General features: G+C 32.2%; 412 protein-coding genes, 3 tRNA genes and 2 pseudogenes (2 of these 417 running past the window's edge). 219 read left to right on the forward strand and 198 right to left on the reverse strand.

All coding sequences use genetic code 11. The annotated features are described in order from the left end of the window. On the forward strand, positions 1 to 1,378 hold the 3' portion of the coding sequence (locus tag DFQ10_RS00485; protein ID WP_115815471.1) for a S8 family peptidase. It extends 224 nt beyond the left edge of the window; the window shows 1,378 of its 1,602 coding nt (coding positions 225-1,602); its start codon lies beyond the left edge, outside the window; its stop codon occupies positions 1,376 to 1,378. Positions 1,379 to 1,565: 187 nt separating this feature from the next. After that, the gene (locus DFQ10_RS00490) at positions 1,566 to 3,368 is read left to right on the forward strand and encodes a M1 family metallopeptidase (RefSeq protein WP_115815472.1); all 1,803 of its coding nucleotides are present in this window, start codon (positions 1,566 to 1,568) and stop codon (positions 3,366 to 3,368) included. A 136-nt stretch (positions 3,369 to 3,504) separates the two neighbouring features. Here DFQ10_RS00490 and DFQ10_RS00495 read toward each other — a convergent pair whose 3' ends face one another. Continuing rightward, on the reverse strand, positions 3,505 to 3,996 hold the full coding sequence (locus tag DFQ10_RS00495) for a threonine/serine exporter family protein (protein ID WP_115815473.1): 492 nt from the start codon (positions 3,994 to 3,996) through the stop codon (positions 3,505 to 3,507). Further along, on the reverse strand, positions 3,993 to 4,760 hold the full coding sequence (locus DFQ10_RS00500) for a threonine/serine exporter family protein (protein WP_115815474.1): 768 nt from the start codon (positions 4,758 to 4,760) through the stop codon (positions 3,993 to 3,995). The genes DFQ10_RS00495 and DFQ10_RS00500 overlap by 4 nt, the downstream gene beginning before the upstream one ends. A gap of 237 nt (positions 4,761 to 4,997) precedes the next feature. Between DFQ10_RS00500 and rnpA the strand changes: the two genes are divergently transcribed. The 3 genes from rnpA (at position 4,998) to DFQ10_RS00515 (ending at position 7,944) form a co-directional block, all read left to right on the forward strand. Beyond that, positions 4,998 to 5,408 carry a ribonuclease P protein component gene (gene rnpA, locus DFQ10_RS00505; RefSeq protein WP_115815475.1) on the forward strand — a complete coding sequence of 137 codons (411 nt, stop codon included), beginning with the start codon at positions 4,998 to 5,000 and terminating at the stop codon, positions 5,406 to 5,408. Further along, positions 5,405 to 7,039, forward strand: a complete 1,635-nt coding sequence (locus tag DFQ10_RS00510; RefSeq protein ID WP_115815476.1) for a S41 family peptidase — start codon at positions 5,405 to 5,407, stop codon at positions 7,037 to 7,039. Before rnpA ends, DFQ10_RS00510 begins: the two co-directional genes overlap by 4 nt. 65 nt (positions 7,040 to 7,104) lie before the next feature. Then, positions 7,105 to 7,944: an OmpA family protein gene (locus DFQ10_RS00515; RefSeq protein ID WP_115815477.1), complete on the forward strand. Its 840-nt coding sequence runs from the start codon at positions 7,105 to 7,107 to the stop codon at positions 7,942 to 7,944. A gap of 1 nt (position 7,945) precedes the next feature. On the opposite strand, the gene DFQ10_RS00520 is transcribed toward DFQ10_RS00515, so the two are convergent. From DFQ10_RS00520 to DFQ10_RS00540, 5 genes are all read right to left on the reverse strand, one after another. Beyond that, a complete protein-coding gene (locus DFQ10_RS00520) occupies positions 7,946 to 8,389 on the reverse strand; it encodes a GNAT family N-acetyltransferase (protein ID WP_115815478.1) in 444 nt (147 codons plus the stop codon). A 2-nt stretch (positions 8,390 to 8,391) separates the two neighbouring features. Further along, the gene (locus DFQ10_RS00525) at positions 8,392 to 9,303 is read right to left on the reverse strand and encodes a cation diffusion facilitator family transporter (RefSeq protein ID WP_115815479.1); all 912 of its coding nucleotides are present in this window, start codon (positions 9,301 to 9,303) and stop codon (positions 8,392 to 8,394) included. Further along, complete coding sequence (rpiB, locus tag DFQ10_RS00530; RefSeq protein WP_115815480.1) at positions 9,304 to 9,738, reverse strand: ribose 5-phosphate isomerase B; 435 nt, start codon at positions 9,736 to 9,738, stop codon at positions 9,304 to 9,306. A gap of 297 nt (positions 9,739 to 10,035) precedes the next feature. Next, positions 10,036 to 11,466 carry a T9SS type A sorting domain-containing protein gene (locus DFQ10_RS00535; RefSeq protein WP_115815481.1) on the reverse strand — a complete coding sequence of 477 codons (1,431 nt, stop codon included), beginning with the start codon at positions 11,464 to 11,466 and terminating at the stop codon, positions 10,036 to 10,038. Between the two features lie 194 nt (positions 11,467 to 11,660). Continuing rightward, positions 11,661 to 12,596, reverse strand: coding sequence for a T9SS type A sorting domain-containing protein (locus DFQ10_RS00540; protein ID WP_115815482.1), 936 nt, complete (start codon positions 12,594 to 12,596; stop codon positions 11,661 to 11,663). A 916-nt stretch (positions 12,597 to 13,512) separates the two neighbouring features. Here DFQ10_RS00540 and DFQ10_RS00545 point away from each other — a divergent pair. The 6 genes from DFQ10_RS00545 to DFQ10_RS00570 all read left to right on the forward strand — a co-directional run bounded on the left by DFQ10_RS00545 (position 13,513) and on the right by DFQ10_RS00570 (position 18,362). Next, positions 13,513 to 15,759 carry a ribonuclease R family protein gene (locus tag DFQ10_RS00545; protein ID WP_115815483.1) on the forward strand — a complete coding sequence of 749 codons (2,247 nt, stop codon included), beginning with the start codon at positions 13,513 to 13,515 and terminating at the stop codon, positions 15,757 to 15,759. A 103-nt stretch (positions 15,760 to 15,862) separates the two neighbouring features. Beyond that, positions 15,863 to 16,162 (forward strand): heavy metal-binding domain-containing protein, encoded by a 300-nt coding sequence (locus DFQ10_RS00550; RefSeq protein WP_115815484.1) that lies wholly within the window; start codon positions 15,863 to 15,865, stop codon positions 16,160 to 16,162. Positions 16,163 to 16,164: 2 nt separating this feature from the next. Further along, positions 16,165 to 16,401, forward strand: a complete 237-nt coding sequence (locus DFQ10_RS00555) for a hypothetical protein (protein WP_115815485.1) — start codon at positions 16,165 to 16,167, stop codon at positions 16,399 to 16,401. Between the two features lie 8 nt (positions 16,402 to 16,409). After that, entirely contained in the window at positions 16,410 to 17,081 is a 672-nt protein-coding gene (locus DFQ10_RS00560; RefSeq protein WP_115815486.1) for a head GIN domain-containing protein, read from the forward strand. A gap of 44 nt (positions 17,082 to 17,125) precedes the next feature. Next, positions 17,126 to 17,806 carry a LysE family translocator gene (locus DFQ10_RS00565; RefSeq protein WP_115815487.1) on the forward strand — a complete coding sequence of 227 codons (681 nt, stop codon included), beginning with the start codon at positions 17,126 to 17,128 and terminating at the stop codon, positions 17,804 to 17,806. Positions 17,807 to 17,819: 13 nt separating this feature from the next. After that, the gene (locus tag DFQ10_RS00570) at positions 17,820 to 18,362 is read left to right on the forward strand and encodes a GldL-related protein (protein ID WP_115815488.1); all 543 of its coding nucleotides are present in this window, start codon (positions 17,820 to 17,822) and stop codon (positions 18,360 to 18,362) included. 169 nt (positions 18,363 to 18,531) lie between these two features. On the opposite strand, the gene DFQ10_RS00575 is transcribed toward DFQ10_RS00570, so the two are convergent. From DFQ10_RS00575 to DFQ10_RS00585, 3 genes are all read right to left on the reverse strand, one after another. Then, positions 18,532 to 18,602, reverse strand: a tRNA-Cys gene (locus tag DFQ10_RS00575). A gap of 50 nt (positions 18,603 to 18,652) precedes the next feature. Then, entirely contained in the window at positions 18,653 to 19,015 is a 363-nt protein-coding gene (folB, locus tag DFQ10_RS00580; protein WP_115815489.1) for a dihydroneopterin aldolase, read from the reverse strand. Between the two features lie 71 nt (positions 19,016 to 19,086). Continuing rightward, positions 19,087 to 19,287, reverse strand: coding sequence for a zinc ribbon domain-containing protein (locus DFQ10_RS00585; RefSeq protein ID WP_115815490.1), 201 nt, complete (start codon positions 19,285 to 19,287; stop codon positions 19,087 to 19,089). Between the two features lie 154 nt (positions 19,288 to 19,441). Between DFQ10_RS00585 and DFQ10_RS00590 the strand changes: the two genes are divergently transcribed. The 4 genes from DFQ10_RS00590 (at position 19,442) to DFQ10_RS00605 (ending at position 23,865) form a co-directional block, all read left to right on the forward strand. After that, the gene (locus DFQ10_RS00590; RefSeq protein ID WP_115815491.1) at positions 19,442 to 21,451 is read left to right on the forward strand and encodes a glutamine--tRNA ligase/YqeY domain fusion protein; all 2,010 of its coding nucleotides are present in this window, start codon (positions 19,442 to 19,444) and stop codon (positions 21,449 to 21,451) included. Between the two features lie 78 nt (positions 21,452 to 21,529). Beyond that, positions 21,530 to 22,996 carry a carboxypeptidase-like regulatory domain-containing protein gene (locus DFQ10_RS00595; RefSeq protein ID WP_115815492.1) on the forward strand — a complete coding sequence of 489 codons (1,467 nt, stop codon included), beginning with the start codon at positions 21,530 to 21,532 and terminating at the stop codon, positions 22,994 to 22,996. A gap of 78 nt (positions 22,997 to 23,074) precedes the next feature. After that, on the forward strand, positions 23,075 to 23,284 hold the full coding sequence (locus tag DFQ10_RS00600) for a hypothetical protein (protein ID WP_115815493.1): 210 nt from the start codon (positions 23,075 to 23,077) through the stop codon (positions 23,282 to 23,284). Between the two features lie 92 nt (positions 23,285 to 23,376). Next, positions 23,377 to 23,865, forward strand: coding sequence for a DUF1761 domain-containing protein (locus tag DFQ10_RS00605; protein WP_115815494.1), 489 nt, complete (start codon positions 23,377 to 23,379; stop codon positions 23,863 to 23,865). Positions 23,866 to 23,925: 60 nt separating this feature from the next. On the opposite strand, the gene DFQ10_RS00610 is transcribed toward DFQ10_RS00605, so the two are convergent. Further along, positions 23,926 to 24,441, reverse strand: a complete 516-nt coding sequence (locus DFQ10_RS00610) for a hypothetical protein (RefSeq protein WP_147299154.1) — start codon at positions 24,439 to 24,441, stop codon at positions 23,926 to 23,928. Then, positions 24,434 to 25,369 (reverse strand): SPFH domain-containing protein, encoded by a 936-nt coding sequence (locus DFQ10_RS00615; RefSeq protein WP_115815496.1) that lies wholly within the window; start codon positions 25,367 to 25,369, stop codon positions 24,434 to 24,436. Before DFQ10_RS00615 ends, DFQ10_RS00610 begins: the two co-directional genes overlap by 8 nt. A gap of 96 nt (positions 25,370 to 25,465) precedes the next feature. Between DFQ10_RS00615 and DFQ10_RS00620 the strand changes: the two genes are divergently transcribed. Next, positions 25,466 to 26,143: a hypothetical protein gene (locus DFQ10_RS00620; RefSeq protein ID WP_115815497.1), complete on the forward strand. Its 678-nt coding sequence runs from the start codon at positions 25,466 to 25,468 to the stop codon at positions 26,141 to 26,143. A 10-nt stretch (positions 26,144 to 26,153) separates the two neighbouring features. Here the strand turns inward: DFQ10_RS00620 and DFQ10_RS00625 are convergent, their stop codons facing one another. Both DFQ10_RS00625 and gltX read right to left on the reverse strand, forming a co-directional pair. Beyond that, on the reverse strand, positions 26,154 to 27,137 hold the full coding sequence (locus DFQ10_RS00625) for an SGNH/GDSL hydrolase family protein (RefSeq protein ID WP_115815498.1): 984 nt from the start codon (positions 27,135 to 27,137) through the stop codon (positions 26,154 to 26,156). Positions 27,138 to 27,194: 57 nt separating this feature from the next. Further along, the gene (gene gltX, locus DFQ10_RS00630) at positions 27,195 to 28,709 is read right to left on the reverse strand and encodes a glutamate--tRNA ligase (RefSeq protein WP_115815499.1); all 1,515 of its coding nucleotides are present in this window, start codon (positions 28,707 to 28,709) and stop codon (positions 27,195 to 27,197) included. 224 nt (positions 28,710 to 28,933) lie between these two features. On the opposite strand from gltX, the gene DFQ10_RS00635 reads away from it, so the two are divergent. The 7 genes from DFQ10_RS00635 to DFQ10_RS00665 all read left to right on the forward strand — a co-directional run bounded on the left by DFQ10_RS00635 (position 28,934) and on the right by DFQ10_RS00665 (position 40,278). Continuing rightward, positions 28,934 to 32,581, forward strand: coding sequence for a DUF4175 family protein (locus DFQ10_RS00635; RefSeq protein ID WP_115815500.1), 3,648 nt, complete (start codon positions 28,934 to 28,936; stop codon positions 32,579 to 32,581). Further along, the gene (ybeY, locus tag DFQ10_RS00640; protein WP_115815501.1) at positions 32,574 to 32,987 is read left to right on the forward strand and encodes an rRNA maturation RNase YbeY; all 414 of its coding nucleotides are present in this window, start codon (positions 32,574 to 32,576) and stop codon (positions 32,985 to 32,987) included. The genes DFQ10_RS00635 and ybeY overlap by 8 nt, the downstream gene beginning before the upstream one ends. A gap of 78 nt (positions 32,988 to 33,065) precedes the next feature. Beyond that, positions 33,066 to 34,937, forward strand: coding sequence for a tRNA uridine-5-carboxymethylaminomethyl(34) synthesis enzyme MnmG (mnmG, locus tag DFQ10_RS00645; protein ID WP_115815502.1), 1,872 nt, complete (start codon positions 33,066 to 33,068; stop codon positions 34,935 to 34,937). Between the two features lie 274 nt (positions 34,938 to 35,211). Next, a complete protein-coding gene (locus DFQ10_RS00650) occupies positions 35,212 to 36,072 on the forward strand; it encodes a class I SAM-dependent methyltransferase (protein ID WP_245940568.1) in 861 nt (286 codons plus the stop codon). A gap of 211 nt (positions 36,073 to 36,283) precedes the next feature. Then, positions 36,284 to 36,847, forward strand: coding sequence for an OmpH family outer membrane protein (locus DFQ10_RS00655; protein WP_115815503.1), 564 nt, complete (start codon positions 36,284 to 36,286; stop codon positions 36,845 to 36,847). A 202-nt stretch (positions 36,848 to 37,049) separates the two neighbouring features. After that, complete coding sequence (locus DFQ10_RS00660) at positions 37,050 to 39,425, forward strand: TonB-dependent receptor (protein ID WP_115815504.1); 2,376 nt, start codon at positions 37,050 to 37,052, stop codon at positions 39,423 to 39,425. Between the two features lie 4 nt (positions 39,426 to 39,429). After that, on the forward strand, positions 39,430 to 40,278 hold the full coding sequence (locus DFQ10_RS00665) for a DUF4249 domain-containing protein (RefSeq protein ID WP_115815505.1): 849 nt from the start codon (positions 39,430 to 39,432) through the stop codon (positions 40,276 to 40,278). 36 nt (positions 40,279 to 40,314) lie between these two features. Here the strand turns inward: DFQ10_RS00665 and DFQ10_RS00670 are convergent, their stop codons facing one another. Continuing rightward, positions 40,315 to 41,469: a DNA polymerase III subunit gene (locus tag DFQ10_RS00670; protein ID WP_115815506.1), complete on the reverse strand. Its 1,155-nt coding sequence runs from the start codon at positions 41,467 to 41,469 to the stop codon at positions 40,315 to 40,317. 87 nt (positions 41,470 to 41,556) lie between these two features. Between DFQ10_RS00670 and DFQ10_RS00675 the strand changes: the two genes are divergently transcribed. From DFQ10_RS00675 to DFQ10_RS00685, 3 genes are all read left to right on the forward strand, one after another. Then, on the forward strand, positions 41,557 to 42,744 hold the full coding sequence (locus tag DFQ10_RS00675; RefSeq protein WP_115815507.1) for a phosphoglycerate kinase: 1,188 nt from the start codon (positions 41,557 to 41,559) through the stop codon (positions 42,742 to 42,744). 79 nt (positions 42,745 to 42,823) lie between these two features. Beyond that, positions 42,824 to 44,383 (forward strand): LysM peptidoglycan-binding domain-containing protein, encoded by a 1,560-nt coding sequence (locus DFQ10_RS00680; RefSeq protein WP_115815508.1) that lies wholly within the window; start codon positions 42,824 to 42,826, stop codon positions 44,381 to 44,383. 25 nt (positions 44,384 to 44,408) lie between these two features. Beyond that, complete coding sequence (locus tag DFQ10_RS00685) at positions 44,409 to 45,389, forward strand: DUF4837 family protein (RefSeq protein WP_115816402.1); 981 nt, start codon at positions 44,409 to 44,411, stop codon at positions 45,387 to 45,389. 58 nt (positions 45,390 to 45,447) lie between these two features. On the opposite strand, the gene DFQ10_RS00690 is transcribed toward DFQ10_RS00685, so the two are convergent. Then, positions 45,448 to 45,627 carry a twin-arginine translocase TatA/TatE family subunit gene (locus tag DFQ10_RS00690; RefSeq protein WP_115815509.1) on the reverse strand — a complete coding sequence of 60 codons (180 nt, stop codon included), beginning with the start codon at positions 45,625 to 45,627 and terminating at the stop codon, positions 45,448 to 45,450. 113 nt (positions 45,628 to 45,740) lie between these two features. Here DFQ10_RS00690 and DFQ10_RS00695 point away from each other — a divergent pair, with 113 nt between their 5' ends. From DFQ10_RS00695 to DFQ10_RS00795, 21 genes are all read left to right on the forward strand, one after another. Continuing rightward, positions 45,741 to 46,610: a M23 family metallopeptidase gene (locus tag DFQ10_RS00695; RefSeq protein WP_115815510.1), complete on the forward strand. Its 870-nt coding sequence runs from the start codon at positions 45,741 to 45,743 to the stop codon at positions 46,608 to 46,610. Continuing rightward, positions 46,610 to 48,112, forward strand: coding sequence for a GH3 auxin-responsive promoter family protein (locus tag DFQ10_RS00700; RefSeq protein ID WP_115815511.1), 1,503 nt, complete (start codon positions 46,610 to 46,612; stop codon positions 48,110 to 48,112). Before DFQ10_RS00695 ends, DFQ10_RS00700 begins: the two co-directional genes overlap by 1 nt. Before the next feature lie 25 nt (positions 48,113 to 48,137). Then, positions 48,138 to 49,829: a DUF6909 family protein gene (locus tag DFQ10_RS00705; RefSeq protein WP_115815512.1), complete on the forward strand. Its 1,692-nt coding sequence runs from the start codon at positions 48,138 to 48,140 to the stop codon at positions 49,827 to 49,829. 3 nt (positions 49,830 to 49,832) lie between these two features. Next, the gene (locus DFQ10_RS00710) at positions 49,833 to 50,885 is read left to right on the forward strand and encodes a hypothetical protein (RefSeq protein WP_115815513.1); all 1,053 of its coding nucleotides are present in this window, start codon (positions 49,833 to 49,835) and stop codon (positions 50,883 to 50,885) included. After that, positions 50,878 to 51,891, forward strand: coding sequence for a dTDP-glucose 4,6-dehydratase (rfbB, locus tag DFQ10_RS00715; RefSeq protein ID WP_115815514.1), 1,014 nt, complete (start codon positions 50,878 to 50,880; stop codon positions 51,889 to 51,891). Before DFQ10_RS00710 ends, rfbB begins: the two co-directional genes overlap by 8 nt. Positions 51,892 to 51,946: 55 nt before the next feature. Next, the gene (gene rfbA, locus DFQ10_RS00720) at positions 51,947 to 52,810 is read left to right on the forward strand and encodes a glucose-1-phosphate thymidylyltransferase RfbA (RefSeq protein ID WP_115815515.1); all 864 of its coding nucleotides are present in this window, start codon (positions 51,947 to 51,949) and stop codon (positions 52,808 to 52,810) included. A 1-nt stretch (position 52,811) separates the two neighbouring features. Beyond that, positions 52,812 to 53,357 (forward strand): dTDP-4-dehydrorhamnose 3,5-epimerase, encoded by a 546-nt coding sequence (gene rfbC / locus DFQ10_RS00725; protein ID WP_115815516.1) that lies wholly within the window; start codon positions 52,812 to 52,814, stop codon positions 53,355 to 53,357. Further along, a complete protein-coding gene (gene rfbD, locus DFQ10_RS00730) occupies positions 53,354 to 54,214 on the forward strand; it encodes a dTDP-4-dehydrorhamnose reductase (protein ID WP_115815517.1) in 861 nt (286 codons plus the stop codon). The genes rfbC and rfbD overlap by 4 nt, the downstream gene beginning before the upstream one ends. A 77-nt stretch (positions 54,215 to 54,291) precedes the next feature. Beyond that, positions 54,292 to 55,407, forward strand: coding sequence for a GDP-mannose 4,6-dehydratase (gene gmd, locus DFQ10_RS00735; protein WP_115815518.1), 1,116 nt, complete (start codon positions 54,292 to 54,294; stop codon positions 55,405 to 55,407). Beyond that, complete coding sequence (locus DFQ10_RS00740) at positions 55,407 to 56,765, forward strand: SGNH/GDSL hydrolase family protein (RefSeq protein WP_115815519.1); 1,359 nt, start codon at positions 55,407 to 55,409, stop codon at positions 56,763 to 56,765. Before gmd ends, DFQ10_RS00740 begins: the two co-directional genes overlap by 1 nt. Continuing rightward, a complete protein-coding gene (locus DFQ10_RS00745) occupies positions 56,758 to 57,807 on the forward strand; it encodes a GDP-L-fucose synthase family protein (protein ID WP_115815520.1) in 1,050 nt (349 codons plus the stop codon). Before DFQ10_RS00740 ends, DFQ10_RS00745 begins: the two co-directional genes overlap by 8 nt. Before the next feature lie 221 nt (positions 57,808 to 58,028). After that, positions 58,029 to 59,498 (forward strand): MBOAT family O-acyltransferase, encoded by a 1,470-nt coding sequence (locus DFQ10_RS00750; RefSeq protein ID WP_115815521.1) that lies wholly within the window; start codon positions 58,029 to 58,031, stop codon positions 59,496 to 59,498. 32 nt (positions 59,499 to 59,530) lie between these two features. Further along, the gene (locus DFQ10_RS00755) at positions 59,531 to 61,072 is read left to right on the forward strand and encodes an SGNH/GDSL hydrolase family protein (protein ID WP_147299155.1); all 1,542 of its coding nucleotides are present in this window, start codon (positions 59,531 to 59,533) and stop codon (positions 61,070 to 61,072) included. 5 nt (positions 61,073 to 61,077) lie between these two features. Next, positions 61,078 to 62,325: a flippase gene (locus DFQ10_RS00760; RefSeq protein ID WP_115815523.1), complete on the forward strand. Its 1,248-nt coding sequence runs from the start codon at positions 61,078 to 61,080 to the stop codon at positions 62,323 to 62,325. After that, on the forward strand, positions 62,322 to 63,389 hold the full coding sequence (locus tag DFQ10_RS00765; protein ID WP_115815524.1) for a glycosyltransferase: 1,068 nt from the start codon (positions 62,322 to 62,324) through the stop codon (positions 63,387 to 63,389). Before DFQ10_RS00760 ends, DFQ10_RS00765 begins: the two co-directional genes overlap by 4 nt. Then, on the forward strand, positions 63,390 to 64,805 hold the full coding sequence (locus tag DFQ10_RS00770) for an O-antigen polymerase (RefSeq protein ID WP_115815525.1): 1,416 nt from the start codon (positions 63,390 to 63,392) through the stop codon (positions 64,803 to 64,805). Further along, positions 64,802 to 66,046: an O-antigen ligase family protein gene (locus DFQ10_RS00775; RefSeq protein ID WP_115815526.1), complete on the forward strand. Its 1,245-nt coding sequence runs from the start codon at positions 64,802 to 64,804 to the stop codon at positions 66,044 to 66,046. Before DFQ10_RS00770 ends, DFQ10_RS00775 begins: the two co-directional genes overlap by 4 nt. Before the next feature lie 2 nt (positions 66,047 to 66,048). Then, positions 66,049 to 67,149 carry a glycosyltransferase gene (locus DFQ10_RS00780; protein WP_115815527.1) on the forward strand — a complete coding sequence of 367 codons (1,101 nt, stop codon included), beginning with the start codon at positions 66,049 to 66,051 and terminating at the stop codon, positions 67,147 to 67,149. After that, a complete protein-coding gene (locus DFQ10_RS00785) occupies positions 67,142 to 67,690 on the forward strand; it encodes a putative colanic acid biosynthesis acetyltransferase (protein ID WP_115815528.1) in 549 nt (182 codons plus the stop codon). The genes DFQ10_RS00780 and DFQ10_RS00785 overlap by 8 nt, the downstream gene beginning before the upstream one ends. A 2-nt stretch (positions 67,691 to 67,692) precedes the next feature. Further along, complete coding sequence (locus DFQ10_RS00790) at positions 67,693 to 68,898, forward strand: WcaI family glycosyltransferase (RefSeq protein WP_220352387.1); 1,206 nt, start codon at positions 67,693 to 67,695, stop codon at positions 68,896 to 68,898. Between the two features lie 192 nt (positions 68,899 to 69,090). After that, positions 69,091 to 70,446 carry an exopolysaccharide biosynthesis polyprenyl glycosylphosphotransferase gene (locus DFQ10_RS00795; RefSeq protein WP_115815529.1) on the forward strand — a complete coding sequence of 452 codons (1,356 nt, stop codon included), beginning with the start codon at positions 69,091 to 69,093 and terminating at the stop codon, positions 70,444 to 70,446. An 8-nt stretch (positions 70,447 to 70,454) separates the two neighbouring features. Here the strand turns inward: DFQ10_RS00795 and DFQ10_RS00800 are convergent, their stop codons facing one another. Both DFQ10_RS00800 and DFQ10_RS00805 read right to left on the reverse strand, forming a co-directional pair. Further along, the gene (locus DFQ10_RS00800) at positions 70,455 to 71,615 is read right to left on the reverse strand and encodes a glycosyltransferase family 4 protein (protein WP_245940570.1); all 1,161 of its coding nucleotides are present in this window, start codon (positions 71,613 to 71,615) and stop codon (positions 70,455 to 70,457) included. A gap of 7 nt (positions 71,616 to 71,622) precedes the next feature. After that, a complete protein-coding gene (locus DFQ10_RS00805) occupies positions 71,623 to 72,933 on the reverse strand; it encodes a phenylacetate--CoA ligase family protein (protein WP_115815530.1) in 1,311 nt (436 codons plus the stop codon). A 110-nt stretch (positions 72,934 to 73,043) separates the two neighbouring features. Here DFQ10_RS00805 and purD point away from each other — a divergent pair, with 110 nt between their 5' ends. Continuing rightward, complete coding sequence (gene purD / locus DFQ10_RS00810) at positions 73,044 to 74,315, forward strand: phosphoribosylamine--glycine ligase (RefSeq protein ID WP_115815531.1); 1,272 nt, start codon at positions 73,044 to 73,046, stop codon at positions 74,313 to 74,315. Here purD and DFQ10_RS00815 read toward each other — a convergent pair. After that, a complete protein-coding gene (locus tag DFQ10_RS00815) occupies positions 74,310 to 74,537 on the reverse strand; it encodes a DUF6341 family protein (protein ID WP_115815532.1) in 228 nt (75 codons plus the stop codon). The genes purD and DFQ10_RS00815 overlap by 6 nt on opposite strands. Before the next feature lie 68 nt (positions 74,538 to 74,605). Here DFQ10_RS00815 and DFQ10_RS00820 point away from each other — a divergent pair, with 68 nt between their 5' ends. Beyond that, positions 74,606 to 75,523 carry a DUF6427 family protein gene (locus DFQ10_RS00820; protein WP_115815533.1) on the forward strand — a complete coding sequence of 306 codons (918 nt, stop codon included), beginning with the start codon at positions 74,606 to 74,608 and terminating at the stop codon, positions 75,521 to 75,523. On the opposite strand, the gene upp is transcribed toward DFQ10_RS00820, so the two are convergent. Continuing rightward, positions 75,512 to 76,171 carry a uracil phosphoribosyltransferase gene (gene upp / locus DFQ10_RS00825; RefSeq protein WP_115815534.1) on the reverse strand — a complete coding sequence of 220 codons (660 nt, stop codon included), beginning with the start codon at positions 76,169 to 76,171 and terminating at the stop codon, positions 75,512 to 75,514. The two genes, DFQ10_RS00820 and upp, sit on opposite strands and share 12 nt — an antisense overlap. Before the next feature lie 198 nt (positions 76,172 to 76,369). Here upp and DFQ10_RS00830 point away from each other — a divergent pair, with 198 nt between their 5' ends. Further along, positions 76,370 to 76,978 carry a DUF4254 domain-containing protein gene (locus tag DFQ10_RS00830; RefSeq protein WP_115815535.1) on the forward strand — a complete coding sequence of 203 codons (609 nt, stop codon included), beginning with the start codon at positions 76,370 to 76,372 and terminating at the stop codon, positions 76,976 to 76,978. A 78-nt stretch (positions 76,979 to 77,056) separates the two neighbouring features. Beyond that, entirely contained in the window at positions 77,057 to 78,076 is a 1,020-nt protein-coding gene (locus tag DFQ10_RS00835; protein ID WP_245940572.1) for a glycosyltransferase family 9 protein, read from the forward strand. A 58-nt stretch (positions 78,077 to 78,134) separates the two neighbouring features. On the opposite strand, the gene DFQ10_RS00840 is transcribed toward DFQ10_RS00835, so the two are convergent. The 3 genes from DFQ10_RS00840 to dprA all read right to left on the reverse strand — a co-directional run bounded on the left by DFQ10_RS00840 (position 78,135) and on the right by dprA (position 87,815). Next, positions 78,135 to 81,419: a T9SS type A sorting domain-containing protein gene (locus DFQ10_RS00840; protein WP_115815536.1), complete on the reverse strand. Its 3,285-nt coding sequence runs from the start codon at positions 81,417 to 81,419 to the stop codon at positions 78,135 to 78,137. 539 nt (positions 81,420 to 81,958) lie between these two features. Then, positions 81,959 to 86,725: a T9SS type A sorting domain-containing protein gene (locus DFQ10_RS00845; RefSeq protein WP_115815537.1), complete on the reverse strand. Its 4,767-nt coding sequence runs from the start codon at positions 86,723 to 86,725 to the stop codon at positions 81,959 to 81,961. Further along, positions 86,712 to 87,815 carry a DNA-processing protein DprA gene (gene dprA / locus DFQ10_RS00850; RefSeq protein WP_115815538.1) on the reverse strand — a complete coding sequence of 368 codons (1,104 nt, stop codon included), beginning with the start codon at positions 87,813 to 87,815 and terminating at the stop codon, positions 86,712 to 86,714. Before dprA ends, DFQ10_RS00845 begins: the two co-directional genes overlap by 14 nt. Positions 87,816 to 88,080: 265 nt before the next feature. On the opposite strand from dprA, the gene DFQ10_RS00855 reads away from it, so the two are divergent. Both DFQ10_RS00855 and DFQ10_RS00860 read left to right on the forward strand, forming a co-directional pair. Beyond that, on the forward strand, positions 88,081 to 89,022 hold the full coding sequence (locus DFQ10_RS00855; RefSeq protein ID WP_115815539.1) for an HU domain-containing protein: 942 nt from the start codon (positions 88,081 to 88,083) through the stop codon (positions 89,020 to 89,022). Positions 89,023 to 89,233: 211 nt separating this feature from the next. Next, a complete protein-coding gene (locus tag DFQ10_RS00860) occupies positions 89,234 to 89,743 on the forward strand; it encodes an acyl-CoA thioesterase (RefSeq protein ID WP_115815540.1) in 510 nt (169 codons plus the stop codon). Between the two features lie 4 nt (positions 89,744 to 89,747). Here the strand turns inward: DFQ10_RS00860 and DFQ10_RS00865 are convergent, their stop codons facing one another. The 25 genes from DFQ10_RS00865 to DFQ10_RS00985 form a co-directional block, all read right to left on the reverse strand. Further along, positions 89,748 to 90,971: a murein hydrolase activator EnvC family protein gene (locus DFQ10_RS00865; RefSeq protein WP_115815541.1), complete on the reverse strand. Its 1,224-nt coding sequence runs from the start codon at positions 90,969 to 90,971 to the stop codon at positions 89,748 to 89,750. Beyond that, positions 90,971 to 91,762, reverse strand: a complete 792-nt coding sequence (locus DFQ10_RS00870; RefSeq protein ID WP_115815542.1) for a DUF4292 domain-containing protein — start codon at positions 91,760 to 91,762, stop codon at positions 90,971 to 90,973. Before DFQ10_RS00870 ends, DFQ10_RS00865 begins: the two co-directional genes overlap by 1 nt. Before the next feature lie 3 nt (positions 91,763 to 91,765). Beyond that, positions 91,766 to 93,127, reverse strand: coding sequence for a tetratricopeptide repeat protein (locus DFQ10_RS00875; RefSeq protein WP_245940573.1), 1,362 nt, complete (start codon positions 93,125 to 93,127; stop codon positions 91,766 to 91,768). After that, a complete protein-coding gene (locus DFQ10_RS00880) occupies positions 93,120 to 93,434 on the reverse strand; it encodes an antibiotic biosynthesis monooxygenase family protein (protein ID WP_115815544.1) in 315 nt (104 codons plus the stop codon). The genes DFQ10_RS00875 and DFQ10_RS00880 overlap by 8 nt, the downstream gene beginning before the upstream one ends. A 41-nt stretch (positions 93,435 to 93,475) precedes the next feature. Then, positions 93,476 to 94,495 carry a sugar phosphate nucleotidyltransferase gene (locus tag DFQ10_RS00885; RefSeq protein ID WP_115815545.1) on the reverse strand — a complete coding sequence of 340 codons (1,020 nt, stop codon included), beginning with the start codon at positions 94,493 to 94,495 and terminating at the stop codon, positions 93,476 to 93,478. An 86-nt stretch (positions 94,496 to 94,581) separates the two neighbouring features. Next, the gene (dut, locus tag DFQ10_RS00890; protein WP_115815546.1) at positions 94,582 to 95,016 is read right to left on the reverse strand and encodes a dUTP diphosphatase; all 435 of its coding nucleotides are present in this window, start codon (positions 95,014 to 95,016) and stop codon (positions 94,582 to 94,584) included. A gap of 35 nt (positions 95,017 to 95,051) precedes the next feature. Then, entirely contained in the window at positions 95,052 to 96,512 is a 1,461-nt protein-coding gene (locus DFQ10_RS00895; protein WP_115815547.1) for an oligosaccharide flippase family protein, read from the reverse strand. Between the two features lie 157 nt (positions 96,513 to 96,669). Further along, the gene (locus DFQ10_RS00900; RefSeq protein ID WP_115815548.1) at positions 96,670 to 97,698 is read right to left on the reverse strand and encodes a hypothetical protein; all 1,029 of its coding nucleotides are present in this window, start codon (positions 97,696 to 97,698) and stop codon (positions 96,670 to 96,672) included. A 106-nt stretch (positions 97,699 to 97,804) separates the two neighbouring features. Continuing rightward, a complete protein-coding gene (locus DFQ10_RS00905; RefSeq protein WP_147299156.1) occupies positions 97,805 to 98,197 on the reverse strand; it encodes a hypothetical protein in 393 nt (130 codons plus the stop codon). A 174-nt stretch (positions 98,198 to 98,371) separates the two neighbouring features. Further along, on the reverse strand, positions 98,372 to 99,232 hold the full coding sequence (gene atpG / locus DFQ10_RS00910) for an ATP synthase F1 subunit gamma (protein ID WP_115815550.1): 861 nt from the start codon (positions 99,230 to 99,232) through the stop codon (positions 98,372 to 98,374). 54 nt (positions 99,233 to 99,286) lie between these two features. Beyond that, positions 99,287 to 100,867, reverse strand: a complete 1,581-nt coding sequence (gene atpA, locus DFQ10_RS00915; RefSeq protein WP_115815551.1) for a F0F1 ATP synthase subunit alpha — start codon at positions 100,865 to 100,867, stop codon at positions 99,287 to 99,289. A gap of 56 nt (positions 100,868 to 100,923) precedes the next feature. Then, the gene (gene atpH / locus DFQ10_RS00920; RefSeq protein WP_115815552.1) at positions 100,924 to 101,460 is read right to left on the reverse strand and encodes an ATP synthase F1 subunit delta; all 537 of its coding nucleotides are present in this window, start codon (positions 101,458 to 101,460) and stop codon (positions 100,924 to 100,926) included. Positions 101,461 to 101,466: 6 nt separating this feature from the next. After that, complete coding sequence (locus DFQ10_RS00925; RefSeq protein WP_115815553.1) at positions 101,467 to 101,967, reverse strand: F0F1 ATP synthase subunit B; 501 nt, start codon at positions 101,965 to 101,967, stop codon at positions 101,467 to 101,469. Between the two features lie 99 nt (positions 101,968 to 102,066). Then, positions 102,067 to 102,255 (reverse strand): ATP synthase F0 subunit C, encoded by a 189-nt coding sequence (atpE, locus tag DFQ10_RS00930; protein ID WP_115815554.1) that lies wholly within the window; start codon positions 102,253 to 102,255, stop codon positions 102,067 to 102,069. A 38-nt stretch (positions 102,256 to 102,293) separates the two neighbouring features. Further along, positions 102,294 to 103,472, reverse strand: a complete 1,179-nt coding sequence (atpB, locus tag DFQ10_RS00935; protein ID WP_115816406.1) for a F0F1 ATP synthase subunit A — start codon at positions 103,470 to 103,472, stop codon at positions 102,294 to 102,296. Positions 103,473 to 103,559: 87 nt separating this feature from the next. Further along, positions 103,560 to 103,952, reverse strand: coding sequence for a DUF6168 family protein (locus DFQ10_RS00940; RefSeq protein ID WP_115815555.1), 393 nt, complete (start codon positions 103,950 to 103,952; stop codon positions 103,560 to 103,562). Next, the gene (locus tag DFQ10_RS00945) at positions 103,945 to 104,163 is read right to left on the reverse strand and encodes an AtpZ/AtpI family protein (protein WP_245940575.1); all 219 of its coding nucleotides are present in this window, start codon (positions 104,161 to 104,163) and stop codon (positions 103,945 to 103,947) included. The genes DFQ10_RS00940 and DFQ10_RS00945 overlap by 8 nt, the downstream gene beginning before the upstream one ends. Further along, positions 104,147 to 104,578 (reverse strand): bactofilin family protein, encoded by a 432-nt coding sequence (locus tag DFQ10_RS00950; protein ID WP_115815557.1) that lies wholly within the window; start codon positions 104,576 to 104,578, stop codon positions 104,147 to 104,149. Before DFQ10_RS00950 ends, DFQ10_RS00945 begins: the two co-directional genes overlap by 17 nt. Positions 104,579 to 104,595: 17 nt before the next feature. After that, the gene (porW, locus tag DFQ10_RS00955; protein ID WP_245940577.1) at positions 104,596 to 107,220 is read right to left on the reverse strand and encodes a type IX secretion system periplasmic lipoprotein PorW/SprE; all 2,625 of its coding nucleotides are present in this window, start codon (positions 107,218 to 107,220) and stop codon (positions 104,596 to 104,598) included. Between the two features lie 188 nt (positions 107,221 to 107,408). Next, a complete protein-coding gene (locus DFQ10_RS00960; protein ID WP_115815559.1) occupies positions 107,409 to 108,137 on the reverse strand; it encodes an ABC transporter ATP-binding protein in 729 nt (242 codons plus the stop codon). Between the two features lie 14 nt (positions 108,138 to 108,151). Beyond that, positions 108,152 to 109,630 carry a DUF5687 family protein gene (locus DFQ10_RS00965; protein ID WP_115815560.1) on the reverse strand — a complete coding sequence of 493 codons (1,479 nt, stop codon included), beginning with the start codon at positions 109,628 to 109,630 and terminating at the stop codon, positions 108,152 to 108,154. A 51-nt stretch (positions 109,631 to 109,681) separates the two neighbouring features. Further along, on the reverse strand, positions 109,682 to 110,371 hold the full coding sequence (locus tag DFQ10_RS00970; RefSeq protein WP_115815561.1) for a hypothetical protein: 690 nt from the start codon (positions 110,369 to 110,371) through the stop codon (positions 109,682 to 109,684). Then, positions 110,368 to 111,096 (reverse strand): hypothetical protein, encoded by a 729-nt coding sequence (locus tag DFQ10_RS00975; protein WP_115815562.1) that lies wholly within the window; start codon positions 111,094 to 111,096, stop codon positions 110,368 to 110,370. The genes DFQ10_RS00970 and DFQ10_RS00975 overlap by 4 nt, the downstream gene beginning before the upstream one ends. Then, complete coding sequence (locus tag DFQ10_RS00980) at positions 111,096 to 111,749, reverse strand: hypothetical protein (protein WP_115815563.1); 654 nt, start codon at positions 111,747 to 111,749, stop codon at positions 111,096 to 111,098. The genes DFQ10_RS00975 and DFQ10_RS00980 overlap by 1 nt, the downstream gene beginning before the upstream one ends. Beyond that, the gene (locus DFQ10_RS00985) at positions 111,749 to 112,081 is read right to left on the reverse strand and encodes a PadR family transcriptional regulator (RefSeq protein WP_115815564.1); all 333 of its coding nucleotides are present in this window, start codon (positions 112,079 to 112,081) and stop codon (positions 111,749 to 111,751) included. The genes DFQ10_RS00980 and DFQ10_RS00985 overlap by 1 nt, the downstream gene beginning before the upstream one ends. A gap of 136 nt (positions 112,082 to 112,217) precedes the next feature. On the opposite strand from DFQ10_RS00985, the gene DFQ10_RS00990 reads away from it, so the two are divergent. After that, positions 112,218 to 113,276, forward strand: coding sequence for a ferredoxin--NADP reductase (locus tag DFQ10_RS00990; RefSeq protein ID WP_115815565.1), 1,059 nt, complete (start codon positions 112,218 to 112,220; stop codon positions 113,274 to 113,276). 343 nt (positions 113,277 to 113,619) lie between these two features. On the opposite strand, the gene trpS is transcribed toward DFQ10_RS00990, so the two are convergent. Continuing rightward, entirely contained in the window at positions 113,620 to 114,588 is a 969-nt protein-coding gene (gene trpS / locus DFQ10_RS01000; RefSeq protein ID WP_115815567.1) for a tryptophan--tRNA ligase, read from the reverse strand. Between the two features lie 113 nt (positions 114,589 to 114,701). On the opposite strand from trpS, the gene DFQ10_RS01005 reads away from it, so the two are divergent. Further along, positions 114,702 to 115,436: a lysophospholipid acyltransferase family protein gene (locus DFQ10_RS01005; protein ID WP_115815568.1), complete on the forward strand. Its 735-nt coding sequence runs from the start codon at positions 114,702 to 114,704 to the stop codon at positions 115,434 to 115,436. 112 nt (positions 115,437 to 115,548) lie between these two features. On the opposite strand, the gene DFQ10_RS01010 is transcribed toward DFQ10_RS01005, so the two are convergent. The 6 genes from DFQ10_RS01010 to DFQ10_RS01035 all read right to left on the reverse strand — a co-directional run bounded on the left by DFQ10_RS01010 (position 115,549) and on the right by DFQ10_RS01035 (position 123,235). After that, on the reverse strand, positions 115,549 to 117,126 hold the full coding sequence (locus tag DFQ10_RS01010) for a hypothetical protein (protein WP_115815569.1): 1,578 nt from the start codon (positions 117,124 to 117,126) through the stop codon (positions 115,549 to 115,551). Positions 117,127 to 117,129: 3 nt separating this feature from the next. Then, positions 117,130 to 117,675 carry an RNA polymerase sigma factor gene (locus DFQ10_RS01015; RefSeq protein ID WP_115815570.1) on the reverse strand — a complete coding sequence of 182 codons (546 nt, stop codon included), beginning with the start codon at positions 117,673 to 117,675 and terminating at the stop codon, positions 117,130 to 117,132. Positions 117,676 to 117,699: 24 nt separating this feature from the next. Further along, entirely contained in the window at positions 117,700 to 118,152 is a 453-nt protein-coding gene (locus tag DFQ10_RS01020) for a hypothetical protein (protein WP_115815571.1), read from the reverse strand. A gap of 100 nt (positions 118,153 to 118,252) precedes the next feature. Then, positions 118,253 to 119,257, reverse strand: a complete 1,005-nt coding sequence (recA, locus tag DFQ10_RS01025) for a recombinase RecA (RefSeq protein WP_115815572.1) — start codon at positions 119,255 to 119,257, stop codon at positions 118,253 to 118,255. A gap of 242 nt (positions 119,258 to 119,499) precedes the next feature. After that, on the reverse strand, positions 119,500 to 120,804 hold the full coding sequence (locus DFQ10_RS01030) for a hypothetical protein (protein WP_147299157.1): 1,305 nt from the start codon (positions 120,802 to 120,804) through the stop codon (positions 119,500 to 119,502). A 22-nt stretch (positions 120,805 to 120,826) separates the two neighbouring features. Next, the gene (locus DFQ10_RS01035) at positions 120,827 to 123,235 is read right to left on the reverse strand and encodes a TonB-dependent receptor (protein ID WP_115815574.1); all 2,409 of its coding nucleotides are present in this window, start codon (positions 123,233 to 123,235) and stop codon (positions 120,827 to 120,829) included. 604 nt (positions 123,236 to 123,839) lie between these two features. Here DFQ10_RS01035 and trhO point away from each other — a divergent pair. The 10 genes from trhO (at position 123,840) to DFQ10_RS18745 (ending at position 133,545) form a co-directional block, all read left to right on the forward strand. Then, complete coding sequence (gene trhO, locus DFQ10_RS01040; RefSeq protein WP_115815575.1) at positions 123,840 to 124,913, forward strand: oxygen-dependent tRNA uridine(34) hydroxylase TrhO; 1,074 nt, start codon at positions 123,840 to 123,842, stop codon at positions 124,911 to 124,913. A gap of 6 nt (positions 124,914 to 124,919) precedes the next feature. Next, positions 124,920 to 126,164 carry a peptidase U32 family protein gene (locus DFQ10_RS01045; RefSeq protein WP_115815576.1) on the forward strand — a complete coding sequence of 415 codons (1,245 nt, stop codon included), beginning with the start codon at positions 124,920 to 124,922 and terminating at the stop codon, positions 126,162 to 126,164. After that, positions 126,164 to 126,394: a ferredoxin gene (locus DFQ10_RS01050; protein WP_115815577.1), complete on the forward strand. Its 231-nt coding sequence runs from the start codon at positions 126,164 to 126,166 to the stop codon at positions 126,392 to 126,394. Before DFQ10_RS01045 ends, DFQ10_RS01050 begins: the two co-directional genes overlap by 1 nt. Before the next feature lie 16 nt (positions 126,395 to 126,410). Continuing rightward, positions 126,411 to 127,415, forward strand: coding sequence for a radical SAM protein (locus tag DFQ10_RS01055; RefSeq protein ID WP_115815578.1), 1,005 nt, complete (start codon positions 126,411 to 126,413; stop codon positions 127,413 to 127,415). Between the two features lie 220 nt (positions 127,416 to 127,635). After that, the gene (locus tag DFQ10_RS01060) at positions 127,636 to 128,871 is read left to right on the forward strand and encodes a PSP1 domain-containing protein (RefSeq protein WP_115815579.1); all 1,236 of its coding nucleotides are present in this window, start codon (positions 127,636 to 127,638) and stop codon (positions 128,869 to 128,871) included. After that, a complete protein-coding gene (locus DFQ10_RS01065) occupies positions 128,855 to 129,358 on the forward strand; it encodes a gliding motility lipoprotein GldH (protein ID WP_115816407.1) in 504 nt (167 codons plus the stop codon). The genes DFQ10_RS01060 and DFQ10_RS01065 overlap by 17 nt, the downstream gene beginning before the upstream one ends. 5 nt (positions 129,359 to 129,363) lie before the next feature. Next, on the forward strand, positions 129,364 to 131,721 hold the full coding sequence (locus DFQ10_RS01070; RefSeq protein ID WP_115815580.1) for a penicillin-binding protein 1A: 2,358 nt from the start codon (positions 129,364 to 129,366) through the stop codon (positions 131,719 to 131,721). Between the two features lie 92 nt (positions 131,722 to 131,813). Then, the gene (locus DFQ10_RS01075; protein ID WP_115815581.1) at positions 131,814 to 132,515 is read left to right on the forward strand and encodes a CoA transferase subunit A; all 702 of its coding nucleotides are present in this window, start codon (positions 131,814 to 131,816) and stop codon (positions 132,513 to 132,515) included. 2 nt (positions 132,516 to 132,517) lie between these two features. Then, positions 132,518 to 133,171 carry a 3-oxoacid CoA-transferase subunit B gene (locus tag DFQ10_RS01080; RefSeq protein ID WP_115815582.1) on the forward strand — a complete coding sequence of 218 codons (654 nt, stop codon included), beginning with the start codon at positions 132,518 to 132,520 and terminating at the stop codon, positions 133,169 to 133,171. Positions 133,172 to 133,419: 248 nt separating this feature from the next. Next, on the forward strand, positions 133,420 to 133,545 hold the full coding sequence (locus tag DFQ10_RS18745; protein ID WP_262510793.1) for a hypothetical protein: 126 nt from the start codon (positions 133,420 to 133,422) through the stop codon (positions 133,543 to 133,545). Here DFQ10_RS18745 and DFQ10_RS01085 read toward each other — a convergent pair. After that, the gene (locus DFQ10_RS01085) at positions 133,540 to 135,231 is read right to left on the reverse strand and encodes an ABC transporter ATP-binding protein (RefSeq protein WP_115815583.1); all 1,692 of its coding nucleotides are present in this window, start codon (positions 135,229 to 135,231) and stop codon (positions 133,540 to 133,542) included. The genes DFQ10_RS18745 and DFQ10_RS01085 overlap by 6 nt on opposite strands. Positions 135,232 to 135,479: 248 nt before the next feature. On the opposite strand from DFQ10_RS01085, the gene DFQ10_RS01090 reads away from it, so the two are divergent. Both DFQ10_RS01090 and DFQ10_RS01095 read left to right on the forward strand, forming a co-directional pair. Continuing rightward, a complete protein-coding gene (locus DFQ10_RS01090; RefSeq protein ID WP_115815584.1) occupies positions 135,480 to 140,588 on the forward strand; it encodes a reprolysin-like metallopeptidase in 5,109 nt (1,702 codons plus the stop codon). A 533-nt stretch (positions 140,589 to 141,121) separates the two neighbouring features. Next, complete coding sequence (locus DFQ10_RS01095) at positions 141,122 to 143,461, forward strand: GEVED domain-containing protein (RefSeq protein ID WP_115815585.1); 2,340 nt, start codon at positions 141,122 to 141,124, stop codon at positions 143,459 to 143,461. Here DFQ10_RS01095 and DFQ10_RS18695 read toward each other — a convergent pair. After that, positions 143,462 to 143,673, reverse strand: a pseudogene (locus DFQ10_RS18695) (3'-5' exonuclease); the annotation flags it as partial. A 224-nt stretch (positions 143,674 to 143,897) separates the two neighbouring features. On the opposite strand from DFQ10_RS18695, the gene DFQ10_RS01105 reads away from it, so the two are divergent. After that, on the forward strand, positions 143,898 to 147,896 hold the full coding sequence (locus DFQ10_RS01105; RefSeq protein ID WP_115815586.1) for an immunoglobulin-like domain-containing protein: 3,999 nt from the start codon (positions 143,898 to 143,900) through the stop codon (positions 147,894 to 147,896). A 55-nt stretch (positions 147,897 to 147,951) separates the two neighbouring features. On the opposite strand, the gene DFQ10_RS01110 is transcribed toward DFQ10_RS01105, so the two are convergent. The 8 genes from DFQ10_RS01110 to hemB form a co-directional block, all read right to left on the reverse strand. Continuing rightward, complete coding sequence (locus tag DFQ10_RS01110) at positions 147,952 to 148,665, reverse strand: 3'-5' exonuclease (protein WP_115815587.1); 714 nt, start codon at positions 148,663 to 148,665, stop codon at positions 147,952 to 147,954. A gap of 55 nt (positions 148,666 to 148,720) precedes the next feature. After that, positions 148,721 to 149,860 carry a serine hydrolase domain-containing protein gene (locus tag DFQ10_RS01115; RefSeq protein WP_115815588.1) on the reverse strand — a complete coding sequence of 380 codons (1,140 nt, stop codon included), beginning with the start codon at positions 149,858 to 149,860 and terminating at the stop codon, positions 148,721 to 148,723. A gap of 114 nt (positions 149,861 to 149,974) precedes the next feature. After that, the gene (locus DFQ10_RS01120) at positions 149,975 to 150,448 is read right to left on the reverse strand and encodes a methylated-DNA--[protein]-cysteine S-methyltransferase (protein WP_115815589.1); all 474 of its coding nucleotides are present in this window, start codon (positions 150,446 to 150,448) and stop codon (positions 149,975 to 149,977) included. Beyond that, positions 150,448 to 151,566 (reverse strand): CNNM domain-containing protein, encoded by a 1,119-nt coding sequence (locus tag DFQ10_RS01125; protein ID WP_115815590.1) that lies wholly within the window; start codon positions 151,564 to 151,566, stop codon positions 150,448 to 150,450. Before DFQ10_RS01125 ends, DFQ10_RS01120 begins: the two co-directional genes overlap by 1 nt. A gap of 140 nt (positions 151,567 to 151,706) precedes the next feature. After that, a complete protein-coding gene (locus tag DFQ10_RS01130; RefSeq protein WP_147299158.1) occupies positions 151,707 to 152,132 on the reverse strand; it encodes an Lrp/AsnC family transcriptional regulator in 426 nt (141 codons plus the stop codon). Between the two features lie 211 nt (positions 152,133 to 152,343). Next, positions 152,344 to 153,210: a hypothetical protein gene (locus tag DFQ10_RS01135; protein WP_115815592.1), complete on the reverse strand. Its 867-nt coding sequence runs from the start codon at positions 153,208 to 153,210 to the stop codon at positions 152,344 to 152,346. A 23-nt stretch (positions 153,211 to 153,233) separates the two neighbouring features. Next, complete coding sequence (locus tag DFQ10_RS01140; RefSeq protein ID WP_115815593.1) at positions 153,234 to 153,929, reverse strand: Ig-like domain-containing protein; 696 nt, start codon at positions 153,927 to 153,929, stop codon at positions 153,234 to 153,236. A 158-nt stretch (positions 153,930 to 154,087) separates the two neighbouring features. Continuing rightward, complete coding sequence (gene hemB, locus DFQ10_RS01145; RefSeq protein ID WP_115815594.1) at positions 154,088 to 155,080, reverse strand: porphobilinogen synthase; 993 nt, start codon at positions 155,078 to 155,080, stop codon at positions 154,088 to 154,090. A gap of 112 nt (positions 155,081 to 155,192) precedes the next feature. On the opposite strand from hemB, the gene DFQ10_RS01150 reads away from it, so the two are divergent. After that, positions 155,193 to 157,829 (forward strand): DEAD/DEAH box helicase family protein, encoded by a 2,637-nt coding sequence (locus tag DFQ10_RS01150; RefSeq protein ID WP_115815595.1) that lies wholly within the window; start codon positions 155,193 to 155,195, stop codon positions 157,827 to 157,829. A 48-nt stretch (positions 157,830 to 157,877) separates the two neighbouring features. Here DFQ10_RS01150 and DFQ10_RS01155 read toward each other — a convergent pair whose 3' ends face one another. The 10 genes and pseudogenes from DFQ10_RS01155 to hemA all read right to left on the reverse strand — a co-directional run bounded on the left by DFQ10_RS01155 (position 157,878) and on the right by hemA (position 166,448). Further along, entirely contained in the window at positions 157,878 to 158,651 is a 774-nt protein-coding gene (locus DFQ10_RS01155; RefSeq protein WP_115815596.1) for a hypothetical protein, read from the reverse strand. 11 nt (positions 158,652 to 158,662) lie between these two features. Next, a complete protein-coding gene (locus DFQ10_RS01160; protein ID WP_115815597.1) occupies positions 158,663 to 159,049 on the reverse strand; it encodes a YchJ family protein in 387 nt (128 codons plus the stop codon). Positions 159,050 to 159,142: 93 nt separating this feature from the next. Continuing rightward, on the reverse strand, positions 159,143 to 160,045 hold the full coding sequence (gene hemF / locus DFQ10_RS18700) for an oxygen-dependent coproporphyrinogen oxidase (protein WP_245940620.1): 903 nt from the start codon (positions 160,043 to 160,045) through the stop codon (positions 159,143 to 159,145). A gap of 273 nt (positions 160,046 to 160,318) precedes the next feature. Beyond that, a pseudogene (locus tag DFQ10_RS18705) lies at positions 160,319 to 160,672 on the reverse strand (transposase); the annotation flags it as partial. Between the two features lie 69 nt (positions 160,673 to 160,741). Further along, entirely contained in the window at positions 160,742 to 161,290 is a 549-nt protein-coding gene (locus DFQ10_RS01170; protein ID WP_245940579.1) for a GNAT family N-acetyltransferase, read from the reverse strand. After that, complete coding sequence (locus tag DFQ10_RS01175) at positions 161,287 to 162,054, reverse strand: EI24 domain-containing protein (RefSeq protein WP_115815599.1); 768 nt, start codon at positions 162,052 to 162,054, stop codon at positions 161,287 to 161,289. Before DFQ10_RS01175 ends, DFQ10_RS01170 begins: the two co-directional genes overlap by 4 nt. 73 nt (positions 162,055 to 162,127) lie before the next feature. Beyond that, positions 162,128 to 163,156 (reverse strand): uroporphyrinogen decarboxylase, encoded by a 1,029-nt coding sequence (hemE, locus tag DFQ10_RS01180; RefSeq protein WP_115815600.1) that lies wholly within the window; start codon positions 163,154 to 163,156, stop codon positions 162,128 to 162,130. A 50-nt stretch (positions 163,157 to 163,206) separates the two neighbouring features. Next, on the reverse strand, positions 163,207 to 163,563 hold the full coding sequence (locus DFQ10_RS01185; RefSeq protein ID WP_115815601.1) for a four helix bundle protein: 357 nt from the start codon (positions 163,561 to 163,563) through the stop codon (positions 163,207 to 163,209). A gap of 64 nt (positions 163,564 to 163,627) precedes the next feature. Further along, the gene (hemC, locus tag DFQ10_RS01190; protein WP_115815602.1) at positions 163,628 to 165,208 is read right to left on the reverse strand and encodes a hydroxymethylbilane synthase; all 1,581 of its coding nucleotides are present in this window, start codon (positions 165,206 to 165,208) and stop codon (positions 163,628 to 163,630) included. Then, positions 165,201 to 166,448 (reverse strand): glutamyl-tRNA reductase, encoded by a 1,248-nt coding sequence (gene hemA / locus DFQ10_RS01195; protein WP_115815603.1) that lies wholly within the window; start codon positions 166,446 to 166,448, stop codon positions 165,201 to 165,203. The genes hemC and hemA overlap by 8 nt, the downstream gene beginning before the upstream one ends. A gap of 209 nt (positions 166,449 to 166,657) precedes the next feature. Between hemA and DFQ10_RS01200 the strand changes: the two genes are divergently transcribed. From DFQ10_RS01200 to DFQ10_RS01225, 5 genes are all read left to right on the forward strand, one after another. Continuing rightward, on the forward strand, positions 166,658 to 167,557 hold the full coding sequence (locus DFQ10_RS01200; RefSeq protein ID WP_115815604.1) for a helix-turn-helix transcriptional regulator: 900 nt from the start codon (positions 166,658 to 166,660) through the stop codon (positions 167,555 to 167,557). A gap of 35 nt (positions 167,558 to 167,592) precedes the next feature. Continuing rightward, positions 167,593 to 168,726, forward strand: a complete 1,134-nt coding sequence (locus DFQ10_RS01205) for a helix-turn-helix domain-containing protein (RefSeq protein WP_115815605.1) — start codon at positions 167,593 to 167,595, stop codon at positions 168,724 to 168,726. A gap of 74 nt (positions 168,727 to 168,800) precedes the next feature. After that, on the forward strand, positions 168,801 to 169,355 hold the full coding sequence (locus tag DFQ10_RS01210) for a hypothetical protein (RefSeq protein ID WP_115815606.1): 555 nt from the start codon (positions 168,801 to 168,803) through the stop codon (positions 169,353 to 169,355). A 276-nt stretch (positions 169,356 to 169,631) separates the two neighbouring features. Further along, on the forward strand, positions 169,632 to 170,663 hold the full coding sequence (locus DFQ10_RS01215; RefSeq protein ID WP_115815607.1) for a hypothetical protein: 1,032 nt from the start codon (positions 169,632 to 169,634) through the stop codon (positions 170,661 to 170,663). Positions 170,664 to 171,182: 519 nt separating this feature from the next. Beyond that, positions 171,183 to 171,713 (forward strand): hypothetical protein, encoded by a 531-nt coding sequence (locus DFQ10_RS01225; protein WP_115815609.1) that lies wholly within the window; start codon positions 171,183 to 171,185, stop codon positions 171,711 to 171,713. Positions 171,714 to 171,798: 85 nt separating this feature from the next. Here the strand turns inward: DFQ10_RS01225 and DFQ10_RS01230 are convergent, their stop codons facing one another. Continuing rightward, positions 171,799 to 175,311: a TraB/GumN family protein gene (locus DFQ10_RS01230; RefSeq protein WP_115815610.1), complete on the reverse strand. Its 3,513-nt coding sequence runs from the start codon at positions 175,309 to 175,311 to the stop codon at positions 171,799 to 171,801. A 304-nt stretch (positions 175,312 to 175,615) separates the two neighbouring features. Between DFQ10_RS01230 and hemH the strand changes: the two genes are divergently transcribed. The 5 genes from hemH (at position 175,616) to DFQ10_RS01255 (ending at position 181,137) form a co-directional block, all read left to right on the forward strand. Continuing rightward, complete coding sequence (gene hemH / locus DFQ10_RS01235) at positions 175,616 to 176,653, forward strand: ferrochelatase (protein ID WP_115815611.1); 1,038 nt, start codon at positions 175,616 to 175,618, stop codon at positions 176,651 to 176,653. Next, positions 176,653 to 178,008, forward strand: coding sequence for an MATE family efflux transporter (locus DFQ10_RS01240; RefSeq protein WP_115815612.1), 1,356 nt, complete (start codon positions 176,653 to 176,655; stop codon positions 178,006 to 178,008). The genes hemH and DFQ10_RS01240 overlap by 1 nt, the downstream gene beginning before the upstream one ends. A gap of 65 nt (positions 178,009 to 178,073) precedes the next feature. Beyond that, positions 178,074 to 178,622, forward strand: a complete 549-nt coding sequence (locus tag DFQ10_RS01245) for a CopD family protein (protein WP_115815613.1) — start codon at positions 178,074 to 178,076, stop codon at positions 178,620 to 178,622. A gap of 146 nt (positions 178,623 to 178,768) precedes the next feature. Beyond that, a complete protein-coding gene (locus tag DFQ10_RS01250; protein ID WP_181897549.1) occupies positions 178,769 to 180,241 on the forward strand; it encodes a sensor histidine kinase in 1,473 nt (490 codons plus the stop codon). Positions 180,242 to 180,354: 113 nt separating this feature from the next. Then, complete coding sequence (locus DFQ10_RS01255) at positions 180,355 to 181,137, forward strand: enoyl-CoA hydratase/isomerase family protein (protein WP_115815615.1); 783 nt, start codon at positions 180,355 to 180,357, stop codon at positions 181,135 to 181,137. Positions 181,138 to 181,510: 373 nt separating this feature from the next. Here DFQ10_RS01255 and DFQ10_RS01260 read toward each other — a convergent pair. From DFQ10_RS01260 to DFQ10_RS01270, 3 genes are all read right to left on the reverse strand, one after another. Then, positions 181,511 to 181,584 (reverse strand) — tRNA-Asn (locus DFQ10_RS01260). 92 nt (positions 181,585 to 181,676) lie between these two features. After that, positions 181,677 to 183,020 (reverse strand): RIP metalloprotease RseP, encoded by a 1,344-nt coding sequence (gene rseP / locus DFQ10_RS01265; protein WP_115815616.1) that lies wholly within the window; start codon positions 183,018 to 183,020, stop codon positions 181,677 to 181,679. A gap of 90 nt (positions 183,021 to 183,110) precedes the next feature. Then, a complete protein-coding gene (locus DFQ10_RS01270; RefSeq protein ID WP_115815617.1) occupies positions 183,111 to 185,045 on the reverse strand; it encodes a M1 family aminopeptidase in 1,935 nt (644 codons plus the stop codon). 86 nt (positions 185,046 to 185,131) lie between these two features. On the opposite strand from DFQ10_RS01270, the gene DFQ10_RS01275 reads away from it, so the two are divergent. The 4 genes from DFQ10_RS01275 (at position 185,132) to DFQ10_RS18645 (ending at position 188,372) form a co-directional block, all read left to right on the forward strand. Then, positions 185,132 to 185,812, forward strand: coding sequence for an SCO family protein (locus DFQ10_RS01275; protein WP_115815618.1), 681 nt, complete (start codon positions 185,132 to 185,134; stop codon positions 185,810 to 185,812). Between the two features lie 92 nt (positions 185,813 to 185,904). Then, positions 185,905 to 186,138: a FeoA family protein gene (locus DFQ10_RS01280; RefSeq protein ID WP_115815619.1), complete on the forward strand. Its 234-nt coding sequence runs from the start codon at positions 185,905 to 185,907 to the stop codon at positions 186,136 to 186,138. After that, positions 186,131 to 188,230, forward strand: coding sequence for a ferrous iron transport protein B (gene feoB / locus DFQ10_RS01285; protein WP_115815620.1), 2,100 nt, complete (start codon positions 186,131 to 186,133; stop codon positions 188,228 to 188,230). Before DFQ10_RS01280 ends, feoB begins: the two co-directional genes overlap by 8 nt. A gap of 1 nt (position 188,231) precedes the next feature. Continuing rightward, the gene (locus tag DFQ10_RS18645; RefSeq protein WP_115815621.1) at positions 188,232 to 188,372 is read left to right on the forward strand and encodes a FeoB-associated Cys-rich membrane protein; all 141 of its coding nucleotides are present in this window, start codon (positions 188,232 to 188,234) and stop codon (positions 188,370 to 188,372) included. A gap of 238 nt (positions 188,373 to 188,610) precedes the next feature. Here the strand turns inward: DFQ10_RS18645 and DFQ10_RS01300 are convergent, their stop codons facing one another. Together DFQ10_RS01300 and DFQ10_RS01305 are read right to left on the reverse strand one after the other, a co-directional pair. Continuing rightward, positions 188,611 to 189,420 carry a DUF6503 family protein gene (locus DFQ10_RS01300; RefSeq protein ID WP_115815623.1) on the reverse strand — a complete coding sequence of 270 codons (810 nt, stop codon included), beginning with the start codon at positions 189,418 to 189,420 and terminating at the stop codon, positions 188,611 to 188,613. A gap of 120 nt (positions 189,421 to 189,540) precedes the next feature. Then, positions 189,541 to 190,197 (reverse strand): metal-dependent transcriptional regulator, encoded by a 657-nt coding sequence (locus tag DFQ10_RS01305; RefSeq protein ID WP_115815624.1) that lies wholly within the window; start codon positions 190,195 to 190,197, stop codon positions 189,541 to 189,543. Between the two features lie 99 nt (positions 190,198 to 190,296). Between DFQ10_RS01305 and DFQ10_RS01310 the strand changes: the two genes are divergently transcribed. From DFQ10_RS01310 to DFQ10_RS01330, 5 genes are all read left to right on the forward strand, one after another. After that, positions 190,297 to 192,549 (forward strand): TonB-dependent receptor, encoded by a 2,253-nt coding sequence (locus DFQ10_RS01310; protein ID WP_115815625.1) that lies wholly within the window; start codon positions 190,297 to 190,299, stop codon positions 192,547 to 192,549. A gap of 40 nt (positions 192,550 to 192,589) precedes the next feature. After that, positions 192,590 to 193,501 carry a metal ABC transporter solute-binding protein, Zn/Mn family gene (locus tag DFQ10_RS01315; protein ID WP_115815626.1) on the forward strand — a complete coding sequence of 304 codons (912 nt, stop codon included), beginning with the start codon at positions 192,590 to 192,592 and terminating at the stop codon, positions 193,499 to 193,501. Between the two features lie 46 nt (positions 193,502 to 193,547). Next, positions 193,548 to 194,345 (forward strand): metal ABC transporter ATP-binding protein, encoded by a 798-nt coding sequence (locus DFQ10_RS01320; protein ID WP_245940581.1) that lies wholly within the window; start codon positions 193,548 to 193,550, stop codon positions 194,343 to 194,345. An 86-nt stretch (positions 194,346 to 194,431) separates the two neighbouring features. Next, entirely contained in the window at positions 194,432 to 195,559 is a 1,128-nt protein-coding gene (locus DFQ10_RS01325) for a metal ABC transporter permease (RefSeq protein WP_115815627.1), read from the forward strand. Beyond that, complete coding sequence (locus tag DFQ10_RS01330; protein ID WP_115815628.1) at positions 195,552 to 196,712, forward strand: metal ABC transporter permease; 1,161 nt, start codon at positions 195,552 to 195,554, stop codon at positions 196,710 to 196,712. The genes DFQ10_RS01325 and DFQ10_RS01330 overlap by 8 nt, the downstream gene beginning before the upstream one ends. Positions 196,713 to 196,997: 285 nt before the next feature. On the opposite strand, the gene DFQ10_RS01335 is transcribed toward DFQ10_RS01330, so the two are convergent. Next, a complete protein-coding gene (locus tag DFQ10_RS01335) occupies positions 196,998 to 197,786 on the reverse strand; it encodes a TerB family tellurite resistance protein (RefSeq protein WP_115815629.1) in 789 nt (262 codons plus the stop codon). 124 nt (positions 197,787 to 197,910) lie between these two features. Between DFQ10_RS01335 and DFQ10_RS01340 the strand changes: the two genes are divergently transcribed. The 6 genes from DFQ10_RS01340 to DFQ10_RS01365 all read left to right on the forward strand — a co-directional run bounded on the left by DFQ10_RS01340 (position 197,911) and on the right by DFQ10_RS01365 (position 201,832). Continuing rightward, positions 197,911 to 198,330, forward strand: coding sequence for a hypothetical protein (locus DFQ10_RS01340; protein ID WP_147299159.1), 420 nt, complete (start codon positions 197,911 to 197,913; stop codon positions 198,328 to 198,330). 3 nt (positions 198,331 to 198,333) lie between these two features. Then, on the forward strand, positions 198,334 to 198,741 hold the full coding sequence (locus DFQ10_RS01345; RefSeq protein ID WP_115815631.1) for a hypothetical protein: 408 nt from the start codon (positions 198,334 to 198,336) through the stop codon (positions 198,739 to 198,741). A gap of 132 nt (positions 198,742 to 198,873) precedes the next feature. After that, on the forward strand, positions 198,874 to 199,284 hold the full coding sequence (locus tag DFQ10_RS01350) for a BrxA/BrxB family bacilliredoxin (RefSeq protein WP_115815632.1): 411 nt from the start codon (positions 198,874 to 198,876) through the stop codon (positions 199,282 to 199,284). A gap of 135 nt (positions 199,285 to 199,419) precedes the next feature. Beyond that, positions 199,420 to 200,157, forward strand: a complete 738-nt coding sequence (locus tag DFQ10_RS01355) for a lysophospholipid acyltransferase family protein (RefSeq protein WP_115815633.1) — start codon at positions 199,420 to 199,422, stop codon at positions 200,155 to 200,157. Between the two features lie 22 nt (positions 200,158 to 200,179). Beyond that, a complete protein-coding gene (locus DFQ10_RS01360) occupies positions 200,180 to 201,160 on the forward strand; it encodes an acyl-ACP desaturase (protein WP_115815634.1) in 981 nt (326 codons plus the stop codon). A gap of 9 nt (positions 201,161 to 201,169) precedes the next feature. Further along, positions 201,170 to 201,832, forward strand: a complete 663-nt coding sequence (locus DFQ10_RS01365; RefSeq protein WP_115815635.1) for an HD domain-containing protein — start codon at positions 201,170 to 201,172, stop codon at positions 201,830 to 201,832. Here DFQ10_RS01365 and DFQ10_RS01370 read toward each other — a convergent pair whose 3' ends face one another. The 3 genes from DFQ10_RS01370 to DFQ10_RS01375 all read right to left on the reverse strand — a co-directional run bounded on the left by DFQ10_RS01370 (position 201,833) and on the right by DFQ10_RS01375 (position 203,495). After that, positions 201,833 to 202,258 (reverse strand): hypothetical protein, encoded by a 426-nt coding sequence (locus DFQ10_RS01370; protein ID WP_115815636.1) that lies wholly within the window; start codon positions 202,256 to 202,258, stop codon positions 201,833 to 201,835. It abuts the gene before it with no gap. A gap of 170 nt (positions 202,259 to 202,428) precedes the next feature. Next, positions 202,429 to 202,602: a hypothetical protein gene (locus tag DFQ10_RS18475; RefSeq protein ID WP_181897551.1), complete on the reverse strand. Its 174-nt coding sequence runs from the start codon at positions 202,600 to 202,602 to the stop codon at positions 202,429 to 202,431. A 14-nt stretch (positions 202,603 to 202,616) separates the two neighbouring features. Next, positions 202,617 to 203,495, reverse strand: a complete 879-nt coding sequence (locus DFQ10_RS01375; protein ID WP_115815637.1) for an AraC family transcriptional regulator — start codon at positions 203,493 to 203,495, stop codon at positions 202,617 to 202,619. A 270-nt stretch (positions 203,496 to 203,765) separates the two neighbouring features. On the opposite strand from DFQ10_RS01375, the gene DFQ10_RS01380 reads away from it, so the two are divergent. Beyond that, entirely contained in the window at positions 203,766 to 204,323 is a 558-nt protein-coding gene (locus DFQ10_RS01380; protein WP_115815638.1) for a hypothetical protein, read from the forward strand. A gap of 472 nt (positions 204,324 to 204,795) precedes the next feature. After that, positions 204,796 to 205,353, forward strand: coding sequence for a hypothetical protein (locus tag DFQ10_RS01385; protein WP_115815639.1), 558 nt, complete (start codon positions 204,796 to 204,798; stop codon positions 205,351 to 205,353). A 73-nt stretch (positions 205,354 to 205,426) separates the two neighbouring features. On the opposite strand, the gene DFQ10_RS01390 is transcribed toward DFQ10_RS01385, so the two are convergent. Beyond that, on the reverse strand, positions 205,427 to 206,500 hold the full coding sequence (locus tag DFQ10_RS01390; protein WP_115815640.1) for a PA0069 family radical SAM protein: 1,074 nt from the start codon (positions 206,498 to 206,500) through the stop codon (positions 205,427 to 205,429). 96 nt (positions 206,501 to 206,596) lie between these two features. Then, a complete protein-coding gene (locus DFQ10_RS01395; RefSeq protein WP_115815641.1) occupies positions 206,597 to 207,550 on the reverse strand; it encodes an NAD-dependent epimerase/dehydratase family protein in 954 nt (317 codons plus the stop codon). Positions 207,551 to 207,723: 173 nt separating this feature from the next. Between DFQ10_RS01395 and DFQ10_RS01400 the strand changes: the two genes are divergently transcribed. Beyond that, entirely contained in the window at positions 207,724 to 208,251 is a 528-nt protein-coding gene (locus tag DFQ10_RS01400; RefSeq protein WP_147299160.1) for a hypothetical protein, read from the forward strand. Between the two features lie 58 nt (positions 208,252 to 208,309). On the opposite strand, the gene DFQ10_RS01405 is transcribed toward DFQ10_RS01400, so the two are convergent. Together DFQ10_RS01405 and DFQ10_RS01410 are read right to left on the reverse strand one after the other, a co-directional pair. Further along, positions 208,310 to 209,026 carry a hypothetical protein gene (locus tag DFQ10_RS01405; RefSeq protein WP_115815643.1) on the reverse strand — a complete coding sequence of 239 codons (717 nt, stop codon included), beginning with the start codon at positions 209,024 to 209,026 and terminating at the stop codon, positions 208,310 to 208,312. A 71-nt stretch (positions 209,027 to 209,097) separates the two neighbouring features. Beyond that, complete coding sequence (locus tag DFQ10_RS01410; protein ID WP_245940584.1) at positions 209,098 to 209,907, reverse strand: NAD(P)H-binding protein; 810 nt, start codon at positions 209,905 to 209,907, stop codon at positions 209,098 to 209,100. 112 nt (positions 209,908 to 210,019) lie between these two features. On the opposite strand from DFQ10_RS01410, the gene DFQ10_RS01415 reads away from it, so the two are divergent. Further along, the gene (locus DFQ10_RS01415) at positions 210,020 to 210,499 is read left to right on the forward strand and encodes a CBS domain-containing protein (RefSeq protein WP_115815645.1); all 480 of its coding nucleotides are present in this window, start codon (positions 210,020 to 210,022) and stop codon (positions 210,497 to 210,499) included. Here the strand turns inward: DFQ10_RS01415 and DFQ10_RS01420 are convergent. The 4 genes from DFQ10_RS01420 to DFQ10_RS01435 form a co-directional block, all read right to left on the reverse strand. Then, positions 210,496 to 211,200 (reverse strand): hypothetical protein, encoded by a 705-nt coding sequence (locus DFQ10_RS01420; protein WP_115815646.1) that lies wholly within the window; start codon positions 211,198 to 211,200, stop codon positions 210,496 to 210,498. The two genes, DFQ10_RS01415 and DFQ10_RS01420, sit on opposite strands and share 4 nt — an antisense overlap. Beyond that, complete coding sequence (locus DFQ10_RS01425) at positions 211,200 to 211,550, reverse strand: hypothetical protein (protein WP_115815647.1); 351 nt, start codon at positions 211,548 to 211,550, stop codon at positions 211,200 to 211,202. The genes DFQ10_RS01420 and DFQ10_RS01425 overlap by 1 nt, the downstream gene beginning before the upstream one ends. Positions 211,551 to 211,586: 36 nt before the next feature. Next, a complete protein-coding gene (locus tag DFQ10_RS01430; RefSeq protein WP_115815648.1) occupies positions 211,587 to 212,231 on the reverse strand; it encodes a spermidine synthase in 645 nt (214 codons plus the stop codon). 67 nt (positions 212,232 to 212,298) lie between these two features. Further along, positions 212,299 to 213,126, reverse strand: a complete 828-nt coding sequence (locus DFQ10_RS01435; RefSeq protein WP_115815649.1) for a hypothetical protein — start codon at positions 213,124 to 213,126, stop codon at positions 212,299 to 212,301. Positions 213,127 to 213,587: 461 nt separating this feature from the next. Here DFQ10_RS01435 and DFQ10_RS01440 point away from each other — a divergent pair, with 461 nt between their 5' ends. Beyond that, on the forward strand, positions 213,588 to 213,920 hold the full coding sequence (locus tag DFQ10_RS01440; protein WP_115815650.1) for a single-stranded DNA-binding protein: 333 nt from the start codon (positions 213,588 to 213,590) through the stop codon (positions 213,918 to 213,920). 85 nt (positions 213,921 to 214,005) lie between these two features. Here DFQ10_RS01440 and DFQ10_RS01445 read toward each other — a convergent pair whose 3' ends face one another. The 16 genes from DFQ10_RS01445 to metG all read right to left on the reverse strand — a co-directional run bounded on the left by DFQ10_RS01445 (position 214,006) and on the right by metG (position 234,382). After that, positions 214,006 to 214,389 carry a cupredoxin domain-containing protein gene (locus DFQ10_RS01445; RefSeq protein WP_115815651.1) on the reverse strand — a complete coding sequence of 128 codons (384 nt, stop codon included), beginning with the start codon at positions 214,387 to 214,389 and terminating at the stop codon, positions 214,006 to 214,008. Between the two features lie 32 nt (positions 214,390 to 214,421). Further along, positions 214,422 to 214,970 (reverse strand): carboxymuconolactone decarboxylase family protein, encoded by a 549-nt coding sequence (locus tag DFQ10_RS01450; RefSeq protein ID WP_115815652.1) that lies wholly within the window; start codon positions 214,968 to 214,970, stop codon positions 214,422 to 214,424. 144 nt (positions 214,971 to 215,114) lie between these two features. Next, complete coding sequence (locus DFQ10_RS18480; RefSeq protein WP_181897552.1) at positions 215,115 to 215,267, reverse strand: hypothetical protein; 153 nt, start codon at positions 215,265 to 215,267, stop codon at positions 215,115 to 215,117. 90 nt (positions 215,268 to 215,357) lie between these two features. Then, complete coding sequence (locus DFQ10_RS01455) at positions 215,358 to 216,200, reverse strand: AraC family transcriptional regulator (protein ID WP_115815653.1); 843 nt, start codon at positions 216,198 to 216,200, stop codon at positions 215,358 to 215,360. Positions 216,201 to 216,383: 183 nt separating this feature from the next. Continuing rightward, the gene (locus DFQ10_RS01460; RefSeq protein ID WP_115815654.1) at positions 216,384 to 217,154 is read right to left on the reverse strand and encodes a 3-hydroxybutyrate dehydrogenase; all 771 of its coding nucleotides are present in this window, start codon (positions 217,152 to 217,154) and stop codon (positions 216,384 to 216,386) included. Between the two features lie 85 nt (positions 217,155 to 217,239). Further along, positions 217,240 to 218,019 carry an alpha/beta fold hydrolase gene (locus tag DFQ10_RS01465; protein WP_115815655.1) on the reverse strand — a complete coding sequence of 260 codons (780 nt, stop codon included), beginning with the start codon at positions 218,017 to 218,019 and terminating at the stop codon, positions 217,240 to 217,242. Between the two features lie 11 nt (positions 218,020 to 218,030). After that, positions 218,031 to 220,526 carry a TonB-dependent receptor gene (locus DFQ10_RS01470; RefSeq protein ID WP_115815656.1) on the reverse strand — a complete coding sequence of 832 codons (2,496 nt, stop codon included), beginning with the start codon at positions 220,524 to 220,526 and terminating at the stop codon, positions 218,031 to 218,033. Positions 220,527 to 220,691: 165 nt separating this feature from the next. Next, the gene (locus tag DFQ10_RS01475; RefSeq protein WP_115815657.1) at positions 220,692 to 222,107 is read right to left on the reverse strand and encodes a hypothetical protein; all 1,416 of its coding nucleotides are present in this window, start codon (positions 222,105 to 222,107) and stop codon (positions 220,692 to 220,694) included. Beyond that, positions 222,104 to 223,048: an alpha/beta fold hydrolase gene (locus tag DFQ10_RS01480; RefSeq protein ID WP_115815658.1), complete on the reverse strand. Its 945-nt coding sequence runs from the start codon at positions 223,046 to 223,048 to the stop codon at positions 222,104 to 222,106. The genes DFQ10_RS01475 and DFQ10_RS01480 overlap by 4 nt, the downstream gene beginning before the upstream one ends. Then, positions 223,045 to 224,550, reverse strand: coding sequence for a class I adenylate-forming enzyme family protein (locus tag DFQ10_RS01485; RefSeq protein ID WP_115815659.1), 1,506 nt, complete (start codon positions 224,548 to 224,550; stop codon positions 223,045 to 223,047). The genes DFQ10_RS01480 and DFQ10_RS01485 overlap by 4 nt, the downstream gene beginning before the upstream one ends. Beyond that, positions 224,525 to 226,036 (reverse strand): sodium/pantothenate symporter, encoded by a 1,512-nt coding sequence (locus DFQ10_RS01490; RefSeq protein ID WP_115815660.1) that lies wholly within the window; start codon positions 226,034 to 226,036, stop codon positions 224,525 to 224,527. The genes DFQ10_RS01485 and DFQ10_RS01490 overlap by 26 nt, the downstream gene beginning before the upstream one ends. 247 nt (positions 226,037 to 226,283) lie before the next feature. Further along, a complete protein-coding gene (locus DFQ10_RS01495) occupies positions 226,284 to 228,653 on the reverse strand; it encodes a hypothetical protein (protein ID WP_115815661.1) in 2,370 nt (789 codons plus the stop codon). Positions 228,654 to 228,725: 72 nt separating this feature from the next. Next, on the reverse strand, positions 228,726 to 230,843 hold the full coding sequence (locus DFQ10_RS01500; RefSeq protein WP_115815662.1) for a Tex family protein: 2,118 nt from the start codon (positions 230,841 to 230,843) through the stop codon (positions 228,726 to 228,728). An 86-nt stretch (positions 230,844 to 230,929) separates the two neighbouring features. Further along, the gene (locus tag DFQ10_RS01505; protein ID WP_115815663.1) at positions 230,930 to 231,640 is read right to left on the reverse strand and encodes an OmpA family protein; all 711 of its coding nucleotides are present in this window, start codon (positions 231,638 to 231,640) and stop codon (positions 230,930 to 230,932) included. Positions 231,641 to 231,645: 5 nt separating this feature from the next. After that, positions 231,646 to 232,116 carry a lipocalin family protein gene (locus DFQ10_RS01510; RefSeq protein ID WP_115815664.1) on the reverse strand — a complete coding sequence of 157 codons (471 nt, stop codon included), beginning with the start codon at positions 232,114 to 232,116 and terminating at the stop codon, positions 231,646 to 231,648. A gap of 148 nt (positions 232,117 to 232,264) precedes the next feature. Beyond that, positions 232,265 to 234,382: a methionine--tRNA ligase gene (gene metG / locus DFQ10_RS01515; protein ID WP_394347239.1), complete on the reverse strand. Its 2,118-nt coding sequence runs from the start codon at positions 234,380 to 234,382 to the stop codon at positions 232,265 to 232,267. A 153-nt stretch (positions 234,383 to 234,535) separates the two neighbouring features. On the opposite strand from metG, the gene DFQ10_RS01520 reads away from it, so the two are divergent. Together DFQ10_RS01520 and DFQ10_RS01525 are read left to right on the forward strand one after the other, a co-directional pair. Next, the gene (locus DFQ10_RS01520) at positions 234,536 to 235,558 is read left to right on the forward strand and encodes a S66 peptidase family protein (RefSeq protein WP_115816410.1); all 1,023 of its coding nucleotides are present in this window, start codon (positions 234,536 to 234,538) and stop codon (positions 235,556 to 235,558) included. A 56-nt stretch (positions 235,559 to 235,614) separates the two neighbouring features. Further along, positions 235,615 to 235,974 (forward strand): YraN family protein, encoded by a 360-nt coding sequence (locus DFQ10_RS01525; RefSeq protein WP_115815666.1) that lies wholly within the window; start codon positions 235,615 to 235,617, stop codon positions 235,972 to 235,974. Positions 235,975 to 235,976: 2 nt separating this feature from the next. On the opposite strand, the gene nadD is transcribed toward DFQ10_RS01525, so the two are convergent. Genes nadD through DFQ10_RS01540 form a run of 3 tightly spaced genes read right to left on the reverse strand, consistent with a single transcriptional unit; the run spans position 235,977 to position 238,030 of the window. Then, positions 235,977 to 236,555 (reverse strand): nicotinate (nicotinamide) nucleotide adenylyltransferase, encoded by a 579-nt coding sequence (gene nadD / locus DFQ10_RS01530; protein WP_115815667.1) that lies wholly within the window; start codon positions 236,553 to 236,555, stop codon positions 235,977 to 235,979. A 1-nt stretch (position 236,556) separates the two neighbouring features. Next, positions 236,557 to 237,147 carry a guanylate kinase gene (gmk, locus tag DFQ10_RS01535; RefSeq protein WP_115815668.1) on the reverse strand — a complete coding sequence of 197 codons (591 nt, stop codon included), beginning with the start codon at positions 237,145 to 237,147 and terminating at the stop codon, positions 236,557 to 236,559. 25 nt (positions 237,148 to 237,172) lie between these two features. After that, positions 237,173 to 238,030: a YicC/YloC family endoribonuclease gene (locus DFQ10_RS01540; protein ID WP_181897553.1), complete on the reverse strand. Its 858-nt coding sequence runs from the start codon at positions 238,028 to 238,030 to the stop codon at positions 237,173 to 237,175. 134 nt (positions 238,031 to 238,164) lie between these two features. Here DFQ10_RS01540 and DFQ10_RS01545 point away from each other — a divergent pair, with 134 nt between their 5' ends. Further along, a complete protein-coding gene (locus DFQ10_RS01545; RefSeq protein ID WP_115815669.1) occupies positions 238,165 to 238,644 on the forward strand; it encodes an acyl-CoA thioesterase in 480 nt (159 codons plus the stop codon). Between the two features lie 4 nt (positions 238,645 to 238,648). Here the strand turns inward: DFQ10_RS01545 and DFQ10_RS01550 are convergent, their stop codons facing one another. From DFQ10_RS01550 to DFQ10_RS01560, 3 genes are read right to left on the reverse strand one after another with little or no spacing between them, the layout of a single operon-like run. Next, on the reverse strand, positions 238,649 to 239,782 hold the full coding sequence (locus DFQ10_RS01550) for a peptidogalycan biosysnthesis protein (protein WP_115815670.1): 1,134 nt from the start codon (positions 239,780 to 239,782) through the stop codon (positions 238,649 to 238,651). 1 nt (position 239,783) lies between these two features. After that, positions 239,784 to 240,677 (reverse strand): DMT family transporter, encoded by an 894-nt coding sequence (locus tag DFQ10_RS01555; RefSeq protein ID WP_115815671.1) that lies wholly within the window; start codon positions 240,675 to 240,677, stop codon positions 239,784 to 239,786. After that, positions 240,670 to 241,023 (reverse strand): arsenate reductase family protein, encoded by a 354-nt coding sequence (locus tag DFQ10_RS01560; RefSeq protein ID WP_115815672.1) that lies wholly within the window; start codon positions 241,021 to 241,023, stop codon positions 240,670 to 240,672. Before DFQ10_RS01560 ends, DFQ10_RS01555 begins: the two co-directional genes overlap by 8 nt. A gap of 140 nt (positions 241,024 to 241,163) precedes the next feature. On the opposite strand from DFQ10_RS01560, the gene DFQ10_RS01565 reads away from it, so the two are divergent. Further along, positions 241,164 to 242,414 (forward strand): cation:proton antiporter, encoded by a 1,251-nt coding sequence (locus tag DFQ10_RS01565; protein ID WP_115815673.1) that lies wholly within the window; start codon positions 241,164 to 241,166, stop codon positions 242,412 to 242,414. Here the strand turns inward: DFQ10_RS01565 and DFQ10_RS01570 are convergent. Then, positions 242,411 to 243,130: a DUF3298 and DUF4163 domain-containing protein gene (locus tag DFQ10_RS01570; protein WP_147299161.1), complete on the reverse strand. Its 720-nt coding sequence runs from the start codon at positions 243,128 to 243,130 to the stop codon at positions 242,411 to 242,413. The genes DFQ10_RS01565 and DFQ10_RS01570 overlap by 4 nt on opposite strands. Before the next feature lie 113 nt (positions 243,131 to 243,243). On the opposite strand from DFQ10_RS01570, the gene DFQ10_RS01575 reads away from it, so the two are divergent. Next, positions 243,244 to 244,383: a cystathionine gamma-synthase gene (locus DFQ10_RS01575; protein WP_115815675.1), complete on the forward strand. Its 1,140-nt coding sequence runs from the start codon at positions 243,244 to 243,246 to the stop codon at positions 244,381 to 244,383. A 78-nt stretch (positions 244,384 to 244,461) separates the two neighbouring features. Here DFQ10_RS01575 and DFQ10_RS01580 read toward each other — a convergent pair whose 3' ends face one another. Continuing rightward, positions 244,462 to 245,277, reverse strand: a complete 816-nt coding sequence (locus DFQ10_RS01580; RefSeq protein ID WP_115815676.1) for a THC0290_0291 family protein — start codon at positions 245,275 to 245,277, stop codon at positions 244,462 to 244,464. A 280-nt stretch (positions 245,278 to 245,557) separates the two neighbouring features. On the opposite strand from DFQ10_RS01580, the gene gdhA reads away from it, so the two are divergent. The 4 genes from gdhA (at position 245,558) to DFQ10_RS01600 (ending at position 252,577) form a co-directional block, all read left to right on the forward strand. Continuing rightward, entirely contained in the window at positions 245,558 to 246,901 is a 1,344-nt protein-coding gene (gene gdhA, locus DFQ10_RS01585; protein ID WP_115815677.1) for an NADP-specific glutamate dehydrogenase, read from the forward strand. A gap of 125 nt (positions 246,902 to 247,026) precedes the next feature. Further along, positions 247,027 to 249,396 carry a type IX secretion system anionic LPS delivery protein PorZ gene (gene porZ / locus DFQ10_RS01590; protein WP_115815678.1) on the forward strand — a complete coding sequence of 790 codons (2,370 nt, stop codon included), beginning with the start codon at positions 247,027 to 247,029 and terminating at the stop codon, positions 249,394 to 249,396. Between the two features lie 2 nt (positions 249,397 to 249,398). Further along, positions 249,399 to 250,118 (forward strand): DNA repair protein RecO, encoded by a 720-nt coding sequence (gene recO / locus DFQ10_RS01595; protein WP_115815679.1) that lies wholly within the window; start codon positions 249,399 to 249,401, stop codon positions 250,116 to 250,118. Between the two features lie 29 nt (positions 250,119 to 250,147). Next, complete coding sequence (locus tag DFQ10_RS01600; protein WP_181897554.1) at positions 250,148 to 252,577, forward strand: TonB-dependent receptor plug domain-containing protein; 2,430 nt, start codon at positions 250,148 to 250,150, stop codon at positions 252,575 to 252,577. A 296-nt stretch (positions 252,578 to 252,873) separates the two neighbouring features. Here the strand turns inward: DFQ10_RS01600 and DFQ10_RS01605 are convergent, their stop codons facing one another. After that, positions 252,874 to 258,408: a choice-of-anchor D domain-containing protein gene (locus DFQ10_RS01605; RefSeq protein ID WP_115815681.1), complete on the reverse strand. Its 5,535-nt coding sequence runs from the start codon at positions 258,406 to 258,408 to the stop codon at positions 252,874 to 252,876. Positions 258,409 to 258,639: 231 nt separating this feature from the next. On the opposite strand from DFQ10_RS01605, the gene DFQ10_RS01610 reads away from it, so the two are divergent. Beyond that, entirely contained in the window at positions 258,640 to 259,113 is a 474-nt protein-coding gene (locus tag DFQ10_RS01610; RefSeq protein WP_115815682.1) for a regulatory protein RecX, read from the forward strand. A gap of 66 nt (positions 259,114 to 259,179) precedes the next feature. Here the strand turns inward: DFQ10_RS01610 and DFQ10_RS01615 are convergent, their stop codons facing one another. The 5 genes from DFQ10_RS01615 to DFQ10_RS01635 form a co-directional block, all read right to left on the reverse strand. Next, positions 259,180 to 259,665, reverse strand: coding sequence for a DUF6646 family protein (locus DFQ10_RS01615; RefSeq protein ID WP_115815683.1), 486 nt, complete (start codon positions 259,663 to 259,665; stop codon positions 259,180 to 259,182). A 113-nt stretch (positions 259,666 to 259,778) separates the two neighbouring features. After that, positions 259,779 to 260,252: a hypothetical protein gene (locus tag DFQ10_RS01620; RefSeq protein WP_115815684.1), complete on the reverse strand. Its 474-nt coding sequence runs from the start codon at positions 260,250 to 260,252 to the stop codon at positions 259,779 to 259,781. A 58-nt stretch (positions 260,253 to 260,310) separates the two neighbouring features. Continuing rightward, on the reverse strand, positions 260,311 to 261,741 hold the full coding sequence (locus tag DFQ10_RS01625; RefSeq protein WP_115815685.1) for a flotillin family protein: 1,431 nt from the start codon (positions 261,739 to 261,741) through the stop codon (positions 260,311 to 260,313). A gap of 30 nt (positions 261,742 to 261,771) precedes the next feature. Next, on the reverse strand, positions 261,772 to 262,392 hold the full coding sequence (locus DFQ10_RS01630; RefSeq protein WP_115815686.1) for a hypothetical protein: 621 nt from the start codon (positions 262,390 to 262,392) through the stop codon (positions 261,772 to 261,774). A gap of 432 nt (positions 262,393 to 262,824) precedes the next feature. Continuing rightward, positions 262,825 to 264,657 (reverse strand): TonB-dependent receptor plug domain-containing protein, encoded by a 1,833-nt coding sequence (locus DFQ10_RS01635; RefSeq protein WP_115815687.1) that lies wholly within the window; start codon positions 264,655 to 264,657, stop codon positions 262,825 to 262,827. A gap of 99 nt (positions 264,658 to 264,756) precedes the next feature. Here DFQ10_RS01635 and DFQ10_RS01640 point away from each other — a divergent pair, with 99 nt between their 5' ends. Then, positions 264,757 to 266,253: an aminotransferase-like domain-containing protein gene (locus DFQ10_RS01640; RefSeq protein WP_115815688.1), complete on the forward strand. Its 1,497-nt coding sequence runs from the start codon at positions 264,757 to 264,759 to the stop codon at positions 266,251 to 266,253. On the opposite strand, the gene DFQ10_RS01645 is transcribed toward DFQ10_RS01640, so the two are convergent. Then, positions 266,243 to 266,659, reverse strand: coding sequence for a putative signal transducing protein (locus DFQ10_RS01645; protein ID WP_115815689.1), 417 nt, complete (start codon positions 266,657 to 266,659; stop codon positions 266,243 to 266,245). The genes DFQ10_RS01640 and DFQ10_RS01645 overlap by 11 nt on opposite strands. A gap of 67 nt (positions 266,660 to 266,726) precedes the next feature. Beyond that, complete coding sequence (locus DFQ10_RS01650) at positions 266,727 to 267,275, reverse strand: hypothetical protein (protein ID WP_115815690.1); 549 nt, start codon at positions 267,273 to 267,275, stop codon at positions 266,727 to 266,729. Positions 267,276 to 267,499: 224 nt separating this feature from the next. Here DFQ10_RS01650 and DFQ10_RS01655 point away from each other — a divergent pair, with 224 nt between their 5' ends. The 6 genes from DFQ10_RS01655 (at position 267,500) to DFQ10_RS01680 (ending at position 272,785) form a co-directional block, all read left to right on the forward strand. Continuing rightward, on the forward strand, positions 267,500 to 268,009 hold the full coding sequence (locus DFQ10_RS01655; protein WP_115815691.1) for a DUF2975 domain-containing protein: 510 nt from the start codon (positions 267,500 to 267,502) through the stop codon (positions 268,007 to 268,009). A 2-nt stretch (positions 268,010 to 268,011) separates the two neighbouring features. Continuing rightward, on the forward strand, positions 268,012 to 268,599 hold the full coding sequence (locus tag DFQ10_RS01660) for a DUF2975 domain-containing protein (protein WP_115815692.1): 588 nt from the start codon (positions 268,012 to 268,014) through the stop codon (positions 268,597 to 268,599). 2 nt (positions 268,600 to 268,601) lie between these two features. Then, the gene (locus DFQ10_RS01665; RefSeq protein WP_115815693.1) at positions 268,602 to 268,808 is read left to right on the forward strand and encodes a helix-turn-helix domain-containing protein; all 207 of its coding nucleotides are present in this window, start codon (positions 268,602 to 268,604) and stop codon (positions 268,806 to 268,808) included. Between the two features lie 45 nt (positions 268,809 to 268,853). Beyond that, positions 268,854 to 270,650, forward strand: a complete 1,797-nt coding sequence (locus DFQ10_RS01670) for a M61 family metallopeptidase (RefSeq protein WP_115815694.1) — start codon at positions 268,854 to 268,856, stop codon at positions 270,648 to 270,650. Between the two features lie 152 nt (positions 270,651 to 270,802). Next, positions 270,803 to 272,059 (forward strand): Y-family DNA polymerase, encoded by a 1,257-nt coding sequence (locus tag DFQ10_RS01675; RefSeq protein WP_115815695.1) that lies wholly within the window; start codon positions 270,803 to 270,805, stop codon positions 272,057 to 272,059. Positions 272,060 to 272,341: 282 nt separating this feature from the next. After that, the gene (locus DFQ10_RS01680; protein WP_115815696.1) at positions 272,342 to 272,785 is read left to right on the forward strand and encodes a LexA family protein; all 444 of its coding nucleotides are present in this window, start codon (positions 272,342 to 272,344) and stop codon (positions 272,783 to 272,785) included. A gap of 30 nt (positions 272,786 to 272,815) precedes the next feature. Here the strand turns inward: DFQ10_RS01680 and DFQ10_RS01685 are convergent, their stop codons facing one another. Both DFQ10_RS01685 and DFQ10_RS01690 read right to left on the reverse strand, forming a co-directional pair. After that, a complete protein-coding gene (locus DFQ10_RS01685) occupies positions 272,816 to 273,418 on the reverse strand; it encodes a mobile mystery protein B (RefSeq protein WP_115815697.1) in 603 nt (200 codons plus the stop codon). Continuing rightward, positions 273,409 to 273,873: a mobile mystery protein A gene (locus DFQ10_RS01690; RefSeq protein ID WP_115815698.1), complete on the reverse strand. Its 465-nt coding sequence runs from the start codon at positions 273,871 to 273,873 to the stop codon at positions 273,409 to 273,411. The genes DFQ10_RS01685 and DFQ10_RS01690 overlap by 10 nt, the downstream gene beginning before the upstream one ends. Positions 273,874 to 274,079: 206 nt before the next feature. On the opposite strand from DFQ10_RS01690, the gene DFQ10_RS01695 reads away from it, so the two are divergent. Next, positions 274,080 to 274,847 (forward strand): XRE family transcriptional regulator, encoded by a 768-nt coding sequence (locus DFQ10_RS01695; protein ID WP_115815699.1) that lies wholly within the window; start codon positions 274,080 to 274,082, stop codon positions 274,845 to 274,847. A gap of 75 nt (positions 274,848 to 274,922) precedes the next feature. On the opposite strand, the gene DFQ10_RS01700 is transcribed toward DFQ10_RS01695, so the two are convergent. The 7 genes from DFQ10_RS01700 to DFQ10_RS01730 form a co-directional block, all read right to left on the reverse strand. Then, complete coding sequence (locus tag DFQ10_RS01700; protein WP_115815700.1) at positions 274,923 to 275,198, reverse strand: F0F1 ATP synthase subunit epsilon; 276 nt, start codon at positions 275,196 to 275,198, stop codon at positions 274,923 to 274,925. A gap of 23 nt (positions 275,199 to 275,221) precedes the next feature. Then, complete coding sequence (atpD, locus tag DFQ10_RS01705) at positions 275,222 to 276,730, reverse strand: F0F1 ATP synthase subunit beta (protein WP_115815701.1); 1,509 nt, start codon at positions 276,728 to 276,730, stop codon at positions 275,222 to 275,224. Positions 276,731 to 276,889: 159 nt separating this feature from the next. Further along, positions 276,890 to 278,413, reverse strand: coding sequence for an SGNH/GDSL hydrolase family protein (locus DFQ10_RS01710; protein WP_115816412.1), 1,524 nt, complete (start codon positions 278,411 to 278,413; stop codon positions 276,890 to 276,892). 10 nt (positions 278,414 to 278,423) lie between these two features. Next, positions 278,424 to 281,189: a TonB-dependent receptor gene (locus tag DFQ10_RS01715; protein ID WP_115815702.1), complete on the reverse strand. Its 2,766-nt coding sequence runs from the start codon at positions 281,187 to 281,189 to the stop codon at positions 278,424 to 278,426. A 170-nt stretch (positions 281,190 to 281,359) separates the two neighbouring features. Further along, the gene (gene glmS / locus DFQ10_RS01720; protein ID WP_115815703.1) at positions 281,360 to 283,207 is read right to left on the reverse strand and encodes a glutamine--fructose-6-phosphate transaminase (isomerizing); all 1,848 of its coding nucleotides are present in this window, start codon (positions 283,205 to 283,207) and stop codon (positions 281,360 to 281,362) included. Positions 283,208 to 283,222: 15 nt separating this feature from the next. After that, positions 283,223 to 284,950, reverse strand: coding sequence for a DUF4270 domain-containing protein (locus DFQ10_RS01725; RefSeq protein WP_115815704.1), 1,728 nt, complete (start codon positions 284,948 to 284,950; stop codon positions 283,223 to 283,225). Between the two features lie 8 nt (positions 284,951 to 284,958). Beyond that, entirely contained in the window at positions 284,959 to 285,771 is an 813-nt protein-coding gene (locus tag DFQ10_RS01730) for a glycogen/starch synthase (protein ID WP_115815705.1), read from the reverse strand. A 109-nt stretch (positions 285,772 to 285,880) separates the two neighbouring features. On the opposite strand from DFQ10_RS01730, the gene panC reads away from it, so the two are divergent. The 12 genes from panC (at position 285,881) to DFQ10_RS01785 (ending at position 298,057) form a co-directional block, all read left to right on the forward strand. Then, the gene (gene panC, locus DFQ10_RS01735) at positions 285,881 to 286,732 is read left to right on the forward strand and encodes a pantoate--beta-alanine ligase (RefSeq protein WP_115815706.1); all 852 of its coding nucleotides are present in this window, start codon (positions 285,881 to 285,883) and stop codon (positions 286,730 to 286,732) included. 13 nt (positions 286,733 to 286,745) lie between these two features. Continuing rightward, complete coding sequence (gene panD / locus DFQ10_RS01740) at positions 286,746 to 287,096, forward strand: aspartate 1-decarboxylase (RefSeq protein ID WP_115815707.1); 351 nt, start codon at positions 286,746 to 286,748, stop codon at positions 287,094 to 287,096. A gap of 4 nt (positions 287,097 to 287,100) precedes the next feature. Further along, positions 287,101 to 288,060 (forward strand): lysylphosphatidylglycerol synthase transmembrane domain-containing protein, encoded by a 960-nt coding sequence (locus DFQ10_RS01745; protein WP_115815708.1) that lies wholly within the window; start codon positions 287,101 to 287,103, stop codon positions 288,058 to 288,060. A gap of 41 nt (positions 288,061 to 288,101) precedes the next feature. After that, complete coding sequence (locus tag DFQ10_RS01750) at positions 288,102 to 289,250, forward strand: alpha/beta hydrolase (RefSeq protein ID WP_115815709.1); 1,149 nt, start codon at positions 288,102 to 288,104, stop codon at positions 289,248 to 289,250. Positions 289,251 to 289,328: 78 nt separating this feature from the next. Next, positions 289,329 to 290,528, forward strand: a complete 1,200-nt coding sequence (locus tag DFQ10_RS01755) for an alpha/beta hydrolase (protein WP_115815710.1) — start codon at positions 289,329 to 289,331, stop codon at positions 290,526 to 290,528. Then, the gene (locus tag DFQ10_RS18485) at positions 290,515 to 290,667 is read left to right on the forward strand and encodes a hypothetical protein (RefSeq protein WP_181897555.1); all 153 of its coding nucleotides are present in this window, start codon (positions 290,515 to 290,517) and stop codon (positions 290,665 to 290,667) included. Before DFQ10_RS01755 ends, DFQ10_RS18485 begins: the two co-directional genes overlap by 14 nt. A 62-nt stretch (positions 290,668 to 290,729) precedes the next feature. After that, positions 290,730 to 292,088 (forward strand): DNA repair protein RadA, encoded by a 1,359-nt coding sequence (gene radA, locus DFQ10_RS01760; RefSeq protein WP_115815711.1) that lies wholly within the window; start codon positions 290,730 to 290,732, stop codon positions 292,086 to 292,088. A 9-nt stretch (positions 292,089 to 292,097) separates the two neighbouring features. Then, entirely contained in the window at positions 292,098 to 292,724 is a 627-nt protein-coding gene (locus DFQ10_RS01765) for a hypothetical protein (RefSeq protein ID WP_115815712.1), read from the forward strand. 138 nt (positions 292,725 to 292,862) lie between these two features. Beyond that, positions 292,863 to 296,267 carry an isoleucine--tRNA ligase gene (ileS, locus tag DFQ10_RS01770; protein WP_115815713.1) on the forward strand — a complete coding sequence of 1,135 codons (3,405 nt, stop codon included), beginning with the start codon at positions 292,863 to 292,865 and terminating at the stop codon, positions 296,265 to 296,267. Positions 296,268 to 296,272: 5 nt separating this feature from the next. Next, a complete protein-coding gene (locus tag DFQ10_RS01775; RefSeq protein ID WP_115815714.1) occupies positions 296,273 to 296,656 on the forward strand; it encodes a TraR/DksA family transcriptional regulator in 384 nt (127 codons plus the stop codon). Positions 296,657 to 296,701: 45 nt separating this feature from the next. Then, positions 296,702 to 297,412, forward strand: coding sequence for a DUF4097 family beta strand repeat-containing protein (locus DFQ10_RS01780; RefSeq protein WP_115815715.1), 711 nt, complete (start codon positions 296,702 to 296,704; stop codon positions 297,410 to 297,412). Between the two features lie 27 nt (positions 297,413 to 297,439). Beyond that, positions 297,440 to 298,057 carry a lipoprotein signal peptidase gene (locus DFQ10_RS01785; protein ID WP_115815716.1) on the forward strand — a complete coding sequence of 206 codons (618 nt, stop codon included), beginning with the start codon at positions 297,440 to 297,442 and terminating at the stop codon, positions 298,055 to 298,057. On the opposite strand, the gene DFQ10_RS01790 is transcribed toward DFQ10_RS01785, so the two are convergent. From DFQ10_RS01790 to DFQ10_RS01815, 6 genes are all read right to left on the reverse strand, one after another. Further along, positions 298,054 to 298,464, reverse strand: coding sequence for a response regulator (locus DFQ10_RS01790; RefSeq protein ID WP_115815717.1), 411 nt, complete (start codon positions 298,462 to 298,464; stop codon positions 298,054 to 298,056). The two genes, DFQ10_RS01785 and DFQ10_RS01790, sit on opposite strands and share 4 nt — an antisense overlap. A 5-nt stretch (positions 298,465 to 298,469) precedes the next feature. Continuing rightward, the gene (locus tag DFQ10_RS01795; RefSeq protein ID WP_115815718.1) at positions 298,470 to 299,597 is read right to left on the reverse strand and encodes a sensor histidine kinase; all 1,128 of its coding nucleotides are present in this window, start codon (positions 299,595 to 299,597) and stop codon (positions 298,470 to 298,472) included. Positions 299,598 to 299,713: 116 nt separating this feature from the next. Beyond that, positions 299,714 to 300,277: a 5-formyltetrahydrofolate cyclo-ligase gene (locus DFQ10_RS01800; protein ID WP_115815719.1), complete on the reverse strand. Its 564-nt coding sequence runs from the start codon at positions 300,275 to 300,277 to the stop codon at positions 299,714 to 299,716. Continuing rightward, positions 300,274 to 301,242 (reverse strand): succinylglutamate desuccinylase/aspartoacylase family protein, encoded by a 969-nt coding sequence (locus DFQ10_RS01805; protein WP_115815720.1) that lies wholly within the window; start codon positions 301,240 to 301,242, stop codon positions 300,274 to 300,276. The genes DFQ10_RS01800 and DFQ10_RS01805 overlap by 4 nt, the downstream gene beginning before the upstream one ends. A gap of 28 nt (positions 301,243 to 301,270) precedes the next feature. Next, the gene (rimK, locus tag DFQ10_RS01810) at positions 301,271 to 302,146 is read right to left on the reverse strand and encodes a 30S ribosomal protein S6--L-glutamate ligase (RefSeq protein ID WP_115815721.1); all 876 of its coding nucleotides are present in this window, start codon (positions 302,144 to 302,146) and stop codon (positions 301,271 to 301,273) included. Beyond that, positions 302,143 to 302,571, reverse strand: a complete 429-nt coding sequence (locus DFQ10_RS01815) for an ATP-dependent zinc protease family protein (protein ID WP_115815722.1) — start codon at positions 302,569 to 302,571, stop codon at positions 302,143 to 302,145. The genes rimK and DFQ10_RS01815 overlap by 4 nt, the downstream gene beginning before the upstream one ends. Positions 302,572 to 302,659: 88 nt before the next feature. On the opposite strand from DFQ10_RS01815, the gene uvrC reads away from it, so the two are divergent. From uvrC to DFQ10_RS01870, 11 genes are all read left to right on the forward strand, one after another. Beyond that, on the forward strand, positions 302,660 to 304,453 hold the full coding sequence (uvrC, locus tag DFQ10_RS01820) for an excinuclease ABC subunit UvrC (RefSeq protein WP_115815723.1): 1,794 nt from the start codon (positions 302,660 to 302,662) through the stop codon (positions 304,451 to 304,453). A gap of 79 nt (positions 304,454 to 304,532) precedes the next feature. Further along, positions 304,533 to 306,770 carry a patatin-like phospholipase family protein gene (locus DFQ10_RS01825; protein ID WP_115815724.1) on the forward strand — a complete coding sequence of 746 codons (2,238 nt, stop codon included), beginning with the start codon at positions 304,533 to 304,535 and terminating at the stop codon, positions 306,768 to 306,770. A 307-nt stretch (positions 306,771 to 307,077) separates the two neighbouring features. Next, complete coding sequence (locus DFQ10_RS01830) at positions 307,078 to 308,241, forward strand: homogentisate 1,2-dioxygenase (RefSeq protein WP_115815725.1); 1,164 nt, start codon at positions 307,078 to 307,080, stop codon at positions 308,239 to 308,241. An 18-nt stretch (positions 308,242 to 308,259) separates the two neighbouring features. Beyond that, positions 308,260 to 308,745, forward strand: coding sequence for a CCC motif membrane protein (locus tag DFQ10_RS01835; RefSeq protein WP_115815726.1), 486 nt, complete (start codon positions 308,260 to 308,262; stop codon positions 308,743 to 308,745). A gap of 101 nt (positions 308,746 to 308,846) precedes the next feature. After that, the gene (gene hppD / locus DFQ10_RS01840; protein ID WP_115815727.1) at positions 308,847 to 310,007 is read left to right on the forward strand and encodes a 4-hydroxyphenylpyruvate dioxygenase; all 1,161 of its coding nucleotides are present in this window, start codon (positions 308,847 to 308,849) and stop codon (positions 310,005 to 310,007) included. Between the two features lie 328 nt (positions 310,008 to 310,335). Beyond that, positions 310,336 to 311,118 carry a DUF3108 domain-containing protein gene (locus DFQ10_RS01845; RefSeq protein ID WP_115816413.1) on the forward strand — a complete coding sequence of 261 codons (783 nt, stop codon included), beginning with the start codon at positions 310,336 to 310,338 and terminating at the stop codon, positions 311,116 to 311,118. Between the two features lie 8 nt (positions 311,119 to 311,126). Further along, a complete protein-coding gene (locus DFQ10_RS01850; RefSeq protein ID WP_115815728.1) occupies positions 311,127 to 312,059 on the forward strand; it encodes a tryptophan 2,3-dioxygenase family protein in 933 nt (310 codons plus the stop codon). Positions 312,060 to 312,071: 12 nt separating this feature from the next. Then, positions 312,072 to 313,385, forward strand: a complete 1,314-nt coding sequence (locus DFQ10_RS01855) for a M23 family metallopeptidase (RefSeq protein WP_115815729.1) — start codon at positions 312,072 to 312,074, stop codon at positions 313,383 to 313,385. Between the two features lie 2 nt (positions 313,386 to 313,387). Further along, positions 313,388 to 315,034, forward strand: coding sequence for a glucose-6-phosphate isomerase (gene pgi, locus DFQ10_RS01860; protein WP_115815730.1), 1,647 nt, complete (start codon positions 313,388 to 313,390; stop codon positions 315,032 to 315,034). Between the two features lie 163 nt (positions 315,035 to 315,197). Next, the gene (locus DFQ10_RS01865) at positions 315,198 to 317,801 is read left to right on the forward strand and encodes a TonB-dependent receptor (RefSeq protein ID WP_115815731.1); all 2,604 of its coding nucleotides are present in this window, start codon (positions 315,198 to 315,200) and stop codon (positions 317,799 to 317,801) included. A 12-nt stretch (positions 317,802 to 317,813) separates the two neighbouring features. Then, entirely contained in the window at positions 317,814 to 319,472 is a 1,659-nt protein-coding gene (locus tag DFQ10_RS01870; RefSeq protein WP_115815732.1) for a choice-of-anchor J domain-containing protein, read from the forward strand. 81 nt (positions 319,473 to 319,553) lie between these two features. Here the strand turns inward: DFQ10_RS01870 and gldD are convergent, their stop codons facing one another. The 4 genes from gldD to mutY all read right to left on the reverse strand — a co-directional run bounded on the left by gldD (position 319,554) and on the right by mutY (position 323,039). After that, complete coding sequence (gldD, locus tag DFQ10_RS01875; protein ID WP_115815733.1) at positions 319,554 to 320,123, reverse strand: gliding motility lipoprotein GldD; 570 nt, start codon at positions 320,121 to 320,123, stop codon at positions 319,554 to 319,556. Further along, a complete protein-coding gene (locus DFQ10_RS01880; RefSeq protein ID WP_115815734.1) occupies positions 320,120 to 321,439 on the reverse strand; it encodes a gliding motility-associated protein GldE in 1,320 nt (439 codons plus the stop codon). The genes gldD and DFQ10_RS01880 overlap by 4 nt, the downstream gene beginning before the upstream one ends. Before the next feature lie 20 nt (positions 321,440 to 321,459). Then, positions 321,460 to 321,897 carry a single-stranded DNA-binding protein gene (locus DFQ10_RS01885; protein ID WP_115815735.1) on the reverse strand — a complete coding sequence of 146 codons (438 nt, stop codon included), beginning with the start codon at positions 321,895 to 321,897 and terminating at the stop codon, positions 321,460 to 321,462. A 101-nt stretch (positions 321,898 to 321,998) separates the two neighbouring features. Beyond that, positions 321,999 to 323,039, reverse strand: a complete 1,041-nt coding sequence (gene mutY / locus DFQ10_RS01890; protein ID WP_115815736.1) for an A/G-specific adenine glycosylase — start codon at positions 323,037 to 323,039, stop codon at positions 321,999 to 322,001. Positions 323,040 to 323,173: 134 nt separating this feature from the next. Between mutY and DFQ10_RS01895 the strand changes: the two genes are divergently transcribed. Together DFQ10_RS01895 and DFQ10_RS01900 are read left to right on the forward strand one after the other, a co-directional pair. After that, positions 323,174 to 323,464, forward strand: a complete 291-nt coding sequence (locus DFQ10_RS01895; protein ID WP_008270198.1) for an HU family DNA-binding protein — start codon at positions 323,174 to 323,176, stop codon at positions 323,462 to 323,464. 307 nt (positions 323,465 to 323,771) lie between these two features. After that, positions 323,772 to 325,316, forward strand: coding sequence for an Rne/Rng family ribonuclease (locus tag DFQ10_RS01900; RefSeq protein ID WP_115815737.1), 1,545 nt, complete (start codon positions 323,772 to 323,774; stop codon positions 325,314 to 325,316). A gap of 371 nt (positions 325,317 to 325,687) precedes the next feature. Here DFQ10_RS01900 and DFQ10_RS01905 read toward each other — a convergent pair whose 3' ends face one another. The 6 genes from DFQ10_RS01905 to leuS form a co-directional block, all read right to left on the reverse strand. Beyond that, positions 325,688 to 326,395 carry a Bax inhibitor-1/YccA family protein gene (locus tag DFQ10_RS01905; protein WP_115815738.1) on the reverse strand — a complete coding sequence of 236 codons (708 nt, stop codon included), beginning with the start codon at positions 326,393 to 326,395 and terminating at the stop codon, positions 325,688 to 325,690. A gap of 109 nt (positions 326,396 to 326,504) precedes the next feature. Beyond that, entirely contained in the window at positions 326,505 to 327,200 is a 696-nt protein-coding gene (locus DFQ10_RS01910; protein WP_115816414.1) for a zinc metallopeptidase, read from the reverse strand. Between the two features lie 118 nt (positions 327,201 to 327,318). After that, positions 327,319 to 328,419, reverse strand: a complete 1,101-nt coding sequence (gene ald, locus DFQ10_RS01915) for an alanine dehydrogenase (protein WP_115815739.1) — start codon at positions 328,417 to 328,419, stop codon at positions 327,319 to 327,321. Between the two features lie 248 nt (positions 328,420 to 328,667). After that, positions 328,668 to 329,096: a hypothetical protein gene (locus tag DFQ10_RS01920; protein ID WP_115815740.1), complete on the reverse strand. Its 429-nt coding sequence runs from the start codon at positions 329,094 to 329,096 to the stop codon at positions 328,668 to 328,670. A gap of 4 nt (positions 329,097 to 329,100) precedes the next feature. Continuing rightward, the gene (locus tag DFQ10_RS01925; protein WP_181897556.1) at positions 329,101 to 330,072 is read right to left on the reverse strand and encodes a polysaccharide deacetylase family protein; all 972 of its coding nucleotides are present in this window, start codon (positions 330,070 to 330,072) and stop codon (positions 329,101 to 329,103) included. After that, positions 330,065 to 332,947, reverse strand: coding sequence for a leucine--tRNA ligase (gene leuS / locus DFQ10_RS01930; protein ID WP_115815742.1), 2,883 nt, complete (start codon positions 332,945 to 332,947; stop codon positions 330,065 to 330,067). Before leuS ends, DFQ10_RS01925 begins: the two co-directional genes overlap by 8 nt. A gap of 126 nt (positions 332,948 to 333,073) precedes the next feature. On the opposite strand from leuS, the gene DFQ10_RS01935 reads away from it, so the two are divergent. The 6 genes from DFQ10_RS01935 (at position 333,074) to DFQ10_RS01960 (ending at position 337,740) form a co-directional block, all read left to right on the forward strand. Beyond that, positions 333,074 to 333,952 carry a cell division protein FtsX gene (locus DFQ10_RS01935; protein WP_115815743.1) on the forward strand — a complete coding sequence of 293 codons (879 nt, stop codon included), beginning with the start codon at positions 333,074 to 333,076 and terminating at the stop codon, positions 333,950 to 333,952. 18 nt (positions 333,953 to 333,970) lie between these two features. Further along, on the forward strand, positions 333,971 to 334,996 hold the full coding sequence (locus DFQ10_RS01940; RefSeq protein ID WP_115815744.1) for a peroxiredoxin family protein: 1,026 nt from the start codon (positions 333,971 to 333,973) through the stop codon (positions 334,994 to 334,996). 104 nt (positions 334,997 to 335,100) lie between these two features. Continuing rightward, on the forward strand, positions 335,101 to 335,364 hold the full coding sequence (locus DFQ10_RS01945) for a DUF3098 domain-containing protein (protein WP_115815745.1): 264 nt from the start codon (positions 335,101 to 335,103) through the stop codon (positions 335,362 to 335,364). Between the two features lie 57 nt (positions 335,365 to 335,421). Then, complete coding sequence (locus DFQ10_RS01950; protein ID WP_115815746.1) at positions 335,422 to 336,225, forward strand: undecaprenyl-diphosphate phosphatase; 804 nt, start codon at positions 335,422 to 335,424, stop codon at positions 336,223 to 336,225. After that, a complete protein-coding gene (gene truB / locus DFQ10_RS01955) occupies positions 336,225 to 336,923 on the forward strand; it encodes a tRNA pseudouridine(55) synthase TruB (protein WP_115815747.1) in 699 nt (232 codons plus the stop codon). The genes DFQ10_RS01950 and truB overlap by 1 nt, the downstream gene beginning before the upstream one ends. A gap of 148 nt (positions 336,924 to 337,071) precedes the next feature. After that, positions 337,072 to 337,740: a hypothetical protein gene (locus DFQ10_RS01960; RefSeq protein ID WP_115815748.1), complete on the forward strand. Its 669-nt coding sequence runs from the start codon at positions 337,072 to 337,074 to the stop codon at positions 337,738 to 337,740. A gap of 29 nt (positions 337,741 to 337,769) precedes the next feature. On the opposite strand, the gene DFQ10_RS01965 is transcribed toward DFQ10_RS01960, so the two are convergent. Next, complete coding sequence (locus DFQ10_RS01965) at positions 337,770 to 338,384, reverse strand: thioredoxin family protein (protein WP_115815749.1); 615 nt, start codon at positions 338,382 to 338,384, stop codon at positions 337,770 to 337,772. Positions 338,385 to 338,463: 79 nt separating this feature from the next. Between DFQ10_RS01965 and DFQ10_RS01970 the strand changes: the two genes are divergently transcribed. Further along, entirely contained in the window at positions 338,464 to 339,027 is a 564-nt protein-coding gene (locus tag DFQ10_RS01970) for a DNA-3-methyladenine glycosylase I (RefSeq protein WP_115815750.1), read from the forward strand. Here DFQ10_RS01970 and aat read toward each other — a convergent pair. From aat to DFQ10_RS01985, 3 genes are all read right to left on the reverse strand, one after another. Further along, complete coding sequence (gene aat, locus DFQ10_RS01975; RefSeq protein WP_115815751.1) at positions 339,008 to 339,646, reverse strand: leucyl/phenylalanyl-tRNA--protein transferase; 639 nt, start codon at positions 339,644 to 339,646, stop codon at positions 339,008 to 339,010. The two genes, DFQ10_RS01970 and aat, sit on opposite strands and share 20 nt — an antisense overlap. 276 nt (positions 339,647 to 339,922) lie before the next feature. Next, positions 339,923 to 340,300 carry a DUF3127 domain-containing protein gene (locus DFQ10_RS01980; RefSeq protein WP_115815752.1) on the reverse strand — a complete coding sequence of 126 codons (378 nt, stop codon included), beginning with the start codon at positions 340,298 to 340,300 and terminating at the stop codon, positions 339,923 to 339,925. 46 nt (positions 340,301 to 340,346) lie between these two features. Beyond that, positions 340,347 to 341,216, reverse strand: a complete 870-nt coding sequence (locus DFQ10_RS01985) for a flavin reductase family protein (protein ID WP_115815753.1) — start codon at positions 341,214 to 341,216, stop codon at positions 340,347 to 340,349. Positions 341,217 to 341,427: 211 nt separating this feature from the next. On the opposite strand from DFQ10_RS01985, the gene DFQ10_RS01990 reads away from it, so the two are divergent. Both DFQ10_RS01990 and DFQ10_RS01995 read left to right on the forward strand, forming a co-directional pair. After that, on the forward strand, positions 341,428 to 342,588 hold the full coding sequence (locus DFQ10_RS01990; protein ID WP_115815754.1) for a sensor histidine kinase: 1,161 nt from the start codon (positions 341,428 to 341,430) through the stop codon (positions 342,586 to 342,588). A gap of 102 nt (positions 342,589 to 342,690) precedes the next feature. Then, positions 342,691 to 343,047 carry a hypothetical protein gene (locus tag DFQ10_RS01995; protein ID WP_115815755.1) on the forward strand — a complete coding sequence of 119 codons (357 nt, stop codon included), beginning with the start codon at positions 342,691 to 342,693 and terminating at the stop codon, positions 343,045 to 343,047. Here the strand turns inward: DFQ10_RS01995 and DFQ10_RS02000 are convergent, their stop codons facing one another. Together DFQ10_RS02000 and greA are read right to left on the reverse strand one after the other, a co-directional pair. Continuing rightward, complete coding sequence (locus DFQ10_RS02000; protein ID WP_115815756.1) at positions 343,048 to 343,437, reverse strand: HIT family protein; 390 nt, start codon at positions 343,435 to 343,437, stop codon at positions 343,048 to 343,050. A gap of 195 nt (positions 343,438 to 343,632) precedes the next feature. Beyond that, on the reverse strand, positions 343,633 to 344,106 hold the full coding sequence (gene greA, locus DFQ10_RS02005; RefSeq protein WP_115815757.1) for a transcription elongation factor GreA: 474 nt from the start codon (positions 344,104 to 344,106) through the stop codon (positions 343,633 to 343,635). A 139-nt stretch (positions 344,107 to 344,245) separates the two neighbouring features. On the opposite strand from greA, the gene DFQ10_RS02010 reads away from it, so the two are divergent. After that, positions 344,246 to 344,683 carry a hypothetical protein gene (locus DFQ10_RS02010; protein WP_115815758.1) on the forward strand — a complete coding sequence of 146 codons (438 nt, stop codon included), beginning with the start codon at positions 344,246 to 344,248 and terminating at the stop codon, positions 344,681 to 344,683. Here the strand turns inward: DFQ10_RS02010 and DFQ10_RS02015 are convergent. The 8 genes from DFQ10_RS02015 to DFQ10_RS02050 all read right to left on the reverse strand — a co-directional run bounded on the left by DFQ10_RS02015 (position 344,680) and on the right by DFQ10_RS02050 (position 352,242). Then, complete coding sequence (locus tag DFQ10_RS02015) at positions 344,680 to 346,935, reverse strand: TonB-dependent receptor (RefSeq protein ID WP_115815759.1); 2,256 nt, start codon at positions 346,933 to 346,935, stop codon at positions 344,680 to 344,682. The two genes, DFQ10_RS02010 and DFQ10_RS02015, sit on opposite strands and share 4 nt — an antisense overlap. A 487-nt stretch (positions 346,936 to 347,422) precedes the next feature. Next, a complete protein-coding gene (arfB, locus tag DFQ10_RS02020) occupies positions 347,423 to 347,827 on the reverse strand; it encodes an alternative ribosome rescue aminoacyl-tRNA hydrolase ArfB (RefSeq protein ID WP_115815760.1) in 405 nt (134 codons plus the stop codon). Beyond that, positions 347,827 to 349,386 (reverse strand): DUF4301 family protein, encoded by a 1,560-nt coding sequence (locus tag DFQ10_RS02025; protein WP_115815761.1) that lies wholly within the window; start codon positions 349,384 to 349,386, stop codon positions 347,827 to 347,829. Before DFQ10_RS02025 ends, arfB begins: the two co-directional genes overlap by 1 nt. Before the next feature lie 89 nt (positions 349,387 to 349,475). Continuing rightward, positions 349,476 to 350,045 (reverse strand): AAA family ATPase, encoded by a 570-nt coding sequence (locus tag DFQ10_RS02030; RefSeq protein WP_115815762.1) that lies wholly within the window; start codon positions 350,043 to 350,045, stop codon positions 349,476 to 349,478. Continuing rightward, a complete protein-coding gene (gene pnuC, locus DFQ10_RS02035; RefSeq protein ID WP_115815763.1) occupies positions 350,006 to 350,638 on the reverse strand; it encodes a nicotinamide riboside transporter PnuC in 633 nt (210 codons plus the stop codon). Before pnuC ends, DFQ10_RS02030 begins: the two co-directional genes overlap by 40 nt. After that, positions 350,622 to 350,882 (reverse strand): hypothetical protein, encoded by a 261-nt coding sequence (locus DFQ10_RS02040; protein ID WP_115815764.1) that lies wholly within the window; start codon positions 350,880 to 350,882, stop codon positions 350,622 to 350,624. The genes pnuC and DFQ10_RS02040 overlap by 17 nt, the downstream gene beginning before the upstream one ends. A gap of 8 nt (positions 350,883 to 350,890) precedes the next feature. Next, positions 350,891 to 351,616: a geranylgeranylglyceryl/heptaprenylglyceryl phosphate synthase gene (locus DFQ10_RS02045; protein ID WP_115815765.1), complete on the reverse strand. Its 726-nt coding sequence runs from the start codon at positions 351,614 to 351,616 to the stop codon at positions 350,891 to 350,893. After that, positions 351,616 to 352,242 (reverse strand): 4'-phosphopantetheinyl transferase family protein, encoded by a 627-nt coding sequence (locus DFQ10_RS02050; RefSeq protein WP_115815766.1) that lies wholly within the window; start codon positions 352,240 to 352,242, stop codon positions 351,616 to 351,618. Before DFQ10_RS02050 ends, DFQ10_RS02045 begins: the two co-directional genes overlap by 1 nt. Positions 352,243 to 352,372: 130 nt before the next feature. Here DFQ10_RS02050 and ahcY point away from each other — a divergent pair, with 130 nt between their 5' ends. Next, the gene (gene ahcY / locus DFQ10_RS02055) at positions 352,373 to 353,689 is read left to right on the forward strand and encodes an adenosylhomocysteinase (protein ID WP_115815767.1); all 1,317 of its coding nucleotides are present in this window, start codon (positions 352,373 to 352,375) and stop codon (positions 353,687 to 353,689) included. A gap of 98 nt (positions 353,690 to 353,787) precedes the next feature. Beyond that, positions 353,788 to 354,258: a DUF1569 domain-containing protein gene (locus tag DFQ10_RS02060; RefSeq protein WP_115815768.1), complete on the forward strand. Its 471-nt coding sequence runs from the start codon at positions 353,788 to 353,790 to the stop codon at positions 354,256 to 354,258. 84 nt (positions 354,259 to 354,342) lie between these two features. Here DFQ10_RS02060 and DFQ10_RS02065 read toward each other — a convergent pair whose 3' ends face one another. Next, a complete protein-coding gene (locus DFQ10_RS02065; protein WP_115815769.1) occupies positions 354,343 to 356,475 on the reverse strand; it encodes a S46 family peptidase in 2,133 nt (710 codons plus the stop codon). An 83-nt stretch (positions 356,476 to 356,558) separates the two neighbouring features. Between DFQ10_RS02065 and DFQ10_RS02070 the strand changes: the two genes are divergently transcribed. The 4 genes from DFQ10_RS02070 (at position 356,559) to DFQ10_RS02085 (ending at position 359,897) form a co-directional block, all read left to right on the forward strand. Beyond that, the gene (locus tag DFQ10_RS02070; RefSeq protein ID WP_115815770.1) at positions 356,559 to 357,701 is read left to right on the forward strand and encodes a methionine aminotransferase; all 1,143 of its coding nucleotides are present in this window, start codon (positions 356,559 to 356,561) and stop codon (positions 357,699 to 357,701) included. Positions 357,702 to 357,769: 68 nt separating this feature from the next. Then, positions 357,770 to 358,285: a hypothetical protein gene (locus DFQ10_RS02075; RefSeq protein WP_115815771.1), complete on the forward strand. Its 516-nt coding sequence runs from the start codon at positions 357,770 to 357,772 to the stop codon at positions 358,283 to 358,285. A 68-nt stretch (positions 358,286 to 358,353) separates the two neighbouring features. Next, entirely contained in the window at positions 358,354 to 359,001 is a 648-nt protein-coding gene (locus DFQ10_RS02080; protein ID WP_147299162.1) for a hypothetical protein, read from the forward strand. Positions 359,002 to 359,117: 116 nt separating this feature from the next. Then, entirely contained in the window at positions 359,118 to 359,897 is a 780-nt protein-coding gene (locus DFQ10_RS02085; protein WP_115815773.1) for an amidohydrolase, read from the forward strand. On the opposite strand, the gene DFQ10_RS02090 is transcribed toward DFQ10_RS02085, so the two are convergent. Both DFQ10_RS02090 and DFQ10_RS02095 read right to left on the reverse strand, forming a co-directional pair. Beyond that, positions 359,889 to 361,502 (reverse strand): Ig-like domain-containing protein, encoded by a 1,614-nt coding sequence (locus DFQ10_RS02090; RefSeq protein WP_115815774.1) that lies wholly within the window; start codon positions 361,500 to 361,502, stop codon positions 359,889 to 359,891. The genes DFQ10_RS02085 and DFQ10_RS02090 overlap by 9 nt on opposite strands. Positions 361,503 to 361,585: 83 nt before the next feature. Continuing rightward, the gene (locus tag DFQ10_RS02095) at positions 361,586 to 362,263 is read right to left on the reverse strand and encodes a ComF family protein (RefSeq protein WP_181897557.1); all 678 of its coding nucleotides are present in this window, start codon (positions 362,261 to 362,263) and stop codon (positions 361,586 to 361,588) included. A 70-nt stretch (positions 362,264 to 362,333) separates the two neighbouring features. On the opposite strand from DFQ10_RS02095, the gene DFQ10_RS02100 reads away from it, so the two are divergent. Together DFQ10_RS02100 and DFQ10_RS02105 are read left to right on the forward strand one after the other, a co-directional pair. After that, entirely contained in the window at positions 362,334 to 363,218 is an 885-nt protein-coding gene (locus tag DFQ10_RS02100) for a hypothetical protein (protein ID WP_115815775.1), read from the forward strand. Between the two features lie 77 nt (positions 363,219 to 363,295). Further along, complete coding sequence (locus tag DFQ10_RS02105; protein WP_115815776.1) at positions 363,296 to 364,834, forward strand: glycine--tRNA ligase; 1,539 nt, start codon at positions 363,296 to 363,298, stop codon at positions 364,832 to 364,834. Between the two features lie 91 nt (positions 364,835 to 364,925). Here DFQ10_RS02105 and DFQ10_RS02110 read toward each other — a convergent pair whose 3' ends face one another. The 5 genes from DFQ10_RS02110 to DFQ10_RS02130 form a co-directional block, all read right to left on the reverse strand. Further along, entirely contained in the window at positions 364,926 to 365,501 is a 576-nt protein-coding gene (locus DFQ10_RS02110; RefSeq protein ID WP_115815777.1) for a DUF3575 domain-containing protein, read from the reverse strand. Positions 365,502 to 365,647: 146 nt separating this feature from the next. Further along, entirely contained in the window at positions 365,648 to 366,778 is a 1,131-nt protein-coding gene (locus tag DFQ10_RS02115; RefSeq protein ID WP_115815778.1) for an efflux RND transporter periplasmic adaptor subunit, read from the reverse strand. Positions 366,779 to 366,780: 2 nt separating this feature from the next. Further along, a complete protein-coding gene (locus DFQ10_RS02120; protein WP_115815779.1) occupies positions 366,781 to 371,100 on the reverse strand; it encodes a CusA/CzcA family heavy metal efflux RND transporter in 4,320 nt (1,439 codons plus the stop codon). Positions 371,101 to 371,166: 66 nt separating this feature from the next. Further along, on the reverse strand, positions 371,167 to 371,556 hold the full coding sequence (locus DFQ10_RS02125; RefSeq protein WP_115815780.1) for a hypothetical protein: 390 nt from the start codon (positions 371,554 to 371,556) through the stop codon (positions 371,167 to 371,169). A gap of 58 nt (positions 371,557 to 371,614) precedes the next feature. Beyond that, positions 371,615 to 375,055, reverse strand: coding sequence for a hypothetical protein (locus DFQ10_RS02130; protein WP_115815781.1), 3,441 nt, complete (start codon positions 375,053 to 375,055; stop codon positions 371,615 to 371,617). A gap of 112 nt (positions 375,056 to 375,167) precedes the next feature. Between DFQ10_RS02130 and DFQ10_RS02135 the strand changes: the two genes are divergently transcribed. The 3 genes from DFQ10_RS02135 to DFQ10_RS02145 all read left to right on the forward strand — a co-directional run bounded on the left by DFQ10_RS02135 (position 375,168) and on the right by DFQ10_RS02145 (position 378,188). After that, positions 375,168 to 375,929, forward strand: coding sequence for an exodeoxyribonuclease III (locus DFQ10_RS02135; RefSeq protein WP_115815782.1), 762 nt, complete (start codon positions 375,168 to 375,170; stop codon positions 375,927 to 375,929). A gap of 51 nt (positions 375,930 to 375,980) precedes the next feature. After that, positions 375,981 to 376,940 (forward strand): OmpA/MotB family protein, encoded by a 960-nt coding sequence (locus DFQ10_RS02140; RefSeq protein ID WP_115815783.1) that lies wholly within the window; start codon positions 375,981 to 375,983, stop codon positions 376,938 to 376,940. Between the two features lie 210 nt (positions 376,941 to 377,150). After that, positions 377,151 to 378,188 (forward strand): aldo/keto reductase, encoded by a 1,038-nt coding sequence (locus tag DFQ10_RS02145; RefSeq protein ID WP_115815784.1) that lies wholly within the window; start codon positions 377,151 to 377,153, stop codon positions 378,186 to 378,188. A gap of 61 nt (positions 378,189 to 378,249) precedes the next feature. Here the strand turns inward: DFQ10_RS02145 and DFQ10_RS02150 are convergent, their stop codons facing one another. Beyond that, positions 378,250 to 378,720: an Lrp/AsnC ligand binding domain-containing protein gene (locus DFQ10_RS02150; protein WP_115815785.1), complete on the reverse strand. Its 471-nt coding sequence runs from the start codon at positions 378,718 to 378,720 to the stop codon at positions 378,250 to 378,252. A gap of 90 nt (positions 378,721 to 378,810) precedes the next feature. Further along, positions 378,811 to 380,175, reverse strand: a complete 1,365-nt coding sequence (locus tag DFQ10_RS02155) for a saccharopine dehydrogenase family protein (protein ID WP_115815786.1) — start codon at positions 380,173 to 380,175, stop codon at positions 378,811 to 378,813. 82 nt (positions 380,176 to 380,257) lie between these two features. Between DFQ10_RS02155 and DFQ10_RS02160 the strand changes: the two genes are divergently transcribed. Together DFQ10_RS02160 and pckA are read left to right on the forward strand one after the other, a co-directional pair. Next, a complete protein-coding gene (locus DFQ10_RS02160; protein ID WP_115815787.1) occupies positions 380,258 to 380,647 on the forward strand; it encodes a DUF423 domain-containing protein in 390 nt (129 codons plus the stop codon). A gap of 65 nt (positions 380,648 to 380,712) precedes the next feature. Next, the gene (gene pckA / locus DFQ10_RS02165) at positions 380,713 to 382,329 is read left to right on the forward strand and encodes a phosphoenolpyruvate carboxykinase (ATP) (RefSeq protein WP_115815788.1); all 1,617 of its coding nucleotides are present in this window, start codon (positions 380,713 to 380,715) and stop codon (positions 382,327 to 382,329) included. 203 nt (positions 382,330 to 382,532) lie between these two features. On the opposite strand, the gene DFQ10_RS02170 is transcribed toward pckA, so the two are convergent. Together DFQ10_RS02170 and DFQ10_RS02175 are read right to left on the reverse strand one after the other, a co-directional pair. Continuing rightward, entirely contained in the window at positions 382,533 to 383,282 is a 750-nt protein-coding gene (locus tag DFQ10_RS02170; protein ID WP_115816416.1) for a uroporphyrinogen-III synthase, read from the reverse strand. Between the two features lie 16 nt (positions 383,283 to 383,298). After that, on the reverse strand, positions 383,299 to 383,949 hold the full coding sequence (locus DFQ10_RS02175) for a DUF4271 domain-containing protein (protein WP_115815789.1): 651 nt from the start codon (positions 383,947 to 383,949) through the stop codon (positions 383,299 to 383,301). A gap of 147 nt (positions 383,950 to 384,096) precedes the next feature. On the opposite strand from DFQ10_RS02175, the gene DFQ10_RS02180 reads away from it, so the two are divergent. The 3 genes from DFQ10_RS02180 to DFQ10_RS02190 are packed head-to-tail and all read left to right on the forward strand — an operon-like array spanning position 384,097 to position 386,671. Further along, positions 384,097 to 384,819, forward strand: coding sequence for a polyprenol monophosphomannose synthase (locus tag DFQ10_RS02180; protein ID WP_115815790.1), 723 nt, complete (start codon positions 384,097 to 384,099; stop codon positions 384,817 to 384,819). Between the two features lie 6 nt (positions 384,820 to 384,825). Continuing rightward, positions 384,826 to 386,169, forward strand: coding sequence for a dihydroorotase (locus tag DFQ10_RS02185; protein WP_115815791.1), 1,344 nt, complete (start codon positions 384,826 to 384,828; stop codon positions 386,167 to 386,169). 1 nt (position 386,170) lies between these two features. Further along, positions 386,171 to 386,671: a DUF4296 domain-containing protein gene (locus DFQ10_RS02190; RefSeq protein ID WP_115815792.1), complete on the forward strand. Its 501-nt coding sequence runs from the start codon at positions 386,171 to 386,173 to the stop codon at positions 386,669 to 386,671. Here the strand turns inward: DFQ10_RS02190 and DFQ10_RS02195 are convergent. Continuing rightward, complete coding sequence (locus DFQ10_RS02195) at positions 386,631 to 387,644, reverse strand: NAD-dependent epimerase/dehydratase family protein (RefSeq protein ID WP_115815793.1); 1,014 nt, start codon at positions 387,642 to 387,644, stop codon at positions 386,631 to 386,633. The genes DFQ10_RS02190 and DFQ10_RS02195 overlap by 41 nt on opposite strands. 165 nt (positions 387,645 to 387,809) lie before the next feature. On the opposite strand from DFQ10_RS02195, the gene tyrS reads away from it, so the two are divergent. After that, positions 387,810 to 389,120 (forward strand): tyrosine--tRNA ligase, encoded by a 1,311-nt coding sequence (gene tyrS, locus DFQ10_RS02200; RefSeq protein ID WP_115815794.1) that lies wholly within the window; start codon positions 387,810 to 387,812, stop codon positions 389,118 to 389,120. Positions 389,121 to 389,256: 136 nt separating this feature from the next. Beyond that, entirely contained in the window at positions 389,257 to 389,721 is a 465-nt protein-coding gene (locus tag DFQ10_RS02205) for a DUF1572 family protein (protein WP_115815795.1), read from the forward strand. Between the two features lie 128 nt (positions 389,722 to 389,849). Here DFQ10_RS02205 and DFQ10_RS02210 read toward each other — a convergent pair whose 3' ends face one another. Then, a complete protein-coding gene (locus DFQ10_RS02210; RefSeq protein ID WP_115815796.1) occupies positions 389,850 to 390,830 on the reverse strand; it encodes a LuxE/PaaK family acyltransferase in 981 nt (326 codons plus the stop codon). A 77-nt stretch (positions 390,831 to 390,907) separates the two neighbouring features. Beyond that, positions 390,908 to 392,581, reverse strand: coding sequence for a T9SS type A sorting domain-containing protein (locus tag DFQ10_RS02215; RefSeq protein WP_115815797.1), 1,674 nt, complete (start codon positions 392,579 to 392,581; stop codon positions 390,908 to 390,910). A 233-nt stretch (positions 392,582 to 392,814) separates the two neighbouring features. Here DFQ10_RS02215 and DFQ10_RS02220 point away from each other — a divergent pair, with 233 nt between their 5' ends. Beyond that, positions 392,815 to 393,501 (forward strand): response regulator transcription factor, encoded by a 687-nt coding sequence (locus DFQ10_RS02220; protein ID WP_115815798.1) that lies wholly within the window; start codon positions 392,815 to 392,817, stop codon positions 393,499 to 393,501. Beyond that, positions 393,501 to 394,544: a sensor histidine kinase gene (locus tag DFQ10_RS02225; protein ID WP_115815799.1), complete on the forward strand. Its 1,044-nt coding sequence runs from the start codon at positions 393,501 to 393,503 to the stop codon at positions 394,542 to 394,544. Before DFQ10_RS02220 ends, DFQ10_RS02225 begins: the two co-directional genes overlap by 1 nt. Here the strand turns inward: DFQ10_RS02225 and DFQ10_RS02230 are convergent. After that, positions 394,527 to 395,438 carry a glycosyltransferase gene (locus tag DFQ10_RS02230; protein WP_317124887.1) on the reverse strand — a complete coding sequence of 304 codons (912 nt, stop codon included), beginning with the start codon at positions 395,436 to 395,438 and terminating at the stop codon, positions 394,527 to 394,529. The genes DFQ10_RS02225 and DFQ10_RS02230 overlap by 18 nt on opposite strands. Before the next feature lie 257 nt (positions 395,439 to 395,695). On the opposite strand from DFQ10_RS02230, the gene trmB reads away from it, so the two are divergent. From trmB to DFQ10_RS02245, 3 genes are all read left to right on the forward strand, one after another. Then, positions 395,696 to 396,370: a tRNA (guanosine(46)-N7)-methyltransferase TrmB gene (gene trmB / locus DFQ10_RS02235; RefSeq protein WP_115815801.1), complete on the forward strand. Its 675-nt coding sequence runs from the start codon at positions 395,696 to 395,698 to the stop codon at positions 396,368 to 396,370. A gap of 3 nt (positions 396,371 to 396,373) precedes the next feature. After that, on the forward strand, positions 396,374 to 397,003 hold the full coding sequence (locus tag DFQ10_RS02240; protein ID WP_115815802.1) for a LysE family transporter: 630 nt from the start codon (positions 396,374 to 396,376) through the stop codon (positions 397,001 to 397,003). An 88-nt stretch (positions 397,004 to 397,091) separates the two neighbouring features. Then, the gene (locus tag DFQ10_RS02245) at positions 397,092 to 397,424 is read left to right on the forward strand and encodes an MGMT family protein (protein ID WP_115815803.1); all 333 of its coding nucleotides are present in this window, start codon (positions 397,092 to 397,094) and stop codon (positions 397,422 to 397,424) included. Between the two features lies 1 nt (position 397,425). Here DFQ10_RS02245 and DFQ10_RS02250 read toward each other — a convergent pair whose 3' ends face one another. After that, the gene (locus DFQ10_RS02250; RefSeq protein WP_115815804.1) at positions 397,426 to 399,675 is read right to left on the reverse strand and encodes a T9SS type A sorting domain-containing protein; all 2,250 of its coding nucleotides are present in this window, start codon (positions 399,673 to 399,675) and stop codon (positions 397,426 to 397,428) included. A 200-nt stretch (positions 399,676 to 399,875) separates the two neighbouring features. Here DFQ10_RS02250 and DFQ10_RS02255 point away from each other — a divergent pair, with 200 nt between their 5' ends. From DFQ10_RS02255 to DFQ10_RS02270, 4 genes are all read left to right on the forward strand, one after another. Further along, the gene (locus DFQ10_RS02255) at positions 399,876 to 401,015 is read left to right on the forward strand and encodes an Mrp/NBP35 family ATP-binding protein (protein ID WP_115815805.1); all 1,140 of its coding nucleotides are present in this window, start codon (positions 399,876 to 399,878) and stop codon (positions 401,013 to 401,015) included. Next, positions 401,016 to 401,258, forward strand: a complete 243-nt coding sequence (locus DFQ10_RS02260) for a NifU family protein (protein ID WP_115815806.1) — start codon at positions 401,016 to 401,018, stop codon at positions 401,256 to 401,258. 62 nt (positions 401,259 to 401,320) lie between these two features. Beyond that, positions 401,321 to 402,376 carry an NAD(P)/FAD-dependent oxidoreductase gene (locus DFQ10_RS02265; RefSeq protein WP_115815807.1) on the forward strand — a complete coding sequence of 352 codons (1,056 nt, stop codon included), beginning with the start codon at positions 401,321 to 401,323 and terminating at the stop codon, positions 402,374 to 402,376. Positions 402,377 to 402,415: 39 nt separating this feature from the next. Further along, entirely contained in the window at positions 402,416 to 402,748 is a 333-nt protein-coding gene (locus tag DFQ10_RS02270) for a 2Fe-2S iron-sulfur cluster-binding family protein (protein WP_115815808.1), read from the forward strand. A gap of 1 nt (position 402,749) precedes the next feature. Here the strand turns inward: DFQ10_RS02270 and DFQ10_RS02275 are convergent, their stop codons facing one another. From DFQ10_RS02275 to DFQ10_RS02300, 6 genes are all read right to left on the reverse strand, one after another. Next, positions 402,750 to 403,646: a metallophosphoesterase family protein gene (locus tag DFQ10_RS02275; protein WP_115815809.1), complete on the reverse strand. Its 897-nt coding sequence runs from the start codon at positions 403,644 to 403,646 to the stop codon at positions 402,750 to 402,752. A gap of 115 nt (positions 403,647 to 403,761) precedes the next feature. Continuing rightward, positions 403,762 to 407,211, reverse strand: a complete 3,450-nt coding sequence (locus tag DFQ10_RS02280; protein ID WP_115815810.1) for a hypothetical protein — start codon at positions 407,209 to 407,211, stop codon at positions 403,762 to 403,764. Between the two features lie 148 nt (positions 407,212 to 407,359). Beyond that, positions 407,360 to 408,538: an acyl-CoA dehydrogenase family protein gene (locus tag DFQ10_RS02285; protein ID WP_115815811.1), complete on the reverse strand. Its 1,179-nt coding sequence runs from the start codon at positions 408,536 to 408,538 to the stop codon at positions 407,360 to 407,362. Positions 408,539 to 408,649: 111 nt separating this feature from the next. Then, the gene (locus tag DFQ10_RS02290; RefSeq protein ID WP_115815812.1) at positions 408,650 to 409,366 is read right to left on the reverse strand and encodes a tRNA1(Val) (adenine(37)-N6)-methyltransferase; all 717 of its coding nucleotides are present in this window, start codon (positions 409,364 to 409,366) and stop codon (positions 408,650 to 408,652) included. Continuing rightward, entirely contained in the window at positions 409,366 to 409,896 is a 531-nt protein-coding gene (gene rimM / locus DFQ10_RS02295) for a ribosome maturation factor RimM (protein WP_115815813.1), read from the reverse strand. Before rimM ends, DFQ10_RS02290 begins: the two co-directional genes overlap by 1 nt. Positions 409,897 to 410,044: 148 nt before the next feature. Next, positions 410,045 to 410,545 carry a 30S ribosomal protein S16 gene (locus DFQ10_RS02300; RefSeq protein ID WP_115815814.1) on the reverse strand — a complete coding sequence of 167 codons (501 nt, stop codon included), beginning with the start codon at positions 410,543 to 410,545 and terminating at the stop codon, positions 410,045 to 410,047. A 249-nt stretch (positions 410,546 to 410,794) separates the two neighbouring features. Here DFQ10_RS02300 and DFQ10_RS02305 point away from each other — a divergent pair, with 249 nt between their 5' ends. The 7 genes from DFQ10_RS02305 (at position 410,795) to DFQ10_RS02330 (ending at position 419,416) form a co-directional block, all read left to right on the forward strand. Further along, positions 410,795 to 412,048: a DUF6252 family protein gene (locus DFQ10_RS02305; protein WP_115815815.1), complete on the forward strand. Its 1,254-nt coding sequence runs from the start codon at positions 410,795 to 410,797 to the stop codon at positions 412,046 to 412,048. 227 nt (positions 412,049 to 412,275) lie between these two features. Next, positions 412,276 to 416,655 (forward strand): DNA polymerase III subunit alpha, encoded by a 4,380-nt coding sequence (dnaE, locus tag DFQ10_RS02310; protein WP_115815816.1) that lies wholly within the window; start codon positions 412,276 to 412,278, stop codon positions 416,653 to 416,655. 51 nt (positions 416,656 to 416,706) lie between these two features. Next, entirely contained in the window at positions 416,707 to 417,264 is a 558-nt protein-coding gene (locus tag DFQ10_RS02315) for a hypothetical protein (protein ID WP_115815817.1), read from the forward strand. A 155-nt stretch (positions 417,265 to 417,419) separates the two neighbouring features. Continuing rightward, positions 417,420 to 417,701: a hypothetical protein gene (locus DFQ10_RS02320; protein WP_147299163.1), complete on the forward strand. Its 282-nt coding sequence runs from the start codon at positions 417,420 to 417,422 to the stop codon at positions 417,699 to 417,701. Positions 417,702 to 417,728: 27 nt separating this feature from the next. Then, the gene (locus DFQ10_RS18490; protein WP_181897558.1) at positions 417,729 to 417,902 is read left to right on the forward strand and encodes a hypothetical protein; all 174 of its coding nucleotides are present in this window, start codon (positions 417,729 to 417,731) and stop codon (positions 417,900 to 417,902) included. A gap of 275 nt (positions 417,903 to 418,177) precedes the next feature. After that, positions 418,178 to 418,840 carry a 3,4-dihydroxy-2-butanone-4-phosphate synthase gene (gene ribB / locus DFQ10_RS02325; RefSeq protein WP_115815819.1) on the forward strand — a complete coding sequence of 221 codons (663 nt, stop codon included), beginning with the start codon at positions 418,178 to 418,180 and terminating at the stop codon, positions 418,838 to 418,840. Next, the gene (locus tag DFQ10_RS02330) at positions 418,841 to 419,416 is read left to right on the forward strand and encodes a Crp/Fnr family transcriptional regulator (protein WP_115815820.1); all 576 of its coding nucleotides are present in this window, start codon (positions 418,841 to 418,843) and stop codon (positions 419,414 to 419,416) included. A 118-nt stretch (positions 419,417 to 419,534) separates the two neighbouring features. Here DFQ10_RS02330 and DFQ10_RS02335 read toward each other — a convergent pair whose 3' ends face one another. Together DFQ10_RS02335 and DFQ10_RS02340 are read right to left on the reverse strand one after the other, a co-directional pair. Further along, entirely contained in the window at positions 419,535 to 419,861 is a 327-nt protein-coding gene (locus tag DFQ10_RS02335; RefSeq protein ID WP_115815821.1) for an ArsR/SmtB family transcription factor, read from the reverse strand. A gap of 7 nt (positions 419,862 to 419,868) precedes the next feature. Then, positions 419,869 to 420,282: an SRPBCC family protein gene (locus DFQ10_RS02340; protein WP_115815822.1), complete on the reverse strand. Its 414-nt coding sequence runs from the start codon at positions 420,280 to 420,282 to the stop codon at positions 419,869 to 419,871. Between the two features lie 335 nt (positions 420,283 to 420,617). On the opposite strand from DFQ10_RS02340, the gene trxA reads away from it, so the two are divergent. From trxA to DFQ10_RS02370, 7 genes are all read left to right on the forward strand, one after another. Next, entirely contained in the window at positions 420,618 to 420,935 is a 318-nt protein-coding gene (gene trxA, locus DFQ10_RS02345) for a thioredoxin (RefSeq protein ID WP_115815823.1), read from the forward strand. A gap of 137 nt (positions 420,936 to 421,072) precedes the next feature. Then, the gene (locus DFQ10_RS02350) at positions 421,073 to 422,002 is read left to right on the forward strand and encodes a DUF58 domain-containing protein (RefSeq protein ID WP_115815824.1); all 930 of its coding nucleotides are present in this window, start codon (positions 421,073 to 421,075) and stop codon (positions 422,000 to 422,002) included. A gap of 76 nt (positions 422,003 to 422,078) precedes the next feature. Then, positions 422,079 to 422,152, forward strand: a tRNA-Asp gene (locus DFQ10_RS02355). Positions 422,153 to 422,451: 299 nt separating this feature from the next. After that, positions 422,452 to 422,769 carry a hypothetical protein gene (locus DFQ10_RS02360; protein ID WP_115815825.1) on the forward strand — a complete coding sequence of 106 codons (318 nt, stop codon included), beginning with the start codon at positions 422,452 to 422,454 and terminating at the stop codon, positions 422,767 to 422,769. A 687-nt stretch (positions 422,770 to 423,456) separates the two neighbouring features. Continuing rightward, the gene (locus tag DFQ10_RS18495) at positions 423,457 to 423,627 is read left to right on the forward strand and encodes a hypothetical protein (protein ID WP_181897559.1); all 171 of its coding nucleotides are present in this window, start codon (positions 423,457 to 423,459) and stop codon (positions 423,625 to 423,627) included. A gap of 122 nt (positions 423,628 to 423,749) precedes the next feature. Continuing rightward, positions 423,750 to 425,783 (forward strand): tetratricopeptide repeat-containing sensor histidine kinase, encoded by a 2,034-nt coding sequence (locus tag DFQ10_RS02365; RefSeq protein WP_147299164.1) that lies wholly within the window; start codon positions 423,750 to 423,752, stop codon positions 425,781 to 425,783. Next, positions 425,780 to 426,448, forward strand: a complete 669-nt coding sequence (locus tag DFQ10_RS02370; RefSeq protein WP_115815827.1) for a response regulator — start codon at positions 425,780 to 425,782, stop codon at positions 426,446 to 426,448. Before DFQ10_RS02365 ends, DFQ10_RS02370 begins: the two co-directional genes overlap by 4 nt. 257 nt (positions 426,449 to 426,705) lie before the next feature. Here the strand turns inward: DFQ10_RS02370 and DFQ10_RS02375 are convergent, their stop codons facing one another. After that, positions 426,706 to 427,203, reverse strand: a complete 498-nt coding sequence (locus DFQ10_RS02375; RefSeq protein ID WP_115815828.1) for a DUF456 domain-containing protein — start codon at positions 427,201 to 427,203, stop codon at positions 426,706 to 426,708. Positions 427,204 to 427,329: 126 nt separating this feature from the next. On the opposite strand from DFQ10_RS02375, the gene DFQ10_RS02380 reads away from it, so the two are divergent. From DFQ10_RS02380 to DFQ10_RS02395, 4 genes are all read left to right on the forward strand, one after another. After that, positions 427,330 to 427,689: a BlaI/MecI/CopY family transcriptional regulator gene (locus tag DFQ10_RS02380; protein ID WP_115815829.1), complete on the forward strand. Its 360-nt coding sequence runs from the start codon at positions 427,330 to 427,332 to the stop codon at positions 427,687 to 427,689. A 2-nt stretch (positions 427,690 to 427,691) separates the two neighbouring features. After that, complete coding sequence (locus DFQ10_RS02385; RefSeq protein ID WP_115815830.1) at positions 427,692 to 430,031, forward strand: M56 family metallopeptidase; 2,340 nt, start codon at positions 427,692 to 427,694, stop codon at positions 430,029 to 430,031. A 9-nt stretch (positions 430,032 to 430,040) separates the two neighbouring features. Further along, the gene (locus DFQ10_RS02390; protein ID WP_115815831.1) at positions 430,041 to 431,171 is read left to right on the forward strand and encodes a tetratricopeptide repeat protein; all 1,131 of its coding nucleotides are present in this window, start codon (positions 430,041 to 430,043) and stop codon (positions 431,169 to 431,171) included. Between the two features lie 116 nt (positions 431,172 to 431,287). Continuing rightward, positions 431,288 to 431,764, forward strand: a complete 477-nt coding sequence (locus DFQ10_RS02395; protein WP_115815832.1) for an energy transducer TonB — start codon at positions 431,288 to 431,290, stop codon at positions 431,762 to 431,764. A 54-nt stretch (positions 431,765 to 431,818) separates the two neighbouring features. Here DFQ10_RS02395 and DFQ10_RS02400 read toward each other — a convergent pair whose 3' ends face one another. The 4 genes from DFQ10_RS02400 to DFQ10_RS02415 are packed head-to-tail and all read right to left on the reverse strand — an operon-like array spanning position 431,819 to position 435,585. Beyond that, positions 431,819 to 432,556, reverse strand: coding sequence for a Bax inhibitor-1/YccA family protein (locus DFQ10_RS02400; RefSeq protein WP_115815833.1), 738 nt, complete (start codon positions 432,554 to 432,556; stop codon positions 431,819 to 431,821). Then, entirely contained in the window at positions 432,556 to 433,416 is an 861-nt protein-coding gene (locus DFQ10_RS02405) for a hypothetical protein (protein ID WP_115815834.1), read from the reverse strand. Before DFQ10_RS02405 ends, DFQ10_RS02400 begins: the two co-directional genes overlap by 1 nt. Positions 433,417 to 433,468: 52 nt before the next feature. After that, on the reverse strand, positions 433,469 to 434,617 hold the full coding sequence (locus tag DFQ10_RS02410; protein ID WP_115815835.1) for a glycosyltransferase family 2 protein: 1,149 nt from the start codon (positions 434,615 to 434,617) through the stop codon (positions 433,469 to 433,471). Then, positions 434,617 to 435,585: a lysylphosphatidylglycerol synthase domain-containing protein gene (locus tag DFQ10_RS02415; RefSeq protein ID WP_115815836.1), complete on the reverse strand. Its 969-nt coding sequence runs from the start codon at positions 435,583 to 435,585 to the stop codon at positions 434,617 to 434,619. The genes DFQ10_RS02410 and DFQ10_RS02415 overlap by 1 nt, the downstream gene beginning before the upstream one ends. Positions 435,586 to 435,612: 27 nt before the next feature. Between DFQ10_RS02415 and DFQ10_RS02420 the strand changes: the two genes are divergently transcribed. From DFQ10_RS02420 to DFQ10_RS02510, 19 genes are all read left to right on the forward strand, one after another. Next, positions 435,613 to 436,251, forward strand: a complete 639-nt coding sequence (locus tag DFQ10_RS02420; RefSeq protein ID WP_115816417.1) for a cell envelope biogenesis protein OmpA — start codon at positions 435,613 to 435,615, stop codon at positions 436,249 to 436,251. 4 nt (positions 436,252 to 436,255) lie between these two features. Further along, entirely contained in the window at positions 436,256 to 436,810 is a 555-nt protein-coding gene (gene ruvC / locus DFQ10_RS02425; protein WP_115815837.1) for a crossover junction endodeoxyribonuclease RuvC, read from the forward strand. Positions 436,811 to 436,844: 34 nt separating this feature from the next. Then, positions 436,845 to 437,210 (forward strand): hypothetical protein, encoded by a 366-nt coding sequence (locus DFQ10_RS02430; protein ID WP_115815838.1) that lies wholly within the window; start codon positions 436,845 to 436,847, stop codon positions 437,208 to 437,210. A 29-nt stretch (positions 437,211 to 437,239) separates the two neighbouring features. Next, positions 437,240 to 438,367, forward strand: coding sequence for a radical SAM family heme chaperone HemW (hemW, locus tag DFQ10_RS02435; RefSeq protein ID WP_115815839.1), 1,128 nt, complete (start codon positions 437,240 to 437,242; stop codon positions 438,365 to 438,367). Positions 438,368 to 438,369: 2 nt separating this feature from the next. After that, positions 438,370 to 439,119, forward strand: a complete 750-nt coding sequence (locus DFQ10_RS02440; RefSeq protein ID WP_115815840.1) for a cyclase family protein — start codon at positions 438,370 to 438,372, stop codon at positions 439,117 to 439,119. Between the two features lie 108 nt (positions 439,120 to 439,227). After that, positions 439,228 to 439,839, forward strand: coding sequence for a DUF4230 domain-containing protein (locus DFQ10_RS02445; RefSeq protein ID WP_115815841.1), 612 nt, complete (start codon positions 439,228 to 439,230; stop codon positions 439,837 to 439,839). 80 nt (positions 439,840 to 439,919) lie between these two features. Further along, positions 439,920 to 440,279: an MmcQ/YjbR family DNA-binding protein gene (locus DFQ10_RS02450; RefSeq protein WP_115815842.1), complete on the forward strand. Its 360-nt coding sequence runs from the start codon at positions 439,920 to 439,922 to the stop codon at positions 440,277 to 440,279. Positions 440,280 to 440,414: 135 nt separating this feature from the next. Then, positions 440,415 to 440,789 (forward strand): hypothetical protein, encoded by a 375-nt coding sequence (locus DFQ10_RS02455; protein ID WP_115815843.1) that lies wholly within the window; start codon positions 440,415 to 440,417, stop codon positions 440,787 to 440,789. Between the two features lie 133 nt (positions 440,790 to 440,922). Next, on the forward strand, positions 440,923 to 441,333 hold the full coding sequence (locus DFQ10_RS02460) for a response regulator (protein ID WP_115815844.1): 411 nt from the start codon (positions 440,923 to 440,925) through the stop codon (positions 441,331 to 441,333). Continuing rightward, positions 441,333 to 441,872: a heme NO-binding domain-containing protein gene (locus tag DFQ10_RS02465; protein ID WP_115815845.1), complete on the forward strand. Its 540-nt coding sequence runs from the start codon at positions 441,333 to 441,335 to the stop codon at positions 441,870 to 441,872. Before DFQ10_RS02460 ends, DFQ10_RS02465 begins: the two co-directional genes overlap by 1 nt. Further along, positions 441,872 to 443,830: a PAS domain-containing sensor histidine kinase gene (locus DFQ10_RS02470; protein ID WP_115815846.1), complete on the forward strand. Its 1,959-nt coding sequence runs from the start codon at positions 441,872 to 441,874 to the stop codon at positions 443,828 to 443,830. Before DFQ10_RS02465 ends, DFQ10_RS02470 begins: the two co-directional genes overlap by 1 nt. Positions 443,831 to 443,832: 2 nt before the next feature. Next, complete coding sequence (locus DFQ10_RS02475) at positions 443,833 to 444,966, forward strand: FIST signal transduction protein (RefSeq protein ID WP_115815847.1); 1,134 nt, start codon at positions 443,833 to 443,835, stop codon at positions 444,964 to 444,966. Beyond that, complete coding sequence (locus DFQ10_RS02480; RefSeq protein WP_115815848.1) at positions 444,966 to 446,030, forward strand: sensor histidine kinase; 1,065 nt, start codon at positions 444,966 to 444,968, stop codon at positions 446,028 to 446,030. Before DFQ10_RS02475 ends, DFQ10_RS02480 begins: the two co-directional genes overlap by 1 nt. Then, complete coding sequence (locus DFQ10_RS02485; RefSeq protein ID WP_115815849.1) at positions 446,017 to 446,334, forward strand: Hpt domain-containing protein; 318 nt, start codon at positions 446,017 to 446,019, stop codon at positions 446,332 to 446,334. Before DFQ10_RS02480 ends, DFQ10_RS02485 begins: the two co-directional genes overlap by 14 nt. A 10-nt stretch (positions 446,335 to 446,344) precedes the next feature. Then, positions 446,345 to 447,055, forward strand: coding sequence for a LytR/AlgR family response regulator transcription factor (locus DFQ10_RS02490; RefSeq protein ID WP_115815850.1), 711 nt, complete (start codon positions 446,345 to 446,347; stop codon positions 447,053 to 447,055). A gap of 423 nt (positions 447,056 to 447,478) precedes the next feature. Continuing rightward, positions 447,479 to 447,976, forward strand: coding sequence for a CAP domain-containing protein (locus DFQ10_RS02495; protein ID WP_115815851.1), 498 nt, complete (start codon positions 447,479 to 447,481; stop codon positions 447,974 to 447,976). Positions 447,977 to 448,242: 266 nt separating this feature from the next. Further along, entirely contained in the window at positions 448,243 to 450,843 is a 2,601-nt protein-coding gene (locus DFQ10_RS02500) for a T9SS type A sorting domain-containing protein (RefSeq protein ID WP_115815852.1), read from the forward strand. 180 nt (positions 450,844 to 451,023) lie between these two features. Continuing rightward, positions 451,024 to 451,566: a TlpA disulfide reductase family protein gene (locus DFQ10_RS02505; protein ID WP_245940588.1), complete on the forward strand. Its 543-nt coding sequence runs from the start codon at positions 451,024 to 451,026 to the stop codon at positions 451,564 to 451,566. A gap of 6 nt (positions 451,567 to 451,572) precedes the next feature. Beyond that, positions 451,573 to 452,337, forward strand: a complete 765-nt coding sequence (locus tag DFQ10_RS02510; protein WP_245940591.1) for a thioredoxin family protein — start codon at positions 451,573 to 451,575, stop codon at positions 452,335 to 452,337. A gap of 78 nt (positions 452,338 to 452,415) precedes the next feature. On the opposite strand, the gene DFQ10_RS02515 is transcribed toward DFQ10_RS02510, so the two are convergent. Beyond that, positions 452,416 to 454,479: a tetratricopeptide repeat protein gene (locus DFQ10_RS02515; RefSeq protein ID WP_115815853.1), complete on the reverse strand. Its 2,064-nt coding sequence runs from the start codon at positions 454,477 to 454,479 to the stop codon at positions 452,416 to 452,418. A 155-nt stretch (positions 454,480 to 454,634) separates the two neighbouring features. Here DFQ10_RS02515 and DFQ10_RS02520 point away from each other — a divergent pair, with 155 nt between their 5' ends. The 3 genes from DFQ10_RS02520 to DFQ10_RS02530 all read left to right on the forward strand — a co-directional run bounded on the left by DFQ10_RS02520 (position 454,635) and on the right by DFQ10_RS02530 (position 457,872). Next, positions 454,635 to 454,916 carry an STAS domain-containing protein gene (locus DFQ10_RS02520; RefSeq protein WP_115815854.1) on the forward strand — a complete coding sequence of 94 codons (282 nt, stop codon included), beginning with the start codon at positions 454,635 to 454,637 and terminating at the stop codon, positions 454,914 to 454,916. Between the two features lie 31 nt (positions 454,917 to 454,947). Beyond that, on the forward strand, positions 454,948 to 456,189 hold the full coding sequence (locus tag DFQ10_RS02525) for an oligosaccharide flippase family protein (RefSeq protein ID WP_115815855.1): 1,242 nt from the start codon (positions 454,948 to 454,950) through the stop codon (positions 456,187 to 456,189). Between the two features lie 477 nt (positions 456,190 to 456,666). Beyond that, entirely contained in the window at positions 456,667 to 457,872 is a 1,206-nt protein-coding gene (locus DFQ10_RS02530; protein ID WP_115815856.1) for a glycosyltransferase, read from the forward strand. Positions 457,873 to 458,113: 241 nt separating this feature from the next. On the opposite strand, the gene DFQ10_RS02535 is transcribed toward DFQ10_RS02530, so the two are convergent. The 3 genes in view from DFQ10_RS02535 to DFQ10_RS02545 are tightly spaced (each overlapping or abutting the next) and all read right to left on the reverse strand, a layout consistent with a single transcriptional unit that may run on beyond the window. Next, positions 458,114 to 459,628: a glycoside hydrolase family 2 TIM barrel-domain containing protein gene (locus DFQ10_RS02535; protein WP_115815857.1), complete on the reverse strand. Its 1,515-nt coding sequence runs from the start codon at positions 459,626 to 459,628 to the stop codon at positions 458,114 to 458,116. Further along, complete coding sequence (locus tag DFQ10_RS02540) at positions 459,622 to 460,839, reverse strand: hypothetical protein (RefSeq protein ID WP_115815858.1); 1,218 nt, start codon at positions 460,837 to 460,839, stop codon at positions 459,622 to 459,624. Before DFQ10_RS02540 ends, DFQ10_RS02535 begins: the two co-directional genes overlap by 7 nt. Next, positions 460,839 to 461,373 carry the 3' portion of a hypothetical protein gene (locus DFQ10_RS02545; protein ID WP_115815859.1) on the reverse strand. The gene runs 2,555 nt beyond the window's last position, so the window shows 535 of its 3,090 coding nt (coding positions 2,556-3,090); its start codon lies off the right edge, out of view; it ends in the stop codon at positions 460,839 to 460,841. Before DFQ10_RS02545 ends, DFQ10_RS02540 begins: the two co-directional genes overlap by 1 nt.

The raw sequence follows: 461,373 nt of genomic DNA on the forward strand, positions 1-461,373 counted from the left end.
CATTAAAAATAAAAAAGGAAAAAAAGTCATTGTAGCAGTTATCGATTCTGGTATTGACATTGATCACGAAGATTTAGACGGAGTAATTTGGACCAATAAAGGAGAAATACCTAATAATGGAAAAGACGATGATAACAATGGTTATGTTGATGATATACATGGTTGGAATTTCTTAGGTGACGCTTACGATGAGCAATTAGAATACGTACGTATTTTAGCCTCTGGAGATACTTCTAATCCAGATTTCTCAACTGCAAAAACACAATATGACACTGATTACCAATTATGGATGGGTCGTAAAACACAGTATGACCAAATTGCACAAGCTGTAAATGGAGCACATGAAACTTTAACCAAACATTTTGGAAAAAGTGACTATACTATTAAAGAAGTAAATGCTATAAAAACTGAAGACGAAGCCCTTTTACAAGCTATTCAAATAGCCAATGGAATGAATGGTAATGGATTGTCTTTAGCTGAAGCAAAAGAAGAAATTAATAACGCTTTAGAAAGTATTAACGAGCGTTTAAACTTCAACTTAAACAAAAACTTTTCTGGTCGTAAAACTGGAGATAATATTAATGATTTATCAGATAAAGGTTATGGCAATGGAAACGTAAAACCTGTTAAAAAATCTGAATCTCATGGTACTCACGTTGCAGGTATTATTGCTGCAGAACGTAATAACGGAAAAGGGGCAAATGGTGTTGCTAATAACGTAGAGATTATGTCTATTAGAGCAGTACCAAATGGAGATGAATATGATAAAGATGTTGCATTAGCAATTCGTTACGCTGTAGATAATGGAGCAAAAGTAATTAATGGAAGTTTTGGAAAGTCATTTTCTCCACATGCAGAATGGGTAAGAGATGCTATAAAATATGCTTCTGATAATGATGTTGTTTTTGTACATGCTGCTGGTAACGATAGTAAAAATGTAGATGTAGAGCGTAATTTCCCAGATGATAATGTTGATTTTGTAGAGGTTTCTAACACCTACATTAGAGTTGGTTCTTTAACCAACAAGTATGGTTCTAAAATGGTTTCTGGTTTTTCTAATTACGGAAAAAAGAATGTTGATATTTTTGCTCCAGGATCTGCTATCTATTCTACTTTCCCAGAAAATGATTATGAAAGTATTGGTGGTACATCAATGGCATCACCAGCTGTTGCAGGTGTAGTAGCTTTAGTACGTTCTTACTACCCTAAATTAACTGCTGCACAGGTAAAACAAGTTGTTTTAGAATCTGGTTTACCTTTAACAACTAAAGTTGTTGTTGGTGGAGATGCATCTAACGTTAAATCGTTTTCAGACTTATCTACATCTGGTAGAATTGCCAATGCTTACAATGCTTTAATTATGGCTTCTAAATTATAATTTGGAATCATTTTTAAATTGAAAATGTATTGAGTAATTAGGTTATTGAGTTATTTGGACATTCCTACTAAAATAACTCAATAACCTATTTTTATTTTTGACGTATAAATAACTTCTTCAAATAAAAGATATTTTTTACCATTCAAAAAGATTAGAAACTAACTACTAAAACAATAAACACATACACATGAAACAATTCATTATTAGCCTTTTTTCAGTTTTAATTCTTGTCTCTTGTAGTACTGCAAAACAGACAACAAAAGGAACTAACAAGCAAAATAGTATTGCGAATGGTTATTGGCAACAACATGTAGATTATGCTATGGAAATTGATATGGATGTCAATAACTATCAGTATAAGGGTAAACAAAAGTTGGTTTATACCAATAACTCTCCAGATGTAATAAATAATGTGTATTACCATTTATTTTTTAATGCATTTCAGCCTGGTAGTGAAATGGATGTGCGTTCTCGTACCATACAAGATCCAGATCCTAGAGTTGGTGATCGTATAAGTCTTCTTCAACCTAATGAGATTGGTTATATTAAAGTTAATGCTTTAACACAAAATGGTACCTCTGTTTCTCATAAAACAGTTGGAACCGTTTTAGAAGTGCAACTAAATAAGCCTATTCAACCAGGAGAAAAAGTAACTTTTAATATGGATTTTGATGCACAAGTACCTGTTCAAATTCGTCGTACTGGAAGAAATAATAAAGAAGGTGTTGCTTTATCTATGGCTCAATGGTACCCTAAATTAGCAGAATACGATGATGAAGGCTGGCATGCAGACCCTTATTTAGGCAGAGAGTTTCATGGTGTTTGGGGAGATTTTGATGTAAAATTAACCATAGATAAAGATTACGTTGTTGGTGGTACAGGATATCTTCAAGGTGAACCAACAGAAATATCTGGAAAGAAGACCCATTATTTTAAAGCACCTAAAGTGCATGATTTTACTTGGGCAGCAGATCCAGATTTCATTCACGATACATTTCAAATGCCTAATGGTCCAACACTTCACTTTTATTATAAGAGCGATTTAGAGCAAGAATATTTAGATAATTGGAAAAAGTTACCATCTGAAACTGCCTTGTTAATGGATTTTTTCAATGAAAATATAGGAGAATATCCTTATGAACAATATTCTGTAATCCAAGGTGGAGATGGAGGAATGGAATATGCTATGTGCACATTAATTACAGGAAAACGTAAATACGGAAGTTTATTAGGCGTTACTGCACACGAATTGGCACATACATGGTTTCAATTTTTGTTAGCGAGTAATGAATCTAAACATGAATGGATGGATGAAGGTTTTACAAGTTATATTTCTACATTAGCGATGAATGCGCTTCGTGAGGATAAAAAACCAAATCCACTTGCCGGTTCTTATAGAGGGTATTTAGGATTAGCAAACTCTGGTGTTGAACAACCTTTAACAACACATTCGGATAGATATAAATACAACCAAGTTTATAGTGCAGCTGCTTACAGTAAGGGAGCTGTATTTTTAGCTCAATTAGGTTATGTAATTGGCGAAGAAAATTTAGCTAAAACCATTAAGAAATATTTTAATGATTTTTCTTTTAAACATCCAAAGCCATTCGATATTATTAGAACAGCAGAACGCATCACAGATTTTGAACTCGATTGGTATTTTATTGATTTTGCACAAACCACAAATACTATTGACTATGGTATAAAAACGGTTGATGGTAATTCTATTACTTTAGAACGTATTGGATTAATGCCAATGCCTATAGATCTTACAGTAACTTATACTGATGGATCTAAAGAAGATTTTTATATTCCGTTACAAATGATGCGTGGTGAAAAACCAACCTCAGCAACTGTTATTAATGATTGGGCTTGGGCAATGCCTACTTATTCATTTGACGCTAAAAAAGAAGTGAAATCAGTTGAAATTGATTCATCTCAAATGATGGCAGATGTAAATCGAGAAAATAATGTGTTTAGTTTAAACTAAACTATAGTAATAACGCAACAATATAAAACTATTAAAGGTTACAGATTTCTTATATCTGTAACCTTTTTTTTAAGGTAAAATTTAATTATTCTTTTTATGAGCTATAACTAATAATAAGAAATAATTTAAAAAATTATTATCTTAAATCTACTCTTTTAGCAGTATGTTTCCGTAAAAGTAAAAGCGGTAAAGACACACCAATAGTTAAAGAAATTAGTATAAATAACATAGTAAAACCATTAGAAAATATAGCTTCCATAAACACCAATCTTTTAGAATCATCTTTTTCTAAAAATGTAAAAGACATAATGGATAATACCATTTCGTACGCATAATAACCTGGGATCATTGGTATTACTGCAGGTATAGAAAATACAACAGGAGGTTGATGAATACCATGCGCTAATGGTAAGCTTAAGATACCTACAAAAGATGCTGCTATTAAGCTTGCTAATACAATATTGATGTTATAATGCAATAAAACGAACTTTATAAAACCAGCCCCAAATCCAAGTAGAAAAACAGTAAGAATGGCTTTCCGAGGTATATTAAATAATATCCCAAAACCTACAGCCGCAATACCTGCCCAAGCAGAAACTTCAAATAACTCTAATATTGTTGTTGTCATTTTAATTGAAATATTAACATGGCTACAAAAAGACCAAGTGCTATTGCTAAAACTGTCATTATACCATTGGTAAATCGTACCACACCATTTAAAACATTTTTATCTATAAGATCGGTAAAAGAATTAATGAGCGCCACGCCAGGAACTAAAAATAAAATAGAAGTTGCTAATGTGGCTTCTGGTTGTGCTCCAAAATTAAAATAAACACCTAATGAAGCTAAAAGAGAAGCTGTTAATGATGCTAAAAATACACTTACATATGTATTAAACTTCCTTTTATGAGCTGCTTGAAGTATAAATAAGCCAAAAAATGTGCTAATAAATGCTAAAGCTAAATTAAGATAATCACCTCCAAATATTTTACAAAAACCAGCTCCTGCAAAACTTACTGCTAATAAAACAACTAGTCTCGGATACCTTTTTTGCTTTTTAATGGTTTCTATTTCTTGTGAAATTCGAGAAAGCGACCAATCTTCGTCAAGGGCATTCCAACTTACTTTGCTTATTGCCGAAATAATAGTAAAATCTATTTTGTGAGCAGGTAAGTTTTTTACCTTGGTATAGTTTTCATTGGTTTCATTATCTATAACTGTGAGTATCATTGTTTTTTGACTTATTAAACTATAAGATTCACAATTTAACACCGAAGCAAAACGATCTATATTTACATCTACCCTATTAGTATTTGCACCAGAAACCATTAATATTGATGCTATTTCTAATAATAAATCGGCTATGCTTTCTAACCTATTTTCAGTCTTCATTTATAAATAATCTATTCAAATTTAAGATTTTTATGAAGTAAAATTGTGTGGTATTGATTAAATATTTTCCGTTTTATCATTATTCAGTTACTAAATATGATTTGTAGAAAAAAGAATACGCTTTAATGGAAAAAAAAATAATAAGTTACAAAAGAACAGCTGTGTTATAATATAGAACCCATAAAACCGTATCAAATCAATACAGTTTTCTATTTTTGCTAAATCCAAAGTATACTAATGACCTTCACATATTCTAGAAAAGATAAACTAAAAAGCAAAAAGCTTATTGAACAGCTTTTCACTGAAGGAAAAGCTGTTACAGCTTATCCGCTAAGATTAGTGTACCTAAAAACTGATTTTGAAGATGGCTCTCAACTAAAAACAAGCGTTTCTGTGAGTAAGCGTTTGCACAAAACCGCTGTAGCCAGAAATAGAATAAAACGTTTGCTTCGCGAAGCCTATAGACTTAATAAACCGTTGTATTTTAACAATAGTTGTGGTTCTTATGCGTTTATGATTTTGTACCTTAGTAAAGATGGAACAACTTTTGATAAATTAAATACAAATACAAAATTGTTGTTTAAAAAATTCTTAGCTCAAAATGAGACTTTGATAAAAAATTCAGATTCTAATAATTCTGACAAATGAAAAAACTTCTACGTAATAAAATAGTATTGCCAGTTTTAGCTGTGCTTATCTTTTTTGGCACTACCGCTTTTAAAAACGACTTTTTTGAAATCGCTAAACAAATAGAGATATTTACCACGCTTTTTAAGGAAATTAACATGAACTATGTTGATGATACCAATCCTGGAGACTTAATGGATACAGCAATTAAAAGCATGTTAAGTGATTTAGATCCTTACACACAATTTTATAACGAACAAGACGTAGAAGCCTCTAGAATTAACAATGCAGGCGATTATACAGGTATTGGAGCTAAAGTTTTAACGCTAAAGGATAAATTGGTTATAGTTGAACCGTATCAAAATTATGCGGCTGATAAAGCAGGCCTTAAAGCTGGTGACGAAATTATAAAAGTAGATAAAGTTGTTGTTGCAGATTTTAAAGATGATGCAGCCAACTTACTACAAGGAGCCGCTGGGACTGAAGTATCTGTGACCTACAAAAGACAAGGAAAAACTAATACCGTAAAAATTATTAGAGAATCTTTAGAAATTAAAGCCGTTCCGCACTACGCTATGGTAGATGAAAAAACAGGTTATGTCGTTCTAAGAAAATTCAATGATAAAGCATCTTCTGAGACTATTAGAGCGATTAAAGCATTAAAAAATCAAGGAGCAACTCAATTAATATTAGATTTAAGAGGAAATCCAGGAGGATTGCTTAATGAAGCTGTAAATGTAACTAACATCTTTGTACCAAAAGATCAATTAGTAGTTACTACAAAATCGAAAGTAAAAAAGTACAACAAAACATATTACACGCAACGCGAACCTATAGATACTGAAATTCCATTAGTAGTTTTAATTGATGGTAGTAGCGCATCAGCAAGTGAAATTGTTTCTGGTGCTTTACAAGATATGGATCGTGCAGTTGTGGTTGGTACAAGAAGCTTTGGAAAAGGATTAGTACAGCGACCTAAACCTTTAACTTATGGCACACAAATGAAGATTACCATTTCTAGATACTACACACCATCTGGTCGTTGTATTCAGGCCTTAGATTATTGGAATCGTGATGAAAACGGAAAAGCCACAAGAACAAAGCAAGAAAATTACAATGCTTTTAAAACCAAAAACGGACGTGAAGTATTTGATGGAGGAGGCGTACAACCAGATATTGAAGTTGAATTTGCTAAACAAACACCTATTACAAAAGCAATATCTAACGAAAACTTAGTCTTCAACTTTGCAACAAATTATTATTACAGTCATAAAGTAGAGGATTTAAAGACTTTTGAATTTTCAGATTCAGACTTTAAAAAATTCAAAAACTATATAAAAGTAAGCGGTTTTAATTTTGAAACAAAAACCGAAAAAGCCTTAACAGATGCTATTAATGTTGCAAAAGAAGAAGAATTAGATGCTGTAATTTCATCTGAGTATAACGATCTAACTGAAGCATTACAATCTTATAAATCTAATGCCATTGATGGTAATAAAACACAATTAAAAACATTACTTACAGACGAAATTATTAAACGCTATTTCTACAGTGAAGGTTTATATACCTATTACACTGCTAATAATACTGAAATTAAAAAAGCCTTAGATATTCTTAATAATCCGTCGCAATACGCAAGTATTTTGAGATAGAAAATATATTTTTTTTATATTTAACATCATGAACATTTTCTGTAAGTAAGAAAATTATTATAAAAATGAAGTCCCTAGTTATCTTTTTATGCCTATGTTTTCAATTCTCTTTTTCGCAAAAAGAATTGAAACACGAAGTTTATTTTGAAACCGATCAACACGATATTCCTCAAACAGAACACAGTCGATTACTACTTTTTTTATCTAAAATTGAAGATATTGACATAGAAAAAATTTCTATTTATGGATTTACAGATGATAGAGGTAGTGATAATTATAACTTAGTATTATCTCAAAATCGTGCAGAAGCTATAAAAGAAGTTTTTTCTAACAATGAATTTGACGAATCTGTAATCACTAATGTTGATGGTAAAGGTGAAATTTTAGTAAACATAATTCACGAAGAAAACCTCAATAAAATACGCGGTTTAAATCGTAAAGTAGAGATTATTGTAACACCTGTTTTTCCTCCAAAACCTAAAGAAGATACTACAATTACCAAAAAAGTAAATACAGAAGATATTTTAAAAGGAGACTTAAAAGAAGGAGATAAAATTTTACTTGAAAATTTACTATTTAGAACAGGTTATAGTTACTTAACAAAAGATTCTAAAGTAGTTCTCGATAAAATCGCAGAAATCTTAGCAGAACGTACTAATATTTATTTTACTATAGAAGGTCATGTTTGTTGTACACAAGGCAATAGAGATGCCGTAGATAGAAAAACAAAAAAAAGAAATCTATCTGTTGCAAGAGCTAAATACATATACGATTATTTAGCTGAAAAAGGAGTAAAACATTACCGAATGAAATATGTTGGTATGCGTAGAAAAATGCCTCTTGGTGGTGAACCAGAATTAGATAGACGTGTAGAAATTTTGGTTACTAGAATTTACGAAAAGTAATCTAAGAATACAGCATCGCTATATGTGGAATACCATCTTCTAAGTACTCCTCACCTATTTCCATAAATTTTAAATTATTGTAAAAACGTTTTAAATACGTTTGTGCAGAAATTTTAATTATGGTTTCATTATAATGCATTTTAATTGCATTTATTGACGCGTTCATAATAACATTACCATAATTGTGCGCTCTTTCACCTTTCATTACTACGACTCTACCAATACTAGCTTCTTTAAAATAATCTCCAGGTTTAAAAATTCTTGTATAAGCAACTAATTTTTCATTTTTATAACCTAAAACATGAAGTGCCTTTTGATCTTTACCATCAATGTCTTGATATACACAATCTTGTTCTACTACAAAGACTTCACTTCTTAATTGAAGTAAATCATATAACTCTACTATAGAAAGTTCGTTAAAAGCGCTTATTTTAGTTGTTATCATAGTTAATCTTGTACAATGACCTCTTTAGGATCTTCCTTATTAAACTCAGGTTGAATGGTAACATGATTAATATTAAATTCATCATGTAGGACAGTTTCAATATCTAGAAGCAAATCATTAAACTCTGTAGTAGAAATGTCTTCTTTTAAGTCTAAATGGGCTTCTAAGTGCAACTCATCGTCACTCAAATTCCAAATATGTACATGATGTAATTTGCTAACTTTTGGTAGTTTATTAACTGTTCTTACAACCGCTTTAATATTAATATCATCTGGCGTAAACAGCATTAGCATTTTAGTAGATGTCTTTAACAAATCGTAACCTACCCAAATTAAATACAATGCAATTAATAAGGTTAGTAAACTATCTACCCAAAACAGTTGATAATATTTCATTAATAAGCCACCAATGAGTACAGCTACACTCGCCAACATATCTGTAAGTAAATGCAGATAAGCAGAACGCATATTAATGTTATTTTTAGCATCTTTTCTTAATAATAAAACGCTAAGACCATTACCTATAATGGCGACAATAGCTAACCAAATAACTAAACCAGATTCAATTTCTTGTGGATTTTTAAAACGTTTTACAGCTTCAAAAATTAAGATTATTGCTACAATAATTAACGTACTAGCATTAATAAAGGCTGCTAAAATTTCGGCACGTTTATAACCAAAAGTTCTATCAATAGATGCTTTTTGCTTCGATAATTTAGCAGCTACATAACTAACTATTAAAGAAATAACATCGCTAAAATTATGTAAAGCATCACTGAGTAATGAAAGACTACCAGAAACAAAACCACCAATAACTTGAGCTACTGTAATAACAATATTTAGTAGTATTGATATTAAAAGCTTTTGACCCTTTAAGTCTTTAGAATTATGCGAATGGTTATGTGAATGACTCATTTAACATGATAATGGAATCTTATCTACACGGTTTTGATGACGACCACCTTCAAATTTAGTTTCTAAAAATGTATCCACCATTTTAATGGCTTGAGGAATTGATGTAAAACGTGCAGGAATACATATAATATTAGCATTATTATGCAAACGTGTTAATTCTGTAATTTCATTTGTCCAACACACTCCTGCTCTTACGTGCTGATATTTATTGGCTGTCATGGCAACACCGTTTGCACTACCACAAATTAAAATACCAAAATCTACCTTTTTAGCTTCTACATCTTTAGCAACAGGATGTACAAAGTCTGGATAATCTACACTGTCTAATGTATCTGTTCCATAATTATTAATTGTATAACCTTTAGCTTCTAAATGTTTTACAATGGCAAATTTATAATCTGGTCCTGCGTGATCGTTTCCTATTGAAATTGTCATGTTGTGATGAATTAATTTTACTCTACAAAGTTACAAATAAAAAAGCCTTAGTAACTGTACTATTTTAAATTGAAATCTATCTTAATACAAGTAAAATGAAAAATTCATTTAATTAATAAATCTATTTAGATATTAGTTAAATTACTATCAAAATCTTATAATTTTTGGCTGAATTTAATAATGCTGAGCAGTTGTAATAACACAACGTATTACAAATTAATAGCGCCTATAAAATGAAAAAAACCTCAAGAAAAATCTCAAGGTTTTTAAACTATATTTTAATAAATAATGTACTTTTTATTTCACTAATTTTCTTGTAAAACTACCTTTTTCAGTGGTAATTTGTACTAAGTACATTCCTGTTTCTAAATGACTTGTATTAATAGTAGTAGCATTAGATCTTAAGACAAGTTTACCTGAAATATCAAATAAGTTTACTTCTCTTAATGTATCACTATTATTTAATTTTATTAATAATTCATCCTTAATTGGGTTTGGACCAACATAAACTTCAGATGCATTAAATTCTGTATCGCTTAATGGAGCACTACAGTTTGCACTATAAGAACAATTAGCATCTTTTTCCCAATCAACATAGATACCTGTACCAGCATTTGCAGCTGCTCCATCTAATACTGTAATACAAGTTAAATCAGTTGTATTTACAGAAGTTAAATGAGTTAAATTGATATTAAAACTAACATCTAAACTACTAATTAAGGTACCATTGATATTTAATAATGACAACGATATATTATTACTAACATTTAAAGCTGTGACATTGCTATTAGAGATATCTAAAGTTGTTAATGAATCAAAATCTTCAATACCAGTTAAGTCAGCAACACTTGTATTGCTTAAATCTACTAACTCTACATTTTTAATATTAGCTGTAGGTACAAAATTATCTAATGCTCCAGAATCATAACCTTCATCAATTAAGTATTGCTCAAAAACATCATCTGGTACAAAAGTTTCTTCACATGATTCGCTATAACTACAATCAGCATCTTTTTGCCATTGAGAATAATTACCTGTTCCTGACGTTGCAGCTAATTCATCAGCTACGGTAACACAATATAAATTTTGAGTACTTGAAGATTTAAAAGTAGTTAATGCTGTATTTGTACTTAAATCTAAACTACTTATTGGAGTGCTAACAACAGATAAAAAAGTTAAAGCTGTGTTTGTACTTACATCTAATAAGACAATTGATGTTTCAGAAATACTTAAAGATGTTAAAGCTGTATTTGCACTTACATCTATACTATTGATATTTGTATTAGAAATATACAAATCAGTTAAAGCTAAATTATTGCTTACATCTAATCTATTTAATAACGTATTATCAACATATAAATTAGTTAAAGCACTGTTAGCACTTAAATCTAAACTGCTTATTGCAGTATCATAAGCATTTAAATTTGTTAATTCTGTGTTTGCACTTACATCTAAATTAAGTATTAACGTACCAGAAACATTCAAAATATTTAATGCTTCAAAATCTGCTATACCAGTTAAATCAGTAACATTTTTACCATTTAAATTTACAGTGGTTACATTAGCAATATTAGCTGTTGATACATAATTATCTAAAACCGTGTCATAACCTTGGTTTATTAAATACTCTTCAAATACATCATCTGGAACATAAGTTTGTTGAGCATAAGAACTGTTTAAAAATAATACACTAAATAAAAGTGACGAATAAAGTAATTTTAGTTTCATAATTGTAGATTTTTATAAATTAATAGATTTGGAATCTGATACAATGTTATATCAAGTTTTTTGAATAACAATACAGTGAGTTTTTCATCGATTTTTATAACAAAAAAAAACTGTAAATCGGTTTTTTAAGTATTTTATAGTCATAACTAATTAGCTAATAGACTATTAAAAACTAATAATTAATAGCAGTGCTATTATGCTTTTACAAGTTTTAAATTAAATTCACCTCGATTTGTTGTTATTTTTACCAAGTAGATACCAGATGCTAAATGGTTAGTAAAAACTGTTGTATTTGTAGATTTTATAATTTGTTTTCCAGAAATATCAAATAAGCGTACTTCTTTTAAAACATCATTATTATTTAATACAATATGTAATTCATCTTTAATTGGATTTGGACCAACATAGATCTCTGTGGTCTTAAAATCTGAATTACTTAAATTACAGCTTTCACTATAATAAGTAGTTTCATCTTTTTCCCAATCTTCATATATACCAGTTCCTGCTGTTGCAGCTATTTCATCTAACACTGTAATACAGCCTAAATTTGGTGTATTATTAGCTAATAAGAAATCTAAAGACGCACTATTTGTTACATCTAAATTAGTAAGATTGGTATTAGAAACATTTAAATAATGTAATAAGGTATTATTAGTAATATTTAATTGATTTATAGATGTACTAGCTATACTTATATAATCTAATGAAGTATTATTACTAACATCTAAATCAGTTATTAATGTATTATATATGTTTAGATACTCTAATGCTGTGTTATTATTTAGATTTATATTACTAATAGAAGTATTCCAGGCATTCAAATTAATTAGAGCTGTGTTTGAATTAATATTTAAACTATTTAGTAAAGTATTTTCTGAAATATCTAAAGTAAGTAAAGCTGTAAAATCTTCTATTCCGGTTAAGTCACTAACACCTTTAGCTCCAAGATCTATTTCGGTGATATTAATAATATTATTTGTTAACACATAATCATCTAAAACTGTATCGTAACCTTGGTCTATTAGATACTGTTCTAAAACATCATCTGGTACAAAGGTTTGTTGAGCATTAGAATAATTTAAAAATAATACACTAATCACAAATGATAAATAAAGTAATTTTGTTTTCATAATTGTAGGTTTTATTAAATAATAAATTTGGAATTCTATACAATTATATATCAAGAGTTTTGATTAACAATCAATTACGTTTTTCATCGATTTTTAAAGCAAAAAAAAACTACATATCGTTTTTTTTTGTACTTAATAGTTCTATCCAGTTATTAGGATAACTATGATAACATAACTCATAACTTGTTAATAAGTGTTAACAAGTCTTTAAAACTAAAATTAGGTTTATTCATTTATTTTTTCAAACAAAAATTGACATGGAATAACCTAATTAGTTAACTGTTTTTTTCGATTAAGTTATTAAACATCATTTGTTGTGAAATGAACATAAATTTTAGAAAAACATATGAGTGAATTCTATTAACATTGGTTATTAACAACTGTTAATAGCTTTTAAAATTAACCTTACAATGAAGTAGTTATATGTAAATTCAATGTTAACTAAAATGTTGTAAAATGTAAACTACGATTAATCAAAATAAAACTTCAAAAAGTTATAGCCACTATTAACACACTATAATAACCACTATTTTATTTTTTAAATTTTAAAAGAAAAATGATTATATGTATATATATGTTGATAACTGTAAATTTTAGTGAATGATAGGTAAATTATAAATTCTCTATTTAATGAGTGAATAACTCAAATTAATACTATGGTTTATAATTAGTAGAAATAGAAACTAATAAATGAAAAGGGTCTAAAAAGTTAATAATAGACTAGTTTTAATACTATACTTTTCACCTAAAGCACTTTAAATTTTACAGTGCTTTTTCATTAATTTAACGTTCTATAAACACCATTAAAAAATTAAAACGTAACTTTGTATTAAACTTAATAACCTCTCTTCGCCTTAATTAAGTTTTAAATTAGAATTCCTATCACTTATAGGAAATGAATATGATTACAAATTAAATGACAAAAAAGAAACACAGGAAACCTTCACATAACAAGATTTCCAACCTTACAAATACAATTCTTAGTATTTTAAAAAAAGAAAGAAACTCAACTTTTAACTATAAACAAATTGCAGCTAAACTAGGCGTTAATGATGCTAGTAGTCGCAATCAAATTATAAAGAAACTTCAACAACTTAAAGCAAAACAAGAGATTGAAGAAGTGGATCGTGGTAAATTTAAAGCTATAGTAAATACAGAATATCATACAGGTATTTTAGATTTAGCAGCTAAAGGAAACGGTTATATTATTTCAGATGATTTTGAAGAAGATATCTTCATCGCTTCAAACAATATTAATAAAGCTTTAAATGGTGACGAAGTAGAGTTCTATGCTTATAAAAGAAAACATAGAGGCAAACAAGAAGGCGAAATTACCAATATTATTAAACGTGCAAAAACGGAATATGTTGGTACCATTCAAATTCATGAGAAAAAGAATTTTGCCTTTGTTGTAGCAGATAGCAATAAAATGTACACCGATATTTTTGTACCTATCAATAAAATTAATAAAGCCGAAGATGGTGATAAAGTATTGGTTTCTTTAGAAGATTGGCCAGAAAAATCAGATTCACCAAACGGTAAAGTTATTGAAGTACTTGGTAAACCAGGTGAACATGGTACTGAGATTAACTCTATTATGGCAGAATACGGCTTACCAATGGAGTTTCCGCACGAAGTTGAAGCATATGCTAACAATATTGATTTAGAAATTAAACCTGAAGAAATCGCTAAGCGTAGAGATATGCGTAAAGATTTAACCTTTACCATAGATCCAAAAGATGCTAAAGATTTTGATGATGCTTTATCTTTTAAAGTATTAGATAATGGCTTATATGAAATAGGAATACATATTGCAGACGTATCGCATTATTTACAACCAGGAACGGTTTTAGATGATGAAGCTTACGAGCGTGCAACCTCTATTTATTTAGTAGATAGAGTAGTACCAATGTTACCAGAAGTTTTATCTAATGGAGCATGTTCATTACGTCCACACGAAGAAAAGTATACGTTTTCTGCAGTGTTTCAAATGAATGAAAAATGCGAAATTAAAAACGAATGGTTTGGTAGAACAGTAACCTATTCTGATGCACGTTTTGCATATGAAGAAGCGCAAGCTATCATTGAAAACAATGCAACAATTAATGAAGTTGATGTTTTAAAGCATAAGGAAAAGATTGATACTACAATTCCTGCAGAGGTCTCATTAACTGGAGAAGAATATCAAACTGATGTAGATATTGCACAAGCAACTATAAAAATGAATCAATTGGCTCGTAAAATGCGAAATGCACGTATGCGAGATGGAGCTATTTCTTTTGATAAAGTTGAAGTAAAATTCGATTTAGATGAAGAAGCAAATCCAGTAGGCGTATTCTTTAAAACAAGTAAAGATGCGAATAAAATGATTGAAGAATTTATGCTATTAGCTAACAGAAAGGTGTCAGAATTTGTTGGAAAACAAAAGAAAACCTTTGTGTATCGTGTGCATGATGAACCTAATGATGAAAAACTAGCACAACTTCAAACGGTTGTCGCACGTTTTGGACATAAATTAAACTTTAAAGACAAAAATAATATTGCTTCTTCATTAAATAATTTATTAAAAGATGTTGTTGGTAAAAAAGAACAAAACTTAGTAGATACATTAACGATTAGAACCATGTCTAAAGCCGAGTATACCACACACAATATTGGTCATTACGGTTTAGCTTTTGAGTATTACAGTCACTTTACATCGCCTATTCGTCGTTATCCAGATGTAATGGCGCATCGCTTATTACAATTGTATTTAGATGGTGGAAAATCAGCTAACGAAGAAGTATATGAAGAACGTTGTAAACATTCTAGTAACATGGAATATTTAGCAACTAAAGCAGAACGCGATTCTATTAAATACATGCAAATTCGTTTTATGCAAGATCATCAAGACGAAGAATTTTTGGGTGTTATTTCTGGTGTAACAGATTGGGGAATTTATATAGAAATTATTTCTAATAAATGTGAAGGCATGGTAAGTGTTAGAGATATGAAAGATGATCACTATCAGTTTGACCAGGATCAATATGCAATGGTTGGTAATAAATCAAAAACCATGTATCAACTTGGAGATGAAGTTATTGTAAAGGTTAAAAATGCAGATTTAACCAAAAAACACCTCGATTTTTATATGGTTGGGAAACCAGAAGTTGATAGTGAATAATATCAGTTCTCGTTTTTTATGAAGGCATATTAAAATTCATTGAAAGCGAATAGAATTGTAACTTTACGGTATATAAAATTACTAATAAGAAAATATTCAAATTATGATACTTACAACAACCAACTCTATAGAAGACCATAAAATAATAGATTATTTAGGTATAGTAACAGGTGTTGCTATAAATAAAGAAGCTGTTTCTATGGGTTTCAGTGCTTCAAAATATTATACAAAATTACAGAATAATATAGAAGCTGTAAAGGAAGAAGCTTTTCAAACATTGCAAAATAATGCTGCAAAATTAAATGCAAATGCTGTTGTTGGTATTAAAATTGAAATAGAGTTAACAACATCTAATTATGCTATGGTTTCAGTAACAGGAACAGCAGTAAAAGTTGCCGTTTAATTATGAAGACATCTACAAAAGCAAACATCTACGTTTTTTTTATATTTTTTGTGACTTATCTGGTAATAAGATTCGGAATTCAATTGGTTTACAGTGATATTAACAGGTATTTACTAACAGCCATTTCTGCTGTAATTACGGTGTTATTATCACCACAAAGACGTATAGTTAAAAAGAAATCGGGAGACGAAATTCAACTCAAATGGTTGTTTAGTAATAAAGTAATTACCTTAAAATAAATTTTAAAATGAAAAATAGCTTTTTATTAATCCTATTTACTTTAGGTCTTGTGGTAAATGCTCAAGAGTCTATTGATAAAACAATTGGTGAATTTTCTACTGTAAAAGTATATGATTTAATCCATGTTAAAATGATTGAATCTGATGAAAATAAAGTTGTTATAACTGGAAAAAACAGAAAAAATGTTGAAGTCGTAAATAAGAATGGAAAACTTAAAATACGAATGAATCTAAAGGAAAGTTACGATGGTAATGATACCGTTGTAATGCTGTACTATACTAAAGTAGATAAGATTGATACAAATGAAGGTGCAAAAGTGACTGTAAATCAATCTATAAAACAATATGAAATAGACCTTAGTGCACAAGAAGGATCAGAGATTAATGCAATCTTAAATACTACTTATGCCAATTTTAAAGCAGTTACTGGTGGTGTTATTAATGTCTCTGGAAATTCAAAAAATCAAGATATTTCAATTTTTACAGGTGGAAGCTTTAATGGTAAAGATTTTATTACTGAAAATACGGATGTAAAAATTAATGCAGCTGGTGAAGCTTATATACACGCTACAGCATCTGCAAATATTAAAATTAAAGCAGGTGGAAATGTTTTTGTTTACGGTAAACCTGAACAACTTGATGAAAGTACTGTTTTAGGTGGTCGAATAAAACATATGTAAATTGAGCTGAGTTTCTTACATTTGTGTAAACTGCAAGATTTTACATGTTAGACGATATCTTAACAGCCATTCCGTTCGGAATTATTTTAGCCTTCACCATTGGTCCTGTCTTTTTTGTATTACTAGAAACTAGTGTAACCAAAGGTATTACTAGTGCTATTATATTCGATCTAGGCGTTATTTTTGCAGATGTCGTATTTATTTTAGTCATTTTTAAAAGCACAGATTCACTATTAGATAAAATAAAGGACGATCCAAAACTTTTGGTTTTTGGTGGTGTTTTATTAGTTATCTATGGTCTTATAAGCTTTATAAAAACCTCAAAATCTTTCCGGTCTATAGTAAGAGAACATCATAGAATTGTACTTCCTAAAAAAGATTACGGAAAGCTTTTTATTAAAGGATTCTTACTCAATTTTATCAATATTGGTGTGTTGTTGGGTTGGCTAGGTTTTATAGTTATTGGGACTTCAATTACAACATCAGATAATGGAGTAACAATTTTTATTACAACGATGTTGATTGCTTATTTCTTAACCGATTTAGTAAAAATTGTAGCAGCAAAACGATTAAGGAGTAAACTTACACCAAGACGAATTTTTAAGACTAAGAAAATAGTGTCTCTAGTAATTTTAGTCTTTGGTATTATTCTCTTAAGCCAAGGTTTGTTCCCAGAACTTTATGAAAAAAGTATTGAACAGATAGAGAAGGTTAATCCAATTTAATATCTCTGTTTTTATGCCAGCTAAAGCCTTAACGTTTCCTTTACGCCTTTCATTAATTGTTTTAATTTTTGGTGTTCTATTTAAAATTATGCATTGGCCTTATGCTAATATTTTAATGTTTATAGGCAGTGTTCTTATCGGCTTATTTTATACCATCCGTTTTATTAAAAAGAAGAGTAAAGAAAGTTTAGATTATGTAAAATATGTAATGGTTTTATTATGGATTATTAATTATCTTAATAGTGCTTTTGATGTTTTTAATATGCCATATATACTTGAAATTTTACTTCTTATGCTCTTTATTTACTGGTTTATAGTTGAAGGTATCTATTATTTTAAAAATAGGAAATACAAGAAAAATGTATTCCTAAAAGCCTTCTATTTTCTTTTAATATCAATGACCATTTTTGCTTTGTTTTTCGGAATAATTTTTAAAATTCAACATTGGCCTTATGGTGCATTATTGTTTACAATCGGAATATTACTAACAAGTATTCTATTGATTTTTGATTACTTTTTAATTGATAGAAATGGTAAACAGTTAAATGAAAACTAAATATTCTCAACTAGATTTTGTATAAATTAAAATGTGTCTCTAAGTTTTCTTAGAAACTTTTTGAAGTTACTAAAGAAAGCTATAGGATTCGAACCGCGTAACTATTAATCTAAATTTTCTTAAAATTTTAAAAATAAAAAAGCCTCTAAGAAAACTTAGAAGCTTTTTGAGGTGTCGAGCGGATTCGAACCGCTGTAGATGGTGTTGCAGACCACTGCCTAGCCACTCGGCCACGACACCTTATTGAGAGCGCAAATATAAAAATTATATGCGTTATACCCTAAATAGCATCACTTTTTTCGCTTTTCGCTCATTTTTATTGTAACCATCTCAACGTCACCACCAATTGGAGGGTTTATTTTACTTACTGCTACGGTGGCTTTAGTAATTATTGAGGCTTCTTTAAAAACACGGTCTAAAATACGCTGAGCAACTGTTTCTAAAAGCTTAGAAGGGATTGCCATTTCTTCTCTAACCACTTTGTTTAAAAATACATAATCTACAGTGTCGCTTAATTCATCAGATTTTGAAGATTTCTTTAAATTCGCCTTAACCTGTAAATCAACTCTATAATCGCTGCCAATTGCTGTTTCTTCTTTTAAACAACCATGATTGGCAAATACTCTTATATTTTCAACTTTTATTATTCCCATAATTCAAAAGTAATATTTCTTATTGAATTTTAATCAGGTTAATATGTTTGCTGAATTTAGTTGAAGACATATCAATTAGTAAACAAATCAAAAATATTACTCAATGCACCAGTTTTAGCTTTATAGAACTCAGTATAACTACATTTTTTGCACGTCACTGAACTAAATTTCTTGTTCTGAATGTCAAATATTTTAGACCATCTACCACCTGTAGCTCTCATTTCGCCAACTTCATAAGTAGTATTATCACATTTTGGACATATATAATTCATAATAGTGTAGATTTTTGATTTATACTATCAGTCTAAAAAGATAAATAAATGTTACAATTTGTTTAATTTTACCAACTGGAATAATGACGTTGAGATTTATTGTTGTGTATAGATTTTACCCAAGAACTAATTGTCAACAGCTAATACCTAGAACATGTCAGAAGAAACAAAAGCACTCAATTTTATTGAGCATATTATAGAAGAAGATTTAGCGAACGGTTTATCAAAAGATAAGCTTCGTTTTCGTTTTCCACCAGAACCAAATGGTTATTTACATATTGGTCACACCAAAGCCATTGGTATTAGTTTTGGGTTAGGGGAGAAGTACAATGCACCTGTAAATTTAAGGTTTGATGATACCAATCCTGCTAAAGAAGAGCAAGAGTATGTGGATGCTATTAAAAAGGATATCGCTTGGTTAGGCTATAAATGGGAAAACGAATTGTACTCTTCAGATTATTTTCAGAAGCTATACGATTGGGCAGTTTTAATGATTAAAGACGGTAAAGCTTATGTAGATTCTCAATCTTCAGAAGTGATGGCGCAACAAAAAGGAACGCCAACACAAGTAGGTACAAATAGTCCGTATAGAGATCGTAGCGTTGAAGAGAATTTGGAATTATTTGAAGGTATGAAAGCCGGAAAATTTCCAGCAGGTACACATTTATTGCGTGCTAAAATTGACATGGAAGATCCAAATATGTTAATGAGAGATCCAATTATGTATCGTATTATGTATGCACATCATCACAGAACTGGAGACGATTGGTGCATTTACCCAATGTACGATTGGACGCATGGAGAAAGTGATTACTTAGAACAAATTTCGCATTCGCTATGTTCGTTAGAATTTAAACCTCACAGAAAGCTTTACGATTGGTTTAGAGACAATGTTTATGAATACAGTAAGGATAATTATCCTTTACCACCTAAACAACGCGAATTCGCACGTTTAAATTTGAGTTACACCATTATGAGTAAGCGTAAGTTATTACGTTTGGTAGAAGAAGGTGTAGTTTCTGGTTGGGACGATCCACGTATGCCAACTATTTCTGGCTTACGTCGTCGTGGTTATACACCAAATTCTATTCGTAAATTCATTGAAAAAGTAGGTGTTGCAAAACGTGAAAACGTTATTGATGTGTCGCTTTTAGAATTCTGTATTAGAGAAGATTTAAATAAAACAGCTAATAGAGTAATGGCTGTCTTAGACCCAATAAAAGTGGTTATAACTAATTATCCTGTAGACAAAGAGGAATGGTTAGAAGCAGAAAATAACCAAGAGGATGAGTCTGCTGGATTTAGAAAAGTGCCTTTCTCTAGAGAGATTTATATTGAGAGAGACGATTTTAAAGTAGAAGCCGGAAACAAATATTTTAGATTGAAACTTGGAGGTGAAGTTCGTTTAAAAAATGCGTACATCATTAAAGCAAATGAGGTTGTAAAAGATCAGAATGGAGATATTCTAGAAGTGCAATGTACGTATGATGAAGATACGTCTAAAAAAGTAAAAGGAACATTACATTGGGTATCTATAAAACATGCTATTACAGCAGAAATTAGAGAATACGATCGTTTGTTTATGCACGAATCACCAGATAGCGATAAGGACAAAGATTTTATGGAATTTCTAAACCCAAACTCATTAACTATAAAAACAGGGTATTTAGAACCAAGTTTAGCAGATGTAAAAGTAGGAGAGCAGTTTCAGTTTCAACGTTTAGGCTATTTTAATGTTGATGATGATTCTACTGCTGATAAATTAGTATTTAACAAAACAGTTGGATTAAGAGATAGTTGGGAAAAGCAAAAGCCGAAACCACAAAATAATCAAAACGAGAATAAACCAAAACCACAGCAACAAAAACGTACAGCAATAAGCGTTATTCAACAATTTGGTAAAAAATACACCAATTTACCAGAAGAAAAACAGCTTAAAGCTAAAGCTGAGATACAAGAGTTAGCTAAAGATGTTGCTTACGATGAATTAGAGCCGTTATTTGGCACTGCTGTTAAAAAAGCAGGTACACGTGTCGCAACTTTAATTGCGTTAAAAGTATTGCTTAAAAATGGCTTAGAAAGAAACGAGGCTATTGATGAGTTTATCAATAAGGCAAAAGAAGATAAAAATGCCATTTTAGTTGCTGAAGCAATGGATCTTTAATTTTAATAAGAATATTCTGAATCTAAAGTTGATTTTTTTAATGTAGATTAGTACATATTAACTTTAGATTCAGAATTAATGAGACAACTTACCTTAATTTTCGTTTTATTTTTCATTGGTAATACTGTTTTTAGTCAGACTATTACTGGCAAAATAGTAGATACCAGTGATAATCCAATTCCTTATGTTACGCTGCAGATTGGTCCAAATTATGGCGTTATAACTAATGAAGAAGGAGTTTTTACATTAGAAACTGATAATTTTTCAGATTCAGATACCGTGTCAATTTCATGTTTAGGGTATAAATCATTAGATTTTCAACTTTCAAATTTCACAAAACTAACTTATGTTTTAGAAGACTCCATTAGCGAGCTTTCTGAAGTTTTCATTACTAATAAACTGCTTTCAATCGAAGAAATTTTGGAGAATGTGAGAGCCAATGTTTCAAAAAACTATGCTACAGCCGGAAAGCAAACGGTTTTCATGAGACAGAGTAGTAATTTTAAACTCAAAGATTTTGGCTTTGATGTCGCAAAATCTTCCAATTTTAATAAATCAACAATTAAAGAGATTAATAAAAATTTTGAAGAGATGAGCAAAGGTATCGTCAATAGCAGTTCTAATCAATTTGAAGATACATTGTTAGATCTTTTACATACTGCAGACAGCACACAATCTCATATTATTAAAGCTACTAAATTAGTTAACATAGATAAAGATTTATCTACTGGAGCTGTAAATGGTAAGATGATTAAAAGTGTGTTGAATGTTTTAGATTCTTCGGCAACTTACAAGTTAAAAACAGGTTTATTTACAATAGAAGATTCACTTAAAGTTGGTAAAGTTTTTAAGGATGAAACCAATTCTAAAACCGGAAAAACCAGTACTATTAACAATACAGTAGCAAATATTATAAAGAATAATTCATTAAGTGAAAACTCAAAACTAGAATTTATTTTTGGAGATAAAGGTTATGACTATTCAATAGATGGTATAAGTTATATAAATGAGGATGCTACATACAATATAAGTTTTAAACCTAATAAACGTTCTGCTAAATATGAAGGCAAAATGTATGTTAATACTTCAGATTTTGCCGTAGTTAAATTAGAGTATCAATTTGCAGAAGATAGAAGTGGCCAAAAAGTGAATATGAAATTTTTGTTAGGTATTAAATTTGAAGAAAATGCTTATCGCTCTACTGTGATTTTTAAAAAGAATGAAAATAACATTTACGACTTATATTTTATTAGTCAAGAAAATGGAAACTACGTATATCTTAATAGATCTCTTAAATTTATTCGAAATAATACAGCAGCACAAAAAGATAAGCAGTATTTAAAGTTAGATATTATGATAGAGCAAGATTTTAAAGCAAAAAGTGAATTGTTTTTTATCGATCATAATCCTTTAGCTAATGTTTCAGATTTTGAAGTTACTGAGGAATATCCTATAACCTTTTTGTCAAAGTACGACGCTTCAATCTGGAAGAATTATAGTGTTCTAAGTCCTGTTCAAGATATTATAAATTATAAAACGGATTAATGTCGTTTTAGGTTTTAACAATGCTTTGAGATAATTTGAGCTTAAAAATGCTTATGTTTAGGTAAACACTTAAAAATTATGAATTTACCTCAGAAAATACTTGCAGAAATCTCAGTTGTAACTAGAGATATAGAAGAAAATTATCCAGAACTTCAACAACATTTAGATGAAACATGGAGTACATTACCTCATGGATCTAATGATAGTAATAGTTTAAATGAAAAGGATTTAAAAAATTATTTAAATGAATTAAAGGCAATAAGAGATAAATATAAGGAAGAGCACTAGGCTACATTAATATTCATAAAAACCTCATAATTAATAGTTATGAGGTTTTTTTGTACTTTTAATTCTAACTAACTAATAAACTATAAAATAATATGGAATTACCTATTAACCCTATTGCCATTCCTATTGCAGCTGTAGCAGCTTTATTTATTGGAGCGCTGTGGTATAATCCTAAATTCGGATTTGGAAATGCTTGGATGCAAGAATCTGGAATGACAGAAGAACGTATGAAAAGCGGAAATATCGCCATTATTTTTGGACTTGCTTTATTATTTGCAGCTATGCTAAGTTTCTTGTTAATGCAATTTACAAACCATCAATGGGGAGCTTTCGGCATGGTAGGAGGAGACCCTACAGGAGCAGAACCATCTTTTGAAGCCTTTATGGCAGATTACGGAAACAAATTCAGAACATTTAAACACGGAGCATTACACGGAACTATTTTTGGTGTACTTGGTGCATTACCAATTATTGGTACCATTGCTTTATTTGAGCGTAAAAGTGCAAAGTATATTTTTATAAATGCTGGTTACTGGATTGTAACCTTAGCGGTTATGGGAAGTATTCTTTGTGGCTTATAAAAAATAGAAAACCCTTGAAAGTATAATTTTTCAAGGGTTTTTTTAGAGTTTAAAATGTAATTACAATTTTTCTACTTTCATATCGTCTTCAGGTATTTCAAGACTAGTTTCAAAATTTGGAAGTATTTTATCAACTAATGCTTCATTTTTTAGTTGTTTTGCTTCTACAAACCACCAATGTTTATCAGTTTCATTGTAAATACCTAAAAGATAACTTTTAGAAGATATACGTTGTCCTGACATTTGCATCTGATTGTAACCTTCAATTACACAACGTGATTGACCTTGTTCTTGTACAATATCAGAAACACCAATAATATCCGCTTTTTCAAATACAAAACCTTGTGATTTCATACCTTCAAAAGTTGATTTAATAACTTGTAACGCAGCATCTTTTCCACCCATCATATCTAATACAGAAGGAAGTGTATGCTTAAGCACTGTTTCAAAATCCATTTCTAATGTGGCTTTTGAAGTTGTTTTGGCATCCTTTAATGCATCTGTTTTAGTCTGAGAAAAGGCATTGGCACTGATAGCTATTATAATAAATAGCGCTAATTTTTTTAATTTATTCATTATCATTCTTTTTTTTGTTTTTAGAGGCTTTCATAGCTTCACCAATTTGATTACTTGCTGTAAAACTTGCTACCATGTCGTTTAACATTTGGCTTCCTGCTTGTGGTGAATTTGGTAATAAAATTAAGTTACTATTAGTTTCTTGTCCAATAGCTTGTAATGTATCGTAATGTTGCGTCACTACAATAAGTGCAGAGGCTTCTTGAGAGTTAATACCAACTCTATTTAAAACGTCTACAGATTCTTCTAATCCACGTGCAATCTCACGTCTTTGGTCTGCAATACCTTGTCCTTGTAAACGCTTGCTTTCTGCTTCTGCTTTGGCTTTTTCTACAATTAATATTCTTGCAGCATCACCTTCAAATTGAGCAGCTGTTTTCTCTCTGTCAGCAGCATTAATTCTGTTCATTGCAGCTTTTACTTGTGCATCCGGATCAATATCAGTTACTAATGTTTTAATAATGTCAAAACCATAATCAGACATTGCATCATTTAATTCTGCTTTTACGGCTAATGCAATATCATCTTTTTTAACAAAAACGTCATCTAATTTCATTTTAGGAACTTCAGCACGTACCACATCAAAAACATAAGATGTAATTTGTTCATGCGGATAATCGAGCTTATAGAAGGCGTCATACACCTTGTCTTTAATAACTTTATATTGTACAGAAACCTTAAGACGAACAAATACATCATCTAAAGTTTTGGTTTCAATAATTACATCTAATTGTTGAATTTTTAAGCTCATTTTTCCAGAAATTTTGTCTATCAACGGAATTTTGAACTGTAATCCAGATTGTCTAATACTTTGAAATTTACCAAAGCGTTCAATGATTGCAGCGGTTTGTTGTTTCACTACAAAGAAGGCTGAAATAACAACAACAACTATAAAAAATATAATGGGAACTAGAATAATTTTATCCATATCAGGTTTGTTTAAGGTTAAATAATACGAGACTCTAAAAGTAAGTTATTTTAAATTATTTTACTTAGGTTTGTGTATATCAGCTCACATAATTGAATGAAAAACACAAAATCTTATCTATTAGTCGCTATTTGTATCGCATTTGTTACAATCAGTTACGGACAACGTAAAAGTTATAAAATCAAAAATGGTATTGGTCTTCAAGGCGGAATTACACAATTTGATATTCTTACAGATAACTTTAAAACTAAAGCTAGTACAGGATTTATTGGTGGAATGTCTGCTTCTGTAGATCTTCCTCATAAATGGTATAACGTGAGTTATAATATTCAATTATCTGAAAGTAAAGTAGATATTGATGCTTTTCAATTAGGAAGCTTATCTAATGAGTTTGTTGAATATAAGGTGTTTGCTGCTGACATTTCTTTTTTACTTCATGTTAAATTAATCAGTAATAATTTAACCTTAGATGTGGGTCCAATGCTACAATATAATAGTGAGTTAGAACTTAGCGATGATGATAAAGAAGGATATATTGTAAGTGGCTATGATACCTTATTTACTGAAGATATTAGAGATATTACAAACTTTAATGTTAATGGTGCAGTTGGATTAACTTTAGGTGTAAGACGTTTGTTTATTAGAGCGCAATATATTTATGGCTTTACTAATATGCTAGGTAATCTTAATAAGCAAGACCTTAATATTGGTAATAGTGATAAGTTTAAAGGGAATCAATCTTTAATGGCTTTAACTTTAAATATTACATTGTAGTAATAAATTCCTATTTACTCAATAAGTTTTCAATGGCTTTATCTAATTTTTCTACTTCCGTTTTGGTAGCAGAAATAGAATCCCATTTTATAATCTCACCATTTTTAGTATAACCAACGTAATTGCGCCAACCTTCAGAGCGTAGTTCGCGTCTTTTGCTAACTAAACTATAAAGCGAATCTGTTTTTAAAAACTCTATTTCAGCAATAGGATGCTCTATAGAAATTTCAGGATATAAATCTTTTAAAATTTTTTGAGCCATATATAAATGCCCAATTTTATTAGGATGTACACCATCTGGAACAAACGTAGAATCCGCTGTTATACGTTTCATATTCGCTAAAATAGGATTAAGGTGATGGTGTAAATCTATAACTTGAAGTTCTTCTGTTTCGAGACTTAATAACCAATCAGAATAGGCCGTTAAGACGTCATTGTATTTATAATAAGGGTGCCAATATGCATGAGGTTCTCCTTCTTTTGAAACGCGATTTGCAATCGGATTAGGATCAAAAAGGGTAGGAGTCATTAAGATTAATTGAGCTCCAATACCTTCAACCTTAGTTTTTAATTCTGAAATGCCAGTTTTATATTCTTGAAATCTAAGGCTGTCTAGTGGATGATAATTTCCATCATTCATCCCATAACACGCAATAACTAAATCTGGTTTAATTTCAGTTAGAGCCTTATCTAATCGTGTTCTAACATTTGGTCTAGGATACTCACGTTGGTCTTCTGAGGTCCCAGAAATAGTTTCACTAGATAAACCTATACTGATAATATCTAATTGATTATCAGTATATTGCTTACGTAGATAATATTCTATAAAGTCTACATAATGACCATGTTGCGTAATGCTATTACCTAAAATTAATACACGTTTATTGTGTAAAGGCAATTCTTTAGTCACTAAATCTATTTCTGATTTTTTTTCACTTTTACATGAAGTAACTAGCGTTAAAACAAAGATTAAAATGAAAAAATTGGACTTCATATATATAATTTTCAGACCTGTCAGGTTTTTAAAACCTGACAGGTCTTAGTTGGTAAACTAAACTTGCTTGATTAAAGCTTCAATTCGACTAACCGTTTCTGTTTTACCAATCATATACATAATATCAAAAACATCTGGTCCTTGCAGAGCACCAACTAAAGCGAGTCTTAAAGGCATCATTACTTTACCAAAACCAATTTCGTTATCAGTAATCCAACCTTTAATGTTGGTTTGAAGATTTTCAACCGTAAAGTCATCAGTAGTATTAACAAGTTCAATAACCTTTGTCATTACATCAGCTGTTCCTTCTTTTAAAGCCTTTTTAGAGGCTTTTTCATCATAAGCAGTTGGCGCTGTAAAAAAGAAATGACTCAAATCCCAAAAATCATTAACAAACGTTGCACGTTCTTTAATTAACCCAACAACTAAAGCGATGTAATTAACATCAATGTTTGATAATTCTGGTCTTATAGCTTTAAACTGCTCAGCTAAATCTAAATCTAATTGCTGTTGCATGTAATGATGATTAAACCATTTGGTTTTATCTGGGTCAAAACGTGCGCCAGCTTTATTTACTCTTGCTAAATCAAAATCAGCAACTAATTGCTCTAAACTGAAAATCTCTTGTTCCGTTCCAGGATTCCATCCTAAAAAGGCTAAAAAATTTACAACCGCTTCTGGGAAATAGCCATCTTCTTTATAACCTCTAGAAACCGTTCCGTCTGGTGCTGTATATTCTAATGGAAATACAGGAAAGCCCATTTTATCGCCATCACGCTTGCTTAGTTTTCCTTTTCCTGTTGGTTTTAAAATTAATGGTAAATGTGCAAATTCTGGTGCTTCCCAACCAAAGGCATTATATAATAATTGATGTAATGCTAAAGATGGTAACCATTCTTCACCACGGATAACATGTGTAATTTCCATTAAATGGTCATCGACAATATTTGCTAGGTGATAGGTTGGCATGCCATCACTTTTAAATAACACTTTATCATCTAAAACGTTGGTGTCAATTTTCATGTTACCACGAATAATATCTGTAAGATGTAACGTTTCATCTTGAGGTGATTTAAAACGAATCACAAAATCCTCACCAGCTTCAATTTTAGCTTTCGTTTCTGCTTCAGTTAAAACTAAAGAGTTAACTAAACGTCCTCTTTCACGGTTATGCCAGTTGTAGATAAAAGTTTTACCTTTTTCTTCATGTCCTTTACGCTCAGCATCTAATTGTTCTGCAGTATCAAAAGCATAATAAGCATTTCCGCTTGCTATTAATTCATCTGCATATTGTTTATACAAATCCTTACGCTCACTTTGTCTGTAAGGACCGAATTTTTCGTTTTTATTTGGGCCTTCATCAAAAGAAATGCCACACCAATTTAATGATTCAACGATGTAATCTTCAGCACCTTCAACATAACGATTTTGGTCTGTATCCTCAATTCTGAGGACAAAATCACCACCATGTTTTTTGGCAAATAAATAGTTGAATAAAGCGGTTCTTACACCACCAATATGTAATGGTCCTGTTGGACTTGGTGCAAAACGCACACGTACTTTTTTAGACATAATTGTATATTAAAGCGCAAAGATAGTTTGATAGAATTTTAGAACAAAGAAAATAAGCACTTGTTAAGTTTTACCGTATTTAACAGTAAATTCTTCTATATTAACAGAATCTTATTAATTTTCAACTATTTTCGATTAAAATAAATTTGTAGTTTAGTCAGTTGTTAATAATGTTGAATAATTAGCCAAGGGCTAATAGCTAATGCCTAATAGCTAAATATAGAATGACCAATTTCGAAACCATAAAACAAAAGCTAGAGCAATTCATTAAAAGGTATTATACTAATGAATTATTAAAAGGTGCTATCTTATTTTTCGCCATTGGTTTACTATATCTTATAATTACATTATTCGTAGAATATGTGTTATGGCTTAATCCAACAGCTAGAACGATATTATTTTGGATGTTTATCGCAGTAGAATTAGCACTCTTCGTAAAGTTTATAGCCATTCCGTTGTCACATTTATTCAAATTAAAACAAGGCATAAATTTTGAAACGGCTTCAAAACTTATAGGAAATCATTTCCCAGAAGTGAACGATAAATTATTAAACGTACTTCAACTTAATCAAAGCCCTCAACAATCCGATTTATTATTAGCAAGTATAGAGCAGAAGTCGCAAGAGTTACAACCCATTCCTTTTAAATCAGCCGTTAACTTTAAATCCAATACCAAATATTTAAAATATGCGGCTATTCCTATTGCTATTTTATTGTTGTCGTTTGTTACCGGAAAAATAAATTGGTTTAGTGATAGTTACGAACGTGTTGTTAATTACAAAACGGCATACGAACCACCAGCACCTTTTCAGTTTTTTGTATTGAATGAATCGCTTCAAGCTATAGAAAATAAAGATTTTAAGTTACAAGTTTCAACTGCAGGAAATGTGATTCCTGAGAACGCACAAATTAAATTTAACGGTCAATCGTACTTTTTGCAACAAATTGCAGCTGGCGAATTTCAGTACACATTCAATCTTCCAAAAGAAGCTGTTGAGTTTACCTTATCAGCAAATGATGTCACATCAAAACCGTATAAATTAACTGTAGTGAACACACCAAATTTGGTGAATTTTGAAATGGTGTTAGATTACCCTTCGCACACCAAAAAGCAAGATGAAGTTTTAAAAAGTACGGGTTCTGCTGTAATTCCTGAAGGGACTATAATCACCTGGAAAGCAAAGACAAAATCGACGACAGGTGTTCATATTTATGCTGAAGATACCTTAAGTTTTAAGTCTAAAGACAACGTTAATTTTGAAGCATCAAAGCAACTTTATAAAAATTACAATTACAGTATTACAACAAGTAATGGTGATTTAAAAGATTACGAGAATTTGGCGTACAATATTAATGTAGTAAAGGATATTTATCCAGAGTTGAATATCAAGGTTCAAAAAGATTCAATAGACCAACAAAGTTTGTATTTCTATGGTCAAGCAAGTGATGATTATGGTTTAACCAAATTACAATTGGTGTATTATCCTAGTGAAGATGAATCAAAAAAAGTAGTAGAGCCTATTAATATTTCAAAGTCTAATTTTAGTGAGTTTGTTAGCGCGTTTCCAAATCAATTCAATCTAGAAGATGGTGTAAGCTACCAATTGTATTTTGAAGTTTTTGATAACGATGCACTACATAATTATAAGCGTACAAAAAGTTCAACATTTAGTTACCGAAAATTGACTAAAGACGAAGAAGAGCAAAAACAGCTTAATGAACAGAACGAAACGATAAAGGATATCAGTAAAACGTTCGATAAACTTCAAGAACAAGATAAAAAGCTTGAAGAATTATCTAAAACCCAAAAGGAAAAAGAAAGTCTAAATTTTAATGACAAGAAGAAATTTGAAGAGTTCTTAAAACGTCAGAAAAATCAGGAACAGTTGATGAAAAATTTCAACAAAAAACTGCAAGATAATTTAGAAGAATTTCAAAAGGACGAAAATAAAGACGACCAATTTAAAGAAGATTTAAAGGAACGTTTAAAAGAGAATGAAGAACAATTAAAGAAAGACGAAGAATTACTCAAAGAGCTTGAAGAATTAAAGGATAAAATTAACAAGGAAGAGTTCACACAAAAACTCGAAGAATTAGCCAAACAAAACAAGAATAAGAAACGTAGCATGAAGCAACTTTTAGAGTTGACCAAGCGTTTCTATGTGATGAAAAAAGCTGAGAAAGTTTCAAGTGAATTAGAAAAACTAGCAGAAGAACAAGAAGAATTATCCAAAAAGGAAAAAGAAAACACCAAAGAAGCTCAAGAAAAATTGAACGAGGAGTTTGATAAACTTCAAAAAGATTTAGAAGATTTAAAACGCGAAGACAGGCAACTTCAAAAACCTATGAAGATTGCGAGAGATGAATTTTTAGAAGATGAGATAAAATTCGACCAAAAGGAAGCCAAAGAAGCCTTAGAACAGAAAGAAGATAGTGAATCTAAAGAAGATGCTGAAAAGGCTAAAGAACAGCAAGAAAAAGCTAAAAAGAAGCAAAAGCAAGCTGCTCAGAAAATGAAGGAAATCAGTGATATGCTAAAGAAAGCTGCAGCTGGTGGAGGAGGTGGTGGAGACCAAGCGGCAGAAGATATTGATGCTTTACGTCAAATATTAGAAAATTTGTTACTGTATTCCTTCGACCAAGAGGCTCTTATGGAAACTTTTGAAAGTATAGGAATCAATAATAATAACTACGGAAAGTACATTATTCAACAAAGTAATTTAAGAGAACATTTTGAACATATAGATGATAGTTTGTTTGCCTTATCCTTGAGACAACCTAAGATTTCTGAAAAAGTGAATTCGCAAATTACAGAGGTTTATTTTAACATTGATAAAGCGTTAGAGCAGCTCTCAGAAAATCGATTGTACCAAGGCGTTGGTGCACAACAATACGCGGTAACTTCTACTAATGAATTAGCGAGTTTTTTAAGTGATGTTTTAGATAATATGGAAATGGATATGAATCCGTCTCAAGGGGAAGGCGAAGGAGAATCTCAATTGGAAGATATTATTATGAGTCAAGAAGAACTCAATAAAAAGATGGAAGAAGGCGTAAAGAAAGGTGAAGAGGGTAAAGAAGGAGAAAAGGGTGAAGAAGGCGATAAGGGTAAGGAAGGAGATGGACAGAAGCCTGGTAAAGATGGCAAGGATGGAAAAGAAGGTGAAGGTGAAAAACCAGGTGATAAGGGTAAAGCTGGAAAAGAAGGAAAGGACGGTAAAAGCGGTGATAACGGTAAGAGTGGAGAAGGACAAGGAAAAGGTGGAAAAGGAGGAAAGTCTGGTAAGAATGGTGAACAGAAAGGTGAGGGCAATGAAGGTGGACAGAAAGAAGGTGATGGTCAAGGTAAAAATGGAGAAGGTAAGGGCAAGAATGGAAAAGATGGTAAAAATGGTGGTGATGGAAATGGCGAAGGTGAAGGCGAAAAAAATGACGGTTATGGCGAAGGTGGAAGTGAGGAGCAAAATGGAGAATTATTTAAAATTTATCAGAAACAACAATTATTGCGTCAAGCACTAGAAGACAGACTTGGTAAGGAAGGAAAAATTGAATCTGCCGGACAATTAATAAAGCAAATGGAAGAGATTGAACTCGATTTGTTGAATACAGGATTTACAAACCAAACGCTTCAAAAAATGATGGATGTACAGCATAAATTATTAAAGATGGAGAACGCGACTTTTATGCAAGGTCAAGATACCAAGCGTAAATCTGAAACTAATAAAGAAGAATTTAATCAAAATAATCCAAGTCAGATTCCTACGGCAAAACAATATTTTAATACAACTGAAATTTTAAATCGTCAAGCATTACCTTTGCAAAATCATTTAAAGAAAAAAATTCAAGAGTATTTTAAGAAAACCAATGATTAGTTTTAACTACGAAACCGATTTTAATTTAGACGAAGAACAAGGTTTTTCAGACTGGATTAGCAATACCATTTTAGAAGAACATTGTAAAGAAGGAGAGATAAATTACATTTTTTGTTCAGACGATTATTTACACAAATTGAATGTTGATTTCTTAAATCACGATACACTAACGGACATTATTAGCTTCGATTATTCAGTAGGAAAAGAACTACATGGTGATATTTATATTTCAGTGGATAGAGTGAAGGAAAATGCTTCAGATTTTAAAGTATCTTTTGATGATGAAATGGCGCGAGTAATCATTCATGGAGTGCTGCATTATTGTGGTTACAAAGATAAATCGGAAGACGATGAAAAGATGATGAGGTCTAAAGAGGATTACTACTTAGCAAAGCGAAATCTATAGTCACGATTTCAGCGTATATTTGCAAATCCAAAATTTTAATAATTTAATTGTTCCACGTGGAACAAAATAAAGTTCAATATGTTTAACGAAGAATATGATGTTATAGTTGTTGGTGCAGGTCACGCAGGAAGTGAAGCTGCTGCGGCTGCTGCAAATATGGGAAGCAAAACATTATTGATTACCATGAATCTTCAAAACATCGCTCAGATGTCTTGTAATCCTGCAATGGGAGGAATAGCAAAAGGACAAATTGTAAGAGAGATTGATGCGCTTGGAGGTTATAGCGGAATCGTTTCAGACACATCTGCTATACAATTTAAGATGCTTAATAAATCTAAAGGACCTGCAATGTGGAGTCCTAGAGTGCAATCTGATAGAATGCGTTTTGCGGAAGATTGGAGAATGCTTTTAGAAGGAACCGAAAATCTTGATTTCTATCAAGAGATGGTATCTGGTCTTATTGTTGAAAATCACAAAGTGGTTGGTGTAAAAACATCTCTTGGAGTTGAGGTAAGAGCAAAGTCGGTTGTGCTTACTAATGGAACTTTTTTAAATGGATTAATTCATATTGGTGATAAGAATTTTGGAGGAGGAAGAGCAGGTGAAAGAGCGGCAACCGGAATTACAGAACAACTTGTAAATTTAGGTTTCGAATCTGGAAGAATGAAAACAGGAACACCACCAAGAGTTGATGGTCGTTCTTTAGATTTTTCAAAAATGGTTGAACAACCTGGTGATGAGAATCCTGAAAAATTTTCATATTTGGATATTACAAAACCACTAACACATCAGCGTTCTTGTCATTTGACTTATACGAGTGAAGCGGTCCATGATTTATTGCGTGAAGGTTTTGACCGTTCACCAATGTTTAACGGTCGAATTAAAAGTGTTGGTCCAAGATATTGTCCTTCTATTGAAGATAAAATTAATCGATTTGCTGATAAGGATAGACATCAATTATTTGTAGAACCAGAAGGGTGGAATACATGCGAATATTATATAAATGGGTTCTCTACGTCGTTACCAGAAGATGTTCAGTTTAAAGCATTGCGTTCTGTGGTTGGTTTTGAAAACGTAAAATTCTTTAGACCAGGTTATGCAATTGAATACGATTATTTTCCACCAACCCAATTAAAGCACACATTAGAAACTAAGTTAGTTGAGGGCTTATATTTCGCTGGTCAGATAAATGGAACTACGGGTTACGAAGAAGCAGCTTCTCAAGGTTTGATGGCTGGTATTAATGCGTGTTTAAAAGTGCAAGAAAAGGAAGCGTTTACATTACAGCGTGATGAAGCTTATATTGGCGTTTTGATAGATGACTTAATTACAAAAGGTACTGAAGAGCCTTATAGAATGTTTACATCTCGTGCAGAATATAGAACGCTTTTAAGGCAAGATAATGCAGACTTTAGGTTAACACCAAAAGGTTATGGTTTAGGTTTAGCATCGGAAAAACGATTAAAGCGTATGGAAGAAAAGCAATCTAAATCTGAAGCTTTTGTGCAGTTTTTTAAAGATACAAGTATAACACCAGATGAAGCTAATCCTGTTTTAGAATCTAAGAATTCTGCAACCGTTAAGCAGCAAGATAAAATGTTTAAGTTATATGCTCGACCAAATATTACAATAGATGATGTACGTAAATTTGAAGCTGTAGAGAATTATATTCAGGCTAATGATTTAGATAATGAAGTGATAGAGCAAACCGAAATTCAAGTGAAATATGCTGGGTATATTGAGAAGGAAAAGAACAATGCTGATAAATTAAATCGATTGGAAAATTTAAAGATTCCTGCTGATTTTGATTATTCAAAATTGAAATCCATGAGTATAGAGGCTAGGCAAAAATTAGATAAAATTAAACCAGTAACCATTTCTCAAGCATCTCGAATTAGTGGAGTTTCACCTAATGATATTTCTGTTTTACTTGTTTATTTAGGAAGATAAAATAATGTTCCACGTGAAACAATTGTTTATTTAGTATAAAAATACACCCCTAGAATCCCCTCAAGGGGAGAATAGTTCTAACAATGTTTTAGTAATTCTGATTGTAAATATTTGTTTAAAAAACACCTTTTATTATCAGCTAGTAAAATTTTTAATTTATAAATTATCCCCTTAAGGAGAATCTAGGGATGTTAGAAAACTGATTAATATTAGAAGAATATTTTTTTTTTAACGCAAAATTGATATTTGATAAACAATAATTACCATCGAATTAGTGCCAAACAATAAACAAACATACCTAACCCTAAAAGATCATTCGGTTTCTCGCGACCAGTTCCAATTATTATATAATAAGGAACTTGATATGTTAGAAACTTTTCCTCAACCAAAGGGAGAAAAGTTGTCTGAATATTATAAAAGTGAAGACTATATTTCGCACACAGATACGAAGCGAAATCTATTAGAATTTGCATACCACAAAGTGAGGGAAATTTCTCTAAAGCGAAAATTGAAATTGATTAATTCTTTTAAGTCAGATACTAAATCATTATTGGATATTGGATGCGGAACAGGTGATTTTTTACAAACGGCTTTAAATGATAATTGGAAGGTTACAGGAATTGAACCAAACGAAAGCGCGCGTAAAATAGCAAATTCAAAAACTAATAATTCTGTTTTTGAAACTAAGGAATTAGTAAAACTAAAACCTAATAGTTTTGACGTTATTACACTTTGGCATGTCTTAGAACATTTACCAGATTTAGAAATGCATACTACATTATTTAAATCACTTTTAAAAACAAATGGCACTTTGGTAATTGCTGTTCCTAATTATAAAAGTTACGATGCAGAATATTATAAAAACTTTTGGGCAGCTTTTGATGTGCCAAGACATCTTTGGCATTTTTCTAAAATTTCAATTTCAGAATTATTTACAACTAAGAATATGACATTGGTAAAAACCTTACCAATGAAATTTGATGCATATTATGTCTGTTTACTTTCCGAAAAATATAAATCAGGATTTATGAATCCCATCAAAGCATTTTGGATAGGATGGCAATCAAATCGTAAGGCAAAACACTCTAAGGAGTATTCTTCGCATATTTATGTCTTACAGAATGCTAAATCTTAATATAAGCAACGCTCTTTTTATATCTTGTACATAAACTTGGAATAACGTCGCTCAATCTTAAAGTGTGCTTAGAAGCCTTTATACGGCGTCATTTTTAATTGATTTTAATAATTACAAGTAAAAATAATCATAGAAAACATCAATAGTTAAAAAATTAGTGTAATCACAAAGTAACTTTTATACATTTGCAAAAATTAAATCGAAAATAAAAATGAAAAAAATAATTTTAAGTTTAACAGTATTAGTTGCATTAGCATCTTGTCAAGAACAACAGAAAATTGCTTTCGTTGATAATGGAAAAGTTATTAATGACTATCAAATGAAAATTGATATCGAAGATAAGTTTAAGCAAAAGGATGAAGTGTTTAAATTAAGAATGGATAGTATTGGTAAAGCTTTTCAAGCAGAAGCACAAGCGTTTCAAGCTAAAGAACAATCGTTATCTGCTAAAGCACGTCAAGAAATGTATCAAAGTTTAACTCAAAAACAGCAAGGGTTACAACAACAGTTTCAATATGAGCAACAACAAATGCAACAATTATTTAGTGTAGAAATGGATTCTGTAATTTCTAAGGTGAATACATTTGTTAATGATTACGGTAAAAAGAATGGTTACACTTATATTTTGGGAAAAAATGAAGCTGGTAGTGTAATGTTCGGAAAAGAAGAGAATGATATTTCTGAAGCAGTTACAAAAGCTATTAACGCTGCTTATGGAGAAAAAGAGACTAAAACAGAAGATAAATCTGAAGTTGAAGCTACTACTGAGAAGTAATTATTTGTTTATAATACATATTAAAAGCCAAGCTAATTCAGCTTGGCTTTTTTGGTTCTGTAGATAAGCCATTTGTTTTAAATTCTGTTAATTTTTCTATTAGTGTTAATAATTATAAATAATTTACGTTTTAATCTTTATGTCTGTAACGAATAGGTATTTGTATCGTCTATAGAATAAATCAACCAATCAAAAAACATCAATGAAACACTTTTTTTTAGGAATTTTTCTAATATTTAGTGGTGTTATTCTTGCTCAAGAAAGCCACACAATTAGAGGAACAGTAAAGGATTTTAACAATGGGGAAACTGTATTTGGCGCCTCTGTTTTTCTTAAAGGAACTACTATTGGAGCAACAACTAATGAGTATGGATTTTACTCCATAACTGCACCAAAAGGAAACTATACGTTAATAGTTTCTTATGTAGGTTTTGAAGACATTTCTCAAGAAATTAGCTTGGATATAGATGAAACTCTCAATTTTGAGATTAAGGAATCTTTGACACAGCTAGATGAAGTTCTTATTACTTCAGATGAGCCAGAGCGTGTAAATATTAAGAAACCTCAAATGAGTGTTTCTAAGCTTAACGCTTCTACTATAAAGCAAATGCCTGCCGTTTTAGGTGAGATAGATGTAATTAAATCTATTCAAATGCTCCCAGGAGTTACTAATGGTGGTGAAGGATCAGCAGGATTTAATGTTAGAGGCGGAGCTGCAGATCAAAACTTAGTGTTATTAGATGAGGCTATAATTTATAATACTTCTCATTTTTTCGGCTTCTTTTCGGTATTTAATACAGATGCTATTAAGGATATTAAGCTTTATAAAGGTGATATTCCAGCTAAATTTGGCGGTCGCGTATCGTCGGTTTTAGATATTAGACAAAAAGATGGAAACAGTAAAAAACTCACTTTAAATGGTGGTATCGGTTTAATATCGAGTCGGTTAGCCGTTGAGGCGCCTTTGTTTAATAAGAAAGGTTCTTTTATTGTTGCTGGTAGAACGTCTTATGCACATTTATTTATGCCTTTAATTGAAGATATAGAAGATAGTAAGCTCTCTTTTTACGATATTAATTTAAAGACCAATTATGAAATAAATAAAAATAACCGTGTCTATTTATCGGGTTATTTTGGAAGAGATGTCTTTGATATCGCAAACATAATTGAAAATCAATATGGAAATACTACTGGGAACTTGCGATGGAATCATGTTTATAATGATAAATTATTTTCTAACTTATCCTTAATTTATAGTAAGTATGATTATCAAATAATTTTAGATTTTATAGAATTAGATTGGATAGCGGATATTAAAAATTATAATTTGAAGTATGATTTTGGCTATTATCTCAATGAAAATATAAAATTAGATTTTGGTGCTAGTGGCATTTTGTACAATTTAAATCCAGGAATAGTTAAGCCAACCTCAGAAAATTCACCAATAAACTATTTAAAATTAGAACAAAAAAGGGCTTTTGAAAGTGGCTTATATGTAAGCGCTGAGCATAAAGTAACAGATAAATTAACAGCACAATATGGATTACGATTTAGCAGATTTTCTAGGCTAGGTGGTCAAAACATGACGACCTATTTAAATGATCAACCTGTAGTCTATAATAACGAAATAGGAATCTACGAAGAAGGTGAGGAGATAGGTGAAACTTTTTATAAGAAAAGTGAGTCTATAGAGACCTTTAATAATTTCGAACCTAGATTTGGGCTTTCTTATCAACTAAACGAATCTTCTTCGTTAAAAGCAAGCTATACTAGAACCGCACAGTATTTGCATTTATTGTCTAACACGGCTTCTGTTACACCTTTAGATGTTTGGACACCAAGTGGTAAATATATTAAGCCACAAAAATCAAATCAATATGCTTTAGGCTACTATAAAAATATTAATGACAGTAAGTATTCATTAGAGGTAGAAACCTATTATAAAACCACAAAAAATAGAATAGATTATGTTGATGGTTCAAATTTAATAGGAACAAACACCATAGAAACCGAAATATTAAATGGTGAGGCAAGAGCGTATGGGCTAGAAGTATTATTACGAAAAAATGAAGGGAAGTTTACCGGATGGCTAGCTTATACATTATCTAAATCAGAACAAAGAACACTTGGAGGAAAAGCTGGTGGTCCAGGAATTAACTACGGAAATTGGTATAATACTGCATACGATAGAACACACGATATTTCACTTACAGGAATCTACGAATTCAATGATAAATGGAGCTTTAGTGGTAATTTGGTATACCAAACAGGTAGACCGGTAACATATCCTAACAGTCAATATACTTATGAAGACTTATCAATTGCGAGTTATAAAGGAAGAAACGAAAGTCGCTTGCCAGCATATCATCGTTTAGATGTATCTGCGACCTACTCACCGAGTAGTAGCTCAACTAGACGTTGGAAAGGAGAATGGGTTTTTGGAATATATAATATTTATAATCGAAAAAATGCCGCTTCTATTTCATTTAATCAAAATGAAGATACCGGAGAAAATGAAGCAACCAGAACAGCTATTTTTGGGATAATACCTTCAGTTACTTATAATTTTAAATTTTAATATCATGAAAAAGTTTATAAAATCATTATTAATTTTAATGTCAATAGGTCTTATATCTTGTAGCGATGTTATAGATGTAGAAGTGCCAACTGCAACAGAACGATTGGTTATTGAAGCCTCGTTAGATTGGCAAAAAGGAACAACAGGTAATAACCAAACAATAAAATTAAGTACATCCACTCCTTATTTTGACACCACAATTAATAATATCGTTGTTGGTGCTTCTGTTAAGGTGACAAATGTAGATTCTAACGTAGAATACATATTTACAGATCAAAATGATGGCACATATACCATTTCTAACTTTGTTCCTGTAGTTAATAATACCTATACTTTAGAAGTCTTATACAATGATGAAATTTATAAAGCAACTGAGACTTTAGTTGCAGTTCCGGCAATAAATGGAGCTGATCAATCCCTTGAAGGAGGATTTGATGATGAAGTTTTAGATGTTTCAATTTATTGGAATGACCCAATAGACGAAGAGAACTTCTATTTCATTAGGTTTTCTGAAGAACAAGAGAATTTTCCAGATTTATCAAGCATATCAGATGAGTTTTCAAATGGTAATGAAATGGATTATTTTTTTGAAAATGACAAAGAAGATGATGATGGTAACCCAACTGAATTTTTAGCCGGAGATGTAGTAGATATAGAATTGTATGGAGTTTCTGAAGGATATTACAATTACATCAGTTTATTAATAGACCAGTACTATGCAGGAGGTGATCCTTTTAGTTCAGTGCCAGCAGAATTAAGAGGGAATTGTATAAACCTAACCAATGAAAGCAATTATGCTTTTGGATTCTTTAGATTATCGGAATATGATACTTTAACTTATACATTTGAGTAATTATTTAAGTTAAGCTTTTAATCTATTACAGGATTTTTAACCCGATTTCTTATGTAGTAATCGGGTCAATTTAATTGATAAATCGGTGAGCACAATCTTAGAATTTCCATTACGCTCTATATGGTAAATAGCATCCTGTAGTTCATCTGATATTTCTAGAATATTAGAGTCGTGAACAAAAGGCGCAAATTTTGAAAGTTTAAAATCTTCGGATTTTGGCTCCAAATACACCAACTCTTCTGCTTTATAATTAAGTAGTAATGCTTGTCTAAAATAGTTTAAACAAAAATTGAGGAATTTTTTTTGTGTTTCACGCCCTGTTTTAGCAATTTCTTCAGACCAAGAAATTAAATCGTGAATGGCAGCTTTATTTCCTCTAGCTTTAAATGCTGCACGAATCCAAAAAACAAACCATTTTTCAAACTGAATATCTTCACTATCGTGATAAATTAAATCGCAAGCTTTGTTATAATTGCCGTTAGATTGATGCGCAATTTTTATCGCCTCAGATTGCTCAATTTGATAGTTCTTAACTAATGCTTCACAAATGGCCTCTTCCGCTAATGGAGGAAAATGTAAAATTTGGCAACGCGATTTTATGGTGTTAATTATTTGCTCTTCATCTTCGGCAATAAGAATAAATATGGTTTTTTCTGGGGGCTCTTCAATTAATTTCAACAATTTGTTGGCACTGGCAGTGTTCATTTTTTCAGCCATCCAAATAATCATCACTTTGTAGCCACCTTCATAAGATTTTAAAGCAAGAGACTTAACAATCTGTAAGGCCTCTTCCACACCAATTTGTCCTTGTTTATTATCTACACCAAGTAGTTTATACCAATCAAATAAGTTGCCGTAAGGTTGCTGGTCTAGGAGTTGTCTCCATTCTTCGAGATAGAAACTTGAAACTGGCTTACTTTTTACTTTATCGCTAGTTGTAACAGGAAAAGCAAAATGTAAATCTGGATGCGAAAAATTTTTAAATTTTATATTACAAGAATCATTTCCGCCTGTGTTTTCTCCATTAGAGTTATTACACAAAATATATTGTGCATATGCCAAAGCCATTGGCAGTGTTCCGGATCCCTCTGGACCAACAAATAATTGTGCATGGGCAATTCTCCCTGCATCTACACTTGTGGTGAGGTGATTTTTTATGTGTTTTTGACCTAATACTTCAGAAAATAACATAAAGCAAAACTATATAAAATATTTCTGTTTCTATTCTTTATATTTGTTCTTCAAAATAATTTTTTTTTCACATCTTATTATACGCTCATGAAGACATTAAACGATTTCAATTTTAAAGATAAAAAAGCATTAATCCGCGTAGATTTTAATGTACCATTAAATGATAAATTTGAGGTAACAGACGCAACGAGAATTGTATCTGCAAAACCAACAATTATTAAAATTTTAGAAGATGGTGGTAGCTGTGTTTTAATGTCGCATTTAGGGAGGCCAAAAGGTGTGCAAGAAGAATTTTCGTTAAAACATATTGTAAATAAGATTGAAGACATATTGGGTGTAGAAGTGAAATTTTCACCAAACTGTGTTGGTCCAGAAGCTGAAAAAATGGCTAATGCTTTACAACCAGGAGAAATTTTATTACTTGAAAATTTACGTTTTCACGAAGAAGAAACAAAAGGAGATAGAGATTTTGCAAAGCAATTGTCTAAACTAGGAGATATCTATGTAAACGATGCTTTTGGTACTGCGCATAGAGCACATGCTTCTACAACTATTGTGGCAGAATTTTTCCCAGAAAACAAATGTTTCGGAAGCCTTTTAGCACAGGAAATTGAGAGTATTAAAAAGGTGATGGAAGATGGAGAAAAACCTGTTTTAGCCGTTCTTGGTGGTGCAAAAGTATCTTCAAAAATTACAATAATTGAAAACATATTAGATAAAGTTAATCACTTAATTATTGGAGGTGGTATGACGTTTACGTTTATTAAAGCTCAAGGCGGAAGCATTGGAGATTCTATTTGCGAAGACGATAAAATGGAATTGGCTTTAGATATTTTAAAACAAGCCGAAGCAAAAGGGGTAAAAATTCATTTACCAGTAGATGTAATTGCAGCTGATGCTTTTAGTAATGACGCTAATACTCAAGTGGTAGATGTTAAGCATATTCCAGATGGTTGGCAAGGTTTGGATGCTGGTCCTAAATCTATTGAAAATTTCGATGCTGTTGTTAACGAATGTAAAACGATACTTTGGAATGGTCCATTAGGTGTGTTTGAAATGGAAAATTTCTCTAAAGGCACTATTGAACTTGGAAACTCTATAGCAAACGCCACTAAAAATGGAGCATTTTCTTTAGTTGGAGGTGGAGACTCCGTTGCAGCTGTAAAACAATTTGGTTTTGAAAACAAAGTAAGTTACGTTAGTACAGGTGGAGGAGCTATGCTCGAAAGCTTAGAGGGTAAAACCTTACCAGGAATAGCCGCTATATTAGATTAGTAGTAAAAAAATACTATTTTTAGCACTTTCAGCGTTTAGAATACGTTGCACACATATTACGAATCAATTTTTGTAAACCATGAAATTAAGAACTTTTTTATTGGCTTTTTTTTGCTGTACGCTATATAGTGGATTTTCCCAAGTTAAGACGGATAGCATTACAAAAAAGCCATCCGAAGTAATTTCAAACAAAAATTCTGTAATTGATGGCAAGCTCTTTGCAACAGAAAAAAAGATTCATGCAGAGGTAGACACATCAGGTGTAAAAAGTCTTAAAGATTTACCTGAAGCCGCTGAATTAGATAAAAAGTGGCTAGAAGAGCTGTATAGCAATTCGCTTTTCGATACAATTTATAAATCGGTTACGGAGTTAAAATATGAGCCAGTTGATTACCCAGAGCTTTCAACAGATACCTTAAAAGCAAGATTAGCACGTCTTAATGCTAGAACACCTTTTAATGTTGAGTATAATGAGTCTTTAGAAAGTGTAATAAAAGGTTATTTAAAACACAGAAGAGGATCTTTAGAGCGCTTAATGGGATTAAGCCATTTTTATTTTCCAATGTTTGAGCAAGCATTTGACAATCATGACATTCCTTTAGAAATGAAGTATTTGGCGATTGTAGAATCTGCTTTAAAACCAAGAGCACGTTCTCGTGTTGGTGCCACAGGCATATGGCAATTTATGTATGGCACAGGAAAAGAACACGATTTAGATGTGAGTAGTTATGTTGATGATCGTAGCGATCCTATAAAATCAACTACAGCTGCTGCGGAATATCTAGGAAGAATGTATCGTATTTTTAACGATTGGGATTTAGCATTAGCAGCTTATAATTCTGGTCCAGGAAATGTAAACAAAGCGATTAGACGTTCTGGAGGTTCTAAAAACTATTGGAATATTCGTACTAATTTACCGCGAGAAACCGCAGGTTATGTTCCGGCATTTTTAGCGACGATGTATATTTTTGAGTATGCAGAAGAACACGGTTTTAGGCCAGAGCGTCCCGAGTTTCAATTGATTCAAACGGATACGGTTCACGTAAAACAAATGATTTCTTTAGATCATGTATCTGAGGCCACAGGAATTAAGATTGAAGAATTACAGTTTTTGAATCCTGCATATAAATTAGATATTATACCTAAGGTTGCGGGTAAAACATACGCATTAAGATTACCTAGAGAAGCGGTAGGAACGTTTGTAACTAACGAAGATAGAATTTATGCATTCGCTAATGCAGAGTTTAATCAACGCGAAAAACCATTACCTAAAGCCATAAATTCTGATACCAAAACTACATATCGTGTACAAAATGGCGATTATCTTGGTAAAATTGCGAGAAAGTATGGTGTTCGTGTGAGTCAATTAAAACAATGGAACGGCTTGAGGGGAAATGACCTTAAAATTGGACAAAGATTAACAATCTATCCTAGAATTCATGGTGCTTCAAATACTTCAAAACCAGAAAAAAGAGTTGTTAATACAGCAGGAAAGCAAACCTACAAAGTAAAGTCTGGTGATTCGCTTTGGACCATTGCTCAAAAATTTTCTGGAGTTTCTGTTCAAAATATTAAAGATTGGAATGATATTAGCAGTAATAAACTTAAAATAGGAATGACATTAATTGTTTCTAAATAGTTTAACCAACAAAAAAAATAATCTTATGAGAACGTTTTATACCCTTTTGTTTTGTACGTTGTTATTAGCCTGTGGAGATAAAAAGAAAGAGGATAATACAGTGTATTTACCTGCATCTAACGGAAATTTGAATTCTATTTCTATTGTTGCTGATAATATTTTATGGGAAGGAAATGTAGGAGAAAATATTCGAAACATTTTTGCAGCTCCTTTAAATGGTTTACCAACTGATGAGCCAATGTTTAGTATGAAACAGATTCCACCTCAGGTTTTTGATGGTTTTGCTGCGCGAAGTAGAATAGTGCTTAAAATTGAAAAATCAAATGTTGAAGCGACCACTAAAATAGTAAACAATCCGTTTGCTAAACCTCAAACCGTTGCTGTAGTTGCTGGTAAAACAGATAAAGATATCATTGCGCAGTTAGAAGAAAACCGTGATAAAATAATTGATGCTTTTAATAAAGAAGAAGTCAAAGAGAAATTGAGACGAATTAATCTATCGTTATTAGCAGACCAAGCCGTAGAAGAAAAGCTAGGCATAGCAATAGATATTCCTTCAGCATACAGAATTAGTAAGTCAGATGACGATTTTTTCTGGTTACGTAAAAACCTTAGTAATTCTAAAACTATAGAATTAATGCTCTATGAAGTACCATTAGAAACCATTTCTAATGGTGATAGTACTATTGTAGATATTGTAAAAATGCGAAATGCTGTTACTAAAACTAAAATTCCAGGTGAAGACGGTATTTACATGGTTGTAGAAGATAAGTATGCACCTTCAATGTTTTCTACAATTATAGATAATAAGCCTGCTTACGAGGTAAGAGGTATGTGGGAAATGAATGGTTTTACAATGGCAGGTCCATTTATAACCTATGCTATTGAAGATAAAATTAACAATCGTTATTTAGTTGCAGATGGTTACGTATATGCACCATCTCTAGAGAAACGAGATTACATCTTTGAACTTGAAGCAATGATCAAATCCATTACAATTAAGTAATAAAAAAAGCCAACTAAATAATAGTTGGCTTTTTTTATTCTATCTAATAAGTGTTTATTTATTCTTTATTTTCCGGAGAATCTTTTTCCTTACTAGCATCTTTAAATTCCTTAATTCCACTTCCTAATCCTTTCATTAGTTCAGGGATTTTTTTACCTCCAAATAACAAAAGTATTGCTAAACCAATAATGACATATTGCCATGGTCCAATGAATAAAATTATATTATTAAAAATCATAACTTTTAATTTAGACTGCAAAGTTAGTAATTATAGTTTAATAATAGTGATATTTAGTCAACTTTAAGAGTTTATCGTGGTACTATTTCAGTATTTTAACTAATTTTGTTTTGATGGCAAAAAAGAAAAAAAAAGAAAAAAAATTCACTAAGAAATTGCTTCATAAGTATCGTTTAGTCATACTAAATGAGGATACTTTTGAAGAACGTTTTGCTATTAAACTAACGCGTCTAAACGTTTTTATTCTTACGTCTCTTTCTGCGATATCACTCGTTTTCTTTACCGTTTTATTGATTGCTTTTACTCCATTAAGAGAATACATTCCAGGTTATTCTTCTTCTAAATTAAAAAAGAAAGCGACCATATTAAATTACAAGACGGATTCTCTTGTACAAGAATTAGAATTGAATAAACGATACTACGCTTCAATACGAAAAGTGTTAACAGGAGATGTGGCTACTTTAGAATTTAATAGAGATTCTTTAATAAATGCAGCTAAAAATGATCTCGACATTTTGCAAGTACCAACTAACCGAGAAGATTCTTTATTAAGAGAAAAAATTGATAAAGAAGACAAATACAATTTATTTGAGGTGTCTGGAGACCAATCTAATTACGTATTATTTTCACCTGTAAATGGTACAATTTCTGAAGGCTATAACCTAGAAGAAAAACATTATGCTGTAGATATTGTTGTACCTGTTAATACTCCTGTAAAGGCAACTACTGATGGTACGGTTATTTTTGCTGAATGGACTGTAGAAACGGGTTATGTGGTGATAATAGAGCACAATAGAGAGTTAATCTCGGTTTATAAACATAATTCTGCCATTACAAAAACACAAGGCGATTTGGTAAAAGCAGGAGAAGTTATAGCCATGTCTGGTAATGCCGGAGAATTAACTACAGGACCACATCTTCATTTTGAATTATGGAGCAAAGGATATTCTGTAAATCCAACTAATTTTATCAATTTTGAATAATGGCATCACTTAAAGCCGCACTTTCTAAACCATTTGCAAAATTCGTTGCAAAGCGTATTCAGAAATGGTCATCTAAACCTATAGAAACACAACAAAAAGTTTTTAAGAATTTAATTTCAGAAGCAAAACACACTGCATTTGGAAAAGATCATAAGTTTAGTTCAATAACATCTTATAAAGAATTTCAAGCTAATGTTCCTGTAAGGGATTACGAAGAGTTAAAACCGTATGTAGAACGTGTTGTTGCAGGTGAGGAAGATGTACTCTGGAAAGGTAAACCTCTTTATTTTGCTAAAACTTCGGGCACAACTTCTGGAGCAAAATACATTCCTATTACAAAGGAAAGCATGCCAACACATGTAGAAGCGGCTAGAAATTCAATTTTAATGTATATCCACGAAACAGGAAATGCAAAGTTTGTTGATGGTAAAATGATTTTTCTTCAAGGAAGCCCAATTTTAGAGGAAAAGAACGGCATTAAACTTGGTAGATTATCAGGAATTGTAGCACATTATGTGCCTAAATATCTTCAAAAAAATAGAATGCCCAGTTTAGAAACTAATTGTATTGATGATTGGGAAACTAAGGTTGAAGCTGTAGTTGATGAAACTATAAATGAGGATATGAGTATCATTTCTGGGATTCCGTCTTGGGTGCAAATGTATTTTGAAAAGTTAATTGAAAAATCAGGAAAGAACGTAGGTGACCTTTTTAAAAATTTCAACCTTTTTATTTTTGGAGGTGTAAATTACGAACCTTACAGAGCTAAATTCGAGAATTTAATAGGGAGAAAAGTAGATAGTATAGAACTATATCCTGCAAGTGAAGGCTTTTTTGCATTTCAAGATAAGCAGAATGAAAGAGGCATGTTACTTCAGTTAAATTCAGGCATTTTTTACGAGTTTGTAGAAGCAGAACATTTTTTTGAAGAGCACCCAAAGCGCATCACTATTGCAGATGTAAAGTTAAGCGTAAATTATGTAATGATTATTTCTACTACTGCCGGACTTTGGGCATACAATATTGGAGACACTATTCAGTTTACATCACTAAAACCTTATAGAGTGATTGTAAGCGGTAGAATAAAGCATTTTATTTCAGCCTTTGGTGAGCATGTTATTGGTAAAGAAGTTGAGCAAGCGCTAAAAGACGCTACAGAAAACACTTCAATTTCTGTTAATGAATTTACGGTTGCACCTCAAATAAACCCTGTAGAAGGTTTACCTTACCACGAATGGTTAATAGAGTTTGAAAACGAACCAGAAAATGAAGCTGTTTTAATTGAGGCATTAGAGCAATCTTTAAAGAAACAAAATAGTTATTATTTAGATTTAATTGAAGGTAAGGTTTTAAGGCCTTTAAAGCTTACAAAAATTAAAAAAGACGGATTTCAAACTTATATGAAATCAATCGGAAAATTAGGAGGACAAAATAAAATACCAAGATTATCTAACGACCGAAATATTGCAGACCGTATGCATCAGCTTAATTTAACTAAATAAAGCTATATTTGTTGGTCAAAATAGCATGAGTACAATGAAGAAAAAACAAGGAAGAACAAGAGCACAAGAGAGTTCTAGTGCTATAGAGCGCATGTATATTACTATGCGTCATCTTTTTAATCGTGGATTTTATAAACCAATGGGAGTTTCTGGTGAAACTTTGCGAGAAGCCCTATTGCTTTTAAGACCAGAAATCTATGGTTCAATAGGAGAAGAGAAAGCAGAGTTAGAAGGTTTATTATATGTCGTAGACCGTTTACCACAAGGTATTGAGGAATGTACTTTTATTAATCTTACCAGTGATGAAGGTTATGCTAATTCTCATTTTAAAGCGATTATTCCGCCAAAAAGAAGGCGTAATTGTTACAGAATAGATGATGAGCAAATGAATATTGAAATTACAAGAGGTCGCTCTGAAATTTACGATATTTTAACGCATCTTACCTTTTTGTTTGTTGAGTCTCATAAAATTAGCAAACGTGTTATTATTGATGAAGAAGGTACAACGGTTAGAGATTGGCAGAAATTAGAAAATGCGGTTAATTCTACAAGTAAACTTACACAGAAAGAACGCGAAATTGCCATTACACATACGGCAAATATTTTAGGAAGAACGTTTAACGAACTAACTGAGGCTTATCCAAAATTTGCGACAGAGAGTCAACCTGAACGCTTATTACATATTGTGTATTGGTTAGGTAAATTGGCTATTGAAGAAACAATTAATAATAACAAACGTACCATAACATTTAGTCCTGTTTTAAGAGAGCGTTTGGGGCATCATATTCATGGAGAAATATGGGCAGATACTATTAAATCTGCTTTACATAAAAATGATTTATTAGAGCGACCTATCCATATTATTAGTGCCAATATGCATAGTGTTATGAATACCTTGTTTGCTAAAGGAACCCTTAAAGGAGCTGATGCAAAAAAAGATATTTTTCAAACGTATGAGGCTTTAAGTGATTCCAAGAATTCTAGTTTACGCAATAAAGTAGAGAAATCTGCGTTGCAAAATGGAATGATTCAAATAAATGATACCTCTGGAACTAACATAGATATTCAAATTTTTGATACTGACAAGATTGATTTTTCTAAAACTGAATTTAAGTATCTAGAAGAAGCTAAAGAAAACAAAGCGGTTATTTTTGTAATGGATTATGCTTTTGGAGAACAAGCCTATGAAACTTTAGACGAACTTTTAAAACCAATAAATGTTGGTGATAAACACGTTCATTTAGATGTAAAGTCTATTTCAATAATGGGTAAAGCCGGAATTTTAGAAGGAGGAAAAGGAGATGTAATGATTCCTACAGCTCATATTTTTGAAGGCACAGCAGACAATTACCCTTTTAAAAATGAGTTAAGCCAAAAGGATTTATTAGACTGTGGAGTCTCTGTTTATGAAGGTACTATGGTAACAGTATTAGGAACATCTCTTCAAAATAAAGAGATATTAAAGTTCTTTAAAAACTCAACATGGAATGTTATTGGTTTAGAAATGGAAGGAGCACATTACCAAAAAGCCATACAAGCAGCATCTAGAGTAAGAGGCAGTATTAATGAAGATGTTAAAGTAAGATATGCGTATTATGCCAGTGATAATCCTTTAGAAACAGGTAGTACATTAGCTTCTGGTGGATTAGGAACCTCAGGTGTAAAGCCAACATACGTTATTACTAAAAAGATTTTAGAACAGATATTTAATTCATAACAAATGAGTGAAAAATTACCGCAACAACCAAACAACGAAGAGGTTGATTTAGGACAATTATTTAATGCCATTGGAAATTTATTTCAAAGATTATTCAATTTTATAGGTAGTATTTTTAAGGGCATTTTTTCTGCTATTATTTATACTATAAAACCACTTGTAGAGAATTTTAAATTGGTTGTAGTCGCAATAATATTGACAGGAGTATTAGGTTATATTTTAGAAAAGATTAAAGAGCCTATTTATTATTCAGAGATGGTGGTTAAACCATATTTTGATTCTAAATACCAACTCTCTAATAATATCAATTATTATAATGCCTTGATAGGTTCTGGAAACGTAAAGGAATTGTCTTCTATTTTTGAAATAGATACTTTAAACGCTAAAGAACTAAAAGGTTTTACTTTAGAACCAGGTCCTGAAACTCAAAATGATTTATTTGTTGAATATGATGAGTATGTTAAGTCAATTGACACATCTTTAGTAGATGAACTTAATTATAAGGATTATTTAGATAAAAGGGAATTAATGTCTAGCAGAGTGTTTGCTATAAAAGCAAAATCATCTAAAATTGATATTTTCACAAAGTTACAAAATGGGTTTATAAAGACTTTTGAGAATGACTTTTCAATACATCAAAAACGTGTAAGAGATACAATGGCTTACATACAACGCTCAACGTTAACTACGGAATTATCGCGTTTAGATACTATTCAAAAAACATATTTAGAGGCTATAAAAAACGAATCTCAAAATCAAAATCTAGCTCTTGGTACTGGTAGTATGTTTCCGCTTCTAGAAGAAAAAACAGTAACCAAAGAGTATGAATTGTTTATAAAAGAACAAGGTATAAGGAGAGAGCTAAATGAATTAAATAGAACGATTGCAGAAGAAAATACATTTTTCGATATCTTAGCTCCTTTTGATAAGTTAGGTATAAAAGATACTAGTTTCTCACATCGTTATTCTCTTTTATTTCCAGCCTTAGCCTTAGTTGTTTTTCTCTTAGTATTTTTAGTTTTAAAAGTATTTAATTTCATTAAAGACTATGAATAAAAATGTTTTAATAACAGGTGGAGCAGGTTTTATCGGGTCTAATTTTATTTTCTATTTTTTAGAAAAGTATAAAAACATTAAAATTGTTAATTTAGACAAGCTCACTTATGCAGGTGAGCTTTCTAATTTAAAAACACTTGAAACCAATAATAATTATACGTTTATTAAAGGTGATATTTGCGATACTGAACTTGTAAACGAACTTTTTACCAGTCACCAGTTTACCGATGTTATTCATTTTGCGGCAGAATCTCACGTAGATAATTCTATAAAACATCCGGATGCATTTATTAACACTAATGTTTATGGCACTTTTAATTTACTGAATGTAGCTAAAACCCATTGGATGGATGCTCCATTTTCATTTAAAGAGGGTTGTAAAGCAAATAGATTTCATCATATTTCTACGGATGAGGTATATGGTACTTTAGGCCAAAAAGGTTTATTTACAGAAGAAACTCCTTATGCACCAAATAGTCCATATAGTGCATCCAAAGCATCGTCGGATTTTATTGTAAGAAGCTATTTTCATACTTACGGAATGAATGTGGTAACTACAAACTGCAGTAATAATTATGGACCAAAGCAGCACGATGAAAAATTAATTCCTACCATAATTAGAAAAGCACTTAATAATGAATCAATTCCGATTTATGGAGATGGCAAGAACATTAGGGATTGGTTGTATGTAGAAGATCACTGTAAGGGAATTGATTTAGCATTTCAAAAAGGGAAAGTAGGTGAGACTTATAATATTGGTGGCAAAAATGAGCGCGATAACTTATATATAGCGCATAAAATTTGTGATATTTTAGATGAGTTAAAACCCAAAGACAAGCCTTATTCCAAATTAATCACTTTTGTTAAAGATAGACCTGGACATGATTTTAGATATGCTATCGATGCGTCTAAAATTGAAACAGAACTAAAGTGGAGCGCTGATGAAAACTTTGAAACAGGAATCGTTAAGACCATTGAGTGGTATTTAAAAAAATATAAAAAATAATAGTATTATTAGTTGGTTTTTAAAGGCTTAATAGTACTATAAAATACTTTTTAAGATGAAAGGAATAGTTTTAGCAGGAGGATCAGGTACACGGTTACATCCGTTAACATTAGCAGTAAGTAAACAACTAATGCCTATTTATGATAAACCTATGATTTACTATCCTATATCAACTTTGATGTGGTCTGGTATTAAGGATATACTTATCATTTCTACACCTCAAGATTTACCATTATTTAAAAAGCTTTTAGGAAATGGAAAAGCTTATGGCTGTGATTTTCAATACGCCGTACAGGAATCACCAAATGGATTGGCGGAAGCTTTTATTATTGGAGAGGATTTTATTGGAGATGACAAGGTTGCATTGATACTTGGTGATAATATTTTCTATGGTACAGGATTAGCAGATTTGCTTCAACAAAATAATGATCCAGACGGAGGTATAATATATGCATATCATGTTCATGATCCGGAACGTTATGGAGTTGTAGAGTTCGATGAAAACGATGTTGCAGTATCTATTGAAGAAAAACCTAAAAAACCAAAATCTAATTATGCCGTTCCTGGTATTTATTTTTACGATAATTCAGTAGTTCAAATTGCAAAAAATATTAAACCTAGTCAAAGAGGTGAGTTAGAAATTACAGACGTTAATAAAACCTTTCTAAGTCAAGGTAAATTAAAAGTTAGCGTATTAGACAAAGGCACGGCTTGGTTAGATACAGGCACCTTTAAATCGTTGATGCAAGCCTCTCAATTTGTTCAAGTAATTGAAGAGAGACAAGGCTTAAAAATAGGAGCGATAGAAGAAGCGGCTTATAGAATGGGGTATATTGACAAAAAACAATTTAAAAAGGTGGTTAAGCCATTAACTAAAAGTGGCTACGGAGAGCATTTATTAAGTTTATTATCAGAATAATATGATTATAAAGGAAACAAAAATAGAAGGGTGCTTTATTATAGAACCTCAGGTTTTTGAAGATAAACGCGGATATTTTCTAGAAAGTTATAATCAAGCCGCTTTTAATAGGGCGCTAGAGTTAGATATTAAATTTGTTCAAGATAACGAATCACAATCCTCAAAAGGGGTCCTAAGAGGATTACATTATCAACTTGGTAAATATGCACAAGCAAAGCTCGTAAGAGTTATAAAAGGGAGAGTTTTAGATGTAGTTGTAGATTTAAGACCAAATTCTTCAACTTTTGGTGAACATATTTCAGTAGAGCTTAGTGAAGAAAATAAAACACAATTTTTTGTACCAAGAGGTTTTGCTCATGGCTTTTTAGTTTTAGAAGATGACACCATTTTTAGTTATAAATGTGATAATTTTTACAATAAAGCATCAGAGGTAGGTATAATATATAATGATGAGGATTTAGCTATTGATTGGAAATATTCTAAACAAGAATTGACTATTTCGGAGAAAGATTTAATATTACCAAACTTTAAGAATGCTCAGTTATGAAGAGGGTCATTGTACTCGGTGCAAATGGGCAGTTGGGGAAAACAATTAAAGATTTTGAAAAATTTGAAGCTATTAAATTCTCTTTTTTTTCTCGAAATGAGATAGATATTACTGATATCAATAGCTTAACAAAAAATTTTAAGGATGCAGATTTTGATTTATGCATTAACTGCGCAGCATATACAAATGTAGAAGCAGCTGAAAGAAATGTTGCAGAAGCTTTTTTAATTAATGCAGAAGGTGTAAAAAACATAGCTGAAGTATGTAATTCTTATAAAGTGAAATTAATCCATATTTCGACGGATTATGTGTTTGATGGCAAAAAAGGAAAACCATACACTACTACCGACCATACAAACCCGATTAATCAATACGGAAAATCTAAATTACAAGGAGAGTTATATATACAAGAGAAGCTAAAGGAGCACTATATTATTAGAGCTTCTTGGTTGTATTCATTACATGGCAAAAATTTTTTAAAAACAATTATTAGCAAAATTGAAAGTGAAGCTACTTTAAACATTACCACAGAAGAAGAAGGTACTCCTACAAGTTGTATAGATTTGGTTACATTTATTTTGTACATTATTAAAGTTGATAATTTACCCTATGGAATCTATAATTTTTCTGCTAAGGGTAGTACTACATGGTATGGGTTTGCTAAAGAAATTGCTAAAAATTATAAATTAGGAAATAGTGACAAAATTCTGCCAACTGATAAATATAAGACACAAGCTAAGCGACCAAAATTTAGTGTATTAAATCTTAATAAAACCGAAGAATTTTACAAAGAGCTTAGAACTTGGGAAGAAAGTGTTGGAGTTGTGGTTAAAGGTTATAAAATCAGTCGAAGTTAAAACTCCAATATTAGAAAAAGGTTTATTAAATAATTACCTTTGTTAACTAGCAAAAATTCAAAACAATTATTCATATAATGAAAAAAATAGCTTTAATAACAGGAGTTACAGGACAAGACGGAGCATATTTAAGTGAGTTTCTTCTTAAAAAAGGCTATATCGTACATGGACTTAAGCGTAGGTCTTCTTTATTTAATACGGATAGGATAGATCACCTATACCAAGATCCACACGAAGAGAATGTTAACTTTATTCTACACTATTGTGATTTAACGGATAGCACTAATCTTATTAGGATAATTCAAGAAGTTCAACCAGATGAAATCTATAATCTTGCCGCAATGAGCCATGTTCACGTTTCTTTTGAAATACCAGAATATACAGCAAATGCAGATGGAATAGGAACATTACGAATATTAGAAGCGGTTAGAATTTTAGGTCTTGAGAAAAAAACAAGAATTTATCAAGCCTCAACGTCAGAGCTGTACGGAAAAGTACAAGAAGTGCCACAAACCGAAAAAACACCATTTTATCCAAGAAGCCCTTATGCAGTAGCTAAAATGTATGCTTATTGGATTACGGTAAATTATAGAGAGGCATATGGAATATATGCATGTAATGGTATTTTATTTAATCATGAGTCTCCAATAAGAGGTGAAACTTTTGTAACTAGAAAAATAACAAGAGCAACATCTAAAATAGCATTAGGACTGCAAGATAAAGTATACTTAGGCAATTTAGATGCTCAACGAGATTGGGGACACGCCAAGGATTATATAAGAATGATGTGGATGATTCTTCAGGCAGATGAACCAGAAGATTGGGTCATTGCAACTGGAAAAACCACAACCGTAAGAGATTTTGTGAAAATGTCGTTTGGTCATGTTGGAATAGATTTAGAATTTAAAGGAGAAGATTCTAACGAAAAAGGCTATGTAAAAGCATGTAATAATCCTGATTTTCAAATTGAAATAGGAAAAGAAGTTGTTGCTGTAGATGAAAAATATTTTAGACCAACAGAGGTTGAGCTTTTAATTGGTGATGCTACAAAAGCTAGAGAGAAATTAGGATGGATTCCAGAATACGATTTACCTGCTTTAGTTGAAGATATGATGTCTAGCGATATTAAGCTGATGCAAAAACAACAATATCTTAAGGATGGTGGTTATAGAATAAAAAATTATTTTGAATAATGAAGAAGAGCTACTTTTTTTTAGTATTTAACTTACTTTTTTTAAGTGTTTCTAGCCAAACTTCAATTGAAAAAATTAAATTTAAAGGGATTGATAGAACTCTTTGTCTATTACAGCAAAGTACTAAAGACCATCCCAATAATGTAGAAATACTATTTTATGGGCAATCTATTATTGGAGGTATGAAAACCAATATTTTAATAGACTCTCTAAAAGCGCATTATCCTTATGCAAATATTACATTTAAGCATAAACCTATTGGAGGTTTTACCATTCCAAAATTAATTAAAACGGCTGAGCATGATCTGTATCAAGAAAACCCAGATTTAATTATATTCCATGCTTATGGTGGTATAAAAGAAGGCTTGTATGATGAATTAATAAAAAACATAAGACGTCATATGGCTTCAGATGTTTTACTATTAGATCATCACTATGTTTGGAATAAGCCAAATACCACGCTTCAATCTATAAATGAGGCTCATGATAGAGACTCAAAAGCAATACAAGAAATTGCTAAAAAATATAATTGTGGGATTGTTAAAGTAAGAGAACAATGGAAGCGCTATTTATTAGAAAATAATATTGAAGCGAATGAATTAATGGGAAATACAATTGATCCAAACGTACATCCTAATGATAAAGGTAATGAACTGCTGAGATCATTGGTTCTTTCTAAATTAGTTGAAGAGCCTAAAGATAATTATGATATACAATTGGATAGTATTAGAGTTTTACACGAGTTTAAAGATCAAAGTAATTTAAGTGCAAGCTATAGCGGAAATTGGTTTCAGCTAACGACAAATCAGTTAACCAACAAAGACGCAAAATTAAAAGTTCTAGTAGACGGAAAAAGTCCGTTAGCGCATAGAAGTAATTATTATATCTCAAGACCTTCTAACGGCTTTAAAAGTTGGATGCCTTCTATTTTAAAAGTTTGTTTAGGAGAAACAATACCACAAGAAGAAAAATGGACACTTGAAGTTTATAATATAGATAGAGCAACAAAAACGTTTAGCTTTAAATTAAATGGAGATATTACTGGTGCAGATGGTCAAGGAAATTCAGCCCATAATTTTATTTCAGAATCTAAAAGAATTCAAATTAAAAAAGAAGATTTTTATGTTTTTGAGAACGAGAGGATATTTAAAAATGAAACTCCAGAAAATTTTAAAATTCATTTTTCTGTAAAACCAATTGTTAAGGATACTATTGTTTTAAACGAAAAAACCATTAAGTATAACGTTTTTAGAGGTTTTGATTCTAAAAATCATAAGATTGACATTGAAATTATTTCAGGTAATCCAACTATTAAAACCTTATTAATTAACCAATCATTTATTAATAGTAATGACTAAAAATGCTAAGATATATGTTGCTGGACATAGAGGTTTGGTAGGAAGTGCAATAATAGAAAACCTTGAAGTCAAAGGATATTCTAATATCATTACAAGAACCCATAAACAACTCGATTTAACTAATCAGGTTGAGGTGCAAAATTTTTTTAATGTTGAAAAACCAGAATATGTCATTTTAGCGGCTGCAAAAGTTGGTGGTATTGTTGCAAATAATGTGTATAGAGCAGACTTTATCTATGAAAATTTAATGATTCAAAATAACGTAATTCATCAAAGTTATGTTAATGGAGTTAAGAAATTATTGTTTTTAGGGAGCACATGTATTTATCCTAAAACTTGTCCTCAGCCTATGAAAGAGGATTACTTGCTAACGGATACTTTAGAATATACCAATGAGCCCTATGCCATCGCAAAGATAGCTGGTATAAAAATGTGCGAGAGCTATAATTTGCAATATGGCACCAACTTTATTTCTGTGATGCCAACCAATTTATATGGTCCAAACGATAATTTCGATTTAGAGAAATCACATGTTTTACCAGCTCTAATTAGAAAAATATATTTAGCAAAACTTCTTAATGAAGAAAACCTTAAAGCTGTTTTAGAAGACACAGGGTTTAAAACTATTGAAGAAGCTAAAGAGTATTTAGCTTCATTTGGTGTTTCAAAAAATAGTGTAGAAATTTGGGGAACAGGAAAGCCAAGACGTGAATTTTTATGGTCTAAAGATATGGCAGATGCCTGTGTTTTTTTAATGGAAAATAGAGATTTTAAAGACACACATGTATTAAACCAAAAGGAAGTAAGAAACACACATATTAATATTGGTACAGGTAAGGATATCTCAATAGTTGAACTTGCTGAAACTATAAAAGAAATTATTGGATTTAAAGGAGACTTAGAGTTTAACGCTGACAAACCTGACGGAACAATGAAAAAGTTAACAGATGTTTCTAAATTGAATGATTTGGGCTGGAAGTATAATACATCTTTAGAGGATGGTATTAAAAAACTATTTAAATGGTACATAGCCAATAAATAGACAATTATAGAAGTTACCAAAGTTCTTCATAATAATTAAATCCTTAGTAATTAAAAATCTGATTAAGAAGTAAGAATTTTAGATTATTTGCTTCGTAATATAAAAAGATTGATAGAATGAAATTAGAATTTATGGTAATATCGGGAAACCCAAAATTTAAAATAGCAATAAGGATATCTTCATATACAAATTAATCAATTTTAAGAAATTAGTACTTAAATATGCTTTTTAACTCTGTCGATTTTGCGATTTTCTTTCCGATAGTATTTGTCTTGTATTGGCTATTATCGCGAAATCTTACATCCAGAAATATATTAATTTTAGTTGCCAGTTATCTTTTTTATGGTTGGTGGGATTATAGGTTTCTTTCATTAATTATTATAAGTTCTCTCGTAGATTTTGTTGTTGGTAAAATGATTTATAAAGCGGAGAGTAAGAAAAATAAGAAATTACTTTTGTGTATAAGTCTTATCATTAATCTTGGCTTTTTATTCTACTTTAAATACACAAATTTTTTTATTGATAGTTTTATTAATGCGTTTGCATTATTTGGTAAAGAATTAAATATTACGGCCTTAAATATCATTTTACCTGTTGGTATTAGTTTTTATACATTCCAGACGCTAAGTTATACGATAGATATATATAGAAACCAACTAAAACCAACAAATGATGCGTTGTCATTCTTTTCATTTGTCGCATTCTTTCCACAGCTAGTGGCTGGCCCAATTGAAAGAGCATCTCATTTATTACCACAGTTTTATGTAAAACATAAGTTTAATTACAATAATGTAAAAACAGGTTTTTTATTAATTGGTTTTGGGCTGTTTAAAAAAATGGTTATTGCAGATAGAGCGGCAATTGTAGTTAATCAGGTTTTTAATAATCCAGAATTATATTCGGGTGTAGAAGTAGTTTTGGCGACGATACTGTTTGCTTTTCAAATTTATTGTGATTTTTCGGCATATTCAGATATTGCTATTGGAGCTGCTAGGACGATGGGCTTTGATTTAATGAAAAATTTTGATAGTCCATATTTTTCAAAATCAATTACCGAGTTTTGGAGAAGGTGGCATATATCACTATCAACATGGTTTAGGGATTATGTATATATACCTCTTGGTGGTAGTAAAAAAGGGAAATATAAAACATACGCAAATCTATTTATAGTGTTTGTTGTTAGCGGATTGTGGCATGGAGCAGCTGCTACATTTTTAATTTGGGGAGCAATTCATGGATTTATTATTGTTTTAGAAAAAGCAACTAATAAAGAAAGAAAGAAGATATATAATAAGATTGGTTTACTTAGCAATAAATTTTCTGGAAAATTGTTTTTTTCTATGATAACATTTAGCATCGTTTGCTTTGCTTGGATCTTTTTTAGGGCACCAAGTTTTGATACAGCCATGACCTTAATAAAGTCCATACCTACAAATAATTTTATTATATTTTTTACTGATGACCTATATAAATTAGGCTTGGATCGTTATCAGTTAGTTATTTTAACTTTAGCGATAATTACACTTTTAATGCTTGAGATTATAAATAGACGAAAAAACCTCGTTGTATTTTTAAAAAATCAATTATTTGTATTTAGATGGATGGTCTATTTGAGTATTATATTTATAATAATCGTCTTTGGCGTTTACGGAGATAATGACACATCACAATTTATATATTTTCAATTTTAATCAGAATGCTTAAATTTTATATAAAATCTTTATTGTTAATTATTATTACTGTTGTAATATTAAAGGTAAGTGATAGCTTTATTATACATGACGAATTATTACACTATAATATTGAAAAACTTTACAAAGAAAAAGATTCGTGTGATTTTGTTTATTTGGGAAACTCACTTACTAGAAGATCATATAACGCACCTTATATTGATAGCACACTAAATACTAAAAGTATTTGTTTAGCAAGCGAGGCACAACATTTTTATTTAACAAATTCAATATTTGAAGATTTTATAGAGAATAAAAATTTATACCCAAATAAGGCTTTAATAATTACACTTTCACCTTGGCAATTTAAAGTTTTGAATGAGCAAAAATGGTGGCATTTTCTGCAGATGTCAGCACTAGATGAGTTAAGTATATCTAAAAATTATTTTAGTAATATTAAGGAATTCTATAGTTATAAGGATCTCCCTAAAATTTTTAGCACTACAATTAGATTTCATAGTGAAATTCCTAGCCAAATAGTGCAAACATCAAATAAAATGAAAGTTTTTAATAACATAGACCCTAATGGATTTGTTTTAGGAATTAACTCAAAACTTAATAAGTCACAAAGGGAGGAAAAGAAAGGCATTTCAAGTTATATTGATAGCTATACTAAAAGTATAGCAGAAACTGAACAAAAAGAGCTTAGTGACAAATCGGTCGAAGTACTTTTAAATGTTATAGAAAAATGTAAATCAAAAGGGATTAAGCTTATATTTATTACACCACCATCAATAGACGCCTTATATTATAGTGGTGAATTTGGACAGAGAAAGTTTATAAAAGAGTTGCTTAAATCAAATAGCGTAAGCTATATTGATTTTAACGAAAAATTTAAAGAAATAGGTTTAACCTTTGATGATTTTAATGATTTTGCTCATCTAAACAAAGAAGGAAATAGAAAATTAGCTCCGTTTATGGTCGATTTTTTAGCTGAAACTTTAGATATTGAAATTAAGAAAAATATAGAACCTAAAAGTGAAGTTATTGATGAAGGGGTTTTAGATACAACTATTATTAACACTAATAATCTAGCGAAACATGTTTTAGAATTTAATAAGTGGGGAAAAGTTGGAATTGTTTCTAAATGGCTAAATAATCAAGAGGTACAAATTAAAAGGGATGCTAAGGTTAAGTCTTCTTTTGTGCACACAGGAGACATTTTAGTTGAAGAAGGAGAAATATATGAGGCAAGTATAAAGGCTAAACTAAGTAGTAAAGATGCATACATTGGGCTGAGAATTTTAGGAAAATATCCAGATAGAGTAGATGCCGTTTTTGACATCAAAAATCAAAAAGTTCTAGGTGTTAATACCTATGGAAATTTCACATCAGGTGAGGCTAATATAGAATTGTCAAAAAAGAACATTATAGTTTGTAAGGTTAAGTCTAGGGTAAAAGGAGAAAAGTTAAAAGTTTTATTAGGACCGACATCAATATTAAACAAATTACCAAGTTGGGAGGCTCAAACAGATATTAAAAATGCTGTTACGATTCTACCTTTAAGCTTAGTATTTAAAAAAGTTAATGACTAGTTTAAATGATAAAAAAATTCTTACAAGATAAAGAGAAAAAGGTCTTAGCGAATAATTACTTATCACTTTTAGTATTGCAAGCAGCAAACTATTTGTTACCATTATTAATCTTACCTTTTTTGGTAAGGGTATTGGGAACTGATAAATTTGGGTTAGTAATGTTTGCTCAATCCTTGGCCGTTTTCTTAACGGTGTTTGTAGATTTTGGCTTCAATTTAAGTGGTACTAGAGAAATCTCTTTGGCTCGAGACGATAAGAATAAATTATCAGAAATTTTTAATGCCATAATGATTGTAAAGCTGCTATTGATAGTTGTAGCTTTTGGTATTCTATGCATTATAGTAAATGTGTTTACCAGATTTAGTATAGATAAAAATGTGTATTTGCTTAGTTTTGGGATAGTAATTGGGCAAGCGCTTTTTCCAGTTTGGTTTTTTCAGGGTATAGAAAAAATGAAATTTGTGACTATTGTAAATATTTCTGCAAAGCTCATATTTACACTTCTTGTTTTTATCCTAATACGAAGCGAATCAGATTATATTTATGTTCCTGTCTATAACTCTTTAGGTTTCATTATTGCAGGTCTTTTAGGGTTTATTCTGTGTTTTAAGTATGTTAATTTAACGCTACCTAGATATAGCCTAGTAAAGCGATTGGTTTACGAAAGCTCTAGTCTGTTTGTTTCTAATTTTGCCACTACATTATATACATCTAGTAATGTCTTTATTTTAGGGCTTTTTACAGGCAATACAATTGTCGGAGTATATTCTAGTATGGAAAAACTAATATTAGCAGTAAAAAATGTTTACGCACCACTTTATCAAGCAATGTATCCTTGGTTATCTAAACAAACAGACCAAATCAAGGTAATGAATATTAAGAAAATGGCACCTTTTGTTTTGGCTTCAGGTATTTTAATAACGGCTATAATTTTAATATTTGGAAAATTCATTCTTAATATTATTTACGATGATAAATTGATTAATAGCTATATAGCCATATTTAACATCTTGAGTTTTATTGCTATATTTTCAGGGCTAAACATGCTATATAACGCCTTATACCTGCCGGCTATAAAAAAATACAAGCTAAGAATGAATATTATGATTGTTGGAGGTGTTGTTAACCTGTTAGTTAGTTTATATTTGGTTAAATTATATGGTATTTACGGAACTGCAATTTCTGTAACTTTTACAGAATTCCTTCTTCTACTTTTAGGATACCAATATTTTAAAAAAAATTCTAAATTTTGAAGAAACTAGTAATCGTACAAACCGTAGTACCAGACTACAGAAAAGATATATTTTCTTATCTTAAAGAAGAACTGGGCGACCGTTTTAAGCTTTATAGTGGCAGTGCTTATTTTGAAAAATCAATAACTACAGACAAAAGCATAGCGTTTATAAAACCAATTAGCAACTATTTTTTTTTTAACAGAAAATTCTTATTCCAGTTTGGAATGTGGAACGAGGTTTTTAAAAATAACGTTATGGTATTAGAGATGAATCCTAGAATTCTGTCTAACTGGTTAATACTTATCATACGAAAATTGGTATTAAAAAAAACAGTTGTTTGGGGACACGCTTGGCCTAGAGGAGGATCGAAAAGTAAAAGTGATGTTGTAAGGCAATTAATGCGAAAATTAGGTGATGAAATTATTGTTTACACCAAGACACAAGCTAAAGAACTTGGGTTAAAAATGCCAAACAAAATAATAAATGCCGCACCCAATGCTTTGTATTTCAAAAAAGATATGGCTACATCATTTAATAGTGAAAAAATAAATCATATTATTTATGTTGGTCGTTTATCTAAACCGAAAAAAGCATTCTTTTTAGTAAAGGCATTTCATAAGATATTAGATAATATTCCGAGTAATACTAATTTAATTATTGTTGGTGAAGGAGAGGAGAAGTCTTTGATTGAAAATTATGTTAATGAGTATAAAATTAATGATCGCGTATTAATTAAAGGCCATGTTTCAAACATTGAAACATTAAAACAATTTTATTCAGAATCTTTATTTAGTGTTTCGCCTGGTTATGTTGGTTTATCAATTACACAAAGTTTTAGTTTTGGAGTACCAATGATTATTTCTAAAAATGAAAATCATTCACCCGAAATAGAAGCCTCACAGGATGGAATTAATAGTTTGTTTTTTGACACTGATAATGAATCTTCATTAAGTGAAACTATCGTTGAGGTTTATAATCATAAATCAAAATGGATTGCAAAGAGAGAAGAAATATGTTTATTTTGCAAAAATACATACTCTACAGAGGCAATGGGACAAACATTTTTAAACATTTTGAAGTAAATGAGTTTAAGAAATATATTCATAGTCGTTTATTTATTGCTTAGCTCTATTCTTTTTGCATCATTTACCTGCGATGTTTATGTGTGGTTGTCGTTCTTTATCAGTTTTATTATAATTACACTTATTACGTATTATAATATATTTATTGAAGCAGAATATTCCCCATTTATTGCGGCTTATGTAGTTTTTAATTATTTATTTTTTTTGTTAGCGCCCATTATTCAAATAGGAAGTTTTACAGAAACTAATAATAGGTTTGCAACAAGAATGATTTATGATATAGGCTTAACGCTTCAGACCAATGGACTTATCATTTTATTTAATCTTATATTTTTTTCTTCGTATCTTTTTTTTAAGAAAAAATATAGAAACAAAATAACTAAAATTGTTGCACCAAAAAACGAAAAAAATCTACCATTAACCATCCTCATACTTTTTGTAATTAGCGTTGCTGTTTTATATTTCAGTATGGATTTTATGATGGATGAATTTTCTAGACCAAATTGGTTAAAATCTACCTATTCTGTATTTGAGCTTTTGGTTCAGAAAAAGGTGTTGTTTATGATTCCTTTAGCAATTATTGTTTTATGCTACCAATTCTATAAAAACCAAAGTAAAATAACGAACAATACTCTAATTCTCTTCTTTATTTTATTAGGCTCTTTTCTTTTATTATTGTGGTTTAAGAATCCGCTTACAGAAAAAAGAAATGCTTTAGGACCAATTTATATTGCATTAATTTTTCTTTTTTACCCTAAACTATTAAATACTAATGTTAAGATTATGTCATTTCTCTTCTTTGCGATGATATTACTATTTCCATTATTTCAAATTTTCACGCATATCGACTATTCTTTTGAAGCTATAATTAATAAGCCTAGCCTATTATCCAAAGAATTTACTGACGCAAAGTTTGCGACGACCTTTAACACTCTAAATTACGATGCCTTTTCTAATATATCCGCCACCATTGAATATGTTTCTAAAAATGGATTTGCGTATGGGTATCAACTTTTAAGTGGTTTATTATTTTTTGTTCCTAGAGCAATATGGTCTTCAAAACCAATATCTACCGGTGAACTTGTAGGTGACTTCATTATTGAACAATATGATTTTAATTTTAAAAACTTATCTAATCCACTTGTTTCGGAAGGATATATTAACTTTGGAATATTTGGAGTTATTCTATTATCGCTTATACTTGCATTTTTCATGGTTAGGTTATTAATTTGGCTTAACAGACCAGATCAACTTAAAAGGATTATTGCATTTTATTTTGCAATTCATCTATTGTTTTTACTAAGAGGAGATTTTACAAATGGATACGCTTATTTTATCGGAACTTTAATTGGAGTTTTAATCATACCAAAAATCATTCACAAAATAATTAATTTTGCACTAAAAAAAGAACAATGATTAAGGCCTCTGAAGATTTAAAATTCAAATTAATAAACCTAGGTTTAATTTTAATGTTTGCTTTGCCTTTGTTTCCTACAAACGTTAAGCCTTATATAATTGTCTTTGTTGGTGTTTCTGTATTAATAGGAAATATTGGTACGTCTTTTTATTTTGATATAAAGAAGTTTTTAATTAATAGCTCTATTTATCTTTTAATGGTATTGAGTTTAGTGTATTCCCAAAACATGGAGTACGGATTAGGTAAGTTAGAAACAATGGCCTCTCTTGTTATATTTCCTTTAATATTTGCATTATTTCCTAGGCGATATTTAGAAGATGTTTCTAAAAATTTTTATAAATATATTACGGTCTATTTTTTTGCTGTAGTGTTATTTAATTTAGTGTCATTTTTCTATCATAGCCTACATTATGGAAAAACCATTTTTATACATTATCCTACGGTAAATAGAATTGCACAAGGCCCTTATAATATTCATCCCATCTATTTGTCAATACATATTTGTGTTGCCCTACTGTTTTCATTTTTTATTTTAAGAAGATTAAAATCTAACTATAAAAGAGCAGCAATTATAGTCTTAGACATTTTATTAATAATTTTCTTATTCATTTTATTAAAAAAGGGACCGGTTATTGTTTTGGCATTTGTTTCTCTAATATTTGCACTTTTTCAAAGAAACAAAAAGGTATTATACCTTGCTTTATTGGTCATAATTTTAAATGTAGTTGCGATATTGAGTATTCCTGAGTATAGATCTAAATTTGCAGAACTTATAAAGATTGAACATGTAGATTCAGGAGGAACAACTTCAAGTAATATTCGGTATACCATTTACAGTATTGCTATAAAAAAAATGATTGAATCACCGATAATCGGATACGGAATAGGAGACAACAAAGATGTTCTTTTAGAAGAGTATAAAAAGGAATCTCAAATACTTTTTAATGAAAAATATAATTCCCACAATCAATACATAAGTTTTATGCTAGCGACTGGTATTGTAGGTTTATTGGCGTTTTTATTTTTTATTTCATACAATCTAGTTTATGCAATTAGATATAACAATCAGATATTAATTCTATTAATATTATTGTATGGATTAATGATGTCTTTTGAGAACATTTTAGAAAGAGAGGATGGTGTAATTTATTTCGGTTTCTTTATAGGATTTTTTGCATTATTATCTTATAATGAACAATTGAATAAAGACATTCCAAAGAGCAAAAATTTAGAGAATTAAACATGACGATAATTCATATTTTAGAGGATTATTCTATATTGAGTGGAGGCATAAGAACGGTTGTAAGAAATTTGCACCTAAAATTATTATCTCAAAATCATAATTCAATAATAGTAACACCGTATTTTGAAGATGGTGATGAGTCGTTAATAAAAATTCCTATAAGAAATAAACAACCTTGGGTTTACTCGAAGCATTTACAAACTATTTTGACTGAATTAAATTTAGAATCAAAAATTGACGTTATTCATATCCATGGAGTATGGATGTTTCCTCAATATTATGGATGTAAATTTGCAATAAAAAATAAGATTCCTTTTGTGATTTCTTTTCATGGTATGTTTGAACCGTGGTTATGGAAATCAGGATTTTTTAAGAAAAAGATATACACTAAATTTTTAACACAGCGCATCTTTAATCAAGCGACAGCAATTCATTCTATCACAAGTTCCGAAACAAATGATTTAAAAGCGCGATTTAAAAATGTTAGGGTAGTGGAGATTCCTAATTTAATAAGTTTACCAAAATTAGAAAAGCAAAGTGCAAGTAAACACAACCCAGATTACATTCTCTTTTTAGGTAGATTAGATCCAATTAAAGGTATTAACTTATTAATTGAAGCGTTTGCAGCGTTAGAAGATAGTAGCATAAAATTAAAAATAGCAGGTCCGGTTAATGAGTATCAAGACGAATTAAAAGTTCAAGTTGAAGATCTTTCGTTAGGAAATCGCGTAGAATTTTTGGGACTTGTTAATGGTTTAGAAAAACAAAGCTTGTATGAAAATGCATTGGTTTTTGTGTCACCATCTTTTTCTGAAGTAATAGGAATGGTGAATTTAGAAGCTGCAATTTATAAAACAGTTGTAATAACCACACATCAAACGGGTTTAGATAAAGAATGGTCTAATAACGGAGGGTTTCTAATAAACCCTAAAGTTAAAGAAATAAAAGGAGCTATTGAAACAGTTTTGAGTTGGGATGATTATACAAGGGAATTAAAAGAAAACCAATTACAAGAATTTGTATCAAAAAATTATTCATGGGAAAACAGATATCAAGATTGGGAAAACCTATACAAGTCTATTCGTAAAAATAATGAATAACACACAACATTTAAATAAGTTTAAATTGCCTGTTAATTTTAGAGGTAAATCTAAAGTAACCGTTCAAATTTGGTGGATTGTTCAGAGCATATTCTTTAGAATGTCTCCTCAGGTTATGTATGGTTGGAGGCGATTTCTACTAAGGGCTTTTGGTGCAAAAATTGGCAAAGGTGTTATTATAAGACCATCTACTCAAATCACTTATCCATGGAAAATTTCAATAGGCGATTATAGCTGGATAGGTGATGAGGTTGTTCTTTATTCATTGGGTGATATAGAAATAGGTTCAAATACTGTAATTTCACAAAGAAGTTATATTTGTACAGGTTCTCATTACTATGACTCTGAGAATTTTGATATTTATTCCCAGAAAATAACTATTGGTGATAAATGCTGGTTAGCTACAGACGTATATGTTGCACCAGGTATAACTATTGGGAACTTTACGGTCGTTGGTGCACGAAGTAGTGTTTTTAAGGACCTACCTTCTAACAAAGTTTGTATAGGTAATCCAGCAAAACCGTTTAAAGATAGAAGTTAACTGTGAAAATAAAATACATCACCTTTATTAGTCTTAACTATGCTCCAGAAGACTCAGCAATAGGATTATATTCTACACAATGGGTAGATTTTTTAAGAGAGTCTGGTTATGAGGTTACAGTAGTTACGGCTTTTCCATACTATCCTAAATGGGAAATATCTAAAGAATATAAACAAAAAAAGACTTTTTTAAAGGAAGACCTAAACGGAACTACCGTTTTAAGGTATAAACAATATGTACCTAAAAATCCTTCGTTTTTAAAACGTATTATTCATCTTTCAGATTTTACATTCGGGTCGTTTTTTAATCTATTTAAAATTAAGGAATGTGATTTGGTAATTTCTATAGTTCCATTTACAACCTCTGTTTTTTTAGGATACATTCAAAAAAAACGGTTTAAAGTGAAATTATGGACACACATTCAGGATTTTGAATTCGATGCAGCTCTACAAACAGGAGTTGGTAATAATAAAAACTTTATATTTTCTCTACTTTTTAAATTAGAAAAGTGGTTGTTTTCCAAGTCAGATGTTGCAAGTACTATAAGCTATAGTATGTTAAATAGACTCTCTGAAAAAACAAATGCGGAACAATTTTTTTTGCCAAACTGGATTGATAACGAGAAAATTAACCCAGAAAATTCTAAAAAACACCGCTATCTTGATTCTGAAAAAATTAAAATTTTATACTCGGGTAATATAGGTGATAAGCAAGATTGGGATGTCTTTATTCAGTTTTGTAAAGACATTGATAAAAAAAAATATGAAATAGTAGTTGTAGGTGATGGTTCTAAAAAAGAATGGGTCTGCAATGAAATCTTGCCTTTTGAGAATGTAAACTATTATCCACCAGTACCGTTTAAAGAATTATCAGATTTATTATGTAGTGCCGATGTACATATATTGTTTCAAAAACCAGATGTTATTGATACAGTAATGCCATCTAAGGTTTTAGGAATGATGGCAAGCACAAAACCATCTTTAATTATAGGTAATGATAAATCTGAAGTTAAATCTATTTTTGATGCATCTAAAGCTGGCTTATATTATTCAGAATATACTTCTGACGTTGTGAATGGCTTAAAACTTATAACAAGCGATATAGAAAAAGCACAAAAAGATGGAAAAGAAGCTCGAAACTATGTAATAGAAAATTTTTCAAAAGAAAAGATACTATCAAACATGTTAAAAAAGTTGAAATCTTTGTAAAATGTCTTGAAATCAACTACTAATATTGCTTTTTATTAATATTAGACCGAGTAATTAGTTATTATTTATCATTGTCATTGCCATATTTTTGTTTTAACTTTCAAAGTTAAAATGGTAATATTAGAGTTAATTACATCAATAGTTTAAGTTTGCAACTTATAAAACGCCCTAACCTAGACATAACTAAGAGCATTGAGTTTATTTAAGCACGGTAGATATTCAGGATATTTAAGACCTATTTCTTACATTATTGATTTAACAATCATCAATGGGGTTTCCGTATTTTATTTGCTTAATGGAAAAGATCCTATTATTTTTTTAACGATAATCTCAATAAGTTGGGTTTTATTGTCCGTATATTCTCGATTTTATGAGGTCTATAGATATACAAGACCAATTAATATTTTATCCCTTATAGTAAAACAATTCATTTTATTTTTACTCCTAGTTTTCGCCTTTTCGGGTTTGTATCACGAGTTAAATATATACCCAAGACCTATAGTAAAATATGCCTTATTATGTTTTTTACTAATTACAATTTTTAAGTTTACCATTTACTATTTGTTGCAGAAGTATAGAACATCCTTTGGAGGTAATTTTAGGACAACTGTTATATTAGGTTTAAATAAAAAAACGATAGCTTTAGATAACTTTTTTAATAAAAACCCCGAATACGGTTATTCACACCAAAGGACCTTTAATTTTAAGAACAAAGAACATTCTCTAGAGGAGTGTTTTAAATATATACTTGAAGAAAGTATAGATGAAATTTATTGTTCAATTTCAGAGCTTAGTAATTCTCAAATTGCCGACATTGTGGATTTCGCTGATAATAATCTTAAAATATTAAAATTTATTCCAGACAGTAAAGAGATATACTCTAAAAAATTGCGTTATGAGTATTACGATTATATTCCAGTACTCACGTTAAGAAATATTCCATTAGAAGATAATGTAAACACCTTTATAAAACGTGGTTTTGATATTATGTTTTCTAGCATAGTAATTATCTTTATTTTATCTTGGTTAACCCCAATTATTGCTTTTCTGATAAAATTAGAATCCAAAGGCACAGTGTTTTTTAAACAATCTAGAAATGGTTTTAACTATAAAGAGTTTGATTGTTATAAGTTCAGATCCATGATGCCAAATAAGGATGCTCATTTATACCAAGCTACTAGAGGTGATCAACGTGTAACTAGAGTAGGGAAGTTTATTAGAAAAACAAGTATTGACGAATTGCCGCAATTCTTTAATGTACTTTTTGGTGATATGTCTGTAGTTGGACCCAGACCGCATATGGTAAGCCATACCAATATGTATGCTAAAAAGATTGACAAATTTATGGTAAGACATTTTGTTAAACCTGGTATTACCGGTTTAGCGCAAACAAGTGGTTTTAGAGGAGAAGTTGAAACAGATAAGGATATTATTGGTAGAGTGAAATTAGATATTTTTTATATCGAAAACTGGTCCTTACTTCTAGATATTAAAATTATAATTCAAACCTTTATTAATGCTGTTAAAGGTGATGATAAAGCCTACTAGCCATCTTTTTAAATAACGGCTTTAAGTGCTGTGAGTTGTTTTTTGAAATCAAACTGAATGCTAGCTGTATCTTGAATAGCTGTTTTTAACTCTAAATTTAAATGCTGAGCAGATATAGACTTTAAAACAGTATTCAAATCATCGTAATTACCTTCATTTGCAACCCATCCTAAGCTGTTTTTCTTAATTAGGCCTTCACCTTCACCTCCTCCAAAATAAAGCATTGGGAGGCCTAATTTTGCATACTCAAATATTTTAGATGGTACAGAGCCATAAATTCTATTTAACAATGGTATAATGGTAAGGTCGTAGGTTAATAATACTTTGTGTAACTCATCTCTATTTACTCTACCATGGAAATAAAGAGGTAAATCTTTTTTAGAAGCTATTAAGTTTTTTATGGCTTCTTCTTCTGCGCCAGAACCATAAATATGAAATTCAATAGTTTCATAATCAATTTCGTTACAAAGTTTATGAATTCCTTGTGCTACACCTAATAAACCTGCATACACCATTTTTATCTTGCCGTTAGATGCTGATTTTTCCATTAATTTAGGCAGCTCAATTTCAGGGAAATTTCTATAAAGAAACAGTTGAGGTTTTGTGGTAATGGTTTTTACATGCGTAAGAATCTCATTACTTTGCCCCAAAATAAGATCTGCTTTTTTATAGTTGAAAGCTTCAAGTTTTTTTAGCATATTATAAGCAAAGCCTTCTTTTAAAGCACCTAATTCTAATCCTGCACTTGGCCATAAATCACTCACATTTAAGATTAATTTTCGTTTTTTAGACCTTAAAAAGAACATACACGTAAAGGATACTAAAAGTGGTGGAGATTGTACAATAACTTTATCCGGAATCTTATGCCACATAAAAAACCAAATCAAACTAAAGCTATAAGAAAGCATGGCAATTAAGCGAAGAAACTTATTTTTAGAAACAGAAGCATAAATCCATAATCGGTTTATTTTAATGCCATTTTCTATAGTTGTTGCGCTAAATTTTCCTTGATAAACTTTAAAAATTTTACCAGTTGGGTAATTAGGAAGCGGAGTTACAACACTAACGTCATAGTCGTTTTTTAAGCCCTCTGCCAAATGGTAAATACGATTTGAAGCTGCTCCAATTTCTGGTGGAAAATAGCTTGTTATAATCATTAATTGCTTCACTAATACTTTATTTTAAATGTGATGTGAATTGTTTTAATTTTCCCGATTTAGAACGTTTAAGTTCATTGACGCGCTTAAAGTTAATTGTAATATTAGGTTCGAGATAACGAATTACTTCTTTCTTAATACTTGTTTTTTCGGCTTCAGAGAGCTCAATTTTACTAACATAACTAATTTTAAAAGTATCCAATAAAGATTGTTCTACAATAAACTCTGAAACATTACCATCGTTTTCAATAACACTTTTGGTAATGTAATAAAATGTAAGTCCGGCTGCCTTTTTTCCACTTGGTAAAACCACAATATCATTGGTTCTCCCTATCAGTTTTTTAAGAATAGGATTCTTAATCGTACTGTTTTTAGATAAAATACCAATATCTCCAATGTCATATCTTATAAAAGGATGTGCTTTGTTATATAAAGATGTAATAACGATTCTGCCTTCTTCACCATATGGTAAAATGGTATTATTTTCATCTAAAATTTCAATGTAAAGTGTTTCACTATTAAGTTGCCATTCATCTTTTATATTCTGAAATGCAATAAGATCTAGTTCTGAAGCTCCATATTCGTTAATAACAGGCAATCCAAATTGTGTTTCGAGCAATAATTTATCATCATCAAATAACATCTCTGAAGTAACAACACAAGCTTTTAAACTAGGACAAGCTGATTTTAAAATGATGTTTTTACGCTTTAAATATTTGGCAAATTGCACAATTGAGCTCGTATAACCATTAATGTAGTCAAAATTTGTAGTTTTAAATTTCGCTAATGTGTTTTCAAATGCATCATCACTCAAATCAAATACCGAAAAACGAAATCTGTTACTAAAATAGTCCTTTATACGTTCTTTGTAATACCCTTTTTTATCTAATGGAATTCCATAAAAACGAGCTTGTTTAGAACTATTAAAATCAATTCCGTACCAACCAAACCTATTCATAATTTCTGCCCAAGTTAATGCATGGCACCATTTGTCTTTTGCAAAAATAAAAGGATCGCCAGAGCTACCAGATGTTTTATTTACATAGACATTTTTAGTGTTAAACCCATCGCTTAACCGTTGCTCTAAAGGTTGTTGTAAATGAGACTTGGTCATTATTGGCACAGAATTCCAATCGTTAATATCAATGGATGTACCTAAAGATTTGTAAAATGAATTATGTTCTAAATGATGAGAAATTATAGCTTTTCTCTGATTTTGTAGATATGCTTCAAATTCGATATCATTTTTACTTTGAATTTCAGCCAAAGCAGCCTTAGCCTTGTTAATGTCAAAGCCATTTACTTTTAAAGAAAAATCGAATAATTGCAAGGTGTATTTTGCCTTTAGGGTTATGAATTTATGATCTAGATAAGTTCTTTGGTAAAATAATTGTTTTTTAAGCTTAAAACCAATTATTTTTGCTCAAACAATTTTATAACATGAATATTTTAATACTTGGCTCTGGCGGAAGAGAGCACACATTTGCGTGGAAATTAGCACAAAGTAACCGTTGCAATGCACTATTTGTGGCTCCAGGAAACTCAGGAACTGAAGCTATTGCTACAAACTTAAATATTGGTGTTACTGATTTTAATGCTATTAAAACGGCAGTTTTAGAACACAAAATTGATTTAGTTGTTGTTGGACCAGAAGATCCTTTAGTGCAAGGCATTCATGATTTCTTTTTACAAGACGAAGCTATAAAACATGTTGCGGTTATTGGACCTCAAAAAGCAGCTGCAGAATTAGAAGGCAGCAAGGAATTTGCTAAAGAATTTATGATGCGTCATAACATTCCAACAGCAGCTTATGAAAGTTTTACAAAAGCGACAGTAGAAGCTGGATACAAGTTTTTAGAAACGTTAAACGCTCCTTATGTTTTAAAAGCTGATGGTTTGGCTGCTGGTAAAGGAGTTTTAATTCTTAATGACTTACAAGAGGCTAAAGACGAACTAAAAAGTATGCTTGTTGATTCTAAATTTGGTGAGGCAAGTACCAAAGTAGTTATTGAGGAGTTTTTAGATGGTATTGAATTAAGCTGTTTTGTTTTAACGGACGGAAAAGATTATAAAATTCTGCCAACTGCTAAGGATTATAAACGAATAGGTGAAGGAGATACAGGATTAAATACAGGAGGTATGGGAGCGGTTTCTCCTGTACCATTTGCAACAAAAGAATTTTTAGATAAAATAGAAAATCAAGTTGTAAAACCTACTGTTGAAGGTTTAAAGAAAGATAATATACCTTATGTTGGTTTCATTTTTATTGGTTTAATAAAGGTTGGAGACGATCCTAAAGTGATCGAATACAATGTAAGAATGGGAGATCCTGAAACAGAAGTGGTGTTACCAAGATTAAAAACGGATTTAGTTACCGTTTTTGAAGCCATGGCCAACCAAACTTTATCACAAGTTGATATTGATATAGATGAACGCGCGGCAACAACAGTAATGTTAGTGTCTGGTGGTTATCCTGAAGCTTATGAGAAAGGTAAAGAAATTACAGGTATAGAAAGCATTACCGATTCTTTAGTATTTCATGCCGGAGCGATTAAAAAAGAAGGTAAAGTTGTAACTTCCGGTGGACGAGTAATGGCAATTACATCTTACGGAGATACTTACCAAGAAGCCATAAAAAAATCTTATCAAAGTATAGATAAACTACATTTTGATAAGATATATTACCGTAAGGATATTGGTTTTGACCTATAAGAAAGAGTGAGAAGAAATACTTTTATCTTCTTCTCCATTAGCATCATATTTTTTAAGCTCTAGCATCCAATAAACCATTGCAACGAAGCCAATAGCCATAAAAATCCATGAGAAAATATTAGCAGAAAACCAGTTTTCTAACTCTAATGCTCTAAGTGCATCAAAAGGTGCAAATAATACATTTACAAATAAATCAGCTATTCCATTAAAGAAATCTTTCATAACTTTATAAATTTACACCAATTCTAATGTCGAATTGGGATTGAAAAGCAAAAATACAAAAACTGTTAATGATTACAAGCATTTTTAGTAAATCTAAGCCTATAAACTTCATAATTGTTGCTGTTTATGTCGCTTTACTTTTTGTATTTACTAATTACACTTTGCTGTTTTCAACTTTAAATACCAGCCTTTCTACACTGTTAAATGGTGTAATTACTTTGTTTTTAATCTTTTTGCTAGATTTTATAGTTTCAAAAAATAATTTAACCCAAAGAAACAGTTATGCTATAATGACCTTTGGTTTGCTTTTTGGCATGTTTCCGGAGGCAATGACGCATTTCGATTTATTACTATCAACACTATTTATACTTTTTGCGTTAAGGAGATTAATTAGTCTGCATTCTAAGTTAAATATTAAAAAAAAATTGTTTGATGCGGCTTTTTGGATTGCAATAGCATCGTTATTCTTCTTTTGGTCAATATTGTTTTTTGCCTTAGTTATTGTAGCGTTAATTTACTATTCACAAAATGATTTTAAAAACATAATCGTTCCGTTTACCGGTATTGCTACAGCATTAATTTTGCTCTTAATGTATAATATTGTAGTGTATGATGTCTATTTTAGACCTTCAGATTTTGAACGTTATGCCAGTTTAGATTTTACAGCTTATAATAGTAAAGAGAGTATTCTTAAATTCACTGTTCTGTTTAGTTCATTTGTTTGGACATTTATCTATTATTTTAGAATAATACCAGATAAGAATAAAAAATTAAAACCCTCATATTTTATTATAGCTTGGGCTTCAATTATTGCGATTTTAGTTGCAATTATATCTCCTGTGAAAAATGGAAGTGAATATTTGTTTTTATTTGCACCGTTTTCAATAATTATGGCCAACTATATCGAAGTCATTTCAGAACGTCGATTTAAAGAAGTATTTGTAGCGCTATTGGTATTAACACCAATTATTAGTTTATTGCTGTAATTTATTACCAAAAGCTAAATCACCAGCATCACCTAAACCAGGAATAATATAGCCCTTATCATTAAGTTTCTCATCTATGGTGGCTATCCATAGCTTTGTATCTGCTCTAAAAGCTTTAGAGACATAATCAACACCTTGTTGTGCTCCAATAACACTTACTAAATGAATTTCTTTAGGTGTTCCAAAGGGTTTTAAAGCTTCAAAAGTAGCAACCATTGATTGCCCTGTGGCTAACATTGGATCTGCTAAAATTAAGATTTTGCCATCCAAGTTAGGGCAGGCTAAATATTCTACAATAATCTCAAAGCTTTCAGGATTGTTTTTATGTTGTCTGTATGCTGAAATGAAAGCGTTTTCTGCTGCATCAAAATAATTTAATAAACCATTATGTAGTGGAACTCCAGCTCTTAAAATTGAGCACAACACAATATCACTTTGGTGTAAAACCGTTTCTGAATTACCTAAAGGGGTTTCAATGGTATGCGTTTCAAACTGAAGTGATTTACTTAATTCGTAACCAATGATTTCGCCTATACGTTCAATATTCCTGCGAAAACGCATGCTATCTTTTTGAACGGTTTTATCTCGCAATTCAGACATAAAAGTATTAAGAATTGATGGTGTCTCAGAAAGGTTATTAATTTGCATATATTGGAAATTTGTTCAGTTGTTAAAGTTAATAATTCCTGCTCTATTTCTATTTAATATTTGTTTTTAAAAATTTAGATGTAAAAATAAATTTCGCAAAAAGAACCACAACCTTAGTCTGTAAAGTTATTATGTTGCTGAAAGAATTTACAACTTAATAAATTCATGTATTTTTGTAAATAATAAAACGATTTCATTATGTTTTCACAAAAAGCAAACGCAATTTTTCAGGACGTTATTAAAACCTATAAAGTTTTAAATACAGTTGATCAACCTTTTACAAACAAGTATGATAAAAACGACGATCTTATCGCACATTTATTATATAGAAAATCTTGGATTGATACTGTGCAATGGGCTTACGAAGATATTATTAGAGACCCAAACATTGATCCTGTTGCGGCTTTAAAGTTAAAACGTATGATTGATGCGTCTAATCAAGATAGAACAGATACTGTTGAATATATTGACAGCTATTTTCTTGATAAATATAAAGATGTATCTGTAAAACCAGACGCAAAGATTAATTCTGAAAGTCCTGCATGGGCAATAGATCGTTTATCAATTTTGGCCTTAAAAATTTATCATATGCATCTTGAAACCGTAAGGGAAAATGCTAGTGATGCACATAAAGCTGCTTGTCAAACAAAATTAAACGTGTTGCTAGAGCAACGCGTAGATTTAAGTACAGCCATTGATGATATGCTTAACGATATCTCAAATGGTGATAAGTACATGAAAGTTTATAAGCAAATGAAAATGTATAATGACGATGAACTTAATCCTGTTTTAAGAGGACAGAAATAATCTTTTGTCATTATAAAACGAATTGAATAATCTCCGTTTGAGATGTCTCAATTTTGCTACATATGACAGTTCTAAAATATGTCTAATAAACCAAAACATATACTGGTTCTTAGGTTTTCTGCTATGGGAGACGTTGCGATGACAGTGCCCGTTTTGCGAGCGCTCATTACACAATATCCAGAGTTGAAAATCACAGTGGTTACAAGGGGTTTTTTTAAACCATTTTTTCAAGATTTAGAAAATGTAACTGTTTATAAAGCTGATTTTAAGGGAGAACATAAGGGAGTTTTAGGACTCTATAAACTCTCTAAAGAATTAAAAAAGCTTCAGTTTGATGCGGTTGCAGACTTACACAATGTATTACGTAGTAAAATCTTGAAATTATTTTTCTTCGGAAAAAAAGTAGTGCAATTAGATAAGGGTAGAGCTGAAAAAAAAGCATTAACATCCGGACAATCTTTTCAGCAATTAAAAACGACACACCAACGCTATGCTGAGGTGTTTGAAGCATTAGGTTATTATGTAGATTTATCGCAACCTACATTTTCAAAATTAAAACCTTTATCAGAGAATTTAAACGCTTTTATTTCAAATAAAGACTATAAAACTATAGGTATTGCGCCTTTTGCAGCGCATCAAAGTAAGATGTATCCTATAGCACAGATGAAAGCTGTAATTTCTGAGCTTTCAACAAGTTATAACGTTATTTTATTTGGTGGAGGTGCAAGAGAAATTGAGGTGTTAAATCAGCTTGAAACCGAATATAGCAATGTGAAATCCGTAGCAGGAAAACTAAATTTAGAAGATGAATTAAGACTCATTTCAAATTTAGATCTCATGTTATCTATGGATTCTGGTAATGCACACATTGCAGCCATGTTAGGCAAAAAAGTGATTACTATTTGGGGAGTAACGCACCCTTTTGCTGGTTTTGCTCCTTTCAATCAACCAAAAGATTTTGCTTTGACAGCAAATAGAGAACAGTACCCATTAATTCCTACCTCGATTTATGGGAATAAATTTCCTGAAGGTTATGAGAACGCAGCTGGTAGTATTTCTGTTGAGGACATAGTTGCTAAAATTAGAGCGACTATTTAGGTCTAACTATAAAGATATAACCATAACAGTAAACTAAGATTGAAATCATTATAAACAGTTAATTTATAATCTTCTTTGTTACAAGAATATTACCTTCTAAAGTTATAGAAATAAGATATAGTCCCTTAGAGAATTGAAAGCTTTCGTTGATATTACGAATTTGTCCTTTAGATTTATAAAAGACAATCTCTTTTCCATTTAAATCATAAACTGTAATGGCCTTTATATCAGATTCAGATGTCACATTTAACATACCATCTTTTACATAAGCAAAAGTGTTAGAATTATTAATGTCACTAGTAGAAAGAGATGAGGATGTATACCTAAGAAGAAATCGGTCATTTGAGACTCCAACTTCCCCTAAAAATGTATACGGTGATGCTCTTAAGTTATGGATCACTCCAGTGTTGGTGTCTTCTATATAAATACTTTGGCCTTCATCTACAAACAGGCTTCCTTTTACATTACCAATTGCAATTTTATAAATTCCATTTTCGGTTAAATTATAACCTAATGGTACTGTATTTGTTTCTATAAATGGTAAAGGGAGTCCTTGTATCGCTAATTTTTCATTTTGAGAGGTTAAAGAATATAAATTGAGACCTGTATTGTTAGTATAAGCATCAAAAAGCCTATCTTTTCCTTCAGTCGCTCCATCTGCATAGCCTATTAAAGTACTTGAAGCTGTATTGTTTTCATTGGCTAAGCTTAACCATATTAGTTGTTTTTCTGTTTCTAATTGTTCTTCTTGATTTGAACTTCTATAAAATTGAGAATTATCAAAACTGTTTTCGTTAATATCATAGCGCATATTATTGGTAAAATTAATGGTCGATGATGTACCTGCAGATCCTTCTAAAACTTGCACAAAGAAAGCTTGTCCAGATGCAATATTCCCATCAAAATCATCTGATGGATCTGAACCTCCAAGATGGTTCCAGGTTACATATTGGTTTCCATAATTCACAGCGAAATTTTCGTAATATGGTTGGTTTTCAATAACTGATGCTTCTTGAGTATGCGTCCACACATATACACTACCTTCAATTGTAGTATTATCTGCTAAAAATTTATTAGTATTTAAAGCTGAAGGATATGGGTTTCCGATTAAATTCCAATGTTTATCATTAACATCTTGAGTTCCACTATTTGTTTTATACACAGTCCATGGAATATTTCCATTGTTGGGTAAGCCAGAAAATGTTGTTGTAAAAGAGGTTGTAGAAGGTGCTCTTGCAATGAAACCTTTACCTACTGGCATTGTACCACTTGCTGTTACCCAATTTCCAAGGGTTCCATTTGCATTGGTATCGTTTGTGTGCCATTCATATTTTAAGTCACCAGGTATATTAGATATATTAAAATTTAGTACTGGTGATGACCAATACACATAATCATATGCATGTAAATTATTAACCGTTCGTTCTACCTTAATTTCACCACTATTTATGACATCATTAATCTGAACTAAACTAGCATTATTTTCTAAAATAAAGGAACCTGAAGGTAAAGCATTTGTAGCGTTTCCATCTCCGTCAAATCCTGCTGGTATGGCAGATTCAACCATGATTTCATTATAAAGTGTTATTGTTGATCCGGAAGGAATAATAACACTTTTACCTGCTGGGACTGCACAATCACAGCCTACCAAATCTACAGTTTCGTTATAATCATCTGAAAAAATTAAATGTCGATCCTCATCGTTGATTGTTATGTCATTATATATAGTTGGTAATACCCAATTTGAACCATCCCAATAACTCGGTGTACCGCCTTTATTAATTGTAAAAGGTATATCTACAGCTCCATAGCCATTTTCAACTCTTACTCTGTAGTTTACATCTACTAAATCAGCGTCAGTTAAGCCAGCTTCTATGGTAAGGGTATTAGAGTCATCATTTAGTAAATCTATATTATTTTTAAACCATCTATAATGAATGGTTTCTTTTGTGTCACTAGTAGGAGCTTCTACATTTCCATCAACATTAAAAACGAGATCCGAAATTGTTGGTAATCTACAAACAAACCTAGAAATTGGAGCCTCATTAATAATTGGTGATTTAATGTCGAAGGCAGCCTTGTTATAAGCCATAAAAGCCATGTCAGATGATCCACCAGCTCCCATATTAATATTGTCAATGTCTGTAATATCTCCATTGCTAGATCCATCAATGCCAAAATCCTCTAGGCTAAAAGCAGCCATTCTAAAACCTCTGTTTTGTCCATTCCCAAAAGATGCGGTGGTTGGTATAGCGGTTTCGAATGTTGAACCAGAAGAATAATCTAATCTATAAAAATCTACTTTCCATTGATATAATCTATTATTGTTATTATTAATAAAAGCTAATTTAACAGGTCTTCCAACCACATTACCATCAACGTCTGCATAATAATACACATCACTACCTCCAGGTTGTGCTATTTGTGTGATTAACAGGTCTGGAACACCATCATTAACAGCACCAATATCTCCGTTGCCACTATAAAATCTTATATCAGCTTGGTTGTTAAAGTTAGCGATACCTGTACCCATATCTAGACCTTTTATACCATCAATAATAACATCATATACGGTTTTTCTCACGGTATTGTTTAATACTATAGTACCAGTACTACCATCAATTTTATCTGCAAAACCTATATAGTTGTTTGAGTTAGGTTTTCCGCTAACACCATTGGTAGAATAGGCTTTAAAATCTTGACTAACATACTCAGTACTAGTGGCAGATACATCTACTCCTAAACTTGCTAATTCTGTTTCTAATAGGTTGTCGTTTACTCCCGTAGAAAATATTATGTCATTACCGCCATAATTCATCTTAAAGCCTAATAGTTCATGGCTATCATTTGGCCAAGTAGAAGTGTCGCCAGAAACAAAATCAGAAGATTCCCAGAAACCAGTACCATTATTATTTTGGTCCCAAGTGGTGTAAACTTCTCTAACTCTATATGTACTGCTGTCTGTAACGGACTTACTTGATGGTCCAACATAATTAAAACTTCTATTAACGCCCGAATCAAATGTTGCTGAGCCAATAGAGAGTGTACTTGTAGTGTCACCTGAAGCTTCAGTATTACTTCTTGTTATTACAAAAGTCATTTCTGTACTACTTACAAAGGTTTTGCTTCCTATGCTAATATTAGGCAAACTAATACTAGACGCAAGACCAGAAGTAAATCCTGTGCCAATAATAGTAACTTCACTACTAGTTGTAACTCGTGTAGGAAACACGTTGGTTACAGTTTGACTTGTTGCAGTATTTGCATTAAAACATAAAATAGTTAAAACGAAGAACTGTACTAAACTAAGACACTTTAATGTGCGAGTAGTTTTAAATTTCATAAGTAGGGTAGTTATATTTTATATTCAGCTTTATCAAGAAACGCTAATTTGGTATAATGATCTTGATTTAGGTTGTTGAGGGGTGACAAATATGCGAAAAAAAATCCGATGAAAAAACAAATAATCAGTTAAAACGTATAAATAATCAGTTAAAAAGCTTTTTTGTGACAGATTTTAAAACATTTTTTCGTGGTTTTTGCACAAATAATAATTAAATAATAGGTATTAATATTGTTAAATTTTATTTCTAGTTGTGATTTTAGTAGAGAACACTAGAGTTATATATTGTTAAAAATGAGCTCTTTATTTTAAGTTTCTACGTCTGTTATTGTTTAATCGGAGAATAGTATTTACACTATAAAACTCGAACCTATAGATACTATTTAATAAAAAAGATTGGTTTTATAATATGAGACAGATGGTGTTTATCTAAAACAAACTAGATGTCGGGCAGGAAAGTCCTAAAAGCTTATATAATTCATGTAAGCTTCAGGGAAATATATTATCTAAGGTGTAATCTATTTTAAACGATTAGGTGTCTATTTCTTTATAACAGGAACACTTTTAGTATTTCCATATAAGCCTATGACTTTTAAAAAGTAAATACCTTCACTAATCCTAGAAAGATCTAAATAGTTGACCTCAGGTTTAGATAAAATTAACTGCCCTAAATTATTAAACAACTGTAATGATTTTATGGTTGTTTCAGACTTTACATGAATAACACTTGTTGTTGGATTTGGATACACTTCTATAGCTGCAATTTCCTTATCTTTAATCGATAAATTCTCTGAATTGAAAACTATTTCAAACCTATCTTTAAATTCTCCCATTTCTGAATAAAAACTGTAGTGTTCAGCATTTAAGTTATGGACTACATTTAATAATTTATCACGTAGATAAATGGTATTATTTGTTAAGAAACCTCCTTCTAATTGTGGAATAGAAATAGTGTAAACGGTAGTATCATCTACTCCCGAATAATATGCAAACGGTATAACTTCATTGAGATTTAAATCACTTGGATTTTTCCCTTGAATCGCAAATCTTCTGGTATCATTTTCAATTTCTGTAAATAAAATTGAGGTGTTCCCACCATACAGACTTCGAGTGGCATCAAAAGAAAAACCATCAAAACCGCTAGTAGCACCATCAACATAAGCGATAAGTATTTGGTTGAAAATACCGCTTTCAGTAGTAAGGTTTAACCACAATCTATTAGTATTTGTTGTATTAGAATTTCTGAAAAACTGATTATTACTTATTAAATCCGCTTTACGCATACTATTATTAAACGTTAATGTTCCGTTAGATAAGCCTTTTACAAAAAACCCTTGACCAGAAGGAATTGTGTTATCACTGTTAGGAATATTATTGTCTGTTAAAGTACCACTACCAGCAATATTACCACTGCCAACAGTAATAATGGCATAATCGTTTGCATTAAAGTTTAAACCTTGATTACCATCGTTGTTGTTATCTGGAGGACTAGCATGAGACCATAAATACGCAGACCCACCAATAAGACCAGAGTTTAATGCATATAGATTATCAAAATCTATAGCACTAGGATAAGGATTCCCTATGAAGTTCCAATCGTTATCAGTAGCCAAACCATTAACATAAATAGGTGTTTCTATAATAGCATTATTAAATGCACCTTCAAAAGTGGCTAGATAAGCACCTGGGAAAACACCAATAGGAGAAACAGTTGCCGCATAACCTACACCTGGAGTCATAATCGATCCTGCTGTTGCTATTTGCCAGTCATTACCATCATCATCAATATCATCGCTACCAAGAATTGTGTTATTAGAACTATCTAAATATTGATCTAAATAGTTTTGTGCATTGTACCAAAAACGTCTATTTGCTGGAGCAATATCTAAAGCATCACCAATAGTTTCATCCACAATTGGAGAACTCCAATAGGTATAATCATACCAATTATTAACAACAGTGGTCTGTTTATTTACAAGCGCATTACCTCCAGGATTAAGAATAAATGCATTTTCTAAATCTAAATTCTGAACAAATGCTCCATGAGTTTCTACCCAAAGATTTCCACTGATAGAGGCTATGCTTTGTACTTCTACATAGGTTGCATTTTGTATAAAAAGTGTCGCACCTGCATTTACAACTAATTCACAGGCACTAAAACTTCCGTTAAGTAGAGTATCATAATTGCCATTAATTATGGCTTCTGTATTAATATCTGGATTACCATTGCTCCATGTTGTGCCGTTCCAAGTGGTACTACTAGAACAACCACAAGCAAGCACAATACTTTCTTGATAAGATAAACTACCACACTCATTAGATACCATATGTGTTACGACATAAGTGCCTGATCCAGGAAAGGTATAGCTTGGGTTGGTGTTTGCTAAATCAGTACCAGAACCTGAAACATCTACTACACCATCATTGTCAAAATCCCATTCATGAGTTTCGTAAGTTTCAGTAGCTTGAAAAGTATATTCTAAACAGTCTGATAAAGAAGTCGTCGTAAATGTTGCATCTGTTGGTGCTTCATTTAAAACTGTAATATTGACTGTAACCGTATTATCAGGGTCATTTATATTATTTAAGGCTGTAGACGCAGGTGTTGTGGTAGTATTTACATACGTCACCGGAAACGTTCTGCGCAACTCTAATTCTATTGAGTTTTCAAGGTTACTTAGTGTTATTATAGAACCATTGCTATTTATAGCATTTATGGTATAATTTACAGATGCTAGTAGTGTATTTAATATGCCGTCTGTATAAATACTTGTAGTATCATCTAAATCTGTTAATTGAATTCCGTTGGTAATATCCCACCATTCGTATTGCATATTAGAGACTGAGCATAAATCTATACCAATGCTTTGGGTGGCACCACAATCTACAATGTAATTATTTGGTGTATCTTGTAAATGGTCTTCTATTAATTCTACTCTGTCTAATGCCAAGAAATAATATTCTCGAGCGGTCGCATAAGGTCTACCAGAATTAATATAACTATTCCCTATGGCGTGGCTAAAAACTAAAAACGAATTAGAATTATCTATGGTTGAAGGTGAATTAAATGTAGTCACGGTTTGAGACCAATTAAAATCTATCGCATCATCATTAATAAGTAAGGTACTATTATTGAAGAAATTATTGTTTACAGTATTACTCACGGTAATTAACTGTGTGTCTCTATCATGTACATATGAAAGATTGTAATAATTTGTAGCATTGTCACTTAAACTAACATCCAAACCAATATTGGGTTGCGTATTATTAGATGGTGTGTTTGTGCCAACATAGGCTGGATCTATACCATCACTTTTATGATATGACAGAAGGTATTTTACATTGGGTTGTAATGTAACAGCTGTCATAGTACTTTCGGATTCAAATGCTGAGTTAGGACCAGAATTATAAGGAAACTGATTTCCATAAAAATTAAGTCTTCCACTAGATGGATCTGTATTTGGTAAAGACGTAGTATTTCTACCTATACTGAAACCTAAACCAGAAGAGTCACATGTGCTATTGTCGTCTAACATCCACTCCGTTGTTCCAAACTTAAATCGCCATCCTGGTATGGTATTAACATTGTTACCACTAGAATGTCCATATAAAATACAAAAACGAGAAGGGTTATCTAAAAAATCAATTTCTGGGTTACAAATTAAATTACAATCACTTGTATTTATACATCCAAAATTTGGACACATTATCACTTTAATGTTTACAAAAGTGTTATTTCCTAAATTGCCATTAGTATCTTTTGGTAGGTAAATTAACTGGAGATCTCCTACAAAATTAGGTGTAATTATAAAAGTTCTATTTGGTGCAACACCTGTAAAAGTTGTAATTAAACTACCATTTAAACTTAAGTTAGAAACTTCTAAAGCTAAACCAAGACTAGATATATCATTACTTAATAAATCTTGTTCAAGGATATTTAATGTATTTCCCTGGCAATTTTCAACTGTTGGTTGTGTAATTGGGTTTTCAAAATCATTGATTCCAAAAACTTGAGCCTCACAACCTGAATAAGCGATAACATTACTAGTGTTATTGGTTATAGCAGTAATAATAGCAGGATTTCCAAACTCAATGATGTTATTATTTCCAAATTGAGTTGATAGATTATAATTTAAACTACAAAGAATATCAAACTCTTGAGAGAGCGGTCTTCTTGAAGTTTCAGCAGCAATGGCATATGCCATTATAAAATCGTTAAGTGGATAGTTACAGTCATTATTTAAATCTACATGACTTAAACTTGATCCATTAGAAAAAACCTGTGGTGAATGAACAGGTAAATTATTATCTCCTAATCTTATTTCGGAGGTACTTGGACAGCCATTTGTTATGGTGTTAATAGAGACCGCACTATTAAAACTCCAGTCTAATCCTGTAGATACAATCAAATCATCATTTGTATCTGTATGCAGTAAATTATCATATTTTAAAAAAGCCCTTCCATTTTTTGGGTTTCCTAATTCGTCTATACCTGAAGCAAAACCTAAAGCATGCATTATCTCGTGCAATAACACAGCATACATATCAAATGTATTTGTTCCAGTAATTCCAGAAGGGTTATTAAAGTCGCTGTACCAAGAATGAAAAAAGTTAACTCGTATTAAACCATCCCAGTTATCAGGATCATTAAATCCCGAATTAATAGCTTTCCATACTTCACCTTCTACAATGGTACCTGCTGCAGCACCTAAGTAATCATAATATGAAGATGCTGATGCCAATACACCACTGTTAACAGACATGGATTGCAACTCTATCTTTACAGGCTCTGTAACACCTGTTGATGGATTTTCTATAATTATCTGCTCTAAATCTGCAAAAATCTGTGCAATGACATTTCTATAACCGGAATTACTATTAAAATCTTGGATGCTATTGTCGGTAATAAGGTCTGTTAAATAAATTGCAAACAAACCTTCTGGGCTAATATAATCTGGAGCTAAGGGTAATGCCCTTTGTTGACCAGCAATATTAGGGTTTATATTTTTTTGTTTTTCATTACCAAAACGATCTACAAAAATATTATCTGGATTATCCGTTGTATGAAAAGAGCTTCTTGATTGAGCCGTCTGACTAGTATCCTCTAACTCACCACAAGTAAAAACTGATAATTCTTGATTTTGTGCAACTAAATTAAACTGAAATAAGAAAAAACAGATAACATAAAAATACTTCATAAACCCAAACACTACTATAAGCTCACAAAAGTATAAAAACGACATTCGCTTGTAAGCTTTTTCTGTATCAAAAGTGGTTTTTATCGTTGTATTGTTAAATAACCTCAAACAGTTTTCCTGGTAAAGGTCTTACAACACCTTTCAATTCCATGTTCAATAAAATACCTGCTATTTTATACGTTGGCATTTCACATTTAATGGCAATGACATCCAACAACTCTTTGTTATTTTCTTTTAGAAAGTTATAAATAATTTTTTCATCGGGTTCTAGTTCTACAAATAATTGTTGTTGAACTACTGTTTTTTTGTCAGATTCTAATTCCCAATTTAACATATAAGGCACATCTAACGGATTGGATAGTAAATGGGCTTTCTGAAATTTTATTAAATTATTACAACCCACACTTTGGCTATCAGTAGTTCTTCCTGGAACAGCAAAGACTTCTCTATTGTAAGAATTAGCAATATCAGCTGTGACTAAACTGCCTCCTTTTTCGGCAGATTCTATAACTATTGTAGCTTCACTAAGTCCTGCGATAATTCGGTTTCGTTTTAAAAAGTTATTTCTATCAAAGGTATCTGTACTCCAAAAATCAGTATAAAACCCTCCATGGTTTTCAATATCTGCCATGTATTTTTTGTGCACTTTAGGATAAATCTGATTGAGGCCATGTGCCAAACAGCCAATAGTTTGTAAATTCTGTTTTACAGCTGCCTTATGAGCTGTAATGTCTGTGCCATAGGCAAAGCCCGAGACAATTATGGGGTTAAATGGCGATAAAGCTTCTACTAATTTTTCACAAAACGCAATGCCACTTGTGGTGATTTTTCGAGCACCAACAATACTAATGATACGTTGTTGTTTTATATTAATATTACCAGATTGAAATAATACAATCGGACCGTCAATACAGTGTTTTAAACGTTCAGGATAAGTGTCTTCAGTAAAATAATGCGCAATAATGTTGTTATCTTTTATAAATTTCAATTCGCGTTCAGCTTCTTCGAGATGGTTTTTATCAAAAAGACCTTGTATTGTGATGGTTCCAATCCCATCAATTTTTAAAAGCTTCACTTTTTTTTCGTTTAAAACCGCTTCTGCAGATCCACAATGATTAATTAGTTTTTTGGCTGTTGTTGCACCAATTTTGGGCACATGCTGTAAGGCTAATGCATAAATAAGTTGTTGGTCTGTCATTGAAAATTAAGTACTTGAAGATATTAATCATCTATTTACGAATATAATTATTTAATTTTTAATGTGGATAATCTCAATGGTTAGAGAATTGTGCATAAGCATCTACAATTTTTGGTGCGTATCCTCTTAAAAAAATAATATTCAATATTTTTTTACTTGAAATTCTAAGAAAATCAATCACATAGAGGACTATTTTTTTTTGATGTTAATAACTAAGTCAGACTTAATTTTGTTCAGAAACAAAAATTTCTAACTTTGCGTCTATATGCAGTTAGAGACTTACATTAGCGACCTTTTATACCGTTACGATTGTGTTACTGTTCCTGAATTTGGAGCCTTTTTAACACAACGCACATCGGCAAAAATACACGAATCTACAGATACGTTTTATCCACCAAAAAAAGCATTGTCTTTTAATGAACAGTTGCAGCAAAATGATGGCTTGTTAGCTAATTATATTGCTGAGGTTGAAAAAATACCTTACACAACTGCTATAAATAAAATATCAAAGCATATAAAATCAATTAAGTCGTATTTGGTTGAAGGGGAAACTATTCAATTTAAAAATATTGGCGAGTTGGTGTTAAATGCAGATGGGAAAATTCAATTTAATCCATCTAATCAAATAAACTACTTAACAGACGCTTTTGGTTTATCACACTTTAAATCTGTTGATGTTAATAGAGAAATCTATTTAGAGAATGTTGAGTCTATTGAAGTAAACTCACCTATTATACTAACTCCAGAAAAACGTGCTAATCGTAATTGGATGAAATACGCTGCTGCAGCTGTGTTTTTACTAGGTTTTGGTGGTTTTGGTGCTGTGACTTATTACAACAACAATTCTATTGAAAATCACAACCAATTAGCACAAGAGCAAGCTAACGAGCAACTCGATGCTAAGGTGCAAGAAGCTACTTTTGTTATTAGTAATCCATTACCTGCTGCGACCTTATCTTTAGAAAAGCAGAGTGGTAATTACCATATTGTTGCTGGTGCTTTTAGAGTGGAGGCTAATTCTGATAAAAAGGTAAGTCAACTTAGAAGTAAAGGCTATAAAGCACGTAAAATTGGTGCTAATCGTTATGGGTTGCACGAGGTAGTATATGGAAGTTACGCAACAAGAGCGGAGGCACAGGACGAGCTTTATAAAATTCGTCGTGAGCACAACCGTGATGCTTGGTTGTTAATTAAGGCGCTTAAGTAATTTTCTTACAATATTTGTTTTTCTACTTTATTTAAGAATTAGGATTATTTTTTCGATTCAAATGTCTTCAATTTATATTTAATTGTACGGATGGCCTTGTTTTCATTTTAAAGGTGCTATTTCATTGTTTTGTACTTGAATTTTTTTAACTAATAATGTTGCGCATTCATTCTAAAAATGGCTCTATCTTTGCACAAATTTTATAATCCTTATGCCATCAAGAACCGCATTTCAGTCTAAAACTATAGTTACCGATTTAGTGTTACCAAGTGAAACCAATCCTATCAATAATTTATTTGGTGGTGAGTTGTTGGCTCGTATGGATAGAGCAGCTAGTATTTCTGCGAGAAGGCATTCTAGACGTATTGTAGTGACCGCTTCTGTAAATCATGTTGCTTTTAATAGAGCTATACCTTTAGGTAGTGTGGTAATGATTGAAGCTAAAGTGTCTAGAGCATTTAATTCTTCTATGGAAGTATATATGGATGTTTGGATTGAAGATAGAGAGTCTGGCGAACGCGTTAAGGCTAATGAAGCTATTTATACCTTTGTTGCTGTAAATGAAACAGGGCATCCTGTAAAAGTGCCTGAGCTTGTCCCTGAAACTGAACTAGAAATAGAACGTTTTGATGCTGCATTAAGGCGTAAGCAATTGAGTTTACTTTTAGCTGGAAAAATGAAACCTGCTGATGCTACTGAACTTAAAGCACTTTTTGAGTAGTAACTTAAAACTTAGCTAACCAAGGTTCTGGATCTAATACTTGATCATTTTTATAGATTCTGAACCCTAATAGTGTTTCTCCTGTTGCTTTATTAGAAAACACTTTTCCTATGACTTGGCCTGTTGTTATTTTATCCCCTTTTTTAACATGCACCTCAGAAAGATTAATGTACACACTAAAGTAACTTCCGTGACTTATTAAAATGGTTGGGTTTCCTCTCTTCATAACATGAATTGCAGTAACTACACCATTAAAAACAGACTTAACATCAGAGTTGGTGTCGGTTGCAATATAAATACTTTTGTAGTTTTGTGTAATTGCATTGTCTGTTAAAGAACGACGCTTACCAAATTTTCCTTTAATAACACCTCTAGATACTGGCCAGCCTAATTTACCTCTGTTAGATTCAAAATTAGATGATAATTTTTTTGCTTCTGGTGTTTCTACATATTTCCCTTTAGACGATGTTGTTCCCGACTTTTTATTCGCGGCTGCAATAGTCTCTCTAATCAAGCGATTAATTTCTTTATCTAATTGATCAGCTTCTTGCTTCTTCTTCTTAATCTGAGAGGCAAATTTGCCCATATCTGTCTTAATGGAAGCCATTAAAACTTCACGCTGTTTTAATTCTCCTTCTAACTCACGTTTAGCAACTCGGTTTTCTTCAATGAGTTTTTGTTTATCTTCTTTTTGCTTAGATAATTGAATGTTTAATACCTGCAATTCGTTGGTTTTAGTCTTTATGGCTTCACCTTGTTCTTTTTGGTATTCTCGGTATTGCCTTATGTATTGCAGGCGTTTATAAGCTTGCTGAAAATTATCTGAAGACAATAAAAACATCACTTTACTTTGTTCAGACTTACTTTTATAAGATTTTACAACCATGGCTGCATAATCGTCCTTTAGCTCTTGTAGTTGCGTTCTAAGACTTGTAATTTCTTTTTGGTTGGTGTTAATTTCTCTTGTTAAAAGATTGGCTTGTTCGTTAGTAATTCTAATCAGGTTTTTTCTAACATTTACTTTAGCATTGATATCCTCAATAAGTGTAATAACCGATTTTTCTTCTTTCTTTTTAGTAAACAACAACGCATTAATTTGCTTCATTTCTTTCAAAACCTGCTGACGTTGAAGCTCTAATTTTTTTTGCTTATCGCTTTGAGCAAATAAGGTAGAAGTGGACAACAAAAGTCCAATTACTAAAATAGTATAGAAACGAGTTTTAGTCATTATTTAATTACAATTTCTTTATAACCTGAAGGAATATTAAACGGAAAACGAACTTCATTGTTCAAAGATACAGATTTGAATTCCATTGTTATGGCAAGTTCGTCTGTATCTTCTACAGCAATTATTTTTATATTTTGAGGCAGTATTTGCTTATCAACCTTTTGATACGTTGAATAATCTACTTGAAGCATTCTTTTTTTTAATTGCTGATATAATTGTAAGCTATCCATCTTAAAATGTGATGGATTAATTAAATAAAACAATTCTATAAGTGCATTTTGATCTTTTGGCTGAAGTGCATAAGAATTATTGTTAACCGAAACGCCATGTGCTTCATCTTTAAGATTATAAATTGATTGACCTAATAGGATATTTTGAACTTTCTTAAAATCGAGATCTATACCAACTACATCGCTTAATAATTTGTAGTCACCATCAAAATATTCATTATCTAATTTGTTATAAAATCTAACTTTATCTGGTGTAATCATCATGCGAGCCATTCCTATTGGTGCGCTTAACCAAATCACTTTATCCTTTTCCATCCTAAGACTAAAGGTGTGTGCTTGTTCTTGATCACCCTGAATCAATTCAATCTTAACTTTAGCTTGCATGGTTTTAAAATCAGCATCACTTTTTTGATGTTGCTTTATCACTTGTTTTGCAGAAAGCTTATCACTAGCTACACCAGAAGCTATAACACTTTTGTTAGAACCACAACTAAACGCAAATAATATGAGAATTGCACTAATTGTAATTTTTGAATTTTTATATAATTGAAGTAATGTCATAAATTATTGTGCTTTTAAAGCTTTTGCCTTTTTAGCAAACGTTTCAGATTTACTTATATTATTTATGGCCTTGTAGGCTAAACTTAATTGAGAATAGAAATCGGCTTCCATACTAGGATTGTCGATTAAGAAATCTAAACCCATTTCAAGATTATCAATAGCTTTTTTTGGTGCACCTAAATAATTATTGGCTACGGCATTTACCAAATATAGAATAGGTTGTGCAGGATATAATTCTAAAGCACGCTCACTATCTGTTATAACCGCATTGTAGTCCTTAATATCTAATTCTAGTAGTAATACGTCTTTTATTAACTTAAAGTCGTTAGGGCTCTGTTTTAGGGCTTCTTTAAAATTTGTAAGCGCCTTTACTTTGTCTCCTGCTTTTAGGTAATACTGCCCTAAATCGCTATGCGTTTGTGCATCTTTATTATCGTCAATTAATGATGTGATATCAATTAAATCAGATTCATATTCAGGGTTTTTGGCAACAAAAGCGACAAAATCTTTAAGCACTTTAGTTTTTGCATCTGCATTAATCTCGGGGCTTGTTAAAACTTTTTTCACAGAGCTGATAGCCTCTTCTACTTTTTCATCTTGAAGGTAAAACTTATATAAGGCCAAATGCACAAATTTAGAATCTGGCTTTACTTTTAGTAAGTTTTTTGCGGCTTTATAAGCATTTTTATGGTCTCCGGTTTGACTATAGCGATATATTAATTTTAAGTGATTGTCCTCATTATTAGGATTGTTTGCAATACGTTGTTCTAGGTTTTCAATTCTGTCATCTGCATTACCAGTAATACTATAAATATCATTTCGCATAGCATCTCTAGATTCACTCAATCCAAATTCGGCATCTAACTCATCTAGTATATCTAACGCCTGCTTATACTTTTCTTCTCTAACGTAAAGCGCAGCCAAATCCTCTTTATAATCTGGGTGATATTTCACTAGTTGCTTTATTGTTTTTAAAGCATTTTTAATATCATCTTGCTGAAAATACACATCGTAAAGTTCATCTAAAAACCAAACATTGTCTGGTTGCATTTCAATTGCTTTTTTAAGATTTTCTTCTGCTGCACCAAAGTTTTTAAGCTTGTTATAGTTTTTTCCAAGTTCAAAATAAATAACAGGAAGCTTACTATTAAGGTTTAGACATTTATGAAGCGCATCTACAGCACGATCATAATTTTCAATGCCTTTTTGTTTTAAAGCTTCAAAGAAGTATTCTTGAAATTCATCTTCAACATTACCTAAATCATCATCTGGTCTTTTATTGAAATCAACTTGAGCATAGGTATGCTGTGGAACCAATATCATTCCCACGAGAAAAACTAATATTAAGATAAATGTCTTATTCACTTTGTTGTGCTTTAAGCAAGTCTTTAACCACTTCTAACTTTTCTAATACTTCAAATTTTTCGCAAGTTGCTTTCATTGTATTTCTATAATGATTTGCTTCTTCTGGTAAATTTCCACCAGCATTATCAAACGTATTTTTATCAGGCCATTGGGCATAAGCTAAGAAGTTTAGGGTATCTTTTTTATGTAATCGAGACCCTAAACTTCCTTCGTATTTGTAAATCAACTTTGTTAATCCTTTCCAAGCGTTTATAAATTGGTCTTCTTGGTTAGGTTTTATTACAATTGAGTACAATACAACGTACATAATTAATAAATTTAAAGACTGAGATTAGTCTATTTCAATAACTATTCCATTATTGTATAATCACCAATACTAATCTTAGTAAACTCGCCATTGTACTTTACGTGATTACCAATCATTGCCTCATCTAACTTGGCATTTTTAATAGTGCTTTGGTTTTGAATTAAGCTATTTTTTATAGTTGAATTCTCAATAACACAATCTTTACCAATTGAAACATACGGTCCAACTGTAGTGTTTCTCAATACAGTGCCTTTACCAATATAACAAGGCTCAATAACTTTTGAGTTCTCTAAAACGACAGAATCGTCAATTAATTGCTCTTCGTTATCGGCTGTTAAGAAACCTAACATTTTGGCATTAGTTTCTAAAGTAACGGCTTTGTTTCCACAATCCATCCACTCATCAACAGTTCCGGTTTTAAAGACTCTTCCGTCAGCCATCATGCGTTTAATACCATCATTAATTTGGTATTCGCCTCCATTCATGATGTTTTCATCTAAGATTTCCTGTAATTTTTCTTTTAAAACAGCAACATCTTTAAAGTAATAGATACCAATAACAGCTTGATCGCTCACAAAAGTTTCTGGCTTTTCAACTAACTCAACAATATTTTTATCGTCGTTTAATTTTACAACACCATATGCTTCAGGATTCGCTACACATTTTGTCCAAATAACACTATCTGCAGTTGGGTCTAAATCAAACTCCGCTCTAATTAAAGTATCTGCATAAGCAATTACTGCTGGTCCAGAAAGTGATGGCTTAGCACTCATAATAGCATGACCAGTTCCTAACGGTTTATCTTGTCTGTAAATAGATGCTTTTGCTCCTAAACCTTCAGCAAGTTCAGTTAAACTTTCTACAACTTCATCACCAAAAAACGCTGGATCACCTAAAACAAAGGCTATTTCTTCGATTGGTTGTTTTAAAACTTTTGCAATATCCTTTACCAAACGATGCACTATAGGTTGACCTGCAACTGGAATTAAAGGTTTTGGTACTGTTAAACTATGTGGTCTAAGGCGAGATCCTCTGCCTGCCATTGGTACAATTATTTTCATGTTTTATGCCTGCGAAAACAGGTATTTTTTAATGTTAAACTTTATTTATTTTATTTTGAGACTCTTTATTTTATTAAGACTCATTTTTATTTTATGCCTGTACTTCCAAACCCACCTTCGCCACGATCAGTATCAGATAACACTTCAACTTGTTCCCAATCAGCACGTTCGTGTTTTGCGATAACTAGTTGTGCAATACGTTCGCCATTATTTATAGTAAAATCTTCATTAGAAATATTTACCAATATCACTCCTATCTCGCCTCTGTAATCTGCATCTACAGTTCCAGGTGCGTTGAGTACTGTGATTCCTTTTTTGGCAGCCAAACCGCTTCTTGGTCTTACTTGTGCTTCTATACCAATAGGTAATTCTATAAATAATCCTGTACCCACAATAGTTCGTTCTAATGGTTTTAAAATCCTAGATTCCGATAGGTTAGCACGCAAATCCATACCAGCTGAAGCAATGGTTTCGTAATGTGGTAAAGCGTGACTCGATTTATTTATTATCTTAATTTTCATGATTAAAGATTATTCGCTATCGTCTGAATGAGAGTTTAGTTTCGTTTTAAGATTTGTTTTAGTTGGTTCTTTTCCAATAGAATGACTAATCCCAAAAATACAATTAACATTGCAATTCCGATAATATAATTCTCTCGATAGTTATAGAAAAATACAAATGAAAATAGAATAGATACCAAAAGGTATAAACTTATTTTCTTTAAATTGTAGGGGACAGGGTAGTATTTTCTTCCGAAATAGAATGATAAAAGCATCATTATGGCATAAGCAGAAAGGGTTGCTATAGCTGAACCTTTAAAACCTATAATAGGAATTAAGACATAATTTAAAACTAAGGTTACAATCGCTCCAAATATTGAAATATAAGCCCCAAACTTGGTGCGATCTGTAATTTTATACCAAACCGAAAGGTTATGATAGATCCCTAAACAGAAGTTAGCTAATAGAATAAAAGGGACAATCCACATGGCCTCATAATAAGCTTCACTTAAAATAATATAAGGTTTTAAGAGATCTGCAAAAACAACGACAAACAAAAGAATAATAGAACCAAGGGCAACAAAGTATTCTAAAATTTTAGCGTAATTTTTTTGAGGATTTTCGGTTTTAGAATGACTGAAAAAGTATGGTTCTATACCTAAACGGAATGCTGTTGCAAATAAGGTCATGAATAACGCTAGTTTGTAACAAGCGGAATACATTCCAATTTGTTGGTCTGCAACATCATCTGGTAATAAATATTCTAATAAAATACGATCAAAAGTTTCATTTACAGAATAAGCAATGCCTGCAATAAGAACTGGTAAGGCATAACGTATCATTTTTTTCCATAAAACACCATCGAAGGTGAGCTTGAGTTTTGCGTAAAATGGAAGTAACACAAGTAACGTTAAGCCACTTGCAATAACGTTAGAGATGAAAATATAGCTAATCTGATAGTCTTCAATATATAAACTATTAAAAAACGAATTCCCTTTCGCTAAATCTTTTAAATACAAGAGCAAGAAAATATTTAACCCTAAATTTACGGCAACATTAAATATTTTAATGACTGCATAACGCATGGGTTGTGCTGTTGCACGTAACCAAGCAAATGGAATAATTACTAAAGCATCTAGCAATAAAATGATAAAGACTAAATTGAGATATTTAAGGTCTATGTTTATGAGTGTTGAAATCTGATTTCTAAACAGAAAAGCAATTCCCATTAAAGCGAAAGAACTTATAACTAAAGATATTGCAGATGTACTCGTTACTTTTTCTTGGCTTTCGTCTTTATTAAAAAACCTAAAAAATGCAGTTTCCATTCCGTAAGCCAATACCACATTGAAAAGAACAAAATAGGCGAATATAAAGGATACACGACCATACTCTTCTACAGATAAAACTTCTGGGTTTGTGTAAAGAGGCACTAAAATAAAACCTAACATTCTAGGTAATACAGTGGCTAGACCATATATGAATGTTTGTTTAAAAAGTGATTTGAATCCGCTCAAGAGTGTTGTTAACAGTAAAATTCAAAAGTATTAAATTAATACGTGCTATACTCAACTAGCGAAAGAATAAATGATAAACACTGTAAAATTATCGTTTATTACCTCTTATCTAATAATACCCAATGAAGCGTTCTATGGTATTGTTGTTTTTAGAGGTTTAAACTCTTAAATGCGCTATTACGGTACGTTTATCTTTCAAATGATTTAAAAATTCTTGAATAACTGCTTTTCCATTTGATGCAATCATATTGTTTTTACGTTTTCTCTCATAAATTTGAGGTGGACCGTCTTCATAGTAAACGCCTTGTTTTTCATTGATATCAGACACCTTTATGTATTTAGTTACTCCATTCTCAACAAAACTAATAGCACATTCATTGTCTTTTAAAGTAAACGGAAAATCTGGATCTTTTTCTGCTTTTTTAAAGGTGTAATACGGTGATTTGTTTTTTAGGACAGCTGTATATCTACCAGAATCTTCTACTAACTTGGCTTTAAGATTTCTGAAGTATACACTATCTATTTTAATATTTTCTTCTTTATTAACTATGGGTACAAAAACATTCATACCTGTTCCACCGACTTTTATGCCAGCATACCATTCTTGAAAAGATATAGTTTTTACTTTAAATGTTGTTGTAGGTTGAAATGTGGGTATTGCGGTTAAACCTGAATCCTCTGATATTATCATTGCTTCACGTCTTCTTTGATAAGATAAAGGTGGACCATCTTTATAATGAATGGGTTCTTTTTCTATAACATCATTTACTTTTAGATATTTACTTTTACCTTTTTCTATATACTTAATTACACATTCATTATTATTTGAAGTAAAAGGATAGTCATACTCTTTCTCTGATTGATTGAAGACGTATTCAGGCATGTTATTTTTTAAGACTGCTGTGTATCTGCTATAATTTCGTACGAGTTGTCCTTTAAAATTTCTAAAATAGACACTGTCAATTAAGACATCATCCTTTTTATCTACTATTGGTACAAAAACGTTCATACCAGTGCTTTCTTCATTCTCTCCAGCATGCCATTTTTGGAAAGAAACAGTTTTAACTTTAAAAGCAGTTTGTTTTTCTTGCGATGCAATAACAGATTTAGAACTGGAACATTGCATGGTTAAAGATAAAAGTATAGATACAACTATGGCACGTAATGCCTTTCTAAGATGTTTCATATTTTAATAGGTTAAAGATTTGGATGTGCAATATATGAATAAATCCATAAAGAGCAATATAAATCCGACAAACTACATTAAAATGTAAGAAACACGGTAAAATATGTTAAATTTTACGAGGTGAACTAGGATAATTTATGGGTTGGCGCATTATAATGTTAGAAATTTTATAATACTGAAGAGACATATTAGCTTCTTTCTTGTAACTAATAATGCATTCACGGTCATTAATTTGAAATGTTGAAAACGAAGTTTGTTTTAAATTGCTGGTAATCTTTGTGTTAATCTTTAATCGGCCTACAAATAATAAACTATCGGTAGAAACCCTTTTAAGTTTTACTACGTGTTCTTTAAAGTATACACTGTCTAATATTATCGATTTATCGTGCAATCGTATATATAAATCCGTTCCACTAACACCATCTTTATAGCCTGCATTCCATTTTTGAGAATACGCTTCTTTTAAACTCGTTGGCGCTTCTTTTTGAAGTTTGGGCACTGATTTACATTTAATTAAAGTTAACGCAATTACGAACAGTAAAAAGGTATTTTTAAGTACTTTCATCATTTAAATATAAGACTAAGAAAATTAATGACATAAAAAAAACCTAACTCGTTAAAGTTAGGTTTTATGTTATTTTGAAATATTGAGTTAATACTCAGTATTAGAAATTTAATTATTTAAAGCTTCTGCACCACCAACAATCTCTAAGATTTCGTTAGTAATAGCAGCTTGACGTGCTTTGTTATAAGTTAATTTCAACTGATCTCTTAATTCTGTTGCATTATCTGTTGCTTTATGCATTGCTGTCATACGTGCACCATGCTCAGAAGCAAAAGAATCTCTAATCCCTTTGTATAATTGAGTCTTTAATGACTTAGGAATTAATTCTTCTACAATTTCTAATTTAGAAGGTTCAAAAACGTAATCTAAATTAACATTTGTATCATTTTCTACAGGAACAATTGGTAAAAATTGCTCTGTCATAATGATTTGAGTTGCTGCGTTTCTAAAGTGATTATAAACAATCTCTATTTTATCAAACTCACCAGAAACAAACTTTTCCATTAGCATTTCTGCTATTTCAGATACATTGTCAAACGTTAAATCATCGTACAAATCACTTTTGTTTGCAATAACTTTATTCGTTTTATTGAATGCGTCATTCGCTTTCTTACCAATAGCTAAATATGATACATCTTTAGTAGCATAAGTTTCATTAGTAAGTTTAGTAACTTGTTTAATGATATTAGAATTAAATGCTCCAGCTAAACCTCTGTTAGAAGTTACGGCAACGATAAGTACGTTTTTTACTTCACGTTGTGCAGAATACTTACTTCCAGAATCAGCATCTAAAGTTGCACTTAAACTCTGAAGTAATTCTGTTAACTTGTTAGAGTAAGGACGCATTGCTGTAATAGCATCTTGTGCCTTCTTTAACTTAGCAGCAGATACCATTTTCATGGCACTGGTAATCTGCATCGTTGAAGATACCGAAGATATTCTGTTTCTAATTTCCTTTAAATTCGCCATTCTTTATATGATAAAGACTCTTTGCTAGTGCTTAGAGTGACATTAATTAAATTTTTAAGCTCTATACTTTCCTGAAAGATCTTTTGCTACACTCGTTAATGTATCAATAACCTCATCAGTTAATTTACCAGCTTTAAGTAAATCTAAAGTACCTCTATGCTTTGCATTTAAGAACTCAATGTAATCTCTTTCAAATTCTTTAACCTTCTCTACAGGAACATCTTTTAATAAGTTCTTTGAACCAGCATAAATGATTGCTACCTGATCTTCTACTTTAAAAGGATCATTTTGAGCTTGCTTTAAGATTTCAACGTTACGTTTACCTTTGTTAATTACATTTAAAGTAACGGCATCTAAATCTGAACCAAACTTAGCAAACGCTTCTAATTCACGGTACTGAGCTTGATCTAATTTTAATGTACCAGATACTTTTTTCATTGATTTAATCTGAGCGTTACCACCAACACGAGATACAGAAATACCTACGTTAATCGCTGGACGAACACCAGAGTTAAATAAATCACCATCTAAGAAAATCTGACCATCTGTAATAGAGATCACGTTAGTTGGGATATATGCTGATACGTCACCTGCTTGAGTTTCAATAATTGGTAAAGCTGTTAATGAACCACCACCTTTAACCATTGGTTTTAAAACGTCTGGAAGATCGTTCATTTCTTGAGCAATAGCATCATTATTAATGATTTTTGCAGAACGCTCTAATAATCTTGAGTGTAAATAAAATACATCACCAGGATATGCCTCACGTCCTGGTGGACGTCTTAATAATAAAGATACCTCACGGTATGCAACGGCTTGTTTTGATAAATCATCAAATACAATTAATGCTGGTCTACCAGTATCTCTAAAATACTCACCAATAGAAGCTCCTGTAAAAGGTGCATAAACTTGCATTGCAGCAGGATCTGATGCATTCGCAGCGACTATAGTAGTATAAGCTAAAGCTCCTTTTTCTTCTAAAGTTTTAGCAATTAATGCCACTGTAGAAGCTTTTTGACCAATAGCAACATATATACAATATACAGGTTCACCTGCATCGTAAAATTCTTTTTGATTTAAGATAGCATCAATACAAACGGCAGTTTTACCAGTTTGACGGTCACCAATTACCAACTCACGTTGTCCTCTACCAACTGGGATCATAGCATCAATAGCTTTAATACCTGTTTGTAATGGTTCAGTTACTGGTTCTCTATAGATAACACCTGGTGCTTTACGCTCTAATGGCATCTCATAAGTTTCACCTGTGATTGGTCCTTTACCATCAATTGGATTACCTAAAGTATCTACAACACGACCAACAATACCTTCACCTACTTTTACAGATGCGATACGGTTAGTACGTTTTACTGTAGAACCTTCTTTAATACCTACTGAAGTACCTAAAAGTACAATACCTACGTTATCTTCTTCAAGGTTTAGTACAATTCCTTCTGCACCACCATCAAATTCAACTAATTCGCCATATTGCGTATTAGCTAATCCGTAAGCACGTACAATACCATCACCTACAGTTAATACTGTTCCTACTTCGTCTAATGAAGCACCTGCTTCAAAACCTGAAAGTTGTTGTTTTAAGATTGCTGATATTTCAGCTGGTTTTACTTCTGCCATCTTATTTTAGATATTAGATTTATATTCACTTCAATAGTTCGGTGAACAAAATCAATTTAGTTTAATGTAAATTCTCTTTTTAATTTATCGAGTTTATTTGCGATACTAGCATTATACTGAATATCTCCAACTCGTAATATGAAACCACCTAAGATGCTTTCGTCTATAATATTTTCTACCTCTGCGTCTTTCCCTGTAAGTTCTTTAACCTTTGCTAGTACTTTAGTTTTTAGGTCTTCAGTTAATGGTATTGCCGTAGTAACTGAAGCGACTTGGCTACCTCTTAACTCATCATATAAATGAATATAACTTAAAGCCACTTCATTTAATAACGGTACCCTTTTATTAGCGATTAAAGTATCTAATAAGTTATTAGTAGTAATATTAGAGTTCTTAAATATAGCTAATAAAACTGCTTTTTTATCAGAAGATCTTACCACAGGACTTTGAAGCATCTGATTTAAATCTTCACTTTCAGCGATAGCATTAGCGATTGATTTCATATCACTATTTACCGCCTCAGCAGATTTTTGATCTGTTGCTAAGCTTAAAACCGCTTTAGCATATCGTATTGCCGCTCTTGATCCTGACATCTCTTACTAGTTTAAAGTTGCTTCACCTAACATCTCTTCAACCAATTTCAATTGCTTGTTTTTGTCAGATAATTCATTACGCACTACTTTTTCTGCTATCTCTAAAGATAAGCCAGCTACATTACTTTTTAATTCTGCCATAGCTGCTTTCTTTTCGCTAGTAATAGCTTCTTGTGCTTGTGCAATCATTTTATTGGCTTGCGTTTTCGCTTCAGCTTCAGCATCAGCAATCATTTTGCTTTTAAGCTCACGAGCTTCTTTAAGCATTGTTTCTCTTTCTAAACGCGCTTCTTGTAATAACTTTTGGTTATCTGCTTGAAGATTTGCCATTTCACGCTTCGCTTTTTCAGCAGCATCTAAAGCACCTTGAATACCTTCTTCTCTTTCATTTAAAGAATTTAATATTGGTTTCCAAGCAAATTTTACCATTAATAAAATTAATAGTAAAAGCAATATTGTTTGAACCACAAAAAGTCCTGGTGAAAAATCGTTTATTAACTTATCCATTTTAATAAATAATTAAATATTTTGTCTTTATTTTCAATTTAAAAACACGTCCTGTAACCAACCGTTACAGGATAGTGTTTTGTAAGTTTGATTTGATTCTTATTTCGCTAAGAATAAAGCACCAAATGCTAAACCTTCTAATAGTGCTGCAATAATAATCATCGCTGTTTGGATTTTTCCTGTTGCTTCTGGCTGACGAGCAATACCTTCCATTGCTTTTCCACCAATTTGACCAAGTCCAATACCTGCTCCGATTACGATTAAACCACCTCCAATTAAATTGTACATAGTAAATAAATTATATAGTTAAATTAAAAAAACTCTTATTAAATGAAATCTCCTCTTACGTCTTGCGCATCAGGAACTTCGTGACCATGATCATCATGCTCGTGTTCGTGATCATGTTCTGCTACAGCCATACCAATAAATAAAGCTGAAAGCATTGTAAATATATACGCTTGTAAAAACGCTACTAAAACTTCTATTAATGTTATAAAAAATGACAATACTAAAGCTAGTGATGTAGAACCTACAATTCCAAATGACTCTCTTAGATTGTACATAATCGCAATTAAACTCATTACAACAATGTGTCCAGCTGATATGTTAGCAAACAAACGAACTAGTAGTGAAAATGGTTTAATTATTAAGGCACCAGCTAATTCAATAATAGCTAATACAGGACGAATTAAAACTGGTACTCCTGGCATCCACAAAATGTGCATCCAATAATCTTTGTTTCCACTTACAGTATATATTATTAAAGTAAAAATTGCTAAACACGCAGTTACTGCTAACTGACCAGTAACATTAAAACCAAATGGAGTAAGACCTAATAAATTCAAAAACCAGATAAAGAAAAATACTGTTAATAAATAACCCGTAAACCTTCTGTAGTGTTTTTCACCAACATTTGGCCTCGCGATTTCATCTCTAACGTAAAGCACTAATGGCTCTAAAACACGTCCAAATCCTGTTGGTATTTTCTTAGTTTTATATTGTTTTGCTAATTTAGAAAACGAAAATAACATTAATAAGCCTATAAATAAAACACCAATTACACTTTTTGTAATTGATAAATCTAAAACTTTATGACCGTTTGTAGCATGATGATCCGCATCAAAACTTACAGCAGATGCATTTGCATCTAATTCGTATATTTTAGAATGAATCTTTGCAAATTTCACTCCGTCTTTTTCAACAATAACATGTCCATCATCATTATGATGAAACTCAGAAGACATAAAAGTTCTTAGCCCTTCAGAAGACCAAACAATAACTGGTAATGGAAATCCAAAATGCTTTCGCTCTCCTTCATCGTTTGTGTAAGAAAACAATGAGAAATCGTGAGAATCTTGAATGTGGTGTTGAATGTAGGCATCAACCTCATTTTTCGTATCTACTTGACCACCATCCCCTCCTTCGTTAAGAGCAAAAATAGAAGTAGGAAGAAACACCAATAATACTAGTGCTAAACTTTTAAAACTTTGTTGAAATATCTTCATCATTATAAAATCAAAAAAAAATCGTCTCAAATTCCGTGCAAAAGTACGTAATTTATTAAAATAACAATACCTTTTTATATTTAAAATTCAGACCTCGTTTTTCGTAATGATTTTAACGATAAAAAATACCTCTAGTCCTAAGAATAAGATTAATGGAGTTAAAAGGTTTAATCGCTCAGCTGTTGTTAAAACATCTAAATTAAATACAGAAGATTGAAACATTATAAAAAATAAGATGCCTTTAATAAAAAGGGTGGGTAAATAAATAAAACCTAATTGTGGTTGAAGGCTTTTTATAAATGAAAAGAATTTAAAATGAATACAAATCACCAAGGATGAAATTGCAAAAAACAGGTTGGTATCCCAAAGACTATACCTAACAGAAATATTAAAATGATTGAGAATAGAATCTTGAGAAAGATGAATAACTAAAAATAATACTATAAAAGATATGATATATAATAGGAGTGTTTTAATCATCTTCTTTAGACACTTTTATAACTTGAGAAATCACTAGATACATAGATGCAAAAACAGAAAGAAGTGTAATTGTAGTTTCCCAAAACTCTTTATCATATTTTAGGTCTAACCATTTTCCTAAGTAATTACCAAGAAAAATAGTGCCTCCCATTTGAAAAGCAACTGATGTAAACCTTATAAATTTACTTGGACCTTTATTTGGCTTGGGCACTTTGCGCTTGTTGTGGTCTGCTTGGCTCATTAGATAATGATTTAACTGTACCTTTCATACTACAAGTAGCATTAAATGTTGCTCCTGGTTCTACAGCTAGTTTGGTAATATGTACTTCACCTTCAATATGTGCTGTAGATTTTAGGGACAATGTGCCAGATAAAATAAGTTTACCCGAAAATTTACCTTCAAAATCGGCATTTTCTCCTTGTAAAGTTCCTTTTATGTACCCTGATTTACCAACCACTACTTTACCAGAAGTTTTTACATTACCTTCTACGGTTCCATCAATTCTAAATGGCCCTTGGCTTGCAATATCTCCTACAATTTTAGTGCCTTGTGCGATTATATTTTGCTGTGAACTTGTTTCCATGGTGCCTTGTTGTTTTGGTTTTTTTCTGTCTGAAGAAAACATGTTGATTTGGTTTTAAATTACTGTAATTCTAAATACGCATTTAAATTTTTATGTCGTTGAATTATCGCATAGTTTGGTGATGAAATAGCAAAAAATGGTCGTGTAATTTTAGGTTTTACCACACGTCCCTTTTTGTCTTTTTCTTCTGTTTTAAGCAATTCGGCAAATCCTTTTGCTCCACCTATACTTTTTAATCCATGAACTACTACAAATGTAGTGTTTTCGTCGTAAACATCTTTTGATGTACTAAGGTCAAAGTATTCTATTTTTGCAACTTCTTCATCTAACGTCTTTATAAAAGCTTCAATATCTTCTCCTGAATTATTTTCGAATTGAAAAATGACATTAAACTGCTTTGCATCATCATCTGCAATAAATTTCTTTTTTTCTAAAATCGGAAACGCATTGGTAATAATTTCTTGTGCTTTTTTTCCTTCTTCAGTATTAGCATAAGTTAAAGCAATATAGTTAATACCTTCTTTATAGGCTTCAAAACCGAAAAGTCTTCCTCTTGCTGATGCTTTTAAAATTTCGAATTTAGGAACAAAAGCATCTCCTTCTAATCGCTTAATTTGTGCTTCTGCTTCTGTGATTACAGATGCATATTCTTCGTCTGTAAATTGTTTATAGAGTTTGGTGTAAATTGCTTCTGGACTATTTTCATCCTTAGATAATTCAGATTGAGGATTTAATAGAATTTCTGCATAACGCGACTCAGGATAATCATTAATTATTGCCATTTTCATGGCTTCTGCTTTTTGGTTAAGTCCTAACTCGATATAAACACGGTATAAATTATACTTTGATGGTAAAACTAAACGATCTTCTGGTTTGTTGTCTAACAGGTTTTCAAACCTTGTTTTAGATAATTCAAACTCTTTAAATTTTTCCTTATAAATAATTCCGAGTTGATAATAAGCAAAGTTGCGTTCTTTTGCTATACTATCTAAATCAGTTTGTTCTGTTGGTAATGATGCTAAATAAGTTTCAGGATTAAATCTGGTATCTGCAACAGCAGTATCTGTAATACTATCGTTTGTCTTAGTGTTGGTATTATTAGCACGATCGCTTAGATGTCTCCAATTGTCTTGTAGTTTACGATCTCCCCAAATTTTTAAGAACTCACTTTTACCGTATGCTACAGTAGTTGAATTATAAAAATAGAAGCTACTATTGCTTTTACTACTAGTGTTGGTTTGAAAATCTCTAGACATACCTGGTGGATTTCCCTGGTTTTTTTGACTAAATTGTGGATTTCTTTTATCTAAATTATTGGATAAAGCAGGTTGGCTTTTCTGTTGTTTTAAAGCTTTTTCTTGCTGTTCTTTTTCTTCTAACGCTTTTTGGCGCTGGTCTTCTGCAAATTTTGTGTAAATAGCCAATTGCTCAGCTTTTGGAAGGCTTACCATTTTTAGAATGCTATCGTTGGTTTGCGCAATACCTTCGTAATAGATAACATCGTCGAGATTTTCGCGCTTCTTTTTTATGATTCGGTATGGTTTAGTATTAATAACCATTGCAGTTAGGGTAGAATCATAATAAGCTCCGGCTGTTTTATATACATTTTTATCAAAATACATATTCCCTAGCGTTTCATAGTTAAGGGATCTTAAGTATTTGTCGGAAGTTGTTTTTCTTAGAGATTTGTTATAATAAACTTCTGCTATACTATCTGATATCTTGTTGCGGTGATATTCTGCAATGCGGTAATAGATTTTATCTAAAAATGGTCTATTTTCTCTATTCTCTTCTAGCTCTGTGAGATATTCTTGAAACTCAATATCGTCTTCACCTGAAAGGTTGGTATTATATGATTTTTCAAGATGAGCATTAATGTAAAAAGATCTAGGTACTTGGCGATGCATTTCTATAATAGCATCAAACTCTATGTTAGCGCTATCTTTTTTTCCAAATTCATTATACAATTGCCCTTTAATAAAATGATAACGTGCTTTTTCTCGTTTAACTTTTGTGTTTTCTGCAGCAATGGCTAATTGTGCAATGGCGCTATCTTTAGATTTTGTATTAATATAGGCTTGTGCTAATGCCGCAGAGGCATCTGCTAAATCTTGGCCTTCAATGTTTTCTTCTTTAAGTAATCGCTTTAATTTCTCAATGGCACCAGCATCATTATCTAAACGCATGCTTGTTTTTTCGCGCCAGATTTTCACTTGGTTAATTTTATCGCTTGTTGGATACTTGTTTAAAATATTGTTGAAAGCTGCCATTGCTGGTACAAACCGCTGATCGAAGTAACGTGCTTGGCCTAATAGTAAATAGGCTTCGTCTATTTGAGGGTTTTTTTCCTTACCTCCAAAATTCATTCCGTGTACCTGTATCGCTTTAATGGCTTTCTCTTCTGCACGTTCAAAATCTGCATTTTTGGTTTGTCCTGGCATAAAAATATCCTCGGACACATTCATGCGTTCTACAGGTAAAAGTTCCCAGAAATTTTCGGTGAACTCATTATTTACACCATCAATTCCGCGTTCTAAGGCAATATTTCCGTTATAAAGCACATTGTATTTAGTGCCTAAAGCATGAAATTTTCGGTTAATTAATTTATCTTTTTTAGTCGAACAGCTTTGAGTAAGCAATGCCACACAAAAAAGCAATAGTATAATGTTGTAATAGGTTTTCAAACGTTGGTTCTATTTGGTTAATAGATAACTGAAAAACACCCTGTTTAGTGTGTTAGGACGTAAAAATAAGCATCTTTTTGAATTTTCGATCTTATTTCAGGGTTTTTCGAGGTAATACTATATGTTGAAGCATAAAAAAAAGCGCGTAACAAATGTGTTACGCGCTTTTAAGTTTTAGTGAATCATTGTTATTCTTCTTCTTCTTCTTGAGAAGCAATTGCACTACTTCCAAAATGTGCTTCAAGTTCCTTTAAAGTTGTAGGATTGGTTTCTAAATCCTTAATTACATTTCCTTTTTCTAAAACAACAATACGCTCGCAAACGTCGGTAACATGCATTAAATCGTGACTAGAGACTAAAACAGTAACTCCTTGTTTTTCGGCTAAATCTTTTATAATTTGTTTAAGTCTTATCTGAGTTGTAGGGTCTAAATTAGCGAAAGGCTCATCTAAAATAATCACTTCCGGATTACCAATTAAGGCTGCCACAATTCCGGCTTTTTTTTGGTTTCCCTTGCTTAAATCTCTAAGGTATTTTTTCTTTCCTATAATTTCTCCATTAAAGAAATCTTCAAATTTAGATGTTAAACTATCTACATCAGCTTTGTTTTGGCCACGTAGTTCTCCAATGAAATAAAAATATTCTTCTGGTGTTAAGTAGCCAATTAAGAAGCTTTCGTCAATAAAAGAAGAGGTGAAAGGTTTCCAATCTTCACTTTCATTTACAACCACACCATTGCTTGTTATGTTACCTGTTGTTGGTTGAATTAAATCGAGTAATAAACTAAAATAAGTTGTTTTACCAGCTCCATTATTTCCTACCAAACCAAAACTTTGGCCTTTAGGAATGGTTAATTCTTCAATATTAAGAACTGTAGTTCCGTTATATGTTTTTGAAAGGTTTTTTGTATATATCATAATGCGATGTATTATTAGTTGTCTTGACTAAAGGCGTTAATCATTTTGTATTTTGAATCGAGATATTTTTTAGTAATGCCTTTCATTAATTTTTTATGAAAAACTATTCCTGTTATTCCAAGAACGATTAATAAGGCGACTGCAGCTGTAAATCCAGCAAGCCAGTTAACCAATCCAAATAATCCCATTGGCACCAACATTAATGGAATACCAATTAGCCATTGTACAGCTCCTGTACCTTGATAATTAAAGGCTGCTTTTTTATCTAATTCTATTTTTTTACGATTGAAGGATCCTCCCCAAAGTATCACGTGTGTGTTTACTCCAATATTATAAATGGCTGCAGCAAAATGTGCGATTAAGATTTTATATCCGAAATACACGTAAGGAATTCCCAATACAAACAAAAGCACAACACTTATAACCATAAGGATAAATTTTGAACGTAAGTATTGTTCGTATTTAATGTTTTGACTCATTAATAGTTTGTAGTAACCACTATCCCAAGCCGGAATGAATTGCCCGAAGTTGATTAAGAAAAATCCAGTTGAAAATATCCCAATAAAGGCAGACATAAAAGTCATTTCTCTATACATAGGCTGTGGATAAAAGAACAAACCATAAAGTACACCAATCAATAATAGAAATGCCATAGATTTGGTACGTTTGTTTCTCCAAATCAGTTTTAAATCTAATTGCATAAATGGTGCAACATCTCCAAAACGCTTAGTCCAAGATAAATCTGCAGCATTAACTTCAGTTACTTTAGATTTTAAAGAACTATCTAAAAATAATTTACTTCTTAAAATTTTAAAGTTGAAGGCGTAGCATAATGCTAAAATTGCTAAAGGAATTAATACTAGAATAGGATTATTAGCAATTACCATAAGTGCATCACCAATTAATGTGGTCATTGGAAGTACACCAAAATAATTTAAGCCAAATAAAACACCAACAACTGAAATAATAGGTAAAACCGATAATTCTTTCTCAGCAGAAAAGGCTTCAATTATAAAGTTTAAGAAATTTGTAATGAGCACCAAAATGATCATGGTAAACATCCATGTTAAAACCATTGATGTTGAAAAACCATCTCTTATTAGCATAATGCTAAAAGGAATGATAGCAAATAGAGGTAAAACATTGAAAAAGGATACTACTGATTTTCCTAAGACATAATTTACAACTGTTGAGCGTTTAATAGGTAGTGTTAATAATGGTTTAACACTCATAACAGGTAGTTTCTGTAAAAAGAAACGCATCATTAAGTCTCCAATAATCCAGTAAAATATAAATCCGTTCACCATTACAAATGGATCTTGGTCTGGAAATGTTTCTTTAATAATAAAAAGTAATCCAAAGCCTAAGGCTAGAAACATGGCAATAAAATAAAGCGCAAAAAACACCATTAAGATATTGATTGCCATATTTTTCTGCCAATACGACGAACGAAAATATTGTTTCCATTCGAGATTGAGAAAGTGTTTTATCATAGTGTAATGATGGGTTGGTTTATGTAGTAAGTATTAAAAAACAGAAATTTGTTACAAACTAAATTCTGGGTAGGTTTCGTTTAGTAGTTTTTCGGCTTTACTTGGAATCACTTCTAAGCTGATATAATTTACTAAAGCGATAATTGTAAACGCTAGAGAAAAGAGTACTAAAAAGTAGGTGTTATCTCCATAATTATCTGGAATTTTATACACATTAAATAATTGAGACATAAATACGAACATTGTACTACCGGCTTGTTTAAAAATCAGTTCTTCTAACATCCATTTTTTATTAGAAACTTCTTTTCGACGCCTAAACTGCTTATTGAGTTGAATGCCTTTGTAAGTGCACCAAACTGTTATAATACCAAAAAAAAACAAAGCTAAAGGAGCTATATATACTGTTGAAAAAGCAATGTAAAACAGTAAAAATAAGGCAATAGTTGTTATAATTTGTGGTAACTCAAACCATTTCTTAAGTTCAGTCCACATGTAGCGCATATAGCGTTTGTTCATCGCTTTTCCTTTCTGTTCAATAGCATCCATAAAACCAAAAATCCCGAATTTTTTGAAGGCTTTGTTTTTAGCATCTTCAAAAGTGAGCTTGGGCTGAACTTGCCATTGTTTTTCAATATCATTGGCTAAGTGATCTACGAGTTCGGTTTGTAAATCGTAGTGTTCTACAAAATGTTGTCTTGTAAAAGCGTAGAGGTCTTGTATTTGAGATTCGGTTAGTTTCATGAAAGATTTAAGTTTCTATAATTTAGTAAAACCTTAGAATATACATTTTGAAATAATTTTGCAGCAACCCGAATTGGAATATACATTATTGCGAAAAAAAACAATAAATATTCGTAATTAGTTTCTTGATTTACGTCTTTGCTTAAATTTAAAATGTTCAATACATTAGTTGGTATTAATATCCATAGTGACATAAAATTGATAGACATGTTTAAACTCAAAGATTTTAGGCTAAAGCTATTTTTAATTCCTAATAAACTTACATAAATAAAAGGAATGCACATAATTCCTAAACTTGTAAAAGCAGCATATTTTGGTGAAAAACTGTACACCATAAAAACAACAACAGATAAAGTAATCAGCTCTAAATAAAACTTAATATCTAAAAACGACTGTTTTATCAATTTCAAAAACATTCTATTATAGCCCTTGCCTAATTCACGTTGTTTTTTTCTCGTAAATTTCTTAAATCCAATATTACTTTGATATAGCCCTTTTTCAAAAATCTTGTCCTTAGGAACTCCAAATTCTATAAACTGGTTTCCAAAACCTCTATGAACTTCAAGTAAAGCCTCATTAAAAGAAATACCATCGTTAGTCATTTTGTCTTCAACAGCAGAAACAATATGGTCTAACAATTCTAAGCGCACATCCCAAAACTTCACCTCGTTTTTTATGAGGTAGTTGTCTATGAATTGTATTTCTTCTTTGGTTAGTTTCATCATTAACACAAATTATTATAACGATACTTATAATCTTTAAAAGTTAAAACACTTAGTCTTATAAACACTAAAATAAATGTAAACACTAAAGCCATTACTATGCTTGTTATTAAAAGGTGATTTTGGTTTTTTATAAAGTTTGCACCTGTAATATTTACAATGTTTATAAATTGAAGTAAAAAAGAAAAAAAGAATCCTAACCTTTCTATTCCTGAAAAACGGTTATAATTAAATTTTTTCAAAGCGAAAAAGTAACAGATAGCAGGCGCAATAATTAAAAATATCATGCTAATTAATAACACGTTTTTCATCAGTTCAGAATCATAATTATTGAAACCAAAATAGATGATAGCCGTAAACACAGCCAATAACGTAATAGACTTAATTGAGAAAAAGGATTTTAATAATTGGTTAGATAATTTCTTAGTTGTTTGCCTTAAGAATCGGTTATTATTTTCTAATAAAAAACTCTTATGCTCTAACATATAATCTTTAAATACATAGTAGAAATCTCTTGTGTCGCCAGCGTCAATCCTGTTTTCTATTTCAGAAGCTACATGATCGACCATTTCCATTCTAATGTCTATATGTTTCACATCAGATTGCTCTAAGTAAGTATCTATAAATTGTATGTTTTCTTTGGTTAGATTCATCATTAAACTAATTTAGGATTCACTAAAGCTTGCATCGTTTTAATATACTCTGCTAATTCTTCAAGCTTATTAACGGTTTCTTTGGTTCCGGTTTCAGTGAGTTTATAATATTTACGCAGTCGGTTGTCTACTTTTGCAACCTCAACATCTAACAAACCTTCGGCTTCTAGTTTATGCAACGCAGGATATAATGCGCCTTCTGTAATTTTAAGTTCACCTTTAGTTAATGCCTTTACCTTTTGGGTAATTTCGTAACCATACATTTTATCGTGCTCATTTAATAGCTTTAAAATAATGGTGTTTAGACTTCCTTTATATAATTTTGAATTGCTCATCGTATTACAAATATATACATAATTTTCTTATGTATAAGAAACTTATGTATTATAAGCATAAAAAAAACACCTGACAGGTTTCAAAAATCTGTTAGGTCTGTAAGAGATTGTTTATCTTTGCAAAAAATTATTTATAATGTCGCATTTTCATTCACTCACTATAAAATCAATTGATAAAGTAACTGATAGTTCAGTTGCCATAACCTTTGATATTCCTGAAAATCTTAAAGAAAAATTTAGCTTTAAAGCCGGACAATACATCACCTTAAAAACCACCATTAATGGTGAAGACATCCGTAGAGATTATTCTATTTGTGCTTCTCAAAATAGTGGAAACGTTACTGTAGCTGTAAAAGCAGTTGAAAACGGAACATTTTCTGTTTATGCTAACAATACCTTAAAAGCAGGTGATACATTAGAGGTTGCAGAACCAAATGGTCGTTTTATTTTTGAAGCTAATGCTGCCAAAACAAGAACTATTGCTGCCTTTGCTGCAGGAAGTGGCATCACTCCAGTGCTTAGTATTGCTAAAACACTTTTAGAAGAAGAACCGTTTAGTAATTTTATCTTAGTTTACGGTAATAAAACACTAGCAGATGCCATGTTTGTAGATGAATTACTTCAACTAAAAAAACAATACGATAATCGTTTTCATGCCCATTTTATTTACAGTCAGTCTCAAGAAACTGATGCCTTATTTGGACGTATTGAAAAAAGCACGGTAAACCTAATCGTAAAGAATAAGTACAAAGGTGTTACCATAGAAAATTTCTATCTCTGTGGACCAGAACAAATGATACATACCGTAAAAGATATATTAATTGAAAATGGTGTAAAAGAAAAAGCCATTAAGTTTGAATTATTTACAGCTCCTGTTGAAGCAGGTTCTGATGCTGCTACCGATTTACCTTCTGGTGAAACCAAAATCAAAGTTGTAGTGGATGAAGAAGAGTTTGAATTTAATATGTCTCAGAAACAAACCATTCTTGATGCGGCTTTAAAACACGATATCGATGCACCATATTCTTGCCAAGGTGGAATTTGTAGTAGTTGTATAGCGAAGCTTACAGAGGGTACTGCAGAAATGCGTCAGAACAATATTTTAACAGATAGCGAAGTTGCAGAAGGGTTGATATTAACTTGTCAAGCACATCCTACTTCAGCGACCGTTGCTGTAGATTATGATGATGTTTAAAAAGATCTAAAATGTTTCTTTATAGAAGAAAGATGAAAAGACCATTGATGTTGTAAAACATCAATGGTCTTTTTACTTTTATAATGGTCCGGATATTGATTTTTTTTTAAACTAGCATAGACTTACTGGTAGTAAAAATGAAGGTTATGCTACTTTGATGCTGATTGTCTATACATCATAATAATGCTAATAATACTAGTAACAAGCACTGCAATTGCTAAGTAACCTAGCCAATCCATGGATCTTTCACTAATTAATCTTGAAATTAATAACATTATCATTGCAATACTAGTTAGGATTGGGCTGAGATATTGTTTTTTATAATTCATATTAAAAAATATAGTTAATATCCAACTTTTACTCTAACACGCTTTAAAACCGCGTCGGCTACAAGCTTAGCTTTTGAAGCACCTTTAGCTAAAGCAGCATCGATTTCATCAAGATTACTCATATAATAATGGTAGCGTTCTCTTTGCTCATCAAAACGTTCTACTACCAATTCATATAAAGCTTGTTTGGCGTGACCGTAACCGTAATTTCCACCTTCGTAATTAGCTTTCATATCTGCAATTTGAGCTTCAGATGCTAATAAACTATAGATAGCAAAACAATTACACGTAGACCAATCTTTAGGTTCTTCAAGTGGTGTGCTATCGGTTTCAATAGACATTATTTTTTTGCGTAGTTGTTTGTCTGGCAAAAATATATTAATGAAGTTACCTCTACTTTTACTCATTTTTTCACCATCAGTTCCTGGTATGAGCATCCCATTTTCTTGAATTTTTCCTTCAGGTAAAACAAAAGTCTCTCCCATTTTTGCATGAAAACGAGAGGCTACATCACGTGTCATTTCAATATGTTGTAATTGATCTTTACCAACCGGAATAATTTCTGCATCATATAACAAGATGTCTGCAGCCATTAACATTGGGTATGTAAACAAGCCAGCGTTTACGTCTTCTAAACGATCTGCCTTATCCTTAAAGCCGTGAGCTAATGTTAAACGTTGGTAAGGAAAGAAACAGCTTAAATACCATGAGAGTTCAGTAACTTGTGGAATATCACTTTGTCTGTAAAACACTGTTTTTTCAATATCTAGTCCGCACGCCAACCAAGTAGCTGCTACGGAGTAGGTGTGATTTCTCAATGCTTCTGCATCTTTAATTTGAGTTAGCGTATGTAGATTAGCAATAAATAGAAACGAATCATTTTTAGCATCGTTTGCCATTTCTATTGCTGGTAAGATAGCTCCTAAAATATTTCCTAAATGTGGTGTGCCAGTACTTTGTACTCCTGTTAAGATTCTTGCCATATTTATTTCCCACCAAAATGGGAATCTCTTTAATTGTTAAACGAAAAAACAAAGGTAAATTTTTTAGTACAACTATTAGAAGTCATTTAATTTAATTAACTAGTTTTGGTGTTATGGCATTTTTTAAATATCCATTTTGGCTTTTATATCGTATTTGGTTTTACATTTTAGTCGCAATTCCGATTATTATAATGTTCCCTTTGCTGATTATTTCCATCTCTAGAGAGCAATGGTATCCTTATTTCTTTAAGCTTGCACGTATATGGTCAAAGTTTATCTTAATAGGCATGGGGTTTGCATATAAAATAACTAGCGAAGAAAAATTAGATGCTAATAAAAGTTACATGTTTGTAGCCAACCATACCTCAATGGCAGATATAATGCTGATGTTAGTGGCTGTAAAAAATCCTTTTGTGTTTGTTGGTAAACAAGAATTAACAAAAATCCCGCTTTTTGGATTCTTTTATAAACGCACATGTATCCTTGTGGATAGAAGTAGTGCAAAAAGTAGACAGGCCGTATTTTTAAGAGCACAAAAACGCATTAAACAAGGATCTAGTATTTGTATTTTTCCAGAAGGAGGTGTGCCAGAAGAACACATTGTATTAGATTCATTTAAAGATGGTGCTTTTCGCTTAGCTATAAATCATCATATTCCGGTAGTGCCTATCACATTTTACGATAATAAAAAACGATTTTCTTATACTTTTTTTAGTGGTAGTCCTGGTAGAATGCGTGCTAAGATTCATAAATTTTTACCTACAGAAGGGTTGACTATTGAAGATACAAAGTCTCTTAATGAAAAAGCAAGGTCTATAATTTTAAAAGACTTAACAGATACAAAATAGATTTCATAATTGTTTAGGTCTATTTAACGCACAAAAAAAAAAGCCACTCCAACCAAGAGTGGCTTTTATCATCATTGCGTTCATCATAGCTTTTTTGATGCAATAACCTAACCTAAAATTTATAACTTAATCCTGTGTAGACACCAATGAAGAAAGGTCTAAAATCTCCCGATGTGTCATTAAATGTGTTTATTTGATACTTAAATGTTGGTTCAAGATTTACATTCCATTTTTTTGAAAGATTGTAATCCATTCCTAAGCCAAAATTGGCACTAAAACTTGTGTTTTTTATATTATTTGCTTCTCCGATTAATGTTGTTGTACCATCAACGTCTGCATAAATTTCATTTTCATTTAAAATAAAAGTGCTAAAACCACCAATAATATTAATTCCAAATTTTTTGTCTAATACGCTATACTCCAATTCTAAAGGCACTTCAATGAAACCAAATTTTTGGTCAATATTACCAGCAAATTTTGTGTTAAATAATTCTGGAGTAGACGCTCTATTCATCATATTAGAACTCATAAGTGAAATGTGTTGTTCCCCTCCTTTAAATGAAATGTTTTTAAATTCTGCATCAATACCTCTAGCTGCAGTTTCTGCACCAGTGAAAGCATAAACGTCTGATGTAGTTTGACTAAGATTTACACGGTTAACACCAACTCTAACTTTTAATTTTTTAGATACAGCATAACTACCTATAACACCATAACTCATGTTAATATCACTACTTTTGGAGTTTTCATTAAATTGTTTATCTAAAGCAGACCCTTTACCTAAAGAGCTAAAATAAACAGGCGCAACATTTGGTGCAACGCTCCACCTGTTTTGTTTATTTTCTTTCTCTTCTTCAATAATGTCTTTATTCTCTGCAATAGCATCGTTAATAGATTCTTTTTTTGAATCTTCAATTAAAAGGTTTTCAGATTTTTGTTTATCCGTTTCACTTGAATCTGTTTTAGCTATTTCAGATGTTGTTTTTTCTGTTGAGATATTTTCAGCAATAGCAGTTTTATTCTCTTTGATGGTCTTTTTAATCGTAGACTTTCTTTCTGCTTCAGATTTAAGAGGTATTTTATTCTCTATTTTTAAAGTTGAATTAGAAGCCTTTTGATTTGCGACTTTAGTACTATTCTTGTCACCCTTTACAGGTGAAGTAGTCAGAAATTTTTGAGATGCTTTAGTTTTATCTTCTGCATTAGAATCATTAGTAACAACATTATTACTTTGATTAGAATTATTTGGTGTTGTTAATTGATTTGAAGGATTTAATTTTTCAAGATTATTATCCGATTCTTTTGAATTGGATTTTTCTTCATTCTCTAAATTTGAGTCTACAATTTTTGAATTATTGTCCTTAGCAATATTTAGCTCAATGTCTTTCTTTTTCGTTGAGGTATTATCTTTGTTTTTTTCTAATGTATTGTCTTTTCCGTCTGTGTTTACCACAGGGAATTCTTGAGTGTTATTTTCATCAGTGTCAAACACTGAAATGCCAACGGTTAACATTAATAGAGTCACAGCTGCAACTCCGCCAATCTGCCACCAAAGTGCAATAACTCTTCGTTTTTTCTTTTTCTTAGGAAGACTTTCGTTTATACGATCCCAAACCGCATCGTTAGGTGCAACTTCAAAATCTTTGAACTTTTCTTGAAAAAGACGATCTATGTTTTTATTATCATTCATTATTTATAAACTCTGCGAATTTGGGGTCGCGTTGTAAACTTCTATTTTTTCTTTTAAAATCATCCTTGCTCGCGCTAAGTTAGATTTTGATGTTCCTGTAGAAATATTTATTAACTCACTAATTTCAACATGCGAATAACCATCTAAAACATACAAATTAAATACCAATCTGTATCGGTCTGGCAATTCTTGAATGATTTTTAATAAAAAATCAATGCTCACATTGTCGTCATTAATGTCTACAGAAACGTCTTCTATATTTCCTTCATTTACAATATCGTAAACTCCTACATCTTCTCTGTAGCGTTGCAATGCAGTGTTAATGGCAATGCGTTTTAGCCAACCTTCAAAAGACCCTTTATTATTATACTGATCTATTTTATTGTATATAGTTATAAATGCATCATGCAGATTATCCTCTGCCTCTGCATAGTTTTTTGAATACTTAAGACAAAGTGAAAATAATTTACTTGCGAATTGCTTGTATAATTGACTTTGAGCTTGAGCATTTTTGTTAATACAATTTTTTATGAGTTGGTCTAAACTCACATTAATCTCAGAGTTAGTTAATAATTAATTTTTAATAGAGTCGATAGAAATAGCTCTTTCATCCATTACAGGTACTTCAACTATGTAATATTGATCTGTACCTTGCTCATCCTCTCCTTGATAAAATTTAAAGATGTAAGTTTCGTTACTTGTAACATGAAAATCAAAATGAACAGTTACTTCTTCTGGGTCTTCTGCACAGGTTAAACTATCTATTGTATATACCGTATTTACAACTGCAACTGTTCTTTGTTGTCCGTCTATTTCATAAATAAAATCATTGAAAGTGAAACATTGATTTGGCTGAGTATAAGTGATATCTATTTGATAGATTTCTCCTTGTACAAAGTATTCTGGCATCTCTACGCTATTTATTGGTACAACCTCTAAATAGAAATTATAGTTGGTATCATCTTCAATACTACACGAGGTAAATAATGAGATAAATAAAAAGGCGAATAGGACAAATTTATTCATAATTAAAAATCAATTTCAACCTATAGATGTAAAAAACCTAAAAGGGTTGCGTCTAAAACTAAAAAAATCCTGAATTTTATCAGGATTTTTTTAGATTCTATTATTTAGACTCTTTTATTAAAGTTTTAACTTTCTCTTCTAATTCATCCATTAAATCTGGATTGTCTTTAATAAGCATTTTTACGGCATCACGACCTTGACCAAGTTTAGTGTCTCCGTAGCTAAACCAAGAACCGCTCTTTTTAATAATATCGTGTTCAACAGCTATATCCAAAACCTCACCGACTTTAGAGATACCTTCTCCATACATAATATCAAATTCTGCTAATCTAAAAGGTGGTGCAACTTTGTTTTTAACCACTTTAACTCTGGTTTTATTACCCATTACATTACTATCGCTATCTTTAATTTGTGTAGAACGTCTAATATCTAAACGTACAGAAGCGTAAAATTTTAAGGCATTACCACCTGTTGTGGTTTCAGGGTTACCAAACATTACACCAATTTTCTCACGTAATTGGTTAATAAAGATAACAGTACAATTCGTTTTGCTAATAGAGGCTGTTAATTTTCTAAGTGCTTGAGACATTAAACGTGCGTGTAAGCCCATTTTAGAATCTCCCATTTCACCTTCAATTTCACTCTTTGGTGTTAAGGCAGCAACAGAATCGACAACAACAATATCAATAGCTCCAGATCTAATTAGATTATCCGCAATCTCTAAAGCTTGTTCACCATTATCTGGTTGAGAAATTATTAAATTATCAATATCTACACCTAGTTTTTCAGCGTAAAAACGGTCAAAAGCATGCTCTGCATCAATAAATGCTGCTATTCCACCAGCTTTTTGAGCTTCAGCAATAGCATGAAGCGTTAATGTTGTTTTACCAGAAGATTCTGGTCCATATATTTCAATAACACGTCCTCTTGGATAACCACCTACGCCTAAAGCAATATCTAAACCTAATGAACCTGAAGAGATAGCTTCTACATCTACTACAGCTTGATCGCTCATTTTCATTACTGTTCCCTTTCCATAAGCCTTATCTAACTTGTCTAAAGTTAATTTTAAAGCTTTTAATTTTGCATCTTTTTCGCTACTCATTTGTTCTTTTTTTCTGAATTAATCTGTTTCCAAAAATACCACTTATTTTATTTATTTCATTTCTCGTTTTAAAATAACTACAAATGAAAGTGATGATTTTTCTCTTTTTAATAATTTAGGAGAAGGAATAGTATCAATGAATGTTATATGCATAAAAAAACCAGAGCAAATACATACCCTGGTTTTTTTATTGAAATAGTCAACCTAGTCATAGGTTGGTATATTCATTGTGTTTTTAAATTTTAGAATAACCCAATGTATGACGCATCAGTTGTTCCTGTTTGTAAGGTAGCACCTGTTGTGAAACCATCTGCACTTGTAGAACTAGGATCAAAAATATAAACATTACCTACACCTCCTAAAGAGGCTAAAGCCATATATAATTTGCCATCAATGACACTTGCCCATTGGTATTGACGCAACCATAAGTCTAATGGAATATTCATTTTAATTGCTGTTCTATTATACACATCAACACGTACAATATCCCAATTAGAACTCGCGCTATCTCCTAAATCTGTATTTAAAACAGGAACATAACCGATACCATTACCTACATAAAACCAACCTGTATTTGCTTCTGCATTATGACCTAAAAGCGATTTAATATCAAATTTTCCATAAGCGGTATCATAAGCACCGTTGCTAATTTTCATAATTGAAGCATCTCCAGAGGTTATTAGTTGGTAGGTATCTCCATTTTCATCTTTATGAGCAACAGGTGTTCTGTAGCCGTTGGTAGAGCCTTGTGCTAAAGTTGAGGTTATTGTAGTTTCGTTTTCTAAAGAAGGATAATCTACTACTAAAGTTTCAACGTTATCATAAACCATAGTACCATTTTCACCAGTTAAAGCGTCGTAAAAACGTTTCGCAACTCCGTAATATAGTTTGCCATTTGTGATAACAGGAGCATCAATACGAAAGGTATGAATACCTTCTGTAGATTCATCTTCATTATAAGGAAAAGCAAATGAGGCATTCTCTAAAACCGTCATCGTATTTAAATCTACACGTGCTAAAGTCACTGTAGCATTCGTTTTTACATATGGAGACGATTCATCATTTGGATCTTCATAGATGTTTTCTGTAGTAACGTTGTGTAACATCGCATAGTTGTCATTAATTTTTGTCCAACGTGGATATGCTGTTCCCATTACGGCTTGAATATCCGTTGTTAAAAGTAAATTATAGTTTTGTCCACTGATATAATCATATTTAGCAATATCACCACCTCCATAATTTAAGTTATAGACTGTTTCACCATCATTAGATGTATATAATCTTGCCGTACGTGTTGATGGAATTTCTTGGCCGTAACCATTAAAGGTAAACGATTTATCTGGGTCATTAAGTTCTTCTACAGTTACACCTTGCGTATAAGTTTCTGATTCTCCTGTTGGACTAGAACCTATGACTAAATGGTATGGTCTATAAGCCGATTCTGTAGGAGTTGAGGACGGAATGTCATCTTCACTACATGAAAAAGAGGTGAAGGTTAATGCCGATACACAAGCGATACTTAAAAGTGATTTAATATTGAAATTCATAATTTTTAAATTAAAATTGTTTTTATAAAATTGTAAATGAAAGTTTGCCATAAAACCCTCTTCCAGGTTTTTGAAGCGCGTAATTGTCAAATAATTGATTGTTTAATATGTTTTTTACATCAAAGCTTAGTGAAACTTTATTTTTTGGAAATGTGTAAGCAAAGCCAGCATCAAATGAAACTTGAGAAGGAATCACTGTTTTTCCAGAACCACCAAGTACACTGCTGCCTCTAAAAAAATCATGTACATATAGTAAATTAGAATATGTAGATAGCCTAGATCCTTTTTGAATAAAATTCTGTGTATTGAATTTTAAGTTATAGTTCATTGTAAAATAGGGTGTATTGGCAAGTCTTTCGTAGCTTGGCGTAATTGGGTTACCATTCACATCATAGGTTACATTATAATCTCTAGCATTAAAAAATGAAGAGTTGGCACTAAAAAAAAACCTTTCCTTAAAATTATAGTCTATTGTGAAATCGACACCTTCTGTATAAATTTTTCCAATGTTAGAGTTTTCAAAAAATTCTTCATTACTACCTGTTGGAAACTGCATAATTAAATCTTCTGTGTCTCTAATAAATACATTAGCTGTAACTCCAAACGTATGTGCTTTTAACTTTAAATTGTCATAGGTAAATCCTAGATTATAGTTGTTGCTATGCTCTGGTTTTAAATTCACTGAAGCATTTAAATTAGAAGCAACATTACCAAATACCTCATTGGCTTCTGGTAAACGAAGGGCTTTCTCTGCAGATCCAAATACGGTTAATTTAGGAGAAATGGAATATGAAATAGAGCCACCAAAACCAAAATCATTAGAAGTAATATTATTTTCTTCAATAATAATGGTCGAATTTGAAGTGTTAGATGATCGCGTTCGTAATTTAGATGTTCTATCCATATAGTACGATTTTCCAAAAACTGAAGTTCTTAGCTTTTCATCAAAGGCACTATTTTCAAATGAAAGTGTTAATATAGATTTCAAATATTTGCGTTCTTCTTTTAATGCATTTTCTGCAGCAGGAAGCATTGGGTCATCAGAATCTCGTGTAAATGTGTTTAGCAAATGATTTAACTGAATGGTGTTATTGTCATTAATGTGGTAAGCTACATTGGTACGTGCATTAATAGTTTCATCAATATCTTTCTGTAGTGTAGGGTCGCCTGCTTCTGCGCCTGTGGCCCAAACATCAGGATCATTATAATAACTCGTAGGATAACCTAACCAGCTGTACTGTGTTGCAATAGTATCTATGGTTTTTCGATTAAGACGTGAATAGGATGCAAATGCACTAACATCTAAGTTTTTAAGAACTTCTTTTTTTGCATAATCTAGACTATACATCTTGGTGTTCTGCTCTGTAAATCGGTTACCGTATACAATTTCCATGGTGGCACCAGTTTGAATTTGTTGATCCATATTAGAAAGCAAAACACCAGCCAAAAACTTATCTGCCCAAGAAACATTTGTATATCCAAATTCAGCTTTACCACCTTGAGATCTGTAGCGATCATGAAAACGTTTCGCTCTAATATAAACATCAGGTGTGCCTGCAGAAAGTGCTACGGCAACTTGGTCACCCCAAACTTCGTAATCGTTATCGGCATAGTTAATAAAGGCAGAGCCTCTAGCAGTGAAACCATTTTTGTTATTTCTATATCCACCATTAATATCTGTACGGTAGGTTCCGAATGATCCTGCCGAAACAGACGCTTTTAATTCATTTTTGGTAATATCATTTAGCACAATATTTATAGCTCCACCCATGGCATCATCAGATAAATGTGGAGGTACAACACCTTTATAAACTTCAATACGTTTTATTAAAGACGGAGGAATGCTGTTGAGTGAAAATGAAGGTCCAAAATTCCGAATAGGCACTCCATCAATAAAAATTTTAACGGAATTTCCAGTCATTCCGTTTAAGTTATAATGTGCATGAGAGCCTAAACCACCAGACTGACGCACTCTAACACCAGCAGATTGGTCTAATAACTCGTTAACTTGAATAGATTGAATTGCTGCTTCTTTGGTTTCTATAACATTAACTGCAAATCCTTTTTCTTCAATTTTTTGTTGAACGGTTTTAGATCTTACAAAAACTTCGTCTAATGCTGAAACTTCTAAAGTAACGTTAACCTCCTGATTTTTTGATGCTAAATCTACCGTTACGGTTTTTGGTATGTCTTTTAGTGAATAAAATGCTATAGTGTATGTTCCGTAAGGAATATCTTTAAATGTAAAACTACCGTTTATATTAGTGTTTGTTTCTTTAGTTAAATTATTTCCCTTCAGTACAATATAGGTAGAAACGGCAGGCTCATTAGAATTGTATTTTACCTTCCCATAGAAACTTCCATCTTGACTAAAGCCAATGATGCTATAGGATAAGAATAAAAAAACAAAAAATATTTTGAATTGGTACACGTCTAAATTTTTGACAAAAGTATCCTTATTTATATTTATTCCAAATAAAAATAAGAATTAATTTCATTTATTTTTAGAATCTGATGTGAGCACATTAAATCAGAAAATAAAGATCATTTCTTACAGATGTATAGGGTAATTAATTTGTGAATTAAATAGAGGTAAATACTAGAAAAACATGTTTTGGTTATATGTATTTAAAATGAAGGCATGTTTTTTTTGTTTTTTAGACGCAACCATTTTGCATTTTTTGCATCTACTATATGAAAAAGGAAATAATTGCTATGAAATGCGCTACAAACAACTCTGAAGTAACCTTTAGGGTTGAGTAGCGAATTTTATCTAGTTATTTTAGATGAAATTAAATTTGTTCTGTTTTTAAAAAGTTAGTAAAATATTAGGTGTTTCAGTTGCCGTATGTTATCCCTCTGCAATTGTGAAGCCGATGAAGATTAACTTTTTAGTTTATGTTTTAAGTTAGTAAGTTAATCTAAAAGCACTTTGAAATATTTCAAGGTGCTTTTTTTACGCTTAGTTAGAGGCATTTCATTAAAAATAATACCTTTGCAATTCAAATATTCTTTAACCTTAAAATTAGTATAGCATGCAACTGTACAATAACTTAAGTGCTAAAGAAAGAGCAGAACTTATTGAACAAGCCGGAAAAGAACGCTTAACAATCTCTTTCTACAAGTACGCCAAAATTAATAATACCGAAATTTTTAGAAACCATCTGTTTTTAGCTTGGGACGAATTAGATGTCTTAGGAAGAATCTATGTGGCAAACGAAGGTATTAATGCTCAATTATCTGTACCTGCAGAAAACTTTGAACCTTTCAAAAATCATTTAGATACCATTTCATTTTTAGAAAATGTAAGATTAAACATTGCTATTGAGCACGATAATTTTGCTTTTTTAAAGTTGAAAGTGAAAGTGCGAAACAAAATAGTCGCAGACGGTTTAAACGATGCTTCTTTTGATGTTACAAACAAAGGAGTTCATGTTAATGCCGAAAAATTTAACGAGCTTATTGAAGATCCAAACACCGTTTTGGTAGATATGCGAAACCATTACGAAAGTGAAATTGGTCATTTTAAAAATGCCGTAACACCAGACGTAGATACGTTTAGAGAATCTTTAGATTTAATTGAAGAAGATTTAAGAGAACACAAGGAAGACAAGAAATTAGTCATGTATTGTACTGGTGGAATTCGTTGCGAAAAAGCAAGTGCCTATTACAAGCATAAAGGTTTTAAAAATGTATTTCAGCTTGAAGGTGGAATCATTAATTACGTAAGACAAATTGAAGCTGAAGGATTAGAAAATAAATTCTTGGGTAAAAATTTTGTGTTTGATGAAAGACGTTCCGAGCGAATTTCAGATGATGTCATTGCTAATTGTCACCAATGTGGCGAACCTGCAGATTTGCATACCAATTGTGCTAATGAAGCATGCCATTTATTGTTTATTCAATGTGATTCATGTAAAGAAAAGATGGAAAATTGCTGTTCTTCAACATGTATGGAAATAAACAGATTACCTTATGAGGAGCAAAAAGCTTTAAGAAAAGGACAAGGTAATAGTAATGATATTTTCAAAAAAGGACGCGCAGACCATTTGCCTTTTAAAAAGGACTTGCGTAATATTTTTGAAACCATGAAGTCTAACAATATCTAAGTAGTTATGCAAAAGATAGAGTTAATGGCACCTGCAGGAAATTTTGAATCCATGCAGGCTGCTCTAGATAATGGTGCAGATTCAATATATTTTGGTGTAGAGCAACTCAATATGAGGGCTAGAGCTACAGTTAATTTCACTTTAGAAGATTTACCCGAAATTGTAAAACGTTGCGAAGCAAAAAATGTAAGAACCTACCTAACATTAAATACTATAATTTACGATCATGATTTATCTATTGTAAAAACATTGATAAAACAAGCGAAACAAGTAAATATAACTGCGGTTATCGCTATGGATCAAGCTGTAATTGCAGTAGCAAGAGAGCACGGAATGGAAGTGCATATCTCTACACAAATTAATATTACCAATATTGAAACTGTAAAATTCTACGCACTGTTTGCAGATACCATGGTATTGAGCAGAGAGTTGAGTTTGCGTCAAGTAAAATACATTACAGATCAGATTGAAAAAGATCAAATAAAAGGGCCATCTGGAAGGTTAATTGAAATAGAAATTTTTGGTCATGGTGCACTTTGTATGGCTGTTTCTGGTAAGTGTTACATGAGTTTGCATTCGCACAATTCATCTGCAAATAGAGGTGCTTGTAAACAAAATTGCAGAAAAAAATATACTGTTATAGATCAGGAAACAGGTGTAGAAATGGAACTAGATAACGAATACATTATGTCGCCAAAAGATTTGTGTACTATAGATTTTCTAGACCAAGTTGCAGATGCTGGTATCAAAGTTTTAAAAATTGAAGGTCGTGGTAGAGCACCAGAATATGTCGCTAAAGTTATAAAATGTTATAGAGAAGCCATAGATAGTATTGCTAATGGTAATTATTCTAAAGAGCAGGTGATTACTTGGATGCAAGAGTTAGAAAAAGTTTATAATCGAGGTTTTTGGAGTGGATATTATTTAGGTCAGAAACTTGGAGAATGGAGTAAAGGATCGGGCAGCCATGCTACACAAAAGAAAGTTTATATAGGCAAAGGGGTTCATTTTTATCCTAAAGCCAAAGTTGGAGAATTTAAAATTGAAGCGTATGACCTTTCTATAGATGATACTATTTTAATTACTGGTACAACAACAGGAGCAAAAGAATTTCAATTAAAGCAAATGTTAGTTAATGATGAGCCGTTGTTAAAGGGAACTAAAGGTGATTCTATTACAATACCTTTAGATTTTAGAATTAGACCATCGGATAAACTATATAAAATTGTAGAAAATAAAGTTGAAGTATAATGGTTGTTATTACCTTACAACGCAATAAATGTATTGGCTGTAACTATTGTGTAGAATTAGCACCAAACCTATTTCAAATGTCAAAAAAAGATGGTAAATCTGTTTTGCTAAATACAAAAGAGAAGAAAGGATTTTATACTTTAAAATCAAATGATTTTAATATTTTAGAGGCTTCTGAAAATGCGTCAAAAGCCTGTCCGGTTAACATTATTAGCGTAAAAATTAATTAACAAATAAATCCTAAAAATGGATATTTACAAGCTTTTACAGCTTAATAGAAAAATTAAAAGTCATAGAATTAAATTCTTGGGGCTTTATCTATTGCATAAATTTAATAAACGGTATTTAGCCGTTAACTTAGATCCTGTAATGGCTTGTAATTTGCGTTGTAAAATGTGTTATTTTACGGATGAAGATTATGTAAAAACACTAAAAGGGCAATTTAATGATGAAGATTTAAACTTAGTTGCGAAAACTATTTTTAAACGTGCTTTAAAACTTCAAATAGGTTGTGGTACAGAACCAACCTTATATAAAAATCTTGTAAACGTAGTAGAGTTGGGGAAGAAGTATAATGTGCCTTATATTTCTATAACCACAAATGCGAATTTATTAACAGAAGAAAAAATTGAAGCCCTTTTAAAGGCAGGACTAAATGAGTTTACAATCTCACTACATGGAGTAACAAAAGAAAGTTATGAAGGTTTTATGAAAAAAGCCAGTTATGAAAAATTTCATAATGCATTCAATGCTTTTAAGAAACTTAAAGAGAATTATGATTTTAAGGTGAGAATTAACTACACTTTTAATAAAGATAATTTTTACGAATTAAGTGAGTTTTTTAATCATTTTGATGCCAAAAGTTTCGATATTTTGCAGATTCGTCCCATTCAGAAAATAGGAAACACAGAATACAATGATTTTGATATTTCATCATTAGTAGCTGATTATCCTAACCTTATTCAATCCATAAGGGAAACTTGCGTAAGTAATAATATAATACTTATGGCTCCAAATTCAATATCAACGTTGAATTCAGAAAATCAATCGAGTTTTATTTTTAATTATACATTTTGTTATATCTCACCAGGCAAATTTTGGAAAGAAGGCTTTAATTGGAGGGAAGAAAGTTTTAATCAATATTCTAAAAAAATTGGATGGAGTAAATCGCTCTTTTCAAATATTTTTAAATCTAAAACAGAATTAAATTCGTTATCTAATCGATTGAATTACGAAATAGAACTGAATTGAATTATTTGTTTTATTGATTTTAATCTTCATAAAAATTTAAAAAACGTTCAATTGTTTTGAATAATTTGGTTGCGTTCTTTTAATCACATACCTAATTTAGCAAGGCAATAACAAATCAGACTTTAGATAACTAAAGAAATAATCTTATCTTTACTCATTAATTATTTACGAATCCTATATCTAGATTTTTTAAATTCTAGATTTAATATATAAAATTTTTATGGCTTGTAACAGTTGCTCAACTGGTAAAGATGGCCAACCAAAAGGATGCAAAAACAACGGAACTTGTGGCACAGATAGTTGCAACAAACTTACGGTTTTTGATTGGTTAGCTAACATGTCGCTTCCAAACGGACAAGAACCATTTATTGGTGTCGAAGTGCGTTTTAAAAACGGCAGAAAAGAATATTACAGAAACACTGAAAATCTTACATTAAGTATTGGAGATATTGTGGCAACACAGGCTAAATCTGGTCACGATATTGGTATGGTTACTCTTACAGGAGAATTAGTAAGAGTGCAAATGAAGCGTAAGAAAGTAAGGCTTGATGATGCAGAAAATGTTCTAAAAATATATCGAAAAGCTTCTCAAAAAGATATTGACATTTGGTCTGAAGCCAGAGATAAGGAAGAACCAATGAAGGTTAAGGCACGTCAGTTTGCGATTGATCTTAATCTGAAAATGAAAATTTCCGATATTGAATTTCAAGGAGATGGTAGCAAAGCTACATTCTATTATACCGCAGAAGAACGTGTTGATTTTAGAGAGCTAATTAAAGTTTTCGCGCGTGAGTTTAGAACGCGTATAGAGATGAAGCAAGTTGGCTTTAGGCAAGAAGCAGCTAGACTTGGTGGTATTGGCTCTTGCGGAAGAGAATTGTGTTGTTCTACGTGGTTAACCGATTTCAGATCCGTAAGCACTTCTGCTGCACGTTATCAGCAATTATCTTTAAATCCATTAAAACTTGCGGGACAATGTGGAAAGCTAAAATGTTGTCTTAATTATGAGTTAGATGCTTATTTAGATGCATTGAAAGCTTTTCCAAAATCTGATATAAAATTATATACAGACAAAGGAAATGCAGTTTGCCAAAAGACGGATATTTTTAAAGGTTTAATGTGGTATGCTTATGAAGGTGAATGGATGAATTGGCATGTTATCACTACAGCTCAAGCCAATGAAATTATTGAAAAAAACAAGAAAAAAGAAAAAGTTGCAAACTTAGAGGAATATGCTGCTGAGCATATAGAAGATGCTAAAAATGAGTTTGAGAATGTTGTTGGTCAAGATAGTTTAACACGTTTTGATAGTCCAAAACCGAAAAACAAACGTAAAAACAATAAGAACAATAGAAATAACAAGAATCGAAACAACAAAAACAAGTCTCAAAATCGAAATAGCAATCAAAAGCCTAAACCTAAAGCAAAAACAAATGCAAATGTTAAGAAAGACTAAAGGGTTATTTCTTGTCGTAATCAGTTGTTTTTTAATTACAAGTTGCGATTCCGATGCTATCTTTGATCAGTACAAATCTGTACCTAATCAATGGCATAAAGATTCTATAGTTAGTTTTAATTTTAAAGCGCCAGACACTATACAGAATTATAATTTGTATGTAAATCTAAGAAATACAGATGCTTATAAGTTTAGTAATTTGTTTCTTATTGTAGAATTAAATTATCCAAACGGAAAGGCTGTAAAAGATACATTAGAATATAAAATGGCAGCCCCTAATGGTGAGCTTCTGGGAACAGGTTTTTCCGATTTAAAAGAGAATAAATTGTGGTTTAGAGGCTACAAGGAACCTTTTAAATTTAATGAAGAAGGCGATTACTCGGTAGCTATTCAACATGCAATGCGTAACAACGGAGATGTTGATGGTGTGGAAAATTTACAAGGAATAACAGATATTGGTTTTAGAGTAGAACAGGCTCAAAAGTAATAATTATGGCAAAAAAGAAAACAACTCAATCTAAAACAGAAACATTAGATTATTCAAAATACGTTCGTTGGTTTTGGATCCTTTTTTTAAGTGGTATCGCTGCAATTGTATTATTGTTTTTATTGGCTTCTTTGGGAGGTTTAGGTGAAATGCCTGATTACACTAGATTAGAAAATCCAGAAACAAATTTAGCTACGGAAATTATTTCTTCGGATGATAAAACTCTAGGGAAATTCTATTTCGATGATAATAGAACTCCTGTAGGTTATGATGATTTGCCTAAAAATTTAGTTGATGCACTAGTTGCAACAGAAGATGTGCGCTTTTATGAACACTCTGGTATAGATGCTAGAGGAACGTTGAGGGCAATATCTAGCTTAGGAAGTAGTGGTGGAGCGAGTACAATTTCTCAACAAGTTTCACGTCAATTATTTGTTGGTGTAGCATCCCCAAATACTTTAAGTAGATTAACTCAAAAAATCAAAGAATGGGTTATTGCTATTCGTTTAGAGCGTCAATACACAAAGGAAGAGATAATAGCAATGTATTTTAATATCTATGATTTTGGTAATAATGGTGATGGTATTAGATCTGCAGCTCGTATTTATTTTGGAAAAGAACCGAAAGACCTAGATTTAAAAGAATCAGCCATGTTGGTTGGGATGTTTAAGAATTCATCTTTATATAACCCTATTCCATCAAGAAATCCTGTAGGAGTAAAGAATAGAAGAAATGTGGTATTGGCTCAAATGGCTAAATACGATTACATCACGCAGGAGGTCAAAGATTCACTACAAAAAACTGAATTAGATTTAAACTTTACACCAGAAACCCATAGCCAAGGTATTGCTACTTATTTTAGAGAATACTTAAGAGGTTTTATGAAGGAATGGGCCAAGGATAAAAAGAACAGAAAACCAGACGGAAGCAAATACGATTTATATAGTGATGGACTAAAAATATTTACCACTATAGATTCGCGTATGCAAAAATATGCAGAAGATGCTGTAGCCCAACACATGCCAAGACTACAAGCAGAATTTGATAATCAGAATACTCCAGAGCGTAATAAAACAGCTCCGTTCTTAGAACTCAGTACATCTGAGATTAATAAATTACTGAACGATGGAATGAAGCGTGGTGAGCGTTGGAGAATTCTTAAGGAGCAAGGTAAATCAGAAAAAGAGATTAGAGCTTCGTTTCAAAAACCTACCGAAATGAGGGTTTTTAAATGGATAGATGGTAAAGCAAGTGAAGTCGATACGGTTATGAAACCTATAGATTCTATGCGTTATTACAAATCTTTTTTACGTCCAGGTATGATGTCTATGGATCCGCTTACAGGGCATGTAAAAGCTTGGGTTGGAGGTATGAATTATAAACATTTTCAATACGACATGGTGAAACAAGGAGCAAGACAAGTAGGCTCTACGTTTAAACCATTTGTATATGCCACAGCGATAGATCAGTTGCAATTTTCACCTTGCGATTCTTTTCCTAGAACCCAAATTACTATAGAGGCTAATAAGTATGGAAATCCTGAGCCTTGGACCACTAAAAACTCCGATGGTAAATATTCAGGTAAGCAAACATTAAAAGATGCCTTGGCTAGTTCTACAAATACAGTTACTGCGCGTTTAATGAATGAGATTGGACCACAACCTGTGGTAGAAATGGCGAAAAAATTAGGTATAACTTCAGATATTTTGCCTGTACCTGCAATTGCATTAGGTACTGCCGATATTTCTGTTTATGAGATGGTAGCTGCTTATTCTACATTTGCTAATAAAGGGGTTTATAATAAGCCAGTTATGGTTACTCGAATAGAGGATAAAAATGGTACCGTCCTTTATCAGTTTGCTCCAGAGAGTAAGGATGTATTAAGTGAAGAGGTTGCTTATGTTACAGTAAATCTTATGGAAGGTGTTACACAAGCTGGTTCTTCAGGAGGACGTTTAAGGTCTAAAGGCGTTGATAAGTACAATGTTATGTATAGAGAGGTAATGACAGGTTATCCATATGAATTAGATAATCCAATAGCCGGAAAAACGGGAACAACTCAAAACCAAAGTGACGGCTGGTTTATGGGTATAGTACCTAACTTGGTTACTGGTGTTTGGGTTGGTGCAGAAGATAGGGCAGCCCATTTTAAAAGTATTACTTATGGTCAAGGAGCCACTATGGCACTGCCAATTTGGGGATTATACATGAAGGCTTGTTATGCAGATAAAACTTTAAATGTTTCAAAAGCGAAGTTTGAGAAGCCTGCCAACTTAAAAATTAATGTTGATTGTAAGGTTAAAGGAGAAGGTGATCTTGGTAGCAATGAAGATCCTGAGGATACTATAGATTTTGATTTCTAAAAACAGACAATAGTCACACCCTTATTTTATGATTATTAATTATAAGTTTTGAACTTAGTTTTGTATTTTTCAGAAGCAAAATTTTTCAAAATATGATTAATAAAAAAGTAGCGAATATTACTGAAGCACTACTTGGTGTAGAAGATAATATGACCTTTATGTTTGGTGGTTTTGGCTTATCTGGCATTCCAGAAAATGCCATTGCAGAACTTGTAAAACGTAATATAAAAGGTTTAACATGTATTTCTAATAATGCAGGAGTTGACGATTTTGGTTTAGGTTTATTGTTGCATCAAAAGCAAATAAAAAAGATGGTCTCATCTTATGTTGGTGAAAACGATGAATTTGAACGTCAAATGCTTTCAGGAGAATTAGATGTAGAGTTAATTCCACAAGGTACATTAGCCGAAAGATGCAGAGCAGCACAAGCTGGTTTTCCTGCAATTTATACACCAGCTGGTTATGGAACAGAAGTAGCAGAAGGTAAAGAAACAAGAGAGTTTGACGGTAAGATGCATGTGTTAGAATATGCGTTTAAAGCTGATTTTGCCTTTATAAAAGCTTGGAAAGGTGATGCCGCAGGAAATCTCATTTTTAAAGGTACAGCAAGAAATTTTAATCCTAATATGTGTGGCGCAGCAAAAGTAACCGTTGTTGAGGTCGAAGAATTGGTACCTGTTGGTGAGTTAGATCCTAATCAAATTCATATTCCAGGTATTTTTGTACAGCGCATTTTTAAAGGTGAGACCTATGAGAAGAGAATTGAACAACTAACCGTTAGACAAAGAGTATAGTTATGTTAGATAAAAACGGAATAGCAAAACGTATTGCGAAAGAAGTAGAGGATGGATTTTATGTAAACCTAGGCATTGGTATACCAACCTTAGTTGCAAATTATGTAAGAGATGATATTGAAGTAGAGTTTCAAAGTGAGAACGGTGTTTTAGGCATGGGACCATTTCCTTTTGAAGGAGAAGAAGATGCAGATGTCATTAATGCAGGTAAACAAACAATAACAACACTACCTGGAGCAAGCTTCTTTGATTCTGCCATGAGTTTTGCTATGATTAGAGGGAAACATGTAGATTTAACAATACTTGGAGCCATGGAGGTGTCGGAAAATGGAGATATCGCAAACTGGAAGATTCCTGGTAAAATGGTGAAAGGTATGGGTGGAGCTATGGACTTGGTGGCAAGTGCTGAGAATATTATTGTGGCTATGATGCATACCAACAGAGCGGGTGAGTCTAAGTTATTGAAAAATTGCTCTTTACCATTAACTGGAGTCGGTTGTGTAAAGAAAATAGTAACCAACATGGCTGTTATTGAGGTAACCGCAAAAGGGTTTAAACTTTTAGAGCGTGCACCAGGAGTTTCAGTAGAGGCTATTAAAAATGCGACAGAAGGTGAATTAATAATTGAAGGTGATATTCCGGAAATGGAAATATAAATAATGTGATATAATTTAATTAAGCCGCTAATTTTAGCGGCTTTTTTTGTAAGAATAATCTTTGTTGTAGATTCTAAATGTTAAAATTAAATGTATTTCATCGATTTATAATGTATTTAGACTGATTAATTAGAAATATGTTTCATATTGCAGTCCCAAATAAAACGAATGAATTTAACATAAATTTTAATTTACCTTTTTGCCCCAAATAACCTTTTTTGCCCCAAACCTACTATAAATTATTAATTATGAAAATTAATTCAAATCTACCAGAACCTACTTTACATGAAAATGAAGAATTTTCAATTTTAGAAAACACTTTGGAGTTAGTCTCAAATGTTTTAAAATTAGCAAAAAAAGTGTTCATGCTATAAACCTTTTGGGATAGCATGAATTAACTTTTTTGTATAGCTTTTTTGTGGTGATGTATAAATAATATCCGCGTCTCCAATTTCTTCAATTTTACCCTTATTCATCACTAACAATTGGTCTGCCATATATTTTACAACGGCTAAATCGTGCGAAATAAATATATAGGTAAATCCAAATTGTGCCTTTAAATCATTTAATAAATTTAAAACTTGTGCTTGTACAGAAATATCTAGTGCAGAAACAGATTCATCACAAACAATAAGCTGAGGTTCTAAAGCAATTGTTCTCGCTATACCGACACGTTGACGTTGACCTCCCGAAAATTCATGAGGATACCGATCAAAAGCAGAGGCATCTAAACCTACTTTCTCTAAGATAGTTATTACCTTTTCTTTACGATCGTTATTTGTGTTTCCAATATTGTGAACCTTCATAGGTTCTAAAATAGCATTACCAACTGTTAAACGAGGGTTTAGTGAAGCAAAAGGATCTTGGAATATAATCTGAATATCCTTTCTTAAAGTTCGCATTTCTGACCGACTTAAATTAACGATATCTTGTCCTTTATATAAAATACGTCCAGAGGTCGCTTTATCTAATTGTAAAATAGCATTTCCTAAAGTCGATTTTCCACAACCAGATTCACCTACTAAACCTAAAGTTTCGCCAGGGAACACTTTAAAACTCACATCATCAACAGCATTAAAAGCTTGGTCTTTAGAAAACCACCCGGTTTTTGAAAAATATGTTTTTTCTACGTTTAAGATTTCTAATAATGGTTGTTGTGCATATAGTTTTTCATGATTTTTTATTCTCTCAGCTTTAGAGATAATGTCTTTGTTAACAGTGTCTGCCATAAAATCTGAAATAGTAGGTAACTGTTTCAAACGAAATTCGGTTGAAGGTCTTGCGGCAATTAATGCTTTTGTATAATTGTGCTTAGGTGCATTAAATATCTTATTAGTTGAGCCTTGTTCTACAATTTCACCCTGATACATCACTAAAACTCTGTCCGCCAATTCTGAAACCAATGACAAATCATGTGAAATGAATAACACGCTCATTTTTGTTTCTGTTTGAATGGTTTTTAATAGCTCTAAAATTTCTTTTTGAACAGTAACATCTAAAGCTGTTGTTGGCTCATCTGCAATTAATAATTTTGGTTTGCAGGCAATAGCCATAGCAATCATTACACGTTGTTTTTGTCCTCCTGAAATTTCATGAGGATAAGATTTACAAATACGTTCTGGGTGAGGTAGTTTTACTTTTTCAAAGAGACTTATTACCTCTAATTTTATTTCTGAAGAGGATAAATTAGTGTGTTGCTTTAAGATTTCTTCAACTTGTTTACCACATCGCATAGAGGGATTTAAAGAACTCATAGGTTCTTGAAAAATCATAGCAATTTCTTTACCTCTTATATCTTGAAATCGTTTTTCTGATATGCCTACCAAATTAGTACCTCCAAACGTAATTGCTCCAGATGTAATTTTAGAAATATGCTTTGGTAACAATCCCATTAAAGCTAAAGAAGAAATGGATTTTCCAGAACCAGATTCTCCAACTACAGCAACAATTTCGTTGGTTTCAATTTCAAACGAAATATGCTTTATGATTTGTTTTTCAACTTTATTCTTAAAGAATGAAATATTTAACCCTTCAACTTCTATTAACTTCTTATTTGGCATAGATAAATGTAGTTATTTTCTTCAATAGTACTGTGGTAAAATCGTAATCTAAGTTATTTAGGCAAAAACGTCATTGTAAAAGCTGTTTTTTGACAAAATTTTAATATTTTCCGATGATTTTTTTATTAAATATTAACCTCAATTTTATCAATTAGTATAAAAAAACCATTCCTAAGTGTGTTTAATGTGAGTTTTGAATAAAAACATTAGCATATTGTATTACTTGAAATTTGTATTAAACTGCAATTATGAATAAACAAATTACACTATTTTTAGTGCTAATACTTCTGTTTTTGAGCATGGATTTATTTGCTCAAAATAATTTTTGGACAAATTCTACAGCTTCCGATTTTAGAGCCACATTAAAGCAACGGGTTTCCATGCCTTCAAAACATAGAACTATTGCATTGAATACAGAATCGTTTTTAGATTTTGTTTCTCAGGCAAAAGGAAGGTTTAGTGATAGTGGAGCAAATTCTTTGGTTATAAGTTTGCCTATGCCAAATGGTGAAAATGAAACATTTACTTTGGAAGATTCTGAATTAATGCATCCAGAATTGGCAGCAAAGTTTCCAGAATTAAAAACATATTCAGGAAAAGGTATAACTGATAGAACGGCTTCTTTAAGGATAACATATTCTCCATATTTTGGATTTAATGGAATGATACTGTCTGGTGAACACAGTACAGTTTATATCGATCCTATTACTTCAGATAATCAACATTACATGTCGTATTTTAGAAATGATTTATCGCAATCGGCAATTGATTTTCAATGTACAACAGAGGAAGCTATTCTAGAAAATGTAGACTTAGATGGTTATAGTCAAAGAGCTCCTGCATTAGGTGATTGTAATTTAAGAAGATATAGATTAGCACAATCTTGTAATGGTGAATATGCACAATATCATATTGGCCAGGCTGGTGGCACAACAGGAACAACGGCAGGTGATAAAGCCATTGTACAAGCGGCTATGAATGTAACAATGAATCGTGTGAATGGTATTTACGAACGCGATTTAGGAATCACTTTACAAATAGTTGGTAATAATGATTTAATCATTTACTTGGATGCATCAACAGACCCTTGGACAAATGAATGGAATACTAAAACGGCAGAAACTATAGATGCGCAAATAGGAGTTTCAAATTATGATATTGGACATAACTTTAATACTACAGGAGGAGGAAATGCAGGATGTTTAGATTGCGTTTGCCTTTCAAATAGTCAAAACAATATTCACAAGGGTAGAGGTTATACAGGTCGTTCTGCACCTGTTGGAGATCCTTTTGATATCGATTATGTAGCGCATGAGATGGGTCATCAATTTGGAGGATACCATGTGCAGAGTAACAATAGCTGTCGTTCAGGTAGTGGTTCTACGGAAGTGGAAACAGGTAGTGGTAGTACCATTATGGGTTATGCAGGAATTTGTTCCGCTAACGTTCAAAATGCAAGTGATGATTATTTTGCTTATGTTAATATTAGAGATATTGTAGATTCTATAAATTATGGAAATGCAAGTGGTTGTGCAGAATTAATTGCTTCAGGAAATAGTGGGCCAGAAGCTGATGCAGGTTTAAATTATGCGATTCCAGCATCTACTCCATTTAAACTAGAAGGTATAGGAAGTGATCCAAACGATTCAGGACTGACTTATTGTTGGGAACAAAATGATCCGGAGAATCCGAGTTCTAATTCAGCTCCAGTGTCTACCAGAACTGTTGGGCCAATGTTTAGATCTATCGCGCCAGTTGCTGTTCCGTATCGTTATTTTCCTAATATTTCAGCAATAATTAATAATACAACTCCAACTTTTGAGGTATTACCATCCATATCTAGAAGTATGGACTTTTCATTTATAGTAAGAGATAATAATTCAGTTTCTGGCTGTACAGCAAGTGACTTAATGACGGTGACAACTGTTGCTTCTGCTGGTCCGTTTATTGTAACATCACCAAATACAAATGTGACATGGAATGCTGGTACGCTTCAAGATGTCACTTGGGATGTTGCAGGTACAACTGCTGCACCTATTAACTGTACTAATGTTGATATTTTCTTGTCAACAGATGGTGGTAATACTTATCCAATCACATTAGCAACAGGTGTAGCTAATAACGGTTCTTATTCAATTGTAGTACCAAACAATCAAGGTACTCAAAATAGAATAATGGTAAAGGCATCAAATAATATTTTCTTTGATATCTCTGATACTAATTTCACCATAGGAGTTCCTGTGGTTTGTAATGCAAATCTTCCGACTGGTTTATTAGCTTCGAATGTGGCATCAACGTCTGTAACATTAAGTTGGGATGAAGTATCTGGTGCAGCTTATGATTTAAGATATAGAGAAGTGGGCAGTTCAACTTGGACAACAATTTCAGTTGCAGCACTTTCATATAATTTAGCAGGACTAAATTCGGAAACAGATTATGAAGCACAAATACGAAGTAAATGTAATGATGGAGCTACTTCTGCGTATTCAAGTTCTGTACTTTTTACGACAACTGAAATTCCGCCATGTTCAGGAACACAAATTACAATCTTTCCTTATTTAGAAACATTTGATGCTGGAATAGGTGCATGGACTCAAGCTACTGGAGATGATGGTGATTGGACTTTGAATTCTGATGATACACCGAGTACAGGAACTGGACCATCTAACGATATTACCGGAGGAGGAAACTATTTCTACACTGAAGCTTCAACTGATGGATTAGATGCAAATGCTACGGTAATGTTAGTGAGCCCTTGCTTTGATTTAACATCTGTTACGTCAGGTGTTTTTTCTTTCTACTACCATATGCTTGGAGATAATATAGGGTCATTAGACTTAGAAGTTACAATTGATGATGGTGCTAACTGGATAAATGTATTTTCAGAATCTGGAAACATTGGAGATGTTTGGAATGCTCAAAATATAGATATAAGTAGTTATTTTGGTGAAATTGTAAAGTTTAGATTTATTGGGCTTACTGGTAATGATTTTAGTAGTGATATTGCTATTGACCATATTGGCATTGGAGATCCGATTACAGATAATATAGTACCAGTTATTACATTGAATGGCGATTCTATAATCAATTTAATTGTAGGTTCAACTTACACAGAATTAGGTGCAACTGCAACAGATAATTTTGATGGAGACATTACTTCAAGTATTGTAATTGGTGGTGATACTGTTGATTCAAATACGTTAGGCACTTATTTAGTTACCTTTAATGTGAGTGATACTGCTGGTAATGCTGCTGCTGAGGTTATAAGAACTGTAAATGTAGTTGAAGCAACCTACTGTGATTCTTCTGGGAATACATCCTATGAAACTGGTGTGACGCGAGTGATCTTTGGAACTATTGATAATGTAGATGGTTCTCCAAAAGATGTAGGTTATGAAGATTTTACAAATATTAGTACCGAAGTTTTACAAGGAACTAATGTGGATCTCACAGTTCATGTAGATACAGATGGAAACTATACGGTTCATACATTTGTTTGGATTGATTGGAATCATGATGCAGATTTTGATGATGTTGGTGAAGAATATGATTTGGGAGACATAGCAAATGTAGAAGATGGAGCTCTGCCTACTTTAGCTATTTCTATTCCCGAAAGTATGATTTTCGGTAATACAAGAATGAGAGTTTCTACTCAATATAATGCTAATCCAACAGCTTGTAATACAAATTTTGACGGAGAAGTAGAAGATTACACAGTTAATGTAAAATATGATGGATTATTGTTTTCCGAAGGTACTTGGGAACCAAATGCACCTTCAAATACAACTACAGCAGATAATGCACTTGTTTTAGATGGTACCTACACAGTAGGTTCTAATATTGCCTTAAATAATTTAACCGTTAATGATATAGCAACTATAGATATCTTGGAAGGGGAATCTATTGCATTAGCAGGAGACCTAGTAAACGATGGACATGTTATATTAAATTCAAGTTCAACAGAGTATTCTAGCTTAATTGTTAATGGTAATGTCACGGGAAATGTTGTTTATAAACGACATGTAAATGTCCATGCAAGTTCTGGTGAAAATGATTTGATTTCTGCGCCTGTAACAGGACAGACTTTTGGTGTTTTTGCTAATGCTAATGCAAATATTGTTTCAAATCCTAATACAGCTTCTGAAAAGCTTTTTGGGCCTTTTGATAAGGCAACAGAAACCTATTTAACTTATGATACAAATGTACCTTCTGAAGCCTCTACAATTCTCAATCCAGGGATTGGTTATAGATCAGCTTCTACAGATAATGGTACTTTTGAATTTAATGGCATTGTAAATACGGGAGTAATTACAATGACTATTTTAAACGCTGGAACTACTTATCCGGAATGGAACTTAATAGGAAATCCTTATCCTTCATATATAAAACTATCAGATTTTCTATCGACTAACATTAATGAGTTTTTATCTACAAGTGCTGCAATATATGGTTATGATGGAGATACATCAAACGGATGGAAAATTTGTAATTTGGCTTATGCAGCCATGAATCCGAACTCAATTATTACACCAGGACAAGGCTTTTTGGTATCTTCAAAAGCGGGAGGCGGAACTATGACTTTTGATCCAAGTTTTAGAGCAACGGCTTCTGGTGACCCACAACTTGATGATGATTTTATTGACGGCAGAGATAATGAAAGTAATGAAATCGCTTATTTAAAATTAGAAATGAATAGTAATTTGAATAGCTATAGTACAGATTTTTATTTCACGGATTTAGCTTCAAGTGGGTTAGACGTTGGTTATGATGCAAGTGCTTTTAATGGTGTAGCACCAGATTATGCTATTTATTCTCATTTAGTAGAAAATAGTACAGGTGTGGATATGTCTATTCAGTCTGTGAGTTTTAATGATGTAAACAATAGTCTTGTCATTCCGTTGGGTATAAATGCGGCACAGGGAGAACAAATCACAGTGAGTATGCCTAATAATACTTTATCAACTGATGTTGAGGTGTATTTGGAAGATAACCTTACAAATACGTTTACACTGCTTAACTCTAATGATTATAGTTTTACTACAGGCGATAATCTTTCAGGAATAGGCCGCTTTTATTTAAGATTTGAAGCTGAAGCTTTAGATATTATTGATAATGAGTTAAGCACATTACTTGTTTATACCTCAGATAGTCCAAAACAAATTTTTATAGAAGGATTATTAGAGAATACTACAAAAGCAATACTCTATGATGTACAAGGAAGAGAAGTGTTATCTCAATTGCTTGATGTAAATGAAAATTTACAATTAATAGATGTTAATGATTTAAGTTCTGGAGTCTATGTTATTCATCTGCAAAGCACAACAAGAAGTATAAGCAGGAAGATTATTATTAAATAATCATGATTAAATGAAATAAAAAAGTCCAAATATTATATTTGGACTTTTTTATTTATAGAAATTTCATTTTTGAATTAATATACCTACTGGGAATTATAAAAATGAGGTCTATAAAATAGTTCTATTTTGTAAAAGTGAATGATCCATAAAATACGTTACTCCATAAATAAAGGCTATAAACTTCGCTGCCTTTAAAATCTTCTTTTGTGATGTATCTCTATTTTTTATAAACAAAAAATAGAGTATACCATTTATGTTCTATAATGAGTCCCAATTTCTTATGCCCTATACTTTTAGTTACTTAATACTTACATTTCTTTTTGTGATATACACTAATGCGCAATCGTCATTAACATATATTTTACTAAAAAGTAATACTTAATAAACTTCTTATCAACTTATAGGTAGATAGTGATTCATTCATCTACAGCAAACTGCAATCCATCGAAATTCAAAGCAATAACATGGAAATACGCATGATCTTTGCTTCAGATTTTAACCTATAACCATTAAATATTTAACCCCAATTTATTATGTTTTACAATTACCGTTATTTAATATTTGCATTTCTTTTTGTGATTCAAATTAATGCACAAGCGCCATCAACACCTTTTAATTTATTATCAAGTCATACAACAGCAACGTCCGTAGATTTGTTATGGGATGCTACTACAGATCCTGTTAGTGCAATTACTTATAATGTTTATAAAGATGGCATTTTTCTCATAAACACGTCATCTACATCTTATCAAGCTGTAGGATTGTCGGCAGATACCATGTATGTATTTACAGTTAAAGCTGAAGATGCTTCTGGTAATGAATCTTTAGCAAGTAATGAAGTTGCTATTGTTACTTTAATAAGTTATTGTACTTCTAATAGTAATGTATTTAATGAAGAATGGATAGGAAATGTTCAATTAAATACAATAGATAATAATTCTGATAATCTAGCTTACTCAGATTTTACTTCAGTTTCTACGCTTCTAAGTAAGGGAACGCAGTATACTATTTCTATAACGCCAGTATGGCCAAGTACAGTTTGGAATGAAGGTTATTCAGTTTGGATAGACTATAATAAGGATGGAGATTTTGAAGACACAGACGAGCAAGTATGGACACAAGGAGCTACAAAAAACACTCCAGTAATGGGTTCGTTTACTATACCTGCGTCTTCTATTAGTGGAGAAACTAGGATGAGAGTTTCAATGAAATATAATGCTATTCCTGCCTCTTGTGAAAACTTTACTTATGGAGAAGTAGAAGATTATACGGTTAATCTTGTTGGCTCTAATGATTTAATTTATACCAATGGTACTTGGACTCCTAACGCTCCTTCTAGTTCAGCAAGTACTAACGATGTATTAATTTTAGATGGAAATTATGACATAGATTCAGATGTTGTAGTTAATAATATTGAAGTTTCTGAAAATGCAACAATCACTGTTCTAAAGAATGGTTCATTAACAGTAGACGGTAATTTAATTTCTAATGGAAATGTAACGTTAGAATCAGATTCTAATGAATATTCAAGTTTAATTGTAGAAGGCTATGTTGTTGGAGATGTAGTTTATAAGCGTCACGCCAATGCATCTAGTGGCGGAAAAGATTTAATTGCGGCTCCTGTTTTAGGACAGCAATTTAATGATTTTCAAACAGCAAACTCTAATATAGTGAGCAATGGTGATGGTACATTATACTTATTTGGACCTTTTGAAAAACCTACAAACGCTTATGTTACTTATGCAAACACTGAAACAGCAAAACTGACAGCTTCAAAAGGTTATCGTACAGCTTCTACGGATAATGATACTTTTACGTTTACAGGTTTAGTAACAACTAAAGATGTGTCTGCACCAGTATTTATCTCTGGCCCAACAACACCAGAATGGAATCTAATAGGTAATCCATACCCATCTTACATTAGTCTTAAGGAATTTTTAAGTTTAAATAATTCGAAATTTAATACTGAGCGTGCAGGTGTTTATGGATATGATGGAGATGCTTCTAATGGTTGGACAATTTGGAACCAAGCATACGTTGATGCAAATCCCGATGCTAAAATTGCACCAGGACAAGGGTTTTTAGTAGGTACAAATACAGATGGGATTAATTTTGAATTTACGCCTTCAATGCGTGTTCTTGGTAATACTGATGATTTCATTGCAGGTAGACAACTAGTTACAAGTATTTCACATTTACAAGTTATGCTTTCTAATACATCTAACTTTTATAAAACAGATTTCTATATTACTGATAATGCAACATTAGGTCAAGATCCTAATTACGATTCTGAAATATTTGGAACATCTCCATCATTTGCCTTATACTCACATTTAGTTGAAGATAATTCAGGTAAAGCAATTGGAGTACAATCTATAGGAAATACAAGATTATCTGATGTTGTAATTCCTTTAGGAGTAAATATTGAAAGCGGAGAACAAGTAACGTTTAGTATTTCTGAAACGACCCTTAGTGGAGATGTTAATGTTTATTTAGAAGATAGAATATCAAACACATTTACGGCATTAAATAATTTAGACTACACTTTTACCTCAGATGTTGAGTTAAATGGGACAGGACGTTTTTACCTTAGATTTGCTGAAGAAAGCACGCTAGATATTAACAATAATGAATTATCTAATATTAAAATCTACAATGCTAATGCATCAAAAACGATTGTTGTTAAAGGTGAATTGAGTACTAATTCTAGATTATCAATCTACGATGTACAAGGTCGATTGATAAAGGTAGAAATGTTGGAAACAAATCTTAGATCACAATCTATAAATGCGTCTTATTTAAGCACAGGTATTTATGTGGTGAAATTAAATAATGATTTGCAAGAGAAGGTTCAGAAAATAATAATAAAGTAATTAAATGTGCTTAATTTCATTATCATGCAGTAGTTCATCTCCTCTTAATCTTAAGAATATTTTAGCTACTGCAATGGTATCTTTTTCACAATACACAACAATTCTGTCAATCTCAATCTTTTTTCTTTATAAGACACACGGAAGACTTCACTGTCATCAATATCATCTTTTGGAGATGGAACAACTAATATGTTAGTTAATAATTTTAAATTTAGTCTTTAAAAAATTAAATATTTAATGATTCAATCGCAAGTAATTTTTCGTTTCCATAGGTAAATGTAGTTGTTTTCTTCAATGGTGCTGTGGTAAAACCGTAACCATAAAAAACATTGCTGTTTTTTATCAAAAACACTTTATTAAAATTTTTATATTAACAAAATTTTAATAATTTCATGCGTATTTTAAAAATAATTAACCCAAAATTTTATCAATTAGCATGAAAAAAAACTATTTTAATGGTTTTTGTGTAATTTTACTTATGTTGTCCGTTCTCACAACTTATGCACAAACAAATCTTCAGAAAGAACAAATTACAAGCAGGTATAATAAACAAGTTATTCAAGACTTGAGTAAAAATTTTAATGAACAAGCTAAAGTGGAGAAAGCTAATGCAACAAGACTAGCTTTGCTTAACGGATGGCCACTTATTATTAAAACTGAGGATTCTTATATGGAACTTCAAAAAATTTCTTCAGAAGGTAAACCAATTTATTACACAACTTTTAATGTAGCGGCTGCGAAATCTACAAGAGCAAATCATTTAAATTCTGGTGGCTCATTAGGATTAAGTTTAGATGGTCAAAATATGACTGCTCATGTTTGGGATGGTGGCTTAGCTCGAGCTTCGCATCAAGAGTATGATGGTGCTGGTGGTAACAATAGATTTTCTATTGGAGATGGCACAACAACACTAAATTATCATTCAGCACATGTTACAGGAACCATTATTGCATCTGGTGTGGTTGCTAATGCAAAAGGAATGGCTCCTCAAGCAAGCGCAGTCGGTTACGAATGGAATAATGATACTTCAGAGGCTACAACGGCTGCTGGAAATGGAATGTTAGTTTCAAATCATTCTTATGGCTATGCTACAAGAAATGCGCAAGGTCAGCCACAATTACCAGATTATTATTTTGGTGGTTATATTACCGATTCTAGAGATTGGGACAATATTATGTTTAATGCGCCTTACTATTTAATGGTTGTAGCTGCTGGAAATGATGGTTCTGATAATACGGCAAATGGAGCACCTTTAGACGGAAATTCTTCTTATGATAAGCTTTCGGGTCATGCAACTGCTAAAAATAATATGGTAGTAGCAAATGCAAATGATGCAAATGTTGATGCGAATGGAAACTTAGTTAGTGTTACTATTAATAGTAGTAGTAGTGAGGGCCCAACAGATGATTATAGAATTAAGCCAGACATTACAGGAAATGGAACTTCGGTTTATTCAACATATGAGTCTAGTGATACAGCATATAACAGTATCACAGGAACATCTATGGCATCACCAAATGTTGCTGGTTCTTTATTGTTATTGCAACAACATGCTAACAATGTAAATGGAAGCTATATGAGAGCTGCCACTTTAAAAGGATTAGCTCTTCATACAGCAGATGATGCAGGATCTAATGGTCCTGACGCTATATTTGGTTGGGGATTAATGAATAGTAAGAGTGCTGCAGAAGCTATTACAAATAATGGAAATGAATCTAAAATAGAAGAATTAACATTATCTAATGGACAGTCTTATCAAATTACAGTAGATTCTGATGGTGTAAATGATTTATATGCGTCAATTTCATGGACAGATAGAGCTGGAACTGCTACAACTACAGCTAATTCTAATTCAGCTGTTTTGGTTAACGATTTAGATATAAGAGTAACTAAAGGGGGTACAACACATACACCATGGAGATTAACAGGAGTTACTACTAATGGGCAAGGAGACAATTCAAAAGACCCTTATGAAAGAGTAGATATAGCCAATGCTTCAGGAACGTACACAATTACTGTTACGCATAAAGGTACATTAACAGGTGGAAGCCAAAACTATTCATTAATTGTTACTGGATTATCAGGAACACCAATAGTTTGTAGCGCAACTACCCCAACAGGATTATCTGTTGACGGTTTTGGATCATCAACAGCAACAGTATCTTGGGATGCTGTACCAGGAGCATCATATGATTTTAGATATCGTCAAGCAGGAACATCAATCTGGATAACATCTTCAGTTTCTGGAACATCAACGTCTTTATCAGGTTTAACTCCAGAAACATCATATGAAGTACAAGTAAGAAGTATGTGCGCTGATAATTCTACATCTTCATATTCGAGTTCTGCAAACTTTACAACTACCGAAGTGCAGCTCAATTATTGCGCATCTACAAGTAGTAATGTTAATGATGAATATATTAGCCGTGTTCAATTAGGAACCATTGATAATGCGTCTGGCGGGCAATTTTATTCAGATTTCACAAATATTTCAACTGTATTAAGGCAAGGTGATAGCTATACAATTACAGTGACTCCAACTTGGACAGGAACTGCATATGCAGAAGGTTATTCAGTTTGGATAGATTACAATCATGATGGTGATTTTATAGATTCTGGGGAACAAGTTTGGTCTCAGGCAGCAATTCAAACCTCACCAGTAAGTGGTAGTTTTACAATTCCATCAGGAACGTATTCTGGGAATACAAGAATGCGTGTTTCTATGAGTTATAATGCTATTCCTACGGAATGTCAAGCATTTACTTATGGTGAAGTTGAAGATTACACAGTAAACCTTACAGCAGGAACGCCAGATACTATAGCACCAGTTATTACGTTAAATGGCGCTTCAACAATTAACTTAGAAGTTGGTGATACTTACAGTGAGTTAGGTGCAACAGCAACAGATAATATTGATGGTAATTTAACATCGAGCATAGTAATTACAGGAACTGTTAATACAAATTCAGCTGGAACATACACTAAATATTATAATGTTAGTGATGCAGCAGGAAATGTAGCAACACAACGCACTAGAACTGTTGTTGTAACGCAACCAGCAGATACAACTGCACCAGTGATTACATTAAATGGAGCATCAACAATTAACTTAGAAGTTGGTGATAATTACAGTGAGTTAGGAGCAACAGCGACAGATAATGTTGATGGAAACTTAACATCGAGTATTGTAATTACAGGAACTGTTAATACAAATTCAGCAGGAACTTATACAAAATATTACAATGTGAGTGATGCCGCAGGAAATGCAGCAACGCAACGTACGAGATCAATTATTATAACACAACCTACTACAGGTAGTGGATGTACAGGAGGTATTACTACTTTTCCATATTCTGAAAGTTTTGAAAATACTTTAGGTGCTTGGTCTCAGGGTTCAGGGGATGATTTTAACTGGGCAACAAGAAGTGGAACTACACCATCAAGTAATACAGGCCCTTCTAGTGCTGATTCAGGTTCTTATTATATTTACATGGAGTCTTCTTCTCCTAACTATTCAACTAAAAGAGCAATTTTAAACTCACCTTGTTTTGATTTAAGTGCTGCATCTCAGGCAACCTTTGAATTTAAGTATCATATGTATGGGACTTCTGCAATGGGAAGTTTAGCTTTAGAATTAAGTGATAATAATGGAGCGTCATGGACAAGTATTTGGAGTGCGTCTGGCAATCAAGGAAACTCTTGGTTAACGGCTAGTGTAGATTTAGCTGCTTATGTTGGTGGTTCTATTCAATTACGTTTAAATGGTATCACAGGAACGACTTGGCAAGGAGATATGGCTGTAGATGCAATTAACTTATCTACAGGTGGTGGAACTGGTCCTACATGTTCTAACGTATCACTTTCACTTACTTTTGATAACTATCCAGAGGAAACGGCTTGGAGTGTTATAAATGCTTCTGGTAGTACAGTGGCTTCAGGTGGAACTTATGATTCTCAAGCAGATGGTTCTACTTTAAATATTAATGTAGGATGTTTAGATGATGGATGTTATGATTTTATTATTACTGATGTTTATGGTGATGGTATTTGCTGTTCTTATGGAAATGGGTCTTACACGTTAACAAATTCTGATACTGGCATTACATTGGTTTCAGGAGCACAGTTTACAAGTTCTGAAACTACTAATTTCTGTTTGGGTAATGCCTTCACAAATTTTGGACAAAACCCAGGAACGATTTCTGATAATCCAAACCAATTCTTTAAAGTATATCCAAATCCTGTTAAGCAAACGCTTAATATTAATTTAGCTGGTTTTGAAGTACAAACCTTTGAAATTAAAAACATGTTAGGACAAACCGTTTTAAAAGGTCGATACACATCTGCTATAGATGTATCTAAATTTGAAAGTGGTGTTTATATCTTACAATTAAATATTGGTGAAAAAACCAAAATAAAGAGATTTATTAAGGATTAATATCTTAATAAATTAGTTAAAAAGGAAAAGTCCAGATTTAAAATCTGGACTTTTTTTATATGTGTTTTATTTCATTGTCTTGAAGTAAATCGTCTCCTCGTAATCTTAAGAAAATTTGAGCCACAGCAATGGTATCTTTTTCACAATACACAATAATGCGATCGACTTCTTTCTCTTTATAATAAACACGATAAACTTCACTACCATCAATATCATCTTTTGGTGATGGAATGCCTAGAACGTTAGTTAATAGTTTTAAAGAGGTATATGTTTTATAGTCACCAAATTTCCAGAGTTCTAAAGTATCTAAGTGAGGTACTTCCCAAGGCTTTTTACCAAAGAGATTCAATTTGTATGGTAATTCGATGTTATGAATAATCATTCTCCTTGCGATGTACGGAAAATCGAATTCCTTGCCATTATGAGCACACAATAAATGCTTGTTTGAACTGAAATGTGAAATCAGAAGATTTTTAAAGTCTTTCAATAGTTTTACTTCTTCGCCATAGAAAGAAGTCACTCTAAAGTTTCTAGATTCACCTTCCATTTTAAAATAACCTACAGAAATACAAACAATTTTTCCGAACTCAGCCCAAATGCCTGCTCTGTCGTAAAACTCTTCTGCTGTAAATTCTTCCTTTCTTTGGTAACGCGATTTCGCATCCCAAAGGTCTTGTTTGGTTTTATCTAAATCAGAGAAGTTTTCTGTTTCCGGAACGGTTTCTATATCTAAGAATAGAATGTTTTCTAGGTTGAGTTTGCTAATCATGTCTTGTTAGTGTATTAGACCTGATGGGTTTCAAAAACATGTCAGGATTTATAAATTATTTCTTCATCATCGCATAAGCTTCATCAATATAAACATAAAAATCCGAAGGGAAAAAATTAACTTTTTCAGAACTTCTATGATGTCCTAGTCTGATAATGATTACGTTATCTTCAGGAATTGTAATTACATATTGTCCTAAAATACCAATCATGGCAAAAGTGTGCTTGTTATTATAATCACTAACCCAAAAGCCATAACCATAAGGTTGACCTTTAAATCTAGATTGCGTTGATGTGGCTACAAAAGTAGAATCTAGTAGTTGTTTACCATTCCATTTTCCATGGTCTTTATAAAGCTTTCCAAAACGACCAAAATCGCGAGCATTACTAGAAATACAACAAAAGGCTTTTGCTAGTTTATTTTCATCATCATCTAATTGCCACAACGCATCACTTTGAGCTCCTAATGGTTGCCAGAAACTCTCAGAAAGATAGTCTGCTAATTGTTTTCCGGTAGCCTTTTTAATAACCATACCAAGCAGTTGTGTGCTTCCACTTAAATATTCAAATTCTTTACCTGGCGTTTTTATGACTTTCTGATTTAAAATGGTTTCGGCTAAATCATCATCGTAATTTGCTCTTGCAGTAATCGAAAATGGACTTGTATAAGATTCTACCCAGTCTAAGCCAGAAGACATTGACGATAAATCGCCAACAGTAGTTTTTGAGTCTTTAAATTGTGGGTAAAAATCGCTAACTGGTTGGTCTAAGCTCTTAATATATCCATCCATTATAGCTTTGCCAAGTAATGCTGAGGTTATACTTTTAGCCATTGAAAATGAGTTGGTTTTAGAATCTTTACTGTAATCCTCGGCATAGTTTTCATAAAAAATACTATCATTTTTTATAATTAAATATGCAATTGTGCCATACGCATCATTTATTGCTTTTAATCCATCTGTGGCAGTTACAGCGTTGTAATTTTTGTGTAACGGCCAAGTATCTGTTTTTAATCCTTTTTTAATAGTGTCGTTTTCAAAATAAGGATAGTCATCAATAAAAGCTGTAGAATGACCTGTGAAATACACAACGCGTACACCTTTTAAAATGTAGTCGTAATCAAAAATATAAGAGGAGATAACGAGTATCGCAATTATTCCGATAAACCATTTTAATAATTTTTTGATGAATTTCATGCGTTTATTTTTATTGTTTTGCTATTCGCTATTTTAGGGCTTGATTATTTGATAGGTATGTAGGATACTCTTCTTGTAAGAACTATTTAAAAATTAAATATAGTAAAATTTTGACTAGAAAAGTGACTGTTGTTTGTACTCGCTTTCGTGATTTAGCAACCACTGTTTTCTGTGTAATCCACCAGCATAACCTGTAAGGCTCCCATCACTTCCGATGACTCTGTGGCATGGCACAATAATCCAAAGTGGATTTTTACCATTGGCACTTGCAGCAGCTCGTATAGCTTTTACATCACCTAATTGTTTGGATAATTGTAAATATGAAATGGTCTTACCAAAAGGAATGGTCTCTAGAGTTTTCCATACTTTTTTCTGAAACACAGTGCCTTCAACATTCAATTTTAAGTCGAAATTTTTTCGGGTTTCATTGAAGTATTCTTTAAGTTGAATAACGCAATCTAATAAGGATTCAGGGATGGTATCTGATAGTTCTTCTTTTGTGTCTAATATTGAAACTGAAGTAATACCATTGTCGTCTCCAACAATTTTGGCATGTCCAAGAGGTGTTTCAATATAGCATGTTTGCATTAATTTTCAGGCTTATCATTATCAATTATACCTAGACGTTTTGCTCTAGATTCCCAACTTTTTCGAGCTAGCAATTGTAAATCAGAAACATTATCACTTTCATCCATAATTTCTAGTCCAAGAAGTGTTTCTATAACATCTTCCATAGTTACTAAACCACTTACCGAGCCGTATTCATCTACCACTAAAGCTAAGTGGTTTCTACTTTCTACTAATTGCTCAAATAATGTTGGTATTGGTAAATCTCTATTTACAATTATGATACTTCTCTTAATTTCAGACAATAATTTAGAACCATTACCTAGTGCCATTTCTTTAAAAACTTCAGCCTTTAAAACTAAACCTGTAATATTGTCTGCATCATTTGTAAACACAGGGATTCTAGAAAATCGAACATTAGAATTGGCTTCGAAAAAAGCTTCAATCGTCATACTTTCGTCCTCAGTTTTCATTACTGTACGAGGTGTCATAACATCTTTGGCCTGTACTTCTTTAAAGTTAAGTAAGTTCTTAATGACTTTACTTTCGCTTTCTTCAAAAACACCTTCTTCGTGTGCAATATCTGCCATTGCCACAAAACTTTCTCTACTTAAAACACTACCGTGACCTTTACCACCAATTAGTTTAGTGGCTAGTTGAAGTATCCATAAAATACCAGTCCATTTTAATGGAAATATTAGAATGTTTAAGGCTTTTGCTGTAAAATTAGATAATTGTCTCCAATAGGTTGCTCCAATAGTTTTTGGAATAATTTCTGAAGCGACTAATATTAGGATTGTCATTACTGTAGAAACAACTGCAACCATAATGTCTTCTGTAAACTCAAAACCTAAAATAGAACGTTTTGTGCTACCGTAAAGCTCAGCATAAGCCACTTTAGCTTGTACACCAACTAATATAGCACCAACGGTATGCGCTATAGTGTTTAAGGTTAGAATAGCAATTAGTGGACGATCTACATCTTTTTTTAGTTCCTCTAATTCAAGAGCATAAGCTTTGCCTTCCTTCTTTTTAAGATTAAGAAAAGTAGGTGTAATACTTAAAAGCACAGCTTCTAAAATAGAACATAAGAATGAAAAAAAGATGGATATGACAGCGTAAAAAATGAGTAAGCCCATTAATGTTTTGAAGTTTAGTTAGTGCGAAGTTACGAAATCAATAGCTAAACATCATAAGCTATTTTGATGCATTATACTATTAGAGCGTTTAAAACTAGAAAATTAAAATAATTAAGTGAAATTTTTGACTAAATTTAAAATTAGCTTTCTAAAATAATATTAGTGTTTGGCACTCCATATTGCGAAATACGTTCTAATAAAGTCACTAAATCTTTGTTGCTTTTAAAATAGGCCAAAATACACAAACTATCTTCTCCTGTAATGCGATCACAACGCTGAACTTCTTCTATATTTTTAATTTGATTAGAGGCTGTTCTTAAAGTACTAGATTGATGGATTTTTAGATTGATATAAGCTTTAACATTAACTCCAAATTTTTCATGATTAAGATGAAGCGAATACCCTAAAATAAAACCTTTTTCTTCCAATTGTTTTACGCGTTTTCCAACAGCTGGAGCCGATAAATCTACAGATTTTCCGATGGTTGCAAATGACTCTCGTGCGTTTGCACTTAGCATTTTAATGATTTTCTCGTCAATAGTGTCCATTTGTATTTTCGGAATCAATTTATTGGTTATTCGATTGATTCGAAACTAAATATAGTAAATTTAATTGGATTATTAATCAAAAGTCAGTGATCGTTGAGTGATTTTACAGCATATTTTTAAAAATAACATGTAATAAGATGAACTATTACTTATTTTATTTATTCAAAATAAATAGGATACTTTGAATTCAATAAGAAGCAATAAATCAATTCGAGTTTTGGAATGTTTTCTACTTTATATCTAAAAATACTCCTGCACTAAATGATGGATTGGCTGCAATAATTTTTCCACTAAGAAGTGAGGTGTAATTTAATGATACTCCTAATTTTTTATTTATATAATAAGAAACTTCTGCGCCAAGATTTACATATTCTATATTATTAGCGAATATACTGCCTTGAGAATTTTGAGCATTTAAACTTCCATTGTGCAATGATTGAGAGGTCCCTAATCTACCAATTAACCAAAATTTGTTTTTTACTAATTGCGTGCCTATTTCTAATCCTGAGTTTATTTGGTCTGAGAAATCATTCGTTCTATTGTTAAAACCTAAATAGGCTTTACCATAAAACGACTGATTATAAATGTTGAATGATTTACCTAGATTAAGTTGTAATAATTGATTGAATTCACCATCACCTGTTTGAAAACTTCCGTCAGAACCACCTTCGCTTTTACCTGTTGGAAGTCCTAGTTTAAATGTAGCAGATAATGCCCAAGAATTCTTATTTAAGATACTGTAACTGACGCCTAAATCAATATCTCCAATAGAATTTACAGCTTCTCCTTTAGTTAAAACCTGACCTGTAGTTCCAGAAACAATATCATTTTGAGTTGTCCTTGAGAAAAAAGGAATGTATGCGATTAAATCCCATTTTTTAGTCAGTCCATATTGGCCATAAAAATTGAAATTAAAATTTGTTCTAGTAGCATTAGGATCTTTATCTCCTGTGTCTGTATAGTGTTCGTCTGATTCTAAATACCAAGCAGAGACTTTATAATAGCCTTTACCTTTATCTTTTGTCCATTGAGAAAAAGAAAGTTGAAAACTGAATAGAATGATTGCTAGTGTAGCGACTAATTTTTTAATTGTCATTGTAGTTATCTAAAGGTGATGAATTAATCTAATATTTCGCCAGTTCCTACTTTTACACCAAAAGGTTGGCACCAATAAAGTAAATAAGCATAATCGTTAATATTAGTTTCAGGAATAGTATAAGTATGTGCACCATTAAAGACACTTACAGGTCCAACGCTATAAGCTCCAGAAATTGAATTCGGATTGTTGGTTAAGTATAAATAAAGTCCAGGTAAACTTGTTGTTGCTTGGTAGTCGCTATTTACAGAGAGTAGTAAGTTTTCTGAATTTTCTTGTTCTTCAAGTGTGAATGTGCCTGTGAGCAAATAACTGCTAGTAGTAACAATAGTTCCCGATTTTACAATGGGTTCTTCTATTACAATGGTACCATCGCCTAGGATAGTTATAGAAAAACTATCTTCTAGTAAAAAAGTGTCGTTTTGAGTATTTGCTGTTATCGTTGAAACACCTTCAGATATTGCGATAAGTAATCCCGAAGAATCAATACTAGCTACATTTTCGTTAGAGCTACTCCAATTAATACCGACGACTTCTTCAATTCCAATTGTATTAAAATAAGCAGTGTTAAGTTGATGTGTTTCGGAAATTGGTAATGAGTCGATAGGATTAAGAATTCTCAGCTCAGGTTCTATAAAATCATCAATAACATCTTCTCCTATGCAACTCGTTTGTAAAATGAATATTGATACAAACCAAAACGCGTACTTTCTTATCATAAAAATAGTTTTATGAATAAGTTGTCTTGATTATATTAAAACCCTTACAAAAGAATGTAATAATCTTAAATATTCAACAAAATGGTTAATTGATTTTTACAGCAATTTATTTCTGTTTATTGGATAATAGAAAGCTCTAGTAATTTTAAAATATTGATTTATCCGTTTATCAATTTCACCACATCCTTAGCAAAATAACTAGCAATAATATCAGCACCAGCACGCTTAATGGCAGTCACTTGTTCCATCATCACTGCATCATGGTCTAACCACCCTTTTTCAGCCGCAGCTTTTAGCATAGCATATTCACCAGATACTTGATAAACAGCCAAAGGGACATTAAAATTGTTTTTAATATCACGTACAATATCCAAATAACAAAGACCTGGTTTTACCATTACAATATCAGCTCCTTCGTTAATATCCATTTCGGTTTCTTTAATAGCTTCGTCTCTATTAGCAAAATCCATTTGATAGGTTTTTTTGTCCTTAGGAACATCTATCAAATCCACAGGTGCAGAATCTAAAGCATCTCTAAAAGGGCCATAAAATGCAGAGGCATATTTAGCCGAGTAACTCATAATACCAACATCAATAAGGTTAGATTGGTCTAAAGCTTCTCTAATACCTATAATACGACCATCCATCATATCACTTGGCGCCACAAAATCAGCACCAGCTTCTGCGTGAGACAAACTCATTTCAGCTAAAGCTTCAACAGTTGCGTCGTTTATTATTTTTCCACCTTCAACAATACCATCGTGTCCGTAAGATGAGTATGGGTCTAAAGCCACATCTGTCATTACTAACATTTGTGGGCAAACCTCTTTTACGGTTTTAATCGCATGTTGCATTAAGCCATTCGGGTTCCAAGCTTCTGTCCCTTTATTGTCTTTTAAGCTATCATCAACTTTTACAAATAGTAAAACTGATTTTAAACCTAAACTCCATAATAATTTCACCTCTTCTTTTAATAAATCTAAACTGAAGCGATAGTAATTTGGCATCGATGCAATTTCTTCTTTTACACCTTTGCCTTCAACAACAAAAAGTGGTACTAAAAAGTCATTCGGTGTAATGTAAGTTTCTCTAACTAAACTTCTAATAGCATCGTTAGTTCTTAGTCTTCGATTTCTTCTAATTGGAAACATGATTTTATATTTTGTAGACCTGTTAAGTTTTAGAAACCTAACGGGTTTTAATGTATGAGGATTATGATTACTTTTATCAAATACAAAGTTAACGATTAAAACCTATTATTGAGTGCTCAAATCCTTAGATGATTTAGAATTTATTTTTCCATGGCGAAGCTATCAGGCAGAACTTTTAAAACACTTTAATGGTCATATTGCAGACAACCATTTTCATGTAATTGCGCCTCCAGGTTCTGGAAAAACGATCTTAGGATTAGAAATAGTTAGGAAATTAGGAAAGAAAACACTGGTTCTAGCGCCAACGTTGACCATAAGAAATCAGTGGGAAGACCGTTTACAATCTTTTTTTACTGAGAATTGTGATTTTAAAGCCTATTCATTCGATATTAAAAATCCAAGTGATGTTACGTTTTCTACCTATCAATCGCTTCATGCTTTTTATAAAACCTTTGAAGATAAAACCGATTATTATCAATTCTTTAAAAAACATAATATTGAAACTTTAGTTTTAGACGAAGCACATCATTTAAAAAATGCGTGGTGGAATTGCTTAATGGATTTAAAACGGAATTCTGAGTTTTACATCGTAGCATTAACTGCAACACCACCTTATGATAGCAGTAGAGCAGAGGTGTCTAAATATTTTACGCTTTGTGGCGAAGTAGATGATGAAATTGCAGTGCCAGATTTAGTGCGCGAAGGGGATTTAAGTCCACATCAAGATTTTGTTTATTTCTCAAAACCTGAAGATTTAGAGATAAATTTTATCGTTGATTACAGACGAAATATTTCAGATTTTAAAGATGAATTATTAAAGGATGAAACCTTTATCAAATTCTTAATTGAACATCGTTTTTATAAAAATCCAAATTGGCATTTGGATGAACTCTATTCTAATACCGAATATTTTTCTGTGATTCTCATCTTTTTGTATGCTTGTGGCTTTGAAATAGACCATCAAAAATTGGAAGTTCTTGGTTTTGATGAAAAGGAAATGATTCAGTTTCCTGAGCTCAATTTGCATTGGCTTGGTATTTTGTTTCAGAATATCTTAGTTTCAGATAGAGAACAATTAATAGAGCAAGAGAAGTATGTTTCAACTTTAGAAAAACGACTAAGACGACTTCATGTTTTTGAGCGAAATTCAGTCGATTTTATTGGGGAACAACTGCTTTATAAATCCTTGTCTAACAGTCCAAGCAAGTTGAAAAGCATCGTTAGTATTGTTAAAGCAGAACGCGAAAGCTTAAAACGCGATTTAAGATGTGTGATTCTAACGGATTATATCCGAAAGGAATTTTTAAATATTAAAACTGAACAAATAGAAGATATAGATAAAATTGGTGTGCTTCCTATTTTTCAATATATAAGACATTATTGCAATAAACCTGAAGAATTAGCTGTGCTTTCTGGAAGTATTGTAATTATTCATCAATCCATTTTAAATGCTTTTGAAGCGATTGAATCTTTAGATAATTTTTCGTTTTCACCATTGCAAATCGATGCGTCGTTTTTATTGGTTACAGCGAAAGGAAAACCGAAAAACTCAATAGTTAGCATTATTACACAACTTTTTGAAGCTGGAAATATTAGAGTTTTAGTCGGTACAAAATCCTTGTTAGGTGAAGGTTGGGATGCGCCATCTATAAACAGTTTAATTCTGGCTTCGTTTATTGGTTCGTTTGTATCGTCTAACCAAATGCGAGGTAGAGCGATTCGGAAAGATGCAGATTCGCCTAAAAAAACCGGAAACATTTGGCACTTAGCTTGTGTGGACCCAACCGATTTAGATGGCGGAAAAGAAGTAGATACTTTAAAACGACGATTTGAAGCTTTTGTAGGTGTTACAAACAGTACGATTCCGTTTATTTCTAATGGCTTTGAACGGTTGAATATTCCTGATGAGATTCCTGTAGAATCTATTGAAGCATTAAACGAATCGACATTAAATGTTGCAACAAAGCGGATTTTAATTACCGAAAAATGGAATAATGCTATAGGAAAAGGCACGAAGCTAACCAAAGAAGTAAAGATTTTACATCAAGGAAAGCGACCATTTAAAAGACAAAAACAAATCTATTATTTTGATGTGCTTCGGTTTTTTGTGGTGGAATTGTTAATTACCATAACACTTTTTTATGTAGAATTTATAGCTAATAGTTTCAATCTCATTTTACAAAGAGGTGTGCTTTATTTTGTTTATGCATTTGTTGCTGCCTTTGTGGCTATGTTTGGTTTTAAGCTTTGGAAAGCGTTAAAACTCTACATTAGACATGGCTATTTGTATAAGAAAATTAAAAAAATGGGATTAGCTATTCTTGATACTTTGGATGAGTTGGGTTATATCACATCAAACAGAAACGACATTACAGTCAATTCTTATTTATTAGGAAAAGGCGATGTGGTTTGTAATTTAGTTGGTGCCAATGCGCTAGAAAATTCATTATTCACCAAAGCCTTGAGCGAGCTTTTAGAACCCATTGAATCACCTAGATATTTAATAATAAAAACGAATCTTTTTAGAAAGCATTTAGATGTTGAAAATTTCTATCCTGTACCAGAATTATTTGGTGATAAAAAGGACAATGCATTAGTGTTTCAAAAACATTGGAAACAGTATTTAGGGAAAAACAAATTATTATTTACCCGAAGTGTTAAGGGTAGAAAACTTCTATTAAAAGCACGATTGTTTCATATTTACAATGCGTTTAAAGAAGTGACTAAAGAAGTTATGGTTTGGAAATAAATTTATATTCAGACCTGACAGGTTTTTGAAACCTGTCAGGTCTCTTTATTAATCTAAATTCCTGATAAATTTCTCATCATTGATGTAAACATCATCTTCGCCTTGTTGGTCAAAAGGATTTTCTAAATGCGATTGAATATTATCTAAAGCTACCAAAATAACGCTAAACATAATTGGAACTGCAAATTCTAATCCGTAGTTATAACTCGTGACGTTATGCGCAAAATGTGGACCGTAAATAACAGGTAAAACCACAATAAAAATATCACTATAGGTCCTTAAAGTTCTTGGTGTTCTGTATTGATAAATGTGTTTAACACGCTCAAAAGAAATCATCATTTTACTTAAAAACTGATTAGAACGCGAGGCTTCGCCAGATGGTAAGCCATAAGAGCGCATGCTTTTAATAAATTTTGATAAATCTTGAAAGCTTCTATATACTGCTTTTTCGTTTTCTTCTAAATCACTCACAGGATTTGAGAAGACATGTTTACATGAGCTTAATAGATTTCCAAGGTGGACTTTTAATTCGTCTTTAAGCTCTTGAGGTGGATTCTCTAACCAATCTGATACTGCAAAATACAACGCACGTCCATGGGCTTTAATTGAACCATATTTATCAAGTGCAACTTCTCTACGTTTATAAGCACCACCAATTGAAAACACAATAGGAAATACAATAGCTGTACCAATTAGCGTTAATGGGAAATCCGCTTTAATATGAAAATGTAAGCAAAAGGCCGTTGATGCAATGGCTAAACCTGTAATTACAAATGTTTTTATATTAATAATTAAAAAGACACGCTTAAATAATTTCCACATAATTTGATTTTTTATTTACTCAATCCTAAGTAAAACCATTGGTTATTTTCTTTTACAAAAGCAGACTTTTCGTTAATGACGTCTACTTTTCCATTTTCAAAGAAATAAGCGTTAAAGGTAACAATTCCTTCTACATCATTTATAGAGCCTTTTGAAGTTTCTAGGACTTCTAGTCGTATCCATTGTACGGATTTTGCCCATTTTACAATGGCTTTTTTCTCTTTTATTGGTCTTGTAGAACTGTGATGTGTTGCCATTAAATAATCGCCATCTGCTAAAACAAACGCACTATAACGAGAACGCATGAGTTGCTCAGCGGTTTCTGTTTTTCCTTTATTGAGATGAAATACTTTGCAACAGTCTTGGTAAGTTTTATTGGTTCCGCAATAGCAATTCATGGTTGAATTTATAATATTTCTCTGATTGACACCTACAAGGTTTTGGAAACCTTGCAGGTGTTTGTTGTTGTTAGACCTGCTAGGTATGTTAAATCATACCCAATCCACAGGATTTTGCAATACCTTAATTAGTTTTTCTTCCGCACTTCCGGCTTCTGGTTGGTGGTCGTATACCCATTGTACATGTGGTGGTAAACTCATTAGGATACTTTCTATGCGTCCATTAGTTTTCAACCCGAATAATGTGCCTTTATCATGCACTAAATTGAATTCCACATAACGTCCTCTTCTAATTTCTTGCCAGTCGCGTTGCGGTTTGGTGTATTCTAAATGCTTTCGTTTTTCAACAATTGGTATATAAGCTTCTAAGAAACTATCTCCAACTTCGGTTACAAAATCATACCAGTTTTGCATACTCATCTCGTCTGTGGCTTTGCAATAATCAAAGAATAAACCGCCTAAACCACGACCTTCATTTCGGTGTGCGTTGTAAAAATATTCATCGCATCGTGACTTGTATTTTGGATAAAATTCTGGATTATGCTTATTGCAAGCGGTTTTACAGGTTTGATGAAAGTGTTTTGCATCGTCTTCAAATAAGTAGTAAGGCGTTAAATCTTGTCCACCACCAAACCATTGGTCAACGATGTTACCTTCTTTATCATACATTTCAAAATAGCGCCAATTCGCGTGAACCGTTGGAACCATTGGATTTGTAGGATGCAAGACTAAACTTAAACCACAAGCAAAAAAATCAGCATCTTCTACACCAAAATATTTTTGCATGCTGTCTGGTAATTTACCATGAACACCAGATATGTTTACACCACCTTTTTCGAAAACTGCGCCATTTTCTATAACGCGTGTTCTTCCACCTCCTCCTTCTGGACGTTCCCAAACATCTTCTTGGAATTTTGCTTTGCCATCGACTTCTTCTAGTTTAGAAGTGATAGTGTCTTGTAATTGGTGTATGTATTTGAAGAATTTGTCTTTGATAATATTGTTGGGTTTAAAACTTACAAGGTCTTTGAGACCTTGTAGATTGTGAGATTTATGATTGTTGTTATTTTGACCTGCAAGGTTTTCAGAACCTTGTAGGTCTTCTATTTTATATTGGTTGTGGACATACTTTAGATTGTTTAAATTACTAAATAAATCCAAACTGTAATTTTTGTCTAAATTAAAGTATTTCGGTGTTTTTTCAAGATGATAAAAAGAATAAGAAGAGAATTTGTAATGTTGCCAATTATTTTTAGGATTACGATGAATGTAACAAAATACAGTTTTAAAATAAGCTTCTGAATCTATCTTTTTTCGCTTAAAATGTTTTTCGAAAAGACTTCCAGTTCTGTTGTTTTGCTTATTGAATGCTTTAGAGTAAGCATTGAAAAGATTAGAAAAAGCTTGAGTAGCTTCCTTTGTTTCAGCATTAATTTGAATTAGAAAATGAAAATGATTATCTAAAAGACAATAAGCCGAAATTTTTATTTTGTTGTCTAAATATTTTCCTGTTAACTCTAGAAAATAACGTTTGTTTTCATCGGAATTAAAGATATTACAGCCATCAATTCCACGATTATATATATGATAATAATGGTCTTTTTCTAAAGTTTCTAGTTTCATGGTGTTTTCTCTTAAATACCTACAAGGTTTTGGAAACCTTGTAGGATTGTGACATTTGCTATTAGATTTTTAAAACCTGCTAGGTCTGTATAATTCATATAACTCCATATCCAAAGGTGCTTCTCCATTTGGTGTAAACTCATTGACTAAAGTTTTAATCCATTTAAAATCATTGTTTAAACCCACTTTTACGCTTGATAAGTTGTCTTTGTGTGCAATAATTTGAAGCGTTTCTAGACCTAAATTAGTGAATGCATGTTGTGATAGTTTATCAATCGCCTTAGACATTAAGCCTTGCCCTTCAAAAGGATAACCAATGCAGTAGGCGAATTCTCCTTGATTTATGTTCCAATCGAGCTCCTTGATATAAATAAGTCCTGCGAGTTCTCTAGTTTCAGAATGTTTTAAAGTGAATAAAAACGTTTCTTTTTCTTCAAACTGTTTTACCATTTTTTCAACAAATAGTTGAGATAAGGTTGGGTTTAAATTCTGTTCTAAGGTTTTTGGAAAATAGCGTTTTAATCTATCTGCATTGGCCACACACAAATCACAAACCTTCCAAGCGTCGCCTTTATGTATTGGGTTTATTTCGAAATCATTAAATTTTGCAACCATCATACTGTGACGCTATTGTGGTTTAGAGAATTTTCTTGTTCTAATAGATTTACGGTATTTATTGAAGAAGCTGTTACACTCATTGGTAAAACCAAAATTACACCTACAACCGGAATTAATAAAAAGAGCATGAAAACAATACCATTACCAATTGCAATGCCTTTATGTCTTCCAACAAAATTGATGCTTTCTTTATATTTAAAATGTCGTTCTAAAGTGTAATCCATATTACCAAAACCTGCATAATAGGCTTGTAATAAAAACAATAATGCGGTTGAAAATATATTGACTATTGGAATAAATTTCAATAGTAATAGAGGTATTGTAAAGAGTAATTCTTTTCCTAAATTTCTAATATTTATTCTAATACCTCTCCATAATTGTTCTTGAAAAGACGTTTTTCTATGGTTGTGTCTTTCTACACCTGTTAAATGTGCTTCAATTTTTTCTGAAACCGGACTCATAAATGGCGCAGAAAAAGCCATGATGATGTGTTTGTATAGAATTAGGCCAGTGGCAATAACAACAATGCCACCAATAAAGGTAGAAATTGAGGTGAAGGTTTCACTTCCCCATTTCCATGGCCAAATGTTAGCAATAAAACGTCCAATGTTGTCAGATAATCCGTAAGCAGATAACCCAATCATTAAGGCTGTTACAACGCTAATAATAATAGGAATGGCGAAGTATTTCCAAAGTTTTAACTGAGAAATTAAAGCAAAAGTTCCGGTATAAGCTTTTATACCTTTTAATATGTTATTAATCATATTATTGTTTTTAATTGGCTATACTTAAAAGACGTTAAAAGGTGTTTTAAGTTACAATAATAGAGAATTAAACTTATTCTGCTTTATATTCTTTAACAGCATCAATGAATGCTTTGGCATTTTCTAAAGGTATGTTTGGTAAAATACCATGGCCTAAATTAACAATGTATTTATCTTTTCCAAAGTCGTTAATCATCTGAGTAACCATCTTCTTAATTTCTGCAGGTGGCGAAAATAATCGCGTTGGGTCAAAGTTACCTTGTAGCGTAATATTTCCTCCTGTTAGGTAACGTGCGTTACGTGCAGAACACGTCCAGTCTATACCTAAAGCAGACGCTCCAGATTTAGCCATAGTATCTAAAGCAAACCAACACCCTTTACCAAAAGCGATAACTGGTGCATCGTCTTTTAACGCATCAATGATTTGTTGAATATATTGCCAAGAAAATTCTTGATAATCTACAGGTGATAACATGCCTCCCCAAGAATCAAAAACTTGTACAGCATTACATCCAGCTTTTACTTTTTCCTTTAAATAAGCAATTGTAGTATCTGTAATTTTCTGTAATAATTGATGTGCAGCAATCGGATTTGTAAAACAAAATTCTTTGGCTTTATCAAAGTTTTTAGAACCTTGTCCTTGCACACAGTAACATAAAATTGTCCAAGGTGAACCAGCAAAACCAATTAACGGAATTTCGTCATTAAGTTTTTCTTTGGTTGCTTTTATAGCATCGTAAACATAGTTTAAAGCTTCTTTTACATCAGGAACGATTACATTATCCACATCTTTTTGAGAGCGGATAGGATTTGGTAAGTAAGGCCCAAAATTAGGCTTCATTTGTACTTCAATATTCATCGCTTGAGGAATCACTAAAATATCTGAAAACAGAATAGCAACATCCATACCATAACGACGAATCGGTTGTACTGTAATTTCACTTGCTAATTCTGGTGTTTGGCAGCGTGTAAAGAAATCATACTTTGCTTTGATTTCCATAAACTCTGGTAAGTATCTACCTGCTTGACGCATCATCCAAACTGGTGGACGTTCTACTATTTCACCTTTTAATGCTCTTAGGAATAAATCGTTTTTTATCATGTTAGCCTTTGGCTTTTGGCTATTAGCTTTTGGCTTTTGGCCACTTACTATTAGCTGTTTTTAATCTTGCTTATTAAACTATTTATCATTCTTGCCTCTTTATGGATAAGTTCAAAAATGACTTTTAAATTTTCTTCAGGAATAAATTCGAGTTCCTGAGAAATAATTAATTGTGTTTCAACTTCAAAAAGAGAACCCATTGCTATTTCAAGAAATCGTTTAAATTCTATATCACTATTTCTACTGCATCCTTCAGCAATATTCGATGGAATTGAAACGGCTGCTCTTGTAACTTGACTTCTTAAACCAAACTTTTCTTCTGATGGTAATTGCTGAGAAAGGACATAAACTTGTTTTACTAGTTCAATTCCATTTTTCCAAATTTCAAGAGTCCTAAAATTTCTCATATTTTCAGCTTTTGACTTTTCATAATAGTAATGCTAAAGGCCAACGGCTAAAAGCCAACTGCAATCACACGTAAAATTCATTTACTAATTCAACAACACTTTCTACCAATGGAACTTTCGCTACGCGAACTTCCTCAAAATACTTTCTTGCTTCTGTTGCTGTAGTTTCGCCAATACAAAATGCAATACCTTTTGCTTTATTCTGTTTTAAGAAACTTTGAACTGTAGATGGACTGTAAAACATTACACCATCTAAATCGCCTTCTACTTTTTCAGCATCAAACTTAGTTTCGTAAGCTTCAACTTCGTTGACTTTTATATTGTTTTCTTCTAAAATATCTGGAATGGTATCCAATCTTAAATTACTACAGAAAAATGTGGCTTCAGAACCATCCATAAATTCAACCATATGATTGGCTAAATCTTTAGCATACTGTTCGTAATGCTTAACTTTTCCTATTTTTTTCTCTACTAAACGCTTCGTTTTTCTACCGACGCAATAAATATTTTTGAATTGTAATTCTACAGCCGAAAAGTTAGTCAATAAGGCTTCAACAGCATTCTGACTTGTAATAATGACGTTTTCAATTTCGTTACGAACGATGCTTTTTGTTAATCGATTAGGATTAATTTTTACAGAATCGTTGCTTTGTGCAACAACATCGTCATGAAACTTAGCTGCCTGGTCGTTAGTTAATTTTTTAGTGGAATAGATGTTGGTTATTTTGTCGCCTTGTGTTAATTCGTCAATTAATATTTTACCACCTTTTCCTATAATATAATCAGCACAGAATTCTGCAATATTGTGATGGCTTCCTAAAGCAGCAACCTTAGTTACTTCAATCTTTTTGGTACCATCTTTACTTAAAAGAATTCCTTTAAAATTAACCTCTTCTTCTTTGTTTATATAACAAATAGCTCCAATTGGTGCTGTACAACCACCTTCTAAACGGTTTAAGAATTCGCGCTCAATAGAGGTACAGATTTGAGTAACTTCGTCATTGATTTCTGCAACAATTTCTCTTGTTTCTTCATCAGACTCTAAAGCTGTAATCATAATAGCACCTTGTGCTGGTGCAGGAATCATCCAACCTAAATTAATAGAATTTTCTGGTGTAATATTCAAGCGACCTAAACCTGCTCCTGCAAAAATAGCACCATCCCAATCTTCATTTTCTTCAAGTTTTTCTAATCTAGAATTCACGTTTCCTCGTAAACCAACAATTGTGTGTGTTGGATAACGGTTGAGCCATTGTGCACGTCGTCTTAAACTTCCTGTTGCGATAACGGCATCTCTAGCTGATAAAAACTCTTCGTTTGTTTTAAAAACTAAGGTGTCGTTAATATTTCCACGTTTTAAAACTGCGGCTTGAATAATACCTTTTGGTAAAACGGTTGGTACATCTTTAAGTGAATGAACCGCAATATCAATAATGCCTTTAAGCATTGCAATATCTAATGTTTTTGTAAAAATCCCTGTAATACCAAGTTCGTACAACGGTTTGTCGAGCACTAAGTCTCCTGTTGATTTTATTGGGACAAGGACAGTTTTATGACCTAAGTGTTCAAGTTGAGATTGAACAGTTTTTGCTTGCCACATAGCGAGCTGGCTATCGCGTGTGCCAATGCGAATTATTTTAGACATTATCGGTAGTTTCTAACTGGAATATTTTTTTGATAAGCTCAATGCTTTCATCTGAAGAATTACTGTCTTCTCTTAAGTGGTGTGCAAACTGATTAGTGATTTTCTGAATGAGATTATTAGTAATCAGTTCAGCATGGTCTTCATTAAAATCAGCTAATTTTTTGCGTTGTGTATTGAATTCAGAATTTTTAAAATCTGTCAATTTATGTTTTATAGCCTGTATGGTTGGTACAAATTTCAAGGTATTTAACCAAGCATTAAATTCGGCTGTAATTTCTAAGATAATCGCTTCAGCATCTGGAATAAATGCTTTGCGTTTTTCTAAAGTATCATCGGTAATTTTAGCTAAATCATCTAAATGTACTAACGTAATATTATCGTGTTCTGTAATATCTTCGTTTACATTTTTAGGGATAGATAAATCTAAAACTAATAATGGTTTTTTTGTAGAAATTAAAGATTTGTAAACTGTTGGGTTTTGCGCGCCAGTAGCAACAATGATAATGTCTGAAGCGTTAAGTTCTTCCGTTAAATTTTCGTAATCTTTTACAACGAGATTAAATTTACCAGCAACTTCTTCAGCTTTAGTTTTTGTTCTGTTTATTAAAGTTATGTGCGAATTCTTAGTGTGTTTTACTAAGTTTTCACAAGTATTTCTTCCAATTTTACCTGTTCCGAAGAGTAGAATATTCTTTTCAGAAATCGTTTCTACATTATTCATAATGTATTGAACAGAGGCGAAAGAAACCGATGTTGCACCAGAAGATAATTCCGTTTCGTTTTTAATGCGCTTACTCGCTTGAATTACAGAATTCACTAAACGCTCCGTAAATGAATTTAATAAGCCTGCTTTACGTGAGGCTTTTGCACCAAATTTAAGCTGACTGATAATTTCAAAATCACCTAAAATCTGACTATCTAAACCAGAACCAACACGAAACATGTGGTTAATGGCTTCTTTGTTTTTGTGAACGTATGCTACTTCTTGAAATTCTTCAACAGTGCCTTTTGTGTTTTCACATAACAATTGAATCAATTGAAAAGGATGTTCTGCAAAACCATAAAGTTCTGTTCTGTTACATGTAGATATCACCACAAGACTTTCTATACCATTTTGCTTGGCTTGAGACAAAACGTTTTGTTTTGCATCATCACTTAGACTAAAATGACCACGTACTTGCGCATCAGCTTTTTGATAGCTGAGCCCTATTGCGTAAAAATATTTGCTTCTATTTGGCATGTGTTGCTTTACTCGTTTACCTGACTATGGAAAGTAACAGCGCAAATGTAATTTTGATATTTATAAAAAAACAACGCTAGAAGAACTTAAAGTATCGATTGTGGTTTTTTAGGATGGTTTTTAACAAAAACATGATAAATATCATATTTTTGTAGTGAAACCAAGGGTTTTTACAGTCTTTGTTTAGAACGAGTCTAAATAACATTGAAATGAAATTAGAAAAATTACTTCCTAAAAGTAACGCTGAAGGTACTTTTGACGAAATTAGTATTGAAGACGGCTTTATTTTATTAACAAGTAAGAATGATGGTGATATTCCTAAAGTTGTTGAGCGTGAGATTGATAGCAGTTATATACAATTTCATTTTTGTATTAAGGGTTCAGCGGCTTTTATGTTTAATGAAGGCAATTATACGTTGAATATAGCAGAAGAGACATCATTGTTGCTTTATAATCCACAACGCGATTTACCCATTCATTTAGAATTAAAACCACATTCTTGGTTAGTTTCTTTGGTGATTTCTATTAAAAAATTCCATTCGTTATTTTCTGATGATGCTAATTATGTTACGTTTTTAACGGATGATAATAAGGATAAAAAATATTATAAAGATGGTAAAATTTCACCATCTATTGCTGTAGTTTTAAATCAGATGATTAGTTTTAACCTTAATAGTTCTATTAAATCTTTATACTTTAAGGGAAAAGCTTACGAATTGTTGAGTCTGTTTTTTAATAGAAGTGAAGATGCAGATATTGAGCAATGTCCTTTTTTAGTTGATGAGGTTAATGTGGCTAAACTTAAAAAAGCGAAAGACATCATTATAGCTAATATGGCTGAACCACCAACATTACAGGAACTTGCTGATGATATAGGTTTAAGTCTTAAAAAATTAAAAGAAGGGTTTAAACAGATTTATGGTGACTCTGTTTTTAGTTTTTTGTTTGATTATAAAATGGAAGTGGCTCGTAAGCTTTTAGAATCTGGCGATTATAATGTTAACGAAGTAGGTCTAAAGGTAGGTTACAGCACAGGAAGCCACTTTATTGCAGCTTTTAAAAAGAAATTTGGGACTACGCCTAAGAAGTATATTATGAGTGGAAATTAATTTAAAAATTATATCTTCCAACTCTAATTTTATTTATGTCTCAGCTTAATCTCAATGTCTTTAATATTATAATTATATCAGGCGTTATCCATGGTATTATTTTTAGTGTTTCTGTCGCAAGCCAGAAGAAACATATTACAAGCAACACATTATATTTGGCTTTAGTTGTTCTTTTTCTTTCTCTTAGTAATCTTCAATATTGGGTTTTAGATACTGGCTTGATTAATAAATATCCCATTATTGAATATGTTTACATACCATGGCATTGGTTAATTTTACCGATGTTTTATATGTATGTTAAACGCTATATTAGTATGTCAAAAATTGCAAATAAGGGAAAGGCAATACTAATTTCTCCATTTTTTATTGTATTGATAATTCATATTATCCAAGTTTTATATAAAGTGGTAATTAATAAGTCTTATGAAATACCATCCCACTTTGGTAGAGGTGTTTTTGTTTATATAGAGTTTTTTTCAGTTGCTTTCAATGTATTTCTAATTTACCTTTCATACAAAACTATTGTTACTTACGAAGCAGATGATAGTTTTGAGTTTGCCATTGTTAAGTCTGAAATTAAATGGTTAAAAGATTTAATTTACACTGGTTTATTAACTTGTTTCTTTTGGCTAGTTGCTATAATAATTGTTGTTGCATACGATTTAAATAAATCATATGTTTTCTATCCTTTATGGATTGGAACATCAATACTCGTCTATTGGTTAGGTTATGTAGGTTTGAATAATTCTAAACTTTTAAAAGAGCGTATTGGCATAAGAAAACGTAAGACAGTATCGGTTAATGAGATTCAATCAATTAAGAAAACCGATAAATTGTTTAGTAATTTAGAAGAATTAATAGTTAATGGTAACTTATATCTTAATCCAAATTTTAAATTAAAACATATTGCCTCTATTTTGAATCTCAGCGAAGGTTATGTCTCCCAATTAATTAATAAAAATTCAGACTTAAATTTTAATGATTTTGTAAATAAAATGAGAATTGAAGAATCAAAAAAGATGCTTAGTGATGATAACTATGGTAATTATACAATTACTGCTATCGGTTTAGAGTCTGGTTTTAATTCTAAAACAAGTTTTTACACAGCATTTAAGAAGTTTACAAATAAAACGCCTACAGAATATAGAAAAGCTGTCCGAAATCTTTAACTATCTTAATATACAGTACACTCAATTACAATACTGGTCATAATATTGCTTGAAACTAAAAATCAAAAATAATTATGAGGAACAAGCTTTCTAGTATTACAATATGTTTATTATTACTAGTAATAAATTACAGTTGCGAAAAAGAAGAACGCATAGAATTAGAAACTAACCAATCTAGAAGTATAATTCTAGAGGATATTTCTGTGGGAGATGTTAAACATCCATATAAGGTTTCTGGTCTTCTATCCAATTTTTCAACAACGATCAGTAATGGTTTACAAAGAAAATCATCTGAAGCAACTCAAGATGATTTTATAATAGACACCACTTCGGTTAAATACATTGAAGGACCAGTTAGCCATAGTTATACGTTTACAGTGAAAAGTACAGATATTAACCCTAATGTTGTGCAAAACCTTGTATTGGCTAAGCATAATGATATGGATAGTTACCTTTCATTAATATATACGTATAATTTAACGGATAGCGAATTATTATTAATAGAACAAGGAGAATATCCTATTGAATATGTAAATGAACCTATTGTAGAAAGTGTAGAAGGTTTTGCTGGGTTATTAGGAAGAGGACCTTGTGTTTTTTATGAAACAGTTGGTTTTCAGGTGCATTGATCTCATCCAGATCATCAAGCGGCTCATGCAGATGGTACTTGTTCACATCCAGAAACTACACATATTACAGTTACTGTACAGAAAGATTGTCCAGGTAGTCCTTCTAGTACAGATGATGATATAGATCATTCTGGTAGCACATCTGCAGGAGGTGGAGGAGGTGGAGGTACTAGTTGGGGAGGAAACCCAGATAATAATCTCTATGATCCAAATCATCCTGATTATGTAGAAGTAAGCCTATTAGAGCAAGGGGCACTTACACAAATAAGTCTTCCTATGAGAAGTAAATTACGAAATGAAATGGTATCTTTAATAGACTCGGAAGATTTAAGTTTTTTAAATAATTATTATCATTTAGAGCGCGCATTTAATATGTATTTATCTACTAACAATAATACTGAAGGCTATGCTTTTGTAGATTGGTCTATAGATTATTTACAGAGTTTATATCTTTCTGGCAATTCTCAAGCATCAGCTATTCCAGCTTCTGTACCTGAGAATGCGGATATTTTTGATGATATAGTGCATAATAATCTAAATGATGAAGGGATTATTGAGGATTTGTTTGAGGCTCACTATGATGAAAATCCAGATAAATTCATGGAAGATTTCGTCTATGATCAAAATAATCAGGATCCAGTTATTGAAGACATGGAAGACTATTTAGATTGTTTTAATGATGGTAAAATAGCAGATAATTATGAATTTATAATGTACGTTGATCAACCAGAAGCTGGCGAAAACACAGTTGTTAAGGTTGATATTAAATGGCCATTGTCAGAATCAACAGGCGATGTTGGACATACTTTTTTTTCAATTGTTAAGAATAATACAGATGGAACTAGTACAACAAAAACACTTGGTTTTTACCCTGCAGACAATACTTATTTAGATGATGCTACTGATCTTGAAGGAGCAGGTACATTTAAGGATAATGGAATAGAAGGGCAAGAGCATGAATATGATGTTAGTTTATCGTTTACAGGTGTTAATCAAGGACAGTTTGATGACATAAAAGAAGATTTAATAGCTTTAGAAGATGCTAATTATGATTTAAACGATGCCAATTGTACAACTATGGCACATGTAATAGCTGCTGAAAATCTAGGTCTAACTTTAACACCCAATCTTTCCGTATATAGGTGGTTTGTTGTAACAGGTGCAATACCTATAATTGGTTTGTCCCCAGGGCAATATGGAGTTGACTTGGTCGATGAAGAGTTTGAAGCTGATTCAAATATTCAATTAGAAGTATTAGAAAATGAATCCAATAATAGCCCAAGAACATCTACATCAAACTGTAATTAAAAATAAAATGAAAATTATATCTTTTAACAAATTGAAAACCACTAGGACATTAGTTGTAATACTTTTATTTCTTAGCTCATATGTAATATTAATTGATACAAATAGTGAGAAGTTTATTCCTCTACCTTATTTTTTGATAGAGTTCGGTGCTGTTTTTGAAATTTTTTCTAATGGATTCAACAAAGAAAATACTAAAGATTATTTAATATTTTTCGCTACGATTATAGCTCATGCTAATATTCTTTTTTTAATGATTGAAAGAACCTTTAAATGGCTAAGTATCTTATTGCCGTTAGTTTTTATTCTGTTATTGTTATCAAATAATCCAAATTCTTTAAGCAATTATAGTAATATAGCGATGATAAGCATCATTCCTTATTTTGTTTTTTGGTTATTATTAATAATGGTTTGTTTTAGAAACAATAAGGAATATTAATTTTCCTAATAGAATAACTAGGAATGAAGATGGTTGAATTTCTCCTGAAAATAATGGGGACTGTAACTAAATAATAATTAAATATGAATTTCAAGACTATTAAAAAAATATTATTTTTCTTCTGCTTTTGTATTGTATTAAGTTCGTGTAAAAAAAAGAATAAAACAGTTACCGCCAATTTATCATTTAGGTCTATATCTTTTACGAGTGCATATGGTGCAAAAGAGAATTTATATAGGGAGATTCTTAACGGAGCAGATAGTATTGTATCTAGTTTTAATAAAGAAGCAAAGAATAATGGTAGAACAAATACCGAAAATCAAAATTATTTACTAAGTAAACATGTTTTAAAACTTGATGAACTAGAAATGTTGAAACTACCACATATTTATTTACATTTTGGTGCTGACTCAATTATGGAAGTATATCTATCTGAAAATGAATATAAAAAAATTAAACATTTCAGACAAGTTGATTTATTCAAAGAAAAAAAGAAAGTAATCTTAGAATTAGATATTAAAGAAATAGATAGTGGAATTTATTATTCTGATAATATTCGAAGTGTAAAAAAAGCTGATGGTAAAAGTCGCTCAAATATTTTTAAACAGGAATAGTCTACATACTTTTAAAACTATTATAACCTCAAGCAATGATTTAGCTTGAGGTTAATTTATATTAATTATATACATAAAAAATTTACTAATAATCATAATACCCATCACGTTCACTTGGCGTTACACGTTGTCGGTCTTTGTAAATCGCTAAGTTGAGTATTTCAATGTATTGCTCTTCTAACTCCTTAGTTTTATCTACTATAGTACCATAACTTTCAGATTTAGAATAGTAGTTTACCACCAATTGTGTTGGGTCTTTTGGTTTAATAAATGAGATATAATGTAAGGCTTCAACCTTGCCAGCGTACTCATCGTCCTTATCAATCTTAAAAAAATACATTACTGCATTTTTGCCCTTATCGGTTACGAAATTGCGTTGAAAAAGAAACTGAATAGAGTCCTTATCTTTTTCGTAATTGGCTTCGGATAAAAGTTTGGATTTTGCAAATTGCTTTTGATCAATATTTATAGATTTTAACTTATTTAAAAGTTTTGCTTCGTCTAATTCCTCTAATAGCAAGTGTTGATTTTCTTCGTCTTCTAATAGTTTTTCTACCAGTTTAGATGGAATGGTTTCTTTTTTTTCAGTCAACAATACATAGTATTTCACTAAAGCATTTGTATCATCTACATTCAATAGTTTTTCAAAGAAATCTTGTGCGGTGCGTTCATTTCTGTAAGGGAAAATAAGTCTTACATAGGTCGCTAACTCATAAGAGTAGGTGTTATAGCCATAATTGTAGTTACCTAAATTACGTTTAACTTCCATTTTACCGTCATTAATCAATTGGTTTTTGTATTTTTTATAGGTTTTTGGTTTTACCAATCCGCTATCTTTAACTTTCGCTAATAGGTTGTAAAGTGGTTGTTTGTATTCTGATATGGTACTGTATTCTAAAATTTTTGGAAATAATGACGCTTTTAATTCTAAAGAATCTTTCTTATAGTAATTGTAAAACATTGAGCCAACGCTTCCTAATGGTAAATCGCGTTCCATAAGTTCTAAGGCAATTTTATAATTTTCTTTTTTATTAGATTGAAGTAGCCCTTCTAAAATAGAGGTTTGGGTTTGAGGATCAGAATAGCTATCGTGATACAGTTGTTTTATAAATGGTAAATTGTTTTTTAAATCAATTTCAATAAGTTGTTCTACTAAATGTGATTTTATGTTTAGTCGCTCTTTATCGAACTCAAAATCTTTAAGAATAGAGACGATGTCTTTGCTGTTGTGTTTTTTGAATTTTACAAGATTATATGATTCAAAGACTAAACTATCGTTGGCTCTTAAGGCTTCAAAAAACTGTTTTGTTTTATCTTGAAGTACATTTTTACCTAAAAGAGTGTCCTTAGGTGTGAATGAATCGTAAAATTCAGTTACAAATTTAGAAGGACCACTTATAGAATCCACTAACGTTTTCAATTCAAAAAGCACCCCTTCTTTTAATATGTTTTTTACCAACACTTGCTTGGCACTAGTTGAATCTGTATAACTAAAACGGTGTGTATATATAGAGTCGGTCTTAGATGATGAACGGTTGGCGATTTTGAATGCTTTTAATCCATTGTAATAATAGGCTCTATAATTTACTTTGTCTTCTAATTCTTTCCAAAGGCTATCTACATTATGAAACATTTGTAAATCATGAAACTTTGTTCTTGAAACCGTAATTTGCTCATTGGCATGTGTAGAATAAATGGTTTCTTTTATAGTTTGTTCGTAATCTTTAGGTTTTGTTCCTCCGTTGTAATTGTAGCCATAAGGATTAGGTGTTGGTGCTTTAGCATTGGTTCTTACTGAAAAATGTAAAGAGGTATCTGCAACTTTTTCAAAATTACTATAATCTGTTTTGTTGAATTTAAAAGATTTAAAAAAGGCGTTTTTATCTTCAGCATTTGTGCCTACATAACCTAAAAGGTAGTAGCTACCATCTTTTACTATGGTTTTTAAATATAAGTTTTTATGGGTTGTAGAATCTAAAACGGCATATGATTCATAAGTTTTATAATCACCAGCTTTAAAACCACCTTTTGCTTCGATAAGCTTGTAATTTTTATATAAAGCATGATGAAAATATTTGGCTTCAAAACTATCTTCTTCAATATAAGAAAGGTCGTTTAAAACAGCTTCTTCAACAAAGTAATAAGCATCATTTTTATAACCTTCTATTAATTTTTTGCCATAATTATGCATATTGCTAGAAACATAATACTCTGGGAAATCTACCTGAAACTTATTGTTTGGCGATACAAACAATTGATTGGTATTTGAAGGAGTCTTTAATGTAATATCATTAAAAATTTTAGCTTCATGTTTTAGAACAAAATCGCTTCGACCTGCAAATTTTATAATAATAATTTCTAGAGGAGTTTGATAAATATGATACTTCTGAAATTCTCCTTTTTTTGTTTTATTAACGATGCTTATTCCGGGATAAGGGGTTGTTAATTCTTCTTTTTTAATAATATCACCAGGAATATCTTCATATAATAAATGATCAATATCTTTAAGGGTAATATGTTCTTTTTCGTTTGGTAAATAAGTAAAACGACTAATTCTATTGATGGTTAAATAAGCACCATTTGTCATATCTGGATCTAGGTAATATTTTTGTCCTGCATATGAGAATTCGCGTAATTTGTCGTAGGTATTAATACTTAAAAAGCCATCTGGAGTGTTGTGTTTTTTAAGTATTGGTGTTACAAAAAGGCTGTCTAATTTTATCTTTTCCGTTTTGCTGTAATCTGTTTGTTCTGAGGTCAGGGCTTTTACTGTATAGCCTCTTTTTCGTAACATATTAATCATGCCTTGATCTCCTGGTAAATGTGCAGCACCAACACCTGCAAATACCGATTTGGTTGGCATCAATTCTTCTAAAGAAATCACCATATTTTTATTTCTAATATATAGCATGTTCTCTCTGTAGAATTCGGTGTTTACACCAGCTCCTATAGAATCTAAAAGGTCTAAATTTCTATCTCTATATAAATTTTCTTGAATTAAATAAGCATTCTCCTTAGCATATAGTTTTTGTACCCATGGATCTAATTCTTTTTTATTAGCATTATAAGCTGCCTTGGTTGTTAGGTATCTAGATTCGGCTAAATCTTCTAAGCCGTATATTTTTTTATTATGTTTTTTTCCGGCTTGAAAAATAAACATGTCTAAATACGTTTCTTCTTCAAAATTATCTGAAGAACTACTTTTTCTATATAAATAAGCGTTTACCGCATTATTATCCATTCTTACCGAACCTCTAATTGCCATTTCTTCAGGGTGCGTTAGCTTGAAAAGATTTGTGTAAAAATCAGTACTGTAATTATTGTAAGCTGCCATTTGACCTAGCATCATTTCATAATTAAATCCAGGCCACGTGGTTGGGTCAGATTCTAAAGCAATACAATCACTTTTTTCTAAAGCTTTATAAAAAACATCATCTAAGCGAAAAGCTACTTTTTTGCTCACATGCATGGTGCCGTAGAGATAAGAAGGTTTTTCGAGTCCGTTTCCTGTAATTTTCCAGAGTAAACTTTGATATTGTTGCTGTGAGAATGCAACTATTGTGAATAGTGTAAGGAATATGGCTAGGTTTTTTTTCATGTGTCTGTGTTTATGGACTTTTAAGGTGTACAAGCTGTTCGTTATTTTTATTTAAGTGATAAAAATTGAATATGCGTGTTTCATCATAAAACGTAATCAAGGCTTGTAAAGATATTTAATTCCTTTAAACAGCCATATAGATTCTATAAAAGTCTATAAAAAACGACAATTAGTGATGAATATTTCATATAAATTAACTTTTAAATAAATGAGATATTAATAATGTTGCGATAAATAAAACCAATAGAAACCATAATCTAGTATTGTAATTAGTATTGTATTTTTGTATTTGAAAAAGGAAACTATGTCAAAAGGAATTTTATTAGTGAATTTGGGCTCTCCAGAAAGTCCAAGCCCAAAGGATGTTAAAAAATATCTTGGAGAATTTTTAATGGACGAACGCGTTATTGACGTGCCATTATGGGCTCGTAATATTTTAGTAAAGGGTATTATTCTTAATACAAGACCAAAAGCCTCTGCAGCAGCATATCAAAAAATATGGTGGGATGAAGGTTCTCCATTGATTGTTTTGTCTGAGCGATTGCAAGAAAAAGTGCAAGAAAAAGTAGATTTTCCTGTAGCATTAGCAATGCGCTATGGTAGCATGACGATAAAAAAAGGATTGCAAGAATTAGTAGATAAAGGCTGTACTGAAATAAAAACCGTTCCATTATATCCGCAATTTGCGATGGCAACAACAGAAACCATTGATGTAAAAGTAGATGAATTGGTTGCGGAATATTTTCCAGACATAAAAATTACAAGAACTCCAGCGTTTTATAAGCGTGAAGATTATATCAATGTACTCTCAAAGAGCATTGGGGAAACGTTGAATGATTTAGATTATGAACATATCTTATTTAGTTATCATGGAGTTCCTGAAAGACATATTCGTAAAAGTGATATAACCAATGGCAATTGCAAAATGGATGGTAAATGCTGTTTTAAAAAGGGTAGTAAACAACACGAGTTTTGTTACCGTCACCAATGCGAAATTACCACTGTAAACGTGGCTAAAAAGTTAGGTTTAAAAAATGGCACTTATTCTACTACGTTTCAATCTAGACTTGGTTTTGATCCATGGTTACAACCATATACTGACCGAACAATAGAGAGAATGGGTAAAGCAGGTACAAAAAAAATGGCCATTGTAACACCAGCTTTTGTGAGTGATTGTTTAGAAACTTTAGAAGAAATTGCGATGGAAGGCGAAGAAATTTTTCATGAAATGGGTGGAGAGGAATTTACAGTAATTCCTTGTCTTAACGACCGTGATGATTTTGCTGAAGTGTTGGCAAATATGGTAAATGAATGGGCAGTTGCTGAAAATAAAGCCGTGTAATGGCAAATGTATCCTCGCAAGATTTAGGAAATCAAGCTATCGGTAAATTACTGATTAAGCAAGCCTTGCCTGCATCTATAGGTATTTTGGTGATGTCGCTTAATATTTTGGTGGATACTATATTTGTTGGTAATTGGATTGGCTCAACAGCCATTGCTGCAATTAATGTAGTGTTACCTGTATCGTTTTTTATTGCTGCACTTGGTATGGCCATTGGTATTGGAGGCTCTTCTATTATTTCGAGAGCATTGGGAGCAGACCATATTGCAAAAGCCCTAAAAACATTTGGAAATCAATTAACATTAACCCTTTTATTTACAGTAACATTTGCGGTCTTTGGATTGTATTTTGTGGATACATTGATTCCTGCTTTTGGAGGTAAGGGTAACATTTTCGATCCAGCAAAGGTATATTACGAAATTATACTTTATGGAGTGCCTATTCTCGGCTTTGTAATGATGGGGAATACCGTTATTAGGGCAGAAGGGAAGCCGAAATTTGCTATGTATGCTATGATGATTCCTTCAGTAGGAAATTTAATTCTCGATTATTTATTTATAAATGTTTTAGACTACGGAATGGCAGGAGCTGCATGGGCAACTACAGGTTCTTATGTTGTTTCTTTTTTGTTTATTGTATGGTATTTTTTATCTAAAAATTCTGAATTAAAAATAAATCTATCACATTTTAGATTAGATAAAAGTATCGTTTCTGAAATTGGTTCATTAGGATTTGTAACATTGGCAAGACAAGCTATTGTAAGTGTCACATTTTTATTGGTTAACAATGCACTTTATAATTTTGGAGGCGAAACATCTGTAACAGCCTATGCAATTGTTGGGAGATTAAGCATGTTTGCATTGTTTCCTGTTTTTGGAATTACTCAAGGCTTTATTCCTATTGCTGGTTTTAATTATGGAGCCGAAAAATACGATCGTGTTAAAGAGTCCATTTATACAGCCATAAAATATGCAACTATTTTAGGGACAATTGTATTTATTGCATTAATGGTTTTTCCAGAAATTATAACAAAATGGTTTACAGCGGATGCAAACGTTATTGATGTAACACCTAGTAATATGAGGTGGACGTTTGCTGCAGTGCCAATTGTAGCTTTACAGCTTATTGGTGCAGCTTATTTTCAAGCTGTAGGTAAAGCATTGCCAGCATTGTTACTCACGCTTACAAGACAGGCTATTTTCTTCATCCCTTTAATGTATATTTTACCTTTGTTTTTTGGTGAGTTAGGGATTTGGATGTCGTTTCCAATATCTGATGTGTTATCAACTATTGTAACGGCTTATTTTTTATATCGTGAAGTGAAGTTAAATTTAAAAACGGAAGTGATTGAATAGGTTTTAATCCGTAATTTTAGATTTGATTTATCAATCTGTTCTCAATACTCAATTTTTCAAAGACAATGGAATACTACAACTACATTAAATCTTTACATCTCATATTCGTAATCACATGGTTTGCTGGATTGTTTTACATTCCTAGATTGTTTGTGTATCAAATAGAGGCGTTTCATAAATCATCACCAGAAAAAGAAATATTAGGCAAACAACTAAAGTTAATGTCTAAGCGATTGTGGTTTATCATTACTTGGCCGTCAGCAATTTTAGCAACTGTATTCGCTGTTTGGTTAATGATTTTAATGCCAAGTTGGTTTCAGATGGGTTGGATGCATGTAAAATTACTATTTGTGTTTCTATTGTTTATTTATCATTACAAAACACACATTTATTATAAGCAGCTTCAAAATGATGAGGTTAAAGTGACCTCGAGCTTTATGCGTATTTGGAATGAAGGAGCAACTTTTATTTTATTTGCAGTGGTTTTTTTAGTGATTCTTAAAAGTTCAATTAATTGGATTTTTGGAATTGTGGGTATGGTAGTTTTAGGAGTTTTAATTATGTTGGGTTTTAAATTGTATAAAAATATCCGTTCTAAAAATCCGGAGGCATAATTATGCTTAAAATCTAAAAAAGAATTCGAATTGAAATTTCAATTTTTACAATTTGAGATTTGTGGTTCGCGCTTTTGGATTGATTATTGCTATATTTAAAACTTATAATTCAGAATTAAAAGATTCCCATCCTAATGGGCATTTCTATGACTAAAAAACGTCTGTCTTTAAGAGCTCGAATAGTTATCAATATGATACTTTTGGTATTAGTAGCATCGGTTTTAATAGCTGCTGTAACCATTTATCAGTATCGTGAGGAGGCTAAAGATTACCACAAAGAGCGACTAGAACGTAAAGAAAAAGCGATAAAGCAGAGTATTGATTTTGTTATTAGAGAAACTACTTATCCTGTTACAACAGAGAATATACCATTAATATTTAAAGACGAAATATTTGATATTGATGCTATTCATAGCCTACAAATTAATTTATATGATTTAGATGGGCAATTATTAAAAAGTTCAAAACGCTCTATTCAGCGAGATACGATTCAAAATTGTTTAAATGCCGAAATTTTAAACACCTTGTCTAATACTTTAGAGCATCGTTATGTTGTAAAAAATAAAGAAGCAGGTCAAACTTTTCAATCATCCTATTCTTATATCACCGATGAAAAATTTAAAACCTTAGCCATTTTAAATTTACCCTATTTAGAGAATGATGATTTTCTAAACAAAGAGCTAAAAGAATTCTTAATGCGTTTAGCTTATGCTTATTTAGTATTGATTCTTGTGGCGATTATTTTTGCCTATTTTATATCTAAATTTATTACTAAATCACTAAAAACAATTAGTGATAAGATGAATGAAACACGATTAGAAAAGCGAAACAAAAAAATTCAGATAGAATCTTCAAGCGAAGAAATAGATGCTTTAGTCAATGCTTACAATAGCATGATAGATCAGCTTGAGGCAAGTGCTGTAGTTTTGGCAACTAATGAACGTGAGCAAGCTTGGCGAGAAATGGCAAAGCAAGTGGCACATGAGATAAAGAATCCGTTAACGCCAATGCGACTAACGGTTCAGAGTTTTCAACGTAAGTTTGATCCAGAAGACGAAAACATACATCAAAAGGTAGATGAATACAGTGACACTCTGATTCAACAGATAGACACCATGAGTTCTATTGCTTCTGCATTTTCTAATTTTGCGAAAATGCCAGCTCAAAAAAGTGAAAATCTTAATGTAGTACATGTGGTGAAGTTGGCATTGGATATTTTTAATGAGCATTACATTGAATTTTATTCTGAAGCCGAAGAAATCATCGCTAAATTTGATAGAACACAATTAATTAGAGTGGTTACCAATTTGGTTAAAAACGGAATTCAGGCAATTGCTGATGATTCTGAAAATCCTAAAATAGAAGTGCGTGTTTTTAGCAATGGTGACAATGTTAATATTACTATTGAAGATAATGGTTCTGGAATAGCAGAGGATACGAAGTCTAAAATTTTTGAACCTAAATTTACTACGAAGTCAAGTGGAATGGGATTAGGTTTAGCTATGGTGAAAAACATAGTTGAAACTTATAACGGAAGTATTACCTTTACTACTCAATTAGGAAAAGGGACCATTTTCACTGTAAGTTTTCCTAAAAATCAAATGCTTCCTTCTCAATAAGGAATTTAATAGCAAACTATCTAAATTCTATTATCATAGATATATGGTTTGCGAAAAAACAGAAAATACAATTAATAACGCCCTAACGTTAAGGGAATAAAATATAGATTTAAATGAATTACGAAAACATACTTTCAGAATATTCAAACGGAATTACAACTATCACTATAAACAGACCAAAAAAGCTAAATGCTTTAAATATTGAAACTATTAGAGAGCTTCATGAGGCTTTTAAGCATGCTAACGATGATGATAATACAAAAGTTATCATTGTTACAGGTAGTGGAGAAAAAGCTTTTGTAGCAGGTGCAGATATAAGCGAATTTGCAAATTTCAGTGTAAAAGAAGGAGGGAATCTTGCAGCAGAAGGACAAGAGTTATTATTTGATTTTGTAGAAAATCTAAGTACACCTGTAATTGCAGCTGTTAATGGTTTTGCACTTGGAGGTGGATTAGAATTAGCAATGGCTAGTCATTTTAGAGTTGCTAGTACTAATGCAAGAATGGGATTGCCAGAAACTTCTCTTGGTGTAATTCCAGGTTATGGAGGTACTCAGCGATTACCTCATTTAGTTGGTAAAGGTAGAGCGATGGAAATGATAATGACAGCAGGTATGATTGATGCAAACCAAGCCTTAAATTACGGATTAGTAAACCACGTTGTTGCACAAGAAGAATTATTGCCCTTTGCCGAGAAAATTGCAAGTAAAATTATGCGAAATTCATCTGTTGCTATAGGTAAGGCTATAAAAGCAATTAATGCTAATTATAAAGATGGTAAAAATGGCTTTAAAGTTGAAATTAAGCAATTTGGTAAATGCTTTGGTACCGAAGATTTTGTGGAAGGAACTACTGCTTTCCTTGAGAAACGTAAAGCTGAGTTCCCAGGCAAATAGATAGGTGTGTTAAAGAAATTTAGTTTACAGTAACTTGTTTTGAGGTTATTTTGTATAGGCAATATAATGGTGCCATTAAAATAAAGCTCGCTATTAATAGCGGACTCATTATTAACAATTGTATTTTAAATATTTGAAACATAAGTTACTTGTTCAGTTTATGCAAAGATATCTTGTGGTTTTATGTCTTAAAACATTAATCTTAACTGATTACTACTCAAAATTGATATTTAAAAAAAGGCAACTACCTTCTATAACGATGCTCAGCTAGGCTTCTTATTTCTACTATAAGATGATGGGTCAGATTAAAAAGCAAAGACTCAGGAATGGATAAAACACAAAAAAACCGATACTTTCGTATCGGTTTTGTATGCTCCTCTTCTTAGGCTCGAACTAAGGACCCTCTGATTAACAGTCAGATGCTCTAACCAACTGAGCTAAAGAGGAAGGTTATTTTTCGCGTTAGCGAGCGCAAATATATATAGTATTTTCATTATTACAAAACGAAATAATATTTTTTTTGTTAAAATTAAAAAAAATTAATTCGTGATGGCTTTAAATATGTCATTACCATTAGCAAATAACACCAAAGCAATCAAAATAAAGAACCCAATAACTTGTGCGCGCTCTAAAAATTTCTCACTTGGTTTACGACCAGAAATCATTTCGTATAATAAAAACATCACATGTCCTCCGTCTAATGCAGGTATTGGTAGCAGGTTTAGTATGGCTAACATTATCGATAGAAAAGCCGTTAATCCCCAAAAATAAGGCCAACTCCATGCGCTAGGAAATTGATCGTAAATAGCTTTAAAACCACCCAGTCCTTTATATGCACCAGTGCTTGGGTTGAAAATCGCTCTTAATTGGTCGAAATAGTTAGTGATTGTTTTTGTGAATTTACGTCCACCAGCAGCAAAACTTTCGCCAAAAGTATACTCTTTTCTAAAAATATCGTAGTAACCTAACTCTTCAAATCGTGGTGGATTAATCGTTCTAAGAACACCAAATTTACCCTCTTTATCTAAGTATAACTCTTTTTTAATGGTTGTGTTATCTTCACGTAAAATCTCTACAGCTACTGTTGAGTTTTCTAATCCTTTGGTTGCTTCTTCTAATTGATCAAAATATTTTAACGGCTTACCATTAATACTTGTAATAATATCACCAACTTTTAAATCTTTCTTAGCATTTAACGATGAATCTGGAACTTCTGCAATCATAAAAGGAACTCGGTATTCAAAGTTGAGTTTACTTTTGCTAGATGAATATTGTCCTAAAAAATCTTCTGGTAAATCAATTATTTTTTCTTCACCTCCTCTATTAATTGTAATAGATTTTGCACTTATAAGATTAAAACCAATATCAGAATCATTTACAATTGGTGTCTCATTAATAGCTAAAACTTTATCTCCCGTTTTAAAGCCTATATCTATTAATGTCGGATTATCTATCCAATAACCATCTTTTAAACTATCTACTTTTATATCTGCATCTCCATAAGCAAAAGAAATAGCGACATAAATTACATAAGCCAAGATAAAATTAACGGTAACACCACCAAGCATAATAATTAAACGTTGCCAAGCTGGTTTAGAACGAAACTCCCATGGCTGAGGTGGTAATGCCATTTGTTCTTTATCCATGCTCTCGTCAATCATTCCTGCGATCTTTACATAGCCTCCCAATGGTAACCAACCAATGCCATATTCAGTATCTCCAATTTTCTTTTTAAAGAGTGAAAACTTTACATCAAAAAAGAGGTAAAACTTTTCGACTTTAGTTTTAAAAAGCTTTGCTGGTATAAAGTGGCCGAGCTCATGCAATACAATAAGCAAGGATAAACTAAGTAAAAATTGAGATATTTTTATAATAAATTCCATGTGATTTTTTCAAAATTCGATTTGCAAAAGTAAGGCTTTTATATGAAACGAATTTTAAATAAATGCCAATAAACTAAATGCAATACTTCGCTAAATTTTTATTATTCTTTTATTAATTATTTGGTCTTCTGTTTGAAATTGAACAAATAAGATACCTGATGCTAAAGTATTTAAATCAAGTTCGGGAGTCCAACGTTGTTGCAGTAATAATTGACCTAAACTATTATAGACTTTAATATCTTTAATCTCTATATGCTCTGGTTTTTCAATATGTATTACTGAGGTTGTTGGGTTAGGGTATAGCGTAATATCAGAATTAAAATTAAAATCAGAAGTACTTAAGGTGATGGAATTGTTTTTTGAGATTAAATGATAATCCGGATCAAATAGCACTTCTTGAATGGTGAAATTTATAGTTTCAAAAAATTGTTGATCATTTACTGAATGATCTAAAACAAGGTCTAATGTTTCTCCTAATGTGCCAATAACCCTTATAGGAACACCTGCTTCAAAAAAGGAAACAGACGAATGACTTTGCGTTTGTGATAACATAATTTGTAACTGATTTCCATTTTGACTCCAATTAACATTATAGCTTGGGTATCCTTGGTTATAGATCCAATCATTAAAAAATTCATCTAAATTTTCACCAGTTGTTAATTCCATGGCATCAATAAAATCTTGTGTTTTAGCATAATCAAAGGCTAGTGCAGGTGTGTCTAAATAATCTTGCATACCTTGGTAAAAGTCGGTATCATCTAGTTTGCGTCTTAACATATGTAACGCCATAGCTCCTTTATTATAACTCAGTCTGCTGCTAAAGATTCTATTTACGCTTGTTGTATCTTGGTCTGTGAGATATACAGATCCACTTGGGCTAGATGTAATATTGTTTACGGTCTGTTGCCTCCACGATTTAAAACTAGCTTCGCCATCTAAATTTTCAATAGCCAATGCTGCTAGGTAAGTTGCAAAACCTTCGTTTAACCATATATCTTTCCAACTACCGCAAGTTATTTTATTGCCAAACCATTGGTGCGCTAGTTCGTGAGCAATAAGACCTCTATTAAAAGAACCCATAAAGGAAATTGTGGTGTGCTCCATGCCTCCTCCCCAACCAAATTGGGCATGGCCATATTTTTCGTCTGCAAAAGGATATTCTTCAAATAAATTGGTAAAAATATTCATGATATCTACAGTTACACCTGTACTTGCTTGAGCGCTTGCTAAATTTTCAGGATATACATAATTTACAATATCAAAAGGATTTCCGTTATTAGGAACTTGGTGAGAATATACTTCGTAATTTGTTACGGCAAAGGCAACTAAGTAGGCAGGAATTGGATGTTGATGTTTGAAATGAGTCGTTTTTTCTGAATTATATACAGTCTGATTTATTTCTAGTCCGTTTGAAGCCACAACATAGCTTTCATTTGATGGGTTAAATTCTGGAGTTGTAACATATACGTCTATCGCTTCAATCTTATCAATTAAATCTTGCTTACATGGCCACCATCCTTTTGCTCCGTACGGTTCAGATAGCGTCCAAATTATTGGGTCACCATTATGTGTAGTTTGTTCAAATGAACCAAAACCAGAGCTTATAGGATTACCAGAATAACTTACTGTTAACGAATCTAAAACACCTTGTGCCTGTGTAAGTGGTAATGTAATAACTAATTCATCGTCCGAATTTTGTGCATAACTTAAGCTGTTACCACGTTGTAAAACTTGAGAAACTATCATGTTGTCAGCTAAATCAAAGGTGATTTCGCTCATGGCTTCTTTTGCTTCAAAATAAGTAGTAACCTCCCCAGAAATTTCGGCCTGTGAAGGATCTACATTTAATTCTAAGCGATGGTATTTAACATCATAATTTCCTGTATTCTCGTTTTGAGAATTTCTCATTTGAAGTAATGCTGTGTTTGCTTCTGCAGACCGAATGGCATTTAGCGTATCGTTATAGTCTTGAGCGTTTATTTGAAGTACAAATAGAAATATAAAGCATGTAAAAAATCGTGTCATAGCCCTCATTTTTAGTGTTAAAAATAAAGTATTTATTGAGATTCGGTTGTATTTTTGGTCTTCAAATTTTTTTTAACAGATCTATAATGTCATTTATTTCATTTTTTAAAGGCTATAAAAATTTCGGAATTTTCTTTTCCATACTTTCAATTATTATTATGACAATCATTTATAATGTGTTGAATGTGAAACAACCACTTCCTATATATCAGCCTGCTATGGTAAGTGAAGAATTAGTAGATAGCACAATTCAACATCAATTAAAATATCATAAAATTGCAGATTTTAGTTTAACCAATCAAAACGGAGAAACGATAACACAAGATAATTATAAGGATAAAATATATGTAGCAGATTTCTTTTTTACTACCTGCCAAACCATTTGCCCAGTAATGACTAAAAACATGGGACAAATACAAGATGCCATTGTTGATGATGAAGATATTATGTTACTCTCACATTCAGTAACTCCAAAAATTGATAGTGTTGCACAACTTAAAAAATATGCGATTGAAAAAGGGGTTATAGATAGAAAGTGGAATTTAGTTACTGGAGATAAAAAACAAATCTATGAACTAGCAAGAAAAAGCTATCTCGCTGTAAAAACAGATGGTAACGGAGATGAATATGATATGATCCATACTGAAAACTTTATGCTCATTGATAAAAAGCGTCAAATTAGAGGATTTTATGACGGTACAAAGCCAGAGGATATTGAACGTATTTTAGAAGATATTGAAACTTTAAAGTATTTTGATGGTTTGTAAAAACCGCTCACTCAAATAAATATTCATTGTCTTGCTTTTTACACTAACAAATTTCTCTTACTTTTGCTTCTTTAAAATTAATCTAAATAAGGATAAGGTTGACATTAGCAGATCTAAAACGTGGACAACAAGGCATTATCACTGATGTGTCTTCTATTCATATTCCATTAAAACTTCTCGAAATGGGTTGTTTACCTGGTAATTTAGTAGAACTTGTACAAGTGGCTCCTTTCGCGGATCCAATGTATCTTAACATTAACGGAACACATTTAGCGATTAGAAAAGAAACTGCTATTCACATTATAATTGAAACTGCACATGAGTAAGCAGATCAACGTTGCATTAATAGGAAACCCAAACACAGGAAAAACATCTGTTTTTAATGCGCTTACTGGATTAAATCAGAAAGTTGGAAATTATCCTGGTATTACGGTTGAAAAGAAAGAGGGTATTTGCAAACTGCCACGAGGAGTAAAAGCGCATATCATTGATTTACCTGGAACCTATAGCTTAAATGCATCGTCCTTAGATGAAAACGTTGTTATTGAATTACTACTTAATAAAAACGATAAAGATTACCCAGATGTTGCTGTTGTTGTTAGTGATGTTGAAAATTTGAAGCGGAATCTTTTATTATTCACTCAAATTAAAGATTTAAAAATTCCAACAATTTTAGTCATTAACATGGCTGACAGAATGGAATATAAAGGTATTTCATTAAATCTAGATCATTTAGAAGAGGAGCTTAAAACTAAGATTGCTTTAGTAAGTACTCGAAAAAACAAGGGCATAGACAAGCTAAAAGAATTAATAGCGACTCATAAAGAGCTCTCTGTAGAACCTTGTCTAGATGCATCTAGCATAGATAAAGCCTATTTTGACAACTTAAGAAAAGCATTCCCTAATCAATTGTTATATAAACTTTGGTTAGTAATTACGCAAGATGTCAACTTTGGGAAAACGGATCGAACAACATTTGATAAAGTAGAAGATTTTAAAACAAAGTCTAAAGCCGATTTAAAACGTTTGCAACAAAAGGAAACCATAAAACGTTATCAATTTATTAATGAAACTCTTAAAGAAGGACAAAGTATTGACCTTAAGTCTGCTAAAGATTTACGTATAAAGTTAGATAGAATTCTAACACATAAAGTTTGGGGTTATTTAATTTTCGGAATCATTTTACTCACCATTTTTCAAGCGATTTACGATTGGTCGAGTATTCCCATGGATTTTATAGATAGTTCTTTTGCCTCGTTAAGCGAGTGGACAAAAAACACCTTACCAGAAGGTGCCTTTACAAATCTTTTGGCTGAAGGTATTATCTCAGGACTTGGAGGCATCGTTATATTCATTCCACAGATTGCCTTCTTGTTTTTGTTTATTTCCATTCTTGAAGAAAGTGGTTATATGAGTCGCGTGGTCTTTTTAATGGATCGTATTATGCGACGTTTTGGGTTAAGCGGAAAAAGTGTAGTGCCTTTAATTTCTGGAACAGCTTGTGCGATACCTGCAATTATGGCAACTCGAAATATTGAAAGCTGGAAAGAGCGTTTAATTACTATTTTAGTCACTCCATTCACCACGTGCTCAGCAAGATTACCAGTATATCTTATTATTATTGCTTTAGTTATACCTGAAGGACGAGTTTTAGGATTAAGCTATCAAGCCTTAACTTTAATGCTCTTATACCTTATTGGCTTTGGAGCCGCAGTTGGCTCTGCTTGGATTCTAAATAAAATATTGAAAATAAAAAGTAAGAGTTTCTTTGTGGTAGAAATGCCAAACTACAAATTACCATTATTTAAAAACGTTGCCTTAACAGTTTTAGAAAAAACAAAAGCTTTTGTATTTGGAGCTGGTAAAATTATACTTGCCATATCTATTGTATTGTGGTTTTTAGCTTCTTATGGCCCAGGAGATGACTTTAATAATGCAGAAAATATTGTTACTGAAGAATATGCTTCAGAGAGTCTATCTCAAATTGAATTAGAACAAAAAATAGCTTCTCACAAATTAGAACATTCTTTTATTGGTATTGCAGGTCATGCTATAGAACCAGCAATAAGACCATTAGGTTACGACTGGAAAATTGGTATTGCCATAGTAAGTTCTTTTGCTGCACGTGAAGTTTTTGTTGGTACTTTAGCTACCATTTATAGCGTTGGTAGCGATGAAGAAGAAACCATTAAAAACAGAATGGCTGGAGAGGTAAATCCTATACTTGGAGGACCATTATTTAATTTTGCTTCAGGTATTTCTCTGCTTTTGTTTTATGCTTTTGCTATGCAATGTATGAGTACACTTGCCATAGTAAAAAAAGAAACGAATTCATGGAAGTGGCCAATGTATCAATTAGTAATTATGAGTGCTTTTGCTTACCTTGTAGCTTTAATAGCTTTTCAAGTCTTGAAATGATATGAACACAATAATTCAAAACATATTAGTTTTTTCAGCAGTAGGTTTGGCCTTGCTTTTTTTAGTACGGAAATATATTTGGTCACCTAAGAAAAAATCAACCAAAGCTTGTGGAGGTGATGATGGCTGCGGATGTCATTAATTGTTATTTCAATCGCTTACTTTTTTGATTACAAATCTAATAAATCAACGTTTTTAAAAGACCTCATCAGTGGCATCATTACATGCATTGGTCTATTTGTTTCTGCACTAGTATTTATTACGCTGTTAGACTTAAACATCGTTCATGGTATTTTCGCTGTAGGTATAGAAATTATTCTTGTATTCGCCTTAAAAGCTTTTATACAGAGTAGGAGCAATAATAGTAAATAGGTTTAATCTTATTTTTCTATAAAATCTGCAGGAATAGAAAAAGTATCAGCAGTTGGAGTTACAAACTTCACATTATTGATAGTAGTATTACCAATTACTTTACCTAAACCAGCATCTTTAGACCACTCATAAAATTCCCAATTATGTGCAATTGGCACACCGTCAATCATTTTATAATTAGAGTATCCTATGGCGTGAGGATCTGATTCAGCTGCTTCTGTAGATTTATTAACGGTAACAATATAAGCCGCATAATCTATCATATTGTTTTTTGGGTCGCTGTAAACAATATACCAATCATCTGGAGCATCTCCAGTATTGGCTTCAAACGTTAAACGCTGTGTATTATATGTTTTATCATTAAGCCTTGAAACCTCTACATTAGACCAAATAGTTCCTTGATCGCTCAACTTAGTAGGAAACAATAAGAAATACATCCAAGTATAAGCATCAAACCGAGCGGCTTTGTCATTTATTAGGTTCGGAGAATGGAATACCTTTTCACCATCAAAATAAATAAATGTACCATCTTTCAATTCAATTTTTCCTTTTGTAGAATTGGTTAAATACGTCATTTTTCCATTAAGGCGCTCATTACCACCAAAACTAATCACCATATCTAACTCAATAGCTTCATTAGATAAAAAAACATCCTTATTATAAGCGTTTTCAATAGTTTCTACTGGTGTGAGAATCTGGTTTTCTACTATTGGTTCTGAGGCTTCTGTTTCAATAGTTTCTTTCTTTTCACTTTTACAACTTGTCGAAACAATTAAAAGCAATACACAGACAATACTAAACTTGAATATTTGAGACATATTTTGGGATTTTGTTGAAATAATTGACCAAATTATAATGTAAAATGAACACTACCGATTAGACCCAGAAATTTTATGATAAGTTTAGCTTTTAAGATGAAAAGATGTAATTATCGAACTTTAAATCTTCTTCAAATACAAATTTTTGGCAACACTTTGAGATACTACAATTTCAGAATTTTCTAAAGTTAGCTTTATAGAGTTATCATAAGGCTCTTTATGTTTCACAGTAATTATTGTGCCGAGTGCAATATGATTACTGTCTAGGTATTTTAAAAATTTAGAAGACGTATCGTCTACACCAACACATTTATAAGTAGATCCAACTTCGGCTTTGGCCAAAACAATTTTTTCAATATGCTTAAAGTTACCTTCCTTATCTGGTATAGGATCACCATGTGGATCGTGTGTTGGGAATTCTAAGAACGCATCTAACTCATTAATCAGTTTATCCGATTTAATATGCTCTAAATGTTCTGCAACTTCGTGAACTTCATCCCAAGAGAAATTGAGTTTCTCAACTAAAAATACTTCCCAAAGGCGGTGTTTTCTAATGATATTTACAGCAACACGTCTACCATCATCTGTTAAGGTAACACCTTGGTATTTTTTATAATCCGCGTAATTCTTTTCAGATAGTTTTTTAATCATATCTGTAACAGAAGATGCTTTGGTCTGCATAGCAGAAGCTATGGCATTTGTATTTACCGTTTTTTCGCCATTACTGCTTAAGTGGTAAATCGCTTTAATGTAATTTTCTTCTGTTAGTGTAATCATAGTTTTAGCGTGTATTGCAAATATAGAAAAGATAAACTTCTTAAAATATTTTTAGACTAATCTAAAAATGTTTTTATATTTGTGTAAAAATAATTCAAGATGAAGCTAATTAATGTGTTTGTTTTTATGATTTTTGCTAGCGCAGCAGCACAGTCAACTTTCAATTTAGAAGGAAAAGTTCTATCTAACGGTAAGCCTCTTCCGTACGCAAATGTGTATATTGAAAGCACAGATAAAGGTGCCACAACTAATGAGAATGGTGTTTTTAGCATCCCTAATTTAGACGCTGGAAATTACATAATAGTAGCTTCTTTTGCAGGTTATACTATTCAAAAGAAAACCGTTAAAATTAAAGCCAAAGGCAGTTATATCACTTTTAACTTAAACGAAGATGATGCGCTTGATGAAGTGATTATCACAGGAACTCTAAAAGCGGTTTCAAGATTAGAAAGTCCTGTTCCTGTAGAGGTTTACACACCTGCATTTTTAAAGAAAAATCCAACACCAAATATTTTTGAAGCTCTTCAGAATGTTAATGGAGTTCGTCCACAATTAAACTGCAACATTTGCAATACTGGAGATATTCATATTAATGGCTTAGAAGGTCCATACACCTTAGTTTTAATAGATGGTATGCCAATTGTTAGTGGATTATCTACAGTTTACGGATTATCTGGGATTCCTAATTCGCTTATTGAACAAATAGAAGTAGTTAAAGGACCTGCATCTTCATTATATGGTAGTGAGGCTGTTGGTGGACTTATAAATGTGATTACCAAATTACCTGAAAACTCCCCTCGTTTCTTTGTAGATGCCTTTGTAACGGGTTGGGGAGAAACCAACTTAGACTTTGGTTTTAAAGCCCAAGTAGGTAAAAAAGCGACTGTTTTAGTAGGTACTAACTACTTTAAGTTTGATGAACTTGTAGATAATAACAATGATAATTTTACAGATTTAACTTTACAAGATCGCATTTCAATATTTCAAAAATGGGATTTTAAAAGGGTAAGTAACCGAAAATTATCTTTGGCTGGTCGTTACTTTTATGAAGATCGTTGGGGAGGAGAACTCCAATGGAACAAAACTTATAGAGGTGGAGATGCTATTTATGGCGAAAGCATTTATACGTCGCGCTTTGAAATCTTAGGAAACTACGAATTGCCTTTGAGTGAAAAAGTAAACTTTCAATTTTCATATTCCGATCACGATCAAAATTCAGTATATGGGATCACTCCTTATTTAGCGCAACAACGCATTGGTTTTGGTCAGTTAATTTGGGATAAAAAAATAGACAAACACGACTTATTATTCGGAACCGCATTACGTTATAATTATTATAATGACAATACAACCGCAACCATAGGTGCCGACGAAGTAACCATTCCTTCATTATTCATTCAAGATGAAATTGCCTTCAACAAAAAGCAAAGTTTATTACTTGGTATGCGTTATGATTACGATAGCAGACATGGCAATATTTTCACACCAAGAATAGCTTATAGATACAAACCCACTGACAATGATATTATACGCCTTAATGCAGGTACCGGCTTTAGAGTCGTCAATTTATTTACTGAAGAACATGCAGCACTTACAGGAGCAAGAGATGTTATTATAGAAGAGGCTTTACAACCCGAAGAATCCTATAATGTTACACTTAATTATTTGAAAAAATTATACCTAGACAATGGTATATATTTTACCTTTGACACCTCAGCTTGGTACACGTATTTTACTAATGCTATACTACCAGATTACGACACCAATCCTAATGAAATTATATACAGCAACTTGGATGGTTACTCCACGTCTAAAGGCTTTAGTTTAAATGTCGATGCTGTTTTTGGTAGTGGTATAAAAGCGTCTATAGGTGCCACTTATCAAGATGTTTCTCAAACTGAAAATGGCCAACGCATTAAACAAATTTTAACTGAACAATACTCTGGCGTATGGTCGCTGTCCTACAAGAATTACAAAACAAATTTGACATTAGATTATACAGGAAATCTTTACGGACCAATGCGACTGCCTTTGTTAGGAGATTTAGATCCAAGACAAGAGTATTCACCAATGTGGAGCATTCAAAACATACAAGCAACCTATGATGGTTTAGATAATCTTGAAATTTATGCTGGAGTAAAAAACCTATTAAATTGGACACCAAACAAAGGAAACCCTTTTATAATCGCTAGAGCAGATGATCCTTTTGACGAAAACGTTCAATTTAATGGAGATGGTGATGTCATTCCTACAACAGACAATCCATACGCATTAACATTTGATCCGTCTTATGTTTATGGACCAAATCAAGGTATCAGATTATTTTTTGGAGTAAGATATTACTTAAATTAATCATACAATTTTAGTACCTTCGTAATAAATATTTAGATACATGAAAAAAATAATTTTCCTATTAGCTATCACGCTCATTTTTACAGCTTGTAAGGATGCTACTAAAGATAACGGGAAGTTAAATATAGTTACCACTACAACTATGCTTACCGATTTAGTACAGAATATTGGATCAGATATGGTAAACACACAAGGCTTAATGGGGTCTGGAGTAGATCCACACCTTTATAAAGCTAGCGAAGGCGATGTTTCTAAATTAGTGAATGCAGATATTATTTTCTACAGTGGATTACATTTAGAAGGAAAACTAGTAGAGGTACTTGAAAAAATGGAGAGTTCTAACAAAACCACCATTGCACTTGCAGATGCACTCGATAAAAACACGCTTATAGGTTCTGAGTATTTTGCTTCAAATTACGATCCTCATGTTTGGTTCGATATTAATTATTTTGAACAATTTGCAAAAAAAGTCGCGGCAGTATTATCTGAAAAAGATCCAAAAAATGCAGAAAAATACGAAGCCAATAAAAATGCTTATATCCTAAAACTAGAAGCGCTTCAAAATAACATTAAGCAAACTATAGCAACACTTCCAGTGGAAAAAAGGATCTTAGTGACTGCGCATGATGCTTTTAATTATTTTGGAAAAGCTTACGGATTTGAGGTTGTCGGCTTACAAGGCATATCTACAGCTACTGAAGCAGGTGTTCAAGATGTTCAAAAATTAGCTACCTTTATTATAGAAAAACAAATCAAAGCCATATTTATAGAGAGCTCAGTACCAAAACGTACTATTGAAGCTTTACAAGCTTCTGTAAATTCTAAAGGACATGATGTGAAAATTGGAGGCACACTATATTCTGATGCCCTTGGAAATGCTGGAACACTTGAAGGTACCTACATTGGTATGTTTGAATATAATGTGAATACAATTGTTAATGCTCTGAAATAAAATTCTTGCGAAGGCAGGAATCTCATGAATTTAGTTTAATTCTAAAATGAAAAAAGAATCAAAGGAAAATATAAAACATAGTAGTCTTAGTGATGAGACTCCTACCGGAGCAGGAACAATTGCAGTAAAAGTTGATGATTTAACCGTAGCCTATAATTACAAACCAGTACTTTGGGATATTGATTTAGAGATTCCTGAAGGCGTTTTAATGGCTATTGTAGGACCAAATGGAGCAGGGAAATCCACACTTATAAAATCGATATTAGGAATTTTAAAGCCAATTGCAGGAAGTGTAACGATCTACGGAAAATCTTATGAGAAACAACGTAAACTTGTCGCTTACGTTCCTCAAAAAGGTAGTGTAGATTGGGATTTTCCCACCACAGCATTAGATGTGGTAATGATGGGAACTTACGGAAGTTTGGGCTGGATAAAACGTCCTGGTCAAAAAGAAAAAAAAGCAGCTCTCGAAGCTTTAGAGAAAGTAGGCATGTTAGCTTTTCAGGGACGTCAAATTAGTCAACTTTCAGGTGGACAACAACAGCGTATTTTCTTAGCACGAGCCTTAGTACAAAATGCATCTATCTATTTTATGGATGAACCGTTTCAAGGTGTCGATGCAACAACTGAAATAGCAATTATTAATATCTTAAAAGAATTGCGAAAAGCAGGAAAAACAGTCATTGTAGTGCATCACGATTTACAAACCGTACCTGAATATTTTGATTGGGTAACTTTTTTAAACGTGAAGAAGATTGCCACAGGTCCAGTAAAAGATATCTTTAATGATGACAACTTAACGAAGACTTATGGTATTAATTATAAAGTGAGTATACAAGAATAGCTATCAATCTTGCGAAAGCAAGAATCTTATAAATAGAAATTAAAACATGATAAAGTAGGATGATATTCCTGCTTTCACAGAAAGTTTTGGACATAACAAAATACATAGAATTAGTTTTCACAGACTACACCCTTAGAACCATTACGTTGGGAACGGCAATTTTAGGTGCCATAACAGGAATGTTAGGAAGTTTTGCTGTACTTAGAAAACAAAGTTTATTGGGAGATGCTATTTCGCATGCTGCATTACCAGGTATTGCAATTGCTTTCTTAATAACAGGTGCAAAAGACACCAATACACTTTTAGTAGGAGCACTTGTTAGTGGACTCATAGGAACCTTTTGGATTAAAAGTATTGTAACTAAAACCCACTTAAAATCGGATACCGCTTTAGGACTTATTTTATCCGTATTTTTTGGTTTCGGAATGTTACTACTCACATTTATTCAAAAACAACCCAATGCAAACCAAGCAGGTTTAGATAAATATCTTTTTGGGCAAGCAGCAACTTTAGTAGAAAGTGATGTTTGGATGATGGCTATCGTTACAGGACTTTGCTTAATAGTAATGCTCACTTTCTGGAAAGAATTTAAAATCTTACTTTTTGATGCCGATTATACAAAAACACTTGGCTTTAATACCAGAACTATAGATGTTCTGATTACCGTTTTTATAGTCATAGCTATTGTTTTAGGCTTACAAACTGTAGGTGTTGTTTTAATGAGTGCTATGCTTTTAGCACCTGCTGCTGCTGCCAGACAATGGACAAATAGTTTAGCGACAATGGTATTTTTAGCAGCGATATTTGGAGCTTTCTCAGGCGTCTTTGGTACTGCAATAAGTGCAAGTCAAAATAATTTATCTACAGGACCTGTTATTGTACTTGTAGCAAGTGTATTTGTAGGTTTTTCATTTATATTTTCACCGAGTCGAGGTTTATTATTCAAGCAAATTAGAGTTATAAAAAATAGACGTGATTTAGAATTGCATAAAACCCTAGCATTTATGTATCACATTGCAGAAACTCACGAAAACATTTCGCATCCACACACCATAAAAATATTAAACAATTTTCAAGGGTATACAAAAAATACACTTTCAAAATTGGTTGACAAAGGCTATGTAGAACTTAACGGAAAAATGTGGAGTTTAACACAAGACGGTTTTAAAACAGCTTCTAATTTATATAATCAGCAAAACGAAATCAATGAATAGCGCACAATTAGAAATACAGCTTATTGCAAGTATCGTTGCGGTTGCTTGCGCCATACCAGGAACATTTTTAGTGCTTAGAAAAATGGCAATGATTAGCGATGCTATTAGTCACGCTATATTACCAGGAATTGTTATAGGATTTTTCATAACACAAGATTTAAATTCTCCTGTTCTCATTCTTTTAGCTGCATTAACAGGAATTATTACCGTGGTTCTTGTGGAGTACATTCAAAAAACGGGCTTAGTAAAAGAAGATACAGCCATTGGTTTGGTGTTTCCTGCGTTGTTTAGTATCGGAGTAATTCTTATTGCTAAAAATGCAAATGATATTCACTTAGATGTCGATGCGGTTTTGTTGGGTGAATTGGCTTTTGCACCATTTGATAGATTATTAATAGGAGGCACAGATGTTGGACCAAAATCACTTTGGGTAGTTGGGTCTATCTTGCTCGTTACAATTACATTGTTAATCTTATTTTTTAAGGAATTAAAAGTTAGTACGTTTGATAAAGGCTTAGCTGCTTCTTTAGGATTTTCACCAGCTGTTATTCACTACGGGTTAATGTCAGTGTCCTCAATAACAACTGTTGGAGCATTTGATGCTGTTGGAGCAATACTAGTTGTTGCACTTATGATTGCGCCAGCCGCTTCAGCCTATTTACTAACTACTGATTTAAAGAAAATGTTAGCATTAGCTATCAGTTTTGGCATCTTTAGTGCCATTTTCGGTTATTGGGTTGCGCATTGGCTAGATGCTTCTATTGCTGGCTCAATAACAACCGTTCTTGGTTTGGTGTTTTTATTGGTGTATTTATTTGCTCCAACAAAAGGTATCATAGCGGTAATGTATAGAGAAAAACAACAGCAAACAGAGGTTTCCTTGTTAACGTTTTTATTACATCTAAAAAATCATGATGAAATTGAAGAGCGTCACGTAAACCACCTTTACGAACATATTAATTGGCAAAAAATTCGTGCTAAAAGCGTATTGGATTTAGCGCAGAAAAATAACATGATTCTCATTGAAAATAACATTGTTTCTTTAACTCAAAAAGGAGATGAATTTACGTCTAAAGCAATAGACTATATTATGACGAATGAGGATGCTCAGATTGAAGACATGAAAGCAGATTTCTTTTTATTTAGAGGGTGATTTTCTTACTGTTATTACCATTTCAAAATAATATGAAAGCTTTAGTTTCTATATCGACTAAGCCTAATATTTTTAAATAATCATGAATATATTAAATTATCTAACCGGTAAAAACGGATTAATCATTGTAGGATTTATTGTCCTATGCGTTTTTATATTTAATAAGTATAAAACGCAACTCTACTTTAAATATATTGAAAAAAGGGAAAAAGAAAGGAAAAAGTAAACTTCTATAATTTCAAATTTGTCAATTATGGGCTAAACACATATATGGGAGCTTAAGATTTATTTAAACCCACGCTCTTTCTGTATGTGCTCATAAGCTTCTTGCACTTGTCTAAACTTAGCTTCGGCACCCTCTTGATGTTCTTTACCTAAATGACCAACACGATCTGGATGGTATTTTTTAGCCATTGTTCTATATGCTTTTTTAACGTCAGCATCTGGTGCTGATTTATCTATTTCTAAGATTTTGTAAGCATTATCACTACTGTTATAAAACATTGCTTTTATGCTTTCGTAATCTCTGTTGCTAATTCCTAAATAACCCGTTATGGTAAAAATTTGTCTTAATTCGTCTTCAGTAACTAAGCCATCTGCTTTTGCAATCCCGAATAAAAAATGAAGCAGTTGTAAGCGAGATGCATGATCCATCATTTGCTTAATCTGTAAACAAACTTGACGTGTAGAAATATTTTGCTTAGTAATGCGCTTAAATAATTCAAAAGCCTTATTGGCTCTGTCTTTACCATACATATTGGTAAATTGTTGACGCACAAAATCTAATTCGCGTTGATCTTGTTTACCATCTGCTTTGATTACAATAGAAGCTAAAATTAATAAACTCACTTCAAAATCTCCAGATTGCGTTTGAGGTTTTGATGTTTGCTTACCATACTTTGGCCTTGTTTTATAGGTGTCGCGCTGTTGTCCTGTTCGGCGATCACCTAAAAGTGGTGTGCCTTTTTCTGATAAATTATCAACAAAACTGCCAATAGCTAATCCAATAATAGCACCTATTGGACCTCCAAAAGACCAACCTAAAGCACCACCTATCCATTTTGCAAAACTCATATTTTTTGTTTTATAAAATTCAAATATACTATATGTTAGTGGGATGAAAATGTAAATTGTTACGATTCATGTGCAACCTTTTATAGAAAATTCATCTTATAGATATAACCAATACTATAATATTATGAAAATCAATCTGTTTATTCCACTAATTTGTTTCGTTTTATTATTGTCGAGCTGTAGTCGAACAGACGATAATTTAGGAAATGAAGACGCAATTAATGTGCCATGGAGTTTAAAAAGTATTGTCGGAGGATTAGCAGGAACGAATGTTAATTTTAATATAGGCACGGTACTTTGGACTTTTAATGATAGCTCTAATACCTTAACTGTAATTAATAATAACACTAATGATGATGTTTATGATGGTTTAGAAACAGGCTCATACAGTTATACAATGACTATAATTGATGGTTTAGAATATCTTATTGTTAACGAAGATTATAATTTAGGTCGATTAGAATACATAAATTCTGAATTAACTTTAGATAACGGAATTCCGCTTGATGGCCTGTTATTAACGTTTGAAATATATATACCATAAATTATGAAAACTACTTTTTTCATTTTAGTATTAATGCTGTCCACATTAAGCTGCAACAGCGATGATGATACGCAGCAAAACTCCGATCCAACACTCGATGGTTCTTGGTCTTTAGTGAATGTTACTGGTGGTTTAGCCGGAATTGACGATGATTTTGAAACAGGTCTGATAATTTGGGATTTTAACCAAGATAATTTAGAGTTAACAGTTACTAATAATAACACAGTAAATGTTATTTATGACGGATTTCCAACTGGCACTTACGATTATGAGATTTTTACGGAAACCAATGGTGAAATGTCTGTAGTTATTAATACGGTTAGCTATAGAGTTACAACCTTGGCATCATCACAACTTGTAATCGATGAAGGTATTGTGGCAGACGGTTTCTTACTCACGTTTATCCGTTAATCTTTTTAGTTATAATAAATACTATTGAAAACAAAAATAGCATCATTTAAACTCCCAACTTAAGACTGTGTACTACCTACTATTTTTCAGTATCTTTGCAATTCAAATTAAGATTAATTAAAATTAAAAAATATGTACCCAGCAGAATTAGTAAAACCAATGCGTGAGGATTTAACCAAAGTAGGTTTTGAAGAATTACATACATCAGAGGCTGTAGATAAAGCCATTGCAAAAGAAGGTACAACACTAGTTGTTGTAAATTCTGTTTGTGGTTGTGCAGCTGCCAATGCTAGACCAGGAGCAAGAACGAGTTTACAAAATGCAAAACGACCAGATCATATCGTTACTGTTTTTGCAGGTGTAGATAAAGAGGCTGTAGATGCAGCTAGAGCGCATATGGTTCCTTTTCCTCCAAGCTCACCATGTATGGCTTTGTTTAAAGATGGAGAATTAGTACACATGTTAGAGCGTCACCATATTGAAGGTCGTCCAGCAGAATTAATTGCTGAAAACCTTATGGATGCTTATAATGAGTATTGCTAAAAAGTGTGATGTCTTAAGACTGAACTTTTTATTTAAATATTAGTAGCTGTCATTTTAAATGGTACTGAAACACTTTGTTTCAATTTCGTTTAAAATGACAGTTTTTTTCTTCGTTACATTTCATATTTTTGCATTATGAGAAAACTATTAGCTTATCCTCTTACAGCTTTATTTGCGGTCTGCTTTCTGTTAACCTTGTGTGTTTTTCACCCTATACAATGGTTTTGCCACAAAGTCTTTGGTTATATTGGTCTCAAAAAAGCAGTAGATGCATTGCAATTTTTTATTATGCGTTGCCTTAATTTATTAGGTACAAGAATCTCATTTTACAACCCTTATAATATTTCTACAGATAGACCATTAATTATTGTGTCTAATCACCAAAGCATGTATGATATCTCACCAATAATGTGGTACATGCGTAAACACCATGTAAAGTTTGTTTCTAAAACCGAATTAGGAAAAGGAATTCCAAGCGTATCTTATAATTTACGACATGGAGGTTCGGTTTTAATAGACCGAAAAAATCCACGTCAGGCTTTACCAGCTATGCTAAAATTTGGCGAGTATATTGAAAAGACCAAACGTGCAGCTGTAATTTTTCCAGAAGGTACTAGAAGTAAAGACGGAAATCCAAAGCCATTTAAAACTAAAGGTTTAGAGATGTTGCTGAAAAAAGTGCCTTCAGCACTCATTGTTCCGGTAACTGTAAATAATTCTTGGAAAATGTTGAGGTACGGAAAATTTCCTATGGGAATAGGAAATCATATGAAATTTACTGTTCATAAGCCCTTAGAAATTATTAACTTTACGGATAAACTCGAATTAATTAAGCAAGTTGAGCAAACTATTGTTGAAGGAATTGAGAAATAACCCATAAAAAATAACCATCAAGATGTCGTTAAAAAATGTGAGATTAGAAGTGATGCAACATCTCGAAAAAGATGTTCAGTCACTTATAGAAAAATATTTAATCCCTGTTGAAAAAATTTGGCAACCTACTGATTTTTTACCAGATTCAACTAAAGATTCATTTTTTGAAGACGTAAGAGAAATTAGAGAACTCTCTAAAGAATTACCTTATGATTTTTGGGTGGTTTTAGTAGGAGATATGATTACTGAAGAGGCTTTACCTAGTTACGAGTCTTGGCTTATGGATGTTGAAGGTGTAGATCAGGTAGAGCGTAACGGATGGTCTACATGGTTAAGACATTGGACAGGTGAAGAAAATAGACACGGAGATGTTTTAAATAAATACTTGTACTTATCTGGGCGCGTTAATATGCGTGAGATTGAAAAAACCACACAGTACTTAATTAACGATGGTTTTGATATTGGTACAGGTAGAGATCCCTATAAAAACTTTGTATACACAAGCTTTCAAGAATTAGCTACTTATGTTTCTCATAATCGTGTAGCTAAAATTGCTAAGCAAAAAGGCAATAAACAATTGGCTAAAATGTGTAAAATTATTTCTGGTGATGAAATGCGCCACCACCATGCTTATTCTGAGTTTGTAGAACGTATCTTTGCTGTAGATCCAAGCCAGATGATGATGGCATTCTACGATATGATGAAACGAAAAATTGCCATGCCTGCACATTTTTTAAGAGAGTCTGGAGAAAGTATTGGAACAGCTTTCGAAGAATTTTCTTTTACAGCACAACGTATTGGAGTATATACTTCAAATGATTATGTTGATATTTTACAGAAACTTATTGACCGTTGGGAAATTGATAAAATTACAGGTCTTACCGATGAAGCTGAAAAAGCACGTGATTATTTAATGAAGTTACCTCCGAGAATGTATCGTTTGTCTGAGCGCATGAAAATTCCTGAGAGTTCATTTCAATTTAAATGGGTAGATCCTGCTTAATCATTTTGCATGACTGTTTCTGATTCTAAACTTATTGAAGATACCATTATTTTCGTAAAATCTAAACTTAAAAATGCAGAAGGTGGTCATGATTGGTTTCATATTGAACGCGTTTATCATAACACATTATTAATCGCTAAAAACGAAAGGGTAGATATAACTATTGTTTCATTAGCGGCTTTATTGCATGATATTGCAGATCCAAAATTTAATAATGGAGATGAGACTATTGGTCCAAGAGTTGCAAGTGAATTTTTATTGAAACAAAATGTCTCTAGTGAAATTATAGAACATGTCACTCAGATTATAGATAACATGTCCTTTAAGAATTCTTTTGATTTAAACCCATCATTTACATCAAAAGAAATGGAAGTAGTGCAAGATGCAGATAGATTAGATGCTATTGGAGCTGTTGGTATTGCGCGTTGTTTTAATTATGGAGGTTTCAAAAATCGACCGCTTTATAACCCAGAGATTAAGCCTAATCTTAAGATGACTAAGGCAGAATATAAAAACTCCGAAGCTCCAACAATTAATCATTTTTACGAAAAATTATTGTTGCTTAAAGATCAAATGAATACCAAAACAGGAAAACGAATTGCATTAGAACGCCATAAGTATATGCAAGGGTTTCTTAAACAGTTTTTTGCAGAATGGAACGGAGAGTTGTAATTAATCTACATCTTGCGTGATTATTAATGTCTGTCCGTTTTTAACTTCAATAGTTTCATCAATTATAAAAAATTTACTTAAAGAAGGGACTTCTGTTTCACCTTCACTGTTATTATTTTCTATTCCCCAAAATTCAAAAGTGTAGTTATATGTTCCTGAATAAACACTTGAGAACCTAATTTGCTTATAACCAATTCCATTTACTTCATTTAAAAGATTAGCTTGAGGAAATTCAATACGAACTCTTCCTGTAGCGTAATTATTAGGAATATTAAAATTAAACTCTATAGCGCCAGAAGTTTGTGACGTTCCAATACCTCCATCAACATATTCAATCTGTGGAGATTTAATCTCATCTTTTTCACAGCCTAATAGGAGTATAGTTAAGCAAAAAACTCCAATTTTAAAAAATGTGCTGTATTTCATATTGCAAATTATTTTATAAAGTTAAGATAATTCTTGGAAAGAAATTAACAAGATGTTATTGCAATATAATTTTCATATTAAGGAGCTAATGAGTGTTTTTATACTTCAACTCAACTTAATATTTATATGCCTAATACAGTCTCAAACGGATTAGAGGTTGAAAAAAGAAACTAATTCTCATTAGCCACTTCTAGGGCAGTTAATTTATATTCTATTATCGCCATTTCCTCACCGTAATGAATAAGTTCATCTGCAGTTAAATCGTTTCTAGAATTTACTGCATCTAAAATATCTTGGCCTTTCTTGGTGTAATAAGCAATTGTAACCTCTATTTTATCTTCCATAAATATCTCATTAATTATTGAACCATTAACTTTAGTTCACCTCTATATTTAGAAGCACTTTTGCCTGTGAATTCTTTAAATAGCTTATTAAAATGTGAAAAATTATTAAATCCACATTCAAAACTAACGTCTGCGATACTCATCTGACTTTCCGAAAGTAACTTAGTTGCATGTACCACTCTGTATTCATTCACCATTTTTGTAAATGTTTTACCAGTTACTTTTTTAAAGTAGCGACAAAAGGCAGGAACCGTCATACTTACTTTATCAGATATCTCATCTAAACTAATATGTTCTTTAAAGTTTTGGTTAACGTGTTTAAAAATAATATCAATCTTAGCGCTATCTTGTGGTTCGGTTTCAAAAGCAAAACCATCTACGTTTAATAAGGTGTAATCTTCAGATTTTGCTAAACCATGTAATACCTCTAATAAAATCAATATCTTTTTAAAGCCTTCTTTTTCGTTAAGTTTTTCTATTTTAGGACCTAACTTCTGTTTTGTTTTTACACCAAAAAGAATGCCTTTTTTAGAGCGTTCAAATAATCGGTTAATTCTTCCCATTTCTGGAATATCAAAAAAATGATCTCCTAAAAATTCAGGTTTAAATTGAATTAAGGTTTCTGAGCCGTTTATGGTTAATCGATCTGTAAAACCATTGTGAGGTAAATTTGGTCCAATTAATAATAATTGACTATTGTTGAAATAAGACAAATGGTTGCCAATGTGTCTTTTTCCTTGTCCTTTATTTACGTATACTAGTTCAATTTCTGGGTGAAAATGCCAAAATGGTTTTGTTTCACCTTTATAGACATCCATTTGATGTCTCTTCACTAATAATGAGCTTCCAAATTCAGGACTTATTTTTTCTAAAGTAGGTTTTCTTGTATTCATAACAGATAATTATATGCAAAGTTAAGGGTATTTATAATGACAATCTATAGGAAATTACCAAAATTATATACAAAATTAACACAATACTACTTTAACGTGGTTTATTAGGTTAATTGTGTATATAAATATGGCAAAAATGATGTTTTCCACGATGAAATGCCGCTATATATTTGCAGTGTTAATTTTATTGAACTGGTGAGCTATAGAATTGTTGTTAAAAATAAAAAGCAATTTAATTTAATCAGTTTTTAACCCCAAAAATGAAACATTATGAAAACATTATTTAAGAATATTTTAGTATTAGCAGTGATGTTAGGAACATGCACAGGCTACGCAAACACAAATTCAGAAGTGCCAAGCGCTTTTAATAGAGTAAGTAAAGGAGATCAGATTTCAGTATCTGATGCTACAGGAGAAGTTGTTTATAGTGGACGTGTTGATTATGACGGTAGCATTCAAAAATTATATGATTTTTCTCAATTAAAAGATGGAATCTATACGGTTGAAGTAAATAAGGATTTTGAAATTGAAATTAATTCTGTTGAAGTTAAAAAGAATGTTGTCACTTTTTCAAACCTATCAAGCAAGAAAATTTATAAGCCTGTATTTAGATCTAAAGATTCTCAGGTGATTATTTCAAAATTAGCAATTGATTCAAATGAAATGAATATAGAATTGTATTTTGAAAACGATCTTATCCATACAGAAACTGTAAAAGGAAAGGAAATTCTAAATCGTGTTTATCAATTAGATAACACACTTAAAGGAGACTATACCGCTATTATTAGAGCTAATGGTCGTGTATTTGTTGAGAATTTCAAATTATAGATTATTGTTTATACATTAGTTTTTATTTAGTTAAAAAAGTGGGTTGTTAGAGCCCACTTTTTTTTGTTTAAAAGAGTTTAATATATGCTAGATTGTTTGGTGTAAACCTTTTTAGTTACGATGTAATTTAGTCGTTTTAAATCATCTTTAGGTTTTTGATATTATTATAGAGCCTTCTCTATGAGTTATTGTAATAAGTCTTGTAACAGATCTTTTAAAGTTCTAAGACATTAATAATACAGTTTATTCTTTCTTAATTCGACTCATATTTTCAGGCGACATTAAAAGAACAATCTAAACTGTGTTTTTGTTATCTATGGAAAATTACCAAAAATATGCACTATTTTAACCTTATTCATTGTAAGATACCTGTATTCGGTTAATTTAGAACACAAACATGCCAAAATGCTTGTTTTCTAAGACGTTAATACCTTATACATTTGTATCAGTAATCACTTAATAGGAAATTATTATGAGAACAGTATTTAAAAACTTTTTAGTATTAGCTGTAATGTTAGGAACATTTACAAGCTTCGCAAACGAAATGTTAGAAGTAACACCAACTTTTAACTATGTAACAAAAGGAAACCATATTTCTGTATCTGATGCTTTTGGAGAAGTTATCTATAGTGGAGAAATAAATTATAGCGGTAATCTTACCACACTCTTTGATTTTACACAATTAAAAAATGGTAAGTATGATGTTGAAGTTACTAATGGGTTTAGAATTGATATTAGTACAATTGAGGTTAAAAATAATATAGTTTTTGTTACTGATGCTAACAGAAAAACAATTTTTAAGCCTGTAGTTAGAAATGAAAATAATAGTGTTTTAATTTCAAAACTAGCATTAGATGGTGAGAAAATGGATGTAGAACTTTTTTATGAAGGAGAGCTCATTTATACAGAAACTATAGACGGTGAAGATGTTTTAAACCGTGTGTACAAATTAGACAAAACTCTTAAGGGTAGTTATACTACTGTTATTAAGTCTAACGACAGAGTGTTTGTCAAAAATTTCAGAATATAAATTGTTGTTTATATATTATTAGTTTATTTATTTAGAAAAAAAGTGGGCAGTAGAGAGCCCACTTTTTTGTTGTTTAAAAGAGTTTTAATTGGTCGTTTTTATTGGGTTCATAAAGGCTTCTGTTTAGTGTTGGCATTATTTTATTCTTAAAATATTTTAATCTTGCCAATAGAACTAAATCATTTATTTGTTGGGCAATTTGTCCTTCGCCTCGCATTCTAACTCCATATCTACTTTCGTTTAAAGTGCCGCCATGACAACTTTCTATTTGGTGTAATACTTTATCTGCTCTATCTGGTAAGGTCTTTTTAATCCAATCAGTAAATATTTCTCCAATCGCACCGTTTAATCTTACAATAGTATGTGCAATACTCAAGGCTCCAGCTTCTGAAACAGCTTTTGCCATTGGTAAAATTTCATGACTATTTATAGACGGAATTATTGGTGCTAACATCACATTAACCGGAATGCCGTTTTCGCTTAATTTTTTTACAACAAGAAGGCGTTTTTTTATCGTTGTTGTTCTGGGTTCTAAAATTCGTCTTGTGTCTTCCGATAATGATGTTATAGAAACATTAACGGCTATTAAATTATCTTTTGCAAGTGCTTTTAAGATGTCTAGATCTCTTAATATTAAGGCATTTTTAGTGATTATTGCTACAGGATGTTTGTACTTTAAAAACACCTTTAAACATTGTCTTGTAATTTTAAATTGCTTTTCTGCAGGTTGGTAACAATCGGTATTACCAGACATAACAATTGGTTTTGCTTTCCAGCTTTTCTTTTTGAGAAGTGTTTCTAAAAGTTTTGGAGCGTCTTTTTTTACTAAAATTTTACGTTCAAAATCTAAGCCTGCACTATAACCCCAAAATTCGTGAGAATTTCTAGCATAGCAATAAATACAACCATGTTCACAACCTTGGTACATATTCATAGAATACGACATCCCAACATCTGGACTGGTAACTTTATTTACAATGGTTTTAGGAAAGACATTGAGATATTGTGTCTTTGTTTTATTAACAAGTTCTCCTTCTTTTTGGCAGTATTCTAAAAAGTCGTCTCTTACTTCGTGAGACAACTCAAAAAAACGATTTGGTGTGTTTTTTTGAGCGCCTCTACCTTTTATATTCAATTTGGGATTCATACCATAAAATTAGTATGAAACGCATATGATTATAGCTACAGGTTGTAGTTTTAACTTATTTTATTGTTAACATCTATTGTCCTAAAAAAAGCTATTTTAAGAATTATATTTTTTCTTTAATTGCACCAGCATTTCTGATGTCATTTTTTCAAGATTGAATTCGTGTGACCAATTCCAGTCTTTACGTGCTGCGCTATCGTCAATAGAAGATGGCCAGCTATCCGCAATGGCTTGTCTAAAATCAGGGTTATATGTAATAGAAAATTCTGGTATTTCAGTTTTAATGCTTTCAGCAATTTCTTTTGGAGTAAAACTAATAGCAGATAAATTATAAGATGATCTTATGCTTAAGTTTTCAGAAGGAGCAGCCATTATTTGTGTCGTAGCTTTAATAGCATCATCCATAAACATCATTGGTAAGCTGGTGTTTTCAGATAAAAAAGATTCATATTTTCCTTCTTTTATGGCTTCATGATAAATTTCTACAGCATAATCTGTTGTACCTCCTCCTGGCATAGCTTTATGGCTAATAATACCTGGATAACGTATACTTCTTACATCTACACCATATTTATCGTGGTAATATTCACACCAACGCTCACCCACTTGTTTTGTAATACCGTACACGGTTGTTGGTTCGCAAATAGTATGTTGAGGTGTGTTTTCTCTAGGTGTGGTTGGTCCAAAAACAGCAATACTGCTTGGCCAAAATACTTTCTTTATTTGTCCTCCTTTAGCTAAATTAAGGACATGAAAAAGTGAGTTCATGTTTAAATCCCACGCTTCCATTGGGTATTTTTCGCCAGTGGCACTTAATAAAGCAGCCATAAGATAGATTGTGTCTACTTTATGGTTGATACAGCAGTCTTTTATAGCATTAAAATTTTTGGCATCTAAAATTACAAAAGGGCCAGAGTTTACCAGATCTAATTTTCTAGTATTGATATCGCTCGCAATAACATTATCTACTCCATGGATTTCTCTTAACTTGGTTGTTAATTCTGTTCCTATTTGCCCACAGGCACCAATGATTAATATTTTTGAAGACATGTGCTATATTTAAATTATCGGCAAAAATAATAAGAATTAATACTATTAGATATTAAAATTTTCAAAAATAAGAGGGTAATTTTATGAATTCTCTATCTTAAATTCAAAAGCCAAATACTAAATATTAAAAAAGGATAGTTTAAGTATATTTACAATTCAAATTTAAGAGACCTATGAAGATTATATCTGTCATTTTATTATTGTGCTGTGTTATGGTGTTAAGCTGTGGTGATGACAAAAGCAGTGAAAGCCAAACTGAGTCTATTGAAAATACAAATCAGAATGCTAAGATAACGGCAAAAACTATTGAGAATATAGATTATAAGGATTATGCACTTAGTCCTGAAAGCGAAAAAATGATTGTTACTTGGGAGAGGTACCAAGAGCTAGCTATGCAGATTAATTATTTAAAAAAGGCTGATTTTTCGTTTTTTAATGGAGATAAAGAACTCCTGAAAAAGTTTATTGATGAATTTAAAAGTCAAATACCAGAGGAAGTAAAAACAAACCCTACAATGTCTCGAATTGCAATCATAGAGACCTCTCTTTTAAAATTAAATGAAAATTTAACGATAGATAATATTGAAAGAAAAGATAAAATAACAGGAATAAAGGATGTTTTTGTAGCGTTTTCTAATCTAAATTACCAAATTAATAGAAAGTTAGAACGGGATTTTTACGATAAAATCCAACATGAATAATACATAAAAAAAAATGCAGCTCAATGAGCTGCATTTTTTTTTATGTTATAAATAGAAGTTATCCTTTTTTTTCAGCGGCAGCTTTTTGAGCACGCTGTGCTTTCTGAGCCTCTAAAGCCTCTCTGCTAACTCTTGCTAAATTAAAATTAGGATCAATGGCTAAAGCATCATTCATTAATTTTAAGGCAGCATCCATATTCGCTGTTTTATTTTCTGAGAAAGTTAAAAGTCCATTAAGATACGTTAATGCTGCTTTCATAGAGGTTTCATAAGGCTGCTGTCTTTCGTAGAAGGCACGTTTCATATCATCTTTTACATTAGTTAAAGCGTAATCGATATTGAGCCTTGCTCCTGCTAAATCGTTAACCTGAATTTTCATGTCTGCCATTTCATAAGCTAAATATACATTTGGATCACGTTTGTAAAGCACTTCAAAATGTTCTAAGGCCATTTTTGGTTGATTCAGATTTTTTAATGCTAAAGCTTTTACTTCAACATTAATATCAGAGTCCGTAGCATTTTTTTCTACACCAATAGTGTTTAAGGCTTGCATGTATTGCCCTTCAGACAAATAGATGTAGGCAATAGTGTCTCTACGTGCTACAGAAGGTTCTAATACTTCAAGATGTGTCATTGCATTAATAATGCCTTGTACATCACCTTGTTTTTTCATCTGCTTATAATACGCTTCGTAGTGAGTTTTTAAATCTGTATTTGATTGTGCAAATAGGCTTACCGAAAATAGCATAAGCATTGCAATTGTAATAGTCTTCATTTGTATTGAGTTTATTATTTGTTATTTATTTTAAAAATTAATGGGCTAAAACTAAGAATTTTAAATCACTTTTAGGGTTTTACCTTAAATCGATAATTCAAAAGTTGTACCAATATTGAGCTGTCAATTATTTTTCCTTTACTTTCTTGTGAATTATTAAAACTAGGAAGCGGTAAGTTTTTTTGTTTACAACAATTTGAATAGTAGTCTTTTTTTGACGTATGTCTAGGGTAGGCAGCATTGATAGAGACATTCCATAATTGTTTTTTAAGTATAGTAACTATAATAGAAATACAATCTGTTTTATGAATTAAATTTATAGGTGCATTTGGGTTTGAAACATTATCTCTTCCTGCTAAAAAATTCGCAGGATGACGATTTTCGTCTATTAAGCCACCAAATCTGAGAATTGTAGTATTAAAATTTGAATTTACTTGAAGCATTTGTTCAATTTCTATAAGTTGCTTTGCGATGTTAGACGTGCCGTTTGGAAGCGTTTTTGATGTAATAATAGGGAAATCGGTTTGGTCTTCAAATACTGAAGTAGAACTTATATACAATACATTTTTGATAGCATGTTTTTCAATAGCCAACATTAAATGTTTTATTTCTGCGACATGGTTTTTAGTTGGGTTTCTTCTTAATCCTGGTGGAATATTGATGATTACAGTTTCACTGCCTGTTAAAAATTCAGAATAATTACCAGAAATTCCAGATGAATTTAAAGTGATTAAAAACGGTTTAATTTTAAACCCTTTTAAATCCTCTAACTTATCTTTAGATGTGGTAGAACCGTTAATCGTAATTCCTTCTTCAATACATGTTTTGGCTAAAGGTAGACCAAGCCATCCGCAACCTATAATGCTAATTTGTGTTTTCAATATTAAGGGATAAAATGAGAGACAAAAATACGAAATATTAACCCTTTAGATTTTCAATTTGGTTAACCAATTAATTTTCAGTAACTTTAGTATTCACTCTAAATTAATCGTTATGCCAATAAAAAGTTTTCAAGGAGCTCGTAAGCAGCAAAATACTTCAGAGCCTATTGCTTTAAAAGTGAGAGATTATATGACTACTAACCTCATAACGTTTAGACCAGATCAATCTGTGCAAGAGGTTGTTGAGTCTTTAATAAAGAATAAAATATCTGGTGGACCTGTTGTTAATAATAACCGAGAACTAGTTGGTATTATTTCTGAAGGAGATTGTCTTAAGCAACTAAGTGAAAGTAGATATTATAATATGCCTTTAGAGCATGATAATGTTGAAAAACGCATGGCAACAAATGTAGAAACCATTGACGGTAATATGGATGTTTTTGATGCTGCGAATAAGTTTTTGCAATCTAAAAGAAGACGTTTTCCTATTGTAGAAAATGGAAAACTGGTTGGGCAAATTAGCCAAAAAGACATTTTAAAAGCAGCTTTACAGCTTAAAGGAGAAAATTGGAATAGTACAACTAAAGGTTAGGTGTTTCTGCTTTTCTGAGTTACTTCTGGTAAATCCGTGATAATGAATTTTTGCGTTTCACTTCCGTATATGTGCAATATTTTAGAATAAGAATAACCTTCAATAGGTTCACTTAAACTTTTCCATTTTGCAATACCTTTAATTGCAATTTTTTCATCTAACTCAATAACTCCTTCATTATATCTCAGTGTTTTATTAAAGCCTAGTAAACTTGTACTTGATTTACCTAAAGTTTTAAGGTAATTCTCTAATTTTAAAGAAGGGTCGTTTAAGAATCCACTTTGTACCTTATGATCTTTAACTAAATACATTTGGCTGAATTTATTAGCTTGTGTTGTGTTAATAAAGGCTAATTCATTCCCAGATTCAATAAAGAAATCTTGAATTTTTTTATCCTCAACATAGGTTGACCAGCTATTTTTTACTTTTTTTTCAATTTTAACATGGTAGTAAACGCAAGGTCTTCCGCTAAGTGGAGCTATTAAAGGTTGGTGAACATATTTGGCTTTGCCAATTATCTTAGCATAATCATTTTCTCTAATTTTATTAATAGACTTATGTGGTGATTTTTGTAAAGTTCTTAGAATTATATTTTTAGTACTAAAATAATAGCTAATTGCAAGTCCTATGACAAGAGCGAATATAATTAAAACAGGAAATAAGTAATTAGAATTCTGAAGGGTAATAATACTGCTATTCATTAATCATCACGTTTTACTAATGCATAATATTCTCCTTCGAGTGGTAAATAACCTTGGTCATATACAAAGTAGTAAACTGTGCCAGCTTTTGTGGTGTAAATACTTGTGAAGTAGTTAAAATCAAATCCTTTTTCTATGAGTTTGGCTCTAGAGCATTTCATCTTTTTGTTAGGATTTAGTGCTTCTAGAATTCTATAGTTTTTTCGTAATCGATTATTAGTATTTCTAATTAAGTTTTTGGCATCTTTATTAATGCGATTATTCTGCGCATTTCTACAGCCATCGCTGCAGTATTTTTTATCAATTCTGCCAATGATTACATCACCACATTCTGGACATTTTTTGCGCATAGTCTAACTTTTAGTTCTTACAAGATAATTAAAATCTTATAAACCGCTAGCAATGATAACAGTATTGGTGTTATTAACTTTGTTATAAACGGCAACTTCGAAGACTTTTGATTTTAAATAGTCAATTAAGGTTTTAATTTTTTCTTGGTTAGAGTCTTTTACTGAGGCATTAAAAAGAATGGTACCTTTTGATGATTTTGAGTTTAAAATATAATTCCAAAATGTGGTACTGAGAAATTTATCTGGCACACTAAGATCTATATAAAGATCAATAATTATAAGATCGAATTGCTTTTTGTTTTTCTCTGCAAATTGATAAGCGTCAGTACAGTGTATTTTAAGCTGTTGGTTTTCTGAAATATCAAATTCTGTTTTAGCTATTTCAATAATTACAGGATCTAATTCTACAGCTTCAATAGCATTGGTATAGTTAAAATCATTTCTAAGTGTTTTAATCACACTTCCGCCTCCCATTCCTAAAATGAGTATGGAATTTATTTTGGAGAGTTCAATTTTCTCTAATCCAAATTTTAAAATTCGTTGCAAGGAACCGTAACTATAATTCGCATTTTGGGAATTAAGATGTTTTTTGCCGTTGTACCAAGTTATTTCTAATTCTCCACTGTACTTAGAGGTAATCTTTTTTGTAACAGGATAGATGTAACTGAGCAGTTGCTTCATATTTTGGTTTAGAGCAGTGTTAAATAAATTAATTTAATCCGTTTTATCTGCTGTTTTAAGGTTTGCTTTATTGTTTAAAATCAGCTCTACCCAAGTTATTGTTAAATTTAATATCTGACCAATCGACTAGTATCCAAGGATCATTACTTACGTCTGCCTCCCAATTAGAACTCTTATATCTTCGTTTGGTAGGTATTAAAATCCCTTCTATGTTTTCGTATTTCATTTCCATTAGCATTGGTTCTGTTCTTCCAAAATCCATAACGGTAAAGAGAAACTGATCCACTAAATGGGTATCTGAATTAATATATAATTGATAAATGTCCTTTGGTTCATTATTCTTAGACTCAAATGTAACTTTAACAATATCATAGGTGATACTATCTATGGTTTTTTCTTGAAGATATTGGTATTGTAATCCAGGATCTAACAATTTTTGCATCATAGTAAACCAATAATAATTTGTAGGTCTGTTAAAAGCTACTTTTTTTAGTGAAGAGGAATCTGTCACAATTTTACCATTATGTTTTAACCAAAATTCGTTACCGTCGTAACCCTGTTCAATAACTCCTTTTAGATGAGCTAGTGTGCGTTCGTGCTTTGTGTATTTTCCATAAGATAATTCGCCATTAAACATGTACTTCTCATTTGAAACATCTGTTTTGCCATCTGGTGTTTGGTAAGTGTATGTATATACAACATCTTTTTTATTAGCAAGCTGACTATAATCTCCAACTTTCTGAGTCATTTTGTAAACTAATTCGTGACCTTTATTTTTAAACTTTAAATGATCTGCCTCTACGACTTGTTCAGGTAGTGTTTTTACATTTTGTTTCGAATCATTTTTACATGATATTAAAGTTAAAATTAAGCAGAGTACTAAACTTATTCTCATTTTTATTTTTTTATAATATGTTATAACCGATGAATTTTGGTCTTGGTTTATTGAATTATAAAAGTACAATAAAAGGCAAACCTGTTACTATTAATTTAAAATATAATGGGAGTTAGCAACATAACCTTAACACAGATAAAATCAGTACTTAACATCTAACGGATACGTTTGTTTTAATTTTGAAGTGTAAACATTTGCAAGGAACATCTTCACATTGACTTGGTAAGAAGCAGTATCCTTTCAACTTGTTAGAATTTAGCATCCTGATAGTGGGTGCTTTTTTTTTGTGTCTAATTCTTTCCTCTTTAAAGCGTATTAAACGGTTTTAATTAATTACAAACGTTTACAAACGAATGTAAGTAAGTAAATACCGATTATCATTTGCAAGCCTCCACATCTTTGCAGTGTCGAAACATCAGAACTCGATAGTATTAACTGTTTAACCATTAAATTTAGAAATTATGAACACACTTAAAAACAAAGTACAGTTGATTGGTAACTTAGGAAATGACCCAGAAATCACCAATTTTGAATCAGGCAAAATTTTAGCTAAATTCTCTATCGCAACTAACGATAGTTATAAGAATGCACAAGGCGAAAAAATTACAGACACACAATGGCACAATGTTGTTGCCTGGGGAAAAACGGCTCAGATAGTAGAAAAATATATTACCAAAGGAAAAGAAGTAGCGATAGAAGGGAAGTTAACATCGCGTTCTTGGGAGGATAAAGATGGCATGAAGCGTTATATAACAGAAGTGGTTTGTAATGAGCTTTTAATGTTAGGGAAATAACACCACAGTAATTTGTATGAAATAAAAAAGAGCAACCCATTAGGTTGCTCTTTTTCTATTTATAAATAAATCTATTTAGTTAGATTTATTCTACTGTTAGTGTATACTGAGGTGTGTGATTTAAAGGACAGAAATATACATATTCTCCCTTAGCTAAAGTGGTTACATTACTAGATTCTTTAGTATTGTTTTCTACAGCTTTAGTGACATAAGCGGTTTTAATATGGTTTTCTGGTTTAGAAGCATCTTTTCCTTTCTGGACTAATACAAAACCTACTTGTTGACCAACATTATTATTGGCAATTTCAAAAATATAGTCGCCTTCTTTTAACCTTAATTCAGTTTGAGTAAATACACCTTTTGTTTGTTCTAAAGAAACTGTTGTTGCTTTAGTTTTCATGCTGTCTTGTGCATTTCCTGTTAATGTAAAGGTTAATGCGATTACGATTATTGCAATAAATTTTTTCATTCTTTTTAAATTTTATGAGTTGTGATTATTAATTAAATAGTTTCTAATTCTAAAGGTTGCGCTACAGGGAAATCTACAGGCACTTGTGTGGTACTATGTATATAATTAGAGATGGTTTTGTCACCAACTAAAGAAATAGTGTCTATTAAATTTCCTTTTGTATAACCAGCATTAAAGTAGTTCTCTAATATGTCTTGGTCTGTTTTTCCTCTGTTTTCTGTGATGTTTTTGGCTAGTTTTGCTAAGGCATCAAATTTTTCGTTTACACTAGAAAATCCAGCTCTTAATTCTAAGATTTGTTCGTCTGTAAAGCCGTTCATTTTTCCAATGGCAGTATGTGCGGAAAGACAATAAATACAATCGTTTACTTGACTAACAGCAAGATTTACAACTTCCTTTTCTTTAGCAGATAGTGAGGTTTTGGCATTGGTAAACGTTAAGTAGTTTTCTAAAGCAGTGTCACTATTTGCATAGGTTGCATATAAATTAGGTACAAAACCTAATGCCTTATTTAGGTTATCGAATATGGCTTGGTTATTAGTGCTAACGTCTTCTCTTTTTAAAATATTAAATGTGCTCATGTTTTAATTTTTTTTATCCTGATTTAATACAGAATTATTAGTAATTGTTTTGATTTTTTTGTTGGTACAAAGTTGAGATATATCACAGTGCTAAAGAATGCTTGTTATTCCCTTTGGCATGTCATTATTTCCCTTGTGATTAATTTAGCTTACAAATGGCTTTTCGGCATCACAGTAATAATCATGAATATGTTTTTGAGCACAATGAGTTTCTGTGTTAATAGTGCTCGCTATTTTTCTTGGACTGTTTGTAAATATCTCTATGAGATTAAATATGGATTTGATTTTTAGTTTCATCTTGTTATTGTTTTAATATTACAATGCAAAGATGCGAGGGAAGTGGGAACTTTAAAATGAAGAATTTGCCCTACGGCATGTCAATTTTTCCTAACTAGAGGTATTTAAGCGTTTTTTATAGTCTGAAGGAGACAAAGCTGTATGTTTTTTAAATAAACGGCTTAAATGAGATGCGTCTTCAAAACCAATATCATAAGCTATTTCTTTTGCTGTTTTATCGGTGTAGACTAATTGGCGTTGTGTTTCTAATACAATACGATTATGTATAATTTGTAATGGGCTTCTATTTAGTTTCGCAAAATTATTAGATAATGTTTTAGGTGATCTAAACAGTTTTTCGGCATAGAATGCTACACTGTGTTCTGTTTTAAAATGTTGTTCCACCAAGTAATTAAACTCACGTAGTAAATCTACTTTAGAACTTTTAGGGGATTCTGTAATACCTTCTTTGGCTTTTAATAAACGCGTGCTCTTTATAATAAACCGAGCCATGAGCATTCTAAGCATTTCGGCTTGTATGTTGTCTTCGGTTTCTAACTCGTCAATAAAGACTTCATGCAGCGTATTATACTTCTGTTGCTCGGTATGATCTAAATGAATAACAGGAATATTAGTATTGCCAAAAAAGAGAATGCCAACACAACTTACTTCTTGATCGTGATCTTTAATACAATAAAATTCACTGTTAAATTGATAAATGATGACGTCCTTACCTCCATTATATTGAAGATATTGAATAGGAGTTAATGCTAATATGCTATGAGGTGGCACGGTAAACGGAACGTTATCAATAGTTAAATCAATAGCTTCAGATTTAGCCCAAATAAAAGTGTATAACTCACATTGTTTCGCCTTTTTAAAGGAAAGCAAATCAGTTTCATTTCCAATGTTGAAAATAGCGTTTGTAGAAAATTCTTTAAAAGTATGAGTCATAGCTACTAAGTCTAATAAGTAGCAAAAAAATTACAAAACATGAAAATTATTTATGAAGCTTTATAGATGAAAGCATAAAAAAGGCACCAGAGGTTTAGACTAACACTTAAAGGTTCTGATGCCTATTTTTATTAAAAGTACAGTTCTATAAATAGCAGAAGTTTATAGGATTTATACTATACATTATTGTGCACTCCAACCTCCATCTAATGCAAAAGATGTTCCTGTGATGGTAGTTGAGCTGTCTTTAGCTAATAAAATGGCCATATCAGCAATAGTTTCGACTGGGACAAATTGTTTTACGGCTTGTTTTTTCAACATCACTTTTTCTACAACGTCGTCTTCGGTCATGTGGTGTGCTTTGGCTTGGTCTTTTATTTGGCCTTCTACTAAAGGTGTTTTTACATAACCAGGACAAATAGCATTACAGGTGATATTAAAAGGTGCACCTTCTAAAGCGAGGACTTTCGTCATACCAATAACACCGTGTTTAGCAGTAACGTAGGCCGATTTAAATTCTGATGCTCTTAAGCCATGCACGGAAGACACATTAATGATTCTTCCAAAGTTTTGTTTTTTCATTTGTTTCCATGCGGCTTTTGAGGCGTAGAATACGGCATTCATGTTTATAGCTATGATATTTTCGTATTTGTTATTTGGAAAATCTTCAATAGGAGAAACAAATTGAATACCTGCATTGTTGACTAAAACGTGTAAGCTTCCAAAAGTATTTATAGTCTCATTTATTAAATGTTCTATGGCTTCAGATTGTAATAAATTAGCATTAGAAAATCCGACTTTTATGTTATGCTCTTGTGCTATATTATTAGCAATATCTTGTCCATTGGCTTCTAAACCATGAAACATAATATTGTAACTTTCTTTAGCAAATTGATGTGCGATGCCTAAACCAATGCCGCTTGTGCTTCCTGTAATAAGAACGGTTTTATTCATGTGTTATATCTATTGTTTTTTAATTGTCACATGGTACATCCATATAATGATTTCCTTTTGGTGTCAAAATCTAGTTATGGATGTTTCATGCTTTTAAAAATTTTTGAAGTTCTAAATTAAAAGCATCTGGTTGATCTAAAACAACTCCATGTCTGGAGTTTTTTATCACAGCTAGTGTGGCGTTTTGCATGCGATTGATATACTCTTCTTTAAATGCTACAGGTGTATAATCCATATCTGATGCAATCACTAAGGTTCTTGTTGTAATCTCCTTAATTCTATCACCCAAACCCCAAGCCATTAAAGTGACAAATGATTTGTAATACGCATTGTAGTCATTGTTTTTACAACGAATTTCAAATTCATTTCTTAATTCAGTTTGATGGTCTTCTGGGAACATATTAAATGAAATCTCTTTCGATAAGGCGTCTAATCCTTTATTTTCTAAGAATGTAGTTCGGCTTTTTAAAAGATCCTCTCCAATTTCACCCATGTTATTAAAATCAGGACCACTGTTTACAATTACTAAATTGTCTAAGTATTCTGGGTGTTGCGCAGCCATTTCAAATGCGACAGCTCCTCCCATTGAAAAACCAATAATTGTTGCTTTTTTTATGTTTAGTTGATCTAGAAGTTGCTTTATATCTTCGGTCATTAACTCAACACTATAGGCATCTTGTGGTTTTGAAGATTCTCCATGACCTCTTAAATCTACCGTAATTACACGATGTGTTTTAGAAAAGAAAGGGACTTGTGCGTCCCAATCTTTTTTAGTGGATCCTAAGCCATGAAGTAGAACAAGGACATCTCCTTTTCCACGATCTTCATAAGCGAGGTCTATATCGTTAACTTGTGTTTTTAACATGTTTTAGAAACTTAGTTACCGTTTGATGATGTCTTTTGTTTAAGACTAAATTTATATTTTAACTCAAAAGAAACTAAAGTTTCAATTATTGGTGAGGCTACAAATTCTCTGTTTTTTGCATTAAATAAGTTAGTGATACTAAGTCCCATTGATAACTGGTCAGTAACATTATAACCTGCATTTGCATCTACTGTAAAACCACCTAATTGGCCGTAGTTCCAAGTTCTTCCTACTCTTGCATTTTCAACAATTTCATTAACACCATCTCCATCTTGATCTTGTGTTTCTGCTGCTACATTTATGCCAGAGAAGAAGTCATATTTTTCAACAAATCTGCCATAAACAGCACCATAAAACTTTCCTTTGTTATAGTGTAGTCCAACACTAAATTTGTGGTTTGGTGTGTTAATTGGTAATTCGCTTTCTAACACTTGTCCATCTAAATTTCCATCGTTATCTAAATCATTTTTATCTAATTCACGACCGAAATAAGAGTAGTTAACTGACGTTCTAAAATTATCTGAGAAATAATAATTTAAACCTAAATCAAATCCATAGGTATCTACATGTCCAAAATTTAAGTACGTTAAGATAAATGCTCCAGTATTTCCTTCGCTAACTTCTCCAATAGGTTTGTCTCCAATATGTGTTACAAAATTGCCATTTGCAGCATCCGCAACATTTACTAATGGACTAATGAAATTATCTGATTGGTTGTAATAACCATTAACATCTATAAATAATTTATCTGTTAATTGTCCTTTGTAGCCTATTTCATAAGAATTAATGGTTTCTACTTCTAGTTTTCCAACTTTAGTACCATCAGTTAAAGTAAACCCTTCACCGTTACCTAATACTAATCCACCAAATAAGTTTCCTTTAAGGTTTAATATAGAGGGTACTGCAATTCCTTTTCCGTAGGTTAATCTAAATGTTCCGTTATTTACCTTTTTAGTAATTGCTACTTTAGGTATAAAGTTTGAGCCGTATAATTCGTGATTATCAACACGTCCTCCAAATAAAAATCCCCATCCAGATTCATCTAATTTATACTCTAATTGCGTGTAGATTCCTGTTTGGTCTAAATCAATACCGTCTTCATCTAAAAGGTAAGTGCCTTTAGAATCAGCCATATCTAGTTGGTATTGTGCGCCTAAAGTAACATAGAGTTTTTTCCAATTGTTGTTGTATTGAGCTTCTGCATTAAAACGTTCTGAAGCATCTTTAAATAGTGCGCCACGCTGCAAAGCAAAGCCATCACCTTGATTTGGTCCTGTTTGTAGCCATTGTTCCATATACGAACGCTCACGAGCTTCTTCTTCAGAAAAACCATTTTCTACAAACGACACATAATTCTGTGTTCTTTGGTTCATAGCATAAGTGTCTTCTGTTTTACTCCAAGTGTAGTACGTGTTTGCAAAAAAGTGTTTAGATACATATTTTAATTGTGCAACATCAATACTCCAATCTTTTATTTGGTTACGACCAGCACTAGTTATACCTATATTACTATTGTTACTGTGACCATAGTATCCATTAATTTCAGAATTTTTTGATGGCTTGTAATATATAGATGCACCATATTTTTGAGATTTGAAATCGCGATCTAAATCTAATTCTTTGTATGCTTGTGTGCCTACATAAACGCTATCTACATAATTGAATTCTTTTCCTTTAGAATGTTCAAAATGAAACTTATACGCAAATTTATCGTTTATTGCTTCAGCGTGTCTTAATCGTGTTGTTAATACACTTTGGTTACCAAAACCTAAAGCTACAGTAGTACCTTCAGATTGTCTTGGGTTTTTAGTAATTGTACTTACCAAACCATTATGCGCATTAGGTCCATAAAGCGTTCCGTTTGGTCCTAGTAATATTTCAACACGAGAGATATCATCTTTTGTTACTGTAGAGAATGAACCCATTGGTAAACCTGTAGCAATTAACGTAGATAATCTATCATCAGTGACTTGTAAGTTCTTAGAATTAAAAGCCGAGTTAAAACCTCTAATGTTAATACCTGTACCTAAAACACCACTTCTTACAAAGTCTACCCCTTTTTGTCTCGATGCTAATTCGCCAATATTAAAACTCGGGAATTCTTCTATATCTTTAGATGTAATTACATTTACTGTAGCCGGTACATCTGTGATTTTTTGGGGCTGTTTGTTAGCTGTAATTACAACTTCATTTAAAATACTATCAGATTCTTTAAGAGATGTATTTAATGTTGTCACCTTACCAGCCAATACCGAAACACTTTGGTGAGTAGTGGCAAAACCAACATAAGAAATGGTAACATCGTATGTGCCTATTTCTAAATTGTCTAAAACAAAATTTCCGTCGTAATCGGTTACTGTGCCTTTGTCTAAAGATTTAATATATACGGTTGCGCCAGATAAAGGCGAGCCACTTGCTTCCGTAATCATTCCTTTTATACTACCACTATTTTGAGCAGCCATAGTAAAAGTACTAATGAGGGTTAGTAATAAAAATAGTTTTTTCATAATGTTAGACTGTTGATTAAATTAGTTTATTTAGTTTGAAGGCAATCTATTATGAAATTGAAAATAAACGCTTCCAAAAGCGCAGGCTTTTATGTGTGACTTTTAGTACTGAAAAGATTTTTTTGGTATTTTATCTCTAAATTTCCTTGTTTTTATTGGTGTAAATTAAATGTGCGACTTTAGCTCTAAAAAGGCTTCAGGTAAGTTATTTGAAAGTCTATCAATAACCTTTATCATCAATTGTTTTTGGTTTTTTGTAGGTTGTATAGTTTTAAGAGGTGCTTTTATTTCATCTAAAAGGCGGTTAGAATTTATATGACCTTCCATATATCTTGAAAGAGAAATACTCCATGAAATATTTGGGACATAATTATTCTGTTTCTGTCGTTCACTTTCCTTTTCTATAAGATTAAATTTTGAAGCTAATTTTAAAACATCCTCGTACTTCTCTAAAACAATGAGCACATTTATATAGGACGTAAAAAAGTGATGCCAGCGATGATTTAGAACTTCATTTTTATACTTTTTTAGAAACGTCTTGGCTGTAGATTCTGCAAGTTTACTTTTCTTTAGTTCAGATAACACGCGGATTTGATAAGAACAATAGCCTATTTTTTGATGATAATTATGTGTTTCCTTATATAATTCTTGGTGTTTTTCTAATAACGAAAAAGCTTCTTTTGGTTTATGATTTCTAAGTAAAATAGCAACCAAATTATTTAGATACATCAAAGCATCATTATTATTTTGTCTAATGGATAAATAGCCATAAAATTCGGCTTCCTCAAATTCATCTTGTTTAGAGTGCAGTAAAACTCTACTAGCATAATAATTAGATAGTATACGTCTAGAATACATTTCACCTTCACTGAAGTAATAATCGATTTGGTCAAAAAGCAATTTTAACTTGTTGTTTTCACTGTAATTGGTGTACATAAATGCCAATAATACAAAAGCTTGGTATCTATTTTTGCCGTCAATATTTTTATTGTTAAATACTTCTAGTAGCCAAGTTTCTAAGTGTTTTGTTTCGTTATTATTTAATGTATATTGATTAGTGATTTCTGTGGTAGCTATATATAATTTTTCCTTAATTATTTTGGCTTCGTCATAATGTGCTTTGTAGGTCTCCAAAAAATCAGCAACTGTATTATGATCTTTATATCGCATTCTTACCAAGAGGTAAGATTTATATTCTTTGGCGAGATCGTATAGATTTTGAAAATTATATTCAACAGTTTTATAGGTAGAAATGTAATGTAAAAATTCTTTTTCTTCGTTTGATGCAATAGCATCGGTAAGGATTTTTTTATTGAGAGACATAATCCAACCAATAGTAGCATCAACATCTATACTTGCTAGTTTTTTCTCAATCCAATCTTTTATATAGGAGTATTTTCGCTTATCAATGTTGTCGTTAAAATCTATGCGCTTGTTTTGGGACAAAGCATTGGTAATAACTAATGAAATTATACTTCGCTTTTCTGAATCTGTAAATTGGTAGCGTTCTTCAAGATATTTAGCTTCATTTGGAAGAATACTTTTACTAAACGCTGTGAATTTTTTAAGCTTTGTTTTCATTTCTCATTTACAAATTGCTGAATGAGCGTATTAACTTCTGTTGGCTTTTCGTATTGTACAAAATGACCAGCATCTTTTACATATTCAACTTTTACATATTTAATATGATCTGAGGCGATTTTACCAACATCTTCAATGGTTAGTTTTGGATTGAAATAGCGGTTGGGTATCAAAGCGTCTTTGTCTCCAAATAAAACTAAAGTAGGAAGTGAAACAACTTCTAAATCTTTAAAAACAGGTTCATCTAACATGCCAGAAATGCTGCTAACAATAGCATTACAATGTGCTTCAAAATCTGAAGCTTCTTTTATAGATTTTCGGTCTTTCACCATTTTTGAAACATCTTCTGGCTGCTCGTAAAAATTGAGTGCATAGTTTTTTTCTATTTGCGCGTCTGGAGTGCTTGCAACCGATTCTAGTGTAAAATAAGCTTTCATAAATGTGCCATTGGCTTCAGAAAACTGTTCTAAACCAGCTGGTGCAACTAATATTAATTTATCAATAGTATTTGGGTAAGTTGCGGCAAATTTTATGCTTGCTTGTCCACCCATAGAATGACCAATTAATATGACATTTTTTAGGTCTAATTTTTTTATAAATTGATGTAGGGTTTTAGCAAAAAAGGAAGGGGTGTAATCGGCTTCGGGTTTTGATGATTTACCATAACCTGGTAAGTCTAATGCGATACAGGTATAATCTTTTTTTAAGACAGCAATATTTTTAGACCACGCATCAGAATTACTACTCAATCCATGTGCAAACAAAAGTGTCTTTTCTCCTTTTCCTTCTTTAATGTAGCTGATTTCCAAGCTATCTAAAGTTGTAGAGTGCGTTTTATAATTATAGTCTGAAAGAATTGCTTTCATTGGTTTTTTTGTGTTTTGAGAAAATAATGTGGTATTGAAAAGGGTGATTATTAATAGTATTCCAAATTGTTTCATTCTTGGGATGTTATAGCGTTAAAATATTTATTCAGTTTTTTTCTTGATACTTTTCCTAAACTGGTTAATGGAATTTCTTCTAAAATAAAAATATACTTAGGATGTTTAAAGGCGACCAAGTTTGTTGCTAACTCTTCTCGGATTTTGGGTATTGAAAGGTCTTTGTTTGTTGAGGTAACAAATGCTATGCCACATTCTCCCCATTTTTCGTCCTTAACGCTTAAAACAACAGCTTTTTTAATGTCTTTTAATTGTTCTAAATGAACCTCGATTTCTTGGGGATAAATATTTTCTCCGCCTGAAATATACATGTCGTTTTTACGGCCCTTAATGTATAAAAAACCTTCATCATCACTATAGGCGAAATCGCCTGTAAATAACCAACCTTTTTTTATTTTATTACTTGTTTTAACCGAGTTGTTCCAGTAACCAGGTGTAACAATATCTCCTTTTATGCAAAGTTCACCAACTTCATTTGGTTTAACGATTACTCCATCTTTATTTACAATTTTTATATCTAAATAAAAATTAGGTTTTCCTATGGAGTTAGGTTTTAGTTCTGCCATTTTATGATGTAAAGATGTAATACTTGGTCCTGCTTCAGTTAGTCCATAACCTGGTCTAATAAAGATGTTTTTTTCGTTTTTCCAGAAACTCACAAGCTCCGATGGTACTTTTTCACCACCAGAAATGATATACCGTAGCTTTTTTAAGCTAACATCTTTAAAAACCTGAGTTTTTTGCATCATTAGCAACATGGTAGGTAATGCCATGAATAAAGTGGTTTTGTTCAGCTCTAATAAGCATAATATTTTTTCAGCATCAAATTTTTCTAACATGCCTATATGTGCGCCTTTGTGCAATAAGGGAGTAATAAAAACATTCCAGCCAGATGTATGATATGGAGGTAGTGTGTTTATTGTAGAATCTCTAAACGTAATACCTAATTGCATTGAGGTATTGAGACTGTTCCAAAACAGCATTTTATTAGTGTAAATAACACCTTTTGGAGTACCAGTTGTACCAGAAGTATAAAAAATAAACAGTGGATTTTCTTCCTTGATCTTAAAGGGTTTTGTTACTAAACTTTCAGAGGTTTGATAATATACTGCGAGTGTTTCAAAAGTTGAAACTTTTAAATCTTGAATTGGTAATTGTTCTGCTTTGTCTTTGTGGTTATTATTATAAATGAATAAACTAGGTGTGCAGTCAATAACAAGTTTAGATATTTCGTTTACAGATTGACGATAGTTTAAAGGAACAATAACGAGTCCCATGCGTTGGCAGGCCACAAAAAGAACAATATATTCTAAGCCGTGATCTGCTAAAACGGCAATTCTGTCCCCTTCTTCAAGGTGAAGTTCTGTGAATTTTTGAATTAACCGATTGGCATAGACATGTAAGTCACTGTAGGTGTAACTTATATTAGCATCATAGGATGTAATAGCAATTTTTTCAGGCGTGTAGTCTGCCCATTTAGCTGTCCAATCTAGTCTGTCCAAGGTTTACTTTTTTAGCGTCTATTTTATAAATTATATAACCAATAACCAGTGATGTTATTATGCCGATTGCAGCGGAAACTCCTGGGTTATTTACAGGTTCTTGCATATAAGGTGTAAGTCTACCATAGTAAATGCCAAAATGAACTACAATAGCCGTAATACTTGCAATAAAAACGGACCTTGTTGATACATTATTTAAAAAAGTGCCAAATAAAACAGGTACAAACGCAGCAGCAAAATAGGCATAAACACCATTTTGAGCAAAAATGGCTACACTTACATCTGGGTTTTTAATTTGTTCCCAACTCAATAAAAAGCTAACAACACCTAAGGCAACTATTACTATTTTATTAATGCCCACTGTTTTTTCAGTAAACTTATCTTTAAATAATGGATTTATGATATCTGTTGTTATTGTTATAGATAAGGACTGAATTAGGCTTTCTAAAGTAGAAAGGCCTGCTGAAATTAAACCAACAACAATGACTAAACCGACACCTACAGAAAATTTTGTAACTACGTAGGTCGGAATAATTTCGTCCATTCGTAATTTTTCTCCATTGATCATAAAATCAGGAAAACTGATACGTGCATATAAGCCAACAATAACCACCAAAAAGAATATAATCATAAAGGCAATTCCACTAAAAAGATAAGTGTTTATTTTGCTCGAATCTTTTAATAAGAGTGATTTTGTGATAATATGAGGTTGGCAAACAATAGCAACTCCAATAACAATTTGTGCGATAATGATTTCAAAATAATCACGAAACAAGAAGCTTGTTGGATTTGTTGGTTTTGTTAAGTTGGGATCAATAGCATTTAACTTATCAAAAAAGCCGGTAATACCATCTGCGAAATATTCCGATCCAGAACCAATCAAAATAAGTGCCACAATACACATAATGATGGCTTGGATAGTATTAGTGTAAACCATTGAATTTGCTCCTCCAAACATCATATAGCCAAACACAAATGCTGTAATTCCCATAAGTACATAAAATGGATCTGCATTAAGCGATTTAGAAATCACTTGGGTTAGACCAACATTAATAAGTACAATAAATGTAATGAGTAGGAGTGCGATGATACCAAAGAAAAAAGCGTAATTTTTACTATTATAGCGTTTACCAATCCATTGTGCCATGGTTGTCGCTTTTACGGCATTACCTTGTTTAACAAAACCTTTTGTAAATACAATTAGAGAAATAAATGCGGCAATTGGTAGTACAATAGCGAAAGAAATAACGCCAGATATGCCATAGAGCGCAATAAATCCTGGGTTAATTATAAAAGTTGCGGCACTGGTCATTGAAGCAGCTAAGGACAATCCAACAACCCATGATGGAAAACCAATATTACCAACGGCATAATCTTTAATACTCGTATTTTTTCGAGCGCCTCTAATGACGAAAAATAAGATTACAGCAGCATAAACTGCTAATAAAACCCACATGTAAGTGACTAATTGGTCTGATGCTATCATTTCAATACATTTCTTTAAAAACAAATAACAAACTTTAAATAATTTTAAGTCTGATAATTTTATTTTATAAAGGTGTGACTATTTTAATTTTAGTGTCCTAAAAGTGAAAATAATCAAATATATTAATATAAATAGTTAGTGTGACTTTTATTTAATTTAAAGAGGAATCTGGTAGTTGATATTTTTTTTGAGTCTAACGAATAGTATTATTAACGTGTCTTGGAGATTGAAGACTTATTGGATTTTTTTAGTTAATACTTATTTCTTTTTCTTCAGAAATGAACTGTGTGTCATTTACAATGCCCTCTATATAAAGTTTAACTGTTTTTGCATTAGTATTATAGATATTAAAATTTAAATAGCCATGGGCATCAGTAGTTAAATTTGGAAACCAATCAATTACTCCGTATTCTTTAAAAAAATCTGTATGGTAGCCGTTGTATACTGGAGTATAAAACTTTTTATTAGTTGTAAATGATAAAGGTGTTTTATAAGTTTTAAAAGATTTTCCATACTTTTTGTAGGTGCCTATTAGTGGATCGGTATAAATTTTAATAACTCCTCCACTTCCTTTGATTCCCATTCCGAAGCCTGTTTTATCAATATATACGTATTCTACATTATCTAAACGGTAATTATAAAAATAATTCAAATCTGTAATTTCCATATCGTCTAAATATATTACAGGAGAAGGTTTTGTTTTCTTGAGATCTATGCTTCGATAAGTGAAAATATTGAGTTCCCCTTCCCATTGCACTACAATATAACCATTAGCTTGTACAAAGGCTGCAAAATCAACATATTGTTTTCTTTTATTATCGTCAAACTCAGTTACAAATCCGGGTCTACTTCCCTTAATTTTTTCAAGTTTTGTTTCTTTCATTTTTGCCTTTACTAAAACTTCATCTAAGGCTTCTACTTTGTTAAGAGCAGGTTTTATGGCATCACTAGAATAATCCATATATGTTCTACTCTTTAAACCTAAGAGATCGCGTTTTAATTTTAAATTCGGAATAGAAGAAGGGGTGAATTGCACATATAGATTCGGTGTTTCTACTTTTCCTTTTTTTGAAAGTTCGCCAATTTTTAAGGTTTCTTCATCAAAAAAGAAAAACTCACTACGTATAAATTTTGTTTCCTCTTTTGTTAGTGCAACTAAATCAGATGGACTATGTTTAGTTGGGAATATTATATATTGACCAGTTTTCTTACGGTTAGCGTTAGCATCAATTTGAATTCCTATTTCAAAATCATAAATTGTTCTTGGAGGATAATTAAAAATAGTATGCCAATTATAGCTGCTCCAGCCTTGTGTGAGTAACAAGTTATCTAATTCATATTTTTTCTTTCTATCAATATCACTGAAATAATATCCTGCATTTTCTATATTGCCTTTTAAATAAGGTTGTAAATAGGTATATGATATAATATTGTGATGTTGTTTGTTGGCTTTAGTTTCAGCAGGAAGCACAGAAATACTGAATTTATTAATTCTAGAGGTATCAATTTCCTTTATAGCTAGTTTAATGGATATAGAATCATTGCTTTTTTTAGTAATAACACTCCCAGATTCCACAAGATTTAAACCATCATACATAAAGAATAAACGTTCTAATAAAGGATTATTTTGGGCGTCAAAAAGTGTAAATACATTAATTCCTGTAGAAAGATCATCATATTTAATTAATTTAGTTATTTCGGTACTTTCACCAAAGGAAACAGCTATAGCCTTTAAGGTTTTTCCGTTATGAATACTTAAGGTATAGGTGTTGTTTTTTATGTTAAGATGCGTTTCGGAATTAGTTCTAAATGTTAGTGCTACTTTAGACCCAAGATCTGCCAATGAAAGATTAATACCTGAAGGTTCTACGAGCGGAATAGGGAATTTTTGGGAATTGTTGTTGACTATTGTATGGGCTAAATAACTTGAGTTTTTTTGTGGAGTAAGTAAAAATCTACCAATTCCATGTGCATTAGTTTTAAAAGTGGTAATTGTATTATTATCGCTATCAGAGATATGTCCTTTAATGGCAACTCCAAATCCTAAACTGTCCTTGGCTACGATTCCAATGGTGTTTTCTATCTCTGAAACAAGATGTCCTCCTTCAGGTAAGAGCTGAATATTGATGGCATTCGTGATCCTAGTTGTTTTAATTTTAGTTTCTTTGTCTAGATCAATCACTTTTATTTGCTGAGCATAATAGTTTTGTTCATCAAAATTACGCATCCAATTAGTGTAGGCTTTAAAAATGTATTTTCCAGTAGTAAACAAGCTGTCTAGGTCAAATTGACCTGCAGCAACTCCATTTTCAACTTTAATTAGTTTACTTTTTAAAACTGTATTGTTTTCGTCGGATATCTCGCAATACAAGTTTGTAGTTAATGAAGAAAGTTGCTTACTGTTTTTATCTAAAATGTAGGCATTAAATCCAATAACTTCTCCTTTTACATAAACCGCTTTATTAAGATGAACATACGCTAATTCTCTTGGTGCTTTTGAATACGTATTGAATTTTGAATATAAGCTGTCGTTTTGAGCCTGACTGACCGTAGATAATGCAATTAAAAAAAGGAAAAACAGATCAAACCTTAGAGTTGAACGGATATGTATATTCATAATATTTTAGTGATACATAGTTAAACTTGTGGAAATATACTTTTTTATTTTTGTAATCATTTATTTATAAGATTATTTTATAAGTTTTAACTGAATCCGTTTACGAGCCACATCTACCTCTAAAACTTTTACAATAATTTGCTGATGTAAATGCACATGTTCGTTAACGTCCTTTACAAAACTATCCGATAAATTTGACACATGAATCAGTCCACTTTCTTTAATCCCAACATCTACAAAACAACCAAAATTGGTGATATTATTAACAATGCCAGGCAATAATTGCCCTTCGTGTAAATCGGTGATGGTTTTTATATTTTGGTTGAATGTAAACACTTTGGCTGTTTCTCTAATATCTAATCCAGGTTTTTCTAATTCTTTAATAATATCCTGAAGCGTAGGCAAACCAACCGTTTCTGTATAATATTTTTTTAAGTCTATTTTTTGAAGAATGGTTTTGTTTCCAATTAAGTCTTGAAGCGAAACCCCTTCGTCTTTAGCCATTTTTTCAACGATTTTATAAGTTTCAGGATGCACAGATGAATTATCTAATGGATTTTTGGCATCGCGAATCCTTAAGAAACCAGCAGCTTGTTCGTATGCTTTTCCTCCTAAACGTGGCACTTTTTTAATAGCGTTTCTCGATGTAAAGGCTCCGTTTTCGTTTCGGTAATTAAAAATATTTTCTGCTAATTTTGGTCCAATTCCAGAAACCGAACTTAGTAGTGGTATGCTTGCGGTGTTAATGTTAACACCAACGGCATTCACACAATTTTCAACCACAACATCGAGTTGTTTTTGAAGCTTTGTTTGATCCACATCGTGCTGGTATTGCCCAACTCCAATAGATTTAGCGTCAATTTTCACCAACTCGGCTAAGGGATCTTGTAAACGTCTTCCAATGGAAACTGAACCACGAACGGTAACATCGTAATTTGGAAATTCGTCTCTAGCAATTTTTGATGCCGAATAAATACTTGCCCCAGCTTCACTAACCACAAACACCTGGATGTCGTTTTTAAACTGAATTTTTCGAATTAAAGCTTCGGTTTCGCGTGATGCGGTTCCGTTTCCAATGGCAATGGCTTCAATTTTATAAGCTTCAGCTAAAGAGGAAATCTTTTTTATAGCACCAATACTATCGTTTTTTGGAGCATGCGGATAAATCGTTTCATTATGTTTTAAAGCTCCTTGTGCATCTAAACAAACGACTTTACAACCACTTCTAAAACCAGGGTCGATGGCTAAAACCCGTTTTTCGCCAATAGGTGAGCCTAATAAGAGTTGCTTTAAATTTTTGGCAAAAACAGTAATAGCAGACTCATCGGCTTTTTCCTTTGCTTTTTGAAGGGCTTCATTGCTTAATGATGGAAATAATAAACGCTTGTAAGCATCTGAAATAGCGAGTTCAATTTGGTCTGCGCAGGCGTTTTTGCTGCGTATAATTCTATTGTCAATATGCTCTAAGGCGCGCACATCGTCGATTTCAATCTTCACACGAATAAAACCTTCGCTTTCTGCTCTTAAAATGGCTAATAATCTATGTGAAGGAATTCGTGATAGGGATTCAGACCAATCAAAGTAGTCTCGGAATTTTTGCGCTTTTTCGTCTGCAGATTTAGACTTAATTACTTTGGTCGTAATTTGAGCATGTCGTTCTAATTCGTTCCGTAAACTATTCCTAATATCAGTGCGTTCATTAATCCATTCGGCAATAATATGTCTGGCTCCTTCTAAAGCCTCATCAACAGATGAAAGGTCGCCTTTTACATATTTAAATGCAATAGATTCGATGTCATTTGCCTTTTGACTCATGATGATTTTAGCCAAAGGTTCTAAGCCATTTTTACGAGCCGTTTCGGCTTTGGTTTTTCGTTTTTTCTTGAAGGGTAAATACAGATCCTCAAGCGTGGTGAGGTCTTGAGTATTTTCAATCTTTTGTTTTAAGTCTTCCGTTAAAACGTCTTGTTCTTCTAAAGCTTTTAAAATGGCGATTTTTCGTTTTTCTAAAGCTTCAAATAACTCTTTGTATTTGACAATATCACCAATTTGTACTTCGTCTAAATTTCCTGTAGCTTCTTTTCTGTATCGCGAAATGAAAGGAATGGTACAATCTTCATTCAGTAACTGAATGGTGCTCTTTATGTTTTTTTCTGCTAATTGCGTGTGTTTAACTATATATGTTATCATCATAAAAAAAGACCTTATACATTTAAAATTATAAGGTCTGTAATATATTTAACTCTGCTGTAATTGCCGAATAGTTTTAGCAAAAGTTATTCATTAGATCCGGCTTCTTTTTTCGCTTCATTAACCATCGTTTCGTTAGGAACGACAGCAATATTGACACGTCTGTTTTTAGAACGGCCTTCTGCTGTTGTATTATCGTACATCGGTTGTTCTTCACCAAACCAATGGGTTGTAAATCGTCCGCTACTTAAACCTTTTCTGGTTAGGTAATTGGTTACAGCTTCAGCTCTATTTTTAGACAAGGTCATGTTGTAAGCATCATTACCAGAACTATCTGTATGGCCAACGACTAAAATGTTTGTGTCTGGGTATTCTGCAAATACACCTGCTAATTTGTTAAGTGTTTCTTGCGATTTAGCATTGATATTATACTTTTCAGTATCAAAATAAACACCACTTTGTTCATCAAAAGTGAGTACAATACCATCATCTACACGTTCTACGGTTGCGCCAGGAATTTCAGTTTCAATGTCTTGGGCTTGTTTGTCCATTTTGTTTCCAATAAGCACGCCAGCTCCACCACCAACAACTCCTCCGATAACAGCGCCTAATTCTCCTTTGCCACCTTTACCAACGTTGTTCCCAATGATAGCACCAAGGATGGCTCCACCTGCAGCTCCAATGGCTGCTCCTTTTTGTTTGTTGTTTGCATTATCTACAGCCCTACAGCTGGTCATTAGTACTAAAAGTAATGATAAGGTTATGGCTAAATTCGATTTATAATTTAATAGTTTCATAATATTTATAGTTTAATAAAGTTCATTGTAATGGTGATGGGCTTTCCATCTAAGGTCACCATTTGTTGCCACTGCATAGCGGTTTCAGATAAAGACGTGAGTTCGAGTCTGAATCCTGCATTAGTTTCCGATTTACCCTTTTCATTGGTCGGTTTTAATAGGAAATTATATAATCCCGTGTCTTCATTAACTTCATCTATGGTGAATACGAAAAATCGTTTATCGGAAGTGCAATTCATTCCAGATAGGGTATAAGTTCCTGAATTGTTATTGGGTATAAATTGCCATGTACTATTCTTAAAACAGGCTTTTTCTGCATCATTAAGAAGTGTGATTTTTAAATCTCCTATGGCTGAAGATTTTATAGACGTTAATGTCCAATCCCCTTTAATCGTTTTTTTAGATTGACGAACGGTCTTTGACGTTCCACATGCTAAAAAGCAAAGGGTTAAACATAATATTGCTATTTTTTTCATTGTCTTTAAGTAATGTTTGAATTCAAAATTACTTAAAGGGTAAGGCATAGCTTACTTGTAAAGAAAAAATTATTGATGCATTAGCAAAAAAAATGGAGCCTACCTGAGGCTCCATTTTATATAATGTAAAATTAAGAGATAGGTGGACTTAACTAATTTGTAAGCCATTTTTAACTCCGTCAATATCCGGATTTACAAACACCAAATTACCACCTTCATCTTCCGTCATTAAAATCATCCCTTGACTTTCAACACCTCGTAAAGCTCTTGGAGCTAAATTCACTAAAACAGTAACACGTTTACCTATAACGTCTTCTGGAGAAAAGCTTTCGGCAATACCAGAAACAATGGTTCTTGTATCAATACCAGTATCTACTTTTAAGACTAAAAGCTTTTTCGTTTTCGGCATTTTTTCAGCCTCTAAGATTGTACCGACACGTAAGTCTAGTTTGGTAAAATCATCAAACGTAATTTCATCTTTTTGAGGTTCTGTTACCTTCTTTTCAGCTTCATTAGCTTTTTTGCTTGCTTCTAATTTATCGAGTTGTATTTGAATTTCAGAATCTTCAATTTTAGAGAATAATAATTCTCCTTTTCCAATTTGATGCGATGCCTGAATTAAAATGTCTTTAGTTGAGACGTCTTCCCATCCGTTATCATTCGAATTTAAAATACCTTTTAACTTGGTTGAGGTAAATGGTAAGAACGGTTCTGATAAAACGGCTAATGCAGAAGCAATTTGTAAAGCCACAAACATTACAGTTTTAGTACGTGCTTCATCTGTTTTAAACGTTTTCCATGGTTCTTCGTCTGCTAAATACTTATTTCCTAATCGTGCTAAGTTCATCAACTCTTGACTTGCTTCTCTAAAACGGTAACGTTCAATAGAACTCGAAATCACAGCAGGATACGCTTTTACAGCTGCTAATGTTTCTTCGTCAATAGTAGAATATTCCGATGGTGTTGGAATAATGCCGCCGTAATATTTGTTAGTTAAAACCACGACGCGATTGATAAAGTTTCCGAAGATAGCCACCAATTCATTATTGTTTCTGGCTTGAAAATCTTTCCACGTAAAATCGTTATCCTTAGATTCTGGTGCGTTTGCCGTTAAAGCGTAACGCAACACATCTTGTTGATTAGGGAAATCGATTAAATAATCTGGTAACCAAACGGCCCAGTTTTTAGAGGTTGATAATTTCTGACCTTCTAAGTTTAAAAATTCGTTAGCTGGTACGTTGTCTGGTAAAATATACGAGCCTTCAGCTTTTAACATGGATGGGAAAATAATACAGTGAAAAACAATATTATCTTTTCCTATAAAGTGTACCAACTTGGTGTCTTCGTTTTTCCAATAATCTTCCCAGTTTTTACCTTCGCGTGCTGCCCATTCTTTGGTTGCAGAAATGTAACCAATAGGAGCATCAAACCAAACGTAAAGTACTTTGCCTTCTCCACCTTCAACAGGTACCGGAATTCCCCAATCTAAATCTCTGGTTACGGCACGTGGACGTAAGCCATCGTCAATCCAAGATTTTACTTGACCATAAACATTAGGTTTCCAATCTTTTTTATGACCTTTTAAAATCCATTCACGTAGAAAATCTTCGTGTTTATTTAAAGGTAAAAACCAGTGTTTTGTTTCTTTTAATGTTGGTACATTACCTGTGATTGCTGATTTTGGGTTTATTAAATCAGTAGCATTTAAGCTGGATCCACAGCTTTCACACTGATCACCATAAGCTTCTTCATTGCCGCATTTAGGACAGGTTCCTGTAACAAAACGATCTGCTAAAAACTGATTCGCTTCAGCATCGTATAATTGTTCAGTCACTTCTTCAACAAATTCATTATTGTCGTAAAGGGTTTTAAAAAAATCTTGAGCCGTATCATGATGAATTTTAGCTGTGGTACGTGAGTAGTTATCGAAAGTGATTCCGAAATCTACAAAAGACTGTTTGATAATCGCATGGTATTTATCAACGATATCTTGTGGAGTTACACCTTCTTTTTTTGCTTTGATGGTAATTGGTACACCATGTTCGTCGCTACCACAAATAAAAGCAACATCATTTCCTGTTAATCTTAAGTAACGTGCATAAATATCTGCTGGCACATAAACTCCTGCTAAATGGCCAATATGAATTGGTCCGTTAGTATATGGTAATGCTGCTGTTATGGTATATCTCTTAGACATGTTTTCGTGTTTTTTCAAGCTACAAAAGTACGCAATATATAAGGGATTTAGAAACGCGTATTTGCAAATTTCAACAATAATTCTCTTATGGCTTTGTTTGATATTTGTAATGCAAAAGCGAAGCTGTTACATCGGTCTATGTTTTATCGTTGACTCATTATAATAAGAATGATAAAATTTAAACAAGTGAAAAAAAATGTACTTTTACAAAAAGCAGTTTTTATGATTTTAAGACCTCATTTTTTATTCCTATTTTTTGTTATTAATTTAATAGCAATTAGTAATACTATTGCTCAAAATAAATCCGATAATTTTACAGAAATGACTCCTAAATTTATTCAACCACCATATTTAAAAGCAGGTGATACGGTTGCTATAGTAGCACCTTCTGGAATTTTAAAAAGTAGAGAAGGTGAAGTACAGCAAGCTGTTAAACTTCTTGAAAGTTGGGGTTTACATGCTATTGTTGGTAAACATGTATTTAGTAAAGCAAATCATTTTGCAGGTACAGATGAAGAGCGTTGTTCTGATTTACAAAGCGCAATGGACGATCCTAAAATTAGTGCCATTTGGTGTGCGAGAGGTGGTTATGGAACGGTTAGAGTTTTAGATAAATTAAATTATACTGAATTCAAAAAAAATCCCAAATGGGTTATCGGTTACTCTGATATCACAGCTTTACACAACCAAGTGCATAATGAAGGATTTCAATCGTTGCATGCTTTAATGTGTGTAAGTTTAACCAAGAATTTAGATGATATTAAAGAGTCCATTTCTACGTTTAAATCTGCAATTTTTGGACATCCTGAGAATTATACATTAAAAGGATCTAGTTATAATAGAACCGGTGAAACTTCTGGTGAGTTAGTTGGTGGCAATTTAACGATGTTACATACCATGTTAGGCTCTAAAGAAAGTATTGATACGTCTGGAAAAATTCTTTTTATTGAAGAAATAGGGGAATATAAATACCATATAGATCGTATGCTACAAAGTATGAAGCGTGCAGGTTATTTTGATAATCTAAATGGACTTGTCGTTGGAGATATGTCTAAAATGCGAAAAAATACAACGCTTTGGGGAACTTCGGTAGAGCAATTAATTTTAGATGCTTTAGCCGAATATGATTTTCCAATTGCTTTTAATGTACCTGCAGGACATGAGAAAGATAATAGAGCTTTGGTTTTGGGTAGAACTATTGATTTGAAGGTTGAAAAAAGTGAAAGTAAATTATCTTACAAATAGTAGTTCTATTTAGATAAGCGAAGGCATAATGCACAATGCCAACTGAATACTAAACAATGGCGCAACATAACGAACTTGGTAAAAAAGGTGAACAGATAGCTGTAGATTTTCTGCTAAAAAACAGCTATGATATTATTGAGCGTAATTACCGTTTTCAAAAGGCTGAGGTAGATATTATCGCTCAAAAAGGTGATGTTTTAGCAATTGTAGAAGTGAAAACGCGATCGTCTATTGATTTTGGAAATCCTCAAGATTTTGTAAAACCTAAACAAATTAAAAATTTAGTGAAGGCTGTTGACGAATACGTCAATGAAAATAACTTAGATATTGAAGTCAGATTCGATATTATAGCTATTGTTAAAAACAAAAAAGGGTTTGAAATAGAGCATTTAGAAAATGCTTTTTATCATTTTTAATCTTATCTATAAAAATTCATTTCATCTAAATATTTCCAAACATGTTCAGGTAGCATTGGTCTTACATTTTTACCTTCTTTAATAGCGTTTCTTATAAAGGTAGAGGACAATTCCATAATAGGTGCGTTAACATGATGAATTCTAGGATGGTCACTGAATTCTGTTTCAACTTTACCTTCAGAAAGTCTAGGATAGACATAAATATCATGATTTTCAAGAATCAATTCATAGTTTTTCCACTTATGAAGGCTCTTTAGGTTGTCTTCGCCCATAATTAAGGCAAATTCATAATTAGGAAATTTTTCAAAAAGATAAGTAAGAGTGTCAATGGTATAATTTGGCTGTTTTAATCCAAATTCTATATCGCTAGGTCTTAATTTGTCATAGTCTTTAGTTGCCAAATGAACCATCTCTAAACGTTGGTAATTATCTAGTAAACTACTTTTCTTTTTAAAGGGACTTAAAGGCGTTACTACAAACCAAATCTGGTCTAAATCACTATGCTCGGCCAAGTGATTAGCAATAGTTAAATGACCAATATGAATTGGGTTAAACGTACCAAAATATAAACCTATTTTCATCTTACTTCGCTATAAAGTCTGAAACCAATTTATATGCATTTTCTAAAGCTTCGTCTAAATTAGAGTTTACTACAATTTCATCAAATAGAGGTGCTGTAGCCAATTCTGCTGGTGCTTTAGCGACACGCATACTTATTTTTTCTGGGCTTTCTTCTCCACGATCTTTTAGTCTCCTTACTAATTCATTTAAATCAGGTGGTTTAACAAAAATAGCAATAGTTTGCTCAGGGAATTTTCGTTTAATACGTAGGCCTCCAGATACGTCTATATCAAAAATAACATGCTTTCCTTTTGCCCAAATACGTTCAATTTCAGATTTTAAAGTACCATAGAAATTATCTCTATAGACTTCTTCCCACTCTAAAAACTCATCAGCTTTAATTTTGTTTTTAAATTCTTGAAGTGATAAGTAGTAGTAATCTTTTCCGTGAGTTTCGTTTCCTCTAGCTTCTCGCGATGTTGCTGAAATAGAAAATTCTAGATTGAGTTCTGGCTGTTTTAATAAATGACGAACAATAGTTGTTTTTCCAGAACCAGAAGGTGCTGAAAAGACAATAAGTTTGCCTTGTTTTTTGTTTTTAGTTTCTGACAAAATGTGTGATTTTACTAGGTACTAATTAAAGTACATTCAATAATTGTTCTTTAATTTTTTCGAGTTCATCTTTCATCTGAACGACTAATTTTTGCATTGGTGCATAGTTAGATTTTGAACCAATAGTATTGATTTCTCTTCCGATTTCTTGAGAAATAAATCCGAGTTTTTTTCCGTTAGAATCTTCAGAATTCAGTGACTTTGTGAAATAATCTAAGTGATTTTCTAATCTCACTTTTTCTTCAGTGATATCAAATTTTTCGATGTAATACACCAGTTCTTGTTCAAAACGGTTTTCATCTACTTTTTCTTTAATATCTGAAATACCTTTTTCTAAACGAGCTCTCACACCATCAATACGATCAGGATCCATTGTAATTACTTCTTGTAATAACCTTCTTAATGTAGTGATTCTACCTAAAAAGTCTTGCTTTAAAGTTGCTCCTTCATCTTCACGATATTCGACAATTTTAGATATAGCTTCGTTAATTTCTTTACTGATAAGCATCCATTCATCTTCATCAATGTCATCACGCTCTGTAGTTACAGCATCTGGCAAACGAATTGCCATTTTTAAGAGTTCGGTAGCGTCTCCATCTACCACTTCTTTAAGTTGTTTAATGTATTCTTTAACAACTGTTTTGTTAATTTTAGAACTGGTATCTTCACCCGTAATTTCAACAAAAAGAGAAAAATCTACCTTGCCTCTTACTAAGTGTTTTGCAATTAGTTTTCTAATGTCTAATTCTTTTGCTCTATACATGGAAGGCATACGAGCGTTGAGGTCTAAACTTTTACTATTTAGAGATTTTAATTCTATAGAGATTTTTTTTGTTGGGAGCTGAAGAACAGATTTCCCATAACCTGTCATGGATTGTATCATTAAAACGTTGCGATTAAAGTTGCGCAAAGGTACAAAATTGAATGGTTTAATTTTTTGATTAAAAAGTTTAGAAAGGATTGACGTGTCCTAGTGTAGTTTTATAACTTTGCAATTCTTATTAGAAATAAAAAAATATGTACAAAAAACAGTTCGAAATTCGTTGGAGTGATGTAGATGCTAATGGTCATTTAGCTAATTCTGCTTATACTAATTTTATGAGTCATGCTAGGATGTCTTTCTTTTCTGAGCAAGGATTTTCTATGGCAGAAATTATGAAATATAATGTTGGTCCTGTGGTGTTTTATGAGCATATGTACTATTTTAAAGAATCATTTATTGGAACGCCAATTACAGTAACCATAGAAGTGTCTGGTTTAAGTGAAGATGGTATGTTGTTTATGTTTGAGCATAATTTTTACAATCATAAAGGTGAAAATTTAGCCTATTGTGAAATGCAAGGAGCTTGGATTGATTTAAAAACAAGAAAATTAACAGCGTTGCCTGCTCCTTTATTAGAATTGGCTCATAAATTCCCAAAATCAGATAGCTTTAAAGTATTGACCAAGGAAGATACACGTAAGCATGGAGTAAGACCTAAACCAATGGCTATGTAGAATGTTATTTAAACGGCTTATGCTGTTTAAAAGATTTTATGTGCACATTCTTTATAAACTGTTTTAATACCTGATTAGGTAAGGACTGTTTATGTCTGCCATAGCAAGTTAATACCATTGGCTCGGCTCCAAGAGTGCTTTTTATTTCAGAAGCAGTTCTGCCTAAGTTTATCTGATCAGACTTTGTTTCAATGCCAAGTCTTACATAATCGTTTAAAATTTTTGGGTAAATTGCAAATTCTTTGTTGTTAGAATAGTCAATGCCAATAAAGTGCGCATCGAGATGCGTTCTATTTTGCATCGCCGACAAAAAGCCAACTAATTGGTCTTCTAAAAAATAGCCTTTTACAATAAACTTTTCTTTAAATGCTTTTTTGAGATGCACATAGGTATCTAGATTTAAAATTTGTGCATTAAAGTCAGCATTATCAATGGTGTTATGATATAATTCTTGAAGCTGATTTTTGTGTTTTTGTATGTCTTCTTCAGAAAAAAATTGAGCTTTTAAGATTTCACTTTTAGCATCAGCTCGATTCGCTTTTACTCTGTATTTAGATTTTAGAGCGTTTTTGTAATCGTCGAAAGAATGCCATTCGGGTTTTAACGTAATAATCATGTTAGGCTCTACTTGCATTGCTGCATAATCGTAAGCTTCTAAATGATTGGTGATAGAAAGTGATGTGTTTTCAAAATCTTTAATAAAAATAGCTTTGATTTTTTTAACTGATTTTGAGAGTTGTTTTACGCCTTCAGCAATGGCCTTAAACGTTTCAACTTTATCTTCATTATCTTTTAAGAACGTCCCATATTCTCCACTCAAAAAGACATTACCACAAAAAAGTACTCTAATATGGTTATTGCAAAACATATTATTTACTACACGTCTAACTTTATTAGACATGGTGATGTTTTTGGTAATGGTTTCAATACCAATAGTTACAATTTGTGTATTGGCAAACGCAACGGCTTGTTCATCTTTTAAAATAAAAATATAATTAAATTCAATATCTGTATTTGCGATTTCAAACGCTTTTAAAAATTCTGGAGAATAATAAATATTTGTGCAACAGTTTAGGTTATTCCAATAGGCTATTGGAATACTATCGACGCTTTTAAATATTTCAGATTTTAATGACAAATTAAGTAACTTTTTTAGGCTTTTTAATCACTAGGTAAACACCTAGAAATATGATTATCATAGCTGTGATTTTAATAGTATCTATAAAATCGGCTCCCATGGCTAAGGCAAAAAGAGCGGCAATAGCTGGTTGAAGATAAATAAAAATGCCGACGGTAGATGCTTTAAGTTTATTAAGTGCTAAAGGGTTTAATAAATAAGTACCAAACGTAGCTCCAATAACAACAAATAGTACAGAAAAAGTAGTATATGGAGTAAAAGTATGCCATTGAACCTCTTGTAATTCGCTATATCCAAATGGTGTAAGGATTATTAATCCAAATAAAAACAACCATTTTATAAATGTAAAAGGATGATATTTAGCGGTTAATTTTTTAATTAAAATAATGTAAATACTATAGGATACTGCATTTAGAAAAACAAGTAAATTGCCTAAGGGGATATTGTCACCAACTCTTGAAGATTTACCATAAAGCGTTAACACCAGAGCACCTGCTAAACCTAAAATGACTCCTATTATTTTTAATTTTGTAACTTTTTCTTTTAAAATATAGGCAGATAATACAAGGATTATAATAGGTATAATCGTCATAATAGAAGACGCATGTATCGGAGATGTATATTCTAATCCTTTAAAAAAGAATAACATATTAATTACCACGCCAAAGAGCGAAGCAACCATGAGTTTTAGGTAGTCCTTTCTTTCTATTTTCTCTTTTGGTACAAATAGACTTAGAATCCAGAATAATATCGTTGCACCAATAACTCTCAGTAATACAAACCCAAATGGTTTAATGAAATTTTCATTCATCACTGTTTTGGCAATGGTATAATTGAGTCCATACAAAAGCTGAACCATAAAGAGCGCAAAAATCGCAAAACCTCTGCTATTCATGTATTGCAAGTTTTGCAGCCTCAACCGTTTTTTTAGAGTTGCCTATAAAAATCTGATTGTTAAATAAAACTACAGGGCGTTTTAAAAAGGTATAGTGTTCTAAAATGTAGTTTTTATAGTCTTCTTCAGATAGTGCTTTATCCTTTAAACCTAATTTTTTATATAGCCTTGCTCTTTTGCTGAATAAATTTTCGTAGCTATCTGTAAGTGCTCTCATCTCTTCAATTTGAGACTTAGTAATAGGTTCTGTTTTTATATCTTGAAGTTGAAATCCTTTAGGTAAATTCAGTTCATTAATAATTCGAGTGCAAGTATTACAATTGCTTAAGTAGTATATTTTGTTCATATCAGAATTCTATATAATTTTGAAATCTAACTTATACAAACTTTAGGAATTTAGCTTCAATGAAAAAGTTTGTATGAGTTCAATGCAAAGTAACCGTATTTAAAGGGAAATTTAATTACTTTTAAGAAAAATATCATTCTATGGATTATTACTCAATTGCAACCATTTTAGTTGTGCTATCTGCACTATTTGGTTATATAAATGTGAAGTTCTTAAAACTGCCAATTACCATCGGATTAATGGTCATTACTATCGTATTTACTGTAGTTTTGGTTGGAATTGCGCAATTTGATGATACGCTATTGATACAAGAACGAGAATTTATAGCAATGATAGATTTTGAAACGGTTCTGCTTGATATTATGCTAAGTTTTCTGCTTTTTGCAGGTGCTCTACATACCAATTTTAATCAGCTTAAAGTGCAACGAGGACCTATTTTAGCTTTTGCTACCTTGGGTGTTTTGGTGTCTACATTTTTAGTTGGTATTGCCATGTTTTACGTGTTAAAATTAATGGGCTTAGATGTAGATTTTATCTATTGCTTATTATTTGGTGCTTTAATTTCACCTACAGATCCAATTGCAGTGTTGGGTATTTTAAAAAAGGCAGGTGCACCAAAAAAGTTAGAAACTAAAATTGTAGGAGAATCATTATTTAATGATGGAGTAGGAGTTGTAGTGTTCTTAACCATTTTTGCAATTGCTGCTAAACCAGATGCAGCTATTGAGTTTACTGATATTGCAACTTTATTTGGTCAAGAAGTTATTGGTGGAATTATATTAGGTCTTTTTCTGGGTTGGGTAACTTACCGTTTAATGAGATCTATTGACAATTACGAAATCGAAGTTATTCTAACGCTTGCAACGGTAATGGGTGGTACTATGTTGGCACATAAATTTCATTTATCTGCGCCATTGGCTATGGTAACAGCTGGACTAATCGTTGGGAATGATACCGTAAGAAATTCTGCAATGTCTGAAACTACAGAGCTTTATGTAGATAAGTTTTGGGAACTTATAGATGTTTTATTAAACACTATTTTGTTTGTAATGATAGGTATGGAAATGCTAATTTTAACCTTAGAGGGTAAATTTATTTATGCAGGTTTATTGGCAATTCCTATTATATTACTGTGTCGTTATATGTCGTTGTGGCTACCTATTAAATTCTTTTCAAAACGTTTAGATTTTGTGCCTAAAACAAACTTAATTATGACTTGGGGAGGATTGCGAGGAGGAATTTCAATTGCATTAGCTTTAAGTCTTACTAAAGATATGCACAGGGAATTATTTTTAGTAATTACTTATGTTGTAGTTGTTGTCTCTATAGTTGGTCAAGGTTTAACCGTTGAGCCGTTTATAAAACGATTAACAAGAAGCACAAAGAATTAATGAACTTTGAGGTAAGACTCACATTCTGAAAATGGAATTACAAATTCTGTGTAGCCTTGGTCGTAAGAAGCAACCTCATAAACATTGTAAAGTAATACCAAACCATCTTCGCTAAACCCTATGTTTTCAGGTAAATGAAAAGGTTCTCCAAAAAAGAAATCTTCTATTTTTAAGTTATCCTCTTTGGTTTCTAGTGATTTTATAAAATGGTTTTCTGCCAGAGTTTTAAAACTTTCTATGTCTTTAATAATTGCGTCTTGATTTAAAACCTTACCCGTTTTGGCATCTAAATTTAGAAATTGTATTTGGTCACTGCCATGTGCTCCACCTTTAAATTCATAAGTACTAATGGCAATGGTAATAACCTCTTCAGATTGATACGTTAATTCTGTTTCAATTTGAAGTTCCCATACTGGTTCTGATTCCTCTGAGAATTCATTTTTGAAGTTAAGGTATTCTGTATTAAAAGCTTTTAAAACGTCTTTTAATTCATTAGTGTTTTCAGCTGAGCTTAATGCTTCAATAATTGTATTTTCAACATTTGAATTAATAGTTTTACTAAGCGTGCTAGTTCCTTTAGCTTTACTGTAAGTTGCTGAAATTTGAGCTTCATAAGCAACATCAACATCAACAGTTTCGAATATTGCAGGTTTGAATTCCGAATTGCAAGAAGCTAATACAATTAAAAAGGCGAAAAAAGAGATTATTCGTTTCAAAATAGTTGAGGTTAAATTATCAGACAATAAAGGTATTATATTGATTTGAATAGAACGAATTATCCATTAAATTTGTTGTGTTTCCAATGCAATAATTCATTTAATTATTTATCATGAAATTCAATACAAAAACGATACATGGAGGTCAAAAACCAGATGCTGCTTATGGCTCGGTTATGCCACCAATTTATCAAACCTCCACTTTTGCACAATCTACTCCTGGTGGTCATAAAGGCTATGAATATTCGCGCTCAGGAAATCCAACACGTCATGCTTTAGAAAATGCTTTTGCAAGTATTGAAAATGGTAATTATGGATTAGCATTTGGTTCTGGTTTAGCAGCCATAGATGCAGTTTTAAAGTTATTGAAATCGGGTGATGAGGTGATTTCTACAAACGATTTATATGGTGGTACGTATCGATTATTTACTAAAATATATGAGGATTTTGGTATAAAGTTCCATTTCATTGGTATGGAAAATGCAGAACGTATAGAGGATTATGTCAATAAAAACACAAAACTAATTTGGGTAGAAACACCAACAAACCCAATGATGAATATAATTGATATTGTAGCAACAGCAAAAATTGCAAAGAAGCATAACGTATGGCTTGCAGTTGATAATACTTTTGCAACTCCGTATTTACAGCAACCTTTAGATTTAGGTGCAGATATTGTAATGCATTCGGCAACTAAATATCTTGGTGGTCATAGTGATTTAGTTATGGGAGCTTTAATTGTTAAAGATAAAGAATTGGCAGATCGATTATATTTTATTCAAAATGCTAGTGGTGCTGTTTGTGGACCTCAAGATGCATTTTTGGCTTTAAGGGGAATTAAAACGTTGCATTTACGTATGCAACGACATTGTGAAAATGGAAAAGCAGTTGCATTATATTTAGAAAGTCACTCTAAAATTGAAAATGTGTATTGGCCTGGACTTAAAAATCATCCTAATCATCTTATTGCAAAATCCCAGATGAATGATTTTGGTGGTATTGTATCTTTTACAACCAAAGGCAATAATTATGATGAGTCAATTAGAATTGTAGAAAACTTAAAAATCTTCACACTTGCTGAATCTCTTGGAGGTGTAGAGTCGTTAGCTGGTCATCCGGCAAGTATGACGCATGCAAGTATTCCTAAAGAAGAACGCGAAAAAACTGGAGTTGTAGATTCCTTAATTAGACTAAGTGTTGGGATTGAAGATGAAGCAGATTTAATTGCAGATTTAAAACAAGCCATAGGCTAATGCACTAATCTCTCTCAAATACACAAAAAGACCAAATCGTAAGATTTGGTCTTTTTGTGTATTGTATAGTTTGTAAGTCTAATCTAAGTAGTAAATGTAACCAAAGTTTAACCATACCATCCAATCATTTGCTTTATTTGAAGCAAGTTGGTGATCTAAACCATCTGTTTTATCACTAAAAAAGTATTGCCATCTTAGGTCTATCATTAAATCTGAAAGAATCGTTAACTTGTATCTTGTACCTATACTTCCAACTACAGACCAAGCTGAGCCACTATCATCACTTATTGATCCAGGTTCCCATGCTGAGTAAAAATTACTAGGGTCCTCAATATCACCAATGTTATTTATATTAGAAAAATCTGAACTGACATAATTAGTATAAACACTTGGGTTATAAGAAACGTAATGAGCGCCTAAACTTGCAAATGGAGCAAAGGAATAAACACCTGCAGAAAATTCTCTGATACTTCTAGGAAAAAACTCTAATTGCATTCCAATATCCCAGTTTTGAGCTTCACCAGTATGACCTCTTAATCTGTTCGCATTTTCAGATGTTTTGTCAGGTTCTACCCACTCACCAAAATGTTGAAGCTTAGTTTTATTCCAAGCAATTTCACTTCTTAATTTGAAGTGATCATTAAAGTATTTATCTGTAGTATAACAATTACAGTCTGCACGATATGCAAAATTGATGTAATGTATAAGACCGATACCAATACCTGTATTTCCAGAATTGGTTTCTAAATCAGAGCGAACTCCAAAATCAGATTGATATGCTATAGGACCAGCAATTATGCCTACTTCGTGAGAAAAGCCTAATTGTGAATAGCTAAATTGCACAGATAAAAGTAGTGCAAATGGAATGATTAGTTTTTTTATATCTAGTATCATGTAACTTTAAAATTGAGACTCTTGCCGAGCAAATATATAAAAACTCGACGAACTACAAAATAAAACAGACAAAATGCACACTTTATTATTCTTTAAAGAAAAGGATTAATGTTGATTTTGAAAAATAAAAAAGAAAAAAATAAAAATTAATCACTTATTTTTGTGGATAATTTATATTTACATCCAATATATTATAATTTTCTAAATTAAAGTAAATTAAAATGATTTTTGTGTAAAAAAACTTATATAAAAAGATTTTAACAAAACAAAAAATAAATTTATGAAAGGTAAAATAGATGCTTTTTTAAATCTAGTAAAGGAAAGAAATGGACAAGAGCCTGAGTTTATGCAAGCCGTTGAAGAGGTAGCAGAAACTGTAATTCCATTTATTGAGAACAACGTTAAGTATAAAGACAAAATGTTGTTAGAGCGTATGGTAGAGCCAGAACGCACGATAATATTTAGAGTGCCTTGGATTGATGACAAAGGTAATACCCAAGTAAATAGAGGGTTTAGAATTGAATTTAATTCTGCTATAGGACCTTATAAAGGAGGGCTGCGTTTCCATCCATCTGTAAACTTAAGTATTTTAAAATTTTTAGGTTTTGAGCAGGTATTTAAAAATTCTTTAACGACGCTTCCGATGGGAGGAGGTAAAGGAGGTTCTGATTTTAATCCTAAAGGAAAATCAGATAATGAAGTGATGCGTTTTTGTCAGAGCTTTATGAATGAACTTTTTAGACATATTGGACCAAACACGGATGTTCCTGCTGGTGATATTGGTGTAGGTGGAAGAGAAGTGGGCTATTTATTTGGTCAGTACAAAAGATTACGTAATGAGTTTACTGGAGTATTAACAGGTAAAGGCATGTCTTTTGGTGGTTCGTTAATAAGACCAGAAGCAACAGGTTATGGTAATGTGTATTTTGCTAAAAACATGTTAGCAACTAAAAATGATAGTTTTAAAGGAAAAAATGTGGTGATTTCTGGTTCAGGAAATGTAGCACAGTATGCTGCTGAAAAAACTATAGAATTAGGTGGTAAAGTATTAACAATGTCTGATTCGTCTGGTTACATACTAGATAATGACGGTATTGATGCTGAAAAATTAGCTTTTATTATGGAGCTAAAAAATGTGAAGAGAGGACGAATTTCTGAATATGCAGATAAGTTTTCATCAGGTACGTTTTATGAAGGTGAAACTCCATGGAGTGTCAAGTGTGATATTGCACTTCCTTGTGCTACACAAAATGAATTAAATGAATCGGATGCTAAAAAATTATTAGGTAATGGTTGTATCTGTGTAAGTGAAGGAGCAAATATGCCATCAACACCAGAAGCAATCCATGAGTTTCAGAAAGCAAAAATATTATTTGCACCTGGAAAAGCATCTAATGCTGGTGGAGTTGCAACATCTGGTTTAGAGATGAGTCAAAATTCATTGCGTTATAATTGGACACGAGAAGAAGTTGATGCGAAGTTAAATCAAATTATGAATGATATTCACGCAGCATGTGTTGAGTATGGATCTGACAAAGATGGTTATGTAGATTATGTACAAGGGGCAAATATTGCTGGTTTTGTAAAAGTTGCAGATGCTATGTTGGCTCAAGGTGTCGTTTAAATAAATCTTTTTTACTAAAATATAAGCTTCTGTGTTTTTCACAGAAGCTTTTTTATTGACTTAATATATGATAACTACTATATTATCGTTACTATTAAATATCTTTGACCAAACTTAATTTTCTAATGCGCAACACGGTTTTAAAAATTTTTATTCTACTATTTGGGCTTACAACTTCTGGATATAGTCAAGATTTCTCTGCACTTTGGCAAGCTCATTATTCATATAATAATATTGTAGATGTTGTAAGTGGTGGAGATAAGATTTATGCAGCGGCACAAAATGCCGTGTTTGAATATGATATATTAACAGGTCAACTAAAAACTATTACAACTGTAGAGGGTTTATCTGGAGAACAGATTACTACGATTTATTATAGTGAGATATACCAATATTTATTGATTGGCTACGAAACAGGATTAATTGAGGTGTTTTCAGAAACTGACGATGAAGTTTTAACTGTAGTTGATATTTTAGATAAACAAAATATTACTCCGGTTAATAAACGGATCAATCATTTTTTTGAACATGAAGGGCTTGTTTATATATCTACAGATTATGGTGTTTCTGTTTATGATCTAGAACGCTTAGAGTTTGGTGATACTTACTTTTTAGGTGATGGTGGTGCTCAAATAACAGTAAAGCAGGTGTCCATTTTAAATAACGAAATTTATGTGGCTTGTTTAAATAGCAATGGTGTAAAAAAGGCAGATTTAAATAATCCTAATCTTATTGACTTTCAGCAATGGGAAACAGTTATTCTTGGAGATTATTATACTATCAATGCCATTAATAATAAATTATATACAGTACGAAGTAATAAGGTTCTTTATGAAATAAATGGAGCATCTATAAATACATTGTTTACATTGCCATTATTACCTTTAGATGCAGATACTTCTAGTTCTAACCTTGTTTATTCAACTTCAAACACTATTTATGTTTATAATGAAAACTTAAATCTTGTGAGTAGTTTTCAACCTACAACAGATTTTTCTACCGTATTTACATCAGCAATTACATTAGACGATACAATATATATTGGTACAGAGACCTTAGGTGTGCTAAGTCATTCTATTTCTAACAGTAGTGGTTATTCTGAAATTCTACCAGAGGGACCTTTGTTTAATGAAACATTTAGACTTAATGCCGAAACTGACATTGTATGGACAAGCTTTGGTGACTATACAGAGTCGTTAAATCCTTCTCCAGCGCGTCAAAGGGGATTGAGTTATTATAGAAATGAGACTTGGCAAAGTATCCCGTATGAGAATTTGTTAAATGCAAAAAATCTTAATAGTATTTCCGTAAACCCATTTAACCTCAGGCAAATTTTTGTGAGCTCATTTCAAGATGGACTTCTAGAAATTAATAATCGGGAACCTATTATATTGTTTAATGAAAACAATAGTGGTCTAGAATCTATTATAGGTAGCACAAGTCTAAGAGTATCAGCTTCTACTTTTGATAGAAATGGCCTTTTATGGTCTTTAACTGCACGAGCTCCCAATCCTTTAAAATCTTATGATCCAAATACTGGAAATTGGCAAGGTTATGATTTTTCAGACATTATACAAGATATAACAAATGGCGAATTTGGTTTTTTTGACATTGCAATCGATGATAATGAAACCAAATGGATTGGGTCATATAAAAATGGATTAATGGCTTTTAATGAAAATATAAGTAACAATCCATTAAGGAATATAATTTCAGAAGAACAGAATTTACCATTTCCTAGAGTAACTTCTTTAGCTGTTGATAATAGAAACCAACTTTGGGTAGGTACATTTTCTGGATTAAGAGTGCTTTATAATACTTCTGGTTTTTACGAAGATAATAACCCTACGTTGAGTTCAATTATAATTTTAGAAGATGGTATTGCTAAAGAATTATTAGAAAGCCAGACCATTACAGATATAGAAGTAGATGGTTCTAATAATAAATGGATTGGTACTGTAGATTCTGGAGTGTTTTATTTTTCGCCAGATGGGCAAACAACGATATATCATTTTACTAGTGATAATTCACCTTTACCTTCAAATAGAATTAACGATATTTCAATTGATTCTGAAAATGGATTGGTATACATAGCTACAATTAAAGGGTTATTATCTTTTAAAGCTGGTGGTTCTAAACCCGGAGAAACTTTGGAAGATGCTTTTGCGTACCCTAATCCAGTAAGACCAGAGTACAATATTCTTGGTTCTAATGATCTTAATGACATTAATAAAGGAGTAAAAGTAAGTGGGCTTACCGAGCGTGTTAATATTAAAATCACAGATATAGAAGGGAATTTGGTAGCAGAAGCACAGTCTAATGTGAATTTAAGATCTTCAAATACTAATTATAATTTTGCTATAGATGGTGGTACAGCCATTTGGAATGGTAAAAACTTTTCTAATTCTATAGTGAGATCTGGTGTGTATTTAATTATGATTTCAGATTTAGATTCTTTTGAAACTAAAGTGCTAAAAGTTCTTATAATAAGATAAATATGCGCGCTAAAAACAATAGCATTGTTCTTTCAAAATTAAAATATAGAGATTACGACCTAATTGTTAAGTGTTATACAGAAGAGCGAGGAATTGTTAGTTATATGCTAAGAGGTGTTTTAAAGTCTAAAAAAGGATTGTCTAAAACGGTGTATTACCAAGCTTTATCTCAGATTCAAATTGAAGAAAATTACAAACCCAATCAATCTCTACATTTTATAAGTGAAGTAAAATTTAACTACATCTATAAAAGTCTTCACACTAATATTTATAAAAGTGCTATTGTACTGTTCTTGTCCGAAATTCTTTCAAATGTTTTAAAAGAGGAGGAAAAAAATAAAGATTTATTCCATTTTATAGAGGCAGCGCTTCAGTATTTAGATAATGAAGATCAATTTTCAAATTTTCATCTATTATTTTTATTGAAGTTAACTCGTTATCTAGGCTTTCAACCTGAAAATTTAAATAACGACTATCCGTATTTTAATTTAGAATCTGGAGTCTTTGAATCTTTAAACTACGGAATATACTCTATTTCTGGCGAAAATTTAACGCTGTTAAAACGCTTGTTAGGCACAAATTTTGATGCTTTAAATACTATAAAAATTAATGCAAAACAAAGGCAAGAGTTTTTAAATATGTTGTTGTATTATTTTGAGTTACATTTGGGAAGTTTTAAAAAACCTAAATCATTACAGGTGCTTAATGAGGTGTTTCATTAAGCCATATTTACCAAAATATTTTATTGAAAATGAGTTTGCAATTAAAGCGAAACATCGCATATAGTATTTTTTTAGTTCTTTTTTTACAATCGGTTTTTGGGCAGACTGTTACTGTTTTAGAAGAAGGAAGTCTTACACCAATTCCTGGAGTTGCACTCTATAACTTTAAGAAAAACAAAACGCAAGTAACTGATTTAAATGGTAAAGCGGCTTTGGGGATTTTCGACTTAAATGAAATCATCTTTTTTCAAAATTTTTTATACGAAAAACAAAAACTCACAAAAGCTGAAATTGCTAAAAATAACAATATCATTTATCTCGTTCCAAAGGTCGAAGGTTTAAAACAAATTGTCATTTCGGCTTCCAAATTTGAGCAGAATAAACGCGATATACCACAAACCATTGTAAGCATAGATGCCAAAGATATTGCATTGGTAAATCCTCAAACCAGCGCAGATTTATTAGAAAATACGGGTAATATTTATATTCAGAAAAGTCAATTGGGAGGAGGAAGTCCAATGATAAGAGGGTTTTCTACCAATAGACTTTTAATTACAGTAGATGGCGTACGCATGAATAATGCTATTTTTAGAGGTGGCAATCTTCAAAATGTCATCTCTATAGATCCTTTTGCAATTAAAAATACCGAAGTCACCTTAGGAGCAGGTTCTGTGGTATATGGCAGTGATGCTATTGGTGGAGTGATGAGTTTTTACACCAAAAAACCACAATTATCTTATAAAGACGATTTGTATTTAAGTGCAAATGCCTTGGTAAGGTATGCTAGCGCTAGCGAAGAAAAAACAGGTCATTTTGATGTGAACTTAGGTTATAAAAAATGGGCATTTTTAACCAGTGCTAGTTATACTAATTTCGATGATCTTAGAATGGGAAGTCATGGACCAAGCGATTACCTGAGATCAGAATATGTGGTGAGAGAAAACGGAGAAGATGTGATGGTTTCTAATTCTAATCCTTTAGTACAAACACCTACAGGCTACGACCAAATTAACTTAATGCAGAAAGTAAGGTATGAGCCATCCGATAATCTTAATTTCGATTTTGGAGTGTATTATTCTACAACTTCAGATTATTCTCGGTATGATAGATTAATAAGATATAGAGGCGATAATTTACGGTCTGCGGAATGGAATTACGGACCACAACAGTGGTTTATGGGAAATTTTCAATTGACTAAATTGAGCAGTAATTCTAACTTGTATGATAAAATTCAGACCACTTTAGCGTATCAAAACTTTAAAGAAAGTAGGGAAGATAGAGATTACCAGTCTGCCATACGTGAGGTAAGATCAGAATCTGTGGATGCTATCTCTTTTAATTTAGATTTAGAAAAGGACTTAAATAAGAAAACAAGTGTTTTCTATGGTTTGGAGTATCTTCATAATACCGTGGGTTCTAAAGGGCATGAAGAAAATATTGAAACCAATGAAACGGCTCCTAATGTCTCTCGGTATCCTGATGGATCTACATGGCAATCCATCGCTGCTTATGCAAGTTTAAAGCATAAGCCTAATGCTAAATTTGTGTTTCAAACCGGACTTCGATTTAATCAAGTGATTGCTAAGGCAGATTTTACAGCCAATAATGAGTTTTTAAACTTGCCTTTTAATGATGTAGAAATAAATACAGGTGCATTAACTGGTACAGCTGGTATTACGTGGTCACCAAGCGATATGATTCAATGGAAATTGAATGCTTCAACAGCGTTTAGAGCTCCAAACATAGATGATATAGGAAAGGTATTTGATAGTGAGCCTGGTTCTGTTGTAGTGCCAAATAAAGATTTAAAAGCCGAGTATGCCTATAGTGGAGAGCTAGGATTAAAACTGAATTTTGACAACAAAGTGGTTTTAGATTTAGCTACCTATTATACCTTTTTAGATAACGCTCTAATTAGACGAAATTATGAGATAAATGGAGAAACCGAAATTATGTATGATGGTGAATTAAGTAATGTTCAGGCGATACAAAATGCATCTAAAGCTTGGATTTATGGTTTTGAAGTTGGTTTAGAAGTCAATTTTTCCAAACAATTAAAATTAAAATCTCAATATAATGTCATTGGAGGTACAGAAGATAATGATGGAGTAGAGGAGCCTGTAAGACACGTTGCACCAAATTTTGGGCGTACACATGTCATCTGGAAAAAGAATAAACTTCAATTAGATGCCTTTGTTGTTTATAATAATGAACTTTCTAATAATCAATTGGCGGCTTCAGAGAGTTCTAAAGACTATATTTATGCTTTAGATGCTGATGGCAATCCATATGCTCCTGCATGGTATACATTAAATTTTAGAACACAATATCAGTACAATGATAATTTAACTCTTACAGCGAGCTTAGAAAATATTACCGACCAACGTTACCGACCATATTCTTCAGGGATTTCTGCTGCTGGTAGAAATCTTATATTGGCTTTAAAATATACCCTATAATAAAATTGTGTTTAAAGCATAGACCGAACATGATTGAGGTTGTTCGTTTAAAACAATCCTATTTTATTAGCTATTAGCCTTCAGGTTTGCCTAAATTATATTTAGTGCTGACCCGAGTATGACCCGAATGTAACCCGAGGTTACTCCGGGTTTAACCCGAACCAAACACGGGTGAACCCTTAGTTTAAGCCGTCTTAAAATAGCTTTAGAGTACTATATAGCCTTATGTAAAGTTTGCTTAAAATAAAAAAGCCTCATTTTACATGAGGCCTTTAATTTTATAGATGGTTATGATCTTACTGTTGTTTAATCGCTTTTTTGCTAATCACTTGTCCGTTAGATAATGTGATTTTTGCGATGTAAGCAGATTTACTGAGTTGAGACAAGTTGTAAACTTCGCTAGCACTGTTGCCTCTTAAGTTATAAACACGTCTTCCTAACATATCTATAATCTCAACATTAGTAATGGTGTTTTGATTAGAATTGAGCTTAAATTCTACATTACCATTTGTTAATTCAGTAATGGTAATACCGTTAGCATCGATTTGGTTGTCTTTTATAGAAAGTGTAGACGTTCTAAATACTATTTCAAAACGGTCGCTAAATATTCCAGCTTCTGAAGTAAAAGTATAGTCTGAATCTTTAAGACTATGAAAGGTGTTTAATAGATTGTCTTTTAAATAAATGTTATTGGCCGTGTAAAAATCACCTTCGAATTGCGCAATAGAAATTCTATATAAAGTTGGCACCGTTATAATGGTTTTAAATCCAACATGAATCACTTCATATGCATCTAGGCTAGACATGTTTTTTCCTTGAATAACAAATTCGTCATCCTCACCATCTAAAATCCTAGAATATATTGTTGCTGCATTTCCTGAAGAAAGATTTTCTTTTACATCATAAAAAGAGCCGTCATAGCTATCTGTTGCTCCATCAAGGTGTGCTACGGCAATTTGTTTTGCCACTCCATTATCTGAGTTTAAATTAAGCCATAATACGTTTCTTGAGTTGCCTGTGTTTTCATTTCTAAAGAATTGATCATTATTACCTGTAACTCGCATAGAGTTGTTAAAAGTAATATTCGTTCCAGATAAGGCTTCTATGAAAAATCCTTGTCCAGATGGTACAAAATCATTTGGTATCACACCATCTCCACCAGCTACATTTACACCACTTGCATTGATTATAGCGTAATCGGCTCCAGAAAAGTTTTGGCCTTCATTACCAGAAGCATTTGCATTTAATGGAGTGGCTTGGCTCCATAAATAGATATTGTCAGTAATACCAGTGTTAACCGTAAAAAACACATTGGCATCTATTGCACTTGGGTAAGGGTTACCAATAAAGTTCCAGTCGTTGTAGGTTCCAGCACTGTTATTAACAATTGTTGGAGTAAAAACACCATTGTTAAAAGGACCTACAAAAGGAAACTGTTGAGCCACAGGGAATGCAGGACCAAGAAGGCTTGGTGTAGCTGCGTAACCAATACCTGGAAGCATGGTGCCAGAGGCTATTTGCCAATCATCTCCATTATCATCGATATCATCTTGTCCTGGTGTAAAAGTACCAGTGTTATTAATTTCATCTAACAAATCAATAAAATTGGCAGCGTTAAACGTAAAACGTCTGGTGGGCTGTACTGTAGAAAAAACATTTTCTATGGTTTCATTAGCTACAGGTGAGCTCCAATAGGTGTAATTATAAGCGTCAGTTAAAACGGTAGTAAATTTTTGAACTGTGATAACACCACTACCGGTTACAGTAGCTAAATCATCTATTTGCACTACTGCACCATCGGTTTCAACTATAATATCACCATTAGCAACAATATCGTTTTCTATTTCGATAAACGTGTTATTTCTTATTTCTAAACTGAATCCTGTATTTACGGTTAAGCTGCACGCTCTAAAGCTTATTTCATCTCCTCCAACTGAGGTATCATAATTTCCGTTAATTATAGCTACTCTATCTAAGGCTGGTAAGGCAGACCAATTTGTACCATCCCAAATGGATACGCGTACATCTAGTTTTACAGCATTAGAGGCTTCAAAACACGTTGCCGTATCTTCTCTTAATTGGCAGTAATATTGATAACCATCTAAACTAGCTGTGTCTATGATATTTAACGTTGCTGTTTGTTGGCCACTGTAATTAGTGTCAGCAGGTAAGATTTCTGCCCAAGTTGAAGTGCCAGGCACATTATAAAACCATTGGTATGCTAAGTCTTGCGTATCTGCAGGAGTTGGACCTGTATAACCTTCGGTACCAGAAATAGTTAAACTTGCAGAAAAAGCACAAGCAAAAGCAGGTGCTATTGGCTGTAATGTTACTGTTGGAGGTACTCCGGTTGAAAAATCGAAAAGTCCAATATCTGAATAATCATTTCCGCTACAAGATGCAGCGCCTTCACCAACCCAATCAATAACTGTCCAATTACTAAGCTCTCCTAAGGTAAATGTTGGGTCAGGAAGTTGAGTAGCTGTATTTAAACGTCTAAAGTTAAAGCCTCTATCTCCAGTGATTATTGTAGAATCCATCCAATCATTATCTTGATAAACACCAAATTCATCAACTGTAGTGCCAGTGTTTACTAGTCTTATTACATCATGTTTATTTGTTTTTTTATTAATTCCACCACTAGAAAATTGAGCATTTGCACTAGACGCTAATTCACCAGAACCTCCTGTTACTCCTGTACATGCATTGGTTGAGGTTACAGGGCTTTGTCTACCTACAGCAATGACATAAGTAGTGCCATTTGGCATTATATAATTTTCTAAATCAAAAATATTGATTGCTGCTGCGGTTGCATCTCCATTCGCAATGACTTCAATAGAGTAGTTATCTATATTGATTGCAGTACCAGTACCATTGAATATTTCTACATAGCTAAGTCCACCATAGGTGGCATCGGTAATTTCACTAATAAATAAATCAGTTGGAACCACACCTGAATTTCCTTCACAACTCGTAATTTGTGAGTCTATAACAGTAAATGGTGTAGAAGCAGGGCAACCAAGACTGTCTGTAATTTCTAAACTACCACTTGTAGATCCTGCTGGTACCACAACTTCCATTTCTGTTGCAGATATATTAGTCACTGTTGCAGCTAAACCATTAAAAGCCGCTGTTGCAGTGAGCAAATTAGTGCCAATTACTGTTACTACAGTGTCTACAGGTCCTGATTCAGGACTAATAGTTATACTGCCAGCTGCACATGTACCTGTTCCACTCACTCCAAACGTATATGGGTTTTCGTCGCTATCATCATTAACAATAGTGATAGTGCCTGTTCTTGTGCCAAGAGCTGATGGTGAAAATTCAATATCAAAACCAACAATACCACCTGCTGCTATTACAATAGGTGCAGGATTAGTTGAAATTACAAATTCAGTAGGATTAGAAGATACTATACTCGTAATACTTAAATCGGCAGAACCCTCATTTCTAATATAATAGTTTTTTGCTGTGGCTGTAGATCCAACTTCAGTAGCTCCAAAAACAGTATTATTACCTGTATTAGCAGCATTTCCATTGGCTATAGAAGCAAACGTATTACGCTCTACATCTATTTCGTTAGCCGAGTAGGCACACAGATTAAATGTGCTAAAATCATTATTGTTATACTCCCAAACTCTTACGTAAAGCGTTGAACCAGGTGTTAAGCCACTAGCGCTAATCATAGACATATTTCCTGTGCCAGAATCATCATCACATGTTACTAGTGTTAATGCACCACAAGTACCTGTGTATAATGCCATGCCAGAATCTGTAATGCCGCCATTTTCAGAGGTTTCTACCGTTACCGCACCACTTGGTGGTACAACCAAATTAAACCAAACATCGCCACCTGAATAGGCGCCACAAAGCGGGTTTGCAATACCACTGTCGGTTGCGCTAACGTTGGTAAAGGATTGGTTAATACATGAACTATTTACAGGTATAGTTAAAGAGGTTGAACAATCATCGTAAAAATCGTTATCGGTTATGGTTACCGTGTGTGTTGTATTCGTACCTAAAATTGCAGCATTACCTCCCGATGGGTTGATAAGGTTTAGAACGACTGTTTCATCAGACTCTATAACGCTATCATCATTACTGATAAATATAGTTATACATTGATCTGCAGTACTAGCAGCAGGAAATGTTAAAGTATAAGGAAAACTGATTGCTGCAGGTGTACCCGCTCCATCATCATAATCCGTACCATTAGTAGCTGTACTAGCACCATCTAATGTAATATCAACAGTTGTGGCATTGGTTGCTGACTCATTAGCGATAGAGGCACAAACATCAACAAAAACTCCATCTTCAGTTATAGTTGAAGTTGTAGATGTAAATGCAACAATGGTATCTGAAACAACAGATGAGCAAGAATCACCGCTTAGTATAATATCATCTACATAATAATATTCACTGCCATCTAATCCAACGGCTCTAAGTCTGACCTTTATTTGTGTTTCTGTATCAGCAATATTTACTAACCACGGATTAGATGCTACTGTTGTAGGATTAGATGCATTTGTATCACCCATATTAAGACCTGCATTACTGTATCCATCTACTAATTTTTCGGAGCCTGTACCTGTCCAAGTGCTGCCATTATCATAAGAAATATCTAAAAATAGATCTTCGTTACTGTCAGCTCCAAAAGATGCAAAAGCTACGCTAAGAGTTACATTAGTAATAGCACTTATGTCAATATTTTCAGTAGTGAGGTTATCACTATTTTCTAGTCTGTATGAAGACGTACCAAAATATTTATTCGTTGTAGAGGTTACAGTGCCTCCACCTGTATATGTAAAGTTATCAGATCCTTCAAAAGATAAGGTTTTAAAAGCGCCAACAAACCCATCATCATCTGTTATCTCTAAAGTAGTATCACTTTGAGATCCAGCAGTTGCTGAATCACCACCTGCAACATTTTGTATCTGAAACGTGTAATTTGTACTATCAGCACAATTGGTGTTGTCTGCAATATTAACCGTAACACATTGTTGTGCACTACTATTTGCGGGAAATGTAATGTTTTGGGTTGTGTAAGATAAGTGTGGAGCAGTACCAGATGTTAGTACTACTTGTGCCGTAGTAGCTGAGGATGCACTTTCATTTATTATATCTACACATAGATTTACAGACGTACCATTTTCAGTTTCAGAATATGTGGCCGATGTAAAGTTTAGTGTGGTATCTGTAGAGGCTAAAATCCCTTCAATTTTAGCATCATCTATAATCCAAGTTTCATTTCCTGAGTTATTTTCAAAGCGTATTTTTATTTTAAGGTTAGCAACACTAGGTAAATCTGTAATAATAATTTCGTTTATTCCTGAAGCACCATCGCCTCCTGCTACAGATGTAAGGTAGCCGCTTGGGTTATAAGTGTTAGTTTCTGTAGAACCTTGGCCAAAATGCCATAATGCGTTAGCCGTACTCCAACCATTTACCTCTGCTTGTTGCGTCCAAGTGCCTCCTCCATCGTCACTAACGTCTACTATAACATAGTCACTGCTATCTGCACCATTTCCGCTTGAACCTCCAAAAGAGGCTAGTTTAACAGAAAATTCAACATTTGTATATAATGATGTATTCACATTGCTAAATTCAATGGTCTCAGTACCATCTGTAACTTTTCGACCTTGAGAGCCACTTACAAAGTTGTTTTCTCCACTTGGAAAAGGGCCTGTCCCAGTGGCAACATTACCACCAGTATAAGTCATTGTTGGAGTCGCAGGTGTAGTTTCAAAATCTTGTATACCAATAGTAGTTTGCCCATAAGAAATAAAGGCACAAGAAAAGAGTAGGCATGTTAGTAAGTAGTTCTTAATCATAGGGATAAATTAAGGGGTTAACCGCCTACAAAGATATACTAAAAACATTGTAGGTCAGGGTGTTGTAAGTTCTATTTTTATTAACAAATTGTTAAGTTTCAATTTATTTTTTCGATTAAATACGTTTTTAGACGATTAAGTGTTTAAACTATTCGATAATAGGATATTTTCTTCACCTCTTTTTGGCTTTTAAGTCAATTTTTGATGGTATTCTATTGTATTTTTGACGTAATGAATTCACATAAAACCTATACTGTTGCCGAAGCGCAAAATAAATTGGAAAGCTATTGTGCCTACCAAGAACGTTGCCATAAAGAAGTGCGACAGAAGCTCAGAGATATGAAAATGATTCCTGAAGCTATAGATATGATTATGGTGCATTTAATTGAGCATAATTTTTTAAACGAAGAACGTTTTGCTAAAGCTTTTGTTAGTGGGAAATTCAGAATTAAAAAATGGGGAAAAAACCGTTTGGTTAGAGAACTGAAATTTAGAGAGATTTCTAAGTACAGTATAGATACTGCTTTAAAAGAAATAGATTTAGATGATTATTATAAGACTTTAGATGAATTGGTGCAAAAACGTACAGCACAAGTTAAAGAAACTAACATCTACAAGAAAAAGAAAAAAGTGGCAGATTACCTACTGTATAGAGGTTGGGAGTCGCATTTAGTTTACGAAAAAATGAACGAATACATTACATAAAAAAAGCCTTTTCAATTCTGATAACTACCAGAGGAAAAGGCTAAATTGTAACTAAGTATTGTTTTTTTATAAGTTAAAAACAGCACCAAGATTAAGTGTAAATTGATTATGAATATCAATTGGTTCATCATTATCATATTTAGCTAAAGGAAAATTAGCTTCGGTGTAAACACCAAATCCTTCAGAAAAGAAATAACGAGCACCTAGATGTCCACCAAAGTTTTTAAGGCTAAGATTTAAACCAGGATAAAAATCGAAATTATCATCGATAGCAATAACATTACCTAAATTAGCATTGAATCTTGCTTTTAAATCAAAACGGTCACCAAAATCAAGATCTTCAATACCATCTGCACCTCCTAAAGAATAAGAAGACGATACACCAACAGAGATGTTTTCACCTAAACCGTGATCGAAGCTTACATTAATTCCTGTAGCAGAATCTTGGATATTAGCACCAACTTGAAATTTCTGATCTCCTTTACCTTCAAAAGCTTGGGCATTACTAAAACTAAATGCTAGTAAAGCGACTATTAATAAAATATTTTTCATTTATTCATTTTTTAAAATCTTTGCAAATATACAAATAGAATTCTTATATGTGTCAGAATAATAGTCCAAACGAGAGGTGTTTATGGTACACGTCTATCTTCAATAATTAAAATTTACAACCATTTTGTTTCTCGTGAGGTAGCATCTAAAATATCTACATGTAAAATGGATGCTATTTGTTTTGCTTTTGAGAACGCGTCATCTACGTTTTTAGAATCGTAAATCTCTATTTTCTGATTGGTGTTATAAAAAAGGTTGACCTTAACTACGGCATTTGATACATTGGCGCTTGCACTTGCAGCCCAAACCGTTGTAGTTTCTGTAGTTTTAAAGACAGAGATATACTCTATTTCTGGAAGCGGTTGCCATTTTCCTACAGTAATCCCAAACAGAGATTTAATATTTCTGTATGTCTTGTTATCGTAATCTAACTCTACACCATCTTGTATTAGTAAATAGATGCCTATAAATAGTGGTACTAAGCCTTTAATATCTTTTATAATGCTTATGACACCAACAATTAAAGCAAAACTACCTACTATGTATTGCCAAGCTAAATTTTTTCTTTTAAATTTAAATGTGTTCATCGCTTATATTAAAATGTAAAAAGTCCATTCTTTTAAAAATGGACTTTTTTAGTTTTAATTAGTCTTTAGATGTTTCAATCTTAGCATCTTCAGCTTCAATTTCCTTTTTATCTTTTCCTTTTAAATACTCTGGTAAATCCATACCAGCCATATTAAACATTTCTTGTAAAGGTGGTACTGATTTGTACATGCCAGATAAGAAATTAGCAGTAGACGATTTTCCGTCTTTACTGTTTCCTCCATTATCCCAAACGGTTACTTTATCAATTTTAATGTTCTTAATAGCATCGGCTTGTGTTTTTACAAGTTCTGGTAATTTATCTGCAATTAATAATAATACAGCGTCTCTACTGTTGTTTCCGGCAGCTTTAACGATTTCTTGTAAACCAGCAGCTTGTTTTGTTAAGACTTCAAACTGTCCTTGCGCTTCTGCTTGTGCTTTAAATAATATTGCATCTGCTTCTCCTTTTGCACGTCTTCTAATACGCTCAGCTTCTGCTTCTGCATCAATTTCAACTTTACGTTTATCAATTTCCGCAGGTACAATAACATCAGCCATTTGAGAAGAACGCTCACGCTCTGCTCTCGCTGTTTCTGCTTCTTGTTCTGCAGCATAAGATTCTTGCAAGGCTTTTGCACTTTGTACTTTTTCTGATGCAATTGCTACACGTTCTGCTTCTGCTTCACGTTGACGACGTAACGAATCTGAATTAGCAACGGCAATTTTTGCGGTGTTTTCACCTTCTACGGCTTGTGCGTTAGCTGCAGCAACTTGGGTTCTTTCATCTTGTACCGCATTAGCTTCACCAATAGATCCATCTCTTGTTTTCTCTGCAACCGATTTACGTGCTGCGTTAATAGCGTGAGCTGCAGCTTCTTTACCAAGTGCTTCAATATAACCAGACTCATCAACGATATCTGTAATGTTTACGTTAATTAGTTTTAAACCTACTTTCTTTAATTCTGATTCTACAGACTGAGAGATGTTAGTTAAGAATTTGTCTCTATCATTATTAATTTCCTCAATATCCATTGATGCAACCACTAAACGTAATTGACCAAAAATAATCTCTTGAGCCAATTCTTGAATTTCATTTTGTCCTAAGCCTAATAAACGCTCTGCTGCGTTTTGCATAATACCTGGTTCTGTAGATACACCAATAGTAAAACGTGATGGTACATTAACTCTAATGTTTTGTTTAGATAAGGCGTTTACTAAATTTACTTCGATAGAAATTGGCGTTAATTCTAAGAATTCATAATCTTGAATTACAGGAATGATAAAAGCCGCTCCACCATGGATACATTTGGCAGACTGACCGCCTCCAACTTTTCCGTAGACCACTAAAATTCTATCAGATGGACAGCGCTTGTAGCGTTTTATTAAAATAATTAAGGTAACAACAATAAATAAGGCAACGAAAATCAGTAGCATTGGTCCGCCAAGACTTTCTACATTAAAATTTTCTTGAATGGTTAGTAAGTGCATAGTTTATAAATTAGAAGGATTAAATTTTAGTTATAATAGTTTCTTTTGAGCGGTGTTACTCAATAATTTTTCATTTTCAGCTTTTGATGGCTCAATGGGTTTTCTTGTTTGGTCAACTATAAGAATACCGTTAGAGGTGATATCCACGACTTTTACAATAGTACCCGTTTTTAGTTCGGATAATGAATCTGTAAGAGCATCTAATTCTCTCAAAGTACCTTGAACGCTAATACTCACTTTTCCCATCTTAGAACGGTCTGCTCCAATGGTTAAATAGACTTCGCCAACAGCATCGAGGGCATTTTTATAATTTAGTGTGCCACTGTCTGATAATTTGCTAATAAAGAAAAATAATGCAGCCATAATGACCATCATTAATAAACCGCTTATTATTGAAATGATAATAGTTAATGGTGTTGAGAGGCCAGAATCTATACAAGCAATGCCACTCCAGCCAAAAATGGTAAAAAAGCCAACAAGATTTTTAAAGGATATAAATTGAAATCCTGCTTCTACATCTGCATCAATATCATCAGCGTCACCACCAACAAAAGCCAATATCATAACCACAGAGAAAATTAGTGAGCCAATAATAGCAACTAACCAATATACCTTGGATAGAAATTCTAAATTTGAGAACCATTCTGCCATAACGAGTCGTTTTAATTTGAGATTATAAATATACGACCATTGTAAGAGTTTCACCTCTTTTTTTGAAAGTAAGTCAGACCAAATTTAACCAGCAGATAGACGTTTTAAGTCTCAGTTTTTAGCCTCGTTTGAATTTTAATAATTCAAGCTTGGAGTCATAATTGTAATTTGATGGTTATTGAAGTACGGTCGTTTTTATACTATTTGGAGCCTCAAAAAAGTTTTGAGATTTAGACCACTTTCAATATATAGGTAGTTATTGTAAGTGGATTGTTACAAAAATTTTGAAAAATATTTAGTGAACACTCTTAAAGTGGACTGAAAGGGGCAATTCTAAGATTGCGTATTTGGTTCTCGATACGATTTTATCCCGAAGGTTTTCGGGATAAAATCACTCGAACTGACGTTTGTTTGTTGTTAGGATTCCTTTTTTTAAAGGAATTTGTAACGCAAGCCAAATAAGACATTGCTTGGTGGCATTGGTGTAAAGCCAGATTCAATATAATCGGCATCAAAAATGTTATTTGCCGTTACGGATAATTCCATTTGTTTCAATTTCATAATTATTGAAGCGTCCCAAACATTGTAGGTTTGTCCTGTGGTACGTTCGGCATATTTGTAAACAATGCTTTGACTAATATTTTTAAACAATTGCGTGCTTAATCTGGTAGTGTAATGATGCTTTAAGGTGTTTAAAGCATAACGCGATAATTCTTCGTTTTGTTCTAAAATATCATCCTCCAAATACGCATAGCCAAAAGCTAGGGTTTGGTTAAAAGTGTTGAGTTTAAAATTGTAAGCCACATCGAGCTCTAAACCTTTAGTATTTACTTCTGCAATATTTGTTGCTGTATAAATTTCATCTACGGTGTTTGGTCTTATATAATCTATAAGGTTTGTAGCATCTCTATTAAAAACAGAAAGACTTGCTTTAAATTTTTGATTGTAGTATTTAATACCAATTTCTTGAGCAAAGGCTTCTTCTGGCTTTAAGTTTTCATTACCATTGGTTCTTGGATCGCTGTAATATAAATCGGTGTAGGTTGGAATTCTATACGTAAAACCAATATTTCCGTACGCTTTTAAGTTATCAGTAATATCAAATCCAATATCTAATCCTGGGAATCTATTAAATTTAAAATCCGAAAAATAGGTCAGGGCAACGCCTGGAGTAATATCTAAACGGTTATCAATAAATTGAAAACGATGTTCTAAAAATATAGTGGTCATAAATCGGTTGCGATTGCCTAAATTATTACTGCGTAAATAGGTTTTAGAGAGGTCTATCCCAAAGCCTGTAACACCCACTTTTGATGTATATGACGCATTGGCTTCCGCTCCAATTTTATTTGAAATATGAAAGTTTCTAAAAAAGTTAGGTTCAAAACGTTTTAATAGAAACATGTCTTGGTTGCGTTTCCAATACACACGTGGTTGAATTTTGAATTTCTCAGATTGAAATTTTGTGGTGAATGCAATTAAACTGTTTTGTGTCTCTTCGTATTCGTTGTAATTAGGGTTGGTGGTGTAAAAATTTTCAGCACCAAACTTACGTTCAGAAAATGTGGCAATCATTTCAATAGCTTGGTCTTTCTTATTGAACACGCTTTTTAAGAAATAGTTAGAATTGTCATAATCTGAATTGTTTCGGTAACCTTCAGAGGTCATTTTCCCTACATGAAGAATGTGTGTTGAGTTTTTTAATTCAGAACCAACAGTTACCGAACCATTAAGTTGACCAAAGGAACCAGTTTCAAGATTTGCAGAAACGGAGTTGTTTAAAGTTGATTTTGTAACAATATTAATAGCACCTGTAAATGCATTTTGTCCAAACACACGTGCAGCTGGTCCTTTTATGACTTCGATACGTTGAATGACTTCTAAAGGTAAAGCAGCATTTAAGGTGTGGTGCCCTGTTTGTGCATCGTCCATTTTAATACCATCAATTAATAATAGTGTTTGATCAAAACCACCACCTCTAATAAATAAATCAGCTTGACTTCCACCAGTGCCACGACGTCTTATGTCCACTCCTGCGATTTGCTGTAATACATCTGAAATGGTAACAGCAGCACTACTTTTAATATCTGCTGAAGTGATAATGTTTATAGTTCTGGAATTTTCTTTGAAAGGTAAATCAATTCGTGTTGAAGTAATGATGACCTCTTTTAAAGAATCCGTTTTTATAATGGGTTGTGCTTCTTGCGCGTTGAGTTGGCAAGCGGCAATTAAAATGCATGTAAAAAGCGAGACTATGATTTTCATCTATTTATATTTTGTAATACTTTGTTGTTGTGTGGTTTCATTTAACCGTTGCAAAAGTCGTAACTTTCCGGACGATTAAAGTAGTCCAGTTTTAAAACAATGAATAGTCCGGTTAGCCAAATACTAAAACAGCTTATTACATTCGATAAAAGTATAGTACAGCCATTATATATACAAGTGGCACAGCAAATTGTAAATGCTATACAACGTGGTTATTTAGAAAAAGGGAGCAAATTGCCAGGTACTCGGGTTTTTAGTCAGCTGTTAAACATTCATCGTAATACGGCTGTGGCGATTTATGAAGAATTAGCTTCGCAAGGTTGGGTAGATATTATTGCCAATAGAGGAACTTTTGTTTTGGTGCCCGAAGCATCCACGGCAAAAATTAAAGCTACAACACAGCACTTACAACAAGCGTACGCATACCCGAAAGTTGCTGGGTTTCCGTTTCAAAAATCGTTTCATTTGGCTTCTACAGCACAAGAAACGACTGCAAAATATTCCATTAACGATGGTAAGCCCGATTTGCGTTTACATCCGGTGCACCAGTTTTCTAGATGGTATAGTGCAGCTATGAAACGAAAACCATTGATTAATAAATGGAACAGAACAACGGCTTTAACGCCTTCGGTTTTTAGCACACAGCTCTGTAATTATTTAAATGCTACACGAGGATTTCATATTAACCCTAATCATTTAATTAATACACGTAGCACAGAAATGAGCCTTTATGTGGTCTCTCGACTGCTAATTAAACAAAACGATTTGGTGCTAGTTGGGCAGTTAAGTAATTATGCTGCTAACATGATTTTTTACGAAACTGGTGCCACCATGAGAACCATTCCGATAGACGAAGAGGGTTTGAATGTTGATTATATAAAAAAACATTTTTTAAAAGGAAGTATACGATGTGTATATGTATGTGCGCATAGAGATTATCCCACAACTGTAACGTTAAGTGCCAAACGTCGTTTACAGTTGTTGCAACTTGCAAAAGCTTACGGATTTGCTATTATTGAAGATGATTACGATTATGATTTTCAATTTGAAGGTTCTGCCATGTTACCTATGGCAAGTGCAGATGCAGATGGTATGGTGATTTATCTTGGTAAATTAGGGCAGTCCTTGTTTCCTAGCTTTCATACTGGGTTTGTAGTGGCACCCGAAAGCTTTATTTCTGAAGCTAAAAACTATTTACAATTATTAGATAAACAAGGAGATTTAATACAGGAGCAAATGTTATCTGAGCTCATTTCTGAAGGTGAAATATACCGACTTAAGAAGAAAAACATCATCACTTACAAACAGCGTCGTGATTGTTTATGCCAATATTTAAACTATTATTTTGAAGGTGCTATTACTTGGGATACACCCTTAGGTGGTTTGGCGCTATGGTTGAGATTTGTGAACACCATATCTTTGGTGAAATTGGCTGAAGAAGCTGAAAAACTAGATTTGTTCTTGCCAAAAACGATTTTATATCAAGATAAAACGACTTGTGCTATTCGTTTTGGTTTTGGTCATTTAAATGAAGATGAATTAGAAATCGTGATTAAAAAATTGAAAAGTGCATATGATAAGGTGCTTAATCTTTAATGGGAAATTCAGTTTTGCAATCTTCACATTTGTATTGGTAACGTGCGCTAAAAGGCAGTGTGAAGAACAAGAGGCCGATTACAAAAGACATCAAGGATTTAAAACTATTAATAGTGGTGTACATTTCAACATGTTCGCCTTTACAATTGGGACAAACAATAGGATGCCCTTCATCATCTACAGAATAGGCTTTGATTGATTTTAAAATTGCTCGCGCTTTTTCTTCGTCCTTGGCAAGTACCTTTAATTTTACGCCTCCAATGGCTTGGCTTACTAAAGGATCTGTGTCTATTGTAAGATTATCTCTTAAAAAGACTTCTATGCCATCGGCTTCTAATCTACCTTTTGCTATTTGTGCTTCTGTAGAATAGGGGAATCTTGCTATGGTAATGAAGGTATCTTGCATATGGTAAAGGTACTATATTCTTGTGGAGACCTGTTAGGTTTTTAAAACCTGACAGGTCTAATAATAGTTAATCAATTTTGCCAGATGCCATCTTAGCTTTCCACTCCTTTTTATCTACCCATTTAAAGTTATTGGGTTCTGTGGCATCTAATAAATCGATGTTTAATTGTTCTGAAAGTTCAAAACCGATGAGAAAGGCTTCTTTGTAGTTGTCTTCTTCGTATAATTCAAAATGTTTGTTGTTATCGTACCACAGATTCACTTCAAATATATAATCTCCTCCTATTGTGGGTTGATGGAACACGGAAACATATTGGTAGTTTTTAATGGTTTGCCATGAACCCAATTTTACAGGGCCAATATTGTATGTTGGTCTAAATCTTGAGTTTTCGATGTCAATATGGATACTTTTTGTTAAGGTAAATCCTATAGCAATAGATATGAATATAATACAAGGTTCAAGTCTATGTAAAAATAGTGTGAACCCTTCTTCTGATAAATGTATATCGTATAAAGCAAATAATAGTATGAAGGTAGCTACAGTAAAGAATAGCGCAGCAATGGGGATTTGCCAAATAGGTCTAGCGCTTTCTGAAATGATGGTGTTGGGTTTCATGTGTTTATATTTATTGTTTTTTATCGGTCACATGGTATATCCATTTTATCATTCCCTTGGGTATTAAAAGCGAGTTATGGATGTTTCATGTTTCAAATATATGAAAAGACCTGTCAGGTTTTTAAAACTTGACAGGTCTGAATACTATAATTTTTTTCGTTCTTTAATATTTAATTATCGTTTATCAATAATTTTTATATATTTGTTATCGTAAAACGATAATTATGAATTCTGCAAAAACACTTTATGCGATACTAAATGTTATTATTATTCTTATTCTAATTAGCATTGGTTTAGGGATTTTTGTTTTATCAATGATTCTCTTTGGCGTAAAACAAGATTTTATCGGTATAGAAGAAGATGCATTAATTTATAAAACTGAAGCCATGCTTTATCGTTATACCTTTTTTAAGCTTGTAATTTATGCTGCTTTTGTTGTTGCGCTTTGGAGATTAAGAAAGGCGACAAAATTGTTATTAAAAAAAGATTTTTATAATGCCGAACTTATAAGTGGAATGTTTAATTCTGGAAAACTTATGGTTCTTTCGTCAGTCGCTTTATGGTTTATTGATGAGATGAGCAATAGGTTTTTTAAACGGCATGTTTTGGATGGTTTAAGTGAAAAAACATTGGTCTATCTATTAATAATTGCGATGGGATTGTTTTTAATGCTAATAAGTACAGTGCTTAGAGATACTAAGGCTATAAAAGAAGAAAACGATTTAACCATATAAATATGACTAAAAACACACTTTTAAATACCGCGATTTTAATAACGAGACTATTGAAAATCATATTAATAATTGCTGCAATAGGTATTACGAGCTTATTTGTATATGCTCAAATTGATAAAGACAGGTTTGCAGAAGAAGAGATTGTGTTAAAGGCTAATCCAAGTTATCTTGGTGTTTCAACTATAATCTCGGATGTTTGGAAGGATGATACTAAGGATACCAAATACGATTCAAAACCTTATACTTTTGGAAAACTAAAAACAGTATCCTTGTATATCAATTATTTTAAAGTCATTATTGTTGCCGTGTTAATGTTCCTAATCCTTAGGGCTTTCGAAACCATTATGCTATCTGTAAAAACATTACATACATTTAGTAGTCGTAATGCAAAACTGTTTAGGAAGATTGGAATCTATATTATTGTGGTTACAATTCTGATAAGTTATACGGTACTTCGATTTGAAAGTGGAAGTCAAATTATTGCACATCTATCGTTAACACCAGTAATTTATATGCTTTTGGCCTTTGTAATGGCAGAGATTTTTAAAGAAGGTGAAAATTTGAGAGCAGAAAACGATCTAACCATATAACCATGCCCATAATAGTCAACTTAGACCTCATATTAACCAAACGTGGCATGAAGAGTAATGAACTTGCTGAAATCGTTGGTATTACAACAGCAAACCTGTCCATTTTAAAAACAGGAAAAGCAAAAGCCATTCGATTTTCAACTTTAGAAGCGATTTGTAAAGCTTTGGACTGTCAGCCTAGTGATATATTAGAATACGTAGAAGATTAAAAGGTTTTAAAAAATAGTATCTTGGGAGTCTAAAAAATTGAATAGATGCGAAGCCTAATTTTATTACTGTCTTTTTTATGTTTAGTGAATTGCAAGGAAGACAAAAATCCGGTAACAGAATTAACAACAACAGGAAGTTCAAGCTATACCATTTCGTTTGAAAATGCAGCACATCATGAAGCTGAAATCACGGCTACTTTTAAAGGTTTAAAATCCGGTGAAGCTGAATTTAGAATGTCTAGAAGCTCACCAGGACGTTATGCTATTCACGAATTTGCTAAAAATGTTTATAACGTAAAAGTTACAGATAGTAAAGGCCATGTTTTAGAAACAACACGTCCCGATCCGTATTCTTGGACTGTGAACGATCACGATGGCACTATCATAGTCAATTACACCTTATATGCCAATCATGGAGATGGCACCTACGCACAAGTTGATGAAACGCATGCGCATCTTAATATGCCAGCGACGTTTATGTATGCTCCGAGTTTGGAAAACGACACCTTCAACATTGAATTTAAACCACGCGAAGACTTAAACTGGGAAATTGCTACGCAGTTAAAGCTCGTAGAAGGCAACACTTATTCCGCTGATAACTTACAGTATTTTATGGATAGTCCGACTGAAATTAGTGACCATATGTTGCGTTCGTTTGAGGTAGATGGTCAGAAGATCAATTTTGCATTACACCACAATGGAACCGCAGTAGAGTTTGATGCCTATTTTGAAAACGTAAAGAAAACAATCTTACAACAAAAAGCAGTTTTTGGAGAATTACCAAGCTACGATTACGGTGAGTACACATTTTTAGGCTGTTATATTCCTAATGCTACAGGAGATGGTATGGAACATCGAAACTCTACCATTGTCACCAGCACGCGAAGTTTAGCCGATGGAGCCGATCGAAATATTGGGACGGTGTCTCATGAGTTTTTTCATTGCTGGAATGTAGAACGTATACGACCACAAAGTTTAGAGCCTTTTAATTTTGAAGCAGCTAACATGAGTGGCGAGCTTTGGTTTGCTGAAGGGTTTACCAGTTATTATGACGATTTAACTTTAACTAGAGCCGGACTTATAGCACAGGAAGATTATATAAAAGGGCTGACAGGAACGTTTAATTACGTTTGGAATTCACCAGGACGACAGTTTTTTAATCCTATTGAGATGAGCTATCAAGCTCCATTTGTAGATGCCGCACGTTCTGTAGATGATATCAATCGTGGCAATACTTTTATTTCCTATTATTCGTATGGCAGTATGCTAGGTTTGGCTTTAGATTTATCGCTTAGAGCCGAAAACCTGAATCTAGACGATTATATGGCATTGGTTTGGAAGACTTACGGAAAAACGGAAACCTATTATACCATTGCTGATTTACAGCAAACGTTAAAGGATTATGCAGGTGCTGACTTTGGTGATGCTTTTTTCAACAATTATATCTACAAAAGCGACATGCCCGATTTTGAAAGCTTATTTAAAACGGTTGGTGTGCAATTACAACAAAATACAGACCAGCCTGCTTTTGGATTGCGTTTAAATAATCAAGTCATTACAAGTAATACAATGGTCGGTTCTGGAGCTTATACCGCAGGACTTGAAAAAGGAGATAAGTTACTTAAAATAGATGGTGTTGAGATCAATGAAACATCAGACTTAAATAAAATTTTAGGTACAGTAAAACCGAATCAAACTGTTGATGTGGTTTATGAGCGTTTCGGAAAACAACGCACTGTAAAACTAACTTTAGATGCCGATACGTCTTATGCTATTTCAAGTTTAGATGTTTTATCTGAAGCGGCTAAAGCAAATCGAGACGCTTGGTTGGGCGCCAAGTAGAATTAGTGACGTCTTATTTGGTTAAGTAGAAGAAAGAAGATTAAAGGGAAATTACAAGTATTTAAAGGCGTTTAAATAATATTTTATAATAAATTTTAAACTAGACCTTACAGATTTTAAAAACCTGTAAGGTCTTTTTGTATTTTTACATTATGTATGCCTTAGTAGATTGTAATAATTTTTATGCCTCTTGTGAGCGGGTTTTTAACCCTAATTTGCGTCATCAACCTATTGCTATTTTAAGTAATAATGATGGTTGTGTTATTGCGCGCAGTGATGAAGCTAAGGCTGTTGGTTTGCCTATGGGAGCTCCAATTTTTAAATGGGAAAGCTTTTGTAAAGATCATAATATTAAAGTGTTTTCATCTAATTATCCATTATATGGAGATATGAGTAGTCGTGTAATGCGCATACTAGAGCACTTTACTCCAGATGTTGAAATCTATAGTATAGACGAGGCTTTTCTTCAGTTTAAAGGTTTTGAAAATTATAATTTAGAAGCTTACGGCGGTCAAATAAGAACACGGATTTTAAAGTGGACCGGTATTCCTACTTGTGTAGGTGTTGCTCCTACAAAAGCATTAAGTAAAGTTGCCAATAAAATTGCACGTAAGTTTCCTAAAGAAACTAAAGGCGTTTATGTTATAGCTTCCGAAGCATCTCGAATTAAAGCCTTAAAATGGATTAAGATTGAAGACGTTTGGGGAATAGGTCGTGGTTTACAAAAACGCTTAAAAGCAAAAGGATGCCATACAGCTTATGATTTTACACAGTTATCTGATGATTGGGTCCGACAAACATTTTCTATTACCGAGTGGAAACTTAAAAAGGACTTAGAAGGGGTTTCTAAAATCTCTTTAGATGAGCCAACCACAAAACGCGCTATTGCTACCACACGAAGTTTTGAATATACCTATTCCGATATCGATAATATAAAAGAACGAATCTCTACCTTTGCAACAAGTTGCGCAGAGAAATTACGTAAGCAAAACTCCAGTTGCCATATGATTATTGTTATGCTAAGTAGTGATAGGCATAAAAAAGATTTAGAACAGCATAAGGTTAGTACAATGGTTAGTTTTCCGTTTCCTACAGATTCTTCCTTGTTAATTAGCACACAGGCTGTAAATGCAGTAAAATCGATTTATAAAAAAGGGATAAAATACAAAAGAGCAGGAGTTATTGTTACCGGTTTGGTGCCTACAGATAATTTTCAGTTAGATTTGTTTCATAAAGAAGATCCAAAGCATAAACCTTTGATGTCTGCAATAGATGTTATAAATAAGAAGTACAAAGGGAATAAAATAAAATTAGGAAATCAAGATTTAGAACGTACTTGGAAAATGCGTCAAGAACGTTTGTCTCCAAGATATACAACCAACATTAATGATATTATTGTAGTTAAGTAATTTTCCTTAATTAAAGGTAGCTTTATTTAGATTTATGATTGTTAATGTACTCTTTAATAGTAATTGCAATATCTGAAATAGGGTATATTAGTGAAAACAATAGACCTAGAGCACCATAAAAATGCGCTTTACCTATGTAAATAGGGTTAGGATAATTTGTGGTGACAAAAACCATTTGGTAACTCAAATAAAAAATGAGAATACAAAATGGATATGCAAGTAAACGTATTAAATTTTTTTTTTCAATAAGGTTATTAAAATAAGATTGATAATATAAATAAAATGATAGCACATAAGTCTAATAGCTTAATATTTTTTTTGCCAGAAGCCATTGAAGGAGCTGGTACCAATTTTTTTGATACAGGAATTTCAGCAGGTTTTCCATCTCCAGCAGAAGATTTTAAAGAGCAACGTTTGTCTTTAGATGATGAGTTAGTTAAAAATAAGGAAGCTACATTCTACGCTAAAGTAAGTGGACAATCTATGATTGGTGCAGGTTTAGATGATAATGATTTGTTAGTTATAGATAGAAGTCTAGAACCTGCAAATAATAAAATAGCAGTATGTTTTCTAGATGGTGAATTTACTGTAAAACGCCTTAGAGTTTCTAACGGAGAGGTGTGGTTGCAGCCCGAAAACCCAAATTATCCTATTATAAAAATAACAGAAGACAATAATTTTGTGATTTGGGGAATTGTAACTAATGTGATTAAGAAGGTGTATTAAAAGTAGAGGTATTTTATAAGTATTTATATTTTAGGATTGTGCAAAACTTATTAGGTCTTTAAAATTTTTATCATCACCTTTTTTAAGTGCGTTAATATAAGTTTCACGGATTTCACTTTTGTTAACTAAGTTTTTGTATCCCCAAGTAAATTTTGGTTTATTGAATATATGTTTCATAACCACATCACCCATTAAACGTGAATGTCTGCCATTACCATTAGGAAATAAATGAATAGCAACTAACTCATGCTTAAATCGTATTGCAATTTCTTCATCAGAATATGTTTTATTATCAATCCAAAACTTACAGTCATCTAACAATTGTCGAAGCTTTATTGGTATTTGATACCATGTAATACCAATTGTTTTTTCACTAGTTCTATATTTTCCAGCCCAAGACCAAACATCACTTAGCATTTTTTTATGGACACCAATAATAAAAGCTTCAGTAAGGATTTTATCTGTTTTGAATTTTCTATTAATTAAATACCATTCTACAGCTTTTTGAATATTTAGTTGCTCAAATTCATCTAATTCTTCACGTGTAGTGATTGTGGGAATAAGTAACCCTTCCATTTCTTCTTCACTTAAAGCTGTCTGGCCTTTTATAAGTTTCATCTTGTCTAATCCCATAAATAACGAGGCATTTCATCAATGAGCTGTTTTGTTTTCTCTTCAACAGCCTTTTGAAGACGTTCATTAGAGTTTTTTTGGTCCTCTAAAATCATTGAGTTAGAGGTTGTTTTAACAATATCTAGTGCGATTTCTTTCGCTCTGTTTTCAATTGTTTTTTGAATTGAGCCATCTATTGGAACAAATCCATATACTAATTTCATGTTTAATGCTCTTCCAGCATCTTCTAAGCTTTTTAGAGTAATATTTCCTGTTTTCTCTCTCTTCTCATAGCCTTCCACTGCTGGAGGTGTAACACCTAGTCGTTCGCTAAATTGTCTTAATGACATTTTATAGGCCTTACGAATAGTATGAAGCCAACCTTTATTGGGTACATTAACGTTTAGTAGTTGATTGTAAATTTGAATTTTACGATCTAAATGTTGTACCATTAATTTATGTTTTGAATCATTCATAATGTGATTTTTGTAAACAAATATATTTATATATTCCTATAAATATAAACATATAAGTTTGTATTTAAAATATTTTTTAAACTTATATGTTTATAAAACTATATTGTTTAGCCTTGTAATGAAAAAAGCTAGATTGTAAAATTAGCTACTATATGTAGTTATTATTGCTTATATTTGTAGTGGTATTAAATAAACTTGAAACTTAAATGAAACCAATTCAGGCTAACATAAAACATTTACGCACGCTAAAGAAGCTGTCTCAAGAGCGTTTTGCTGATGAATTAAAGTGGAGTCGCTCAATGGTGGGTTCTTATGAAGAAGGGCGTTCTGAGCCACCAATAGACCGTTTAATAGACTTGTCTAATTACTTTGATATTCCTATTGATATTTTGGTTAAAAATGATTTGCGTAAAGCCAAAGACACATCGTTTATAGAGGTAGGGAATAAGCGTGTATTGTTTCCAGTAACGGTAAATGAAGATAATGAGGATTTAATTGAAATTATACCTGCAAAAGCATCTGCAGGTTATTTGTCTGGTTATGATGATCCGGAATATATAGAGCAACTTCAAAAGATTAAATTACCATTTTTACCAACAGGTACACATAGAGCGTTTCCTATTAAAGGTGATTCTATGTTACCAGTGAAAGATGGTGCGTTTATAGTGGCAAAGTTTGTAGATGATATTGGAGATATTAAAAATGGACGTACGTATATTATCTTAACTAAGGATGATGGTTTGGTTTATAAACGTGTTTATATTCCAGAAGGAGATGCTTCAAATTTATTATTAAGCTCAGATAATAAAACGTATCAACCTTATTTAATTCCTCGTGAAAATATTTTAGAGATTTGGGAATTTACATGCTGTATTAATACCCAGGAATATGATGAAAAAGAATTAAAACTGAGCAGTATTATGATGCTATTTCAAGAGTTGAAAGTAGAATTGGAGGCTGTGAAGCGAATGTAAAAATTGAAAAAATAGAGCATAAAAAAAGCGCGAAATGTTTCATTTCGCGCTTTTTTATTTTATATAATGATTGAATTAATCTGCTAAAATAATTAGTTTATTATCTTTCATTTCTAGTGTTCCAGAATTGATTGCTAGCCAAACGCCTTTATCAGATTTAGTGAATTTTGCTTCAACTTCCTCTTCTAATTGAACGTTACCAGCAACTTTTACATGTCCTTCTTTAAGAATAGAGACAATAGGTGCGTGATTGGTTAACATTTCAAACTCACCATTTACTCCAGGAACAGTTACTGAAGTAACTTCTCCGCTAAATAATGTGGCTTCTGGTGATACAATTTCTAAGTACATACTTTTAATGCTTTATGCAGTTATTAAGCTTCAGCTAACATTTTCTCTCCTGCTTCAATAGCTTCTTCAATAGAACCTTTAAGGTTAAACGCAGCTTCTGGTAAGTGATCTAATTCACCATCCATAATTTGGTTAAAACCTTTAATAGTTTCTTTAATGTCTACTAATACACCAGGAATACCTGTAAATTGCTCAGCTACGTGGAAAGGTTGAGATAAGAAACGTTGTACACGTCTTGCTCTACCTACAGCCATTTTATCTTCTTCAGATAATTCTTCCATACCAAGGATAGCAATAATATCTTGTAATTCTTTATAACGTTGTAATAACTCTTTTACACGTTGTGCACAAGCATAGTGCTCATCACCTAAAATATCAGCAGTTAAAATTCTTGACGTAGAATCTAATGGATCTACCGCAGGATAAATACCTAACTCTGCAATTTTACGAGATAATACTGTTGTTGCATCTAAGTGAGCAAACGTTGTTGCTGGAGCTGGATCCGTTAAATCATCTGCAGGTACGTAAACCGCTTGTACAGATGTAATAGATCCTCTTTTTGTTGAAGTAATACGTTCTTGCATTGCACCCATTTCGGTTGCTAATGTTGGTTGGTAACCTACTGCAGAAGGCATACGACCTAATAATGCAGATACCTCAGAACCAGCTTGTGTAAAACGGAAGATATTATCTACGAAAAATAATACATCTTTTCCTTGTCCTTCACCAGCTCCATCACGGAAATATTCTGCTATAGTTAATCCTGAAAGTGCTACACGAGCACGAGCTCCAGGAGGCTCATTCATTTGTCCGAATACGAAAGTTGCTTTAGATTCTTTCATTCCAGATTTATCAACTTTAGATAAATCCCATCCTCCTTCTTCCATAGAATGCATAAAGTCATCACCATACTTGATAATACCTGACTCTAACATTTCACGAAGTAAATCGTTTCCTTCACGTGTTCTTTCACCAACACCTGCAAATACAGAAAGACCACCGTGACCTTTTGCAATATTGTTAATCAACTCTTGGATTAATACTGTTTTACCTACACCAGCACCACCAAATAAACCAATTTTACCACCTTTTGCATAAGGCTCAATTAAATCGATTACTTTAATACCAGTAAATAAAACTTCCGTAGATGTTGATAAATCTTCAAATTTTGGAGCTTGTCTGTGAATAGGTAAACCAGCATCACCAGCCTTTGGTAAATTTCCTAATCCATCAATAGCATCACCAATAACATTAAAAAGACGTCCGTAAACATCTTCACCTATTGGCATTTGGATTGGAGCACCAGTTGCATGAACTTCTGTTCCTCTACTTAAACCATCAGAAGAATCCATAGCAATAGTACGTACAGTATCTTCACCAATGTGAGATTGTACTTCTAATACTAATTTAGAACCATCTTGTTTGTTGATTTCTAATGAATCATAAATTTTTGGAAGCTCTGAACCAGAAGCGAATTCGACATCGATAACTGGGCCTACGATTTGTGCAACTTTACCTGTAACTTTTGACATTACTCTTATGTTTTTGTTATGCAATAATTTAAATATGAAAAAACAGCTCGTTTTTCGCGCTGCAAAGATATGGTTTTATTTAAAAAATAACAGAGTTTTTTATGAATAAAAAAACACGCTCATTTTGAGCGTGTTTTAATTGTAATATTTAATAGGTTTTTATTGAAGTGCTGGTGAATAGTTAGTAGGATAGTCTCCTGCTTTTGCTAAATTACCTGAAGCTTCAAAATTAGTTCCGTATGTTGCATCTATCGCTTTAAAGAAGCTGTTTGCCATTAAGGCATAGCCTCTTGCTGTTAGATGAATTCCGTCTAAACTAACTAAACCACCAGAAACTAAATTTGTATTCATATTATAAGCATCAAACGTAATACCTGTTGTAGATGCTTGTTCTAATATTGAATTTAAATCTACTAACGCTAAACCATTACTGTTTGCAATAGCAGATATACTAGTATTATACGCTTGCGTTGCTGTAGCAATTTCATCTTGTTCTTGAGGGATTAATACCCATTTGTCTTCTAGAGGAATTTGTGTTCCATAACCTTGTGGAATTAACGCCGATAATGGTAAAACAAATAAATCTTCAGCGGTTGCTTGTCTGTACTTTGGTATTCCGGCAAATGCAGAATTAATTGCTCCTAAATCTGTTAAGGTTTCGTCTATAATGACCATGGCATTGTTTGAGCCTGCGGCAAAAGTAATTGTTCTTGCAGCTGCTTCTTCTGCTGTAAATAGACCTGTCCCATTCAATGCGGCTAGGGCTTGCTGAATTCCACCATTGTATAAAGCATAACCTTGATTAAGTGCGGCTGCATTTGTAGCATCTAAAGGAACCGGGTTATAAGGAACTGTTGTAAAATGAGATAAACTTGTAATATTTGGTAGATTTCCAATAACTCCTTTTGCTCCATTAGCAGTTAAGCCAGTAACTAAAGCATTTAAAGATGCGTCAAATGTACTAGTAGGTGTAATAGGATTAGTTCCATCTCCACCTGTAGTTGCATAACCTAAAACGTCATTTCCTCCAACTTCAGAAAGTGTGAAAAATGTAGGGTTTTGAGCAACAGCTAAATCTAAAATTGAAGCATTAGGAGTATTACCGGTTACACGAATAGCATATGGGTTAGCTGCGGCAGGGAAATTTAATAAATTACCATAACCTGGAGCTAATAAATGAAAACTCTTAGCACCTGGTATACCCAAATTATTGAAAGGACCAGTTGGATTGTTTAAAGCAAAATCAGTAGTTGACATTGCCGCTGGATTTAAACTCTGCAATGGTACAGGTCCAGCTCCACCAAAAACTAGTCTTTCTGTTAGTTCTCTTTGACCCGTCATTGGATTAATTACAGGATTTCCACCTAAAATTAGTCCTCCAAAATTATCATTCATTAATGGTTGAGTAAAGGTACTACTTCCAATATTAGCGAATTTATTTGCTAGAATGTTTGGAAACGAGTTTTCTTGACTCGCAATAAAAAGACCTCCATCAGTAAAACCTGCGGTAAAAGAGGCACCAACAGCTACGTAATTAGAAAAGTCCGCAGAACCTGTTGTAAGTTCTGGTAATATGACTTCTGACGTAGGATTGTCTAAAAGATCTTCAAAATCTTCTTCATCATTACAGGCTGTAAATCCAATAAGGACAGCTGATAGTAATAAATATTTTATATTTTTCATTTTGTGTTTTTTATAAGTTATTAATTGTCCAAGAAGCATAGTACATTGAGCCGATATAACCTGATCCGAAGACCGTGAAATATTCTTTACCTCCAATGTTTGTACCACCTATTTTAATAATAGATTTTAAAGCAGGGATTTTGTAATTAATTTGTGCATCAACGGTATGGAATTCTGGTACAACACCATCTCCAAATGTTGCTTCCCAGAAATAATCATCACTAAACTTATAAGCGATATTAAATCCAAAGTTTTTAAACAACTCAGTATTCCCAAAATGAGCTTTAAATTTATGTTCTGGTGTGTTGAAGTTAGTTTCAAAATTAGGATTTGCAGCTTGATCAAAATCTTGTTTAGTAAATGTATAACTTCCACCTAAATCAAAATCACCCAACACTTTTGCTGACAAACCTATTGAAGCTCCGTAAGAGTTAACATCCACATCAGAATTTGTGTAAGTACTATAAGTAGTGAAATCACCGCTTGCTATAGCAGGAATTGCTGAACCATCTGCAACAGAGCCATAAAGTGGAGCTATTACAACTTCTGAAGAAATGAAATCTTTATATTTATTGTAATATGTACTAAAGTCTATAGTTACTTTATTAAATTTTCCTCTATATCCAACTTCCATAGAAGTTACTTTTTCTGGTGTTACAAGATTTGGGTTAGCAACTCTTAAAACTGAGGGGTCACCTGTCTCTCCTAATTGTATTACTGACGATGCTGTATAAGAATTATTATAGGCAGCAGCACCTGTTTGAGTATATACTGTTCCGTTAGCTGCCGTGAATTCTCTAGTATATCTATCTAAATTATCTGGTGCAGAACCTACTAAAATAGCTCTTCCTGCATCTAAACCAATAAATAAATCTTGTGTTGTAGGGTTTCTAAAACCTGTTTGTCCAGAAAATCTAAAGTTGTGATTTTCATTTAATGTTAACCCTAATGATAATCTTGGTGATACAAAGCCTTTGAAGAATTCAGATTTATCATAACGGGCTGAACCAGTTATTTTTAAATCCATATTTTCATTTAATTCAAACTCTTTTTGAATTTGAGTATAAACACCAAATTCACTGTATTTTATATGACCATCGTAATCAGTATATATAGATCCTAATGAGTTTAAATCGTATTGTCTAAAAGATCCACCTACTTGAATATCTGCAAAATCTATTAAATGACTAAAGTTATAATTACCATCTGCATGATAGTATTTAGATGCATCTTGAAATTTTGATCCCGTAGCTAAATCTGGATCCTTAATAATTCTGTCAAATGCATTTTGAAATTCAGTAGAGCCTGGTTCATATCTTCCTGTGTCTGCTTGAGCTCTTGCAATAGCGTGTGCTTCACTTTCAGTTGCACCTCCAAGTGTTGCAGATATTAATGCTCCTGTATATTCACCAAACCATGTATTGTCATCTTTCCAAGATCTATTGATATTGATACCAGTGAATACCATATCATAAGAGTCACCAGCTTTATCGGCTACAACATAACCTCTAACAAAATAATTATCATTTTTTAATTCTAATTTATGTTGTTGTTGAAAAAATCCATCAATATTATAGCGGTTAGTACCTTGGTAAATTGTTGTACCTGTACCTACTTTACCTACATACTGTATTTCAAAATTACTATCAGTTATGGGACGGTAATATAATCCCCAATCTGCTTTAATACTTTCTGCTGTATAATCAGTTAAGTAACGTTCGTTATATCCTGTTCTACTTACATCTACTAATGGTACTAAACTAACTAAGGCAGGGTTTGGAAGTTGAGATAAAAAATCTGGACTTTCAATTACCTTTTTTAGGTTCGTAGATACTTCATCTCCATAAACATTGATACCATTATAGTTTAAATTAGTTGCTCTTGTACCACCAAACATATCACTGTCTACTTCACTAGTAGCGGCCCAATCAGTACCGTTTAAGTATCCAAAGTTTACTTTAGCTGCAAATTTATCGCTAAATTTATAAGCCATTCTTATACCTAAGTCGGTATACTCATTGTCGCCAGCAGCTTTTTGAGACGTAATACCTTTTTTAACAAAGGCACTTATACCTTGGTGATCAAAAGGACTTTTACTTCGCATGAAAAGAATACCATTAAATGCATTTGCACCATACAATGCAGATGATGCTCCTGGTAATAATTCAACACTTTGCACATCTGTTTCAATCATACCAACAAGATTTCCTATAGGAAAGTTTAAAGCTGGAGTAGAATTATCCATTCCGTCTACTAATTGCATAAAACGCGTATTTGCGGTTGTTGCGAAACCTCTAGTGTTTACAGATTTAAATGTTAAACTGCTTGTGTTCACATCTACACCTTTTAAAGTTCCTAAACCACCATAAAAATCTGCTGATGCCGTATTTTTAATTTCTTTTAAACCAAAGCGTTCTACCGTTACCGGAGATTCAAAAATCCGTTCTGGAGTTCTTGAAGCTGAAATAACTACTTCATCGAGCTCATTACCTTCAGCCAATGTTACATCAATGGTTTGATTGTTTTTAGTAACTTCAATAGTCTGAGTTTCAAAACCAGCGTAACTAAATTGGATTGAAAAAGGTGGTGCTTGGTCTATTGTTAGCGAATAGTTACCGTCAAAATCTGTTACAGTGCCGGAACTGGTTCCTACAACTATAACATTTGCACCAGGTAAGGGAAGCCCAGAATTATCAATAATTTTACCTTTTACTGTGGTCTGTGCAAAAGATACCACGCATAAGAGCATAGTGAAAAGCTTTAAGATTGTCTTCATTTTAGAGAATTAGTTAATTTATTAGATTAGCAATTTAATTAAATATATGAAAATTAGATAACAAATTCTTAAAAATGTATGCATGCATAAGAATATTTAGAAAAAAAACGGCTTAAAATTGATTATTACTCAATTTTAAGCCGCTTTTCAAAAGTTTTATCGTCGATTAATTATTCAACTGTCACCGATTTTGCTAAATTTCTAGGTTGATCCACATTTTTATTCAACATTACAGCAATATGATAAGATAATAACTGTAATGGAATTGTTGTAAGTAAAGGTGTAAGGCATTCTAATGTCTCAGGAACTTCAATTACATGGTCAGCTAATTCCTTAACACTTGTGTCACCTTTAGTAACTATACCAATAATTTTACCTTTTCTAGATTTAATTTCTTGAATGTTACTTACTACTTTTTCGTAATGTCCTTTTTTAGTTGCAATAACGATTACTGGCATTTGCTCATCAATTAAAGCAATTGGTCCATGTTTCATTTCTGCAGCAGGATAACCTTCTGCATGTATATATGAAATCTCCTTTAATTTTAATGCACCTTCTAAAGCTACAGGGAAATTAAACCCACGCCCTAAATAAAGACAGTTTTTTGTGTCTTTATAGATTTCGGCTACCGTTTTAACGTAAGCATCAGATTTTAACGCTTCTTCAACTTTACCAGGAATAGTCTCTAGCTCAATTAAATGATGTCTAAATTCTGAACTTGACATAGTACCTTTAGCTCTAGCTAATCGTAATGCCATTAATGTTAATACGGTAATCTGTGTCGTGAATGCTTTAGTAGAAGCAACTCCAATTTCTGGACCAGCATGTGTATATGCACCTGCATCTGTTTCTCTTGCAATTGTAGAACCAACCACATTACAAACTCCAAAAACAAATGCTCCTTTGGATTTTGCTAATTTTATAGCAGCTAAAGTATCTGCTGTTTCACCAGATTGAGAAATTGCAATCACAATATCTTTTTCTGTAATTACAGGGTTTCTATATCTAAATTCAGAAGCATATTCCACTTCTACAGGAATTCTTGCTAAATCTTCAAAAATATATTCTGCAACTAAACCAGCATGCCATGATGTACCACAGGCAACAATTATAATTCTATCAGCTGCTAAGAATTTTTTCATGTTATCCTCAACACCAGCCATTTTTATAATAGCTTCGTTACTTAATAGTCTTCCTCTAAAGGTATCTAAAATTGCACTAGGTTGTTCATAGATTTCTTTAAGCATAAAATGGTCGTAACCACCTTTTTCAATCTGCTCTAAATTAAGTTGAAGTTCTTGTACATAAGGATCAACCAAAGCATCATTCTTAATTTTTCTGATTTTAATGTCTTTTCCTCTTCTAATAATAGCCATTTCTTCATCTTCAAGATAAATGGCATTTTTAGTATATTCTATAAAAGGAGAAGCATCACTTGCAATAAAAAATTCATCATCACCAACACCTATTGCTAAAGGGCTACCAAGTTTTGCAACAACAATTTCGTTAGGTTTGTTTTTATCAAAAACAGCAATAGCATAAGCGCCAATAACTTGGTTTAATGCAATTTGTACAGCTTTACCAAGCTTAATATTTTCGCTTTTTTGAACGTCTTCAATTAGATTAACTAATACTTCTGTATCTGTATCTGATTGAAATGTGTAACCACGTTTTATTAATTCTTTTCTTAACGAATCGTAATTTTCAATAATTCCATTGTGGATGATAACTAAATCTCCAGAATTAGAGTAGTGTGGGTGAGAGTTTACATCATTTGGTACACCATGTGTTGCCCAACGCGTATGACCTATACCTAGAGTTCCGTCTGTTGAAATTTCACCCTCAATTTTATTTTTAAGGTCGGAAACCTTTCCTTTTGTTTTAGATAGTTTAATTGAATTACCATCATATAGTGCAATACCAGCACTATCATATCCACGGTATTCTAATCTTTGAAGTCCTTTAATAACAATAGGATAAGCCTCTCGATGGCCAATGTATCCAACAATTCCACACATAGGTTAATTTTTTAATTAATTTGGTTCGGTGTAATAAATTTCTAAATACACACGTTTTGTTTCATCTTCACTACTGTTGCCATGCAATATTGTACCTCTTGGTGTTAATATTGATCCTATTGGCACAGTAAAATCATTAGAGTTTTGTACTTTTTTCTGTGTCAAACCTAAAGTAGAGTTTTCTAAATTAACACTTAGTGAAACTGCTAAACCAAGTTCGACATTTGTAGAATCTCGTACTAATAAATTATTTATATGCTCTGTGATTCTTAATTTATATTTTACACCTTTATCATCATTAGATTCGTCTCGTTCTAATATTCCAAGGTGACTAAATTTAGAGAACGAAGGTAAGCTAGTGTTAGTTGCATCTAAAAAATAATCGATTAACGGTGTTTTATTGTCCATATCGTACAAGTAGAGTCGATTTGGTTCGTTGTCTGAGACTTCATTTGCCATATCTAATTGATTTCTATCTACATAAAAAACAAGATTAGCTTCATTGACCAAACGTTTAGAACTTACAAATTTGCCATCTTCATCAGTTACTACAAATTCATTTTTAAAATTTTCAAACGTATTTAATTCTGGAGCATCATCTAAATCTTCACCGTTAAAAAGTTTAATACCTGCAATTGATCCTTCCCCTCCTTTTAAATAGATTTTACTGTCTCCAGTTGTTGGTTCACCTGAATCAATTGGTGTAGTAAAATTATTATCATAAAAATTAATTCTATTTGGTCCAAAATTTAATACGTAAGAAGATGTGTCTGTATCGGTTCCGTCATCAGTTGCTGATGTAAGCTTTTTATAATAGATGGTAATATTAGCGTTTGAGCTACTTGCATCTAAAATAAGGAAACTACCTTCATTATTTATAGCTTCTGCCTTGAAATAAAGTCCTTTAAAATAGTTTAAAAAGTTATTTTGGTTACTTAAAACGGCATCTCCTTCTTTATCTATAATTTTATTTTGCCAAAAAGTTGGATCTAGCTTAACTCTGATACCTGGCGCTATTCTTTCCGTTACCTGTGGATCTGTGTCTTCATCATCTTCGTCATCTGCTTCTTCTAATACATATACGTCATCAGTAATACTGATTTCGTTATTTGTAGCTCCATTACCGTAAGATGTTTGAAAATCTGGAATCAGAATAAGTTCTTCTCCTTCTAATGCCGCTGATAAAGACTCAGCAGCGGAAGAGCCTGTTTTATTTGAATAGTAAGCTTGGCTTTCGTTTACATCACCAAATGGGTCAAAATCTCTAATAAAATAATTATTTTCAAAGATTCTTAACTTTATTGATTTGTAAGTATCATCTTTAGGTAATATTGAGTCTACCTCATAAGTTACATTGCCATCATCATCAAACCCAGTACTAGTACTAAAAAATGGAATGGTAACTACAACAGAGTCTATTATGGTACCATCTCCAAAGTCTGGATCGTAAGAACTTGCAGAAAGTTGAGTTACAAAACTAGCAGTTGTTCTTCCGTAAACATCATCATAAAGTCCTAAGGTGCTTAATCCAAGTCCGTTTGTTTGTACAGGCTTATCATTAGGATTTAAAGCTTTAGTATATGTTATGATATTGTGTTTTTCAGAAAGAATATCAAAATTAGTAGCAATGTCGTTATTTATAACATCAGATTCTAACGTTGCATAATCTTCATCACAAGCTATAAATGTAAAGGCAATTAAACCAAAAGCTAGAATTTGTAAGGCAATTTTATTTTTTTTCATAGGTAATATTAACTGTTTAATACAGTGTTGTTGTAAAAATCTGTGTATGGATCTGCAAATTCTTCAATAGAATAGTAGTCTAATACAGGTTTTGTTAAGTCGTTTAAATAAGTATCTAATTCTTCTGGTAATTCTTTTGAACCTCTTATAATGGCATCAGAATTATCTATCGCAATTTTCATTAAATTAGTATAATTAGGCTGTTCTAAGAGTTTTGTGGCTTTTGCATCCAAATCGTCAAAATTCACTTTAGATAGCATGTTTTTATCTAACGTTCCTTCAAAGCTTTGATTGTATACTGAGGTAATTATTTTACTTTCAGTAAATAAAGGTTCTGTTTTATAAAACTCTTTTAGGTATAATGGTAGTAGCGAAGCTAGCCATCCATTGACATGAATAATGTCAGGAGCCCAATTCAATTTTTTTACTGTTTCTATAACGCCTTTTGCGAAGAAAATAGCACGTTCGTCATTATCTGAAAACAATTGTCCGTTTTCATCAGTTAATGTGGCCTTTCTTTTAAAATAATCTTCATTATCAATAAAATAAACCTGAATACGCTCTTTAGGAATAGAAGCCACTTTAATAATCAATGGCATATCTAAGTCATTAATCACTAAATTAATTCCAGAAAGTCTTATAACTTCATGTAATTGGTGTCGTCTTTCATTGATATTTCCAAAGCGAGGCATAAATATTCTAATCTGACCTCCTTGTTTGTTTACCATTCTAGGAGCTTCAAAGGACATTGAAGAAATTTCTGTTTCTGGTAAATATGGAACAACTTCCGAGGACACATACAATATTCGTTTATCTTTCATAAATCTGCTGCTTTTGAAATTAATGGTAAAAAACATGCAAAATTACAAAAATTTGTGCAGATTGCTAGTATTATATTATGTTTGCATGCGTTAAACTTTTGTTACAGCATTGAAAAACTATAATAATAAAATAGAATTAGCAACTCAGATTAGTACTTTAAAAGAAAAAGGCTATACAATTGGGTTTGTGCCAACAATGGGTGCCTTGCATAATGGGCATTTATCTTTGGTGAATAAAGGACTAAGTGAAAACGACTTTGTTGTTGTTAGTATTTTTGTGAATCCTACGCAGTTTGATAATAAAGAAGACTTGGTGAAGTACCCAAGAACTTTAGAGGCTGATATGGCACTTTTAAAGCAGGTAAGTGATGATAAGATTATTATTTATGCTCCCTCTGAAGATGATATTTATGGAGACCAAATACAATCGCAAAGTTTTACTTTTGATGGTTTAGAGCACGAAATGGAAGGTGCATTTAGATCGGGTCATTTTGATGGAGTTGGGACAATTGTAAAGCGTTTGTTTGAAATTGTAACACCAGATTCAGCCTATTTTGGAGAAAAAGATTTTCAGCAATTACAAATTATAAGAAAGTTAGTTGAATTACATCAATTACCTGTAAATATTGTTGGTTGTCCAATTCATAGAGCAGAAGACGGTTTGGCTATGAGCTCTAGAAATGCAAGACTAACTGAAGCGCACAGAGATATAGCGCCATTTATATATAAAACACTAAATGTAGCTAAAGTAAAGTTTGGCACAAAAAGTGCTAAATATGTTACAGATTGGGTTACAGAGCAATTTAAAAAACAGCCGCTTTTAGAGCTAGAGTATTTTATCATTGCAGATATAACAACCCTAAAAGAAGTAAAACGAAAATCAACAAAAAAGTCATATAGAGCGTTTATAGCAACATATGCAGGCGATATAAGACTAATAGATAATATTGCTTTAAATTAATTATCTTTGTGGTATGCAAATTCAAGTTGTAAAATCAAAAATTCATCGTGTAAAAGTTACAGGAGCAGCGTTAAACTATATTGGTAGTATTACTATCGATGAAGATTTAATGGAGGCAGCTAATATTATACAAGGTGAAAAAGTTCAGATTGTAAATAATGATAATGGTGAACGTCTAGAAACGTATTGTATTCCAGGTCCAAGAAAAAGTGGTGAAATAACTTTAAATGGAGCTGCAGCAAGAAAAGTTTCTGTAGGAGATACTTTAATACTTATTACTTATGCGTTTATGGATATAGAAGACGCTAAAGTGTTTAAGCCTTGTTTAGTATTTCCAGACGAAGCGACTAACCTGTTAAAATAGACAGGTGAGTAAGCCTAAATCTATCCTAAAAGTAGTTTTACCTTTACTCTTGGGAGTAGGACTAGTTTGGTATTCTTTATCAAAAATTTCCATTCCTATATTAGTACAATATTTTAAAGATGCTGATTATAGTTGGATTGTTCTTGGTGTCGTTCTAGGTATTCTTAGTCACGCGTCTAGAGCTTATCGTTGGCTTTATATGGCAGAACCTTTAGGTTTTAAGCCTAAGTTTGCCAATAGTTTTATGGCCGTTTATGCAGCCTATCTTATTAATTTTACCATTCCACGTGCTGGAGAAATAGCCAGAGCTTCAATTCTAACCAATTATGAAGGGATTCCTTTTGATAAAGGTTTTGGAACAATTGTGGCGGAGCGAATTGCAGATACCATTATGCTGTTGTTAATAATTGCGATAGCTTTTTTCTTAGAATTTGAATTTATTTATAATTTTTTTGCCGAAAAATTTAATCCAACGTCATTACTGTTTGGTGGTGCTATCTTATTATTTGGTGTTTTTACTTTGTTTTTATTTATAAAGAAGAGCAATTCTAAATTTGCTTTAAAAGTAAAAGGGTTTGTTTCTGGTCTTTTAGAAGGTGTATTAAGTATTTTTAAGATGAAAAAGAAATGGGCTTTTATAGGTCATACTTTATTTATCTGGTGCTTATACGTACTTATGTTTTATGTTACTACGTTTGCATTGCCTGAATTAGAAAATATTTCTATAGCAGCAGTTCTTATTGGATTTATACTCGCAAGTTTTAGTATTGCAGCTACAAATGGAGGTATTGGTTCTTTTCCAGAAGCTATAGTGATTGCTTTAACATTATTTGGTATGGCAGAAGATCCAAGTAGAGCTTTTGGCTGGATTATGTGGTCTACTCAAACTTTGGTTATAATCGTTATTGGTGGTCTATCATTGTTATACTTACCGGTTTACAACAGAAAGAAAACAACAGTATAGAAATATTTTTTAACTTGCTTTAAATTTAATCAGTTTTATATATGAAGAATTTTTATTCACTTGTAATCGTTTTTTTTATCGTTTTAAATATACAAGCTCAAGCTATATATAAAACTATTGATTCTGAAAGGCTTGGTGAAAAACGCGAATTAAAAATTCAATTGCCAAGAAATTACGATCCAGATGAGAAGCGATCATATCCATTAATCATTGTTTTAGATGGAGATTATTTGTTTGAGCCTGTTGCAGGTAATATTGACTACCAATCGTATTGGGAAGATATTCCAGATTGTATTGTCGTAGGTATTAATCAAGCAGATACAAGGTCTAATGACTTATTTTACGATACAGAAAGTTATTTTCCTAAAGATTCAGGCGCGCAATTTTATGAATTCATTTCAGCAGAATTACTGCCTTATATTGAAAAAAACTATAAAGCTTCTAACTTTAGAATTATTTTTGGGCACGATCTAAGTGCTAATTTTATTAACTATTTTCTCTTTAAGGATAATCCTCTTTTTAGAGCCTACGTTGCATTTAGTCCTGAGTTGGCACCAGAAATGGGGACTAGATTACAGCAGCGTTTGTCTGAAATGACCCAAGAGGTCTTTTATTATATGGCAACTTCAGATGCAGATATAAAAACCTTAAGGGCTTCAACTTTAGAAACAAATGCACTTATTTCAACCATAGAAAATGATAAGCTTCTTTATAAGTTTGATGATTTTGAAGATGCAAATCACTACGCATTGGTAGGACGAGGAATCCCTAAAGCTTTAAATGAGATTTTTGGACTTTTTAAACCAATAAATGCAAAAGAGTATAAAGAAAAATTATTACCATATGAAGGTTTATCTTTTGATTATCTGATTAAAAAATATGAGGATATTGAGCATTTCTATGGATTTGAAAAAAAATTAATTGAAAATGATATTAGAGCAATTGCTGCTGCTTCTAATAAAAAAGAGGATTTAGAATCTTTAGAAAAATTAGCAAAATTAGTTAAGAAAGAATTTCCCGATTCTATGTTAGGTGCTTATTACTTAGGTATGTACTACGAAAAAGAAGGGAACTATAAAAAGGCGTTGTTACAATACAAAGGAGGTTTACTGCTACAGCCCTCACAATCTGTAGATAAGGAGGTTATGCTCGAAAAAATGTACGATGCAGAAGAGGCGCTAAACAATTAAATGTATTTCATCGAAAAAAATTGACAACTTGACGATAATTTAGTATGTTTGGAATCCCAAACCTAAACCTACTTAATTATGAGAAAAACTATCCTATTAGTTTTTACTTATCTCATATTTGCGTTTTCAACTGCGCAAGTAACCTATAAGGAGATATCTTCTGCTAGTCTTAATTCCGAACGGAAATTAAAAATTAAGCTACCTAAAAATTACAATCCAGATTCGGATGTAAAACATCCAGTGATTATTGTTTTTGATGGTGACTATCTTTTTGAACCTGTCGCTGGTCAAGTAGATTTTCAAACTTACTTTGATGACATGCCAAGTTCTATTGTAGTTGGTATTATGCAGGGTGAAGATCGTTTTTATGATGCTTATTATGATCCTGCAACAGGACTGCCAACGGAATCAGGACTTAGATTCCATAATTTTGTTTCAGATGAATTGTTACCTTATTTAGACAAGGAATATAATACAAGTAAATTTAGAGTTGCTGTTGGTCATGACCGAATGGGTAATTTTATCAATTCATATTTGTTTAAAGAAGATCTATCGTTTCAGGCTTATGTATGTATTAGTCCAGATTTTGTGGGCTCATTAAGTAGTTTTGTTTCAAAACGTTTGACACTTTTTAAGGATGATGTCTTTTATTACATGGCAACTTCAGAAAAAGATATACCTCAAATACGAGAGAATATACTTGTAACTAATGATCAGATTAAAGCGGTTGACAATAAACATTTAACTTATTATTTCGATGATTTTAATGGTGAAACACACTATACATTGGTTACTAGTGCTATTTCAAGATCTTTTGATAAAATTTTTGATATCTACACTCCATTAAGAGAAAAAGAATTAGAAGAAAAAGTGTTGCCTTATGAAGGTACTTTAGATCAATATTTAGTAGATAGATACAATAGAATTGAAAAATTATTCGGAATTGAAAAAGAGATTAGTGAAGAAGAGTTAGAGAAAGTAGCGAAAATTGCAGAGCAACGCGAAGATTTACAATCACTATACAAACTAGGTAAGTTAGCCAATAAACTTCATCCAGAAACCTTATTAGGTACCTACTATTTAGCGCAATCAGCAGAACGTTTAGGTAAAACTAAAAAAGCTAAGAAATTATATGAATCTGCATTAGTATTAGACGATGCACTTAATATAGATAAGGAATACATAGCAACTAAAATCGAAGAGCTTAATGTGGTGTTAGTAGATTTAGATGATGATATAGAAGACGAAGAAAAAGAAGAAGATAATGAAGAGAAGTAAAAAACACACCTTGTCTACCGATTATATTTTTGAAGCATTATATCAAAAATCAAAAGCATTTCTATTTTCTAATTTACCTTCAAAACTAGCTGCATTAAAAGTTTTGGCAATCGTAACTTGGTTTAAAGACATCAACTAAATTTGTATTAATTTAGCTGTTCGAATTTTTAAACTAGATTTCCGATTTCTCGGAATGTGAACATGGCTAAAGTAAAAACAACTTTTTTTTGTCAGAATTGTGGTAGTCAATATGCCAAATGGCAAGGACAATGTACTTCTTGTAAGGAATGGAATACCATTGCAGAAGAAGTCATTCAAAAACCAGAAAAGAGCGATTGGAAAACTCCAACGTCAACTTCAAAACGCACATCAAAACCATTACTTATAAATGAGATTGATACATCGCAAGAAGCACGTTTAGATATGCAAGATGGCGAGTTTAATCGCGTTCTTGGTGGTGGAATGGTGCATGGTTCCTTAACACTTTTGGGTGGAGAACCAGGAATTGGAAAAAGTACACTTTTACTTCAAATTGCTTTAAAATTACAATACAAAACGCTTTATGTTTCAGGTGAAGAAAGCCAGAAACAAATAAAAATGCGTGCAGAACGTATTAATCCTAATAGCAGTAATTGCTATATTCTTACCGAAACCAAAACGCAAAATATTTTTAAGCAAATTGAAGCTTTAGAGCCAGATATTGTGGTTATCGATTCTATACAAACCTTACATAGCGATTATATAGAATCGTCTGCAGGAAGTATTTCTCAAATAAAGGAATGTACAACTGAACTGATAAAATTTGCCAAAGAAACTGCAACACCAGTTTTACTAATTGGTCATATCACAAAAGATGGACACATTGCAGGTCCAAAAATTCTTGAGCATATGGTAGATACGGTTCTTCAATTTGAAGGCGACCGAAATCATGTATTCAGAATTCTACGAGCTAATAAAAACCGATTCGGTTCTACTAATGAGTTGGGTATTTACGAAATGCAAGGTTCAGGATTACGAGAAGTGTCTAATCCATCAGAAATATTAATTTCAGAAAAAGATGAAGAATTATCTGGTAATGCGGTCGCAGCGACATTAGAAGGATTAAGACCTCTAATGATTGAAGTACAAGCCTTAGTAAGTACAGCGGTTTACGGAACACCACAACGTTCTGCTACTGGTTTTAATGCCAAGCGACTAAATATGTTATTGGCTGTTTTAGAGAAACGAGCCGGTTTTAGGTTAGGAGCAAAAGATGTTTTTTTAAATATTACAGGTGGTATAACCGTTGACGATCCTGCTATAGATTTAGCCGTTGTTGCATCTATATTATCTTCTAATGAAGATGTGGCTTTACCAAGTACCTATTGTTTTGCAGCAGAAGTAGGACTTTCTGGTGAGATAAGACCAGTGCAACGTGTAGAACAAAGAATTTTAGAAGCCGAAAAATTAGGGTTTTCTACCATTTTTGTTTCCAAGTATAATAAAATAGCCTTAAAGAATACGGTTATTAAGATTCAATTGATTTCTAAGATTGAGGATTTGGTTGGATTTCTGGTTTAAGAAAGTAATATGAAAAAAATAAAAGAAATAGTTTTTCAAAAAAAAAATGTATTTATCGCTATTTTATTTTTGAGTTTCTTTCCCGTTAGAGCACTATTCTATAATGGTATTTATTATTTTTTTGATTTAATTCTGAATTCAGGTGTAGTTTCCAATATTTACAGTTTTAATTACATGGGAAATCTTATGGGCTGTCTTGAAATTCAGCAAGTTCAAGAAGCTTTGGGTGCAGGAGCTAATATGTACTATTCTATAGTTTTTAATTTTTTGTTTTTAGTGTCTTTTTTGAGTGGTTTAATTTTAATTAAGAGAATTAAAAGTAGTAATGATTTTAGCCTTATCAATTGGTTTCTTTTAATGTTGTTTAGTTTTTCTTTATTTGACGCTTTAGAGTTTTTTATAATGTCTTTGCCTTCCATTATTGAATTTGGCGGATTATTTAAGGTAACAGCACGTTGGGTAGCTCTTATAGAGTTTTCTATAATATTATTAATGGCTATTTATTTGTTTTATATAATTTTTTATAAAAGTGTGAAAGTTCGAATATTGCTCATCGTTCTACCAACTTCATTTATTAGTTTTGTGGTGTGGTATAGTTATTTGGGGCCTCATCTCTTACCAGTAAAAATATTGTAGATTTTTTTTAGTTTAATGTTTGTTACTTACAATTTCAACAAAGAACATTCAATCCCTTGTAGTTGCCTTTTTTAACGAAAGCCATCTAATATTTCCACAAAATTCTGTAATTTCGCACCTCGAAAAGAAAACAGAATAATGAGTACAAAGTTCCCTGAATACAAAGGACTTAACTTGCCAAACGTTGCAGATGAAATCGGTAACTATTGGGAAGCTAATAATATCTTCGATAAAAGTGTAACTACAAGAGAAGGGAAACCACCTTTTGTGTTTTTTGAAGGACCACCTTCTGCAAACGGTTTGCCAGGTGTACACCACGTTTTAGCACGTGCTATTAAAGATATTTTTCCGCGTTACAAAACCATGAAAGGTTTTCAAGTAAAACGTAAAGCAGGTTGGGATACACATGGTTTACCAGTTGAACTTGGAGTAGAAAAAGAATTAGGTATTACCAAAGAAGATATTGGTAAAAAAATCACAGTAGAAGAATATAACGAAGCTTGTAAAAAAGCTGTGATGCGTTACACTGATATCTGGAACGACCTTACACAAAAAATGGGCTATTGGGTAGATATGGACGACCCATACATTACCTACAAATCTAAATACATGGAATCTGTTTGGTGGTTGCTAAAGCAGATTTACGAAAAAGATTTAATATACAAAGGCTATACTATTCAGCCCTATTCGCCAAAAGCAGGAACTGGTTTAAGCTCACATGAGTTAAATCAACCAGGAACGTATCAAGATGTAACGGATACAACAGTTGTAGCTCAGTTTAAGGCCAATACAGATTCATTGCCAGATTTTCTTCAAAATGAAGGTGATATTTTCTTTTTAGCTTGGACAACAACACCTTGGACGCTTCCTAGTAATACAGCATTAACAGTTGGGCCAAAAATTGAATATGTTTTAGTTGAAACGTATAATCAATATACATTTAAACCTATGAATGTGGTTTTGGCTAAGAATTTAGTCAACAAACAATTTGATGGTAAATTCAAACAAGTTGAAACAAAACCAGAATTAATTGAGTACAAAGAAGGTGATAAGAAGATTCCTTTTTATGTGGTTAAAGAATTTGTAGGAAAAGACTTAGTAGGTATTACTTATGAGCAATTATTGCCATACGCTTTACCAAACGATAATCCTGAAAATGCCTTTAGAATCATCTCTGGAGATTTTGTAACGATTGAAGATGGAACAGGTATTGTGCACACAGCACCTACATTTGGAGCTGATGATGCTTTGGTTGCGAAGCAAGCCTCACCAGAAATTCCACCTCTTTTAGTAAAAGACGACAATGGTAATTTAGTACCATTGGTAGATTTACAAGGGAAGTTTAGACCAGAAATGGGAGAGTACGCAGGTAAATATGTTAAGAACGAATATTATGAAGATGGTGAAGCACCTGAGCGTTCTGTAGATGTGGAACTTGCTATTCAGTTAAAAACAGAAAATAAAGCTTTTAAGGTTGAAAAATATAAGCACAGTTACCCAAATTGCTGGAGAACTGATAAGCCAATTTTATACTATCCCTTAGATTCGTGGTTTATTAAAATCACTGATGTAAAAGGGAGAATGCACGAGCTAAACACTACCATCAATTGGAAACCAAAATCAACTGGTGAAGGACGTTTTGGAAATTGGTTAGCAAATGCAAACGATTGGAATTTATCAAGATCTCGTTTTTGGGGAATTCCATTACCAATTTGGAGAACCGAAGATGGTAAAGAAGTCATCTGTATTGGTTCTGTAAAGGAATTAAAAGAAGAAATGGCAAAGTCGGTTAAAGCTGGCTTTATGACAGAAGATATCTTTGCAGCTTTTGAAGTAGATAATATGTCTGAAGCAAACTATGATACTATCGATTTACATAAAAATGTAGTCGATAAAATCGTTTTGGTTTCAAAATCAGGTCAACCGATGAATCGCGAAAGTGATTTAATAGATGTTTGGTTCGATTCTGGTTCTATGCCTTATGCACAATGGCATTATCCTTTTGAGAATAAGAATCTAATTGATAATAAAGAAGCTTATCCTGCAGATTTTATAGCAGAAGGAGTTGACCAAACACGTGGTTGGTTTTATACGCTTCATGCCATCGGAACTATGGTTTTCGATTCAGTGGCTTACAAAAATGTGGTTTCAAACGGCTTAGTTTTAGATAAAAACGGTCAAAAAATGTCTAAGCGTTTAGGCAATGCAATAGACCCTTTTGAAACGTTATCTAAATACGGAGCAGATGCCACACGTTGGTATATGATTAGTAATGCAAATCCTTGGGATAACTTAAAGTTTGATAGCGAAGGTATTGCAGAGGTTAGTAGAAAATTCTTCGGAACGTTATATAACACCTATTCATTCTTCACACTTTATACCAATATAGATGGTTTTAGCTATAGTGAAGCAGATATTCCTTTAAAAGAACGTCCGGAAATTGACCGTTGGATTCTTTCAGAATTAAATTCATTGATTCAGAAAGTAGATGATTATTACGCAGAATACGAACCAACAAAAGCTGCACGAGCAATTTCAGACTTTACTCAAGATTATTTAAGTAACTGGTACGTGCGTTTAAGTAGAAGACGTTTCTGGAAAGGTGATTATCAAACTGATAAAATTTCGGCGTATCAAACGCTTTATACATGTATGGAAACCATTGCAAAGTTAGGCGCACCAATTGCCCCTTTCTTTATGGATCGTTTGTATTTAGATTTGAATGCAGTGACTAAAAAGGAAACTTTTGAAAGTGTACATTTAGCAGATTTCCCTATTGCAGATACAAATGTCATTGACAAAGTATTAGAGCGAAAAATGGAAAGTGCTCAAACAATATGTTCGTTAGTTTTATCGTTGAGAGCTAAGGAGAAGATTAAAGTACGTCAGCCACTTCAGAAAATTATGATTCCAGTTGATAATCAACAACAAAAGGAAGAAATTGAAGCGGTTTCAGATTTAATAAAACACGAAGTAAATATTAAAGAAGTTGAACTTTTAGAGGATGCTTCAGATATCTTAGTGAAACAAATTAAACCAAATTTTAAGGCCTTAGGTCCAAAATTTGGTAAGGATATGAAGTTGATTGCTAGTGCAATAAGTACTTTTGGTGCAGATGATATTAAAAATATCGAGCAAAACGGTAATATTGACGTTGAAATTAATGGAAAAAATATTACTTTAGGCTTTGATGATGTGGAGATTACATCTCAAGATATTGAAGGATGGCTTGTTGCTAACGAAGGTGCATTAACTGTGGCTTTAGATGTTACAATCAATGAAGAATTACGTAAAGAAGGGATTGCTCGTGAGCTCGTAAACCGTATTCAAAACTTACGTAAAGATTCGGGATTTGAAGTTACAGACAGAATTGACGTACAACTTCAGAATGACCCACAAGTAGCAGCAGCAATTGCTTCAAATGAGGAGTATATTAAATCAGAAACATTAACTGAAAAGTTAGAAATAAAAGACTCAATAGACAATGGTATAGAAATTGTATTTGATGAGGTCAATACTAAATTGTTTATTAAAAAACATTAAAAATTATGTCAGCAGAAACCAATAACAGATATTCAGATAAAGATTTAGCAGAGTTTAAAACTTTATTACAGGAAAAAATTAAGAAAGCAGAGCACGATTTGGAACTTATTAAAAGTGCTTATATGAATGATTTTGATAACGGGACAGATGATACGTCTCCAACATTTAAAGCATTTGAAGAAGGAAGTGCCACAATGAGTAAGGAAGCGAACTCTGCATTGGCTATACGTCAAGAAAAATTTATCAGAGATTTAAAAAACGCATTGATTCGTATTGAAAACAAAACGTATGGTGTTTGCCGTGTTACAGGTAAATTAATAAACAAAGATCGTTTAAAATTAGTGCCTCATGCAACCTTAAGTATTGAAGCAAAGAATATGCAATCTTAATAAATCCCTTCTAATAATGGGATCTCATTACATTGAGATTATATTTTGAACAAAAACATAACAATAAAGCCTTGGTATATTAATTTCAGGGCTTTAGCATACTATATCTATAGACCTCTAAGATTTCAAAAATCTTTGAGGTCTATTGGTTTTATAGTATGTCTTTTATCATGTGCAGTTGCGACAGCTCAAAACAAACTACAAAAGGAACTTTCTGCAGAGCAAATTAAAGTGATTTCTATAAATGGAGATCAATTTTTTAATATTAGTGTTTCAACTTCAAAAAAAGATAAGATTAGTATTTCCTCTATATTGGATGGTGAATATCAAAATGATTTTCAATTGGTTGTTAAAGAAGAAAATAATAAACTGAACTTAAGTTTGGCTTATCTTTCTTTAATTGATATACCAGACAATAAACGTAACGCACATAAAGTAATTGCAGCCATGCTGTATCTTGAAATACCAGAGCATCTTTCATTAAATATTATAAGTGATATAGGACATGTAAAGTTGGATGGTATTTTTAATTCGCTTTCTATTGAATTATTACAAGGTCAATGTAGTATTAAAGGAGAGTCAAAATCAGCAATTATAAATACGTTAGATGGCGATATTAACATTATAACTAATAGTGCTATTGTTGAAGCTAAATCAAATCATGGAAAAGTTGTTTTAGATCATTTTGATAATAAAGATGCCATTTGGAAATTGACTTCTATAAATGGTAATATTACGGTTGCAAAGCCCAATTAAACGTCTATTTTTGCTTAAAATCTTTAGATGTCTCTTAAAAAAGCTTTATTAATTATTTTTGTTATTCTTCTGATAGACCAAATCAGTAAAATTTATATTAAAACCCATTTTCAGTTAGGAGAAGGTGTTAATGTTTTTTCTTGGTTTCATATTGCCTTTATAGAGAATGATGGCATGGCTTGGGGAACAAAACTTAGTGATTTTACAACTTTAATTTCTGATAGATCTGCAAAATTAATTTTAACCTTATTTAGAATTGTAGCGGTAACAGGTATTGCTTTTTGGCTGGTAGATGTGACTAAGAAGCAGAAATCTAAAACCTTAGTTTTTGCTATTTCTATAATATTTGCTGGTGCTTTAGGTAATATTATAGATTCTGTGTTTTATGGCTTTTTATTTAGTGATAGCGTAATGCAAGTGGCTGCGTTTTTGCCTGAAAATGGAGGTTATGAAAGCGTGTTTCATGGTAATGTTGTAGATATGCTTTATTTTCCAATTTGGAATGGTGCTTTACCAGAATGGTTACCACTTTTTGGAGGCAAACAATTTTCTTTTTTTGATCCTGTTTTTAATGTTGCAGATGTTGCAATAAGCACAGGTATTGGAATTTTAATTGTGTTTAATAAGAAGGCCTTTAATGATTAAGCTATTTTTTTAAACACAGCTTCCAGTTCGTTAATTCTTACAGGTTTTATCAAATAATTTTCTACTGAGGATAATGATTTGGCTTTGTCAATATCTGTGGAGTTAATAGATGAACTTACCACATAAAGCGTAATTTGATTATTAAATTTATTTTTAATCTTAGTAAAACGTTCTAAAAATTCCCAACCATCCATAACAGGCATATTGAGATCTAATAAAATGACTTCAGGGATATTATCTTTATCAAAGTTTTGGAGTAGAGTTTCAAAGTAATCTATACCCTCTTTTCCGTCTTTAAATATAAGTAGATGATCACAGAGTTTTCTGGTCTCTATAATTTTTCTTACCAATTTCACATAGATATTATCATCATCAATTATGCATGCTAATTTTATTTTCTTACTCATTGATATTAAAATTTTATAGTAAAAGTTGTGCCCAAATTTATATCACTTGTTGCACTGATTTCCCCATTTAGAGATTCTACTTGGTTTTTTGTAATAAATAAACCAATGCCTCTTGCATCTGCATTATAATGAAATGTTTTATACATACCAAAGAGTTTGTCACCAAATTTATCCATGTCTATCCCTAAACCGTTATCAGAAATTTTTAAAACAACGCGATCGTAATTTGTAAAATCTCGCGATGTACTGATGTTAATTACTGGATCTCTGTCTTTGTGTTTATATTTAATAGCATTGGTGAGTAAATTTAAAAAAATACTATCTAAATATGCAGGTATGTACTCAATAATTTCGGCTTTACTAAAGTCTGAATTTATGGTAACGTTATTGTTTTCAATAATTTGGTTAATAGAGGTTGTTACTTGTTCTAGTGTGTTCGCAAAATTAACTTCTACTTTAAGTTGATTAGAGTTAGTTTGTATACTAACCACTTCATTTAAATGTTCTATGGTTGTGTTTAAACTCTCTGAAACATGTGTAATATTATCAAGTAATTCTAATTTTTCCTCTACAGTATCTAATTCATTTATTAGCTGAACAATTAAAGTTAAATTACTAGAGTGAGACCTTAAGTTATGAGAAACAATATGAGCAAAATTGAATAATCTAGAGTTTTGAGAAGCAACAATTTCTGAGGCTTTTTCTAAATTTATTTCTTTTTGAATGATGTCATCTATATCCTGAAAAATACCACGTACTCCAATAATTTTTTTATCATCATTGTAAACCGGTTTGCCTATAGCTCTTGCCCAAAATTTTCTGTTATTAGCTGTAAGCATTAACACTTCTGAATCAAAGGGTACACCTGATAGTGCACATTCAAAAAATGTATTGGCTATGTATGCATGATGTTCTTCTGCATATAATGACATTGCCATTTTTAGTGATGGAACAAAATCTACCGGATATTCTAATATTTTCCTTGTAATGTCGTCCCAATAGCTTTTTTTATTTTCAAAATCAATATACCAACTTCCTGTAGAAGTCATAAGTGCTGATTCACGATAATAAAAATTGTCTTCTTCTAGTTTGTTATTAGATATATTATGCCGTTTTAGGTTAGTGTCCGTCATGCTATTGTTAGTTACAACTCAGATTTTGGGGTCAAATTTGAATACTTGAACTTGCAAGATATGAAATTTTTGCACTTTATCTAATTTTTAGGCACTTCAACGGTGGTTAAATTTCTTTAAAAATGATAAATTTTATCAGGAACAATGCAATAGTCTAGCTTTATGTCGTTTTCAGAAAAGTCAGAAATTTCATCTTCAGCTTTAAAAAAGGAAAATCCAATTTTTATAGTTTCAGGTTTACAGTTTGCTAAAAAGCGATCATAGAAGCCTTTTCCGTAACCAATTCTATTTCCTGTTGTATCAAAAGCTAAAAGTGGAATAAAAACAACATCTAATTTGGATGGTTTAATTTCAATCCCATCTATTGGTTCTGGAATGTTATATCTGTTTTTTTTGATTGTTGTGCTGTCTGTTAGCAGGTAATGCGACATGCTGTAATCATTAAAGTTACTTTTAGAAATAACAATGTGTTTATCTTTTCCGGCTAAAATATTGAGAATAAAATCGGTATTGATTTCTTTTTGTTCTTCAATCGTTAAGAAAATATGGTAAAAAGATTTGTTCCAAATATCTAATGTTAGTAACTGATTGGCAATAGCAATACTAAAATCGTCAATTTCATTTTCGGAAAGTTGAGACCTCAGTTGTTTATATTTCTGTCTTAATTCAGACTTTTTCATTCTTTCACTTTTGTGGAGATATGAAAAATAGCATCTCCTTGATAAATTATTGGAGATTCATTAATATTAAAAATGAATCCATCATTAGGTGCTTTTACAAAATGATTAAAGCTGCCATATGGATCAGTTATGTTACCTAAATCATCTCCTTTTTTTACTTTAGAATTTATGTTCACCGTTGCTTTAAACATGCCAGAATATTTCGCTCTTATCCATTTACTGTCTAATAAGTATATGCAAGATTGTTTAGGTTGAGAAACTTTAAAGTTTCGGTTAAGCATTTCAAGGTGATTTAAAACACGTTTAACTCCGTTTACACCTGTATTTGTAATGGTATTATCAATATTAAAAGATTTACCACCTTCAAATAAAAGAATAGGAATACCAAGTTTGTGGCAGGTGTTTCTAAATGATTTATTAATATTTTTAGAGTAGAAAATAAATGGTGGACCAAATACTTTAGCTAGTTCATCTAGAGTTTTTTCGGTTTTAATAATTCTAACTTGTGCGGCATTAAAACGATCTGCACCTCCAGTATGAAAATCCATAACCAAATCTGCATGCGGTAAAATTTCGGTAACCAATTTAAAAGCAACTCTACTTGCTAGCGAGCCACCACTTATGCCAGGAAAAACACGGTTAAGATCGCGACCATCTGGAAATTCACGTTTCATATTTAAAAAACCAAACACATTAATAACCGGAACACAGATAATAGTTCCTTTTCTGGGTTTGTTTATGCCTTTTGAAATAATCTGTCTTACAATTTCTACTCCATTAACTTCGTCTCCATGAATACCTGCTGTTATTAATACTGTTGGTCCAGGTTTTTTAGAACGCTCAATAATAATAGGAACATCAATAGTGTTTTGTGTGTGCAGTTTTGCAACATTAAAACTCAATTGAGCGCTTTGTCCTAAGCCTATTTTTTGTCCAAGGATTTCTAAAATATCTGGTTCCTTCATACAAGTATTTTAAAATTGAAGTTACGTCTTATTTCTTATTACGTTCAATAAAAGTGATAATAGCTTTTGCAATATTTTTGTGTGTTGCACCTTCAATACCTTCTAATCCTGGTGTAGAATTTACTTCTAATAATAATGGACCACGAGCAGATTGTAGCATGTCTACACCACATACAGGTAGTTTTAATACTTTGGCTGCATTCATAGCTAGTTTTAGTTCGTCTGGTTCTAACTTTATAATATTAGCTGAACCTCCACGGTGTAAGTTAGATCTAAATTCACCTTCTTTTCCTTGGCGTTTCATAGCTCCAACCACTTGTCCATCTACAACTAAAGCTCTTAAATCAGCACCTTTAGCTTCTTTAATAAACTCTTGTACAATTACTCTAGCTTGCAGACCATTAAAGGCTTCTAAAACAGATTCTGCAGCGTTTTTAGTTTCAGCTAAAACAACTCCAAGTCCTTGCGTACCTTCTAGTAATTTAATAATTACAGGTGTACCTCCTACATAGTCAATTACTTCTTCTACATCTCTAGAATAGTTTGTAAAAACAGTTTTAGGCATACCTATACCAGCTTTACTTAGACGCTGTAAGCTTCTTAGCTTATCTCGAGATCGTGTTATAGCATCAGATGGTGCTATGGTAAAGACTCCCATTTCTTCAAACTGACGTACAACAGCACAACCGTAAAAAGTTATGGACGCTCCAATTCTTGGAATAATAGCATCAACATAATCTAAATAACGATCTCTATAGTATATGGTTGGTTTTTCCTTTTCAATAATAATATCGCATTTTAAAGGATCAATGATTTCAATTTTATGACCTCTTTTTTCACCTTCTTCAACAAGTCGTTTTGTAGAATAGAGTTCAGGATTTCTCGAAAGAATTACTATGTTCATTTAGTTAGGGTTTGTTTAAAAGATTGATTTTCTAAATCTACATCAACCATAAATTTGTGTTTTAAAAACTGACGACCTATTAATACAGGGAATCTCATATCGTCTCTGGTGCTTAAAGTTAAGTTAATCTTATATGTTTTACCAAAGAATACAACGGTTGTTTTAATTTTGTAGCGGTTTTCTTTATGTCCATTACTACTTTTTACATCTGTATAGGTGTAAGTATCAAAAGCCACTTCTTCGCTTTTAAAGTTAGGGTGTCCTTTGCTTTCAAAAATGCAATAAAGTTTACCGTTTTCTTCTCTAATTTTAGAGCAATGAATCGCAGAAGTATAAGCTCCTGTGTCTATTTTAACATCGATGTTATTTAGTTTTAATTCGGGGAAATTGACTTTGTCTACGCGTCCCAAAACTTTTTTTGTCATAAACTGAATATATAAAAAGAGGTGCAAGGTAATGATAAAGTGTATTAATTATACATATATATTTTTATGAATTATTACCTTTGGTTATATGCCAGAATCGACCTTAGAAATACAGATAAAAACCTTACCACACCAACCAGGTGTCTATCAATATTTTGATGCAGATGAGCGTTTAATCTATGTTGGCAAAGCTAAAGATATTAAAAAGCGCGTAAGCAGTTACTTTAATAAGCATCACGATTATGGTAAGACGCGTGTTTTGGTTAAAAACATAGCCTCAGTAAAGCACATTGTTGTAGAAACTGAAAATGATGCTTTATTACTAGAGAACAATCTCATTAAAAAATATAAGCCGAAGTATAATGTATTACTAAAGGATGATAAATCTTACCCTTGGATTTGTATTAAAAAGGAACGTTTTCCTAGAGTATTCCCAACTAGACGAGTTATTAAAGACGGTTCAGAATATTTTGGGCCTTATACAAGTATGAAAACCGTAAAAACGCTTTTGGGTTTAATAAAAGGGTTATACCAATTAAGAACTTGTAATTATGATTTATCGGAATCTAAAATTGAATCCGGAAAGTATAAAGTTTGCTTAGAATATCACTTAGGCAATTGTTTGGGTGCTTGTGAAGGTTATGAGACCGAAGAAGAGTATCAGGCAAATATTATTGCGATTAGAGAAATTTTAAAAGGTAACTTTAAAGATTCTTTACAGCAATTTAAAATTCAGATGCGTCAACATGCAGAAGCAATGCAGTTTGAAGATGCTCAGAAAATAAAAGAAAAATTAGAGGTTTTAGAAAACTACCAAGCCAAGTCTACTATTGTAAATCCTAAGATTAGTAATGTAGATGTGTTTTCTATTGTTAGTGATGAAACATACGCTTATGTGAATTTTTTGCAGTTAAGCTATGGTTCAATTATTAGGTCGCATACTCTAGAATTAAAAAAGAAATTACAAGAATCAGATTCCGAATTATTAGAATTAGCCATTACCGAAATTAGGCAACGTTTTAATTCAAATTCAAAAGAAATTTATGTGCCTTTTAAAGTTAATTTAGGAAATGATTTAAAAGTAACAATTCCGAAACTTGGTGATAAAAAAAGTATTCTAGATTTGTCAATCAGAAATGCGAAGTATTTTAGAATGGATAAATTTAAACAAGTAAAACTTGTAGATCCAGATAGACATGCCAATAGAATTATGGCACAAATGAAAGCTGATTTGCGCTTATCTGAAGAGCCAAGACATATTGAGTGTTTTGATAATTCTAATATTCAAGGAACAAATCCGGTTGCTGCTTGTGTAGTTTTTAAAAATGGAAAACCGAGTAAAAAAGACTATCGTAATTTTAATATTAAAACGGTAGAGGGGCCAGATGATTTTGCGTCTATGGAAGAAGTGGTTTACAGGCGTTACAAACGTTTAATGGAAGAAGACCAACCTTTGCCGCAACTTATCATAATCGATGGAGGAAAAGGGCAATTATCTTCAGCGTTAAAAAGCTTAGATCTCTTAGGATTGCGCGGAAAAATCGCTATCATTGGTATAGCAAAGCGTTTAGAAGAATTGTTTTATCCAGATGATCCAATTCCGTTGTATTTAGACAAGAAAAGTGAAACCTTAAAAATAATACAACAATTAAGAAATGAGGCACATCGCTTTGGTATAGAGCATCACAGAAATAGAAGGAGCAAAGGAGCATTAACCACTGAGTTAGAAAATATACCAGGTGTAGGAGAGCAAACCATTGTAGATCTAATGAAACAATTTAAAACGGTAAAACGTATTGGAAACGCCAAGTTAGATGAATTAGAGGCAGTCGTTGGAGTGTCGAGAGCAAATAAAGTATATAATTATTATCATAAAGAATAGAAGGTTAACTTGTAAAGATTATAATACATGCAATACTTCTTAAAATCATTTTAAAATATCCTTCAGGATTTTAAACGCTATGAAAACCAAACATTTCATATTAATCTTATTTTTTCTAAGTCTTTTGCAATTAAAGGCTCAGAATGATACCATTAAGCCAGTACCTAAAATTGGATTAGTGTTAAGTGGAGGTGGAGCTAAAGGTTTTGCGCATATAGGCGTTTTAAAGGTTATTGATAGTTTAGGTATAAAAGTAGATTATGTTGCTGGTACTAGTATGGGAGCGATTATAGGCTCTTTGTATGCTTCAGGCTATTCTGGTAAGCAATTAGAAGCTATTTTTAAAACTCAAGATTTCGATGAATTAATAAATGATGGTTTCCCTAGAGCCTCTAAGTCTTTTTATGAAAGAGAGAATTCAGAAAAATATGCCGTAACCTTACCTTTTGATAGATTTAAAATTAGCTTGCCTTCAGCATTGTCGCGAGGACAAAACGTGTATAATTTGTTGTATCATTTAATGCTTCCTGTAAATGATGTTAGAGATTTTAGCCAATTGCCTATTCCATTTTTTTGCGTGGCTACTGATATAGAAACAGGTGAATCTTTAATAATGAATAAAGGTAAATTAGCTGAGGCTGTTACTGCAAGTGGAGCATTGCCGTCCTTGTTTCAACCAGTAATGATTGATGAGAGGATTTTAATAGATGGTGGAGTTACCAATAATTTTCCTGTTGAAGAATTACGAGCCAAAGGCATGAATATTATTATTGGTGTCGATGTTCAAGATGCTTTAAAGGATCGTGAATCGCTTAAATCTGCTCCAGATATTTTGTTGCAAATTGGTAATTTTAGAACTATAAATGCTATGAAAAGCAAGGCGGAATTAACCGATATTTATATAAAACCAGACATCACTAATTTTTCAGTAATCTCATTTGATGAAGGAGATGATATTATTGCTAATGGTGAAGCTGCAGCGCGAACTAAGCTTTCTGAATTAAAAGATGTAAAAAAGCATCAACCCGATTATACGGAACGATTACCCGTTAAAGTATTAGATAGTTTAAAAATTAAAAATGTTAGTATTGAAGGAAACGAACGTTATACAAGATCTTATCTTCTAGGGAAATTAAAATTAAAAGGTGCCGACAAAATAAGCTATGCAGATTTTAGACAGGGTATAAATAATCTTATAGCGACAAATAATTTTGATACGTTTAGATACCAATTAGCTGCAACTGAAAATGAATCTGAATATAGATTGTTGGGGAAAATAACAGAATCTGAAACGAGTACGTTTTTAAGACTAGGTTTGCATTACGATGAGCTATACAAAAGTGCAATACTTGTAAACATTACTCAGAAAAAACTATTATTTAGTAACGATATTGCTTCGCTAGATGTTATTTTAGGTGATAACTCAAGATATAATTTCAATTATTTTATTGATAAAGGATTTTATATTAGTATTGGAGTAAAATCGCGTTATAGTCAGTTTAATAAAAATGTAAATCCAATATTAGCTTTAGAAGAAGGCTCCCCTTTGTTAGAAGACCTAAATAAAATTGATGCAAAGATATCAGATTTTACTAATCAGGTGTATTTGCAAACTATTTTCAGAAAGGATTTTGCACTGCGAATAGGTGCAGAACATAAACATTTAAAAATTACTTCAGAAACTATAATTGATGACGAAAGAGAGGATAAAATAATTTTTGAAAATACAGATTATTTTAGCTTGTTTGGAAATCTAAAGTTCGACGACTACGATAACTCCTATTTTCCTAAAAGTGGATTTTATTTTAATGGAAATTTTCATTTATATTTAAAAGCATCTGGTTTTAATACTGATTTTGAAGAGTTTTCAATAGCTAAAGCAGATATGGGTTATGCTTTTAGTTTTAGCGATAAACTGGCTTTAAAAACAGAAGCCAATGGAGGTTTTAAAATAGGCGATAAATCTACAAATGCATTAGGGTTTGCAATCGGAGGCTATGGAGCTAATTTTATTAATAGTTTTTATTCGTTTTACGGATATGATTACTTAGCTTTAACTGGAGATAGTTTTGTAAAAGCCACTTTCACTTTAGATTATGAAATTTTTAAAAAACATCATATTTTATTAGCAGCAAATTACGGGAATATTGGTGATGGTCTTTTTGAATCTGGCCAGTTTTTCTCCTCTCCTAACTATAATGGTTATGCTGTTGGTTATTCATTAGAAACATTTTTAGGGCCTTTAGAAGGGAAATATACTTATTCGCCAGATACAGGGAATAGTTACTGGGTTTTTAATCTTGGGTTTTGGTTTTAATTACGCTTTGTGTGTCATGATGAATTTATTTTATCGTCTCACATTAATTTTCGATATTTGTAACATATGAAACGAGCAAGTTCAAAATTTTATCGTCTAAATAGAATGATAAATAGCGGACAGCAGTCATCATAAAAAAGCAATAAATAAAAATACTTGGAACCATTCTGGGCAAACATAAAACTTCATCTTAATTTCCTAATCAAAAGGAATCCAGAATAAACACGCATTTTTTGTACCTTTAAGCATAGTTTAATTTATACTACGTTGTTGTATAAACAATTCAACTTTTAAACCATTCAAAAAAATGCCATTCTATCATAAATTAGGGAAAATTCCACCAAAACGCCACACGCAGTTTAAAAAACCAAATGGCGATTATTATTACGAGCAATTGTTCGGAACAATTGGTTTCGATGGTATGTCAACCAACAGTTACCACGAGCAACGACCAACACAAGTTAAGGAAATAAAGAAGCAATATAGTGTTGCGCCAAAAGTGGCAAAGGCAAATAATATGCAATCTTATCGTTTTAGAGGGTTTCAGGTGAAGCCAGAAAACGATTATTTAGAGAGTAGAAAAATTGTGTTAACTAATAGTGATTGTAATATTATATTGGCAGCACCTAAGCAATCAACAAAAGATTATTTCTATAAAAATACAGATGCTGACGAATTAATTTTTATTCACAAAGGCACTGGAAAATTAAGAACACATCTTGGAAATTTAGATTTTAAATATGGTGACTATTTGTTAGTACCAAGAGGTGTTATTTACAAGCTCGATTTTGATACTGAAGATAACCGTTTATTCATTGTAGAATCTTACAGACCAATATATACACCAAAACGTTATCGTAATTATTTTGGGCAGTTATTAGAACACTCGCCATTTTGTGAACGCGATTTGCGTCAGCCACAAGAATTAGAAACTTATAATGAATCTGGTGATTTTTTAATAAAAATTAAAAAGCAAGACGAAATTTTTGATATGGTGTATGCCTCACATCCTTTTGATGTGGTAGGTTACGATGGTTATAATTATCCATATGCGTTTTCAATTCACGATTTTGAACCTATAACGGGTCGTGTACATCAACCGCCTCCAGTACATCAAACTTTTGAAACAGATGCTTTTGTAATTTGCAGTTTTGTGCCGCGTTTGTACGATTATCATCCACTTGCTGTTCCTGCGCCTTACAATCATAGTAATATAGATAGTGATGAGGTGTTGTATTATGTTGATGGTGATTTTATGAGTAGAAACGATATTGATGCTGGTCATATTTCATTACATCCAGCAGGTATTCCTCATGGTCCACATCCAGGAGCTATGGAGCGTAGTATTGGTAAAGTAAAAACCGATGAATTGGCTGTAATGGTAGATACCTTTAAGCCTTTAAAAGTCACAGAAGAAGCCTTGAAAATAGCTGATGAAGATTATTTTAAATCTTGGTTAGAGGAAAAATAAGTCTAATATTATATTTAAATGAATCAAAATAAATTACCAGCAGATCCATTAGCTTTAATATTAGGAGTATTGGCATTGGTTATTGGTTTAGTAGGCTGTTGTTGTTACGGAGTTACTGCAATAGTACCATTAACCATGGCTATAATTGGGTTGGTGGTTGCTAATAAAAGTTTGCGAGAGTTTGGTGAAAATCCTGAGGCTTTCGATTCACAATCTCGGAATAATGTAAATACAGCAAAAATTATAAATATAATTGCTATTGTGCTCAATGGTTTTATTTTTTTAGTTGCCTTTGCAGCATTTGTGTTTTACGGTACCTTAATTTCATCAGCCATTTTAGATGGCATTAAAAATGGTGATTTTGAGAATGATGACTATTATTACGATACTGAAATTGAAGAAGAAATGGATAGCATTAGTACTTGGACAGACGAAGACTATATTATTGAAAGTATAGAAAGTGAAGATGATATGGAAGAAATGGAATTAGAAAGCGCTCAGTAGGCGTAATTATATATGGTTTTTAAAGAATAAATTATTAACAATTAAATCCGCTTAGATTAGAGTTTTATTAGTTTGAGAGGTCTAAAATAAGCTATCATATTATGGCAAAAGAAGTAAAAAGTGTAAACTACGGTTTAGAAAAAATATTTGAAGGTGCGCAAGATTTTCTGCCGCTTTTAGGGACAGATTATGTAGAGTTTTATGTTGGTAATGCTAAGCAAGCAGCACATTTTTATAAAACAGCATTTGGTTTTCAATCTTATGCTTATAAAGGTCTTGAGACAGGTTCTAGAGATTCTGTAAGCTACGTTTTGAAACAAGATAAAATCCGTTTGGTGCTTACAACTCCATTAAATAGTAGGTCAGAAATTAATAATCATATCGTAAAACATGGTGATGGTGTTAAAATTGTTGCCCTTTGGGTTGATGACGCACGCAAATCTTATGAAGAAACGACCAAGCGAGGTGCAAAATCTTACATGGAACCAACCGTTGAAAAAGATGAATTTGGAGAAGTTGTAAGAGCTGGGATTTATACCTACGGTGAAACTGTGCACATGTTTGTAGAGCGTAAAAACTATACAGGAACATTTATGCCAGGATTTGTAGAGTGGAAAAGTGATTATAACCCAGAGCCAGTAGGATTAAAGTATATAGATCACATGGTTGGTAATGTGGGTTGGGGACAAATGAATAAATGGGTAAAATGGTACGAAGATGTTATGGGCTTTGTAAACTTTTTATCTTTTGATGATAAACAAATACATACCGAATACTCAGCCTTAATGAGTAAAGTGATGAGTAACGGAAATGGAAGAATAAAATTCCCAATTAACGAACCAGCAAAAGCGGCTAAGAAATCTCAAATTGAAGAATATCTAGATTTTTACGAAGACTCAGGAGTGCAGCATATTGCCGTGGCAACAGACGATATTATTAAAACAGTGGCGCAATTAAAGGCAAGAGGAATAGAATTTTTACCTCCACCACCTCAAGCTTATTATGATGATATTCCAAAACGATTAGGTGAACACATGGATATGATGAAAGAGGATATCGGTGAGCTTCAAAAGTTATCTATTATGATTGATGCGGATGAAGAAGGGTATTTACTTCAAATATTTACTAAACCAGTAGAAGATAGACCAACGTTGTTCTTTGAAATTATTCAAAGAATGGGAGCGCAAGGTTTCGGAGCAGGTAACTTTAAGGCCTTATTCGAATCTATTGAGCGAGAACAAGCTAAAAGAGGAACGTTATAATATTAATTTAGTATTGTTTAAAAAAAAAACATAAGCGCGTTTAGTGTTCTATAGCTAAACGCGCTAATAAAAACCAACTCAAATTTCCCCTGCAAATAAATACTAACTAAAATTATATGCTATGGCTAGCACTATATTTACATTAGTGAAATTTAAAAATGTGAGTATCAATTCAAAACCTATTAATTAAATAATTGGTTTTAAATTGTCTTTCAAAGACCTAATGGATTTGTAATTAGATCTTAAGGCTTTTGGAATAGTAATTGTATTTAAGATAATTGTAACGTAAAAAATGCGTTACATTAATTATATTTACAAACTAGAGATTATGAGATATTTATTCACAGTCATATTATTTTTTGTAGGATTTCAAGCTTCTAAAGTTGAGAAGGAAACCGCTTTTCAAGAAGGTGAGTGGTTTAAATTCGAAATGAGTTATAGTGGATTGTTAAAAGCAGGGAATGCTACTTTATCACTAAATGAAACGACATTAGATGGAAAACCTGTTTTTCATGTTGTTGGAAAAGGTTGGACTACAGGCGCCATAAAATGGATGTTTAAAGTTAAAGACCGTTATGAAAGTTATTTTGATAAAGAAACTGGAGTCCCTTATAAATTTATTAGAAAAATAGATGAAGGAGGTCACACAAAGGATATCGAAATTAAATTTGATCATAAAAACAGGAAGGCTGAGGTTTTTAACAAAAAGAATAAAAGCGTTAAGACTTTAACCACAGAGAAAGATGTGCAAGACATGGTTTCTATGTATTATTATCTAAGAAATAAAATTGATATTTCATCTTTAAAACAAGGGGATGAAATAAAAACAACGATGTTTTTTGATGAAGAAAATTACGGCTTTAAGCTTAAATACTTAGGGCAAGAAATTATTAAAACAGAGTTTGGTAAAGTAAATACAATAAAATTCAGGCCATATGTTATGGCAGGTCGTGTTTTTAAAGAAGAAGAAAGTTTAACCTTATGGGTAAGTGCGGATAAAAATAAAATGCCTTTAAAAATTCAAGCAGATTTAGCTGTTGGTTCGCTGAGAGCAGACCTTGTTGCTTTTAAGGGTTTAAAGCACTCCTTTAATATAGAATTCAAAGATTAACCAATTTTATGTCAGACCAACCTAACTACGACGATATTATAAAAGCACTTCAGGAGAAGTACACTAAAATAGACCAAGACACAGACGACCATTTATACGGTTTGCTATACAGTAAACCAATTACATATTGGGATTATATACAAACAGATGCATTATTAAATTTACAAATTCAACGTACCACGCTTCCAGATGAAATGGTATTTATTGCTTATCATCAGATTAACGAGTTGATTTTTAAAATGATACTTTGGGAAATTTCTCAAGTTGCAGAAAAAGAAGATTTAGATGTTACTTTTTTTGAAAGTCGATTGATGCGTATTAGTCGTTATTTTGATATGTTGTCTACTTCTTTCAATATTATGAGAGAAGGTATGGATGTTGAGCAGTATATGAAATTTAGATATACGCTTACGCCTGCAAGTGGTTTTCAAAGTGCACAATACAGACTTATTGAGTTCGCTTCTACGGAATTAATTAATTTAATTGATTATAGATTTAGAAAAGATATTGATAGAGATACACCATATACTCATGCCTTTGAACATTTGTATTGGCAAGCTGCTGGAAAAGATCATAAAACAGGAAAGAAATCCACGCTTTTAGTTAATTTTGAAAAACGTTATAAAGACGAGTTTTTAAGGTTTATGGAAACCTATAATACCACAAATCTTTGGACCCGTTTTAAAGAGTTGCCAGAAAAAGATCAGAAAAACGAAGAGCTAGTTAAGGCTATGCGTCATTATGATTATACGGTAAACGTAAGTTGGGTAATGGCTCATTACAACGCAGCCAAACATTACATAGATAGTGGTATAGGTGATGGAGAGGCAACAGGTGGAAGTGATTGGAAAAAATATATGCATCCTAAATACCAAAGACGTATTTTTTTTCCGGAATTGTGGAGTGCAGAAGAATTAGAAAATTGGGGAAATAATTTATAATTAGCTTAATTAATGCAGTTAAAACGCTTAGTAGTACTAACGATAATTTTAATAGGATTTTTTGCTTGCAAAGAGGATAATTCCGCTGAAGTAGCCTATGAAAAAGAACTATCAGAGATAGTTGAAGAAGAAAAAATTCTAGAATTTGGCTTCGATATTAATAATTATATTGTAAAACGTGATACCATTCAGCAAGGAGATAGTTTTGGTGAAATTTTACAGCGTAATAATATTGGTTATCCCGATATTTTTCAAATTGCCGAAGTAACAAAGGATACTTTTGACATTAGAAGATTACATCCTGGTAAACCTTATACATTATTGTTTTCAAAAGAATCAGAAAAGGATAGTCTTCCGCGACCAGAAACTTTTATCTATCAAACTGATCCCATAAAATATGTGGTTATAAATTTAAAGGATTCTATTTATGCTTATACTAATAAAAAGCCTGTAACTTATGTTGAAAAAACAGCAACTGGTATTATAGAAAGTAGTATTTCTTCAACATTAGAAGATAAAGGTTTGAGTCAAAAACTAGCCTATAAAATGGCTGATGAAATCTATGCTTGGACCATTGACTTTAGGAGGCTTCAAAAAGGAGACCGTTTTAAAGTTATATATACAGATAAATATATTGACGATACAATTTATGCAGGTGTTCATAATGTGAAAGCAGCTTATTTTGAGCATAATGGTGATTCTCTTTATGCGTTTCAGTTTGAAACAGATTCTATAAAAGGTATTGTAGATTACTTTAATGAAGATGCAAAAAATTTAAGAAGGGCTTTTTTAAAAGCTCCTGTTCAATTTAGTAGAATATCATCGCGCTATAATTTAAAAAGACGAATTGCATTTTATGGTAATAAAGTACGTCCGCACAAGGGAACTGATTTTGCTGCTGCTATAGGAACACCAATTATGGCTACTGCAAATGGAACGGTCACTGAATCTACTAGACGTGGAGGTAATGGTAAATATGTAAAAATTAGGCATAATGATACTTATAGTACTCAATATTTACATATGAGTAAACAAGCTGTAAAAAAGGGGCAGTTTGTAAAACAAGGAGATATTATTGGTTATGTTGGAATGACAGGTAATACAGGAGGTCCACATGTCTGTTATCGCTTCTGGAAAAATGGACAACAGGTAGATCCATTTAAGCAAAAATTACCTGAAGCTAAACCTATTTCAGATAGTTTAAAAGTGAAATTCTTAGAACATATTAAACCAGTAAAACAAAGATTAGATAATATCTTTTTCTTAGAGGCTGAACCTATTGAGCCAGAGAATACAATTACACAAGATTTAACTATAGATTTATAATAATGGCATTAAAAGCAACCAACCCAACCAGCACAAACGCTTGGAAAAAATTACAAGCACATTTCGATTCTATTAAATCTCAACACTTAAAAGATTTATTTAGCTCTGATGCAGAAAGAGCAAATGACTTAACGGTTAAGTGGGAGGATTTCTATGTTGATTTTTCTAAAAATAGAATCACAACTCAAACTATAGATTTGTTGATTGAGCTGGCTAATGAGTTGGATTTAAAAGATGCTATTTCAAAATATTTTGAAGGTGATGTTATTAATGCCACAGAAGGCAGGGCTGTATTACATACCGCTTTAAGAGCACCTAAGGATGCCAAAGTTATAGTTGATGGAGAAAACGTAATTCCTGAAGTGCATGAGGTTAAGAAAAAAATAGAAAACTTCACAACTGCAGTAGTAAGTGGAAGTCATAAAGGGCATACAGGTAAAGCCATTACTGATGTTGTTAACATTGGTATTGGAGGTTCTGATCTTGGACCAGCAATGGTGGTAGACTCACTTCAGTATTATAAAAACCAACTCACTACTCATTTTGTTAGTAATGTAGATGGTGATCATTATCAAGAAGTTATTAAAAAATTAAATCCGGAGACTACACTTTTTGTAATAGTTTCAAAAACATTTACTACTCAAGAAACTTTATCTAACGCTAATTCTATTAGAGCTTGGTTTTTAAAGTCGCAACCAAGTGAAGCAGTTTCTAAACATTTTGTCGCTGTTTCTACAAATATCGAAAGTGTAAAAAACTTTGGAATAGATGAAGAAAATATCTTTCCGATGAAAGATTGGGTTGGTGGTCGTTTTTCTTTATGGAGTGCCGTTGGTCTTTCAATAAGTTTGGCTTTAGGTTATAAACATTTTGAAAGTTTATTAGATGGTGCACACAAAATGGATGAGCATTTTAGAAAAGCAGATTTTAATGAGAACATTCCTGTTGTATCTGCGTTGTTAACCGTTTGGTATAACAATTTCTTTAAATCAGAAAGTGAAGCTATTATTCCTTATACACAGTATTTAAATCAATTTGCTACCTACCTTCAACAAGGTATAATGGAAAGTAATGGTAAAAGTGTAGATAGAAATGGAAACAAAGTAAATTATCAAACCGGAACCCTAATTTGGGGTGAGCCAGGTACCAATTCACAACATGCCTTTTTTCAATTGATTCATCAAGGTACAAAACTAATTCCTACAGACTTTATTGGTTATGTAGAATCACTTTATGGAAATACAGATCATCATGATAAGTTGATGTCTAACTACTTTGCGCAGACAGAAGCGTTAATGAATGGTAAAACTGAAGCTGAAGTTTTAAATGAATTAAAAGAGCAGTCTCTTTCAGAAGAAGAGATTTCAAAGTTGTTGCCTTTTAAAGTATTTGAAGGTAATAAGCCAACGACTTCATTATTAATACAAAAATTATCCCCAGAGAGTCTAGGGAAGCTCATCGCTATGTACGAGCATAAAATTTTTGTAGAAGGTATTATTTGGAATATTTATAGTTATGATCAATTTGGTGTGGAGTTAGGAAAACAACTAGCTAAATCTATATTAAGTGAGCTTAATCAAGACGATTCTAATACGCATCATGATTCCTCTACTCAAAATTTAGTGGCTTTTTATAAGGAAAATCGTTAAAAATTGTTAAAAAGTTTCTGAAAATTTAATTGAACCCATCTAAAATGTAGGGGTTACATAATTAACTTTGTAGTGTTAAAATTCTTAACATTTAGATAATGTTATAACTTTAGTTATATGTAATTTTGCGCCAATTAATAAAACCAATTAACTGAGATTTTATATGAAAAAATTTAATCAATTTTTATGTATTGCTGTACTGACATTGTTCTCTACAGTTACGTATGCCCAATCCACTATCAAGGGTAAAATTACTGATGGTGAAATGACCTCACCACTTCCTGGTGCTAATATTATAGTAAAAGGAACTACTAATGGTGCAACTACAGATTTTGATGGTAATTTTACTATAGTAGCAAAATCGAATTCTGGAGAAGTTGTAATTTCTTATGTAGGTTTTATAACTCAGACTATTGCTTTTAAAGGTAATACTGATTTAGGAAATATTACTTTGATGCCAAGTGATGTTGGATTACAAGAAGTACAACTATTTGCTTCAGTTGCAGTAGACAGAAAAACTCCTGTTGCTGTTTCTACAGTTAGAGCTGCAGATATTGATTTAAAATTAGGAACTCAAGAATTTCCAGAAATTTTAAAATCAACACCTGGTGTTTATGCTACTAAATCTGGTGGTGGTTTTGGAGATGGTAGAATTAACTTAAGAGGTTTTCAATCTGAAAATGTCGCTGTTATGATTAACGGTGTTCCAGTGAATGACATGGAAAATGGTCGTGTTTATTGGAGTAACTGGGCTGGTCTTTCAGATGTAACTAGTTCAATGCAAGTACAAAGAGGTTTAGGTGCTTCTAAAGTAGCTGTGCCTTCTATAGGTGGAACAATTAATATTTTGTCTAGAACTACAGATGTTGAAGAAGGTGGTAATGTTCTTACTACTATTGCGAATGATGGATATAGAAAATTTGGTGCTACATATTCAACCGGATTAATGAAAAATGGTCTTGCTGTAACAGTTTCAGCATCTAAAACTGATGGTGATGGATATGTTGATGGTACTGAGTTTAATGCTATGGCATATTTCCTTAATGTTTCTAAGGAAATCAATGATTCTCATAAATTATCATTGACAGCATTTGGAGCAAAACAACGTCACGGGCAAAGACAAAACTCTCAATTAATTGAAACATTTAGAAACAATGAAAGAGGGATAAAATACAATGCAGATTGGGGTTATAAAAACGGACAGGTAACTCACGCAGAAGATAACTTTTATCATAAACCACAGATTTCATTAAATCACTATTGGACGATAAGTGATAAAACAGAATTGTCAACGGCTGCTTACGTATCATTCGGTACAGGTGGTGGTGGTGGAACCGCTGGTGTAAATAAGTTTTCTATTGGTACTAATGGAATGAGTGAATATAGAATTGGAACTTATGGAACAATTGATTTTGATAAAATTGTAGATGAAAACATTGCAAATGGAGCAAACGGATCTGAAACTGTTTTAAGAGCATCGATCAACAATCATAACTGGTATGGTATTTTATCAACTTTAAAAACTGACTTATCTGACGATTTAGTATTGTTAACTGGAGTAGATATAAGAGATTACACAGGTATTCACTATACAGAATTAACAGATCTTTTAGGAGGTCAATATTTTGCTGATGATAGCGATGAGAATAATCCTAACGCTCAAGTAAAAGTAGGTGATAAATATAACTACTACAATGATGGTAAAGTAGGGTGGTTAGGTGCTTTTGGTCAAGTAGAATATTCTAAAGAGAAGTTGTCTGCATTTATTTCATTAGCAGCTTCAAATACATCATATAAGCGTATAGATTATTTTAATTATTTAGATAGTGACCCTTTACAAGAATCAGATAGATATAATTTCTTTGGTTATAGTGCTAAAGGTGGAGCTAATTATAACTTAGATGCCAATCATAATGTGTTTGCAAATGTTGGATATTTTGAAAAAGCACCAGGTTTTGATGCTGTTTTCCCTAACTTCAATAATACAGATATTAATGCAGATGCTGATAATCAGAAGATTTTAAGTTTTGAATTAGGATACGGATATAGAAGTGACAAATTATCTGCTAATGTGAACTTATATAGAACTGCTTGGAGAGATAGAACTGAGACAATTCCTTTTCAACAACCAGATGATACTAGAGCTTATGCCAATGTATTAGGTGTAAATGCAATTCACCAAGGAATAGAAATTGACTTTGTTTATAGAGCAACTGATAAGTTAAGTTTTACAGGTATGACCTCTTTAGGAGATTGGAGATGGGAAAATAATGTATTAGATGTTCCTATTATTAATGAAGATCAAGAAATTGTTAGATATGTAGATCTTTATATAGAAGATTTGCATGTTGGTGATGCAGCTCAAACAACATTAGCTTTAGGGCTTAATTATAAATTTGCGAATAAGACAAGATTTACATTAGACTATAACTACTTTGATAATCTATATGCAGATTTCGATCCTAGTAATAGAGGTGGCGTTGGTCCTGACGAAGATCAAGTTGGTCCAGATGCATATGAAGTTCCTGCATATGGGGTTTTTGATACAACTTTTAGCCATGGATTTAAATTTGGATCTTTTGATGTTACTTTAATAGCGAGATTAAATAACGTTTTTGATACTACTTATATTACTGACGCCTTTGATGGTTCTGAGGTAGGGACAGTAGGTGAGCCTGGTTATATTGCACCATCTACTTATAAAACGTCTAAAGTTTATTATGGTTTTGGAAGAACATTTAGTATCGGAGCAAAACTTAATTTTTAATAAAATTGAAATATGAAAAAAATAATTTTTTTACTAGCAATAGTCGGAATTACTTTTACGGGTTGTGACCCATTAGAAGATATTAATAATGAAATTGACGCACAGGATAATCCTGTTGTGGGAGTTGATGAGTTTACAATGACAACTGATGATTATACTGCATTAGTAGATCAAGCAGATGACGAAGATCCTGATTTCTACGAAACATTTGAAGCATTTAGTGATGTAGATGATGCAAAATTAATGTTACCAGATTTCTTAAGTGATAGATATCCGTATTGGGGAAATGGTTCTTCAGTAACTGTAAACTTCAATTTGTATGATGGTAATCCAGAAGATGTAAGTGCTTATGTTAATGCTGATAATTATGAATTAGTTCAAGATGATTATCCTACAGCTGCGAGTAATGCATTTTTTCCAAGTGAAGAGCCTGGAGATTTTTTAGAAAACATATTAGTAGCTCAAATAGCTAGTCCTATTGAAGGGCAAGTAGTGTTAGTTGAATACGATCAGTATATTGAAGAGCCTGTTATTGGTTTCGCTCCTTTTATCGAATATGACTTTTCTGGTAGTTTTGAAGGTTGGTCAGTTGTAGAAGAATTTGGTGGTGATGACGCATGGACATCTCAAGATGATTACATACAAGGTAATGGTTTTTTTGGTGGTCAAGTAGCGAATATAGAGTGGTTAGTGTCACCTTCTATTGATTTAACCGGTGAAAGTGATCTTAGATTTCAAATTACACATGCACTTAAATATGCAAGTGATGCATCATTACTTAAAATATTAGTATCAACTGATTATGCTGGTGATACAAGTACTGCAGAATGGGAAGAAATTAACTTAGTAACACCTCCTGGTGTTGATACATTAGACCCATCTGAAGATTTTGATTTTTCTGCATATGATGGTGAAACTATTAATATTGCTTTTAAGTATGAATCTACAGATACTGATGCTGGTCGTTGGAGAATTTCTAGTATGGTATTAAAAACAATTGGTATAACTGGTGCTACTGTAACTAAATCAGACTATTACAAATTTGATGGTGCTTCATGGAGTCTTGTAGATGATGTATATTATTTAACATCGCAAGATTATGACTCTATGGGAACGTCTTCTGGTCAGCCAGGTCAATATAATAACTTTAGTGGTTCTACTGCACCATCTAATTATTTACCGCAATTTTTAAGTATTAAATATCCATTTGCTCAAGAAGAGGATGCTATCTTTATTACTTACAAATATTATGGAGGTTCTAGTGTTGGTACAGTTATTAAAGGAAACTTATATACATTTGCAAATGGTAGTTGGTCACCAAGTATTTCAACTTTACAGTTTGGTTTTGAAAATGGTATTTGGGTACCAGATAATACTATAAGATATACTTTATCAAATTCTGATTATGAGTATATTGGTAATACATTGGTGAGTGATCCAGAATTCACAGATCTTGTTCCAACACTTATCGATTATCATGATTATGATTATAATTGGACTGCATCTCAAGTTACATATTCACTAGGTGTTTTTCTTGAATACCTTGCGCCAAGTGCAGAAGATGGACAGAAATATGCAATCACATATTTATTATATGATAATGGATTAAATGAGTTAACAGAAACGCTAATTAAGCAAAATGGTGAGTGGGTTAAGTATGTTGCCCCTTAATACATGGTTTAAGTTTTAATTTAGCTGAAATAAAAAAGCCTATCAATAATTATTGATAGGCTTTTTTTTATTGATTAATTTTTAATCTTTCCACTCTACGCTTTCCATAATCCTTCTAATATCCTTTTTAAGATATTCTGCAGCAGGATAAATAGAATCGTAATTAGGCTTGGCATAGAAGTAAAGCGAGCCACTTAAAAAGTGATGAATACTATCAGTAACGTAAAATTGAGATTGTGAAGCAGCATCTCCACCTACTTCATATAACATACCATAAACTTTGGTTGCTTTGTTTTCAAATGGTATGTTGAAAATTTCATCCGCTTTTATAGTGTGCTTCTGCGTAAGGTTTTGTGCATCTCGCAATAAATCATTTAAGTTATCATCTTTAACTTCCTTGTAGGTGAGGTAAATGGTTGCGTTTAAGGAAGGATAATTAACATCAACACCATTAGTATTGGCAGAAGATTTTATGCTTTTAATTGGGTCTGCTAGCTCGTTTTTTTCAAAAGAGAATGGTAAAGGTATAGTCGCTTTTTTATAATTGGCTTTTGGATACTCTAATCTTAAATAGCCTTTTGGTTTAGGTAATGGATCATCTCCACAACTTAGCATTAATAGACTTAAAATGGGTAAAACTATTCGTTTCATTTTTGCTGATCTAATAAAGTGAGTTTAATTTGTTTTATGCGCTTTCGTTCTAAAGCCTCTACTGTAAAAACGTAATTTTCAAAATTTATTTTACTTCCTATTCTCGGAAATCCACCTGAAATTTCTAAAACAAAGCCAGCAAGTGTTTCTGCGTCACCTTTCTTGGCTTCAAAAAGTTCTGTGTCATTTTCAATGCCAACTATTTTATACACGTCTTTTAGAGGTGTTTTTCCTTCAAAGCTATAATTGTTGTTATTTAATTTGGTGTAAACTAAATCGTCATCATCATATTCATCACTAATATCTCCAACAATCTCTTCAATAATATCTTCAAGAGATACCAATCCAGAAGTGCCTCCGTATTCATCAACAACAACAGCGAGATGTACTTTTTTGGTCTGAAATTCTACCATTAAATCATCTAATTTCTTGTTTTCTGGTACAAAGAAAGGCTCTCGTAAAATTGTAGTCCAATCAAATGTTTTTTTATTTAAATGCGGTAATAAATCTTTCACGTAAAGAACACCTTTAATAGTATCAATGCTTTCTTCATAAACAGGGATACGAGAATAACCATTATCTATAATTTCTTTTATTATAGTTTCGTAGGGAGTGTTGATGCTTAAAGCAAACAAATCCATTCTTGGACGCATCACTTGCTTAGTATCTGTGTTTCCAAAAGACACTATGCCTTGCAGTAGTTTTTGCTCTTCTTTGGTGGTGTCTTCATCATTTGTAAGTTCTAATGCTTGAGATAATTGATCAACACTAAGATTTGAACGTTGCTTGCCAAATTTGTTTTGAATTTTGATGGTTATAAAACGCATTGGTAAACTTAAAGGAGAAAAAACTACATCCAAAAATCTAAGTGGTCTTGCCATAAATAAAGAAAACTTAACGCTATTTCTACTGGCATAAATTTTAGGAATGATCTCACCAAATAACAATATTAAAAAGGTTGCTGAAACAACTTCTAATAAAAATCTAAAAAGCGTATTTGTAATAGTGTTAAAAAGTGTTTCACCTATGTAGGCAAATAGCAACACAACAGCGATGTTTATAAAATTATTAGCGACCAAAATTGTGGCTAATAGTTTTTTGGGACGTTCTAAAAGTGTCGCAATTATTAACATTGCAGGAGATTTGTTTTCTAAGCCTTCATCTAAGTTAGATTTGGTTAATGAAAACAATGCGACTTCTGCGCCAGAAATTAGAGCAGAACACATTAGTAAAATAATAAGGATGATAATACTTGTTATAAATGAAGTATTAATAGCTAACAAATGAGAAATTAAAACCGTGGGTTCTGGGTCCAAGATGTGATGATATTAAATGGTTAAAATGGCAAATCATCATCGCCCTGTGGTGCTGCATTTGATGGTGCAGATGGTTGCGATTGAGGATTAGCATTTGGTTTGTTAGACTGTTGTTGATCTGTTTTTGGAGTTAAAAAGGTGAATTCATCACATTGAATTTCTGTAGAATAGCGCTCCATGCCTTTGTCATCAGTCCATTTTCTAGTTTTTATTCTTCCTTCAATATATACTTTGTCTCCTTTAGTAAGATATTTTTCACAAATTTCAGCAGCTTTATTTCTAACCACTATATTATGCCATTCAGTATTAGTGACACGTTCGTTGGTTTGCTTATTAGTATAAGACTCACTTGTAGCTAACGGAAAACGACCAACACAATTTTTATCATCAAAATAATGCATTTTTACTTCGTCGCCTAGGTTTCCAATTAGCATTACCTTATTTAATGTTCCAGCCATAATAATTTTGTTTTAAGTTGCAAAGTTACTGTTTTTGCTATCACTACTTTAAAAGTAATAAAAAAATGTGATTTCTTTAAGGTTCTATAACCATATCGCATTTAAAAATTAAAGTTATCAATAAAGTCACTTATAAGCACAGAGGTAGGATAATTAGTTAACGAAGCAATTGCTATAGCGTTATTGGGAAGCTGATCTATATCAATAATCCAAAATTTAGTGTGTAAATGCTGGTGAGATAATTTATGTATGATATCAGTTTCATTATATAAGGAGTAATCAAAATCTTCAGTACTTAAAATTGTGTTTTCAAAATTTAAAAGATGAAATTCTTCTGGAGCTAAACTTTTTTCAGATTCAATTAATGGAAACTGATAGAGGTTTTGCCAAATCCCTTTATTTGTACGTTTTTCGAATAATATCTGTTTACTATTATCAATACATACTAAAAAGTTATAATACTTATTGGTCACTTTAGTTTTCTTCAATTTTACAGGAAGCACACTCACAAGGTTCTTTTGAAGTGCTACACAACCATCTTTAAGTGGGCAAATATGGCAGTCAGGATTTTTTGGTTTGCACTGCAAGGCTCCAAATTCCATAATAGCCTGATTATAGATTGCAGGTTGTGCTTTGTCTATTAATGAAGTCGCTAAGGATTTAAATTCTTTGATACCAATAGTAGAATTAATTGCCGTGTCTATACCAAAATAGCGAGACAGTACACGGTACACATTTCCATCTACAACAGCAGCTACTTCATTATAAGCAAAAGATGCAATGGCACTTGCAGTATAATCGCCAACTCCTTTTAATTTTAATAAGTCTTTATAATTATTAGGAAATTCGCCATTTAGTTCATTTACAACATATTTAGCGGCAGCATGTAAATTTCTAGCTCTAGAATAATAACCTAAACCTTGCCACAATTTTAAAACCGAAGTTTCAGTTGCTTCTGCAAGATCGAAAATGGTAGGATATTGATCCACAAATGCGTCGTAATAAGGAAGGCCTTGTTTAACTTGGGTTTGTTGTAAAATGATTTCTGACAGCCAAATGTAATAAGGGTTTTTAGTTTCTCTCCATGGGAGTTGTCTCTTGTTATTTGAATACCAGTAAATTAGTTGAAATTTGAAGTTCATTTGACTTTTTAAATGAGAAAGTAAAATTAATTGTTTATTGCGTTAAATTTTAATTAATTACGTTTGAAATATTGAAATTAAATTACCTATATTTGCAATCCCTTAGAATTATAGTAACCCTAAAACTAGTAAAAATGACAAAAGCCGATTTGGTAGCAAAAATATCTGATAAGTTAGGTATTGAAAAAGGTGACGTACAAGCAACTGTAGAAACCTTTATGGAAGAAGTAAAAACATCTTTAGAAAGCGGAGATAACGTTTATTTAAGAGGTTTCGGAAGTTTCATTATTAAAACGAGAGCTGAAAAAACAGGTCGTAATATTTCAAAAAATACTACAATAAAAATTCCTGCTCACAACATACCAGCATTTAAGCCGGCTAAAGTATTTTTAGAAGGAGTTAAATCTAATGTTGAGGTTAACTAAGAAAGCATTTAAAATATAATATTAATTAAAAGCATTATTTATTATGCCAAGTGGTAAAAAAAGAAAAAGACACAAGGTAGCGACGCACAAGCGTAAAAAACGTAGACGCGCTAATCGTCATAAAAAGAAATAAATTGTTAAAAGTAGTTTTTAAAACTACTTTTTTCAGTTTTAAAGAAACGTTCTTTGATATAGAATCAGGAGTATTTAATAGAGTACACCTAGATTTGTTGGATATTACATCCTGTGTCAAATAATTTAGTAAAATCCATCTATCTCAATTAAGAGTTAGATATAAATTAACATCATGAACAAAGAATTAATCGTAAGATCGAGTTCAGATATTGTTGATTTTGCCTTATTAAAAGATGGAAAACTTATTGAATTACATAAAGACGAAGAGGATAATGACTTTGCGGTAGGTGATATTTTTATTGCCAAAATCCGTAAAGTTATGCCTGGTCTAAACGCTGCGTTTGTAAACGTAGGGTATGAGAAAGATGGTTTTTTACACTATCATGATCTTGGACCACAATTACCTTCTCTTTTAAAATTCATTAAACGTGTAAGCACAGGGAAATTAAAAGACTATACTCTAAAAGACTTTCCTCTAGAAAAGGATTTGGATAAGCATGGCAAAATTGCAAACGCCATTAAGTCTAATCAATCCATTTTAGTACAAGTAGTTAAAGAGCCAATTTCCACAAAGGGACCTCGCATTAGTTCAGAATTGTCTATTGCTGGTAGATACATTGTCTTAGTACCTTTTTCTAATCGTATTTCAATTTCACAAAAAATTGAATCACAAGAAGAGAAAGACCGCTTAAAAAGACTTGTTAAAAGTATCACTCCTAAAGGATTTGGAGTTATTATTCGTACCGTAGCAGAAGGCAAAAAAGTTGCCGAGCTCGATAGTGATTTACAGAATTTGCTGGATCGATGGACAGCAATGTGTAAAAAGTTGTACAAAGCACATCACCCTACTAAAGTACTGGGAGAAATGAACAAAGCATCCTCAATTTTGAGAGATATTTTTAATGATTCATTTTCAGGTATTGTTGTAGATGATGAAGAAATGTACCTACAAGTAAAAGATTATGTGCATCAAATTGCACCAAACAAAGAATCTATAGTGAAGTACTATAAAAATGGTGTTCCAATTTTCGAAAAATTTGGCATAGAACGTCAAATTAAAACATCATTTGGTCGTACAGTATCTATGGCAAGAGGAGCTTATTTGGTAATTGAACATACCGAAGCCCTTCATGTTGTTGATGTTAACAGTGGTAATCGCTCTAATAAAGAGAAGAATCAAGAAGATACCGCTTTAGAAGTCAACATGATCTCAGCTCAAGAGATTGCACGCCAATTACGTTTACGTGATATGGGTGGAATTATCGTTATCGATTTTATCGATATGGGAAAAGCCGAGAACAGAAAAACGCTTTACAATTATCTTAGAGATGAGATGAAAGACGATAAAGCAAAGCATAAAATATTGCCGCCGAGTAAGTTTGGTTTAGTACAAATTACCAGACAACGCGTTAGGCCAGAACGCAATATTAAAACGAAAGAAGAAAATCCTAACTTAATAGGAGGAGATGAAATCGAAGCACCAATTAAAGTGGTGGAACGCATAAATCAAGACCTAGAGCGCATTTTCAAAAAAGACTTTAAAAAGGTAACACTTAATACACACCCTTTTATAGCAGCCTTTTTAACCAAAGGGTTTCCATCAGTACGTTCAAAGTGGTTTTTTGAACACAAAAAATGGGTAAAAGTTTTACCTAGAGATGCTTACACTTATCTTGAATATCATTTTTTTGACAAAAATGGTGACAAAATCAAATAATATCTATTAGAAAAGCCCAACTGAAAATTTCAGTTGGGCTTTTTGTTTTTAAAATATGTTTGGTTTTATTTATAACGTCTTTTAGTATTCCAAACCATTGAATTGGCAAAACCAAATTTCAATGTTTTTGTACCTACTTTACTTTCTGTTTTTATCCTACTACTTGTTTTCATAACTTATTTACTTTTCTTTTTTCGAGGTGCAAATTTACGTTAGGTATAAGCATTTGAAAACAACAGACTTAATACATTTGTGTGCTAAATTAACCTTATTTTGTTTTTTTTGACAAAAAACAAGATAAAATAAAATATCTCATAAAAAATCCCAACTGAAATTTTCAGTTGGGATTTTATTTTATATCTCATTATAGATTAATCTCTAGACATAAAGATTCTAAGAATATACCAAAATAATAGCATTAACGATGCAAATAAACCTAATGCTGCTGGAATATAGTCTTCAACACCATATTTATTTATCAAATTAGAGGTCTGGTATAAAATTGAGCCGCCAGCTAATAGACACATACCTACTGAGAACCACAAGCCTAAGTCAAAACCAAATAGAGTACCAGCTACTATTAAACCAATAGCAATAAAGAAACCTATAGTTAACCCAGTTTTTAAGAACGAAAAATCTTTCTTGGTAAATATAACCACAGTAGATAAACCTGTAAATAATGCCAAGGTTACAATTGAGGCTTGATAAAGAGTTTCTGAACCAGAAGGACCCATTAGTGTTGTAACCATATATAACATTGGTACAAAGATTAAAGCTTCAAAAAATATATAAATACCATAGGCTAAATATTGTGTATTCTTATCAGAAGATTTCATAGCCATTCCTTCAGCATAGTTTGTCGCTAGCATAAACCCACCAAGTAACAATAACCATTTATAACCTTGGGTCATTGATAACATAAAATTCACTACAGTTTCACTTTGTAGTAAAAGGTATTCAAAAAGTACAAAAACTAAAACACCACCTGCAACATGCGAATAGGTTTTCTTATAAAAAGCAGCACGTTCTACTTCAGACAAGCTGTTAATCATTATTTTTTCTGGGAATTGATTTTCCATTTTAGATTTTAGAATTGGTTAGTTTAACTAATGTAAATATTTTCAGTTGTAATTCAAATAAAAAAAGCTCCGATTACTCAGAGCTTTAGTTGTATTTGTGTTTAAGTTATTAATCTCTACCTCCAAACACCTGAAGTGCCCAATATAATAAAGAGGCTAATGCACCAATAGCTGCAACTAAATATGTTCTGGCTGCCCATTTAAGTGCATCTTCAGAACCAGCATATTCTTCTGGTGTTACCATATTTTTATTCTTTAACCAAGCTAAAGCTCTGTTACTAGCATCGTACTCAACAGGTAATGTGATAAAGCTAAACAATGTAGCAAAGCCCATAAATACTAAGCCAGCAACCGCAACCCAAAAGCCTAATCCTACACCAGCAGCAGCTCCTAAAACTAAGCCACCTATAACTAACCATTGCGACATTCCAGATGTTACTTTTACAATTGGTACTAGCGCAGAACGCATACCTAAAGCACTATAGGCTTGTGCATGTTGTACTGCGTGACCACATTCGTGAGCAGCAACAGCAGCTGAAGCCGCATTACGTTTATTGTAAACGGATTCACTTAAGTTAACCGTTTTGTTTTTTGGATTATAATGATCTGTTAATTGTCCTGGTGTTGAAATAACTTCTACATCGTAAATACCATTGTCGGCTAGCATTTTCTCTGCAATTTCTCTACCAGACAAGCCGTTACGCAATTGTACCTTAGAGTACTTAGCGAATTTACGTTTAAGTTGACTACTTACTAACCAGCTTACTAAAGCAATAGCACCAATCAGTATGTAATATCCCATCATTCCACTCATAATTTGAATTTTTAATTTATGTAAATTTACTAAATGAATAGCAAATAGTGCGCCAAATTTGAGTTAAGAAAATTTGTCAGGATGTGTAGTCAGAGAAAATTACTCCTTGTTACATGGCATCTACAGACCAATTAAAGGCTTCTGCGATTTCTTCATATACAATTCTACCATTTACAATATTTAAACCTTTAGCTAGCATTTCATCTTTTTCACAAGCTTTTTCCCAACCTTGGTTGGCTAAACGCAGCACATAAGGTAAAGTGACATTTGTTAAGGCTAAAGTTGATGTGTATGGTACAGCTCCAGGCATATTTGCCACACAATAATGTACAACATCGTCAATTATATACGTTGGATCTTCATGTGTTGTTGCTTTAGTTGTTTCCATACATCCACCTTGATCTACAGCCACATCAACCAAAACGGTGCCTGGTCTCATGTCTTTAAGCATGTCTCTAGTAATTAATTTTGGTGCTTTTGCTCCTTTTAGTAAAACACCACCAACAATTAAATCGTGATCTTTAATGCGTTTTCTAATATTGTACTCACTTGAAAATTCAGTGACTACGTGGCTTGGCATTACGTCATTTACATATCGTAATTGTTTCATGTTAATATCCATAACAGTAACATGAGCACCTAAACCAGCAGCCATTTTTGCGGCTTGTATACCAACAACACCAGCACCTAAAATAAGTACGCGTCCTGGTGGAACTCCTGGAACTCCGCCTAATAACACTCCACGTCCTTTAATAGGTTTTTCTAAGTATTTGGCACCTTGTTGAATGGCCATTCTACCAGCAACTTCAGACATTGGTGTTAATAATGGTAAAGAGCCATCTTTATCTTCTACCGTTTCATAAGCAATACAAACGGCTTTACTTTTTAACATGGCTTTAGTTAGCGGTTCGCTAGAAGCAAAATGAAAATAAGTAAATACCACATGGTGCGATTGTATTAAAGGATACTCCTCAGCAATAGGTTCTTTAACTTTTACAATCATGTCACTAGACGCATAAACATCTTCTATGGTGTCTAAAATTATTCCACCAGCATTTATGTAATCTAAATCCAAAAATCCGCTGCCAAAACCAGCATCTTTTTGTACATAAACAATGTGTTTATTTTTAGTTAATTCGAAAACTCCAGCAGGTGTCATACCAACTCTGTTTTCATTGTTTTTAATTTCCTTTGGGACTCCGATTTTCATTTTTTAATGATTTATAAGATTAATAGCGTTTGGAAATTACTATTAATAAATCTATACAACCAAATTTGAAGTTGAAATTGAAATGATTTTTGCGGAATTACTATTTTATAGCTTTTATTTTGAAAATTTCTAAAATAAGTGCTGATTTTCAGATTGATATGATATTCGACGAATGTTTAATAGCTTCGGTAACCTGAAATGGCCTATAAAATGATTGAACGATTTTTTAATAAAATTGAAGTAAATAGTTACTTAATTTCTTCTATAACTTTAGCAACTTTTCCGTTTTTAAAATGAAGTATTAAATAGGCATCTTCTCCTCCAGAAAAAGTAGGTCTGTTGCCTAAATAATAACTAAAAAAAACTTTTTGTTCAGAGTCGTAATCTCCTGGTCGTCCCAGTAACGATTTAATTTCCTGACCTGTTTTGCCAATACACATTTCGCTATCAATAATGATATCTGCCAGTTTATAACGCTTTGCAGGTTCTTGTCTCCATAGTTCTTCATTAAAACTCGTATTAAATTCATGAGTAAAAATGGTAGCCAAAATAAATGCTGAAAAGAATATTAAGCCAACTTGATTAAAGACATTATTACGATAGTCAAAATAATCTTTAAGACCTTTCCGTTTCTTTTTAATCTTTGGTTCTTCTTGAGATGGTTTATCTAAATACATAACATTACTCTTTTGTGAGTTCAGAGTAATTTAAAAAATACGCTTCTTCGCAAGGTGTCATAGCATGCGGATAACTAGGAATAAGAATAATGCCTTTAGGTGTTAAATTCCAAGTTTTATATTGCCAGTAACTGCTATCAATAAAAGTTTCGCACTCTTCATCTTGTACGTCATTTTCAGATTCTTGATATTTACTTTTTAATTTCTGAAAAAAATTAACTTTTGGGTATAATGCTTCAATCTTATCTACAACCTCTAAAGTTTCGAGGTTAAAATTATAACCAACATTGCCATGAGAAGGATGCGCACCACCACAATAAACGCTGTAATATTTTAAGTAGCTTATAAATTTATCATTGACAAGGTTGATTTCGTATGAAATTTCAAACCAAGAACTACAATCTAAATTATCTTTAGCATCTTCCAAATGAATGGCGTCTAGAATAGGATTAAAAACAGCTCTTTGCTCTTTTGTAAATCCGTTACCTAATCTAAATAAGGGTAGTTTAGAATATTTTTCGTGAAACCAAACCAATTGTTTGTCCTTATAATTAGTAATGCTATCTTTAATAAAGGTGAGTTTAGGGTTTCTAAAATCTTCTAAAGGTTCTTGTTCTGTTTCGGTTAAAACGACTTTGTAAGTTTTATCTTTTAATTTAAAATTACCTACGAGTTGATTGCCTTTTTTTATTAATTCAAAAACTTCGTCTGCATCAATAACCTTTTCAGGCATAAAATAATAACCATCTATTAAAGTGATTTTATTTTTTTTGAAATCACCAGATATAGGAATACTTAAAAGTTTAGAATCGTAAAAATAATAGCCTTCTAATTCGCCAGAAGTGGAATCTTTTTCGTGAGGATAAACATTGACTTCTAAATGAATAGGGTAATCACCAATAGTACCAACATAACTTTGAGACCAACCTATAATTGGTAACAAAGTTATGATGATATATTTTAGTAGTTTACCCAACAATATTTACAATTTTACCAGGCACTACAATCACTTTTTTAGGTGTTCTACCATCTAATTGCGCTATAGTTTTCTCATGAGCCATTACTGTTTTTTCAATCTCGTCTTTAGGCATATCCATTGGCAATTCTAAGGTAAAACGCATTTTACCGTTAAAAGAGATTGGATATTTTTTGCTGCTTTCTACTAAATGACTGGCATCAAATGTTGGGAAAACTGCTGTTGATATAGATTCATTATGTCCTAATTGACTCCATAATTCTTCTGCAATATGCGGTGCATAAGGTGAAATTAAAACTAATAAAGGTTCTAATATCTCTTTACTTGTACATTTTTGAGCAGTTAACTCATTTACGGCAATCATAAAGGTAGAAACAGACGTATTGAAAGAGAAATTTTCAATGTCTTCTTGTACTTTCTTTATGGTTTTATGCAATGTTTTTAAGTTGTCTTTTGTTGGTTCAGCATCATTTACTTTTAAACCATTTTCACCAACATATAATTTCCACATTTTTTTAAGGAAATTATGTACTCCTGTAATACCGGCTGTATTCCAAGGTTTGTATTGCTCTAATGGTCCTAAGAACATTTCGTAAAGTCTTAAGCTGTCTGCTCCGTAATCTGCAACAATGTTATCTGGATTAACAACGTTGTATTTGGATTTGGACATTTTTTCTACTTCACGAAGAACAATAATTTTATCTTCTATGAATTTTGCATGTTTGAATTCTGCTCTCCAATTTCTAAACTTAGAAATGTCTAATTCATCAGATGCATTTACAAAATTTACATCTACATGTACTTTACTAAATGTGGGTGTTTCTGTTCCTGTAACAGCTAATATTCTTTTCGAAGCTTCTTCATTTGTTTGAGAATTTAAGAAAGCATCAAATAAATCTTTGGAAATAAAAACGTCTCTTCTTTCGTTAACTCTATAAACAAAAGCACTAGTCCCAAGAATCATTCCTTGGTTAATCAACTTTTTAAAAGGCTCTTCAACATTAACAAAACCTCTATCTTTTAATAATTTCACCCAAAAACGAGAGTAGAGTAGGTGACCTGTAGCATGTTCGCTACCACCAATGTATAAATCTACATTTTCCCAATACTTCAGTGCGTCTTCACTTGCAAAAACACCATCTCTATTAGCGGCATCTTCCATATAACGGAAGAAATACCAAGAACTTCCTGCCCAACCTGGCATGGTGTTTAGCTCTAGAGGGTGAATAGTTGTATGGTTTATCTTATCATTGGAAACCACAGTATTACTTTCAGTGTCCCAAGCCCAAACGTCTGCACGTCCTAAAGGTGGTTCGCCTTCTTCGGTTGGTAAATATTTTTCAACTTCTGGCAATACAATTGGTAAATGAGCTTTGTCTATCATTTGCGGCATGCCGTTAACGTAATAGACTGGGAATGGTTCTCCCCAATAACGTTGTCTAGAGAATACGGCATCACGCAAACGGTAATTGGTTTTGCCTTCACCTTGTCCTAATTGTTCTAATTGGTAAATAGCGAGTTTAGATGCTTTTTTATATGCTAATCCGTTTAAGAAATCACTATTTGCGATCTTTACATTGTCTTTAGAAGCATAAGCTTCTTCAGAAATATCAACACCTTCAAATATATTTGGAATGGCAATATCAAAATGTTTCGCAAAATCGTAATCACGTTGGTCACCACAAGGAACTGCCATAACTGCTCCTGTTCCGTAGCTTGCTAACACGTAATCGCCAATCCAAATTGGGATTGGTTCTTTAGAAAAAGGATGCTCAGCATAAGCGCCTGTAAATACACCAGAAATGGTTTTTACATCTGCCATACGATCGCGTTCGCTTCGCTTTGCTGTTTTTTCTATGTAAGCTTCAACGGCTTCTTTTTGTTCTGCTGTAGTTATTTGAGATACTAACTCATGTTCTGGTGCTAAGGTCATAAATGATACTCCGAAAATGGTATCAGGTCTTGTGGTGAAGACGTCGATGATGTCATCATGTCCATTCACATTAAAAGATACAGAAGCTCCAACCGATTTTCCAATCCAATTTTTTTGAATATCCTTTAAAGCATCTGTCCAATCAACTGTATCTAAACCTTGCAGTAAACGTTCAGCGTAAGCAGAAATTCGCATGCTCCATTGCGTCATTTTTTTACGCACAACAGGATGTCCACCACGTTCTGAAACACCATTTACTATTTCGTCATTAGCTAAAACGGTTCCTAATGCAGGACACCAGTTTACTTCTGTTTCAGCTAAATACGTTAATCTATATTTTAAGAGAATTTCTTGTTGTTGTTCTGATGAATAGTTATTCCAATCTTCAGCTGAAAAAGACTCAATATCATCATCACAAGCTGCATTTACTGTAGCATTTCCTTCAGAAGCAAACTTCTCAACTAACGTGTCAATATGTTCTGCTTTGTTAGAATCGTTATTATACCAAGATTCAAACAATTGAATAAAAATCCATTGTGTCCATTTGTAATATTCAGGATTTGATGTTCTTACTTCACGGCTCCAATCGAAAGAAAACCCAATTTGGTCAAGTTGACGACGGTACGTTTTTATGTTTGCTTCAGTAGTTACAGCAGGATGCTGACCTGTTTGAATCGCATATTGTTCTGCAGGCAATCCAAAACTATCATAGCCTTGAGGATGTAAGACGTTAAAACCTTTGTGACGTTTGTAACGTGCATAGATATCACTAGCAATATATCCTAATGGATGACCAACATGTAAACCTGCACCAGAAGGATAAGGAAACATATCTAATACGTAGTATTTTGGTTTGTCGCTTGTGTTTGAGGCTTTAAACGTTTGGTTTTTTGACCAATAGTCTTGCCACTTTTTTTCTATGGTGTTAAAATCGTATGTCATTGTCTTGTTTTCCTTGAAATAAGGCACAAATTTAAAGGTATTACAACACAATAAAAAACTAAACGTTGTATTGTTCTAAATAAGCAAATTCTTTTATATTTTTACAGCACTAATTAGTAGTAATCTATGGCATCATCTTTTGACAAATATCAAAAACGTAAACTGATATCTTCTTACGTATCTGTAGTGATTAGTATCGCTTTGGTATTGTTTCTTTTAGGCTGTTTAGGTCTTTTAGTCATTAACTCTAAAAAAGTCGCTGATCACTTTAAAGAACAAGTGGTAATGACCATTTATCTAAATGACACAGCGAAAGAAGTTGAAGTTAATCAGCTAAAAAAGAGTTTAGCGATGGCAGACTATACTAAAGATGCGCTTTACGTTTCTAAAGAAGAAGCTGCTGAATTTATGAAAGCCGAAACGGGTGAAGATTTTATGGATTTTGTGGGTTACAATCCATTGAAAAATTCAATTGATGTGCACTTAAAAGCCGATTTTGTTACTACAGAACAATTAACTGAAATCACTGAAAGCCTATCTAATAAAGCATTTATTGAAGAAATTAGATATGATAATGATTTGGTTGAATTAATGAATGATAACGTTAAAAAAATTACATTCTGGGTATTAATCATTAGCGCTTTGTTTACGTTAATTGCGGTATTATTGATTAATAGTTCTATTCGTTTAGCCGTTTATTCTAAGCGCTTTATTATAAAAACCATGCAAATGGTTGGAGCTACTAAAACTTTTATTCGCAGACCTTTTGTTTGGAAAAGTGTGCAATTAGGCATTATTGGTGCGTTAGTTGCTTTAGCAGGCATGGCTGTTGTTTTATATTATTTAGACATTACATTCCCAGAATTAGAGTTATTAAGAAATACGGTATTGATTGCTGCGCTTTTTGTTGGTATTTTCTTGTTAGGAATTCTTATAACTTGGATTAGTACATTTATTGCTACGCAACGTTTCTTAAACTTAAAAACAGATCAGTTGTATTATTAGGAATAGAACAATCAACAGATGAGAAATCTTTTTTCCTTCCTTCCTATAGCTTTTCTTTTGGTATTGAGTGGGTGTTCTAATGGCAAAAATACAAGTGCAAATAGTATTTCTATTGAAATATTAGGTAATGAACAACCAGACAGTATTAAAGTGGTAAGCTTCAATAATTCTGTAGGTTTAATTGCTAAATCAGGAAATCCATATCTTTTTAGTTTTAGTAAATCTATTAGTGATGCCTTTGTTATAGACGTTTATAAAAACGAAAAGACCTATTCAAAAAAACTATTTCTCGATGGTGAAAACTTAAAGGTTCAAGCAGAATTAATGTTTGAAAATTTAAAAATTGATTCTATTATTGGTTCAGATACATATAATAAATCTATTGCGTTTTATTCCAATTTAGATAGCTTAAACAGAAATAAGATTAATGATTTTGAAATCAATAAATTTTTATTAGCTAGTGTAAAAGAAAACCTTAATCATCCGTTTTCTTTTGAGATTAGTAATCAATATTTAGACAGAAATAAAAACTATAAATCTAGGTTGTTAGATCTAAAATCTATATTAGATGAACAATCGGACACTTTAAAATCTCACACACTTAGTGTTCATAGAGTATTAAAAGATTTGGTTAAAAACGAATATTTAGAGCTTTCTAAATTTGAATTTTATAATAGAAAAGGAAATGTTACTAAAGTAAATAGAGCGCAATCTGGAGATTATCTTTTAGATTTTTGGTTTGTGCAATGCCCTCCTTGTGCTCGCGATCATAAGAAAATCGTAAAACATTTAAATTTATTTAGCGATAATAATATAGAATTAATTGGTGTTTCTATTGATACAGAAAGCGATAAATGGCTTACCTATTTAGAATCGCACAATTATAATTGGCAAAATTATAGAGAATTAGGAGGTGATAAGGATCTTATTAATGCTTTGGATGTTTGGGAATTTCCAACATATATACTTATAAATCCTCAAGGTGAAATCATTACTAAGTTCTATTCATTTGAAGAAATACAGAACTATTATATTAAACAGTAGGGAGATAATCATCTTTTAAAGCTATTAAATTTACAAACTCTTAACGTTTCTATTACAAATAAAACTGTTACTTTGCATATTACTATAGTAAAGCAGAAATGACCATGGGAGAACAAAAACGTAAGGAAGAATCGAAGTCCGAATTTATTTTCGGAAAGAAAAATTATAAATTCTTATTTATAGGCTTGGCATTTATTGTTATTGGGTTTATCCTAATGGCAGGAGGCGGAAGCGACGATCCAAATGTTTTTGACGAATCTATCTACAGTTGGAGACGTATTCGTTTGGCACCAACTTTAGTCTTAATTGGTTTTGGTATTCAAGTTTATGCTATTCTTTTGAATCCAAATAAAGATTCCAAAAAATAATATTCATTTTACTTACTTTTGTGTCGTGTCATTACTCTAAAATGATACTTTTGCCTTATGGAAATCATTGATGCTATTATTTTAGGAATTATCCAAGGGCTCACCGAATTTTTACCCGTGTCCTCTAGTGGTCACTTAGAATTAGGTAAGGCTATTCTTGGAAGTGAAGCTATTCCTGAAGAAAGTTTAATGTTTACAGTTGTACTTCATTTTGCGACCGCTTTAAGTACTATGGTTATTTTTAGAAAAGATATCATTGAAATTTTTAAAGGCATTTTCAGTAGTCTTAAAAGTTTAAAATGGAATGAAGAATCTAAGTTTTCGCTTAAAATCATCGTTTCAATGATACCAGCAGTTATTATCGGTTATAAATACGAACGCGTTTTTGAGCAACTTTTTGGAAACAACATACTCTTAGTTGGAGCCATGCTTATTGTTACTGCATTATTATTGTTTTTAGCAGATAGAGCAAAGAAAACACATAAAAAAGTATCTTTAGCAGATGGTTTTATAATTGGTATTGCACAAGGTATTGCAATGCTTCCAGGCATTTCTAGGTCTGGTGCCACCATCTCAACATCTGTACTTTTAGGAATTGATAAAACCAAAGCCGCACGATTTTCTTTTTTAATGGTTGTTCCACTTATATTTGGTAAAATAGCTAAGGATATTTTGTCTGGAGAGTTAACCTATAGTAGCACAAGTTTTGGTTATTTAAGCGTAGGATTTATTGCTGCTTTTATATCAGGTTTATTTGCTTGTACTTGGATGATTGCTTTAGTGAAGAAAAGTAAATTAACTTATTTTGCTATCTACTGTGTTATCGTTGGAATAATAGCAATAATCTGGACTCAAATCTAATGCAAACTAAAGACGATTTTTTAAGTGGACAAGTCTTATTGATAGACAAACCTTTGACTTGGACATCTTTTCAGGCTGTAAATAAATTACGGTGGGAAATCCGTCATGCTTTCGATATTAAGAAAATTAAAGTTGGGCATGCTGGTACTTTAGATCCTTTAGCAACTGGCTTATTGGTGATTTGTACAGGGAAAATGACCAAGCAAATTAATATTTTTCAAGGACAAGAAAAAGAATATACTGGCACATTTACTTTGGGTGGAACAACACCTTCTTTCGATTTAGAAACAGAAGTAAATGAAACCTTTCCAACGGCACATATTACAGATGAATTAATCCACGCTACAACCCAACAATTTATAGGTCAAATAAATCAATTTCCACCAGTGTTTTCGGCTATTAAAAAAGATGGTAAGCGCTTGTATGAATTTGCTAGAGCAGGTGAGGAGGTTGAAATAAAATCGAGACAAGTAGAAATTACGGAATTTGAAATCACTCAAATTAATGCATTAGAATTGCATTTTAGAGTAGTATGTAGTAAAGGTACATACATTAGATCTTTGGCTAACGACTTCGGAAAAGCCTTAAATTCTGGAGCACATTTATCATCTTTACGCCGTACAAGAATTGGAGATTTTAAAGTTGAAAATGCATTAACACCTGAAGCTTTTATTGAAAGCTTACCTTCAAAAGATTGATTTAGTAAAGGTTTTGGGTTGCGGTTTAAACTATTTCTACGTTATATTCGTATATAGTAAACATCAATAAGCGTATTCTCTGAATTTTATAGAACAACATAAAGCCTTAATCATTACAATTCTTCTTGCAGGAATCGTGGTATTTGGTATGTTTAGTATTCAAATAAAACAACATCAAGATTTAATTACCGAGAGTTATTACCTGCTTGAGCCAGAGCCTGAAAAAACAGAAGAAGAACTTCAGAAACTAGAAGAAATAAACGGTAAGTCTACCAACAAAGCTTTTAATGAAGACGAAGAATACAAGGAAATGATGCGTAACTTTAAAACAGTTAGCGCAAATGATTTTGAACGGACTACCAAAGCCATAGAAGACGCAAAAACAAATGAAGAGGTATTGGACGAGACAAGTCTTAATAAATCTTATGATAATTCTGGTAATGCTTACGCTTTAAATTCTAAGGAAACAGAATCCTACAAAAAACTACAAGAACAATTAAATCAAAGTAAGAAAAACAAAAAACAAGCCGACGAGCACGCTAAAAATAAAGGAACACTAACATATTCTTTAAAAGGCAGAACTTTGGCCTATTACAAAATACCGCGTTATCTCTGCGAAGTTGGTGGAAAGATCGTAGTTAATATTAGAGTCGATGAAGAGGGAAATGTATTTGAAGCTTACGTTAATAGTTCATCTAACTCTAATAATAAATGCTTAACAGACCATGCTATTGCTTATGCTGAATCGGTTCAGTTTGATGCTTCAGACCGAACAGACCAATTAGGTTCAATTACATTTATGTTTAAAGGGAAATAGGATTTCAACTTCGTTTATTTGCCCACTTATTAATTTAGTAAACTAACAAGATCTTCAACTATAGATTGTCCTTTATCTTTATTATACCAGCGTTGTAAATCTTCTTTAAATTCTGGTGTTAGCATACCATGCTCCTCCTTATATGCCAATACCATATTAGTAGCAACAACTGGTCTTGGACCAAAGGTGTTTAGAACTTCAAGGGTCTCAGAATCGAGCATAATTAATTTAGGAATTGATTGACCTCCATTAGTTAAAAATTGGTTCATGAGAGCTTCATTTTCATCTCTTAAGACTATTTTATAATCAATGTTATCATTAAGCTCAGCCACTTTATTAATAATAGGCATAATGTGAGCAGCATCACCACACCAACTTTCAGAAATTACTAACCAAGTAACTTTTTTGTCAAAGTTTTTAATCTTGGTTTTCATGTCTTCAGCAACTTTACCCGTTTTATCCCAACGTCTCATGCGTCTGTCGTTAAGCTGAGTATATTCAACGAACGCTTCCGATTTGTCGTTACCAGTAGTTGATTTTTCTTCAACTAATTTTATAACTAAGTTTCTGTATTCAGAATAAGTCATACTATTATTTAGACTTTCTGAAATAATATCTTTTAACGTTAATGTGTCTGTTTCCATAGAACAAAAATATGATTCTATTGCCATTTATTATGCAACTGTTGTTACATTAGTAGCACAATATTAAATTCCTTACAAGATGAATAAAAACAGGTGTGGTTGGTGTGTTGGTAATGATTTATATGAAGCATATCACGATGAAGAATGGGGAGTTCCTGTTTATGATGATGCCACTTTGTTTGAGTTTTTAATTTTAGAAACTTTTCAAGCAGGTTTAAGTTGGATAACCATTCTAAAAAAGCGGGAGAACTTTAGAAAAGCTTTCGATAATTTCGATTATGAGAGAATCGCGAAATACAATGCTTCTAAAGTTGAAGCGTTATTACAAGATACTGGCATTGTAAGAAATAAATTAAAAGTGAATGCAACAATTACTAATGCGCAGGCTTTTATGAAAATTCAAGAGGATTTTGGGTCTTTTTCATCGTATATCTGGAATTTTGTAGATGGGAAACCCATAAAAAATAGTCTTAAAAATCATAAAGACGCTCCAGCAAATACACCTTTGAGTGATGCTATAAGCAAAGATTTAAAAAAACGTGGTTTTAAGTTTGTGGGTTCAACTGTTATTTATGCGCACATGCAAGCAACAGGAATGGTAAACGATCATGTGGAGTCTTGTTTTAGATACCACGAGGTGTAAGATATTTAATAAAATCTTTTCGTGTTATGTTTTTAGCGCCTAAACTTTCTAAATGTTTAGTGTGTAGTTGGCAATCGATGAGCTTATAATTAGAATTTTGGATGAATGTTATAAAGCCCACTTTACTAGCATTACTCACCTTAGCAAACATACTTTCACCACAAAAAACAGAGTCATTAATTTCTATACCATATAAACCACCAACCAATTCATCATCTTGCCAAACTTCGATTGATTTCGCATAACCTTGCAAGTGTAATTTGCAATAGGCTTCTATCATTTCTTCAGTGATCCAAGTGCCATCTTGATCGTTGCGTTTTGCGTTGGCGCAATTTTCTACAACGGCTTTAAAAGCTTTATTTACAGTGACTTTAAAATGGTCTTTTTTTAGAATTTGCCTCATGCTTTTGGATACTTTTAGATCTGTAGGAAGTAAAACAAACCTAGGATCTGGTGACCACCAAAGAATGGGTTCTTCATCTTGAAACCATGGAAATATACCTTTTGAGTAGGCATGCAATAAGCGTTCTGTAGACAAATCTCCTCCAATGGCTAAAAGTCCGTCAGCAGAGGCTTCAGACACATCAGGAAATTCGATTTTTTGAGTTAGAAACTGCATTAGAATGAATAAAGGTGAGATTGTATTAGTGAAATTAAGGCTTTTTTAGCTTTGATACTACAAGAATTTTAGTGATATTTGAGTTGACCTTTATAAATTAAATTTTTGTTCATCATTGCTTTTTTTTAATTTGTTTATAGAGGTCAAACCTAAAATCATTATTACTAAGTCCTGATTAACCATCAGGACTTTTTTTATTTTGTATGAAAAGTATAAATATAAAAAAAGACCTGTTTTAAATAAAACAAGTCTTTTTTTATCAATTTAATTAACGATTTAGAAAGGTAAATCGTCGTTATCACCTTCGTTTAAATCACTAACTGGCTCAAAAGCTTCTGTTGGTGGTACAGGAGGCATATCTCCACCTCCAGCTTGTGCTTGTACAGCTTCAATTCTCCAACCTTGAATAGAGTTAAAGTATTTAGTTTCTCCTTGTGGATTTACCCATTCTCTACCTCTTAAGTTGATGTTTATTTTTACTTGCTGACCTTCTTTGTAGCTGTTTAGTAAATCACACTTGTCTTGAACAAACTCTACCATAATATGTTGTGGGTATTGCTCTTCTGTAGTCACTACAACTTCTCTTTTTCTAAACCCATTACTCCCAAAAGTTTGAGTCTCTCCTACCATTTTAATACGTCCTTGTACTTCCATTTTTGCTTAATCTATAATTTATTATAATACTTAATTTTTTTTGAGACTACGAAAGTAATAACTTCCAAGCACTTTTTACGTCTCCAAAGCTCAAATAATTTCGAGCTAATTTATGTTTTTCTCTGTGCGATGCTGTTTTAATGTCTGGATAACGTTCACTAATATCTTCAACAAATTTATTCACTTCATCTTTACTAGGTAAGGCTTCTACATTACCTAACATACCAAGATTATTTCCAGTTAAAATCATGCTATTTTTTACATGGTCTGGCATATTATCTACACCAATTCCCATGGTTGCTAGTGGTTTAGGGATTTCAAAAAATCCTTTTTTAGCTCTACTATAATAGCTTCCACCGGCTCTTGCTACTAAATCTAAAGCTTCTTGGTTTATCGTTTGGTCGTCGTTTAAAACGTCTTCTGTAATGTGAAGTTTTACCACTTCACAAATCACTAAATTACCTGCACCTCCTTCAGTTCCTAGATGTACAATTTCAGTGACTTTACATTCTAATTGAATAGGAGATTCTGCTACTCTAAATGGCTTTATGAGATCTGACGGCAACATCGTTAAACCAGCTTTAGTAAACTCATTAACGTTTTCAGGATATTCTGTACTGGTTAAAGACATTTGATGAACCATGTCAAAATTCACAACATTAATAACCACTTCTTTGGTGGTTTCAACATTTTCTAATGTATGTTTTATAGTATTGTCCCTCACACGTCTGGCAGGTGAAAAAATTAAAATAGGTGGATTAGCACTAAACACATTAAAAAAGCTAAATGGTGACAAATTAGGATTTCCTTCTGCATCAATAGTACTAGCAAAGGCAATAGGCCTTGGTGCAATAGCACTTAATAAATAACTGTGTAAAATACCAGTTGTAAGATCTTTAGGTGTAAATGAAACCATGTAGTTGATTGATTTTCAACAAATATAATTATATTGAGTTGTCAACGAAAGTATTTTATACACAATAGCGTACAATATTATTAACAGTTTTGCATTATATTTAAAATTGAAACGAGTATTCTAAAAGTTTTATTACTTAAAGGAATTATTAATAACGAACAGCATGTGATTTAAAAATAATAATTAAAAACACATGAATTAAAACGAATCAATGACCGTTAGCTTAAACCGAAATTTAATCCGTTGGATTATCGTTGTCTCTTCCTTTATTATTATTTCTCTTATTCTTTGGAACACCTATACGTTTTTCCAGAATTTTAAGATGGAAGAACGTAATAAAATGAAAACTTGGACTTTTGCATATCCTGAATATTCTAAGTTTTTTTATCAAGATGATGCTGAATTAAATTTGGTTGCAGATAAAGTCGTTGCAGATACTACAGTTACAACTCCAATGCTACTTTTAGATGAAAATGATAGAATTTTAAGTCATAGAAATATTGATAGTACATTAATTAAAAGTCCTAAGGATATAGTAAAAACACTGAACGACTTAATGTCTCAGAACGATCCTATATCGGTAACTTTAAAGGATGATAAAAAAGGGAAATTGTACTATGGTAATTCTCCCTTATTAAATAAATTAAAATACTATCCTTTAGCTTTATTGTTAATTATATTACTTTTTGCAGCTGTCGTTTATTTCTTTTATCGAAGCTCAAAAATTGCTGACCAGAATAAACTTTGGACAGGAATGGCAAAGGAAACGGCACATCAAATAGGAACGCCTTTGTCTTCATTAGTGGGTTGGACAGAAATTTTGAAGACTGAAAATGTAAATCCAGAATATATTGTTGAAATAGAAAAAGATATTGACAGACTTCAAACTATAACCGAACGTTTTAGTAAAATTGGTTCTGCTCCAACTCTTAAAACAATGGATATTGTAGAGGTGACTAAATCATCTTATGAGTATCTTAAATTACGATCTTCTAAACTCATTAATTTTGAAATTATAATTCCTGAAACAGAAATACAAGTTAATTTAAATGAACAGCTTTTTAGTTGGACGATTGAGAATTTAGTAAAAAATGCCATTGATGCCATGAAAGGTAAGGGTGATTTAAAACTTGAGTTAACACAACTTGAAAACCAAGTATTCATTAATATTTCTGACACAGGAAAAGGAATCCCAAAATCTTCATTTGCTAAAATTTTTGAACCAGGTTATACCACAAAAAAACGTGGTTGGGGACTTGGACTCTCTTTAGCAAAACGTATTGTTGAAGACTACCATAATGGTAAAATAAAAGTGTTGACTTCAGAATTAGGAAAGGGGACAACAATACAAATTATATTAAAACAAGTTTAGATTTCATTTACGGGTAAAAAAGGGAATGTTGTTTCTCGTAAACAATAAGTTAGCTATTTTATTTTAAATTAAAAATATCAAAATTTTAGTTTAAATTTGAGCATGAATTCGTCACGATTTTTCACTTTAAAAGAAGCCAGAATAGGTAATAACTGTCCGGAATGTTATTCTAACGATAGTTTAGAACTTATATTTAAGCAAAAGCTAAAGGAAACCGCATTTTCTAAGGCTATTACTGAAGAAACGGTGTGTGAAATCCGTTGTTTAAATTGTGAAGAGCAAATTTTTCCTATTCAATGGACAAATGATATTGAGCGTGTTGTGGATTACCACAAAAGAGGGCTTAATAAAAAACCGAAGTCTATAAAGTTAAAACCAATGACTTGGGCACTAATTGCGTTTAGTCTTGTGCTTTTAATTGTAGTTATTTTATTTGCAACAGGAGTTATCTCAGTTTAGTTATAGAAATGAAGCAATTTTATTTGCAATAGCTTCAAATTCTTCAGGTTCTAGCTTCTGTTTATTTGAAAAACGAGCATCATCCATGGTATGTAACGGAATTAAATGTACATGCGCATGTGGCACTTCTAAGCCAATTACAGACATACCTATGCGTTCACATGGAACCGCTTTTTCAAGAGCAATAGCAACTGTTCTAGAAAATTGCATTAGCCTAGTATAAGTGTCTTCATCTAAATCGAAAATTTTATTAACTTCTTTCTTAGGAATGCAAAGCGTATGACCTTTAGAGTTTGGATTAATATCTAAAAAAGCATAGAAATCTTCCGTTTCAGCAACTTTATAAGATGGTATTTCGCCTGAAATAATTTTTGTGAAGAGTGTTGTCATGCTATAAGTGAGCTTAAATATTAAATAAATGTCCTTTTGAGCGCAACCAAAAGGTTTTTAATATATAGATTGTTATTGCGCTTAATCTAACAATTAAATGTAAATATAAGTTATTACATAAATATAAAAAGATTCCTGTAAAAAGGAATCTTTTTTATGATATAACAATAAGATTATCGAATATTAAATATGTTATTATCTAGAAATTTCTAAAATATCAAATCTCATTGCACCGCTCGGCACTTGTATTTCGGCAGTGTCACCAACAGATTTTCCTAATAAACCTTTTCCAATAGGAGAGTTTACTGAAATTTTACCAGATCTTATGTCTGCTTCACTTTCTGCAACCAAAGTATAGGTCATTTCCATGCCATTTACTTGGTTTTTTATTTTTACAATAGATAATGCTAAAACTTTAGATGTATCTAATTGCGACTCGTCAATAACACGAGCGCCAGATAAAGTTTCTTCCATTTTAGAAATTTTCATTTCTAACATGCCTTGTGCTTCTTTAGCAGCATCATACTCGGCATTTTCACTTAGATCACCTTTGTCTCTTGCTTCACCAATAGCTTGTGATGCTTTTGGGCGTTCTACATCTTTAAGATAATTTAACTCTTCTCTTAATTTTTTTAAACCCTCAGCTGTGTAATAAGATACTTTACTCATAATTTATTCGTTTAATTGAAAAGGTGCTGAAATACATTCAGCATAAAAAAAATCTCGCGCTGACGAGATTACATTACAAATATATAAAATATTTACGGTATAGTTGAATTAATCGTAAATTGGCCCACAAAATTTGAAGATGAAGAAATTGATTTTAATACTAAGTTGTGTTGTTGTTTTTAGTTGTAGTAACAATGATGATAGTAGTAATTGTAACTTCTTGTTTAATACTGGAGTAAATTTAGTTGTTAATACTAATTTGCCTCAATTTGCTCAGTTGCAATTTAATGATAATAGAGTTTTTGTTTCTGGATATGGAAATAATGGAATTTGGCTTTATCGCGCAAATTCCTCTACGCTATACGCTTGGGATGCAGCAGATCCGAGCCATGAACCTCTCTCATGTTCTACTTTAACATACTCAGGTATTGGTGATATTGTAACTTGTGGCTGTGATGACGCTAACGAATATAGTTTAGCAACGGGTTATGGTTTTGAAGGAAATACTCAACCCTGTACATTGCAGCCGTACAGGGTTGAGTCTACTGGTAATAATACTTATTTAGTGAGTAATTAAAACTTTAATGTTACACCAACTAAAAAGTTTCTAGTGGCTTGTGGATAAAATCCTGCGCCTTCTATAGTTGTTACGCTATTTGGGTCTGACCAAGTATCATCATACGTGTAGTAAAAACCATTTGAAATATATTTTTCATTAAAAATATTATTCACTAAGCCTGTAAATATAATGGACTCAAAAATAGATTTCGTTTTTAAGGTGTAACTAATGTTAAAGTCATTAATAAAATAACTGTCTAATTTAGAGCTTTCTGCTTCAGTATTGCTCATATATTGTTCACCAACAAATTTACTTAACAATGACACCTGAAAATTTTCTAAAGGTTGAAAAACGATGGCATTTGCAGCAACTAAATCTGGGGAAAATGAAATATCTGTTTTACCTAAATTTTGTAGTTCTCCATCAAAAGGCGTGATAGTTTCATCATTTTGATTTGTACTAATTGTTATGTTTGGCTGTAATGTTAACTTTGGTGTCACAGGAATAATGGCCTCTAACTCTAAACCTAATCGGTAACTTTTACCACTATTAGTTCTAATTGGGTTACCTACATCATCTAACTGACCAGACAAAACCAATTGCTCATTATATAACATGTAATAGGCATTGGCATTAAATGTGAAATTTCCTTTTTTGTGTCTCCAACCTAATTCAAAATCATTTAATTGTTCTGCTTCTATACTTTCGTTGCTTTCAAAATCGGTTCTGTTTGGTTCTCTATTGGCTCTTGCATATGAGAAATATAGATTATTACCATTGTTTATTTCGTATGTAATACCTGCTTTCGGGTTAAAAAATGTAAAATCTTTATCGACTGCAAATTCTATGATATCAGAAGTTGTTCCTGTAGTTTTATACGTTACGTTTCTTACTTGTAAATCACCATATAAGCTTATTTTTTCGTTAAGTTGATAATTTGCTTTTGTAAATAAAGAAAGGTCATTCTTTATACTATTACCATCATAATAACGATCTCTAATTTCAGATTGACTTGCAAATTCTGCCCAAATCACCTCACCAAAATGGTCACCATCATAATGACTATAAGATCCACCAAAGATAAGATTGATGTTGTCGTTTTTATAATTGGCATTTGCGTTAACAACAAAGAAATCATTTTCTAACCACCGACGACGAATTAAGTCTGTTTCATCAATTATTTCGCCATTGAAATCTAAAGGTTCAAATCCGTAATCGCTAAAATCCTCACCTTCTTTATATTGTTCAAAATAACCGCTACCTTTTGTGTAGTTTAGTCCAAGTGTAGTAGACCATTGGTTACTATAACGTTGATTCCAGTGTAATTGATAATGGTCTTGTCCGTAATTATCTACTTCATTATCATAAGTATAATAGTTATATCTTCTGTCTGAGTTTCTAAGGTTTTCAGCTTCAGCTTCACTTAAATAATTTTCAGAAATATAGGCTTCAATTCCTGCTTCATCACCAGTAATTCTGGCTAAAGGTGTTCCGTACCATGCTTGGTAAGTTACTTCTTCACCTCCAAAAGTTATCGCTTTTATTAATGTATTATCATCTACATATGATCCTTGTAAAAAGTAAGATTTTAAATCTGAAGATGCTCTATCTATATAACCATCAGAAGCGATATTAGATAAGCGACCTGCAATTTCAAAATGGTCATTCATAAGACCAGTACTAAATTTTAAAGTGTGCTTTCTGGTATTGTAACTACCAAATGAGTTAGAGATTTCACCACTTGCATCTTTAGAGAAAGCATCTGTTAATACATTAATACTTGCACCAAAAGCACCAGAGCCATTGGTAGAAGTTCCAACACCACGTTGTAGTTGTAAGCTTTCTACAGAAGAAGCAAAGTCTCCTAGATTAACCCAAAATGTACCTAAAGATTCTGCATCATTGTAAGGAATTCCGTTAATGGTGACATTTGTAGATTGTGAACTTACACCACGTACTCTAATACCTGTGTAACCAACTCCTGCTCCTGCATCTGTTGTGGTTACTACTGAAGGTAAAAAGTTTAGTAAAACCGGAATGTCTTGCCCTAAGTTACGTTTAGCTAAATCTTCTTTGGTTACATTACTGTGCGTAATTGGTGATTTAGCATCTACTCTCACAGCTTTTACTAAAACCTCGTCTAGTTTTTCAACTTTAGTTGAATCTTGTTGTTTCTCTTGTCCATAAGCTGAACAAATTGCTAATAAAAAAATGGAAAGTGTTAATCTCTGTCGTTTTGTTTTTGAGAGATTGTTGAATAAAATTTTCATACGACTATAGCGTTATAATCGAATAAAAAGAGGTCATTATTCTTGGTTAATAATTATGTTTTTTGAGCTACAAGCAAATACAATATTTAAAAATGTCGTTTTTCAGTTTGAATCTGTGCATGTAAAATTATACATGATAAAATTCAGAAGTAGAAAAGTAAACATTGATAACTATTGCGTTCACCAAAAACATCTATAAGACATTTTCTTAACGCTCGTTTCCTAAACAGCATTACCTGTTCTAGGTTCAATAGGTATGATCTCAGCCGATAATAGGCACCCCTTTTTTGAGAACGCGGCAAAGATAAGATAGATTTTAGAATTACGAATTATGAATGATGATTTTTTTGAATTGAAAATTAAACGTCAGTTCGAGTGAAATTCTTTTTTTTAGAATTTTGGATTGAGAACCTTTTGTAAATTGATTTAAATATGCTTCTCGATACAATTCTTCATTCTTCGGAATCACTCGAAGTGACAGAGGCGGTTATTCTAATTCTGGTCGTTTCCGGTTTGCTTTTTTATCTGCATTGATGCGCTTATTTTTTAAGCGTTTCTTTTTTACACCTCTTGGAATTCTTGTTGGTATTCGAATCTTCTCTTCTTTTAACCCTTCTTCTATAAGTTCTAAAAAGCGTTGAGTGACTAATGCTTTATTTCTAAATTGACTTCGGCTTTCATCACAGGCAAGAATTAATAAGCCTTCTTTAGATAAACGGTTATTTAAGAATTCTGAAAGCTTTTGTTTTTCTTCATCATTAAAAACTATTGAGTTTTTAAGATCGAAGTATAATTCAGCTTTAGAAGATACCTTATTTACATGTTGCCCTCCGCTTCCTGAGCTTCGGACGTATTTATAAGATAATTCAGATTTAAGTAAATTATAATCCACTACTCTTTAATTTGATGTGGTGCTTTTAGTAAATCATTCACCGTTTTTACAGGATTAAAAGTAATGATAGGGACTTCAACAAAGATAGTTGTCCAATGTGCCATACTTCCATTCCAAAGTCCTGGTAATTCTAGAGCTTTTAACTCTTTACCATTTTTAGTTTTTTGAGTAATAAAAGCAGCGTTATGGTCAACGTAATTTTCTAAATCAAACTTCTCGCCTTTATAATTTTTAATTCCACAGACTAAATCTACAGGATTAAAATGCGTTGCGTTTTTAAGAATGTCTTCTTGTTTTGAGTCTTTTAAATTAATCTGTGCAGATTCAACAATTTGTAGAGACTGGTTAGATTTATGATCTTTCACCCAAAAAGGTCCACCTCCAGGTTCACCTTCATTTTTTACCATACCGCAAATTCGTATCGGACGGTTTAGTTTGTCTTGTAAATATTCAATTTTATAACGATCTGCATATTTTTTATACTCATCAGATATTTTAACACTTAACTTATGGGTTAAGAAATTCTCAATAGCTGCGATGTTTTCTTCGCTAATCTCTTCAGAATCTAAATGATGTAAATACTCAAATGTTTTGGTTTGTAATTCTAGAAGAATTCCTGCTAAAACTTTTTTATGGGTAGCCACTTCATCTTTGTATTTATAAACAACAACATTATCAATGTTTTTAACAAATACAATATCAGCATCGAGTGCATTTAGATTCTTTAATAAAGCACCATGACCAGATGGTCTAAATAATATGGAACCATCAGATTCTCTGAAAGGTTTGTTCTGTAAAGTAACGGCAATAGTATCTGTAGATTGTTGTTGGTATGAAAACGAAATATCAAAGGTAACACCTGTGATTTGTTCTATGTAATGCTTTATGTTCTTAAACTCTTCTGTGAACTTTTTTTCATGAACTTCTGAAATGGTGAAGTGTAACTTAGCTAAGCCATTACTTGATGCATATAAAGCTGCTTCATATAAGTGTTCTTCAAAAGCTGTGGAAATATGATCTTTTTTATATTGATGAAAAGGTAATAATCCTTTAGGTTGATTTCCGAAATTTAATTGGTTTTCGTCTAACATGGCCTTGGCAAAATGCCAAACTTTTTCTTGTGTTGATAGGGTTTTATAATTTATACCCTTAGATTTCAGTAACTCTAATACCTTATTATAAAATGGAAATTTTTCCATTCCTACCATAAAAAGCGATAATTCCCTTAAATTATTTCTATTGATATAAGAGTTGATTGATTGTTCATTAGAATTATATTGGTTAACAAATTGAAACAAAAATTTAAACATTCTAGAAGCTGCTCCAGATGCTGGCACAAATTTTAATAAAGATTTGTTATCCTTTTCAGCATTGAATACTGCAACGTACTTTTTTATTAAAGTATCGTTTAAAGCCATAATACCGCTTTTGATTGTAGCAGCTTCCGAAATGTTTGTAAATGGAATTCCAGTTTCAAAAATTTCGATTTGCTTTTTAACAAGATCTAAGTTTAAACCTTTAGATTCTATTTGCTGAATATCTTTATCGGTGAATTTCATGGGTTTGTAAATGTTGTTTATTTATGAATATATGCTGTTCGTTATTAATCATTTCATTAACTGATAATTAAATTTTTAACATGCATGTTTCATGCTTTGTTTACTAGTAGTTTGTCTATGTGCTTAATAGCTAATTCTAATCGTTCTTTTTTGTCTCCTCTTAAAAGTACGTATGGTCTTTTATTTATTTTTAAAGCGTTTTCAAATGCTTTAAACATGCGTTCTCTTTCACTAGGTCTATCTCTTAAATCGTCAGCTTCCCAAGGCGTGTCAATATAGGTTAAAAAGTAAAGGTCGTAAGAATTTTTTAGAGCATGTGTTTCTAAAATCGGGTCACATGTTCCTTTATAATAAGCTTCACTATATACCTTGTTTTCAAGTAAATCCGTGTCACATATTAAAACTGAATGTGTTTTTTGTGCTAATTCATTTTCAAGTTTCATTTGGCCAATCGCAATAGGTAGTAAATCTTTGGGTTCGCAAGTTTTACGTTCGTTGTTCCATTTGTGTTGAAGATACTCACGAGCATATTCTGGTACCCAAACGGAATTGTAATGTCTTGCTAGCTGTCTAGAAAGTGTTGTTTTTCCTGTGGATTCTGGTCCGAATAAAACCACTTTTAAGCAGTCGTTAGGTTGTTGTTTAAGTTCTTTTTCCATGCTAAGTATCCAAATATTGCAATTACTGTAAATCCTAAATATTGAAAGCTAGTAAATGTAAATCCTTTATAAAAGTACAAAGGGATAGAAATAAGATCTCCTATAATCCAATAAATCCAGTTTTCTATTTTACGTTTTGCCATTAGCCACATCCCAACAAAAAAGGTAGCCGTTGTAATTGTATCTACATAGGCCACCCAACCGTTCCATTTATCAAAGGATTTGTAAATGACAAAAACAAAAACGAGTGTTGCTAAAAATATGGCAATACTTATTTGCTTTTCTTTTTTTGTTGTTGTGGAGATTGGAGTTTCATGTTCTGCATCTACTTTACGTGTCCAGATATACCAGCCAAAAACGCTCATTATAAAGTAGTAAGCGTTAATCATCATGTCTCCTAAAAGTTGCCATTTTAATAATAAGTACACAAAAATGCATGTACTTATCATGCCCGTTGGAAACACTAAAATATTATTCTTTTTTGAGAACCAAACGGACAGAAATCCAAAAATAACGGCAACAATTTCTAATACAATATCGATGGTCTGATATGCGGAATACTGGCCGAAAAAAAAATCAAAAATGTGGTTCATAGTCGCTTCTATTAGTTTTAACCAGTTTTATGGTTAATACAGAAATATCTACATCCTCAAATGAGCGTTTTATTTCCTTGGTTAAAAAAGGCATAAGCTCATCATAGTTTCCAAATATTTGTGTGCTTAACGGGTTCTCTAAAACTTTGAATGGCGAATCACGTAATGCTTTTATAAAATTAATGACATGTTTTTCATAATCATTCTGCAAAGGTGAAAGTGTTAGGTCTACTGATATTTCCATGTTAAGTTTTATTTTTTTAAATCATTAAATAGGTCCTCATCGTCTTCAAAAGCTGTTCCGATCACTACTAAATCTGCACCAGCTTTAAAGGCTGAATCCATTTCGGCTTTAGTTCTTATACCTCCGCCTACAATCAATGGGATATTTAATTGTTGTTTTACTTCAGAAATTATATTAGGCTCAATAGCATGTGTTGCTCCACTACCTGCTTCGAGATAAATGAGTTTCATTCCCAATAATTCTCCGGCTTTTGACGTATCTACAATGGTTTCAATAGATTTTCGTTTTAACGGCTGCGTTTTACTTACGCGTTCAACAGACGTTTGCTTTCCATTTTCAATGAGAAGGTAGCCTGTTGGAATTATTTCAAGATTAGAATTTTTTAATCTTGAAACGGCTTCTACGTGCTTTCCTATTAAATAATCTGGATTACGACCTGAGATTAATGATAGAAACAAAATCCCATCTGCTTTATCTGTAATTTGAATGACATCTCCAGGAAACAATAATATAGGAAGGTGTGTATGTTTTTTGATTGCTATTACTAAATTTTCGGTTAATCCTTCATCAACTTCGCTTCCTCCAACAAAAATATGTGTTGCTACAGATTGATTAACTTTTTCAATAAAGCTCAAGACGTTTTGAGGCTTCATCTTATCAGGATCAATTAAAACAGCTAAAAGTTTTTCGCCTTTTGCTTTAGAGTCTTTTATATTTTGGTAGAGACTATTCATTAGGGAATTACATATGCACAAGTAAAGCCTTCAAATTCCATAAAAGCTGTATTGTATCTGTATTTTTTGTTTTTATAATCTATCCATGCAATGGTATTTTTATCTTTCATCATAAACGGAATCACTAAAAAATGCTCTTTAAAGAGCATGCCTGGTACAGCAAAAAGTTTATATAAAGATTCTTTAATTCCCCAAATTACGGTAAGTCTATTAATGTAGTCTTCGTCTGTTGGTTTTAAATAATTATATTCATAATCAACAAACTTATGAGCAATGACTCCTATTTTTTCACGTTGCTTTTCAATGTCAATTCCAACAGGTTTATCACTAACAACTACACCAGAAAATGTAAAGGAATGGGTTATGGAAATGTGTTTTCCATCCTTTAAATGTGGTTTCCCATTGTCGTCATAATATAAATCTTGATCTGTATAACCAAACTCGCGTAATAAATGTCTTACACTTAAAAATCCGCGCTGATGCAGCTCGCTTTTCATGCCTAAAACACGTTTTAAACTGTGTGGTTTTAAATCTAAAGGCTGAAATAAATCGTCGTAAGATTCTTCAATCTTCCAGATTTTAACAGTAGTTTGTGAATTTACACTAATGGATTTGTATAGTGGCATTTAGAATTCTGAATGTTATTGATTATCTTTGCATCGCCTAAGGCAGATATAGCATTTTTTAGATAAGCGAATTTAACTATTTAAGTGTTAAACCCAAAGGTGTTTAAAATATAAAAACAAAGAAAATAATATGAGTAATAAAACAGTTGCTTACGTACCTAATAAGGTAAAAGATATGTCGCTTGCGGCTTGGGGAAGAAAAGAAATTGAATTGGCTGAAGCAGAAATGCCAGGTTTAATGAGTTTACGTGAAGAGTACAAAAACGAGCAACCTTTAAAAGGAGCAAGAATTGCTGGATGTCTACACATGACGATTCAAACTGCAGTTTTAATAGAAACATTACAAGCTTTAGGAGCGGAAGTAACATGGAGTTCTTGTAATATTTTCTCTACTCAAGATCAGGCTGCTGCTGCTATTGCTGCTGCTGGAACAGCTGTTTATGCTTGGAAAGGACTTACAGACGAAGAATTTGATTGGTGTATAGAACAAACATTATTCTTTGGTGAAGATCGTAAGCCATTAAACATGATTTTAGATGATGGTGGTGATTTAACCAATATGGTTTTAGATAAATACCCAGAATTATCTGCTGGTATTAAAGGTTTATCTGAAGAAACTACAACGGGTGTTCACAGACTTTACGAGCGTGTTAAGAATGGTACTTTAACAATGCCAGCAATTAACGTAAATGATTCTGTAACTAAATCTAAGTTCGATAATAAATATGGTTGTAAGGAATCTGCTGTAGATGCAATCCGTAGAGCAACAGATATTATGTTAGCTGGTAAACGTGTTACTGTTTGTGGTTATGGAGATGTTGGTAAAGGTACAGCGGCTTCTTTTAAAGGTGCAGGTTCTATTGTTACTGTTACTGAAATCGACCCAATTTGTGCATTACAAGCTGCAATGGATGGTTTTGAAGTTAAGAAATTAGAAACAGTAGTTGCTAACTCTGATATTGTTATTACAACAACTGGAAATAAAGATATCGTAAGAGCTGAGCATTTTGAAGCGATGAAAGACAAAGTAATCGTTTGTAATATTGGTCACTTTGATAACGAAATTCAAGTTGGTTGGTTAAATGAAAAGCATGGTCATACCAAAGATACTATTAAGCCTCAAGTAGACAAATACAACATAAACGGTAAAGATATTATTTTACTTGCAGAAGGACGTTTAGTAAACTTAGGTTGTGCAACTGGTCATCCTAGTTTTGTAATGAGTAACTCATTTACAAACCAGACTTTAGCACAAATTGAACTTTGGAAAAACTCTGAAGCTTACGGAAACGATGTATACATGTTACCTAAGCATTTAGATGAAAAAGTAGCGAAATTACACTTAGAAAAAATAGGTGTTGAGTTAACTGAATTAGCGGATTACCAAGCTGATTATATTGGTGTAAAAGTTGAAGGTCCTTACAAGCCTGAGCATTATAGATATTAACAAATTCCTTTGAATAAAGGAATCTCAAAATAGAAAAATCCCAAGCATTATTGTTTGGGATTTTTTATTATAATTATCTTCCAACAAAATAAATTATAATGAAGACATTAGATACTACAGTTTTACAAAAGGCATTAAATCAGATTGAGGATTATATTCCACAAGGTGAACTTATAAATATTAATGTCTCAAAAGCTAGTGTATCATGGCATTTAGATCATAGCTTAAAAGTTATTAATGCTGTTGTAACAAATATGCAGAATTCAGATCCGGCTTTGTATAAGGATAATTTTAGCTTCGTTGGGAAATTGCTATTGAAATTTAAATGCTTTCCACGAGGAAAAGCAAAAGCCCCAAAGCATGTAACACCACCTGAAACAATATTAAAGGATGATATAGTTTTACAATTAACAGAAGCGAGAGCGCAGATAAAGACAATATCAGGTTTAGACAAAAACGCTTATTTTAAACACCCTTTATTTGGTAACGTTAACAAATCTAGAGTTATCCGTTTCTTAGATGCACATACCAATCATCATTTAAAAATTGTGAAGAGTATATTGAAGTAAATGTATTCCACATCTGAAAACAAATAAGCCCTCACGAGTTCTAATAACTTGTGAGGGCTTAATGTTTTATATATTGGCTACTGCCTACTTCTTTTTACTCTTTCTTCTTTTCTTTTTCTTCTTACCACTATCCTTTTTAGGATGCACCAAAGTCATTTCATCAATTAAATGGGTGGCACCAGCATATTTATCAACTATAAAAAGCACGTAGCGTAAATCCACCATAATGTTTCGGCAGATTTCTGGGTCGTAATTCATATCGCTCATCGTACCTTCCCAAACACGATCGAAGTTTAAGCCTACTAAATTTCCTTCGGCATCAATGGCAGGACTTCCTGAGTTTCCACCAGTAGTGTGGTTGGTTCCTAGAAAGCAAACAGGTACTTTTCCGTTCTTATCAGCATATTGTCCGTAATCTTTGGCTTCATATAAGTCAATTAATTTTTGTGGTACATCAAACTCATAATCGCCAGGAATATACTTTTCAATGACACCATCTAAATAACTCACAGGATTGTAATACACAGCATCTCTTGGCGAATAGCCTCTCACTTGTCCATAAGTGACACGAAGTGTACTATTAGCATCAGGAAAATAACGTGCATTTGGTAAGGCTTCCATTAATGCCGTCATATATTTAGTTTGTAAGGCTGTTATAGGTTCGTTTTTTTGTTGGTATTCAGGATTTAGGCTGTTAAAGAACTCATCAATAATAGGTTTTGCATACGCAAAGGCAGCATCATTGTTTAGGTTTTTTATAACGGTTGCCGCATCGCCTTCAAGCAAACTCAAAGCAGAATCTAAATTAGTGAAAGCTGTATTGTCATAGATAGAAGCATCAACGTCTTTACCATATAAAGGCATTACATTGAGGTAGACGCCTTTATCTAAATCTGCATCATAATTTTTATGAATACCTTGTAATTGACCAGTTAAAACTTCCTTTCCTCTTTCTAAATTTTCTGGGTTGGCGATTAGAGCTTGTTCAACTTGGTAAGCTCTAAAGGTCATTTGCATTAATTCATTGGTCACTAAAAAGACCTCAATAAAGTTTCTACGTTTAATATTTATTGGTGCGAAGTCTTTGTATAGTTGGTCAAATTCCGGAAGGATGTTTCCATATTTATCTTCAAGTCCTTTTTCTTTTAAGGCTTTATTAAATGTAGCTTCAAACGCTTTTCGTTTTTCAACAGCATTACTTTTTTCAATCCCTAAATTTTCGCCAATCCATTTTTTCCAAGCATTTGCAATTCGTGCTTGTTTAGATGCATATTTTATTCTTACAGCATCACTTTCTTTCATTTTTTGGTCAATGACTTTTAAAGCCGCTTCTCGGATAGCAATATTTGTAGGATTAAATTCTTTTGTAATATGCTCAATGGCCACAGCAGGTAGATACTCGCTTGTTGTGCCTGGAAAACCAAAAACCATCGTAAAATCGCCTTCTTCAACACCATCTAAAGACACTGGTAAATAATGTTTTGGCTTATAAGGTTTGTTGTCTTTACTATATTTTGCAGGTCTATTATTCGCGTCAGCATAAATACGAAACATTGAAAAATCGCCAGTATGTCTCGGGAAAACCCAGTTATCTGTATCACTTCCAAATTTACCAATACTACTTGGTGGTGCACCAACTAATCTTATATCTTCAAATCGTTCTGTTACAAAAAGGAAGTACTGATTGCCTTCATAAAACGCCTTTGTTTTTACATCTTGCCAAGATTCTTTCGGCCAAGTTTTTAAAGCTGCATTTGTGTTTTTTGAGATTAATGATTGTTTCTCAGTTTCAGTCATGCTATCATTGATACCTTTTAAAGCAATTTCTGTTACATCGTGAATGCTGACGATAAACTCAATAAATAATCCTTCGTTTGGTAATTCGTCCTCAAGAGACATCGCCCAAAACCCATCTTTTAAATAATCGTTTTCTAAAGATGAATGTGATTGAATTTGTCCAAAACCACAGTGATGATTCGTTAACACCAAACCTTGGTCTGAAATCACTTCACTTGTACAGCCACCATTAAAATGACCAATAGCATCCTTTAAACTTGAATTGTTAACATCGTAAATATCTTGAGCCGTTAATTTACTACCCAAGCTTTGCATTTCAGTTTCATTCATCCCTTCTAAAAGCGAAGGAATCCACATGCCACCTTGTTGGGCAGAAACTTGAAAAACAAAGAATAATAAGAGAATTTTTATAAAGCGCATAATCTATATTTTATTAGTTTTTGTAAAGATAGAAAAGCTTGTTTTATATCTTTAGTGTTTTAGCACTTAAAGCGTACTTTTTTATGAATTTTAACTCAAAATTACCCAATGTTGGGACGACCATATTCACAATAATGAGTGCTTTAGCAAACGAGCACAAGGCCATCAACTTATCGCAAGGCTTTCCTAATTATCCAAGTTCTCAAAAATTGAATGATTTGGTCACTAAGGCTATGAATACTGGTTACAACCAATATGCACCAATGGCTGGCAATTTAGATTTGCGTTTGGCGATTGCTCATAAATATGAGTTGTTGTATAAAAGCTCTTATCATCCCGAAAAAGAAATCACAGTAACAGCAGGTGCAACACAAGCAATTTACACCATAATTTCTGCATTTGTAAAACCAAATGACGAAGTCATTATTTTTAAACCTGCTTACGATTGTTATCAACCAGCTATAGAACTAAATGGTGGAAAAACCATTCCTGTTCAATTATCTGCGCCAAATTATAGCGTGAATTGGGATGAGGTCGCTTCAAAAATATCACCTAAAACAAAGATGATAATAATTAATTCACCTCACAATCCTAGTGGAACCATTTGGTCTAAGGATGATATGCTTCAACTTCAAAAAATCACTGAGAACACAAACATTATTGTATTAAGTGATGAGGTTTATGAGCATATTGTATTTGATGATGCGCAACACCAAAGTGCTTGTTTATTCTCAGATTTAAAGCAACGTAGTTTTATAACCGCTTCTTTTGGAAAGACATTTCACAACACAGGTTGGAAAATTGGTTATTGCTGTGCACCAGAAGCATTAATGTCCGAATTTAGAAAAGTGCATCAGTTTAATGTCTTTTCGGTGCATCATCCGTCGCAAAAAGGTATTGCAGATTATATGCAAGATGCAGAAACGTATTTAGGTTTGAATACATTTTTTCAACGTAAACGCGATTTGTTTTTAAATTTAATCTCAGAATCTAGATTTAAGTTTCAACCATCACAAGGCACTTATTTTCAGGTATTAGATTATTCTGAAATTACAGATGAATATGACGTAGATTTTGCCAAACGATTAACTAAAGAATTTAAAATTGCTTCCATTCCATTATCTGTTTTTAATGAGAAAGATAAAGACGATAAAGTGTTGCGATTTTGTTTTGCAAAGACTGACGAGACATTATTAAAGGCTGCGGAGGTATTAAAGCACATATAAATACTAAATCAGTTAAAGAAGCAGGATGCATTAGGTTACCTTTAGAATATAATTTTGAAAAGAAACCTATGAAGATTTTAAGAAACCTATCAGTATTACTAACATTATTAATTTTCGCATCATGCGGAAGTAGTGAACGCGTAATTACAGACCAAGGAAAAGTATACGAAGTAAATGGAAGTAAGATTAAAATGGATGGTGTAGAAGTCACAGAAAGTTTAAGTGCTTCAGAAAAAGAATCTATTAATGCATTGTTAGAGGAAAAGGAAAAAGCTAGTAAAGTGTTTGAAAAAGAACATAAAGCTTTAGAAGACGCGATTGCTAAACAACAAGACATACAAAAAGAAGCAAAAAACAAACAAGATGAACTAGAGGATAAATTAGAATCCTTAGAAAACACACGAGAAGAAAAACAAGACGCTAGAGATAATTATGCAACTATTAAAGAACGTTATAATAACAAGAAAATCGAATTTAAAAAATTAAAAAAAGAGGGTGAACTTTCACCAAATGAAGCCAATAAATGGAAAGAAAAACTGAGTAATTTAAAAAGCGAAGTTATGGAAGCAAAAAATAAAATTTAAAATAAGATTTTGATGTTACTTTTAATAAATTTATGTGTCTTAATAATGAACATAAAAACATAATTAAAATGAAATACTATATTATCTTATTATTCTTAGGTTTGTCGCTTACTACTTTTGCGCAAGAAGTGACTAAAGAAGGTAAAATCTACGAAGTTAAAAACGAAAAAATCTTTTTAGACGGACAAGATGTTACCGAAACTTTAAATCTTGAACAAAGAACATTAATTTTTAAAGAAGCAGCTGCCATTTCTGAAAAAATGAAACTTGAAGAATTAGCGAAGAAAAAAGCTGAGGAAGCTAAACTTGAGGCTGAAAAAGTAAAGAAGGCAGAAGCCCAAGCTAAATTAGAAGCAGAGAAGGTTAAAAAAGAGGAGGAGAAAGTTTTAAAAGATGCAGAGAGAGCTAAAAAAGAAGAAGAAAAGGCTTTAAAGAAAAAAGAAGACGTAGCTAAGAAACTTGAAAAAGAGAACAAAAAAGCAATAAAAGCGCAAAAAAAGGCTGAAAAAGCTCAGAAAAAGGCAGAGAAGGCAATAAAGAAAAAAGAAAAGCTTCAGAAGAATTTTGAAAAGGCAGAAAGCAGTCTTGAAAAAGGACAGAAGAAATACGAGAAATTAAAAGGCAAAGGAAAATTATCTCCAGAAGATGAAAAGAAATGGCTTGAAAAACTTGAAAAGCTTTCTGAAAAAGTAACAAAAGCAAAACGTAAATTATAAATAAAAGTTAGCTTCAATTTATTAAAGCAACCTAAAAAGTAAACTAGCAATTGAGTTTACTTTTTAGGTTGCTTTTTTTATTCCGTTGTTTAAAATCAAATTTGTAATTTTAAAATATGAATTCAGATATAAGAGTTGCCATTATTCAAACCGATTTAGTTTGGGAAAACCCAGAAGAAAATAGACGTTTGTTAGAGGCTAAAATCAATACTATTTCTACAGAAGTGGACCTTATTGTTTTGCCAGAAATGTTTACTAGTGGTTTTACTATGAATCCAGACGCTGTAGCAGAAACTATGGAAGGCAAAACTATAGCTTGGCTTAAAGACATAACGAAAGCAAAACAGATGGCTATTATGGGAAGTCTTGTTGTTTCGGAAAACAACAATTTTTACAATCGTATGGTTTGCGTTGAGCCTTCAGGAACTATAACCACCTACGATAAACGACACACATTTACTTTAGCAGGCGAACACAACGTTTATACAGCTGGCACTGAAAAAGTACTTTTTAATTATAAAGGTTGGAGAATTTGCCCATTGGTTTGTTATGATTTGCGTTTCCCTGTTTGGGCTAGAAATGTTGAAGATTATGACCTATTAATCTACGTAGCTAATTGGCCAAAAGTAAGAATTGATGCTTGGGATACTTTACTAAAAGCTAGAGCTATTGAAAATATGACCTATTGTATTGGTGTCAATAGAGTAGGACTAGACGGAAACAATTTTGAGTATTCTGGTCACTCAGCAGCATATGATGTTTTAGGCAATAGAATAGATACTTTATCTGAAAATGAAGAAGCTATTCAAATTGTCACCTTAGAAAAAAGTGCCATAAAGAAATACCGAGAAAAATTAAATTTCTTAAACGATAGAGATCAGTTTAATTTAATCTAAGAGAATAAAATCTATAATCTGATCAAAGCTTGAGCGGGTTTCATCAATTTCTGGAGAATAACTGACACGTTCTGGCTGTATGCCTAATAAAAAATTTCCTGTATCATATTTTCCATTGCCATTAGTGTCAAAAATAGCACGCAAGTCATATTTTCCTGGTAATAAATCTGTAAAATCTACTACAGGCGAGTCTTTTGCATAACGCTCATAAACTACTTCTCCTTTTTTATTTACTAATTGCACAATGAGTGGAAGTTTTGCATTTCTAAGATTAACTCTAATATTACCGTATTCAGATTTCATCTTTGTTTTTAAAGAATAACTCAATGTATCTTTATTAGTGTTTTCATAGAAATCTGTGAAAGTATTTGGTAACATATTAAAGTTGTATTTCTGTCCTTCTTTTTTATCAAAAGGAAATTTATATCTATTAAAAATAGAATCATATACGACCTTATATGGTACAGCAAGCGAGTCTTGGTTGATTAATTTTATTTTTGAAGTGTCAATTTTAGTTAATGGAATGTTGCTTTCAATGGTGAATTCGTCTTCAAAATTTAAAGTGCCTTTTGTTAAAGCACTTATTTTTAATGAATCGGCTTTTATAGTTCTAAAGCGATGTTTAAAAGTATCGACATATTTCTCGTTAGTGACTATGAAGAAAGTTGTATCAACTTCGAATTTTGGTTGATACCAATAGTACAAAGAATCTGTTATTGGATCTTTAACAATTCGAGTTTTATAGCCTTCAGGAGTATCTCCTAAAACATTAATTCTCATATTTTCATAGTCACCTTCATAAGGGAAAATGATTCTACTTTCACCATCTTGTGTCGGTTTTATAGCTTTGAAATTTACCTTTTCCTTAAATAACTTTAATTTGTGAGATGCAGAGTCATTTGGGATCGTAATGAAACCTTCATTAAACCCTATTTTATCATTTTTTTGGTCAAACTTATAATTAGCGTTTTTATCTTTTAAAGCAATCAATTTATAAGTACCTGCTTTAATATTATCAATACTAAAAGTTGTAACACTATCAAGGGTGTTGGTTATATATCTAGGTTTTTGTTTGTAAACAATAGAGTCTGTGTAAGTAGAATCTGCTTCGTATAGCATCACAGAAACAAAAGTGTCAGGCTCTTTTAATATGGCATCTTCCACGTACCCTTTTACAGAAAGTGAATCTATGTAGTTTCCTGTAGAAAATACATAACGATAATAAGGGTAAGGGTTACCTTCATTATTATCTACAATACTTTCGCCAAAATTAAAAGCATATGTGGTATTGTCTTTTAAGGTATCTTGAATTTTAATTGTAATGTATTTACTCGCTCCACTTGTAGGAGTTACAATTGGATCAGTGTCCATTGGCGGAGAAATAATGAGCTGTTTTCTAAGGTCTTTTATCTTAATGTACTCATCAAATTGAATTCTAATCTCTTTGCCTTTAAAGTTAGTTGAATAGTTTTTTGGTACAGACTGTGTTATAACAGGTGGTACAATGTCTTTTTCTCCACCTGAAGGCGTGCCACGGTTAGCACAACTAGCAAGGGTAATGGTAATAAAAATCAGACCTAAAATTCGCATTAATGATAACTGCATCTATTCAATATAATTTAGCACAAAGAAACAATATAAATGTCTTTACTCAAAACATATAAGCTTGGAGTATTATAACGAACAAATCAGTCTGCAATTGCCATAGTTGCAAGACTTAACTTAATATTATCAATTTTTAACAAAACTGTAGCACAAGCTTCAACGGTTGCTCCTGTGGTAATAATATCATCCACGAGTAAAATATGTTTACCGACAAGAGATTTGTTTTCAGAAATATCAAATAAAGCACCATCATCATTCCAGCGTTTTAATCGTCCTTTAAAAACTTGAGTTTTAGTAGATTTTGTTTTTATTAAAACAGCGTCATTATAATCTGCATTTAGTGCTTTTGCAATCGCTTCACCAAATTTTGTAACCTGATTATAACCACGTTTTCTCAGTTTAGATTTATATAATGGCACAGGCAAAACTACATCAATGTTTTTGTAATGATCTAAAGTTGCTAATTCCGCACCAAACCATTCTCCAAAGAATGCTCCAATGTCTTCATGGCCTCTGTACTTTAAATTATGAAGTATTTGTTGTACAATGCCTTTTTTAGAAAAATGTAATAAAGCTGAAGCATTTTCTAATTTAACTCTACCGTAAAGAACTTTTTTTACATCTTCGGCATTATCAAAATGAAAGTTGGTAACAGGTAAGTGATGTCTGCACGAGGTACATAAAACCACTTCATTATCGGATAAAACATTGTTACACGCTTCGCAAACCTTAGGAAAGAACAAGTTTAACAAGTTTTTCATCACTTAATCGATTAAAATAACATTAGACTTCAATTAGTTATAATTTGCCATTAAATTAAGAAAATTAATAATGATAGTTAACCCTCAACTATTTAACTATAGATTAATTATAAGTTCTTTATTAGTCGTTTTAACTGTTTTAGGAATATATAGCTTTAATAAATATAAATCCATTGAATCTTATGAAGGATTCTTAAAACAAGAAAAAGTGTTGATAGAAACTGAACTATCAGAGATGCTTTTAAGTTATGACGATCTAAGCCAAGATTATAGTCTTATGGCTTCACAATTGCAAGAAGCTAAACTAGAAACTAAGATGGCCTTAGATTCTTTAAGACTATTAAATAGTGATTTGTCTATAGTTACTAGGTTTAAAGAACAGCTTATAGTTTTAAAATCTAAGAGCAAGGTACTGCTAAGTACAATTGACTCTTTAAATTCTGTGAATAAAAAACTGCAGAAGGAAAAGCGCTACGCATTAAGTACAATAAAAAAGAATACGAATACAATTAATAATTTAGAAGAAGCAAACGATTCTTTAAACAAATCGATTAGTAATGCAGCAGTTTTAAAAGCTAGTAATATTAAAGCACAATCTTATAAGTTAAAGTCGGGCAAAAAACGTCTTACAGATAAAGCTAAACGTGCTAATGCTATGGATGTGTGTATTACACTTAACGAAAATCCATTAGCCTTAAAAGGAAAAAAGGACATTTACATACAGATAGTGGGTCCAGATGGTAATGTATTAGCAGATAAAGGAGAGGTTAAGTTTGGAGATTCTTCTTTAATTTATAGTAGTAAACAAATCGTTGATTATAACAATGAAAACTTAGAGGTTTGTACAGCTATTGTTGCAGATGAGGACGATAAACCTTTTCTAAAAGGATATTATTTTATTACTATTTTCCATAGAAATATTAAACTTGGTGGTACTAGTATTCAATTAAATTAGTTAAAGCATATAATTAAAGATATAATTTTTGAAAAACCGTTCTGTTAATCAGAGCGGTTTTCTATTTTTGCACTATTATGGCAAACGAAGATCAATTTAAAAAAGTAATCTCTCACGCAAAGGAGTATGGTTACGTGTTTCAGAGTAGTGAAATCTATGATGGACTTAGCGCAGTGTACGATTATGCTCAAAATGGAGCAGAATTAAAGAAAAATATAAGAGACTATTGGTGGAAGGCCATGGTACAAATGCATGATAATATTGTTGGTATTGATGCCGCAATATTTATGCATCCAACGACTTGGAAAGCGTCTGGTCACGTTGATGCTTTTAACGATCCTTTAATTGATAATAAGGACTCTAAAAAACGTTACAGAGCAGATGTATTGGTAGAAGACTATTGTGCTAAAATTGAAGCTAAAATAGACAAAGAAGTGGCTAAAGCTGCAAAACGTTTTGGAGACGCTTTTAATAAAGCAGAATTTGTTTCTACAAATGGACGTGTTGTTGGTTATCAAGAAAAAATTGATACCATTTTAAAACGTTTAGGTCAATCTTTAGAAAAAGAAGATTTAGCGGATGTAAAAGCGCTTATTGAAGAATTAGAGATTGCTGATCCTTTAACAGGAAGTCGTAATTGGACAGATGTTAAGCAATTTAACCTTATGTTTGGAACTAAACTGGGTGCTTCTGCAGAGTCTGCAATGGATTTGTATTTAAGACCAGAAACAGCTCAAGGTATATTTGTGAATTTCTTAAACGTTCAGAAAACAGGACGTATGAAGATTCCTTTTGGTATAGCACAAACTGGTAAAGCATTTAGAAATGAGATTGTGGCAAGACAATTTATCTTTAGAATGCGTGAGTTTGAACAAATGGAAATGCAATTTTTCATTAAGCCAGGCACACAAAAAGAATGGTTTGAACATTGGAAAGAAACACGAATGAAATGGCATTTATCACTTGGAATGGGAGCGGATAATTACCGTTTTCATGATCACGAAAAATTAGCCCATTATGCTGATGCTGCTACAGATATTGAATTCAAATTTCCGTTTGGGTTTAAGGAATTAGAAGGAATACATTCACGTACTGATTTCGATTTAAAGCAACATGAAGAATTCTCTGGTAAAAAATTACAGTATTTTGACCATGAGGATAATGCAAGTTATACTCCTTATGTTTTAGAAACTTCTATTGGATTAGATAGAATGTTCTTAGCTGTGTTTTCAAATGCTTTAGTAGAAGAGGAACTAGAAAACAATACAACAAGAACTGTTTTAAAATTACCAGCAGTTTTAGCACCAACAAAAGCAGCGATTTTACCTTTAGTTAAAAAGGATGGTTTGCCAGATATAGCTAAGAAGATTGTAGAAGATTTAAAGTGGGATTTCAACGTAACTTATGATGAAAAAGATGCAGTAGGTAGACGTTACAGAAGGCAAGATGCTAACGGAACTCCATTTTGTATCACTGTAGATCACGATACTTTAGAGGATAATACAGTTACTATTCGTCATAGAGATACTATGGAACAAACACGTGTAAAGATTGAAGATTTAAAAGATATTATAAAAGCTGAGGTTGATGTTAAACATTGGCTTCAGAAAATGTAAGAATTGATTTCTGTGAAAGTAGAAATTTCAATAATAAAAAACACCCAAACTGTGAAAGTTTGGGTGTTTTTGTATAATTAATTGCGAGTACTTAAAATCTCCAACCAAGAGATGTACCTAATCTTGGTACAAATTCAGTGCCTATATCATTATTAGAAGTTGATATATTTCTACCAACACCACCATATAATTCAAATAAAAATCCTTTTTTACTTACAAATTTTCCGCCAACAGCCATTCCAAATGCGATATTATTTGAGGTTTCTCCAGAATCTCTGTAGTAATATTCATTTGAATCATAATTGTAATATTCATTACTATCTTCTTGTACATTATACATCCCAAAGGCTTCTAAGAAAAATCCCCAAGCATATTTACTAGAAAAATAACGTCTATAGTATGGCGTAAAAGCAAATTTTTCGTTGTAGACAGGGCCATCTTCAAAGTCTCTGTCTTCGTTATTTTGTAAATTAAAAAGTATAGAAGCTCCTACAGAAGATTCCGAATCTATTAAATATTCATAAGAGAAATCTACAGATTTAAAAACAATAAGGTTAAAAGCGTTTATTTTAATTTCACTGTGTTTTACCTTTTCATCTTGACTGGCTTCTTGGGCAAAAGATGCAAAAGAAGTGAAGAGTAATAATGCTAAAAGAGCTTTTTTCATTTGTTTAGTTTTTTAGATTGAGTTATTGTCTAATCAAAAGTTATACCAAGAAATATTAATAATTTACAAGTAAAACTATTGTTCTTATTAGATGCCAAAAGTAAGAAAAGGTTGCGTGATATTTTATATTATTTATTGCTGTAACCTCATTCTTGTATATTGACCAACATACCAATTCCTTTCACTAAAATTTGTTTGTCTTTTAGAATTTCTGCATTTAGAATTTCGAATGCATCTTCGGTTTCTTTTCCAATATTAATTTTTACTTTATTAAGATGAAACTCATTGTTGATTTTTTCATTTAAAACTAAAACAAAAGCGTCATCTTCTTCTAAAACTAAGGCTGCTTTCGGTAAACCCAAATGTTTAGAGCTTTCAGTAATTATCTCAGCCTCTACAAACATCCCAACAATAAAGTTTGCATCTTCATTATCTACATGACCATGCACGTTTACACGTCTACTATTTTCATCAATTGTAGTGCCAACCAAATGCACTTCAGCAGTAAAAGTGTCTTCTGAAGCTTCAGGAATTTTAAATTTAATTTTTTGTCCTTTCTTAACTTTCATAATGTCCTTTTCAAAAACAGAAAGTTCTAAATGGATATGGTCTGTGTCCACAATTTCTAAAATGACATCACTTGGCGAAACATAGGTACCGTTACTCACATTTACTTTAGTCACGTAGCCTTCAATTGGTGCATATAAATTAATACTAGATGAGATTTGCCCTTGCTCTACACGTTTTGGACTAATATTCATCATCTGTAATTTTTTGCGCAACCCATTGTAATGTGCCAAATTACTTTTGTATGAGCTTTCTGCTTTTAGATAATTTTTCTCTGAAGTTATTTGCTCATCAAATAAGGTTTTTTGTCTGTTGAATTCAGATTTTAAATAATTTAATTGCTCTGCAACTTCGAGATAGTTTTGCTGAATTTCAATATATTCAGGATTTTGAAGCGTCACTAAAAGTTGTCCTTTTTTTACTTCATTACCTATTAGTAAAGGTGTTTTTGTAATATAACCACCTATAAATGTTGAAATACTCGATTTGTTTTGAGGTGGCACATCAATCATTCCGTTGACGTTAATACTCTCATTAAAATCGAATTCACTTAGGTTACCAAACACCATTTTTTCGCTATCAAATTGTGCTTTTGTGATGGTAATATGGTCGTGGTCTTCTTTGGTTGATACCACTTCAGTGTCGTTATTTTTTTCGTTTCCGCAGGCTAAAAAAACCATTGAGAACAGTATTATATATAAATTTTTCATCTTTAAAAAATGTTTAAAATAAGGTGATTAATGTTGATTACAGTCTGGTTGTAAGCGTTTAAATTCTCTAAATAATTGAGCTCAATATCTTTCGCTGTTTCTAAACTTTGGATGTATTGAAAAAAGTCAATTTCGCCTTCCTTAAAAGTGCGGTTGGCGGTTTTAATAATTTCATTTTTTAAACGTTCGCCTTGGGTATCGTAATAATTAACGGCTTCTTCGTACTTATTTAATGTGGTTAGAAGTGATTTATATTCTGAATTTAATTGCAGTTCATAATCTTGTTTTTGTTCAGATATGATGTCTTTTGCAATTTTAGACGCTTTTATTTTTGAAGAATTTCCAAAGAATAACAGCGGAATCTTAATCCCGAATTGATAGCCTTTTATATTTGTGTTGAGGTTATCATTTGTGCCTTGAAAATATTCGAAATTAAGGTCTGGTAATAAATTCTGCTTTTCAGATTGGTAAACAGCATTTTGATAATTTTTGGCATTTTCAAAATAGAGTAAACCGGAATTATCCTGAAGCGAAGGACTAAGTAGTTCTAGCTTTTCTAAATCTTGGTCAACAATCTCTAAAGTATCAACCTGAACAATGGCTTTTAACTGCTCTTTTGAAAATTCAACATCTTGCAAAGCTTGTTTATATAAGGTTTGAAGTTGTTTCTGTTTAGATTCGGCTGTAATAGTTTCTAAATAATTGGTTTCGCCAAGCTCAAATCGTCTTGCTGCTTTTCGTGAAAAATCTTGATACAAACTATCTAAAAAACGATAGGTTTCAGCTTTCTGTTTGGCATAGCTTAATTGATAATAATTAGAGTAAACCTTCTTTTTAACTTTTTGAAATTGAATATTATATTTAGATTCTTCCAAATTTACCATCGCCTTATTTACTTTCTTTTCAGCAAAATAAACCGTAGGAAATTTGAAATCTTGAGCAATACCGAAAACTTTTAAGGGCTCATTATTAATGGCTAAATTGTTTTCATCATAATTATAATACAATGATGTCTTATCAAAACTAAAAGCACTTCCTACAAAAGCATCACTCTTTTCAATCTGCAAATTAGAAGCTTTTAAACTGGCATTGTTTGCAATGGCTAAGTCCAACGTTTGCTCTACAGTGAGTTGAGATTGTGCATTGATATTCATCATAAAAAAGAATCCAATAACCGTAACTATAGCTGTTTTATTCATTTTAATCTCTTTTTTTTCTTCAAACCATGCGTACAATACAGGTAAGACTATTAGTGTTAAGATGGTTGCAGTGACCAAACCACCTATAACAACAGTGGCTAAAGGTCGTTGTACTTCTGCACCTGCATTTGTTGAAATGGCCATAGGTAAGAAACCTAAAGCTGCAGCTGCTGCTGTTAAAACAACAGGTCTTAAACGCTCTGAGGTACCACGTTTAATGCGTTCTTCGATATCATCAATGCCTTGTGATTTGAGTTCTTTAAAATGCTCAATAAGTACAATGCCATTTAAAACTGCAATTCCGAAAAGTGCAATAAAGCCAACACCTGCTGAAATACTAAAAGGTAAATCGCGCAACCATAGTAATAAGATACCACCAACGGCTGAAAGCGGAATAGCAGAATACACCAACAAGGCTTCTTTAACAGAATTAAACGCGAAATAGAGTAGTAGAAATATTAAGGCTAATGCAATAGGTACAGCAACTGTTAATCGGGCTTTGGCACTTTCTAGATTTTCAAATTGTCCACCATAAGTAATGGTGTAACCAACAGGTAATTTTAGTTTGCTGTCAATAATAACTCTAACATCATCTACAACAGATTGCAAATCTCGGTTTCTTACATTAATACCAACCACGATTCTACGTTTGGTATCATCTCTAGATATTTTTGCTGGTCCTGTTGTATATGTAATCTCTGCTAATTCACTGAGCGGAATTTTAGTGCCACTTGGTGTATCTACATACAAGTTTTTTAGGCTTTCTATGTTTTTACGATTCTTTTCATCTAAACGAATTACTAAATCAAAACGTTTTTCACCTTCAAAAACACTTCCAACGGTTCCACCTGCAAATCCCATTGAAATCAATTGATTAATATCTGAAATATTTAAACCATAACGCGCAATTTTACTGCGATTGAAGGTGACACTCATTTGCGGTAGCCCTTCCACTTTTTCGATAATAATATCTGAAGCGCCTTCTACATCTTGAATTAGACGTTTTATGTTATCTGCTTTATTGGCTAAAACGGATAAGTCGTCACCAAATATTTTAATAGCAATATCTGCTCTAACACCTGTAATTAATTCGTTAAATCGCATTTCAATAGGTTGGGTGAATTCTACTTCCATACCTGGAATTATAGTCAATGCGTCTTTAAATTTATCAGCCAATTCATCTTTGCTTTTTGCAGAAACCCATTCTTTTTTAGGTTTCAATTTTATAATCACATCACTTTCTTCCATAGACATTGGGTCTGTTGGGACTTCTGCGGCACCAATTCTACTCACTACTTGGTCAACTTCCGGGAAATTATCTAGTAAGACTTGCTCAATTTTAGTGGTGATTTCTATGGTTTTACCGAGTGAAGTTCCTGTTTTTAAAACCGGTTGAATTACAAAATCACCTTCGTCTAAAGTCGGTACAAATTCGCCACCCATTCTGCTGAATAAGTAGAAACTAGAAACTAATAAAAGCATTGCTAAACCAATCACTAATTTTTTGTGATGTAATGCCCAGCTGATGGAAGGTTTATACCAAGAGTTTAAAACCTTCATCAATCTCACAGAAATGTTGTTGTCACTTTGTTTATTCGGTTTTAAAAATAGAGAAGCAACTACAGGAACATAGGTTAAACATAAAAGCATGGCGCCAATTAATGCAAAGCTAAAAGTTAAAGCCATTGGTCTAAACATTTTACCTTCCACACCACTTAAGGATAAGATTGGAATGAAAACGATTAAAATGATTAATTGTCCAAAAATGGCGGAATTCATCATTTTTGAAGCACTTTTTAGTGTAATTGCATCAATTTCTTCTTGTTTTGCCTCTTTTGTGAGTGCTTTTAGATTGTCACTTTGTGTAATAATTCTGAACGCAATAAACTCGACAATAATTACGGCACCATCTATTATAATTCCAAAATCGATGGCACCAAGACTCATTAAATTAGCATCTACACCAAAAAGATTCATTAATGAAATCGCGAATAATAAACTCAACGGAATCACAGAAGCGACTACTAATCCAGAACGTAAATTACCTAATAGTAAAACCACAACAAATATGACGATGAGCGACCCTAAAATTAAGTTTTCGGAAACCGTAAACGTTGTTTTACCTATGAGCTCGCTTCGTTCTAAAAAACCATTAATAAAAACACCTTCGGGTAAACTGCTTTGCACAGAAGCAACACGTTCTTTTACTGCATCAATAATGGCTTTAGAGCTGCCATCTTTTAACATCATAATCTGACCAAGAACTTTTTCACCTTGTCCATTTCCTGTAATGGCACCAAAACGTGTTGCGCTACCAAAACCGACATTTGCAATGTCTTTGATATAAATGGGTACGCCTTCATTCTTCACCACAATATTACCAACATCGTCCAGAGATTTTACTAAACCTTCACCTCTAATAAAGAAGGCTTGGTCTGTTTTTTCAATGTATCCACCACCTGCAACACTGTTGTTTTTTTCTAAGGCGTCATAGATTTCGGAAAGCGAAATATGCATGGCATTTAATTTGTTTGGATTGATGGCAACTTCATATTGCTTTAAAAATCCTCCCCAAGTATTCACTTCAACTACGCCAGGAATTCCAGAAAGTTGTCGTTTTACAATCCAATCTTGTATGGTTCTTAAATCGGTTGGTGAATATTTATCTTCATAACCGGGTTTTACATCTAATATGTATTGGTAAATTTCGCCCAATCCAGTAGTGATTGGTCCCATTTCTGGACTTCCAAATCCTTCAGGGATTTTTTCTGAAGCGGACTTTATTTTTTCGGCAATCAATTGTCTTGGAAGGTATGTGCCCATATTGTCTTCAAAAACAATGGTTACAACAGACAAACCAAATTTTGAAACGGAACGAATTTCTTCAACTCCAGGTAAATTTGCCATTTCCAATTCCACGGGATATGTAATAAACTGCTCAACATCTTGAGTAGATAAATTACGAGACGTAGTAATGACTTGGACTTGGTTATTGGTAATATCTGGAACAGCTCCAATAGGGATTTGGGTTAAGGAAAAAATTCCAAAACCAATAATAAATGCTGTAAACAGGAATATAATCAGCTTATTCTTTAAGCTGAACTTAATAATGTGCTCTAACATAATTCAAAAAAATTAAGAAATAATGAATGCCTATATTTAAAGAAATAGGTTTAAATCTAAATTGAATTATGCCTGTTTGGGTGGTTGGAAAACAGAAGATTTCTCGAAGTTAGTAAAGCTGTCTTCGTAATGAAAATTAAAAGGAATTTCTATAAACTCTTGATATGTAAAGTTAAATACAATATTAGGGTTTATAAAAGGTGTGCTAAAATGAGAACATATGTGCTGCGCGTCTTTAAAAGGTAAACCTTTATGCTCTTCGTGCTCATTTTCATGGTTGTCTTTAGCATCACCATAATGTTCTGCTAAAAATTGATAAAAATTATCACCATACATTACTTTATGATATTCGGCATGATCCAATAATGCGTTAAGCTTAGAAAGGTCTTCTAAGCCAATATTGAAACTTTGAATAAGAATCAAAAACGAATATGTAAAAGCGATTAGTTTGCTCATAACGAGAGCTAAGATACGGATTTTAGTATTTTAATAAGTGATAAATGTTACAAATGACTTAGAAATAAGCCTTTAGTTGAATAGTGCCTGTATGTATCATTTTAGAGGTTTCAGATTTTCTGCCGAAGTAATTTAGATTCAAATCTAAATATTTTGTCAATTTCTTTTGTGCTAATAAACTCCAAGTAAAGTTTTTTCCAGATTGCAAGCCCTCTAAGATTTGATAGCCAACTGGTGAATTTGCATTACCATCAAATTCATTTTTAAAGAAGTTAAATTCTCCTGTTAAGGCTATTTTTTGGGCATTATTATAGGTGAAGGATAAACCATAATTATTCTGTGATAAGGTTTCTAAACTACCAATAGTATTTTCTTTGGACGTGTATTGATAAAACACATCAAATTGTGCATTTTCGCTAAACAAATAACTCAATTTAGGTTTAAATAGGTAGTTGTCAATGGTATAATTTCGGTCGGTGAAATTCTGACTTTTACTATCTTCTTGTCCTAAACTAGCCAATGCAGTTACCAACCAGTTAACGTCTAATTTATGATTAAAATTAAGCTGATGACTATTGGTTTTGTTTTGTTGAAAACCTATGGAAAGAAGGTTTCTATTTTTATTGGTTAAAAACGTATAAGATGTGGTATAACGCTGTTTACCTCTATTAAAGAATAGTACATTTCTAATGCTATAATTTAAGGATGCAAATTCTTCGGTGTCCAAGTCGTCTTTTAAAGCTTTAAAAGGATTTAAATTAAATGAATTGCCAGTTTTAAACTTTTTACTGTCTACAATAAATGATGCTTGATCATAGAAATGAGACCAAAATTTTTCGGTTTTATTTTCAGAAACACTCCATGTTTGCGGATTTACAGTAAGCGTTTGCCCAAATCTATTTTGATGTGTTTGTACATAGACCTGATTAGGTAACAGCACTCTAATATAACTGCCTTGATCTGTAAATTGTGCAATCTCAAATTCGTTTAATTCTTGTATGCCATTATCATTGTAATCTATCCAAGTATAAGCTCCTTGTCCTGCTTCAACTTCCACATAAGTGAAATCTTGCTGAGGTAAAGTTCCAGAATTAGTTTCAAAACTGGTGTTTAAAATAATAAGGTTTTTAAACAATTTCTGATTATAATTTAATCTACTATTCAAACTTTGTTCATCTTCTACGCTATTATCTTCCGACTTTAAATCTCTGTAATTCGCATAAAATTGAAGTGTGGTATTTTTATTTTGAATCAATCTTGATTTTAAATAATAAGTATTAGAACTATTAACACGCTCTAGATTGTTGTTTCTTAAGCTGTCATTAAAACGTTTTATATAGCCTATTTCTGCGAAAACTTTAGTGCTGTCTCCAACACCAATAAAAGCTTCGTAGGCTTTAAATTTTTGGCTCAATGGTGTGAGAATATCTGTAGCTATTGTGCGTTGCTCATTATCTTCGGTAGAAAACTTTACTCCTGTCCATTTATTGTTTTTGCCATATACCACGCGATTAAAAGACCTTAGAAAGGTTGAACGATTAATAGTGCTTTCATTATTTAGATAACTAGAATTTGAAAATATTCTAAAATCACCCAAACGTAAATTTGCTGTGATTTGATGTCTATTTCCATTGAAGTTTTCAGAATAATTTAAATGTTCAAAATTATAAGTTGCTGTCCCTTTTTTTGCATGAGATAATCGCAAACCTGTAGTAAACAGTAATTGGTTGCCGAACTCAATATTTTCTTCACTAGTTTCTGAAGCATCTATATTCCAATCGCGAGTAAATTCTGCTCTATATAAACGTTGGATGGTATTAAAGTTTTTCTGAATAAAATCAGTATCAATGAGCGCAGATAAATTCCAAAGACTATCTGATTGAATTAATTTTTGTTTTAATGTGAATTTGCCAGCAAAGCCATCATTATTTTCATCATCTATACTTGAAAATAAATTGTCATCCTTTTTGCTTCCTGCTAATTCAAAAAAGAGATCAGTTTTTTCTGAAGGTTTATATTGCCCATTAACAACGGCAATTTGCAAACGCTCTGGAGCAATAAGTTGAATAATAGGCTCGTAATTTCCTTGTGGAATGCCTGCAATTGGTGCAATATATTCGTAAATATTATTAATAGCATTGGCATTGCTCAATACATAATTTCCTTGATTGGCACCAACCAATGTAAAGCGAACACTAAATAATTCATCATCCGGATCATTAGAAAATACAAATATGTCTTCCGTACCTATGAGTTCCTTTTTGTATAAAATACGATTTTCAGAATATGACGTTAATGATGCAGAAGGTGCTACCATTAAATCTGTATTGTCACCAGCGTCAGCTAAAATTTGTGTTTGTTCTGTAGATAGATTTTGCTGTAAAGGTTGGTTTTTAGCATCACTTTCAGAATATATAGACACATTTAATTTTAAGGTTTCTGTTTCAAAATTTGCTCCACCAAAAACGGTGAATCGTGAGTAATTACGTTCGCTAAATTGGTAATCTACGGTAATTCGCATTTCTGAAGTAATAGGAAATGTAGAGTTAAAGATAATCTCACCAGCATTATAATCTATAATGTAATCGTTGTTTTCTCCACGTTCTAAAGGAATACCATTTACATACACCGTTTCGCTACCTGAAACAATAAGCACATACAGTTCATTATTAGAGCCACGCAATTTGTAGGGTCCTTGGTTGCCCTCTTGAGCAGCAAATTGTGTTGTTGTAAACTGACCTCTAACTAAAGCACCAGAGGCAAAAACAGAGGTTTTTTCGCTTAAATTAGCATTTACTAATAATCCTTGCACGCGTTTTGAGAAATTAGCAAAATAACTTTTTGTGTTTTCAAGGTCAATGTCACCTGCTCTTATATTCCAATCGTCGCTAAACAATTCTATAAATACTTGGTCAAATTCATCCAAACGCTGTGAGTATCCACTTTCTTGCAATGGAATATTAGCATCTTGTATGGACGCTTTCAATGAAACTTTATCGCTTAGTTTTCCTGAAATTTGTAAATCTAACTCGCTATTTAATACTGAATTTTGATTATTTCCAATGGTAACACCTCGAGAAATACTTCCAGAAGTGGTTAGTCCATCAAAAGGAGTAAATGTGTTTTTAGATTTAGTATTTTGTAATGTATATAATTGTTGAAATTGCGACGAACGCTCTATGATCACTTCATCATCTAATTGTTTATAAACCTTGGTGATAAAATTTGGATAGCGTAAATATTCAATTTTAATCGTATCTATTTCTGCAGGTTGTTTAAAACGTAAAATGGCTTTTGCAAAATCAACTGAATATAATGTGGAATCTATTATTTTATCATCCTTTGTTCTTACTGTAAAGCGCGAAGGGTTTATACTTACAGAATCAATTTTAATAGAATCCTTAACGGCTACTTTCTTTTGTCTAAAATTACTATCCTGCTCTTGGGAAAAGCCCCAAAAAACAGATAGTATTAGAATAAAGGAAATAGCAATTTTCATGTAAAGTTATAACTGCTTAATGCAAAAAATATTTTATCGTTAAAACAAGCTTAAAATAATGGTGTAAAAGTAGCGTATTATTTAATTTAGCGGTTAATCAGAATATGACAGCATGAAAATAGTTTCTTATAACGTAAATGGTATCAGAGCAGCCTTAAATAAAGGCTTTATAGAATGGTTAACCGCAACAGATCCTGATGTTGTTTGTTTGCAAGAAATTAAAGCTATGGAAGAACAATTAGACCTTAGTTTGTTTACAGATGCTGGTTATAATTATAATTATTGGTTTAGCGCACAGAAAAAAGGGTATAGTGGAGTTGCTATTTTATGTAAAACCAAACCTAATCACATAGAATTAGGAACAGGAATTGAGTCTATGGACTTTGAAGGTAGAAACATTAGAGTAGATTATGACGACGTTTCCGTGATGAGTATGTATTTACCATCTGGTACCAATGACGCAAGATTATCGCATAAGTTTGAATATATGAATCTTATTCATAACTATTTGAATGAATTACAAACAGAAAAACCTAATTTAGTGGTTTGTGGTGATTATAATATTTGTCATGAAGAAATAGACATTCATAACCCGAAAATGAAAGGAGTTTCTGGGTTTTTGCCAGAAGAACGTGAGTGGTTAGGTGAATTTTTAGAAAGTGGGTTTATAGATAGTTTTAGACATTTACATCCAGAGCGTCAAGAATATTCTTGGTGGAGTTATAGAGCAAATTCTAGAGCAAATAATAAAGGTTGGAGATTAGATTACGCCATGGTGAGTAAACCATTACAAGAAAAAATAAAACGCAGCGTTATACTAACGGAAGCAGTGCATAGTGACCATTGTCCCATTTTGCTCGAATTAGATTTATAACAACATATTACATTTAAACAATTAGAATTAAAATAAAACAGCCTCAAAATCATGATTAAAAAACTTTCAATTTTAGCATTAACTATTACACTATTTACTTCTTGTGTGTCAAAGAAAATTTACACAGACCTTGAAGATAAATATGCCAATCTCAAAAAAGAAAACCGCAGTCTTACGGATGAAATGGCAGAATTATCTAAGGAAAAAACAAAAGTTTTTAATGATTTAAATGAATTAGAATCGGCTTATGAAGCAGCTGTTTCAGAACGAGATAAACTTCAGGCAGATTATGCAGCCTCTAAAAATAATCTCGAAACTCTAAAGGCATCATACAAAGCATTAGAAGAAAATAGTTCTGCGTCTATAGCTAAAAATGCACAAAAAAATAGAGAGCTTTTAGCGCAATTAGAGGCTAAAGAGCAAGCCTTAGCAGCAGAAAACGAACGTTTAAATACCTTGAAGCAAGAATTAGAGAGTCGCTCACAACGTGTTGCAGAATTAGAAAATGTGATTGCATCAAAAGATGCTGCGATGCATAAATTAAAAGATGCCATTTCTAAAGCCTTAACTAATTTTGAAGGGAAAGGATTAACAGTAGAACAACGCAATGGAAAGGTTTACATTTCTATGGAGAATAAATTGTTGTTTGAATCTGGAAGCTGGTATGTTGGAGCACAAGGCGCACAAGCAGTAAAACAATTAGGAAGTGTATTGGCTGAAAATCCTGAGATTTCAGTTTTAATAGAAGGTCATACTGATAATGTGCCTTATAAAGGTAATGCGCAATTAAGTGGTAACTGGGATTTGTCTGCAAAGCGTGCAACAGCTATTGTCAATATTCTTAGAGAAAATGATGCTATCAATCCAGAAAACTTAACAGCAGCTGGTCGTGGAGAGTTTGCGCCAATTGCATCAAACGAAACATCAGAAGGTAAAGCCAAAAACAGACGAATAGAAGTGATTTTAACGCCTAAGTTAGATGAGATTTCTAAACTTTTGAATGAGATTTAAATTGTAACGTCAATAACATATTAACATATATTTAGACCTCGCAGATTTTTTAAACCTGTGAGGTCTTCTTATTTTTGTTTGTCTTATCTGGTTGAGAATTATTGAGAACATAATATATTTTGCTTGAAGATAACTTGTGCAGTAAGTTGAAACCTAGATTAGAAACTTAAGTTTAATTAAAAAGAGATTCCTGCCTTCGCAGGAAATGCTATGAAATACACAACACTACCAAATACAGATATAAAAGTTAGTAAAATATGCCTTGGTACTATGACTTGGGGCAACCAAAATACCCAAGGCGAAGGGTTTTCTCAGATGGATTTTGCTTTAGATAAAGGAGTTAATTTTTTTGATGTTGCTGAATTATATCCCGTTCCGGCAACAAAGGAAACCTATGCAGAAACCGAACGTATTATTGGTAATTGGTTTGCAAAAACAGGAAACAGAGATAAAGTTGTTTTGGCGACTAAAATTGCTGGTACAGGAGATTATACAGCGCATATTAGAACCAACGGTTTTAGCAAAGACGCACTTAATGAAGCGGTTGATAATAGTTTAAAACGTTTACAAACAGATTATATAGATTTATACCAATTACATTGGCCAGAACGACAAACTAAAATGTTTGGAACAAGAGATTACGTACATAATCCAAATGATCCTTGGGAAGATAATTTTAATGAAATTCTTCATAACCTAGATAACATTATTAAATCAGGTAAAATAAGGCAAGTTGGTATTTCTAATGAAGGAGCTTGGGGAACCATGCGTTACTTGCAAGAATTCAAACAACATAATCTGCCAAGAATGATTACCATTCAGAATGCTTATTCTTTAATAAATAGAGTGTTTGAAGTGGATTTAGCAGAAGTAGCTCACAGAGAAAATATTGGTTTATTAGCTTATTCTCCAATGGCATTTGGTGTATTATCTGGGAAATATATTAAAGGAACAGCAGGTGATGATACGAGATTAAAACTGTTTCCGAGATTTGCGCGCTATAGTGGTGAGAAAGCTACAGAAGCTACAAAACGCTATTTAAAAATAGCAGAAGACAATAATATGTCTTTAGCACAAATGTCATTAGCTTTTGTCAATGATAGACCTTTTTTAACAAGTAATATTATTGGCGCAACTAGTTTAAAACAGTTAGAGGAAAATATTGATAGCATTAATGTTTCTCTGTCAGAGGATGTGATGAAAGCTATAAATGAAGTACATGCAGAGCTACCAAATCCTGCTCCATAAAGTGTGTTTTTTAACACATTAGAAAGTCCATTTGTAATCTACGAATGGACTTTTTTTGTCTTTAAATCTTAATCTGTCGGTTAATCTGTTCTTGCAAAGAAATAAAGGTTTCTGTCCTCGAAACCCCTTTTATACTTTGTATTTCAGAATTAAGAACATGCATTAAATGCTCATTATCTTTAGATAGAATTTTAATAAATATAGACCAATTTCCGGTTGTGTAATGACATTCAATCACTTCAGGAATTTTTTGAAGTTGCTTTACAGCTTCAGGATTACTAATGGCTTTATCTAAATAGACACCAACAAAAGCCATTGTGGTATAACCTAAAGCTTTCGGGTTAATAATAAATTTTGAACCAGCTAAAAGCCCAGATTTTTCTAACTTCTTTAAACGTTGATGAATCGCAGCTCCTGAAATGCCAACATTACGAGCAATTTCAAGAATTGGAGTTCTCGCATCTTCCATTAACGCACGTAATATTTTTTTATCAATACCATCGATGTAAATACCATTATCATTAATCTTCATAAGTTGATAGGCTTTTATTTTGAAAGTTAAAGATAAAAAAAGCGTTTCAATTTGAAACGCTTTATGAGGTAATTCTATTTAATTGTTATTTTAAACATTTAAAGGGTTGTAACCTAAATAAGGTACTTCATGCTCTTTAAATATAATATCGTAAGCTTCTAACTCCTTTAAAATTGGAGTATAAACCTCTTTATTAATTGGGATTTGAACTCCTGGTGTTTTTATTTTACCATTTAAAATAGCTAAAGTTGCAATAGCCACAGGTAAACCTACTGTTTTTGCCATGGCTGTATAGGTTTGATCTTTACCAAGTGTTACCATGGTAGCATCAATTTGATGTTTTTCTCCGTTAAGTTCGTAACCAAATTTATGGTACATCACTAGCATATCTTTGTCGGTTTCGTCTAATGTCCAACTATCCATTAATATTTTCTGAAGAATTTGAGCAGGTGTACCTTTGTCTAATTCTACCATTTTTTTAGGATTAAAGATATCGAGTTCTAAAAATTTATCCCAAACAATATCATCTTGGTCAATTTTTAAGGCATGTCTAAATTTAAGTTCAACAGAATCCGTTGGGCTGTATGGTAAAAATGAATTCACAAAATCGCGATAACTCATATTAATGCTGTCATCTATAGTGTAGCTGTCATCGGTCATACCTAATTGCACAAAAACGTTCCAAGCTCTACTAAAACCAACGCGTCTAATGGTTCCACGATATAGAGTTTTAACATGGTCTAAGCCATACACTTCTTGGTATTTTAAAGAATCTCTGTTGGCATAGCCTTCAAAACGACCATAACCTTCAACATCTAAAAATTCTGTACGTCTAAATAAACGGTTATAAGGAATATATTTAAACTGGTTTTCTTGTAAAAATTTAGCAGCTCCTCCTTGTCCTGCGACCACCACATTTCTGGGATTCCAAGTGAACTTATAGTTCCAAAGATTGTTATCACTCTCTGGTGCCACTAATCCACCTGTAAACGATTCAAATAAAATCATTTTACCACCTTTATCTCTAATGCGATTAATGACTTGCATCGCACTCATGTGGTCTAAGCCAGGATCTACTCCAATTTCATTCATAAAAATGAGATTGTTGGTTTTAGCATCAGCATCTAAGGCTTGCATTTCTTCACTGACATAAGATGCCGTAACCATATTCTTTTTGTAGGTAATACAGTCTTTAGCAACTTCAATATGAAAACGAGCCGGAAGCATTGAAACTACAATATCTGCATTCTTTATGGCTTCAACTCTAGATGCTGCATTAAAGACATCTAAGTGAATGACGTCTGTATTTGGATGAGAACCAACCAGTTTTTTGGCATTGTCAACATTGAGATCACCAATGGTGATATGAAGTTTTTCAGATTCAGATTTATCGAGTAAATATTTTATAAGGTATGATGAAGATTTACCTGCACCAATAATTAAAATGTTTCGCATAATGAGTTTATATAACTAATTTTGTGTTGCACGAAAGTAATAAATACAATAAGGACTAAAAACCTAAAATCCATATTTAATTATGAACAAGACACTATTAATTACAGGAGCAATCTTAGGAGTTTTAGGTATTATTTTAGGAGCTTTTGCAGCTCATGGCTTAGAGAAATTAGTAGATGCAGATGCTATTAAATCTTTTGAAACGGGAGTGCGCTACCAACTCTACCATGCATTTTTTCTTTTAATACTGGGTAGTACATCTTTCCTAAGTTTAAAAGCTAAAAAAACTATATTTTATTTGGTACTTTTTGGTGTAATTTTCTTCTCGGTTTCAATCTATGGTTTGGCTACAAACTCACTTTCAAGCTTTGATTTTAAGACGATTGCCTTTATTACTCCTCTTGGAGGACTGTTGCTAATTGCAGCATGGATGGTGATGTTAATCGGTATAATTAGAAATAAGGTCGATTAATGTGAATCAAAGGTGCCATTTCAAAATAAAATTATAATTTTGCACCACTAAACAACACAAATATTATGGCAAATCATTCCCAATTAACGAAAACGATTTCGTTAGAAAATTATGGAATTAAAAATGCAAAAGTTAATTATCAACTATCCTCAGATGAGCTTCATTCTGAAACCATTGCAAAAGGACAAGGTGTAGAATCCTCATCTGGTGCTTTAGCGGTTAATACAGGTGAATTTACAGGTCGTTCTCCAATGGACCGATTTATTGTAAAAGATGATATTACCAAAGACAAAGTTTGGTGGGGAAATATCAACATTCCTTTTGAAAGTGATAAATTTCAGAAGCTTTATGATAAAGTGGTAGATTATTTATCTGAAAAGGAAATTTATGTACGTGATAGTTATGCTTGTGCAGATGAAGATTACAAGTTAAATATTAGGGTTATCAATGAGTATCCTTGGAGTAATATGTTTGCTTATAACATGTTTTTACGCCCAACGGAAGCTGAATTAGAAAACTTTTCACCAGAATGGACTGTGGTTAACGCACCAGGCTTTATGGCAGATCCAGAGGTAGATGGTACGCGTCAACACAATTTTGCAATATTAGATTTTACACGTAAGATTGCCTTAATAGGTGGAACTGGTTATACAGGTGAGATTAAAAAAGGAATCTTTTCTGCTTTAAACTTTATTCTTCCTGTATTTAAAGAGACTTTACCTATGCACTGTAGTGCTAATGTTGGTAAGGATGATGATACAGCTATTTTCTTCGGGTTATCAGGAACAGGAAAAACGACATTATCAACAGATCCTAACAGAAGTTTAATTGGAGATGATGAACATGGTTGGACAAAAGAAAACTCTGTATTTAATTTTGAAGGAGGTTGTTATGCTAAAGTCATTAACCTTTCTGAAGAACAAGAACCAGAGATTTTTGCAGCGATTAAAAAAGGAGCTATTCTTGAAAATGTAATAATGGATGACAAAGGCGTTGTAGACTTTGCTGATACGTCAATTACTCAAAACACCAGAGTAAGTTACCCAATTTATCATATAGAAAATATTAGAAAACCATCTATAGGTAATAACCCAAAGAACATCTTTTTCTTAACGGCAGATGCTTTTGGAGTTTTGCCTCCAATATCTAAATTAACACCTAGTCAGGCTGCATATCACTTTATTTCTGGTTATACCGCAAAAGTTGCTGGTACAGAAGCAGGAGTAGTGGAGCCAGTACCAAGTTTTTCAGCTTGTTTTGGTGCGCCATTTATGCCATTGCATCCAACAGAATATGCTAAGATGCTAAGCAAAAAGATGAAAGATGCAGGTGTAAATGTATGGTTAGTTAATACAGGCTGGACAGGTGGTCCTTACGGAGTAGGTACACGTATGAAATTAAAATACACACGTGCTATGATTAACGCAGCTTTAAATGGAGAGTTAGGTGATTATACTTATGAAGATTATCATATTCACTCTGTATTTGGAGTAGCACAACCAAGAACATGTCCTGGAGTGCCTACAGAAGTATTAAGCCCAAGAACAACTTGGAACGATGATAAAGCATATTACACTATGGCATTTAAGCTATCAAATGCATTTAGAGAGAACTTTAAGAAGTTTGAATCTTATGCGTCTGAAGAAGTGAGACGTGGAGGTCCACAACGTTATTCGTTTTAATTAGCGACTCAGCTCAGATATATAAAAAAGCGATTCTTTAATTAGAATCGTTTTTTTTTTTTTATGCATAAACTTCTATGAAGCTTTAAACAGATGACCAATAATGGTTTAGTTAATATATAAAGAGTTATTTATTGTTTTAAAACCAAAAATCCCAACTAAAAACTTTAGTTGGGATTTTATATTAAACTATTTAAAAGAAATTATTTTCCCTTATTAACAGAATCGATATATTTCTGTAGCGCCATTGTCATTGATGGAGTTTCAGGTGTTGGTGCAGAAATATCTACACGCAATCCTTTTTCCTTAACGGCTTTTACCGTTGTGTTTCCGAATACAGCAATACGTGTTTCGTTTTGCTTAAAGTCTGGGAAATTATGGAATAATGATTCTATACCAGATGGACTAAAGAATACTAAAATATCATAAGTAACATTAGATAAATCTGATAAATCACTAATTACGGTTTTGTAAAAAGTCGCTTGTTTCCATTTTACACCTAATTCGTTTAAAATCTCTGGAATAACATCTTTTACTTTGTCTGTTGTAGGTAATAAAAAAGATTCGTCTTTATACTTTTTAATTAAAGGCATTAAGTCTTCAAAAGTACGTTTACCAACATAAATCTTACGTTTTCTGTAAACCACATATTTCTGCAAGTAATATGCTACAGCTTCAGATTGGCAAAAATATTTCATAGAATCTGGTACTTTAAATCGCATTTCATCTGCAACTCTAAAGAAATGATCTACTGAATTTCTACTTGTAAGGATAATGGCTGTGTATTTGCTGAGGTCAACTTTTTGTTGTCTTACATCCTTGGATGATACACCTTCAACATGAATGAAGGGTCTAAAGTCCACCTTAACTTTTTGCTTTTCTTGCAAATCAAAGTATGGAGAGTTCTCTATTTTAGGCTCTGGTTGTGATACTAAAATCGTTTTCACTTTCATACGTAAACCTTGTGTTTTAAGCGTTATACTCTCTAATAACCTTATATAAAAGTATATAAGGCCCAATTTCGAGAGCGCAAAGATACAATAAAAAATAGAAAAAATTGGGATTTAATAGTTTTTGATAAGTTTTGAACGAAGATAAAAAGCCAATGAAATTAATAATACAAACCAATGAAAACCCAATTGTTATTATTATTTCTATAGATAGGTTGGTATAAAGCAAAAACAAATTAGCCATTAAAAAAACAATACCAGATAAATTTTTGAAGGTTGTTTTTTGAAAAAGATATTGATCCATTAGGCTATCTATTTCAAAAAGACTGCCAATAAGCCGTTCAATAAGTGTTTTTATGATGATTATAGTAGACACTACAAATAGTAGTTTTAAGAACGAAACAAGTTCAAAATCTAATGGAGATACAAAGGTGGAGTAGGCAAAGAATAAAAAAATGCTAAATGATAAGCTTAGGTTTATAAATAAAAAGCTGTCAAACTGATCTATAAATTTTTGATCTTTAGTATAAATTTTTAGATATTTAGAATTACCAATAACATACATAAAGTCATTAAATCGCAGCGTATTTATATATTTTGCAACAACGATAGAGAACAATCCTATGATTGTAAAAATGGTAAACCACTCGTATGTAATATAATTTCGCATGCTGCTAAATTATAAAAAAAAGCGTTTAAAGTAATAAGAGAGATTCTTATCTATCAAAAAAGTTAATTCCGATATAAAATCCATTAAAAACTTTACTTTTGTTAAAATTCTAAAAGCTACTCAAAAGAGTATTTTAAAAGAGAGTAAATGTCTGACGCAATTGTCATAATTCCTACCTATAACGAGATTGAAAATATAGAATCAATCATTAGAACTGTGTTTTCGCAACCGAAAATTTTTCATGTTTTAGTAGTAGATGATAATTCTCCAGACCATACTGCTGAAACTGTTAAGACACTTCAACAAGAGTTTAAAGGCCAATTGTTTTTATTAGAGCGTACTAAAAAAAGCGGTTTAGGTACAGCTTACATTGCTGGTTTTGAATGGGCTTTAGAGAATTCATATGAATATGTTTTTGAGATGGATGCGGATTTTTCGCATAATCCAGAAGATTTAATACGATTATATGAGGCATGTGCTATTGATGGAGCAGATATGTCCGTTGGTTCTAGATATGTAAAAGGAATTACTGTTGTCAATTGGCCAATGTCACGTATTATTTTGTCTTACGGAGCATCTCGTTATGTAAGATTAATTACAAGAATGACTGTCAAAGATTCTACAGCCGGCTTTGTTTGCTATAAAAGGTCTGTTTTAGAAGCTATTGATTTAAAAAAAATAAAGTTTGTAGGTTATGCATTTCAAATTGAAATGAAATTTAAAGCTTACAAAAAAGGATTTCAAATTGTAGAAATTCCTGTTATCTTTAAAGATAGAACCAAAGGGAAATCAAAAATGAGTGGAAGTATTATTTCTGAAGCTATTTTTGGAGTGATTAGTTTAAAAATTAAAAGTTTATTTACTAAGTAGAAGACCATGAATCGAAATACCCTAATTAAAAATGCCAGAATCGTCAACGAAGGAAAAATTGTTGAAGGTGATATTTTTATTGAAGACAATATTATAAAAGAAATTGATATTTCCATTAGTGTTAAATCTGCGGATATTAATGTAATTGATGTAGAGGGTAATTACGTTTTTCCAGGAATGATTGATGACCAAGTTCATTTTAGAGAACCTGGACTAACACACAAAGCAGACATTGAGTCTGAATCTAAAGCAGCTTTGGCAGGTGGAATTACATCTTTTATTGAAATGCCAAATACCAATCCACAAACAACTACGGTAGAAAAGTTAGAAGAGAAATTTGCTATTGCAGCCAATTCTTCTTACGCTAATTACTCATTTATGTTTGGTGGTACCAATGATAATTTAGATGAGATTTTAAAAGTTGACCCTAAAACTGTTGCTGGATTAAAATTGTTTTTAGGCTCTTCTACAGGAAATATGTTGGTAGATGACCCTAAGGTTATTGAGAAAATCTTTTCGAGTACTGATATGGTGATTTCAGTACATTGTGAAGATGAAGCAACGATTAAAAAAAATCTAGCAAAATATAAAGCTGAGTATGGTGATGATATTCCTATGGAACTGCATCCAATTATAAGAAGCGAAGATGCTTGTTACATATCATCTTCTAAAGCGATTGAATTAGCAAAGAAAACTGGAGCAAGATTACACGTGTTTCATGTATCAACAGGTAAGGAAACGAGTTTATTTTCAAATAAAATACCTTTAAAGGATAAGAAAATTACAGCAGAGGTTTGTGTACATCATTTATGGTTTTCTGATGAAGATTATGCTAAAAAAGGCAGTCATATTAAATGGAATCCTGCAGTTAAAACAGCAAAGGATAGAGATCAGTTATGGAAAGCATTATTGGATGACAGAATAGATGTTATTGCAACAGACCACGCACCACATACGCTCGAAGAAAAAAACAACCCTTACACAAGTGCTCCTTCAGGTGGTCCATTGGTACAACATGCTTTAGTAGCCTTAATGGAAGCGCATCATCAAGGTAAAATTTCGGTTGAGAAAATAGTAGAGAAAGCTTGTCATAATCCTGCAATATTATTTAATGTAGAAAAACGAGGTTATATAAGAGAGGGGTATTTTGCAGACTTGGTTATTGTAGATCCTCAAAGCCCTTGGACAGTTAATAAAAGTAACATTTTGTATAAATGTGGATGGTCTCCTTTTGAAGGCAATACATTTAAAAGTAGAATTACTCATACATTTGTTAATGGACAATTAGCTTATAACAATTTTAAGGTTTTAGACGTTAAAGCAGGAGAACGATTGACTTTTAATAGATAAAATGATAAAACGGATAAGTATAATATTAGTACTAAGTGTTTTTGTTTTGGCATGTAATGGCATAGAAAAACCAAAGAAACCAGATAATTTGATATCTAAAGATCAGATGTCTGATTTGTTGTACGACTTATACATCATTAACTCAGCAAAAGGGGTTAATAGAAATCTACTGCAAAGTAATGGCTTTAACCCTGAAAACTATATTTTAGAAAAATACAATATAGATAGTACGCAGTTTGCAGATAGCAATACCTATTATACGTTTGATACTGAGGAATACAGTGCTATTATAAATAAAGTAAAAGCAAGACTTGAAAAAGAAAAAGAAATCTTTGAAGAGTTACAAGACAAAGAGAATGATTCTATTAAAAAACATAAGGATTCTATTAGAAACTTAGATAGAAATAGGAATTTAAAAACAGTAAAAAAATTAGATAGTACTGTCATTGGAAAAAAGAAAATTAAACGTCCTGTAGGTATAAAAGACTCACTTCTTCAATAGATTTATTTATAGGTTTAAATTCAAAATTTAAAGTGGTTTTTAATTTTGAAGCATCATATTTTGAAATATTAATTGCAGATTTTGCAACTTGCTTAGATAAAATTCTTGGTTTGCCAAAAAGCTTGTGTTTTAACCAATCTAATCTCCATGCAATTGCTAATAACCAAGGTTTAGCTTCTTTATTTGGTGGCTTAACTTGTAGTTCTTCAGCTGTTTTTGTTTGTAAGGCTTTAAAACTTATGTTTTCTGAAACTAAAATAAAACCTTCGTTTTTTATGTTACTATTCATAAGCTGCTGCATCGCTTTAACAACATCCCAAATATCTACATAACCTGTAATACCTAGAGTATAATAAGGCATGCCATTATAAATACGCTTAAATAAATTCCCACTACTACCTCCATTCCAATAGCCAGCACCTAAAATAATTCCTGGATTAACAATTACAGCATCCAAACCTTCTTGTGTACCACGCCAAACTTCAAGCTCAGCACCATATTTTGTTATGGCATAAATACTATTATCATCCTCTGGGTTCCAATCGGTTTTTTCGTCGATTAATACTTCTGGATTTGTATGGTGTCCTATGGCAGAAATTGAACTTACATAACAAAGTTTCTTAATCTTATTGCTAATTGATAAATTAACAATATTAGCCGTGCCTTTTATATTTATTTTTCGAATTAAATGATATTTATTAGGCTCAAAAGAAACGATAGCCGCACAATGATATACGTGTGTAATGTCCTTAAAAGCATCTTGTAATTGCGGAATATTATTAAGGTCAGCTTCAACCCATTCAATTTGATTAAAAAGAGCATCAGCATCATCAGAAAAATATGAAAAGACATGTTTTACACGTTTTAATGTGTTTTCTTGTCTATATATGGCACGTATAGATACATTACTTTTTAAAAGTTGAAAAAGTAAATGTGAGCCAACTAATCCTGTTCCGCCTGTGACTAAAATCATAAGGCGAAGTTACAATATTTTAAATCTAAATTCTATACTTAGAAGTTGGTTTGTATGGTTTAACATGGCTAGAGTTGTTTGAGGCTAAATTGGGTTAAAATTGTCTTTTGTCTTTAGTTGTGGAAACATATCTTTGCGCAAATCAATTTTTGAAACTAAAAAGTAATGGCAAATAAATTTGTAGAAGAATTACGTTGGAGAGGAATGGTACATGATATCATGCCTGGAACTGAAGAGCAATTAGATCAAGAGATGACTACAGCCTATATTGGTTTTGATCCTACATCAGATTCATTGCACATTGGTAGTTTAGTACCAATTATTTTATTGGTTCATTTAGAAAGAGCAGGTCATAAACCAGTGGCTTTGGTAGGTGGAGCAACAGGAATGATAGGTGATCCCTCTGGAAAAAGTGATGAGCGTAATTTACTTGATGAGGCTACATTAGAGCACAATGTAGCAGGTATAAAAGGTGTATTGTCTCGTTTTTTAGATTTTAATTCAAATAAAAAAAATGCTCCAGTTTTAGTAAACAACTATGATTGGATGAAAACGTTCAGTTTCATAGATTTTGCAAGAGATGTTGGTAAACGCATCACTGTAAATTACATGATGGCTAAAGACTCTGTAAAGAAGCGATTAAGTGGAGACGAAGGTAATGTAGGTATGTCATTTACGGAATTTACGTATCAACTCATTCAGGGTTACGATTTTCATCATTTGTATAAGACTATGGGTTGTAAATTACAAATGGGAGGTAGCGACCAATGGGGAAATATTACTACAGGAACAGAATTGGTAAGACGAATGCATGATGGTGAAGACCAAGCTAAAGCCTATGCTATGACGTGTCCGTTAATTACAAAAGCAGATGGTTCTAAATTTGGAAAGTCTGAAGGAGGAAACATTTGGTTAGATGCAGATAAGACTTCGGTTTATAAATTTTTCCAATTTTGGTTAAATACAACCGATGAGGATGCCGAAAAATATATTAAAATCTTTACATTTTTAGATAAATCAGCTATTGATGCTATAATAGAAGAGCATAAAGCCGCTCCTCATTTACGTTTGTTGCAAAATAGATTAGCTGAGGAAGTGACAGTTTTTGTGCATAGTAGAGAGGATTATGATAATGCTGTAAAAGCGTCTAAAATATTGTTTAGCAAAGATTTTAAAAATGAAATTAAACAACTACCAGAAAAATTATTTTTAGATGTTTTTGAAGGTGTAAAAGATGCTGAAATTTCTAAAGCTGAATTTGAAGAAGGCATAGATATGATTGGTGCTTTGGCTGCAAAAACTAATTTTTTAAGTTCTAATGGAGATGCAAGACGAGCTTTAAAAGAAAATGCCGTAGCTGTAAATAAAGTAAAAGTAAAAGAAGATTATATCTTATCTTCAGAAGATTTAATTCACGATAAATACATTATTATTAGTAGAGGTAAGAAGACAAATTTTATTTTAAAAATTGTCTAAACCTTTAATGATTTAGAAGAAATTGGACCTCACGAGTTTTAAAACTTGTGAGGTCTTTTTGTATCTTTATGTATGAACTCTAAAAGGTGGTAACATAGAGTTGAGTTAATCGTTTAATAATTTATTCTTTTTAAAAATGAAGCAAACCGAACAATTAGCGAATCGGCTAAGAGAATTAATTCTTAATGGTACTTGGATTGCAAATACTAATTATAAGCACCAATTAGAAAATTTAGATTGGAAAATAGCAACTACAAAATTTCAATCATTGAATTCTGTTGCTGTATTAGCACAGCACGTTCATTATTATATTTCGGGAATAACAAACGTGTTTGTAAATAATAAGCTTGAAATAAGAGATAAATTTAGTTTTGATTTTCTTCCGATAGAGTCACAAAAAGAGTGGGAAATATTTTTAAATCAATTTTGGAATGATACCATAACTCTAGCAGATTATATAGAAAAAATGCCTGAAGAAAATTTAAATAAAGATTTTGTAGATGCAAAGTACGGTACGTATTTACGAAATATAGACGGTATGATGGAGCATGGTTATTACCATTTAGGGCAGATAGTGTTGTTAAAGAAACTACTTGCATAAAAAAATAAGTGCCCAAAATTACTTTTGAGCACTCACTAACCAATCAATCAACTTTGAAAATCTCTCTTTTTCATAGCATCATAGTAGTCGTGTGTAAGTTTGTGTCCTTACAATTTTATTTATTTTTTTTATAAAGCCATTAAATTACATCCTCTAATGTCAGAGTTATCGAATCTTCCGATAATTTCAAATTCGCCATTATCGTAGACTTTTCCTAAATCTTGGGTTGCAATAAATGAACACGAATTTAAATTCGCTAAATCAATGACGTTAATTCCACCAGTCTTATTAGGTTGCTGTATGGAGAGTGCATCTTCAGTGTCACGTGTTACTATTTTCATCCAAGGTGGACATTCAAAAATACCATTACCTTTAGAATACGCCTGACTTAAAAGTTCGGTCATTCCATATTCACTGTGAATATGGTTAACTCCAAAGCCCTTTTGTAAAATTTGGTGTAGCTCTTGTCGTATTATTTCTTTTCGTCTGCCTTTCATACCTCCAGTTTCCATAATTGTGGTATACTTCAGGTTGAATTGGTAGGTTTCTACTAAATCTAATAATGCAAAGGAGACTCCAATGAGCAAGGTTTTTTGTTCTTGGGATTCTAGTGTTTTTATAGTTTCTGCTAATTCTTCAAGATTATTAAGATAAAAACCGCTTTTAGCTTGTTTAGATTTATCTATTAAGTCATTTACCATATAAATAAGTGAAGAGCCATCACGTTCTAAATAAGATGGTAATAATGCTAATACTACGTAATCTTCAATCTGGCCATAAAAGTGTTTAAAGGCTTTTAAGTAGCTCGCTTCATAGAGTTTTAAATCCGAGACTAAATGTTTACTTGTTACACTTCCTGTTGTGCCAGAGCTAGTAAATGTTTTTTCAATTGGTAAAGAAGTGCTTAAGACATTGTGAGATTTAAAAAATTGAATGGGTAAAAAGGGAATCTCATTAATGCTTTTTATATCTGATGGGTGTTTGTACAATAAGTCGCAAAACGATCGATAGACTTTATTATTTTTAAATTGAAATTTAAAAACTTCTAAAGCTAATGCCTCAAAATCAGTATTAGATTTTATATTAAATATGTCGTCATTAGATATCATTCGGCAAAAATATGTAAAATAAAAAAGCGCAGCTCTAATTATTGAGCCACGCTTCTAAAATGTATTGTGAATTAAACTTACTTAATTACTAATTTCTTAGTAGTAGAAGCATTGTTCTGAGTGATTTTTACAATATAAACACCAGATTTTAAGTTAGAAACATTTAACGTATTGTTTGTAATAGTTTCGTTTTTAACTTGCTTTCCTAAGATATCAAATACTTGTACAGAAATAGCTTCACTATTTGTAGAAGATATTGAAACAGAACCTGTGCTTGTTGGGTTAGGGTATAACGAGAACTTAGCAGTTTCAAAAGCAGATACAGATAAAACATCTACGCTGAAATCTGATGCATCTCTAGCTGTTAAGAAATAAAGATTACCTGTTCTTTCATTAACAATACCTGCAATATCTGTTACTGCCGTTGGAACCGCAGCCTGTTGATCTGCATAATCAGCATCGTAGAAGGTAGATCTAAAAGTAAACATATCACCACCTTGACTCATAGAATGTTCAGAACCTCCATTAAAGTTAGGTGTAGTATTATCCATAGTAACACCCGAAACGATTACCAATTCAGATTCATAAGCCTCAGCGTTAGCTGTTAGTTCTGCTAATGTGACAGCCTGAGGAGTTAATGTATTACCAGTAGAACTAGCAGCACCAGGATCTGCAGATGGTATAAATTGCATCATTCCACCAAAACTACCTAATTCACCAGTTAAACCTGTCATGCCATCACCTATAGCAAATGACGAAGTTATATTACCTGCAGTATCATCAATTAAAATTGCTCCAGTTGCATCTTCAATAAATTTTTGATTTCTAAAACTTTGCTGATACGTTAACAATGCCTCACCTGTTAATTGATAGAATTGGCCTTCAGTTCCAGCTCTAAGTGCCGCAATATTTGAAACTTGAGCCACACTTGTAACTGTGAAACTTACAGATGCAGTAGCAGCAGGACTCAAAGAAGTTCCACTATTATCGACTAATTCTAAATCTATGGTGTGCGCTCCATCAGCAAGACCTGTTAAAGCAATAGGTGTAGTATCAAATTTGTCCACTGAAGATCCAGCATCTACTGAATATGTAATATAACCATCTCCCGTTCCACCAGCTGCAACAGTAAAGTTTTGAACACTAATTTCAACATTTACATCAGGACTAGCTATAGTTTCACCATTTGAAGGAGAAGTAACACCTAATGTAGGTACAGCACCTGCCTGTTGAACAAAAGAAAAGTCATCCCAATAAACAACAGCTGAACCATAAGTTCTAACCTCAAAATAGAATTCATTAGCAGTTGCAGGTGCAGTTACTGTTGTTGTGTATAGTGTCCATACATTTCCGTTATTGTCAAAATAACCTGTAGTTCCAACACCTTGTAAAACATCTGCATCAGTAGTATTGTCATTGACACCATCTAAAGCCCATTTTGACCAAATTCTTGCATCTGTATTATCACCAAATCCAGCATCAACTTTATACCAAACAGAAACCGTATAGGAAGTTCCAGGAGTAATACCAGTAATAGTTTGTGCTATATCGCTAGTTCCACCAGTATGTTTTGCTGAATAAGTACCAGAATGTACTTCCGTAGCTTCTTGTTCGACATTTTCTGCTTTAGTCCAACCTGTTGGAGTAGTAGAGTCATCCCAAGCTTCAAAAGCTCCGTTAACTAATAAATCTTGCCCAAAAGAGAAAGAAGCTATTAATAAAGCAAATAATAAAAAGTAAATTTTCTTCATAATTGAATTGTATAAAAAGTTAGATAACAAATATAATAACAAATCCTTAAATTTAAGAATCAGAAGCGTTAATACTTATCAATTTTACAATAAGTTAATGTGGTTACTATCAGGTGCTTCTTAGTTTCAGTTACTTATAATTTTAATGTTAGGGAATTGTTATCAATTCAATATTCTTAGACACTTAATACAGATATATTTTATATTTACATCACATTAAATAAAAAGTACCATTGAAAAAGAAAGATATTAAAATTTTACTAGTAGATGATGAGCCAGATATTTTAGAAATTGTAGGTTATAATTTATCTGCTGAAGGTTATCAAGTTATAAAAGGTGAGAGTGGTTTAGAGGCCGTTGAGTTGGCGAAAAAACACAAACCTCATCTAATTATTTTAGACGTTATGATGCCAAAAATGGATGGTATTGAAGCTTGTGAGCGTATAAGAGAACAATCTGATTTAAGTGAAACCATTATAACATTCTTAACAGCAAGAGGAGAAGATTATTCTCAAGTTGCCGGTTTTGATGCTGGTGCAGATGATTATATAGCCAAACCTATAAAACCAAAAGTTTTAATTAGTAAGGTGAAAGCATTATTAAGAAGACTTAAACATTCTGACAACACTGTTAATGCTATTTTAGAAATTGGAGATTTGGTTATATACAGGGAAGAATATAAAATTACAATAAAAGGAGAAGAAATCACCTTGCCAAGAAAAGAGTTTGAATTGTTATCTTTGTTAGCAACCAAGCCAGGTAAAGTTTTTAAGCGAGATGAAATTTTAGATAAAGTCTGGGGAAATGAAGTGGTCGTTGGAGGAAGAACCATTGATGTACATATTAGAAAACTTCGTGAAAAAATAGGAGATAAATCCTTTAAAACCGTAAAAGGTGTTGGTTACAAGTTTGTAGACTAATGCAAAATAAAAATCTTAAGAAATCTTACAAATTTGCGTTTCGGACAGCGCTATACGTTACGTTGTTCACCTCGCTTCTTATTGGTGCCTTTTTGTTTTTTTTTCAAATCTATAATTGGTATTTTGTTTTTTATCCACTTATCTGTTTTCCATTCTGTTTTTTAATTATTCAGTATAGAGTGGAGCGGTTTATATATAGGCGTGTTAAGAAAATATATGATGATCTTACCTTGCTAGAATCTACAAGTCTAAGACAACAACCTATAACGACAGATATGGGAACGTTAACTAGGGAAATAGACAAATACGCTAAAAACAAAAAGTTTGAAATTGAAACTTTAAAAATCAGAGAAGAATATAGAAAAGAATTTATTGGTAATGTTTCTCACGAATTAAAAACTCCTCTTTTTACAGTGCAAAGCTATCTTCTTACCTTATTAGATGGTGGAATTGAAGATGATAAAATTAGAGATAAATATTTAGCTAGAGCGAGCAAAGGTGTCGAGCGCTTAACTTATATCATCAAGGATTTAGACATGATTACTAAATTGGAAGTTGGTGTGCTTAGTTTAGAGAAAGAAAATTTTGATATCGTTAAACTGGTGCAGAGTGTGTTTGATTTGTTTGAGATGAAAGCAGCTAAAAAACATATTACTTTAACTTTTGATATTGATTATACGAAACCAATAATGGTGTATGCAGACAAAGAACGTATTCAGCAGGTTTTAACCAATCTAATCGTCAACTCTATAAAATATGGACGAGAGAAAGGGACTACAGAAGTTAGTATAGAGAATCTTATAAAAAACAAAGCAATTATTAGAGTTACAGATAATGGCGAAGGTATAGCCAAAGCTAATATTCAGCGTTTGTTTGAGCGTTTTTATCGTGTAGATACAAGTGGTAATCGAAAACAAGGAGGATCGGGATTAGGCTTATCTATTGTAAAACACATTATAGAAGCTCACGAAGAAAAAATTTATATTGAGAGCGAACTCGGAGTTGGTAGTGAGTTTTCGTTTACGTTAGAAAAGGCGGAATAACTTCTTGTAGTTTAATTCATACTCTTGAGATTTAAAACCGCTGTACTTATCCATATTAGATAATAACTCTATTTTAAATTCTTCTTGATTGCAAAACGGAGCAATGCCTTCCGATTGCATTTTTTTAGCTAAATACTCTTGTTCAAATTGTCCAGGAGTAGGAATAAAAAAAGCTTTCTTTTCAAGTTTTGCTAAATCCATTATAGTAGTGTAACCCGATCTGCTGAGAATGAGGTCGCTTTCGTTTATTGCTGTTTCAAGTTGAGTGCTAGTCATAAAATTATAGATAACAACGTTTCCAATAATCTCTTTCTGTTGTTCTGTTTCTACTTTTCCTTTTATAAATAGCACACTTTTATTAAAGTGTTTTAATTCATTTAATATCTTTTCTTCTAAAAAAGTACGTTGAGGTTCTGGTCCAGAGAGTAAAACTAGAAGATTGTATTTTGTTTTTACATTTTGTTTTCGAAAGCGTGTTAATGGTCCTATATATTTTACTGATGCTACAAAATTCTCAACATGTCCTAATTCTCCACTTAAATTATCAGAACCATTATGATCTGGTACCCAACACTCATTAAATTTTAAGATTATTTGTTGATGTAGCTTACTACTTAACCACGTGGTATTGCCACTTAGAACTCTTAACTGATGTGTAATAAACACAGAAGGAATTGTGTGGTGTCTAACGCCAAATCTGTTATCCGAAATAATACCAGAAATAACTTCTGTTTTAATTAAATGTTCAACAACTTTTTTTTCTCGTTTAATAGTTTTTAAAACATGAGGAGAGTCTTTTAATAGTTTTAACTTGAAGCTGTTTGCTTTTTTTGCGTAAGTAATATTGTAAGATGGTAACTCAAACGATTTTAAGGTGGGAAACTCTTTTTGCAATAATTGTAGTGCAGCACCATCACTAGCAATTATAGGTTCAAAATTATGATGAATTAAAGCGTTAATTATAGGAATACATCGCGTAGCATGACCTAAACCCCAATTTAGAGGAGCAATTAAAATCCGTTTCTGATCTTTAATTTTTATCTGTTGATTATTTTCCAGTTTTTATCTGTTATTAAGATATCAATGATTAAAACAAAGATAAACCTAAAATGTTTCCTTAATTTTACCGAATTATTAAAAAATTGAAATAAGTGGGAAGTAAAAATAAACAGAGGCGCTTTAGAGAAAATGAAACCTTTCATAACGTATATCAACCTACACGAGAAGAATTAGTTGATGCTACATTTAAGTTAAAAGGAAAATGGAGATCAGAAGTTTTTAAAAACGATAATCCTTTGGTGTTAGAATTGGGTTGCGGAAAAGGTGAGTATACTGTTGGCTTATCAAAACGCTATCCCAACAAAAACTTTATTGGCATAGATATTAAAGGAGCTCGGTTTTGGAGAGGTGCTAAAACAGCTATTGAAGAAGATATACCAAATGCAGCCTTTATTAGAACTCAAATAGAGCTCATTGAATTTGTTTTTGAAGAAAATGAAGTGGATGAAATTTGGATTACGTTTCCAGATCCGCAAATAAAATACCAACGTACTAAACACCGAATGACTAATTTACAGTTTTTAGAACGCTATAAAAAAGTATTAAAACCTGGCGGCTTAATGCATTTAAAAACAGATAGCGAGTTTATGCATGGTTATACTTTAGGTTTGTTACATGGGTTAGGTTTAGAAGTGCTTTATGCTAATCATAATGTTTATAAATTAGAAGGCAGTCCTGAGGATGTTACAGAAATTAAAACGTTTTACGAAAATCAGTATTTAGAGAAAGATAAAGCAATTACGTATATTAGATTCAAAATCAATTAAAATTTGAGTATTACAATTATTTTTTTTCTAGGGCTTTTGGCAGCCATTATAGCGGTTACTCCTCCTGGTTTACTTAATATGACAGCTGCAAGAATAAGCCTTAAGGAAGGAGCAGGACGCGGTATTATGTTTTCTACAGGCGTTTGTATTGTTGTTTTTATTCAAACATATTTGGCGGCAATATTTGCTAGGTATTTAACTAATCATCAGGATATTGTAGAGATACTTAAACGGGTTGCATTTGTCATATTTGTACTTATTACTATATACTTTTTTGTGTTAGCTTCAAAGCAAAAAGAAGCAAAGCCAGAAGCAGAAATAACAAGCAAACATGGCAGACTTTTACATGGCATGTTGTTATCTGCTCTAAATATTTTTCCCATTCCATTTCAAGCTTACATGGTGATTACTTTGGTGTCTTTTGGTTGGATGGATTTTGAGAAATTAAGTGTTGTTACTTATGTTACAGGTGCTGCAACAGGTACGTTTGTAGTACTCTATTTTTATATTTTCTTTTTCGATAAGATTAAAGATAAGGCGTTTACTTCTCAAAAAAACATGAACTATATCATAGGTAGTGTTACCGGTATTGTTGCTTTAATTACATTTATCAATATTATAAAAGCGTGGTAATTATTGACTATCTCGTTTTAATTTCTGTTGAGATAAATTGAATTTAGTAGATGTATTATTTGAAAATAATTTCTATAAATAAGAACAAATGAAACCAGAAACTTTAGGTTTTTTTGAAAAGGTTTATGAAGTCGCTAAGCAAATTCCTTACGGTAAGGTAACCAGTTATGGTGCTATTGCTAAATATTTAGGAGCAGGAAAAAGTGCTAGAATCGTCGGTTATGCCATGAATAATTCTCACAACAAAGATGTGCCAGCACACAGAGTAGTTAACCGAAAAGGACTCTTAACAGGTAAGCATCATTTTGAAGGCACTAACTTAATGCAACAACTTTTAGAAAGTGAAGGCATTGTGGTTATAGAAAATCAAATTCAAGATTTAGAATCTGTGTATTGGGAACCGGCTAAAGAACTACTCTAATTTATGCTTTAATAATTTTCTTTACAACATCTCCTGTTTCACTTTTAATTTTTACAAAGTAAGTACCTGAAGAGAATTCTTGAGTAGAAATAGTCGTTTTTGTTTTTGTACCAATCACAGCAAGCTCTTTAATAAGTCGGCCAGAAATATCACAAATTGTTATTTGTTTTATGGGCTGTTTAGATTCTAAATGTAAAATGTGAGTTGTTGGATTGGGATATAAGGTTATAGTGTTGTTTGCCAATTCAAATTCATCAGTACTTAACGTTTCAATAGTTGTTAGCGCGATATTTGTTACGATTGGAAAATTAAAATCGAAATATATTTCGGCTTCATTCTCAAGAGTGTCATTCAAAGCTAACGTATCTAGGGTTTTAATTTTAAAAACGATATAACCATCATTGTTGGTATCATTAAAAGGCAGGTTGATGTTTTCAAAAATAAATTCTACATAGTGGTCTTCAGAGGTGTTTTTTATTCGAGTTACAAAATTATGACTTCCGTGTAATGGCAAAATTGAAGACAAATCATACTTACTAATATCTATGTGATCTTTTACAACAACATTTTCAGCATTTGCGGTTCCTGTATTTTCAAAACGAATCATATAATGTACATAGTCACCAACCATTTCAGGAGTAATAAAATCACCTTCTAAACATGTTTTGTCATTAGGGTCAAAAGAATTAACTACAGTTTGTTCTAAAACAAAAGCCGTTTCAGGATCTTCTAATTCATATTCAATAAAATAATTGGCATTAAACGTTAATACATCACTTCCATTTACGGCAGGAGTATCCATTGGTGTATTAATTAACATTGAGAAATCTATCGTTCTCGTTTCAAAGGGTTGTAAATCTTCAAAGTTAAAATGCCAAGCATTGTCAACAAAAGTAAAAGAGTTCCAACTCGGACTAAATGACACTTCACTCATTAAATCGAAGTGATTAGTGAGTAACACTTGCCCAAAATCAATTAAAGTATTACCTATGTTTTTATAAATAATTCTATAATCAGCTTCAAAGCCAGGAACGGCAGCCGTTAATGGTATAATTTGAATATCAATAGCTTTATAAATACCAATGGGAGTTATGCAAAAGTCTTGTGTAAAAGGACTTGTTTCTGTTGGGAAATCTATTGTTACACTCTCAGGTGTAACCTCAAAATAACTTGGATTTTCAAGAATTGGTGTTATGGTATGTGTACCTCCTTGAATTGCTATAGAATAACTTCCTGTAGCATTAGAAATAAAATTTCCTGTTTCAGTTCCATTTGATATTTCAAAGTTAAGATTAGGGAAAACAGCATCGTTTGTGTCACAACCATTGGAGTCCAAATCCATTGCTATATTGCCTTCAACTGAGTAGTATTCACCACCTGGTATAAAAGAACAATAACTACTAACAACGCAATTGTTGATTTCATGATAAGCTAACCAACTATGTATTAATTGTAATTCATCTTCATCTCCGCAGACATAAGTTAAAGGATTATTTGAAAAATTAAATTCACTAAAATCCCATGATATCATGTCGTCTATTACACTACCATTTTTAATAAGAAGCGTTTCTATTTGATTATTTTGGGCTTCATAGTAATACGTGTCTACAGCTTTATTTGATAAATCTAAATATGTTATTTGATTATTTGCACAATATAATTCCTGCAGAATTGGAGATCCAGTCACATCTAAAGATGTTATCTGGTTATAAGTGCAATCAAGAATTATAAGATTAGCTAATTCGCCTAACGTTAAAATTGTTAACTGGTTATTATAACAGGCTATACTCTCTAAATTGAAGGAGTTACTTAGGTCTAAAGCGGACAACGCATTATTACCGCAATCTAAAACCTCCAAATTTACAAGGTTGTTAATACCAGTTAATTCGGTAAGTTGATTATTAGAACAATTTAAATATGTGAGATTGACAAGAGTATTTACGTTAAGGCTAGATAAGGCATTGTATTGACAATTTAGAGATTCAAGATTAATAAAATACTCAATTCCTGAGGCATCAGTTACATCATATTGTCCAAAATTTAGATGTATTACAGCTTCGGCTTCTGCAATACTTATTTCACCATCATCGTTTGTATCTGCATCACTTATTCCAGGCTCATATCTTGATGTTGCTACACAATTTGTGTTCGTTAGCATATTTTTAAATTCAGGCTCTAGATTTTCTATATTCTGGGCATTTATGGTAATTGAAATTAATATGGCAATAACAAAAAAGAAATAGTTTTTCATGTGGCTGGTTTTCAGTGTTCTAAAGATACATTGTTTTTAAGAAACCAAGTATTATCTTAGTCACTTGCTCTATTGTTCATTTCAATCAAAAGGTTTTCAAATTCTAAACATTTCACAGTATCTTTGCATTTAGAATTAATCTTAATAAGAAAGAATTGAGTCTAGGCTTTAGTTTCAGTTTTTTCTAGTCCTTATTCATTATGAAATTATTAAAACAAGATATACTTAATGCGCTTAAAACCATAACAGCACCTGGTGAAGGTGAAAATATGGTAGATAGCGGAGCGGTCACTAATGTTGTAACTTTTGCAGACGAAGTGATTGTAGATATTACTATAAAAAATCCAAGTCTTCAAGCACGTAAAAGAACAGAAGTCGATATTTTACAAACCATTCATAAAGAAGTTTATGAAAAGGCAAAAATAAAAGTCAATGTAAAAATTGACGCACAAGCAGCACAGCCTAAAAATGAAATAAAGGGGAAAGCAATTCCTGGAATTCAAAATATTGTAGCCGTTGCTTCTGGTAAAGGAGGAGTTGGTAAATCTACAGTAACGGCAAATTTAGCTGTTACTTTAGCTAATATGGGTTTTAAAGTTGGTGTTTTAGATGCTGATATTTATGGACCATCAATACCAATTATGTTTGATGTAGCCAATGAGCGTCCTTTATCTGTAACTGTAGATGGTAAATCTAAAATGAAACCTGTAGAAAATTACGGAGTTAAAGTATTGTCTATTGGCTTTTTTACAAAACCAGATCAAGCTGTAATTTGGAGAGGACCAATGGCTTCTAAAGCACTAAACCAAATGATATTTGATGCAGCTTGGGGAGAATTAGATTTCTTATTACTCGATTTACCTCCAGGAACAGGTGATATCCATTTAAGTATTATGCAAGCGTTGCCTATTACAGGAGCTGTTGTGGTAAGTACACCGCAAAATGTAGCATTAGCAGATGCTAAAAAAGGTGTTGCCATGTTTCAGCAAGATAGTATCAATGTACCTGTTTTAGGTATTATTGAAAATATGGCTTACTTCACGCCAGCTGAGCTTCCTGAAAATAAATATTATATATTTGGAAAAGAAGGAGCCAAGCATTTAGCTGAAGATTTAAAAGTACCGTTTTTAGGCGAAGTACCATTGGTACAAAGCATAAGAGAAGCCGGTGATTTAGGAAGACCAGCAGCAATGCAAACAGGCACTCCGACTAAAGAAGCATTTGAAGCCATTACAAGAGAAGTTGTACAGCAAGTGGTGAATAGAAATGATGCTTTACCAGCTACCGAAGCAATAAAAATTACAACAATGGCAGGTTGCTCTGCAGTTAAAAAGAATTAAATGAGCTCAGAAGAACTTAGATTAAACGTAGAAAAAGCCTTAGATGAAATTCGTCCGTTTCTACAAAATGATGGAGGAGACATTAATTTACTATCTATAGATGATGGTAAATTTGTAAAAGTTCAATTAGTAGGCGCTTGTACATCTTGCAGTGTTAACCAAATGACTTTAAAGTCTGGAGTAGAAATGACTATTAAAAAATATGCTCCCCAAATCGAAAAAGTTATTAATGTAGAAAAGTAATGTGACATTTATCACATTCTGAATAAAATGACATTAGTAATTTTGTTTTCAATTTTTCATCTATGATTACAACAGATATACTTATTATTGGTGCTGGTCCAACAGGACTTTTTACAGTTTTTGAAGCTGGACTTTTAAAATTAAAATGCCATTTAATTGATGCCTTGCCACAAGCAGGTGGCCAATGTTCTGAGCTTTATCCCAAGAAACCGATTTACGATATTCCTGCATATCCAGAAATTTTAGCTGGTGATTTAACAGATAAACTTCTAGAACAGTGTAAACAGTTTGAGCCAGGTTTCACTTTAGGTGAACGAGCAGAAACTATAGAAAAACAAGAGGATGGCTCTTTTATTGTTACTACAAATAAAGGCACACAACATAAAGCTCCTGTCGTTGCAATCGCTGGTGGTTTAGGAAGTTTTGAGCCTCGTAAACCATTACTAGATAACATTTCTGATTACGAAGATTGTGGAGTGGAATACATGATTAAAGAACCAGAAATTTATCGCAATAAAAAAGTAGTCATTGCTGGTGGAGGAGATTCTGCTTTAGATTGGAGTATCTTTTTGAGCGATATAGCTTCAGAGGTTACTTTAATACATAGAAGAAATGAATTTAGAGGGCATTTAGATTCTGTTGAAAAAGTACAAGAATTAAAAAACCTTGGAAAAATAAATTTAATTACTCCTGCAGAAATAACAGCAATAAACGGAAATGGTAAAGTTGAAAATGTTGAGGTAACTAAGAAAGATGAAGAACCTATTTTATTAGAAACGGATCATTTTATTCCTCTGTTTGGTTTGTCGCCTAAACTCGGACCAATTGCAAATTGGGGACTTGAGATAGAAAAGAATGCCATTAAGGTTGATAATTCATTAGACTATCAAACTAATATTCCTGGAATTTACGCTATTGGTGATGTAAATACATATCCTGGAAAATTAAAGCTGATTCTATGCGGTTTTCATGAAGCAACACTAATGTGCCAATCCGCCTACCAAATTATTAATCCAGGGAAACGTTACGTTTTAAAATATACAACTGTTGCTGGTGTAGATGGTTTTGATGGTACGCGTAAAGAAGCTCCAAAAGCGGTTGTAAAAGCTATTAATTAAAAACAAATTAGTATCTGTTAGATAGTAATTGCTCATAATATGGAACAAGACATAAATATAACAATCATAGATAGAGAAGGAGTAAAGCATCAAATTGAAGCTCCAACAGATATGGCTATGAATCTTATGGAGGTAGTTCGGTCTTACGAGCTTGCTCCAGAAGGCACCATAGGTATTTGTGGAGGTATGGCGATGTGTGCTTCTTGTCAGTGTTATGTGTTAAGCGAAATTGAATTGCCAGAAATGCAAGACGACGAAGAAGCTATGCTTTCTGAAGCTTTTAATGTAAAAGATAATTCTCGTTTAGGTTGCCAAATACAAATGACGCCAGAAATGGAAGGTTTGGAAGTTGAGTTGGCTCCTGAAAGTTAGATTATTCTGTCTTATAATTAATCAATTTAGTAGGTCCTTCTAGCAAAAAGCGATCAATTTTTAATGTGCCATTTTCGGTAGTTACAATTTGCCATTTTATAAGTGAAATAGCTCCGTTTTCAATTTCGATACCAGTAATACTTCTTGGATGTACACAACTGCCATCATTAAAAAATGCAATGTCACCAGGTTCTGGAAAACGTGGTCTGTGTGTGTGACCTACCACAGTGATTAAATTATTGTTTTCACTAATCCACTTTTTGGTTCTACGCTCCACTTTTATAAGTTCTTTGTAGTTTTTTGCCGGACTTGTAGGATCTGCAATGCCCATAACATTTAAAGGTTTCCAAAGTATTCTCACTAAAAAGCGACTCCATTTCCAAAACGTATAATTCCACCAATCAGCTTGATGACCATGGGTAAAAAATAACTCTTGATTGGTTTCAGAATGCTTTAATATGATACCTTCATGATATTGAATTCCACAAAATAAGTCTTCGTCATTTCCTGTTTTTGGATCGAAAAAAGTAGATAAGTATTTTTCAACATATTTAGGGTCGCGATATACCATATCATGGTTTCCCCAAATCATGTGTAAGCGTTCTTTATCATGAAATTGTTTCATAAGCATATACACATTTTTGTGTGCATAGAAGATGGATTCAAAAGATAGGTTTTCCCATAATTCATCTCCATCGCCAAGTTCACAATAGTCAAATCCTTCAGAATAATAATGTCTTAATGCATGAAAATAAATGTTTCGGTTATTTGCAAAATCATCAGCAAAACTATTGTCTCCACGATGACAATCACTGAATAATATAAACTTAGAGGAATCGTCAAACGTAATGCGTTTGGCATTTTTGTAAGCGCGATCTAATCTGGTTTTTGAAGACATAAAGTAAATGTAAACAAAAAATGCTTCTCGATTAAGAGAAGCATTTCATTAATTAACCTATTATTTCAGTAATTCTGTTTCAAACAAAATAAGAATGCCTTATAAGTTATTTGCCTTATTTTTTATATAAAGGATCAACACCAATGGTACCAACTAAAAGGTCTAAATAATCTGGTGATTTTACATTATCACATAATTTTTTAGTAGCCTCTAAACGCGTTGTTAATTGTAATTCATCTACTAAAACATCATTATGAGAATCCTTAATAAATGATTCTAAATACTCAATTTGAGAACCATAATATGTAATATCCTTTTGTTGTTTTAGTGCTAATCGCTCTTTGTACCAATCAGAATTTACCACGTAGCTTCTATCAAAATACTGTCTTAATTCTGGGTTGCTAATGTCTTTACCTTCATAGTGACCATAAGCCATAATATTCAATAGAATTTTTAATGGTGGAATAGCAGCTTCAATACTTCCATCTTCAAAATAATTTAATGCTACTTTCTGTTGTGCTTCAACTATATTTTTAATTCCATCTACAAAATCATCTAAATTTTGTAATTCTGGTTTTAGCATACGCTTATTAAATACAGCTGTAGGTTCATCAAAAATTCTGTTTAGACATAGTAACGAGAAGGTCTTGGTGATTCTATAGCCTAAACGACTCGCCAATACTTTTTCACCGTTATGTTCAAAGTCTTCAAGTTTTTCTAAAGAGCCATTTTCAATTAGGTTTTTAGGATCTCTGTCTTCTGGTGCCATTCTAGCCCAAATTTCAGGGATTAATAAACTAACATCGTGGTCTATTTTATTTTCTGCACCAACATAACCAGCAGCAGTACTAAAACCGTTAGATTCTGTGAGGATATGTGATAATAAAGCGTTGTTTAAATCTGTTGTTGGAGTCAGCATATTAAATGGAGCTTTTGTCAATGCACCTTCAGATCCTGCTCCAGTAGTTGATGGAGATTTACCTGTTAAACTACAGATAAAGTCCATAAATAGTTCTGGAGTTTCTTGGTAATGGATTGGGTTGTATACAGCCAATGGTCTAATACCAGCCTCTCTGTCTGCTGGGTTATTCCTTCTACCAGGCAACACAGCATTTACCACATGTATTACTGGGTCTTGAGGTTTAATTCTTCTGCATAAACGAACTCCTACATCCGAAATGTAAGTAGCTTCAGTTTCATTATAAACCTTATTTGGTTCTAAATAACGTGGATTTTTAGTAGGTTCTCCATCTACAATTCTTGGATGAGATGGTAAAACAAACTGTACATCCTCATCTTCAGAATCAATAATTTCTTTGATAAAATCTTTAACAGGTTGTGTGTACTTATCGTAATTGATGGTGTCTTCATAAATGGCAATAGCATCTTTTTTAGACAACATTTCGTAATTTGTTAAGAATCTACCATCAGAGATAATATCTAATTCCGCAAGCTTATCATAACCTCTTACAATAGCTTCATCTGGTCTTTGGAATAAATGCGCTTCGCAATTAGTTAGTACTTTAACACTTTGGTTGGTGTACTCTTTATTTAAATTCTTAAAACGTTCTTTTGGTAGTGTTATGGATGCTGTTATATCATCTTCAGTTTGAATCTTTTCACATGCGGCGAAATCTGAACGTAATTTATTGAGCATCCAGTTACCGTCTTGATTAAAACCAATTCTAACATAACTACCAACAACTGGTGTGTGGTTATAAATTAAAGAGGTTCCTTTTACTCCATTTATAAATTCAACAGACATCATGTCTTTCCAGTTAAGGTTAGCGCCATGAGCTTGTCTAAATAATCGTTTTACAAATAATACTAATGAACGAATATGTACAGGAATGTTATTTAAAAATTCATTAAACTCATCTGAATTTTCTTCATTTGGTGTCAGTAATTTAACAACAGATCCCAAAGTTCTTTTTTCACTTAAAAAGGATCTTGAAATTGGTCTATTAGGATCTTTAACTTTCCATCGTGTTGAGTAGTTAAATTCAATGATTTCATCCGCTTTCTTAAAATCTTCATCAATATTATGAATGTTAAACGGACTATAAGTAATAGCGTTTTGCATTGATTTAGAAATCTCAGACTTACCACCTCCAGAAACTGTGCAAGGCTTATGGCAGAATACGCCTTCTGGATAAGTCTCTATCATACGCCAAAGATTGATAGACTTGTGTTTTTCTAATCTTAATTTATTACCAGAAGGATGGATGTAAGTTTTAAAAGGAGATAAGGTTAACTTTTGTTCTTTGCCTTTATAATTCCATGTGATGCTATTGGTAGCCGTGTTAAAATAAGATGATTCTGGTATATAAACTAAATTTGGATAATTTTTGTCTATGGCATAATTTTCAGGTTTTACCTCAATCTTGTCTGCTAATAGGGTTTTAACCTCTTCAAAAGTTTGGTCTAATCCATAATATGTAGAATAGTCATTACAATTTACGGTTTCTCCCATAACACGTCTAGCATAAGCTATAGCTCCACCAGCATGCTCTTCTTCGGCTAATCCAAATAGGTTTGCAGAATAACTAATTTGTGTTTTTATTTCTTTTTTTGAATAGCCATAATAATTATCAGCAATAATGGTTACAACAACACCTCTATCATCTCTACATGTTATTTTAAATGCACTCCCTTCATTATAAAGTTCGTGTTCATTTTGCCAGCACATTCCATCTTTTTTCTGACGCTCTGTTGCATCATTATAATGAGGTAAACCTACATCTTTCTTTTTAAGCTTTAACAATTGAGGAGCAAGAATGATACAGCCAGTATGGCCTGTCCAATGCTCTGGATCTAATGCTGCATCATTATGTGCTAAATTAGGATCTCCTGCATTACCAAAAATAGATTCTACAAAATCTAAATTACTCACTAAGGTACCTGGCGCAAAAAAACGTACTTCCAATGATTTTTCTTTAATAACACCTTTTACTTCTGGGCACACTACAGGTCTCAATAACATAGAAACCATTGTTTGAGCTTTTTCTGTCTGATTTGATGTAAAAGGAAGTGTTTTTAAATCGTTTGGAGGTGTGAAGGCTGCGTGTAAAAAGTGAGCTAAAACTACTTTAGGTACTTCTTTCTTGTCTAACGGAACAGGTAGTGGTCCTTCTACAATATGAAAGGTGCCTTTAGTTGTTCTTTTGTCATGTAAAGGATTATTTAAGATACCTTGCTTAAGACGTTTTGATGTCACCAAATCGCTTTCAAAAGAAGTACCATCTGGTGGTAAACTAGCTTCTCTAGCTTGTCCTTTTCTCGATAAAATTAATGTGTTATTTGGAAGTACAAACGATTTGTCGATTGAAACATCTTTTAAATAATCGTCTATAAAATTTTGTATTCTTGAATCTGCAGGACAAAGATGGCTCGCTAAAAGTCTCGATTTTTCTCGTAAACTTCTTATTAATCCTTGTGATAATACTTCAAATTTAGGGTCACAGAATTTTTCTTTGCTATTTTCTGCGTCTTTAAATGTTGGTTGCCCTATTGATGCTAATTGTAAGTTGATAAATTGAATGAGCTCCTGTCTTGTGTCTTCCATACTGATATATGCTATTGAATGTTACTGTAATTTATTCAATGCAAATTTAGGCTTCAGAAGAATTAAAAAAGCTGTCGAAAATCAGTTTTAGAAAATTATAAAGGCTTAATTTGAAGTTTTAAGCCTTTATAATTCATAAGTTTTATTCTTATTTAAAGGCATTTAAGCCAGTAATATCCAATCCTGTAATAAGTAAATGAATATCATGTGTGCCTTCATAAGTAATTACACTTTCGAGGTTCATAGAATGACGCATAATAGAATATTCGCCAGAGATTCCCATACCTCCAAGCATCTGTCTTGCTTCTCGTGCAATGTTAATTGCCATTTCAACATTATTACGTTTTGCCATAGAAATTTGTGCTGAGGTTGCAGTACCTGCTTCTCTCATTACACCAAGTCGCCACGCTAATAATTGAGCTTTAGTGATTTCGGTAATCATTTCAGCTAATTTCTTTTGTTGTAGTTGAAATTGTCCAATTGGCTTGCCAAATTGCATACGTTCTTTACTATAACGTAAAGCGGTATCGTAACAATCCATTGCTGCACCAATTGCTCCCCAAGCAATACCAAAACGTGCTGAATCTAAACATCCTAATGGTGCTCCTAATCCAGATTTGTTTGGTAATAAGTTCTCTTTAGGGACTTTTACATTATCAAAAATAAGTTCACCAGTAGCAGAAGCTCTAAGTGACCATTTGTTGTGTGTTTCTGGTGTAGAAAAACCTTCCATACCACGTTCTACAACTAAACCATGAATTCGTCCTTCTTCATTTTTAGCCCAAACTACAGCAACGTCGCAAAATGGTGAATTACTAATCCACATTTTAGCTCCATTTAAAAGATAATGGTCACCCATATCTTTAAAGTTAGTTGTCATGCCTCCAGGATTAGAACCATGATCTGGTTCTGTTAATCCAAAAGAACCAATCCATTCACCTGATGCTAATTTTGGTAAGTATTTTTGGCGTTGCTCTTCGTTTCCGTATTTCCAAATAGGATACATTACTAAAGACGACTGAACAGACGCTGTGCTACGAACACCTGAATCACCACGTTCAATTTCTTGCATTATTAAACCATAAGAAATTTGGTCTAAGCCTGCACCTCCATATTCTTCTGGAATATAAGGTCCAAAAGCACCTATATCAGCTAAGCCTTTTACAATTTGTTTTGGGAATTCAGCTTTTTGAGCATATTCCTCAATGATAGGTGAGACATCACGTTTTACCCATTCTCTTGCAGCATCGCGCACTAACTTGTGCTCTTCTGTAAGTAATTCATCAAGATTATAATAATCTGGTGCTTCGAATAAATCTGGTTTCATTCTAATTTTGTTATTTATAACTTCTAATTCTGAGAAATTATCAAAATAGAAGGTGTTATTTTATAAGTTTAACAAAAGTAACGAAAACGATAGCATTGCCCAACAATAGATTTACATTTTCAGATAAAAATCTTTGGTGAGATTAATATAATCTTCTGTGTATTGATGACGCTCGGTTTCAATAATTAATTCTGAAATTTTAATTGGACTTTCTGAATAAGAGAATTCTATGAGACTTCTTTTAATATCCGATTTTTCATTTCCTCTAACTCTCAGGATGCGATTAGGGAAAAGATCAATTAGACTTGCTTCTTCAATATACTTTTCTTCGTCTTTAAATGGAAGAACTATAGAAAACTTGCCTTTTTCGGATAAAAAATTTATAACAGCAAAAATAATATGTTCCAATGGCATCGCATCACTAAAACGAGCTATGTCTCTAGCGCTGTCTTTTGTTTTGTAATCTTCTGTGTAAAATGGAGGGTTACAAATAATAAGATCAAATTTTTCATCTACAGCTTCAATATATTCTAATAGAGAGGCATGAAAGCAAAACAAACGGTCTGCCCAAGGTGAGTTTTCAAAATTTTCTGCGCATTGTTCAAAGGCATCATCATCTATTTCTATGGCTTCAATTTGATCTGCATGGCATCTTTGGGCTATCATTAGGCTAAGAATACCTGTGCCAGCTCCAATGTCTAAAACATTATAAGGATTATGCTCAACAGAAGTCCAAGCTCCAAGTAGCACTCCGTCCGTGCCAATTTTCATGGCACAACGCTCTTGATTAACTGTAAATTCTTTGAATTTAAAAGGAAGAGAACTCATTATTCTTCGAGATATAAATCAATTAATCCTTCTGGCGTGTTAACCTCAATGGTTTTGTTTTCTCGATCTACTTTATCTATAAATTCATCATTCATAGGAATTAAAATTTCAATACCATCTCTGTCAATTTCAAAAAGAGCTTGAGCTGTAGAATCATTTATTCCTGTAATCATACCAACATGTCCAAAGTTTTTATCTTTTATAGAAAAACCAATAACTTCATGAAAATAAAATTTATCGCCTTCTAGTTTTGGAAGTAATTCTAAAGGTAAGTATAGCTCTGTTTTAATTAATGCATCTGCATCTGCTTCAGTATCTACATCTTCAAACTTTAACCGAAGCAAATCGGATTTGTGTAATTGTGAAGACTCCACAAAGAAAGGGACTAAGTTTCCTCTTAGATCAACAAAAATAGCCTCTAAGCTATCGTATAAATCGGGTTCATCAGTATCTAGTTTTGCTAAAAGCTCTCCTTTAAAACTATATTTCGATACAATCTTTCCTAAATAAAAACAATCTTCTTTTTTCATTTTCCTAGTCTGTCAGTTCAAACGCAGTCGTGAATAATAATAAATGCCAATCAATAATTACATCTCGACTGCACGCGATGTGACATTTTTGGTAATAAAAAAACCCAGACCATAATAGCCTGGGTTAAAAGTATAAAAAATAATTTTTTTATTCTTCTTCGTTTGAAGCTGCTGTTTCTTCAGTAGCCGCTTCTTCAACAACTGGTGTTGCTGCAGCGATACGTGCTTCATTTACAGCTTTTTCAGCTTCTAATGCTTTAGCTTTAGTGTCAGCGTCTGCTTTAGATAAGCCATCTGATTTTGCTGCTACTTTAGCTGCTTTTTCTTCTAACCAAGCGTTGAATTTTGTTTCAGCTTGCTCTTCAGTTAATGCACCTTTTCTAACTCCACCAGCTAAATGATTTTTTAGCATTGCTCCTTTATAAGATAAAATTGCTTTTGCAGTGTCGGTTGGTTGTGCACCATTTTGTAACCATTGTACAGCTCCGTCAACATTTAATTCAATTGTTGCAGGATTTGTGTTTGGATTGTAAGCACCTAATTTCTCTAGGTATTTACCATCTCTTTTAGAGCGTGAATCCGCTGCTACGATCCAGTAATAAGGTTTTCCTTTTTTACCGTGTCTTTGTAATCTAATTTTTACAGGCATAATAATTAATTAATGAGGTTCTCGACCTCTGTTATTAATAAGGGCGCAAAGATACTATATTTTTTTGGTTTAGAATGCAACTAATTGTTTTTTAGGAAAAAGTAAAGGTTTAGTTGAGTTCTTACTAGTGATTTATTGCGTTTTAGCGAAAAGAAAATATCAAGAGAGCGACAATATTAAAAATTATTATACTTTTGATATTCTTGTTTCGCTATATTTGGGGCAAAGATAAAAATTACCTTTTAGAATATGAAAAAACTAATCCTCTTAACGCTTGTTTTTCTAACAGTATTTAGTTGTGGTGATGAAGTTGAGTTTAATTCACCTGCACTTCAAGGCTCTTATAATAATCAACTTTGGAGAGCTAAATCTTTTGGAGCAAGAATAAATGAAACAGGTGCTTTAACCATTAAAGGAATCAATAACGCTGAAACTTTAGAATTGTTTTTACCTTCTGCATCAGTTGGTTTATATTACTTAGGAGATGTTGATTCAATGGAGGCAAGGTTTACTGCAGCTGATGGTACAGTATATTCTACTAATAATTCTAATGGTTCTCCATATCCTGATTATGGTGAAATTAGACTAACCGAGATTTTAAATAATACATTTTCAGGAACGTTTCGTTTTAATGCCTATAGTGAATCTGGTGATGTTGTTAATTTTACTGGTGGAACTACTGAAGGATTTAATGGTGATACTAATCCTCCGATTTATGGTGGGATATTTTATAGAGTTCCATTGTTATCTGGAACGATTCCTTTAGATCCTATAGTATGTGAGGATGTTATTATTTTGGTAAATGAAGCTGAAGGAGCATATGAAGCAGCAACTTCTGAAAATTTAGAGTTTATAATTAAAGCAGATTTTGAAGCCGCTTGTAGTAATTATATAGCAGCATTAAATAATCAACGTGATTTTTGTGGAGATATTAACGGAACGATACAAACCATTATAGATGATTTGGGAAGTTGTGTAATGTCTTGTGAAGATGCAACGAGTAATGTAACTGAAGCAGAATCGCAATATGTGACAGCTAACATCGGTAATTTTAATGATAAGTGCGCACAATACTTGTTTTATTTACAAGAGCAAATAGAGATTTGTGGAGATGAAGATGGCAGTATCCAAGCTATAATAGATGATTTAGATTGTGGAGATGAAGATAGTGATGGTATTCCTAACGTATTTGAAAACTTTAATGGTGATGTAGACGGTAATTTAGATGATCCAGGAGATGATTCAGATGGTGATGGTATTTTTAATTATTTAGATAATGATGATGATGGTGATGGTATTTTAACACAATATGAAGCAGTAGACTTAGATGGTAATCCAATTGATACAGATGGTGATGGCGACTTCGATTATTTAGATAATGATGACGATGGTGATGGTATTTTAACTATCAACGAAAATGCAGATCCAAATGGAGACGGTAATCCTGATGATGCCGTTGATACAGATGGTGATGGAGTGCCAGATTATTTACAGCCTCTATAGAAATTATTAAATTATAAATTATACAAGCGCTATTCAAAATTGAGTAGCGCTTTTTTTATGTTCAAAACTCTTTATAATTTCATTTCAGAAAAGTGCAAATTCTATGTAATTTTATATGCTAACTTTTTGAAGAATAGAATTGTAATTTTTACTGATTAGAAGCGTTTTATGCTTTAATGTCCTTGCAGTAAAATTCACTACTTAATAGAAAAACGACAGAACAACACATGTATTTAATATTCGATACCGAAACCACAGGATTACCAAAACGCTGGGATGCACCAATTACAGATACTGATAATTGGCCAAGATGTATTCAGATTGCTTGGCAATTGCATGATGGTATGGGAAATTGTATTGAGCATCAAGATTATTTAGTAAAGCCAGAAGGCTTTAATATTCCTTATGATGCCGAAAAAATTCATGGCATTTCAACGGAATTAGCGCAAGAACAAGGTGTGTCACTTTCAGAAGTTTTAGAGAAATTTAATGCTGCCTTATCTAAAACGAAATTTGTTGTTGGTCAGAATGTAAAGTTCGATTTAAATATTATGGGTGCGGAGTTTGTACGCGAAAACGTCACAAACCAACTTCAGGAATTACCAGTTTTAGACACTTGTACAGAACACACAGCAAGCTTATGTCAGTTGCCAGGTGGACGTTACGGAAAGTTTAAATTACCAACTTTAACAGAGTTACACGAGTACTTATTTAACAAACCATTTTCTGAGGCACATAACGCCACAGCCGATGTTGAAGCAACCACACGTTGTTTTTTAGAATTAATAAGACGCAAACAATACACCAAAGAACAATTAGATGTAGAGCCAGAATATTTTGAGAATTTCACGCAAGAAAATCCTGCCGAAATTCAACTTATTGGTTTAAAACATATCAATCTTAAGAAGGAAAGTGCTAAGATTAATGCACGCCTTCAAAAAGAACAAGCGGTTACTACTACCATTGATAAAGAAGCAGCATCACAAGTTAAGGATGTTGATTTTGCACATTTACATAACCATTCCCAGTATTCCATTCTTCAATCGACGATTAGTGTTAAAGATTTGGTGGCTGCAGCCGCTAGAGAAAACATGCCAGCAGTTGCGATGACGGATCACGGAAATATGATGGGAGCCTTTCACTTTGTGACTGCGGTTAACAATCATAACAAAGGTGTAAAAGCACAACATAAACAAGCAGAAGAAGCCGGATTAGAAAAAAAAGGAAAAATTATAAAACCAATTATTGGTTGTGAGTTTTTTGTATGCGAAAATCATGCAGACAAAACCAGAAAAGATAATGGGTACCAAATTGTATTGATGGCTAAGAATAAAAAAGGCTATCACAATTTGGCGAAACTATCATCTGCAGCCTTTACAGATGGTTTTTATTATGTACCAAGAATTGATAAAAAACTGATTGAACAGTACAAAGAAGACTTAATTTGTTTAACAGGAAATCTTTATGGTGAAGTACCAAGTAAGGTTTTAAATGTAGGTGAAAATCAGGCAGAAGAAGCCTTATTGTGGTGGAAAGAAACGTTTCAAGATGATTTGTATGTTGAAATAATGCGTCACAATCAAGAAGACGAAAATCGTGTGAATCCGGTATTAATTCAATTGGCAAAAAAGCATGATGTTAAATTAGTCGCAACAAACAACACGTATTATGTAGATCAAGAAAATGCCAATGCACACGATATTTTGCTGTGTGTAAAAGACGGTGAAAAGCAAGCCACACCTATTGGTCGTGGTCGTGGTTATCGTTACGGTTTACCAAATCAAGAATATTACTTTAAGTCTTCAGAAGAAATGAAAGCACTCTTTAGAGATGTGCCAGAAGCGATTGTGAATATTCAAGAAGTAGTAGATAAGATTGAGCCGTATCAATTGGCTCGAGATGTATTATTACCGGCTTTCGATATTCCTGAAGAATTTAAATTCGAAGAAGATTTAGCAGATAATGGTAAACGCGGTGAAAATGCATTTTTACGTCATTTAACTTATAAAGGTGCCAAAATCCGTTATGGTGATATTACACCAGAAATCGAAGAGCGTCTCGATTTTGAGCTAAGCGTTATTGAAAAAACAGGATATCCTGGTTACTTCTTAATTGTAGAAGATTTTATTCGCGAAGCCAGAAAAATGGATGTTTCCGTTGGTCCTGGTCGTGGATCTGCGGCAGGTTCAGTGGTTGCCTATTGTTTATGGATTACCAATATTGATCCCATTAAGTACGACTTACTTTTTGAGCGTTTCTTAAATCCAGATCGTGTAAGTATGCCAGATATTGATATCGATTTTGATGATGAAGGTCGAGGTCGCGTGATGCAATATGTAATTGATAAATATGGTGCCAATCAAGTAGCACAGATTATTACTTACGGTACCATGGCTGCAAAATCTTCAATTAGAGATACAGCCAGAGTTTTAGATTTACCTTTAAATGAAGCCGATCATATTGCGAAGTTAATTCCGTTGATGTCTAAACTTGGAAAGATTTTTGGACTTTCGGAAAAGGAATTAGCAAGTAAATTTAGGGCTGAAGATTTAGAAAAAATTAATGAACTCCTTAATATTTCTGATGGTGACGATTTACAAGCCGAAACCATCAACCAAGCCAGAATCTTAGAAGGTTCGGTACGAAATACTGGTATTCATGCTTGTGGTGTAATTATTACACCAGGTGATATTACCAATTATGTGCCAGTAGCATTAGCTAAGGATTCTGATTTATATGTCACCCAATTTGATAACTCTGTTGTTGAGGATGCAGGTTTGTTGAAGATGGATTTCTTGGGATTAAAAACCTTGACTTTAATTAAAGACACGGTAAAAATTGTAAAAGCCAAGCACGATATTTTGCTCGATCCAGAGAATTTTCCTTTGGATGATGTTAAAACTTACGAGTTGTTCCAACGTGGTGAAACGGTTGGTGTATTTCAGTATGAATCACCTGGAATGCAAAAACACATGAAGAATCTTAAACCTACGGTTTTTGATGATTTAATTGCCATGAACGCCTTGTATCGTCCTGGTCCAATGGAGTATATTCCAAGTTTCATTGCGCGTAAACATGGTGATGAAGAGATTGTATACGATTTACCAGAAATGGAAGAGTACCTTAAAGAAACCTACGGAATTACAGTTTACCAAGAGCAAGTAATGCTTCTGTCTCAAAAGTTGGCCGATTTTACCAAAGGTGAAGCCGATGTTTTGAGGAAAGCGATGGGTAAAAAGCAGATTGCGGTTTTGGATAAAATGAAACCAAAATTTATTGAGCAAGCTGGAGCCAAAGGACTAGACAAAACAAAACTAGAGAAGATTTGGAAGGATTGGGAAGCCTTTGCAAGTTACGCCTTTAACAAGTCGCACTCTACATGTTACGCTTGGATTGCTTACCAAACGGCGTATTTAAAAGCACATTACCCAGCAGAATATATGGCTGCGGTTCTGTCTAATAATATGAACGATATAAAATCCGTAACCTTCTTTATGGAAGAGTGTAAGCGGATGCGATTACCAGTTTTAGGACCAGATGTTAATGAGAGTTTTTACAAATTTTCAGTAAATAAAGATAATGCCGTTCGTTTTGGAATGGGAGCTATAAAAGGGGTTGGTCATGGAGCAGTTGAGACTATTGTAGACAACAGAAAAGAAGGAGGACACTATAAATCTATCTTCGATTTTGCCAAACGTATAGATTTGCGTGCTGCCAATAAAAGAGCCTTTGAAGGTTTAGCTAATGCAGGCGGTTTTGATTGTTGGGCAGATACGCACAGAGCGCAATATTTTGCAGACGAAGGTGATGGTATCAGCTTCTTGGAAAAAGCAGTTAAGTATGGAGCCAAGCATCAGGAGAATGAAAATTCCGCACAAGTCAGTTTATTTGGTGCGGCAAGTGATGTTCAGATTGCAGAACCTGTTGTGCCTCCTTGTGAAGATTGGGGAACGATGGAGAAATTATCACGAGAACGCGAAGTGGTTGGGATTTACATTTCTGGTCATCCACTAGATGATTTTAATATTGAAATGAAAACCTTCTGTAACGGAGTGGTAGCTCATTTTAATGATTTGGAAGCCATTGTAAATAAGGAAGTCACTTTTGGAGGTGTTGTCACCGATGTGCAACATCGTGTAAGTAAACAGGGTAAAGGTTGGGCTATTTTCACTATTGAAGATTATACTGATAGTTTTGAATTCCGAATTTTTGGAGAAGATTATTTAAAATTTAGACACTTCTTTGTTATTAATTCTTTCGTGTATGTCAGAGCTTTTGTGCGTGAAGGTTGGGTAAACAGAGATACAGGTAAAAAAGGGGATCCAAGGATTCAGTTTAATAGTTTTCAGTTGTTGCATGATGTTATGGATACTTATGCTAAAAAATTATCTATTCAATTAAACATTAAAGATTTAGAAAAAGATAAGATTTCTGTATTGTATGACTTGATAAAATTTCACGAAGGCAATCAAACCTTAAATTTTGTAGTGTATGATAATGCTGAAAAGATAAAAGTACAGATGCCAAGCCGAAAAAATAAAATTAAGATTTCTCAAGAACTTTTACATAGTTTGAAAGAAAATGATGTAATGTATAAATTGAATTAAATATTTAAGGCATAACATGCATATATTTATGAGTTAGCCACAAGCTGAAAAATGACAACCGAGAAACAAATAGCATTAGGAAAAAAGACAGCTCTGATTTCATTCATTATCGGAACTGCTATTTTTGGAATATATTTTTTGACATCTAATCGGCAATTACTTTTTGTCGGTTATGGATTTATAATTGTTGCAGGAATTTTTAATATAATCATTCTGATTTTAATGCTGACAAAAGCAAATAGCGACTCTGAAAATCAAAAAAAACTACTAAAAACAAGCGGATTAATGCTTTTAAACATTCCGATTCTATTTATTTATGTTTGGTTCGCAATGTTGTTAATTGGGAATATGCGAATAACATTTACGAATACAACTGAAAATAAGCTGACTGAAATAAATATTATTGGTTGCGAAACTGAATATATTGCAGAACTCGAACCGATCGAAAGTAAAACTGTTTGGGTCGGAATTACAGGTGATTGTTCAATTAATGTTGACTATCAAGAAAACGGAGAAAAAAAGAACGAAATTGTAGCTGGATATGTAACTGGTGGAATGGGACAAAAAATGAACCATAAAATTGGAGGAGAAAATCATTTGGAATTTTAGAACGGAAAAAAGCCAGATGGCTAACACTGTATATAGTTTATTGTTGGTTCTAGCCTACTTACAGAAATCCTTGTGGATTTTCTATTCGGTTAGTATTTACTAATTAGGTACTTAAAACACGTAACTAACCATACGCAAAACAGTTCTAAACCACTATGAAATACCGAATATTTATGCTTCTATCAATAATGAATTTATTAGGTTTTGGGCAATCAAAAGAAGAAAACAAACCAAAAATTGAAAATGAATTTAAAACGGAAGAAATATTTATAATAGGAGAGTGTAATTTCTTCTTCAATAAATCAAAGTGTATAGTCAAGTATGAAAATAACAAGGTAACTGATTTTACTTTCGTTGGGAATATGGAAATATTTGAAAAACTTGATGAAAAAGATGATTTGGAATTTAAGCATTTTATTTATCCGCCTGAACTATAAATTCGGAATTTGACACTTGAAAAAAATATGGAAACCAAAATTACGGAAAACAATCATTTGGATTCTGAAGTTGGACTTTATTTTGGAGAACACGGCTCTGTTGAGGCTCAAGTATTTATAAAAGATGGATGGATTAGAATAATTGGATTTGGAGAAGTATATGGAAAAAAGTATCCAATCAAAATTAATTTTAAATTATAGAAAATTATTTAGTGAGTAAACTGACTTTAATACGAGAAATTAAATCTGAAAAAAACGGCTTACAACACCGAGTATAAGTAATTGCTTGGTCAATGCCAGCTTACTAACATTACTACACATGTCCGCTTAGCTAGGGTTCTGCGTAATATTTTATCCTTCATTCCTTCTGTAAAATCTAACTAATAGATTATTTTAAAAATTCAATTTATTGACATACATCAAATAGTTTGATTTAAGACCACACTAGTTTTGTTCCTAAAATAATATACTTTAAAATGGTACTTACAGAATTAGATACATTAAAAATATTTGGTAACGACGCTCAAGAACGAATAGAAAAAGCATTAGAACATCTTAGAAATGGTAATGGTATTATTTTAATGGATGATGAAAACAGAGAAAATGAAGGTGATTTAATATTCTCTGCGCACCATATGACAACTGAACAAATGGCATTTATGATTAGGAAATGTAGTGGTATTGTTTGTTTATGTCTAACCAATGAAAAAGCAGATGCCTTACAATTACCCTATATGGTAAAGGAAAACACCAGTAGTTTTCAAACCCCTTTCACAATTTCTATTGAAGCAAAAGAAGGAGTGACAACAGGAGTTTCGGCTAAAGATAGATTAAGAACAATCAAAGTGGCTTCTCTTGATAATGCTATGAGTAAGGATTTAGCAAAACCTGGTCATATATTTCCGTTAAGAGCTAATAATAATGGTGTTCTTGAAAGAGGTGGTCATACAGAAGGTAGTGTAGATTTAATGAAATTAGCAGGTTTAAAACCAGAGGCCGTACTCTGCGAATTAATGAACGACGACGGTACAATGGCAAAAATGGACACGATTACAGAGTTTGCATTTGAGCACAATTTGATGGTCTTATCAATTCAGGATATTATTCATTATCGTAAATTTGTAAGAGATTATAACTAAATGACAAATTATATTGAACTTACTAATTTCATAAAAAAGAATATTGATATTGAAGATGCCGATTTAAAAATGGTGTTGTCTTATTTTAAAACCATAAAGAAAAGTAAAAATGAAATTTTACTTTCAAATGGAAAAAATAGTCAGGTGAGTTATTTCGTTAAAAAAGGGTGTTTAAGGCTGTTTTACATAGATGAGCACGGCAAAGACATTACACGTTATATTGCATTTGAAAATCAATTTGCAACAGAATTGGTTAGTTTTATAACCAATGAACCAGCACAAGAAACAATTCAGGTTATTGAAAATAGTGAGCTCTTGTATATCTCACACCATGATTTTAGACATCTCATGACCATTGTTCCTAAATGGAAAGATTTTTATAGTATCTATTTAGAAAAAGCATATGTAAATAATTCAAAAAGGTTACTGTCATTTACAGCTTTAGATGCATCAGAACGCTATAAACAATTATTTAAAATCAGTCCCAACATTGTTAAACGTCTACCCAACAAAATAGTGGCTTCCTATATTAATATATCACAAGAAACTTTGAGTAGGATAAAATCTAAAATTTAATGTTATTCTAATTCTGAGTGTTATAACAGGCTTTAAGTTTTCTTTATTAATTTAGTGACTAAATTATGGAGCGAATTAGACATGAAACGTTTAAAAATCAATTCTAAAATTATTTGAGTTAAACTTTCTTTTCGTCCAAATAACTTTCCAAATTACCTAAAGAATCATCCCAAAACTGAGCATAAAATTGCATCCATTTATTCACTTCTTTTAAAGGTTTTGGGTCTGCAAAACAGAAACGATTTCTACCTTGTTCTTCCATTTGTACAAGTCCAGTATCATTTAATATTTTAATGTGTTTGGTGACGCCTTGTCTGCTCATTTCAAACTGATTTGAAATTTGAGTAATAGACAATGCTGAGGTTGCAATTACTAAGGCGTGAAAAATATCACGCCTTGTAGGATCTGCAATAGCTTTAAAAAGCTTGGTAATATTATCTTGCATGTTAGTTTTATTTTAAATAAGCTGTTAAGCCATCAATACAATTATCCCAACCTCCATTGAAACTTTCGAACATGGCAATGGCTGTGTCACCAGTATAATTTTCAATACCAGAATGTTCTAAATACAGCTTTGTGGTATTGCCTATGGCTTCTAATTTCCATGTTACGGTTGTCTCTACATTGGTATCCGCAACAATCCAAGTATAAATTAATGTATAAGGATTAGCTTCTTTTACGGTTCCACTTATGGTTGTGCAGCCTTTTTCGTTTGGCTCTGATGAAAAAGTGTAGTTGTATCCTTTTTCGGCTTTAAAATCGGCTTGGATAAACCATGTTGAGATTTCTTCGGCTTTTGTAATGGCATTCCAGATTTGATCTATTGGATGATTGAATACCTTTTCTTTTGTGATTGTTGTGCTCATAATGTTCGTTTTGATTAATATGCAACTTTATGGTTGCTAAATTACAGAAACAAATTTAATATGCAGCTAAAAAGTTGCATAATTATTCTGAAGTTGCGCAAAGGATGGCAGTGGCATCCTTTTTTTTGTTGCCGCATATGGCAAAAAAAAGATATAACGAACAGCCTGACCCTTTGGGTTGCGCCAAAATATTTATACATCTAAGGCTTCTATATCGCTATAATCAAAACAAATAAAGGCTTTGTAAGGTTTGCGGAATATTTTGACTAATTTTGTAATTCTACCAGTAGAGTGGTAGTTGAAAAACGAAGTACAACACAAAAAAAATAAATATTATGGCATTAGAAATAACAGATGCAAATTTTGACGAAACAGTATTAAAGAGTGACAAGCCAGTAATGGTTGATTTTTGGGCTGCATGGTGTGGACCTTGTCGTATGGTTGGACCAATCATTGACGAAATCAGTACAGAATACGATGGTAAAGCTGTGGTTGGTAAGGTTGATGTTGATGCAAACCAAGAATTTGCTGCTAAATATGGTGTAAGAAACATACCTACGGTTTTGATTTTTAAAGACGGAGAAGTTGTTGGTCGCCAAGTTGGAGTTGCACCTAAAAATGCATATTCGGACGCTATTGACGCACTTTTGTAGTCTGACGATAAAATAAGTTTCTAAAAGAAATGATAAAAGGTTTGCCTATATGGTGAACCTTTTTTAGTTTGGACAAGTAACAGTTCCTTTTATTTTTTGCTAAACGCAACCGAATTAAAGGGAGTTAGGAAAGTATTATGGATTTACAACAAGAACTCAATAAAACAGGCGGTTTTAAAAACCTAGAATTATTAGCGAAGCAGGTCGTTGAGGGTTTCATTGCTGGTATGCATAAAAGTCCATTTCATGGGTTTTCAGCGGAGTTTGCTGAGCATAAAATTTATAATCCAGGTGAAAGTACTAAACACATAGATTGGAAGTTGTACGCTAAAACAGATCGTTTGTATACTAAGCGTTATGACGAGGAAACCAATTTGCGTTGTCATATTATATTAGATAATAGTAGTTCTATGCATTACCCTGAAACGGCAGGGACATCTATAGAGCATTTAAATAAAATTGCATTTTCGGCTTTAGCAAGTGCGTCTTTAATGCATATTCTTAAAAAGCAACGTGATGCTGTAGGATTAAGTATTTATAGTGATAACTATGATTTCTATTCACCAGAGAAAGGGAGTGAACGTCATCACCAGATGTTATTACACAAATTAAGTGAAGCAGTGGTTTCTAAACCAGAAACAAAAACCACGGAAACATATAGATATTTGCATCAGATTGCAGAAAAGATTCATCGCAGATCGCTGATTTTTGTGTTTACAGACATGTTTCAAACGTCGGAAGATGACGAAAAACTGTTTGAAGCCTTGCGACATTTAAAGCATAATAAGCATGAAGTGGTCTTATTTCATGTTTTTGATAAAGAAAAAGAACTGGCTTTTGATTTTGATAATAGACCCAAACGATTTATCGATATTGAGACTGGTGATCACATTAATTTGTATGCAGATACCATAAAAGAGACTTACGAAAAAGCTGTAAAAGAATACTTTACCGACTTAAAAATAAAATGTGGGCAATATAGAATTAAGTATGTTGAAGCTGATATTAACGCCGGATTTGATAGTATATTAACGACCTATATGATAGAGCGACAAAAATTTATTTAGAATATTTTTTATTTTTTTAGTTTTTTGTTTGTCAAATTAAAAATGCAGTGTATATTTGCCCTCGCAATTAAGCAACGGTCTGGTAGTTCAGTTGGTTAGAATGTCGCCCTGTCACGGCGAAGGTCGCGGGTTCGAGTCCCGTCCAGACCGCTAAAATTGCAAAAAGAAGCTTCAAGAAATTGAGGCTTTTTTTTAGCAATTAAAAGATGTTGTGTTGTTCCAAGAGAGATCTTGGAAGTAGTTTACCAAAGTAATTTGGTATTCCAATGAGAAGCTTTCCTTTTTTCTGAATAAGAAGATTGGGATGCTTTTTTGTTTTAGGTCAATAAGTTTTAAGGTTATTGTATTTAAAATGAATGAAATTTCACTAAAAATACGTAGTTCTACGTATATCTATTTTGATACTTAGATTGTACTTTTAATTCATATTAACTTTAAGATAAAATATCATGGCACGAATAATTGCAGTAGGTAATGTAAAATCTGACGGAACAATTTTTAACTCAACACCAGGAATAACTATTGATACTAGAGGTGCTTATGCAGGTGAAATGTACAAAGTGAATTTACCTCACGGTTTAATTTATCACGATAATTATATTATACAGCTCACACAAGAGTTAGTTGATGATGGAGATCAAGATCATTGGTTTACAGCTATAGGATATTTATATAGATCTAAAAATGGATTTCATGTTGGTATCATAAGAGGCAATAATGGTCAATATATAAGAGGAAATTGGAGTTTTACGCTTTTAGATCTTTAGCCCTCATTAAATATTTAATTGAAAAGTGTTCCTCTTTCTAATTAAGAAGATTGGGATGCTTTTTTTTGTTTTAAGGAGGTTTTGAGTAGGGGAATAATACCATTGAAGAGTTGCTTTCATAATTATTAAAAATAAATAACTTTATTAAGGTGCTGAAATACAGAAACTTTAACTTTAAGTGGTTCTATAAAGTCATTAATTTGTGATTTTCAAGGTGACTTATACGAAACAGAGGTGTCTTATAATTGCTATTAATCAATAATTTTAAATCGGGTTGCAAGAGATTGCAACCCTTTTTTTATTTTGATGAATCTGTTGTCTTTTTTTCAAAATTAATTTTAGAATATTGTTTCACTTAACCCTTAAGTTATCAACAAGTTATGAACACAAATTTCGTTTTTGGTCGGATAATATAGGCGCTTAATCGATGATTTGTTAGGAATTTATAAAAATACGCTTATATTTGTCATTCTTATTAAGTGAATAAGTCGCTTAAAAAAGGAAATTTTTAGTCCATTTTACTATTAGACATATTGCTTGTCTAGAAAAACGTCCCTCGTTTTTATTTTAGTATAATTTTAGGTATCACCTAAAATAGTTAATAATCCATTCCCTTCCCTCTGTGTGTAACGCTTTGCGCTACTCGCTTTTGATGTTTAACTAATTTTAACCCTAAATTAAATACTTATGAAAACCCTAAAAATTACCTTAGCTTTAGCCGCTGTTTTATTATTAACTGTTTCTGGTGTAAAATCAGATGAAGGTATTAATCAGAACGAACCTACAGTTAAAGAATATAGTCCTAACGATTTACTTGCTGTTGACAAGAAAAAATTAAAATTGATTGGTCATGGATAAGATTTAAGACTAAATCTTTTAAATATAAAATTAGCCTTTGCAAATCTGCAAAGGCTTTTTCTATTTTAAATTCACAGTAGTTTTGAATTTTAGACTATTTTTGGTTGTAAAGTTGCTATAATTTGAACACGTTTCGTTTTTTCTTATTGGGTTTAGTTTTCTGTATTAATGTTGGTAATAGTCAGCAGAATAGAGATGCACGAGCTATTGATAGCCTCATTGAGTTATCTCAAGATGGTGCTATCTCTAATGAAGAATCTTTAAACTATGCTTTACAAGCTCAGGATATTGCGAAATCTTTGGGTATTGATTCTTTAACTTTAAAGTCTGGTCGAAACTTAGCATTAATGTATTTGTATAACGACCAAATTGAAGAATATATTCCGCAAAATTATACAAATCTTAACCTTGCATATAAGCTGAAGGACTCCTTTGCAGTGGCAGTGGCTTCTTCAAATTTAGGGTCTTATTACAGGTTGTATCAAAAAAACGATAGTGCGTTTTATTTCTTTTCAAATTCAGTAAAATATTTATCTAATCATAAGGCGTCTTACATTAAAGCACAATCTTATTATATGGTTGCTGATGTAGAACATGTGGGTAAAATATATACAAGTGCAGAAGTAGATGCGGTTAATGCATTAAGAGTGTTAGATCAACTTCCTCAAAATGAAGAAAACTTAGATATGTATTGGGGGATTTATAATTTGCTTGCTATCATATCAAAAGATATTGGAAATTATGATAAAGCCATTGAATATTATGACGAATCCATAGCTTATGCAAAACGCATGCAAAATGGATATGTCAATGAAATATTTTCAATAAATAACAAAGCTAATGTGTATAGAGAGCTTGGGCAGTATAAACTTGCTATAGATCTCTATGAAGGCCTTATATCTCAAAGAAAGAAGTATGAAACTATAGATCCTTCTTTTTATGGTTCGTTAATTAATAATATAGCATTGACCAAAATGACCTCTGGAAATTATGTCTTTAGTGAGGTTGAGGCAGAATTGAAAGACGCAATAGCAATAGCTTATAAAGAGGATGATGATAATGGAAAGCTAAATGCTATTTTAGATTTATCTAATTTATATTTAAAAGAGCATAAGACGGATTCGGTTAAGAAATATGCTAAGCAAGCATATGATTTGGCTACTGCGTTTTCATCAAACGAAGCGAAGCAAAAAGCACTTTTTCTACTTGCAGCAGTTGTTGAGGGAGATGAGGGAAAAGAATTATTAGTTGAACATATTAGACTTGGTGATAGTCTAGAAAAAGTTCAAAAATCAGTTAGAAATAGAATTGCAAGAATCAAATATGGAACAGACCAAATTGAGGCAAAAAACAAACAGATTTCAAAAGAAAATTTATACTTATTAATTTTATCTATTGGTCTTCTTTTAACTGCAATATTGGTTTATGTGGTTATTTCACAGCGTGCAAAAAACAGAAAATTAAAATTAATTCAGGTACAACAAAAGGCAAACGAAGATATTTATAATCTTATGCTTGGGCAACAGGATAAAGTAGAAGAGGCAAGAGCAAAAGAAAAAATGAGAGTATCTAAAGAATTGCACGATGGTGTTTTGGGTGGACTGTTTGGTGTGCGTTTAAGTTTAGATAGTATTAATTTTAATGAAGGAAAAGAGGCGATGATGACCAGAGCCAAATATATTAGTCAACTTCAATCCATTGAACAAGATATCCGTAAAATATCTCATGATTTAAATACCGATTTTGTGGCTGGTTCTAGTTTTATGGATATTGTGGCGGAACTTATTAAAACTCAATCTGTCGCCTACAGTTTAGAACATGAATTTATTTACACAGATGATATCAGTTGGGATTTAGTGTCCAATAAAATTAAAATTAATATTTATAGAATCATCCAAGAGTCGATGCAAAATATCTATAAACATGCCAATGCTAAATCAATTAAAATTAGTGTTTCATTAAAAAAAGACTTAATTTGCTTGCAGATTGTTGACGATGGAGATGGCTTTGATACTTCTAAAAGTAAAAAAGGTATTGGATTAAAAAACATGAAATCTCGTGTTGAAGATATTAAAGGAATTATCACCTTTACATCTCAATCTGGAGATGGCACAACAGTTAACGTTCAAATTCCCTATTTAAACCAAACCACATGAATCACATTAACATTTTAATGGTAGACGATCACCCAATTATTATAGAGGGCTATCAAAATGTATTAATGGCTACAAAGAAAGAGGATCAAACTTTACATATAGACACAGCTCACAATTGTGACGAAGCTGCTATTATGATAGAGCGTGCGTCAAAAAAATATCCTTATCATGTTTGTTTTTTTGATATTAGTTTGCCTGCTTCAGAAGATGGAAAGTATGCTTCTGGTGAAGATTTGGCTTTGTTAGCAAAAAAAATAATGCCTAGAGCTAAAATAGTGATTCTTACCATGTTTAATGAAACCTATAGAATTCATAATATTATAAAAGAAATAAATCCGGATGGTTTTCTTATTAAAAGTGATTTAACATCTATGGAATTAGCAGATGGTTTTCAGCAAATTTTAAAATCACCACCTTATTATAGTAGTACTGTAAATAATTACTTGAAGAAAACCATTTCGAGTGATATTTATGTTGATGATATAAATCGAAAAATTTTACACTTATTATCTCAAGGGATCAAAACAAAAAGTCTAAATGAGTACGTAGATATTTCTACAAGTGCCATTGAAAAACGAAAAAAACAACTCAAGTTATTGTTCTCTGTTGAAGATGGAAAAGACGAAACATTGCTAAAAGAAGCGCGAGAAAAAGGCTATTTATAAAAAATATCGAATAAATAGTACATTTTTTCAGTTTTAAAAGCGCTTGTGTCCCTTGTTATATATGGGAACTACGGTTTTACCACAGCAGATTTACGGTTTTACCACAGCAAAAAGTTATTCGAGTCACTTATATTTACACCGTCAGCAAGAATTAATTAATCCCTTTTTAAGTAATTGTTGAATTAATAGCAAGAAGATTAAACCTAATCACATCTAATGTGGCTAGGTTTTTTTCTGTTATATAAACTTGAAATTAATTAGTACCAACTGGTGTTATGTTCTGATAGTTTTACTATAAAAAAACCTAAGTAAACTATAGCTACAATAAACTTCATAAAAGTTGAAGCTATAAAGCCTAAGAAAGACCCAAAAGCGGCTTTAAGTGCTTTATCTATATCGTTTCTGTGAATCATTTCCCCTATCAGTGCACCAATAAATGGGCCTATAATAATCCCAAAGGGAATGGGTGAGAATATTCCAACAATTAAACCAAGTGTAGTACCTACCATACCAGCCTTACTGCCTCCAAAACGCTTAGTGCCAATAGCGGGTATAATATAATCTAACACATATATAAAAATAGTGAATATAAGTGTGACGATTAAAAAGGTCTGACTCAACTCTACGCCTTTGGTAAAATGCAGAACCAAAAGACCAGCCCAACTTGTAAGTGGTCCTGGTAAAATAGGCAAAAAGCTACCTAAAATGCCTAAAATCATAAGAAGTAGTGCAACGAGCACTAAAAATATTTCCATAGTAATAATTTGTTATTCAATAATAAGACGCAATAAACAGACCAAAGTTACATTTTAAACTAAAAGATTAGTTCAAACTAACTTTTTAGTTATATTTGTAAAGTGTTAAACTAAAAGATTAGTTCTATGAAACAGTTAACAAAAGCAGAAGAGGAAATTATGCAAGCCTTATGGCAACTTAAAAAAGCGAATGTAAAGGCTGTTATTGAAACGTTGCCAGATCCTAAACCTGCTTACAATACAGTATCTACTATTGTTAGAATTTTAGAGTCTAAAGGTTTTGTAGACTATGAGAAAAAGGGGAAAGGACATGTGTATTTTCCAATAGTTGCTAAGGAATCTTATAGTAACCAGTCCATCAATAAATTAGTAGATAATTATTTTCAAGGCTCGTTTAAAAGTATGGTGTCCTTTTTTGTTCAAAAAAATGATGTGGACGTCAAAGACATTGAAACCTTATTAGATGAAATTAATAAAAAGCACTAACTATGTTGTATTCTATTCTTCAAATTATAGCTTTTCAAGCGTTGTTTTTATTGATTTACGATCTTTTTTTAAAACGCGAAACGTTCTTCAATTACAATAGAGCGTATTTAATTATTACCTCCATACTTTCATTTGTGTTGCCATTTCTAAAATTTCCAGAATTGAAAACTATGGCAACTAAAGATTTCGTAATTCACTTGCCAGAAGTGTTTATTGGAGTAAAAACTCCTACGGTTTACGATATTCAAGTTGCAGAGCAAGCAGGTATTGTTTTAGAGCAACCACAAACTCCTATATGGCAAATAATAGGAGTTTGTGGTATTGTGATTGCGTCATTCATTTTTCTAGTTAAAATCGCAAAATTATACTGGCTAAAACATAAAAATCCAAAGCGTTGGCAAGGCAATATCCTTATTGTTAAGCTCATAAAAAGTAGTGCAGCATTTTCGTTTTTTAATACCATATTTTTAGGGGAACATATTTCAGAGTCAGAAAAACCAACCATTTATAAGCACGAATTAATTCATATTAAAGAATACCATACTGTAGACTTATTATTTTTTGAGTTACTGAGAATTGTATTTTGGTTTAGTCCATTAGTATATGTTTATCAAAATAGAATAAAAGAATTACACGAATATATAGCAGATGCCAAGGCTGTAAAGCAAAGCGGAAAAGCGGAATATTATACAAGTTTACTCAACCAAGTTTTAGATGTGAACAATGTCTCATTTACCAATACATTTTTCAACAAATCATTAATCAAAAAAAGAATCGCTATGTTACAAAAAAGGAAGTCAAAACAGCTTCATCTCATAAAATACGCCTTGTTAATTCCTATGGTTTTTGGGATGTTAATTTATACGTCTACAGAAGTACGAGCACAACAAAAAGTTGAAACGCAAGAGAAAGTAGTTGACCAAGAATTGACTGAAGAGCAGTTAATAAAAAAGTACTATGAAGAAATAGTTACCATGAAAAAAAATGGAGCTACTTTCTCTGAAATCTCAGATTATGCAGGATTTAATAAAGAAAGTCGAGAAAAGTATATTCTGTCAAGAGAAGAATTTTTGAAAGCGGAAGCATTTAGTACGTTTATTGCCGATGAAACTATAGCGAATAAATCAGAAGAAGGAACTTTAACACAAAATGATATTAATTTTTCTGAATTTTTGAAAGAAAGAAAGTATCAAAATTATCAAGACTATAGAGCTTACAAAAAAACAAAAGAAGCTAAAGAGCATTGGGAATTAAGTACACAAGATCGTGTTTTAAAACTTTTTGTAGAAGATGTAGCAAACAAAACAGAAGAAGAAACTAAGCGTTACAATGGTTTATTGAAACAATTAGAAAGCGATGATTATTTTAATAAACTCGTAATAACAGACGGTAAGTCTACATTAGTATTAGACTCATATGTTTCTAATGATGGTGTCGAAATTATTAAAGAAGAGATAGAACCTGTTGAAGTTCCTTTCTCTGTTGTAGATGAAACTCCAACAACTCTTGAGTGTAAAGATTTAGAATCTAATAAAGAGCGAAAAGATTGCATGAATATGTTTGTCAATAAACACATCGCTAAAAATTTTAACACTAGCGTTGCAGATAGTTTAAGTCCTGGGAAAAAACGAATTTTTGTGCAATTTAGAATTGGTAAGGATGGTATTATTAAGGATATTAAAGCCAGAGGTCCAAGTGTAGCGTTAGAAGCAGAAGCAAAGCGTGTAGTTGCAACATTACCGAAATTTATTCCTGGGAAACAAAAAGGTGAAGTAGTTGTAGTCCCTTTTTCTATTCCAATTGTTTTTGAGGTTAAAGGAGATGGTAATAAAAAACAGGTCACTAAATCGTATGATGAGCTCGTTGCGCAAAGAGATCGTATTTTAAAGAATTCTAATAAAAACAATGCCTTAGTAACTGAATTAAATCATCAGATTGAAATTCTAGAGGTAAATAAAAAAGAAGGCAAAATTCCATTTAGTATTGTTGAAGAGGTTCCAGTTCATCAAGATTGTAAAGGGATTTCAAATAAGTCTGATCAAAAAAAGTGTACAATTTCTGCAATTAATAAGCATGTCGCCAAAAGCTTTAATACCGATTTAGCAAGTTCTTTAGGTTTACCAGAAGAACAAATACGCATCCATGTGCAATTTACTATAGATAAACAAGGTGATATAACAAAGATTAACGCAAGAGCACCGCATCCAAAACTAGAAGAGGAAGCCATTAGAATTATAAAATTATTGCCTCAATTTACACCAGGAAAAGAGGATGGAATAGTTGTAGATGTACCTTATTCTCTGCCAATAGTTTTTCAAGTTCATAGTTCTAAAAAAGACTAATTATTGCTTATGAAATTATTTTTTTGGTTCTTATGTTTTGTTTTTACATTGAATGTGAATGCACAAAATCTCAAAGAAAAAGCAGATGATTTTTATGCTAATGGCAATTTTTCTAAAGCTATTGAGACCTACAAATCACTTAAAAATTTAGATGATGTTTACGATGATATTGCGAAGGCTAATATCGCTATTGGTAACTATGGTGAAGCTCTTGTTAATTATGAAAAAGCAATAAAAGCCAATACCGATAATTTATTGTTACAATACGAATTTGCTAAACTTCTAACTAAAACAAAAAATTATAATGAGGCTAATCGGTTATTTACTAACCTGATTGTATCAGATAGCTTAAACCCAAATTACTACTACGAATTAGGAGTGGTTTTGGAAAAGCAAAAAGACACTACAGCGTTATTGCAATTCAATAAAACATTTAAGCTAGATGACACACATCAAAAAGCCATTTTCAAAATTGCGAAATATCATTTAATGAAACGCAGTTTTATAGATGCGCATGGTTTTATAGATAAAGGTTTAGAAAGTTATGAAAATAATGTGGAGCTTATAAGCTTAAAAGCGCAAACCTATTATTATCAAGAATATTACACACATGCAGTGGTTTGGTTTAAAAAGCTTTTAGAATTAGGGGAAAAATCAGAATTTATCCATGAAAAATTAAGCTTAAGTTATGCGCAGAATTCAGATTACGAAGATGCAATTTACCATAGAAAGCAAGCTTTAAAATACAATCCTAATGATGCCAATAGCATGTTGGTAATTGGAGCATATTATGAACGTCTTAGCGATTTTGAAAAAGCTGAAGAATATATCTCAAGGGCTTTAAAAATTAAAGATCAGTCACTTTCAGACGAGTATCAAAACCTAGGGACGGTTTTAAATCGGCAGAAAAAGTATGAAAAAGCAATTAAGACGTTTCAGAAATCTTTAAAAGAAGATCCAAATAACTTAATGTCAGAATTCTTTTTACTGAGAACAAAAGACGAGTTTTATGCAGATTTAGATAGTAAAATTAAGCTGTATGAACAGTTTATCGCTAAGCATAAAACAAGTTACTTTGTAAAATATGCGGAAAAGAGATTAAAAGAATTGAAGCAAGAAAAATTTTTAGAAGAAGATTAATTGTAAACTAAGTAATATGGTAAGTATTACAGTCTTCATTTTTCATTCTAAAAGCAAAGCAGTCTAGTATATTTTTTGAATAAAAAATTGTACTTTTCGGCTTCAGAACTTTAGTAATGAATCGAATAGTTTTTCTTTTAATCTTTCTTTTTGCAACATCATGCAATTATTTTGAAAAGAAAAAGGTGTATCCTGAAGATTTACTTGAAGAAGAATTACAAACTTTTAATTGGAACGAAGTAGATACTTACCCAACGTTCAGTAATTGTGATTCTATGACTTCTAAAGAGGACAACAAGATTTGTTTTCAGAACACATTAATTAACGGTGTTAATGAATTTTTAGCCCAACAAAACATTGTAGTTTCTAATGATGTTTTTGATACTATTAGACTTCATATTATAATAGATAAGCAAGGACTTTTAGAAGTAGAATCTATGAAAATTCATTCTGAAACAGTTCAAGAAATTCCTCACATTGATAGTCTTTTACGTCAGAGTTTAAAGAGTGTTCCAAAAATATTTCCGGCTATAAAAAGAGGACAACAAGTTACAACTACGTTTGAATTACCTGTAATTGTAAGAATTAATTAAAACATCTAAGTTAAATAGATCGCCATCATTACTGGTTAATGAGCATTGTTGTAATTAAAAGCGTAAAGCAAATTTTTGCATTAAACGTAAGACTTCAATATACAACCAAATTAAGGTCGCTAAAAGTCCCCAAGTTGCAATCCATTCCTTGTATTTAGGAGCTCTATTTTTGTAGCGTTCTATGTAATCAAAATCTAATAGAAGCGCAAAAGAAGCCACAACAGCAGCTAAAATATTAAAGACAATTGCAAACCAAGATGTTCCCCAAATGTAATTTTTAATACCAAAAAAACTCAAAATCCATGTTATTAAATATGTCACCATTATACTAACGGTAGCAGTAATAATGACACTTCTTAGTTTTTTAGTTACTACAATGAGACGTAGCTGGTATAGCAATAACATTACAAAAAAAGTAATAATAGTTACGCCAATCGCTTGGTATGGTAAGTCCGGATAATGACGATGCGCATATGCAGAACAACCTCCTAAAAAGAAGCCTTTTGCAATAACATAAAGTGGAACTAAAATGGGAGACCAATGTTGCCTTATAGAAATTAAAACACTCACAATTGCTGCAGCTAACATGCCACCTAAAGTAAACCATTGCATAGAAGCACCAGCTTCATTTAGTTTCCATACATAGGTTGTAATTAAAGCAATAATTAGAATGCTAATAATCGATTTAAAAATGATGCCACTAACAGACATGGTCTTTGCAGATGATTTAGTATCATCCCAGAAATAGCGATTAAATACAGGGTTTGAAGTTTTAAAGTTTCGTAAAGACATTATAGGTTCAACTTATATCCAATAGAAATGTCCGTAGAAAAATTACCTTGATTATCTAAAAATACAGCAAATAATTCGCCATATGCAATAGTGATATAACCATGGTTTCCTATTTTTATATCAGCGCCAATACCAAAAATAAAAGGCACATCAAAAGACGTGTCACTAATACTTTCTGAGTTACCGTCTTCATCGTCAATTGTAGAACTTGTAATGTTTAATGTGGCTAATTTTACCTGTCCATAAAGAGAAAAAGCAGATTGATTAATTATTCTATAACGATAGCCTAAAGCAATTTCATTAGTGCTGTAGTTAAAATCATCAGCATCAAAAGTGTGACGACCTTGTAAAAAACCAGAATGACGAGATAGTGTACTGGCTTCAAAGAATTCTAATTCGCCACCAATAAGCATCACTTTTGTGTTTTCGGGATTATCAACAAACGGATTGTTAGTTAGACCACCAAAAACACCAAGTCTTAGACCCAGTTTTCTTGTTTTCACCACAGAAGTGTAGTTAGAATCTGCAGAAATATTATAAGTGTTTATAAATGCCTTAAGATCGTAAAGGGTAAATTTAAGCTTATCTGTTGCCATACCGTTGGTAAGATGACTTAGTGTTGTTTTATATTCTTCTAGATAGGTTTTATTGTCTTTGGTGTTTTTTAATTCTGTAATTTCGTCATTTTCTGTTTTTACAAAATAACGATAGTTGCCACTATCACTCGTCCAGAGTAGATCTAATGAACCTTCTGCTTCCATTTTTAAATTAAGAGATTCTCCGTTAAGGGTGTAGTTTTCTTGCCCATAATTAACATGGAAAGTTAAAAACAGCAGACTAAATAAAAGTAGTTTTTTCATTTGTAGTAAGGAGTTGATTCAAGTAAAGCTACCAAAAATTTTGATTGAATTACTATTTTTTCGATGTTCTACCTTTCCAATGGTAAGACTTAAAGAAAGATAAGAAAGCAATGTAGACACTAAAAACAGGATATATAAGACTAGAAAACAAATAGGAAAGCAGCAGATTTTCTTGTTTAAAAAAGCGAGCTGTTTTAAATAATAATAAAAAGTCGATACTAAATTTAATAACAAATAAGGCTAAGGCAATTTTAAGTGAAATGAAATGCATTAAAACAGCAGGAATAAAAACAAGACTCATCAAATTTCCGAGTAAAACAATGAGGCCAACGACTTTAGCAAACCACTGCGTGAGATGACTTGTTTTTGAAGCCCAGCGTAAACGTTGTTGAATGAGGTGGTCAATATTTTGTGCAGCGTTTGTAGTAACAATAGCGTTGGTGGATTTTAAATAGGATACTTTTTTAGGATTGAGCTTTAAAAACTTTTCGAGAAGAAATACATCATCTCCACTAGCAACTGTATCATTACCTTTAAAACCGTTTACGGAAATAAATTCAGATTTACGATAGGCGAAATTTGCACCATTACACATAAATGGTTTTTTAATACCAAAACCACCAATTGTTGCACCTTGTAAACTTAAAAAGTCTAAGGATTGAAATCGATTAAAAAAAGAGGTTTTACCATGATAAGTAACAGGTGCAACCATGCAGTTTGGATCGTTAATTTGAACGAATTCATCAAATACATCTAGCCAATATTTAGGTAAAACACAATCTGCATCTGTGGTAACAATCCAATTAAACTTTGAAATTTTAATAGCAGAAGTTATAGCTTCTTTTTTTGGTGAATTTGTAGTGCTTTTACTCTCTATAATTTTTAAATGGATGTTTTCAGCATTCTGCTTTTTAGGCAATGTCTCTAGATACTTTTCAATTATAGACACTGAGTCATCTTCAGACGCATCATTAACCAATATCACTTCAAATAAATGTTGAGGATAGTTAAGTTTAACAATAGAATCTAATAATTTAGGAAGATTTTGAGCTTCGTTTCTAAATGGAATTACAATCGAAAATTTTGTCTTTGCAGGTAAATCTTGCAGCTTAAAATCAGAGACATTATCAAATCCATAAATGAGCATACCTATAATAAATAGATATAGAATTATGGTAATAATAGCGATTAACGTTAACATTATTCTATAAGATTAGTTAGTTTAAAGTTTAATACAAAATAGCTTCCTATGATACTCGGAATTACAAAATTAAGCAGCCACATTGTCGTTGTGATGCTTAAAATAGTGAGTTCGCTTATATGAAGATAATCAAATAAAAACACGGCAATACTTCCTTTTACAACAACATCAAAAATCGAAATCGTTGGCACAATAGAGGCTAATACATACATGCTTGTAATTGCCATCATCGCATTGGCGTAACTGATATCAACACCAAAAGCAATTAATAAATAATAAAACTGAAATGAAAATATAAGATATCTAATAAAAGATAGAGCAAGGTTTAAGCTATGTGTTTTTATAGATATTGATTTTATAAAAGTAAGAATTGCGGTAAATGAAACCCCTTTTATTTTAAATCGCTTTTGCTTCACACCAAATAAAACCAGTAAGCCGATGATTAAAATAATACTTGCAAATCTTGTTACTTTATAGAAATTGATGTCAATAGAATATGCATTCAAAAAGAAAAATAAACCAACAAGACCAAAAAGTGTGGTTACAGTCATTTGAGCCATATTCCCTAAAAGATTTAACAATACAATTTTAGTTCTTAATTTCTTAGTGAAATAAATCGCTTTTGCTCCATAATCACCAATACGGTTTGGAGTAATTAAGGAAGCAGTTAAGCCTCCTAAACTTTGCTCTAAAGCAGATATAAAGGAAATGTGTTTTAGGGTGCCAACCAAATGTTGCCATTTTAAGATTTCGAAAAACCAATTAAAAAAGCTTAATAGGATTAAAATACTGATGTTTTTAGTTGAAAAAACATTGTTTTCGTTTAAAAATGATAGAAATGTGCTAAATTCTAAACTTTCATTTTTGGTGATTTTTGAGTAAATAAAATAAAATGCACCAACTACAATACTCAATTTAATAAGTACAAAGAAGAATTGTTTAGTTTTGTATGGCACATAGGAACTCATATTACAAATAAAACCAAAAACTTAGAGATGGAACACAATTTTAAACAATACCTTTTCTTTTTTAGTCTTGTTTTTATCACTTTTAAAAGCGAAGCACAATTTAAGGATACCGCCAAATGGAAAGCGCTTTTTGCAGTTGGTGTAAATTACCCAACAACCGATGGTTTTGTAAAAGGCTCTTATGCGCAATCCGTAAATTTCCCAACGGTTAATTTAGGGATTCAACACATGCTAACACGTCAATACGGAGTAAAATTAGATTATGGTTTTAATCGTTTTAAAAACCATAAGGATACACCAGATTTTAAGATAAACTACTCAAGAGTTAATGTGCAATTTGTGTATGATCCTACAGAGTATCTTACGTTTTTACCCATGAGATTAAGAACAGTTGCACATGCAGGACCTGGTTTGGCTTTTGTAAAACCATTAGGGGTTTTACGAGATAATAAACAGACCTACTTAAATATTAATGCAGGATTAGAATTACATTATGCCATTAATGAAAAGGTTGCCATTTTTACTGATATTGCTTATTTGTACGGAGTTACTTCATTAGATGATTATAATCCTGCATTGAGCGGTTTGGGAGCATTTAATGGCAGTGTTTTTAACCTTACCTTTGGCTTGGCAGTTTCATTAAGCGGTTGTCAGTTTTGCGATTAAAAACATGAGTAAAGAAAAAATTATTTTAGGTATTGATCCAGGTACAACGATTATGGGTTTTGGACTGATAAAAGTTGTCGGTAAAAAAATGGAATTTTTACAACTGAATGAGCTCATGCTAAAAAAGTATGACGATCATTATCTAAAACTTAAACTCATTTTTGAGCGTACGGTAGAACTCATAGATACGTATCATCCAGATGAAATAGCCATTGAAGCTCCTTTCTTTGGTAAAAACGTACAGAGTATGTTAAAATTGGGAAGAGCACAAGGTGTTGCCATGGCAGCAGGTTTGTCTCGCGAAGTGCCAATTACAGAGTACGCTCCCAAAAAAATAAAGATGGCAATTACCGGAAACGGAAATGCCAGTAAAGAGCAAGTCGCCAAAATGTTGCAAAGCATGTTGGGTCTTAAAACGATACCTAAAAACTTAGATTCTATGGATGGTTTGGCAGCAGCAGTTTGTCATTTTTACAACCAAGGCAGAGTTGAAGTTGGAAAGAGTTATTCTGGTTGGGGAGCTTTTGTGAAGCAGAATCAGGACAGGGTTAAAAAGTAAATGCTATCAATAACAGTATTCAAAAAAACAGAAAATGAAACTGATAATTTCACTTTTTATATTTATTCAATCCTTTTTTGTTTTTAGTCAAGGACAAGTAGAAGCCAATGATATTGCACATCAAAATTGGTATCAATCCCAGAAAATAAAAGATTCATTAGTTGTAGAATTAATTAAGATTAACCAAAACGATTCCACTTTTATTGCAACCTTTAAAGTTTCAGAAAAACTTTGGGATAGTTTTGTTGAAGAACAGTTTAAACTCAAATTTCCAGAGTATGAATCTTGGGAAACAAGACGAGAAATTTATGGAAGCCAGTTTGATATGCTGAATTATCAGTTTATGAAATTGTATTGCGATTTAAGGATTGCTACTTTATATGATTTATTTGAAGAATAGTAAATATCAATTTGAATACTAAAAACTAAATGGCAGGCATCTACATTCACATACCATTCTGTAAACAAGCTTGTCACTATTGTGATTTTCATTTTTCAACCTCATTAAAGAAAAAAGATGAACTCGTAAACGCATTAACGAAAGAGTTAGAACTTAGAAAAGACGAATTTAATAATACAACTGTTGAAACTATTTATTTTGGAGGTGGAACTCCTTCTTTGTTGTCTAATGATGAATTACAATTTATAATAGATGCGGTTTATAAAAATTATAAGGTTTCAGAAAACCCAGAAATTACTCTTGAAGCGAATCCTGATGATTTATCTAAAGATCGAATAATCGAATTATCCAAAAGCAGAATCAATCGTTTGTCTATTGGTATTCAATCTTTCTTTGAAGATGATTTAAAACTCATGAATCGTGCACACAATGCCAACGAAGCAAAAACCTGTTTAGAAGAGGCAACTAAGCATTTCGATAATATTTCTTTAGATTTAATTTACGGTATTCCCGGAGCATCAAATGAGCAATGGTTAAAGAATATTGAAATGGCTTTGAGTTTTAATGTCCCTCATGTTTCGAGTTACGCTTTAACTGTTGAGCCTAAAACAGCTTTAGCATCCTTTATAAAAAAAGGAGTTATTGAAGATGTTGATGATGAGCAAGCACATGAGCAATTTCATGTATTGAAAGAGAAATTAGAAGCTTCTGGTTTTGTACATTATGAACTTTCTAATTTTGGAAAAGATGGTTATTTTAGTAAAAACAATTCGGCATATTGGCAAGGTAAATCCTATTTAGGTATTGGGCCTTCTGCACATTCTTTTAATGGAAAGCAACGTGGTTGGAATGTAAAAAATAATTCAAAATATATTAATGCTATAGCACAAAATGAATTACCGATAGAAATTGAAACCTTAACACAAACCGATCAGTACAATGAATATATAATGACAGGTTTGCGCACCATTTGGGGAGTGTCAATTAAAAAAGTAGAAGAAAACTTTGGCATAGTTTTTAAAGATTACTTAATTGAGCAATCAGAAGTTTTTATAAATCAACAATTATTGTATATTGATAAGGCGCATTTACGGGTCACAAAAAAAGGACAATTTTTATGTGATGGTATTGCCAGTGAATTATTTAAAATCAATTAAACGTGTTAACAACCATACAATACAATTCTAGAAAATTACAAATAGATTTATCTCAACCATTAGATATTTCAATTCCTATAACCGGAAAGGATTCTAATGTTAATGCTTGGTATTTGGGGCCTCCTAAGATAGTGCCAGAAACTATAGACGGAGAAACCATAAGTGTAGAACAAGGAGCGGTTGTAAATTTTAATACCATTACATTTAATCCACATTCGCATGGTACACATACCGAAACGGTTGGTCATATTACTGAAAAAGTATACTCTATAAACAAATGTTTAACTCAGTTTTTCTTTTTAGCTGAAGTGGTAACCGTTGCACCAGAAAAATTGGGAGACGATTATGTGATTTCTAGAAAGCAATTACAGTTTGCTTTAGGAAATAAAAAACGTGATGCTATAGTAATTAGAACCATGCCAAATACGCGTGAGAAATTTTCGAGACAATACTCAAATACCAATCCGACATATTTATTAGAAGATGCAGCAGAATATCTTAAATCTAAAGATGTTAAGCATTTATTAATCGATTTGCCAAGTGTAGACAAAGAACAAGATGAAGGAGAACTTTTGGCTCATAATGCTTTTTGGAACACCAAAGGGAAATTACGATTAGATGCTACAATTACTGAATTTATCTATGTGTCTAATAAAATTAAAGATGGTATTTATATGCTTAATCTTCAAATTGCACCTTTTGAAAATGATGCAAGTCCGAGTAAACCAATTCTGTACAGGGTAATTGAATAGATGACGAACTATTAAATCCTTTTTTTGAAAGTATTTAAATAGTGAAATGTGACAACAATCAGTCCTCGGTGTCACATTAAAAACACAAGTAGAAATTAAAGAATTAAAATGGAAACCTTTTTTATAATCATCATAAGTATTCTTGTCACTTTAGGTTTAGTGACAATTTATAAACAATGGAAGACAAAAAAAGTCACTAATGAACAATCCATCCTAATATTAGACAAAATAAAACGGGTTTGTAAATTTGTTACCGTTGAAGGTGATTTTGCAGAGATCTATCATTATGAAGACGTAAAAGAAAAGTTCTTAAAATTAATTTCTAGTCGAAAAAAAGCCTTAGTTGTTATTAACGCCAAAGCACATGTTGGCTTCGATTTGGGCAAAGTACAAATGTCTTCAAATGCTAAAACAAAAACAGTTAATCTAACGCATTTTCCACAGCCAGAAGTGCTATCTATTGAAAGCAATATCAATTATTATGATAAGCGAGATGGTATGTTTAATAAGTTTGAAGCAGCCGATTTAACGGAGTTACAAACTAGAGCTAAAACGCATATTATGGAAAAAATTCCAGAAAGTGGCTTGTATAATATCGCAAAACAAGAAGCTTTAGAAGCCATTCATCTTATTGAAAATTTAGTGGAAACTATTGGTTGGAAATTAGATTATTCAGCTTTAAAAATTGAAGGAGAAGAAGAAAAGAAATTGTTGAAGTAGGAGTTTGTCAATCCTTAAACTTATTTAAGATCTATTTTAAACGATGGGAGAGCAAAATGCTCGCTTTCTAATAAATTACTATGAATATAGAGGACTACAGAAATTATTGTCTAAGCAAAAAAGAAGTCACCGAACATTTTCCTTTTGATGAAGATACCCTTGTGTTTAAAGTTTTGGGAAAGATGTTTGCTTTATCCTCATTAAAAAGATGGGAAAATGGAGAAGCGTTTGTGAATTTAAAATGCGATCCAGAGTATGCTCAAGAACTGAGAGCCGAATACGAAAGTGTAAAGCCTGGTTATCACATGCATAAAAAACTTTGGAATAGTGTGTATATCAACTCAGGAGAACTATCACCAGAGCTTATAAGGAAATTGATAGATCATTCTTACGATATGGTTGTAAAAGGTTTACCTAAAAAGCTGAGAGATAGCATTTAGAATATATGTAAATTCTAATTAAAGACGCTTTTGCTCTAGTCGTCGTTCCAAAACGTTTACTCATCGAAAAAGCCCTTTTTTACTAATAATAGCCTTTAGTTTTGCGGTATAATTAATTAATATAACCCCAAGATAATGAGTACATTATTTATATACACCGTATTTTTACTAGGCCACCTAAGTGTTTATTTTTATTTCAAGAACAGTCTAACTTTATGTTCTAATGTTGTAGAAAACACTAATAGAATTAGTTCTCAGTTTCCGTCATTAGAAGCTCATAATTCACAAAAAGTAATTAGTAGTATTGAGAGTAATAAAAAGATGTTATTGCAAAAAAGCCTAAGACAGTTAGAGTTTATAAATGAATTTGAAATGTACTTAGATGAAAAATCACTTAATAATTTTTCAATTGAGTTTCTACAAGAATTTGAGCAAATAAAAATTGAAGCACAGCTTTCTACATTAAAAGTTACGGGACAGTTAAATAACGGGTTAAAATTGGCGGCATAAGGTTGCTAGTCCGTTTAACCATTCGTCGACACTTATCTACTATCCGTCGACACTAAATTACAATTAGCCGAATTAAAAAATTGTTGTTCTATAATTCAACTAATTTGGCTCGATAAACACAAAGCAGCTATTAATGAAAACCCTAAACATTTTACTGATAGAAGACGATATGATTGAAGTTATGAAGTTAAATAGAACAATTTCTTCATTAAAACTTAATCATAAAATCATCGAAGCTAATAATGGAGAGGATGCACTTAAAATTTTAGAACAAAAAGACGTGCTTCCCGATATTATTTTATTAGATTTAAACATGCCAAAAATTAATGGTATAGAATTCTTAGGGATTTTAAAAAATGATGACACCCTAAAATATATTCCAACCATTATTTTAACAACTTCAAATAATCAAAAAGATTTGTTAGAATGTTACAAGATTGGTGTTGCTGGTTACGTTTTAAAACCTTTAAAGTATGAGGATTATGTAGCTAAAATAGAAAAATTATTGGCTTATTGGAGCATTAACGAATTAATAAAAGCATAATGAAAGGAATTGTTTTTACAGAGTTTTTAGAACTCGTTGAAGATAAATTTGGTTTAGAAATGGTTGATAGAATCATTTCGAGTTCAGAGTTAGCATCCGATGGTATTTATACTTCTGTCGGTACCTATAGCTTTTCTGAAATGCTACAATTACTTCAACATTTAAGTGAAAACACAGGTATTTCTATTGATAATTTATTGTTAGTATATGCTGAACATTTTTTTAGTGTTATAGAAAAAAGTTACCCAGGACTTTTAGCAACTTATAAAGATCCTATTGAAATGATTTCGTCAATTGAAAATCATATTCATGTAGAGGTTAGAAAAATCTATCCAGATGCAGAATTGCCAACCTTTGAGGTGATTGAAAAAACCAAAGATCATCTCGTAATGGATTACACATCTAGCAGAGCAATGCATCACTTTGGACTTGGATTAATGAATAAAACATTCGAACATTTTAATTCTACAGCAACTATAGAATTAGAAAAAATAAAAGAGGACGGTACTCAGGTAAGATTCGTAATTAATAGAAATTAATGAGTCAAGAACAAGTTGAAATACTACAACGTGCTCTAACAAGAGAAAAAAATGCCCGAAAAGCTGCTGAAAAAATTCTTGAAGAAAAATCAAGAGAACTCTACTTCACTTCCCAAAAACTTGAAAATTTATTAGACGAGAAATCATCAGAATTACAAGGTGTCTTTGAAAACATAGTAGATGCTTATGTGGTTATAGATCTTAACGGAAATATTTTAAAGTTTAATGAAGCGGCTACAAAATTATTTGGTTATGATATTGACCGAGAAGAAGTTAAAATAGCGAAACTTATTTATAAAGATGATTTTCAATATGCTGTAGACTGTTTCAATAATTTGCAAACTACTGGCTTTTTTAAGGATTATGAAACGAGAGTTTACACAAAATCTAAAGAAGTAAAATGGGTACATGTCAATGGTAGTGTTGTTTTTGATAAGAACAATAAACCAATTGCAGCGCAAGGTATTGTTAGAGATATTACAGAAGAAAGAGCATCGGCAGAAAGGTTAATAGAATCAGAAAATAGACTGTCTACATTAATTTTAAATTTAGACAGTGGTATTGTTTTAGAAGATGAAAACAGAAATATTGTTTTAACCAACAATAAGTTTTGTGAACTTTTTAAAATTAATGCTCAACCTGCTGATTTGCATGGTAAGGATTGTGTAACATCAGCAGAACAGAATAAAGTTTTATTTAAAGATCCGGAAGGATTCTTAAAACGAATGAGTGAAATTGATGACGCAAAAGAATTAGTCATTGGAGATGAACTTGAAATGATTGATGGTACAATTTTAGAGCGTAATTACATGCCTATTACTATTGGCGAAAAGTCTAAAGGTTTTCTATGGACCTTTACAGATGTAACTTTAAAACGTACGTATCGTAAAAGTTTAGAGGCTCAAAAACAGAAATATTACAGCATTATAGCCAATATGCATTTAGGTTTGGTAGAGGTTAATACTAATGACGAAATCTTAATGATTAACCAAAGCTTCTCAGAAATGTCTGGTTACTCTGAAGAAGAATTATTAGGCAAACGTGGTGGAGAAATTTTTCCTGTAGAAGGTGGTTCTGAAATTATTTCTATTGAAAACGAGAAACGAAAAAAGGGTGAGTCTAATTCATACGAAATTAAAGTAAATACCAAGCAAGGAGATATTAGATATTGGCTTATTAGTGGAGCACCAAACTACGATATTAATGGTAATGTTGTTGGGTCTATTGGTGTACATTTAGATATTACAGAATTAAAAGCTTTAGAACTTCAAAAAGAAAAATTACTTCTAAAATTAGAGAAAAGTAATGATGAATTGCAAGAATATGCACATATCGTTTCTCACGATTTAAAATCGCCATTACGCAGTATAGATGCCCTAGTCAGTTGGTTAAAAGAGGACAATAAAGGAATATTAGATGAGACAAGTCTTAAAAACTTTGGACTTATTGAAGCTACACTCGAAAAAATGGAGCAACTTATCTCTGATGTGTTAGAATACTCAAGTGTAGGAACAGATACCAATTTAAAAGCTGAGGTAGACCTAAATAAAATGTTTAGCGACCTAACAACTATTCTTTATATTCCTGAGCACATTACAGTTAAAGCATTAAATCAATTACCTGTTATTACTGGTGATGCAACTAAATTGCAGCAGTTGTTTCAGAATTTAATTAGCAACGCTGTAAAGTTTATTGATAAAGAAGTTGGCCTAGTTATCATTGATTTTGAAGATTTAAAAAGTCATTACAAATTCTCAATAAAAGATAATGGAATAGGTATAGATAAGCAGTTCCATGATAAAATATTTAAAATATTTCACGCTTTAAATAAAAGCAAAGATTCTACAGGCATTGGATTATCGATAGTTAAGAAAATTGTCGATTTACATGAAGGTCAAATTTGGTTAGAAAGTGAGCCAAACGTAGGTACAACATTCTATTTTACCCTTAAAAAATAATAATGAAAACAGTACAATTAGTAAAGCACCAAAATAAAGATTGGGCTTTTGTTGGTGAAAATCAAAAGTTAATAAAACCCTTAGTTTTAGTTTTTGGTAATAGACTTTTATTAGAAAATCCATCTATTTACCAAGAAATACAAGGACTGTTTCCAGATGGCGAAATTGTTTTTGGTTCTGCATGTGCTGAAATTTCTTCGAGAACTGTGAATGAAAATAGCATTACTATAACTGCTATGGAATTTGAGAAAAGTGAATTTGTAATTAAAACGAGTAATGTTTTAAATACCGATTTAGATAGTTTTAAAACAGGAAATGATCTTATTAAACAATTCCCGAAAGAAGGCTTAAAATATGTATTTGTAGTCTCAGAAGGTAGCTTTATCAATGGTAGTCAGCTTACTCAAGGTATGAGCACGTTTAATAACGGAAATTTGTTAATCACAGGAGGATTATGTGGTGACGATACACGTTTTGAGAAAACATTAGCATCTTATAACGAAAATCCAAAAGAAGGAGAAATAGTGGCTATTGGTTTTTATGGAGAAACTTTAGAAATTACGTTTTCAATTCATGGTGGCTGGACGCCTTTTGGTCCAGAGCGTACCGTTACAAAATCAGAAGGAAATACACTCTATGAGTTAGATGGTTTACCAGCTTTAGATTTATACAAAACCTATTTAGGGGAAAAAGCAAAAGATTTACCTGGAGCTGCATTATTGTATCCTTTAAATGTGAAATCTGAAGATGAAGAACAATCCATAGTACGATCTATTCTAAATATAAATGAAGAAGATCACTCGGTTATTTTAGCTGGTGATATTAAGCAAAATTCTAAAGTGCAATTGATGATGACCAACGTCGATAACATTGCAAACGCATCAGAACGTGCAGCAAAACAAGCTTTAGAGTTTAGGCAAAACAAGCCAGAAGTGGCATTGTTAATCAGTTGTATTGGTAGAAAATTAGTGCTAGATCAGCGTGTAGAAGAAGAGATTGATGAAGTCATAGAAATTCTTGGTGAGGGTACAACCGTAAGTGGATTTTATTCCTACGGAGAAATAGCACCATTCCATGGAGAAATGGCATGTCAGTTGCACAACCAAACAATGACCATAACATTAATCAGTGAATAATGAATTCATTACTTAAACGTCAACTGCGTAAGTATTTAAGTGAAGAATTAAAATCTAGCGAAGAATTAAAAACGTTTCTTGCCGCTATAGATAGCTCGTACAATAATTTTGACGAGCAATCCGCAATGATTCAAAGAGCTATGTCCATTAGCTCAGATGAGTTATATAGTGCCAATAGAAAATTACAAGAAGAAGCAAAAGAACAAAAAGAATTAATTGATAAATTAAAAGACGTTATCAATACGCTTAAGTTTTATAACTTAAAAGAAGATGAAAAAGCGGATGCTGTTGAATTAAAAAGTACAGATTTAGTTGATTTTATTGATAATCAAACCAAAGAGATTATTGAAATGAATAAGCAAAAAGAATCGCTTTTAAACGAATTGGCACATCAAAACCAGGAGCTTAGCGATTATGCGCATATGGTCTCTCACGATTTAAAATCGCCACTTAGAAGTATAGATACATTAACGGCTTGGTTAAAAGAGGACTACAAAGATGCTTTTGATGCTAATGGTGAAAAAACATTAAGCCTTATAAGAACTAATGTAGAGAAAATGGATACCTTAATTAATGGTATTTTAGAGTATTCTACAATTGGTAAGAATCAGATAGATGTTTACGATGTAAACTTGAATAATCTCATTAATAATATTGTGAGTATCTTACAAGTGCCTGAAAATATTAGTGTTATCAAAACTGATTTGCCTATAATTAGAGGTGATAAATACAGATTACAACAGTTGTTTCAAAATCTTATTGGCAATGCCATTGCTTATAATGACAAAGCCCAAGGTAAAATAGAAATCGGATTTACGGATAAGAATATTTTTTGGGAATTTTACGTTAAAGATAACGGAAAAGGTATTGAAGATGTATACTTCGAAAAAATATTTAAAACCTTTGAAAAGCTAGAAAATAATGGAGAATCAACAGGTATTGGTTTATCTATAGTTAAGAAAATAGTAAATTTATACGGTGGAACAATTTGGTTAACTTCAAAACCAAATGAAGGCACAACATTTTATTTTACATTAAAAAAACAACCCAATGGAACAGCCTAATTTATCTTATATTAATAGTATGTCTGGTGGTGACAAAGCTTTTGAACAAAAGTTAATAGACATCATAAAAACAGAGTTTCCAGAAGAAAAAGAGGTGTATTTTACCAATGTTAAAGCTAATAACTATAAACTTACAGCAGAGAACGTTCATAAACTTAAACATAAAATTAGTATTTTAGGCCTCGAGAAAAGTTATGAGACTGCAGTAGCATTCGAAAATAATTTGCTAGAGGGAAGTACTGAACTTCAAGATGAATTCGAATCTATACTAACGATCATGACTAATTATTTACAACAGCTATAATTAGGATGACATGAATTGTATTATTATTGATGATGAAGCAACAGCAAGAGCAATCATAGGCCAGCTATGTTCGCAAGTCAGTAGCTTAAATGTATTAGAGGATTTTCCAAATGCAATGCAAGCCATAAAATATTTAAATCAGAATGATATTGATTTAATATTTTTAGACATACACATGCCAGATTTTACAGGATTTGATTTTATAGACACCATTAAAAATCCACCAAAAATTATCCTTACAACATCAGATCCTAATTTTGCTATTCAAGCATTTGGGTATGACTGTATTGTAGATTACTTAGTAAAGCCTATTACACCAGAACGCTTTAAAAAAGCTATTGATAAAGCAGAGGCCATAAAGTCAGTGGTAACAGAAACTAAGGCTTCTAGCCAAGTAGAAACAAGTTCTGGTAATGATTTGTATGTTAATATTGATAGACGATTAATTAAAATAGACATTCCAAGTATCTATTTAGTTGAAGCTAAAGGTGATTACATTCAAGTAAAAACGGATGATAAAAACTATACAGTTCATTCTACACTAAAGAAAATTGAAGATAAGCTTCCAGACGATTTATTTCTAAAAATTCATCGTTCATATATTATCAACGTCGATAAAATTATTGATATCGAAGATAATAGCGTGCTTATTAAAAAAGATGTGATTCCGGTAAGTCGTTCTAATAGACCTGAGTTGATGAAGCGCCTCAACTTACTTTAAGTATTTAACATTTTACAATATCAGTTTTAATAATTTGTTTTTCTTTTTTAAAGATAAATTTACCTCATTGAATTAACATAATTCAGAAGGGTTTACGACATCTATTATTTAGAAAAAAACCATGCGTCGATAGTTTACTGCTGTCCGTCGTTCCAAACTTATTATCTAACGAAAAAAGAAAATTTTAAGTTATAATAGCATGTAAATTTGCACTGTAAGACATGAAGGGGGAAACTCATGGATTAGTAATAAAGTGAAAGGCAAAAGAGAAATCTTTTGCCTTTTTTATTTGTAATAATACTGTGTAAATAGCTTGTCTTTAGTTAAATGCCATTCGTCGATACTTCTGAATGGTCTAATCGAATTTTAAAAAAATGAAGCGTTGATTCAAATAATTTTGTCTTGAAATTAATAACAACCCTCATGAAAAAATTATCTCAAGTAGTAGTCATTTTAGTATTAAGCATATCATTATTTTCTTGTTCAGTAGAAGATGATCTTTCAATTCCGGAAGCTTATAATTCAGAAAATATTATAGTGGAATACAATTCAATAGACTATGAAATTTTAGAGTTGATTAATGTTTATAGAACAACATTAAACCTAGAACCACTTGGTATATTAAACGAAGCTTCAAAAGAAGCCATTGCTCATAATCAATATATGATAAATACAGGAGCCGTAAGTCATGATTATTTCTACGCAAGATCTCAAAATCTAGTGGAAGCTGTAGAAGCAAAAAAGGTTTTAGAAAATGTTGGTTATGGTTTCTCTAATGCAGAATCTGTAGTTAATGCTTGGATAAATAGTGACAGTCATAGAGAAAATATAGAAGATTCTAATGTTACCGATTTCGGAATTTCAACTACTAAAGATGAAAACGGAAAATATTATTTCACAAACATATTTGTTAAACTGTAGAGAACTATTAGTAACCGTAGGTAATGATTTAATAATATCCCTTTAATTGATTACTGAATAACCCTTAATTATGATCTATAGTGTGAGGCAAAAGAGAAATCTTTTGCCTTTTTTTTATTTGTAAATAGATCACATAAAATACGGCAAAAACCATTCGTCGATAGTAATTGGTTAACTAACGTTGTATCGATGGAGTCAATCGAATATTCAATTTTAAGGTCTGATTATCAGGTAAATTTGTATCAGAATCTAATAAGAAACAGAAGATGAATACACTTTACACTTTAAAAAATCAATTACTATTGGTGGCTTTTACGCTATTTAGTTTAAGTAGTCAAGCACAAGATGTGCCATTTAATTGCGATTTTAATGCCTACTTATTTCAGTACAACGATGTGTATGCTATTGATTTAGCTTCTGGTAATTCTTATCAGGTTGCAGCAGATGTAACACCTGGAAGTATAAACGCTACAGCTTACAATCCTGCAGATGGTTTTATTTGGGGTTCATTAAGCACACCAGCAAAATCAATTGTTAGAATTGGAAAAGACTTTAGCACCACAACGTTTTACGTAGATGAGTTACCAACAAACGGTCGCTATGTAGGTGATGTAAGTTCTGAGGGTATTTATTATCTCAAAGCTGGTGGTACAACATACTACAAAATAGATTTAAACCCAGATTCTGATAATTATACGCAACACCAAGCCACTGAGAATTTATCTCAAAACATTAGTATTCACGATTGGGCTTTTAATGCAGTAGATAACCAAATTTATGCTGTTGAAAAAAGCACCAATATTTTATATCGTATCAATCCAGATAATGGAGTTGTAACAACCTTAGGTGAAGTTCCAGTGATATCTGGTTTAAGTTACACATATGGAGCTGTTTATTTTGATAATGAAGGTCGATTTTATATCTCAGCAAATCAAACAGGAACTATATATGTGATTCAAAATGTTCAAGATATTAATGATGTAAGCGATATAGATTCTAATTTATTTGCTTTTGGACCATCTAGTGCGAGTAATGACGGAGCACGTTGCCCAACAGCACCAGTGTTACAAGAAATTTGTGATAATGGAATTGACGATGATGGTGACGGACTTATAGATTGTGAAGATCCTTCTTGTTCAGGATTTGGAATGTGTGATGTTATTGTAGCACCAACATCGAGTTCTAATGCAGGTGGATTAGAAAGTAACAATAGATTATCTGAGCAGATTAATGCACGTAATTTTAAAAGAGCAAAAGCAGGTTATAAATTTGATGCTACAGTAGCGCCAAAAGCGGTAAAAGGATTCAACTACGCAAGTAGAAGTGCTAATTCAAATTTTACATTACAAGATTTTGTGCCGCTTGAATCTATAAATGAAGATGAAGCTGTAGAAGCGTCACCTTCAGATTTAATAGGCATTACTAATGCTACTGAAATCTATGCTGTAGATTACCTAAAAAACAATAGTGCTGTTGCTTCAGTTTTGGCTTTAAAAACTGAAAATGGAGTATACGAACATACCAAATACATTTGCGATCGTTTGTTAGGCGCTGAGCTCATCTCAGTATCTACTATAGATATTAACGACCAACAATTTATAAAATCGATAATTAAAAATGAAGATGGTACGTATGAGTTTGTATTAAGTTTATCTGCAAAAGTGGTAAATAACGACGCTAACTTTGCGATAGAGAGTCATTGGAATTTAGATCAGTATGAAGAAAATGTTACTTTTTATAACTTCCAGATTTGGTCTAATACTATAGATGATTTGTACATCTTAGGACAAGAAGTTTTAAACTTATTAAATATTGAAAAGCCAATTGTGAGTTATAACAACTCTACACCTCCTACCGTTTTTGTTAGAAAAGGAGCTTATACTAATGGTGGATTAGATCTACAGATTATAAATTCTAATGCAACAGAAACCATTTATTTAGATGCAGGTTATAGAACTACAGAAACCGAAGCCTTCGGAAATCTTAATTCTACAATTAACCTAAACGGAAACTACATTACCAATGTTAGAGTAGACACAGGAAATCTTTTTGATATTGGTTTTAGAATTGGTGATGGTATCGCAACACCAGACGATTTATTTATGTCAGATGGTCCATGGGGAATTGATGCTTCACGTGACGGAACTGACGTTAGTATGTATGAAGTGACTTCAAACACTTTTGATTTTGAAACGACAGATTTCCCAATAGAGCGTAACGTAGAATTAAGAGCAATAACGAACAGTTATGTGGATGCTTATAGAGCATTAACACCAAGATTTAAGGCTGTAGATGTTACAGATTACAATAGTTTTCAATTCACTGCAAAAGGTACAGGGAATTTAGAAATCACATTTGTAAAAGAAAGCATTACTAACTGGGAAGATCAGTATAAAACGACGATTCCATTAACAAATACATGGCAAGAATTTTCTATAGACATTGCAGATTTACAAAATAATACAACCAATACTGCAGAATTAAATGATGTAGTAACAATAGTATTCACTATGGTGGCTGAGAATGGAATATCTACTTCTAAGGTAATGAATATTAATCAACTACGATTCTCGCAGTCGAGCTCATTGTCCGTGGGTGATTTTGAAAATGAAGCAACAAAAGTGTCTGTCTACCCAAATCCAATGACAACACAAGCCACAATAAACTTCAGTGTAAACCAAAGCGAAACGATACAATTTGTAATGTATGATCAGTTAGGAAAGCAAGTACAACATAGAACATATAATGCTGTAACAGGTAAAAACAGCATCACCATAAACAGAGAGAACTTAAGCTCAGGCTTATATTTCTGTAAAATCGTTAGTAACCAGTATGAGTTTAAACCCTTAAAACTGATTATTAATTAAACCCTAAATTAATTCCTTATAGTAATAGGCAAAAGCGAAAGCTTTTGCCTATTCTTGTTTGTTATGGTTTTGTGTATTGAAAATCATTATCAAAAAAAATAGATACATTTCTTATAAAAATGAAACTGAAATTAAACCTTTTAAAATTTAATAAGTCTAATAGACTTATAGATTTAAACTGTGCAAAAAACTAAAGTTTTAAAGCAAAAAATACATCAGCAATTTTACATACTTCTAATAGTATGTTTTTGTTTTAGTTGTAAAAATGACAAAAAAGAGACAACAGAATTAAGTAACATTAATAAAACTATTGATGTCTACGATTTTGAAACTATAGAACCTCTTTTATATACAGACACCGATAAAACTTATATTGTTAACTTTTGGGCAATGTGGTGTGCGCCATGTGTTAAAGAGTTACCTTATATTGAGGCTTATGCTAAAAAGCATCCAGAGGACGAAATCCTTTTGGTAAGTATGGATTTTCCAAAAGAAATTGAAACCAAGTTAAAACCATTTTTAAAACAAAACGGCATAACATCTAAAGTCGTTTTATTAGATGATCCAGACTCAAATACTTGGATAGATAAAATAGATCCAAATTGGTCTGGAGCCATTCCTTTTACAATCATATTTAATAATAAAGAACGCGCTTTTTATGAGCGTTCATTTGAGAATTTAGAAGATTTAGAGAACCAAGTAAATAAAACCATTAAAAAATAAATTAAAATGAAAAGAGTAAGAATAGCATTATCTATGATTGCATTGTCAGCAGTTGTATTAGTAGGATGTAAAGACAAAGGGAATAATCAAGATACAGCTATAGGGCAAGAAAATCATAAACATGGACCAGAAGGTAAGCATCATGAAGGTGATCGTAAAGGTCCTCCACATGGAGGAGACAGAAAGGGACCACCAAAAGGAGGAAGTCCAGAACAAACAAAAACCTTAGAAGAAATTGGAGGTTATAAAATTGGAGAAGTAGCTACCGATTTTAATCTTAAAAATGTTGATGGTTCTATGGTGTCTTTAGCTAGTATAGAAAATGCTAAAGGGTACATTGTAACATTTACATGTAATGAATGTCCTTTTTCAAAGTTATATGAAGACCGTTTAATTGAACTACATAATACTTATGCACCACAAGGGTATTCGGTAATTGCAATCAATCCTAATAGTCCAGAAAACGAAAAGGAAGGTTATGCAGCAATGCAAGCTAGAGCGAAAGAGAAAGGATTTCCTTTTGCTTATTTAGTAGATGAAGGACAAAAAATATATCCACAGTATGGTGCGGTTAGAACTCCTCATGTGTTTTTATTAGATAAAGAGCGCAAAGTGCAATATATTGGAGCAATTGATGATAATTCTAAATCTCCAGAAGACGTAAAAGTGAAGTATGTGGAAGAAGCTATTAAAGCATTAGAAGCAGGCGAAAAACCAAGTCCAAATTTAACTAAAGCTATAGGTTGTCCTGTAAAAGCAGCAAGAGCTTAATAAGTAAATTTGTTTAATTTAAAGTATAAAAAAACACAAGCTATTGGCTTGTGTTTTTTCTTTTATAGAAAGTTCAATCTACTTTCTAAAAATCGCCTTTTTCATAAACTGCCATTTAAAACGCAACCCAATTTCAGTAAATGTAAATCCTGAAGCTGTTGCAGAAGCAATATTACTTCGTGTACCATAAACGTTTAATAAACTACGCTCTGAGAATTTGTATCCAAAAGCACCTTGTATTCTGTATGCAGTTATTTTAGGATCGTCCTCAATATATTGATAACCAAAAGCAGCAGTAGCATTGTAAAACCATTCTTTAGGTTTCGCGGCAGCTTCATCTTTAATTAAGTTTATAAATACCTCATAGGCATTAAACTTTTCTGGACTAAAATAAACCGTTGGTAACTGATCTTTAAATGTAATATATTGGTAATTAAAACCAACCTTAACAGATGGTTTTGGTAAAATATTATAATATAATGATGTAAATAATAAGTTCCTTTTATTGCCATCATTTTGAGAGGTGTGCATCAATTGTGTAAACCAACCTAAGTTAAAGTTAGTACCTAAATTGTAATTAGCATAATAATTATTTTGCACTAATTCTCGGTCTAATAAATCGGCATTAAAACTTTCAATTTGTCTTTTGTAGCCAATATCCAAAGTTTGTAGTTTAAAAGATTTAATATTAAATGAAAGATCTGTTAAGAGTTGTGTGTAATCATCAGATTCAGCTTTAGCAGAAGTCATACCTGCAGTTCCTTTAAATGTTATACTTGGTATAAATTTATAGGATAAACCTAGAGAAAGGTTATTTGAGGTTGCACTATTATCTGTAACTGTATTATTTGTGGTTCTGTAATTGTAGTTTCCTAATAAAGCAAACTTAGTTGATAATGGAAATATCACATTGCTGTTAAATGAAAAGGCTTTGTTGTCACCATTATCAAAGGTATGTGCAGCATTAGATTCTAAAGTAGGAGCGAAACTGTTGTTTAATTGGTTAATAAAATTAGTCGCATCTTTTTGCTTGTCGTAAAATTTTAAAGTGTTCTCTGCTGAGGTGTATGCTTCATCAGTATACCCAAGCGCTTTCAATACGTTTGCTTTTCCTAGGTTACCATCAAAAGAGGTGCTATCGTTTTCTAATATCTGGTTGTAATCCGTTAAACTCTTTTTAAAATTACTCTTATAGATATTTAAAGTAGCACGTAAAGCTAATACCCAGTTTTTGTTTGGATTTTCAATAATTAAAGTGTCAATGAGATTTTTGGCAGCTTTATATTTTTTATTCCATATTAGAGCTTGCGCATAACGTTCAGTAGTTTGTTTGGAGATGTTTTTGTCTGTGTTTTCATTAAGACTATTATAAGCTTCTTTACTAATACTTAAAGCTGTCTTTTCTTTTCCATTAAGATGTTCAACTAAAGCTAAACCATTTAGAGCAATAATTTTATGCTCTGGTTGTTCTGCTAACCTATTGTACATTGCTTTTGCGCTATCTAGTTTATTCCAAATTAAGTACAAATTAGCTAAGTTTAATAAGGTGTCTTTATCGTCACCATATAACTCAAGGTTTTTAGTTAAGAGCAATTCTGCTTTATCATAATTTTGAGCTTGTTGATTTTGGTAGGCATATCCTAAATAGATGTATTTTTTAGAAACCATAGCATTTGGGTTTCCTGGTGAAACGTCTAAAGCTTTATTTACCATAATTAAAGCATCCTCATATTCTTTTAAATTAGACAGTGTGTTTGCAAAACCTAATAAAGCAGCAAAACTCTTAGGGTTTTCTGTGACTAATCCTTTATAGTAAACTTTAGCATCTTTAAAATTGCTATTCCATAATAAAGACTCTCCATAATTTAGTTTTACTTCAAAATCATTTGGATAGTCTGCAAGTAAACCTGTAAACAATACGTTTGCTTCTGCTGCCTTTCCATTCAGTCCAATGGCACGACCATAACACAAACGTGCCGTCTTATTATTAGGGTGATCTTTTAATATGGTATTAAAAAACGTTTCTGCTTGTGCATACTTTCCGGTTTCTAAATAAGTAAAACCTTCTTTCATGTCTTGAGCTGTAATACTAAAAACGATTAAGAAAAAGCTAATATTAATAAGTGATTTCAAAGTGTTCATATCTGTTTCATTTTGCTTACTGCAAGTTACGGAGCATTAGTCCTCCATTCATCTACACCAACTTACCATCCGTCGAAATAGAAAGCACATACATGGAAATACGCTTGATATTTGCGTCAGAATTAAACAAATAACCATTAAAAAATAACAAAATTATGGCACTTACAATTAAAGAACATCACGGTTTATTTTCAGTAGCAGGATCAATTAATGCAACTACTGCAAAACACTTTCAAACACATTTTGAAAATATTTTAAATGTATCTGGAGACCTCACTATAGATATTGAAAACATCAACGAAATTGATGAAGACGGAATCAATGCAATTAGAGTTTTGTATAACAATGCTTTAAACTTTGATAGAGGTTTTCTAATAATAGGAAACGTTTCACAAAGCATTTTTGAAAGCATAAGAAGTATTAAAGTTGCCGCATAATACTATACAGTAAAAATTAAAACAAAACATCATGCAATTATTAACAGCAATCAAATATAGAAAGTTAACGCCAGAACAATTATTTATGGTCAGCGTGTTGGCTGTAAACGGAGGAAACTATTTGTACAACCTAATTTTAGGTCGTCTTTTAGGGCCAACGGCTTTTGCTGATGCTGCAGTACTAATTACATTTTTATTAGTATTGTCATTTGTTGCTATGACGTTTCAGTTAGTAACGGCAAAATTCTCAGTGTTATTTGAGAACGAATTGTTTAAGAATTTTATAGCCAGAGTATACCAACAAGCTTTTGCCGTTGGAATAGGATTAGGCATTCTAATTATAGCATTCGCTTCACAATTACAAGCATTGTTTAATACATCGTCTTCAACCATGTTTATCATTTTTGGTTGTGGAGTGCCACTTTACTTTTTAATGAGTGTAAACAGAGGAGCGTTTCAAGGTAAAAAAGCTTTTAAATCTTTATCGATAACCTATCAAGGAGAAATGTTAAGTCGATTGGTGATTACCTTAGGCTTAATACTTTTATTAGATATTCAGTCTTCAGCAGTTATTGCAATTGGGATTTTACTATCGTTTGTATTTGGGTTGTTTCCTTTTAAGATGAAACAAATCAGTTTTAAAAAACCAGCAGCTTTAGATGCTAAGTATAGTAAGCAAATTAAAAACTTCTTTTTACTGACAGCTTTTTACGAGCTTACTCAGATTATTATTAATAACAGTGACATCTTATTGGTAAAACATTATTTTGAGTCATACGAAGCAGGTTTATATGCGTCATTAGCATTAATTGGCAGAATTGTTTATTTCATTGCCTGGATGTTTGTAATGTTGTTATTACCAGCTGTGGTAGAACTTAAAAAGGAAGGTAAGGAAACAGCTTCAGTGTTATTTAAGTATGTTGGTTATATCGCAGCAATATCTATTGTGATTGTGTTTACATGTTTAGCTTTTCCAGAATTGATTATTAATATACTTTTTGGAGAACAATACATTGCTATGGCACCTTTACTATGGAAATACGCCATTGCAACTTCTATGTTTGCCATTTCTAACATCTTTGCTTATTACTATTTGTCTTTAGATAAGTATGTGCCAGTTATTATTTCTGGTGTCTTTGGGATGCTACAAATGGTATTGGTTATCTTTTTTCACGATAGTTTAGAGCAAGTAGTACACATGCAAATTGTAGCCATGCTTTTACTTTTAGTGATTCAATTATCATTCTTTGTTTTTGATTCTAAGAAGAAGTAAAAGATAATTCAGTTTTCATTTATATTGATTCTTCGGTCATTATTCGCACTGAATGACAGCGCGCACTTGTCATTAGCAATTAATATATTATTCAAAATAGTTTTGCCCTTCAGAGCAAAGCGAAGAATCTCAATTATTTCAGAATTGAATCGAAAACCAATTTAAGATTAAATCTCAAAATCAGATTCATCTATTCTTCATTCTTCTAAATTATTGTGTGTAAATCTCCTTCCAATTATTAGTCTATTAATTAGCACTAATAACAAAACGATATCCAAATCACAGTTATAATCCTATTGCTAATCATATCGTTAAGTGTTTTTTTGACTTAAAATAACTGAACTTAGAAAAGCTTTATCTAAGGTTTAATTCCATTCATCTACAGTAAAAGTCGTCCTATCGAAACTCTCAAAAATCAGCCAATTAAAACCCCAAATTTGCAGTGTAATTAATTAAAACCTAAAAAAAAGTAAGATTATGAAACTAGCAATAGTAACGGCATATCCACCGAGTAAAGTCACTTTAAATGAGTATGCTTACCATTTGGTAAAACAGTTTAGACAAAAGGAAGAGATAACAGAACTCGTTTTATTAACCGATAGAACTGAAGGAGAGAAGGATATTGAATTTAAAGAATTCGGTTGTAAGATTACAGTAAAAGAATGTTGGTCTTTTAATAGCTATAAAAACTTGTTTTCAGTAACTAAAGCGATTAATAAAACACAACCAGACGCTGTATTGTTCAACTTACAGTTTATGAAGTTTGGAGATAAGAAAATTGCAGCAGCATTAGGCTTAATGTTGCCATTGGTTTGTAAATTAAAGAAGATCCCTAACATCGTTTTACTTCACAACATACTTGAAGAAGTTGATTTAGGAAGTGCAGGTTTTACATCTAACAAAGTAATGCAGAATATCTACGGGTTTATAGGAACGAGCTTAACAAAGCTTATTTTAAAAGCCGATGTCGTTGCAGTAACTATGCAAAAGTATGTGAATATTTTAGAATTAAAATATCTGTCACCGAATGTAGAATTAATCCCTCATGGAACGTTTGAAATTTTAGACGAACCAGATTATACACTTCCAGAAGGTCCACTGCAAATTATGACTTTCGGAAAATTTGGAACCTACAAAAAAGTAGAAGGAATGATTGAAGCTGTAGAATTAGTGAGAGCTAAAACAGGTTTAGATTTAGAAGTTGTAATTGCAGGAACAGATAACCCAAATGTACCAGGTTATTTAGCAAAAGTGCAAGAAGATTATAAGCATGTACCTAATGTAAGATTTACAGGTTATGTAGAAGAAAGTGAAGTGCCAAAACTATTTAATGAAAGTGCAGTGGTTGTTTTTCCGTATACATCTACAACCGGAAGTTCAGGAGTTTTACATCAAGCTGGTAGTTATGGTAAAGCCGTAGTGATGCCAGATCTAGGCGACTTAGCATTGTTAATTCAAGATGAAGGCTACAAAGGAGAATTTTTTGATCCAACAAGTGTAGAAAGTTTAGCCAACGCTATAGAAGGAATTGTTACAAATGAATCTTATAGATTATTCCTTGCTAGAGCCAATTATAAAGCTGCAACAGCACACCCAATGTCGCAAATTGCAGATATGTACTTAGAGCAATTCAATAAAATTATAGAAAAAAAAACTACTCATAGTGCCGTGTTGTCATCATAATGTACACTATCATATTTAACTAATTAGTACAGGTCAACCTACAAAGATCTTAATTAATGTTACTACTTAGATGTGTAATCGAAATCACCCTTTTTTGCCCCAATTAATTACAAAACCTACTAACAATTAGAATAACCTAAATTCTGATTGTAATTTATAAGCATGCAGAACTGAAGAATCTTTAATAGATAGCGTTAAGCTTAACAAGAGATTCTTCAATGCAGACTTAATTTAAAATACATTAATTAGAAATGTATTTAAACGACGCCTTTTTTGCCCCATTATTATCAATAAACCCAAAACGTTTTTGGGTATTACGACGCCAAGGACGACTACCTACAACATCTGTTGGCACATCCGTAAAATCATATAAGGTCCAAGACATAAATTGCAAATTATTAGCTGCAATTTGTTCTTGGATTTTTTTGTGATAATTGGCTTGGTCTTCATCAGATGAGCCTAAAGGTTTCCAAAAACCAGAATATGAAGACAATCCAAATTCCTGAAGTACTAGAGGTTTGTTAGGTATTTCGGTTTTCATTGTTTTTATAGCAGCATCTAGTTTTTCTAAATCTTCGTAATAATGAAACGATATAAAATCTACTTTGTCTTTTAAAATTGAAGCACTTTGTGTGTTAGACCATCCAATGGTAACAGGATGCACATTGTCTACTGATTTCACTAAATCAATCATATTATCTAACCAAGCAATCACAACGGCTTTTTGTCTAGATTCAAAATCTAAATTCGGTTCGTTTTTAATATCCCAAGCTAAGAGTGCGTTATGGTCTTTTACAGCTTCAACTATGGCTTCTGCGTGTCGTTGATTTAACGTCCAACTCATTACTGAATAATCGCCATAAAAATCAAATAACGTTAAAACAACTTTTAAATTATGAGCATCTGCTGCATCTAAAGTCTGTTTAAGCTTCTCTAGTTTTTTAGGATTTACATGTTCTTTTCCAAAGTCTTCATATTGCACAAACAGTCGTACCGAATTTAAACCGGCATCTTTAATAATTTTAAAGTCTTTAGAAATGGTATCCACGGAAAATTCATCTCCAAACATATTCCAAGGATTGGCTTGTGGATAGTAGTTAATGCCTTTTATATTTAAATTGTCTACTGAAATTGGTTCGGTCTTATTATCATAAATATCAGCGTCTTCCTTAACCATATGCCTAATACGCCAAAACCCATCTTCTAATAAAAATACGATTTTGTAGTTAGAGGTTTCCGTAGTTTCTAAAACTAATTTTTCAGCTTTAAAAACACGTTTGTATTCTATAACATTTCGGTCTGTAATAACAGCTAACTGTCCATCTTGACTAAAAAACTCTAAAGTAGGATTGTGCTTAAGTGTGGTTGCTTCAATAGTTATATTTTCAGCTTTATTTAATTCAATAAAACTATATAAATTTTCTCTAGCACTGTCGGTGTAGTAATCTTTAATACCTGCGGTTTTATTGGTGTTATATGCAATTTGTTTTACATACCAAGCATCTAAATAATCGCTTTGTAAAGCGTTTAAAGTTTGGTTATCCATTGGTCGGCCTTCGTTTTTTAAAGGTTCCCAACTAACTTTTGGTAAATATTGTTCTACTTTCTGAATTTCGGTGTGCAACATGGTGCTTCGGTCTGCACCTGTATTTAGATAACTAAATAATGCGCTTACACCAGAAATGATTAGGGCTACAATCATAATATATGAGGCAATTAATATGGTACGCGTTATGTTTTTGCTAAGACCTACCATAGTTTTTTTGTTTTAAATTCTTTTGATATTCCGGCAGTTTCAATGGTAAAATCATAGTTGCCATGGTTGTAAATAGCGGACTTTAATTTGAAATTAACATAACCATTAAATGAGGTTTTGGTTAATGTTTCAATACGCGAATTATTTTTGTAAATATGAAGTTTTACATGCAATCCATCCGGAATCATTTGTTGCATAAAGCTTTGTAATGGTCCAACGGTTATCAACCTGTTTTTTTCAGAAAAGGCAACATCAAAATCTTTAATAACTTGTTTGTAATCCACTGAAATACTATTACTCTCAGACATGCCATCTACATAGGCTTTAACGTTCCAATTATCTTCATAATCTGGATGAATCATTTTTGAAGTTGCAATGCCATCAATAGTTGTACCTGTGGTTTTTAAAATATTTTGATTTTTGTTTTTTATAAAAAACGTCACAAAAGTGCCATCACTGACTACATTGTTTTGCTTGTCTTTTATAATTGAAGTGGTAAATGTGGTTATCTGATTTCCATCTGCATAATCATGTGGTCTGGTTGCAGAAATTTTGAAATCTGTTGGGATTGCAGGCATGACATTAATGGTGAATTCTTTAGAATTAATACCAATACTTTCTGAAGAGACTAACATGCGTCCACTTTCTTTTTTAGAATAGATATTTCTATATGCGATTAAGTTTTTAGTGAAAATATCATCCGTTTCTTCTGAAGTTAAAAATTGATGCTTGGCATTTACTAAGGTGTTTGTGGGTACAGGATTGTCTAATGAATCTGTTGGAATTACAACTAACATGGTGTAATCTGTTTCGCCAGCTTCAATACTTGGTGGACCAATATAGGTTTCTAACGTTGCCACTTCTGCTTTTGGGTTGATGTTTAATTGACCCGAAAGCGGATTGGTTTCATTTAACAATTTCCAATTTACGACACCTATTTTTTTGGTAATGTTTTCAGGAATATAAAATTCTAGAATATTGTTTTTTAATGTTGAAGAAATTACGGTAGAACCATAACTGTTAGAGCAATATAATAAAGGTTGTTCCTTTTTAGAAGTCGAAAATTTTAAAATAATGCTACTGCCAACTTCAAACTCAGTTTGTGTGGTTAGTAATTCAATTTTATTTAGCGTTTCATTTTGTTGTACAACTGCAAATGATGATAATAAAATCAAACCTAAAAGAAGTAAATATGTACGTTTTAATATCATTAATTAGGACTTCCGATATACGTGTTAATTTCTATTTTAATATAACTAAAATCAGGATGGTCAATAGCTTGTAATTGCGCATTGGTATGATTTAATATTCTATTTGGTACTATTTTATTCGCTATATCTTCGTTAGGTAAACCATTAACAAAAATGTTTTTCATGCTATCGTTAATGATTTTCACTTTACCATCTTTTAATATAGTGTATTCAAAATTTTGCTTACGTTGTTGTCTAACGCCAGCTTTTACAAATAAATGGTCTACCCAAACCATGTTTTTGTTTTCGTCGTAATACGTTATTAATAGTTGAGGTATGGTTATTTCCTGGATGCCACTATTAAAAAGATTGCCATTCATGGTTTCTTTCTTTATATTGATATCGCTTAAAACTACGTTTTTATACAAATCAGAGCCAGAGACATTTCCTGCTACCTGTAAGTTGAATTTAGTAGGTTGTTCTTCAAATTCAATAGGTGTAAATTCATCTGGATTAAATGTATCTGGAATAGAATCTTGGGTTCTAGACCAAGCG

Origin of the sequence: Winogradskyella eximia (genome assembly GCF_003386165.1) — a bacterium.
GTDB lineage: Bacteria > Bacteroidota > Bacteroidia > Flavobacteriales > Flavobacteriaceae > Winogradskyella > Winogradskyella eximia.

Excerpts from the sequence above, each read along its gene's own strand:
- DFQ10_RS00490 (WP_115815472.1), top strand. The coding sequence starts at position 1,566 with ATGAAACAATTCATTATTAGCCTTTTTTCAGTTTTAATTCTTGTCTCT.
- DFQ10_RS00495 (WP_115815473.1), bottom strand. The coding sequence starts at position 3,996 with ATGACAACAACAATATTAGAGTTATTTGAAGTTTCTGCTTGGGCAGGT.
- DFQ10_RS00500 (WP_115815474.1), bottom strand. The coding sequence starts at position 4,760 with ATGAAGACTGAAAATAGGTTAGAAAGCATAGCCGATTTATTATTAGAA.
- rnpA (WP_115815475.1), top strand. The coding sequence starts at position 4,998 with ATGACCTTCACATATTCTAGAAAAGATAAACTAAAAAGCAAAAAGCTT.
- DFQ10_RS00510 (WP_115815476.1), top strand. The coding sequence starts at position 5,405 with ATGAAAAAACTTCTACGTAATAAAATAGTATTGCCAGTTTTAGCTGTG.
- DFQ10_RS00515 (WP_115815477.1), top strand. The coding sequence starts at position 7,105 with ATGAAGTCCCTAGTTATCTTTTTATGCCTATGTTTTCAATTCTCTTTT.
- DFQ10_RS00520 (WP_115815478.1), bottom strand. The coding sequence starts at position 8,389 with ATGATAACAACTAAAATAAGCGCTTTTAACGAACTTTCTATAGTAGAG.
- DFQ10_RS00525 (WP_115815479.1), bottom strand. The coding sequence starts at position 9,303 with ATGAGTCATTCACATAACCATTCGCATAATTCTAAAGACTTAAAGGGT.
- rpiB (WP_115815480.1), bottom strand. The coding sequence starts at position 9,738 with ATGACAATTTCAATAGGAAACGATCACGCAGGACCAGATTATAAATTT.
- DFQ10_RS00535 (WP_115815481.1), bottom strand. The coding sequence starts at position 11,466 with ATGAAACTAAAATTACTTTATTCGTCACTTTTATTTAGTGTATTATTT.
- DFQ10_RS00540 (WP_115815482.1), bottom strand. The coding sequence starts at position 12,596 with ATGAAAACAAAATTACTTTATTTATCATTTGTGATTAGTGTATTATTT.
- DFQ10_RS00545 (WP_115815483.1), top strand. The coding sequence starts at position 13,513 with ATGACAAAAAAGAAACACAGGAAACCTTCACATAACAAGATTTCCAAC.
- DFQ10_RS00550 (WP_115815484.1), top strand. The coding sequence starts at position 15,863 with ATGATACTTACAACAACCAACTCTATAGAAGACCATAAAATAATAGAT.
- DFQ10_RS00555 (WP_115815485.1), top strand. The coding sequence starts at position 16,165 with ATGAAGACATCTACAAAAGCAAACATCTACGTTTTTTTTATATTTTTT.
- DFQ10_RS00560 (WP_115815486.1), top strand. The coding sequence starts at position 16,410 with ATGAAAAATAGCTTTTTATTAATCCTATTTACTTTAGGTCTTGTGGTA.
- DFQ10_RS00565 (WP_115815487.1), top strand. The coding sequence starts at position 17,126 with ATGTTAGACGATATCTTAACAGCCATTCCGTTCGGAATTATTTTAGCC.
- DFQ10_RS00570 (WP_115815488.1), top strand. The coding sequence starts at position 17,820 with ATGCCAGCTAAAGCCTTAACGTTTCCTTTACGCCTTTCATTAATTGTT.
- folB (WP_115815489.1), bottom strand. The coding sequence starts at position 19,015 with ATGGGAATAATAAAAGTTGAAAATATAAGAGTATTTGCCAATCATGGT.
- DFQ10_RS00585 (WP_115815490.1), bottom strand. The coding sequence starts at position 19,287 with ATGAATTATATATGTCCAAAATGTGATAATACTACTTATGAAGTTGGC.
- DFQ10_RS00590 (WP_115815491.1), top strand. The coding sequence starts at position 19,442 with ATGTCAGAAGAAACAAAAGCACTCAATTTTATTGAGCATATTATAGAA.
- DFQ10_RS00595 (WP_115815492.1), top strand. The coding sequence starts at position 21,530 with ATGAGACAACTTACCTTAATTTTCGTTTTATTTTTCATTGGTAATACT.
- DFQ10_RS00600 (WP_115815493.1), top strand. The coding sequence starts at position 23,075 with ATGAATTTACCTCAGAAAATACTTGCAGAAATCTCAGTTGTAACTAGA.
- DFQ10_RS00605 (WP_115815494.1), top strand. The coding sequence starts at position 23,377 with ATGGAATTACCTATTAACCCTATTGCCATTCCTATTGCAGCTGTAGCA.
- DFQ10_RS00610 (WP_147299154.1), bottom strand. The coding sequence starts at position 24,441 with ATGAATAAATTAAAAAAATTAGCGCTATTTATTATAATAGCTATCAGT.
- DFQ10_RS00615 (WP_115815496.1), bottom strand. The coding sequence starts at position 25,369 with ATGGATAAAATTATTCTAGTTCCCATTATATTTTTTATAGTTGTTGTT.
- DFQ10_RS00620 (WP_115815497.1), top strand. The coding sequence starts at position 25,466 with ATGAAAAACACAAAATCTTATCTATTAGTCGCTATTTGTATCGCATTT.
- DFQ10_RS00625 (WP_115815498.1), bottom strand. The coding sequence starts at position 27,137 with ATGAAGTCCAATTTTTTCATTTTAATCTTTGTTTTAACGCTAGTTACT.
- gltX (WP_115815499.1), bottom strand. The coding sequence starts at position 28,709 with ATGTCTAAAAAAGTACGTGTGCGTTTTGCACCAAGTCCAACAGGACCA.
- DFQ10_RS00635 (WP_115815500.1), top strand. The coding sequence starts at position 28,934 with ATGACCAATTTCGAAACCATAAAACAAAAGCTAGAGCAATTCATTAAA.
- ybeY (WP_115815501.1), top strand. The coding sequence starts at position 32,574 with ATGATTAGTTTTAACTACGAAACCGATTTTAATTTAGACGAAGAACAA.
- mnmG (WP_115815502.1), top strand. The coding sequence starts at position 33,066 with ATGTTTAACGAAGAATATGATGTTATAGTTGTTGGTGCAGGTCACGCA.
- DFQ10_RS00655 (WP_115815503.1), top strand. The coding sequence starts at position 36,284 with ATGAAAAAAATAATTTTAAGTTTAACAGTATTAGTTGCATTAGCATCT.
- DFQ10_RS00660 (WP_115815504.1), top strand. The coding sequence starts at position 37,050 with ATGAAACACTTTTTTTTAGGAATTTTTCTAATATTTAGTGGTGTTATT.
- DFQ10_RS00665 (WP_115815505.1), top strand. The coding sequence starts at position 39,430 with ATGAAAAAGTTTATAAAATCATTATTAATTTTAATGTCAATAGGTCTT.
- DFQ10_RS00670 (WP_115815506.1), bottom strand. The coding sequence starts at position 41,469 with ATGTTATTTTCTGAAGTATTAGGTCAAAAACACATAAAAAATCACCTC.
- DFQ10_RS00675 (WP_115815507.1), top strand. The coding sequence starts at position 41,557 with ATGAAGACATTAAACGATTTCAATTTTAAAGATAAAAAAGCATTAATC.
- DFQ10_RS00680 (WP_115815508.1), top strand. The coding sequence starts at position 42,824 with ATGAAATTAAGAACTTTTTTATTGGCTTTTTTTTGCTGTACGCTATAT.
- DFQ10_RS00685 (WP_115816402.1), top strand. The coding sequence starts at position 44,409 with ATGAGAACGTTTTATACCCTTTTGTTTTGTACGTTGTTATTAGCCTGT.
- DFQ10_RS00690 (WP_115815509.1), bottom strand. The coding sequence starts at position 45,627 with ATGATTTTTAATAATATAATTTTATTCATTGGACCATGGCAATATGTC.
- DFQ10_RS00695 (WP_115815510.1), top strand. The coding sequence starts at position 45,741 with ATGGCAAAAAAGAAAAAAAAAGAAAAAAAATTCACTAAGAAATTGCTT.
- DFQ10_RS00700 (WP_115815511.1), top strand. The coding sequence starts at position 46,610 with ATGGCATCACTTAAAGCCGCACTTTCTAAACCATTTGCAAAATTCGTT.
- DFQ10_RS00705 (WP_115815512.1), top strand. The coding sequence starts at position 48,138 with ATGAGTACAATGAAGAAAAAACAAGGAAGAACAAGAGCACAAGAGAGT.
- DFQ10_RS00710 (WP_115815513.1), top strand. The coding sequence starts at position 49,833 with ATGAGTGAAAAATTACCGCAACAACCAAACAACGAAGAGGTTGATTTA.
- rfbB (WP_115815514.1), top strand. The coding sequence starts at position 50,878 with ATGAATAAAAATGTTTTAATAACAGGTGGAGCAGGTTTTATCGGGTCT.
- rfbA (WP_115815515.1), top strand. The coding sequence starts at position 51,947 with ATGAAAGGAATAGTTTTAGCAGGAGGATCAGGTACACGGTTACATCCG.
- rfbC (WP_115815516.1), top strand. The coding sequence starts at position 52,812 with ATGATTATAAAGGAAACAAAAATAGAAGGGTGCTTTATTATAGAACCT.
- rfbD (WP_115815517.1), top strand. The coding sequence starts at position 53,354 with ATGAAGAGGGTCATTGTACTCGGTGCAAATGGGCAGTTGGGGAAAACA.
- gmd (WP_115815518.1), top strand. The coding sequence starts at position 54,292 with ATGAAAAAAATAGCTTTAATAACAGGAGTTACAGGACAAGACGGAGCA.
- DFQ10_RS00740 (WP_115815519.1), top strand. The coding sequence starts at position 55,407 with ATGAAGAAGAGCTACTTTTTTTTAGTATTTAACTTACTTTTTTTAAGT.
- DFQ10_RS00745 (WP_115815520.1), top strand. The coding sequence starts at position 56,758 with ATGACTAAAAATGCTAAGATATATGTTGCTGGACATAGAGGTTTGGTA.
- DFQ10_RS00750 (WP_115815521.1), top strand. The coding sequence starts at position 58,029 with ATGCTTTTTAACTCTGTCGATTTTGCGATTTTCTTTCCGATAGTATTT.
- DFQ10_RS00760 (WP_115815523.1), top strand. The coding sequence starts at position 61,078 with ATGATAAAAAAATTCTTACAAGATAAAGAGAAAAAGGTCTTAGCGAAT.
- DFQ10_RS00770 (WP_115815525.1), top strand. The coding sequence starts at position 63,390 with ATGAGTTTAAGAAATATATTCATAGTCGTTTATTTATTGCTTAGCTCT.
- DFQ10_RS00775 (WP_115815526.1), top strand. The coding sequence starts at position 64,802 with ATGATTAAGGCCTCTGAAGATTTAAAATTCAAATTAATAAACCTAGGT.
- DFQ10_RS00780 (WP_115815527.1), top strand. The coding sequence starts at position 66,049 with ATGACGATAATTCATATTTTAGAGGATTATTCTATATTGAGTGGAGGC.
- DFQ10_RS00785 (WP_115815528.1), top strand. The coding sequence starts at position 67,142 with ATGAATAACACACAACATTTAAATAAGTTTAAATTGCCTGTTAATTTT.
- purD (WP_115815531.1), top strand. The coding sequence starts at position 73,044 with ATGAATATTTTAATACTTGGCTCTGGCGGAAGAGAGCACACATTTGCG.
- DFQ10_RS00815 (WP_115815532.1), bottom strand. The coding sequence starts at position 74,537 with ATGAAAGATTTCTTTAATGGAATAGCTGATTTATTTGTAAATGTATTA.
- DFQ10_RS00820 (WP_115815533.1), top strand. The coding sequence starts at position 74,606 with ATGATTACAAGCATTTTTAGTAAATCTAAGCCTATAAACTTCATAATT.
- upp (WP_115815534.1), bottom strand. The coding sequence starts at position 76,171 with ATGCAAATTAATAACCTTTCTGAGACACCATCAATTCTTAATACTTTT.
- DFQ10_RS00830 (WP_115815535.1), top strand. The coding sequence starts at position 76,370 with ATGTTTTCACAAAAAGCAAACGCAATTTTTCAGGACGTTATTAAAACC.
- DFQ10_RS00835 (WP_245940572.1), top strand. The coding sequence starts at position 77,057 with ATGTCTAATAAACCAAAACATATACTGGTTCTTAGGTTTTCTGCTATG.
- DFQ10_RS00840 (WP_115815536.1), bottom strand. The coding sequence starts at position 81,419 with ATGAAATTTAAAACTACTCGCACATTAAAGTGTCTTAGTTTAGTACAG.
- dprA (WP_115815538.1), bottom strand. The coding sequence starts at position 87,815 with ATGACAGACCAACAACTTATTTATGCATTAGCCTTACAGCATGTGCCC.
- DFQ10_RS00855 (WP_115815539.1), top strand. The coding sequence starts at position 88,081 with ATGCAGTTAGAGACTTACATTAGCGACCTTTTATACCGTTACGATTGT.
- DFQ10_RS00860 (WP_115815540.1), top strand. The coding sequence starts at position 89,234 with ATGCCATCAAGAACCGCATTTCAGTCTAAAACTATAGTTACCGATTTA.
- DFQ10_RS00865 (WP_115815541.1), bottom strand. The coding sequence starts at position 90,971 with ATGACTAAAACTCGTTTCTATACTATTTTAGTAATTGGACTTTTGTTG.
- DFQ10_RS00870 (WP_115815542.1), bottom strand. The coding sequence starts at position 91,762 with ATGACATTACTTCAATTATATAAAAATTCAAAAATTACAATTAGTGCA.
- DFQ10_RS00880 (WP_115815544.1), bottom strand. The coding sequence starts at position 93,434 with ATGTACGTTGTATTGTACTCAATTGTAATAAAACCTAACCAAGAAGAC.
- DFQ10_RS00885 (WP_115815545.1), bottom strand. The coding sequence starts at position 94,495 with ATGAAAATAATTGTACCAATGGCAGGCAGAGGATCTCGCCTTAGACCA.
- dut (WP_115815546.1), bottom strand. The coding sequence starts at position 95,016 with ATGAAAATTAAGATAATAAATAAATCGAGTCACGCTTTACCACATTAC.
- DFQ10_RS00900 (WP_115815548.1), bottom strand. The coding sequence starts at position 97,698 with ATGAAACATCTTAGAAAGGCATTACGTGCCATAGTTGTATCTATACTT.
- atpG (WP_115815550.1), bottom strand. The coding sequence starts at position 99,232 with ATGGCGAATTTAAAGGAAATTAGAAACAGAATATCTTCGGTATCTTCA.
- atpA (WP_115815551.1), bottom strand. The coding sequence starts at position 100,867 with ATGGCAGAAGTAAAACCAGCTGAAATATCAGCAATCTTAAAACAACAA.
- atpH (WP_115815552.1), bottom strand. The coding sequence starts at position 101,460 with ATGTCAGGATCAAGAGCGGCAATACGATATGCTAAAGCGGTTTTAAGC.
- DFQ10_RS00925 (WP_115815553.1), bottom strand. The coding sequence starts at position 101,967 with ATGGATAAGTTAATAAACGATTTTTCACCAGGACTTTTTGTGGTTCAA.
- atpE (WP_115815554.1), bottom strand. The coding sequence starts at position 102,255 with ATGTACAATTTAATTGGAGGTGGTTTAATCGTAATCGGAGCAGGTATT.
- atpB (WP_115816406.1), bottom strand. The coding sequence starts at position 103,472 with ATGAAGATATTTCAACAAAGTTTTAAAAGTTTAGCACTAGTATTATTG.
- DFQ10_RS00940 (WP_115815555.1), bottom strand. The coding sequence starts at position 103,952 with ATGATTAAAACACTCCTATTATATATCATATCTTTTATAGTATTATTT.
- DFQ10_RS00950 (WP_115815557.1), bottom strand. The coding sequence starts at position 104,578 with ATGTTTTCTTCAGACAGAAAAAAACCAAAACAACAAGGCACCATGGAA.
- DFQ10_RS00960 (WP_115815559.1), bottom strand. The coding sequence starts at position 108,137 with ATGATATATACAAAAAACCTTTCAAAAACATATAACGGAACTACAGTT.
- DFQ10_RS00965 (WP_115815560.1), bottom strand. The coding sequence starts at position 109,630 with ATGATAAAACACTTTCTCAATCTCGAATGGAAACAATATTTTCGTTCG.
- DFQ10_RS00970 (WP_115815561.1), bottom strand. The coding sequence starts at position 110,371 with ATGAAACTAACCGAATCTCAAATACAAGACCTCTACGCTTTTACAAGA.
- DFQ10_RS00975 (WP_115815562.1), bottom strand. The coding sequence starts at position 111,096 with ATGATGAAACTAACCAAAGAAGAAATACAATTCATAGACAACTACCTC.
- DFQ10_RS00980 (WP_115815563.1), bottom strand. The coding sequence starts at position 111,749 with ATGATGAATCTAACCAAAGAAAACATACAATTTATAGATACTTACTTA.
- DFQ10_RS00985 (WP_115815564.1), bottom strand. The coding sequence starts at position 112,081 with ATGAGCAATTCAAAATTATATAAAGGAAGTCTAAACACCATTATTTTA.
- DFQ10_RS00990 (WP_115815565.1), top strand. The coding sequence starts at position 112,218 with ATGTCGCATTTTCATTCACTCACTATAAAATCAATTGATAAAGTAACT.
- trpS (WP_115815567.1), bottom strand. The coding sequence starts at position 114,588 with ATGGCAAGAATCTTAACAGGAGTACAAAGTACTGGCACACCACATTTA.
- DFQ10_RS01005 (WP_115815568.1), top strand. The coding sequence starts at position 114,702 with ATGGCATTTTTTAAATATCCATTTTGGCTTTTATATCGTATTTGGTTT.
- DFQ10_RS01010 (WP_115815569.1), bottom strand. The coding sequence starts at position 117,126 with ATGAATGATAATAAAAACATAGATCGTCTTTTTCAAGAAAAGTTCAAA.
- DFQ10_RS01020 (WP_115815571.1), bottom strand. The coding sequence starts at position 118,152 with ATGAATAAATTTGTCCTATTCGCCTTTTTATTTATCTCATTATTTACC.
- recA (WP_115815572.1), bottom strand. The coding sequence starts at position 119,257 with ATGAGTAGCGAAAAAGATGCAAAATTAAAAGCTTTAAAATTAACTTTA.
- DFQ10_RS01030 (WP_147299157.1), bottom strand. The coding sequence starts at position 120,804 with ATGAATTTCAATATTAAATCACTTTTAAGTATCGCTTGTGTATCGGCA.
- trhO (WP_115815575.1), top strand. The coding sequence starts at position 123,840 with ATGCAACTGTACAATAACTTAAGTGCTAAAGAAAGAGCAGAACTTATT.
- DFQ10_RS01045 (WP_115815576.1), top strand. The coding sequence starts at position 124,920 with ATGCAAAAGATAGAGTTAATGGCACCTGCAGGAAATTTTGAATCCATG.
- DFQ10_RS01050 (WP_115815577.1), top strand. The coding sequence starts at position 126,164 with ATGGTTGTTATTACCTTACAACGCAATAAATGTATTGGCTGTAACTAT.
- DFQ10_RS01055 (WP_115815578.1), top strand. The coding sequence starts at position 126,411 with ATGGATATTTACAAGCTTTTACAGCTTAATAGAAAAATTAAAAGTCAT.
- DFQ10_RS01060 (WP_115815579.1), top strand. The coding sequence starts at position 127,636 with ATGGCTTGTAACAGTTGCTCAACTGGTAAAGATGGCCAACCAAAAGGA.
- DFQ10_RS01065 (WP_115816407.1), top strand. The coding sequence starts at position 128,855 with ATGTTAAGAAAGACTAAAGGGTTATTTCTTGTCGTAATCAGTTGTTTT.
- DFQ10_RS01070 (WP_115815580.1), top strand. The coding sequence starts at position 129,364 with ATGGCAAAAAAGAAAACAACTCAATCTAAAACAGAAACATTAGATTAT.
- DFQ10_RS01075 (WP_115815581.1), top strand. The coding sequence starts at position 131,814 with ATGATTAATAAAAAAGTAGCGAATATTACTGAAGCACTACTTGGTGTA.
- DFQ10_RS01080 (WP_115815582.1), top strand. The coding sequence starts at position 132,518 with ATGTTAGATAAAAACGGAATAGCAAAACGTATTGCGAAAGAAGTAGAG.
- DFQ10_RS18745 (WP_262510793.1), top strand. The coding sequence starts at position 133,420 with ATGAAAATTAATTCAAATCTACCAGAACCTACTTTACATGAAAATGAA.
- DFQ10_RS01085 (WP_115815583.1), bottom strand. The coding sequence starts at position 135,231 with ATGCCAAATAAGAAGTTAATAGAAGTTGAAGGGTTAAATATTTCATTC.
- DFQ10_RS01090 (WP_115815584.1), top strand. The coding sequence starts at position 135,480 with ATGAATAAACAAATTACACTATTTTTAGTGCTAATACTTCTGTTTTTG.
- DFQ10_RS01095 (WP_115815585.1), top strand. The coding sequence starts at position 141,122 with ATGTTTTACAATTACCGTTATTTAATATTTGCATTTCTTTTTGTGATT.
- DFQ10_RS01105 (WP_115815586.1), top strand. The coding sequence starts at position 143,898 with ATGAAAAAAAACTATTTTAATGGTTTTTGTGTAATTTTACTTATGTTG.
- DFQ10_RS01110 (WP_115815587.1), bottom strand. The coding sequence starts at position 148,665 with ATGATTAGCAAACTCAACCTAGAAAACATTCTATTCTTAGATATAGAA.
- DFQ10_RS01115 (WP_115815588.1), bottom strand. The coding sequence starts at position 149,860 with ATGAAATTCATCAAAAAATTATTAAAATGGTTTATCGGAATAATTGCG.
- DFQ10_RS01120 (WP_115815589.1), bottom strand. The coding sequence starts at position 150,448 with ATGCAAACATGCTATATTGAAACACCTCTTGGACATGCCAAAATTGTT.
- DFQ10_RS01125 (WP_115815590.1), bottom strand. The coding sequence starts at position 151,566 with ATGGGCTTACTCATTTTTTACGCTGTCATATCCATCTTTTTTTCATTC.
- DFQ10_RS01135 (WP_115815592.1), bottom strand. The coding sequence starts at position 153,210 with ATGACAATTAAAAAATTAGTCGCTACACTAGCAATCATTCTATTCAGT.
- DFQ10_RS01140 (WP_115815593.1), bottom strand. The coding sequence starts at position 153,929 with ATGATAAGAAAGTACGCGTTTTGGTTTGTATCAATATTCATTTTACAA.
- hemB (WP_115815594.1), bottom strand. The coding sequence starts at position 155,080 with ATGTTTCCAATTAGAAGAAATCGAAGACTAAGAACTAACGATGCTATT.
- DFQ10_RS01155 (WP_115815596.1), bottom strand. The coding sequence starts at position 158,651 with ATGTGGAAATTATTTAAGCGTGTCTTTTTAATTATTAATATAAAAACA.
- DFQ10_RS01160 (WP_115815597.1), bottom strand. The coding sequence starts at position 159,049 with ATGAATTGCTATTGCGGAACCAATAAAACTTACCAAGACTGTTGCAAA.
- DFQ10_RS01170 (WP_245940579.1), bottom strand. The coding sequence starts at position 161,290 with ATGATGGTTGCAAAATTTAATGATTTCGAAATAAACCCAATACATAAA.
- DFQ10_RS01175 (WP_115815599.1), bottom strand. The coding sequence starts at position 162,054 with ATGATTAATAACATATTAAAAGGTATAAAAGCTTATACCGGAACTTTT.
- hemE (WP_115815600.1), bottom strand. The coding sequence starts at position 163,156 with ATGATAAAAAACGATTTATTCCTAAGAGCATTAAAAGGTGAAATAGTA.
- DFQ10_RS01185 (WP_115815601.1), bottom strand. The coding sequence starts at position 163,563 with ATGAGAAATTTTAGGACTCTTGAAATTTGGAAAAATGGAATTGAACTA.
- hemC (WP_115815602.1), bottom strand. The coding sequence starts at position 165,208 with ATGTCTAAAATAATTCGCATTGGCACACGCGATAGCCAGCTCGCTATG.
- hemA (WP_115815603.1), bottom strand. The coding sequence starts at position 166,448 with ATGCCAAATAGAAGCAAATATTTTTACGCAATAGGGCTCAGCTATCAA.
- DFQ10_RS01200 (WP_115815604.1), top strand. The coding sequence starts at position 166,658 with ATGAAATTAGAAAAATTACTTCCTAAAAGTAACGCTGAAGGTACTTTT.
- DFQ10_RS01205 (WP_115815605.1), top strand. The coding sequence starts at position 167,593 with ATGTCTCAGCTTAATCTCAATGTCTTTAATATTATAATTATATCAGGC.
- DFQ10_RS01210 (WP_115815606.1), top strand. The coding sequence starts at position 168,801 with ATGAGGAACAAGCTTTCTAGTATTACAATATGTTTATTATTACTAGTA.
- DFQ10_RS01215 (WP_115815607.1), top strand. The coding sequence starts at position 169,632 with ATGAGAAGTAAATTACGAAATGAAATGGTATCTTTAATAGACTCGGAA.
- DFQ10_RS01225 (WP_115815609.1), top strand. The coding sequence starts at position 171,183 with ATGAATTTCAAGACTATTAAAAAAATATTATTTTTCTTCTGCTTTTGT.
- DFQ10_RS01230 (WP_115815610.1), bottom strand. The coding sequence starts at position 175,311 with ATGAAAAAAAACCTAGCCATATTCCTTACACTATTCACAATAGTTGCA.
- hemH (WP_115815611.1), top strand. The coding sequence starts at position 175,616 with ATGTCAAAAGGAATTTTATTAGTGAATTTGGGCTCTCCAGAAAGTCCA.
- DFQ10_RS01240 (WP_115815612.1), top strand. The coding sequence starts at position 176,653 with ATGGCAAATGTATCCTCGCAAGATTTAGGAAATCAAGCTATCGGTAAA.
- DFQ10_RS01245 (WP_115815613.1), top strand. The coding sequence starts at position 178,074 with ATGGAATACTACAACTACATTAAATCTTTACATCTCATATTCGTAATC.
- DFQ10_RS01250 (WP_181897549.1), top strand. The coding sequence starts at position 178,769 with ATGACTAAAAAACGTCTGTCTTTAAGAGCTCGAATAGTTATCAATATG.
- DFQ10_RS01255 (WP_115815615.1), top strand. The coding sequence starts at position 180,355 with ATGAATTACGAAAACATACTTTCAGAATATTCAAACGGAATTACAACT.
- rseP (WP_115815616.1), bottom strand. The coding sequence starts at position 183,020 with ATGGAATTTATTATAAAAATATCTCAATTTTTACTTAGTTTATCCTTG.
- DFQ10_RS01270 (WP_115815617.1), bottom strand. The coding sequence starts at position 185,045 with ATGACACGATTTTTTACATGCTTTATATTTCTATTTGTACTTCAAATA.
- DFQ10_RS01275 (WP_115815618.1), top strand. The coding sequence starts at position 185,132 with ATGTCATTTATTTCATTTTTTAAAGGCTATAAAAATTTCGGAATTTTC.
- feoB (WP_115815620.1), top strand. The coding sequence starts at position 186,131 with ATGAGTAAGCAGATCAACGTTGCATTAATAGGAAACCCAAACACAGGA.
- DFQ10_RS18645 (WP_115815621.1), top strand. The coding sequence starts at position 188,232 with ATGAACACAATAATTCAAAACATATTAGTTTTTTCAGCAGTAGGTTTG.
- DFQ10_RS01300 (WP_115815623.1), bottom strand. The coding sequence starts at position 189,420 with ATGTCTCAAATATTCAAGTTTAGTATTGTCTGTGTATTGCTTTTAATT.
- DFQ10_RS01305 (WP_115815624.1), bottom strand. The coding sequence starts at position 190,197 with ATGATTACACTAACAGAAGAAAATTACATTAAAGCGATTTACCACTTA.
- DFQ10_RS01310 (WP_115815625.1), top strand. The coding sequence starts at position 190,297 with ATGAAGCTAATTAATGTGTTTGTTTTTATGATTTTTGCTAGCGCAGCA.
- DFQ10_RS01315 (WP_115815626.1), top strand. The coding sequence starts at position 192,590 with ATGAAAAAAATAATTTTCCTATTAGCTATCACGCTCATTTTTACAGCT.
- DFQ10_RS01320 (WP_245940581.1), top strand. The coding sequence starts at position 193,548 with ATGAAAAAAGAATCAAAGGAAAATATAAAACATAGTAGTCTTAGTGAT.
- DFQ10_RS01330 (WP_115815628.1), top strand. The coding sequence starts at position 195,552 with ATGAATAGCGCACAATTAGAAATACAGCTTATTGCAAGTATCGTTGCG.
- DFQ10_RS01335 (WP_115815629.1), bottom strand. The coding sequence starts at position 197,786 with ATGAGTTTTGCAAAATGGATAGGTGGTGCTTTAGGTTGGTCTTTTGGA.
- DFQ10_RS01340 (WP_147299159.1), top strand. The coding sequence starts at position 197,911 with ATGAAAATCAATCTGTTTATTCCACTAATTTGTTTCGTTTTATTATTG.
- DFQ10_RS01345 (WP_115815631.1), top strand. The coding sequence starts at position 198,334 with ATGAAAACTACTTTTTTCATTTTAGTATTAATGCTGTCCACATTAAGC.
- DFQ10_RS01350 (WP_115815632.1), top strand. The coding sequence starts at position 198,874 with ATGTACCCAGCAGAATTAGTAAAACCAATGCGTGAGGATTTAACCAAA.
- DFQ10_RS01355 (WP_115815633.1), top strand. The coding sequence starts at position 199,420 with ATGAGAAAACTATTAGCTTATCCTCTTACAGCTTTATTTGCGGTCTGC.
- DFQ10_RS01360 (WP_115815634.1), top strand. The coding sequence starts at position 200,180 with ATGTCGTTAAAAAATGTGAGATTAGAAGTGATGCAACATCTCGAAAAA.
- DFQ10_RS01365 (WP_115815635.1), top strand. The coding sequence starts at position 201,170 with ATGACTGTTTCTGATTCTAAACTTATTGAAGATACCATTATTTTCGTA.
- DFQ10_RS01370 (WP_115815636.1), bottom strand. The coding sequence starts at position 202,258 with ATGAAATACAGCACATTTTTTAAAATTGGAGTTTTTTGCTTAACTATA.
- DFQ10_RS18475 (WP_181897551.1), bottom strand. The coding sequence starts at position 202,602 with ATGGAAGATAAAATAGAGGTTACAATTGCTTATTACACCAAGAAAGGC.
- DFQ10_RS01375 (WP_115815637.1), bottom strand. The coding sequence starts at position 203,495 with ATGAATACAAGAAAACCTACTTTAGAAAAAATAAGTCCTGAATTTGGA.
- DFQ10_RS01380 (WP_115815638.1), top strand. The coding sequence starts at position 203,766 with ATGAAAACATTATTTAAGAATATTTTAGTATTAGCAGTGATGTTAGGA.
- DFQ10_RS01385 (WP_115815639.1), top strand. The coding sequence starts at position 204,796 with ATGAGAACAGTATTTAAAAACTTTTTAGTATTAGCTGTAATGTTAGGA.
- DFQ10_RS01390 (WP_115815640.1), bottom strand. The coding sequence starts at position 206,500 with ATGAATCCCAAATTGAATATAAAAGGTAGAGGCGCTCAAAAAAACACA.
- DFQ10_RS01395 (WP_115815641.1), bottom strand. The coding sequence starts at position 207,550 with ATGTCTTCAAAAATATTAATCATTGGTGCCTGTGGGCAAATAGGAACA.
- DFQ10_RS01400 (WP_147299160.1), top strand. The coding sequence starts at position 207,724 with ATGAAGATTATATCTGTCATTTTATTATTGTGCTGTGTTATGGTGTTA.
- DFQ10_RS01405 (WP_115815643.1), bottom strand. The coding sequence starts at position 209,026 with ATGAAGACTATTACAATTGCAATGCTTATGCTATTTTCGGTAAGCCTA.
- DFQ10_RS01415 (WP_115815645.1), top strand. The coding sequence starts at position 210,020 with ATGCCAATAAAAAGTTTTCAAGGAGCTCGTAAGCAGCAAAATACTTCA.
- DFQ10_RS01420 (WP_115815646.1), bottom strand. The coding sequence starts at position 211,200 with ATGAATAGCAGTATTATTACCCTTCAGAATTCTAATTACTTATTTCCT.
- DFQ10_RS01425 (WP_115815647.1), bottom strand. The coding sequence starts at position 211,550 with ATGCGCAAAAAATGTCCAGAATGTGGTGATGTAATCATTGGCAGAATT.
- DFQ10_RS01430 (WP_115815648.1), bottom strand. The coding sequence starts at position 212,231 with ATGAAGCAACTGCTCAGTTACATCTATCCTGTTACAAAAAAGATTACC.
- DFQ10_RS01435 (WP_115815649.1), bottom strand. The coding sequence starts at position 213,126 with ATGAGAATAAGTTTAGTACTCTGCTTAATTTTAACTTTAATATCATGT.
- DFQ10_RS01440 (WP_115815650.1), top strand. The coding sequence starts at position 213,588 with ATGAACACACTTAAAAACAAAGTACAGTTGATTGGTAACTTAGGAAAT.
- DFQ10_RS01445 (WP_115815651.1), bottom strand. The coding sequence starts at position 214,389 with ATGAAAAAATTTATTGCAATAATCGTAATCGCATTAACCTTTACATTA.
- DFQ10_RS01450 (WP_115815652.1), bottom strand. The coding sequence starts at position 214,970 with ATGAGCACATTTAATATTTTAAAAAGAGAAGACGTTAGCACTAATAAC.
- DFQ10_RS18480 (WP_181897552.1), bottom strand. The coding sequence starts at position 215,267 with ATGAAACTAAAAATCAAATCCATATTTAATCTCATAGAGATATTTACA.
- DFQ10_RS01455 (WP_115815653.1), bottom strand. The coding sequence starts at position 216,200 with ATGACTCATACTTTTAAAGAATTTTCTACAAACGCTATTTTCAACATT.
- DFQ10_RS01460 (WP_115815654.1), bottom strand. The coding sequence starts at position 217,154 with ATGAATAAAACCGTTCTTATTACAGGAAGCACAAGCGGCATTGGTTTA.
- DFQ10_RS01465 (WP_115815655.1), bottom strand. The coding sequence starts at position 218,019 with ATGTTAAAAACACAAGTTAACGATATAGACCTCGCTTATGAAGATCGT.
- DFQ10_RS01470 (WP_115815656.1), bottom strand. The coding sequence starts at position 220,526 with ATGAAAAAACTATTTTTATTACTAACCCTCATTAGTACTTTTACTATG.
- DFQ10_RS01475 (WP_115815657.1), bottom strand. The coding sequence starts at position 222,107 with ATGAAAACAAAGCTTAAAAAATTCACAGCGTTTAGTAAAAGTATTCTT.
- DFQ10_RS01480 (WP_115815658.1), bottom strand. The coding sequence starts at position 223,048 with ATGAAACAATTTGGAATACTATTAATAATCACCCTTTTCAATACCACA.
- DFQ10_RS01490 (WP_115815660.1), bottom strand. The coding sequence starts at position 226,036 with ATGATAGCATCAGACCAATTAGTCACTTACATGTGGGTTTTATTAGCA.
- DFQ10_RS01495 (WP_115815661.1), bottom strand. The coding sequence starts at position 228,653 with ATGAATATACATATCCGTTCAACTCTAAGGTTTGATCTGTTTTTCCTT.
- DFQ10_RS01500 (WP_115815662.1), bottom strand. The coding sequence starts at position 230,843 with ATGATAACATATATAGTTAAACACACGCAATTAGCAGAAAAAAACATA.
- DFQ10_RS01505 (WP_115815663.1), bottom strand. The coding sequence starts at position 231,640 with ATGAAACTATTAAATTATAAATCGAATTTAGCCATAACCTTATCATTA.
- DFQ10_RS01510 (WP_115815664.1), bottom strand. The coding sequence starts at position 232,116 with ATGAAAAAAATAGCAATATTATGTTTAACCCTTTGCTTTTTAGCATGT.
- DFQ10_RS01520 (WP_115816410.1), top strand. The coding sequence starts at position 234,536 with ATGATTTTAAGACCTCATTTTTTATTCCTATTTTTTGTTATTAATTTA.
- DFQ10_RS01525 (WP_115815666.1), top strand. The coding sequence starts at position 235,615 with ATGGCGCAACATAACGAACTTGGTAAAAAAGGTGAACAGATAGCTGTA.
- nadD (WP_115815667.1), bottom strand. The coding sequence starts at position 236,555 with ATGAAAATAGGTTTATATTTTGGTACGTTTAACCCAATTCATATTGGT.
- DFQ10_RS01540 (WP_181897553.1), bottom strand. The coding sequence starts at position 238,030 with ATGATACAATCCATGACAGGTTATGGGAAATCTGTTCTTCAGCTCCCA.
- DFQ10_RS01545 (WP_115815669.1), top strand. The coding sequence starts at position 238,165 with ATGTACAAAAAACAGTTCGAAATTCGTTGGAGTGATGTAGATGCTAAT.
- DFQ10_RS01555 (WP_115815671.1), bottom strand. The coding sequence starts at position 240,677 with ATGAATAGCAGAGGTTTTGCGATTTTTGCGCTCTTTATGGTTCAGCTT.
- DFQ10_RS01560 (WP_115815672.1), bottom strand. The coding sequence starts at position 241,023 with ATGAACAAAATATACTACTTAAGCAATTGTAATACTTGCACTCGAATT.
- DFQ10_RS01565 (WP_115815673.1), top strand. The coding sequence starts at position 241,164 with ATGGATTATTACTCAATTGCAACCATTTTAGTTGTGCTATCTGCACTA.
- DFQ10_RS01575 (WP_115815675.1), top strand. The coding sequence starts at position 243,244 with ATGAAATTCAATACAAAAACGATACATGGAGGTCAAAAACCAGATGCT.
- DFQ10_RS01580 (WP_115815676.1), bottom strand. The coding sequence starts at position 245,277 with ATGATACTAGATATAAAAAAACTAATCATTCCATTTGCACTACTTTTA.
- gdhA (WP_115815677.1), top strand. The coding sequence starts at position 245,558 with ATGAAAGGTAAAATAGATGCTTTTTTAAATCTAGTAAAGGAAAGAAAT.
- porZ (WP_115815678.1), top strand. The coding sequence starts at position 247,027 with ATGCGCAACACGGTTTTAAAAATTTTTATTCTACTATTTGGGCTTACA.
- recO (WP_115815679.1), top strand. The coding sequence starts at position 249,399 with ATGCGCGCTAAAAACAATAGCATTGTTCTTTCAAAATTAAAATATAGA.
- DFQ10_RS01600 (WP_181897554.1), top strand. The coding sequence starts at position 250,148 with ATGAGTTTGCAATTAAAGCGAAACATCGCATATAGTATTTTTTTAGTT.
- DFQ10_RS01605 (WP_115815681.1), bottom strand. The coding sequence starts at position 258,408 with ATGATTAAGAACTACTTACTAACATGCCTACTCTTTTCTTGTGCCTTT.
- DFQ10_RS01610 (WP_115815682.1), top strand. The coding sequence starts at position 258,640 with ATGAATTCACATAAAACCTATACTGTTGCCGAAGCGCAAAATAAATTG.
- DFQ10_RS01615 (WP_115815683.1), bottom strand. The coding sequence starts at position 259,665 with ATGAAAAATATTTTATTAATAGTCGCTTTACTAGCATTTAGTTTTAGT.
- DFQ10_RS01620 (WP_115815684.1), bottom strand. The coding sequence starts at position 260,252 with ATGAACACATTTAAATTTAAAAGAAAAAATTTAGCTTGGCAATACATA.
- DFQ10_RS01625 (WP_115815685.1), bottom strand. The coding sequence starts at position 261,741 with ATGCACTTACTAACCATTCAAGAAAATTTTAATGTAGAAAGTCTTGGC.
- DFQ10_RS01630 (WP_115815686.1), bottom strand. The coding sequence starts at position 262,392 with ATGGCAGAATGGTTCTCAAATTTAGAATTTCTATCCAAGGTATATTGG.
- DFQ10_RS01635 (WP_115815687.1), bottom strand. The coding sequence starts at position 264,657 with ATGAAAATCATAGTCTCGCTTTTTACATGCATTTTAATTGCCGCTTGC.
- DFQ10_RS01640 (WP_115815688.1), top strand. The coding sequence starts at position 264,757 with ATGAATAGTCCGGTTAGCCAAATACTAAAACAGCTTATTACATTCGAT.
- DFQ10_RS01645 (WP_115815689.1), bottom strand. The coding sequence starts at position 266,659 with ATGCAAGATACCTTCATTACCATAGCAAGATTCCCCTATTCTACAGAA.
- DFQ10_RS01650 (WP_115815690.1), bottom strand. The coding sequence starts at position 267,275 with ATGAAACCCAACACCATCATTTCAGAAAGCGCTAGACCTATTTGGCAA.
- DFQ10_RS01655 (WP_115815691.1), top strand. The coding sequence starts at position 267,500 with ATGAATTCTGCAAAAACACTTTATGCGATACTAAATGTTATTATTATT.
- DFQ10_RS01660 (WP_115815692.1), top strand. The coding sequence starts at position 268,012 with ATGACTAAAAACACACTTTTAAATACCGCGATTTTAATAACGAGACTA.
- DFQ10_RS01665 (WP_115815693.1), top strand. The coding sequence starts at position 268,602 with ATGCCCATAATAGTCAACTTAGACCTCATATTAACCAAACGTGGCATG.
- DFQ10_RS01670 (WP_115815694.1), top strand. The coding sequence starts at position 268,854 with ATGCGAAGCCTAATTTTATTACTGTCTTTTTTATGTTTAGTGAATTGC.
- DFQ10_RS01675 (WP_115815695.1), top strand. The coding sequence starts at position 270,803 with ATGTATGCCTTAGTAGATTGTAATAATTTTTATGCCTCTTGTGAGCGG.
- DFQ10_RS01680 (WP_115815696.1), top strand. The coding sequence starts at position 272,342 with ATGATAGCACATAAGTCTAATAGCTTAATATTTTTTTTGCCAGAAGCC.
- DFQ10_RS01685 (WP_115815697.1), bottom strand. The coding sequence starts at position 273,418 with ATGGGATTAGACAAGATGAAACTTATAAAAGGCCAGACAGCTTTAAGT.
- DFQ10_RS01690 (WP_115815698.1), bottom strand. The coding sequence starts at position 273,873 with ATGAATGATTCAAAACATAAATTAATGGTACAACATTTAGATCGTAAA.
- DFQ10_RS01695 (WP_115815699.1), top strand. The coding sequence starts at position 274,080 with ATGAAACCAATTCAGGCTAACATAAAACATTTACGCACGCTAAAGAAG.
- DFQ10_RS01700 (WP_115815700.1), bottom strand. The coding sequence starts at position 275,198 with ATGTACTTAGAAATTGTATCACCAGAAGCCACATTATTTAGCGGAGAA.
- atpD (WP_115815701.1), bottom strand. The coding sequence starts at position 276,730 with ATGTCAAAAGTTACAGGTAAAGTTGCACAAATCGTAGGCCCAGTTATC.
- DFQ10_RS01710 (WP_115816412.1), bottom strand. The coding sequence starts at position 278,413 with ATGAAAAATATAAAATATTTATTACTATCAGCTGTCCTTATTGGATTT.
- DFQ10_RS01715 (WP_115815702.1), bottom strand. The coding sequence starts at position 281,189 with ATGAAGACAATCTTAAAGCTTTTCACTATGCTCTTATGCGTGGTATCT.
- glmS (WP_115815703.1), bottom strand. The coding sequence starts at position 283,207 with ATGTGTGGAATTGTTGGATACATTGGCCATCGAGAGGCTTATCCTATT.
- DFQ10_RS01725 (WP_115815704.1), bottom strand. The coding sequence starts at position 284,950 with ATGAAAAAAAATAAAATTGCCTTACAAATTCTAGCTTTTGGTTTAATT.
- DFQ10_RS01730 (WP_115815705.1), bottom strand. The coding sequence starts at position 285,771 with ATGAAAGATAAACGAATATTGTATGTGTCCTCGGAAGTTGTTCCATAT.
- panD (WP_115815707.1), top strand. The coding sequence starts at position 286,746 with ATGCAAATTCAAGTTGTAAAATCAAAAATTCATCGTGTAAAAGTTACA.
- DFQ10_RS01750 (WP_115815709.1), top strand. The coding sequence starts at position 288,102 with ATGAAGAATTTTTATTCACTTGTAATCGTTTTTTTTATCGTTTTAAAT.
- DFQ10_RS01755 (WP_115815710.1), top strand. The coding sequence starts at position 289,329 with ATGAGAAAAACTATCCTATTAGTTTTTACTTATCTCATATTTGCGTTT.
- DFQ10_RS18485 (WP_181897555.1), top strand. The coding sequence starts at position 290,515 with ATGAAGAGAAGTAAAAAACACACCTTGTCTACCGATTATATTTTTGAA.
- radA (WP_115815711.1), top strand. The coding sequence starts at position 290,730 with ATGGCTAAAGTAAAAACAACTTTTTTTTGTCAGAATTGTGGTAGTCAA.
- DFQ10_RS01765 (WP_115815712.1), top strand. The coding sequence starts at position 292,098 with ATGAAAAAAATAAAAGAAATAGTTTTTCAAAAAAAAAATGTATTTATC.
- ileS (WP_115815713.1), top strand. The coding sequence starts at position 292,863 with ATGAGTACAAAGTTCCCTGAATACAAAGGACTTAACTTGCCAAACGTT.
- DFQ10_RS01775 (WP_115815714.1), top strand. The coding sequence starts at position 296,273 with ATGTCAGCAGAAACCAATAACAGATATTCAGATAAAGATTTAGCAGAG.
- DFQ10_RS01785 (WP_115815716.1), top strand. The coding sequence starts at position 297,440 with ATGTCTCTTAAAAAAGCTTTATTAATTATTTTTGTTATTCTTCTGATA.
- DFQ10_RS01790 (WP_115815717.1), bottom strand. The coding sequence starts at position 298,464 with ATGAGTAAGAAAATAAAATTAGCATGCATAATTGATGATGATAATATC.
- DFQ10_RS01795 (WP_115815718.1), bottom strand. The coding sequence starts at position 299,597 with ATGACGGACACTAACCTAAAACGGCATAATATATCTAATAACAAACTA.
- DFQ10_RS01800 (WP_115815719.1), bottom strand. The coding sequence starts at position 300,277 with ATGAAAAAGTCTGAATTAAGACAGAAATATAAACAACTGAGGTCTCAA.
- DFQ10_RS01805 (WP_115815720.1), bottom strand. The coding sequence starts at position 301,242 with ATGAAGGAACCAGATATTTTAGAAATCCTTGGACAAAAAATAGGCTTA.
- rimK (WP_115815721.1), bottom strand. The coding sequence starts at position 302,146 with ATGAACATAGTAATTCTTTCGAGAAATCCTGAACTCTATTCTACAAAA.
- DFQ10_RS01815 (WP_115815722.1), bottom strand. The coding sequence starts at position 302,571 with ATGACAAAAAAAGTTTTGGGACGCGTAGACAAAGTCAATTTCCCCGAA.
- uvrC (WP_115815723.1), top strand. The coding sequence starts at position 302,660 with ATGCCAGAATCGACCTTAGAAATACAGATAAAAACCTTACCACACCAA.
- DFQ10_RS01825 (WP_115815724.1), top strand. The coding sequence starts at position 304,533 with ATGAAAACCAAACATTTCATATTAATCTTATTTTTTCTAAGTCTTTTG.
- DFQ10_RS01830 (WP_115815725.1), top strand. The coding sequence starts at position 307,078 with ATGCCATTCTATCATAAATTAGGGAAAATTCCACCAAAACGCCACACG.
- DFQ10_RS01835 (WP_115815726.1), top strand. The coding sequence starts at position 308,260 with ATGAATCAAAATAAATTACCAGCAGATCCATTAGCTTTAATATTAGGA.
- hppD (WP_115815727.1), top strand. The coding sequence starts at position 308,847 with ATGGCAAAAGAAGTAAAAAGTGTAAACTACGGTTTAGAAAAAATATTT.
- DFQ10_RS01845 (WP_115816413.1), top strand. The coding sequence starts at position 310,336 with ATGAGATATTTATTCACAGTCATATTATTTTTTGTAGGATTTCAAGCT.
- DFQ10_RS01850 (WP_115815728.1), top strand. The coding sequence starts at position 311,127 with ATGTCAGACCAACCTAACTACGACGATATTATAAAAGCACTTCAGGAG.
- DFQ10_RS01855 (WP_115815729.1), top strand. The coding sequence starts at position 312,072 with ATGCAGTTAAAACGCTTAGTAGTACTAACGATAATTTTAATAGGATTT.
- pgi (WP_115815730.1), top strand. The coding sequence starts at position 313,388 with ATGGCATTAAAAGCAACCAACCCAACCAGCACAAACGCTTGGAAAAAA.
- DFQ10_RS01865 (WP_115815731.1), top strand. The coding sequence starts at position 315,198 with ATGAAAAAATTTAATCAATTTTTATGTATTGCTGTACTGACATTGTTC.
- DFQ10_RS01870 (WP_115815732.1), top strand. The coding sequence starts at position 317,814 with ATGAAAAAAATAATTTTTTTACTAGCAATAGTCGGAATTACTTTTACG.
- gldD (WP_115815733.1), bottom strand. The coding sequence starts at position 320,123 with ATGAAACGAATAGTTTTACCCATTTTAAGTCTATTAATGCTAAGTTGT.
- DFQ10_RS01885 (WP_115815735.1), bottom strand. The coding sequence starts at position 321,897 with ATGGCTGGAACATTAAATAAGGTAATGCTAATTGGAAACCTAGGCGAC.
- mutY (WP_115815736.1), bottom strand. The coding sequence starts at position 323,039 with ATGAACTTCAAATTTCAACTAATTTACTGGTATTCAAATAACAAGAGA.
- DFQ10_RS01895 (WP_008270198.1), top strand. The coding sequence starts at position 323,174 with ATGACAAAAGCCGATTTGGTAGCAAAAATATCTGATAAGTTAGGTATT.
- DFQ10_RS01900 (WP_115815737.1), top strand. The coding sequence starts at position 323,772 with ATGAACAAAGAATTAATCGTAAGATCGAGTTCAGATATTGTTGATTTT.
- DFQ10_RS01905 (WP_115815738.1), bottom strand. The coding sequence starts at position 326,395 with ATGGAAAATCAATTCCCAGAAAAAATAATGATTAACAGCTTGTCTGAA.
- DFQ10_RS01910 (WP_115816414.1), bottom strand. The coding sequence starts at position 327,200 with ATGATGGGATATTACATACTGATTGGTGCTATTGCTTTAGTAAGCTGG.
- ald (WP_115815739.1), bottom strand. The coding sequence starts at position 328,419 with ATGAAAATCGGAGTCCCAAAGGAAATTAAAAACAATGAAAACAGAGTT.
- DFQ10_RS01920 (WP_115815740.1), bottom strand. The coding sequence starts at position 329,096 with ATGTATTTAGATAAACCATCTCAAGAAGAACCAAAGATTAAAAAGAAA.
- leuS (WP_115815742.1), bottom strand. The coding sequence starts at position 332,947 with ATGACATACGATTTTAACACCATAGAAAAAAAGTGGCAAGACTATTGG.
- DFQ10_RS01935 (WP_115815743.1), top strand. The coding sequence starts at position 333,074 with ATGGCATCATCTTTTGACAAATATCAAAAACGTAAACTGATATCTTCT.
- DFQ10_RS01940 (WP_115815744.1), top strand. The coding sequence starts at position 333,971 with ATGAGAAATCTTTTTTCCTTCCTTCCTATAGCTTTTCTTTTGGTATTG.
- DFQ10_RS01945 (WP_115815745.1), top strand. The coding sequence starts at position 335,101 with ATGGGAGAACAAAAACGTAAGGAAGAATCGAAGTCCGAATTTATTTTC.
- DFQ10_RS01950 (WP_115815746.1), top strand. The coding sequence starts at position 335,422 with ATGGAAATCATTGATGCTATTATTTTAGGAATTATCCAAGGGCTCACC.
- truB (WP_115815747.1), top strand. The coding sequence starts at position 336,225 with ATGCAAACTAAAGACGATTTTTTAAGTGGACAAGTCTTATTGATAGAC.
- DFQ10_RS01960 (WP_115815748.1), top strand. The coding sequence starts at position 337,072 with ATGTTTAGTATTCAAATAAAACAACATCAAGATTTAATTACCGAGAGT.
- DFQ10_RS01965 (WP_115815749.1), bottom strand. The coding sequence starts at position 338,384 with ATGGAAACAGACACATTAACGTTAAAAGATATTATTTCAGAAAGTCTA.
- DFQ10_RS01970 (WP_115815750.1), top strand. The coding sequence starts at position 338,464 with ATGAATAAAAACAGGTGTGGTTGGTGTGTTGGTAATGATTTATATGAA.
- aat (WP_115815751.1), bottom strand. The coding sequence starts at position 339,646 with ATGCAGTTTCTAACTCAAAAAATCGAATTTCCTGATGTGTCTGAAGCC.
- DFQ10_RS01980 (WP_115815752.1), bottom strand. The coding sequence starts at position 340,300 with ATGGAAGTACAAGGACGTATTAAAATGGTAGGAGAGACTCAAACTTTT.
- DFQ10_RS01985 (WP_115815753.1), bottom strand. The coding sequence starts at position 341,216 with ATGGTTTCATTTACACCTAAAGATCTTACAACTGGTATTTTACACAGT.
- DFQ10_RS01990 (WP_115815754.1), top strand. The coding sequence starts at position 341,428 with ATGACCGTTAGCTTAAACCGAAATTTAATCCGTTGGATTATCGTTGTC.
- DFQ10_RS01995 (WP_115815755.1), top strand. The coding sequence starts at position 342,691 with ATGAATTCGTCACGATTTTTCACTTTAAAAGAAGCCAGAATAGGTAAT.
- DFQ10_RS02000 (WP_115815756.1), bottom strand. The coding sequence starts at position 343,437 with ATGACAACACTCTTCACAAAAATTATTTCAGGCGAAATACCATCTTAT.
- greA (WP_115815757.1), bottom strand. The coding sequence starts at position 344,106 with ATGAGTAAAGTATCTTATTACACAGCTGAGGGTTTAAAAAAATTAAGA.
- DFQ10_RS02010 (WP_115815758.1), top strand. The coding sequence starts at position 344,246 with ATGAAGAAATTGATTTTAATACTAAGTTGTGTTGTTGTTTTTAGTTGT.
- DFQ10_RS02015 (WP_115815759.1), bottom strand. The coding sequence starts at position 346,935 with ATGAAAATTTTATTCAACAATCTCTCAAAAACAAAACGACAGAGATTA.
- DFQ10_RS02025 (WP_115815761.1), bottom strand. The coding sequence starts at position 349,386 with ATGAAATTCACCGATAAAGATATTCAGCAAATAGAATCTAAAGGTTTA.
- DFQ10_RS02030 (WP_115815762.1), bottom strand. The coding sequence starts at position 350,045 with ATGGAAAAAGAACTTAAACAACAACCTAACGACTGCTTAAAAGTGGTT.
- pnuC (WP_115815763.1), bottom strand. The coding sequence starts at position 350,638 with ATGAACCACATTTTTGATTTTTTTTTCGGCCAGTATTCCGCATATCAG.
- DFQ10_RS02040 (WP_115815764.1), bottom strand. The coding sequence starts at position 350,882 with ATGGAAATATCAGTAGACCTAACACTTTCACCTTTGCAGAATGATTAT.
- DFQ10_RS02045 (WP_115815765.1), bottom strand. The coding sequence starts at position 351,616 with ATGAATAGTCTCTACCAAAATATAAAAGACTCTAAAGCAAAAGGCGAA.
- DFQ10_RS02050 (WP_115815766.1), bottom strand. The coding sequence starts at position 352,242 with ATGCCACTATACAAATCCATTAGTGTAAATTCACAAACTACTGTTAAA.
- ahcY (WP_115815767.1), top strand. The coding sequence starts at position 352,373 with ATGAGTAATAAAACAGTTGCTTACGTACCTAATAAGGTAAAAGATATG.
- DFQ10_RS02060 (WP_115815768.1), top strand. The coding sequence starts at position 353,788 with ATGAAGACATTAGATACTACAGTTTTACAAAAGGCATTAAATCAGATT.
- DFQ10_RS02065 (WP_115815769.1), bottom strand. The coding sequence starts at position 356,475 with ATGCGCTTTATAAAAATTCTCTTATTATTCTTTGTTTTTCAAGTTTCT.
- DFQ10_RS02070 (WP_115815770.1), top strand. The coding sequence starts at position 356,559 with ATGAATTTTAACTCAAAATTACCCAATGTTGGGACGACCATATTCACA.
- DFQ10_RS02075 (WP_115815771.1), top strand. The coding sequence starts at position 357,770 with ATGAAGATTTTAAGAAACCTATCAGTATTACTAACATTATTAATTTTC.
- DFQ10_RS02080 (WP_147299162.1), top strand. The coding sequence starts at position 358,354 with ATGAAATACTATATTATCTTATTATTCTTAGGTTTGTCGCTTACTACT.
- DFQ10_RS02085 (WP_115815773.1), top strand. The coding sequence starts at position 359,118 with ATGAATTCAGATATAAGAGTTGCCATTATTCAAACCGATTTAGTTTGG.
- DFQ10_RS02090 (WP_115815774.1), bottom strand. The coding sequence starts at position 361,502 with ATGCAGTTATCATTAATGCGAATTTTAGGTCTGATTTTTATTACCATT.
- DFQ10_RS02095 (WP_181897557.1), bottom strand. The coding sequence starts at position 362,263 with ATGAAAAACTTGTTAAACTTGTTCTTTCCTAAGGTTTGCGAAGCGTGT.
- DFQ10_RS02100 (WP_115815775.1), top strand. The coding sequence starts at position 362,334 with ATGATAGTTAACCCTCAACTATTTAACTATAGATTAATTATAAGTTCT.
- DFQ10_RS02105 (WP_115815776.1), top strand. The coding sequence starts at position 363,296 with ATGGCAAACGAAGATCAATTTAAAAAAGTAATCTCTCACGCAAAGGAG.
- DFQ10_RS02110 (WP_115815777.1), bottom strand. The coding sequence starts at position 365,501 with ATGAAAAAAGCTCTTTTAGCATTATTACTCTTCACTTCTTTTGCATCT.
- DFQ10_RS02115 (WP_115815778.1), bottom strand. The coding sequence starts at position 366,778 with ATGAAAAATTTATATATAATACTGTTCTCAATGGTTTTTTTAGCCTGC.
- DFQ10_RS02120 (WP_115815779.1), bottom strand. The coding sequence starts at position 371,100 with ATGTTAGAGCACATTATTAAGTTCAGCTTAAAGAATAAGCTGATTATA.
- DFQ10_RS02125 (WP_115815780.1), bottom strand. The coding sequence starts at position 371,556 with ATGAGCAAACTAATCGCTTTTACATATTCGTTTTTGATTCTTATTCAA.
- DFQ10_RS02130 (WP_115815781.1), bottom strand. The coding sequence starts at position 375,055 with ATGAAAATTGCTATTTCCTTTATTCTAATACTATCTGTTTTTTGGGGC.
- DFQ10_RS02135 (WP_115815782.1), top strand. The coding sequence starts at position 375,168 with ATGAAAATAGTTTCTTATAACGTAAATGGTATCAGAGCAGCCTTAAAT.
- DFQ10_RS02140 (WP_115815783.1), top strand. The coding sequence starts at position 375,981 with ATGATTAAAAAACTTTCAATTTTAGCATTAACTATTACACTATTTACT.
- DFQ10_RS02145 (WP_115815784.1), top strand. The coding sequence starts at position 377,151 with ATGAAATACACAACACTACCAAATACAGATATAAAAGTTAGTAAAATA.
- DFQ10_RS02150 (WP_115815785.1), bottom strand. The coding sequence starts at position 378,720 with ATGAAGATTAATGATAATGGTATTTACATCGATGGTATTGATAAAAAA.
- DFQ10_RS02155 (WP_115815786.1), bottom strand. The coding sequence starts at position 380,175 with ATGCGAAACATTTTAATTATTGGTGCAGGTAAATCTTCATCATACCTT.
- DFQ10_RS02160 (WP_115815787.1), top strand. The coding sequence starts at position 380,258 with ATGAACAAGACACTATTAATTACAGGAGCAATCTTAGGAGTTTTAGGT.
- pckA (WP_115815788.1), top strand. The coding sequence starts at position 380,713 with ATGGCAAATCATTCCCAATTAACGAAAACGATTTCGTTAGAAAATTAT.
- DFQ10_RS02170 (WP_115816416.1), bottom strand. The coding sequence starts at position 383,282 with ATGAAAGTGAAAACGATTTTAGTATCACAACCAGAGCCTAAAATAGAG.
- DFQ10_RS02175 (WP_115815789.1), bottom strand. The coding sequence starts at position 383,949 with ATGCGAAATTATATTACATACGAGTGGTTTACCATTTTTACAATCATA.
- DFQ10_RS02180 (WP_115815790.1), top strand. The coding sequence starts at position 384,097 with ATGTCTGACGCAATTGTCATAATTCCTACCTATAACGAGATTGAAAAT.
- DFQ10_RS02185 (WP_115815791.1), top strand. The coding sequence starts at position 384,826 with ATGAATCGAAATACCCTAATTAAAAATGCCAGAATCGTCAACGAAGGA.
- DFQ10_RS02190 (WP_115815792.1), top strand. The coding sequence starts at position 386,171 with ATGATAAAACGGATAAGTATAATATTAGTACTAAGTGTTTTTGTTTTG.
- DFQ10_RS02195 (WP_115815793.1), bottom strand. The coding sequence starts at position 387,644 with ATGATTTTAGTCACAGGCGGAACAGGATTAGTTGGCTCACATTTACTT.
- tyrS (WP_115815794.1), top strand. The coding sequence starts at position 387,810 with ATGGCAAATAAATTTGTAGAAGAATTACGTTGGAGAGGAATGGTACAT.
- DFQ10_RS02205 (WP_115815795.1), top strand. The coding sequence starts at position 389,257 with ATGAAGCAAACCGAACAATTAGCGAATCGGCTAAGAGAATTAATTCTT.
- DFQ10_RS02210 (WP_115815796.1), bottom strand. The coding sequence starts at position 390,830 with ATGATATCTAATGACGACATATTTAATATAAAATCTAATACTGATTTT.
- DFQ10_RS02215 (WP_115815797.1), bottom strand. The coding sequence starts at position 392,581 with ATGAAGAAAATTTACTTTTTATTATTTGCTTTATTAATAGCTTCTTTC.
- DFQ10_RS02225 (WP_115815799.1), top strand. The coding sequence starts at position 393,501 with ATGCAAAATAAAAATCTTAAGAAATCTTACAAATTTGCGTTTCGGACA.
- DFQ10_RS02245 (WP_115815803.1), top strand. The coding sequence starts at position 397,092 with ATGAAACCAGAAACTTTAGGTTTTTTTGAAAAGGTTTATGAAGTCGCT.
- DFQ10_RS02250 (WP_115815804.1), bottom strand. The coding sequence starts at position 399,675 with ATGAAAAACTATTTCTTTTTTGTTATTGCCATATTAATTTCAATTACC.
- DFQ10_RS02255 (WP_115815805.1), top strand. The coding sequence starts at position 399,876 with ATGAAATTATTAAAACAAGATATACTTAATGCGCTTAAAACCATAACA.
- DFQ10_RS02260 (WP_115815806.1), top strand. The coding sequence starts at position 401,016 with ATGAGCTCAGAAGAACTTAGATTAAACGTAGAAAAAGCCTTAGATGAA.
- DFQ10_RS02265 (WP_115815807.1), top strand. The coding sequence starts at position 401,321 with ATGATTACAACAGATATACTTATTATTGGTGCTGGTCCAACAGGACTT.
- DFQ10_RS02270 (WP_115815808.1), top strand. The coding sequence starts at position 402,416 with ATGGAACAAGACATAAATATAACAATCATAGATAGAGAAGGAGTAAAG.
- DFQ10_RS02275 (WP_115815809.1), bottom strand. The coding sequence starts at position 403,646 with ATGTCTTCAAAAACCAGATTAGATCGCGCTTACAAAAATGCCAAACGC.
- DFQ10_RS02280 (WP_115815810.1), bottom strand. The coding sequence starts at position 407,211 with ATGGAAGACACAAGACAGGAGCTCATTCAATTTATCAACTTACAATTA.
- DFQ10_RS02285 (WP_115815811.1), bottom strand. The coding sequence starts at position 408,538 with ATGAAACCAGATTTATTCGAAGCACCAGATTATTATAATCTTGATGAA.
- DFQ10_RS02290 (WP_115815812.1), bottom strand. The coding sequence starts at position 409,366 with ATGAGTTCTCTTCCTTTTAAATTCAAAGAATTTACAGTTAATCAAGAG.
- rimM (WP_115815813.1), bottom strand. The coding sequence starts at position 409,896 with ATGAAAAAAGAAGATTGTTTTTATTTAGGAAAGATTGTATCGAAATAT.
- DFQ10_RS02300 (WP_115815814.1), bottom strand. The coding sequence starts at position 410,545 with ATGCCTGTAAAAATTAGATTACAAAGACACGGTAAAAAAGGAAAACCT.
- DFQ10_RS02305 (WP_115815815.1), top strand. The coding sequence starts at position 410,795 with ATGAAAAAACTAATCCTCTTAACGCTTGTTTTTCTAACAGTATTTAGT.
- dnaE (WP_115815816.1), top strand. The coding sequence starts at position 412,276 with ATGTATTTAATATTCGATACCGAAACCACAGGATTACCAAAACGCTGG.
- DFQ10_RS02315 (WP_115815817.1), top strand. The coding sequence starts at position 416,707 with ATGACAACCGAGAAACAAATAGCATTAGGAAAAAAGACAGCTCTGATT.
- DFQ10_RS02320 (WP_147299163.1), top strand. The coding sequence starts at position 417,420 with ATGAAATACCGAATATTTATGCTTCTATCAATAATGAATTTATTAGGT.
- DFQ10_RS18490 (WP_181897558.1), top strand. The coding sequence starts at position 417,729 with ATGGAAACCAAAATTACGGAAAACAATCATTTGGATTCTGAAGTTGGA.
- ribB (WP_115815819.1), top strand. The coding sequence starts at position 418,178 with ATGGTACTTACAGAATTAGATACATTAAAAATATTTGGTAACGACGCT.
- DFQ10_RS02330 (WP_115815820.1), top strand. The coding sequence starts at position 418,841 with ATGACAAATTATATTGAACTTACTAATTTCATAAAAAAGAATATTGAT.
- DFQ10_RS02335 (WP_115815821.1), bottom strand. The coding sequence starts at position 419,861 with ATGCAAGATAATATTACCAAGCTTTTTAAAGCTATTGCAGATCCTACA.
- DFQ10_RS02340 (WP_115815822.1), bottom strand. The coding sequence starts at position 420,282 with ATGAGCACAACAATCACAAAAGAAAAGGTATTCAATCATCCAATAGAT.
- trxA (WP_115815823.1), top strand. The coding sequence starts at position 420,618 with ATGGCATTAGAAATAACAGATGCAAATTTTGACGAAACAGTATTAAAG.
- DFQ10_RS02350 (WP_115815824.1), top strand. The coding sequence starts at position 421,073 with ATGGATTTACAACAAGAACTCAATAAAACAGGCGGTTTTAAAAACCTA.
- DFQ10_RS02360 (WP_115815825.1), top strand. The coding sequence starts at position 422,452 with ATGGCACGAATAATTGCAGTAGGTAATGTAAAATCTGACGGAACAATT.
- DFQ10_RS18495 (WP_181897559.1), top strand. The coding sequence starts at position 423,457 with ATGAAAACCCTAAAAATTACCTTAGCTTTAGCCGCTGTTTTATTATTA.
- DFQ10_RS02370 (WP_115815827.1), top strand. The coding sequence starts at position 425,780 with ATGAATCACATTAACATTTTAATGGTAGACGATCACCCAATTATTATA.
- DFQ10_RS02375 (WP_115815828.1), bottom strand. The coding sequence starts at position 427,203 with ATGGAAATATTTTTAGTGCTCGTTGCACTACTTCTTATGATTTTAGGC.
- DFQ10_RS02380 (WP_115815829.1), top strand. The coding sequence starts at position 427,330 with ATGAAACAGTTAACAAAAGCAGAAGAGGAAATTATGCAAGCCTTATGG.
- DFQ10_RS02385 (WP_115815830.1), top strand. The coding sequence starts at position 427,692 with ATGTTGTATTCTATTCTTCAAATTATAGCTTTTCAAGCGTTGTTTTTA.
- DFQ10_RS02390 (WP_115815831.1), top strand. The coding sequence starts at position 430,041 with ATGAAATTATTTTTTTGGTTCTTATGTTTTGTTTTTACATTGAATGTG.
- DFQ10_RS02395 (WP_115815832.1), top strand. The coding sequence starts at position 431,288 with ATGAATCGAATAGTTTTTCTTTTAATCTTTCTTTTTGCAACATCATGC.
- DFQ10_RS02400 (WP_115815833.1), bottom strand. The coding sequence starts at position 432,556 with ATGTCTTTACGAAACTTTAAAACTTCAAACCCTGTATTTAATCGCTAT.
- DFQ10_RS02405 (WP_115815834.1), bottom strand. The coding sequence starts at position 433,416 with ATGAAAAAACTACTTTTATTTAGTCTGCTGTTTTTAACTTTCCATGTT.
- DFQ10_RS02410 (WP_115815835.1), bottom strand. The coding sequence starts at position 434,617 with ATGTTAACGTTAATCGCTATTATTACCATAATTCTATATCTATTTATT.
- DFQ10_RS02415 (WP_115815836.1), bottom strand. The coding sequence starts at position 435,585 with ATGAGTTCCTATGTGCCATACAAAACTAAACAATTCTTCTTTGTACTT.
- DFQ10_RS02420 (WP_115816417.1), top strand. The coding sequence starts at position 435,613 with ATGGAACACAATTTTAAACAATACCTTTTCTTTTTTAGTCTTGTTTTT.
- ruvC (WP_115815837.1), top strand. The coding sequence starts at position 436,256 with ATGAGTAAAGAAAAAATTATTTTAGGTATTGATCCAGGTACAACGATT.
- DFQ10_RS02430 (WP_115815838.1), top strand. The coding sequence starts at position 436,845 with ATGAAACTGATAATTTCACTTTTTATATTTATTCAATCCTTTTTTGTT.
- hemW (WP_115815839.1), top strand. The coding sequence starts at position 437,240 with ATGGCAGGCATCTACATTCACATACCATTCTGTAAACAAGCTTGTCAC.
- DFQ10_RS02445 (WP_115815841.1), top strand. The coding sequence starts at position 439,228 with ATGGAAACCTTTTTTATAATCATCATAAGTATTCTTGTCACTTTAGGT.
- DFQ10_RS02450 (WP_115815842.1), top strand. The coding sequence starts at position 439,920 with ATGAATATAGAGGACTACAGAAATTATTGTCTAAGCAAAAAAGAAGTC.
- DFQ10_RS02455 (WP_115815843.1), top strand. The coding sequence starts at position 440,415 with ATGAGTACATTATTTATATACACCGTATTTTTACTAGGCCACCTAAGT.
- DFQ10_RS02460 (WP_115815844.1), top strand. The coding sequence starts at position 440,923 with ATGAAAACCCTAAACATTTTACTGATAGAAGACGATATGATTGAAGTT.
- DFQ10_RS02465 (WP_115815845.1), top strand. The coding sequence starts at position 441,333 with ATGAAAGGAATTGTTTTTACAGAGTTTTTAGAACTCGTTGAAGATAAA.
- DFQ10_RS02470 (WP_115815846.1), top strand. The coding sequence starts at position 441,872 with ATGAGTCAAGAACAAGTTGAAATACTACAACGTGCTCTAACAAGAGAA.
- DFQ10_RS02475 (WP_115815847.1), top strand. The coding sequence starts at position 443,833 with ATGAAAACAGTACAATTAGTAAAGCACCAAAATAAAGATTGGGCTTTT.
- DFQ10_RS02480 (WP_115815848.1), top strand. The coding sequence starts at position 444,966 with ATGAATTCATTACTTAAACGTCAACTGCGTAAGTATTTAAGTGAAGAA.
- DFQ10_RS02485 (WP_115815849.1), top strand. The coding sequence starts at position 446,017 with ATGGAACAGCCTAATTTATCTTATATTAATAGTATGTCTGGTGGTGAC.
- DFQ10_RS02490 (WP_115815850.1), top strand. The coding sequence starts at position 446,345 with ATGAATTGTATTATTATTGATGATGAAGCAACAGCAAGAGCAATCATA.
- DFQ10_RS02495 (WP_115815851.1), top strand. The coding sequence starts at position 447,479 with ATGAAAAAATTATCTCAAGTAGTAGTCATTTTAGTATTAAGCATATCA.
- DFQ10_RS02500 (WP_115815852.1), top strand. The coding sequence starts at position 448,243 with ATGAATACACTTTACACTTTAAAAAATCAATTACTATTGGTGGCTTTT.
- DFQ10_RS02510 (WP_245940591.1), top strand. The coding sequence starts at position 451,573 with ATGAAAAGAGTAAGAATAGCATTATCTATGATTGCATTGTCAGCAGTT.
- DFQ10_RS02515 (WP_115815853.1), bottom strand. The coding sequence starts at position 454,479 with ATGAACACTTTGAAATCACTTATTAATATTAGCTTTTTCTTAATCGTT.
- DFQ10_RS02520 (WP_115815854.1), top strand. The coding sequence starts at position 454,635 with ATGGCACTTACAATTAAAGAACATCACGGTTTATTTTCAGTAGCAGGA.
- DFQ10_RS02525 (WP_115815855.1), top strand. The coding sequence starts at position 454,948 with ATGCAATTATTAACAGCAATCAAATATAGAAAGTTAACGCCAGAACAA.
- DFQ10_RS02530 (WP_115815856.1), top strand. The coding sequence starts at position 456,667 with ATGAAACTAGCAATAGTAACGGCATATCCACCGAGTAAAGTCACTTTA.
- DFQ10_RS02535 (WP_115815857.1), bottom strand. The coding sequence starts at position 459,628 with ATGGTAGGTCTTAGCAAAAACATAACGCGTACCATATTAATTGCCTCA.
- DFQ10_RS02540 (WP_115815858.1), bottom strand. The coding sequence starts at position 460,839 with ATGATATTAAAACGTACATATTTACTTCTTTTAGGTTTGATTTTATTA.